Origin of the sequence: Dyadobacter sp. CY323, assembly GCF_021390245.1 — a bacterium.
In the GTDB taxonomy this organism is placed as follows: domain Bacteria; phylum Bacteroidota; class Bacteroidia; order Cytophagales; family Spirosomataceae; genus Dyadobacter.
In genome coordinates, this window is record NZ_JAJUXH010000004.1 from 1 (window position 1) to 430,416 (window position 430,416).

Here is a 430,416-nt window from a genome sequence, read left to right on the forward strand (position 1 = left end):
ACAGGCCTCATCTTAGTCTCAAAATGATGACCCCGAATGCAGTACATAAAAAAGCCTTGGAGAAACACCCCAAGGCCTAAACTCAATCTAAAACCGTCAACTTATTTTAGGACGCGACAAAAGTCATTTCACATCTCACATTTCACATCTGTCTTCTCACATTTTACATCTCACATCTCACACCTAAGATCGCCCGACTCCGCGGCTTAGTAAGCTTAATACGAATAATACCAGAAATACGAAGAATAGAATTTTAGCAATTCCAGCTGCACCGGCAGCAATGCCGCCGAAACCGAGAACCCCGGCTATAATAGCTACGATCAGAAATATTATGGTCCATCTAAGCATAATTGACAAAGTGTTTAGTTCTTGTTAATGATTGATGTAAGAGAAGTTACCAATTACATGCCAAAAACTTCAATCCTCTAAAATAGTGCCTTACAGCTTTATTTAGGCCTTTTAAAGCATCAAAACAATGATTTTTTGGGGATATTGATTCCCAGTTTTTCCTTTTGATGGCCAATTTAAGATGGGAATCCTTCTTTATTGTTCCAACAAGTTCCTTATTTTGTACAAAAACCTACTAATCAAATTGATAATGAAATTTAACCTATTCGTGTTGTTGCTGGCCTGTTCGGGTCTGCATGTTTCAGCACAAAGTGACCGCTGGCAGCAACGTGCAAAATACCAGATGAATGTTGACTTCAACGCGGAAACTCATCAATATAAAGGGACGCAAAAGCTGATTTACAGCAACAATTCGCCCGATACGCTTCACAAAGTATTTTACCATTTGTATCTCAATGCTTTCCAACCGGGAAGTCAGATGGATGTGCGGTCGAGGACGATCAGTGACCCGGATGCCCGTGTGAAAGACCGGATTTCAAAATTGGCACCGTCCGAAATCGGCTATGAGAAGGTTATTTCTTTAAAACACAATGGTAAGCCGTTGAAATACGAAGTAGTCGGGACTATTCTCGAAGTTACGTTGAATGAGAAAATCCTTCCGAAAACGCAACATACATTCGAAATGGAATTTGAGGCGCAGGTGCCGCTTCAAATTCGTCGCACCGGCAGAAACAACAGTGAAGGCGTGGAATATTCGATGGCACAATGGTATCCCAAAATGTCCGAGTATGATTACGAGGGATGGCACTCCAATCCATATATAGGAAGGGAATTTTACGGCATTTGGGGCGATTTCGATGTAAAAATTACCATTGACGCTGCCTATGTGATTGCGGGGACAGGTTATTTGCAGAACCCGGATAAAATAGGACATGGCTACTCGACAAAAGAGGTAACTCACAAGCCCGGAGAGAAATTGACCTGGCATTTCATTGCCCCGGAAGTGCATGATTTTATGTGGGCCGCCGACCGGACTTACCGTCACGACATTACGAAAGTGGATGAAAACCTGGATCTTCATTTTTTCTATAAATCAGATACACTGGGGAAAGTCTGGAAGGAAATGGAGCCTCTGGCAGTGCGCTGCTTTCAAATCATGAATGCAAAATTCGGGCGGTATCCCTACAAACAATACTCTGTTATTCAGGGCGGCGATGGCGGAATGGAATATCCGATGGCGACTTTGATCATGGGTAAGCAAACGCTCGGAGGCCTGGTGGGAGTAGTGGTTCACGAGTCCATTCACAGCTGGTTTCAGATGATCCTGGGGACTAATGAATCGAAATACCCGTGGATGGATGAAGGATTTACAACCTACGCAGAAAATATTGTAATGGGAGAATTGTACCCATCCCGCATAGATCCGCAGCTCAGAAGCACAAACAGTTACCGTGGCCTGGTGAAATCCGGATTGGAGGAGCCTTTGACGACACATGCAGACCATTATAATACCAATCGCGCATACAGCATCGCGAGCTACTCAAAAGGTTCTGTTTTTCTGAACCAGCTCAATTATGTGATTGGGAAAGAGAAATTTGAGAGGGGGATTAAACGGTATTTCAACGAATGGAAATACAAGCATCCGAATCCTACTGATTTAAAAAGGATCATGGAAAAAGAGTCGGGGCTGGAACTGGACTGGTACTGGGAGAATTTTGTTGGGACCACAAAAACGATTGACTATGGAATCAAAGAAGTGCTGGCAACTTCCGGTAAAACTACGGATGTAGTAATCGGACGGATCGGCCAAATGCCCATGCCACTGGATATTGTGGTAACCTACAAAGATGGAAGTCAGGAGAACTTCTATATTCCTCTGGAAATCATGCGAGGTGAGAAAGAAGAAAAGCTTTACACCAAAACAACTTTACTGCCCGATTGGGGCTGGACATATCCCGAGTATTCCTTTTCAATCCCGCGCGATATGGCGGATATTCAGCGCATTGCGATTGACCCGAGCCAGCGTATGGCGGACATAAACCCGGATGATAATTATTATCCATCCATTGCCAAAGAAGTACCGAGAATCAAAGCTGAGGCTACTAAATAAGCTACCTGCCAAAAGGAATGGATGTGCCGAAACGCCAGCCCATTCCTTTAAAATGGCTTCCATGAAACTGTGCCACCGCTTCCAGGCGAAGAATGCGGTAAATATTATCAATACCATAAACGACCTCCGTGTAATTGCGGATCGTCGGCACTTTCAGGTAATGCAGCTGCAACGTCTCTGAAAGCCCGGTGGTACGCAATGCCTGAATCCGGGTAATCGCAAAATTTTGAGAAGACCAGGTTGCATGGGCTTGAAAAAACCACTCAGCGGTGCTATACCGGTAATATTGAAGCATCCGGAACTGATCGGGCGGATACGTATATTGGAAGAAAAACTCATTTCCCATAAAGTGGCGGTAATCCGGGAAGTACATCTTTTTGTTGTTGATAAATCCGCCTCCGTTCACAAAATATTCAAAGCTGCTCCGTGGCCCCAGGCTCATGTCTTGCCGGATGGTGGTTTGTAATAAAGAGTAATCCACGTCACCGGCAAATGCGAGGGCATTTTTGTAATTGACACTAAAAGACGGGCCTTTGCTGCGGAGATACCGTTTTTCGCCATTTCGGATAAGATACCGTCTCCACGGCCGGAGCGTGGCTGTCAGGTCCAGAAGTGTTGCATTATGTTTTGGGAATCCGGTGGATGCCAATTCCTTGTTCTCCGGACGATTGGACGTGTAGCTGTACTTACTCCAGAAAAATATCGGGCGGGCACTTTCCTGGTTGAAAAGCTCTTTCCGGTGCTCAAATTCCAATCCTGCATTGACATTCAGAATATCTGCGATGTTGCGCAGCGAATAGTCGATTCGTCCGTACTGTTTCTGGTAGAGCTTCATGAAATTCCGGTCGAAAAACCGGGCGGCCATACTGTTTGGGAGTGGCGGAATGGGGTTATTGTTATTGATCTGGCTCGCCATCTCACCACCGGAAATGCCCAGGTTCCATTTGTTGTTCCCGATGTTGGTTTCAAGGTTTCCGTAAACCCTTTTTCTACCAAATGAATACCTTACAAGTGGTCTCACACTGATCCGGTATGATTTGTCCCACCGTTTCTGCCATTCCGTAATGAAATTGATCGCATTTCCTTCAACGGTGTTATAACTGATTGAAAGCAACGGGCTTTTAAAATAAAAGGTGTTTCGGTTGCCAAGTGAATAGGTATTTCCGGTTACAAGATGCTGCGGCTTGAAATACAAGGAATCAGGCCGGGATTTTGCTTTCAATGAATCCTTTACAACCTTGATACTGTCTTGCAAAACGTAACTTGAAACTTCGGATTTAGTCAGAGGGATCGGCCTGAGTGTCTGCCAGTAAGTAGTATCACGTTTGTTGGCCATCGAGTCGATCACGATGGAATCCTGTCTTACCAGCCGGCTGTCAATTTTCGCAGTCTTGTTCTCTTTTTTCTGTTCTTTTTCGTATTGCTTAGTCAGTTTTCTGAAATTTTTGGTCGAAAATTCTTTTTGGTCTTTGATCAGATTTTCAAGGTCTTTTTTCTTGTTCCGATCAGCCGACGGTTCTTTTTTATGGTCTTTAATGGTAATATCTTCCCTCAAACCAGGATCTACATCCAGGTTGTTGTAGGTTAGCGATACCAAATATTTGAATTCACCGGCAAATCCCAGGTAGCTCCCACTTAACCGGAATTGCTGATTCACGGGCACCCAGACATTTTGAACGGGACTGAAAATCTGTTTCGCCGAAATGTCAAGTCCCTGCGTGGTCGTCTGTAAATCATAGCTGTGAATTGACCAGAGATCTTCCAGAATGAATAAGGTTCCTTTGAAAACACCTTCGCCATATGCTTTCGGGATCACACGTATTTTATTGACCAACCTTCCCTGGTCATCGAAATAACCTTCATATTCGAACTTATAATAGGAGAATGCTTTGGGCGAAAGGGGAGAGATCGTACCTGCGATTTCGGGACTGTACAAGCTGGCAAGAATGTAATCGTTCGGCGATGGGATGCTGTTATCCAGACTGTTACGCGTAGAAATGATCCGCTGGCTGTAATTTCCCGGCCGGCGATATTTGATTTCGGCGACACTCTCGTTGAGGATCGCTTTTCCTTCCTGCACACCTTCCTTTTTGAGTCGTTTTTCCAGTAAATAGGGGATTTTCGTAGGCAATCCCGTACTTCTGGAATAAACCCTGGCGGTATAACCCCGGACTTGTAGTTGGTGAAAACGGGCCTTTGCAATCGCCCGGCGCATAATGCTATATGCCGGATCTTCTTTGCCTTTCCCGATTGTGGCTTCCTGAAGGCTTAGCGCCTGTTCTTCGAGCGTGATATTTACCTCCGTAAAGTGAGAGGTAATGGAGATTTTTTTATAAATGGTCTTAAATCCGAGGTACTGATAAACAATCTCGTAATTTCCGGCAGAAAGGCTGAACTCGTACTCTCCGTCTTCATTTGCCATGGTACCGTTACTGGTCCCGTTTACGGCAATTCCGGCATAGGGTAGTGCTTCACCGTTTTTTGTGGTAATACGGCCTTTTATACCTCCCGCCTGAGAGACGATCCTGAATGTGACTAAAATAAACAGGAGTAACGCAATACGCATCAGAGTAGGGTTGTTTACAGCTATAAGTATAAAATGTTGGAAATTACTAATCCATCATCTCAACTTCTCTCTATAACCATACCAGTTGCCTGCTGCCCTGCCTGATCAACAAAAAAGCAGCGTGTTATCAGATAACATACTGCTTGAAGAAGTGAAAATTTAATTCTTAATCACATTGGCCGTCCGTTGTGCAGGTTGCCCCGGTGGCGAGGTTTACCAGTGGTTTCGGGTTTGTCTTTTCCCATTCCCCAAATGATTTTTCAAGTGCACTCAGGAATGTTTCCGAATGCTGCGCACCGGAAACGGCATATTTACGGTCCAATACAAAAAAGGGAACGCCACGTGCACCTACCTGCTGCGCTTCACGAATATCTTTACGCACATCCTCACCGAAGCTGTTACCAGACAAAACGGCTTGCAATTCGTCGCGATCAAGACCTATTTCCGTTCCGAGCTGAATCAGGGTGTCATGATCGGCGGTGTTTTTTCCATCTGTGAAATAGGCTTTAAACAACTGTTCTTCCGCGTCATCACCCAATCCTTTGGTCTTCGCGAACTGTACAAACCGATGTGCATCGAATGAATTTGCAACTACTGCCTTGTCCATATTGTATTCCAGGCCAACTTCCGCCGCCAAACCCGACACATGATCATTCATTTGTTTAGCATAATCAGGTTCCCAGCCTTTTACTTCTGCTAAGTAATCGTTAATGCTTTTTCCGGGTTCTGTTTTCATCTGCGGGTTCAACTGGAAGCTTTTCCATTCCACTTGAATTTGATCTTTTTGGGGAAATTGCGACAATGCATTTTCAAATTTCCTTTTGCCGATGTAACAAAAGGGGCACATTACATCACTCCAGATTTCGACTTTCATATCAGTACCAGTTATATCTTAATAAAAAACTCTTCGTGCGGCCTTCTCACTTTTTTCGCGCGGACCAGCGGATCGTTTTGGTTATCTCTGTAACCCAAAGTCATAATTACCACGCTCCGCAATCCTTTTTCTTTCAGCCCGAGTAATTCATCGAGCGCCGCAGCGTCAAAGCCTTCCATCGGGGTAGCGTCTACCTGCTCGGTTGCTGCGGCCACCAGCGCGTGCCCCAAACCAATGTAAGCCTGGCGGGCTGCCCATTGAAAGTTAACTTCTTCGGTTCTGCTCAAAATCCCGCCGTTGATGCTATTATGAAAAGCGGACAACGATTCAACACGAATGTCACGCGTTGAGGCGATCAGTTGAATGTACTTTGCTATGCTTTCGGCAGTGACTTTTTCCCAGGCTGCAAATACCAGAACGTGAGACGACTCCAGTATCTGAGGTTGTTTGTTGGCTATATTATAAATTTTTTCCTTTACATCCTTATTACCGATCACAAGTACATTATATGGCTGCAATCCCACCGATGAAGGCGCAAGATTGATTGCCTGAAGAATATTATCCAGGGTTTCGGCGGGGACAACTTGTCCATTCATGCGTTTTGTTGCATATCGCCAGTTCAATTTTTCTATCAACTCACTCATTTCTAGATTGCTTTAATAAATAACTGTGCAAACTTATGGAATTATACTATATATTTGTAAGTACTATACAAAAGGATAGCTAAACAAGTTCGGACTGGTCATGAAAAACGGAGAAATAACAATCAATGGGCATACACTGGGTGAATGCACAAAAAGCATTTTGCCGGTGAGGGATGCATTAGAAGTTGTAAATGGTAAATGGAAGCTGCCGATCATCATATCATTGATGTTTGGGAACAAACGCTTTTCCCAAATTGCGAGGGAAGTGCCGGGCATAACCGACAAAATGCTTTCCAAAGAATTGCGCGACCTGGAATGCAACGAACTGGTAAAACGGACGGTTTACGATTCGATCCCGGTTGTCGTGGAATATTCGCTCACCGAATATGGGCATTCACTGAAAGTAGTGATCGAGGTGTTGCGGGAATGGGGGTTGAAGCACCGGGAAAGGATAATGGAGAAGGTCTAGGAGTCTGACACCGCACTGACAGCCCCACTATTATTTATTTTTGTAATTCGATCCGATCATCGTTGATGTAAAAGAGGGAAGGATTTGGAGGAGCATAACCCCAGTTTGTGAAATAGCCGGTATTTAGAACCAGGGAATCGCCATCTATTTTAACTGCTGAGAATATAAATCCTCCCTCGGAAATTCGAAGATCCCGTTTAATGTTGAACCTCAGCTTTTCCGTATTTTCAGGCTCTAAATTCTTCAAAATCCATACTTTCGCTCCGTTTGCTCCATCAATTTTTAGTTCAGGGATTACATGCTTGGTTTTGTTTGTAATATAAAATTCAATGTCATATTTGTCTTTGTATAGTTTGTCTTCGCAGGAACAGATGAACAGTAGGATTAGGATCGGTAAAATCTGTCTCATTTTGTTATTTCCTTTTGTTTAGTTTCTTGAAATAATTTTGTCCATGGATATTAAACTTGATAGGATCAATCTATTTCCAGAGACTTAACTATCAACTTTAATATATTCCATTATAAGTGTGTCTACTGATGCGTCATACTTCAATGTATTTCTTTGTATGTTAATTTCCATCCTGCTTGCTTTCGATTTTTTATATGGGATAAAAAATTTAAATCTGATTACAGTAGGATTCTTATTTTCATCTACATAATTGGCGAACAATTCATTGGATTTTTCATTTGTTGTTGAAGACATGTACTTGTCGTTTTCTAAAACAAATAATGAATCCACCTTTACATCATTTTCAAAAAATCCTAACTCTTGAAAAAATTCTGACCCATAAGGCATAATTTTCACTTCAAGATATTTAGACCTAGCAGGAATTGCGGATTCTAATAGTTTATAATCTTTGTTGAACGTTTTGGTCCATTGCCAACGGCCACCCACATTTAAAGACAGCGGCCCTGGCGAGCTCATATACCAACAATATAAATTAGCGATAAATAAACAAAGATGATTTTCCCCATATTCATTCTTTATAGATGATTACAATAGGCCAGCTCTTAATCATCAAGGTGACCTGCAATGTGAATTACCTTGATTCAATTTTGGCTATTTAGAATGGCAAAAACTTTTTTTGATCATTTTGATTTTAGGAAACTCATTCAAATCTTAATAAAAATTTTGAGAGGCAGCCATTTAAAAGGTAGCCTCTTCGGTCATTCATTTTTAAAGTTCGATTCGGTCATCATAAATGAAAAATATGATGGACTTGAAGCAACATAGCCTCACGTTTCTCAATTAACTCTCGGTCCGACAATTCCGGAAAAAACTTGCGGTATTCTTCCGGAGCTGCATTTTCGAAGTCAGGATATTTTCTTTTTACGCTTTCAACGATTTCATCAAAACTGTTTCCAGACAAAACCCTTAAATTCCGGTCGCTGGAGATTGTACCGTTTGAAGCGATTTGCTGAAGATTGATATAGTTATAGTTGATCAATCCGTCTGGAAAATTTTCGGGCATTTGGGCATTCAGGTCCTGATATTTGACCGATTTCATTTTTACCTCTTTCTCAATCTTTTTCTCCTCGAATGCCAGTTTTTCATTTTCACAGCCGGTAAAGAGGCTGGATACAAGAGCAAGCATTAATACAAAACTGTACTTCATACATCTGAAAAGTTTCTGCAACCCATGAATTAGAATCGCATTGCAAGGTAGAAGAGCCAGATTTTCGAATTTGTAGAAGGTAGTTTTTCGGTTATTAGAAGGTAGTTTGAGTGATCGATTGGTCAAAACGACGATGGTGGGCAAAAAAAAAGCAGCCCTCGCAGGCTGCTCTTTCAATCAATATCAAAAACTAAAATTTACCCCAGCTGATTAATGCAATTCAGATCCTCGAATGCAATTTTCAACCTTTGGATCATCGTTTCTTCGCCTTTGCGAAGCCATACGCGCGGATCGTAACTAAAACTTTCAGTTTTCATCCAGAACAGTATTTCCTTGCAATAATTCTAATTGACCTCTTAATAAATTAATTCTCGTTCCCCTACATCAAAAGCGATATTTGACATATACGACTTAAAATAGATTAATATGTCTAGCAAAGCAATCAAGGTTGTCATTTATATATTTATCTTCTCTCTATCACAGGCAAATGGTATAGCCGAAAACATTATAGGTGGTTACTTGCAGATAAATGCTGTAAGTACATTAATAACGAGATACAAGATCTCATTGAAACTTCACATTGATGAAACGAATGGTTCTTTCGCATCGAATGAGTTGAATGTCAAGATGATCAGAAGAAGTAATGGTTCAGAAGTCGAATCTTTCAGACTCTTGAAAAATCAAAGCAGGAAGGTGACATATAATAAAGAGGTTTGCATTGGAAATGTTGAGCTTAAAACAATCTACGCAAATTTTGAATCTGAGGTTGAGCTTTATCCCCCGTCGTACTCCGATATGGAAGGCTATTACCTTGAATGGACAGATTGTTGCCGCCAAGTGAATGTCGTCAACCTTAATAATTCTGGGTCTTATACAACTATCTTCAGAACTTTTTTTCCACCGATTTTTGCTAGTGGCGTTCCATTCTTTAATTCTACACCCACTGTAGACGAGCTCAATACTTTTTTCATCTGTAAGCAGGGGCCGTTTTCTTTTAAGATTGCTGCCAGCGACATAGATGGAGACAAACTCAGATTTTTCCTAGTGGATCCAATAGGCTACCATTTCACTTCAAACTCTCCACTTGAATGGCAAAAAGGGTATGCTGCCAATAATGCTATTCCAGGCAACCCTTCACTGAAAATTGATCCTGAGACTGGGATGTTATCTGTAACATCAGAAACGATTGGGTTGTTTACTTTCGCGGTTTGCGTTGAGGAGTATCGCAACGGCCGACGAATTGGTTCAGTGATTCGTGAATTTACTGTTAGTTCCCTTGATCAATGTTCTTCCGCGACTACTGATAAAAACGTTTATTTGAATGATGTGCCCGTGACGAACGCTACGATTTGTCCAGGAAATGAGATAAAACTTGATGCGAAATTAAATCTGGGATTTAATTGCCAGTGGATGCGAAATGGCCAGAACATTCCCGGCGCCATGGGCAGTAGTCTAGAAGTCGTTCAGGAAGGGGATTACAGTTTCAAAAGTTCTCAATCCGGATCTTGTCCAGAGGCAGTTGAATCGGAAAAGGTCCACGTATCTGGGGCTAACACAGCTTTCAAGTTGGAAAAGCAAGGAGCATCAACTCCGTGCGACAAGCTCGGTGAGGCTATCATTGAGGGGCCAAAGAATCTACATTCTTATAATTGGTACAAAAATGGCAGCTTGCTAACTGTAAAAAGTAATTCTTTGGCAGTTTCGGAGCCGGGAAGTTACTGGGCTGTTATAGAATCATTCACCTGCAAGCTTTTTTCCGATACTGTAGTAATACAACAGTTCTCCGATTCAAGTGTAAAGATTGAAATGGATCCAATAGCAGCAATGTGTGCAAATCAGGATACTGCCATTCATTTGATTGGCATGCCGACAGGCGGTGTTTTTAAGGGAGCAGGCATCGTAGGGGATATTTTCTACCCAATAAAAGCTGGGGTAGGAGTGCATGAATTAATTTATTCTATTCCTTCAACGGAGGGATGTTCAACTGCTGCGGCCAGGCAAATAGTTGAAATTTACGATTCCCCGAAGTTTAATTTGTTGCCGGAAATTTGTGTCGTTAATGAAATTACGGCTATTGGAGTGGAGGATTCGCATGATCTAAATTACGAATGGTCTCCCAAAGATGGACTTGATAATCCGTTAACGCCGATGCCTACCGTGACGACTGACAAAAGTATTTTATATACGGTAATCGCGACTGACCATAATGGTTGTAAGACGGCCAAGACTATCCAAGTGAAAATCTGCGATGAAGTTTCAATCCCGGATATCTTTACGCCAAATCAAGATGGAATCAATGATTCATGGGAATTGAGGGGCATTGACAATTATCCGTACGCAGAAGTGACAATATATAATCGATGGGGTAGAGTAATCTTTCACTCTAGCGGAACTTATAAGCCATTTGATGGGTCAAAAAATACAACGGATATTTATTATTATAAGATTAAGTTGAATGAGGCGCTGCCATTGCGATCTGGGGCTTTGATGCTAGTTCGTTGATAATACTACGTTTTTATAACAAAAAAAAGAGCAGCCTGCGAAGGCTGCTCTCTCAATCAATATCAAAAACTAAAATTTACCCCAGCTGATTAATGCAATTCAGATCCTCGAATGCAATTTTCAACCTTTGGATCATCGTTTCTTCGCCTTTGCGAAGCCATACACGTGGATCGTAGTATTTTTTGTTTGGCGAATCCGGTCCGTCCGGGTTACCAAGTTGGGTTTGCAGGTATCCTTCTTTTTCTTTGTAGTATTTCAAAATTCCTTCCCAGGTTGACCATTGCATATCGGTATCGATATTCATTTTGATCGCGCCGTATTCGATCGCTTCGCGGATTTCTTCGCGTGAAGAACCTGATCCTCCGTGAAATACGAAGTTAACCGGCAACTCAGCAGTCGCGAATTTTTCCTGAATGAAGTTTTGTGAATTGCGAAGGATTTTCGGTTCCAATTTCACATTACCTGGTTTGTAAACGCCGTGGACATTTCCGAATGCAGCAGCAATGGTGAAGTTTGGAGAGATTTTCGACAGTTCTTCGTAAGCGTAAGCAACTTCTTCCGGTTGGGTATAAAGCTTCGAGCTATCCACGTCGCTGTTGTCCACGCCATCTTCCTCTCCGCCGGTTACACCCAATTCGATTTCAAGTGTCATGCCGATTTTCGCCATTCTTTCGAAGTATTTGGCAGAAATCTCGATGTTTTCTTCAATTGGTTCTTCCGATAAATCCAGCATGTGCGAGCTGTACAATGGCTTGCCATATTGGTCAAAATATCTTTCGCCGGCTTCCAATAAACCATCGATCCAGGGAAGTAATTTTTTTGCGCAATGATCCGTGTGAAGAATAACAGGTACTCCGTAAAGTGCCGCCATTTGGTGAACATGCATTGCACCGGAAATGCCTCCGGCTATTGCAGCCTGCTGATTTGCGTTTGAAAGGCTTTTTCCAGCATAAAATATAGCGCCGCCATTTGAAAACTGGATGATGACAGGGCTGTTTACCGCTTTGGCAGTTTCAAGTACCGCGTTCACTGAGTTGGTTCCTACCACGTTAACCGCCGGAAGGGCATAGTTATTTTCGTTGGCATGGCGGAAAATTTCGCTAACTCCGTCACCGGTAACAACTCCGGGCGCAAAGCGTTTTGTGGTTTCGCTCATAGTATTAAGAGATTTTTTCAAGAATTTATTTTACAATTCAGTCAACAAAAAAGAATTGTGAGGCAATCCGCGCAAGTTAGGTATTTTAGAGAAATTGAAGGGAATATGTACCGGTTATTCTGCATCAGAACGACCATCAATCCGTTTATAACCGTATTAAGACAATCTGTGTATCTTTGAAAATGAATTCTAAACTTACCAGGACAATCTTACTCGCGCTGACTCTGGGCTTCTTTGTGGTCTGGGTTCTGGAATTTCGCCGGGCTGGACTTTTCGAAAGCTACTGGTTGCTTTTGCTCAGTATAATGAGTTTGCTTTTGTTCCAGTTTATCAGATTAAAAGCGGCGGGTAGCGTAATCAAGAAAGACGAACCGAAGACATTGATACACCAGCAAAAACCTCGTAAAACCGCTAAAAAATAAACATGCTCATTGGTCTTACTATATTGTTCTTCATTCTGGCCGGATATTTTGGGGCGGTAAGATCTGTTTTAATTGATTTTTCCATTGATCGCTATTCACTCCGTCATGAAAAAACGGAACTGGTTGTCCAGACACTTTACTGGCGACGGATTTTAAGGATGATCAGGCTGCTGGCCGTAGCATTGGGCTGTTTTATGGCCGCAATTACCATTTTCCCATTGCTTTCCGTCCAATCGGGTTTCGAAGAAGGCTTAGCAATTTTTGGCGTTTTTCTGGCGCTCGCGGGGATATGGATGCTGTCGTATGGAAGTTGGGTGCGCGTCGGCAGAAGTTTTCCACATGTTATTGACTTAAAAGCATTTCCGGTCCGGTTTGGCGAGTGGCTGATGACGCCGCTATATTGGGTCGTCGAACCTTTTGTGAAAGAGAATATTCTGACGCCTTCGCTCCGTGACGACATTGTTTCAGCCGACGATCCTGATTTTGACGATCGCAGCATTGAAGAGCGCATGTTCATTAATGCGCTGGATTTTAAAGATTTACGCATTCGGGACTGCATGATTCCGAGAACGGAGATTTCATCCGTAAATGTAAATGCGACGATTGAAGATCTGCGGACCGCTTTCCTGACAAGCGGACATTCCAAGATCATTGTGCAGCGTGAATCCGTCGATGAAGTACTCGGTTATTGTCATGCATTATCGCTGTTTAAAAAACCAAAAGAGATCAGTAACATCATCACACCGATCCTGATCGTGCCCGAAGCAATGCCCGCCCGTGATCTGATGCTGCGGTTTCTGGAAGAAAGAAGAAGTCTTGCGCTGGTCGTGGACGAGTTTGGGGGGACTGCCGGATTAGTGAGTGTGGAAGATGTAGTAGAACAAATTTTCGGCGAAATTCAGGATGAATATGACTCCACGGAGGACTGGACAGAAAGGCAGCTGGATGATAACAGTTACATTCTGAGTGCAAGACACGAACTGGATTATCTGAACGAAAAGTATAGCTGGGAGCTCCCGGAAGGCGATTATGATACCTTGGCGGGTATGTTGATCGATCAGTATGGCGATTTGCCGGATGTAAACGAAGTCGTCAGTATTCCACCTTATTCTTTCCAGGTAATCTCGGTTCAGGATACGCGCATTGAACTGGTGCGACTGACGATAGAGGAAAAGGAGAAAAAAAGCAGCAGAGATTAATTTTCAATTTGCCCATTTAAACCAGGATTTCCAAAGCATGCCAGGCTTCTCTTCTTCACGTATCCTTTTTCTTATTCCATTTTTGTTCAGCACTCAACTGCGGGCTCAAAAAGCACAATTGAATTCGGAAATTGAGACGATTTCCAAGGCCATCGACGGCATTACCGGCGTTGGGATCCTGGATTTGAAAACCAAAGAAACCGTGGTTTTTAATGGAAATCATCGGTTTCCGATGCAAAGTGTGTTCAAGTTCCCATTGGGTATAGCCGTTCTCGACCAAGTCGACAAAAAGAAGCTGCGACTGGATCAGAAGATACACATTACAAGCAGGGATTATTTCCAAAAAACATACAGTCCCATGCGCGACAAGTTTCCCAACGCGGATGTAGACCTGACCGTCGCCGAGCTTTTAACCTATACCGTTTCACTGAGCGACAACATTGCCTGCGATATTTTATTCAGATTGATAGGCGGGCCAAAAGTCGTCAACACGTATATTCACGGATTGGGTGTGAAGGATATGCAGATCGTCGCGAACGAGGAGCAAATGCATCAAAGCTGGGACGTTCAATATACCAACTGGTGCAAACCCGAAGCAATGCTGCAACTGCTGGATGTATTTTATCAGGGTAAAAAATTGTCGGAAGCCAGTACAGATTTTCTCTGGAATGTGATGGTTGAAACTCCAACCGGTGCAAAAAGGATTAAAAGTATGCTTCCTCCAAACACCATTGTCGCGCATAAAACCGGTACCTCGGGTGCAAATGACAAGGGTATAACTGGCGCCGTGAACGACGTAGGCATTGTAAAGCTGCCCGGCGGAAAAGACATTGCGGTGGTCATTTACGTATCAGATTCCCATGCAAAAACAGAGGAAATTGAGATCGTGATCGCAAAGATAGCGAAGGCTGCGGCCGACCATTACTCGGCTAAATAGCCTTTTTAAACTTAAAACAAAGAAACACGAAAGTGCGGATATCGGTTGAAAATGCAGGTAAGAAGTTTGTAAAGGAGTGGATTGTCCGTAACGCTAGTTTTGAACTTTCAGCCGGTCATAAATACACTTTTGTGGGACCGAATGGCAGCGGAAAATCGACTTTGCTTCAACTACTTACCGGAATGATGCCGGTTTCAGAAGGCACTATCAAATACCATTCGGGCGACAAAGAAATAGAAGAGGATCATTGGTACCGGCATCTGGTGATCGCAGCCCCGTATCTCGAATTAATTGAAGAATTTACATTGCGCGAGCTGATCGAGTTTCATACCGAGTTTAAGCCATTCAAAAACAAGATGTCATTCGCCGACTTTGAAGACTTTATCCAGCTTTCGCGCGCCAGTAATAAGATCATCCGGCACTTTTCTTCGGGAATGAAACAGCGGGTGAAGCTTGGACTTGCGTTTATGTCCGATGTGCCGGTAATTTTTCTCGATGAACCCACTACCAACCTCGATGCGCAGGGCATTGGCTGGTACCTGGATCACGTAGTAGAAAACACTCAAAATCAGCTCGTTTTGCTGGGTTCCAATGTGAAACAGGAATATGAGTTTTGTGAAAATATCATTTCAGTTTCTGCGTTCAAATAGAAATACAAGAGGTTCGGCCAATGCAGAGAATTCTACGTTCTATCTCCATTTTCTTTCTTTTTTATCTCGTCTCCGCATCCATATCACTGGCCGGAGGAATGTACTTCATTGAAAATCGCGGTCAATGGGAAAAGGACATTTTGTTCCGGGCCGAGATTCCGGGCGGATATTTGTTCCTGAAAAGCCAGTCGCTGATTTATGTGCAGTATGATGCAAGGGAAATCTCCGCGCTTCATGGCAAACCCGCCCCGGTTTCTCCGGTTGCCCGGGACAATCAAATGGCTCCATTGACGGTAGCGGCGCACGGTGTGGAGGTACAGTTTCAAAATTCGCTTTCTTCGGCAAAACACCTCCCTAAGAAGGAAATACCGACTTTTTTCAATTATTTTTTAGGAAAAGAAGAAAACCGATGGGCTGGGGGGGTGAAAGGTTTCCAGGAAGTGGTATATGAAAATTTGTACGCCGGAATAGATTTACGGATCTATTTGCATCAGTTTCAATTGAAGTATGAGTTCATTGTAAAACCACAGGCTGATCCTTCGCAAATCAAACTAAAATATGTGGGCGCTGAAAAAGTGAGCCTGAACGAAACCGGACAGCTAGTTGTAAAAACCTCCGTCGGAACATTTAAGGAAGCAGAACCTTATTCATTTCAAAATGTAAATGGACGGACTATTGAGATAGCTTCACCTTTTTCTTTACAACCTGACAATACTGCCCAGTTCACATTAAAACAGGGTTATAACAAAAATGAAACCCTCACTATTGATCCCGAACTGATATTTTCAACGTATTCGGGTTCTATCTCAGATAATTGGGGGCATACCGCAACGTATGATGACCAGGGTAATCTCTATGCCGGAGGGACGGTGTTCGGGACTAATTTTCCAGCAACGGTAGGTTCTTTTCAAGTGAAATTTGAGGGGCTTGTGGATGTATCGGTTATGAAGTTTACGCCCGATGGTACAAAGCTGATTTACGCTACATTTCTCGGGGGCGATAATACGGACTTGCCTACCAGTCTGATTGTCAACTCAAAAAACGAATTACTGGTTCTTGGAACAACGTCTTCCAAGAATTTCCCGACCCGGACGAATGCATTTCAGCCGGCGTTTGGCGGTGGTACCCGCGTAGTACCCATTTCCGGACTTGACCTGGCTAATGGCGGCGATATTTTTATTTCAAAACTGAGTGCAGACGGGAAACAACTAGCCGGTTCCACTTATTTAGGCGGCGATGGAAATGACGGTGTTACGAATCCGCGTGCATTTGCAATCCGGAATTACGGTGATGTATTTCGGGGCGAGATCGTGGTCGACAAAGCCGACAATGTACTCATCGTTTCTTCCACGAACTCAGGCAATTTTCCTCTGAAAAACTATGTTCAGCGGAGGCTCGGAGGCTTTTTGGATGGAGTGATCAGCAAGTTCGATCCGAGCCTGAATACGTTGTTGTGGAGTACCTATTTTGGAGGTGAAAAGGATGAGGCTGCGTATTCGATCAAATCGCTGGATAATGGAGATATTTATGTAGCAGGATCTACCACAAGTACCTTATTGCCAACAACTTCAAACTCCTATCAGCAGGCATTAAAAGGAACCGACGATGCATTTGTTGCTAAATTTTCAGACGATAAATTGATCGCTGTTACCTACATGGGAACCGACAAGCAGGAGGTTGGATATCTGATAGATACGGACCCGAGTGGCAATGTATATGTTTACGGACTTACGAATGGGGATTATCCGGTGAGTCAGGGAGTATATCAAAATGCGAAAAGCGGACAGTTCATTCACGCACTGGACCCGGCATTATCAAAAACCGTTTTTTCAACTATTATCGGCTCAGGTCGCGGTACCCCTGACATTTCACCTACTGCCTTTCTGGTAAGTGAATGTGGGAATATCTACATCTCGGGATGGGGCGGCAATGTGAATACAGATACGGACAACAATCCCGCCAGCAGTACTACGGGTTTGAAAGTGACGGAAGATGCTTTTAAGGCAACCACAAATGGAAATAACTTTTATATCTCCATTTTGGAGCAGGGTGCCAAATCTCTTTTGTACGCCACTTTTTTTGGCAGCAATAGTCGTAACTCCAACGTTCAGGGGGATCATGTGGATGGAGGTACAAGTCGTTTTGATAAAAATGGTACGATTTACCATGCTACCTGCGCGTGTGGCGGCAGCAATTTTCCAGCCACGCCTCAGGCTTGGTCAACAACAAATAATAGTGATAACTGTAATAATGCGGCATTTAAAATCGATATCGATCGTCTGAAAGCAGATTTCGATGTGTATTCAGGAACTACCAAGAATGTGTTGCGCGGCTGTGCGCCATTGTCTTTGTCATTTGTAAATACCAGCGAAGGCGGCATCGATTATATCTGGGAAGTGAGCGGCAATACCATTTCCCGGGAAGAAGATCAATCGGAATACACTTTTACCAGACCCGGCGAATATAAAGTGACATTAAAAGCATATAACCGGCTGAGCTGCAAGCGTATGGATGTGGCGGAGAAAACGATTATTGTGGAGACATTAAATACCCGGGTTTCGGCGGATACGTCGGTTTGCGAGAATTCGGCGGTAAAACTGTTTGCATCGGGAGGTACGCAATACAAATGGTCTCCGTCCACCGGCATAGATAATGCGACAAGTGCAACTCCGACCGTAATCGTGAAAGAGACAACCGAATATACAGTCGAAATAAGCAATGCGAGCGGGTGTAAGGTGACGGAGAATGTAAAAGTTTTAGTGGAAAAGAAGGCGGATTTTATAGATATGCCGGACGTAGAGGTTTGCACCGGGGCTTCGGTAACATTAACAGTTTTGGGCGAAGCGGCCCAATATCGCTGGCTGGCAGCTGCGGGATTACCGGAAACAATCGGCAAATCGGTGACGGTAAAACCTACTCAAACAACAACTTATACGATTGAAGGCGTTTACGCGGATGGGTGCCGGCCTTTGAGGGAAATTACAGTTAAAGTGGACCAATCCCACGCACCTAAGTTTGAAATAGTAACGTCGGGTGGGGCCTGCAATGAGCCATTTAACTATTCCATGACAAACGCTACTGCCAATGCGCAACGTTTTGAATGGAATCTGGGGGAAGGAAATACAATCCCCGACAAAGAAGTTGCTGAATATACCTATGGCAAACCGGGCGAGTATACCGTCACTTTAACAGCCTATAATGCAGCCGGCTGCGCATTGTCAGCGACAAAAAAAGTCACTGCGCTGCCGCCATTTACGCTAACCAATGTAATCACGCCAAACAATGACGGGAAAAACGATTCGTTCATCGTTCCTGTTTCTCCATCTTCACTGGAAGTATTTAACCGCTGGGGGAAATCGATATTCAAAACGGCGGACTATAAAAATGACTGGGGGAAAGGGATTGCGAACGGGACTTACTTTTACGTGGTAGAAACATCGCAGGGAAATCATTGCAAAGGCTGGGTGGAGGTGTTACATTAGTATTTTACTTGATACTCACATCCATTACATTTGAGGAAAATTCACATTATACATCTCTAAAAATCCAATCTATGAAAAAGCTGATTCTCCTATTTTTTGTAATTACGGTTGCCTTTTCCGCTAATGCGCAGAGTACCGATCATTTTGGCAAAGAAATTAATGATAAAAAAGCAATTGAAGCCAAAGCTCTCCCGGCTAAAATGGGAGATAAAACCGAAATGCAGGCCAAGGTAAGCGGCACGGTAGAATCAGTTTGTCAGGTGAAAGGTTGCTGGATGAAAGTAAACCTCGACAATGGCGAAACCATGCGGGTGATGTTTAAAGATTATGGATTTTTTGTACCGAAAGACATTACCGGAAAAACGGTCGTGTTTGAAGGTGAAGCGCAAAAGAAAATGGTCCCTGTTGAGCATTTGCAGCATTATGCAAAAGATGCCGGCCAGACCAAAGAAGAAATTGAGAAGATCACCAAACCCAAAGAAGAACTCACTTTCATTGCCGACGGTGTGATTGTGAAATAACTTGTTTTAAAAGTAAAAAATACCGCATTAGACGCTTTGTAGAGATACGAAGCGTCTTTTTTTTGTTTTATGAAAATCAAATCCCTTTTCTTGCTGGCATTCATTGTCAGTCTTCCTGCTTTTCTAAAAGCCCAGTCTGCGAAGATCAATTGGTGGAACCCGCAGACTTCCGCATTTCCGGTTATTGAAGGTCAGGCTTGGCCGAAAGAACTTAAAAATCCCTATGACCGACTTCCGGCGCGGGCGGAAAAACAGGTGAGAGAGGCGGTTTGGGGATTGTCCAATCAGGCAGCCGGGTTGATGATCCGTTTCCGCTCTAACTCATCGGAAATCAAGGTCAGATATACCGTTGGCGGAAAGCATTCGCTGCCACATATGCCTGCGACGGGGGTTAGCGGAGTGGATTTGTATGCGATTGCAAGTGATGGCGAATGGCGCTGGTCGGCGGGAAAATATGCATTCGGAGATACCATTACCTACAATTTTAACAACATTGAACCGAACGATCAGTATCACAAAAAGGGGCGCGAATACAGACTTTTTCTGCCGCTCTATAACAATGTGAAATGGCTTGAAATCGGAACTCCGGAAGGTACTGAATTTACCGCATTGCCTGTGCGGGCCGATAAACCCGTTGTTGTATATGGAACATCAATCGCCCAGGGTGCGTGCGCGTCGCGGCCGGGAATGGCGTGGACGGCTATTTTGGAGAGAAAACTGGATCATCCGCTCATTAATCTGGCATTCTCGGGTAATGGAAGACTCGAAAAAGAAGTGGTGGATCTGGTATCAGAAATCGACGCGAAGATTTACATTCTGGACTGTCTGCCTAACCTGACAATCCGCCCGGGCGCGAAACTGAGCGTGACGGCGGAGGAAGTCAAAAGTAGGATATTGACTACGGTTACAGATCTGCGCAAAAAGCATCCGGATGTCCCCATTGCGCTCGCCGAGCATGCCGGTTATACCGACGAAGACATTAACCCCCAGAGTAAGCATTTTTACGTAGAAATCAATGAGGTTTTGCGCGATGCATTCAGTCAGCTCAAACAGCAGGGAATTTCAAACATTTATTTAATCCCAAAAAAGGACTTTGGCCAGGATCTGGAAACAACCGTCGACGGGACACACCAGACGGACCTGGGTATGATGCGTTATGCAGAGGGTTACGAAAAGCATATCCGGGCCATTTTGCATGAAAATAAAGGGGAGGCCAGCACCGCCCGCCCGATTACACAACTCCGGGAATTGAATGGGTATGACTGGGAAGCCCGGCATCGTGAAATTGTAGAAATGAATAAAAAATCGGCGCCGGAAACGGTCGTAATTGGAAATTCCATTACGCATTACTGGGGCGGACTACCCAAAGCGCAAAGGATTACTGACGATGCTTCGTGGAACGGAACTTTTGGCAAAAATGCACGGAATATGGGATATGGCTGGGACCGGATCGAGAACGTTCTGTGGCGCATTTATCACGGAGAACTGGATGGCTTCAATGCCAAACGGATTTTTGTAAATATTGGTACCAATAATCTGCATTTGAATACAGATGAGGAGATTGAGGAAGGATGGAGGGTGCTGATTGAGGCATTGAAACACCGTCAGCCAAGTGCAAAAATCACCATGCTGGGAATTTATCCGCGAAGGCAGCAGGAACAAAGGGTAGTTATTTTAAACGAAAAACTCGTGCAGATCACCGGCGAAATGAATGTAGGTTTCCTGAATGCAGGAACGGTGTTTCTTCAAAAAGACGGGAAAATCGACGAATCGCTGTTTTCAGATGGTTTACACCCGAACCCGAAAGGCTACACATTACTGGGTAATGCGATCAAACCTTACATGAAATAATGCTTAAAGAATAATCCCGATCCCGAAAAGAATGACAAACAGGAGAGTGGAAAGTGCCATTTGTTTGAGGTACGGATCCAGTTCGCTTGCTTTTGTCAGCTTTGAAATGGCCAATCCATTTTTGATAAACAAAGGGAAACTCAGGACAAATATCAGGCTTGAGTAATGAGAGAAATGTGTGGCCGTGTAGATTGATACGCAAAGCATACCGGTAATCAGTATCAGCCAGTGGTAACGTACTGCTTTTTCCCGGCCAATCCGTACGGGTATCGAATTTTTGCCGGTTGCCCGGTCCGAATCTATATCGCGGATATTATTGATATTTAAAACCCCGACTGCAAACAAGCCACAGCTGGTGGCCGGCAGCAAAAGTCCCCAATCCCATACATGTGTGTGCAGGTAGCTGCTGCCGAGCACGCCAACCCAGCCGAAGAAGGTCAAAACGGACAAGTCGCCGAGTCCCACGTAGCCATACGGACGTTTTCCGGCGGTGTATGTGATGGCCGCGATAATGCACGCAATCCCAATTCCCAAAAACACCCAGAATGCGTTTGCAGGAGCGTTTCTTAATGCAATTGTCAACAATGAAATGCCTGAGATTAATGCTAGTACAGAGAAGATAATAATCGCTTTCAGCATGGCCCGGGCGCTAATGTGACCGGCATGAACGGCGCGAACCGGACCTTCGCGCAAGTCGGTATCTTTGCCATTGACCGCGTCGCCGTAGTCGTTGGCAAAATTGGAAAGTACTTGTAAAATGATCGTAGTAAGAACGCTGAGTGTTGCTACCGGCCAGCTAAAATTGCCGCTCGCAGCAGCCAGGAAGCAACCCATTAAAATGCAGGACAATGCGAGAGGTAATGTGCGGGGACGCGCCGCTTCAATCCAGGGATTCATTTGAAAAAACTAAATGTTAAGCAACCGCACGTTGTTCGGCCCAATTGATGATTTGTTCGGCAAGATCAAGGCCTTCTTTGGAAATAGCAGCGCTAAGATTGCCATCGTAACTCATTGAAAGATGTAGGGTGTCGTAAGCAGCAAGAAATGCGCCGAGAATTTTCTTATCTCTTATTGACAGTTCTTCTTTGTACCAATCTACACTTTTCCTGCCTTTCTTTTTGTCGCCGAAAACACTGTCCAGGGCAACCAAAACACCGACGTAGGCAGTGTGGCCGACCATTTTAACGTATTTCCGGTCTTTGTAGAGACCATCTTCTTTAATTGCTTTTTCTCTCAAAATCTCTTTTGCATTCGAGAGATAGCGTTTTGCTTCGGTAATATCTTTCATTTTAGTGTGTTTTGATTGATAGGAAAAGAACAAATGTAGCCGAAAACTGTATCCGGCTACATTTTTATTAAATATCAGATACCAACTGCTTTGACAAACTCAGCGTCGGTTGGTAATACTTTTGATGCGAAGAAGTTGGTTAGTTCGCCGTTTTCATTGATCACATACTTGCAGAAATTCCAGGTAGGAACTTTATCATTCCATCCATTCAAATCTTTAGTACTGAGCCATTTGTAAATCGGTGCCTGATCTTCTCCCAGCACAGATACTTTTTCAAACATCGGGAACGTCACTCCGTAAGTGGCTGAACAGAATGTTGCGATTTCTTCGCTCGTACCGGGTTCCTGGCCCCCAAAATTGTTAGCCGGGAAACCTAACACCACCACTTTGTCTCCGTGCTCTTTGTTGAATTTCTCCCAGTCAGCATACTGTTTTGTGTACCCGCATTTAGATGCAACATTCAAAATCACTACTTTTTTTCCTTTATACTGGCTCAGATCAACTGTCTTTCCACCAACCAGTGATTTTACTTTAAAATCGTAAAGCGATTGTTTCGCAGCAGGTGCATCGGCTGGCCTGGACGCAAATTCACTTTTATCCGCAAAAAGGCCACTAATCAAACTTGTAATCATAATCAGTACAGTTTTTAAAAAGCTCATAATAGTTTTGGTTATTGGTTAGCATGCATTTATAGTAAACGATTCAATACTTACATACGCTCGGGAACCTCTATGCCCAATAACCCCAAAGCCTTCTTAATTGTTTCCGAAACGGCCCCCGATAATGCAACTCGCAAACGGACGGCTTCCGGGTTGGGATCAGAGAAAATAGAGACTTCCGCATAAAACTGATTGTAAACTTTGGCCAGGTCAAATGCATACTGCGAAATCAGCGAGGGAGCGAACTCATTTGCAGCTGCCATAACGCGTCCCGGGTACTGTGATAATGCAAAAATCAACTCTCTTTCAGCCAGGTGCAATTCGTAACCTTGTGCAGGTATAACCTTAGAGATCCCGGCCTGCTCAGCCTTACGCATGATAGAACGGATCCTTGCATACGTATATTGGATAAATGGCCCGGTATGTCCTTGGAAATCAATGGACTCTAATGGGTTGAAAAGCATTCTTTTCTTCGGGTCGACTTTCAGCAGGAAGTATTTTAATGCGCCCATTGCCAGCTGATTGTAAAGTGTTTTTGCTTCGTCACTTGCAAAATCGTCCAGCTTGCCCAACTCTTGTGTTCGGTCCGCGGCAGTCTGGATCATTTCATTAACGAGATCATCCGCGTCCACAACAGTTCCTTCCCGCGATTTCATTTTACCGGATGGCAAATCCACCATTCCGTAACTAATGTGGTAGCAGCCTTCGGAATACGTTCTCCCGAGACGTTTCAAAATCGCAAAAAGCACTTTGAAATGATAATCCTGCTCATTTCCAACCACCCATAAATAACGGTCATTATGGAAATCGCTGTTTTTAAGTTCGGTAGTACCCAGATCCTGGGTAATGTAAACGGAAGTGCCATCACCACGGAGAACCAGTTTTTCATCCAAACCTTCCGTCGTCAGGTCGATCCAGACTGAGTTATCTGCTTTTTTGAAGAAAACCTCATTTTTTAAACCTTCTTCAATAATGTCTTTCCCAAGCAGGTAAGTATTTGATTCGTAGTATGTTTTATCAAAGCCTACGCCTATTTTCTGATAAGTTTCCGCAAAACCGGCATATACCCAGCTATTCATTTTTTCCCACAAAGCGACTGTTTCAGCATCACCCTGTTCCCAAAGCAACAGCAATTTCTGCGCTTCCAGTATCCACGGGGCCTTTTTCGCTGCTTCTTCCTCCGGCATTCCCAGCGCTACGAGTTCTTTGATCTGCTTTTTATATTCTACATCGAACAGAACATAATATTTACCCGCAAGGTGATCACCTTTTATGCCGCTGGTTTCAGGTGTTTCGCCATTGCCAAGTTCTTTATAAGCAAGCATGGATTTGCAAATGTGAATGCCGCGGTCATTGACCAGACAGGTCTTTTCCACCTCATAACCACTTGCTTTCATGATTTTGGACAGAGAATCGCCCAAAAAGTTATTGCGCAAATGTCCAAGGTGAAGCGGTTTGTTGGTATTTGGCGACGAAAACTCGATCATCACCGATTGTCCGTTGGAAGGAAATGTACCAAATGCAGAATCGTCGTAGATACCGGTGAACAGGTCGAGCCAGGTACTGTCTTTCAGACTAATGTTTAAAAAGCCCTGAACCACGTTAAAGCTTGCGGTTACAGAAGAAGTTTCAACCAGGAACTGCCCGATAATCTGCCCGATTTCAGCAGGTGCTTTGCGGATTGTTTTGGTTAAAGGAAAGGTAACGAATGTGTAAAATCCTTCAAATTCTTTTTTGGTGGGTTGCAGGAGGATATCATCCACATTTATTTCGAAATGCGTACGTATTGCCAGTTGAATATCATCCTTTAAAATTGCTTCAATCGTCATGAAAACCAGGGTAAACAGGAAGTGCTCTCTAAAAATGCAGATACATTTCCCGATGTTTTTATTTAAGTGAAATTATTTCTAATATTAATAGTATTGTTATCCTTTTTGATGCAAAATTAGGGTAATTATTGATGTGAGTTACACCCCTGGAGGAAGAAGTTATGCATATCCGTTTTCTATACAACTTTCGCTTTGTGGTGATCCTGTGTGTTGCCCTGACGCCCCTGGGTAACGTTTGGGGGCAGTTGCAGCAGTCAGATCGTCTGGAAATCCCATCAAGTTCTTCAGCTTCGGAGCAGTTTGAGATTTTTAGTTTGGGTGAGGAGGGTATTTTATCTGTGATCCGGGGAAATGAATATTCCAGTTTGCGGAATGAACAGTGGCGTTTTGTGAAGTATGACACTACATTGAAGGCACAGTGGCGAAATGATTTCAAACTGGATTTCAGGTACATTCCGGTGATGGCTTACAAAGGTGTTGAGACCGGCTACTGGCTTTTCGCCGAGCCCGATACAGACCGGTTTTTGTTTCTTCAGCTAAACTTTGCGGATGGTTCCATTGATACATTTAAAGGCAATCTTCTGGCGGGAGTTGATGTGCAACAGTTCAAAGTGATTGGAAGCAAAGCCCTGATCTCCGGTTATTACCGGTCACGCCCGGTTGTGATTGTCCATTCATTTTTTGACCATACCACACGTGTTTTGCCCGGTTTGTTTGAAAAAAATACGGAGCTTAACAATGTGGATATCAATGAAATAGACGGATATATTAATGTAATTACCTACGCTTTCCGCAAGAAAAATTGTGTTTTTGAAATCAAAACGTACAATTATGACGGGAAGCTTCTAAAGAAAACTGCATTAAGCGATCCAAAAAATAGCTTTATTTCCGGCCAGATCATTCCACTCAACCCGGACGATTCTTATCTGATCGGCAACTACTCGGTGGGATGCACGCAGTATTCTCAGGGGCTCTATGTGACACATATTGAGGACGATACGCCGAAAGATCCACAATTCATCGAGTTTTCGGAACTGCAGAATTTCTTTAATTATATGAAACCGAAACGGCGTGCGCGCGTTTTGGAGAAAATTGGAAAGCGTAAAAGTCTTGGGAAAGAAAACCGTTTCAGGTACCGTTTGCTGGTCCACGAGCTGATCCAGACGGAAAATGAAATTGTTTTAGTCGCCGAGGTATATTATCCCAACCAAAGGTCTGCAAATCCGATCGTGTCCGGCGGGCTTTCCCGGCCCTATGTTTCTCGTTCTCTGGAAGGGTATAAGTACACACATGCCATCGTTTGCGGTTTCGACCGTTCAGGTAAGTTCATCTGGGATAATTGCATTACCATTAAAGACCTGACAAGTTTCGATCTTCAGGAAATGGTCCAGATCACGCCGGTGGATGATTATTTCGTTTTGGCGTATCCGCAGGATGGAGAGATCCACACTGAAGTGATCAGCAGAAATAAGGTAGTTGTTGAGAGCGAAAAATTCAAGATCAATCCTAAATCTGACAAGGATAAAGTACTGAATACCGAAGATGGTTATCTTTCACCGTGGTATGGTCAGTATTTTCTTGCCTATGGAATGCAGCGTATCGGTACTTCTTCCATGGGGCTGGGTCGTGAGGTTTTTTACGTCAATAAGCTCACTTACAATACGCAGGATATCGGGAAAATAAAAGAAGAAGCGTCACGGCCGAGATAATTGCCGACGTCAATCGACCATCCAGATGTGATCGGCGTCGAAACCCTGCTCTTTCCATTCCACCTGCACCCGCTGACTTGCCACCGTACTTACTTTCATGCCAGAATAATTGGGGTCTATCGGTAATTCACGATTGTAGCGACGATCGATTAAAACCATCAGTTCCACAACCTTTGGTCTTCCAAATGCAGTCATAGCGTCCATGGCTGCACGCACCATCCGGCCGCTCGCCAATACGTCGTCGATCAAAATCACTTTTTTTCCTTCAATCAGAAAAGGTACATTGGTTTTATTCGGTACCAGCGGGGATTCGCGCCGCCTGAAATCGTCACGGTAAAAAGTAGCGTCCAGGTAGCCGAGAGGGATATTTTTACCAGTGCGTTCCGAAAGTTCAGCGACAATCCTTTCCGCAAAATAAATTCCGCGCGGTTGCAGGCCCATTACCACGGAGTTTGAGAAATCCTGGTGATTTTCAATGAGTTGCTGGCAAAGCCGGCTGATCATGATCTCGAGAAGTGGGCTGCTAAGTATTAATCGTTTTTGGGGTACCATGTAATTTCCCTGAATTTTAGCCTAAATTAAGTGCTCGAAGATGAAATCAAAAACTTTTACCAAATGAAATACCTAATTGCCGGACTTGGTAATATTGGTCCGGAATATGCATTCACAAGGCACAATGTCGGCTTCATGGTTCTTGACCGCCTGGCGGCGGAACATGACTTTAAATTCAGTTTTGAAAAACTCGCATATGTTGCTGAATGGAAACATAAAGGCCGTCAGATCTATTTTATAAAGCCCACCACATTCATGAATCTGAGCGGCAAGGCGATCCGTTATTACATGGATCAGTTTAAAATAACTGCTGAAAATACGCTCGTAATCGTGGACGAACTCCAGTTGCCTTTTGGAACACTGCGTATTAAGCCGAAAGGAAGTCACGGAGGACATAACGGACTGAAGAATATCGAAGAACTTTTGGCTACGTCTGAATATCCCCGGCTGCGGTTTGGAATCGGTAATAATTTTCCACGCGGCAGGCAAGTAGATTACGTGCTAAAACCATTTTCCAATGATGAAATGAAGGAGCTGCCCGAATTTTTGGATCGTGGCGGGGATATGGTCCTTTCGTTTTGTACTTTGGGAATACAATCGACAATGAACAATTATAACCAATGATTGAACTTTTTAAAGAAAATATAAATATTTCAAGATTTCAATTTATTCGGTTATTATGTCATTAATTAAAATTTTAGTAATGCAATTTTAGATATAATAAGATTTTATAGGTAACTGAAAGTAGAAATTAATATTTAATTCCAAATAAAATTCGGTTTGCCAAGTTTAACCCAATTTGCAATTTCAAAATTAATAACAATATTTGCATCACGGTTTGACGAAATAAAAATTGAATAAAACCATGATGCAAATAGAAATAGTTTTATATTTGCGTTGGTAAGATAAATCTTCAATTGCGCTCTGTCTCAATACAATAGGTTCAGAATAAAATTGAAGAAACCAGGAAACTAAAAGAGTACTATTTCTGGTTAATCTGAAAAGCTGTCTGGTTCGTATATACGAGCAAGAAATAGCAGTAACAAATCAGATATTCTTACTTTATACATTTAGACAATATTCTAACACACGTGTTAGTCCAAATATTCAAGATAAGAAAAGGTTAAGGGTTTAGGAATAGTCAGTATAAAGCCATCTCAATGAGATGGCTTTATCTTTTTATGGGCTCGGCCCAAATTTCAACCCTACGGTTCGATTTCTTCAATACCTCCGACTGATTCATTTTGCTTGGCTGAGCAGATCCATATCCGCTGCCTTCAATGCGTGTGGAGGGAATTCCTTTTCCCGTCAAAACGGTTTTTACGACTTCTACGCGTTTATTTGAAAGTTCAAGGTTTTTCTCGAAGCTGCCCGTGTTGTCAGTATGGCCTTTCAAAACGATTTTTAAATCCGGCCTTTTTTGAAAATACGAAACGATGGAATCTACGTTCGCGAGAGCTGCGGTTTCGAGGGTATCGGTTCCCTGCACGAAAAACAGGGATGATAATGGGGAAGAATAGGTTTCCGGCGACAAGCTTATTAACGATTTTACCTCCTCAAATCGGTTTGAAGTACGGACATTAACACTTTTTGACTGGAACCCGTCAGCCTGAGCCGAGATTCGGTAAGATTCATGCGGGGTCAGTTCGAAATTATAAATGCCCTCGATGGTCTTTGTCTGGGCGACCAGCGAGTCATTCGCCGACTTGCGGACAACAACTTCCGCGTCATTCACAGGTTTGAGATTTCGCCCATCGTACACGCGGCCGGTCACCACGGACATGTTGCGATTTCTGGACGGTTCTTCAACCTGCGGGATTTCTTTTTTCGGTTCTTCTTCCTCGACTTCCTGCGCCACGGGTTCTTTGGATGCTTTACTGATCGTCTGATAACTTCTCCGGATAAAAACAGGTGTCATCACCCGGTCATAGACTCTGATCAGTACAATGGAGCCTGCGCTGCTTTCATGGTTTGCGATCAGATCATCCTGAAAAAAATTCAATACCTGATCCTGATCCAGCATTCCTTCGGTTCCAGGATCTTTGAATTCAAGTTTGGACTGCCCATTGATGTACATTTTGATCACCTTCGTCTCGAAATCCCGCGAATACACATAATGCACATATTGATTGGCCCTCACCGGAGCTTTCTCGCCGATCGCAAAGTCATAGAAGTTTAGTTTTCCATCATAAATATAGCTCCCGTAATCACTTTTGCGGTTTTTAAAATCCAGTACCCGTTTCCAACTGTCGAGTTCCGACATTTTGAAATAGATTTCAACCGTAAACGATTTGTTCAAAAAACCTTTTGCTTCGGCATTATTAAACTGCAGACCGCTATTTTTCTCGAAATTGTAGGTAGTCCGGCTCAGGTAATCGGAGCCAGGGATTTTTTCTTTAACATACTGACCAGGCTGCCCAAGTACTTTTAATGCAGGCCCGCCACTTTCGATCGGAGTCAGTCCATTGTTAAAATCGTACGTCCATTGATTTTGCGAAAAGGCGGGAGTAGCGAACCCAACCAGCAGAAATATTAAAAAACATCCGGCACTTTTTTTCAAAATCATTCCCAAAAATATGAAAAGTGAAACCGGAAGGCGAAAAGCATCCTGTATTTTTGGTACATAATTGTTTGTGAGTGTGAAAAACATTGGTATTGGTATCCTCTTTTCTATTTTATGGTCTTCGGCCTCGGTCGCAACTAAGTTTGGTGTACGTTCGGCTCCGCCTTTAATATTGGCAAACGTCCGTTTTTTCATTGCCGGTATCTTACTCCTTTCATTTTCTTATTTAATCGGAAAAGATAAATCTTACAGATTGCCGAACCGACAGGAATGGAAGCAACTCGCACTGTTCGGATTCCTGAATACAACGCTTTATCTCGGGCTGTACGTGTGCGCGATGAAATATACTGCCGCCGGGATCGGCAGTCTGGCAGTTTCGACAAACCCGCTAATTATCGTGCTGTTGTCTTCGTGGTGGCTCAGCAGAAAACCGAAAACGGAAGATTGGCTAGGTATTGTTCTGGGGATGGCTGGCGTTGGAATCGCCACGTACCCACTTCTGGCCGACAGTTTCACGACTAGCTGGGGAATCACGCTGCTTTTGATAAGTATGGTGGCCGTTTCCGCGGCAAGTGTTTATTATGCAACGGTGAAATGGGAGCTGCCCAACTTGCTGATCAATGGCTGGCAAGTTTTGCTTGGCGGGATTTTCCTGGTTCCAGCGACGTGGGTAATGAGTGACTTTTCAGCGATGGTCTGGGATCATGTATTCTGGGCTTCTGTACTTTGGTTGAGCCTGGCCGTGTCTATCGTGGGGTTAATATGCTGGTTTTACCTGCTTCGCATTGATACCGTGAAAGCCTCGCTCTGGCTTTTCTTATGTCCCCTTTTCGGATTTTTCTTTGCCTGGTGGCTTATGGATGAGCCGGTTACCTTGTATACCGTGTTTGGTACAATGCTGGTAATCGCAGGATTATATGCCGGGCAAAAGACCAAATTCAAAACCAGTTCCAGGAATTAGCGAGTCCGGCGATCAGTCGATCGTGATTTCGCCTTTGAGGTAAAGCCTGGCCTGGCCGCCAATGAAAACACGGTCGCCGCTCAACTCGCATTTCAAAAATCCACCGCGTTTTGATAGCTGTTTTGCAGTCATTTTTGTTTTATCCAGTTTTTCAGCCCAGTAAGGAATAAGAGTCGTGTGTGCCGAGCCGGTTACAGGATCTTCGTCAATGCCGGATTGAGGTGCAAAAAACCGTGAAACAAAGTCAACATCCTCGCCGGCGGAAGTTACAATGATACCCCGGGCCGGAATGGTGGAAAGTACGATGATATCAAAATCCAGATTCCGGACAACATCTTCGGACTCTACCACAACCAGGTAATCGGTTTTTCCTTTATAAACTTCCAGAAGCGTAGTGGTATTCAGGCTCTCCGCTAATGCCGGTGGCGGGACTGCAACGTTGTAATGATCCACTGGGAAATTCAAAGTAAGCCAATCTTCCATACAATCGACTCGCAGCTCGCCGCTCCGCGAATCGAACAGGATCGTCTGGCCTTCATAATTCTGAATGTTGAAAATCACATAAGCTGCCGCGAGGGTAGCATGTCCGCACAGATCGACTTCCACAGTAGGTGTAAACCAGCGGATATGAAAGCCTTTTTCAATGGGTACATAAAATGCAGTTTCAGCAAGATTGTTCTCAGCGGCAATGTTAATCATCGTTTCGTCAGAGAGCCATTCTTCGAGGGGAACGATTGCTGCGGGGTTTCCGCCAAATAATTTGTCAGTAAAAGCGTCAATCTGATATATCGCCAGTTTCATGAAGATCGAAAGAGTTAGTAATTACAAGGTATTAAAAATATTCCCGATTAAAAGAAGTTATAACTGGAAATTTTCAATATAATTATTGGAATGAGATAAAAAGACAGAATAAATGTAAAGGCTATCGTTTGCGGTTTTTCATACGGAGATATACTCCATTTGTCCAGCCGAAGCCTTCCTGGATTTCATATTCACCTCCGCCCGCGAGCAGATTTGTATCTGAAACATTATATTTTTCGAGCATCTTTCCCGAGTGCCTGAACTCCTTTTCGATAAGCCCGAGCCACTCCGCCGAAAGTTCATTTGCAGTACGGTGGAAATTGTAATTACGTAATCCTTTGTAGGTGATCCATTGTAGCGGAGCCCAGCCATTAGGCGCGTCCCATTGCTGCCCGGTCCGGACTGTGGTTGTCAACAACCCGCCCGATTTTAAGAAATTTAACCGGATATATGCTCTCACATAATGCGAGTGCGGTTTAGGTGCCAGTTTGAAAAACAATGGGAATGTTCCGGCAAGTGTTACTGCTTTTGTAAATGTCTGTTTCTTAAAATCAAAGTCCATATAATAATGCTTCGATTCGTCCCAAAAGTACGTCTGGATCGCCGAGGCCCGGCTGTTTGCCTTTTCCTGATATTTCAGCTGCATTTCGGGTGCATTACTTAGCAGGTACGCCTCCGAAAGCGTTTGTTCCAAATGGTACATCAGACAGTTCAGATCGATGGGAATGATGTCGGTGGTATGAATGGAAGTGAAATCGCCTTCTTCCGCAAACCAGCGACTGCTAAAATCCCATCCTGATTCAGCCGCGGCACGTATGTGTCTGAAAACCTCATGTGACGATGCATTGTGATTTTCCAATGCTTCCTGCGCAAGTTCGACGTCCTCCCGGTACGATTCGGGACGTGGCGTAGGTTTATCATCCCAGTACCTGTTCAATATAGCTCCGTCGGGCAAATGCACGACTCTCCGGTGAGCAGTGAATGGTTCGGGAGCTTCCGGGCCGGCGTCCATCCAGTAATCATACTCCTTTTGCATTTGACCCACATACTTTTTCAAAACCTTCTTTCCCTCAATTTCACTGTATAGGCGGACCATCAGCGAGAAGAACGGTGGCTGGGACCGGCTCAGATAATACGTACGGTTTGCGGTGGGGACAAAACCGAAATGATCGATCAGATATGCAAAATTGTTGATCATACTCTCAATCAAATCCACCCGGCCCGATTCCTTTAACCCCAGCAAGGTGAAATAACTGTCCCAATAGTAAATTTCCCGAAAACGTCCGCCCGGTACAACATAGGGAAATGGCAGGGGAATGAGCGAGCCACCTCTTTCCTGATTTTCAGGCTGACGCGTCAATACCGACCAAAGTCTTTTGATATGCTCTCCAACAGACATCGCAGGATCTGTCTGGAAATGAGACGCAATGTGTTCCGGAATCCTGAAATAACGGTCCACAAAAGGTGCGATGTCGAAGTCCGGATCGTACTTTTCGCGGTGATACTGCTCAATAATGTATAGAGGGTCTTCGAGCGGGATAGCATCCGCAAATGTCTTGGAATCTTTGAAAATATGACTGTTCTGAACATCCCTGAACAACGTTCCGTACAATTCTTCCGGGGAGGCGTGTGCCTCGCCATACGTATAAGAAGGGGCAAAAAATCCGAACAATGCGGGCGGTTGTTAAAGGGTACTGAACATTGGTATAGCAACAAATAACGAAGATTGATCCGTAAATGCCACTGAAAAATAGAATTTGTGCAATTATTTGCATTTTCAGGAGTCTGAACTTAATATTGCAGGATCAAGTCAATTTGCTTCACTTTTGAGCGATTGATTTATAAAGAAGAGACGAGAGACTGGGCTCTATGAACCTCTGGCAACCTGCTACCACAATGGAGAAAGGTGCTAAATCCCACCTAAGTTATTAGGAGATATAAACTCAATTCGCGTGAACTTACTGTTAGAAATTTCCGTAAGCCGAATGGCCTTTAATCTCGCACCTATAAACCTGTGCTGAGGCACCATGCAAACGGAACAAAAAATATTCAAATACCCATACGCATACGCGCTCGAAATGGGAGGGGAGTTGGCCGGTTTTGAACTCTCGTATACTACTTACGGGCAGCGAAATGCAGACGAAAGCAATATTATCTGGATTTGTCACGCGCTCACAGGCAGTTCCAATGCGGCCGAATGGTGGGATGGACTGGTAGGTGAGGGCAAATATTTTGACCCTGAAAAGCATTTCATCGTTTGTGTGAACGTACTAGGTTCGGCATACGGGTCCACCGGCCCATTATCCGTTAATCCCAAAACTCAAAAACCGTATTTCCGGGATTTTCCTGTGGTCACTGTTCGTGATGTGGTGGGTGCAATGGATTTGCTGAGACAGGAAATGGGGATCAGGAAAATCAAGATCTGCATTGGCGGTTCGCTGGGTGGCCAGCAAGCTCTGGAATGGGCCGTAGAAGTTCCAGATTTATTCGATGAACTGGTTTTGATCGCTTCCAATGCATTGCATTCTCCGTGGGGAATTGCATTCAACGAGTCACAAAGGATGGCGCTGGAAGCGGACCCGACATTTAAAGACGATTATCCCGAGGCGGGAAGTATGGGAATGCGGGCTGCCCGCTCGGTTGCGTTGCTTTCTTACCGTAATTATGATACCTACAATTTCACGCAGGCCAGGGACAATCCGGACCAGATCGATGATTTCAGGGCTTCGTCTTACCAGAAATATCAGGGAGACAAGTTTGTGAAACGCTTTAATGCGTATTCCTATTGGGTTTTATCCAAGATCATGGATTCACACAATGTGGGCCGCAACCGGGGAGGTATTGTGCATGCCCTGGGTTTGGTAAAAGCAAAAACATTGGTTTTGGGTATAAAATCCGATCTGCTTTTTCCATTATCTGAGCAGCAGTTTCTTGCCAGGCACATTCCCGATGCGGTTTTTCAGGAGATCGATTCGCTCTATGGTCACGATGGATTTTTGATCGAATACAAGCAATTGACACAGGTGATCCGTGCCTGGCAGGAAACAAACGGGCAGCTTCAAATGGCCCGCATCTAGCTTACTTCGAAAGGCTTAGCAGCAATTCGGGTTCATTCGTTGTGATAAAATCGACGTCTTTTTCCAGAAACCATTTAAGCATCGCTTCATCATTCACAGTCCAGACATTGGTCGTGAGTTTTTTCTTGCGCATTTCGGAAATGTATTCCTCTTTTTTCTTGAATACATTAAAGTGATAATCAATGCCGTCAAGTCCGGCGGCTGCGATCTCGTCCGGTGTTTTATCTCCATTCAAATACTCCACATGCGCTTTTGGAGCTAGTTGCTTCACTTTTAGGCAGACATCAAAGTCAAATGCGATGTAATCCGTGATCTTTTCGGCTTTCAATTTTTTTACCATTTCAACACATTTGGTAGCCAAAGCCAGAGATCTTTCTTTTCCCATTGAAGATGTCTTGATCTCTAAAATCAACCGCGTTTTCTTCTGTTTCAAACCTGCTTTCAGATAAGCTTCCAAGGTTGGTAACGACTCACCGTTTTCCAGTTTGATCTGAGAAAGCTCCTGCGAATTGGTCTTTTCAATATGGGTACCTTTGATCGAATGATCGTGCAGCACATATAGAACCGAGTCGGCGGACATATGCACGTCAAACTCACTGCCATAGCAACCCAGCTTGATCGCATGTTCCAGCGCACCGATCGAATTTTCCGTGGCGCCGGTATTTTTCCATGCGCCGCGGTGTGCGATGACTTTATTTTTATTTTGGGACATCCCGTCAAAAGCGGTGAGACTTAGCAAACCCGACATAATTACAAGCGCAATTCTTTTCATTTCAAATCATTTTACATTTCTAAAAAAAGCTAATTTCTGCGTTTTTTACCCAAAAAAGCAGATCATGCATATTAAAGCGAAAATTACGGCAACTTTAATTCGTACACGTTAGCCGAATGTTAAGTTTAAAATTATACGGGTGAATGCTTATTAACCCGTATGATGACCAGCTTCGAAGTGGGTGTATTGCTTTTTTTTGCCACACTGTCGATCGGGACAAGTACGTTGGTTTCGGGAAAATATGTTGCAGTACAACCTTCGGGGATTGGATATTCGACCACGGTAAATTTGCGGGCTGCCCGCGCCACTCCATTAAAATCATTATGCAGATCGACGACATCACCATTTTTCAGGTTTCTTTTTACAATGTCATTTACATTCATCAAAATAACCCGGCGTTCGTTGTAAATGCCGCGGTATCGATCATTTAAGCCATAGATCGTTGTGTTAAACTGATCGTGGCTCCGGATCGTCATCATCATCAATTCATCGCTTTCCAATTTGGTAACTTCCGGCCAGGCGATATTGAATTGTGCTTTTTTGGTACGAGTATCAAAATCACCCTCGCGGTTACAATTGGGTAGGTAAAATCCTCCCGGCTGCCTCACGCGCTCGTTATAATCCTGAAAACCAGGGATTGTACGCTCGATATCCGCCCGGATAATGTCGTAATCCAACACGTATTCGTCCCATTGAATTTTGCTTCGCCGGCCTAATGTTGCTTTCGCCAATCGGCAGACAATCTCCGTTTCGCTTAAAAGATATTCCGAAACCGGTGGCAGCACACCCCGCGACATTTGGACCACGCCCATTGAATTTTCACAGGAAACAAACTGGTTTTCGCCATTTCGGATGTCCCTATCACTTCGTCCGAGGCAGGGTAATATGAGCGCTTCTTCACCGTGAACCAAATGACTCCGGCTCGGCTTTGTGGAAACATGGACGGTCAACTTGCATTTAGTCAGCGCCTCAGCTGTGAATTGGGTATCCGGAGTGGCCGAAAGAAAATTGCCGCCCATTGCAAAAAACACTTTGGCTTTGCCTTCATGCATCGCTTTGATCGATTCAACGACATCATACCCATGTTTTCGCGGAGGATCAAACTGAAAGTTGTATTGAATGCTGTTCAGGAATTTTTCAGAAGGTTTTTCGAAAATTCCCATTGTCCGGTCTCCCTGCACATTGCTGTGTCCGCGCACGGGGCAGGTACCCGCGCCCGGCTTTCCGATGCTGCCTTTGAGCAAAAGCAAATTGGCGACTTCTTTGATGGTATCGACTGCATTTTTGTGCTGCGTCAGTCCCATCGCCCAGCAAACGATGATCCGGCTTTTGCTGGCAAGTACATTTGCAGCTTCACTAATTTGCGTTAGAGAAATTCCACAATTTTCAGCCAGTTTCTCAACATTACATTCTTTCAGGTTTTGAATAAAATCGGAATATCCTTCCGTATTTTTTTGAATAAAATCCTGATCGAAAACAGTTCCGGGATTCCGTTCTTCCTTTTCCAAAAGCAGCTTTTCAATGGCTTGGAGCAATGCCATATCCCCATTGATCTTTATTTGCAGGAAAATATCCGTCAGACCGGGTTTAATGCCCAGAACGCCGCCGACAGTTTGCGGGTTATTGAAACCCATTAACCCGGTTTCAGGCAATGGATTTACAGAAATGATCGTTGCACCATTTGCTTTCGCCTTTTGCAATGCAGTGAGCATTCTCGGATGGTTGGTACCCGGATTTTGACCCAAAATCATGATCACCTCGGCTTCATAAAAATCGTCGAGTGTAACCGATCCTTTTCCAATTCCAAGCGATTCGCCCAATGCGACGCCGCTGCTTTCGTGACACATATTACTGCAATCGGGCAGGTTATTGGTGCCAAATTCACGTACAAAAAGCTGATACAAAAATGCGGCTTCGTTGCTCGTACGGCCGGAAGTGTAAAAAATGGCTTCATCCGGTGAACGAAGCCGGTTCAGTTCCAGACCAATTTTATCAAATGCCGCATTCCAGGTAATTGGCTGATAATGGGTTCCGCCGGCCGGTAAAAACATAGGCTGCGCAATGCGTCCTTTTCCGCCAATTTCGTAATCGGAAAGCTTTCCGAGCTCCTGAACGGAATTCTGGGAGAAAAAATCAGCAGTTAATTTTTTCAATGTGGCTTCTTCGGCGACAGCGCGGGCGCCGTTTTCACAGTATTCTGCAATGCCGGAACGCTCGTCGTCGGGATCGGGCCAGGCGCAGCTGGGGCAATCAAAACCCCCTTTTTTATTCAGATTAAACAAAGCTTTCATGCCTCGTTTTACTCCCGCTTCTTCAACGATTTTCTGAAAGCTGGAAACAACGGCCGGAGCGCCAGCCGCAATTTTCTTGATCTCACCTTGCTTCAATCCAGTGAGTTTTTCGGGATTTTCGGCTCCGGGAACGACGGTTGTTGAGTCAGCCATTTTTAGCAGGTTTTATTCGGATTTTCATAGTTGTCAGACTGATCCTCCGACACATTGTCCAGGCATTTAAAATCCTTTTCAATCAGCAGATATAATGAATCGAACTCATTGAGAGGCATTTGATTATCAAACCCTACTACGTTATTATCGGCCCAGTCGACCGCAAAAGTTGCCGGTACCGATAATGTGATCGAGCCATTCAGATAGGAAGCTGAAAGTGATGCTACTTCCGGATCCGATTTCACGATATAGGTAAATGAAGTCGGGCCGAATGAAGTCTGCTCTTTCAGATATCCTTCCTTTGCCAGCTTTTCCACTTCTGTACGGGATAGCCGGTACCTCACCGAATTGCCTTGAATGCGTATTTTCATATTCCTTCTATTCTGTCAAAACCGGTGTAAACATTGAACCGGTCATTTTTTAAAAAACCAATAAGCGTAATGCCGCTTTCCTCAGCCAGTTCCACGGCAAGACTGGATGGTGCACCAATCGCAGCAACGATTTGAATTCCCGCCATGGATGCTTTTTGTATCAACTCAAAACTGGCCCGGCCACTGAGTAAGAGTATGTGAGAAGATAATGGTAAGATGTTGTCCATGAACATATTACCGATCAGTTTATCAAGTGCATTATGACGTCCCACATCTTCGCGGAGTGTAATCAGATTTCCTTTTAAATCAAAAAGCGCGGAGGCGTGCAAGCCGCCGGTATTCTCAAAAACCAGCTGAGATTCCGAGATTTTGTCTTTCAATGTCAGTAAAGTTTCCTTATCAACTCGAACTGTATTTTGATTTTCCGCAAAAACCGAAACCGTCTTGATCGCATCGATACTTGCTTTTCCACAAACGCCGCAGCTGGATGTCGTATAAAAATTACGTTCGAGCGTATTCAGGCCCGGGCTGAAATTGTCAGCTAATGTTACCAGAACGGAGTTTTCTTTTAAAACGGATACTTGAATACTCTCCACCTGATCCGCATTGCGGATGATGCCCTCCGTGAACAAAAAACCGGCCGCCAGTTCCTCATCATTACCAGGTGTGCGCATGGTTACCGAAATGCTTTTCTCCCGAAATTTTCCGGCTTCCAGGTATTTCAGCCGGATTTCGAGCGGTTCTTCTACCGCCAGGTTGTCTTCCAGATCAATCGTTTCCAGAGTACCGACGCGTCTGATCTTTTTTTGAAATACCGCATTAATTTCCATTCTCATGATCATTTTGCCTGGCAAGCAGGTCGCGAACTTTTTTGAAATCCTCCGGCGTGTCTATGCTTGTCACAACGTTTTTCGATTCAGGCCGATACTTTTCTGCACCGACTTTTTGTAAAAAATATTGAAGAGCATAGTCGCCATTCTCATAATTAATACGGAGTATAGGAGCACAATCACTTGAATACCAGGCAAGCAACGGTTCGTATTTATCCGCCTCATTATAGAAAGCAGCAGCCAGCGTATCTCTTTTAATGGAATGCAAAAAAAATGTCAATTCCCGAATTGTTAAAAAAGGATAATCACATCCCGCGACGAGCAGATCGTGGCCAGGATATGTTTGAAAAGCACTCAGGATAGCTGCAATAGGCCCATTGCCTGAAAATTGAGGTAGATCGACGACTCTTTCGTAGTTACCAGATATAGTTCCGGCTTGCCCGGCATTGCAGGAAATGACCACTTTTTCACATAACGGCACTAATGTGTGATGAACATGCTCGTATTGCGGTTTTTCGTAGTAAACCAGTTGACTTTTATCGGTTCCCATTCGCAAGCTTTGACCACCACAAACTACGATTCCGTATACTCCCATTGTTTTTTGAAAACAAAATTGACTACTGCTTGTTAACCGGCATATTTTCAAACAATCAGTCAAATATGCGTAACTTCCTTTTATGGAACAGGGGGATGTCAAAATTTTAAAAAAGAAACCGATCTATCCGGTCAGCCCGGAGCTGAGGAAATACTTGCGGGCCTATCAGCGGGATGCGCGACTGCCTGTGGGCTATAACGAGCTTCTGAATTTCTACGAATCGTTTCCATTGATGGACAAAAACGGCAAGGATACGCTTTGGGAAAGTCCATTGTACCCGCCGCATGAAATGGAAATCCTGCATACCGGATTGAAAAAAGTATATGCCATGCTCAAAGCATCAGGTAACCTCCGCATTGTCGAACATAAGTACATCGACCGGATTGATTACTGCAAGTTTGGAAATTCCAACCCATTCAGGGTCAAAATCGTAAACCGGCTGAATGACATTTACGATTATTTCTATGTCAAAAAAGCGGATGCATCGCGTATTTACGGGCTGGAACTGGAAGAGATTTTTTCCCCGAATCAGGTCAATTACCTGGTTGATGGCGACACGCTGATCGAGGAACACATTGCCGGGATTCCGGGCGATGAATTTGCAAAAACGCGTCTTCGCGAACCTGACTACAACCCTATCCGAATTGCGAAGGAATTTGTGAAGTTTAATGAACGCTGCATGATCACGCTTTTAGGCGATATGCGGTCCTACAATTTCGTCATGCAGATCACCCCCGATTTTGACGATTTCCAGTTCCGGCTACGTGCTATTGATTTTGACCAGCAATTTTATGAGGGGAACGTGAAGGTGTATATGCCCCAGTTTTTCAAGGAAAACAGGCCGTATGTGGAGCTAGCGATGGAATATCTGACGGATAAAACGGTCGTACAGTATCAGCAGGAAGAACAGTCGTCCATTATGTATCAGGCCAGAAGTGAACGTTATCGTTTGAAAGAACTACGGGACGTTTCGATCAAAGACAAAATCTCAACCATTGACAACATTCACGAACTACGCGAGGGACTTTTCAAACATTACGCCGACCCGCATTACCATCATTGCGAAACCATGACGGAGATTATCGAGCTGAATATTAAGAACATTATCAGGCAGGTGATTGCGTGATTACGCCTCACAAATCCTTACCTTTGCGGAACCAAGTGGGCAGTGTTGCCTGTTCCCCAAACTTCAACTTTAATCAATCGGAAGGCATTCAACCTTCGCAGATTCGCAAAATGAGTAAACACGGACGTATTCTGGTCGCCATGAGTGGCGGCATCGACAGCTCACTCGCAGCTGTTATGTTACACGAACAAGGTTATGAGGTCATCGGAATGACGATGAAAACCTGGGATTACGCCAGCAGCGGCGCCAGCAAAAAAGAGACAGGATGCTGTTCGCTGGATTCCATTAACGACGCCCGCAACATCGCGGTCGAATTAGGCTTTCCCCATTATATATTAGACATACGTGCCGAGTTCGGAGATTACGTGATCGACCATTTCACAGGTGAATACCTGGAAGGGCGCACGCCAAATCCATGTGTTTTGTGCAATACCCACATCAAATGGGACGCGCTTTTACGCCGCGCGGACAGGCTGGATTGTGAACACATTGCGACGGGCCATTATGCTAATATGCAATTCCATAATGGAAGGCATTATGTTTCAAAAGGCATCGATAGCTGGAAAGATCAAAGTTATGTGCTTTGGGGAGTCTCGCAGGAAAGTCTGTCACGTACCAAGTTGCCGCTGGGTTATCTGCACAAATCCGAAATCAGGGAAATGGCGCGGGAACGGGGATTTATTGACCTGGTGAATAAAGCAGAAAGTTACGAGATATGCTTTGTGCCTGACAACGACTACCGCGGATTTCTGAAAAGGAGAATTCCTGGCCTTGAAGCCGAGGTGGCAGGCGGAAATTTCGTTTTCGAGGATGGTACCATTGTCGGAAAACACGAAGGTTATCCGTTTTACACGGTTGGTCAACGAAAGGGATTAGGTATCGCGCTGGGCAAACCGGCGTTCGTGACAGAAATCAGAAAAGATACCAATGAAGTTGTTCTAGGTGATCTGCCGGATCTTTTCCGCGACGGAATGCACGTTGGTAAAATCAATCTGCAAAAATATGCATCCATTAAAGGCGCGATGGAAACGGTTACAAAAGTCCGTTACAAACATGATGGGACACCAGCTACGATTGTACAAACCGAGCCGGATAAAATCGTAGCCCGTTTTCACGATGGCGTCAACGGAATTGCTCCCGGGCAGGCGGCTGTTTTTTATGAGGGGGATGACGTCGTAGGCGGGGGCTGGATTTTGAAGAGTTTTCGACAATAAAGAAGACTGTCTTGATTGCCAGGACAGTCTTCTTATATCTTCAGCTTATTACAGCGCCTGAATTGCCCAATTAACTTTGTCGCCTGCTTTTTCACTGGTGATCACATATAGCTGGTCACCTTTTGCGTTGACAAATACATAATGCGGTTCAATTGCTGACAGGTCCGAAGTATTTTTCTTCACTGCTATTTTTCGCAGATAAGTTAGATTAGTGGCGTCATAAACGTACACATATGGAAGTGTCCGGCTTTGAGGAGAGCTATTGTAATCGATTACAGTCGGAAGTAAGTAAAGCCTGTTTGCAGCTGCTGAGTGATCAAGCGAAAGGATTCTTTTCATGTTATCAACCGTATTATTAATGGTGTCTAATCCGATTGTGCCATTATATACCATATCTTGTTCCTGATCGTCCGACAATCTCATCACCGTTTGCCCTTTCAAAAAAACACGCTTACCGTCCTCAGAAAACCAGAGATCACCCTCGACCGGGTAATCCCCATGATACCTGGAATCATACATTGAAGACGCTACGCCTTCGCGAACATTGAATTTGGCGATGTCAGACGGGCCGAGGTTATTGTCTGTCACATACATGAAATTTCCGGCCGGGTGCAGTTTACCTTTTGAACCCGCATAAATAGAGGAACCCAAACTCAACGTTTCTTTACCGGTAGTAAGGTCGAGACAATGAATATTTTCCCACTGATCTCTTTTTGGGAAAACATAAGCCCACTTGTTATTGCCCAGAACAATATCCAGTGCTTCACAAGAAACGTTAAGCGTATTAATTACTTTTTTTGCGCTCAAATCCACGTAGGAAAGATGTGCGTCGAAGCCTACAACCGCAAAATTACCATCGCTGGAAATGGAAACGCTCATTGGAGAAAAGTCGAGAGGGATTTTATCCGTACTGTTCCGGGAGGGCGTGAGGATATTAAGCTGGCTTGGATTCGTCGAAACGTATACCAAAATGTCTTTGACCTTCGAATATTCGGCATCCGTGATCGCAACGTCACGAGGCAGCAGAACTTCGCCGTCAGGCATAACATCCTTTTTTTTTCGGCAGCTGTTAATGGTCATCAGCGCGGTGCCGATGAGGAGGATTGTAAGTAAATAGACGCGCATTAATAGGATCAGAGGACGTTGTAAAAAGTTTTTGTCTTACTTGGAGTCATTTACCGTTGGGAATCCGCTGCCTTACAGCCTCGTAAAGTATGATCGAACTCGCCACAGATACATTCAGCGATTCCACTTGCCCGGTTAATGGGATTTTCGCGCCGCTATCGGCGAGTTGAATAAATTCTTTCGAAATCCCATCTTCTTCCGACCCCATAATGATCACCGTTGGAATGGAAAAATCGATTTCGTAAAGTGATTTTTCTGTTTTTTCTGTACATGCAATGATTTGTAAACCGCTGTTTCTCAGATATTGCAGAGTTTCATACAGATTAGGTTCGCGGCAAATCGGAAGGAAGTTCAATGCGCCTGACGAGGTCTTCATCGCATCTGCATTAATCTGCGCGCCGCCTTTTGTGGGGACAATGATTGCCTGCACACCTGCGCATTCGGCTGTTCTTGCAATCGCTCCGAAGTTGCGTACATCGGTTACCCGGTCCAACAAAAGGAAAAGAGGTGTTTTACCATCTTCATATACCTGCGTCAGCACATTGTGAAGCGGCATATATTGGATAGGCGAAACAAATGCGATGACACCCTGGTGATTTTTTCGCGTAATGCGGTTCAGTTTTTCAACTGGTACCCGCTGCAATGGAACGCCCAGTTCCTTTGCGAGTTTTTCGATTTCGTTAAGTCCGAATTCTCTTTGTACAAAAAGCCTTTCTATCTCTTTTCCCGAACGAAGGGTTTCAATAACAGACTGTGTCCCGAACACCATATCGGCCTGGGACTGTCTTGGGGCGGGTTTTCTTACCGTATACTGCCGTTTCTCCATGCTTCTACTACTGGATACCAGATTGGCTGGTATTCGGCATACCGAACCAGTTCATAATGATCATCCACAAATTGATTGTTTCTTCTGTTAAATGTAAAATTGACGTTTTGGGCATTTCCGCGCTGGTCGTAGGTCCAAACCTCACGGTCTTTGCTTCTCTGAACCTTATCCGGTGGCCCCAAAACAATGTAAATCATGCCTTTATCCGTTTTCCAGCCTTCTTTATAAGTCGTGAAAAGCTGGTTGGCTTCTTCCACACGTCCGTAAAACGAGCGGATCGATTGCTGGGCTAATGGGGCATTCCCATTCATGAGCGTTAACCAGTATTTGTCCAGCGCCTTTTTATAATCTTCCGCTTTTTTAATCTCGTTTATCTCATTGTTTGTACTCATATAAAGCAACGGTCCAAGCAAAAGCTGGGGACGTGTTACTTTTGGGAATCGTTCATTAACAACCAGAATACCAAGTCCTTCTGACTGCGTAGTGTCTGCGAAAACATTGTAAAGTCCTTCTTTGGTAAAATGAAGTGTTTCTCCCGTGCTGATGGTAAAAGTGCTGTCCACTTCCAGCGATTTGGCACCTGCTTTTGAGGCAATGTTCATGGGTGAACCGGCTGGCTCAAAATCATGATTGTAATAAAAAACGTGAAGCTGATCGTTACCTTCGCCGGCTTTCTTTAACGTAAAAGGTTCATTTGTATTGATGTAATGCCGTTGCAGCGGCCGGCTGGACGCCCCGGTGTAAACGCCATAAGTCTGGCTGACATCCAGTTTTTTGAAGCGGACCGTAAGATCATTCAACACCTTTTTTAATGTTCCTACCTGACTGATTTCACTCAAAAGGACGCCATATTCCTTGTTAGGGCTTTTAAGATCATAGGAAACCACAATTTTTTCACCAACCTGCGAAACATTGGAAGAATCCAGCTTTACATTCCCATATCCAAGCCGGTCCCTCGTTCCATAGTCTGAATAAATGACGTAGTTGAGGTTATAGGTCCTGATAAATTCAGAGACAGAAATCGGCTTTTTACCTTTAAATGCATCTACGTAAAGGTAAATTTTGGCCTGCATCGTGTCTTTCAGTAGGTATTTGCTTTGGATCGCAACCAGGGATGGCTCCTCGTTCACCGGTGCAGATTGCGTCTGGGAGGGACGTACCTGCGCTTCCGGAAGTTGTTTCATTGACTTATTGGATGAAGCACAACCGGCGATCAACAAAACAGAAAAAATATAGAGGCAAAAGCTTAAACTTGTTCGCATATACATGGTTTCATCATTTGTCAAATAACGAAGGAACCTCCAAAATTACCCAATAAAACGGTAAGAAAATTTTTATTCTGGTTTCTTGCTGTTCCGGTTCGCGTTTTTGATCTGATCTTCAATAGCATCCCATTGATCATCAGTAACTTCATTAAGGAAATTGAACTGGCCCGCGCTTAACACTTCACCACCATCCAGCGTGATCACTTCTCCCGTCATGTAGGCAGAAAAATCGGACATGAGGTAGGCCGCAAGATTAGCCAGTTCCTGATGATCACCCACGCGTTTTAGCGGAATGCGGTTTTCGAAAGAGAATTTCTTTGAAAGTTCCTCGGGGAAAAGTCTTTCCCACGCGCCTTTGGTTGGGAAGGGCCCGGGAGCGATCGCATTCAGCCTGATCCCGTGATCCGCCCATTCGAATGCCAGCGATTTGGTCATGGCGAGCACCCCGGCTTTGGCCATTGCGGAAGGTACTACCCAGCCCGAGCCCGTCCAGGCATATGTCGTCGAGATATTAAGTACTGTGCCTTTTATGTTTTTATCAATCCAATATTTGCCAAGTGCGAGCGTAAAATAGTAGGTACCACGCAAAACGATATCTACCACCACATCCACTGCTTTGTAGGACAAACGCTCGGTCGGGCTGATGAAATTTCCCGCCGAATTGTTGACCAAACCATCGACCTGCCCGAATTTCTCTATGGTTTTTTGAATAACATTTTCGATCTGGTCGGTTTTACGGACGTCGCATTCTACGCACAATACTTGGCCGCCGGTTAATTCTCTCAGTTCTTCCGCCGTTTTTTCAAGTACTTCGAAGCGACGGCTACAGATCACGATGTTCGCGCCAAGTGTGAGGAAATACGTGGCCATGGATTTTCCCAATCCTGTTCCGCCACCGGTGACAATAATGGTTTTATTTTGCAGCGCATCGTCGCGGAGCATGCCTTGTGTATAAGCCATGTGATGAAATGCTATGATTTAATGAAGAAGCATTTAGTCGATTTCAACTACTGCTGAGCGAGCAGGTACAAGACCGCCATCCGAACGGCGACCCCGTTTTCGACCTGATTTAGGATAATGGAGTGACTTGAGTCGGCGGCATCGGATGAGAGTTCCACGCCTCGGTTAATGGGGCCAGGGTGCATCAATACAATTTCTTTGTCGAGGCTATCGAGCATCTGTTTGTTGATCCCGTAATACAGCGAGTATTCCCGCAATGATGGGAAATATTTGATCTGCTGCCTTTCCAGCTGAATCCGCAAAACATTAGCTACATCGCACCATTGCAAAGCTTCTTTTACATTATGGCCGATTTTTACGCCTAATTCACCAAGATGTTTGGGAATGAGCGTTGAAGGTCCGCAAACCATAACGTCCGCGCCTAATTTTTGCAGACAAAAAATATTGGATAACGCTACTCTGGAATGTGTGATATCTCCGATTATAGCGATTTTTTTACCCGTCAGATCTCCTAATTTCTCGCGCATCGAAAATGCATCCAGCAACGCCTGGGTCGGGTGCTCATGAGTACCATCGCCCGCATTGACCACATTTGCAGGAATTCGGCTTGAAAGGTAATGGGGGGCACCTGGGCTGCTGTGACGCATCACGATCATGTCCACCTTCATCGCCAGGATATTATTGACGGTATCCAGCAACGTCTCGCCTTTTTTTACCGAGCTGCCCGATGCAGAAAAGTTAACAACATCTGCGGACAGCCTTTTTTCTGCTAGCTCAAAAGATAAACGGGTACGGGTGGAATTTTCGAAAAAAACGTTGGCAATGGTAATGTCCCGGAGCGAAGGGACTTTCTTGATCGGCCTGTTAATGACTTCCTTGAACTGAGTCGCAGTATCTAATATGGTTTGAATGTCATTCTCGTTCAGGTTTTTAATTCCAAGTAAGTGCCGAACTGAAAGTTTTGTCATTACCGATATGCTATTGAAAGTTTGGCAAAGATAGTAAGGAAGAGTTCAATGAGGAAATTCAAGTGCTTTTTTACAGCAAACAATTAGTCGGGGAAAAATCATCAGTATGAAAGTTGACTCAATGTGGCGGGCCATCTCCTAATACGAATGAAAAACCTTCGCTTCTAAAACATCGGGATGGCCGCAGGAAAGTTTCAATGGCCGTTAAATAAAATTACTTTTAGCCAGAATATATTTTCTTGATTTGATGGTAGACTTTTTACAGTTTTTACTATTTTTGTTCATACCCGAAAATTAAGATCCGGGTAGTTACAATCACCTACTCTTCCCCTCTATATTGCTGTAAATCAGCAATTTAATTCTAAAAACTTTTTTGTGGTTTCTGATTATCCGGTCTAGCAGATCGATGGGTCCGGTATGTCCGTTGCGTCGCCATATTTTCTATTTTGTACACTAAAAACCAACATATATGCACGTAAAAACTTTTACTCTTTTAATCTTCCTTCACACATCTCTTACTGCGCTCGCTCAGCTTAACGTTAATTTTCCTCCTGCCAGAATGGTATATCAGCGAAACACCTCCGGTAATGCCGTCGTGTTCATCAATGGTACTTACACAGCATCCATTGACAAGATAGAGGCAAGATTGAAAAATCGTGGCGGGGAGCCTGGTAGCGAGGTGGGTTGGACCGAAATGGCCAATGTCAGCGGTAATGTTTTTTCGGGCTCTTTAACTGCTGTGGGTGGCAGGTATGATCTGGAAGTACGTGGGATGAAAAACGGACAACAGGTAGGAAGCAGCGCAACCGTTGAAAAAGTGGGTGTAGGCGAGGTATTTCTGATTGTGGGGCATTCCAATGCGGCTGCCGCCGGAGAATCCATTGATATGCTGGGTGCCGAAAGCGATTTGGTGAATTCCATTAACACCAAAGCCAATCCGCAGCTTTACCAGGATTACCTGACGTTCGGGACCGCAGATTACCTTCCACCTTTGCAGCCAACCAAGTTATGCCAGAGCTGCGGCATCGCTCCGATGGCGGAATATCCCTGGTTATGGTCACGCCTGGGCGATTTGCTGGTTGCTCCCGATGCATTAAATGTTCCCGTGCTTTTTTACAGTGCAGCCTTTGGGGGAAGTAATATGGATGCTACCTACAAGTCAGCCTACAACATTCCTTTTGATCATGGCTTTATTAAATATAGCATTCGAATGCCGTATGCGAATATCCGGAATACGATGAATGCATATGCTCCGCGTACGGGGCTGAGGGCGATCCTTTCCATGCATGGAATAAATGATCTGGATGCCACGGCCGATGAATTCAAATTCAGGAGCCAGATGGTGATCGAGAAAACCAGGGAAGAATCCGGTTACCAGCAGCTGCCCTGGATGATCGCCACGTCCTGTTATAATAACGGAGTTGTTGCAACCATCACCGCAGGTCAGGAGGCGCTGATCAGTACAGTTCCGAATGTATTCAGAGGGGCTGATCTGAATAAGATCCTGAACGATGGCAGGTATGACGGGCTCCATTTCAACGGGTCCGGACAGCAGCAAGCTGCCCAGCGGTGGAGAGATGCGATTTTGGACCCGGTTGTGAACATCAGACAGAATGCACAATCATTTATGGCGAGTGCCCCACCGCTTCCCGGGCCGCCATTACCGGTAACTTTAATACAATTCAGGGGTAAAAAAACTGCCTATGGTCCAAACGAGCTGGAATGGGTCACTTCGTCGGAAAAAAACAACGACTATTTTGAAATACAGAGCAGTACGGATGCTGTTCAGTTTGAGGTGATCGGGAATGTAAAAGGAGTTGGGGACAGCAAGGAAAATGTCACGTATTCCTTTTCTGATGAAACTCCTGCCAAATCGGTTACTTATTACAGACTCAAACAAGTCGATTTCGACGGTACTGAATCTTTATCAAGAATCATAGCAGTTCAGGGTGTACTGGATACTTTCGACGAGTTTGTCTATCCTAATCCGGCACAGCATTACATTGAGATTGCGACAGACAATGGAGAGACGGTTGAGGAACTGACGTTGTTCGATTTAAAAGGAAATACCTTACTGAAGAAAAGCAAATCGGCTCAGGTGGATGTTTCCAAACTTAGCAAAGGAGATTATTTCATACAGTTCAAACTAAGTTCAGGGGCGTCTGTCAGAAAGAAAATAGCCAAAATGTAACTTATCTGCAATTCTTGCACTTAATTTTGACCATCAGTTGTACTTTAATAGGGTTACCAGTTTGGTAACCCTTATTTTTTGGTTTATGGATAAAAATGAAGTGGTAACCCATTTGAAAGCATTGCTCGACGATCGCATGCAGGTTGCGTGGTCGGCAATGGAAGCAGCTCAGGAATCGGCAAATGATCAGGGTAAAAGTTCGATGGGGGATAAATACGAGACTTCGAGATCGATGGGCCAGCTCGACCGGAATATGCACGCACGACAATATGAGCAGATCAGACAGGAAAGGTTGGTTTTGGAAAGGATCAGTATAAATGAAGTGTCGGCGCGCAGTTCCATCGGATCATTGCTGGAAACGACAGCCGGGTGGTTTTTTATCGCCGTCAGCCTGGGAGCTGTCAAAATAAAAGATGAGACCGTGTTGGCAGTCTCATCCTCATCCCCGGTGGGAGCATCTTTATTGGGAAAAGAAGTCGGCAGCAAATTCGAGTTTATGAAGAAACAACACGAAATCCTGCGTCTGACTTAGCCCATATTGTGAAATACGCGCTGGACATCGTCGTCATCCTCGATCTTTTCGATCAGTTTTTCAACTTCTGCAGCTTCTTCTTCGGTAAGAGTTTTAGTGTCATTCGGAATGCGTTCAAAATCCGCCTCCACAATTTCATACCCATTCTCTTCCAGGTAATGCTGCAGATTTCCGAATGCTGAAAATTCACCGTAAATATTGATCAGGTCTGTTTCTTCGTCCAGAAAAACTTCCTCACCGCCCACATCTATCAGTTCAAATTCAAGCTCTTCGAGATCCTTCGCGTTATTTTTGACCTTAAAAATGCATTTCCGGTCGAAAATGAAATCGAGCATCCCCATGGTACCGAGACTACCGCCTAACTTATTGAAATAGCTTCTCACATTGGCCACCGTGCGTGTCGGATTGTCGGTGGTACTTTCCACCAGGATCGCAACACCGTGTGGGCCGTATCCCTCATACACCATTTCTTTATAATCTTCCTGATCCTTCGACGTAGCTCGTTTAATAGCCCGCTCGATGGTGTCTTTTGGCATATTTGCGGCTCTTGCATTCTGAAGAAGCACCCGCAAACGGGCGTTGGTGCTGGGATCAGCGGTTCCGCTTTTTACTGCCAGTACAATGTCTTTCCCGATCCGGGTAAATGTTTTGGCCATTTTATCCCAGCGCTTAAACATTCTGGCCTTTCTATATTCGTAAGCCCTGCCCATACTTATTCTAGATTATTGTTAAGATTGTAAAGTTGATATCTTGCTGTTTGGGTATTGTGCAGCAAATTTATAAAAGACGGTCTAATTCAGGTAAAATAAATTCTCTCAACAATATTGGTCAAATGGAATTGAAACTTGACTGGCATTTTAAAACCTTCGGCGAATTGACGACCGAGGAACTCTATCAGATTCTGCGGCTGAGGAGTGAAGTTTTTGTGGTTGAACAAAGATGTTGCTTTGGCGATATGGATAACAAGGATCAGAAATCGCATCACCTTTCAGGTTATCTCAATGGACGCCTTGTGGCCTTTTCAAGGATTGTTCCGCCCGGCGTATCGTACGAATACCCATCGATCGGGCGTATTGTCGTGGCTGCCGAAGGACGCGGCAAAGGTTTGGGTGTGGAGTTGCTTCATGTATCCATTGAAAAGCTGGAAATGTTATATGGTAAAACCATCATACGGATTGGAGCGCAGCGATATCTTAAAAGATTTTACGAGTCGTTCCACTTCATTCAGTCCAGCGAGATATATCTCGAAGACAATATTGAACACATTGAAATGACCCGGTCGGGTTCAATTTAGCGTTCTGCCCTAGGTGAATGTGCGACTTGACATGCATATCAAAATATTCAAAACCATTCTATGAATGGTGGGGCGGCGATTTGGGGAATGAATTCCCACAACTGCTGATTTAAGAAACATGGGTCAATTGCCTGAATTTTAACAATGATTGGTGTTTAATGAATTATAAGGTGTTTTTACTGGATGAAATAATGATTATGGTAGAATTTTCTCTACAAACAGTAGTAAAACTTTGGTTAAGTATTTGTCCCTTTCAATTTGTTTAATAATTTGGCACAGAATTTTAGTTATTAGTATTCAGTCAAGCAAATTGTTGCCTGGGACTGACGCCCTGTCAGAAACCCAATAACATTTTTGACGAACACTGATAGAGGAGGGTTTACGTGGAATGGCCTACTGTAATGCGGTAGGCCATTTTTTTGTTTCCATCTAATTGGTTCAGTGGACTAAATCGTGTTCATTTGCATTCTCTTCGAACACACCATAGTTCTTACATGACCAAAGTTACCGAGTTTATACGCCAGGCAGAAGGCAAGACCTTATTCTCCATAGAGATTATCCCCCCACTTAAAGGTCAGAATATCAATGAGCTACTAAAATCGATCGAACCTTTAATGGAGTTTAAGCCACCGTTTGTGGATGTAACGTATCACCGGGAAGAACTTATTGACAGAATTGGCGCCGATGGAATGATTGAGCGTATACCCATTCGTAAAAGACCGGGAACAGTCGGGATCTGTGCAAGGTTAATGGAAAGATTTCATGTGGATGCAGTTCCGCATGTGATTTGCGGAGGTTTTACAAAGGATGAAACTGAAGATGTTTTAATCGATCTGCATTATCTAGGCATTGATAATGTACTGGTACTCCGTGGCGACCCTGAAAAATCGGCGGGAGTTTTTAAACCTAAAAATGGCGGCCATACTTATGCTTCGGAACTGGTAACACAAGTTTCCAATATGAACAAAGGTGTATTCCTGAACGCGGAGACCGAAATGTACCCGACTAATTTCTGCATCGGAGTGGCTGGTTATCCTGAAAAGCATTTCGACGCGACAGATTTCAACACAGATTATGAATACTTGCGCCGCAAAGTGGAATTGGGGGCAAATTACATTGTTACCCAAATGTTTTTCGACAATGAAAAGTATTTTCGTTTTGTGGAAAGATGCCGCGCGGAAGGAATTACAGTGCCAATTATCCCGGGACTGAAACCACTGTCTACCCGAAAACAACTCACCGTTTTAGCGCAGATCTTTCATCTCGAATTTCCAGCCGATCTTGTGAAAGAAGTGGAAAAATGTGCTTCCGATAAAGACGTACGTCAGGTAGGGGTGGAGTGGGGTGTGCAGCAATGTAAGGAACTGATCGCATACGGCGTCCCGGTTCTGCATTTTTATACAATGGGGAAGTCGGATAACGTTGCGCAGATTGCGAGCCAGGTATTCTAACGAACAACCTCGTGACAAACTGCGGTACCGTTGGCACTTACCATAAGCATCGAGCCGCCAATGGTTTCCAGGTCGATATCGACACCAATTACTGCATTAGCCCCCAAACGTTGCGCCTGGTCCATCATTTCGCGGATTGCGATCGACTTCGCCTCGCGTAGCGCCTGCTCGTAGGCACCGGACCTCCCACCAACCACATCCCGGATTCCCGAAAGAAAGTCTTTGACGATATTGGCACCGATGATGGCCTCTCCATTGACCAGTCCAATGTACTTGGTGATTTTTGTACCCTCAATGTTAGGTGTAGTAGTAACAAGCATAATGTCGGATTTGGATGGTGTAAATTTCGGTGATGAATTTATTTTATTTGAAAAAGCCAGCCTTAAAATAATTGTTTAGCGGCAAAGAAGCCCAAAATCCCGGTGAATTTTCCTTGTGACAATGGGATCAATAATCGTTAGTTTTGTTTTTTTACAAATTCACGATAAAAATTCAGAATGGAACAATCAGTTGAAGTAATTAACCATATTATTCGAAACAGACGCAGTATTTTCCCCCCAAGTTATATCGATAAGGAAATTCCAAACGAAATTATATCCAATATCCTCGAAAACGCCAATTACGCTCCGACACATAAGCTCACAGAACCCTGGCGTTTCATTGTTTTCAGAGGCGAAAGTCTTAAACACCTGGCCGGTTTCTTTTCCGAGCGGTACCGTACGCAAACCGCGCCAGAGTCATTTTCCCAGGCACGTTACGATGCAGCCGGAGAAAAAGTGCTCAAATCAAACTGTGTGATCATTATTAACGCAGAATTACATCCGGAGAAGCTTCCTGAATGGGAGGAAACGGCTTCAGTGGCCTGCGCAGTACAGAACATGTGGCTTACCGCAACGGCCTATGGAATCGGGTCGTATTGGAGCAGCCCGGGTGTTTTGAAAGAACTGGGGGCTTTTCTCGACCTGCCTGAAAATCAAAAATGTCTCGGTTTGTTCTTCATGAGCTATCACGATGCGCCCGAAGCTCCGGCCCGCCGCACCAGCATTCAAGAAAAAGTTACCTGGGCCTGAGATGAACAAAAAGAACGTTACCCTCCGCACCGGATCTGTATCCAAAACCTATGGTGCCAATCCGGTGCTAAGCAATATAGATCTGCAGTTAAATGCAGGTGAATGGCTGGGTATACTGGGAGAAAGTGGTTCTGGGAAAAGTACGTTGCTGCGCATTCTGGGGCGATTTGTCGATGCGGATGAAGGTAATGTTTTTTTTAAAGAAGAGATATTGAAGCCGGTTAGCGGCGAATTGATTCCTGGTCATGAGTCTATCCGGCTCATTCACCAGGAATTCGAGCTTTTTCCAAATCAGACCGTCGAGGAAAATATCGCGTATTCACTGCGATTTTACGATGCAGATTACAAACGTGAAAAGGTTGCCGAGTTGCTTTCGACTGCTGGATTGGAATATGTTAAAAATCAGAAGGCCAAGTTGTTATCAGGAGGTGAAAAGCAAAGAACGGCCATCGCAAAAGCATTAGCAGAGCAGCCCGACGTACTGCTTCTCGATGAACCTTTTGCGCATCTTGATAATCATAACCGGAGAGTTTTGGGGGACGCCATTGAAGCATTGCGGAAACAGCAGAAAATGAGCTGCATTTTTGTAACTCACGAATCGGCTGATGCACTGGCCTGGTCCGACCGCATCGCGATTCTTCGGAATGGACACATTATCCAGATCGGAATCCCGCAGGAAGTTTATAATCAGCCCATTAACAGCTATGTTGCAGAACTGACCGGTGATATCAACTGGGTCGAAAGGGGTAAGGATAAAAAAGCCTGCTTCATCAGACCTGAAAAAATAAAACCCACCAAGCATCCTGAAAAAAGTAAATGGCAGGGTCAGGTGGAAGCAATCCGGTTTCATGGAAATCATTGGGAGATACGTTGTGCAAACGGTAAAGAGCAACTGTCCTTTTACCGCAACAAGCTCGATTTGGAGATTGGGCAGCAGGTTTTCCTGACCTACGCTGCGAAGGATCTTCGAAGCATTTAACCCATTAAAGACTAAACCAGAAGGAAATCTTCACCGCAAACGGCGTCACATTGGGATTATTGAGGTAAGTCAGCCTGTGCACAAAGTCAATTCTGCCGGCTTTGAAAATATTATCAATCCCATAACCTACTTCCAGATATGGTCTGTCTTTCAGCCTGCTGAACGTTTGGATTTCGCTGCCTGTTTCGTCTGTCGTTTTTGTCAATGCCAGATTTGCCTCACTGACACTTCCATAAAACATTTTACCGGTCGCCAGCATTCTCAATTTGAGTTTGCGGATAGCAGGGATCCGGTTGAGAAGAAAACCTTCGAAGTTATGCTCCATTCTCAACGCAATGTACCTGTCGCTGATGAACTCAAAATACCGCATCAGATTGAAAGCATTATCCACATAAAAGAGCGATTCATTTCCAAGTGGCGTGTATAACAAAGGGTAGGGAAGGGTCGAAGGAATGTAGCCAAATGTCACATTGTAGTAAGTCCGGCCGATAACACCTGTACGGAAACTTTGCTTGACATTAAAAGATAACTTTTGATAATTGAAATCTCCGCCTAGTAAATGCTTGACTCCCAGCGTATAGCGAAAAGTAAAAGCCGGAGAGTTTCCATTACCCATACTAATGCGCTCATTATCGTTTTGCAAAAAAGTCTCTTTGTTTGCAAGCCTGGTTTCGAGATTGATTTCGGTGATATCAAATGAACTTTTGACAGGTGAATCGGCCCCGGCCGAAGGATTTGTGCGATAAGTAAACGGGAAAAGCGGAATGAAATTCCGGTGTCTGATCTGCACGCTGCCGGTTAAACCTTTCACCAGTTCCCGTTTAAAATACGCGGAAATGTCTTCCTGCCAGTAAGGTCGCCGAAATGCCCCAAATCTCGAAAATGCGCCAAAAAGGGTATTAGGCCCGATGGTTTCTGCGGAGACGCCAAGTCTTTCCAAATCCTTCGAGTAGGAAATGCCAGCCATTGTCCAGGGTTTGCGGTCGATGATATAATCCATTCCAGCCCCGTATTTAAATTCCCCATCTTTCGTACCATAGGCCCCGTAGCCGCTGAAAATCCATTTTCTGCTGAAACCCGGATCTGTTCGGAACCCAAGCCGTACCCGGTGCCCCTCGACTTTATTATTGGCATACAAAAAAAGGTACGGGCCGATATCAATGTTCCATTTGTCAATTTTCTTATATCCATTCACCAGGATGTTGAGGATCTCGGTGTAGGTTTTGACAACTGGCAAAACTTTCAGCGAATCAACCAATTGGAAGCTTAGCTGCTCTGTGGCACTTAATGCTTCCGGCCGACTTTTAGCCCAAAAAGTAGAATCAGAATCTTTGTAATTCTCTTTCAGTTCAATGGCCGAATCGTAAAACTTGGGGTCGCGGGGATTGTTAATCTTGTATTTCGAATTAGCCGAGTAAAATTTCAGCAGCATTCCAGCCGTTTGCTTCGTCGGTTCGTCTACATCGATGAGTACCCTGGTTTTCAATGGAATCCAGGTTTTTTCATCCGTAAACAGCTCGTAAGATTGCTGGATCTTGATCTTTTCGATGAAATTGAGATTCGCTTTTTTGCCAACATTCACATCCATTTGCGTCAACGCAAAGGTTTCGCCATCCACCCAAAACGAGCCTGTAAATGCAAGATCCTGTTCCTGCCGCGGCTCGAATTCAATGTGATAATCATAGCTTGAACCATTTGAAACACTGTCGGCCAGATAATATTCATAATACAATTTCCAGCTATCCGAGATCGGCGAGACGAAATCCTTTTCGAGGATATTCAGCCAGTTATTGTAAAAATTGTATTGCTGAAATGAAGAACCGATAAGCTGGGAAACAAGACTACCATCCGTAAGTCCCACGCCCGAAACCTTCGTTTTGTTGATGATCTCTTTTTTCTTTTTCGGGTTTTTACGATAATACACATCTGAGACCGATTCGGAAATGAAAATCGGGATAATGGTCTCTCCATTCTCGCCTTTCACCTCGTCGTACTTGTCGACAATGTGGGTCATTTTTTTGACCGATTTCCTGTTCCGGAATTTTTCGGAAAGGTTATCAATGTCAATCTGGATCTTGTTATAGCTCTGATATTCATAGGCTTCCAGATCATCCGCATTGTTCCGTTTCTTATTCGCGACGATTTTTCGAATGATAGCCCACGCCGGATTTTCCCCGGCAAATATCTTTACTTCTTTCAGCTGGGTTGTGCCCGGAGTAAGTTGAATATCAATCGTTTGCTCGGCAAGATTAGGGACAATTGCTTTCGCGCGGCTCTCGTAGCCGACGTAAGTAACCTGAATGGAGTCGGCCGGCGGTGTGAAAGTAAGCTGGTAAAAGCCGTCAAAGTTGGTGTTGGTTCCTGAAACAGTGGCCTTGATCCCAATGTTCGCGAACGGAATGGGATCACCTGTGGAGGCATCCGTTACCTTTCCTTTTATGATGTATGAAGTCTGGGCGAAAGAAGAAACGCTGGTTATTAATGCAACTAAAAGTAAATATAATGTGATCGATTTTGAGCGTGATCCTGGAACCGATGTCGCTGACGTAAATTTCCTTCCATTCCCTTTTTTCATTTTTTCTTAATCTCATTATTGGAAGTCACGTCGGCAGGCGGGCGAAGGATGTGAACATCCAGTACCGCTTTGGGCCGGGCAAGATATTCTCTGATCAAAGTCCGAAGGGAGTATCCGTCAGGGACATCTTGTGCGGCAAATGATATTGCTTCAATATCCTCATTATGTGCTATATATAGTGCGCGTGCATTGTGAAAGTTCTGCGAGATAATCGTAAAATTCGTCTGATTGAAAACCTCCTTGCATCGGATGATCGAATCGAATGTCCTGAAACCGGCGTAATCCAGTGTCATCACATTTTCAGGGATTCCAAGGTTCAACAATGCGCGCTGCATGTCCAGCGGTTCATTATAATACTGGGAATCGTTGTTCCCACTTAATATAATGTACTTGATCTTCCCTTCTTTAAAAAGCCTTGCCGTGGCTTCCATGCGGTACTTAAAAAAAAGATTTTCTTTCCCTTTTTCAGATTTGCGGCTCGTGCCTAACACCAGCGCAACGTCATTCGACGGTAAGCTTTCGATTGAAAAGTAGTTATACTGGCGGGTACAATATACGACCCAAAGGTTGCAGAGCAGGATGAAAACCATGCAGACAAAAAGCAACGCCAATATGATTTTGATCAACTTTTTCAATTCTGTACTCCGGTTTTCCTGCTATAACTTTTCGTTTTAGTTCATATTTCCGTTCTGCGTACTTCATAGCTTTTGTTTCCGGACTGTACGCAGAATGCAGTGCCTTCTGTTGCTCGTTTTTTAAATAAAAATCCCTACTCAAACAATCCTAACTGACTTTTCGAAGAATCGGGCCCCTTTTTATTATCCTTTTTTTGTTTGGAAGATGCTTTTTCTTCGCCGTCTTCTTCATCAGGTTCCTCATTCATATTTTCTTCCGGTGTTGCCTCAGTTAAGATAACAGTATTTTCCGTCAAAGTGTCCGCGGAAGTTTCTTCCGAATGGTCAGTTACCGTTTCGGTTTCTACGCCGGTCTCGTTTTCGTCACTGGTTGGCTCAGGTAATTCTTCCACAGGATCGGGAACGGGTGCGAGCCAGCGCACATCTTTAAACTTATCATTCGGAAGCTTATTACCCATAGCCCGCCAGCCCCGGATGTCTACCATTTCTTCAATGATATACTCGATGCTCGTTTGCTCTTTTTGCGCTGTTTTTGGGTAAACAATTTCGAGGCGCGGACGTTTGTCTGTGCTGGCAAGCAGCAGCTTACTGTTTTTTACATCGCTTATAAACAAGAATTTCTTGTCCAGAGAAGATGTCTCGATATTAAAACGTTTAATGAAATGCTGTTTCTGTCCATTGTCAAAATACAATGCGGTAAGAACAAGTGTCGGGTCAAACTTCCTGACCAGCAACACTTCATTCGATTCATAATGATTGGTAAGATCAAAATTCGTGAGTTCGTAGCTACCCTCTTTGTAGATCACCAGAATGCTGTCGGACGGACCGAAATTGCCGAGATACTCTCCTCGCTCGTCGCGGTTCAATCGCCCGATGATCGGGTCGAACCACATATCCACACCTCCGAGCGTGGACCGTCCGGCTTGTTTCATCGTAATTTTCCGGACCGGATATTTGGTCAGGATATTGCCCATTGCACTCCGGTTTTTAATCAGCAGATCCGCAAAATTGAAATCGAACTGCTTCACCTTGGCTTTGCTTTGGGCGGTTAGGTTTACGGTAATGATTTCCGCCTCCCCATTTTCATTTGGGGTAAAATAGGTGATTTTAGATTTCGGGGTTCCCTGGGTCAGATCATATTCGCGGTCGCGGGTGACTGCGGTGATCTGGCATCTTTTAATGTAGGATACTCCTGTTTTCCCGTCGAGATAAACCAGGTTATAGACTTTACGTTCATCGTTTTTGAGGAAAACGGCACAATGGATAATGTCTTTTCCTACGAAAACTTTTTCCTGCACTTTGGTTACCAGGCATTTACCGTCGGCTTTGAAAACAATAATGTCATCGATGTCGGAACAATCCATCACGAATTCATCTTTTTTCAAACCATAACCAATAAATCCTTCCGCACGGTTTACGTATAATTTCTGATTGTTGGCAGCTACGATATTTGCCGATATCTGGTTGAATGCGCGGATCTCAGTTCTGCGGCTTCGTCCTTTTCCGTATTTCTTTAGAAGATCTTTATAATAATCAATCGCGAAGCGGGTGATGTTGGCAAGATTATCTTCCGTTTCGGTCAATTCATCCTGCCATTTGCGCATCTGCTCGTCGGCTTTGAAACCGTCGTATTTCGAGATACGTTTGATCCTGATCTCAGTCAGTTCGACAATATCATCATCTGTGATTTCTCGGTAAAACAGGGATTTATATGGTTCCAGGCCTTTATCAATCGTGCGGATCACGGCTTCAAACGTTTCGCATTCCTCGATGTCGCGGTAAATGCGGTTTTCGATGAAGATCTTTTCAAGAGATCCGTAAAGGATTTTTTCAAGTAATGCCAGCCTTTTTATTTCCAGTTCACGTTGGAGTAAATGAACTGTTTGCTGGGTATTGTATTTTAAAATATCTGTAACACCCACAAAGTGAGGCTTGTCGGCGATAATGATACACGCATTGGGCGAAATGGATACTTCACATTCCGTGAATGCATACAAGGCATCCATGGTAATATCCGGCGAAACGCCCGGCGCGAGGTGCACCTGGATCTCCACTTCCGCAGCCGTATTATCAACAACTTTTTTGATCTTGATCTTTCCACCATCGTTGGCTTTGATAATGGAATCGATCAGTGAAGTGGTGGTGGTGCCAAACGGAATGTCGCGGATCACCAGCATTTTCTTATCCTCTTCCTCAATCCTGGCACGAACCCGTACCTTTCCGCCACGATGCCCGTCATTATAATTGGAAACATCGACTTGGCCGCCAGTGAGGAAGTCCGGGAAGATGGTGATGTCTTTTCCCTGCAAAATACTGATGGAGGCTTCGATCAGCTCGCAGAAGTTATGGGGAAGGATTTTAGTGGACAAGCCAACAGCAATCCCCTCCACGCCCAATGAAAGCAATAATGGGAATTTGACCGGCAATGTTACCGGCTCGCGTTTACGGCCGTCATACGATAGCTGCCATTCGGTGGTATCGTCATTGAAAACAATTTCTTTGGCGAAACGGGATAACCTTACTTCAATATAACGCGCGGCAGCGGCACTGTCACCGGTGCGGATGTCGCCCCAGTTTCCCTGGGTATCAAACAAAAGTTCTTTTTGACCAACATTAACAATGGCATCGTAAATGGAGGCATCCCCGTGCGGGTGATACTGCATCGACGAACCGACGACGTTTGCCACCTTATTGAAACGCCCGTCATCCATTTCATTCAATGCGTGCATAATCCGCCGCTGAACGGGTTTCAAGCCGTCTTCAACTGCGGGAACAGCACGTTCCAGAATTACATAAGAAGCATAATCGAGAAACCAGTTTTCATATAAGCCCGATATGGGCAGTTTATCATGCAATCCGCTATCTTCTACGTCAGGCGTAGCTCCGTTTTCGTCCATAAATGAAGGAGGAACCAGGTTTTAAATACTCAGTAAAATTATGGCATCCATCTCGCCGGGTTTCGCGGAAGAACTGATCCGTTCCGAAGAGCGGAAAAGGGCGAAAACGACCGGAAGATGTGTTTGATTTACCTGCTAATATAGCAATTAAAGCGATAAAATTTAGTTTTCCGGTTCAGCTCCCGGGGCATTCAGTACAGTCAGAAGCTCACTGATCATCATCGCCGTGGCGCCCCAGATTTTGTACCCCTGTACCATATAGTGTGGCGCATGTACCTGTTCGCCACGCACTTGTATGTCGCTCGATCCGATGATATCCGAGTCGGAAATATCTTCCAGTTTGATCTCGAAAATTTCTTCTACCTCGCGGGGATCGGGATAATAGTCGGGTCGGTAGGGCATGGCGGCGATGACCGGCAAAACATAAAAATTACTTGCGGGAATAAACAGTTCGGTGAGGCATCCGAGGATCTTCACGTCATTAAGCCGCAATCCGATTTCTTCCTGTGCTTCCCGCAATGCGGTTTGGACAAGGTCTTTATCGGTGAGTTCGTATCGACCCCCCGGAAACGCTACCTGACCCGAATGCACGCCGTCGTAGGCGGGGCGAAGGATCAGGGGAAAATAGATTTCGTTTTTGTGTGGATAAAATAAAATGAGGATCGCGCTTTTACGGGTCCTCGCATTTGGTTTGAAAGTAAGGCGCAGCCGGGAAGAAGCTTGCATAACCTGGTGCGCCGACTCGCCAGGAAGCGGGAATGTGAGTTTTTTAGTCAGTTGTTCTGTAAATGTTGAGAAGAATTCTAGTGTGGCCATACAAGGCATGAATTAAGATCAGTTGAGTTTTGGTGGACTGCCGCATTTAATCCAAGTTACACAAATATAACAATTACCATTTCTATTGCTGAGTTATTGCATCAGGCTGGTGCATACAACTTTGCCAGTTGCTCCGCGCATCTTTCGCCATCCATCGCGGCGGACATGATGCCTCCCGCATACCCTGCGCCTTCCCCGCACGGAAACAGGCCTTTAACCTCCGGATGTTCACAGCTTTCACGTTCTCTTGGAATGCGGACGGGGGAGGAAGTGCGGCTCTCTACACCGATCAATTGCGCGTCGGCGGATAAGTATCCTTTCATTTTTTTACCAAAATCCGAAAGTGCTTCTTTTAATGGATAGGCAATGTTTTCCGGCAGAACTTCATATAAATCAACGGCATGCAAACCCGGCTGATAAGATGTATCCCGCAACTGCGCAGACATTTTACCTTTCACAAAATCAGTGGCGAGCTGGGCCGGAGCAGTTTGAGTGGATCCGGCCAGCCGGCACGCTGCCTGCTCCATTTCCTGCTGATAATGCAAGCCCGCGAGCGGTCCGAACTCTTTATATGCTTCCAGATCAGCCTCTTCCACAGACACGACAATGCCCGAATTCGCATACGGTGAATCCCGGCGAGAAGGTGACATTCCATTCACGACCACTTCCCCCGAAGCTGTCGCTGCCGGAACAATAAAGCCGCCCGGGCACATGCAAAACGAAAAAACACCCCGCTGAATGCCTTTGTAACGGGTTTGGGTAACAAGACTGTACGATGCTGCCGGCAGATATGGGCCACGGTCCGTTTCGCAGTGATACTGGATTTTGTCGATCGTATTTTGCGGATGCTCAATGCGTACACCCATCGCAAATGACTTCCTCTCGATCCGGATATTTTTTGCAAAAAGCATTTCGTAAATATCCCGCGCCGAATGTCCGGTGGCGAGGATTACGCCAATGCCAATATGTTCTTTACCATCATGGGTAACAACTCCTTTGATCATATTCTGATTAATAATGAGGTCTATTACTTTGGTATCGAAATGGATTTCGCCCCCTGCCTTCAAAATACTCTCACGCATTTGAGAGACGACAACCGGTAGTTTATTGGTGCCGATATGCGGGTGGGCGTCGATCAGGATCTGTTCGCTTGCGCCGTGGTTCACGAAGATTTCCAGTACGCGCCGGATATCGCCCCGTTTGTTTGAACGGGTATAAAGCTTGCCATCTGAATAAGTTCCCGCGCCACCTTCGCCAAAACAGTAATTGGATTCCGGATTTACTTCATGATCCTTATTAATAGCCGCGAGATCACGACGTCTCGCCCGCACATCTTTGCCTCTTTCGAAGATCACAGGTTTGATACCCAGCTCAATAAGCCGGAGTGCGGCGAACATCCCAGCCGGGCCGCAGCCTATAATGATCGCCTGCGGATGGTTTTGTACCTGACCATATTTGAACTGGTAGCTGATCAGTGATGCAGGAATTTCACGCACATACACTTCGACCTGTACATTTACCTTGATCTGCCGGCTCCGGGCATCAATCGATTGTCGTGTTTTGCGGATAAAGACGTCGTCAACGTCGCGCAAACGGAGTTTTTTAATGATATGCTGACGAAATTGTTCGTCGTCCAGCGCCACTTCCGGCGCGAGGGTAAGTTGAAGCGTATGTTGCATTGGAAAGGGATTTATCCTTTAATGCTGCAAAGTTAAGGAGAGTTTCCATTCAATGAGGGTAACATTCCGGGGACTTTCACTTTGATAGGAAGTTACCGGATCCCTATCTGACTTGTAATATGGCATTGAACAGACGAAAATTTCTCAGCACATTAGCAGTTTCAAGCGGGGTCGCTTTTCTGCCGGAATCAGAATTTGCGCCAGCGCATTTGACCCAATATCCGGTTTCCTGCAATCAATATTCGTGGATTACTTTTTACGCCAGGGAAGGCCGGGAATGGGGAGCGGATTTGGATGTTTCGCTTGGTGAGTTTGCTTCAACAGGCATTAAAGCATATGAACCTGCATTCAACAATGCGGCCGAGGTGACTAAACTGCTTCCTTATCTGAAAAAATATAAGCTGGTAATGCCATCGGTTTATGTGAATAGTACATTACATCATGCAGAGGAAAGTGCTAAATCCATTAAATCTGTTTTGGAAATCGCCGACGCATTAAAACCGGCTGATACAAAAATTATCGTCACCAATCCTAACCCGATCAAATGGGGTAGCGACCAGAATAAGTCGGACGATGAACTTGCCGAACAAGCTAAAAACCTGGACAAGCTTGGGGCCGAGCTGAAAAAGAAAGGCATTACCCTCGCATACCACACGCATGATGTGGAGTTGCGGGCCGCTGCACGGGAATTTCATCACATGCTGCTGGCTACAAAACCTGAAAATGTGTCGCTTTGTCTGGATGTGCATTGGGTTTACCGCGGCTCGGGGAATTCACAGGTCGCTTTATTTGACATCGTGAAGTTGTATGGCAAACGCATTGTCGAGCTGCATATCAGACAATCGAAAGGTGGTATCTGGCAGGAAACATTTTCTGAAGGAGATATCGATTATATAAGGTTGGCCAAATCACTCAACGAGCTCAATGTGAAGCCACATCTGGTTTTAGAGCAATGCCTTGAAAAAACGTCACCGAAAACAATAAATGCCGTTCAAGCACACATTATCGACATGAAATATGTCTCTAGTGTATTTGGTGTTTAACTGGAGCGTTAATGGGTAAATTAGAAAAGCTGATTACAAAGCTTTTGTCAGGATCGGCTGACAATAATTTCCGATTTGAAGATTTAAGATCGGTGTTGTTATCACTTGGTTTTACAGAAAAAACAACAGCTGGCAGCCATCGAATTTTTTATATGGCAAATGTTTTGGAAATTGTAAATATCCAACCCGATGGAAACAAAGCAAAGCCATATCAGGTTAAACAAGTGAGATCGATTATTTTGAAATATAGTCTTGTCAGTTATGAATAGTAAGTACGAAATAATTATGTATTGGAGCGAGGATGATAATCGGTTTATCGTCGAAGTTCCCGAATTGCCGGGTTGTGTAGCCGATGGATCTACCAGAGGCGAAGCTTTGGCAAATGCGCAAATCGTGATCGATCAGTGGATTGAGACGGCGAAAGAATTAGGAAGAGAGATTCCGCGGGCAAAAGGCAAATTAGCGTACGCCTGATTCCACTTCCTTTTGCAAATCCTTACTTGTCTTTCGCGATCCATCCGGCGACCAGCCGGGTGCTTTGAAAAGGTATTTCAATTTCGTTTTGAAGTCAGTTGGCTGACGAAAATCCTTTCCGATCTCTTTCCATTCGTGAAAAACCGTGTTTGCCAGCGTTTCGGACACAACCGATTTTGTTAAGCCATATCTGGGTGGTACAGCAGGTAGTTCTTCCTGAAAAGTCCCGAAAACACGGTCCCAGACAATCAAACACATCCCCATATTTTTATCCAGGTACTGCACATTGCTGGCGTGGTGAACGCGGTGGTGCGACGGTGTAACAAAAATGTATTCAAGCCAGCCCAGCTTGTTCACATATTCGGTGTGGACGATGATGCCGTAAATCTGTGTAAGTGAATACATGACGATGATATCAGCCGGATCGAAGCCGATCAGCGCCAATGGAATAAAATAGATAAAACGGTACAAAGGCTGAAAAACAGAAGAACGGAACCCGGTAGTTAAATTGAAATGCTCCGACGAATGGTGCGTCACATGAACCGCCCAGAAAAGCCGGCAATGGTGATCCACATAATGCAAAGTATAAAAAGCAAGGTCTTCGAGCAGGAAAAGCAAAGCCCAATATACATATGGGTTTTGTATAGGAGATACCAACGCAAAATTGTAAAACCAGATCAAAACCCCCACGTAAACAGCCCTGAAAAGCAGATCCACACCGCCATTTATGAGCATTAACAATGCGTTGGTAAGACTGTCTTTGAAAGAATAGGAACGGCGGATAGAATGCTCCGGATGCGGTTGACGATAAGTCAGGAATATTTCCAGGACAATGAGAATTACATAAAACGGGGTGGATAGTTTTAGTAAAAGATCCTCAAAGTCATAGGTGCCAGGCATAATCGTATCTACAAATAAGGTGTAAATATAGTTGGGTGTATAATCATAAAATTTGACAGCTTAAATTCTAAGAATTTTTTAATCTGCGAATTTCTCTTGTCAACATACAGACAGTTATACCCAGTAAAACCCCTATCAATGAATGATCCTTCTCAATGCTTTTCTCAGTTCTTCATTCTTGTGCCTTTTCTGAAGAATAATGGGCGCAGCAATGCGTTCCCGGCAATCGAACAGCGAGCAACGCTCACACGTCTGGTTCACATCTCTTGAATGCAGATTCGGATCGTCCAGAAATGCCAGTTTTTCTTTGGTCGCATCGTCGAGGTAAATGCCCATGGATACACTTACATTTAGATTGGGCGTGGGGGACATTTGTTGCGCGAAACTGATCACGAGGTACTGGTCCTGGGTATCGATATAGGTTGATTTCTGTGCTTTACAGAGAATGCCGGGTTGTCCTTTTTGCTGAATAACCTCAGCCAGATCATTTAAAATGGTGAGCGCGACCCACCTTCTGCAATAATGTTCGTCTTTCACAGTATGCGGATAATGCTTTCTGGAAATGTGCATTTCCTTCGTCATATCAAATACATTTTGCCCCACGAAGTTATTGAACCTCGAAAAAAAGATTTGGTTGATCCCAAAATAGCGTGGAAGTACATTACTCAGCCGGTAGCAAAACGATTCGGGTGTAGTGTTGAAATCGTGAATCAGTTGGATCAGCTTTTCCGGTTGCCAGGTTTTTTGTGCAAAAAACTCTGTAATGGCTGGAACGAGCAAACTTCTTTTAATAATGATCGCACTGGCGAAATACGATGCTTTGAAATTGTTCAGAAGTTGCTCAAACGATTCTGCTTCCACCAATGCAGTGGTATGCAGCCTGTTTTTGAGGTTTAAATACAGGTAACCGATTTCTCTGCCATAAACAAATGCACGCTGCACGGAAGATAAATGCGTGTTGATCAGTAACCGGTTTCCCAAAGGGTTCGTGATGGTCAGCGATCTTACAGTAGAAAACTCGGGGTTAACCCGCTCGTTGATCGGGTCGATCGTGTAATTGAATTTGGTTTTAAGTATTTCAGCCAGATAAGTTTCGTCAAGTAACCGCCCGGCCTCCACATGGCTTTCTTCCAAAAATCGCTCCGCTTCCAGCTCAATGTCCTCGAAATAATTATCATGCATTTCCTGATAAGTCCGCAGGGCTGAAAAATAGAATTTCTCAATGGACATATTATAATTTCGCGCAATCTCGATCAGTGTCCCTACAAACGCGCTGATCTTCATCGGGGCATCCGAAAGTATTTCTAATAAATTGGCGGGATCTATTCCGAAAAGCTCTAATGGAAGTTCTGTAAGTACATTTGAGCTGAGCAGATCTGAGATCGGTTCGAGTCGCTTGCTTAGTTTGAGCGATACCAGCGTATCGTAATCGACATCCATCGCGCGGGACAATGCGAGGATCTTGTCGGATTTGGGATATTTTTTCCCTTTTTCAATTTCGTTGATATAAGAAATCGAAAGCCCCGACTTCTGGGAAAGCTCACTGAGAGACATCCCTTTGTCAAGCCGGAGTTGTTTAAGCTTTAATCCGAATACCAGTCTTACGTTATCTGTATTTATCGCCACTTTGCTGAATGAATGAAGCCCGGAAAGGGTAGGGTTTACCTTACGGGAAATTAGTCAAAGAAACACAAAAGTAGAAATCGCCGCCGGGAAGCCCGAAACTACGAAAATAAAAAACGGAATCTGTCGATTGACAAACTCCGTTTCTCACTGCCAGGCTGAATTTCTTAAAGAATCGAGAATCCTAAAGTTGCCTGGAACAGATTACCTTTTTTACCAAACTGTGATGCTGTGGTCGCATTGTTGAAATTGACATCAACCAGTTCCGTGAAATTTCCTTCATAGCGAACGTCCAGCGCCAGCCTTCCGAAATCAAACCCAACTCCTGCCTGATAACCATAGGCAATGCGGTTTTTGAATTCCGCACCGGAATTGCTGCCTGTGATTACGTCAAATGAATCGCCCAGTTTGCCATTGCTGGTCAATCGGTAAGAAGCCATCGGTCCTACGTTAATCCTGAAAAACTTGGCAACCCGCACACCAAACAACACGGGCACATCGAAGTTGGAAAAACGAACGTCTACTTTTCCGTCAGAATTCTGGACACCGTCCTCATACACATTAAACCTGCCTCCTTTTTGAGAAAGAAGAAGTTCAGGCTGGATGTAAAAAGTTTTACCAAACCTGAAAAATACACCGCCTACAAAACCCAGAGAACGGTTGTCGTTGTCTTTGAAACTGAAGGCGGACTGGGTCGAATTTAGCGATAAATCGTTGCTGCCGTTAATATTGGACAAGTTTGCACCCGCTTTTATACCAAACCGAAAAGCCGGGTCATATTGAGCTGATGCCGAGTAGCTCACAATCATCATCGCACACAGCGCAATCATAATGTTTTTCATAGTAATCGTTGTTTTAATTGTATTGATGAATTACTAAAATTATTTAAAAACCCATGCCCCGGGTTCCTGACCGGTTTGCATGGTAAATTGGGTATGCAATTCTACAAACAGCCGATCCCGACGGATTATGTACAGGTTATATGAGACTAAATGACCTGATTAATATCAAAAAGGCTATTTTTGCGCTCCCGTTTTGCAATTGGATTTGTAAACCGTCAGTCCGCAACGAACAGGACATTATCAACGGCTAAGCGCCGGAACGCATTTAAATTAACAACGATATGGGTGAATATAGTCATCGGGAAATAGAAAAGAAGTGGCAGGATTACTGGCAGCAGCAAGGCACATTTCGGGTTTCAAATGAGTCGGAGCTTCCCAAATATTATGTTTTGGATATGTTTCCGTATCCGTCGGGCGCCGGTTTGCATGTGGGGCACCCGCTGGGTTACATTGCCTCGGACATTTATTCGAGATACAAAAGATTGAAAGGGTTTAATGTGCTGCACCCGATGGGTTTCGACAGCTTTGGTCTTCCGGCCGAGCAATATGCGATACAGACCGGCCAGCACCCGGCGGTGACTACGGAGCAGAACATCACGCGCTATATCGAGCAGTTGAAAAACCTGGGTTTGAGCTACGACTGGTCCCGCGAAGTGCGGACGTCAGATCCAAACTATTATAAATGGACGCAGTGGATTTTTACCGAGCTTTTCAACAGCTGGTACAACCACGACTCCGACAAAGCGGAATCCATTGAAACGCTGACCGAAAAGTTTAGCAAGCAGGGAAATAAAGCGATAAATGCGCCTCATGACGAGGATACCCCGGCCTTCACCGCCGAAGAATGGAATTCCTGGACGGAAGAGCAGCAATATAAAATGACCTTGAAATACCGGCTTACCTACGTTGCCGACGCAACAGTAAACTGGTGCCCGGGCCTTGGGTCGGTTTTATCGAATGACGAGGTAAAAGACGGAGTTTCGGAGCGGGGGGGATTTCCTGTGATCCAAAAACTGATGCGCCAGTGGATGATGCGCATTACCGCCTACGCGCAACGGTTACTCGACGGGCTGGACTCGGTAGAGTGGACGGATTCCTTAAAAGAACAGCAACGCAACTGGATCGGAAGATCGGTGGGGGCATTGGTAAAGTTTGATATTTGGGAAGGTGATGTAAAAAGTGAAGATGTGAAAAGTGAGATGGGTGCACTACTCACTTCTCACATTTTACCTTTTACTAAGTCCTCAATCGAAGTCTTCACAACCCGGGTCGATACGATTTATGGGGTGACATTCATGGTACTCGCACCGGAGCATGAACTTGTGGATATCATTACTACGGCAGAACAGCGCGGGGATATCGATGCTTACATTTCAATGACACAGAAAAAATCGGAACGTGACCGCATGTCCGACGTGAAAACGGTGTCGGGTGCATTTACCGGAGCATACGCTATTAATCCTTTCGATGGCACCAAAATACCCGTTTACATTGCGGACTATGTGCTGGCAGGTTACGGAACGGGCGCAGTGATGGCGGTGCCCTCGGGCGATCAGCGCGACTGGAACTTCGCGAAGCATTTCGATCTTCCCATTATCCCCATCCTGGACTCGCAAAAGGGTACGGAAACGCAGGCGGATTCGACGAAGGAAGGTAAATACATCAATTCGGGTATCATTAACGGATTGACGTTTCACGAAGCCAATAAAGTGCTGATCAACTTTTTGGAAGAAAAAGGGATTGGAAAAGGTAAGATCAATTATCGTTTGCGCGACGCGGTTTTCAGCCGTCAGCGCTACTGGGGAGAACCTGTTCCTGTTTACTATAAAAATGACAGTTCAGGTCAGCCCGTACCCTACCTGTTGGATCTGAATGAGTTGCCATTGAACCTGCCCGAAGTAGACAAATATTTGCCGACCGAAAACGGAGAGCCGCCATTAGGCCGCGCTCAGGATTGGGCTCATGGCTCGGGGAATGGACATGAGCTGAGCACGATGCCAGGCTGGGCTGGCAGCAGCTGGTACTGGTACCGGTATATGGACCCGCAGAACCAAAACGAATTTGCGTCGAAAGAAGCAATCGGCTACTGGCGTGATGTGGATCTGTACATCGGCGGCACCGAACATGCCACGGGGCATTTGTTATACAGCCGGTTTTGGAACAAATTCATGAAGGATCGTGGCTACGTTCCGGAGGAAGAGCCGTTCAAAAAGCTAATCAATCAGGGAATGATCCAGGGGCGCAGTAATTTTGTGTACCGGGTCAAAGGCGATGATTATAACAAACCGGTATTTGTAAGTGCAGGTTTGAGATCAGAATATGAAGTTTCGGCTTTGCATGTGGATGTGAACATCGTTGAAAACGATGTACTGGATGTTGAAAAATTCAAAGCAACCCGACTTGACATCGCCGGGTCCGAAGCAACGTTTATCCTCGAAGACGGAAAATACATTTGTGGGGTTGAGGTAGAGAAAATGTCGAAATCCAAGTTCAATGTGGTCAATCCGGATGACATTGTTGCGAAATACGGTGCGGACACATTGCGCCTCTACGAAATGTTTCTCGGGCCGCTGGATCAGGCAAAACCGTGGAATACAAATGGTATCGACGGAACTTATAAATTCCTTCGTAAAGTTTGGCGGTTATTCTATAATGACCTGGGTCAATGGGTGGTGAAAGACGTTCCGGCAAAACCGGAGGAACTGCGGATTTTACATAAAACCATTAAAAAGATCGAAGAAGACATTGAAAACTTCTCGTTCAATACTGCTGTAAGTGCATTTATGATTTGTGTGAATGAGCTGAGTAGTCTTAAATGCCAGAGTAAAGACATTTTAAAAGAGCTCGTCGTATTGCTTTCACCGTATGCCCCGCACATTTCCGAAGAATTATGGAGTGCATTGGGAAATGAGGAAGGAATGGTTTCAAAAGCGCCTTTCCCGAAATGGGAATTGCAGTATGTTACCGATTCGGTTTTCGAATATCCGATCCAGATCAATGGAAAAGTGAGGGTAACACTGGCATTTCCGGTGGATAAGCCAGCCTCTGAAATCGAAGCGGAAGTACTTGCCAACGAAACGGTACAGAAATGGATGGAAGGCAAAGCCTTGAAAAAGATGGTGGTGGTTCCCCAACGGATTGTGAACGTCGTGATTTGAGATACCAAATGCCAAAGAAGACCCGGTCGAATCGTCCGGGTCTCTTGGAATCACTGTTAACGTAAGGCTTACTTGATGCTGATCGTGCGTTGTGCAACTTTATCGGTTACACTGAAACTTTTCACTTCTTTACCGCTTTTCGACGTGATCTCAATGCGGTAACTTCCGGCTGGCAGGTCTGATACGTTCAAAGCAGTTCTTAATTTGGTTACTCCTTTTCCAAGTACTTCCCGGTACATCAGCTTACCCGACTGGTCCGTCACTATTACCGCGGTATTTTCATTTGAATACTTGTCTACATTAATGTGGATTTTACCACTTTTCGAGGCGAAGACACCGGTTCCGAAGCTGGCGGTTTTTTTACCTTCCTTGTCGTCCGCAAACGAGTTGAATGCGAATATTGCTGAGAAAGCGACTGCTAATGCGATTGATTTAAGTGAAGTTTTCATGGCTAATGGATCGTTTAAGGTTTGATATGGTAAGTACTGGAGTTGAGTAAGGAAATATTAGTTAAGACTGATTTCGCGCTCGGCTTTTTCGTCTGTCAGGTTAAATCTTTTTACCTCTTTTCCACTTTTGGAAGAAATTTCGATGCGATAGTTTCCTGCCGGCAGATCGGAGACATTTAATGCTGTTCTGCTTTTGCTCACGCCTTTGCCCATCACTTCGCGGTACATGAGTTGACCGGCTCCATTTGTGACAACAATGGCGGTGTTTTCAGAACCATATTTGTCTACATTGATGTGGATCTTACCGCTTTTCGAAGCAAAGATGCCGGTTCCGAAACCTGCCTTTTTTGCTTCTTTGTCGTCAGCAAATGAGTTGAATGCGAATACTGCTGAAAAAGCGACTGCTAATGCGATTGATTTAATGGAAGTTTTCATGGCTAATGGCTATTTAAAGGTGATTGGTTGTTGCTCTCTTTGAACATGACAAACATAAGGTGATACTAGGTACTATGTAATGCATAGTACATGAGTGGTAGTTTCTGAAAGTGAATGGTAATATGCCGAGATAACCGATCTTTCGTATTTTTGTGATCTATGGCAAAGAGGAAAATAAAGGCTTCCAGGAGTAACATTACATACATAAAGCCATTGCCGAAAAAGGCCTGGGTCATCATTGTTGCCGTTTTTTTGGTAGTCGGGGGCATTATTTGGTGGCGCGACTCGAAAGACGAGAACCAATGGGAGTTCATCAGTAAGTTTGGGATCCGGCTGCCATTGAAGTACCCGATCCACGGGATCGACGTTTCACATCACAATGCGAAGATCAACTGGGACAAGCTGGTTAACACGCGCTCAAACAATGTCGGGATCGACTTTGTGTATATAAAAGCAACCGAAGGCGCGACGCATCTCGACCGGCAGTTCAAACGCAACTGGAGTGAGGCGAAAAGAGTGGGAATGAAACGGGGTGCCTATCATTTTTACAACCCAAGGGTCATGTCGGATCGGCAGGTGCAGAATTTCATTGGCCAGGTACGAATGGAACCTGGCGATCTGCCGCCGGTACTCGACCTGGAATCACATGCCGGCAAGCCCGACGATATCATTATCAAAGGTGTAAGAAACTGGCTGGAACAGATCGAGGCGCATTATGGCGTGAAGCCGATCATTTATGTAAATGAGCATTTCTACAAAAAATACATTGCGGGAAACTTCGATGAATACCCGCTCTGGCTGGCCGGCTATTCCCGCAACAACCTGAACGACCTGGCTTCCGATGCCCACGTATTATTTTGGCAACACAGCGAAAAAGGCTGGGCCGACGGGATCAGGGGATTTGTGGATTATAATGTGTTTCTGCACGAAAGGGAAGGCTGGGAAGAATTAAGTCGGGTAGAATAGTTAAGAGTCAGTTACTTATGGTTAATATTAGTGTATCAAAACCTCAACCGGACACTTTCCATGAAAAATTTGTACCTCTTGCTAATTATTATGTTTCTGTCCGGTTGTTCAAATAAGGATGATGTGAAACCGGATATGACGGAATTTCTGGTCGGTTCTTATATTTTGGAATCTTATAACACGATGGGCGAATTAAGAAAGCTTTTGTGGGCTGTTGAGAAAGAATCCGACAATACGGTTAAAATGCACATGACCAGTATCTATACCCCTTTTAAAGGAACCCCGTCAGTTTTTAGCGATACGACTATTTCTGGGATAAAGATCAGCAATGTGAGTGAAATTGAATTTTCTTATACCAACAAATATAATTACTCCGTAGACGTATTGGGAACCATTTATCAGGGACATCTATACGTCAAGAGCGAATACCTCAAATTGGAGGTAAACTATTATGGAACGGAATTTAAATTCAAGAAGCAGTAAGAGCCGCTTAAATCAAAGGCTCCTGCTGGCTCAGGCAATGGAAACTTCCCTGGCCCCAGATAATTTCAGTAGCGAGTAGCGGAATGATCTTTCTTCCGGGAAATGCTTTTTCCAGAATATCAATCGCTATCTGATCATTTGGGTTATTAAACACAGGTACAATTACACCCGCATTACAAATCAGGAAGTTGGCGTAAGACCCCGGTGTACGGAAACCGTCGATCACAACCGCTTTTGGCATGGGCAGTTCAATCACATTCAGCTGTTTTCCATTTACCAGCCGCATGTTGTGAAGCATTTTAAGATTGGTATATAAAATTTCAAAATTCTCATCATTGACATCCGTTTCCACACAGGCTACGACCGTATCTTCATTCACAAAACGCGTGGTATCATCGATATGCCCGTCAGTATCGTCGCCCACTATGCCGCCTTCTACCCAGAGAATCTGCTCAACGCCATAAAAATTGCAAAGCGTTTCTTCGATCTGACTTTGACTTAAATGCGGGTTACGGTTCAGGTTCAAAAGACACGATTTGCTGGTCAGCAAACTTCCGGCCCCATTGAATTCTACCGCCCCGCCCTCCATGATAATTCCCGGCTCGATAATCGGGAGCTTTAAATGTTCCGCAATGGCTCTCGGCGTGCGGTTATCGTCATCATAAGGCGGATACTTTCCACCCCAGGCATTATGCCCCCAGTCCACGATCATTTTCTGGCCGGTTTCCTGGTTAATCACGAAAGAAGGTCCGTGATCGCGGCACCAGGCATCATTTGTTGGTTTTATTACAAATTCAATTTTCGCCAGATCGACATTGATTTTGGTCAGTTCCTGAATCACGAACTGTTTCAGCTTTTCGTCGTTGGCAATAATTCCTACATGCTCGCCCTGACTGATCTGTTTGATAAATTCCAGATACTGCGGACGCATCCTGTCCAGTTTGTCTCCCTGCCATGAAGCCTCATTATGAGGAAACGTGAGCCAGGTAGCCCGGTGTGGAAACCATTCCGGTGGAAATGTAAAGCCCAGATCTTTGGGACTCGCTGAAATGTTATGGTCGGACACGTTGAGGTTTTTAGATGGATGATTGGCCGCAAAGGTCGCAAAGGTTTTCGTAGATGGCAATTTTGGAAAATGGAAAGCAACAAAAAAGCCAAAGCCCCGAAGAACTTTGGCGGAACGATGAGTAAATCGTGAATGCTAATTATTGGCAACCATCACATTGTCTACCAGGTACGTACCATCTTCGGTAGCCAGGTTATATGCCTTGCTCACGGTACGCGCATTCTGTTTGACGGCTCCGATCTTCCAGGAAGACACCAGTCCAGTGGAAGGCTCATAATGGTACAAAATGTCCCTTTTCGATAACCGGCTCATTCGCTTTTTGCCTTTTTTTGTCTGCACCATGTGATGTGGCGTGGCTTCCAGCAGCAATGCAGGAACGATCTGGTGGTTGCTGCTTTCGTGATTTGTATCCGCGGGACGAAGGTAAAATGCTGTCAATGAAAAGTTAGGCTCGTTATACACGTCAATTTGTTTTACCTGGGTAGTTGTGCTTTTGCCATTTTTACACGTTTTCACATGTTCGCCCAGTTTCACATCGGCAATGGGTTTGGTGGTACCATCGGCCATCGTAACCGGTGCATTGCCGGAGAAGAACTTATAGTTTTTCTTTTTCTTGGAAACCTTAATGATCGCTTCCGATTTGATATGTTCTTCCGCATGGTTGTTGGACTGGGCCAGCAGATTTAAGGTAACCAATGAGAGAAAAGAAGTGACTACTAATTTGTGCATAAATCGGTTTATTCAATTAAAAATCAGGCTTTTGACATTTTTACAAATACCTTACTTAAAGCATTCGGCAATGCACCCATTGAAATCAGGATCAGGCCTGCTGTAACCAATGTGGAGGTGTGAGCGAAAAATGAACCCGATGAAAGGATCGCCAGAATCAGTATAGTTGAGAACGGCAAGGAAAAAGCCAGTAGCAAAACAGCCAGTTCCAGGTCAAATGTCCTTTTTTCTTTTGGTAAACCTTTGGCATCTTCTTTCAGATTGAAAGCCGAAATATGCGCCAGCGGCCAGAAACTCGCCGCGCTCAAAGGAATTACAATGGCCAGAAGGATCATTGAATTGTCGTTAATATTCAACACATAAATCATCCCTGCGCTGATCAGCATGGTAATGCCTGCTCTGAAGAACAGTATACTTGCAACGATACGCTTCTTACCTTCCTTTAGTTGCACTGCCAAACCGATGAATAACAATACTAATGGCGTCATCATCGCGCTGGTTTTGTCAAAAAGATCCGTCACAACCGATGGGAGCGTGGCGTAGTTGATCCCGAGGCTCAGCAGAATGATCGCGAGAAAGATCAATACATTTATCGGCTCCTGAAACATGCTGGCGAACAAGCTTTTGAGTTTACCGCCCATTTTCGTTTCCTTATCCTCACTGTTCTTCAGGAACATGTTCATGGCCAGGATGTAGAGTGAGATCAAAACGAAAAACTTGTTACCTACATCAGCCAATGCAGCGATCGCCAGGCTTTTTTCTCCGAGAAACTCGGCAATAAACGGAAAGCATGACAAGCCAGGTGCGAGCGATGGGATCAGCATCATCAATGTCCGGCCGGTGGGGCTGTTTTTGTCAATGCCAAATAATGTAAATGCAAGGGGAGCGGAGAAGAACATTAGAAAGTTAAAGACCAGCGTGACCAACGGAATAATGATCATGGAAGAATCGATATCGATCTTCATCAGAGAAATGAAGATGGTCGATGGTAACGCAACCGATAAAATTATCTCCTTAATCCCATTCGTCTGTTCCTTACTTTTAAACTTCGACTTAAGCAAAAGCCCCAAGCCGATTAATAATAGGAGTGTTATCGTTTTTTGTAATGCGTCATTCATAATCAAAAGCGATTTTGAAATGTCAGTGTTTTAAAAATCGGGGGAGGAGGGACTTGGGTGGTCTGTTATTGTTCGGGGGTTCGGAGTGGTTCGGGATTGTTTTGGAGGTCATTGGTAGTCATTTGGTCATTGGTGGTCATTAGTGGTCATTTGGTCATTGGTAGTCATTTGGTCATTTATTGCTTGTATTGTCAAGTCAGAATTATGTCTCTACTTGACAATACACCACAACACCTAACTATACAAGACAATAAATGACAATCAATGACTATTAATGACAATCAATGACCACTAATGACTATTAATGTCAATCAGTGACAATCAATGACTATTAATGACCACTAATGACTATTAATGTCAATCAGTGACGATCAATGACCACTAATGACAACCAATGACAACATCAAACCAACCCGAACTACACTGAACTACTATTTATCTAGCTCAGCTGCCCCAGTGCACCGACAAATGCCTTCATTTCATCCATTGTACCCAAACTGACGCGGCACCATGGCTTGTTCTGAATGTCGAAGGAGCGGACCTGAACGCCTTTTGCACTCATTTTCGTCAATAATTCTTTTCCTGTGATGCTGATTGGGAACAGTACGAAGTTTGTGTAAGACGGAATGTATTTGTACCCCATTTTGTCCAGGTTTTCGTAGAGATATAGTTTCGCTTCGTGGTTTAGCTTACGGGTATTGCCCTGGAAATCTTTGTCGTCCAAACTTGCAGAAGCTGCGAAAATGGAAGTGTAAGAGATACCCATTCCACCGCGGGTGATTTTATTGATGCTTTCCAGGTAAGATGGAAGTGCGACCATGTAACCAACACGGATACCGGCCATTCCCATGATTTTGGAGAATGTACGTGCAACGATCACATTTTTCTTTTGAGTAAGAAGTGAAACCATGCTCTGGGTATCAGCACCAACAGCTAGCTCAATGTAAGCTTCGTCCACAAAAACAGGTACTTTTTCAGAAACACGTGAGCAGAAATCCAGCAGATCTTGTCCTTTTGTGATTGCGCCGGTAGGGTTGTTTGGATTACAAACGTACACCAGTTTGGTTTCGCTGTCGATCGCAGCTTCCATTGCTTTCAGGTCGTGCGACCAGTCGGCCGTACACGGAACGGGTTTCCAGGTAGCACCTACGGATTTGGCAACCTGTACCAGGGACATATAACAAGGATCGGCCGAAACGATGTTGCCTTTTCCTTTCATAAAAGTAACCAATGCTACTTTTTCCAAAAGGTCCGATGAACCAGGCCCCATCATGATATGGTCTGCAGTTACACCTTCTTTTTTCGCGATCTTGTCGACCAGATCATACATTTCTTTCCATGCATAACGGTTACCATTCTTCACCGACTCCGCCACTGCTTTTTGAGCTGACATCGGTGGTCCGTATGGATTTTCGTTCGCATTAAGTTTCGCTACGATCTTGGGTGCTTTAAAGTCAGCTGGCAGAAAATGTTCCCTCACCATTGGGCTTCGGTAAATGCGATTTTCCGGATCCAAAGACAACGGTGCGTTAGCAAAAGCTCCCATGCTGAGATGCGGAGCCAAAGTCATACCTCCGATTGCCATTAAACCGGATTTAAGTAGATTCCGACGGTCCATTTTTTGGTTCATTGTTATATTGTTTTAGTAATATGTGACGATAACTATATGGTAATTTAAGAAAACTCTGACTAATTTTTAGGTAAAAAGCGATCTGACAAGCTTTTAAATTCGCTGAAATGGAATAATGCAGTTAATTCTTTGTTACTGCCATTTGTGAGGTCCTTGTGAAGGCGATACCCTTGTGCGTGCCCGTCCAGGTCAACTTAATAATGTCGTCTTTTCGCTGAATACGGTTACCAACCAGCCCAAGCGCTTTGTAAGTAGTTTTGATCGTTACAACCCCGTTTCCATCGGAAGTTATGTCGCCAAGTTTGCCGCTCGCTTTAAAAGTTTCAGGTGAAAAAATGAACGTCTGACCGTTGAATTTTAAGGTATCTTTTTTAACCGTCTTCGTCAGGTCGAAAGCGATGGCGATCTTGATGTTGGCAACCGGAATCGAATCAATTCCTTTCGTATGATCCAGGATATTGGTTTTGTCAAGTTCCAGCAGCCGGGATGTCAGTGTGAGCTCCTGTTTCGAACTATCGTAAGCCACGGAAGGTGTACCTGCGAATGGAGCCCCAAATGCAGCGCCTGAAATGTCAACCAGTACCGGTGCCACGTTGTTGTCCAGAAACGGATCTTCCACTTCGCAGGAGGAAATTCCAAGTATAACCGGAGCTAACAGGCTGGCAGTGAGTAAAATTCTTTTTATGTTTTTCATAATCTCATTTCTTAAATGGTTTTGAACAAACGGCTATTTTTCAGCCCACCATAATTTGGTTTTCATGTCGTCACTGGCGCCGTTGAGTGCTTTCCCGGCAGTAACCGCAGCTGCATTCAGTGAGTACTCGGAGGCTGGGTAGTTGAAGCGAGTCGGAAGAATACCGCCGTTATTCAGTACCGCCCGCGGATCAGGCGCGGGGAAAACCGGCAAACCTGTTCTGCGCCATTCCGTCCAGGCTTCAATTCCCTGGCCAAATAATGAGATCCATTTTTGTTCAAGAACTTTCTCTCTCGTTACCGCACCCACTTTTGTCAGATAATCAGCAGGAGGCGTCAGGCCGTATTGTGCGAAAGAGGCCACAATCCCCTCTTCGAAATATGTTTTTGCGACACCGGTAATCTCACCGTCCAATGCAGCTTCTGCGAGGATGAATTTCAATTCCGATAATGTCATGATCACTTCGGGCGCCTCCGGTTTCGTAAATGCACTTCCGATGGTAGAACTGGTCGCGAGGTAGTTGGTTGCAATCGCATCTGGCAGGCCATTCGGATGTCCCTGGTATTTTCCATCCTTGTTTGGGTTTGCGTAAACCGTAATCCGTGTGTCGCCCAATGCATTCATTTTGTCCGCGAGCGTGCTGCTGATGTTCCAGTCCGTCCGCCCGCCCTGGATCAGGATCTGGTTCCATTCGTTGTTACTTGGAAGTACCGCCGTACATTTCAAAGAAGCGTTGTCCGCATTATTAGTGAAAATGGGGAATTTGGCTGCATCGGCAAGTATTTCAGCCATAATCGCTTTTGACTCAGCCGGTTTTTTAGCAGCCTGGCGGTTTGCCAGACGAAGACGCAAGGAGTTGGCGAATTTTTTCCATTTCAAAATGTCGCCCGCATACAGAATATCACCTGCAATGGCAGGTCCACCTACAATCAGCTTTTCGTTTGCGAGTTTCAGGTCGTTCAAAAGTCCCGCGTAAACCACATCCATCGGATCATACTTTGGCGTATAAATCGCAGTGGCCGCAGTTCCCTGAATGGCTTCGGTGTAAGGAATTGCCCCGTACATATCAGTCAGCAACGAAAATACCCATGAGCGCATGACCAGAGCAACGCCTTCATAATTTGCATTTGGAGTAGCAGACTCCGCATTGGTTTGAAGGATAATGCGTTGGAAATTCAGCAGTCCGTCGTTGAAGAAACCTTTCCAGTTATTTGCAAGAAGCGCTGGTGAAACCGTGTAATCGTCACCTTCATTGCTGTAAATGTTTCTTGTCAAATGCTGCACGTACAGTTCGGCTGCATCAATATTAATCCTTTCAAACCTTTCGCGATGTCCCCAGTAGCGGTCAATGGAAGTTTCGATTCCCGTTGGAAGCAGGTACTGCGGCCCGATCGCCGTGGGGCTGTTCGGACTGGTGTTCATTTCATCAAAATCTTTGGTACAGCTGGTTGCAGTAAGAATCCCTGCCAGCGCTGTCATCCAAATGGTTTTATGATTTAATATGTTTTTCATTTCAAAAATCTTTAAAGTCCGTAATTGAGTTGACTGGATCAGAATGACAATGACAGGTTCATACCCACGCTCCGCGAGCTTGGAAGTTCACCGTAGCCAAAACCCTGGCCATTTCCACCTTTTGCATCAATTTCTGGGTCGATGTGAGGCGTGTTTTTAAAGATCATCCACACGTTACGGCCTACTACTGAAAGTTTAGCGGACTGGATCTTGATCCTTTTCAGTACAGAAGGGCTGAAACTGTAGCCAAGTGACAACTCGCGCAGTTTTACATAGCTGGCATCGAAAATGGCCGATTCGTGGTAGTTGCGCGGGTTGCTGTATCCGTAAAGCTGGTTTGCAGTAACGATCAGGTCATTGGGTACGTACGATTTGCTTCCGTCTGCGCCGGTAACCTCACGAACACCTTTCCCGATCACACCTTCTTCACGGCCCAATGCAGTTTCAGCATATTGGCCTGTCCAGCGTGCAGTACCTGTTCCTTCGTCGTAAATGTCCCCGCCGATGCGTGCATCAACCAAAACACTCAGCGAAATACCTTTGTAATTGAATGTGTTCAGCATACCGCCGATCCAGTCAGGCTGAACGTTACCGAGTTTCATTCCCGCAGCAGTCAATGGCAATCCGTTTGAGCCGTAAATTACTTGTCCGTCCGGCGCTTTCTGGAAACCGACCCCGTAGAATGTGCCGTAGGCTTCTCCCACGCGCGCCTCCGAAGACATACCTCTTTGTGTAGCAAGTGTATAGGTTGTCAAGCCTTCTGCCAGCTCAACTACTTTGTTGCGGTTGCGTGCGTAGTTCAAAGAAACATCCCAGCTAAAACCGCCCGGCAGCTTCACCGGCGTTCCCGAGATCGTTACCTCCACTCCTTTGTTTGTGATTTTACCTGCATTCAGGATACGTGTATTGTAACCGCTCGCTTTCGAGATCTCAACCCCCAGGATCTGATCTTTGGTTGTCTGCTCATAATACGTCACGTCCAACCCGATTTTGCCTTTCAGGAATCGAAGATCCGCTCCAAGTTCCAGACCTGTTGTGATCTCGGGCTTCAACGCGCTGTTCGCGATCTGAATGTTTTCCGAAAACTTGGCAACGGAGCCATTCCATGGTGCGCCGGCCAGGAACGTTTGTGCCAGCTGATAAGGTAATGCATCGTTGCCAACCTGAGCATAACTCGCACGGACTTTGCCAAATGAGAGGATATTTCCTTTAATGTCAAGCAGTTCCGTAACCACCGCACTAAGTGAGGCAGAAGGGTAGAAGTAAGAACGCGCATTGGATGGCAATGTGCTCGACCAGTCGTTGCGTGCAGTCAGATCAAGGAAAAGGGCATCTTTCCACGAGAAATTGGCAGTACCGAACAAGCTTTGTGTTTCAGACTCAGTAATGTTACTTTCAATGCTGTTGGCGCTCGCTACCGAGTTGCCTGCATTGTAAAGTCCGTCCACTACGAGTTCGCCTACATAGAAGTAGTTTCTTTTGTAATAATTTTTACGCTGAATGCCGCCTACCTGAACATTCAAGCCAAAATCAGAAGTCAGGTTTTTGTTGTAGGTCAACATAAAATCCGAGTTCGTTTCCTGGCTGCGCAATACTTCTTCTGAGAAACGGCCCGGTGTACGCACGCCATTACGAACACGAAGGAAGTTGGATACGTTGATCCGTGTGTCACTCCATAAGTCTGTTCCCGAACGAACCAGAAGTGTCAGCGAAGGAAGGATTTTATAGGTTAATGCGATGTTGCCCAACAAACGGTCTTTCTCGTTGCTCGAAGGCAATTCTCTTTGAGAAAAATAAGGGTTTGTAAAGAAAGTATGTTGCCAGTTTGGGGGATCGGTATCCGCGCCACGCTGGTTGTGAACGCCAATATAGCTTTCGTAGTCACGCAGCTGGTCCCAAGAAACCGAACGGTGAGACCAGATAAACTCCTGACCGCCCGTATAGCTGCGGTTATCCGAGCCCGATTTGATGTACTCACCTGAAAGCGTCACGCTCAGATTTTTAGTAAGATTATATCCCGAGTTGATGCGGAAGTTGTTGCGATGGAAATCATTGTAATACATGATTCCTTTCTGATCCAGGCGGCTCAATCCCAGACGAAAGAAGCCTTTGTCGTTTCCGCCGTTCAATGCCACGCTGTTGGTGATGGTGCGGCCTGTTTGCCAGTATTCTTCCCAGTTGTTAGGCTGAGGAGTCAGTGGTGCAACATCGTCACCAGTCCACCACTGTCTCACCAGGCGCCCGTCCATCGGAGCTCCCCAGCTTTCGTCGGTACCTTCTGAACCTGCCAGAGGATATCTTGCGTCATATACCGATCTGTACTGAGCGATTTCTTTGGGATCGGAGATGTTGCCGCTCCACCCGTCGTTGTACCAGGTACGGTACCCGTTTCCACCGCCATAGGTATTCTGGAAGTCAGGCTTGATCCAGGGACGTTCGAATGTGATGTTTGAGTTGATGTCGACGCCAAGTCCTTTTGTGCCCTGGCCATTTTTTGTAGTAATCAATATAACCCCGTTTGCTGCACGCGATCCGTAAAGAGCTGCCGCATTTGGTCCTTTCAAAACCGACATTTCTTTAATGTTGTCCGGGTTAACCTCCGATATGCCGCCTCCATATGTTTTGTTCGCGGTTTGCTCCATGGGTACCCCGTCGATGACGATCAGTGGCTGGTTATTTCCCGAAACGGAAGAGGAGCCGCGGATCTGGATGGTGGAGCCACTGCCGGGTCCGCCATTCGATTGGATCCGCACGCCGGCAATTTTACCCGACAATGCGTTTGCCACGTTCGTGGACCGCGACTCGGTTAATGCGCTGCCTTTCACTTCCTGAACCGTGTAGCCCAATGCTTTTTTCTCACGCTGGATACCAAAAGCAGTTACTACAACTTCTGAAAGCTGGCGGGTGTCAGCGTCAAGTTTGATATCAAACTGCGTCTGATTGCCGATCGCAAGTTCTTTGATCAGGAAACCGACATAAGAAATAACGAGCGTTCCATCGTCGGGCACAGTAAAAGTGAATTTTCCGTCCGCATCTGCATTTGTACCGACATTTGTGCCTTTGTAAATAATGGAGGCACCAGCAAGTCCGAGACCATCTTCAGCAGCCGTTACCTTTCCGCTGATCTGCCTGACCTGGGCAAGAACAACCGGAGAGCAAAGGCACACCCATACTAATAAGAGTAGAACTTTACGCATGAGGAACTGGGGTTAAATTGTTGTTAGGTAAGTAATGGGAGTGAGAAAAAGTTATGGCTGTGTGGTGTCCACGTTGCCGTGCGCCGCACACACTTTCGCGTGGACAGAACAACACAGCCATAAGCTTGCAAAACTGCTTTTCCGGAAAGCAATACCCTCTTTAATCGAGGACAAACACGTTGGGTTTGAGTAAAGCAAAAAAGCTAGACGTCAACAATTGCTTGTCCACGATGTTGAGAAAACCAGTATTAAAAAAATTATATTGTGCTGAGTCAGAATGAACCGAAAGGATGAATATCCTTCGCCAGTTTTTTGTGTAATTCCTCTCAACACGGTCAGAAATATTCGAGTGCGGCTAGAATATTTCCTCAGTACAGAAGTTCAGTCATTCGTTTAATGACATCTCAAATATACTGACATTGTGAAAAAATGCAAGAGAATAAATTTAAAAAGTAAATTTATTTGCAATAAAAATTGGTGTATTGATAAGAATGGAAAATGGTATTGGAATAATTTAATAAAAAATTTCAATAATCTCTGTTCAAGGTTTCTCTATCTTACCGGTAGATTATCGATAGCTTTTTTTACATGTAAACGTCTAAAATATAAGTGGTTACAGGTCCAGATGCGGGTAATGGTTGTCAACGATCGGTTACTCGGTAGCCATTTTCTTCATTTACTGAGGTTTAACCGGTATATTATAAAAATAGGGCTGCCATTTGGCAGCCCTATTTTTATCTAACTACGAATAATTATATTTGGTCAAAAAAATCAGTCGATGAATCTTCTGAGAATAGGCTTGTATGAGTCAATCCTCCGGTCCCTCAAAAACGGCCAGGTAGTACGGTAATGATCCAGCTTTTGAAGATCAAGTTCCTGCACGTGCGTCACTTCTTCCTCATGCGGAGCCAGGTAAAGTAACTTTCCATGTGGGTTGGCGACAAACGAACCTCCCCAAAACTGCTGATCAGCCTCGCGCCCAACGCGGTTCACAGACACCACGTAAACGCCATTCGCGACAGCATGGCCGCGCTGTATCGTTTGCCACGCACCATATTGTTCCTCGTTCGTTTCAGGATCTTTTTCATTGGTATCCCATCCGATCGCAGTCGGATAAAAGAGGATTTCGGCACCCATTAAACTGGTAATGCGCGCTGCTTCGGGATACCATTGGTCCCAGCAGATCAGAACACCGATTTTAGCAAACTTTGTTTCGAAAATACGGTACCCGTCTTTTTTACCATCAGTTCCTGGCGAGGCGTCGCCCGGCGAGGCGTCGCCCGGAGTAAAGTAGAATTTTTCGTAATAGCCCGGATCGTCCGGAATATGCATTTTGCGGTATTTACCAAGATAGCTTCCGTCAGCATCGAGGACTGCGGTTGTATTATGATATAACCCGTGCGCCCGTTTTTCGAAAAGCGAGGCAATGATCACCACGCCCAGTTCTTTCGCAACTGCGCTGAGCGAATCGGTGGAAGGTCCGGGTATAGCTTCGGCCAGGCTGAAATTAGCATGGTCTTCAACGTCGCAAAAGTATAGGGATTTGAAAAGTTCCTGCAAGCAAATGATATTCGCGCCTTTCGCAGCTGCTTCACGGATCTTCTCCACTGCTTTTTGAAAATTGGCCTCCACATCACTGGTACAGCTCATTTGTACCAAACCTATATTTACTTTTTTTGTCATGGATGATCGTTTGTAAAATACTTCAAGTCGAAAGTGCTAACACTATTTTCCGGCCGGCAGTTCTTTGATTTGAAATGAGAAGGAAATCTCGTTCATGCATTTGAAGTGCTTTTGCGGGCACGATTTGTAGCCAATTTTAGAACAGGGGCGGCAGCCGAGCCCATTTCTTTCCAACACTTCAAAAGCCGTTTTGTAAGGATACATGCCAAAAGCCGGCACCGTATTTCCCCAGATCGAATACACTTTTTTCTTGAATGCAGCCGCCACGTGCATTAATCCGGTATCGTGTGAAAAAACAATGAGTGACTTTTGAACCAGCGACGCCGACTGGTTGAAGTTATACTTGCCACAGGTATTATGGATCAGCGAATCGCCAACCGCATTTCGGATTGCTTCACCAGCCTCAAAATCTTCTTTTCCCCCCAGAAGAATAATCGGGTAACCGATCTTTAGACACAATTCGATCATGCGGGGAATGGGCAGCTTCTTGGTGTTATGCTGTCCACCGATCGCATAAGCGACAAACCCTTTTCTGTGCGTTTCGGGTATCCATTCGGGCTCGACATTATCCTTATACGGTATGAAGTAATCCAGGCCCTCGCCGTCGTTGGTAATATGAAACGAATTCAAGGTTGACATATACCGGTCTACAATATGCAGGTCCGGCATGTAATTGATCTTAAACTGCGTCAGAAGAAATTTCTGTGCATTTAATTTCGGAAAACTAAACGAAGGTACGCCAAGCTGAAACTTGATCTTTAATGTCCGGATATTGGTATGAAGATCAATGACATAGTCAAATTTTTCGGCTTTCAAAGCAGCCATGATCTCCTTTGAATTTTTATCTAAAAGCCACACCTTATCAATGTAGGGATTGTCTTTCAGGATAAACGCAAATTTGCTTTTGGTAAAATAATGGACCTCGGCGCCTGCGAATTGCTTTTTCAGACATCTGACCACCGGTGTTGTCAGTACAATATCCCCAATGGATGAAAAACGAAGAATTAAGAATTTGACCGGTTTATTCACAATTAAGTTCGTGACGTCTCAGATATGGTAACTCATGATTCGCGATCACAATTTGGTAGGATAATTTGGCAGAAGCAAATTAGTTGAGCATTTCCCAGTTCCATAAGTGCCTGCGGAAGTCGACTTTGGTTGACATGTTACCTTTTTTGTTCGGCAGAAGATAAAGTCTGTTCGGGTTTCAGGCATTCCGGACGTTTGTGCTTCCAGCGGCGGTGGCTCCAGAGCCAGTTGTGGGGCTGATTAATGATGTTTTGTTCCAAAATGCGAAGCTGCCTGTCCAGGATTTCGTTGTTCTTTACTTCTTTCGGGGTTTCGGTAATGACCGAAACGTCGACATGGTAGTAACCTCTTTTGTTCGCGACTTTGCAAAAATCGGCGTATAAAACGGTCAGATTATACCTTCTCGCAATCGTTTCAACTCCCCTGAAAACACCCGTATCCTGATGCAGAAATTTGGTCCAGAATGCGGTCTTAGGATTTGGAGACTGATCGTTGGCGAGAACGACTACGTACGGTTTTTCGCGGGGTTTCTGGAGTTCCTTAAATATGTTATCCATCGGCACCAAAATAGCCCCAAATCGGGTTCTCAAGTCATAAAACCATCGATCCGACGCCTGGTTTTGAAGTGGTCGGTAAACGACAATGCATTCATGGGAGAAACAAAGCGAGGAAAATAAATTAGCGAGTTCCCAATTCCCGCGGTGGCCCATTAAGTAAATGATATTGGTTTTTTTGGCATAAAAACCATCCATGATGCTGATATCCCCGCGTAATCTTTCCCGCACACATTCCGGACTTGCCGTGCGGAACTTGATGGTTTCAACGATCAGATCTGTGAAGTGGAGATAGAAATCTTTTGCAATGCATTTGAGCTCGGCGTCGGATTTTTCCGGGAAACTGTTTTTAAGATTTTCCCAAATTACCTTTTTACGATAACCTCCTACTTTAAATAAAACAAAGCATAAAAAATCCGAGAGCCGGAATGCATTTTTCCAGGAAAGAAACGAAACTTGATTCAGAAGTGCGAAAAGTACTTTTTGCAAAATAGCGGATTATTTATACTGGAACGCAATATTACACAGATATTATATGTATTGAAAATATTCGCTTTTATGCCCTGATTTTGTTAGATTCACTGTTTCAAATCTATCAGAACTGTGCTGGAAGAAATCTTTGACATCAAGAATGATCGCCGTCTGAGCATGTATTTGTACAGGATGGGATTTGGATTGTGGCTCATGTACCTGGTACTTGGGGCACCGGCACTAAAGGCGTATCTGCATTACCGGCAGGAGTGTGGGCTACTGTCTTTCGTCTTTATGATTTTTGGATTCAGCGCTTCGATGGTATACGATTACTTTCACCATCACGAGCAATTCGAGGTGAAAAAGAAGTGGCTTTTTATCAGCTACGCCGTTCTAGCCTGCATTATCTACTTTCTTGAATTCAGAGAAAAAGGAACGGTGATTGACCTGAACTGGCTTTTAACCCTGATCTGATTAGTTTCCCTTCACTGACGTTTCTTTCTGCATCATCGCCAGGATTTTTTTGTGGGTCAAATCAGGTAATGCAGCTACTTTTCCAATCACTATGATGGCAGGAGATCCCATTTCACTTACTTTGGAAAGTGGGATGATGTTACTGATTTTTCCGGTTACCAGTTTTTGATTTTCCAGCGTGCCGTTTTGAATGATCGTGATCGGCTCATCCAGCTTGTCCAGTCCCGAATACATTCCTACGATTTCTTCCAATTTGTGCAGGCCCATTAAGATAACCACCGTCGCAGTTGACTGTGCTGCAAGATAAAGATCTTTCGACAGATTATGGTCGCGGGTCGTGCCGGTGATCACCCAGAAACTTTCACTTACACCTCTGGAAGTAAGCGGAATACCAGCCAGCGCCGGAACTGCATAACTACTTGAAATACCGGGAATTACATCCGACTCGATGCCATGTTCTGCGGCAAAAATGAGCTCTTCGTAGCCGCGGCCAAAAATAAACGAGTCGCCGCCTTTCAGACGTACCACTTCGCCATACCGGCGCGCTTTTTCAACAATTAAATCATTGATTTCGTCCTGGCCACAACTGGTTTTCCCAAATCGTTTTCCGACAAGGATTTTCTCGCAATCAGCCGGGCAATAGTCAAGAAGAGATGGATGAGCGAGGGAGTCGTACAATACCACTTTGGCTTTTTGCAGAGCCTTAATCCCTTTTAAAGTGATCAGATCAGGATCCCCCGGCCCGGCACCAATTAATGTGAGTTTCATTATTTTAGCTATTAGCTGTTAGCTATCAGCCTTTAGCTTTTAGCGGTTAGCTTTTTTGATCTTTTGGCTAAAAGCTAACCGCTAACTGCTAAAAGCTAAAACTAACTGTCTTTTCCAAATGTAAGCTCCTGCAAGGCAGGTTCGCCTGTTTCTACCAGTTGGGCTTCCCTGGTATCGCGAACGAAATCAAGGAATTTACCGGCTGTTTCTATGAAGTAAGTAGCAAACTCCTGCGTCGGCTCAAATTTATTGATGCTGAATGCGAGAGATTTGAATGGAGTTTCAGCTTTTTCCGCGAGCTCGAATTCGGAAGGTGTTTCGTATTGAAAATCCTGGCCGAAATGCGTTTCGAAGTCATTGATAATACCATACTGTGTATTGAGATTCACATCTTTGGTCATCAACAAACCTTTTGCTCCGGTAATTAGAACATTGTAAGCATGATAGATTGCGTCCGCCCAAATGCCTGATGCGTAGTTTTCTCTCGCAAGATTCAGTTTTTCCTGACCTTCTGTAATGGTAGTTGCAACAAGATCCACCAGTACGCTCGCACATTCTCCAACCCCGATCTCTGTTTTGAACATTTCATCGTGGTCCCAGTCGCGGTAATCGTCCTCCGTTAATGTCGAAAGATCTGCGAGTGGTTTTAGCAGTTGGAAGAAATAGTTTTTAGTCTGGCGCAGGTAGTACTGGTTGTAATATTCGCCGTCGTATGCATTGGATTCGTAATCATTAAAAAGGGTCCGCAAGGTTTCAGGTCCGCGTTTCGCAGGAACTTTGATGACCTTATCCCCAATCAATCCGATGCCATCACCGGAAAAACCTCCGCCCAGCAACACCTGCAGAGCCGGAAGTACCAGCTTGCCGTTTTTTATCGAGCTTCCGTGGAAACCAATGTTACATGCATTATGCTGGCCGCAGCCATTCATACATCCACTGATTTTGATCTTAATATCCTGATTGTAAATCATTTCCGGATATTCGTCACGCATTACATCTTCGAGTACGCGCGTAATTCCGTAACTGCTCGAAATAGCGAGGTTACAAGTATCCGTTCCCGGACATGTAGTAATGTCCATTGTACTGTCAAAACCAGGAGCTGCAAGTCCCAGTTTAGCAAGTTCGTGATAGATTGCTACAAGGTCTTCGGCTTTTACAAAACGAAGAATATATCCCTGATTTACAGTAACACGAATGTCATCGGCGGCATATTTGCGGACCACATCAGCCAGGCTACGGGCAATCGTCGAGTGCATATCACCCAATAAAACCCGCAACTGAACCGCGTGCCAGCCTTTTTGTTTTTGTTCAAATGTATTGGTACGCAGCCATTTTGTGAAAATGTCCAGTTTATCTGCGTCAATGCTTTCAGCGGCAATTTTTAAGATCTCTGCTTCGCTCAAAGAGGGGCGGGGGGCATAGGTAACGGACTCCGCTTCCTTGGTTCCGAATAAGTCCTCAGGAATGGTGAAAACCTTGTTTTTTAATGCAATACGCTGCTCCTCGACACGGGCCAGCATTTCTTCCAGACCCAGGTCATTCAAAAGAAACTTCATGCGCGCTTTGTGACGACGGACGCGTTCTCCATATCGGTCAAAAACCCGGAGTAATGCTTCGATAAAAGGGATTACCTTTTCTTCTTCCAGAAATTCGAAGGCAGTTTGGGCTGAAAAAGGCTGAGCGCCTAATCCGCCGCCGATCAATACCTTATAACCTTTTACCGCTTCGCCGGCTTCATTTACTCCCATTTTGGCGATCAGTCCCACGTCGTGGATGAATGCCAGCGCAGAATCCTTTTCAGAAGAAGAAACTGCGATTTTGAATTTCCTTCCCATATCCTGGTTAATCGGATTGCGAAGGAAATAACTGAATATCGAATGCGTTATCGGCGTTACATCAAAAGGTTCGTCGGGGTCGATACCAGCTACCGATGAGGCTGTTACGTTACGGATCGTATTTCCGCAGGCTTCTTTCAATGTAATTCCGGCATCTTCCAGATCAGCCCACAACTGCGGGGAATCAGAAAGTTTTACAAAGTGCAGCTGGATGTCCTGACGTGTAGTTGCATGCAGGTTGCCGGTTGCAAATTTGTCAGACGTATCTGCAATGCGTACCAGTTGGTCAGCGGTAATGCGTCCGTACGGTAATTTGATCCGGATCATTTGCACTCCCGGCTGGCGCTGGCCGTAAACGCCACGTGTCAGACGAAATTTACGGAATGCTTCTTCCGGCGTCTCGCCCGTATTAAATGCACTGATTTTTTGGTTCAAATCAATGATATCACGCTTTGCAACGGCGGATACTCTGTCAGAAATGATTATTTCGCTCATGGTATGATGGTATTCTATATTCTATCTGGAATGTTGGTGACAACACCAACATTTGTCCTATTCAATCATGCAAGCGCCAACCGTAACATTCGACGTCTCGTCAATCAGAATTGCTGCGCCGTTTGCCCGGTTTTTCTGATAAGGATCGTATGCAATGGGCTGAGCGGTTCTTAGAACGATCCTTGCAACATCGTTCAGTTTAAGGCTTTCAGAATCCAGCTTTTCGTAAGAATTGATGTCAATCTGATATTCGATGTCCCTGACCGAACAGCGCGAACGTGCTGTTCCGTGTTGCAAAACGTATTTATTGCCTGGTTTCAACGTTTTTCTGTCGTCCATCCAGCATACCAACGCTTCGATATCCTGGCTCACGATCGGGGAATTGGTCAATGAAACAATAGAGTCGCCGCGGCTGATGTCGATATCGTCTTCAAGTAATATCGTCACAGATTCTAAAACAGAGGCCTCCTCGATTTCGTTTCCGCCAAATTCTATTTTAGCAATTTTAGATTCCTGCTCAGATGGCAATACTTTGACCAGATCTCCTTTTTTAAATGTTCCGCTCTGCACGCGTCCGGCATAACCACGGTAATCGTGCAATTCCTCCGTCTGAGGACGGATTACATATTGCACTGCAAACCGTCCGTCTTCCTGATTCTGATCTTTTAATACATTCACCGTTTCAAGGACAGATAGCAGGGTTTCGCCGGTGTACCAGCCCATGTTGGGCGACCGTTCTACAATATTATCCCCATTCAATGCACTCACCGGAATTATGGTAAGGTCTTTAATGGATAATTTTTCCGCCAGTTCCGTGTAGCTTTTTGCAATCTCTAAAAAGGCATCTTGCGAGTTTCCAACCAGGTCCATTTTGTTAATGGCCACAATTACGTGTGGGATTCCCAGCATGGAAGCGATCAGCGAGTGTCTTCTCGTTTGTTCAACCACGCCATGACGTGCATCTACCAGAATGATCGCCAGATCTGCATTGGAAGCTCCGGTAACCATATTCCGTGTATACTGAATGTGTCCGGGGGCATCAATGCTGATAAACTTGCGGTTCGGAGTTTGGAAATATTTATAGGCAACATCGATCGTAATCCCCTGCTCGCGTTCTGAACGCAAACCATCGGTTAACAATGCAAGATCGATCTCACCCGAATTACGCGTTTTACTGGCACGCTCAATGGCTTCCATCTGATCAGCCAGAATGTTTTTTGTATCGTAAAGCAATCGTCCGATCAAGGTACTTTTACCGTCATCAACGGAGCCTGCTGTTATAAATCTTAATAAATCCACTTTAATGCCATTTTTGAATAACTATTACTCCCCCCAACATCTCACATCTCACTTTTCACACCTCACAAAATCTCAGAAATACCCCCCCTTTTTGCGATCTTCCATCGCCGCTTCCGTCTGCTGGTCGTCGATACGGGTTTCGCCGCGCTCGCTGATCCTGGAAATGGTGATTTCTGCAATGACTTCATCCAGAGTAGCTGCGCTCGATTCAACGGCGGCGGTACAGGTCATATCGCCTACGGTACGGAAACGGACCTGGCGCGTCACGATCCGATCTTCCGGATCGGCTTCGATGACAGGTGTATTGTTAAGGAGTTTTCCGTCACGTAATATCAGCTCTCTTTCGTGTGAGAAATAAATAGATGGAAGTGTAATGCCCTCTCTTTTCAGATAAGCCCACACATCCAGCTCAGTCCAGTTTGAGATCGGGAAAACCCGTACATTCTCACCTTTCTGAATGCGACCATTGAACAGATTCCAAAGTTCCGGACGCTGACGTTTTGGGTCCCACTGGCCGAATTCGTCACGGAATGAGAAGATACGCTCTTTCGCACGTGCTTTTTCTTCATCCCGGCGCGCCCCGCCAATGCAGGCATCAAATTCAAATTCTTCGATTGTATCTAATAAAGTAAATGTCTGCAACCAGTTGCGGCTCGCATTCTTTCCGGTCTGTTCTTTCAGTCCTTTCGCCTTGATGGTATCTTCCACATACCTTACCACGAGCTTGGCACCGATTTTTTCGGCAAGCTCGTCCCGGTACTCAATGGCCTCGATAAAGTTGTGACCTGTATCAACATGCACCAATGGAAAAGGAATTTTTCCGGGCGCAAATGCTTTTTGAGCCAAATGAACAAGAGTGATGGAATCCTTCCCACCTGAAAATAAAAGTGCAGGCCTCTCAAACTGACCGGCTACTTCACGCATAATGTAAATGGCCTCGGCTTCGAGCTGGTCCAGATAATCCGGAGCACTCCGATCGGTGGTTATTCCTGAGGCTTCTTTAACTGAAATTGACATATTTGATTATTTTTCTTGCAAGAAACTTTGCTAATGGCTTTTAGTTGTTAGCTTTTAGCGATTAGCTTTTTTTGTTATAAAGGCTAACAGCTAACAGCTACTAGCCAACCGCTTATACCTACTTCGCATGCAGCCCGCACTCCTTTTTCGACTCGTCTTCCCACCACCAGCGGCCGGCCCTGAAATCTTCGCCTTCCTGGATAGCGCGGGTACAAGGTGCACAACCAATGCTTACAAAGCCTTTGTCGTGCAATGGGTTATATGGAATTCCGTTCGATTTTATATAATGCTTTACTTCTTCGAAATTCCAATTCAAAATCGGGTGGAATTTCACTAACTGATGCGCTTCGTCCCATTCAAGCTGAGGCATATCATGGCGGTTCCCCGACTGTTCGGCGCGGATACCTGTTATCCATATTTTCGCACCTTTCAATGCACGGTTCAGAGGTTCTACTTTACGGATGAAGCAGCATTCCTTTCTGTTTTCGACCGAATCATAAAAACTCAGCGGCCCTTTTGTGCTTACCAGTTCCTCAACCGCAGTTGTTTGCGGATAGTAAACCTTCACTTTGGAATCGTAGCGGTTATTGGTTTTCTGCAGCGTCATGTAAGTTTCTGCAAAAAGCCTCCCGGTATCCAATGTGAAAATGGTAATGTTCAGATTATTCTTCCAGATAAAGTCCGTAATCACCTGATCTTCATAACCGAGACTGGTTGAAAACACGACTTCTCCCGGAAACAGGTCTGCAAGAATCGCCAGCGATTCTGTTTCGCTTTTACCTGCGATTGCAGCGTTTAGAGAATTTATTATTGCTTCGTTCATGGTGATTCGTCGGCAGCTTTGATTGCCTCATTAATTATTCGGTCGCTAATCCGAAAGTTGGTCTTGCGTATTTGCTCAAAAACAGCTTTTACAGATGGTATTTTGCCTAGTTTTTTTGCAATTAAGATTATTCCAATACTCCCAGTTACTCGGATTTTCAACTTCTCCGCAGACTTTCTAGCCTTCATATCGTCAAGAATTACTGCGCAGTCAGGAATTTCAAATGCTAGTGCCAGCGCAGATGCCTCTCCTATGTCCAAAGTTTCTTCAAATGAAGATTGCAACGCCTTGTTGTGAACCTCTTTGACTTCTACCCACTCAGGCAAAGCATTTCCAATCTCCCTAGCTATTTCTTGTGTGACATAAATGTGATCGTAGACGAGTCTCAATATATCCAGTTCGTCAATTTTCGTAAATAAAATCACACAACTGGAATCTGAGATTACTACGGCATTATGCATTGGCAATGTCGTTATATAAATCTTCGATCGAATCGCTGAACATGGAAAATCCGAACCGTCCCATAATCTCGATAAAAGATCGTTTACTTATTCCAACAAGTTGAGCAGCTTGACCCAGGCTAAGTTTACCGCGCTCATAAAGTTGGCCTGCCAAAAGCATTTTTATTTCGAATTCTTCTGTGTCCAGAGAATCGGGTAAGTCAATAGTTACCGTTTTCATTGCATTTTAGTTTAAAGGAAACTACCCCAATATATCACTTTTCACCGACACCTCCACGGCATTGGTGAAGTCTTCGATCAAATCTTCGATGTCTTCGAGACCAACCGAAATGCGGATCAGACCTTCGGTAATTCCTAAAGCTTTTTTCTCTTCCGGTTTCAGTTTGGCGTGTGTTGTCGTATTTGGGTTTGTGACAATGGTGCGTGTATCTCCCAGATTCGATGATAACGAAGCAATTTCCAGCGCGTCCATAAATGCGGCTACTCGTTCAAAACCACCTTCCAGTTCAATGGTAACCACTGCACCGCCAGCTGTCATTTGCTGTTTTGCAAGCTCATGTTGTGGATGCGATTCCAGGAATGGATACTTAACCTGCTTCACATCCGGATGTTTCTCCAAAGCCTCCGCCAAAGCCAATGCATTCTGTGAATGCTTTTCCATTCTCAGACCAAGCGTTTCAAGGCTTTTGCTCAATACCCAGGCATTGAACGGAGACATGGATGGGCCAGTCTGGCGGCAGAAAAAACGTAACTCCTTGATATATTCCTTTTTACCAACAACAATCCCGCCCAAAACACGTCCCTGACCATCCATGAATTTGGTAGCAGAATGTAAAACCAAGTCTGCGCCAAATTCGGCAGGATTCTGCAATGCAGGTGACGCAAAACAGTTATCTACATTGAAAATCAGGTTATGCTTCTTACAAAGTCTTCCTACCATAGCCAGATCCACCAGATCCAGCCCGGGGTTCGAAGGTGTTTCGAGGTAAACCATCTTAGAGTTCGGCTGTACCGCAGCTTCCCAGTCCGCTTCATTGGCATCCGCATCCAGATACGTATGCGTAATGCCCCATTTGCTCAAAATCTGTGTAATCACCTGATGCGCAGAGCCAAACAACGCCCGGCTCGCTATAATGTGATCGCCGCTTTTCAGCAAAGCCGCCATACTCGCAAATACCGCCGCCATTCCCGTCGCCGTAGCAACGCCATCCTCGCAATCTTCCAGGTAACAAACCTTGTCCACAAATTCCTGGACAGATGGATTGGAAAAACGGCTGTAAATATTGCCTTCCTCTGTTTCTTCAAAAAGGGCTTTTCCCTGCTCAGCACTTTCAAAAGTGAAGCTGCTGGTCAGAAATAATGGCGTAGAATGCTCGCGATACTTGGTTTTCGGTGTCTGGGTCCGTATCGCTCTGGTTTGTTTTTTCATCTTAAGCTGTTAGCCATTAGCTGTTAGCTGTTAGCCTTTTTAATTGTTACTTAATCTAATTTTATGTTGGGTTTTAAGCTGGCTTTAAGCTGGCTTTAAGCTGTTAGCTATTAGCCGTTAGCTTTTAGCCTATCATTAGTGGTTCCTAATCAATGAATTTTGATTTAAGTCGCTAGTTTTTAGCCTTTTAATTTCAATAAATAAAAAATCGTGTCGGTATGTTGCTTTCTTGCTCTAAAAAGCTAACAGCTAATGGCTAACAGCTAATGGCTAAAAGCTAAAAACAACCATATAAATAATCCTCAAACTCACAATCACCACAATCGTCCCCACCATGATCATCATGGTTTTGATCGGTAATCTTCTTGACAGGTTTGCTGCGATTGGGGCAGCAACCATTCCTCCTAAGATCAAACCCAAAACGACCTGCCAGTGCGAAAACCCGATGATGCTGATGAATGTGACCGAGCTTGCCAGTGAGACGAAAAATTCCGCCAGGTTCACCGATCCGATCGTGTATTTCGGGTGACGTCCGCGGGCGATCAATGTCGAGGTAACAATCGGTCCCCAGCCTCCTCCGCCGATCGAATCGAGGGTTCCTCCCGCCATCGCCAACCAACCAATTTTCTTGATCGGTCGTTTTTCGACACGCTTCTTCAACGCTTTCTGAATGATAAGAATTCCCAGAATCAGCGTATATACCGCAACCAACGGTTTTATTATGTAAATATATTGTTCGAATGAAGAAAGCAGGTAAGCGCCGGTGATCGCGCCGAGCACGCCCGGGAATAAAATCTTCTTGAAAAGCTTGCTGTTTACATTGCCGAATTTCAAATGCATATACCCCGAAACCCCACTCGTGAAGATCTCGGAGGTATGCACGCTGGCACTTACAGCCGATGGCGGAACGCCCAGTGTGAGCAGAAATGTGGCCGCAGTTACACCGTAAGCCATTCCTAAAGCGCCATCTATCATCTGTGCGACGAAACCGCCGAGCACATAATAGAAGAAATTTTCATTCAGTTCGAGGTCGTTCCAGAGAATGGTAAGACGGTCGTAGGTGAAGAATGTAAAAAGCAAATGCCCAACTACCATTAAGGCAATGGCAGAAAACAGGTTTACGGCAACTTCCGTCCTGGTCCTTTTCCGGATTGTCGCCGCCCAGATCTTCTGCTGAATCGTTTCCCAGGTTAGTGGCTTTTTTGCATTATTTCCGGAAGGGGGTACTGTCGCACGCCGCAGAACCTGGGCGGGTGGAGCATTTACAAACCGGATGTCTGATTCTTCCGGCAGATCGCGCAGGTACACCACCTGACCTTTTTCCCTGGCCAACGCCGCCAATCGCCGATCCTCCTCAGGATCACCACTTGCGATGTACGCTACGTCAAGAGATTCCCAATGCGAAGAATTCGTTTCAGATGAGGGTGTAAAGTCCGCCGCTTCCTTCAAAGTCTATGTAGTATACTATTATTATAGAGTAACTCAGGGGTGCAAATTTAAGATCAAATTGTTAGTTTTCAAAGAATAAAAAGAGGAGGGTGCCAATCAGTAGCAACGGATTTCCATCAGAGAAGCGGGGACGTTCGAGCTGGCATTCGTTACACGGACCTTTAAATGTTGGGTTGTTATTGGCTTGTCAAATACGATTGTCCTTTTGGTTTGGTGGTTATCTGTTATGCTTCCAACGAGCTCATCATTACAGTTATAAACGCCAATTTCAGTCGCGCAAAATGGCATAACGGTTTCCGGATGAACATAAATGACATTTTCCATGGGGTGGTCAAAATCGGTGTCAAAGACGAGATCCAGCTTAGAAATCGTGACGGGTTCGTTCCACCGGATGCCGATCTGCGGATTTTTGTCCGCTGAATCGGCCACCCACGCATTTGGTCCCGAAACGGGCCGGTGCAAGCCATTCCGGATGTTTTCAGGTTCAAAAAGTGCAATGGGTTCACTGAGTCGGAATGCCAGGTTACGGCCTTCCGGCCTGCGCTGCGGGCACCAGAATTCGAACGTATCCACGCCAAGATCTTCGGTAGGTTCCTGTTTTCCGTAGTTCGAAACCGCCGGATTTGTTGCATTAAAGACGGTTACCAGCCCGGTAACGCGTTTCTCACTATACTGGATTTTTATATTTTCATTTTTAATAAAACAAATGAATGCATAAGCTTCTTCACCAAATGCAGAAGACCAGTTCAGCGTAATTTCCTGCTTTCCAGATTCCAGGTTGAAAGATTTTGTTTCCAGGGTTACATCCGGCGTGTGGTTGAAAACTTTGCTGCTTTTACGCAGCTCGACAATCAGTTCTGTATCCTGTAATGCTTCCACCCAAACCGTAACAGACGGCATTTTGCCTTTTACCGGAAGCATTTGAGCAACCGAATGTTTTATAACAGACCAGTGATCGGATCCAGGCAGCTCCCGCAGTTTCAAGGTCGAGGTGGCGTCGATCGAGACTGCTTTTTCGACTAAATTTTCCGGATCGGAAATGCTTGTTTGAGGCAGATACTGACCTGCACGCCACAATTCCAGTTGAAGTTCTTTTAAATGCAGCTCGCCCACTTCGCGCGGCGTGCAGCTGTATTTTTTTGCAATGGAAGCCGCAATCGCCACCGACTGCCCGCCCATGGCACTGGTCGCCATCACACGTGTTGACGCAAATGCCACGTGGGTAGCACTGATGATCCGGCCCGCGATAAATAGGTTATTGATGTTTTTGGAATAAAAACAACGGTACGGAATGCTGTACACTCCTTTGCTATGCCATTGATTACAACCCGATTGATCGCTGTAAACACCATCCGCCGGATGCAGGTCCAAGCTCCATCCGCCAAAACCTACGGTATCGTGAAATGATGTTTGCTCGACGATATCCTGTTGTTTTAAAAGATAGTCCCCTTCAAAACGGCGGCTTTCACGCTTGCCGGGAATCGTTCCTACCCATTCCAAAGTCATATTTTCGGATTCGGGAAATTCGCCGGAGTTCTTAATGTAATTCCACGCTCCGTAAACGACTTTCCATAATTCCCATTTGATCTTTTCCGTATCGTGAACCGTATCAAGCCTTCCACCGTATTCGAGCCACCACAACCGGCATCCGAAGTCTTTCGGGTTAAAGGTTTTATATCTCGGGATTTCCTTGATATCCTGCAATGCATAAGAAGGCGGGATAAACTTTACCGGCCGGCCTATGTCTTTGGAATAGAAATACATAGAATGCCCCAATAACTCGCCATACGCTTTGTCCGGAGCAAATTTCTCGCCAAATTCCTCAACCGATTCAGCACCCATCCGAAATGCCGCGCCGGACAAAAAGCCGACAATACCGTCCCCGGAAGCGTCGCAAAAAAGTGGTGCGGTAACGCTGTATTTCGTACTGTTCTGGCTGCAAAATGCGTGAACTGCCGTAATGGATTCGGTTTCCGAATTTTTGTCCAGATCGTAAACAGCCGTGTTCAAAAGCAAGGTAATGTTCTTTTCCTCCACCACTTTTTCCAACAAAACCGTATCGAAGATCAATGGATTGCCGTCTGGATTGCGGTAGATATTTTCCAGCATAATCTCGTCGATTACGCCGCCTTCCCGGGCCCACCGGTTGTTGTTTCCCATGTGAGAAGTAGCCCCGAGGATCCAGAGCCGCACTTCGCTCGAACAGTTTCCTCCCAGCACTGGCCGGTCCTGGATCAAGGTTACTTTCATACCTGCCCTGGCTGCGGTAATTGCCGCGCAGGTACCAGTCAATCCTCCTCCCACGATCACCAGGTCTGTCGCCGATTCAATGGTTTTCGGTACTCTTTTTTCAGATGCTTCTTCTCGTATCATTTTATCAAGTATTTATCTCACGGGTCTCAGCAGACCTGTTATTATTCCAGTACAAATTCAGTTTCCGTAGTCAGGAAACCAGTCGGTTTATAAATAGAAATGTGTGCTCTGCCTTCAAATCCCTGAATCGGAACGGATACTTCCTTGCTTTCGCCGGGGTTGAGATCGGGGATAAGGACTTTTGAATAGGCGGTTTTTAAATAATAGCCAGAGAGTTTTCGCGTCGGAAAATCAGGTCTGGCCGTGAGCTTCACTTTGAGGACATTCACACCTTGCTCGCCAGACTGATATCCCACTTTTTCAATCGTTACAGGCGATAGTTCGTCCTGGTGAACCTTGTAGGCCCGACGGGGTTGCCTGTTCGGGCCGACGATTCCCCATTGGCGGAAGCCATTTACATTGGTACCAAACAATTTGCTGCGGTAGTCATTATAAGTCCACCAGGAAATGCCGGCCACATACGGTCTTTTCCGGATCTCGGACAGAACTTCGCGGATATGTTGCGCCTGGTATGCCTCGCCCCCGTTTCCGTCGGAACGCGTGCCCCATTCGCTGATAAATACAGGTTTGTCGGGATAAAGTTTGTGAATATGATCGAGCGACCTGGCATGTCCGCCATAGGTATTTGTGGATACAAAATCCACGTACTGACTGGCTTCATTTTCTGGCTTCGCAGGCAATGCATTCAGGCGCATGGTCGCAAAGGTGTAGAGGCGGGTGGGGTCCACTTCTCTGGCGAATGCGATCATGTCTTTCGTCCACCGCTGACCACCTGGCTGGTCGGAAAGGTATTCATTCCCAACACTGTACGCCATGACACTCGGGTGATTCCAATCCCGCTCAGCCATTTCTCTGAACTGCGACTTAAATTTAGTCCGCATGGAATCATTATCCATTTGCTTTCCGGTAAGCTGCCAGTTGCCCACTTCGGTAATGATCAGCATCCCATATTGGTCCGCCAGGTCATAGAAATATTCGCCGGGCGTATAATGGGTCAGCCGCTGAAACTCCATGCCCGCCTCCTTCATCAAACGAAAGTCTTTTTCAACAAGCCAATCCGGCTCCAAGGAACCCAGACCCGGATAATCGATCACACGATTGCCGCCGCCTACTTTCAATGGCTTTCCATTGAGCAGGATCTGGGCGTCACGGATTTCGATTTTTCGTATGCCAAAGCGAGAGGCGATGGAGTCGGAGCCGACTGTGGCTTTGAGTTCGTACAGGTTAGGCTGGTCAAGTTCCCAAAGTTTCATTTGTGCGGCCGGGATGGTTGCTTCGGCCTCGATTACGGCAGTTTGTCCGGCAGGAATGCTGGCAGATTTTGTTTTCCATTTTAACGAAACAGGTTTTTTATCTTGAAAAACAGTAAAGTCAATTTTTGGCGTAGCTGCATTGGAAGATGCATTTTTAACCCGGACCCTGGCGGTAATGCTGGCAGAATTTTTGGCAAGATCGGGTGTTGTTTCGATCTTGATATTTTCAGCATAAACCTCCGGCTCGATGGTGAGGTAAACCGGGCGGATCAGCCCACCGTAGTTGACCCAGCCTACAAAAGCATCACTGACATCTCCATTATCCTTTACCCCCGGAATGGTGTTTGTTTTCCATGTGTTGTTATTAACTGCAACCACCAGCTCGTTACCACCCTCTTTCAGCAACGAAGTCACATCGAAGCTGAATGGCGTATAACCGCCTTCATGGTCGCCGACTTTCTGGCCATTCAGCCAGACGTTGGTTTTATAAAAAGCCGCATCAAAATGCAGGATCACACGTTTCCCCGAGGCAGGTTTCCAGGAAAAAAATTTACGGTACCAGGCTGTTCCCGTGTAAAATTCATAGCGGGAATCCGTAGAGAAGCAGTGCGGGACGGTTACGATGTCTTGTCGTGAGGCTTTTGCCACACCTTCTTTATACCACTGGTTTGAAATTCCAAGCTCGGCCGGGTCCAGCACAAACATCCAGTCCCCATTCAGCGATATCGCCCCGGGGTCTTTAATATGGTATTGCGCAAAGCTGCTTTGGGAGATGCAGCAAGCAACAAACAGTAGTAGCGTTCTAAATTTATTGTTCATAAAATGCGTTAAGGAATTCAAATGGATTTAAGTTATTTTTGAAAAAACAGATAGCGTAATGGCAGCGACTCAAACAATCCCGACCCGGCTAAGCAATCTTCAGATCGAACTGTTAAAGCTGTATCCTTATAGTGTTTCTGAAAACGAGCTGAGAGATATCCGTAAAATGCTGGCTGATTATTTTGCCCAAAAAATCGATTCTGAAATGAATCAGTTATGGGAGAAAAATGACTGGAACGACCAGACCATTGAATCCTGGAAGTCTGAACACCTTCGCAGCAAGACTTCCAAATGAAAATAGTTCTGGATACAAACGTTTTGCTGATTTCCCTTCCATTAAAATCCAGATACCGTCCAATTTTTGATTCTCTTCGGGCGGGCGAATTTGAGTTGGTCGTAAGCAATGATATTTTACTTGAATACCACGAGAAGATCAGTGAAAAAACTTCTTCAGAAATAGCAGAAAATGTCCTCAAACTCATTCTTTCATTAGAAAACTGCACACTGCAATCGACATTCTTCGAGTGGGGTTTAATGCATAATGATGAAGACGATAATAAATATGCGGATTGCGCACTCGTCGCCAGTGCTGACCATTTGGTTTCCGAGGACCGACATTTTAACATTCTTAAAGACATTGATTTTCCTAGGTTATCGGTCATCCGCGCGGATGTGTTTCTTGAACTGGTAAAATCTCGCCAACACTAACCTTCCGGGAAGCAACAAATGGAATCGCGGCTGAAAACAGCACTACCGTGGCGACAATGGCGGTAACGACGGTTCCCGAAGTAGTCATGGTACTGAGTACAAAAAGCATTACTGCTGTAAAAAGCAATGCGCCGGTGATCACCTGCAACCCGAAACGGTTCTGCCTTTTGACCTCAATCGCCTCTTCCTCATTGATTTCCAGCGCATCAATGCGTTTTTGTTCTTTGGTTTCGAGGTAAGTCAGATATTCTTTTGCAGTAATGTCTTTAGATCGTGCCCACAGCTCGTAAGCCAGCAAAAGCAGCAATGGAAGCCCCACACCAACAATCGTTTCCATTCCTCTGGACAATTTGAAATCCAGTAGTAGAGGTGCGAGGATTTTGAAAAAGAGGTTAACGGAAAGTCCGATGCCGGTTACCCATAATGTGACGCTGCTCGTCAGTCTTTTGGAAAACAGCGCCCAAAGCGGAGGTGCCAGAAGCGGGCCTCCCGAAATGGCTGAAATACTCAGTACCACTTCCACAATCCCGCCCGCCGCCGGTACTACCAATGCAATTCCGATCATTCCCAACCCAAAAAACCAAGACGAACCTCTGGCAACCCGGATCAGTTGCTTGTCAGTAGCTTTCGGATTGACCATACCTTTGTAAATGTCATTGGTGAAAACCGCCGAAACGACATTCAATGCGGTATTGGCGCTCGCCGAAGTAGAGAAGTACATTCCGGTGAGCATTAATCCCAACAACCCAGGAGGCAGCACCAGTTTGCAGATCATTAAGTAGGCATTTTCGGTATCCAAACCTGTTAATGCAGGATTGATCGCTTTATAGATCATCGGCGGAAACATCCAGATCACCGGGCTGATGAGGTACAGACCTGCAAAAAGCCAGGCCACTTTTTTGGCCGATTTTTCACTGTCGACGCTGGTATACCGCTGTACCATCGTCCAGTTGCCGCCAATGTAACAAATGTGATAAATGACGAATGCGGCGACGAACCCAATGGTGTATTCGCCGTTGAGTAGATTAAAAAAATCATCGGGAACCGCTTTGGTAAAACCATCCCAGCCGCCGACTTTATCAAAAGACAAGGGAAGCAGAATGAAAACCGCGGCCGACAAAACCACGAACTGCAGAATGTCCGTCACCATCACCGCCCATAGTCCGCCGACTGCGGTATAAGCAATCATAAAAAGCCCTAATCCAATGGTACAAGGCACTAATGGCAAATCCAGTGAGGCACTTACTAGCTTGGCCACCGGGTATAAAACGGAGCCTTTTATAAAAACCGAAACCAGCGTGAAAATGAAGATGTAAGTTTTCTGAACCGGCAAACCAAGTCGCTCCCTAATGAATTCAGCGGCCGTGAGTGCACCCGTTCTTTTCCATCTTGGTGCGAGATAAAGTGCGGTAATCAATGCGCCGATGCACATCGTCCATTGAATGGTAATCGCCACCCAGCCGTGTTTGTAGGCAATGGATCCCCAGGCTACAAATGTCCCGGCCGAGAAGAAGCTCATGAATAAGGATAGTCCCCCGATAAACCAGGGAACCGCCTCTCCTCCGGCAAAAAACGACTTTAAATTCCTTCCTGTTCTCGCAAATAACATCCCAATGCCCATCACGAATGCGGAAAAAACGAGAATGACAATGGTATCGATGGAGTTGTTCATAATTAAGGGTTATCGGTTCTAAATGGCGAGGCGGGGAAGCCTGCCTGGTTGTAAAGATTGGCGCCGTTGCTTTCCACCGGGCTGCTTGCCCACGCATACCGCACGGTTTTTGGATTTTCGATGCCATCCTGCCAAACGATCACTTCGCTTCCTTCAATTTTGGCTTTCGCCCACACAAACTTTTTGTCTTCTCCGGCGATCGCGAATCCTTTCAAATCCCCTTCTTTTGACTTCAATCCATTCGCTGCATACTTGAATTTCAAACGGATCTTGTTGCCTTCAATTTTCATGGATTCGTACAATGGGGAGGTTTGGAGATTGCTTTCTCCATAACAGATCCGTCTTGCTTCGGCTGCCATTCGCTCACCAACCTGTTGCTTGTAAATCGGGTGCACATCGTATGGATTTCCTACGTCGATGGTGACCGCCAGTCCGGTTTTCGGTACAGAAAGTGTTGCCATTTGTGCCTCGCGCAATTCGGCCCAGTTTGATTCCACCGGCGCTGAGGTCAGCGCGCCGAATCCCGATAGCTGCGCGATGATAAATGGGAGTTCACCCTGATTGAATTGTTTTCGCCAGTCTGAAATGAGCAGCGGAAGTAACTTTTTATATTGGACCGCCTGAGAAGCATTTGCCTCACCCTGGTACCAGAGAAACCCTTTTAAGCCCAGATTGGCAAATGGAGCAATCATCGCATTGTAGATTACCGACGGATTTCTGCGGTTTTCTGCTGGATCAGCTGGTTTGGCGGGGTAGGAGCCAATTCGCAGGCTGCTTTTGAAAAGCCACTCGCCCGATAGGGGGATGATCAGCGGATTATCAGACTCGACCAATTCTTTCAACCAAAGCTGCGATGCGTCGCGACTGGTAAATCCGCCAAATCCCGACAGATTTTCAAGTCGGATCGAAATGAGGTTTTTACCTTCCTTAACCAATTCTTTCGGGACAATGTAACTCCGCCTGCCCGGCTGCCACGTTCCACGCCCAACCTCGGTCCCATTGAAATAGATAATGTCCAGATCTTTTAATGTTTCCAGATTGAGCAAGAGTGATTTTCCTGCCATGGATGCCGGTATATTTACCTCTTTCCGCAGCCAGACAATTCCATCAAAATCAGGCAGACCGTGATTTTCCCAATAATCGGGCGCAACCAGTTTTTTCCAATTAATGGGCTTATAGGCAGATGAATGCCATTTTTCAATAAAGCCACTATCGGTTTTCTGAAATTGTTCCATCCAGTTTTTTGAATTCACCGCGTAAGCCTGCTGGCTCTCTTCGAGTGAATTGTTACCCTTGTATTTCGCTATGAATGGGTTGGTTAATTCTTTGAAATCAGGATGCTCACCCATGCTTTGCAATCCGATCCAGGGTTCAATCAGAGTACCTCCCCAGGAAGTGTGGATAATTCCGATGGGAATGTTTTGTGTTTTATGGATTTCTTTGGCGAAAAAGTAGGCGGCTGCTGAAAAAGTGGCGGCATTTTCAGGTGTACAGGTTTGCCAGGTAGCTTTGGTCGTGTTGCTTTGGGGATTTGTGTTAATGTCTTTTGCGACCGTAAAAGACCGGATTTGCGGCAAATCAGCACTTCTGAGTTCATAGGAAGCATTAAAAACTTTGCTCACCGGCCACTCCATATTCGATTGTCCGGAACACAGCCATACGTCCCCGATCATTACATTTTTAAAAGAAAATGAACTGTCGGAAACCACATGGATCTCATAAGGCCCACCTGCTTCCCGGGCTGGAAAAGTCACTTTCCAATTGCCATTTGCCTCTGCTTTTACTTTTTTCTTTTCTCCATTAAAATCAATGGTAAATGAAGATTTCGGCGCCGCAGTACCCCAAAGCTGAATGGGCTTCTGACGTTGTAAAACCATGTTGTCACTAAAAAAATAAGGCATTTTTACTCCGCCTGCCAAAGCAAACTGCCCAGTGAAAACACAAAAGAGAATGAAAATCCGAATGCGTAAGCGAATCATGTTTTTACCGATTACCCTAAATTTTTTCACTAAAAACTTACTCAAACCGCACGGTATATACTTCCATCCCAAATCCTGGAATTTGATAGGAGGGAGAATTTACAGCTGATCCGGAAGCAGTTTTAGCTATGTTTTTTATCTTTTTTCCAGTACCCCATTTTTCCGGGTTGAACGTGATCTGCCCCTCCGAAGGCTGGGCGCGGTTGTTCAACAGAATGACATATGCTTCATTTTTAGCGGCATTCTCAGCCAGAATGCAATCCACGGTCGGTTGATTACCAGCTACGAATCCCCCGCGGATCACCAGTTTGGCTTTCTCGCCAAATACAGTTCCCGGCTCAAAGCCATACGTCTGGTGCGGGCCTACTTTTGGAGTGACAAAACCTCTCGGAAACTCTATTTTTCCTTTTGAGCGTAAGGCAACTTCTGAAAGCAGATAATCCGTGATCCAGCCGATCTGCCACCATGCGTGATGCGGATAAGGTCCTGCCCCTTTGTTCATGGCAGCCCAATAGTAAGATGCGACGCTGGTTTTACTGTCGACAAACGCATGTCGCCCAATTGCTGCCGATCGCGCCATATCCGCGAAAATTTGCTCCCCCGTGAGTTGGTGCATCCGTATGAACATTCCCGCGTGACTGGCCAGCTGAATGGGGCCCAGGCGTGTCGCAGAGCCAAAAATGCCGCCATGCTCAAAGCTCAGACCCGTCTGACTGATCTCCCAATCTTCAAGGTTAGCGCCATTTACAGTCTTAGGATTTCGGTTCGCAATGGGATGCGTGTAAACGGAAGTCGTGTAGATTTTCGCGCAGGTAACCGCGGCATCCTGGTATTTTTTGTTTTTGGTAAAATCATAAAGATCCAAAAGTGCCTGGGCCGATTGCCCGGTTGCGAAATCCGGGGCGTAACGTGCGTCGCCGCAAACACCCAGGAATGCGCCGGTTTCGACTGCGTTTTTGATAAACCAATCTGCCCCTTTTTGCGCGGCTTTCAGGTATTTTTCATCTTTTAAAAGCCGGTAGGCCACGATCATTCCGTAGAATGTCGGTCTTATATCTTTGATATCTTTGAATATTTCCTGCTCGGTTTTCCGGTCGTAAGCTACTGCCCAGCTGCCGTCCGCATTTTGCCAGCTCAGCAATTTGTCAGCCCCTAATCGCAGCTTTTCTTTCAATTCCGCGTTATCCGGCTCGAACAAAAGCATGTTGCCCATATCTAGTAACACATAGTAAGTCAATGCGATAGGTTCCACAACCTCGCCCCATTCCTCGACGAATTTTTTGCTTTTAGCCAAATAATACTGACCCTCGATGGCGCCGTCGAAAAAACCTTTTTTGGTTTCCTGCTGCACCAGTTTGAAGTTTAATGCCGGCGGCAATACTTTTTCCTTCAATTCCGGATCGTTCGTTGCATTCGCGAGCATCCACATCGCGCCGTAATCGGCGTTTTTCATGGCGTCTTTCTGCGAGCCCACCACACCGCCGAGGTACGACTGCGCCCCGATTTGCTTGCCTTCATACTCTTCAATGTTCCAAAGCGAAGTTTTCGGATCGGTGAGGTAACCGTGCATTTTTTCAATGCGGTCGGTCAGTGCTTGTTTGCTCTGGCGGAGGCTTAATGTTTCGTGGAATTTATAAATGTCATTCGCCGCATGTTTGATCGAAGCAAACCAGTCTCCCGCGATCAGGCTGTACCGAAATGAATAGCTAATCTCCTCACCCGCATTTCGTTCTGATTTTTGTTCACCCAAAACCGGGTGGTACAATGTCGGCGAAAGCTGCGCTTTTCTGTTCATGTGCGAAAGTCCGAGCAACCAGTCTATCTGAGTAAACTTATCTTTCGCCCACGGATCACGCGCCAGTCCCGGCTCGGGAATCACGGAAAGCGTAATGCCGTTTTTGGTACTGACCAATGGACTTAACGTAGTCGCACAACGCTCGCGATAAACGACCGGACGGGCGGGAATACCATGGCCATAAGCATAAGCCAATGCAAAGTTTTCCTGCATAAAATTTCCCTGAAAATAGCCTGGAACCGACGTCCACGCCATTTGGTTGACTGGAACGGACGCCAGGGTAGGGGTTGCGAGCGAGAAAAACCCTTTCTTTTTGGGTATCAAACGCATGGTTACCTGAATGTCATTCGGGAATTGGGGATCCAGTTTCCAGGTCGCTTTTACCGTGGCTACTTCCGTTTCTTTGGTGAATTCCAGCTCATTTTTCTTACCTGAAAAAGAACTTGGGAGAAAACTAAAAACCTGTCCGGCCTTGTTCAGCGACACTTCCGTGGTGCTTTCCTTCCATTGTTTCTCCTGGTAATGGTAATTCTCTTCGGGAAATGTACCCCCGGTAATTTTTTGGAATGTTTCTTTCGGCTCTTCAGAAGGTTTGGTTTCGGAATAAAGCAAAGTATACTCGCCGGAAGGAGTTAGCCCCTCAACCCATTTACCTTCTTTTTTAAGCAGTATTTTGTCAACGAGCCACCCATCTTTCGCCTTTTTCCAAAGCACCTGAATATGGTCATTAACAAGAACCGGTGAAGCACTTTTTTGGCCAATAACAAGCCCTGAAATCGTAATCCAGCAAACAATCGTAAGAATATATTTCATCATTATCTATTTTAATTTATCCCCTCAAACCCATCTCACATTTAACTTCTCACTTCTCACATCTCACATCTCACATCTCACATCTCACATTTTACTAATCTCAATCCAAATAACACCTAATCTCAAAGATCCTGGCCAACGCGTCCCCATGCGTTTTCTGAACAACCACCCGCACGGCATCAGCTTCCAGAGCATCAAAATCATGAGTTGCCAGCCTCAGAAAATTGTCTTCTGTTTTGATCGTCTTCACCGTTTTTCCTTTGCTCTTGATCTCGATGGTATAATCGGAAACCGTCTCCGTTTGTGGGCCTCGCACCTGATTTTTGTAGACACTATCTTCCGGCGAAATCCTTAAAAAACGGTTTAAACCCGTATCGAAACTGAGCTGGATGTAATTCAGTTTGGTAGGCTTGTCCCATTGCAGTTCGATCCACTGCGGGCCGCTTTTCAGTTCAGCCTGCCATTGGTGCGTTTTGCCGTCTTTGATATTCCTATTGATCCCGTCGATCACATTTGCCGCCGCTCCGTCTTTGGTTGCGGAAGAAGCAGTCACTTTCGCAGTCCTCGCCAAATCTTTTTCATCCTGGTTTTGCACGCCCAGCAGCGACTGGTCCTGACGGAGCAGGATTTGCTGCAACCGCGTAAAATGCGGTTCCTGATTTCCGAGAGCCGCCGGCAGAATGTTGTTTTTATTACAATATGCCACCGCAGTTCCCATCGCCTGACCCATTGCGGCGCAGGTAGCCATTACGCGGGTGGAAGACAATGCCACGTGCGACACGCTCACATTTCTCCCGGCCATTAATAAGTTTTTGATATTCTTGCTGTACAGCGAGCGGAATGGAATCGAATAGGGACCGGCAAGTTTAATGGACCGGAAAGGTTCGATGCCGGTACTGTTCATTCCTTCCGGCGGGTGATCGTCGAGCGGCCAGCCGCCGTATGCGACGCGGTCGGGGAACAATTTCGGGTTTTGAATGTCATCCTGTTTCATAATGTAGTCGCCGGTAAGTCTGCGACTTTCACGCTTGCCGGGGATCATTCCTACCCACGATAGCGCCCAGTTCTCCGATTCGGGATGGTTTCCTGAATTTTTGATATAATCCCAAACCCCGAACAAGGTTGCCAGCAAGTCGTGCCGGATTTTTTGTCCGTCGCCTACAATGTCTTCCAGTCCGCCGAGTTCCAGCCACCAGTAGCCATATTCCCATTGCGTTATTTTCCGGTGTACAAAATCTTTGGTCGTGTATTTCCTCGCCCATTTCGGGGGCGTATATGGCATCCGCTTTTCGTGCTTTTTGGAAGTAAAGAGCAGGCTGTTGCCCATGGTATTCATATCCGCTTTTTGTACGGCGAGTGATTCACCCCATTGACTGGTAGCCTCGCGTCCGCGCATAAAATCAGCTCCGGCACGTGCGCCCAGCGATCCGTCGCCGGTACAGTCGGCGAAGAATTTTGCTTTTATCTCAAATAATTCCTCTGTCTGCGAGCAGATTGCCGTGACAGTTTTAATCTCGTCGCCAGCGACTTCCAGGTCCCAGAAAGTAGTGTCGAGCAGCAGCGTAATATTCTCTTCTGAAATGACTTTGTTATACATTACAAAATCCCACATTTCGTACGATCGCTGCTGATTTTCAACGGCTTCGGTCAAAACGAGTTCTTCCAGGATACCGGTTTCGCGCCATACCTGCTGCAATGCGCTCGCTCCCGAAATGTGCATCCGGATCTCGCTGCTGGCATTTCCGCCCAATCGCGACCGGTTTTGAATGAGTACTACCTTGCTGCCGTTTCTGGCGGCCGCAATCGCAGCGCACACGCCGGACATTCCGCCGCCTGCGATGAGGAAATCGGTTTCAAGTTTTTTCTTTTTGTAAACATCCTTGTTGATCTCGAATGCATTTTCCTCCGCTTCGCGATCATAAATGGTAACCGGGTCCATAAAAAACATCCCGGTGCCGGCACCGAACGATTTGATAAAATCTCTTCTTTGCGTTTTCATTTTTTAAGGGTTAGGAATTGCGTTTGACTTCAAAACGGCAGCGGCTGCTTTTGCCGACAATGCGGCTTCGTTACTATTAGCAATGGCCCCGACTTTCTGCCTTTGATTTGCATTCAGTTTAGGAATATAGGATATCAGAATATCCAGAGAATTAGATTTTAACTTAATGTCTTTCAGTTTGTTGAGTATTTCATTCTGCATTTTGAATTCCACTTTCCCAATCAGTTTCACCAGGGTTACCTGAAAGTTTTCCGACGTCCAGATCCGCAGCGGGATCTTTTCAATGGCGAAATAGGGGACAAATGAACTTCCCTCGGAAACCAGCCGGATCAGCAGCGGCGCAAACTTGTCCAGGTCCTGCTCCGGTATTTTATTCAATGCATAGTACTGGTAATGCGCATTGTCGGAGCCGAGCATTTTCCGGAGAACGGTTTCGTTGATCAGCGGCCTGGAATGTTCCCTGATCTTACCGGCGATGTCTCCGTTTACAATGTGCCACAATGTATAAGTACTGTACAACGCACCTTCCACTACTTCGTCTTTTACAGCCGTGTTCGTCGCTCCGGAAACCGCATCCACCACTACCGCCGACTTCTTTTTTTTCTCCGGATCCACCAAACTTTCTACGGCATGATCGCGCAGGGATGATTCATTATTAGCTAAAATGGCCTTCATTTTAGCATGGTCCGCATTGGTGAATCTGATATGGTCAAACTTGGTGAGCGGGTTTCCTTTCGGGGTTTTATAGTTCTGAAAATTGCCGAGCAAATCCCAGTACAAATCAATGGTGACCAGATAGCAGAGACTGTCTTCACAAACCGGTGTTTTGATTTGGCTGAAATAGTAATCAGGTAAATCGTCTTTTCCATAAACCAACTCGACGCGAACCGCAATACTATCTTTGATGGTTGTTTCAAATGCGGTTTCCCTTCTTTCTTTTTGTTTGGTAAATGAAGAAAACCAGATCTGTATTCCTGAAAGCAGGATGAAAAGCGCGGGTACACAGATCCGTTTTTTCATCCGCTGCTACTTCTTTTCCAGGGCATTTTTTCCCTCAGTAATAAAATCCCTGATCCCGTCGCTCGCATACGGGTTTATCTTCCCGGATGCATCGGAGTAAATAATATAGACATCGAGATCTTTTCTTTTTGCCACAAACTGTTTTGTTTCTTCCAAACCCATTAAAAAAAATGCGGTATCGTACCCGTCGGCTGTGATGGCATCCGGCGCAAACACGGTTACACTCAGCACCGAACTCTGCTCCATGGAGCCGGTTTTCGGATTGATAATGTGGTTGAAAACCTGTCCGTTTTTCTCAAAATGATTTCTGTAATTTCCGGCGGTGGTCATCGCCCGGTCGGCGAGCTTTACGGTGCTGAATAAGGTGCCGGGGCGCAGTGGATTTTCAATGCCGGCAACCCAGGATTTTCCTTCATTCTTCATTCCTTTGCAAAGAATTTCCCCGCCGATTTCCACCATAAACCTGTTAATTCCTTTTTTTTGAAGAAATGCACCAACCAGATCGACCGAGTACCCCTGCGCAATGCCATTGAAATCAAGCCTTACATAAGGTTTAGTTTTTTTGACCGATGACGCATCAAACTGGATATTTTGAAACCCAATCAACTTCAAAAGCGAGTCTACATTTACATTTTCGGGATCTTTTGCCCTTTTTGCCCCAAATCCATAAGCTTCCACCAGCGGCATCACGGTCGGATCAAAAGCGCCCTTGGTAGCCTCATACACCTCTTTTGATTTTTTTAAAACCGGGTAAAAATAGGGTGACCTGAATGTGAATGACTCCGTTTTATTAAATTCTGAAATCTCAGAATCTTGTCTGTATAACGATAAGCTGCGATCAAAATCCGCCAGTATCGAATCAATTTGAACTTTAAAATTCCTGTTTTTGGAGTCGTAATATTTAACGTGATAAGTAGTTCCCTGCGCCACACCGTTGACCGAAGTCAACGGTAATTGATTAGGGGGGAGGCCTTGCTGCTCCTTTCCCTGACCGTCTGCTTTAGCTGACGGCAGGAGAGCTAGAAAGAGGAGCAAGGCGTGTCTCATCACGGTTGCGGAGCGACGGTCTCACCTTTCAAAATCGCCATCAATTCGGGTAAATGGTCCTGGTAAACTCCTCTCGGGGTCGTTTTGTATTTGTTTGTCAAATACGCGGCGAATCCTACCACTTCGCCCATCATCCCGCAGGTACGCATTACGCGGGTACTGCCAAATGCAACGTGGGTAGTGCTGATATTCCGGCCTGCTACGAATAGATTCTGAATGTTTTTGGAATAAAGGCAACGGTATGGAATCGTGTAGGGAGCTACTTTAATGTGTTTGGTCCCCGCGAAGAATTCCTGACCTTCGAAGTATTTGCTATTTTTTGTGTCGGGAAAATGTAAATCGATCGTCCAGGTTGCAGTTACTGAACCATCGGGATAAAACTTACCTTCCTGAATGTCCATCTGGTTAAGTATATGGTCACCGATGATGCGGCGCGATTCGCGTTTTCCACCGATATAGGCTACCCATGCCAGCTCACGTTTTGCGTATTTGGCAGGTTTGTTCTTTTTCAGATAAGACCAGTTTCCGAAAATGGCACGCAGGTTGTGGTCGCGGATTTTCTCTGCATCGGTAATGGTGTTGAAATTGCCAAAACCGGTTTCCCACTGCCAGTCTGATTGTGGCTCGTCGATGTGGTACTCGTCTGAAAACTGCATCGCCCACGGTGTTTCGGGGAATGAAGAAACGGTATCGCGTGCCAGCGACGCCCACAAATTGGAGGTTCCTAATGTAAAGTCGTCAGCTTTGTCGGCAGCCAGCGATTCGCCGGTTTCAGCCTTACTTTCACGGCCCATTCTGAATTCCGCGCCCGCCAGAAAACCTACCGTTCCGTCACCGGTACAGTCTGAGAAAAACGAGCCGGCAAAACGCATTTCTTTATTGGTAGCAATGTCGCGACCAACTACGGCAGTAATGATATCGTTCTCTTTTTCAACTTTGTAAACGTGCATGTTGAGGAAAAGAGAAATATTAGGTTCTGCTTTCACGATCGCGATTTTACGCGCGTCGCCATATTCTTTGGCATCCGGATTTCCATTTCCAGGATCTCCATTGTCCATTTCTCTTACAATTCTGCCCAGTTTCGGATAATGGTTTTTGTCCACATCACCCATTAAATGCACGCGGATCTCGGAACTGTTGTTCCCGCCCAAAACCGGCCTGTCCTGAATCAGGGCAACTTTCAAACCCATTCGGGAAGCTGAAATGGCAGCGCAGGTGCCCGCGATACCGCCGCCTACAACAACCATATCAAACTGTCCTGCGTCTGCTGGCTTGTCGGTAAGATTGAGCAATTTTTTGCGGAATGCAGTTAATGCTTCGAATTCATTTGGCGGCGTGAATTTGAGGTCATCGGTGAATAAAATGGCGTCACAACGTCCATTAAAACCGGTAAGATCTTTCATGCTAAGCTTCGCAGAGCTGCCTTTAATGGGGATTTCGCCCCCGTCATACCATCTCCAGACATCCGATCCGCTCGAACCGAAAACCTGGTTCACTTTCTGCCCGTCAATCGAGATTTCGAACTTTCCAGGACCTTTTGGAAACGGCGCCCAGTCTTTCGTGCGAACCCACATGCGGTACTTACCCGGTTTCGGGAATTTGACAGTCGTTGCGGCATCTTTCACCGGCCGGCCCATGCCATGTGCCATGATGTACGATGATCCCATCACCACAAACGATTGCTGATCGATTACCCAGCCACCTTTGTCTTCAAAGGATTCGGTTTCCACGAAAACATGATTTTGCGCCGTGGCAAAAAAAGAGATCAGGATCAATGTCAGGCTTAGAATGTTTCTCATTTCGTTAGTATTTGTTTGATAAGCGATGCTTGTTCCTCGTTCGATTTTTCGAGTCCGGACTTTAATTTATTGGCCAATGATTCATTGACGGTAACGGATTGCAGTTTTTTCAAAATCGCGATCTGCAATGCATAAGAAGATTTTTCGTAGGTTTCCCAAATCCAGTTTTGCCTGGAAGTCCCCGACAGAAAAGTACTGTTCACGCGTTGCAAAGCATTTTTGGCAATGAAAATATTTTTCCCGCCAATGATTCTTTCCACATCCGCATCATATCCTTTCCGGACATTCCCTTTTTGGTCGAGCACTTTTTCCATTGCCCAATACTGATAATGGTAATTGTCGCTGTTGAGAAAGCTGTGCAGCAGCGATTCGCTTTTGTAGCTCTCGATGATCTTTCGCATTTCGGGAACCGCGCTGCCATATGCGATTTTCCACAAAGTGAAGCAGGTGTAAACCGCCCCGTCAATCACCTGGTTTTTAATGGTTTTAAGAGTCGCCCCTGCTTTTGCATCGACCGAATCGCTCAGATCCTCGGTACCTTTCACGATCAGGTCTTCCATTTCCAGATCGGCGAAAATGGAGTTGGGCTGCGCCAGGATATCCTGCAATTTCTCGTAATCCTCGGGCTTGAATTCGTCGTGATCCACTTTGGTCAGGATCTTGTCTTTCGGCAGATCGTACCGCATGTAATTCCCGAGAAGGTCCCAATAGAAATTAACATACACCGGTTTGCATTCATTGGTGTAGCAAACCGGTGTGAAAATGTTCCTGTAAAAGTATTGTGGCTTCCCCGACTCATCCAGCGCAAGCTTCAAAGTGTAGGTCAGCGTGTCGTTTTCAACAATCTGGAATTCCCGCACTTTTTCATTTCCCAAAACCGGGGAAGGAATCATCAGAAAAGCCACAAACAAAACGACATTCAACATATCAGATATTTTTTCATTTCAATTATCAACGTCTGCTACCGGATAGCTGGGTGTTCGCCGGTTTTTGCATTAGCCCCAGCGGGGCATCAACATTTGCCTCAGCGGGGCTCCCTGTTTCTAGCCGCCCTGTCACTCCATTTGATTTTGGACTCCGGCGCGAGTCTCCTGTAAACTGGCCAGGAAGCCCCGCCGGGGCCGTCCCGGATCTTACTTCCAGTCCGGATTCTGCTCGATCTTCGCATTTGCGTTGATCTCGTCCTGCGGAATCGGGAAATAGCGGTTTTTGGCGGTCACATTCCTGACCGGATATACGCTATTTACTGCTTTTGGAATAACTGTCAAAAACTTACCTGTTCTGGTCAGGTCATACCAGCGGTCACCTTCTGCGAAAAACTCCCAGCCACGTTCCTGCAGAACAGCCTCGATGAAGGCTTCTTTTGTCAAACCGGCTTTCAGATCGGCCAATCCAGCCCGTTTACGAACTACATTGATAAATGCATATGCACCGGCAGTTGCTCCGTTCAAACGAGCCTCTGCTTCCGCAGCGATCAGATATACATCCGGCATTCTCAGGATCGGAATATTCGGGATCAAACCGATCGTCGAAACCGGATCCTGATATTTTTTGATCAAAACACCATCGGTTGTAATCGGGGTAACACTGCGTTGCGGGATTACTTTACCCGTTTTGTCAACATAATTTGTGTCCAGCAAACCTCGGCGGGCATCTTTGGGATCGAAGGAGTTGAAAAAGGACTGGTATGCAAACATCGATCCGAAAGAGGTTCTTGCATAGGCTGGTGCCGCGCTTCCTGCCGGTCCGCACAGACCGACCAATTGGTGGCCAAGTCCCGGTGAAACGGGATCAACTTCATAAGCAAAAATATTTTCCAAACGCGCAGCATCCTCATTATCATAACGATATACATCCCACACAGCCGGCAAAAGCGCATGTTTGTTAGAAGCGATCACCAATTTTGCTTTGGCCAGCGCCGTGGCCCAATCCTCATTGTAGAGCGCAGCTTTTGCATAAAGTGCCAGCGCGGCTTCATTGGAAGCACGCCCTTTTACAACAGCCGGGAAGGAGGGAAGTCCTGCCGAAGTTGCCAGATCTAAGTCGGCGTAAATCTGTTTGTAAACATCAGCTTTCGGGCTTTTTGCGGTCAGCGCTTCCTCTTCGGTGTAGCTTGGCGTGATCTTAACCGGTACGTCACCAAAGTTTTTGGTCAAAAACCAATGATAAAAAGCGCGCAGGAAATAAGCTTCTCCGAGGATCTGCTTTTTGCGTGGTTCATCCATGGTCGCATTCGGGACTTTTGCGATCACCCAGTTTGCTTTTTCAATGCCACTGTAACAAGCTGACCATATTTGCTGCGGAGACTCGTTCACACGGCTGTTACTTTTTTGAGTCGTGTAGTTGACGTCGTAGGTGAACATGGTCAATGTGTTCCTTCCCACCACGCCACGAGGGTAAGTTTGATCGTCGCTGAAATCAGCGACGAGGGTAAGTGCCGGGGCGCCGCCAAGGCTTCCCAGTGCGCCATACACAGCTACAAGTCCTTTTTCAGCGTCTGAGGCTGTTTTGTAAAAATCTTCGGTGTAAATGGAAGAATAAATCGTTTCGTTCAATTCGCACGAAGGCAGCAGGAGGGATGCTCCCAGTATGCTCAGCGTTGCGGTTATTTTCGATATCTTTTTCATAGTTATTTGAATTCGGAAAAGAGGATTTTAGAATGTAACCTGAATACCACCCAGGAATGATCTTGACTGAGGATAAACAAAGTTATCAACACCAATAACCGTGTTTGAACCTGCGTACGTATTCACCTCAGGATCGTATCCGCTGTAATCGGTGATCGTAAAAAGGTTGTTGGCACTTACATATAATCTTATCGCCTGTACCCATTTCATTTTTGGCAAAGTATAGCCGAGTGTCAGGTTTTTGCATCTCAGGTAAGAACCATCTTCCACCACGTAATTGGAGATTGGAAGCCTTCCTCCTTGTGCAGCGCTTACATACTGATTGTTCGGATTCGTTGGCGACCAGCGATTCACAACGCCTTTCAACAAGTTACGCTGACCCAGCGGGTTTTCGAATGAAAGCCGACTGGCATTGTAAATGTCATTTCCCTGAGAACCTGCTACGAAAATGCCCAGGTCAAAGCCTTTGTAGGCAAGATTACTTGAAAAACCGTAAATGAATTTCGGGTTTGGGTTTCCTACAATCGTTTGGTCAGCAGCCGAGATCGCATTATCGCCGGTTATATCCTTGATTTTGTGTCCGCCGATGCGGCCATCATACCCGGGAAGAATGGCTTCGCCTGTTTGATTAACACCGTCAAAAACATAGGTTTTGAACAATCCCAACGGTTCGCCTACCTTCAAAATGGTGTAAGTAGTTATAAAACGTTCATTCGTCACACCGCCGTCGAGATCAAGCACTTTGTTACGGTTGAAGGTGGTATTAGCTGAGACATCCCATTTCAACGGTCCATTCAGAATCCGCGCATTCACTGCAAGTTCCAGTCCTTTGTTTTGGAGAGAAGCGTAATTCCCGGTAAGTGAACCATATCCGGAACTTAATGGAAGGGTTTTAACATACAGAAGATCATTGGTTTTCTTGTGGTAAACGTCCGCGATGAAACTCACCCGGTTGTTCAACAAGCTGAGGTCGATGCCGATGTTGGTTTGTGCCGAACGCTCCCATCTCAGATCCGGGTTTGCTATGCCGGTAGGGTTGATACCCGTTGTGTACGTATGGTTGAGCAGATAATCGCTGCCCGTAGCTGCCGCAGTAGAAAGCGACTGATACGGATTAATGCCACCAGCATTACCGGTTATCCCGAAACTACCCCGCAATTTCAAATCAGACAGCCAGGTCAGGTCTTTCATGAAAGGCTCTTCGATCAGGCGGTACGCTGCTGAAATTGCCGGGAAAATACCGTATTTATGATTTGCCCCAAATTTACTTGAACCATCGGCACGAGCTGTAAGGTCAATAAAGAATCTATCCTTAAAACCGTAATTGACACGGGCCATATAGGAATCCAGGCGCTGGCTGCTTCTGCCGCTGCTTACTGTGCGGGTTAATGCCAGTTGCATCGCTTCGTTTTGCGTAGCGTCATTCGGGAAGCCGGAGGCATTCATGGTGTTGTTATTGGATTGTTCCAATTGGGTACCAAATACGGCAGTAGCCTTGAATGTGTGGTTTTTACCAAGATTTGTGCTGTAAGTCAGGATACTTTCGTGAAGCAGGGCGAGGTAGTTCGCATTGGCTTTGGAAGCCGAACCGGAGTTGTCGTTCAGATCACTTTTATTGACAATCGATCTTGGAGAGTAGCCATCGTACAATTCACCTCTCTGGTCGATGTTAAAGGATGCGCGGTAGGTAAGCCCTTTGAAAAGATTGACTTCTCCGTATAAATTGGCCAGCGTTCTTTTGATATCTCTTTTGTTCAGAGCCGCGGCAAAATTAAGCGGGTTTACCACTTCGCGGTACTGACCGCCAGCCTGTTCGCCGAACGGGAAAATGGAGCCGTCTTCACGATACGGTTTCAATGTAGGGGGCGCGCCGATCGCAGCGCCTAGTACCGATGAAAGTACTGCTCCACCGTCGCCAATGTTTTCACCACCGGTTTGTATACCGTCGTTGATCGAATAACTTCCTAAAATACTGGTACCGATCTTAATGGACTTGCTGAGGCGGTGATCCAGGTTGAGGCGGTAAGAATACCGTTTGAAACCAGAACCGATGAACGTTCCCTGTTGGTCAAAATAATTCAGTGAAAGTGCCAGCTGGGTCTTTTCATTCCCACCATTGATAGAAAGCTGGTGGTTCTGGATCGGAGCTTTGCGGAAAATATAGTTTTGCCAGTTAACACCTTCTCCCAACGAGGCAGGATCAGGGTAGTAGTTGTTTTTAAACACTTCATTTTCAACCTGCGCAAACTCTGCGGCGTTTAGTACGTCGAGTTGTTTGTTTACTTTTTGAGTACCATAGTAACTGTCAAATGTTACAGTCGTTTTTCCGCTTTTACCGCGTTTTGTTGTGATCAAAACAACCCCGTTGGCAGCGCGCGCACCATAAATAGCGGAAGCGGAAGCATCTTTGAGTACCTCAACGGATTCGATATCATTGGGGTTAATGGTCGAAAGCGGGCTCACATCGGTGATGCCTCCGCCATTGGAAATCTGAATCCCATCAATCACATAAAGTGGCTCGGACGATCCGTTAATGGAGTTGGTTCCCCTGATGCGGACGCTCACATTACCGCCGGGCGCACCTGAGTTCTGGTTGATCTGCATTCCGGAAACTCTTGCCTGCAAGCCTTGCGCGATGTTAGCGACAGGGGTCTGGACAAGGTCAGCAGCCTTAACAGAAGCAATGGAGCCGGTCGTTTCAACCCGGCGTTGCGTTCCGTAACCTACCACCACCACTTCTTCAAGTGCTTTGATGTCGGGACGAAGTGTGATGTCTACGATCGAACGGTTATTAACCTGAATCTCTTCCCTTAGATAACCTACAAATGAAAACACAAGTGTCGCATTTCCAGCGGATTCCAATGAATAGGTTCCTTCTACGGTCGTGAGCGTGCCCTGCTGAGAACCTTTTACGGTCACACTTGCGCCGGGAATGCCTTCACCTTTTTCATCAACAACTTTTCCGGTAACGGTGCCGGACTGGGCCAGCAATGAATGTGTTATGCCCACACTAAAAAGCATCAGCATGAACAGGCAGGGTATTATTTTCTTCATTGAAATAGAAATTAGGGTTAATTAGATGTTTATAAATAGGAATAGTACAACAGGAGTGAGCTCGGGCTATTCTTAATAATGAATCTGACAGGTAGTTTTAAATGGTTTTGGAGGACTTAAATAGGGTTATTTGATAAAGATATATGGAGGATCGAATTCACCACACTTTATTATCCGGCAAAATTTTCCGGATTTCGTTCAATAACTATCGGGAACGTTTGCGGAGACGTTACCGATATATGGTTTTATGTATTTTTAATATAAGATTTTTCTATTTTTGTGACCGGGTGTTTAACGAGTGCCGGAAACACTGGCAAGATGAACCTTTATTAAAATAGTACAATATGGTTAGGTGCGTGAAATGTGAGCAGGTGGATGGCATTATGAAGGCGGGATATGTGAGAGGTCTTCAACGATACCTCTGCAAGTCTTGCAACTATTATTTCACTCAATCCGAAAAGGATGAGTCGGTGCTTTCATTACAGCGCAGAAAGCGTCACCAGACTACGATCATCGACATTGCCCGATCACTCGGCGTTTCCAATTCAACAGTATCCCGCGCGTTGCACGATCATGCGGATATCAGCCCGGAAACACGTCAGGCGGTGCTCGAAAAGGCCAGTCAACTCGATTACCAGCCTAACCAACTGGCCTACAATCTGGTAAAAAGCAAGACGAACACCATAGGATTGATCGTGCCGGAATTTCATAATCCCTTTTTTCCTAATGTAATTATCGGGGCACATGAAGTGTTGACAAAGGCAGGTTACAACCTCACGATCATGCAGAGTAATGAGTCGTACCAGGTCGAAATTTCCAATGCAAAGGCCATGCTGGCGAACCGGATCGACGGGTTGCTGATTTCGCTCACGCAGGAAACCAATAACTTCGACCATTTGAGTGTATTTGAAAAAAGAGGCATTCCGCTCATTCTTTTCAACCGGGTTTGCGAACAGATCAATGTGCCTAAGGTAGTGGTGAACGATTTCGAGGCGTCGTTTCAGGCAGTGGAACATCTTATTCTGAACGGCTACGAAAGGATTGCACATCTCGGCGGGCCATTGACGCTTTTGGTAAGTCAGGAAAGATTGCGGGGTTACCGGGCAGCGATGCTAAAACACGGTAAAACGATTGAAGATCACATGATCATCCAGGGAATGCTGACGCAGCAAAAAGCGAGGATATATGGTCAGTATCTGCTGGACCTGGCAAATCGGCCTGATGCTATTTTCGCGGTAAATGACTCTGCGGCAATAGAAATTATGTTAATGGCAAAAGAAAAAGGAATCAGTATCCCCGACGAACTGGGCGTTGTAGGATTCAGCGATAACCCGGAATCCACCTATATTGGCCCCGGACTTACGACTGTGCGGCAGCCGACATTGGAAATGGGCCGCATTACTGCCGAGTGGATCCTGCAGATTGTAGATCTGGAAGACGTTCATTTGCCCGAGAAGAAGATTCTGAATACAGAGCTGATTGTGAGGGGTTCTTCACGACGCCGGGGCATTTGAGATTTTAGCTACATTTGTTCCGATTACTCAACTCATGACACATACTAACATTTAAATTTCTTCACAATGCTACGACTAGCAGTGCCAAACAGGAAGGAAAAACGGGCGATTCTGAATTTTTTGAAGTCCGTAAAGATTTCAAATGGAACACTACCGTTTTCGGATACCACCGATTATTTAATGAGCAATCCTGTAAATAAGAAGCGTTTATTGCGAGTGGTCGACGACTTTAAAAACAACAGGGACATCTTTATCCAACGTGATCTTATTGAGCTTTGATGTTGTCCTGGCACCCTGATGCCTGGGAAGATTACATTGAATGGCAAAAGGTAGATAAAGGCATCGTCAAAAAAATTAATGAGCTTCTTAAAGAATGCATGCGAAGTCCCTTTGAAGGTAAAGGGAAGCCTGAAATGCTTCGTTCAAATTTATCTGGCTGTTGGTCGAGAAGGATCAACGAGGAGCATAGGTTGGTGTACCGCGTTGAGCAGGGCGTGGTTTATATTCTTCGTTGTAAATTTCACTATCACGAGTAAGGTTTAATGCCACGGATGCACGAATAAGGCACGAATGCATTCGTGGTATTCGTGCATTCGTGGCATTGAAACAAAAAAAGTGCGCATCCAAAGGACACGCACTTTATTAACTAACAGAATATAATTATTAAAAAGGTATCAGGGATTTTGTTTCAAAACATTGGCTCCCATGATGTCGATCTGCGCCTGAGGTATTGGGAAATACTCGCTTTTGCCTTTTACAAATGTCGCACCTGACAGATAAGTCCTTTTCTTGCTTTCTTTCGCCAGATATGCGTTGAGTACCACGTCAGCTACACCCCAGCGAACCAGGTCAAAGTGTCTGTGGCCTTCCATTGCAAGCTCCACGCGGCGCTCGAAACGCACTGCTTTTCTTGCATAATCCTGGGTTGCAAATGCGGGGTAGGGTTTAACCAGATAGTTTGCAGCAGGTTTTCCGGCAGCATCCATTACTACCACGTTGGCGGCACGTGTACGGATCTGATTTACGATTTTCAGCGCGGTTGCCAGGTCATTTTGTTCCACTGCGACTTCGGCGCGCATCAAAAGAATATCAGCAAAACGGATTGCACGGTAATTATTCGCATTGGCACGCGGAGATTCAGCGCCCCCATTTTCGCCACTGTAAGCAAAGAATTTTTTGAAGGTATATGGCCCGCCAAAAGTCTGGTCCCTGATCCAGTTCTTTCCAGGATGTACGCCCCAGTTCAGAAATGGCAGACCTCTTCTTCCAACCGTCCAGTCCAGCCTCGGGTCCAAGGTTCCGGTGTGTGGTGTGAATGCGTTCGATGACGACAGACCTTCGTCGTTGGTAACATCCACGTCGTTGAATGAGTCGAGCAAAGGAAGTCCGGCCGCGTCTGTTTTGAATGCATTTACCAGGTTTTGAGAAGGCTGATAAAATCCGCAGCATCCGCCGGGAGCCGAGCCATACGGGAAGTTGTAGTTATCTCCCCAGCTTCCGTTCTGCCCGCTGCCGCCATCACCCACAGACATTTGTACCTCAAAAATCGACTCTGCATTGTTTTCAGTCGTAATCCGGAAATTGTCGTGAAAACTGTTCACCAACGAAAACGGCCCGTTGTTGATCACATCATCCAAAATAGGTTTTGCGGCAACGAAATCCTGCTGATACATGTGAACTTTGGCCAAAGTCGACTTCGCGGCCCACTTGCTCACGCGTCCAACCTGTGATTTGGTAGCAGACACATTGTCCACCGCAAATTGCAGATCAGCTTCAATGTTTGGCCAGATATCCTTATCGTTTGGAAGGTTGATGTAATCCGTTACCGTTTCATCCACATAAGGAACCATATTCCAGAGTTTTTTGGCTTCAAAATGGTACCATGCTCTCAGAAAACGAGCTTCGCCGAGTGCCTGCGCTTTTTCGGCGTCGGTCATATCTGTAGCCAGCCCGATCAGCTTGATCGCATTGTTCGAACGGGAAACACCGTCGTAAACGGCCACCCATTTATCATTGTAGGCACCGATGTCTGCCTGCGGAATGTAGCGTTCGATGGTGGTGATCTGCGCCTGGTCACCCACGTCGCTGCCTTTGTAAGCGTCGTCCGAGGCAATGGAGCCGTAAATCCAGTTACTCACCGATGAAGTATTCACCGGCCCGGCACCAACGCCATCAAGCAAACTGTATGCGCCGATCAATACTGCATTTACTCCTGATTTATTGGAAAGAGATTGTTCATTTCCAACTCCGAGTGGAGTAGTTTCCAGAAAGCCTTCTCCGCACGAAGTCATCAGTGCCGCGCAGACCATTGCTGTTAAAATTGTCCTTTTCATATCTATAAGCTTATGATTATCAGATAATAAGATTCTTTGCCTGTTTTAAAATCCGAAGTTGATCCCGATCTGGTACATTTTGGAGTTAGGATAATTTCCCTGGTCCACACCCAATACCGTACTGCCTGGTGTTGAACCGACCGAAGTAACTTCCGGATCGATACCACTGTATTTTGTGATCGTGAAAAGGTTTTGAGCCTGTAAATAGACACGCGCACTTTCAAACCCGATTTTTGACAAAACACCCGTTGGTAATGTGTAACCCAGTGTCAGGTTTTTCATGCGGAAATAAGAACCGTCCTCGATAAAATAGCTGGAAGGCTGCTGGCTGCGGCTGTCGTTTGCATCCAAAATCGGCAATGCGGCATCCGGGTTTTGAGGTGTCCAGGAATCGTTCAGCATGCGGAGACTTCTGTTACCCGCCTGGTTGTTGAAATCAACCCAGCGTTTTACCATGTTGATGATCTGATTGCCTTTCACACCCTGGAAAAATGCCGATAAGTCGAAGTTTTTGTAGCCCACATTCAGGTTGATACCGTAGGTGAAGTCCGGGTGCGGGTTGCCTAGAAACTTGCGGTCGTTGTCGGTAATTGTGCCGTCGCCGTCGGTGTCGTGGTATTTGTATTTACCCACGGCAGCATAGCCGGGATATTTCGGTCCTTTATCCACTTCACCCTGGTTCTGGTAAATGCCGTCGATCTGCAAACCATAGAAGGAATACAATGGCATTCCGGCAACGGAGCGTGTCCAGGTATAGCTGCGTATTGCAGGTCCGAGAAGCACGGCGGATGTGCTGCTGTTCAGCTTTTTAACTTCATTTTTATAAGTCGAAACATTTACACCAACCGAATAGGTCAGATCGCCATTCAATGCTTTGTTATTAAAGTCAATGCCGAGATCAATTCCTTTGTTGTTCATTTCACCAACATTCACGAACGGGATCGTGGCCACACCCTGGGTAGCGGGTAATGAGACCTGATAAAGCATATCCGAAGTGGTACGGTTGTACAAATCCAGATTAAAGGCAAACATTCCTTTCAGGATTGTCGCATCCAGACCAATGTTGGTTTGTGTGGTCGTTTCCCATTTTGCATCGGGATTTCCAAATGCTTCGGTGTCAAATCCGGGTTGGACCGCATTGTTTGAACCGTCGATTGCGTAAGAAGAAAGTCCAAGGTTTGAACGGTAGGTGCTGAAACCGTTGTAGTTACCGATTTCCTGGTTACCCGTTTGTCCCCAGCCCACTCTTAATTTCAGATCGTCCAGCCATGTTAACGGTTTCAGGAAATCTTCTTCCGAAAGTCTCCATCCCGCGCTGAATGCAGGAAATGTACCGTACCGGTTGTTTTGCCCAAAACGCGATGAACCGTCGCGGCGTACCGTGGCTTCAAGCAGGTAACGGTCTTTTAAAGAGTAATTTATTTTTCCGAAAATCGAGAAAAGCGCCCATTCGTAGCCACCGCCTGCATTATTGATACCCGCCGTTCCAGAGCTCAGGAACATGTACTGAGGATCTTCCGAGAAAAATGTAGTACGTGTGGCCGAAAAGTCGCGGCCCGTCCCTTTTATCGCTTCCGTTCCAAGAAGCACGCCAAGTTTATGACTGCCGAATGTTTTATTGTAATTCAATGTGTTCGACCACGTCCAATTGACGTCGTAGGCATTTACATTGGTCAATGCATTGGCAGCCTCGATCTCTGCTTCTTCCAGATCGAGCAGGGTATAGCCCACGCGATTTGCGGCTGTAATGTCGACACCAATGCTGGATTTAACGGTCAGATCTTTTAGAATGTCGGCTTCCAGATATGCATTGCCAAATGCGCGGAAGTTGTTTGTCTGATTTTTTCTGGTTCTCCAAAGCTGCGCAACGGGGTTGGTAGCAGGTCCCAGGCCAGCCGCCCGGGTAGCCGCGAAGTTGCCCATGATGTCATATACCGGGATAATGGAAGGAATCCGGTACCCATTTCCGATCGGGTTGCCATCCTGGTTATTGGCTGAGCTCGCTGTCCCGTTGTTGTTATAGTAACCCTTGTTTTCCGTATAGCTCACTTCCAGGTTTTCACCAATCCGAAAGCGTTTTTTAAAGGTAAACTCCGTATTTGAACGCAATGAATAACGGTTGAAAGAAGTATGGATCAATACCCCATCCTGCTTGAAATAGTTGAAAGCGATGGCATAGCGGCCACTTTCAGTCCCGCCCGTCGCGCCTACATTGTATTCCTGGATCGCAGCCGGACGGAGGATTTCCTTGTGCCAGTCCGTTCCTTCTTTGTTTGCTTTTACGATCTGGTAAAAACCGGTTCGGTTGTAGTTGTACAAAGAAGGGTTGGTTTCTGGGGCTCCTTCAAAAAGCCCGTAGCTTGAACCGGCGAGAATGTAGTCCGGAACGACTGCATTCACTCCGTTACCGTATTGCTGATGCGATGGATTTCCATTAGTCAATACGCCGGCATTTTTGCGTTGCGTCCATAAAAGGTCACCAAATTGCTGGGGATCTTTGATCAGGTCCAGGTCTACTTTACCTGTTTGCAAACCGGCTCTCGAGTTGAATGTAAACCTCGGCGCGCCTGCTTTTCCTTTTTTTGTGGTAATAATAATCACCCCATTTGCAGCTCTCGAACCATAAATAGAAGCCGAAGACGCATCTTTCAGTACCTGCATCGACTCAATGTTGTTCGGGTTGATGCTGTTCAGGCCACCTTTGGTAGGCACACCGTCGATCACATACAAAGGATCGTTGTTGTTGATCGTTCCAAAACCGCGGATACGTACCGTGGCCTCGCCGCCCGGGCTATTGTTGGAAGTAACGGTAACACCCGCCACGCGTCCCTGCAACTGCTGGGCAACGTTTGGCGCCGCCACTTTTGTCAGTTCGGCCGCGTCAACGGTCGAAACAGCACCGGTAATATCTCTTTTAGATTGAGAAGAATAGCCGGTCACTACTACCTCACTCAGCGATTTTACGTCGGATTGAAGGGTCACATCGATTTGCGATCTGTTGGCAATCTCCACTTCCGCAGTCAGAAAGCCGATTGAAGATACAACCAATGTGGTACTGCCATCCGGAACGTTGAGTGCGAACATACCTTCCGCATCGGTGGTTGTTCCAACGGACGAGCTGCCTTTCAGGACAACAGTCGCTCCGGGAATGGTGGAACCTGTGACATCCGCGACCTTACCTTTAATGGAGATATCGATCGATTGAATGGATTTAATGGACGATCCCGAACCCTCCGGCAGAGATTGGCCAGGCTTGGCGCCAGCTCTTTTCAACAGGATCTGTTTTCCCGAAACTTCGTAGGTAACCTGCAATGGCGTCAGAAAATTGTCGAGAATAGCTTCCAGTTTTTCATCTTTTGCATTAAAAGTCACCTTGCGTTGCGAACCGATCAATTCGGGGCTGTACATGAAGTTCACGCCCGAAAGTTTGCCGATCTGACTGAGTGCCGCGCCTATGTTTTGTTCTTTAATGCTAATGGTCAGTTTTCGGTTCAGCACTTCTTGCCCGAATCCCTCGAATGCAAACGAGAGTTGCGAACACCCAACGACGATCAACATTTGTATGAGGCTGATTCTCATAATTTTGAGCAGTGGTTTCTGCCGGTAAAAGGTTTTTTTCATACTTTTGTTTGTTTTGTAGATCATAAAAAATCGGCAAAATGGTCCCCTTTATCCCCCAGGGATATCTTCTTAGCGCCAGCATAGAGAGAGGGATTTATGCAGGGTGAATGATGTTGACGCATCGTTCACCTTTTTTGTTTGTATTCAAATAGATCCGGTTTGGTGAATAATTGATTATCGGCAAGGATTTCCTTTAATGGTGATCGTCTGATCCGAAACCTGGTAAGTCGCTTCAAGGATCGTACAAATCCATTTTAATTTGTTTTCCAAAGGCTCATCATCCAAAGTAGCAGTAATGCTGCATTGCGACATTACATCTTTATTATATTCAATATCAATACCATAGGCTTTTTCCAACGCATCGAAAACTTCGAGTACAGGTGTTTCAGAAAAGATAAAGGGTTGATGTTCAATGGGTATATTCAGCAGTATCGCACTGTTCAGCGTTGATCGGATCAACCTGGCCTGATTTCGCTCGAAAGTGGCCTGCTGATTGGGGGTTAATAATAAGCCAGCCTGTTCTTTATCGGTTTTATATTCATCTGCATTCACATCAGAACGGGTAAAAACAGACACTTTCCCAGTCTTTACCGCTACTAAAATATGTTCTTCCTTTTCTCCCGCTTTTATACTAAAACTGGTCCCGTGAACCTTGGCAACCAGCTCATTGGCATATACAAAAAATGGCTGCTCGGGATTTTTGGTAACTTCGAAAAATGCCTCGCCAGTCAGTTCAACTTCCCTCCGCAACGAATCGAACTGTTCAGGGAAGGTAATTCCGCTGTTTTTATGCAGTACCACCGAGCTACCATCCGGTAACTGAACATATTTAAAAGCGCGGTCTTGATTTTCAATGGTAATGGCTCTCGAAGATCCTGCTATCGAAATCACCGATCCCGCTGCTGGTACCTGGCTATTATTTTTATAAATCCTGAAAACGGCGAAAGCCACCCCGAATGCGATCACTATCGTTGCCGCTGCATTCCAGGTAAAAAACCGGAACAGCACCCTCACATTTGCATTTCCTCCGATCTCTATTTGTTTTGCTCTTCTTAATGCCTGTCTGATTTTAAAGTCAATATGCTGATCGGTTAGCTTTTTGTCGGCTGAAAGAACGGATTTTACAAGTTGTCTCGCTTTTGAAACAGCCTTTCGTTTTTCTTCATTATTGCCGGCCCATTCTTCCCATATCTGGTTTTCATCGGGCCGTTCATCCCTCGCCCATGCTATAAATGCGGGGTTGTCGAGTAGTTGTTTTAATAAAGCTTCGGAAGCTGGTTCCATTGACACGGACAATGTTTTTTTACATTATCCGATTTTCTCGCCGGGATACTCACTTGGGTAGGATTATTTTTTATTTTTTTTAATAATTAGTACAAAGTTTGGCAAAAGGCATAAAAAAGGAGAGAAAATGAGCTCTGTGGCCAGAGGTTACGAAGGTTAGAAAGGGCTCGCTGAATGATGTTACTTACTGACTGCGCATTGATGGAGAGTAAATTGGCGATCTCTTCCGGTTTGAGATTTTGGAAGTAGCGTAAATAAATAACTTCCTGCTGGCGGGAGGGGAGGCGTTCGAGTATGGTCTTAATCTGTTTTTTCATAGCCAGATCACTTTCAACCTGGATCATCGACTCTTCACAGGAAAACTCGGAATGCAGGTCAATCAGATAATCGGTCAGCTCGACCTCGTTGATGGGTTTGAGGGTTTTGAGAATGCGGTGACGAAAAGATTTGATCAGGTAGAATTTCACAGAAGGCGTTTCATTGATTGACTCTCTGTGAAGCCACAAATGGACAAGCAAATCCTGTAAAGTATCTTCGATGAGCTGCATATTAGGCGTAAAACGCAGGCCGTACTGGATCAAGGTGCGGTAATGACGCCGGGCAAGTTCCGAGTAGGCAATTTCGTCCCCGTTTCGGAGGTAATTCCAGAGTGTGACGTCATCCGTATTATCAGAAAAATTTGCCAATGAATGTTCAAGATTGTGGTGCTAATCAAAAATAGGCATTGTGTTTTTTAAAAGAAATAGTGTTTTGCATATTATTGAAATAACAAAATTTTATTGTTTTATTTTACAAATGACAGTTTCAATGCGGTTTAAAAAGTTTGCCATCATGTATAGATATCTCCTCGTTATCCCGGTATTCCTGGCTTTCAGCGAACTAGCCGGGGCGCAGGCCACGCCGGATTACAAATCCCGGATGGGGCAGATCATGTGGAATATCCAGAAGAATTTTTACGAACCTTCGACCGGGCTTTTTATCGAAACAAACGGCAAAAACGATAAGCCGCATTCATATTTATGGCCATTGTGCGCGCTGATACAGGCTGCCGACGAAGTGGAGACGGTGCTACCTGGCCGGCAGTATTTGAAGCCGGTGCTTGGCGCTATCGAACAGTACCATAACACAGAAGCACCTGCGCCCGGTTACCAGGCGTATGTCACAAAAGAGGGAAAAGACTCGCGGTTTTATGATGATAACCAATGGATTGGAATCGCGTGCATGGATGCATATAACCGGACTGCGGACAAATCGTACCTGGCAGTAGCCGAGGAAATCTATCGGTTTCAAATGACTGGCTACGACATGAAGGCGGGTGGGGGATTGTATTGGAAGGAAGATGAGAAAAATACGAAAAATACCTGTTCCAATGGTCCGGGAATCTTGCTCGCGCTGCAACTTTATAAAATCACAAAGGATAAACAGTACCTGGAAACGGGCGTCCAACTTTATGAATGGACTAAAAAGAATCTCCGTTCGCCCGAAGGGTTATATTATGATGCGATCAAAGTGCCGGGGTTAAAAATTGATTCGGCGAAATACACGTATAATACCGGTACTATGCTGCAATCCACGGTTTTACTATACAACCTAACCGGCGATCAGCGGTATCTGGAGGAAGCGAAACTGATGGCGGAGGCTTCCAAAAAGTACTTTTATAAAAACGGCCGGCTGCCGGACCATTATTGGTTCAATGTGGTGCTGCTCCGGGGTTTCGAAGAGTTGTATAAAGTGGATAAAACTGCGGGAGATTTCCAGATGTTTACGGACGATGCGGAGCGGATCTGGAAAGACGAAAAAGACGAAACCGGTCTGCTGGGCCGCAAACCGGTTAAATCCCTGATCGATCAGGCCGCCATGCTCGAAATGTTCGGCAGGCTGGAACGGTTGGAAAAGTAGCTTACTCCGAATCCTTATAAACCCCAAACTCACTGATTGCGACACTTACGGGAGATTTGGTAATTCTTAGTCTGACTTTCTGAGTGGTAACCGGAGCTTCGAGTTTGATGATCTTTTTGGCGCCGATGCTTGTGCCTTTGCAGATTTCTTTCCATTCGTTACCCTGCCATGCATCTACCGCAAATGCTTCGATCCGCTGACCCAGTTTTATAAATTCCTGAACACTAACGATATCAAATACCACAGGCTGGCTCATATCAATGGTCACTTCGGGGGTTTTGAAATCGTCGTCGGTTGCCCAATAGGTTTCAGGTCTGCCATCCAGGATGTTTTTTGCGCTGTAAATGGAGTTGTATCCCCGCACATTCACGGCTTTTGATGCGGCACGACTCGCCAGATTGGTCGAAAAAGTTTCGCGCACGTGATCTCCGAATGCTTTTAATGCAGCAACATCGTCTGCATGTAACTGGCCTCTCGTATCTGGTGCCAGTCCGAGATCTAATGCAGCTCCCCGGCCAACGCTTTTAAGGTATAGGTCAAATAGCTTCTCGGGTGTTTTTGGCTTTTCTGTCGGGTGATAAAACCATCCTTTGCGAAGTGGGACATCGCACTCTGCCGGTATCCAAAACTTCCCATTCCGCGTTCCGCCAGGGTTTTCGGTCGCATTGGCCTGACCAGGTACGGCCACATTCTGACCTTCCGATGGTTTCGGGGTCAACGTCGCCCAGGAAGTTTCATTTACGCTGCCGTCTTCGTTTCCGGCCCAGCGCACGTCCCAGCCAATGTCGCTGAAAATGCTGGCAGTCGGCTGCAGTTTCCGGGTAAGATTGGTCCAGGTCGAATCCCATTGGTAGTAGGTAGTGTTATCGATGGAGCGTTTTTCCCTGGCACCGCCGTAGTAGCCGTCACCACCGTTTGCACCATCATGCCATGACATGAAAAGTTCACCGTAATTCGAATAAAGCTCTTTGAGCTGTTCACGGTAAATCGCAAGATACTCCGGCGTACCATACTTGGCATTGTTACGGTCCCAGGGAGAACAGTATACACCGAATTTCAGACCGTGTTTTCGGGCAGCGTCTGCCACTTCTTTTACCAAATCACCTTTTCCGTCCCGAAATGGGCTTTTTGTGATATTATATTCCGTCGTTTTTGTCGGCCATAATGCAAACCCATCGTGGTGTTTGGCAACCAGTACAATCCCTTTTAGTCCACCAGCTTTCGCAGCGAGAATAATCTGCTCGGCATTGAAATCGCTGGGGTTGAACGTCTTGGGATCGGCATCTCCAAAGCCCCATTCCTTGTTTTCAAATGTGGTTGGGGTGAAGTGTATGAGGCCGTAAACTTCGGTTTCGTGCCACGCAACTTGCCTTGGGGCAGGCACTGCACCGTAAGGTTTCGGAGGGGTTTGGGCAGAGGCGTTTAATGCCGAGAAGAAGAAAAAGGCGGCTAAAAATTTTGTCATTTTTATATAGGTATCTGGTAGTAAGTATCAGTATTATCGAAAAGTGAAGATCGGTTTTTTTAGAACAGTTCACTAATTATGTTAACCTAAATTCCCCAACTCAAATTATGTCAGGTCGGTTGGAAGGTTTAATAACAAAATCCTTAATTTTAATTAATAAATTTAAGATGCTACTAACGTTCAAAATAAATTTCAAAGGTATGTTTAACATTGTCGAAAACTATATGGAATTGAAAAAGAACATGGGTACTCTGATCAATAAGTCGGGTTATAAGAACTCGTTTCTGGCAGAGCAGATCGGCATTCCGGCCCTACATTCAGCGTTAAAAAACAGCGGGGAAGCTGGACGGAAGCCGAAATGAAGCAAATATTGGACATCATTGAAAATGAAAAGCTGGAAGACTATTTTTTGCTTGAACTGATGCGAGCCGAAAGCAACGAACCCCGACTACCTGTGTCTGATTTGAAAAAAGAAATGGGATGGTAGTTCAATATGTCAAAAAGTTTAAGAAAGATCTGAGAAGTACCCCAATAGATATCCAAAAAAGAGTATTCGATGTAATCGCAAGGTTGGAATCTGCGCAAAACCTTGAAGCATCAGGTCTCGATTATAAGAATGGAGGGCCAGAAAAGCAGTGAAAACTATTTCCGCATTCGGGTAGGCGACTGGCGGATCGGTATGGATCAGGAGAAATGGCTTTTGGAGTTGATGACTTTTCCTTTGCCGCCTTTTTCGGTTACGGTATAATTAAAACCTTTTTGAATGGAGTAGGCGCCAATTTCGCCCTGTTTGTTGATGGCAATAAAACCAACCTGGAACGTTTTGGCTTTCTCCGGATTGATCTTGATTATGCGCTCGATCGCTTTTTTACAAGCTTCCATCGGAGAAGCTCCGTTCCGCATTAACTCCACAATGGTATGTGTTCCACAAATTCGGATCACTTCTTCACCCTGGCCCGAGCCGGTCGCGGCACCCACTTCGTTGTCCACATATAGTCCAGAACCGATGATCGGCGAATCGCCGACCCGGCCGCGCATTTTGAAACCCATTCCACTCGTCGTACACATGCCCGAAAGATTTCCGGATGCATCTAGTGCGAGCGTACCCATCGTATCGTGGTTCACCGAGCCGTCATCGAAATGACTTGGAGCAAATGGGCCGTGACCTTTCGGTTTGGATTGCTGATGTTCTATGTTGATAACCGGCTTGTATTCAGCCTTTTTGAGCCATTCCTGATACGCTTTCGCAGCATCGGGTGAGAGCTCGCCAGATTCCAGTTTTATGCCGCTTGCTACCGCAAATTGCTGGGCGCCTTCGCCAGCCAAAAATACGTGAGGCGTGTTTTCCATCAGTTTTCTAGCAAGTGTGATCGGATGCTTTACGCGTTCGACAAATGCGACGGAACCACAATTAAACTTATCGTCCATGAGGCAGGCATCGAGGGTTACGTGTCCGTCACGGTCGGGGTTCCCGCCAAGTCCGACGCAACAGTTTACCTCGTTTTCCATTGCAATGGCGGCTTGTTCCACGGCATCCAATGCTCTTCCGCCTTTTTCAAGCACCGGCCACGCACCACCATTTGCGATCTGACCACTATCCCAGGTCGAAATGACAATAGGCTTGTTTACTGCGGGTGTTTTAGCAAATAACTGTTGGATGTTTGTAAAAGGCAAAGAAAACGCAGACATGCGCAAGAAAGACCGGCGGTTCGATTTCATAGGAGGCTGATTAGTATGGGAGAACAAGGTGGCAACAGACAATTTTAAAAATTATTTTAAAAAACTTGCGGCTTTAATTTAAAATAATTTCAAATATACATGCTACGGGGAACCGTGCAAATGAAAGTACAAAATTTTGTCCTGTTGCAGGGTAAGTTATTTTAATGTTGAGATTTTGTATTTTGTTTGTACCAAGTTTGGACAAGCCAAATGCAAGACCCAAAGAACCCTATCATGAATCCTGAAAAAGGGAGCGTCGACGTTGCTGTCAGCGCCTACGGAAAACCGTATCAAACCGCAGTCACATTACTCACCTTAATGAAGCATTCCGGGCAGTGGATCGACAAGATTTACTTTGTCGAAGAGAAGAAGCAACCGGAAATTGTCAGCTATAAATTTTTGTATAAGATCTTTACTGGCAGGATTATTCGTTACAAACCTCTTTTCTGGTTTGCCTACGATCGGATCGGTACCAAGCTGCGAAGAATCGGGGTATATCGCCGGGCCATCCGATATCAGTATGCCTGGGAAAAGACCAACAAAAAATACCTGCTTTTAATACATAACGACATGTATTTCAAGGATGATCTGGTTGGGCAGTATCTGATGAACATCGGCGATCATACGGGGATCGGCAAAGTAGGGCAATGCTGGAATTGCCCCGCGCATTCGGCTGGACGGTGCAGCGGCGAAAATTATCTGCAGTACAGGCCGGACTATAACGAAATCATGGAAATGTCGGCGCAATATCCCGGTCCGCGCAGTCCGGTTTACGAAGCGTATATCGACCGGAATACGCCGTGGCCTTTGCCTGAATGCAGGCTGAATGAGTATGTCTCGATGATCAATATTAAAAAAGCGAGACCGGCGACAGCGCCTTTCGGGAAGGCTACGCCGATCGGTTCCAATAATGCGATTGATACGGGTGTGGAATGGTTCAGGGATGTGAGCAGAATGGGACATACATTCCGTCATTTCGACTACGAACCGTACGCCACGCACAGCTGGGTCAGCCTCAGAAATTCGGGTCACGAGGCGCTTTTCAATAGTGAGCTGTATAAATATGAAGAGTCGGTTGCGTTACAATGTCTGATGGATGAATTCAATTACAAGCCTTAATGCAAAAAGATTTTCAAAATCAGATAGATAAACCCGGGGGAGTAGTTCTCGAAATTCAGGATCTTCACCAGCGTTACGGTGATCTGGAAATACTATCAATCTCTTCATTCCGGATAGAACACGGTATTTACTGGATCCAGGGGGAGAATGGTGCGGGCAAGTCCACGCTTTTCAGAACCTTGTCGGGGATGCTGCCGTATGTAGGTGACGTTACTTTAAATGGACAGTATAACCTCAGGAAACATCCCGTCGATTATCGGCTGAGGTTAAATCTAGGTGAAGCGGAGCCACTTTACCCCTCATTTTTGACCCCGTCCGACCTGATCGATTTTGTTGCGGAAGCTAAAAAGGCCCCGGCTGGGCAAAGGGATAAACTGATTGACGCATTAGGGATTAATTATCTCAAAAATTCCTTCGGGAGCTGTTCCAGCGGCATGGTAAAAAAGGTGTCGCTGGCACTGGCTTTTCTCGGCGAGCCATCCGTAATTATCCTGGACGAGCCGCTCATTACCATTGACAGAGACGCACAGGCAGCATTATTCGGTCTGATCCGATCGTATCATGAAGCTGGGGTTACGTTCCTGCTTTCTTCCCATCAGCTTTTTCAGCAGGATGGATTGCAGGTTACTGAGACGTTTGCATTAAAAAACAAAAATCTCGTAAGCATCTCTCATTCATGAAAACTTTGATGATTTCGACCGTGTCGGCGTTTTTCAGGCAACGGGCGGGGATGTTCTTTGTAATACTGGGAATTCTGTTCGGTTTTTTGAGTGGACGGGAGCATCACGCATTCGCCGTTTTTTTTCTAACCGGGTCGTTCGGGATGCTTTATTTGTTTGGAATCTGGCTCGTTTATACGCTGATCTGCGTCCAGTTTTTAATGCAGATCTGGAAATTGCCTGAGTACACATTCATCTACCATTGCCGGATGTGGCCCGATTTAAAACGGTTGAGCCGGTTTTTGATCCTCGGTCTGGGTTTTTTGCAACCCATTCTATTCTACGGCATTTATCTGATATCCATTTCTGTACAGGATCAGGCTACGGATCAGGTCTGGCCGATTTTCGTCTTTTATTTTGTCTTAACACTCGGTATCGCTTTCGCGGCGGAATGGAGAATCCGGAACCCGGTATTATATGTTGCCAACAGCAGTCGCATTATTAATCTACCTTTCGCAAGACCCAATTCCTGGATTTACTGGACCATGGAATGGCTTTTCCGGGAAAGAGGCGTCACGATGCTGGTGGGTAAAATGGGGGCGATTCTGGTATCGGTGGGAACCATGCTTTATTATAGTACGGATAACTATGACATCCGGCTTCCCGCAGTTGGGCTGTCATTCGCGTACATGCTTAACCTGGGTATTTCGTATGAATTTTTTAAATGGGAAACCAGTATCTGGCTGTGGGGCAGAACGTTACCATTCTCAGATGGAAACCGGTTTGTCAAAATGCTGGTGTTGCACGCGATACTGATCATTCCAGAAACATTGGCGGCGATGAGGAATGCGTCCCTCACGATCTTTGAAGTAGCGCAGCTTTACGCGCTGGGCCTTTCGATCCTGATCTTATCACACCTTTTTTTGTATAAAAAAGAAGGCCTGCAAGACGATTCCATGCAGACCTTCCTGTTTGGCTTTATCGGCCTTACCTTGTTGATTTTATATAAAATACCTCTTTTGCTGATCGCCGGGGCGGCTATTGCATTTTCTTTTTACATTTATCCCAAATGGTATAAAGTGTAGGAAAGCTATTTTGGCGGCATGGATGGTCTCACTTCAATTTTGCTCGGCAGCGTTCTGGCGGGCATTTTGATCAGGTCTGAAACCATTTGGCCGATGTCTTCCGGCTGGATCTTCCACGCATCTTTTTCAGACGGTTTGTGATCATTGAATTCCGTGGCGACCGAGCCAGGCATAATGGTCGTTACTTTAATCCCTGCATTCCGCACGTCCAGCATCATAGCCTGCGAAAAGCCAACAAGTCCGAATTTACTCGCATTGTAGGCGGCACCTTTTTCAAAGAAGTTGGTACCGGCCAGACTTGCGATGTTGATGAAATAGCCTTTTGATTCGGTTAATGCCGGGATAGAAGCTTTTGCGCTGAAAAACACGCCAGTGAGATTAATGTCAATTGTTTCCTGCCAGAGTTCTGCCGAAAGTTCTTGTATCGGAGCAAAATGGCCGACTCCTGCGTTGGCGATGAAGTAGTTAAGCTGGCCCCATTTATCCAGAACCAGTTGAACGGCTTTTTCCTGCGATTGCAAATTCCGCACATCGGCTTCAATTCCAATGGCATAACCTTCCCGTATTTTATTCAGCTCCGCAGTGGCTTTATCCACGTTTTCCTGCGAACGGCTGGTGATTGCGACGTAGATCCCTTCACGGACCAGTACCTCCGCGATACCGTATCCGATGCCTTTTGAACCGCCGGTAATGAGTGCAGTTTTGATTGATTCTGACATTATTCTGATGATAATTAAATGAAAAATGAACGTACTGTTGCAACAGTCACGGAAGTCAGAAGGTTTTAAAAAAAGGTTGCCACGGTCAAAATTGTGCGGGTTCATTGCCCATCTCTATGCAATATTCTATTTTTGCCCGAAGTAATTCATTTTGACAGATTAACACCATTTATGAAAATAGTCGAAAATAAGGTGGCATTGGTTACAGGTGCTTCGCGCGGGATTGGCCGTTCTATTGCATTACGCCTCGCTCAGGAAGGCGCAGACGTTGCATTTACCTATTTATCCAGTGTTGAAAAAGGAGAGGCATTGGCAAAAGAACTGGAAGCATTTGGCGTCCGTGCAAAAGGGTACCGCTCCGATGCATCCGATTTTCAGTCTGCGGATCAGCTTGTTACGGATGTTCTGGCTGATTTCGGGAAGCTGGATATTTTGATCAATAATGCCGGTGTGACCCGTGACGGATTGTTGATGCGAATGAGTGAGGAGCAATGGGATACGGTCATTAACATCAATCTTAAATCGGTTTTTAATCTGACAAAAGCGGCTACTAAAAGCATGATCCGCGCAAAAAGCGGGTCTATAATCAATATCACCTCGGTAGTTGGGATCCGCGGTAATGCAGGACAATCCAACTACGCGGCGTCAAAAGCAGGTATTATTGGTTTTACAAAGTCGATCGCACTGGAACTGGGTTCGCGAAATATACGCTCAAATGCGGTTGCGCCGGGTTTTATAGAGACGGAAATGACCGGGGCTGTTGAATCCAAAGCGGTAGAGGAATGGAAACAATCCATTCCAATGAAGCGCGGCGGCCAGCCCGAGGAAGTGGCGGATGCGTGCGTTTTTCTGGCTTCCGATTTATCGCGTTACATTACCGGCCAGGTTATTCAGGTCGACGGCGGTATGTTAACCTAGTGTCTTTCTTCGTTAGTGAAATAGCTGGCAGTTTCGTTGTATATTGTAACGTTGCCAGCTATTGATTTTCAACAAATGCGGTCCGAACTTATATTTCAAACACCTTACTGGTTTCTCATTTTCTGCCTGCTGGCTGGCGCGGCATATGCGTTTTTCCTGTACCAGCCTGAGGCGCCGTGGGGTAAAAGATTGAATTATGTTCTGGCTGTTTTTCGTGGACTCGCGGTTTCAATCATCTGTTTTCTTCTCTTAAGTCCATTAGTCCGCAAAACGGAAACTTCCGTGGATAAAGCCAAAATCGTTTTTGCGATTGACAATTCCGAATCTGTTGGGGATTATGGGAAAGCATTGATTAAGCAGATTTCCGATGCATCGGCTGAACTTTCCAATGCAGGGTTTGAAGTAAGTGTCGAGACATTGGATAAAAATGCCGGAAAACGGACCGTCGATTCCATTCAGTTTGATCACAACAAGACGGATTTATCCGGAATGCTTCAGACGATCAAAACGAATTTTGAAGGAAGGAATCTTACGGATGTGGTTTTACTGTCCGACGGCATTGTTAATCAAGGTATATCGCCCGCTTACAATCGGTTTCCATTCAAAATAAGCACATTAGCAGTCGGAGATACCGTCCCGGATCTGGATATCCGCATTAAGGATGTAATCAGCAACCGCATTGCCTATCTTGAAAATGAATTCCCGATCCGTGCTGAAATCGTGGCAAATGGATTGGCAGGTAAGTCGACTACTGTTACTTTAAAGCAAAATGGCAGGGTGGTTCAAAGTCAAAATGTGTCGATAGACCGTCCGGATTTCTTCAAAGTATTCGAGTTTAAAGCTACATCCAACCAGAAAGGCGTGCAGCATTTCACACTCGAACTGGGCGGTGTCGCGGGAGAAACTTCAAAAAGGAACAACCGGAAGGATGTTTACATGGACATTATCGACGGTCGCCAGAAAATCTTATTGATGGCACTCGCGCCTCATCCGGACATTAAAAGCATTCGCAGCATTGTCGAAACGAATGACAATTACGAGCTGGATATCAACATCCTATCCATTGAAAACAACCCTCCCGCGAGTACCAAACCGTATGATCTGGTGATTTTGCATCAGATACCGAATGTCCTCGGGTTAGGTAATGCACAAGTCCGCAAGTTTCTCGATTCGAAAATTCCTTTGTTTTTTATTTTGGGAAATCAATCGGCGGTACCACTGGCGAGTTCGCTGAACAGATCGCTGATCATCAATACCTCGAACAACCAGACAGACAAAGTTTCGGCACGTTTTAATCCTTCATTTCAGCAACTGAATTTCGACGCGGAAAGCCTCAAATTGCTGGAAAGGCTGCCGCCGTTATCGGTGCCGTTTGGAGAATACAACGTTTCCTCCGGAACAGAAACCATTCTTTATCAGCGGGTAGGGACTTTAAATACCAATAAGCCATTGCTGGTACTCAATAACAATGGCCAACAGAAGGTGGCCGTCTTGGCCGGGGAAGGAATATGGCAATGGAGGCAGGAGGAATTTGCACAAACCAATAAGCAGGAGGTCGTTGATAATTTATTCCAAAAACTGATTCAGGTACTTTCGGTCCGGGAAGACAAACGCAAGTTTCGTGTTTATCCGGTTCGAAATGAGTTCGAAAGCGGCGAGCAGGTGGTTTTTCAAACGGAGATATACAATGACATTTATGAGCCGATATTCGGGCAGGAAGTAAAGCTGGATGTGACGGATGAGAAAGGGAAAGCAAGACAATTTACCTATACACATTCCGCCGAATCGCCGCGTTTCAATGTATCCGGGCTGCCGGAAGGAGTGTATCGTTATGTTGCATCGACCACATTAAGAGGCGGGCAGGAAAAGGTGGGCGGCCAGTTTGTGATCCGTAATGTTGACATTGAAGCCAACAATACCACCGCTGATTTTGGTATGCTGCGCGAATTGTCAAGCCGGTCGGGTGGTGAATTCATTACCCCGGCATCTTTGGCAAGTTTTCTTGAAAAAATTAAAAATGACCGCCCGGCAGATCGTCTGGACAGTAGTGAGGAAATGGTCGAGCTGATTTACCTTAAATGGTTGTTCTTCCTGATCGTTCTATTGTTAGGGGCGGAGTGGGGGTTAAGAAAATACCATGGCGGATACTAGACTGACCCGCATTCTGGTCACGGGACAGCTTGTCATTTGCTTCGCTTTTTTTGGTATTTCAAATGCATTCTCCCAGTCGGTACCTGCTGATTCCATTCGGTCTGACTCCATCCGGCCTAACTACAAATTGCTTCGGGGGATCTTTGCGGCACAGTCTGCATTGTATGTGGGGAGTATTTACGGTCTGAGTAAATCCTGGTACAAAAATCCGCTCAAAAATTTCTCGGTCAAAGATGATTCCCGCGAGTGGCTCCAAATGGACAAAATGGGGCACGTTTACACATCCTATCAAATCGCAAGACATACGGCCGCGCTTTATAAGAAAACGGGCATTTCAAAACGTCAAATGCTGGTTTACGGGGCAATTTCCGGCGTTATCTTCCAAACGCCGATAGAGATCCTGGATGGTTTCTCACCCGATTATGGTTTTTCTCCGGGCGATATGATCGGTAATCTTGCAGGTTCAGTAATCTATCTCGGGCAGGTCGCGCTTTGGGATGAGGTTCGGATACATCCTAAATTCTCATTTCACTATACCTCCCTTTCCAAGGTCAGACCTGAGTTGCTGGGAGCGAATCGTTCGGAAAGCTGGTTGAAGGATTATAATGGACAAACGTATTGGTTTTCAGCAAGTCCGGCTTCTTTTTTTAAGGGAAGTAACTGGCCCGGCTGGCTCTGTTTTTCGATCGGTTACGGCATTCATGATATGGTCTCGGCTGAGCCGGATAAAAGTATAGAAATGGGTTACCGACCTTATCGACAGTATTACTTGTCACTGGATATTGATTTAACCAAGATCAAAACCCGCAGCAAATTTGTTAAGACCATTGGGTTTTTGGCCAATTCTTTAAAGATACCTGCTCCGGCTTTGCAGTTCAGCAGGAAGGGGATTGATTTTAAACCATTTTATTTTTAAAAACTGGATCACGAAATATGAATATTGGAGATAAAGTAAGACTAGTTCATGGCCGGGAAGAAGGCATTATCTATGCGTTTTTGCCTGGAAATGTAGTTGAGGTCGAGATTGAAGATGGTTTCCGGATTCCGGTTTTACGCAATGAGATTGTTACGATTTCGCCGGTCGAGTCGCAGCGAATGATGAAAGACGAGGGGCCGCAAAAGCTTGCTCCGCAACGTGATAGCATTGTACCACGAAACCTGCCATTTGCCGAAAAGGGCATTTACCTGGCATTTATCGCCATCAACGACCTTGCACTCACCATGCACGTGGTGAATAATTCGGACTGGACCCTGCCTTTCACGGCGAGCAGCATTACGGATCAGAAAACGACCGGTTTGGGCACAGGTCTTTTATTGCCGAGATCATCTCAAAAGCTGACCGAGCTGATGATGAAAGACTTTGAGAACTGGCCTGTGTTTGAATTCAGGGTGCTTTATTACCGGGAAGGAAATCATATTTTACCCCAGTTATTAACGAAACGAATGAAATGCAGAGCGCAATCCTTTTATAAGAGTAAAGGAAAAGTGCCGTTGCTTCTGAAAGATGGATATGTGTTTCAATTGGATGAAGAAAATCTTAAAAAAGAGGATATAGTATCGGATGAGAATTTATCAATAAGCTTAAAAAACAGTTTGTTGGGAGGAAATCAGTCGGTTACCGAGCCAATTCCAAAGCCAGCCGAGGTGATTGATCTGCATATTGAAAAGCTGGGTGGCAATGTTTCGAAACTGTCCAATGAAACGATTTTGAAAACGCAGCTGGAAGCATTTGAAACAAACCTGGAAAGAGCGATCGCAAATGGAATGGAAGAGATCACATTTATCCACGGGGCCGGAAGTGGCGCATTGAAAAATGAACTGCACCGTCGGCTGGGGAAGCATCAGCATGTACATTATTTTAAAGACGCATTAAAAGAAAAATTCGGATACGGTGCTACCCTCGTCAAAATCAAATAATCGGATTGTCAAATGCATATACTTGTCGGTATTGGTATGGGTATCAGTAAGTCAATGGCAATGCCGCTCAAAAAGTACCTCGCCCAAAGCACCTATGGAAGAATATAAGTATTCGGAGAAGGAAATCCAGAATGAAAGGCATTTATCTGTGCTCAATATTCCTATTGAAATTCCGGTTTCGGAAATTGAGAGTCAGATCAATGCGAAAATTAAAGGCTTGATTTATGAGGATAACAGCTATGAAGATGATGATAATGACAATCTGAAGGCGAAAGTCTGGAAAATCAATCCGATCAAGGTCGTAGCGATCGATTCTTCCTTTCTTTTTGAAGTGCCATTAAAAATATGGGTGAGTGCGGGATATAAGATCAGTCCGCTGGGGGTTACGATGTCCGGATATAAGGATACCGAGTTTTCAATCCGGATCCGGCTGATTTCGAAGATCGGAATCGCTCCGAACTGGCAGGTGAAATCGGAAACGTATGTGGATAGCTACGATTGGATCAGTGATCCGAGTGTCAAAGTGGCCGGTATGAACATTCCCATCAAAAGCCTGGCCAGCAGAATGCTTAATAAGAATTTTGACAAAATCACGGAGGCCATCGACGAAGAAGTTTCCAGCAATCTTGAACTTAAAAAAAATGCGGAGCTGGCCTGGAATATCGCGCGGCAACCGGTGATGCTTGCCAAAGAGTTTGACACCTGGCTTTCCCTCGTTCCTACTGCCGTGGTGATGACGCCTTTGCTGGCAAGAAACAATGTTCTGCGAGCTGTAATCGGCATTAAAGGGTATACACAAACCATTACTTCTGCGACAAAGCCCGTTGTTTCGTCGGTTCAAAAACTTCCTGACTTGCAGATCGTCCCCAAAGTTCCGGAAGATTTCAAGATCGGGTTGATCAGTTTGGTTTCTTACGAAGATGCGGCCCGGCTCGCTACTACAAAATTTCGCGGCGAGAAATTCTCGTTTTTAGGCGGTAAGTATCATGTAGAGGTAACCGGGGTAGAAATGTATGGTCAAAATGATAAACTTGTCATCAAGGCTAGTTTGGAAGGGAATATAACCGGCGATATTTATCTGAAAGGGACTCCGTTTTATGATCCGTTGACGCAGCAGCTTTCTTTGAAAGGGTTAGATTATGACCTTAATACAAAAAATGCGATAGTTCAGACGGCTGGGTGGCTGTTGCAGGGACAGTTTAGCAGAATGGTGGAAAAAAGGATGGTATTTCCGGTTGGCGAGCAAATTTCGGTGGCAAAAAAGACGATTCAAAAGGCGTTGGGAAATTATAAAATTACCGAGGGAGTAACATTGAAAGGTACCCTCTCAGATATCGTTCCGGATAAGGTTTATCTGACTCCAAAACACCTTTATTCTGTTGTATTTGCCAGCGGGAAAGTGAATTTGAGGGTGGATGGATTGAAGGGAATTTAATACCAAATTTGCATAATAATCAGTGTCAATACCATATTTTTTTAGTTTTTATAGTATATTGACTGCTGATCGAAAGAAAGTATTTCTTAGCTTTGTGCTCAAGGGAAAGGATCTGGCCGTCCTGCCGCCGCGACATTGTCGGGGAGGAAAGTCCGGGCAGCACAGAGTGCCGTACTTCCTAACGGGAAGGCAATGGATTGGTGACGATCGGTTGACAGCAAGTGCCACAGAAATGATACCGCCTTGGCATGTTTTTTTATATGTAAAGGTAAGGGTGAAATGGTGGAGTAAGAGACCACCGCTCTTCGGGTAACCGCAGAGGCACGGTAAACCTTACGGGCTGAAAGATCAAATAGGTGTTAATTCGTGGGATTACTCGTCCCCGCTCTTGGAGTGTTAACACGGGTAGATCGTTAGAGATTCCGGGTGACCGGAATTCTGGATAAATGGCAGGAGTTTTACGAAAGTGAAAATACAGAACCCGGCTTACAGGCTTATCCTTTTTCTGATTTTGAGTTTATTTATAAGTGCAATAATTGAATCACATAACGCGTGTTTCCCATGAAGAAAAAGAATCTTTACGTTGCTTTGTTTTGTATGTCCCTTTTAAGTCTAGATACGTCTGCTCAAAACAGAACGTATGACGGACCGAACAAGATGAACACCTGGTCCATTACCGGATACGGCGGGATTACGAAATTCTTCGGTGATTTAAGTCAGTATAATGGTTTCAAACGCGGAGATAACGAGAAGGTAACAGGCGGATGGGGACTTTCAATAAACAAGCAACTATCTCCACTTTTCGGTATTCAACTTGTTGGATCCAATGGCCGTCTACAAGGCTCAAAAAATGGTCACATCAGCTCTCTCACCAACGATGTTTATAACGCTACTTTCAACAGTCCGTCTTATGTTCAGTTAACCCTGGACGGAACTGCAAATATCAGCCGTCTCCTTTTTGGTTACAAGAAGTTGTTAAGATGGAAGGTTGACGCGCACCTTGGTGCCGGTATTATTTACTATCATACCGATGTGGATTATACCAACGTTACAAAAGGTATATCTTCCAGCTTCTCCACCAATACGGACGCGAGTTCGAAAACAGCCGGTAAATGGGAACGCAATGGTTCTACATACACTCGGGAATGGGTAATTCCGACAGGTTTGTCTGTTCATTATGAATTAACACCTCGTTTCGACCTTGGAATTGACTACACGCATAACTTTGTAAATACAGAGAAACTTGATGCAACAGTTGGTGGATTAAGCGATTATACCTCACAACAAGGAATCTGGACGTTCGCAAAAGGAGAATCGAATGACGATTCTTATGGACTGCTTTCACTTGCATTGACGTACAAGCTTGGCAAGAATGCAGTAATGGCTAAAAAAGGCAAGTATGATGCAACCAGCGGACGTTACCACTTACGTTGGGCGAATCCGGAAGCATTAATCCCGGTTCCTTACAATCCAACCATGGAAGATGCGGATTCAATCGCAAAAGCGAACATGCCGAAGCCGGTTGACCCAAGACTTTACACAGATTCGGATGGTGACGGCGTTGCCGATCTTTTCGATAAAGAACCAAATACGCCGATTGGTAGTGTAGTTTCAGGTGGTGGCGTAGCAATGGATCTTGATAAGATCATCAGAGACGCGATCAAAAATAACCTGCCAAAAGACGAGTGCGAAGCTTTATTCAGCAACATCGAGTTTGATACTGACAAAGCAATTATTCGCAATCCTTCCAAAGAAACACTTAGCAAAGTGGTTGAGTTGTTGAACATGCGTACAAATTGCCGGATCGTTCTGGTAGGACATACGGATGCACGTGCTTCGGACGCTTATAACGTAGCCCTTTCACGTCGTCGTGTTGATGCAGCAAAACGCTTCCTGGTTCGTGCAGGACTGACAGATCCGAGCCGCATTATCGCAGAATACTACGGTGAATATCGCCCGATTGCTGAAAACACAACTGTTGAAGGGTTACAATCTAACCGTCGTGTTGAGATCAAAATTTTACCGAACAATACAATCCGCTCTACTTATCCGGCTGGTTTCCGTCGCTAAAAGTAGTATCTCAAATTGAGCATAAAAAGGAAGGCGATTTTTCGTCTTCCTTTTTTTTGTATGACGACATAAAGTACGTTTAGAGTCCAATTTCGGCATAATGCCAGGATTGCAGACAAGGAATTAACGAGATTTGGTACCAAATTATAGTATTCTAAAATGATACTATATTTATAAGTTTTCTGTACCTTTGCACCCTGTTTAAATTACGGGACGAGATCCCAACCAACAAATACAACAATGGCAGTTAAAATCAGGTTAGCGCGTCGGGGACGCAAAAAGAAAGCGATCTATGATATCGTAGTCGCAGATGCCAGAGCACCACGTGATGGTCGCTTCATCGAAAAAATCGGTATTTATAATCCCGGTACAAACCCAGCTTCAATCGTATTGGAATCTGCTAAGGCAGTTGATTGGCTTCTTAAAGGTGCTCAACCAACGGACACAGCTCGTTCCATCCTGCAACATGAAGGTGTGATGCTTAAAAAACACTTGCAAGTAGGTGTAATTAAAGGCGCAATCACTCAGGAAGTTGCTGATGCTCGTTTTGAAGATTGGAAAGGATCTAAAGAAGGCCGTAAAGCAACTGCTGCTGACTCGTTGAGTCAGAAGAAAGATGCTGACAGACAAGCAAAACTGGATGCGGAGCGTAAAGTGAATCAGGACCGTGCAGATGCTATCGCTAAGAAAAATACACCTCCTGCAGAGGAAGTAGCCGAGCCTGCTGAAGCAGAGGCAGAAACTACCGAGGAAGTGACTGATTCTGTGGAAACAGAAGCTACCGACGCCCCAGCTACTGACGCTTCGGCGCCCGACGCTTCGGCGCCCGACGCTTCGGCGCCCGAGGTTCCAGCGCCCGGCGCACCGGCAGAAGAATCCGCTGAGTAATTCTTCGCAAAATACATGAGTTATGGGTCTGTCGGTTTTCCGTACAGACTCATACTGTTTTATATCAGTCTTATTTCATACCAAAGTGACACAGGATAATTGCTATTTATTAGGTTACATCGTCAGGACCCACGGGACTGCGGGTAATGTTGTTATTTACCTGGATGTGGACTATCCGGATGATTATGAGGACCTGGAATCGGTTTACGTGGAGATTAAAGGTGAGCTAGTTCCTTATTTTATTGAAGATATTAATCTTCAGAAGCAAAGCAATGCAATCGTACGCTTTGAAGATGTGAATACCATTGAAAAGGCACAGGCCCTAGTAGGTAATTCACTTTATCTGCCACTCGAGGATTTGCAGGAACTGGGGGAAGAAGAATTCTACTACCATGAAATCAAAGGTTACACAGTGATTGATCAGACGAAAGGAGAACTGGGAATTGTCAGGGAAGTGTATTCATTGAATGGCCAGGATCTCATTGCGATGGATTATATGGGAACGGAGGTGTTAATTCCAACCGCCGTTGACATTGTTTTGAAGGCGGATAAAGAGAAAAAGCACCTGTTTGTAAATTTACCTGAGGGCTTACTGGAAGTTTATTTAAGCGAGGATTCAGAATCTGAAAACGTTCCGGACGATGCGGATTGACATTCTCACTTGTGTTCCCAACTTACTCGACAGTTTCTTTGCACACTCCATTCTGAAACGTGCGCAGCAAGGAGGGTTTGTGGAAGTGCAGGTCCACGACATCCGGGACTACTCGACAAACAAGCATCGCACGATTGATGATTACGCGTTTGGTGGTGGTGCAGGCATGGTTTTGCAGATAGAACCGATTGCTCAATGCATTCGGAAACTTCAGAATGAGAGAAACTACGAGGAAGTCATTTACCTCACACCCGATGGGGAACTGATGCAGCAGCAAATGGTGAACCAACTATCTCTGAAAGGAAACATCATGATGCTTTGCGGCCATTACAAAGGTGTCGATCAGCGGGTTCGTGATCTGTTTATTACAAAAGAAATAAGCATCGGTGATTACGTACTGTCTGGTGGTGAGCTCGCTGCGGCTGTACTTTCAGACGCGATCATCAGATTGTTACCCGGCGTGTTGAATGATGAAACCTCCGCATTGACGGATTCATTTCAGGATAACCTCCTCGCACCTCCTGTTTATACGCGCCCGGCAGATTATGAAGGAAACAAAGTGCCTGATATTCTGATGTCAGGACACGAAGCAAGAATAGAAGAATGGCGTTATGAGCAATCAATAAAAAGAACAAAAGAGCGCCGGCCTGATTTGCTTAAACCTTAAAAATCCAGGCTGCAGTTGATCCATTCATTGTCGAAGTTGGTGCCGTATTTCCTATAAAATCCAACCGCCGACGTATTCCAATCAAGTACTTGCCACAGCATTCCCGTGCAGCCGGTTTGCTTGGCAGCCGAAACCGTAGCATCAAATAAGATTTTCCCGATTCCATTCCCGCGCATCGATTCGGTAACAATGATATCCTCCATATACAACCGTTTCCCTTTCCAGGTTGAGTATCGGAAATAGTATAGCGACAATCCGATAATCTTTGAATCCGACTCGGCAACGAAGAAATCATAGAGTTTTTCATTGTAATCGCGGGTCATTTTTTCAACATTGTTTGTGACCTGATTCAACGCTCTCTCGTAAACCGCAAGTTCTTTTACCAACTCAAAAATTGCGGGGATATCTTCAATGGTGCCTTGTCGGGTTGAGATCGTCATAGTTCTTTTTTAAGATTAAAATCACTTCGAAACTAAAATATACTACTAACTACTCATAGTTTAAATAGTTTTCCCACTTTTCTACGACAGCCTGAAAATTCGGTGGAAGTTCCGTGTCAAATTGGATCCATTCTTTTGTTAATGGGTGAATAAAGCCAAGTGACTTTGCATGAAGTGCCTGCCCCGGCAGTAAATGGAAACAGCTTTCGACCATCGTTTTATACCCGCCACCTGTGTTGCTCCGGAGTATTTTATCCCCACCATAAGTCCCATCATTAAAAATAGGATGTCCGATGTGCTTCATGTGAGCCCGGATCTGATGCGTACGCCCCGTTTCGAGATTGCATTTCACAAGTGAAACATACCGAAGTGGTTTGATCACCTCATAATGCGTAACGGCGTGCTTCCCCTGGCTGCCATCCGGGAAAACATCCATCACACGACGATCTCTTGCACTTCGTCCTACATTCCCTGTAATGGTACCTTTTTCGACTTTTGGCTCGCCCCAGATCAGCGCCTGATACGTTCTTTCAATGGTGTGGTCAGCAAATTGTTTAGCTAAAAAGGTCATTGCAAACTCCGTTTTTGCGATCACCAGAAGTCCGGAAGTATCCTTGTCGATCCGGTGCACAAGTCCTGGTCTACCTTCGCCATTCCGGCCCGTGGGCAATTGTTGAAAGTGATAGACAAGTCCGTTGATTAAAGTACCGGTCCAGTTGCCAAATGCCGGGTGCACAACCATACCCACGGGTTTGTTGACAATCAGCAATGCGGGATCCTCGTAAATGATATCGAGTGTGAGGTTCTCGGGAATAATTTCCGTATCTCTTGGCGGTTGGGGAAGTGAAAGTGTGATGACATCAAAAGGCTTGACCTTATAACTCGCTTTGGTTGACAACCCGTTTACCTTCACAGCCTCGGCCTCAATGCCATTCTGAATTTTAGTCCTCGAAGCATTTGCTACGTGGAGGTCCAAATATTTGTCCAGACGGATCAAACTCTGTCCTTTGTCGGCAACGATCCGGTAATGTTCAAACAAATCGTCTTCTTCAGAGGTAATCTCAATGTGATCTTCGGACATTTTAGTGTTATTTGCTGCAAACAAAATTATTAAAATGTATGGATATACTTCACCCTTCCTTGCCTACACCCTTGCAGGAGCTTTCTCATAAAATCCTGGATGAGGCAGGAGTGAAATTGTATATCAAACGCGATGACCTGATCCATCCGGTCGTTTCGGGGAATAAATGGAGAAAGCTTAAATATAATCTTAGTGCCGCGAAGTCGAGTGGGCAGGATGTCGTTGTGACATTTGGTGGGCCGTATTCCAATCATTTATATGCCACTGCCGCCGCAACGAATGCGATAGGTATGAGGTCGATCGGTATTGTGAGAGGAGAGGAAAAAGAAACCCCAACCATCGATTTCTGCCGGAATCACGGAATGGATATCCGTTTTGTTTCCCGTGATGAATATCGCCAGCGTAACTCGATATCTTACTTATTTAATCTGATCAAGATTCTCGGCAATGCATTTATCATTCCGGAAGGAGGGACATCGGGACACGGACTTAAAGGTGTGGCCGAAATGGTTCACGAGACGTCGAAGCAATTGAGTCAACATGTTGATTATTATGCAGTTGCTGCGGGTACCGGAGGAACTGCTGCGGGGATTCTTTCCGCGAAAGCGGACGTGCTTGCCTTTTCTGCGTTAAAAGGAGGTGATTTTTTGAAAGCGGATATTGATGAGCTATTAGAGCAGTATAAAGATCGTGGCAACCTGACATTGCTCACGGACTATCATTTTGGAGGTTATGCCAAGTGGAATGATGATCTGCTCGATTTCCTCATTTGGTTTAAAACTGAATTTGACATTCAGACAGAACAAGTATACACTGCCAAAATGTTGTACGGGTTATTTGACCTGATTCAAAAAAAACACTTTAAACCAGGGACCACCATCGTAGCTGTCCATACCGGCGGGTTGCAGGGCCTGATTAAGACATAAGGGATTGTTCTATTTCCTCGCCGCTGTTTGCCGTTTTGGTATTAACAAATTTTCGGATCAGATCTTTATCTCCTGCGATCCAGAGCACGTCCTGGTTTTCAATCACCATTGATGAATCCGGATTAAGAATGCGTTCTCCATTGCGTTCCAGCCCGACGATCATTCCTTGTGTTTTTTCGCGGATACCACTGTTCCGGATGGTTTTTCCCCGGATATTATATTCATTTCGTACTTCGATGCGCTCGAGCACAATGCTGTCTTCGTGTGCCATATACATATCCCCATTCGTACTGATTTCCACATGCCCGCGGAAGAAGTCGAGCTGGTCGTCTGTTCCGATAACCTCAATGCGATCACACGGATAAAGCACCTCAGTCGGGCGTGGCAGATGGATCGTTTTACTTCCCCGTTCGATCAATACGACATTGATCCCGAAATTCTCTCTGATCTTCAACTCTTGTAACGTTTTGCCGATCAGATTAGAATCCGGGCTAACTTCCAGGAAGGCAAAATGGGCATCCCAGGGTAACAATATTCTTTTCGATTTTCCGCTGCCTTCCAGTTGACGGGCATTCAGATTTTGTAAAAAGCGGTCTTCTATACGGTTATAAAACAATTGAAGTCTTTGATAAAAAATCGCGAAACCCAGTACCATAATGCCGCCGGCCACACTTAATGCAGTTGGTGTTGCGAAAAAGGAATTCAATAAAAATCCCATTAACAAAATGGCGATCAATACCCTGGAAAGTTCGAGCAACAACAAAGGTCCGCGACTGTATTTTCGGCTCAGCCAGATCGCAGAGTATGCTTTTCGATTGGATCTCTTGAAAACAAGTGCCCATAAAAATGGGGAAACCAACAAAAACGTAATGCCGAACAAAACGGAATTGGTAATGAAAGTCTCTGGGATCCGCTCATGGAGTTGATCGGCAAGCTGCCGGGACGATGCCAAAACAATGCCGATTACGACTACCGAATTGAGGATTACAGTCTGTGCGTATGATTTTAAAATCTGATTCCAATGCGTGGTTTGCGCGATCGTTTCGGTACTGGTGCTGTATCGGTTCAGGTATAGCCGCCATTTCTCCGGCAATCTTTTATCCAACCATTCGTAGAATGGCTCAGACGCTTTCATCATGTACGGTGTGGTGAACGTAGTGATCACCGAAACGCCCACCGCAATGGGGTACAGAAAGTCACTCGTCACTTTCAGCGAAAGACCGAGTGTTGCGATAATAAATGAGAATTCACCGATCTGCGACAAACTCATCCCGGATTGCAGCGATTTTTTGAGGGGTTGCCCCGAAATCACAGCTCCAATGGTCACGAAGGTAGTTTTACCCAAAATAACAACCAGGACTAGTATGGCGGTAGGCACGGCATACTTCACTAACAAACTTGGGTTGATCAGCATACCTACTGAAATAAAAAACACTGCGCCGAATAAGTCTTTAAGGGGTTTTAAAAGGTGCTCGATCTTTTCAGCGTGCGTAGTTTCTGCCAGGATCGAACCCATGATAAATGCACCGAGAGCCGCCGAAAAGCCAGCCTGGGTGACCAGGAAAACCATTCCAAAACAGAGTGCGACGGATGTGATCAGTACGCTTTCATCGTTCATCAGCTTTCTGTAACGGCGCAAAAGAGTCGGAAAGACGAATATCCCTCCCAGGAACCAGATTGTAAGAAAAAAGAAAAGCTTTGCGATGGATTGCAGTAACTCCATCCCTGCAAACTGCTGACTAATGGATAATGTTGACAGCAAAACCATTAATAAAACGGCGGTAAGGTCTTCAATGACCAGAATTCCAAGAACGACCCGTGTAAATTTCTGTGTTTTGATCTCTAATTCTTCAAATGCGCGAAAAATGATCGTTGTAGATGAAATGGCTATGATACCACCGAGAAAAAGGCTGTCAATCTTGGCCCATCCAAGAAGCTGACCGGTCACGAAACCAACTACAAGCATCATCGAAACTTCAAAAAGACCTGTAATAGCAGCGGTGTTCCCGACTTTGACAAGCTTTTTGAAACTAAATTCAAGACCCAGATTGAACAGAAGAAAAATAACGCCGATCTCAGCCCAGATTTCGATCGTCTTAATGTCCGTAATGGTTGGAAAAAGGTTAAAGTTAGGCCCTACAAGCAATCCGGCCAGAATATAACCAAGCACAATGGGCTGTTTCAATTTCTTGAAAATAAGGGTAATAATACCCGCCATTGTCAGGATTAGAGAAAGGTCGACAATTAGTTGAGGAACGTGTGTCATTAAGGTTATTGTAGTTAGATCAATAAAATACAAAAAGCCCTTGACTAGTCAAAGGCTTTTTTAATATTAAACTGTAAAATGCAGAGATATGGAATTACCCTACGCTTCCTTCCAGACTGATTTCCAGTAGTTTCTGAGCCTCAACCGCGAACTCCATAGGAAGCTGGTTTAAAACTTCTTTGGCATAACCATTTACGATCAAAGCCACTGCCTGTTCCGTCGGGATACCGCGCTGGTTGCAATAAAAGAGAATGTCTTCCCCGATTTTTGAAGTAGTAGCTTCGTGTTCGACAGTGGCCGACGTGTTGCTGACTTCTATATATGGGAAAGTGTGAGCGCCGCATTTATCTCCCAGCAAAAGTGAATCGCATTGTGAGAAGTTGCGCGCTTTGTCCGCTTTTTTGAAAACCTGCACCAATCCCCGGTATGAGTTTTGGCTTTTGCCGGCTGATATGCCTTTTGAAACAATCCTACTTTTGGTGTTTTTACCGATATGGATCATTTTCGTGCCGGTATCGGCCTGCTGCATATTATTGGTAACTGCAACAGAGTAAAACTCACCAATCGAATTATCGCCTTTCAAGATAACAGATGGATATTTCCAGGTAATTGCTGATCCTGTTTCTACCTGAGTCCAGGAAATTTTGGATCCGGCACCATCGCAAAGACCACGTTTCGTAACGAAGTTGTAAATCCCGCCTTTGCCTTCCTTATCACCGGGATACCAGTTTTGGACAGTCGAATACTTCACGTTCGCATTTTCATGCGCGAAAATTTCAACAACCGCAGCATGCAACTGATTTTCGTCGCGCATCGGAGCTGTACAACCTTCGAGATAACTCACGTGACTGTCTTCGTCGCCGATAATGAGCGTGCGCTCAAACTGACCGGTACCAGCTGCATTAATCCGGAAATAGGTAGAAAGCTCCATCGGGCAACGAACGCCTTTTGGGATATAAACGAACGAGCCGTCCGAAAATACTGCCGAGTTGAGTGCCGCGTAGTAGTTATCCTTTGGAGGGACCACGGAACCCAGGTACTTTTTAACCAGCTCGGGATGTTCGCGAATCGCCTCGCTAATCGAGCAGAATATAATGCCTTTTTCTTTAAGCGTTCCTTTAAACGTAGTAAACACGGACTCAGAATCCATGACCGCATCTACGGCAATCCCTGAAATCCTTTTCTGCTCATTCAGCGAAATACCAAGTCTTTCGAACGTATTGCGCAATTCGGGATCAATATCGTCGATACTTTCTACAGCCTTCTTTTTCTTAGGTGCTGAATAGTATTTAATTGCCTGAAAATCAATTTTTGGATAATGTACATTCGGCCATTTTGGCTCCTTCATAGTAAGCCATAAATGGTATGCCTTCAAACGCCACGCCAACATCCACTCAGGCTCATTTTTTTTGGCTGAAATAAACCTTACTATATCATCATTGAGCCCCATGGGAGCCTCATCTGCCTCAATATCAGTTACAAAGCCATATTTGTATTCCGAACTGGTGATTTCCTCCAACAATTCATCTTCTTTGCTCATAGTCTTTTAATGATCACACTGTGTTTCGTAATATTAGCAACACAGAGAAACGGGATTGAGTTTAATCAGGGGATCAAAAATACGCAAAATTGCCGAGGAAAAGTAGTCGTTTCCCCTAAATCCCCTGATGGAGACTTCACGCATGCAAAGTCCCCTTCAGGGGATTTAGGAAAATCCGGATTGGGGAAAACCGGGGACTAAAGATAACTCCCCGACACCAGATATTTCTTCACATAATCCGCTACACCCTCTTCCAAAGTTGTAAAAGGCTTATCATAACCAACCGATCGCAACTTGGCCATATTGGCTTCGGTAAAATACTGATATTTGTCGCGGATATCTTCCGGTGTATCTATATACGAGATGTCCGGCTCTTTATCTACTGCATTAAAAGTGCTGATTACCAAATCCTTGAAAGTGCGCGCCTCGCCGGTTCCCAGGTTGTAAATGCCCGAGTTCTTTCTGTGGTGCATAAAGAAAATGCATACGTCGATCAGATCTTTTACATAGATAAAATCACGCATTTGTTCACCATCTTTAAAATCAGGATTATGCGAGCGGAAAAGCTTCATTTTATCCGTAGCCTTGATCTGATTGTAAGCGTGGAAAATGACAGACGCCATTCTTCCTTTGTGGTATTCGTTTGGTCCGTACACGTTGAAAAATTTCAAGCCGACCCAGAAAAACGGTTTCTTTTCCTGCTCCAGAGCCCAGATATCAAACTCGTTTTTAGAATCGCCGTACGGATTTAATGGCTTCAATTGAGAAAGGGTCGACTCATTATCATCATAGCCGTTTTCACCAAGTCCATATGTAGCAGCAGATGAGGCATATACCAATGGGATCTGATAAGCAACGCATTTTTCCCAAATGGACTTTGAATAATTGACATTCAGCTCGTCGAAAATCTCTTTATCAAATTCGGTGGTATCCGTTCTTGCCCCAATGTGAAAGATAAATTCCACGTCGCGGCTATTGTTATCAAGCCAGTCGAATAATTCTTCACGCTCTACCTTTTCCTTAATCGTCTTCCCTTCAAGGTTTTCAGCTTTTTCTATTTTCGAAAAATCATCAACAGCAATGATATTTTTAAAGCCATCCTCATTCAGGCGGCTGATGAGTCCGCTGCCTATAAATCCGGCTGCACCTGTTACGATAATCATGGGAGATAATATATGGTTAATGGGATTTTTTATAGTGTCCTCTTGTTAAACTGCAAAACTACGGATACAAGCTGTAATTTTGCATCCTAATTACTAAGTGCAATTAAGTTTTATGATTTACGTAACAAGAAAAGAGCATTTCAATGCGGCACACCGGCTTTTCAATCCGGCATGGTCGGATGAGAAAAACCAGGAGGTTTTTGGCCCCTGCGCCAACAACAACTGGCATGGACATAATTTTGAACTTATTGTTACGGTAAAAGGCAGACCGAACCCGGAGACAGGTTTTGTGATAGATTTGAAGGTTTTGGGAGACATCATGAAGGATAAGATCGTGGATAAGGTGGACCATAAAAACCTGAACCTGGATGTTGATTTTATGAAAGATAAAATTGCTTCCTGCGAAATTTTTGTGATGGAAATCTGGAAAATCCTCGCCCCTGCAATTAGGAACGAAGCTTCCAATGCCACTTTACATTATATCAAGCTGATTGAAACCCCGAAAAACTTTGTTGAATATTATGGGGAATAGATGTGAGATGTAAAATGTGAAATGAGAGAAGTGAGATGTGAGATGTTTTATCTTTTACATCTTACTTTTCACATTTCACATCTTACATTTCACTTCTCACCTCTCACACCAATATCCTCAATCTTAACCAGAGCCTCGTGAAATACTACCTCATTGCCGGAGAACGTTCGGGAGACTTGCATGGCTCTAATCTGATCAAAGGCATTCGGGAAAGCGATCCGGATGCTACTTTCCGGGGCTGGGGTGGCGAAATGATGCGGGCTGAGGGTATGGAACTGGTGACGCATTACAAAGACACCGCCTTCATGGGTTTTCTGGAAGTCATTCTCAATCTTCACAAAATTTCCGGATTTCTTAAAAAATGCAAAGCTGATATTCTGAAAAACCGGCCGGATGCATTGATATTGATCGACTATCCGGGTTTCAATCTTCGCATTGCCGCATTTGCAAAATCAAAAGGATTAAAAGTATTCTACTACATTTCTCCAAAAGTCTGGGCGTGGAACCAGAAACGTGCCTGGAAAATCAAGAAGAGCGTAGACCACATGTTTGTGATCTTTCCATTTGAAGTCGATTTCTATAAAAAGTACGATTATAGGGTTGATTATGTGGGTAATCCTTTAATGGATGCCATTGAAAATTTCCGGGCAGATCCGGATTTTAAGAAAAAAAATAACTTGTCTGAAACCAAGCCGATCATTGCATTACTTCCTGGCAGCAGGCACCAGGAGATCGTCGGAATGCTGAACCTAATGCTCGCTGTTCAGTCTCATTTTCCTGACTACCAGTTTGTTATAGCGGGTGTAAATAATCTGCCGGTCGCGTTATATGAGCAATATGTTTCGTCTCATCAAGCGAAGATCGTCTATGAAAGCACCTACGATCTGCTTTCGGTAGCTGCTGCGGCATTAGTAACTTCCGGAACTGCTACGTTGGAGACAGCACTTTTTAGCGTTCCCGAGGTAGTTTGTTACAAAACCAGCGGCTTTTCCTATGCTGTTGCGAAACGGTTGATCCGCGTGCCATTTATCTCGCTGGTTAACCTCATTATGGAACGTGAAGTCGTGCGCGAGCTTATTCAGGACGATTTGAATGAGAAGTTGCTTGTTGAAGAGCTGAGGAGCATTTTGCCGGGTGGAACCAAACGTCAAAAGCAACTCGATGACTACAAAGTGTTACTGGAACTGGTAGGGAAGGCGGGGGCATCCGAACGAACAGGCAGACTAATCGCAAAGTATATATAATTAACCTTTATATAAAACTGTTAGCTAATGTAAATCTGGTTACATACATTTGAAAAATTATAATTATTAAAATAATAACTTATAAATAAACTCGATGTCAGATGGAAGCTGACTCAACAAATCTGCAAAAGCTGGGCGCGATCCCTACTCTTCTTCTACTCCTTATTTGCATTACTTCCTGTGAAACAGAAAAAAGCCAGGATATCGTTATCCGTGGTGACCTTCTAAGTTCTAATTCTGTTATTGAAGGCAAAAAGCTCTATGTGGGAGACAATAACACACGAGCGTTCCTGGATTCGGTGGTTGTTAAAAACGGAAAGTTTCAATTCCGGATAAGGCCCAACAAAGACTTCATTCCTTTCCGATGCAGCATTGTTTATGCAACCGGTAATCCAAAATGGCCGTATCAGCTTTTGGGCTATAAAAATCCATATATCGCGAAAACTCAGGAAAGTATCATCTACGCCGACCGGGGTATAATGCATTTGCGACGCGACACAACGCTAAAAGTGGCGGGCAGAGATCTCGTCAGCTTCATCATCGAAAATCCAAATAAACAAACCCAGGCTGCATTCAGACATCTCACATTCAGAAAAAATCCGGAGGCACTAGCAGACAAACACAAGTTTAACGTGGCTTTGGTGAAGAAATATTCATATTCAGTCGATCTGCTTAATCAGCTTGAATGGTCAAAAAAAGATCTTGGAGAAAAGGAGCTGGCTGAATTGGTCACTTTGTTTGAACCGGCACTGCAAAAGACTACTCATTTCACTAAAATCAACAGGTATCTTAAATATGACAATAATACAGGAGATAAATTCCCGACCGACCTTTCGCTGAAAAAACCGGATAATACAGCCACCTCCGAGGTTCTGGGCAAAAATGCCGAGTATAATCTGGTGATTTTCTGGGCAAGCTGGTGTGGACCGTGTCTGCAGGAAATCCCGCAGCTCAAAAAGCTTCATGCAAAACATAAAAGCCGCGTAACTATCACAAGCATTTCTACGGACAAAAGTAACGAAGCGTGGAAAAAGACATTGAAGCAGGAAAAAATGCCCTGGAACCAGTTTATTGTCGACGAAGAATCCATGGCGCAGCTGGACAAAAAGTACAATCTGCAATCCATTCCCCTCTCACTGCTTTTTGACCGCGACGGTAACTTACTTGAAAGAAAACTTGGCTATGACAGTGGCGAGGAAAGTGTTGACATAATTGTTGAGCTGCATTTGATTGGTAATAAGTAGCAGACAACAATAAGCCGGTTCATCAGCTAAATAGTTCTTCAAGATCAATTTCCAGTTCAGGAAAAATGGAAGACCGTAAGCTTGTAACCGCAGGTTTTAAGCCAATATATCTACCTTCATCGTTTAGAACATACACGAAAACCGCATTTTCTGCAGGTTCAACCAGCCAATATTCCCGGACGCCGCATTCTTCGTAAAGCGTGAATTTATTATCCATTTCTTTACGCGAGTTGCCGGGAGAAAGGATTTCAACGATCAGGTCAGGTGCACCAATGCAGCCGCGTTCGTCGAGTTTTGCATCATCACAAATCACACAAAGATCTGGCTGCACGACAGTGTACACTTTACCGTCGGAAAAATCCTGATTTTTCTTCGGTAAGCGAACATCAAATGGGGCAAAAAAAACATTACAATACTGTCCCTTAAAGAAATTACCGACCTCCAAATGAAGGTCAGCCAAAATCGTTTGATGTCTCCGCGAAGGCGCTGGTGACATCTTGAATATCTTGCCTTTAATGAGCTCTAAACGTTCTTCAAACTGCCACAGCATATAATCCGCGTATGTATAGGTCCCGTTCAGGTCCAGTTGATTAATGTCTGTGATCGTCGTTGTCATAGTATGTTGATTTTTAACAAAACTACCCATTTAACTAAAAAAGGCAAATCACAGGCCGTCACGTCTTCCGCTTCTTCTTCCGCGCCGATGGGAAGAGTACGTTGTTCAAAATCAGCCTGTAACCCGGAGAATTGGGATATAAATTCAGGTCTGTGGGCATTCGGCGACCACCTCCTCCGCGACCTTCTGGATCGTGGCCACCATAAAATGTCCATTGTCCGCGGCCGAGCTCACCGTAAATGTAGCGGTCGGAACTGGCGCTGGTACCCATGATTAATGCACTGGGTTTGACTGTGTATTTTGAAAATGCGGTGGTTTGCCCAAAGAATTCCCGGATCAAATTTTCATGGTTTTGAACCAGCATGGCAGGAATAACATCCCATTTGGCTGAAAAATCGAACAATGAAAAGTAGGCATCGTTTTCGCCCCAGCCGCGGTACCTTCCCGCCGAGGAATTAATGTCCGAGAAATTCATGCCTTCATATTCGTCCAACTGCAGTTTGAAGTTGTGAAAGGCAAACGTTTTGTCGAAATCAAGCTTGGATTGCGCGTCGGGATCAACACCGTCGCCATCCAGGTTATCCACGATATCAATGCCCTCGGCCGCAAGCGCTATATCAAATGTCTCGGCCCCGGAACACATCGCGAACAGAAATCCGCCCCCCGCGCAAAACTCTTTGATCGCTTTGGCAACCGCCAGTTTCATTTTAGAAACTTTCGCATAGCCAAAACGGTTTGCGATGGCTTCCTGTGCTTTAATATCCTGCTGGGTGCTGCGGCGAAGGTTTTTACCAAACTGCCCGGTGAAATCTTCGTGATGCAGATGCAGCCAGTCATATTTGGGCAAATCGCCTTTCAGTATTTCCTCATCATAAATTACATCAAATGGAATCTCTGCGTATTTTAAAACCAGCAAAACAGCATCGGTATTCTCAAACTCGGCGGGACTGATCTTGATGGGCGAATACACGGCAATTTTTGCGGCCTTATGGAGTTTGATTACGTCCATATTCACATTGGGATTGCTAATTTCATTGACGATCTGCTGGCTGGCGGATTCCGACAAAACTTCGTAGGAAATGGCGCGAAGCTTGCATTCATTCTCAATGGATTTACTATACTGGACCTGAAAACTTCCCCCTCGGTAGTTGAGCAGCCAGTCGACGTCGATATCGCCTTTCAGCAACACATAGGCAAGTCCGTAAGCCTTTAAATGATTGGTTTGCGACTTGTCCATCGGGATCAGGATCTGGTTTGCCAGGCAGAACTTCGCAAAAAACACCAACAAAAAGATAGTAGTCTTTTTCAGCATATGGACTGATGTGTTTGTGTCAGGAATTTCAGAGTAGGGGAGGAAATCAAATTTAACGAATAATCGTCATATTTAGAACACTGTAAGTGAGGTTTTTAGGCCGATATATTGAATTAATGGACACAGTTGCTATTTTTGGAATATACGTTATTGATCCCTCCGTTTATGACTGAAAATGAAATACTTGGCTACGCATTAAAACAGTTTGCGGGGATCGGTGAGGAGAGTTTTGCATTGTCACAGCCTTACTGGCAAAAGCGGAATTACGGGAAGGGTGAATTTTACAACGAATACAAGAATGTCTGCAAGCATTTAGGGTTCATTCTCGACGGCGTTTTCAGGACTTACTATGTGAACGATGCTGCTGCCGAGGAGAAGAATGTGTTCTTTTTCTCCAGAAATCAAATCGTCGTTTCGTATAAAAGCTTTGTAACTCAGACGCCCTGCAATTACTATACACAGTCGATGACGGACTCGACGATCCTGTACATTCACATCAATCATCTCACTGAACTCTATCAGGAATCACATGAATGGGAACGCTTCGGGAGGCTGGTCGCGGAAACGGCTTTTAACATTGCGATGACCAAAGCCGAAGGTTTCATGTTCCTGACTCCGGAACAACGCTACCTGGAACTTGTCGAGAGCCATCCCGACATTTTTAATAGCGTTCCATTGTATCATATCGCTTCATATTTAGGTATCCAGGGGCCGTCGTTAAGTCGCATAAGAAAAAGAATGACAGGCAGATAACGATTTTAACCTGGGTTAAAATTATTGTCTTGGTTACTGCTGAATTTTGTCATGTTCAAAGAGGAACACAATCAGAAATTCAAACCTTATAAATCTTAGAAATCATGGAAAGCAGTAACTCCAAAACCGTCGTATTTGTGACAGGTGCATTCGTAAGTAACAGCGGCTGGGATGAATGGAAAACTTATTTTGAAGCCAAGGGCTATAAAACTTACGCACCGGCCTGGCCTCACAAAGACGCTCCCGCTGCTGAATTGCGAAAAAGACAACCAAACGACATTGCCCTCGCAACGCTGACTTTGCAAGAAGTAATTGATTCTTACGCAGACTTTATCAAAAAATTACCTGAAAAACCGATCATCATCGGCCACTCGCTGGGTGGATTAATGACACAAATTTTGATCAACAAAGGATTAGGCGTTGCGGGAGTTGCAATCCACTCCGTACCTCCGCAAGGCGTATTCCCCTATGAATTCTCATTCTTGAAAGCGGGCTGGAAAGCTTTGGGGCTATTTACTTCGCTCAAAAAAACCTACTTAATGTCGCTTTCTGACTGGCAATATGCATTCACTAATGGAATGTCGCTGGAAGATCAGAAAAGAACATACGAAGAAAACACGATCCCTGAATCCAAAACAGTAGCGAGAGGTGGGCTGACATCCGCAGCGAAAGTTGATTTCGCTAAACCGCACGTTCCGCTTTTGCTGACATCCGGGGATAAAGACACGATCATTCCTGCACATTTGAACTTCCGTAATTTCAAAGCGTATAAAAACAGCGGTTCGGTTTTAGAATACAAAGAATTTCCAGGTCGTAACCACTTTGTACTCGGGTTGCCAACCTGGAAAGAAGATGCCGATTACATTCTGGAATGGCTGGACAGAAACTAACATTGTCAACATCCGTGAGATATTGACAATGTTGTAAAGGCTTCGAAAAGAGCTGCGATCAGCTACTGAAACCGGATAACGTGATGAAAAGGAGTGAGACCGGTCAGAAAAACGGTCGGTGCTTCCATTGCCGGCAATGCCCCCCGCAATGCGATGTTTTTATGCGAAGCAGTTCCAGGCCCGAATGAAATGGTGTCGCTGCCAAATGTATAGCTGCCATTTCCATCTTTTAAAAGCCACGAATCCTTGGTGTTTTCAATTTTGGAAACACCTTTCAATTCACCGCCCGGACGGAAAATTAGTTCCAGCGCCGCAGGCACACGTTCTGTTCCGGAAGTTGTGATTTCGATTTCAATGCCGTTGGAAAGCTCCTTAACCTTAATCTTGGTTTCGAGAACCTGGACTTCGCTTTTTGGTCGAAAATTTCTTGGCATTTTCTCCCAGTCGCCGTCAGCAACGATCGATTCTTTTGGGTAGGGTTGATAATAGGGTCCGTCCAGTTTCTGTGTTAGTTCCCAGCTATTTCCATTCTGGACAAGCTTTTCAGATTGAAATTGACCTTTTCCAAAAAAAGAAGAAGCAAAACGTACCCCCTGCAAAACGGCTGTCCCTTTCATGAATGTAAGCCAGACAGGATTATTGGCAATCAGCGTACTGTCCCAATTATTCCTTCTGATCCTGACCAGTCCGGAAATCGGGAATGTCTTTACATAACTCACCGGCAGTGGTTTTTCGGCGGGTAGATTTACCCATAATGAAGGGTCTGTCAGAAAGTAATCGATGAATGAACCGGTTTTCGCACCAGCCGTGTTTTCGATCATTTTGCACATCGCGGCATATTCGCCATTCTGATCTTTTATCGCCAGGTAACGATAAGGATAGTAGTAGTTTTCAAGCGTCCCAATGATGGCTTTGTCTTGCCGGCCCGACGCGTCTGTCACGATCTCTCCGTTTGGGTGAACGTAGAACATGGTCATATTCAGGTTCTTCCGGACGTAATCCAGTAATTCGGGTTTCTTCATTCCTTTTGCCACGGTAATCAGCAGGCGATCGGTCAGAGACGAGTAAATGAATGTACTTTTCTCATTGTATTGGCCGTCCCGGTCCATGTCAATGTGTTCGCCGAGCCACTGTTCAATGCGGGCGGTATATTTTGGATTAGGCCAAAGTTCGTTCAGTTTCGTCAATGCGGCCGAAACTACCCAGCGGTGATTCGGCGTGTGAATGCCTCCGACGCTCAACGCATCGCCTGCCCGGATCAGAAAAGTTTTCAGATTTGGTAAAACCTTTTCGACTCCCGGCGTACCCGATTTCTCCATTAATGCATACGCCATGGTCAGTCTCTTCACGAGAAAACCGGTATCTGGTGTCGAATGAAAATTAGTCGATAAAAGGTCAATTGTTCCGTCTGCATGCTGCGTTTTTACGAGATACAATGCGGCCAGGTTCATATCCGCCAGCAACTCCGTCGATCTGTAAAATTTTGAAGTGGGTGAAAATAGCCCGCATGCGCCAATCTGGATCAGTGCCGACGTGCTATGTGGGTTAAGTAAATCAAACCCGTCTTTCAATCCACCCAATGCAGGATCTCCGGCATCTGTGACTTGATATTTCCGCAGAGACTCAATACCGAGATCATTCCGGCTGATCATTGCGAGCAGCCAGTCCGGCATTGGTCCGGCCTGGGATTTATTGGAAATGCGTGTGAGGGAAATGGCAGGTAATGCGCAAAGAGTAAGTGCGCTGTTGGTAACAAACTGTCTTCTATTCATGAAACTGGATTTACTTTCAGAATAAAAAGAACCGCTGACGAACGGATTACTATAAATCGCCGAGATTAATCTTCATAGCAACCTTAACTTCCTATTTTTCAATGATCGGCACCGTTTTAAGAAATTTGGGTGCGGTCCGGTTTTTCGAAACCTGTTCATACGCGTAGGCAATGCTGATCAGCTGCGGCTCACTATATGCTTTTCCCAAAAATGAAACACCCACGGGCAACTCATTCAAAAGCCCCATTGGAAGCGTAATGGAAGGGAAACCGGAGATAGCAGCAGGCCCGTAACCCCCATAACCGGTCCAGAAATCGCCGTTAACCGGATCAATGCACCAGGGTGCGCCGGTGGCCGGGCCGCAAAGTGCATCCAGCTTTTGATCTTCAAACATTTGGTTGAGCGATGACTCCACGCTCACGATCTTTTTCAAAGCTTCCTGATAATCAGCCGCTTTCAGATCAGCTTTTGCCTGTGATTTTTCGAATAATTCCTGTTTAAAATAAGGCATTGCAGCGGCCTCATTTGCTTTATTAAATGCAATCAAGCCTTCCAGGTTTTTGATTTTTGCATTCGACTTTGAAAGATATTTGTTCAATCCATCCTTAAACTCATATTGCAGCAGCGCAGATTCCGCGCCATCCAGCTCCTGCACTTTCATATACTCCACCTCTATTATTGTTGCACCACTTTTTTTCATTTGAGCTATCGCCCGCTGAAAAAGCGAATCCATGCCTTCGTGTTCTTTCAGGAAGCTTTTTTCGATTCCGATACGCTTGCCTTTCAGTCCGTTTGCATCCAGAAACTTTGTATACTCAGCCGGCAGCGGTTCTTTGCTTATATGCCTCGGCGGGTCAGATGGGTCGGCACCTTTCATGGCGGAAAGTAACGCAGCGGCGTCGGCGACCGTCCGGCCGAATGGCCCGGCAGTATCCTGCGTACTCGAAATGGGGATGATACCCGACCGGCTCACTAGCCCCACAGTTGGTTTAATGCCAACCACGCCATTCATTGAAGCCGGGCAAGCAATGGACCCGTTTGTTTCCGTTCCTACGGCAACAGCGCAAAGGTTTGCTGCAACTGCAACGCCCGATCCCGAGCTCGAACCGCACGGAGACCGGTCGGTCGCATATGGATTGCGCGTTTGCCCACCGCGGCTGCTCCACCCGCTCGACGACCGGGTGGAACGAAAATTTGCCCATTCACTCAGATTCGTTTTGCCCAGGATCACAGCTCCCGCTTCCCTCAGCATTCTTACGACATAGGCATCGGCGGACGCAATATTCCCTTCCAATGCCAGTGAACCGGCTGTTGTCTGCATTTTATCAGCAGTATCTATATTATCCTTGATCAACACGGGTATACCGTGCATCGGGCCGCGCGTCTTTCCATCTTTTCTTTCTTTATCAAGTGCATCGGCAATGGAGAGTGCATCCGGGTTCGGTTCAATGACTGCGTGTAGTGACGGACCTTTCCGGTCAAGCTTTTCGATTTGATCGAGATAATGCTGGGTGATGACACGTGAGCTCAGCGATCCGCTTTGCATTCGTTTTTGCAGCTCTGCGACTGTAATTTCATCAAAACCGTTTTCCACCTCCTCGTCAGAGTGTCCGCTCTTTTCTTTTGAAACACATTGAACTGCAGGGAATGCGAGTGTAAGAAAACCCGCAGCCGAAGAAAGATGAATAAACGTGCGCCGTCTCATAGACCTTCAAAATCGTTTAGGTATAAATGCAATATATGAAGTTATGAAAACTGTTTCAGGACTAATTGACGCCCGTTTACGCCATAGAAGGACTATTTGCTATGTAAGTGTAATAATTGTACTACAACAATAAGTTTAAGCGTAGTTTTATTTCTTAGAATAATCTTAAAAAATTATTAAATTATTACAAATTGGTGGGTGGCATGATTATTTATTTAATTTTGTTAATGAAAACTATTACTTAAACGATTAGACTATGGGCTTCCTATCAAATATGATGTTTTACTGCGGGAAGTTTCTGTTTGCAACTATTTTATTTGTTGCAATGATTATTTCGACAATCATCTCACTTCCTTTTATAGGAGCGGGAATGATAAAGGATGCGATGAATTCGCATCACCAGCAAGCAGACCAGAACAACCTTTTCGACTATTACAGTTAACAGGTTAAGTAAATACCGCAGTCAAAACGGGGATGAGCCAGGAGGTTCATCCCCGTTTTGTTTTTCAGGGGTAGCCCTTTTTAAAACATTTTAACGGCCAGGTTTTCGTTGAAATGAAGTAATTTTCCGACCGGTTACTTCAAGTTGACAATGACTCATTTTAAATTCTTCCCGGCAGTTTTCATTTTTTTTGCCGGTTCTTTTTTCAATCCCTCTTTTTGCCAGCAACAGCGGTACACTTTCGAAAAAGGCCTCATGGGCTCACCGTTCAAGCTTGTATTTTATGCAGATAACGATTCGCTTGCTCAGGTTGCCGCCAATAAAGCGTTTGGGCGTGTGGAACAACTTAATGAGATTATGAGCGACTACCGGGATGGTAGCGAGATCAACCGGCTTTCGGCACAGTCGGGCAGTGGTAAATGGGTACATGTAAGTAAAGATCTGTTTGACATTCTGGCAATTTCACAAGACATCAGTGCAAAAACCGGCGGGGCGTTTGATGCGACGCTGGGCCCGCTCGTGCAAATGTGGCGCCATGCTACCCGCAAAGGTATTTTCCCGACAAACGAAGAGATCGAAGACGCGAAGAAACGGACGGGATATAAAAAAATGAAAATGAGGGCTTCTTCGCAGACCATTCTTTTAACCCAAAAAGGCATGCGGCTTGATATTGGCGGACTCGGAAAAGGTTACACTGCCGAGGAGGCGATTAAGGAATTAAAAAAATTGGGTATTACCTCCGCCATGATGGACGCTGGTGGTAAAATCGTTCTTACAAATCCGCCTCCCGGCTCGAAAGGCTGGAAAATCACCGTTTCCAACGGAAGTGATTCGCTCAAAACCATGGATCTGGCCAATGTCTCCCTGGCTACATCCGGGCCGACGTACCGTTACATGGAACACAAAGGTGTGCGTTACTCGCATATTGTTGATCCTCAAACCGGTATAGGCCTGCTTTTTCATGTGCGTACCACGGTTATTTCTCCCGAGGGTACCCTTGCCGATGCGCTGGCCACAGCATTCAGCGTAGCGGGAATCGAGCAAAGCAAAAAATACATGAAGCATTTCCCCACAAGTAAAGTGTGGCTGGTCGAAAAACAGGACCAGCGCGTCGCCGACTGGAATACCCTCGATTAACCTTAAAAATCCTCTCTTTTTGTACAAAATCAACATAAAATTTTCTTAAATAAACATTTTAAATGGTTGTTTAAACTATTCATTTAAAACGTTTGTTCGTCTCGTAGGATCAAGCAATCTTTGGTACATCATCAGCATTCAGCTTTACCACTGATTTTAACCTAACAGAAGAACAAGTGAAGTGTATCGCAGAAAAAAGTGAGGATAAGATTAAAGAAGCGGCAAAGCGGATTTTTCTTAAAAAGGGGTTCGACGGGACCACTTCGCGGGACATTGCCCGGGAAGCGGATATGAACATTGCCCTGACAAACTATTATTTCCGGAGTAAAGAGAAGCTATTCATCGAGATTTTTAAAGATCTCATGGAAATGTATTATCAAAGCGTGGTCGATATCCTGAACAAGCCCATCGATATCAAGGCGAAGATTTCGGAGATCATCGAGAACAATTACCGGATGATGAAGCAGGAGCCGGACCTGGTCATTTTCATTATGAACGAGATCCATAAGGATCCTGAAAGGCTGCTCATCAAGACGCCTTTATATAATCAGATCAAGACGACGGTGTTTAGTCAGCAATTGGATGCAGGCATTAAGAATGGGACGTTGAGGGACATACGGATCGAAAATATCCTGCCATTAATGACCAGTTGCATTGAATTTTTGTTTCTGGGGAAAGGAATTCATCAGAAGATTTTCAGCATGACGGACGAAGATTTCGAGGCTTTTGCGCAGAGTCACAAAGAACACGTCAAGTCGATGATCTGTCATTACCTGATCCTGGAAAATTAAAGTCGTGGTCGTTCATCCACCACATCAACCGTCAGTACAAATACAAATTGCTCGGAGAGCTGGCGTGGCCGATATTGATCAATGTTTAGTACAAAACGGGAGACAATATTTCGGGCAGGCGCAGAAATTATAAAAAAGCGGATGGCATGTTATTTTGTATTAACATCTGACGATTTCATAACGCTCATTATACGTAAGTAATGTTTGTTATCAGGTTCATTGTCAGTGTGTTCATAAAAGTCCGTTTGTCGTAGCTTTCAGAATTACTTGCCCGAACCTGCCGGAGCCGACTCTCAAAGTAACTATTAAGCGGTTTGGAGTGATATTTAATGGTAAGGGAAGTTAAAAGGAGATTAAAATTCAAAGGCTCTTTTTAACGGTAAAATACAAAATGATTGACCAGTTTTTTGAACTAGTGGGCCGGGTATGTGGTTCTCTAAAAAACTCACGTTTCAAAAATTATTTAACATGGAAAAAAACAATTACAACACCAATTAATAGCCTGATGCCTTCCGATCAGGCCACAGCCTGAGGCCAACCGGCACCCCACTAAAGAAGCTGTTGATTCTGACATTAATTATTATGGGTAAAAAATTAAATAATCGTATCGCCGAATTTAAAGATGCGGCTGCGGTAAGAGAGAGCGGATTATATCCCTTTTTCAGACCTATTGAATCCGGACAGGATACAGAGGTGATTATTAACGGGAAAACGGTCCTGATGTTCGGATCGAATTCTTATCTGGGATTGACTTCCCATCCTTACATTATCGAGGCTTCTCAGAAAGCCGCTCAGAAATATGGTACCGGTTGTGCCGGTTCGCGTTTTTTAAACGGGACGCTGGACATTCACGAGGAACTGGAAGGTCGCCTGGCCAAATTTACCGGTAAGGAAGACGCCATTCTTTTCAGTACGGGTTACCAGGCCAATCTGGGCGCATTGTCTTGTCTGACAGGCCGTAACGATTACCTTGTTCTCGACGAAAGTGATCATGCATCGATCATTGACGGAAGCCGCCTTTCATTTTCAAAGGTGATTAAGTACGCACATAATGACATGAACGATCTACGTAAAAAGCTGAGCCTTCTTCCGGAAGAAGCAGACAAGCTGATTGCTACGGACGGGATTTTCAGCATGGAAGGCGACATTGTGAATTTGCCGGAACTCACTGCCATTGCCGCAGAATTTGATGCAACGGTACTTTGCGATGATGCCCACAGCCTCGGTGTAATAGGTGAAAAAGGTGCGGGAACGGCTTCCTATTTCGGGTTGACGGATTCCACGGACCTGATCATGGGGACGTTCAGCAAGTCGCTGGCCTCGCTCGGAGGGTTTATTGCGGGAGATGCAGCTATCATCGATTTCATGAAACACCGTGCGCGTTCGCTGATGTTCAGCGCAAGTATGACGCCAGCTTCGGTGGGAAGTACATTGGCAGCTTTGGATATCATTGAGTCTGAGCCACATCACATGGAACGTCTTTGGGCAAATACCCGGTATGCGAAAGAATTGTTGCTGGTAAATGGTTTTGATCTCGGCCGCACCGAAAGCCCGATTTTGCCGCTTTATATCCGTGACAACCAGAAGACTTTCATCATGACGAAACGTCTGCAGGATGAGGGGATTTTTGTTAATCCGGTGGTTTCTCCGGGTGTGCGCCCCGAGCAGTCTCTGATCCGTTTTTCATTAATGGCCACACACACATTCAGTCAGATTGAAGAAGCAGTTGACAAAATGTCCCGCATTTACAGGGAAGTGTGCCCAGAAGCGATCAGAGAACGCCAAAGATTATGAAACGAATAGTACCAGTAAACTCTTCCAGGGAATTCAGCTCATTTATTGATTTTCCTCATGACCTCTATCAAAACGACAAAAACTACGTTCCGGAGCTGTTTATAGCGCAAAAGGACATGCTCACCCCGGGAAAGCATCCTTTTCACGAGCATTCTCAGGTCCAGCTGTTTTTGGCGTATGATGAAAATAAAATAACAGGTCGTATCGCTGCCATTTTCAATACGAACTATAATGCATTTGTTGGTGAAACGGCGGGTTTTTTCGGTTTTTTCGACACCATTAAAGATCAGGAAACGGTTGATCTGCTTTTAAATGCAGCCATTTCCTGGGTAAAAGAAAAAGGCGCCCAAAGCATCATGGGCCCGGTGAATTTGTCGACAAATGAAACCTGCGGTCTTCTGATAGATGGTTTTGACAGGCCGCCGATGGCGATGATGGCTTATAATGCACCCTACTATCAGCAGTTGCTGGAAAATGCAGGACTTGCCAAGAAGACGGATTTGCTGGCTTACGAAATTAACACGGCGACTGCGAGTGACAGGTCGATCAAGATGATCGATGCTTTGGAAAACAGGCTGCAAAGAAGCGGGATAACCATTCGTCAGGTGAATCTAAAGGATTTTAAAAATGAGGTTGTCAAAATACGGGAGGTGTACAATAAGGCCTGGGACAAGAACCTCGGTTTTGTGCCGATGACCGAAAAGGAATTCGATTATCTGGCGAAAGACCTGAAAATGGTATTGGATCCGCGATTCTGTCTGGTTGCGGAAAAGGATAACAAACTGGTTGGATTTATACTCGGGATTCCGGATATCAATCAGATCCTGATCAAAATTAAGAAGGGACGTTTATTGCCGACTGGTATTTTCAAACTCTTGTTTGGCAAAAAGAATATAACCCGGCTTCGCGTACTCACATTAGGGGTATTGGAAGGTTACCGGAAAATGGGCATCGAAGCATGTTTATACGGACGTGTCATCAAAAATACGGAAGGGACAAAAATCACAGGAGGAGAGTGCTCCTGGATGCTCGAAGAAAATTACCTGATGAACCACGCCATTGAGCAGATCAATGGAAAATTATATAAAAAATACCGATTGTACGAGAAGGCGATATGACAGAAAAGGTATTCATAACGGGGGCGAGCGGGTTTATTGGCTACCATCTGGTGCACGCGGCGATTGAGGCAGGTATGGAAGTGCACGCGGCAGTGAGGCCAACCAGCGACCTGACGTTCCTGAAAAAACTGCAGACTGCTTCCCAGCAGCTGGTGTTTGTGAATACCGATTTCAGTTCAAAAGAGTCTTTAAGAACGCAGCTTGAAAAGGGAGGATATTCCTACATTATTCATGCCGCGGGCGTCACCAAAGCCAAAAGTGCCGCTGCTTACAATCTGGTGAATGCCGAATATTCATTGAACCTGGCGCAGGCGGCCATGTCGGCGGATATTCCTTTAAAACGGTTTGTTTTTTTGAGCAGCCTGGCCGCGATCGGGCCGCTGGCTTACTCGGAACAACAACCCATTACTGAAGAAACATTACCGGTTCCCGTTACGGATTATGGTAAAAGCAAGTTACTGGCTGAAAAGTACCTCGAAGAAGTCAGTGGCCTGCCATTAAGCATCATCCGTCCGACGGCCGTTTACGGCCCGGGAGAAAAGGACCTGTTTGTGTTATTCAAAACATTAAGTAAAGGTTTGGACGCATACATCGGCAATGGACCGCAGAGGTTGAGTTTTGTGTATGTGAAAGACCTGGTAACTGCCACGATGGCGGCACTGACGGAGAATCAAAAGGAAGTTACGGTTTACAATATTTCTGACGGCCAGTCTTATGACCGTTATGCATTGGCAGACCGTTTCAGGGAGATCAGCGGAAAGCCTGTTTTCAGGGCGCATTTGCCAATGTTTCTGGTAAAAATAATGGCCGGCTTTCTGGATATGATCTACGCATTTTCGTCTGCGACGCCTGTACTGAACAGGGAAAAACTGAAAGAACTGACAGCATCAAACTGGATCTGTAGTATTGAAGCTGCGAGGAGTAATCTGCATTACCAGCCGCAATATGATCTGCGTCAAGGTCTTACAGAAACATTGACTTGGTATAAGGAAAATAATTGGCTATGAATTTTTAGCTACCTGACTGATCACGAACCGGATTTTCCGCGTAAATGATGCAAACAGGGATCGGGTAGCGCGACACGTTATGATTTTCAAAAATGAAAACAATAAGTAAGTCGGTGTGGTATAGAATCCTCGTGATAGTCTGCATGTTGCAGGTAGGACTGGGGGCGGCCATAGCGCAAAATACTACTGTAAAAGGAACCATTAAAGATGCCCGGACGGGCGAAACGCTCCCCTATGTTTCCATCATCATTCCAGGTACTACCATGGGTACGTTATCGGATGTTGACGGACGTTACGCGATGACATTGCGCGAAAATCATCCTACAATCAAGTTCACATACGTCGGGTATCTGAGTGTTGAAAAGCAGATTAGCGCAGGCAATGATCAGGTGATCGATATCAAAATGTCGGTGGATGCTTCGATGCTGAAAGAGGTGACCATTAAAGGAAAAGGCCGCTACCGGAACAAAGATAATCCGGCCGTGCAGCTGATCCGTGAGGTGATTGCGCACAAAGATCAGAACAAGATGGCTGCCAACGAATATGTGGAGTACGAGCAGTACGAAAAGATCTCGATGGCATTGAGTAATCTTTCCGACAACTTTAAAGACAGACGCGTATTTAAGAACTATCAGTTTTTATTCAAAGAGCAGGATTCGACGGCAATGGGAGGCAAAAATATGCTTCCGGCTTACATTGAAGAAAAGCTTTCGCAGGTTTATTTCCGGAAAAGTCCATATACCAAAAAGCAGAAAGTACTTGCGAACCGCCGCGCCGAGTTTGACGCCAAATTTGTAGATAACGACGGTTTGAGCAACTATTTCAACCGGCTTTACGAAGATATCAACATTTACGACAATGATATTTCAGTCGCGACGAACCTGCTATTGAGCCCGATCGCTAACTCCGCGCCGACGTTCTATAAATTCTTCATTCGCGACACTGTCAAGACAACTACGCCATGGCTGATTGAATTAGGTTTTGTGCCCAGAAATAAAACCGACATGCTTTTTGAGGGAAAACTATTCGTTACTCTCGATGGGAACTATGGCGTGCAAAATGCATATTTGACAGTAAACAAAGACATTAACCTGAACTTCATGCGGGATTTGGAAGCAAGTCTCGAATTTGAAAAGGGCCCGGACGGAAGGTACCATCCGACCAAAACCAGCCTGGCAATGGAGTTTGCGTTAGGTGAAAAAGGCGGCGGACTTTACGGTCAGCGGGTGGTGAATTTCAAGGATTACAAGATCAATGAAGCTCGCCCCGACAGTGTATACAAAGGTCCGAACGAAGAAATTGCGTACAATCCTGAGATAAAAACCGGCGATTCTTTCTGGAATTCGGCGAGGCACATTCCATTGGAGCGCAGCGAGCTGGATATTTACCGGAACATCGATACCCTGCAGACGATACCTTCTTTTAAACGTACCATGGACATTGCTACCCTGTTTCTGGCGGGTTACAAATCCTTCGGAAAAGTGGAGATCGGCCCATTCAATACCTTTTACAGCTTCAATCCGGTGGAAGGTTTCCGGCTTCGTTTTGGCGGTAGAACGACAACTGAGTTGAGCAAACGCGTGTACTTTGAGACCTATGCCGCATATGGGTTTAAGGATCAGAAGTGGAAGTACTTTCTAAGTGGTACCTATTCATTTAATAACAAATCGGTCTACCATTTTCCGCTGAACTACCTCCGGGCAAGTTACCAGCGCGACACCAAGATCCCGGGTCAGGAACTGCAGTTTGTGCAGGAAGATAATTTCCTCTTGTCTTTTAAAAGAGGAGATAACAACCGGTGGCTGTACAATGACATTTACAAGCTGGAATATGTCCGGGAGCTGGAAAACCACCTTTCTTACAAGGTCGGTTTTACGCAATGGAGACAACATGCGGCGGGTATACTTCGCTACGAAACGCTTGACGAAGAAGGAGTTCTAAGAAATGTGGGTGCATTGAGTAACACCGAGGCCAATTTTGAGCTCCGGTATGCGCCTAACGAGCAATTTTATCAGGGAAAACTGTACCGGACGCCCATTATCAACAAATACCCGATTTTCACATTACGCTATAATGCGGGGATCAAAGGTGTGTTTGAAGGCCAGAACGATTACCATAATATGGCCGCGAACATTTCGAAACGGTTTTATTTATCCCAATTCGGATATGCGGACGTAACCACTGAAGGCGGGTATACTTTTGGAAGCAAAATCCTGTTCCCGCTGCTAACGGTGCACCGCGCCAACCAGACGTATGCTTATCAGCTCAATTCTTATAACCTGATGAACTTCCTGGAATTTGTCAGTGACCATTATGCGAGCGTGGATGTGCAATACTATATGAATGGTTTTGTGTTCAACAAAATCCCCTTGTTGAAAAAATTGAAACTGAGGGAAGTTTTCAGTTTCAAAGGATTAATGGGTGGCCTGCGTGACGAAAACAATCCGGCATATAACCCCGAACTCTTCCGCTTTCCGGTGGATGTGGACGGCAAGCCGATCAGTTATACATTATCCAGACAACCTTACATTGAAGGAAGTGTGGGTATAGCCAACATATTCAAGTTGTTGCGGGTTGACCTGGTTAAAAGGTTTACCTACCTGAACAATCCGAATGTTTCCGAATGGGGAATCCGGGCACGTTTCAAGCTTGATTTTTAAGAATAAGACGATAGACACCAATCATATGAATTATGCAATTATAGCAGCCGGGGAAGGTTCGCGCCTGGCGAAGGAAGGTTTCAAACTTCCAAAACCGATGGTGAGTCTTTACGATGAAATGCTGATAGACAGGCTGATACGGATTTTTATGCACAATCATGCGGAAAAGATCATGATCATCATCAATGAAGAATCGACCAGCCTCGAAAAGCATTTGGCAGAGCTGAGTTTGACGATGCCTATTGAGGTCGTCAAAAAATCGACACCGAGTTCTTTGCATAGTGTATACGAACTTTTGAATGCAAATCCGGACCTGGAATCGGTGTGCCTGACTACGACGGATACCGTTTTCAAGGAAGAGGAGTTTGAGGCATATATCGCCGAGTTTGAAGGGAATCCGAATTTGGAAGGTCAAATGGCGGTTACGTCATTTATCGATGACGAAAGTCCATTGTTCGTAACTGTTTCTGAGGATCAGACCATTACCGCATTCACGGACGAAAATAGTACGCATACGCCTTTTGTATCGGGCGGCATTTACTGTCTCCGGAAAAAGGCCATTCAGAATGTAAACCTGGCCGTCGAACATGGCGTGAGCCGGATGCGCAATTTTCAGCGGCAGCTCGTTGAAAACGGCATTAAACTCCGCGCATACCCATTTTCCAAAATTGTGGATGTCGATCATGTGAGTGATATCCGAACAGCAGAATTGTTTTTGAGGCCGGAACATGCGGCTTGAAAAAATAGCATAACAACAAACACCAATTACATAAAGGCCGGAGCGTTTTGCCGGCCGCAGCGTACATGAATGAATTAGAAATACTCGGTGTGCACCGTAACAGGAAGTTTTCACCAAACCACATTGGAAATGACGATGCGATTTTCTCGATGACCGCCAAAGAACTTCAAAAGAGAGGTTGTGAGGTTACGATCATTTGTGAAGATGAATTTTTAGCGCTGGAAACGATTACCCAGCCAAGCATCTTCACGATGGCGAGACAAAAGGAGGTCGTCAGTAAACTGCAGATTCTGGAAAAAGTTGGAAAACAGGTCGTTAACTCCGCTTTCGGAATTGAAAACTGCTTTCGTACCAACCTTACCAATGCATTGAACCTGAACGACATTCCGGTTGCGGAAAGTTACATTGTCCCGACCAGCTATCAGGAAGATGAAGTTTTTGAAAAAATAAAAGGAAAAGGGTACTGGATCAAACGGGGCGACTTCCACGCGATCCATAAAGAAGACGTTTCATTTGCGGTTTCGAAAGACGAGGCGAAGGAAATATTGCGTGAATATGCATTGAGGGACATTCCCGATGCCGTGATCTCTCAGCATCTGGTCGGCGACCTGGTCAAATTTTATGGCGTGAGCGGAACGGATTTTTTCTTCTGGTTCTACCCCTATGATAACAATCATCACAAATACGCGGATTATCAAAGCATTAACGGCGATTCGGCGCATTATAAGTTCGATGCTCAGCAATTGAATGAAGTCGCGACAAAAGCGGCTGGTGCTGTGGGGATCGATATTTATGGGGGCGATGCGATTGTCGGTAAAGACGGTCAGTTTGCCATCATCGACCTCAACGACTGGCCAAGTTTTGCGCCCTGCCGCGACCAGGCAGCCGGACATATTGCCGGAAGGATCTATGAAAAATTTACAACGCATAATTAATGGAAACCAAGAGTACGTCATTTGAAAATTCACTGAAATCCAACGATACCGAGGAGCAGATCGACATTTGGTTTTACCGCCCAATCGGCTACCAGATCGCATTGTTTTGTGCGAAAGTGGGTTTGAGACCGAATCCGGTGACCATTATCAGTATCTTTTTCGGAGTAGCTGCGGGTATCCTGTTTTATTATCAGGAACTGTGGATCAATGTGATCGGAATGCTTTTGCTGGTTTTCGCCAATTCTCTGGATAGTGCCGACGGACAGCTGGCGCGGATGACGAATGATAAAAGCAGGCTGGGACGTATTTTGGATGGGGCGGCCGGGGACTTCTGGTTTATCGCCATTCACATTGCGATCTGTTTGAGAAGCCAGCAGGAAGGTTGGAGTGCCTGGATCTGGATGCCTGGCGTACTTGCCGGCGCGTCGCATGTGGTACAATCGGCAATGGCGGATTACTATCGGAATGTGCATTTATTTTTCATTAAAGGAAAATCGGGGAGTGAGTTGGATAACAGTCAGGACCTGCAAAAAGAGTATGACCGAATGAGCTGGTCAAAGAATTTCGGAATGAAACTGATCGCCCGGTTCTATCTGAACTATACCAATATGCAGGAAAGCTTCTCGCCAAAACTGCAGAAGCTGCTGGGCATTGTGAAGAAAACGTATCCAAATGAACTTCCAACCGAGCTGGTAACCAGTTTTCGTGCGCAAAACAAGCCGTTGATGAAGTATACCAACATTGTCCAGTTCAACACGCGGGTACTTTTCTTGTTCTTGTGGTTATTCCTTGATCAGTCCTGGATCTATTTCTTTTTCGACATGTTCATTCTCAACCCGATTCTGGTATACATGATCGTGAACCAGGAAAAAGTGAGCGCGTTTTTCTATGAAAAGATTTTGAAAGAAAAAACGAATGAATTCCAAAGTATATAAAGCAGTTTTCCTGGCGATTGGCGTCGTGTCACTGGGCTATATGGTCTATGGAACGGGGCTGGACGTCATCTGGAAAGACATTCAGCGCACCGGAATCTGGTTTATACCTGTGATTGGAAGCTGGCTGCTGATCTATATTTTAAATGCATTTGCATTCCGTTCCATTATCCGTGAGCCTGATCTGCCCGAAACCAATCTTTCGTTCTGGTCAGTTTTGAGGTTAACCATTTCAGGATACGCGATCAATTACATTACGCCGTTTGTGGCACTTGGCGGCGAACCGTACCGCATTCTCGAATTGAAACCCGCATTGGGGATCCAGAAAGCAACATCTTCAGTATTGCTATACAGCCTGATGCACATGTTTTCGCATGTCATTTTCTGGCTGGCGTCTATTATACTGATCGTCGCGGTGGTACCATTGAGCAATACAATGCTGGCTGGCTGCGGGATTTTGCTGGTTGTGGGGTTGGTTTTGGCGTATTGGTTTATTAATGTGTATAAAAAAGGCTTCACGATCAGCACGTTCCGGCTGCTGGAAAAGATTCCTTTTATCAAAAACAGGGCGCGTGACTTTGCATTGAAGAATGCAGAGACACTTTATGAAGTAGATGAACAGATCCGCATTCTGTATGCAGAAAGGCGCAATGTGTTTTATTCGTCGCTTTTCTTTGAGTTTGCCGCCCGGGTAATCGGCTGTTTGGAAATCTATTTCACAGCGCAGGCAATCGGTTTGGAAATGACATTATCCCAATCTCTGATCGTCAGCTCCGGATCTTCCCTTTTCGCGAATGTGATTTTTTTCTTTCCCATGCAGTTGGGAACGAGGGAAGGCGGATTGGTGCTTGCATTAAGAAGTATCGGACTAGCATCATCGCAAGGAATTTTCATAGGTGTAGTGATGCGGATCCGAGAAATCGTCTGGATCGGGATTGGGCTGGCGTTGATGGGGAGGAAAGTGAAGGAAAAACCGGTTTTAGCTGTTAGCGATTAGCTGTTAGCTTTTAGTTTTTTTTGCTACCACCTGAATATTTAGAGCATTTATTTTTTGTTACTAAGCCAACAACTTAAAGCTTATTATAATAATAATTTTCAAAAAGCTAACGGCTAACAGCTAATAGCTAACAGCTTAAATAATGATCAAAGGAATTCTACTCGATTACGGCGGTACGATTGATACCAACGGCTTGCATTGGGCCAATGTTTTGTGGGAAAGTTACCAGCATAATGAGGTTGGGGTAGACCGGGAGGCGTTTGCAAAGGCTTATACTTTTGGGGAACGTGCCCTGGCTTTGAAACCGATTATTAAGCCGCATCATGTTTTTTATGATGTGCTTTTTTTGAAGGTTGAACAACAGTTCAGTTTTTTAAGAGAAAACGGGTTTGAGGTGGATGATCAGAAAATTGAAGCGATTGCGAAAGAATGCAACGATTTCGCACACACTACTGTGAAAAAAGCGACACCGGCTTTGGCAGAGCTGGCAGCGCAGTACCCTGTCGTGATGGTTTCCAATTTTTATGGGAACATCAAAAATGTATTGCAGGATTTTGGCATTGCAAATTATTTCCAGGAAGTGGTTGAGTCGGCAGTGGTGGGCGTCCGGAAGCCCGATCCGCAGATCTACCAGCTTGGCATTGATTTACTAGGCTTTTCTCCTGACGAATGCGTGGTAGTTGGGGATTCTTATTCCAAAGACATTCAGCCTGCTAAAACACTCGGGTGCAGGGCGGTATGGCTGAATGTAAAAGGCTGGGACGAGAAATCCGAACTGCAGAGAGATTCGGATGCGGATATTGAGATTACCGATTTTACCCAAATCGTGAATATTATCAAAGAGTTGGGCTAGTTGTCAACTTTCATCACGGCGTTTTCAATGCTTTGATGAAATTAAATTAAAATGAACATGTATGACATTTGCACCATAGGGCATATCACACTGGACAAAGTGGTTACTGCCCATTCCGTCAACTACATGCCAGGCGGCACTTCGTTCTACTTTTCGAAGGCGCTCCGACAGTTTGACATCCATTACATGCTGGTTACCGCATTGGCTGAAAGTGAAAATCACATCATCAACAGCCTGCGTGACGAGCATATCGAAGTGTTTTCCCAGAATAGCCCGTATACGGTTTATTTCGAGAACATTTACAGCGCCAACCAGGATCATCGCGAGCAGAATGTACTGCACAAAGCAGCTCCGTTCACAGTCGCTCAAATGCCCGCCATCGACGCAAAAGTGTTCCATTTGGGTCCATTGCTATCGGACGATATTTCCGTAGATCTTATTAAGTCACTTGCATCAAAGGGATTGGTATCGCTGGATATTCAGGGTTTTTTGAGATATGTAAAAGACAAAAAGGTGTATTACACCGACTGGGCAGACAAAAAAGAGGCACTTCCTTACATTTCCATTCTCAAAGCAAATGAGTACGAGATGGAGGTTGTGACGGGTACCAGTAACGTCCGCGAAGGCGCAAAGTACCTGGCTGATCTGGGTGTGCGTGAGGTGATTATTACCCTGGGCAGCAAAGGCTCACTCGTATACACGGACAATCGCTTTTATCAGATTCCGGCATACAAACCGACTTCTGTTGTCGACGCGACGGGTTGCGGGGATACCTACATGGCCGGTTATTTAAGTAAAAAAGTAAAAGGAGCGAGTGTGCAGGAAGCGGGGGAATTCGGTGCGGCAATGGCTACACTGAAAATCCAGTCGTCGGGGCCATTCTCGGGAGATGCCCGGATGGTGCAGGACGTGGTCCGATATGGAGAAAGTGACAAAGAACTCATCGCTCAGACAATTTATTAAAGATTAGAAACCATGATGAAGTACGCTTCCGGCTTGCTACTGGCATTTTGCCTGTTGCTTGTCTCGTATTCAGGAAGCTATTCTGCTTATAAAAAATCATCCGGTGCCAATGCGGAGCCGGACCAGTTTCCAGTACCGGCGAATGTTCCCGGATTACTGTTTTATATTCAGCGTGACCCGAATACGAATACCATTTGTTACCAGCTTAATGTGGACGAACAGGGCCATTTAAGCGAGAAGAATCCTGTTAATATGTTCTGGATCAGATATCCGGAAGGAGGCGGCCGGAAGGAGCTCAATTACCTGCAACGCAAATTTGCCTATGGCATTAATGCCAAGGCTACAGGTAAATCAACCTTTGAGCTCCGATCTGTTGCTTATTCCAAGCTGCCGTTGTACCTGCGCAGGGACAACAAAAATGAGTACCATGTTTATACCAGCATCGATAACAAGCAGTGCATTCTCTCCCGGGTATTTATCCGCATAGACGGAGGTACGTTCTGGTCGCCTAATGTATTGTACATCGAACTGAAAGGGACGGAGATCGCCACGGGAAAAACCATCGTTCAGAGAATAAAACCATCCTGAAAAATTAGTCTTCTAGCAAAGGTTACGGAGTAAGTTTAGATATTTGGAACAGAAATTTTCGATTCAAGCGAAAAGCATCCTGAAAATCTAACTTAAACAATCCTTAACTCATGGAGAATGCGGGAAATCCGAATCAGGATCAGGTCTTTAAAGACGAGATCACCAAAGTATCCGACTTCAAATTCGGTACCGGGGTGGTTAAAGTCTTTGACGATATGGTCAGCCGGTCTGTGCCCTTTTACAATGAAATGCAGCGAATGCTGGGCGAAATTGCCGCAGATCATGCCAAAGAAGGTTCGTGCGTCTACGACCTGGGGTGTTCTACCGGTACAACCCTCATTGAGATAGACAAACTGATCCCGTCGGACGTGAAGTTTGTAGGCATCGACGAGTCTCCCGAAATGCTGGATAAATGCGACATCAAGTTGAAGGAAGCAGGATTTGTCCGTACGTATGACCTCATAGCGGGCGATTTACATCAGGAAGAACTTCCGATCGAAAATGCCTCGGTCGTTATCCTTTGCCTCACATTGCAGTTTGTCCGTCCGCTTTTCCGCGAAAGGTTGCTCCGCAATATTTATAAAGGGTTGAATCCGGGCGGCGTTCTCCTGCTCGCTGAGAAGGTTTTAACGGAGCATTCTCAATTTAATCGCGATTTCATAAAGTATTATTACAACTATAAACGTCGTAACCATTACAGCGAACTTGAAATTTCTCAGAAAAGGGAAGCGCTCGAAAACGTTTTGATCCCATATAAGCTATCTGAAAATACGCTCCTGTTGAAGGAAGCCGGTTTCACGGATTGTGAAGTCTTTTTCAAATGGTATAATTTTTCAGGAATGATAGCTTATAAAAAATCATGATCGCAATCGGCAATTTCATTTTCAAATACAGGAATAACTTGTTTATTTTTTTATACCTGCTTCTTTTTGTTCCGTCTCCCATGCTTTTTGCGCCGGAGATGTTTGGAGAGAAGTATTATTTATACCCGATCATTCTTGGTTTGTTGATCACATTCGCCGGTGAAATTATCCGCGGAATTACCATCGGACTGGCGTACATCATCCGGGGCGGGAAAGACAAGAAAGTGTATGCCGAAAAGCTCGTGACCGAAGGTATTTTCAGGCATTGCCGCAACCCGCTTTATGTCGGCAATATTCTGATGTTGCTTGGGGTTGGGGTGCTGGCCAACTCGCTGATTTATGTGGCGGTTGTGATGCCGGTATTCCTGTTTATTTATCAGGCCATCGTGCTTGCTGAAGAGAACTTTCTGCGGAATAAGTTTGGAGCCCAGTTTGATGCATATTGCAGTAAAGTGAACCGCTGGCTGATTAATTTCAGTGGGTTTTCTTCCACCTTAAATGGCATGCATTTCAATTACAAGCGCTGGCTTTTAAAGGAATACAATACGTTACTGGTTTGGCTGATCGGAATATTTGCATTGTTGATCTTTAAATATCCACAACTCACCCCGGACAGTGAAAACAGGATCATTTTGTTTGGTATAATTGTTATCGTATTAGGTGCAATGTACGGTTACATCCGCTATTTGAAAAAGTCCGGCAAGATGACGGACGGCATTGCGCCCTAACAAAAACTCAACAGAAGACCATGAATATCGTAATCATAGGAGGCGGATTTGCAGGTGTCAATCTTGCGATTGACCTGGCAAAGAGTAAAAAGTTTGACGTCACGCTTGTTGATAAGAATAACTACAATTTCTTTCCGCCGCTGATCTACCAGGTTGCGACCGCTTTTCTGGAACCTTCGAGCATTAGTTACCCATTCAGGAAACTGTTTTCGGGTAAAAAAAACCTGCATTTCCGGTTAGGAGAACTGCTTAAAGTGGTGCCTGAGGAGAACCGGATCGTACTTTCAAATGGTGAATTGAATTACGATTTTCTGGTATTCGCTACCGGGGCGGAGACCAATTTTTTCGGGATGGAAAATGTAAAACGCAATTCTACCCCGATGAAAACCCTAGAAGATGCCATTGGTATGCGGAACAAGCTGCTTTCCCAAATGGAGAAAGCGACGATCTGCAACGATCCGGCCGAGGTGAAACGTCTGCTGACGGTCGTGATCGCAGGCGGCGGACCTACCGGGGTGGAGATATCAGGCATGTTTGCTGAAATGCGGAATGGCATTCTGCGTAAAGAATATCCGGACCTAGCGGGGAAAGGAAGTGAAATTTACCTGGTCGACGGTGGAAATGCCTTGCTTTCACCAATGAGTGTGAAGTCGCAGCAGGATACATTTAATGAGCTTAATGAACTGGGCGTCAAGATCCGGCTGAACACGCATGTTGTTGATTTCGTAGACGATAAAGTCATTTTCTCGGAAGGAGAAGCCATTGAGTCCAAAACCCTGATCTGGGCGGCAGGTGTTACCGGAATGGTGTTTGAGGGCATTCCGCCCGAAGCGTACGGACGCGGCCGGCGCTTGCTGGTTGACGCCCACAACAAAGTGAACAGCACATACAACATTTATGCGATCGGTGACTGCTGCCTTCAGACGACCGATGAGAAATTCCCGAATGGCCACCCGCAGGTAGCCCAGGTTGCCATCCAGCAGGGAAAAAATCTGGCGAAAAATTTTGTGAACATCGCTGAACAGCTTCCATTGAAACCGTTTACCTATTATGATAAAGGATCGATGGCGATAATCGGTCGGGCCAAAGCAGTGGTGGATATGCCGTCTCCGAAGGTACATTTCAATGGGGTGATTGCCTGGCTGGCCTGGCTTTTCATTCACCTTATTTCATTGATCAACCACCGTAACAGGATCAAAACTTTGTATAACTGGATGGTGGCTTATTTTACAAAAGATCAGTCTCTCAGAATGATCATAAAGCCGGCGGCACGCGAAGAAAAAGTCGAATCCGTTTAGGAATTCAATTTCGACGTTTAACGTTAGCAGTTTAAGAAAAAACACTGAATTTGGTTTCCGGCAGGTTGCCGGTGAGTCCGCATCTTATTGTTTCTGAGTACTAGTGCCTTGCCTTTCTGGCTGCGCGTTATTTTGGACGAGAGATCGGGCCGGAAGATCAGTGTATTAAATTAAAAAAACATGGAACCGATTACAATTGACGTAACACAAGAATCCCCTCTCGGTCTCCTGCAAATAGACACTTCTATTTCTTTTAAGCCTTTCATCGATTTTCTGGAAAGAAAAGCCGATGAGGAACGGACCGTTAAGCGTACATTTTTCGAAATGGTGCTTGGCAAACTGAGGGCAAACCCTGCATTCAGCGAGAAAATCCCGCTGGAAGATATTGGCAGGTACAAAGAAGAACTAAGTCTGATTTACGGCATGTTAATGCCGCCGATTGCAGACGAGAAGGATGTTTGCTGGGCGATGAGCGCACCGGTTAATCCGGTCGTATTTTATGGAACATCCGGATTTTATGATCTGCTGATGGACTCCCACACCGGTGGTATCCGCTGCGATCTGGAACACGATGACAACGTGGATACGAAAACCCATAAGCTGCAGATGCTCTATTCGATCATTCTCGAAAGATGTTATGATCTGCCGGAAATATACAAGCACGAGCTGATTGTAAGCCTGAAAGATGAGAAATCAGGGCTGCAGAAATATTATAAGCTGAATATCGATACCCGTTTTTGTGAAATTTATCCCAAAGACGTGTTACCGAAACTGGATCTGGATGCAGTGAGGAACGAGATGCACGACTCGTTTGACATCGACCGGATGACCGAAATCCTTCCATTGTCGCTTTTCCGTTTCGAAGGATTTTCTGTGATCACATTAAAGGATGTGACGGCTGAACATGCAGTGGAAAGTATCAAGAATACGATACTCGACCGTGCTTCCATTGATTCGCATACTTATTTCACCCAGGTTACTTCGGCGTTAAAAATGCTGACTGGCGATGACCAGTTTAATTTCGGCTCCATGCCCATTTTGCGGGTAAACAACAAACTTGTTTTCAACCGCGGGAACGTACTTTACAGCAAGCTGATGAATGCGGCCACCGAAAACGGGATGGCCGAATCCATGTACCTCGGTATGGCCGACGAGTATCTGAAAGCTCCCAAACCGATGCTAGTCCATGAACTGACGCAGGAGTTTGCCAATAAGAAAGATTTTGGGAAACTGCTTTACAACGACGGTGTGAGGTCATACGCGTTACTGCCGGTGTTTTATGACAATAAGGTGGTTGGCCTGCTGGAAGTGTTTTCAAAAAATCCGAATGCAGTGAATGAGCCTGTGCTCCACAAACTGGACGTTGCACTTCCGCTCCTTGCGCAGATTTTCAAGAATTACATTGATGAATTTAATGCGGGAATCGACAATGTGATCCGGGAGAAATTCACATCGTTACAACCTGCCGTACAATGGCGTTTCCGGGAAACGGCCTGGCATTACATGCGCGACAAAGCATTGAGTCCCAATAATGCAGCGATCGAAGATATTCATTTCAAAAACGTGTATCCGCTTTACGGGGCTATTGATATCCGGAATTCAACGATTGAAAGAAATATCGCATTAAAGCAGGATCTAAACCTTCAATTCACATTATTGATAGAAACCTTTACTGTTCTTAAGAAAAGCCTTGGATTTGGTCTGGCTGATGAAATGATCTTCAAATGCAGAAAATGGCTGGAAGAGATCAACGACGCAGCAACCGACAACGATGAAATGAAGGTGAGGGATTTTCTGGAACTTGAAGCCCATCCGTTTTTGCAGCATTTTAAAGAAGAAAGTCTGCTGCGCAGTTTTGGCAGGGAAAAAGAAGATGAAGGCGAGGTACTGCTCCGAAAACGCATCGACGAATATTTTGCTGTAATCGACGAATATAATGGAGAAGCCAATTCGAACAGAAAGGCGCTGGAAGCTTCCATGCAGATGATCAATTCCTCCGTGAACCTATATCTTGACCTGTTTCGCCAGGAGATCCAGCAATCGTACCCGACCTACTTTGAAAAGTTCAGGACAGATGGGATTGAATATGATATTTACATTGGCCAATCCATTGAGCCTGAAAAGAAATTCAGCGAGTTGTATTTGAAAAACATCCGGTTGTGGCAACTCACGTCGATGGCCGCCATTACCCGGATCACGCATTCCCTGATCCCGCAAATGCAGAGAAGACTGGAAACGACGCAGCTGATTTTTATCAATTCCAGCAGTATTGACATCAGTTTCCGGGATGACGAACGACGTTTTGACGTGGAAGGAGCCTACAACATCCGTTACCAGGTGATCAAAAAACGCATTGATAAAGTACACATAAAAGGTACCGGAGAACGGCTGACGCAACCCGGCAAAATCGCGATGGTTTATTTCAACAACAAGTCAGCAGAAGAATATGTGGGCTACGTCCGGTATTTACAGGAAAAAAATACTTTATTGAATGATCTGGAATTTCTCGATCTTGAAGAACTGCAGGGTGTTACCGGGTTGAAAGCGTTACGGGTAGGTGTGAACCTGGATGCGACCTGGGATTGAGCCTTGCGGTGATCAGCCCATCGATATCACGTTATCTCTATGAATTACCACCATCGGCTCGAAAAGGTTAAGCATCATGTTCAACAGTTTTTCGGGACAAAATCGCTGTCTCAACTCAGTTATCACAATCTCTCCCATACCGAGTCGGTGGTGGCCAATGCGGTCCGGATCGCCAATCATTATCAGCTGGACGACCGCGACACATTCGTTGTTGTAACTGCCGCCTGGTTTCACGACTCTGGGTATAGCAGTGGTGAGGCCGAGCAGCACGAAAAGCGCGGTGCAGAGCTGGCTTCCGCTTTTCTCCGAGAGGACGGTATCGATGAAAGCGTGATCTCTGAGGTTGCAGGATGCATTTTGGCGACGATATGGCCGCAATCCCCCACGAATTTGTTACAGGAGATCGTCTGCGATTCGGACCTGTTTCACCTGGGAACGCCTGAATTCAGTGAATGGAATAAGCTGGTTCGTAAGGAAGCCGAGCAAAGATCAGGCAGGAAAATCGATAAGTCGGAGTGGCGCAAGAACACGATCAGGCTTTTTGAAACCCATCATTACCATACGGATTACTGCCGCGAGCTGCTCGATAAGCAGAAAAGAAAGAATCTCGAAAAGCTGAGAGAAAAAGTACGTGAAGAGCGGGAGGAAGAGAAGCAGGCAGAAGAGGAGGTGATTTTGGCAAAGTCAAAATACGAGGAACCCGCATTGGTGGAGATTCAGGAAATCAAAAAACAAAAAGACAAGTCGGACCGGCCGGATAAAGGCATAGAAACCATGTTCCGGATCAGTTCAAATAACCACCAGAGGCTGAGCGATATGGCTGATAACAAGGCACATATCATGATCACCACCACTTCTATTATCATATCCGTATTACTCAGTGTTTTGATCAGAAGACTTGAAGATAATGCATATCTGATCATTCCAACAACGCTTCTACTGACGGTTTGTATGATTACAATGGTATTTTCCATCTTGTCGACCCGGCCCAGCATTCCGCACGGGACTTTTACGCAGGAGGATATCGATACCAAAAATGTAAACCTGCTGTTTTTCGGGAATTTTTACAGAATGTCGTTCAACGACTATTCGGCCGGAATGCAGCGGATGATGAATGACCGGGAGTTTCTGTACGGTAGTCTCACCAAAGATGTTTATTCACAAGGAGTTGTACTGGGGAAAAAGTACCGTCTGCTAAGGGTCGGGTATAATGTATTTATGTTTGGTATCGTGGCTTCCGTGCTCGCATTTATCATCGCCTCACTTGTTTTCGAACATTAAACCTTACATAATGAGGATGCTGCGACCCTGGATATCGAATTTGCTGATCGCCTGTTCCTTACTCGGCTGTAACCCGACGGAAAAAAAGGAAGTGGCGGGGCAGGATTATGATCTCGAAAATCCGGACAAGTTCAACATGCCGGAAAGTCTGTTTGAAATATCGGGCATTACCTTGCTGGATGGCAAAAGTGATACCATCTATGCGGTTCAGGATGAGGAAGGAAAAGTGTTCCGGCTGGCGTGGGATATAGGCAAGCAGGTGCATACCAAATTCTCCAAAAAAGGCGATTATGAAGACCTTGCCATTCTGAACTCAGAGGTTTTTGTTCTAAAAAGCAATGGCGTACTGTTCTCTTATCCGCTTTCCGAATCGGCATTTGAAGAAGCCGAGAATGTGACCGAGTTGAAACATGTACTGCCAAAAGGGGAATACGAAGGCATGTATGCCGACCCGGCTTCTGGGGATTTGTATGTGATTTGTAAAAATTGTCCCGCAGGTGATCCCAAGGCAAGTGTTACCGGTTATATTTTTAATCCAAAAAAAGATTCGTTAGAGGCACCGCGGACTTTCAATGTCCAGGTGGATGAGATAAAAGCGATTACGGGCAAAGTTTCCCGGGGTTTCCGACCGTCGGGACTGGCTAAAAACCCGGTAACCGGCGAGTGGTACATTATCTCATCCGTAAACAAGTTACTGGTCGTGACCGATGCGAATTGGAAGGTGAAAAAAGCATTTCCGCTCAATGGTAACCTTTTTATCCAGCCTGAAGGAATTGCTTTTGACAAATCCGGCAGCCTGTACATTTCTAATGAAGGCGACGATTTGTTTAGCGGTAATATTTTGAAATTCAAAAGGTTGAAGCGATAGTACTCAGCGTTACAATATGGTGATTTTTTTACGCCTTATACTTTTCGGGATCTTGTCGGCGACCATTTGGTCTTGCGCCAGTTACCAAGTCAATTATTCCAAAGAAGCCGCCGCATGGGCCAGCGAAATGCCGGATGCCAAACGCGAAGTAAAGAATACCATGTACCTGGTCGGCGATGCGGGAAATGACTCTCCCGAGCATCCTGCGCCGGTTTTGGAATATCTCAAAACAAAACTTGCGGACGAATCTGAAAACAGCTCGGTGCTTTTTTTAGGAGATAATATTTATGAATATGGAATGCCGCCGACCGAAGACAGTACCGATCGATCCGTTGCCGAATACCGGATCAAATCCCAGCTGGAAACACTGAATGGGTTCAAAGGCCGCCCGGTTTTCGTGCCCGGTAACCACGACTGGCGTGGCTGGGGAGTGAAGGGAATTAAAAGGCAGGCCAAATACATTGACAAATACATTAACGAGCAAAGGGGGAAGAAAGACAAAGATGAATGGGAGAATTACTTTCTCCCACTCGATGGATGTTCGGGGCCGGAAGCCATTGAATTGAATAACAATGTAGTTGTCATCGTGGTGGATTCGCAGTGGTGGCTCACGGATTGGGACCGGGATTCGAAAATCAATGACGGCTGTGAGATCAAAAACCGCGAGCAGTTTCGGTTTGTCTTTGAAAATGTGATCCGAAAGTACCGGAACAAGAATGTGGTCATTGCGATGCATCACCCGCCGTACACGTATGGGCCTCACGGTGGGCGGTTTACAGCAAAGCAACATCTTTTTCCACTCACCGAAATCAATCCGAAATTATACATTCCGTTGCCTGTTGTGGGCAGTTTGAGCGCATTGTTCCGCGGCACGATCGGGTCAAAGCAAGACGTCGCAAACCGGCATTACCGCGACTTGCGGACAGCGGTACTGGCGGGTGCGAAGAAAAATGGGAACTTCATTTTTGCCAGTGGCCACGAACATGCTTTGCAATTTATCGAAAACGATGGGCAGGAATACATTGTGAGCGGTAGTGGCTCAAAAACCAGTCCGGTGAGCTTGGGCAAAGGTTCTTTGTATTCATCGCCGGCGCTCGGATACTCCACGCTCAGTTTTTATGAAGATGGTGAAACGTGGGTAAAATATTGGGAAGTTACCCCGGACGGAAAGAATGCAAAGCTCACTTTTCAGAAGAAGATCAAAAATGGTCATATTGCTGAAATGCCGGATTCCACTTCATTTACCGAATATAACCAGCATCTCGACTCAACCAGCAGGTACGTAACAAGCAACGAAGTGAAACCGGTCGGTGGGTTCCATAAGTTTTTGTTCGGCGAGCATAACCGGCCGCTTTACACCGAAAAGTATACATTCCCGGTGCTCGACCTGGCGACAATGAAAGGCGGACTGGTGGCCGTAAAGCAGGGTGGGGGAAATCAGACGAACTCGCTTCGTTTGCGGGATAAGGATGGGAAAGAATATGCCATGCGCGGACTTACCAAAGATGTGAGCCGGTTTCTGCCTTTTCCATTCAACCAAATGGTCGCTGCCAAATACCTGGTGGAAGATAACTTCCTATCTACGAATCCATTCGCACCACTTTCGATGCCCGTTATGGCCGATGCCGTGCAGGTTTATCACACCAATCCCCGGTTATATTATGTTCCGGCGCAGCCTGCATTAGAAACTTTTAACAGCATTTTTGGCGGAACCATGAACCTTCTGGAAGAACGTCCGGATGGTAAGAAATGGAAGAATGCGGACTTCTTCGGCAGACCCGACAAGATCGTGAGTACGCCTGAACTGGTTGAGGAAATGCTCGAAAGCAGCAAACATAGAATTGACGAGGAATGGGCAGTACGCACACGGCTGTTCGATTTCCTGATCGGAGACTGGGACCGGCATGATGACCAATGGGCGTGGTCTTCCGTGAAACAGAAAGATGGCACCATATTGTACCGCCCCATCCCGCGCGACCGCGACCAGGCTTTTTCGGTATATGACGGCCTGCTCACCAGCGTCGCCAGACTGACTTTGCCATTTCTCCGGCAACTTCAGACGTTCAGCCCAGAGATAAAAAGTAAGAAATGGAACACATGGAGCGCAAGACTTTTTGACCGCACTTTTCTGACGGGCCTCGATTGGTCGCAATGGGAAAAGCAGGTGAAATTTATCCAGTTGAGCCTGACGGACGAGGTGATTGAAAAATCGTTTGCAGACTGGCCACAAAAAGCCAGGGAAATTTCTTTCCCCGCATTGATAGTGAACATTAAGGCACGCCGTGACGATCTCATGAAAATTGCCCGGGCGCATTATGAGTTCGTCAGTGAGTCGGTGAATGTGATCGGAACGGAGGAAGAAGAACGATTTGTGGTGGAACGGCTCGACGATACCAGAACCAGTGTGACGGTTTATGAAACCGGGAAAGACGGACGGATCAAACATCAGAATTATAAAAGAGTATTCGAGACCAGCGTTACCAAATACATCAACATTTATGGAAATGGGGATGAGGATGAGTTTGTAATTACGGGCGATGTGCACAAAGGCATTAAGATCAGGCTGGTTGGCGGGCTGGGAAACGATACTTTCCGGGATAGCTCGCGGGTAAGTTCAGGAGGAAAAAAAGCCATTTTCTATGACGACCTGCGTGAAAATACATTCAGTGCAGGAAGTGATGCAAAAGTGAAGAAAACGGGTTTGTACCGCTACAACATCTACGACCGCCGGAGTGCGGACAGTAACTACGACATTTCGATCCCATTCCCGGTCCTGGGCGCAAACCCTGACGATGGTTTTTTTATCGGGTCAAATGTGAATATTACCAAATATGGTTTTAAAAAAGAACCTTATGCTTCCGCCCAAACCTTCGGTGGGAGTTATGCATTTCATACACAGGGTTTTAAGGTCAACTATACCGGCGATTTTATCAATGCATTCCGGAAATTCGACTTTTATATAGATTCTTATTACCGTGGCCCGACCTATGCATTCAACTATGCGGGACTTGGCAATAATTCGGTAAGACCGGTCGCCGATGCCAATTTTTACCGCGTCAGACAAAGTGTTTTACACGTGTATCCGGCTATTAAAAAACGATTTGCAGGAAATAGTGGATTTATGACACTCGGGCCTTTTGCTGAGATCTCTGACATACAAGCCACAGCCGGACGGTTCATTACCAGCCCGGAAAACGGTTTGCCGAACGACATCTTCAAAACAAATTATTTCGGCGGCGCCAGGTTCCAGTTCGATTTCAGCAGCGTCGACAACATCTTTGCTCCACATTCAGGAATCCGTTTCAATACGGGTATTAACTGGACTACAAACCTGAAATCAGATAAGCAGTTTGGCGCATTGCGGGCGCAGTTTTCTTTTTATAAAAACATTGACCAGCGTGAGAATTTCATTGTCGCATCGCAAATCGGTACCGGCGTCAACGTTGGTAAAGGTTATACATTTTTCCAAATGCCAACTATTGGCGGCAAACAAGGTTTACGCGGATATCGCACCGAACGTTTTTACGGGAAAAATACGATCTGGCATGATACCGATCTGCGCGTGCGGATCGGGAGCAGCTATAATCCTACACTGCCATTGACGTACGGCCTGTTTGGAAGTTTCGATTACGGCCGGGTCTGGCTCGCGAACGATAACTCAGAAAACTGGCATTACAATTATGGTGGCGGAATATGGCTGGCGCCCGTCGATATCCTGACTTTCGCGGTCGGCGCATTTATACCCAAAGAAAAAAGCGAGGAAAAGCCGAGGATTGCATTTCAGGTCGGTTTCTGGTTCTGAAATTCGTGAATCGTTGCTTATTTCTCATTCAAATTGAAACTTCCATATACAAAAATGGCGTTTGTTGCCGAAGAGAGGACAAAAAAATTTGCCAATAATTCCATGAGTGATTCCCAAAAAGTGCTGGTAGTGGATGATAATAAAACCAACCTGATCTTTGCGACGCAGCTTTTGAAACGTCGTAATATCGCATTCGACGTTGCGGTTAACGGCCAGGAAGCATATGATCTTTTTAAAAGCGGCAATTACGTGTTGATCCTTATGGATCTGATGATGCCGGTTATGGACGGTTTCGCCAGCACAGCCCTCATCCGCAAAACCGATTCAGAGATCCCGATCATCGCACTGACTGCTTCTGCATTCGAAGATGAAAAGGAGCGCGCAATGGCAAACGGTTTTTCAGGCTACCTTATCAAGCCATTTGTTCCCGAAGAATTTTATAACTACATCTTTCCATTTCTTGGAATCCAGCCTTCCAGTCCGGCCTGATTTATTCAAAAGGTCACTGATGCAGCAGTGGCAGCCAGGGTCAGGTAAGCAAATGTTGAATTCCGATGGTCCTCAGATCTTCTATCTGGTGCTGTAACAGCCAGTTGTGGAATTCGGCAACATTTTGAGGCTGATAATGTACGATGCGGCCATCGGTCAGCAATATCGTGAACACCTGATAGGCATGAATGTATCTTCTTAGCTGAACAACACAAAATTCGAATCCGGGGAAATAATAATTTGTATTCATAACAAAGCCGCTCTCTGTATGCTGAGGATTAAGGATGATTGTTTCTTTACGTTTAAAATCAGCGGTTTGCAACAAGTATGCCGCGTTTTACCAATGCCGCATATTCGTTGCGGAAATTGAATTTTCTCTACAAATAAGACCTTTCGGGTGTTATATCAATGATATGGTATGGAGGGGATTCTGTGGTTGCAGAGCAAATTTATCACAGGAAGGAAAATGGGTTTGTAGCAAATCTCCAAGTAGGCTATCGAAAAGATTTAGTCGTGTGCAGAAATCGCAGCGCGCTATTTCTTGCGCCGGTAAGACGCAATTTTGGAATAAAGCTCGGCCGGACTGAAAGGTTTGCTGATGTAGTCGTTCATTCCAACGGTGAATGCCAGGTGCTTGATGTCCATCATAGCGGAAGCAGTCAGCGCTATGATCGGCAGATTCAGGAATTTAGGATCAGGTAACTCTCTTATTTTTGAAGTGGCTTCATATCCGTCCATTTCGGGCATTTGCAGGTCCATTAGTACCAGGTCATAATCGTTTTCCTGAACCTTCTGAAGTGCAAGCAGGCCGTTTTCAGCAGTATCGTACTCCACTTCCCATTGTTTCATGAAATTTTTCATGAGCAGCACGTTGATTGCATTGTCTTCCACGATCAGCAGCTTCATTCCTTTCAGACTGAATGTATTTACAGGCACACCGTTTGCTTGCCCCGAAAGCTGTGTTTTACTGATTTTTAAAGTCAGGCTGAAATAGAACCGGGAGCCTTTCCCCGGCGTACTTTCGACGTGAATGGTGCTTTTCTGCAGTTGGAGGAGCAGTTTGGTGATTGTAAGTCCCAGTCCGGAACCTCCGTATTTTCGGGTAGTATCCGAAGCTGCCTGTGTAAAGCTGTCGAAGATGTTTTCGATTTTATCCGGAGAAATCCCGATGCCGGTATCTTCCACGCTGAAATCGATGGTAACCTGTTCATCGTCACGGGCAGAAACAACGGCCCCGATATTGACCCTGCCTACTTCGGTAAATTTTACTGCATTGCTGACCAGGTTGGTCAGGATCTGCCCCAAACGCACCGGATCGCCAACCACCGTGATATTGATATCGTTATTAACCGCCAGTTTCAGCTGGATACCCTTTTCATTTGCTTTTTGTAAAATACCTGAGCGGATGTTTTCCAACAACGATAATACATTGAAATCAACCTCCTCAAATTCGATCTTGCCTGCTTCGATCTTGCTGAAATCAAGAATATCGTTGATCAATACCAGCAGATTCTCGGCAGAGAATTTCAGGATGTTGAGATATTCCATCTGCTCCGGCTTCGGATCCTGCTGAAGCAGTAAATGCGTAAACCCGATCACCGCATTCATCGGAGTACGGATCTCGTGGCTCATAGTAGACAAAAACTGCGATTTTGCTACTGCCGCCATTTCAGCCTGTTCTTTGGCGTGGATCAGTTCCTGCTCCGTTATTTTCTGGTCATTCACGTCCATGATCGCGCCATAAAGCTTGATCACTTTCCCGGTCTTGTCGACGAACGGTTTTCCAATGGCATGTATAAATTTGATGGACTTGTCCGGCAGCACGATCCGCAAGTCGAAACTGGCGGGTTTCAGGCTGGTAATGGCATCTTTGATCGACGCACGGTACATGGCCTCATCGTCGGGATGTATCATCCCGGAGAAAAGCTCCGTGTTCGGGCCGGCACTGTTGGGTTCCAGGCCAAAGATCCGGAATGTTTCGTCTGACCAATAGTTTTTCCCGGTTTCCAGATCTGCCTCCCAGCTGCCGCTGTGGGTTAGTTGCTGCGTTTCTGCCAGCATAGCCTCGCTCCGCCGGACTGCATCTTCGGCTCGTTTCCGGTGCGAAATGTCGTGCCACACCACCAGAAGTACTTTTTTATTATACAACGTCACGGAGTTCAAAGTCACCTCTACCGGAAATTCTTCTCCGTCCCTTTTCTTATGTATCCACTCAAAGCGATTGTAACCGGTTTGAAAAGCCAGCCGGTCCATTTCCAATGACTTTTCGGAAGATTTTCTCCCATCAGGCTGATATTCCGGGGAAAAATGCGCAGGGTGAATGGAGAGTAACTCGCTTTTGCTCCGACAGCGGATCATTTTCACTGCGGCCTCATTGCAATCGATAATTCCTGTTTCGTCAAGCAGCAAATGGGCATCCGTAGAGCGCTCGAAAATGACGCTCAGCTTTTCCTCCAAAAGCCTCTTTTCCGTCACGTCGTGCAATGCCTGGCTCGTTTCTCCCTGCTCACCCGGACTTACCATCAGATCCTGGGCATCGTTCAGAAACCCGACCATGCGTTTCGGTTTTCCATTCTCAAACTTCACGCTGCCCCGGCTAACAAAATACCGGAAACCATTATTTTTTGTTTTAAGCCGAACCCGCACTTTGTACGGGATATTGTTGTCCAGCTGCTCTCGAATCGCGTTGGTGATGATGTCTTTATCTTCCGGGTGTGCCAGTATTTCGGTAAAAGCAGCGAAGGTTGAAGGTACCTCCTCGGGCGTGTATCCGAGGATTTGATAAAATCGGTCAGACCATACCTGCTGGTCCGTTTCAAAATCCCAGTCCCAAATGCCAGCATCTATACCGGATGCGATCATTTCTAGGGTCTCGGAATTGAATTTAGCCTTCATGAGTAAGTAGAATTAATTCGCAAATTTAGAACTTTTAATCCCAAAAATTAAAAATAATACCCTCGGGATAATCACCAAGAGTCCCGTTTTCAATGTACAAACTATACGAACCTAATTCAAGAGCAAAATCGCTATTCTGAATGCGAACGTCCAACCTGAACCTGGATTGAGGATAAACAAACAACTGTGAATGAGGTAGGAGGGGCGAGGGGAAAGCTGCCGGTGCTGCCGGTGCTGCCGGTGCTGCCGGTGACAACACCGGCAGCGGCGCACCGGCAGCGGCGCACCGGCAGCGGCGCACCGGCAGCGGCGCACCGGCAGCGGCGCACCGGCAGCGGCGCACCGGCAGCGGCGCACCGGCAGCGGCGCACCGGCAGCGGCGCACCGGCAGCGGCGTTTTCAGAATATAAACTTCGTACTCAGGAAATTCGACGTATCGCCGTGGACGATTTCGTTGATCAGCTGTTTGTTGTCTTCATTCATTTTGAAAGCAACGAGTGATCGGATCGAAAATGAGCGTATCGCGTCGGTTACGGAAAGTGTACCCTCGGCACTGTCTTTGCGGCCCGTGAATGGAAATACATCCGGCCCGCGCTGACATTGGGTATTTATATTTACCCTGCTCACCTGGTTTACAAGCGGATCGATCAATGATGCCACTTCCTCCGCATTGTTACTGAAAATACTAACCTGCTGGCCGTGAGTAGATTCGATCAGGAACTCGATGGTTTCTTCGAGATCGTCAAAAGGTACCACCGGCACAATCGGGCCGAATTGTTCTTCATGGTACAATTTCATTTTTTCATTAACCGGATAAACCACTGCCGGATAAAAGAACGATCCTTCCGATTTTCCGCCATTCTCATTCACAATCCGCGCGCCATGCGTAATGGCATCGGTAATGCATTCGTTGAGGTATTCAATTTTATTTGTTTCCGGAAGTGGTGTCAGCGAAACGCCTTTTTCCCAGGGCATACCATATTTTAACCTGGCCACTGCGGCGCTGAATTGTTCAAGGAACTGATCGGCAATGCTGCGGTGTACCCAAACGATTTTCAGGGCAGTGCAGCGTTGTCCGTTAAATGAAAGAGAACCGGTAATGATTTCTCTCACAGCCAGGTCGAGGTCTGCGTGGGGTGTGACGATCGCCGCGTTCTTCGCATCCAGACCAAGAACTGCACGCAGACGGTTCACTTTCGGGTGAGATTTTTTCAGTTCGTTAGCCACTTTGCTCGACCCGATCAGTGTCAGAACATTGATCTTTCCCGATTGCATCAGCCCGGGAACAATGGCGTTACCACGTCCGTAGATCACATTTACGACGCCTTTTGGAAAACAATCCCGGAAGGCTTCCTGCAATGGATAATGTAAAAGTGTACCGAATTTTGGGGGTTTAAATAAAATGGTATTGCCCATGATCAGGGCGGGGATCAGGGTTGTAAAGGTCTCGTTGAGCGGGTAATTGAATGGCCCCATACAAAGTACCACGCCCAGCGGCGACCGGCGCACCTGTGCGGCAATGCCATCTACTATATCAAATCCCGAGGAATCCCTGTCGATATTTTTGAGTGAATCGATGGTGGCATAAATGTATTCAACGGTACGGTCGAACTCTTTGACGGAATCCGCAAATGACTTTCCGATCTCCCACATAATGAGCTTCACGATGACGTCCTTTTGCTCAATCATTTTGCCCGTAAACTGTTCGACACAATGAATGCGTTCAGCGACGCCCATGGTAGGCCATTCGCCACGACCGTTGTTGTAAGCCGCAACGGCAGCTTCGAGCGAGCGTTCGGCTTCTGCTGCGGTGCAGATCGGATAGCTGCCGATCAGTTTGCGTTCGAGACCTGTTTCGGTTTTGATACAAATCGGCGAGTATACTTCGTGTACCTGACCATTCCAGGGTTTCATTTCACCATCGCTGAGGTATTCGCGCTGATGAATCAGACCGGGCAGAGCGAAGTCTGCCGGGATGTCTTTTTCTTCGACAAAGATGTCTTTTAATGTGGCATTGAAATCCATTTGATCATTAAAAAGGGTGAGAAAATTATAAGTGGCCTGCTTTAAAGTGTACCAGTTTCAGTCGTTTTTGGTTCACTCAAAGATGACGATGAAAACACTGTATTTCTCTTACCCATTTTCAGGAATCGTGTGATCAAAAATGCAGATGCCATGGTAAGTCCGAGGATCAGGCCGAGCCACATGCCCGCCGCACCCATGTTGAAATGGAACGCAAGCAGATATCCGAATGGGATGCCGATGACCCAATAGGCGATCCCAATCAGAATAGTAGGCGTTTTTACATCTTTAATACCCCTCAAAAGGCCGGCTCCGATTGCTTGCGTACTGTCTGAGATCTGGAAGATGGCTGCAAAAAGCAGCAGCATTGCCGCTAGCTGAACCACATCCAGGTTGTTGTTGAATGCAAATGGGAGCCGGTCACGCAAAAGCACAAACGTAATTGCGCAGCCCGTACCGTAAACCAGGGAGGTCAGAATGGTACTTTTACCGATGACGACGATCTTACGCCAGTCATTTCGTCCCAATGCATTGCTTACCCGGATGGAACCCGCCTGAGCAAGTCCCATGGACGCCATGAATGTAAACGACGCGCAGCTCAATGCGATCTGGTGAGCAGCCTGTGAAACGGCACCCAAAGTTCCGATGATAATTCCCGAAACAGCGAATGCTCCCGCCTCCATCCCGATCTGCATACTGCTCGGTACGCCGATATGCAGCAATTCACGCCAGGTTTGCAGTTTGAAATACCACTGATTACTTCGGACGGCGATGTATTTTGAAAACGTTTTGTGCCTCAGGATCACATAACCCAGCGCGACGAACATGCACGATCGGGTGATGAGCGTGGCCCAGCCGGCACCGGCCAGTTCAAGCCGGGGGAAGCCCCAGTTTCCGTAAATGAGCAGCCAGTTGAGCAGAATGTTCAGCGGCATACCGGCCAGGGAAAAAATCATCGCTGTTTTGGTTTGTTCGAGACCATCCGCGAATTGCTTCAATGTCATGAAAAGCAGCATCGGGATAATGGAGAGGCCCATTAACTTCATAAACGGAATGGCGAGCGTTACCACCTCGGGATCCTGGCCCAGGTGGTGCAAGAGATCTTTCCCGAAAACCAATGTAAAGGAAATGGCGATTGCCGTGAGTGTGCAAAGGCAAAAGCCATTGAACAAATAATGGGAGACTTGTTGCGCGTCGCGGCGGCCGTTGGCGAGGGAAACCATTTGAGAAACGGAGATCGTCATGCCGATGCCGATTACAAACGGAATATTCATCGCATTGATCACGAGTGCCGCAGCTGCGAGGTGTTTGTAACTGATTGCCCCCACCATGGCACTGTCAATTAAATGCAGGGCCATTTGTGCCAGTTCGCCGATTATAATAGGAAATGCTAATTTTAACGTTTGTGATGCTTCGTTTTTCATGGACCGCTGGAATTGCTAAAAAGTTTGCAAAGGTAGCGAATACGCATCAGGCTCAGAATCTTTCATCTTAATATCAGACCGGTTAGAGTAAAATGGTTGAAAAAAGGGTTTCTATTGGAAGCAAAACGTACAATTCTATATCGAAAAATATTACTTAACACAGAATGGGCATTAGGAGGAATTTGGCCGCAGGTAGCCTGACCGTGACGGTTTTAAGGCGTACTTATATTGGGATGATCATTTGTTTGCTTTATGTCCCGCAACGCACGTTTGCCCAAAATACTGATAAATTGAAGGTTACGGGTAAAATCCTGGACGCACAAAACAACGGTCCGCTGGGTTATGCGAGTATACGTTTGTTCAAAACTACGGATAGTACTTTTGTAAGCGGGGCGATTACCGACGAAACGGGCGGGTTTGTGATTGATGTACATGCAGGTTCGTATTATGCACTTTCGGAATTTATAGGTTACAAGTCCAAAATTACCCCGGATATCAGGCTGACTTCGGCGAACTCGCCGCTCAATATCGGTACGGTAGCGTTGAGCGGATCAGCCAAAACCCTGGATGAAGTGACGGTCCAGGCTGAAAAAAGCTCCATGGAATTATCTCTGGACAAAAAAATATTCAACGTAGGAAAAGACCTGGCGAATGCGGGCGGTACCGCCGTGGATATTCTTACCAATGTGCCGTCGGTGGCGGTGGATGTGGAAGGGAATGTAAGTTTAAGAGGAAGCGGGAATGTGCGGATATTGATCGACGGGAAACCGTCGGGTCTTGTGAGCATCAAAGGAGCTGCCGGGCTGGCACAGTTGCAGGGCAGCATGATCGAACGTGTGGAGATCATTACCAACCCGTCGGCCAGGTACGAAGCGGAAGGTATGGGCGGGGTGATCAATATTGTTTTGAAAAAGGAAAGAAAGGAAGGCATTAACGGTTCTTTCGACATTATTACCGGGCACCCGACCAATTTTGGCGCAGCGGCGAACGTGAACTACCGCCGCAAAAACCTGAATTTCTTCATTAATTATACGATGTCTTACCGGAATACACCGGGAAAGAATTACGTGTACCAGGAGCTGTACCGAAACGATTCCATCTTTATAATGGAACGGGATATGCGAAGTAATCTGAAAGGAATGAACAACAGTGCACGTGGGGGAATCGACTACTATTTTAATCCAAAAAACATCCTGACCGGCTCCTATACCTGGCGAACAAGTAAAGGAAAACGCTTCTCCACCCTGAATTACCGGGATTATGTCGGTAGTACAGGCTACCCCACCGGCATTACCAACCGGACACAGGATGAAACGGAGACGGAGCCGAACTCAGAATATTCAGTGACTTATAAAAAGACTTTTGACCGGAAAGGCCGGGAATTTACGGCAGATGTGAGGTACCTGGACAACTGGGAAAATTCGGATCAGTACTACAATGAGAATAGTTTCAAACCGAATGGAAGTCCGTCGGGGATTCCGCCGCTATTGCAGCGGGCTGTAAATTATGAAACTGAAAAACAGCTTTTGTTCCAGATCGATTATGTGCATCCATTTGGTAAAGACGGGAAGTTTGAAGCTGGGGCCAGAAGTAGCTCCCGCGACATGACCAACGATTACGCCGTCACTCAGCGGGCGAACGACGGAGACTGGATTGCGCTTCCGAATCTGACGAATGACTTTCTGTATGAGGAGAATATTAATGCAGCCTACGGGATCATCGGTAACAAAACGGGCAGGCTTTCATACCAGGCAGGCGTACGCGCCGAATGGACCGGTGTAACCACGGAATTGCGACAAACCAAGGAAGTGAATGACCGTAAATATGCCAATTTGTTTCCCAGCGTGCATGTTACTTATGACTTCGCTAAACAAAATGCATTTCAGCTCAGTTTTAGCCGCCGCGTCCGCAGACCTCAGTACAATGATCTGAGCCCGTTTGCTACATATAGTGATAACCGCAACTATTGGAGCGGCAACCCCGACCTGAATCCTGAATTTACAAATGCATTTGAACTGGGTCACATTAAATACATGGCGAAAGGATCGCTCACGTCTTCTTTGTATTACCGGCATACCAACGGTAAAATAACCAGCATTCGTCGTGTTCAGGACGATGGAAGTTCGTATACTCGTCCGGAAAACCTGGGTACGGAAGATGCCTATGGAGTTGAATTTACTAGTTCGTTCACGCCGTTTTCATGGTGGAAAATGGATGGTAGTTTCAATTTCTTCCGTGCGATCACGGATGGTCGTCAGCTGGACGAAGATTTTCAAAGTGATACATACAGCTGGTTTGTGCGGGCAATGTCTCGTTTTACGCTCTGGAAATCGATGGATGTGCAGTTCAGGGGCAATTATGAGGCGCCGCAGCAGACGCCCCAGGGAAGGCGAAAGGCTCTCGCAACACTCGATCTCGCGGCTACACGGGACATTCTCAAAAACAATGGGACACTTACGCTCAGCATTGTGGACGTCTTCAACTCGCGCCGGTACAGGTCTATCACGGAGGGGCCTAACTTTTACAGCAGAAATAGCTCTCAGGGACGTTTGAGACAAATAAACCTTACTTTGAACTACCGTTTACACCAGGCTAAAAAGAAACCGAAAGAGAGTCTGGAAGGGGAGTTTTAAAGACGTAGATTTTATTAAGCGGTTTTAATTTTTTACCTTGTAGATGAGTTAGAGGTTGTTTTTTTACTTTCTATCATGCATACTATGGGCACAAAGCGAAACAAATCGATATTTCTTGCGGACGATGATGAGGATGATCTGATGTTGTTTGAGGACGCATTGCGGGAAGTAAGTAATTCAGCAGAGTTAACGACTGCCAGCGATGGTGTGGAGTTGATCAACCTCATGGAAACCACGGTGCCGCCTCCGCCGGATTTGATCTTCCTCGACTTAAATATGCCGCGTAAAAACGGGTTTGAATGTCTTGAACAGATCAGAAATACGAAAGCCTGGGAGGGTATTCCCATCGTAATATTTTCGACAACCGGCCAGGAGGAAATGGTGCAGCAGGTTCACGAAAAAGGCGCCAGCTATTTTATCAGGAAACCCGGCTCTTTTCCCAAACTGAAACAGGCTATCAAACAGATCCTGGACATAGATTGGGCAAAGCATTCATGGAAGCCTGCGCCAGAAAACTTTTATTACCAATATTAATTCCGCGCCGCGGCGGCCCAATTTGGGCACTTGTTAAATTTGTAGAAACACTTTTCTATGAAAATTAAGTGAGTAATAACAGAGAGCCTGTCGAACCCATTCGCAGATCAACGGATAAACACGGGTTTACTACAAGGCAGGCTGACGACAGCGAGAGCAGATTCCGAAACACAATGAAGCAGGCCCCGGTAGGAATGATTATCCTGCGCGGGGAAAACTTCGTTGTTGAAATGGCCAACGATTCATACCTGGCCCTAGTAGACCGTACCGAACAAAACCTGGTGGGAAAACCACTATTCGAATCACTTCCCGAAGTGAGAGATGCGGTTGGCGGTGTTCTCACGCAGGTACTAAGAACCGGGATACCCTATTATGGAAATGAGTTCGAGGTTACGCTTTACCGCGGCGGAAAACCGGAGCAATGCTATTTCAACTTTGTTTACCAGCCTCTGACTGAAGAGGGAGAGACAACCGGCATTATCGTCGTAGCCACGGAGGTTACCCGGCAGGTTCTTTCAACCCAGGCATTACAAAGGAGCGAAATCCAGTTTCGAAACCTGGTAACGCAGTCACAGTTTGCAAAGGCGATATTCAAAGGGGAAGATTTCGTGATCAGCATTGCCAATGAAGCGATGCTGAAAACGCTCTGGAGACGGGATCTCAAAGATGTGGAGGGGCGAAAGCTTTTCGACGTTTTCCCGGAGTTGAAAGATCAGAAGTTCGCAGAAATATTGGAATTGGTGTACCGCACAGGAACCATTCATAAAGAAAACGAAGCGCTTGCATTTATCGATGGACCGGGCGGAGTAATGTCCCATTACCTTGATTATCAATATGCTCCGATTTTTGAAGTGGACGGAAGTGTTTCGGGCATCATGGTGTCGGTGAATGACGTAACCGAAAAAGTGAAATTCCGCCAGCAAATCGCAGAAGCGGCTGACCGCCTGTCGCTTGCAACGGACGGAACTAAGCTCGCCACCTGGGATTTGAATCTTAAGACGCTCGATATCATTCATTCCGGTCGGCTCGCTTCAATATTCGGCTATGACGAATCTGCGGTATTGACCCACGAGCAATTGCGGTCACAGGTTCATCCGGATGACAGGAAAGCGATTGTTGAAAAAGCGTTTGCTGTCGCGCTCGAGACGGGAGTATACTACTACGAGGCAAGGGTCATTCACCCCGACAAATCCATGCATTGGGTGCGGACTCAGGGGAAGGTTCTTTATCAGGAAGGCCACATCCCGCACAGGATGCTGGGTACGATGATGGACATCACCGATCGGAAAGAGGCTGAGCTTGCATTAAAAACAAGTGAAGGAAAATTCCGGACGCTGGCGGATTCGATGCCCCAGTTTGTATGGACCGGTGATACGGATGGAAATTTCAATTATTTTAATCAGTCTGTATATGACTACTCCGGCCTTACTTCTCAGCAAATGCGGGATAATGGCTGGCTTCAGATCGTGCACCCGGACGACAGAAGTGAAAATATAAGATTGTGGCAGCTGGCCGTCTCGACGGGAAAGGATTTCTTATTCGAACACCGGTTTAAAAGACACGACGGCGAGTACAGATGGCAGCTGAGCCGGGCAATACCGCAGAAAAATGCAGATGGGAGTATCCAAATGTGGGTAGGGACGAGTACCGACATTCACGACAGCAAAATTTTCATTGACGAGCTGGAAACCAAAGTGCAAATGCGCACCATGGAGCTGACGGTAGCCAACAATGAGCTGATCCGGACGAATATGGAACTCGCGCAATTTGCCTATGTTGCCAGTCATGATTTGCAGGAGCCACTGAGGAAGATCCAGACTTTCGCGACGCGGATCCTGGAAACAGAACGTGAGAACCTTTCGGAAAAAGGCCAGGATTATTTCAATCGGATGCAGGCATCATCGACCCGGATGCAACAGCTGATCGTCGACCTGCTTGCATTTTCCAGGGCTAATGCGATTGAGAAGCATTTTGAGCAAGTAGACCTGAATGTTGTCCTGAAGAACATTAAAGAGCAGCTCAGTGATGTTATTTCGCAGAAAAAAGCGGTCATCAAAAGTGAAACCCTGCCGATAAGAAATGTGATCGTGTACCAGTTTGAGCAGTTGTTCGGAAACATTATTGCGAACGGTCTCAAATTCACAAAAGTGGGAATGAGCCCCGTTATTCAAATACGAACGGGGAAAATTTCAGGTGAGCTCATTCCGCTAATGGATGCGGATCACAATCTGACGTATGAGTTTATTTCTTTTTCGGATAATGGGATTGGATTTGAACCGCAGTTTAAGGAGCGCATTTTTCAGGTTTTCCAGCGGCTGCATAATCGTAGTGCGTATGAGGGTACCGGTATCGGACTGGCCATTTGTAAGAAAATCGTGGACAATCATAAAGGACTGATCGACGCAGTTGGTAAGCCGGGAGTGGGGTCAACATTCATTATTTACCTGCCCGTCGAACAGTAACGAAACATATCAGCATCAGGTGTTTTCTGCATTGATCCGCCGATTTTTTGTCTGATAAGTGATCGCAATACCTGCCAGTATCACGATTCCGCCCATGATCATCTGTACAGTGATTTTCTCACCGATAAATGCCCACGCAAATATTCCGGTAACAATGGCCTGACTCAGCAAAGCCAGTGAGACACTTTTGGCGTCCATTTTTTTGACTGCATAATTAATCGACAACCAGCCAACCAGTTGACAAATAAGTCCCTGCACGAGAAATACAGTCCAAATGGAAGGAGTAAATCCCCGGACCGGTTGTTCAAAAAAGAGGCAGATGGCGAAGAGGTACAAACTGGAAACGGCCATGTTTAGCGTCATAAAACTAATGATATCCAGCTTGTTCAGTACGGTTTTGCTAATGAGCATGTACGTCGCGTAGAGTATTCCTGAAAGGATCGCCAGCCCAAAACCTTTGTCGAGTCGCATTTCGGTAAAGGCTTCGAACCCAATTAGGATAACCATTCCTGCCAGGGCAATCAGTGTTCCAATCCAGAATCGGAGTTTTGGCTTGTCGGGTAAAAAGAAGAACGTACCAATTCCCACCCAAACGGGTGAAAGGTTGGTAAGCAAAGTGGCCTGGGTAGCATTAGAATAATGGATTGACAGGTTCCAAACGGCAATATCAGTCGCAAATATCAGCCCGCAAAGAATGATCGGAAGCCACAATTCCTTTTTCGGAACAGTAAATTTTTTCGAAATCAATACATAAGGCAGTATCAAAACAAACCCAAAAACCATCCGGTAAAACGCGGAGGTAATCCCGGAAACGGGCGTCCATTTGACCAGAACTGGGAAAATACTGATGCTGATTACGCCGATAATGAGGCAAATGCGGGATTTCGACATAAAAATAAATAGATTCACAACAAAGATAATCCATTCGAAGAAGCGAATGAAGCTGCGGGATATTGATCAGTTTTTCTGGGACAAACCGGAACCAACCAAAAGTTGCCTGGAAGCTTTGCGGCGTTTTGTGCTGGGTTTTGATGGAGATATGACCGAGGCCTGGAAGTACTCGATGCCTTTTTATCACCATCGCGGAAAACGTCTTTGCTACATCTGGATCGAGAAGAAAACGGGGCGTCCGTATCTCGGTATCGTCAATGGAAATTTAATGCAGCATTCCAGGCTGGTCGCAGAAAAAAGATCCAGAATGAAAATATTCATCCTGGATCCAAACGAAGATCTGCCGATTGATACAATCAAAGAAATACTATTGCTGGCTATAAAGCTGGCTTAGCCCGATCGTACTGAACCGGCCAGGTAACATCGTCGCCAAGCTGGTGCGCGGCATGCAATGGAAAATACGGATCTCGCAGGAATTCTCTCGCCATCACGATCAGATCGGCTTCATTATTCTGCAGGATTTCTTCGGCTTGTTCAGCGTTGGTTATCAGTCCAACAGCGCCGGTGAGGCTGTTTGTTTCTTTCTTGATGCGCGCAGAAAATGGTACCTGATAGGATGGGCCGACCTGGATTTTTTGATGTGAAGCCAAACCTCCGGACGAAACATCGATCACCGAAATTCCTTTATCAGTCAAAATCTGAGCGAGTCGCGCGGACTCGTCCGGATTCCAGCCGCCTTCTGCCCAGTCGGTCGCCGATATTCTGACAAAAACAGGCAGGTTATCGGGCCATGTTACATTCACAGCATCAATGATTTCTAATAAAATTCGGGTACGATTCTCAAAGCTTCCGCCATATTCGTCGCTGCGCTGGTTACTGAGTGGCGACAGGAACTGATGCACAAGATATCCGTGCGCCGCATGGATTTCAATTACTTTAAAACCCGCCTCGAATGCGCGTTCTGCTGCCGTCGCGAAATCGGCAACTACCTTCTTTATCCCTTCTGAATTAAGCTCGAGCGGAGCATCTTCTTTTTCGTGAAATGGGATCGGGGAGGGTCCCAGCGTTTTCCAGCCACCTTCCGAAAGCGGCACTTGTCCACGACCTTTCCACGCGGGATAGGTACTGGCTTTCCTGCCAGCGTGTGCGAGCTGTACCCCCGGAACGGTTCCCTGGGCGGATATGAAATCCGTGATCTGCTTTAATTTTTCGATATGTTCGTCTTTCCATATTCCCAGATCCTGCGGCGAAATCCGGGCTTCGGGGGAAATGGCGGTTGCTTCTGCAATGATCAATGCAGCGCCGCCGACTGCCCTGCTTCCCAGATGCACCAGGTGCCAGTCGTTTGCAAAACCGTCTACCGAAGAATACTGGCACATCGGCGAAACGACGATCCTGTTTTTCAGGGTGATACTTTTTAATGTCAATGGAGTGAATAATCGGGATGCCATAATATGCTAATTTGATACAGGTTCTTTAATGATTTTAACTCTTCCCACGTCGCCGGTTTCCAGCCGAACTTTTATCCCGTGGGTATGTTTCGGGGCGCTGGTAAGAATGTCTTTAACGATTCCGTGGGTCAATGCGCCGCTGCGCTGGTCCTTTTTCAGAACGATGGCCACAGCGAGGCCGGGCTTGATATTGTTTCGGTCTGTTCCTGAAAGTGAAGTCATTTAACTAGATTTTGACAGCTTTAATTTTTTGAAGGATCTTGATTTCATCGATTGTGATCGTGCTGATCAGTTCAAAAAGTCCATTAATGGTTTTCAGATCTGAAAGCATTTTGCGGGCCGGCGACTGGTCTGCTTTTTCAATGCCTAATTCCTTGATTTCTTTTTTGCGTTTTGCGAGCAACTCTACCAGTTTCTGATTTTGAGGAAGTGATTCTCTCGTGATTTCAAATGTGCTGCTGGTTTTTCCCTCAATCATATCCATTGCTGCCTGTAATTGCCGGTCGATCTGTCGGATCATCAGCTCAAATTCCACGGAGAACTCCGCATAGTTGAGAGTCTGTGCATATGTCGACAATGAAGCGATATAGGAAGTCAGCATGTGGCTTGTCGCGACGAACTGATGGTACTCTTCCATGTTCATTTGCTGGCGTTTTGGTTCCGACAGCATTTTCTGAAAGTTATCGGACAGGTTCGCCATTGCAATGATCGCATCTTTTCGTAAAACTTTCAGATCATTGATATTCAATTCTTTACCCGTAAACTTTGCGGCTACCAGATTGAAATATTTTCGGTTCGCATTCAATGCATCGGTAATGTACTGGTTGATTTGTGTATGCTCCCAGACCGGCAAAACGTAAGACGAAATGACGTATGCAATCGCTGAGCCAATTACAGTATCAAGCAATCTCTCCTGCAAAACCGCGGTAATGTGCTCCGGGTTCAGGAAATTGAAGGAAAGGATCACATAAAGCGTAATGGAAGTGGATGCGATGAGGTAATTGGTTTTTAAAAAGCTGTAAGCCGTGATCATAGCAAAGATCATCAGCACAAAAAGCGTCGTGGCGTCATGCAGCAGGTATAAGATCAAAAAACCTGTAAGTACGCCGAGCAGCGTACCCCCGATCCGGTGCAGATTTCGCTGCTTTGTAATGCTGAAAGCCGGTTTCAGGATCACTACAATCGTTAAAAGTATCCAATATCCGTGGCCTAATTCAAAGAAAAGAGATGCAATATACCCGATCAGCAAGCCGACCGTTACGCGTACAGCATGCCGGAAATGACTCGATTTGAGGGAAAGGTTATCCAGTAAAATGCGCGGGTGATAATCCTGTTTCGGCGTAAAATGATCAGCTTCCACATTAGCCGAAAACCCATGGCTGACGTCGGCATCGTAGGTAGTGGCGCGATGTAATTTTTTCACCCGTTCCGTGATATCCTGCAGTGCATTGAGTATTTGCCGCAGCATGATAAAATCTTCCATGTTATCATGGTTCATTTTATAGGCCCGCATTTGTTCAAAAGCACTTTGGCATTTGTTGAATGCCTCGTCGAGGTCATGCTTCTTGTTCGAGGGAAACCCACTTTGGACTGCAATGCCAATTTGTTGCAGTTCCGCGGCCAGCCAGGTGATATAAGTCCCGAAAAGCCGCAATACTTTGGTGTGATCAAATGCCCGGTGAAGGTTTGCATAGTTTTGCTGCGAGTTCAGGATACGCTCGAAAAGATCAATGCTATCGAGAAACATCAGCATTAAAATGCGGCTTTTGGTCGTGGACTCCGTTACAATCTCACGTGTTTTGAAAAGGATTTCTCTTAAATTCTCGTGGTTTTCCCTCAAAAGGACCTGCTGGTGCACCATCCGGTTGAAAAGCTCATCATAATCCGGGTTCGAAAAATAGTAGTCGGCTTTGATCGAAAGCAGTTTTCCCAATTCGACAAAATTTTCCCCGAGCAGCTGCTGGATCAGCTTATAAGGCATCAATTTTTGCAAAACCATAAAGAGAATAAAATACCAGATGCCCCCGGCAGAAAAGATCAGCGCAGTCCGGAGTACCATGTCGCCACTCAGGTGATCATCAATATTGAATACAAAAACCAAAAGTGAGATCAATCCAATGCTGTTCACACGGTTGCCATAAACGCCGACCAACGAAAAGAACATCCCGAAAACAATGATTTCCAGGAAAACAATGAAATGGATATGCCGGAGAAAGCCGGTTACACAAGCAACTACAAAACAGGTTAAGATGGCAATAAGAAGTGAATTGCGTCGTCTGTGATAGGGTCCGGGATTATCGATACCTCCAAGCAGAAGCGTTCCCAGCGGAAATGCAATCATTTCGCCCAGAATCCCATAATGGTAAAATATGAGGCTTGGAATGATCGCGCCAAGGGTTAACCGAACTCCTGTAAAGAGGTAATGACTGGAAATGAATTTTTTAAATTCGTCGAGGTAATTCACGATTTTGTAAAATAGTGCCTTAAAAGGAATTTAAAGGCAGGTTTTAATAGTGCGGTGTAAATGTTGCAATTAAATTAACAATGATTCGGGGGGCTGTACTGAATTATTTAATCTTTTGGAAACTGGCCCCCAGATTAATCAACGAGTTTAGATTGTTTGGAGTTTCAGATTCGAGATACTTCCACCGAACTTTCCACATCAAAGTCCGTACCATTTAAATCCCGGCGCGTTTCTCCGGATTGCCCGATACTAATTTTGGCAAAGAAGATAGTACTTTGAACAATCCATTGGTATTCATGAAGCGTTGGTTCGGTTTTAGTAGGTTAACGCGTGAAGTAAATGCCGGGATACTATGAACAAAAATGGGGAAATCATTATTATAGAAGATGATACAGACGATCAGTTCGTGATGGAGATCGTATTTGAAACGCTGAAATATCCTAATAAGCGGGTGTACTTTAAAGATGGCTTGGCCGCATTGGAATACTTACAACATCCGTCATCCATTCCGTTTCTTATACTCTCCGACATAAACCTGCCGAAATTGAATGGGTTCGAACTGAGAGAAAAGCTACACACAGACGCAGAGTTACAAATCAAATGCATTCCCTATCTTTTCTTTTCCACAGCCATAAACCAGGATATGGTTATTGACGCATACAGTATGTCGGCGCAAGGTTTTTTCGTTAAACCCAGCTCAATCGAAGAGTTGACCGAAACGATAAAGGTTATGGTGGACTACTGGAAGAAGTGCGCCGCCCCGAATAACTTTTAACAACACCTCCCGCAAATCCCTTCCCAGCCGTAATCTACCTGTGAATTTGTCGTTTCTACACCCTCTCGGAAGCGAAAAAGGTTTTGATATTTGTGATTATCAATAAATATCAAACATCTATGAGCAATACGACAAAAGCAAATGAGTTTATGTCCAAACTCGAACACCCTCTGAAGGCAGAAATGGAAGCGGTCCGGGAAATTATCATCAATGCCAACTCTAAAATGGAAGAAGATGTAAAGTGGGGAGGCCCCAGCTATTTTTACAAAGAGGACTTTGCCACCTTCAACCCGAGGATCAAAAACTATGTGGCACTTATCTTTCACAAAGGACAGCTGCTCAATATAGAATCGGACTTTCTTGAAGAAGCTACAAAAGGAAAGGTTTACGCAAAATTTTATTCCATGGAACAAGTAACAGCGAACAAAGAATTGCTTGAGAAAATGGTGAATGCGTGGATTGATTTGATGGAGAGATAGGAGTGGTGGTTCCGCAAAACCGTCTCACAGCATAACTAGAATTCAGAAAATGGCTATTCAAAAGGTTTATAAGCCCACTGTAATAGTACTGTCAATCTTTCTGGTGATAATCGGTGGCCTCTGCTGTTTAATGGAATGAGAAATACGAGGTCGTGCAAATCAGGCCAAAAGAAAGGCTGCCTCTGAGTGGAAGCAGCCTTTTCAATGACTCTTGGAATATTCTAGTTATCTGAACCTATTTTCGCGATCGCTTTGTCGATCAGGTACAGGCCAGTACCCTCTTCACCAATGATATCGAAAAGTTCGAGCGCGTGACGTGCGTTGTCTTCTTCTTCAGTCTGCTCTTTTACAAACCATTGCAGGAAGTTTTCGGTTGCATAATCTTCTTCTCTGCGGCTTGCGCTCACAATGCGGTTGATCGATTGCGTAACGGCGATCTCGCTCTGAAGTGCTGTCTCGAACACATTACGGAATGTAGCGAACTCTTGTTTCACAGCTGGAACTTCGGGAGAAACGGCAGTGCCGCCGACAAACATCAGGTAATTGAAGATTTTTACCATATGTTCTCTTTCTTCTTCCGACTGTTTCATGAAATATTTGGCAGCGTTTCTGAAACCGTTGCGGTCACACCAGGATGCCATCGCCAGGTACTTGGAAGAAGCTTCTGCTTCCATTTTAACCTGGTTGTTCAGAAGTATCTCTATTTCCTCTTTTAGGGAAGTTCTTTGTCTCAATAAATCTCTCATGGTACTTGCTATTATTTATAATTACTAATTGCAAATATCATGCGAAAGTTCAGCTTTCCAAACTTATATCGAAATTTGGAATTGGTCTAATATGATCTGAATGAGCTATTTAGACTGATTCTGATTCTATAAAGAGAAGTTCGTGGAGCATTGAATTTAATTCGATCGCGAAGTGCGTACCGTTTACGAGTTCTCTGAGTTGAACAAGCTCGCAAAGTGTAAGTTTATGATGCAGGTTGAGCTGAGGTGCTTCAACGAACTCATAATCAGACTCATCGGACAAGTCGAAAATTTTGCTGTGAATGTCGATGCTGTTAACCACCCGGCGGAAATTAAGGAAATCCCGGATTTTAAAGGAGGCTTTTAGGTCGCCGAAGTGAAGAATGATTTTTGAGGTTAAATCACACTGCACGCTAAATCCTTTTGCAGTACTGAACAATTCATTCTGGGTATTCACTGACAGCAACTAATTGAATCGTGGAAATTGATACACAAATATAGTTGCAGGCTTTTTACCAAGCAAGTTATTTGTAAGCGATCTAATTAAAGAGTCGCAGTTCTACGCTGACTGCCGGTCATTGTTCTTCCAGAAGTGCTCAATCACGGATCTATCTACGTTCTTCGGCGTGCCACATTTCATAATTTTTCTGGAGATTAATTCAGAACTGCGAAGTGTTCCCGAATGCTTCGGAGAGCTTTACTGCCAACTCTGGGGTGATACCCAGGCTCGACGTAATCCACATCGTAAACATCTCCGTCCTCAAATCGGAAAATAATTCGAAAATTAGGAGAGACTGTTATAGACCAAAATTGATTCAAATCACCCGTCAATTTATGAATTCCAGATCCCATTTGTCGAATATCCTCTGTTGAGGAAATAGCGTCCAACTGGTCCAGATGCGAACGATCTTGCGAATAGGTGGCTGGTAAGCCGGAACTATTGCCAGTCTCGTAACAAGTTAGCAATCCTTTGTGTCGGATCGATACGATCATTTTATATAGTGTGTTTTGAATCCAGCAAAAATTACTTTTCCGCCGCCTTTGCCCAGTTATCCCGCAAAGTCACTGTTCTATTGAAAACCAACGCTCCTGGCTTACTATCCGAGTCTTTTGCAAAGTAACCTTTGCGCAGAAATTGAAATTGTTCTCCCTCATTCGCTTCCGCCAAAGCCGGCTCCGCATACCCGGTGATAATTTCCAGCGACTTCGGATTAATGTATTCCTGGAAATCACCTTCTTCGGAAGCAACATCTTCTACCGAGAAAAGCCGGTCGTACAATCGTACTTCAACTTTTTCGGCATGCAATGCAGATACCCAGTGCAAAGTCCCCTTTACATTGATCCCGGTCGTATCCTGTCCACTTTTGCTGTTTTCAAGGTAGGTGCAAATGACCTCCGTAATTTCTCCCGAATCGTTTTTTACAACACTGTCACACTGTATAATGTAAGCACCTTTCAGACGCACCATTTTGCCGGGGGCCAATCGGAAATATTTCTTGGAAGGCTCCTCCATGAAATCTTCTTTTTCAATGTAGATCTCACGGCTGAATGGAATTTCCCGCATGCCTGCCGCAATATCCTCAGGGTTATTCTCACTATGGCACATTTCGGTTACGCCTTCCGGGAAATTGCTGATCACCACTTTCAACGGGTCGAGCACGACCATCCGGCGCAATGCCTTTTTATTCAAATCTTCCCTCACACAAAATTCAAGCAAACTCACATCGATCATGTTTTCGCGGCGGGCCACGCCAATGCGATCGCAGAAATCACGGATGCTTTCAGGGGTGTATCCACGTCTTCTCAACCCGCTGATCGTCGGCATGCGCGGATCGTCCCAGCCATTCACGAAACCTTCTTGCACAAGTCGCAATAATTTTCGTTTGCTCGTAACCGTATAATTGAGGTTGCGGCGTGCGAATTCGTATTGGTGGGATGGATATATTTCCAGTTGTGCAATCAGCCAGTCGTAAAGCTCGCGATGCGGCGCAAACTCCAGCGTACAAATGGAATGCGTAACGGTTTCAATGGAGTCACTTTGCCCGTGCGCGAAATCATACATCGGGTAAATGCACCATTTATTTCCGGTACGGTGATGATGGGCATGTTTTATCCGGTACAAAATCGGGTCCCGCATCAGCATATTGATGTGGGCCATATCAATTTTAGCGCGAAGCGTGCGGCTTCCGTCGGGAAACGCTCCACTTTTCATTTCTTCAAATAATGCAAGATTCTCTTCGATCGTGCGACTACGGTACGGGCTGTCTTTTCCAGGCTCCGTCGGAGTGCCTTTCAGCGTTGCTACTTCCTCCGAAGTGGAGTCGTCCACATAGGCCAGGCCTTTTTTAATGAGCTTGACCGCGAAATCGTAAAGTGTATCAAAATAATCGGATGCATAAAGTTCGTGTTCCCATTCAAAACCCATCCAGCGAATGTCGTTTTTGATGCTTTCTACATACTCTGTATCCTCAGTAATAGGGTTTGTATCGTCAAAACGCAGATTTGTATAACCCGGAAATTTCTTTGTAAGTCCGAAGTTGAGACAAATGCTCGACGCATGTCCGATATGCAGATAGCCGTTCGGCTCCGGGGGAAAGCGTGTGATGATCTCAGTATATTTTCCTGACTGTAAATCTCCTTCAACAATCTCCTCGATAAAGTTCAGGCTTTTCTCTTCTTTTTTCTCTTCCGTAATCATACTAAAATGAAATTTTCTAATTTCAAAGTTAACCTTCTTCGTCACAACTTCCGCAATCAGAACGTGTAAATCGTAAATCTGCGCTGTTTCCTATACTTTTGCAGCATGCGCTATTTTCTGGAATTTAGTTACCGCGGTACGGCTTATCATGGATGGCAAAAGCAAAACAATGCACTGGGTGTCCAGCATGTATTGGAAGATGCATTTGCCAAAGTGTTCAGAATGCCTGTCGAGCTTACGGGCAGCAGCAGGACGGACACCGGTGTTCATGCAGAACAACAATTCGCTCATTTTGATTTACCCAACACAATTGCGGATTGCGATTTATTGATTTATAAATTAAATGGCCTGATACCCAGGGATATTGCAGTCAAAGCCATTTTCTCAGTTCCTGAGGATACGAATTCTCGTTTTGCAGCCACACACCGGAAATATCAATATCGGATTACCAAACATAAAAGTCCATTTTTGACTGATTTAGCGTATTTATTACGGGCAGATCTGAATGTTACTTTAATGAATGAAGCTGCTGCATTACTACTGCTTCATACCGATTTCGAGAGTTTCAGTAAGATCCATACGAATGTCAATAACTTCCGCTGCACGATCTCTGAGGCACATTGGGTAGAATCCCCTGATATGCTGATATTCCATATCCAGGCTAACCGTTTTTTGAGGGGAATGGTGCGGGCATTGGTGGGCTCACTTTTGGAAATCGGAAAGGGGAAAAAGACGGTTGGGGATTTTGAAAAAATCATCCTCGCCCGGAACAGAAAAGAAGCCGGGGCACAAGCCCCGGCCGAAGGTTTATTTTTAGTTGAAGTAGGCTATCCCGACGGGCTACTTAAACATCCCTGCTGAGCTCAAATTGCATCTTTGGTAAAGACGTTATTAACCAGACGTGAAATTCCTAATGGATTACTGTTCTTCAATTCATCCGGCAACAATGCATCAGGCCAGCCCTGAAAGGATTGGGGACGAACAAACCGAAGGATGGAATGGCGCCCGACGGATGTGAAACGCGCATCGGCAGTTGCCGGGAATGGGCCGCCATGATGCATAGACGGACAAACTTCTACGCCGGTAGGGACACCATTTAAGATAAAACGACCTGAGATCTTTGCCAATCGCCTGGTAATATCCGAATGCAATGCGACTTCATCTTCTTCCGCCATGAGCGTTGCAGTAAGCTGGCCAGGCAAATGGGATATCGCTTCCAATAACTCCTCTGTCGTTTCACAAACAATCAAAAGTGAAAACGGGCCGAATACTTCTTCGTGAAGTTTTGGATTGGAAATGAAGGCTTTTCCCGAAACTCTTGCGATACTTGCTTGTGCCTGATTTTCCCCCGGCGACAGATTGTCAGAAATGGCCAGCTCAGTCACTTCATTTTGCTTAAAAACCTCTTCTCGTAGCTTATTATAGTTTTTACAAATGCCCGATGTGAGCATTGTTGCAGAAGTGGTTGCAATAATTTCTCGTTTATATGAATTTTCGAAATCGGATAGGCCTTCGGTTTCAGTTACAAAAACAAGTCCCGGATTCGTGCAGAATTGTCCTGCTCCCAGGCTCACTGACGCGGCTAAGGTTTTGCCAAGTTCAACTGAATGATTTTTAAGGTAACCCGGTAAGACGGTGATTGGGTTTACGCTCCCCATTTCAGCAAAAACAGCGATTGGCTCGTCTCTTTCCCGCGCCAGCTTGTGCAATGCCATTCCACCTTTGTAAGATCCTGTAAACCCAACAGCTTTGCTCGCCGGGTGCATGACGAGCGCAGTTCCGACCTCAAAACCATCATCAAACAGCATCGAAAAAACTCCTTCCGGCATACCCGTTCTTTTTGCCGCTCTCACTATCGCCTGTGCGGTGAGGTCGCTGACTCCCGGATGTGCCGCGTGGGCTTTTACGATCACCGGATTCCCTGCGGCCAGAGCTGGTCCGGTATCGACTCCGGCAACGGAATAGGCAAATGGAAAGTTGCTGGAACCAAACACAATCACAGGTCCGATCGGTACCAGCATTTTGCGGATGTCCGGTTTGGCAACAGGAGCTCGGTCCGGAATGGCGGTATCAATGGACGCTTCGATCCAGGAACCTTCGCGCAGGAGTTCTGCGAATTGGGTAAGCTGATTAATCGTCCGCGCACGCTCGCCCTGCAATCTGGCGAGTGGCAGGCCGGTCTCGAGGTGCGCGCGTTCGAGAAGCTCGTCTCCTGCCGCCATGATTTCTTCGGTGATTGCAATCAAAAAATCGGCACGTACCGCGGTAGGAACCTGGGCGTAATCATCTGCTGCTTTTTCAGCGAGTTGCATTGCGCGATTTACTTCGTCGACGGTAGCAGTATGAAAAGTCTCCGGCAGAAACTGATCCGTCGCAGGCACATAGGATTGAAATGTTTTAGGATTCTCAGCCGAAAGTGAGAAACCGATATAGTTTTTTCCTTGAATGGACATAACCAAAAAGTTAAGATGGACTGGTACCCTTTAAAAACAAAAATTTGTGCGGATAACTTCCGCACAAATCCAAAAAATGACTCGTAAATGTGTTTAAAAACTCAGACCAAACGTCCAATAATATCATCTACCGAAATTCCTTCTGCTTCCGCCTTGAAATTCCGGATGATGCGGTGGCGAAGTACCGGCAAGGCTACTGCTTTTACATCCTCGATATCCGGCGAATATTTACCCGAAAGCAATGCATTGCATTTGGCAGCAAGTATCAGCGCCTGCGAGGCACGCGGCCCGGCTCCCCATTCCAAGTAATCGTTCGTGTCTTTTACGGCTAATCCGGCAGAAGGTCTTGTTTTATGCACAAGCTTTACGGCATACTCAATTACGTGATCCGTAACCGGTACCCGACGAACCAAATGCTGGAAATCCATGATCTCTTCGGCGGTAATTACTTTTTGTACCTCGTGTCTGCGATCCGTTGTGGTGCTTTTTACGATGTTTACTTCTTCCGCATATGAAGGATAGTCCAGCTGGATCATGAACATAAAACGGTCGAGCTGAGCCTCCGGCAGAGGATAGGTACCTTCCTGCTCGATCGGGTTTTGCGTAGCCAGTACGAAAAATGGTCTTTCAAGTGAATGCTTTGCTCCGGCAATGGTTACCGAATATTCCTGCATAGCTTCCAGCAAGGCGGACTGCGTCTTAGGCGGTGTCCGGTTGATCTCATCTGCCAGAATAATATTTGCAAAAACGGGACCTTTAATAAATTTGAAATTTCGGTTCTGATCCAGTGTTTCAGATCCCAGAATGTCGGAAGGCATTAAATCGGGCGTAAACTGGATCCGGTTGAAGTTAAGGTCCAGCGAAGAAGCAATCGTTTGGATAAGAAGGGTTTTCGCCAATCCCGGAACGCCGACCAGCAAGCAATGTCCCTGACAAAAAATAGCGGTAAGTAATCGTTTAACCACCTCATCCTGCCCGATAATTACATTACCAATTTCACGTCTTATTTTTTCGTAAGCTACTTGCATAGCTTCGGCTGCTTCAACGTCCGATGAATACTTCACGATATGTCAGATTAGATTTTCAGTTTGTTTAGGCGAACTAGTCAATCGGCGCTACATATCATCCGTGGCAGCGAGCCCGAGCACTTTGCAATTCTTGTATTCAGGCTCAATACTGATAAAGACATCTCCCTGAGCTTTCTTGAACCACTCTTCCAATGCATTGTTACGCTTGTTACTGAGCACGATCTGCGCAAGTTTTTCATAGTCGTCATGCAGGTTGGCAGTATGAGGTTCTGACCTGCTTTTGTACCAGATGATACGCATGGCGCTGCTGCCATCTTCCAGACGATAAGAAACAGGATGGCTCAAATCGCCTACTTTCATGGTGTCAATTGCAAAATATAATGCAGGGTCCATCGATGCGTCAAGCGTAAGGCGGGCAAGTCCGGTACTGCGGTCAGATATCAATCCACCTGATTCGGCAGTTTCTTTATCATCAGAATTATCTAATGCTGCTTTTGCAAACTTCAGTGTATCTATTTGGATCAATGTGCGAAGGCTATCCAGGGAACGGATTGCGCGGCTCATATCGGTTCCTTTGTTGTAGTCAGGTCTTAACAAAATGTGTCTCGCATGGTATTCCGCCCCACGGGTTTCAACCAGTTTAATTAAGTGAAAACCGAATTGAGATTCAACGATATCGGACATTTCGCCCGGTTTCAATGCTAATGCAGCTCCCTCAAACTCAGGGACCATCGCACCTCTTTTCGCAAAATTAAGATCGCCGCCATTCTTCGCAGAACCTAAATCTTCCGAATAGATCTGAGCCAGATTAGCAAAATCTTCCCCTTTTTCGACACGCTGTTTGATTTCCAAAAGTTGTTGACGCAACTTATCCTTTTGCTCCCGGGTAACTTCTCCTTTTTTAACGATATGTCCGATCTCGACTTCAGACGGAATGTAAGGTAAGCTGTCTTTTGGGATCGAATTAAAAAATTTGCGGACCTCACTCGGAGTGATTTTTACATTTCCCGAAATGGTTTGCTGCATTTTCTCGACGATCTTCTGCTCTTTTACCTGGTTCCTGAGCTCTGCTTTGAGGTTATCTATGCTTTTCCCGTAAGCCTCCACGATGTTTTTCTCGGAACCGAAACGCTGGATCATGTAACCCATTTTCGCATCCAGTTCTCCGTCTACCTGCTTATCTTCTACTACCACCGAGTCAATTTCGGCTTTGGCCAAAAGCATTTTATTGATGATCAGAGATTCCAGAAGCTGGCATTTTTCAGGGGCTGTACGTCCCTCTGCCTTGTATTGGTTATACATTTCTTCCAGTTCCGAATTCAATATATAGTGGTTATCAACCCGTGCTATAATTTTATCCAGGCTCACTCCCTGCTGGCCCTGCCCCTTACCTGTCAGACAGCAGAACAGTGAAAACACTGCCACAAGCTGAACTGCAATCCATTTGTTCATTTTCATAAATTACTGAAACGAGTTTACTTACAAACTGCTAAAATACATCTAACGCTTAATTTTTTCTAATTCTGCCGTATTGACTTTTATCGGAAACTTCTGTTTGAGTCGCTCAACCCACTGCTTTTCCAATTCCTTCTGATAATCATTGATCACGCTCCCACGGGCTTCCGGGAAGGTCTTGCCCCTGGCTGGTTCAATTTTGCTCACATTCGCCCAGATGACCGCATTATTGTCGGACACGGTCTGTTCACCCGACTGCCATTTTATTTTGGTAAAAAGCGCATGATCTTTGGTGAAATAACGATCCTGAATAGTAACGGACGCATTACTTTCAGAATTATAAGCCTTTTCGATATCCCGTTTTGACTCGGTGAAAAACTGAAAACCAACTCTTCTGTTTCGTTCAGCCTCAGCCGATTGCCGGAACGAGCCGTAATCCTTTTCTATAATACGCAGAATCGGGATGTTTTGTGCCGTTAAATATTTCACTACGTTCCTGATCCGGTTTGCCGAGGTCATTTCCGATTCTTCTGAGGCCCGGTAACCAGCTATTTCAACCAGGTAATCCGGATTTTTTTTCATGATGATCAACAGGTCTGTCAACGCCTCCTGCTGGTCAGGTTCGATGTTTTCCGCATTCGCGTCGAATAAAATCTCCTTTGATTTACGCTCCAATTTGTATGGGGTAGTCGCGAGTGTTTTCCTGATCGCATTCACGGTTTGCGTGTCTTTTGCGGAAATAATCGTGGCCAGGGCGCGGTCGGGGTAGTTATAACGCTGTTTGTTGCGATCATAAAAGCGTTGTTGGCCCGTAGAATCAGAAAGCGACCGTTGCCAGACTTGTTCTTCCATCATTTGAGAAAGTAAGACACCATCGCTGATCTCTTTCATTAAACTCCGGAATTCAGGGTTTGTTTCTTCCAAATGATCCTTCTCATATTCAACAAGACTTTCTCCTAAAAAATCATTGTAGTACTTTTTAAAAATTACAGCCGGAGAAGCATCTTTTGACCTAGGCTGCTGCTTTCTTTTGACATAATTAAGAAAAGATAGCGCATCATATGGCCGCTGCTCAATCTTAAATAGAGTACTGCCAGACCAATCCGCAGATACAGCACGAATGTAATCCCACTTTCCGGTCCGTAAAGTGCTGTCGGCCAGAGTTGCTACCGCCTGCCATTGATCATCCAATTCCTGCACGGCATATTTTTCCCGCAAGCGTTTCACATTGGCTGTTTCGATCACCTTACCTCTGGAATCCGTCACCACCTTTTTTCTCAATGAAGGTGCCATATTGGCGAACGTTTCAATGCTTTTTCGGTCGACCAGCTTTATAATGTGCCAGCCGTACATCGTCAAAATCGGTTTTGAATAGGTGTTCATTCGGAGGCTGAAAGCAGTCTCTTCAATTTCCGGGACCATTTGGCCGATACCAAACATCGGGAGCAACCCTTTGTTCTTCTTCGATTGCTTGTCATCCGAGTAGCTTTCGACTACGTCCGCCCAATGTTCGCCATTTTGCAAATGTCCGTAAGCTTCGTCTATGCGTGCTTTCGCGGCCTGTTTTTGCGAGGCAGACGCCGTTGAATCCATGATCACCATTACGTGCGCAATCTGCACCATTCCCCGATTGGTCCGGCGATCTGTTACTTTGATCAAATGATAACCCGCTTTTGTGCGGACCGGCTGTGATATCTTTCCGACGGACAATGAGTACGCAGCAGTTTCGAGGGGATACAGTGTTTGAAATGCTGTAAAATAGCCGAGGTCACCTTTTGTTTTTTTAGCAGCCGGATCTTTGGAGAAACGAGCGGCCATATCACCAAAATCCGCCCCCTCTTCAAGCCTTCCCCGCAATGCAATCGCGGCACGGTGTGCTTCCAGTGTATCTTCCGGCGACGCGTCTTCCGACACCCCAACCAAAATGTGCGAAGCACGTACTTCCTGCTTTAACCGGTTATAGGCCTCATTCGTAAGCTTTTCAACAAGTACTTTATCGACTAAGTGGTTCTTTGCCAGCTGCGCACGGTATGAAGAGATTTCTTCCCGGTAATCCTGCGTCGTATCTTTCCCATCTTCCTTAGCCTGTAACACCTTGATTTTTAAATCCGTATATAAGGCAAGGTACTCTTCCGGGGTTAGTTCTTTCGTGGAGTCGGTTGCAAATTTGTTCTTGTTGTACGAATCCTGGTACTCTTCTAATGAGAATTTCTCAGTTCCGATTTCCAGCAACGGCGCGGTTTCCGTAACCACTTGTTTCGGCGGAGCGGCAGTTTTGCAGGAGTGAAATAACGATAGGGCAATCAGGTAAAAATATAAGGGTCTTTTAATCATATATCTGGATAATCGTAAGCATTTGCACGGTTCGGGCTGACTCTATTAACCGCAATGCCGTTCAAATATTGTAAAGCCAGCAAAGTTAGAGGCTTTCCGTTCATGACAAAAATTTAACTGCCGACCTGGGATCAGTTATCATTGTATTCCACACATCACAACTGTGTATGGCGAATTCACCACAGGGTTACTTGTAAAACTTTGTGACTATTTTTATTAAAAAAGTTTATTAACTGTTTTTAGCATTAAACGAGGATTTAGTATTTCCATAGGCCATAATCGCTTGATTTGAAGGTTTTCAGGCACAATTTTTTTGTCATTTCAGGCAAAGATTTAATACAAATATTATGGAAACTGCTTGGAGCAATGAGGACAGCGAATTCGTTCCGATGATCAGGGCTTTGTGGAACGAGCAGAAAAACCGCGAGCTACTGTATCTGGAAGCTCTGAAGAAAGATAGTATGGGCTCATTTCGTCGCATATTGAGCCAAGGCCATGTGAGTGCGGTCTTATTTCAAAAGGAGATCCGCTGGATTTATGATTACTTCAAATGTTTTTTGGATGATAAAGATTTGGCTGACAATCAAATAGCTTCCCGCTCTGCTTTGCAGGCACTGGAAAATCTCGAATGCAGAGAAGATGTTGCCGCTTGTCTGAAGAAAATCGAAGAAGCTACACTTCAGATTTACAAAACACTGCGCCTGTATACCGAACGCGAAAGTGAAGTCCGGCGGATCCTGGACGAACACCTGACCCGCATTTCAGAGTTCTACGAAGCATTATGCAAGGCGGAACACGGCACCCGCAAAAATATAGCTCTGACCGCCGCGGCCTGACGAGCGATTTTAAAGTTCATACAACTCGATCGGCAGATCATCCGGATCTGCAAAAAAAGTAAACTTCTTTCCCGTGAATTCGTCAGTACGAATTGGTTCGGGAAAGATTTTTTTTGCATTCAATTCGACAATCACATCTTCAATATTTTCTACCTGGAAAGCAATGTGCCTCAAACCGCAGGCCTCCGGTCGGGAAGGCCGTTTCGGTGGGTCCGGGAATGAAAACAGTTCAATACAATAATGTCCATTCAAAGAAAGGTCCAGTTTGTAAGACTGGCGCTCCTTTCTGAGTACTTCGCGATCAATCGTAAAGCCCAGGATTTCGGTATAAAACCTTTTCGATTTCTCGTAATCGGAACAAATAATCGCGATGTGATGGACTGCCCGCAGGTTCAGCATGTAAGAATCGTTAACTAATTACCGTTTTGTTAAGCAAACAAAGATCAGATCCTGATAAATAACTTCTTTGTATACATCCAATAAAGTATCCACCATTCAATTAATAGGATAACTGTTCCGCTCACGAGCGTTCTCACGCCTTCTCCGAAGATCAGGTCGTAATTCTGACTGATGTTGATGCGGAAAGACTCATCTATAAACCGGTCGATTGTGTGGGCTATGATGTAGGCAGCGATGGAGTTGGTACCGATTACGATGAGGGGGAAAAACCATGATCTTGCGTTTTTCACATCCACTACAAAATAAAATGCAGCCAGTAAAACAAAGCACCAGCCTCCACTGAAAAGCGTCCATGCAGGTGTCCATATCCGCTTCACGATGGGGTTAATACCACTGATATTCAATACAATGGCAAATGTGAACAAAACGGCGGCAGTGATCACAAACCTGCGGATCAGCCAGGAAGTTGATTGTGCGGATTTGAGCCATTGTCCAGCTATCAGTCCCAGTATCATAGTACCCAAGGTTGGAATAAAGCTCAATGTGCTGTATCCGCCGCCATTAAACAAAAATGGTTTTTCTCTCGGGAAAAGGTTCATAAACCAGCGATCGAATGCCCAGGCGAAATTTGTATTCTTATTCCAATGTGCGGCAAATCCTTTCAAATTATGCTCCCAGTCAGCAGTAGTACCGGTTTCTGACCAGTCGAAGTAAGGTCCCGGGATGGGGTAGAGTGCGAATGCAAGTGCATACGCAAATAATATTAAAATTAAAGCGCTCCATTGCACTCGCTCGGTTACAAGCGCAAGTCCAAATAAAATCGGATAGCCAAGCCCGATTTGCGACAAAGTATCTTCAAAAGTAAAGTTGGTTTGTGAGGCATGCATCGACCGCAGGAAAATTCCCAGCAAAACCAAAATCAGTGAACGCCTGAATGTATGCAGCCACATAACGCCGGTACTTTGCTGCTTGCTCGCCCGGCTCGCCATGGAATAGGGCAGGGCCACGCCTACAAGAAATGAAAAAGAAGGCTGGATGAGGTCGTGCAGTGAGCATCCTACCCATGGCACATGGCTTTGTTGGAAATCCAGAAAAGCCCAAAATGCACTTCCCGGAAAAGCTTCGGCGACTTCACTGAACTTCAGTACTTCTGCCATCATTAAAAACATGACAAAGCCCCGATAGGCGTCCACAGAAGATACGCGCTGAGGTGGAGGAATGGTTGTAAAATCTTTCAAATCTTTGTGGGTTAAAGTGGAGTGCATTGTCACAGCGGTTTCAGCTGACAGAGGTTTTGTAGAAAAGAAAAAACCCCGCTGGTTATACCCAACGAGGTTTTAAAGGACTTGCTTGATAGAATGGTCAGTTTTTAACACTCCCAACTACACGTGCCTCCTTAGACATTCATCTTTTTCAACTCCTTCACCGCATGGTCGGCTGCGCGGGCAGTCATGGCCATATAAGTAAGTGACGGGTTGACACAGGAAGCCGAAGTCATAAATGCGCCATCAGTCACATATACATTTTCTGCACCCCACACCTGGTTATTTTTGTTCAATACCGATGTTTTCGGGTCATTACCCATGCGGGCAGTTCCCATTTCATGTATCCCGATTCCCGGATGTTTAGACTCGTCGTTATATGGCTGCACATTTTTGAGTCCGGCAGCTTCCAGCATTTCGGCTGCATCGTTCATCATATCCTTACGCATTTTCGACTCGTTCTCGCCATAGGCCGCATCGAAAACCACGACTGGAAGTCCCCATTTGTCTTTTTTAGTTGGGTGTAATGTAAACCTGTTCTTCTCGTCAGGGATCATTTCTCCGAATCCACCCAGGTTCATCGACCATGCGCCTGGTTGTGTCAGGCTTTTCTTGAAATCGGCGCCAAAACCGTCCGTTCCTACGCCGCGGCCCCAGCTTTCGCGACTGGCTCCGCCCTGGTAACCGAAACCTCGGAGGTAGTCACGTTTATCAGTTCCCCAGTTTCTGTAGCGTGGTACATACACACCATTTGCGCGGCGGCCAAAGTAGTACTTATCTTCAAAACCGTCCACGTCGGCTCGTGCTCCCACTGCGAGGTGATGGTCCATGATGTTTCTTCCAAGCTGGTCGCTTTCATTGCCAAGTCCATTCGGGAATCTTTTGGATTTCGAATTCAACATAATGGATGCCGAAGCGATCGCAGATGCATTCAGGAAGATGATTTTGGCAAAATATTCTTTTGTTTCAAGCGTGTTCTGGTTGATCACGCGTACTCCGGTTACTTTGCCTGCTTTGTCATCGTAAATCACCTCGGTTACAATGGAATCCGGTATTAACGTAAGGTTTCCGGTTTTTTGCGCGGCCGGCAATGTAGCCGATTGCGTGCTGAAATAAGCTCCATACGGACATCCGCGCATACACATATTACGAAACTGGCAAGCTGCACGGCCAAGCTCAGTATGGAGGGCCAGCGGTTGGGTAAGGTGTGCAGCACGTCCCATAATAATGTGGCGGCCGGCAAATTTCTTCTCTACTTCCCCTTTTACATGTTTTTCAACACAGTTCATTTGCATTGGTGGAAGATAGTTCCCATCGGGAAGTACATCCAGGCCATCTTTTGCGCCACTGATACCTGCAAATTTCTCCACGTAGTCGTACCACGGGGCGATGTCAGCATAACGGATCGGCCAGTCAACGGAAATGCCGTCTTTTGCGTTTGCTTCAAAGTCCATCGGGTTTAGCCGGTAACTCTGGCGTCCCCAAAGTAACGAGCGGCCTCCAACGTGATATGCTCTGATCCAGTCAAACTTTCTGGTTTCTTCGTAAGGATTTTCCTTATCGTTCTCAAAAAGGTACCGGTGTTCTTCATTCGCGGTATAACCGGTACGCATTCCGGCCCAATATTCTTCTTTCGCAACAGTGGTAACTCTTCCTCTGTGTTCGAGCTCCCAGGGTGCGAGTGTTGCGGTTTTGTAATCGGTAATGTGTTTAATATCACGGCCTCTTTCGAGCATTACTACCTTCAAACCCTTTTCTGTGAGTTCTTTGGCAGCCCAGCCGCCGCTAATTCCAGAGCCTACTACGATGGCATCATAGGTGGCCTGTTTTGTTGCTTTAAGATTTAAATTCATGATGAATATTATCTGTTTTTTATAAGGCCCGACGGCCTTTTTAGATCTTTAATTACATTGCCCAGGCTTTCTGGCCGGGTTTTAGGTCAATACAGCCGTCATACCGACCGGGAACAGGAACGTAGTCAAGTGCCAGTGTAGCTCCTTGCTCTGAGGTGAAGTAACCAAGAAGGGTCAGTTCTTTCATAAGTCGGAAAAAAGGTACTCCCGCGTCTGTGTATTCTTTTCCAGCTTCGGTATACTTCTTCTTTTCTTCTCCGGCTTTGTCCATTTCTGCTTTGCTGGAAGCCTCCATTTCTTTCAGCAACGCTGTTTGCTGGTCTGGCGTAGCTTTCATGAAATCTTTCTTTTCCAACGCTTCCAGACCTTTGGTAAAGCTTTTTTGATCTTTTTCTGCGTAGCAGTCTTTCAGCATTTTTTCAATGAATTCACCGACTCCGGCTTCTTTCGCTCCGGGCGTATCTGTTTTCGGGATAATCATTTCGGCAACTTCTGAGACGAGTGCTTTGCGTTCTGAGGTAAAGGAAAAGCCGGCAGCCGAGGAACTTTCAGTTGTAGATTTACAACTTTCCAGAAAAGCCAGCATGGTAGGGGCCGATAATGTGCCGCCCATTAAAAGCGCCACCCGGCCAAGTGCATCACGTCTTTTCATATGATGTAATTGAAATACAGGTTAATGGTCAAAATATAATATTCCATTTGATAAATACAATTTAAACAACCCAGCTAATTTAAGAAATATTCTTTCGAACGGATTGTTAGAATAATTCTATATAAATAAATGGGGATCATTCAGCTGATTTACAGCAGGATGACGGCAATTAAAAATTCATTAAAGTCTGACAGCTGCGTCAGGAATTCAATAAGGGAATTGCAGAGAAAAACGGTTTAAAGTACCATTAAATTGCAGCCCCGGATGTCAGAATTATCGAAGCGTCCCATGACGTAAAATTGATTTTCTTCCCCTCCGAATCTGCCGAGATCCTGGGTTTCAATAAAGGAGCAACTGTCGAGATTTGCGAGATCGATGACATTGATACCACCTGTTTTGCTGCGTGTAAGGTTTTGATCAAAAACAGCAAACGGATCGTTGATGTCGCGTAGTAAAATGCGCATTGTATAGCCGGGAGTGAATAATCCCTTGCCGTGTGAGTAACCCTGCGAAAGCAGCTCCGTCATGCCATACTCGGAGTGAATGACGGGTACGGAAAATCCTTCGGTCAGGATATCGTGGACTTCTTCGCGTAATAGTTCTTTTCTTCGGCCTTTCATCCCGCCGGTATCCATCACCGTGAAGTTTGATAAATTCTGCAAAAAACGGAGGTCGTGATTACTTTCGGCCAGATCCAGCAATGCGAAGGTTACACCCAGCAGCAAAACCCCTTTTCCGTCCGGATTCTTGGACAGGTATTTCAGCCTTTCCAGCATTTCACCGGTATTATTGAGGTAAAATCCGGCATGTTCCGAGCCGCTTTTCTCAATAAAATGTTGCAGCATATACACCAGTGAAGAGTTGTTTCGTTCAAGGTATGATGGCAGCAATGCCAGGATATGAAAGCGGTCCAGATCTCCATAATTTAGTTTGAAAATACGATCGGAAACCTTCTTGTAAAGTGGGGCGTCGTAGAGGTGGTGGCGGCTGGTATTTTCTCCTGTGGTGCCGCTGCTTTGAAAGATAACATCGGCGCTGGCTGGTTCGCCGGTCGTGATCGTATGTGATTTGAAAAACTGGATCGGAAGGAACGGGATTTGAATTAAACGGCTGATTTGGTCTGGTTTAATGCCGAGAAACTTGACATACTGGCTGTAAACCGGATTGTAGGCTGCCTGATATTTGAAAATCTTTAATGCAAGATCTTCAAATTCCGAGGGGTTGAATCGTTCGATTCGGCTCCGTAATTCAGCCCTGGTTTCACTAATGGATTTATTGTTTTGAATTTCCAATCCTGTTACATTCGTAGAATAAAGTGCAAAGTTAAAAATTGAAGTAATATGAAACTGAAAGTTTCCCTGTTCCTGATGTTTGCTGTGGCGTTGACCGGTTGTGTGGATATACCTGACTTCGATGATGCCCCAAAAATATATTATAACGGCGTAGACCAGTTTACCGAAGTAAATGATTCGACGGGCAGAAAAATCCGGGAAAAAGTAATCATTACCATTGATTTTGAAGATGGTGACGGTGATCTGGGCGCATCAGACCTGGAACGTTCGGATTCCTCTTTTATCAGAAAATATGGTACCTGGGGCAATTATGAACTTATTACCGCAAGAAAAGGCGCGGGTGGTCAATGGACCGAGTCGGTTTTAGCAGAAGATCAATTCAAATGGATGCCCATTCTTAAACCCGATGGCAAACCAGGGCCGCTGAAAGGTAAGCTCGACCTGAACACCAGTTTTCTTTATGGCAACAGCACGATACCGATAACCGTCAAATTTAAAGTACGTATCCGCGACAGGAATTTGCATGTGAGTAATCAGATTGAGACAGACACGCTGCAAGTGCCAGGTTACCGTTAAACATCTGCATCGTCCGGTTTTTGAATGCTAATCGATTAACTTTTATGAAAATAGCTTTTCCATTTCTTGTGTTTTCGACCATAGCATTCTCCGGATGCTTTAACCCGCCTGATTTTAATTCGGTGCCGCGGATTGAATATGCTTCCATAGGCAAAGTTACGGAGATAGATCCCATCACTTCCGCTAAAACCGACAAAGTAACGATCACCATTACATTCGAAGACGGCGACGGCGATTTGGGAGCGAGTGCGGCAGAACTTGCCGACGAGAAATTCAGAAATTCCTACGGAGGTTCAGGTACTTACGAGCTTGTTACAGTGCGGAAGCAAGCCGACGGAAGTGAAAAGGAATACATTCTCAGTGAGGATAATGGGAAATGGATACCTCTTTTAAAAATAGACAATAATAAAGGCCCATTAAAGGGAAAACTCGACCTCAATATTCCCAAGCGTTACGCGAATACGATGGTGCCGGTGGAAGAGAAATACAAGATCAGGATCCGGGACAGAGCAATGCAATACAGCAATCAGGTAGAGACGGATTACATTACGATCCCTGGTTACCGCTGATTTTTGGTTTGATCCTCCATTTTTACTCAATAATATTGGCGGCCAACGTGATCCTGAACGTGGTGCCTTTCCCCACTTCGGAGCTTTTTACGAAGAGTTTTCCCGAATGGTAGTTTTCAATAATCCTTTTTGCGAGCGTTAATCCCAATCCCCAGCCACGTTTTTTTGTGCTGAAACCCGGATTGAAAATTTTATTCATATTAGCCTTCGTCATCCCTTTACCCGTATCCGAGATATCGATCCACAGTTCTTTTGTGTTGGGCGGGGCCTGTAAAGTCACATTAATCGATCCGATACCACCCATTGCGTCGACCGCATTTTTGCAGACGTTTTCAATCACCCATTCAAAGAGGTTTTTATTAATTAAAGCAGTCTGTTCAGCCGCCAGCTCATTATAAACCGTAAATTTCACTTTGGAAGAAACGCGTTTTTCGAGGTAACTGATGAAGTTGGTGACAATCTCAGCAACCGGTTCGTCCTTTAAAGTTGGAACCGAACCGATATTCGAAAACCGGGTGGTGATCATTTCCAACCGTATCACATCTTTCTCAATTTCTTCCGCAATCGACGGATCTATGGATGGATCGCTCCGAAAATATTCCACCCAGGCCATTAAGGAAGAAAGCGGTGTGCCGAGCTGGTGAGCGGTTTCTTTCGCCAATCCTACCCAAACCCGATTCTGTTCCGCTTTTCTTGCAGAGCTGAATGCAAGGTAGGCGAGATAACCGATCAGCAACATTACTGAGAGCTGTAAAAACGGGTAATAACGTAATTGGGTCAGCAAAAAGGAGTTACTGTAATAAATGTAGCCGGTACGTCCTTTTCCCAGCTCTACCGGGATGCGCGGATGTTCGAGCTTCATTACCTCCAACTTTTCCTGAATAATCCGTTCCTGTTCCCGCTTACTGGCGTTTTCAGGAAGTTCGATGTTCATCCATTGATTGGCCAGGTTATTTTCATCCACGTAAATGGCCGGGATCTGGTAAAAATTCACAGCATCCTGGATTACCTGGTATACGACATTAAAATTTTCATCGAATGGACTGTTGACCACATACCTCAGTCCCTCGGCATAAAGCTGCACTTCCCGTTCCTCCCGTTGTTCGAGCTCCTCCACCAGTTTGTCTGTATAAAAGAGCGAACCGATGCTGAGAATGAGCAGAATGATGCCAATAATGTATTTATAAAAACTCTTTTGATCGTAGGTGTCCACCAGCGAGCGGCGAAGCCGCTGGCTATTCAGAATGGCGGTTGGATGAAGACGGAAGCGCGGCTTTTTCTTGGAAGTTTCGCTAATCATTTAATTGCCAGGCAACCCTATGCCCGAAGTTTGCGTTATATGTTACAAATAACGTAAAATATTTATGCTTAGTCGGTTTTGCCTGATTTTAGGAATAACGGAGCAGATAATTTTACCCATATTATTTATATGTTTTCTAAATAAGTGAGCGGTCTTTCTTTCACTTTACTATTGAAATTTTGTGCCGTATTTTTGTGCATCGAATCAGACAAGTGATGTATAACCAGTTTAAATCAGTAAGTCTATCACATCGGAATGCTCCTCTAGTTATCAGGGAAAAGCTGGCATTGAATGAGGCGGAAGCGAAGGGCATTATGCTTCGTCTGAAAGATTTTTTCGATGTTACGGACGTGTTGGCTGTTTCTACATGCAACCGCACAGAAATATATTATTCCTCCCAATCAGATCTGAATGAGGAGATTATCAAGCTTTTATTGATTGAGAAAGGGATATCGGACATTGCTCCCTATACCACTTTTTTCGAGCGGTTTTCAGACGGCGAAAGTGCGGTTCAGCATCTGTTTGAAGTCGCAACCGGTTTGCAATCACAGGTTGTAGGCGATATGCAGATACCCAATCAGATCAAGCATGCCTATCAATGGTCGGCCGACCTGAATATGGCGGGGCCTTTCTTACACCGTTTGCTACATACCATTTTCTTCGCTAATAAACGCGTTGCCCAGGAGACATTCTTTCGGGATGGTGCCGCTTCGGTTTCCTATGCTGCGGTAGAGCTCCTGGAAGGCTTAATGCCGAATCCGAGAGTACTTGTTGTGGGTTTAGGAGAGATTGGCAAAGATGTTTGCCGGAATTTGCACCAGAAAGGCGGCATTGAGATCATATTAATGAATCGCACAAAAAGCATCGCTGACGAACTCGGCGCTGAGCTTGGATTGCGGGTTGCTGATTTCTCAGACATTGAGACAGAAATATCGAATGCAGACATCATCGTTTCATCGATCAAACGCGACGAACCATTTTTTACAAAAGAAATGATGGTACGGCTGCGTGGAATGTCTTTCAAATACTTTATTGACCTTTCGGTTCCCCGTAGCGTCTCACCGGAAGTGGAGGAGATCCCGGGGGTTATGTTATATACTATTGATTCCATCCGTTCCAAAGCAGATGAGGCGCTGAATCGCAGATTAGGGGCTGTGCCACACGTTCGGGATATCATTGAAGAGGCAGTGATCGAATTCAACGACTGGTCTAGAGAAATGGTTGTTTCTCCAACGATCCAAAAGTTGAAAGGCGCTCTGGAACAAATCCGAAAAGAAGAACTAACCCGTTTTACTAAAAATCTGAGCGATTCTGAGTTGGAGAAAGTAGAACGCATTACTTCCAGCATGATGCAAAAGATCCTCAAACTTCCCGTTCTTCAATTAAAGGCGGCGTGCAAGAGAGGTGAAGCCGAGACGCTGATCGACGTGTTGAATGACCTGTTCAACCTGGACAAAGAAAAAGCAAATCATTAATTCCGAATAAGAAATAGTACAACGGCTGGAAGATAGTTTCAGCCGTTTTTTTATGCTTTAGACAAAAAAGAGAGGGTGACGTTTGGTCACCCTCTCTATGTACTACCTTACCCTCCACAATAATTAATTGTATCTTCTTACATCGTCTTTACAATGAATGGGCCGGCGATTGCGAGCACTTCTTCCATGGTCAATGGCTCATCGAAAGATTCTGTAACGTTGTCTTTTGAAATGGATCCGATTCCTGCGATCATCGCTGCATCTATCCCCAGATGAACTGTATTTGATTCAGGAATCATACCTTCATAAACTGCTGGTGGAAAACCTTTGGCTTGTGTGATCCAGCCTTTCATCATCGGATCATTGTTCATTTGACCGATAATTCTTCTTACCAGCGAAGCGTGACGCGCCTCAACGGAATGCACCTGCAATGCATATTCAAGAATTTGAGGAGCCGAGATTAAATTACCAGCCTGGCCTTTATAGGCGCGTACACCGGTATCTTCCAATGCCGCGGATACCGCTATGAATGTTTTGAAGTTTGTCCAGATGTCGGCAAACTGACCTCCATAAGTAAAATCAAAAGTCGGACGTTTTACTGCTGCGCTGCCAAGAGCTGCTTTCAAAAATTCCACGTGCTGGTTCTCGTGCTTTTCAATTTGAGAAAAAACAAGCGAATATTTGGCAGGAATAAGTGTATTTAACCTGTTTGCCTGGAAGTAAAAAGTTTCTTCCAGATATTCAAGAGTTAAGGCGAAATTAAGGACGTCAGCTACGGTTGGCGTTGCACCGTACGCTTTGTTTACAATTGAAGCGAATACAGTTGGTACTGCCGCCGCTGCAAGGCTGCTGCCCACGCGGTTCATAAACATACGGCGGGTAGAATGCGCGAGGCGTCCTGCTGCGTCACCGTCAACTTTTTCAATGCTGTTTAATATCTTAAAAATATCCATGTCTTTAGTTTGTTGAATTAGTGTGGCAGATTTTTTCCACTGATTTTGTCCATGATAAATGGCGCAACCCCACCCAGAATAACCGATGGAGAATAGGCGTGTTCCAGACCGTTGTTGTCAATCTGGCCATTCGCAAATTCCAAAGCATTAGGATTGATAAGATCGGCAATCGCTGATGCGTGTCTTGCTTCAACAGAAACGATCTTACCAGCAACTAAAAGATACTTCACATCCTGGATCAGCTTTCCGGCGCCATTGTAAGCTGCTACACCTGTATCCTCAAACAATTTGGCAGCTCCAAGAACACTGTCGCGGCTTTGAAAATCGATTGCTGAGAAATTAGGGGTCAAACCTTTAATCGCAGCTCCTGCCAATGCAGTTTTGAAAAACTCTCTGTGAACGATTTCGTGATTGCGGATATCGGTAAGGATCCATTTTTCCATATCCGTCATGTTCAGATAAGGAGTGGTCAGGACCTGAATGTAAAATGCTGCTTCAAGTTGTTCCAAAGCATAGGCATAATTCAGGATACCAATGTCTCCGGAACCCAGATCGACAGTGTCGTCCGACATCAGATCCTGTTCTGTACAAGCCCCCAGGATGAATGCACCTGTGGTCGCTGCCACACCTGCGGATCTTAAAAAATAGCGTCTGTTCACTTTCGATAGCATCTCCCTATCGGACGGATCAGAAAATAGCGTTAAGGTTTTTTTCATAATAGTTTGTTTTAGATTGTGTGTAAATGAACCTTATGAAGAAGTGCATTCACGAAGACTTACGGCCTTTATTTCATCTTGGATTGCATGGCATTGAAATAATTTTGTAAGTAGCCGGCAAGTCCAATATTCATTTTGTATTAATCCTATAATAAGAAATTATTTAGGGCTTAAAGACTGTGTTATTCGAATATTGAGTACTGAAAAATATTTTTATTTAATTCGAAAAATCGTCAGAATTGGTACTGAAACAAAAAAAGAGCGACACGTCATTGACGCGCCGCCGGGTATTTTAGTCTGTTGATGATTATAATCCGGAGCCCAATGCAAAGCCTTTAACTGAACCTGCAAAGTCTGATATTTTCATTGCTGCACCAGAAGTGAGGTTGATGGTGTACAACCCTGTGCTACCACCCACGGTAAGAAGCGTATATGCAGTTCCAGTGGCGTTGCCGATGTCAAAGCCATTTGCCGCATCGAAATCAACACCCAATGCACCCATTTTCTCGAGTCCGCCGTTGTTTGGCGGATTTTGTTTGAACAATGTGTTCGACTCGCTGTCCAGATCGTAAAGTACGGTGGCCGCGGTACCTGCAAAACTGTTTGTATATGCCGCACCATTCACTACCGGGGTTCCTGGGCCTGGAATCAGATTGAGGGCTCCGTCGACGATCGTGATACCATTAGCAACGTTAATACGCAGGTTTTGCCCGGTATTGGTAACCACGCGTAACCTGTCTGAGACCGGGTTGAAATCCACTCCAAAGCTGGTACCTGTAACTTTAAAGGTAGGATCGTCCATATTTCGCAATTCGACGAGGAACCTGGACACTCCACTTCCAAGATCAACCGTATAGAGCCTGGTATCCGACCCGAATGCATACAACCGGCCGTCCGCCGGGCGAATGTCAATTCCTTCGATCGTAACGCCCGTCGGAAGTCCTGTAATCATCTTCTCCACACGTGTCCCGGAAACATTCATAGGATTGAAAATGATCAGCTTATTGCTTGCATCCACAGCGTATGCTACCGGATTGGTCGGTATTGCAATACCCGTAATCTTACCCGAGGGAAGTGTTCCTAGCGATGTCAACGAACCATTTGAAAGGTTCACTTCGACCAGGTTCCACATGCCGCCACTCAGAACTGACGCGATCGCCATGCCTGAGCCAGCTGCAATGTCAAATCCGCCAACGGCGCTGACATCCATGCCCAAAACGCCAACTTCCTGCAAAACGCCGTCGTTAGGTGGTGTCTGGAGATATAGTTTATCGGTCCCCGGATCAATATCATAAAGCTGGGTGGTGGTTGCACCCGAAAAGTTGTTCGTGTAAGCTGCTGCGCCGACCATTACATTGGTGTATCCTTTCAGATAGCCGTCCACGGCGACGATTGCCCCGGTTTCGGGATGTAAGCGATAGTTCTGTGAGGTATTGGAAACGAGCCGGATCTTGTCTACAGTCGGGTTGAAATCGAAACCTACCACTTCCGGACCTGAAATGCCCGGGTTGAATGGAACCGGACTGATGATCGTCGCGCGGCCGGGAGCCATATCCGACCTCAGATTGATCGTGTAAAGGTGATTTTTATTTCCTACTGCATAAAGCTGACCTGTTGCCGGACGAAAATCGATTCCCAGCAATTTCTCATTTGGTTCAAGTCCGGAAATAGTAAGTGTGCGGATAGGTGTGCCCGGGCTTTGTACATTTAATTCGTAAATCGTGTTATTGTCGGTTAATGCATAAAAAACCTGACTGGCATCGGAGCGGAGCGAGCTATTTTGTTGCTCACTGGCTGCTGACTGCTTTTCAATCTGATTTTCTTCTTGACAAGACTGTGTTAGCAAAGCCAGTGCAAATACGAGGGAGCATTTTAGGCTGGTTCCCACGAGTGTAGATTTTTTCATAACCTTAGGATTTGAGTTGAGATGTTTAGTAACATCCCAGATACGTACAAATCGTAGGTTTAGATCAAGGCTTTTAATATATTTTTAATCTGAAAAACACGCTTTTTAATCTGTATTTAATGGAGCGAATGCCGGAGATTATGACTGATTCCTACTTTTTCCCCGATCGTTTAATGGGTCGGCCGTACTTTTGCATTTTCTCTTTTGCGTGATCGCGACGCACATTAACCTTTTGATTTTTAGCGATCTTTTCATGAAATGCAGCTCCAACCGATTCACGTTTAGGGAGTTTGACATCAATGCTTTTCATAAAGATCTTCGGTTCTTCGTCCGGGGTAAGGATCTCTGAAATTTTCAGGGTTTCGGGAAGGGGCAGTACCGGAATTTTGTAGTCCATCAATTCTTCGATCTGATCCTGAAATTCCTTTTCTTTTTCTGTAATAAAAGAAATGGCGATGCCTTTCCGGTCAGCGCGTCCCGTTCTGCCGATACGGTGAATGTAATTTTCAGGCGTTTCGGGCAGGTCAAAATTAATGACGTGCGAAACTTCGGCAACGTCGAGGCCGCGCGCAATAATGTCGGTCGCGATTAGTATGCGGTATGTTCCGTCGTGAAATTGCCGGATTGTATTGAAACGGTGATTTTGTTCCTTGTTTGAATGGATTACGCCGATCTTGTTCAAAAAACCAAGTTCGAGCTGGCCATATAACTGATCGGCGAGCTTTTTGGTAGCCACAAAAATCAGCACTTTATTCATGTCCCCATTTTGCTCCATTAAAAAGTCGATGAGGTTCACTTTTGTGTAGAAATTGGGCACGTAATAGGCTTGTTGCTCAATATTTTCAAGCGGCGTACCTACTGGCGCAGCCTCTACCCGAACGGGATTATTGAAATATTCTCCCATCAAAGCTTCAACTTCCTGGGTTAATGTCGCCGAGAAAAGCAGATTCTGGCGTTTTTGCGGAAGCAAGTCCAAGATATTTTTGAGCTGGGTACGAAATCCCAGGTTCAACATTTCATCTACCTCATCGATCACCAGTTTTTTAATGGCTTTGGTTTTCAATGAGCCATTTAAAGCAAGGTCAACAAGCCTTCCCGGAGTGGCTACCACCACGTCGGCACCCATTTTAAGTTCAGCCATTTGCACTTTAATGTTCCCGCCGCCATAAACGCCGACAACCTGCAGAGTAAGATACGTACTTAACTTTCTGACTTCTTCAACCACCTGCACCACCAATTCACGAGTGGGAACGAGGATGAGCAACTGAGGTAACCGGTCTTTTGAGAATTCCAACAGGCGCAGGGTTGGCAACAGGTAGGCAAATGTTTTTCCGGTACCCGTCTGCGCAATCCCACAGACATCTTTTCCGGACATCATAATGGAAAAAACCTTTTCCTGGATTGTTGTGGGTGTTTTATAACCACCTTCTTCAAGCGCTCTGAGCAGGGGTTTGGTAAGATTTAGTTCTTCAAAAGTCATAACCATTTCAAAAATGAACTACAAAGTTACTCCTTCTGGCGCAGTAAAAGAATGAATGGGTGTAGATCCTGCGGCAAGGCCTGCATTTGGCACGATAGGTACTTAAACAAAGAAGGGCATTCCGTACTGGATGCCCTTCCGATTCATATTGAATAGTGTGTCGACTTAAACCGTGCGTCAACGTGCGCGAAAACGCCCCGTGTTTTTATTATAGGTACCGAGCGGAAAACTAACTCCTGCATTGATCCCCCAATTGTTATTTTTAATGTTTATTGGTTCAATGCGTGTGACATCCAGCAGTCCCAGACCGTACCGAGCATCAAAGTTGAGCCAAATCTTATCGGATACTTCAATGTTAACACCCGCGCCAAATGTGAGGCCAAGGTCAAAAGGACTGTAAACGCGATTGTTCGAGTCGCCATTGATGTTGTTACCACTTTTATCCCGTGCTCCAACCAGGAAGTTTAGATTTGGCCCCAGAAAAATCTTGGGACGAACACTTTGTCCATACTGTCCAAAGAAAAAAGTAGCGAGTAACGGAGCCTGGATGTAATTGAGATTGACTTCGTTTGATTTGTTGTTGACCTGCGCACCAAGTTGTGTGAAAAGCAATTGCCCGCTGAAACCAAAGCCCGATTTCGAGCTGTAATTGTAAAAACCACCGATGGTTAATCCTGGTTTCCAGTTTGTGTTGGCTACATCTCCCCGGAAGTTTGCGATCGATACTCCGACCATCGGACCAATGGAGACATTTTCCTGTGCATGTGCCCGCGATATACTTAATGAGACCGCAAGTAGCAAAAAAATACAATTTTTCATTTGAGTAGATTTGGATATATGAAAACCCAAACGAATAAAAAATATGCCAGCTGCTGATCTTAGGTCAAGTTTTCTGAATAATACGGTATTTTGAAATCCTACGAGCGTATTTATATATTCCTATTCGAGATTTTGGAATAAGCTTCGTGGATTTTCGTCCCCAATTGTATACGTTTGCCGCAAGCTGACTTATTTGCCAAGTCTTTGTAAAATGTAAAAAAGGGGGGCGCCGCCCAAAAACAGTGCCCAGCCAATAACGGCCGCATAAGGATCTGTTACGATCACATTCACAGCGATCGCTAAAAGGAATAGCACAAACAATGCCGGAAGAAAAGGGTAGCCCGCGATTTTGAAACCGGTGTGCGTGTCATTTTTTGCGGCTTGTTTACGAAAAACGAATAACGTCGCGGCTGCGCTGGCGAGGGCTATACTATCTACCGACATCACGTAATTGACGATCTGTTCGAACGTATCCAGCGCCCAAAGTGACAGTAATGTGGTAACGATCAGAAATGTCAGCGCAAATTCCTGCACCTGGGTTTTGGCGTTTACTTTCTTGAAAATCTGAGGAAGGATCCGGTCGTCGGCCAGCGCATAGTATACCCTCGGAAGCGAAAGCATGGTCGCGTTTATGAACCCGAGTACCGAAAGAAATATGGCGAGCGAAAAGAAAATCTCACCCCATGGCCCGAACAAAACACGTGCGACATCCGCAGCGATGAGACTTGAATGACTTAATGCTTCAAAACCCAGTACATGATAATAGGTGTAGTTCAGGGCAAGATAAAGTCCCAGAACCAGGAACATTCCCAGGAAAATGCCTCGCGGCGTGTTGAGGACAGGATCTTTTATGTCTGCCCCGAAATTGAGAACCTGCTGATATCCCCCGAATGTATAGAAAACTGCAATCAGGCTCGCTCCGAATGCGGTAAACCAGTTTGCATTAGCAGGCATTGTTTCAGTCACCGATTGGCTTCCCGGCCCATCTGAATAAAATATCCCCGTGCAGAGCGCGAGCATCATGAGTATTTTCAAACTGCTGAGAATGTTCTGCGTTCGCGATCCGGACTTGATCCCCAGCATGTTGACCACATAAAAAAAGAGCAGCGTAACGATGGCGGTACCCCGGATGCCGATCGGGCCGTGGGCAAAAGCAGGCAGTAGCGGATTAACGTACTCCGAACCGATGAGGGCGACGCCAGCCATTCCGGCACCATAAGTAAGGACGATCACCCAGTTGATCATGAATGCATAAAGCGGGTGAAATGCGGTGGAGATTAATTTGTAAAAACCACCTGGGAAATGGTGCCGGCTTCCGATTTCGGCGAAAAAGAAGGCTCCTATCAAACTCACAACCCCACCTGCAATCCAGGCAGAGAAGAAGATCTCGGGACTTCCGGCTTGTTTCGCCACAATCGCGGGTGTCCTGAAAATACCTATTCCAATGACGAGACTTATGACGATCATGCCCAGATCAAACGGGCCGATTTGAGGACGGATTTTATCAGGATCTGGGGACATTCAGGCAGGATTATATTTCTCCAATATAAGGTTTACAGGTTTAATTCCTGGTAAGAAATCAAAATAATGGCGATTACTGCCAACACGAGCCCCCATTTGTTGTATTTGTTCAAACGCTCGCGGTAAATGGTGAAAGCTGCAAAAGAAGAAACCAGCATGGTGAGAATGTTGTAGATCGGAAAAACGTAAGCCGCGCTGTTTCCGAAAGATCCGAGAGCCAGCAGGAGAAAGTAAAGTGACAAAAAGTTCGGAACTCCGAGAATGAACCCGCCTATGACACTTCTGAGTTTCAGTTTGTCGCCGGTTACTATGATCCTGTAAACCAGCAATGCAGTGCCTATGATCACGGCGCCAGTGCATGCAATGATCATAAAAACGGTCGTTTGTCCGGGCAGGTAGTACTTGACCGACAGGTAGTTGATCAATGTATTATTGGTGCCGCTGGCGAAAAACGTGAGAACCGGCAGTATCCATAATGTAGAGGAAATCTGCATATCTTTCTTCGTGGTATCGGTCTCGTTTTTTGCTGATTTCTGGATTGCCCCCAAAGCCAGCGCAACGAGCGCGAGAACAAGCCCGGCGTAGTTAATGGCTGTGAAATCCTTGTTGTTGTTTTTAAACACAAACAAACCGAACAGAACCGGGACAACGAGTGACATATTTCCCGCGAGCGAGGTGGCAGTGACGCTCACTTTCTGAGCGGTGAGCCCAATCAACATAAATGCAGTGACGAACATCGCACCCAGAGCGAGTGTCAGAATTGTGCCTTCCGAACTCCATTTCACTTCTTTAAACACACTCAACTCCGGTGTAAGAAGTAAGCCGGTGATCACACAGGCGTAGTAATTAAAAACGACCGCATGGAACGAGTCAACCTGATAACGCGGGTAAGCCCGCATGATCAGGTAAAGTGCTACGGTGAACAGGACTGCCAGGAGGAAAAAAAGCATGTCCGCCTATTGTTTGTTCAGGATTTCTTCGATCACGCGGGGATAATGTGCGTGTTCCAGCGCGTGGATTTTTTTCTCAAGATCTCCGACGGTATCCGTCGGCTGAATGTCGCAGGTAGCCTGAAAAATGATGTTTCCTTCGTCATAATGCTCATTCACAAAATGAATGGTAATGCCCGACTGCAACTCTTTCGCATTGATAACCGCCTCGTGGACAAACTGCCCATACATGCCTTTTCCGCCGAATTTTGGCAAAAGGGCAGGGTGGATATTAACCATTTTATTCGGATAGGCTTTCACGAGACTTGGCGGGACCAGAAGCATGAAGCCCGCCAGCACCACGAGGTCAATTCCTTCATTCTGTAAGATCTGCTGTATTTTCCCGGTATGATAAAATGTCTTTTGGTCGAAGAAAACCACCGGTATCTGTAGTCGGCAGGCTCGTTTGATTACGCCCGCCATCGGATTGTTAGTAAAAATGAGCGAAACTTCTATATCACTCCTTTGGGCAAAATATTCACATATTACTTCAGCATTTGACCCGGAACCGGATGCAAAAATGGCAAGACGTTTCATTAGATTTTTTTAAAATTATATCGATGAGATTAAGCTTTCAGGTATGGTTCAGTAGATCTTACTGAGCTCCGAATACCCCATTAATTTACCTTTGCGGTAAGTTTCAGTTTTTAGATCCCAGATCAGCCCCGGGGCGCGGTAAGAGACGGTTTGCATATCCATTTTAACCGGAAATCCCATGACCATTTCCATATTCATGTCCGATTTGAGTTTGTAAGCATCATAACTCCCGGCAGGAATAGTTAGTTTCTCCTGGCCGACCACCTCCCGGTTTTTGATTTTCATGTTAAAGTTAATGGCCATCGGCCCCGATTTACCTTCGCCTTTTACGGAGGCGTCTTTCAGCTTTTCACCTACCGTTAATTTGGTGGGATATTCGATGTTATCGTACGTGAATTTCATGTCCATATCCTTAAATGATTTGAGCTGTTCCTCGCTGATCAGCGAGCTGGCGTCGAGCAGGAGCGTGTTGCCCGTACATTTCATTTGATAGGTGTTTTTCAGTTCGGACTTCCCTTTGGCGCTGAAAGATTCCATTTCAATACTGAAAACAGTACTCGGACCTTCGGAGGTAATCTTGGAAATTTTGTAGGTAAGCTTTCCGGCGGGTTTACCTTTTGCATCGTAATTATTCATTTCAAATCCGGAGCCTTCTTTCAAATTAAACCCGATACACTCCTGGGCAAATGTCGGAAAACTGACCGTGAGTAAGCAAAAAATGCTCCATAAAAAGTGCTTTTTCATCGTGTTTATGACTGTTAATGACCGTGTAAATGCGGAGCGTAAAGATACTTTTTCCGCTGACTTTTGAAACACCTCGGTCACTATATTGATTTAAAGGAAAGAAAGTATCAGGCCCAGATCATTGTAAGCAGTCCGAGCAACATCACGATTTTACATAAGTCGCTGATTTGCTTGAAGTCACGTCGGGTGTCAGCCCGCGATAGCCGGTAAATAAGAAATGAAATCGGGATAAGCAATAAGATAAACAAGACGACCAGAACGCCGTTGTCGAGAGCGTGGGCAAGAATAAAAAGGCTTAAGACAAAGAAAAAGAGAATTACGTAGAGAAAATTCTTGGTGGAACGTATGCCCCAGATAATCGGTAACGTTCGGCAGCCATGCGCCTCGTCGCCGCGGATATCCTCCATGTCTTTCACGATCTCACGGATTAGCGAAATGTAAAAGGAAAAAACCGCGTAAATAAAAACGAGGTGCCGGTTCGCGGGGTAATGCACGGTCAGGATCAGTAGGGTTAAACCTGTAAGCAGGGAAACGATAAAGTTACCGATGAACGGTAGACGCTTGAAACGCTCGGAATAAAACCAGAGAAGCGTGATCGAAAAAACATTGATGACGAAAATGTACGGGCTTACCACGAGACCAAGTACTGCCCCCATCACATTCAAAACCTGGTGTGCACCGATGGCCCAGCGCCTTTTGAGATAGCGTCCGACTACCACCCGTTCCGGCTTGTTGACGATGTCGATCTTTACATCAAAATAATCATTGATAATGTAACCGGCGGCTGCAATGCAAACGGTTGATAATGAAAGAACAAGCATATCAACATTGCCTAGTATGCTTTTCCAGTCCTCTCTGGGGCCAATGAGCAGAATCCGGGTGAGGTACTGCGTCAGGACCACAATAATCAGGTTGGTCATACGGACCAAACGGGCGCTTCCCGCGACATAATCCCATAATCTTATTTTTGGCCTGGCGGTCACATTCATTTTTGGTTAACTAGAAAAGAAGGTTTGGTATAAAAATATTCATTTTAAACCATTAACGACAATTCTTCACTTCTTTATCCACTTTTGGGATAAAAAACAGCCAAATGTTGTTAGCTCTTAAAAATCTGTATTTCCGGACGGATGTAATTGACCGGAACTCCATCATTGTACTGAAATTATGAAAATTGGGATCGTATGCTATCCAACCTTCGGCGGGAGCGGTGTGGTAGCTACTGAACTTGGAAAGGCACTTGCAAAAGCAGGCCACCAGGTTCATTTTATAACTTATTCGCAACCTCCTCGTCTCGATTTTTTTAACGAAAATCTTTATTATCACGAAGTAAATATACCTGCCTACCCTTTATTTCAATATCCGCCTTACGAATCTGCACTTTCGAGTGAAATGGTACATGTGGTGGCAAGTGCAGGGCTGGACCTTCTGCATGTACATTATGCGATTCCACACGCATCGTCGGCATATTTGGCAAAACAGATATTGGCGGCACAGGGCATTCATATTCCGGTTATCACCACCCTGCACGGGACGGACATTACGCTGGTTGGAAAAGATGCTTCATATGAACCAGTTGTGACATTTAGTATCAATCAGTCCGATGGCATTACAGCCGTTTCTGAATCGCTGAAAAAAGATACGTATAGCCATTTCAAAGTAACAAAAGACATTGAGGTTATCCCGAATTTTATTGACCTTGACCGTTTTAACAGGCAGAAAAAAGACCATTTCAAACTGGCTATCTGCCCGAATAATGAAAAACTCGTGGTGCATACTTCCAATTTCAGGAAAGTAAAACGCATTGACGATGTGATCATGATCTTCGAGAAACTGCGTAAGTTGCTGCCCAGCAAGTTGTTACTGGTTGGTGATGGTCCTGACCGTGCGCGGATCGAACGTCTTTGTAAAGATCTGGATATGCTTTCGGATGTTCGGTTTTTGGGTAAGCTGGATGCGATTGAGGAAGTACTTTCTGTTGCAGATTTGTTTTTAATGCCTTCTGAATCAGAGAGTTTTGGTTTGGCTGCATTGGAGGCGCTGGCTTGCGAAGTTCCTTTGATCACTTCAAATGCAGGTGGTTTGCCTGAGCTGAACCTGCATGGCGTAACCGGATTTTTGAGCGATGTGGGGGATGTGGAGGATATGGTAAAACATGCGGCATTCATCCTGCATGACGATAATCTGCCTACGTTTAAAGCAAATGCACTGGCCCGCGCAAAAGAATTTGATGTTGCAAAAATCCTTCCGCATTACGAAGCCTATTACGAGCGTGTGGTTGAAAACAGCAGGGTAATTGAGATTTAGGGATGGTATTTGGGTAAAATCCTTCCATAAACGGATGCAACCATTCGCCCCGCTGATTTAATCGGTCGTTTGGATTTTAGTCAATTCGTGTGTTATTTTAGCTAGGTTTACGTTATACAGAGAAGTAAAAAAACCTTTGAACATGAAACTGTTATTTAACATACTCATCATATTCCTGCTTCTGATTGCATTTGTACCGTATTTCAGAAGATTCATTTTCCATTTGCTTGTAGGACGCCAGCTTATTAAACAACAAGAAAAGGCATATCGCGCCCAGCAGCAAGCCCAGCAGGCCAGAACGAAAGGCGGCGTGCGGGTGGAAAACGTTCCGCCCGATGCAAACCAGTCTACCCGTTTTCGTGGGGGCGAATATGTGGATTACGAAGAAGTGAAGTAATTATAAGTCTGAAATATATCCGATATGCCGGCGTCACCTCGATGCCGGCTTTTTTGTTGTCAAAAATCTCCATTTGGGCACAGTTTCAAGTTTAAGAGGCTTTTTTACGTAAATTACAATCTCAAAATCTTCTGTTATAATGGTTGAACTGCAACAAGCCTCTGTACAATCGGAATTTTTCAGTCAGATCAGGGCGGGTATCCCGGCCAATCTTTCGTTTGTAGATGAAGTTGCAGAGGTTTTGGGCATCAGCAACGACAGTGCCTACCGGCGGATACGTGGCGAAAAGGCGATCAGCTTTGACGAAATTGCTAAACTCAGCAGGCACTTCACAGTTTCCGTGGATGCATTACTGAATGTGAAAGCAGACTCGTATATTTTCAAGGGAAAGCTGGCGAATACGCAGGACCATATTTTGGACAAATGGCTCGAAAATGTCCTGAGCCAATTTGAGTTCATGCGGAATAGTGACAACTGTAAACTTTACTATCTCGCCAAAGATCTGCCACTACCGCACTTTTTTCACATTCCCGAACTTGCTGCATTCAAGTTTTTCTTTTGGCAAAAATCCATTCTTCAGTATGATGAACTGCGTGGATCGCGGTTTGAAATCGGTGAGGTCGATCAGTCTTGTCGAAAGCTTTCGGAACAGATTGTAAATGCATATAACCAGGTCCCGACCGTGGAAGTATGGAATGCGGAGAGTATCAACAGCACCATCCGGCAAATCGAATTTTATCGGGATTCGGGAATGTTTGGTTCGAAAAGCGAGGTTTTGGTCATGTGGGAAATCTTAATGGACCTGGTGAACCATCTGGAAAAACAAGCTGAAAATGGCGTGAAACTGGCTTATGCGGCTGGATCAGAAGTTAGCGCGGCTTCTTATGAGATGTTCAATAATGAGCTCATTCTCGGCAACAACACGGCTTTGGCAGATTTCGGGGCGTTCAGGTTAACTTTCCTGAATCATTCGGTTATTAACTACATTTCCACGCAAGACCCGACATTTAACGATTACATGCTTTCGGGAATTAAAAACATGATCCGGAAATCGGAGCAGCTGAACAGTGTGAATGAAAAAGGAAGGTTGAATTTCTTCAATAAAATTCGCTCAAAAATTACGAGAGCGAGAAATACACGGTAACTTATCGGCTTGATCGGGCATCATCCAGCTTTTTTTTCAAGCTGTTAAAAAAGATCCGCCGATCCTTTTCGCCAGCCCAGCTTACGGGTGTCGACCGCGCAATAATGGTTTTGATGTTTCTAAATGTGTAGTTGCAAAACAGCTGATCGGAGGTTGTCATGTAGTTGATAAAACTGTGATTCAGGAATGTGATTTTTGCATCGCCCAAGTCCGCCAGAATCGTGTCTTCCCCGATAAATAGTTCATTATTATACAGGTTATATCCCGCCGCGTCTTTTTCAGGTTTTTCTCCAAACTTGTATTTAATCCCAATTTCAGCCTGATGCTCAAGATGGTTTATCATCGTTTCCAATGTATCAAAAAGCACGAACCGGTCTTTTTCTGATGCAAATTGTCCGGTGTAATGGTAAAACTGAATTTGCTTGATAATGCTGTTAAAACTTTCAGAACTCCATATTTCGGTACTTGCGATCGTGTTATACGCATTCACGATCTGGTTCGAAAGTGCGTTGACGGCCAAATCCTGATCTGCGGTTGAGAATTTGGAGCCGCGTGCGTGGGTTCGTGGAGCAAGGTATTTTTTTCGAAAAAAATCCTTAAATGCTGCCAACACAGGGAATTGAAGCGGATAGATAAACGGAACGTCTTTTGCAATGTAGTAAACGTGCACATCCGACTGTTTTTTGATGGATTGCGTCATCTGGTTCAATTGCGCAAGCCATTGCTCGATATCATAATTACTTTCATCCAGCAAATCCCCATTGAACAGAAACGACTTGCCCGATGGATTTAGCAACCGGTCGAGTGAGAGATTGTAATGCACGGACAACTTCTGTAATTCCTCGAGTGAAATGGGCTTTTCTCCCCGGATCCGGCGGTATGCGCTATCGGGGCTTATTTCCAGTAAGGCAGCAACAGAATCCGCCAGCGAAATGTGTTTTGGGGTTTTCTCACGAATCTCCTGAAAAAGTAAGATCTGAATTTTTTCAGTATCCATAAGTTTTGCGATCAGAGCAGGGTATCGATTTTATTGAAAGTTACTTGAAAGTAAACATTTAGCTGCGGTTTTCCCCGAAGGCGCCGTGCATTGTGCAAAATATGCCAGCTTCTTTCTTGATTTCCGCAAAATCTGCCTGGAAACTGCAATCCGTTAATTCTGACCAGCATTTTGTTAAAACTACATTTGATTTGTTCAGATACGCCATTCGCTTCTGAATGGGGGACAACCGAAAACCCGGGTAGAGTAGGTTCAGCGTTCAAATCAGACAGGATGAAAGGATTGCATTTTTTAAACAGCGAGTTACAAGAAGCAACTAAGCCAATTTCGAGGAAAATGCAAAAAAGCGAATTGATCGAAATGCTTAGCCATATCGGTACCGAAGTTAAAAATCACGGAACTACGGGTTTAGACGAATCCGGGATTCTTCGAAATGATTCCGTTGGGAACCTCATCTATTATACGGGCATTGTCCCTCCGTTTGCACATACTTTTCCGCCCTCGGTCGAGGATGCTCGCAATGCAGATGGTTCCCTGGCGCCGTTCCACCAGCTGACACAGGAAGGTAATGTAGAATTGGGCGAGGTCAATATTTCCATTGTGCAGGGGCAATGGTTTGATTATAATTTTAACAACAGACATACAAGTGCGCCCTATCTGGTAGGCAGGGCCGGGCATTACATTGAAAAAGCCATTCATATCGGTAAATTTTTCAAACCGGTACATGTGAAAGTTACTGTTTCAGTTAGCTTGCCGCCAAAGCTTGAACAAGTATGTAAGCTGGAACGGGGCACCGGAGACCGGTCCATTGAAAGTTGCGGAGTGACCGCGAAAGTGCTGACTGAAATTGCCACGACATCCGGCCCTGCCAAATGTGCTGAAAAACTGGTGTTGGAGTCTGTCAGATCGGACGGTCTGGATGATTACGATTTTTACGAACCGGAGAGCTCGCACGATGTATGGGTTAAACTTCCGGCTGGTTCATCCGAAATAAATTTTCGTTTCTGGTTGATCGGAAGTGCATTCACGAGTTCCGACGCAGCCGATCTCACACCCGGCACAGACCATGCCATTGCCGTCCTGGATTTGAGAAGCAAAAACCGGAACGAGGGCCTGAACATCCTGGCCGATCCATTAAATGGAATTCCTTACCCTCCGCATGGAGGGGCAAAAGTTTCTGTCCAAGTAGCTATTTATGAAGTAAAAACCGCGATATGAATAAACTGATCTACTTTCTTATGGTGTCATTCCTGATCAGCTTCGACGTTGTCGCCTATCGTTCGGCAGTAGCGGATACGCTGGTTCGGGCGCCAGCAACACGGAGCGAAGTACAAAGTAGAGGTTCTGCCTCTGCCAACTTAGCGCTTACATTCAGTGTATCCTCATTGTTGGCTTCCGCTTTTGGGTTGCTTTCCCTCGGTGGTAATGGGGAAGTCAATGCTGCCATCCCCTTAACGGTAGGATTAATATTTAGTCTGCTCGCATTGATCAGTGGCATCGGCGGATCCTGGAAATATTTAAAAGAATCGCAATCAGCCGGTTTATCAGACAAAAGCATTAGCAGGGTCAGACGAAAATTCGGACTTTCCATTCTTCTAAGCTTATTGGGAATGACTGTCATGTCTGTCATTGTAATTGCCCTGGCGAATTTCTGAGCGTTCAATCATCTTAGTTTAACTCTGACTGTCAACATGTTAAAGTACGTTATTTTCATCATGTCTCTTGCCATTTGGCTGCATGGTCATCTTGTATCAGCGCATCCCGCCTACTTGCAACACGGCACGCAGAAGGTGGAACACACTTTTGAAGCAGATACTTCTTCGACAGTAAGACCCAGGCTTGAAAACCCTGTTTCTACTTTGTCAATGATTTCGTCTGTGGCTTCGGTGATTATGGCGAGCTTTGGGTATACCGGGAATGAAAAGAGTTTTGATCCCCTTCCGGTGGTGGCTTTATTTGGAATTACTAGCCTTGTTACCGGGATAATTGGATTTATCGTGAGACGGAGACTGTTGCGCACGAAATATGCAGGCGACCTGAAAGCCGGAAAGCTTCCTTTGGGAAAAACACGGAGCATGATAGGTGTTTTCGGACTGCCGGTTTCATTTATCATAATCCTGCTTGCTTTCAATTCCTGCGGTTAGCATATCCGTTTCAAGCCTTACCTCACCCTGATCAAAAATGAAAGCAAACCTGACATTTATTTCGGCTGTACTTTTTACGACTTTGATTACCTTTCTTAATCCAACCAATGCGTATGCGCGCCTCGATTCCTGGAAGGATACGACTGTGGTTCAACCTGGTAATGGAGGCAAAGCATCAAATGCTGCCGCCATTGCCGGTGCTGGTGCGGGGCTGCTGACAATTGCAACTGCTGTTATAACAAGCGGCGATGACGGAGGCGCGGGTGTATTTGCTCTGGGAATTATTGCAGGGATAGTAGCGATTATTTCAGGTACAACCGGACTAGTGAACAGTCGAAACTGGAAGAAACGGGGAAAGGCATTCAAAGACCGGTATCAGAGCGACTCGATACGTAGTAAATCGGTACTAGGCATTGTACTGGGTATTCTGGCGACAGGTGTTTCCATTATCATCTTGCTGCTGAAAAGCGGAGTAATGGGTTTTGTATAATATAATAGCCATGAAAATAAGAAGGCCCGGACAATTGCCGGGCCTTTAACTCCTTGATCGACTGTACTCTATCTGCTCAGGTACAGATTCCTCTCGCTGTAAATCTGTTGAAAGAAATCATCCTGTAAATCATCGATAAAGTAGATCGCCTCACCGGTGGATTTCATTTCAGGTCCCAGTTCCTTATTTACATTCGGGAATTTATTGAATGAGAATACCGGGATTTTTATCGCCCAGCCTTTCTTTACCGGTTTGAAGTTGAAATCAGAAACCTTTTTGTCGCCCAGCATCAGCTTGGTCGCGTAATTCACATATGGTTCCTGGTATGCTTTGCAGATAAATGGAACAGTCCGGGACGCTCTCGGGTTAGCCTCGATGACGAATACTACACCGTTTTTGATTGCGAACTGCACATTAATCAACCCTTTTACATTCATTGCCAGGGCAATTTTGCGGGTATGTTCTTCGATCTGGCGGATTTCGTCAGCACTGAGATCAAATGGCGGCAACGCAGCGTGCGAGTCTCCCGAGTGGATCCCGGCAGGTTCGATGTGTTCCATTACACCAATGATATAGGCGTCTTCTCCGTCACAAATTGCGTCGGCTTCTGCTTCCAATGCACCTTCCAGGAAATGGTCGAGAAGAATGTTGTTATCTGGGATGTCATGCAGGATCTTCACCACATGTTGTTCCAGTTCCTTTTCGTTAATTACAATTTTCATACTCTGACCTCCAAGTACATAGCTCGGACGAACCAGTAATGGGAAGCCCAGCGTGCGGGAAACTTCAACTGCGGCATCCGAAGTGCGAACTGTTGCGAATTTCGGGAATGGAATGCCCAGTTCTTCCAGAAGAGAAGAAAAACGGCCGCGATCTTCTGCCCAGTCAAGAGAATGATAGCTGGTACCGATGATCTTAATGCCGTATTTTTCAAGTTTTTCCGCCATTTTCAAGGCTGTCTGACCTCCCAGCTGCACAATCACACCTTCCGGTTTTTCATGCTGGATAATGTCATAAACGTGTTCCCAGAAAACCGGTTCGAAATATAGTTTATCGGAAATGTCCGGATCTGTTGAAACTGTTTCAGGGTTACAGTTGATCATAATGGTTTCATAACCAGCTTCTTTTGCGGCAAGTACACCATGTACGCAAGAATAATCAAACTCAATTCCCTGACCGATACGGTTTGGTCCTGAGCCCAGCACAACCACTTTTTTGCGGTCACTTACAATGGACTCATTGTCCGGATGTTCCTGCGAGGTATTAAATGTAGAGTAGTAGTAAGGTGTTTTCGCTTCAAACTCCGCGGCACAGGTATCTACGCATTTATACACACGTTTGATCCCCTGGCTCATTCTCTTATCATAAACCTTACTTTCTTTCGTATTCAATAAATGCGCGATCTGACGGTCTGCGTAGCCCTTTTGTTTGGCTGAAAGCATTAATTCTTTCGGGAGATCGTCCAGGTCGAATTTCTCAATTTCATTTTCCAGCTCGATCAGTTCTTCAATCTGGCGAAGGAACCACGAATCGATCTGGGTCAATGCCTGGATGGTTTTAAATGAAAGCCCGATCTTGAATGCATCGTAAATGTGGAAGAGGCGGTCCCAGCTTGGATGTTTCAGGCTGTGTTTGATCGCTTCCTGATCGCGTAGCTCGCGTCCGTCAGCTCCCAAACCGTTTCTGCGGATTTCGAGGGATTGACACGCTTTTTGCAAAGCTTCCTGAAAATTCCGGCCGATACCCATCGCTTCACCGACGGATTTCATCTGCAATCCCAATGTACGGTCGGCGCCTTTGAACTTATCGAAATTCCAGCGTGGAACTTTTACGATCACGTAGTCAATGGAAGGTTCGAAGAATGCAGAAGTACTTCCGGTGATCGGGTTAATCAGCTCATCCAGGTTGTATCCGATCGCCATTTTGGCGGCGATTTTAGCAATCGGGTAGCCGGTTGCTTTCGAAGCAAGTGCGGATGAACGCGAAACACGTGGGTTGATCTCGATCGCAATGATCTTATCGTCAGCAGGGTTTACTGAAAACTGTACGTTACAACCTCCTGCAAATTTTCCAATTCCGTCCATCATTTTAATGGACAAATCGCGCATTTGCTGGTAAAGAGTATCCGGTAATGTCATCGCCGGAGCCACCGTAATGCTATCCCCGGTGTGAACGCCCATCGGATCGAAGTTTTCGATCGAACAGATGATGATGAAATTTCCTTTACCATCGCGGAGCAGCTCCAACTCGTATTCTTTCCAACCCATTACACTTTGCTCCACCAGTACTTCGTGTACCGGAGATGCGTGCAAGCCGTTATTCAATGCTTTATCAAAATCTTCTTCTTTCTCCACGAAACCACCGCCTGTTCCTCCCAGCGTGTAAGATGGCCGGATCACAAGTGGGAAACCGATTTCCTGGGCAATTTCTTTGCCTTCCAAAAACGACCTCGCCGTGCGCCCTTTGCACACATTCACACCCAGTTCGATCATTTTCAGACGGAATTTCTCCCGGTCCTCCGTGGTCTCAATGGCTTTAATGTCGACACCGATGATCTCTACGTTATATTTTTTCCATATTCCCGCTTTATCGCAATCGATCGCCAGGTTTAATGCGGTTTGACCGCCCATCGTCGGAAGAACAGCGTCAATAGGTCTCCCTAATGCTTTGTGTTTTTCCAGAATTTCAATAATGTACTTTTTCTCCAGCGGTTTCAGGTAGACGTGATCTGCGCTGATCGGGTCTGTCATGATTGTCGCAGGGTTGGAGTTGATCAAAACAACTTCAATACCTTCTTCGCGCAGTGAACGAGCTGCCTGAGAGCCTGAGTAGTCAAACTCGCACGCCTGACCGATAATAATTGGACCTGAACCGATAATTAGAACGGAATTGATATTCGTGTTTTTGGGCACAGCTAATTGGTAATTTGTAGAATTGAAGGAAATACTTTAACAACTTTTGGGGGTTGCCTTGTGCTATATGAGCAGGGGTACGTCCAAAAATTCCACAAAGTTAATTCACATATCCGAAAAAGAAGGGTCGAAATATTTAAATAACATTATTTTTTGAAATATTTCATACAACATGTTGATAAACAGAATGTTGCAAATTGACTAAACATTGAAAATCGCTATTGCAGAGGTACAATGGAGGGTGCGGAAATGTCAAAATCCCGCAAACGCAGCGGCACGTTTCCATTCGCGCCGAAACGCCAGGGGGAATAGTTGTCCGGGATGTTGGCATAGTAGCCCACACGTAATTGGATGGTATTAAATGTCAAATTCTCGTTTCGTAGCCGCAATCCCAATCCGTAACCCTGAAACCACGGTCCGTCCCAAAGTGAATTAACACCATTTACCAAACCAATATCTGCAAAAACGAAATAGGCGATACGAAATCCGAGTAAACTTTTATCTGAGAAAAAGACGGTTTCAGTACCAAGCGTTAATCTTTTCGTACCGATAAGTTGTTCATTATTAATTCCCCTGATCCCCTGATCCCCGCTGATGTTGAGGTAATCAACCGAATCGCGCCGAATGCCATGGGTATAACGTATCGTCGCAAATTGCCGGAAAAAACTGTAACGGAACGGGATCAGGTTGCTGATGTAGTTGAGCTGCCCGTTGATCACGCCTTGCTGAGCTGCGCCATTTTTGATATAGGTTCCCATATTGGCAATTCCGTACATATATCCCAGATTATGAGCGAGATACTTGCCAATGGCATATTGAACGCCAGTATAACCCCGCGCTCCAAACTCGGTATTTTCCTGCCCGAGCGTGAATGCAAAAAGGCTACCGACAGGAACGTCCTCCGTGCGTCCAAATCCATAAATCAAAACGTCTCGTTTGTAGTTACGGTTTGAAAAGCCCAGACTAACCAGTGTGGCACTGCGGTTCCAGTAGATTTTGTTGAGGTTCGCAGCGACTGCCGGTCGTTCTTTAAAATGGTACTTATTATGCCGGGCCGCGACCACAATCCTCGAATTCTGGCTCAGCCGACTGTTTCGGAGTGGAAACTTAAAAGATCTCCCCAGCCAGATATCGTAGTAATTGAATTCCGTCGGATACAATGGAATGGACACGTCGGTGCTGTCTATCCTTCGTTTGTTTTGAAGTAAAGTCGTGTGCCCGGCGTCAAATGCGCCTGCGTATTTTGTTTCATTGGTTAAAAAACGCCGGTAAAACCGAACGGATTGTTCTTTAATATCCCGCTCGAAAATCAAGCTTGCCTGTCCTGTAATGAAGGTTTTGCCGATATAGGGAATCGTATAAATGGTCCGGAACTGAAATTTCCGGATCGAATCTTTTGCATCCCAGCGGATTGCGGTCAATTGTGAATGCGTCGTCCCGCGAACGTTGATATCCTCGATCTTTGCGTTGAATTTTTTGAAAGTGGTGAACCCGCCGCCAAAGTTCAGCGACCATGCATCCTGGACCAGTACCACCACATCGGCCATCCAGGTGACATCCTTTCGGGGTACCACAATGATCCGGGCATCCACAATGGTTTTGTTGGATCTTAGCAGACGTTCATTGTCTTTGAAAATCCGCGCCTGAATGTCGTCACCTTCTGAAAAAAGCAGGAACGAGCGGCGGATAATCCCTTCACGGGTGTTGGTATGTACGCTTTTACTCAGGAACCGTTCCAGCCGGTTTCCTTTGCGGGTGGTGTCGTAAACCGATTCTCCCAAGATATTCAATTGCCGGATGTAGATCTTACGGATTACCATTCCCTCAAACTCGGTAAATGGGTTTGTCTCGATCTCTTTTACCTCCGTAACCTTTCCCTGGTTGTAAACATCTCTGAAAAGCAGCCTGTAAATCGCGCGGGAAAACTTGGTTTTCGACATCCGCACTTTCAGATTCGTGTAGCGGATGCTGTCACGGCTGTACGTGGCCAGGCTGTCGGGGTTTTGAGCCGAAGCAAGACCAGATAACAACATCAACAGCAATAAATATCTACACATCGGGCCAATCAGAATTCCAAACCAACAAACTTAACGCAAATGCAGGCAGGTCAGATATGTACTATTTACCCGCCTGTAAAATCGCTTGAATTGTTTTTTGCGTATCGCTGGGCGTTGTAGCGTTTTTCGCAGCAAACTTCCCATTCGGCCTGATAATCGAGAAAGTAGCTGCATCGAGTGGGTTAAGCCTGAAAAGTAAATCCATCATCTGATCGTTTTGCATGAACAAATGGACACCTTTCAATTTGTGCCGAACGATGTATTGTTTGAGAAGTATATCCGATACACCAGTTTCTTCATTTGGCAAATGCACGTACAGGAACACAATGTCTTCCGGCAGGCGGGCTTGAAGAGTAGGAATGAAATCCAGTTCTTCGCGGCTTTTCCCATCCTCAATGTTCCATTTTGAAAGGTATACCGTTTTTCCTTTAAAACCCTCTAAAACCCGGTTAAACCAGGCTGTCCCCCGGTCATTGGAAGCCGCCAGCCAGTAACCGGGCAGTGCTTCTACCGGATCTGTCCTTAAACCTTTAAAGTTGACCAGTTTACGAACATCGGCACTGTCCCGGACTTCAAGGGCCACGATTTCATCGAGCGATTGTTTGAATTGCGGTATTCCCGTTCTGGACTGAATATGCTTGCTGAGAAGAAGTTGCTGTTGATTCGTGAATTTGTACATATTTTGGGCCAGGTACCGCACCTTTAAAAATTCAGTGGCCGTACTGTCAAAAACGTCTTCATAGATCCTGTTTTGTCTTTCAAAATTGAAAAGGAGATTCAGTACCATTTCATTTTTTGCAAAAAGCTTGTTCAGGAAATCCAGTTCCGTTTTCTCGGCGAGGCCATTTGCCGTAATGCGGTCCAGATGCTGCCGGTCTTCCAGCGAGAGGTTGGGTGTGTTGTTCCGGATCAATGCAGACATCATGCGAACTGGCAGCGAATTCACTCTGGCCGGATTTGCCATTTTGCGGCTTTCGACAACGACATCGGCATAATTTCCAAACCGGTTCGCCCAAATCACCCGCTGCGCCGTGAGCGGAGGGCCATCCAGTCTTTTCAAGCTGTCCAACAGATCTTTTGTTACCGCATAATCAGTCCCCATGGCATGTTCGTAAAGCAGCTGTAATGCTTCCTCATCGGTAACCGATTTTATCCACTGATATAAAACTGGGGACAGGATATTGTTTTTAGTAATATTTTGAACGGCAGATAATCTCAATTGCGCCCGGGAAGTGGCGGAAATCTTTGCCTCGGCCGTATTTTTAAGCCAAAAATCCTTAAAAAATTCCCGCCCCAGCAATTCCTTCGGATTGGTAATTCTTGGAGCCATCAGCACCTTCGACGATTCGCCGAGCTTATTCTCAGCTTCTATGTAAAGTGGATACTGATTGTTGGCTTCCGCATTTACTCCTGCAAAATAAAAAAGCCTTTTTGCTTTCCCCAGCGAGTCACCGTCGAAAGTGATTTCAACTGTGCCGGGCGATCCCAGAAATGTGGTAAACGCTTTGCCGCCGTAGTCGAGGTAGATTTCTTCCTGGGGAAAAAGCATGGGCAATGAAACCCGGAAACTGCCGTCTGGTTGTAATGGCGCTTGTTTGCTGAGCTCCGACGCGGGCTGAAGTATGTTATTTCTCGAAAAATTTATGAAGGAAGCCTGCCGGTATAGCCTTCCGTTGAGGTTCTGAATGCGGCCTTTGATTATTAATGAATCAGTGGAGGCAAAAGAAACGGTAAGTAATCCGGAAAAAAAGGCAGCTAGGAAGATGAAGCGCATGCACGTGAACATTAGATATTTCTAACGAAAAATAGTGATGCTTTTCGATGCTACCAAATTTGATCCGGTTATTTACAAATGGGTTTATCTTAAATGCAGGTGGTATTTCAGGCGCGATCTTCATTATCGGGTAGTGGCGCCGCGGTACCGTCTTCGTATCTGACATAAATGCCGTGATACCGTTCCTGAACGTCATAATCTCTTCGCAAAGGATGTCCTTCCCAGTCTTCAGGAAGCAAAATGCGTCTCAAGTCCGGATGTCCTACGAAATGGATCCCCATCAGATCGTATGCTTCCCGTTCGTGCCAATCGGCTGTGCGCCAGATGTGGCTGACCGTCGGTACCGAGGGTAGCGGGGTGCCCGGAGTATTGCGGGGAAAAATCGTTTTGAGCGTCAGATCAATGCCATAAGGAATGGAAGTCATGTTATAGATGAGCTCCATAGTACCCAAACCCGGGCCATTATCTATCGACGTAATGCAGGCCAGGAAGTCGAAATAAAGGTTTTCATTGGTATACAAAAAACTGCAGACCGCCGCGACACTTTCCACCGGAATGATCAGGATCGGCTGCGGACCTTTTGTGTCGGCATTGATATGCAAATCCGGGAATTGTGAGGAGATTAATGCGGTGATTTCTTGGAAATTCATAACTCTGACTTAGGCGGTTACCGTTTGTGATGCTTCCATTTCAAGAAAAAGCTTTGGAGCGGGAGTATGTGTCTTCCGGATTTTGTCCTGCAATTTCATAAAGCCACCGATCAATGCCTCCGGGCGCGGCGGGCAGCCGGGAACATACACGTCCACCGGGATGATCCGGTCGACACCTTTCACCACATGGTATCCGTGTTCCCAATAAGGTCCGCCGCAATTGGAGCAGCTGCCCATTGAAATCACATATCTCGGTTCGGGCATTTGCTCGTACAATCTCCTGATCCTGTCGGCCATTTTAAAAGTAACTGTTCCCGCGACGATCATCACATCCGACTGCCGGGGGCTGGGGCGGGGCATGATCCCGAATCGTTCCAGATCATAATTGGACGCATAAGCCGCCATCATTTCAATCGCACAACAAGCCAGTCCAAAGCCCATCGGCCACAACGATGAAAGCCGTGCCCAGTTCATCAGGTCCTCTGCATTGGTGAGGATAATTCCTCCGTCGCCGGTTTTTATTCGTTCACTCATTGCTGTAATCGGAGATGCAAAATGTTGGTATGGATATTGCCTGCCTGTCTTAACAGGTTGTTACAAATAAAACCATATTTGGTAAGAAACCGTTTCAGCAAACGTTACAAAAGCAAACGCAATTAATTAAATCCGTATGAAAAATAAGCTACTCTTTACTCTGATACTGGCCGTCATCACCGCAGGATCCGCAATCTCTCAAACCGATAGTACCACCAGAATTTTCAAATCCGGCATGGGGATCTATGCAGAATTCGGTCTTTTACCAAACAACAAAGCGATCCGTGATCAGCTTTCCCGGTTGCAGGTCAAACCCTTCACGTCTTTCATGGGTAATATCGTACTTGCGCGACGCACAGAATCGGAACGGTGGTTTTCGGAGGGGCGGATTATTCTTATGAACAGTACCAATTATACTAAGGATAAAAATGAAAGAAAGGCTTATCTGGGAGGCATAGGTATTGGTACGGATGGCGGCCCCAAACTGGTAAATACCAGCCGGTGGAATGTTTTGATCCCGCTTGGTGTCGATTTAATGCTTTATAGATTGAGTATAAAAAGCAATGGTTCAGCAACCATGGCGCAGCTCGTCAATAATCCGTCCGCGTTCCAGGCTGTCAAATTGTTTACGGGTAATATCAATCTGCATGGCGGGTTGGGAGTGGATTACAAAATGAATTTCCTGCCGAAATTCCATGAGAAGGTTTATCTGAGCGGGAAAGTAACGTATCACCAGCCGATCCTGGGTAAAAGAAAATGGAAGGGAGAAAACGTAACGGTGAGCGACCTTTCCAGTCTGAAAGTAAACCAGGTGTATGTTCAGCTGGGACTTATTTTTTTTCCTAAACCGGGAATGAAAAAGTGGGGAGGAATGAAAATGCACTAAACATTTTTATATTTCTCATTGACTTTCGAATACAGATCGCGGGGTACCGGTGATTCTACTTCCGGTATCTGCGGTTTTGGACGTACCCAGTCGAGGTAGCCTTTCGCCCAGGCGTAGGCAAGCCCGAAAATCAGAATGCCGATGAAAACACTCATTTCTGCCATTGCAAACCAGCCCCACTGCCCATTGGTTTGTTCGATCAATTCCTCATTTCCAAACACGACCGCCCACGGAAACAGGAAAAGCAATTCTACCTCAAACAAAACAAAAACCAGCGCAACGACATAAAAACGGACATTGAACTGAATGCTCGCATTTCCCATCGGGTCTTCCCCGGACTCGTAAGTTGTGAGTTTTTCTTCATTGGGATGGTGCGGGCGCAGGAGTTTAGCTATCGTTAAAACGACGCCGAGCAGGCCGAGTGCGCCGATCATGAAAAGTAATATGAGCCCGAAATCGGAGAGCATAATGAGAGGCTAGTTTTCGCAAAACTAAGGATTTTAGGCATTGCGAAGCCAAATTGTCGGAAACTAAGTCTTTCCGGGATTACAAACTTGTCCAGATGGTGCGGATACTTAATGCGATCACCAGGATACCAACGGTGAGCATGAGAGGCTTGCGTTTGATTTTCCCTACCAGTAACGCGCCAAACGGAGCTGCGATCACACCTCCCACGATCAGTCCCAGCACAACCTGCCAGTTGCTGATTCCATTAAAAAGCATAAATGTGATGCCGCTGGCAAATGCTACTGCAAATTCTGCTGCATTTACAGATCCGATCGTGTACCTCGGGTCACGCCCCTGACCGAGCAGGCTGGAAGTAACTATGGGGCCCCATCCGCCGCCGCCAATGGAATCCAGAAACCCGCCGGCAGCGGCGAGAATGCTGATGTTCTTGGTTTTATTTTTAACCAGATTCTTTTGAATTGCTTTTCGGATGATGATCACACCGAGGATCAGCATGTAGAATGCGATAAAAGGCTTGATAAAATTCCCATCAATCACATCCGATAGCAGGTATGCACCCACAATGGAACCGATCACACCGGGAATAAGCAGACTTTTAAACAGTTTTTTATTGATATTCTTAAACCGGAAATGAGAAACGGCGGACGCCCCGGTCGTGAAGATTTCGGCAAAATGAACGCTCGCGCTACTAATGGCCGGACTCACGCCCAACGTAAGCAGAAATGAATTTGAGGTAACTCCATAAGCCATTCCAAGCGCACCATCCACAAGCTGGGCGGCGAGGCCAACCAACAGGTACAATGCAAAGTCACTGCTCACAAACGACGTAACTTGCTCACCTGTAATGGAAATGGTGCCAGTTATAAAAAGTGCGACCACAAGCAAGACAACCGCAAACACGGGGATTACCAACCAGAGATAAGACGACGGAAGTTTGAGCGAGAGAACTTTGGCAAGCATTGGACGTAACATTAGTGAACCAGAGAAGCACAAAAATAAGAAAACTATTTAATCTACGTAATTAATAGATTATTAAAGTTTTAAATATTATTAGCTTTTAAATTTCTCCATTCACGAATTCAATATAGTTATCCCGATTGATCCAATGTGTAGTTGCTTCGGGGTATGCGTCAACAAATGCCTTCGGGAATTTGATTTTGGCATCGTTCCATTTGAATTCATATCCACTCAACTGCTCATTATGCAGTTCCAGCCAATCGAGCTCCTGTTGATCATAGGTTCGCCAGAAATAAGTGAGGGGGTCTTTTTTGGAATATGTATTCACCTTCATTCGTTCTGCTGCAAGATAATTTTCCCAGAGTGCTCCTACATCCTGACGCTGGGTGACTGGTAGGAAATTATTAATAAGTGCGTTTCTGATACCATTATCGAAGAAATACCACTTGGACGATTTGGTAACTTCCTTTCGAAGATTGCGACTAAAACCACCCAAACGAAAGATGATAAATACTTTGGAGAAAAGATCAAGGTAACGTTCGACTGTATTCCGGTCGATCTGTAATGACTTTGAAAGTTCTTCATAGGAAACTTCCTGACCGACCTGATAAGCTACTAGCTGAAGTAACTGTAGCATTTTGTGCGAGTATTTTACCTGCTCATACATTAATATATCTTTGAGCAAATAGGCATTTACAAGTTCTTTCAAGTAGGTTGTCCGTTCGTCGGTACTTGTCATTTGCAGAACATCCGGATACGTTCCAAACACAAGTCGGCTTTCCAATTGTTGCCTGGTTTCAAAGTAATTTTCCTGTTTTGATAGTTCAAGCTGCGCTATTGGAAAAAGTTGAAAGCTGATCTGTCTCCCAACGAGCGGCTCTCCCGTTTGATTTGATAATTCAAAGGCTGATGAGCCACTGGCAATAATGGTCAGCTCGGGGAACGTATCAATTAATAATTTTAAGGCTTTGCCAATTTCAGGGACTACCTGAGCTTCATCCACGATTAATAATTCGACATCTCGGGTCCACCTGGCATACGAGGCAACTCTTCGATCGCCCAGCAGTAATATCGTGTCGAGGTCTTCTCCATTTAAAAACATGGAATTTCCATCAAAGCTTTTTCGGATCTGCCTCAGCAGGTAAGTTTTCCCAACCCGGCGTGCACCAGAGAGTACCAGTACTTTGTTTGAGCGGAGCTTACTTTTTAAAGCTTCAAAGATGTATCGGGAGAACAGCATGGTTGCGTATATTGGCTAAGACTCAACGAATTTAGCTAAATTCATTGAATTGATTCAACCAATTTAGCTAAATTTGTTGAATAGACTCAACCAATTTAGGTTTCTTCAGTCATTACCAGCCTTTTCCCCAAAAGCTTTTTCCGTAAAATCCGCTATCAATCAGTAGCTTAGCGGCTTTTTGACTTCTTATTCCGCTGTTGCAATAAAAAACAATGGTATTTCCCGCAGGAAACAACGAAATGGTTTCCGGAATTTCGGAGAGTGGAATGTTTTGTCCACCAAAATTGTCTGCCTCAAACTCGTAATATTCCCTTACATCAATCAGCTCAATCTGGTCGGGATTGGCTTGCTGAAGATTTTCAAATTCCTCCCAGGTAATCTCCTGAATCACGGGATCAGCAGGTTTGGGAATCTGGATGCTTTCGGTTAGAGGCGGGGAAGAAAAAGCGATTCTTGAAAATTGGAAGGTGGAAGTCGTGTTTGTCAATGCATTGATTACCAATAATTTCCCCGACAAAGGTTCGCCGACACCGGAAACAATTTTTAATGCTTCATTGGCCATATAAGTGCCTATCATTCCCGGCAAAATCCCGATCACACCAGCCTCCGCACAATTGTCTTCCTCACTGGTATCCGGAAAAAGGCAACGGTAAGTAGGCCCATTTTTATAATTGAAAACAGAAACCTGCCCCTCAAATCGCAGGATCGAACCAAAAACAAACGGTTTGTTGAGCTCTACGCAAATGTCATTGACCAGATAACGGGTCGGGAAATTGTCGGACCCATCTACAATCAGATCATAACCAGAGACGATTTCCCGGGCATTCTGATCAGTGAGCCGCTCAGTGTAGGCTTTTAAACGAACAAACGGGTTTGAGACAGAAAGCCTTTCCACAGCTGTTAATGCTTTGCTTTTTCCGATATCAGCGGAAGAATATAGGATTTGCCGGTGCAGATTGGTCATATCCACCAGGTCGTCGTCTATAATGCCGATCTCGCCAACTCCGGCAGCTGCCAGGTATTGCAAAACCGGACAGCCGAGCCCGCCCGCCCCGACTACCAGAATTTTGGCAGCCTTGACCTTTTCCTGCCCGCGCATACCCCATTCCGGGACAAGGATTTGTCTGCTGTAACGCTTACGTTCTTCGGGTTCGAGCATTGTTGTTTTATTAGCTTGACGAATCTATCAAATTAATGCATTTTTCACCCATTCATTTTTTGAGAATATCGGGTAACTTTAACGCTGTTTATTTCACCTGAAAACGACCTTATTTACTTGATGGATCTTATTATCAGAAGTGCCGCTCCGAAAGACTTACCTTTTCTGCTTGACATCATCAACCACGCCATCCTGAATACCACTGCCATTTACGATTACGATCCAAGAACATTGGACCAGCAAAAAGCCTGGTTCGATCAGATGTTCAACGATGGTATGCCCGTAATCGTTGCAGAAATGGAAGGTGTTGTCATTGGATACGGATCCTATACTATTTTCAGACCAAAAATCGGGTATAAATTCAGCGTCGAGCATTCGATTTACCTGGACGAAAAGTCCCGGGGAATGGGTATTGGTGGGAAGTTGCTGGGGAGCTTGATCCAGCGCGCGAAGGAATCGGGTATCCACACGATGATTGGCGGTATAGATGCTGCAAACCGGGGCAGCATTGAGTTTCACAAGAAATATGGATTTGTAGAAAAAGGCTACCTGAAAGAAGTCGGCTTCAAATTTGATCAGTGGCTGGATCTGGTTTTTATGCAGTTGCTGCTGGAAGAAGATTGAGACGATAAGGAGAACAAGACTTGCCAAGTTTTTCAAACTTGGCAAGTCTAACGCCAAAAACGGCCTAATGCGCACGCCCCGTTTCTACATACGTCTCTTCGTCGCCGGTCGGTTTACCCTGCCACCACGAAGCGAGGATCGATCCGGTGATGTTCATCAGTGGGCCAAAAATCGCAGGAGCTAGCCCAACCGTGGCCATTTTGCCCATTTCTTTTGCGATGCCGGATGCCAGCCCGCCATTTTGCATACCTACCTCAATGGCGATCGTACGACAATCACGTTCGCTCATTTTAAATAGCCTGCCCGACCAATATCCCAAAGTATAGCCCGAAAGATTGTGGATCAATACCAACAATAGTAAAGTAGGCCCGATGGTGAGAAGACTGTCGCGGCCGGCCGCTGTGATGATCACGATAATGAATGCAATTCCTGCCATCGAAACCAAAGGCATTGCCGCATCCAGCCACTTCACTTTTCCACTGAATAATTTATTGAAAACCAAACCGGCACCAATCGGGATAATCACCATTTTGATAATGTCCCACATCATATACAACGTGTCAATCTGTACAAAAGCACCTGCCAGAAGGCTCATGAGTACCGGTGTCACGATCGGGGCCAGCATCGTTGAAATGGCGGTAATGGTAATGGAAAGCGCGAGATTGGCTTTTGCCAGATACGAAATTACATTCGATGCCATCCCATTGGGTGAGCAGCCGATCAGGATAATCCCGGCGGCAATTTCGGGGGGGAAACCGCTGAGACTGGCTAACGTATAACCAATAGTCGGCATGATGATAAAATGACTGACTACGCCGATGAATACCCCTTTTGGCATTTTTACAACACCCACAAAATCACCAAAGCTCATGGATGTCCCCATTCCGAACATAATAATCTGGATGAGTGGGGTAATGAGCGCGGCTAGTTTGAAATCGCCGACGGTTTGGAAATAGTGCGGATAGTAGAGTGCGGTGGTTACCGCTGCAAATATTACCGTCGTATAGGTAAAGCCTTTTAATTTATCATAACCTCGAAAACTGACGGCTAGCGCCAGGAAAAAGCCGATAAAAAAAGGCCCGGCAGCAGGCAGATTTCCGGTAACCGAAAGAAAAAGTGCAGCAACCAGACATAGTGCCGCAACACCCGAGAGGATCTTGTAAATGTTCATAATGCGTGATTTGACAAGATTACCAGGTTCTTTTTTTCATATACTCATCCAGTTCCGAACGTTTCATCGGAATTTCCTTTGGATTTTTATCCAGCCATTTCAGGAAGCTTTCTTTCAATTCGTCCGTCCATTGATTGTCGATTTGTCCAGGCGAGAATTTACCTTCTTTAAGCATTTGAATTGCAAATTTGTCCCGTAGCGTAAGAAATTCGGCAGTCTGGATTACGTTTTCGGCCATATGTGCGGGGATAAAAATAACACCCTCTTTTTTAGCGAGAACAAGATCGCCTGGCAACACAATTGCCCGGCCGATCCGGATTGGCACATTCAAACCACTTAAAAAAACATCTTTCAAAAACGATGGATCGAAATCACGTACAAATGCATTGAAACCTTCGATTTTTGACAGTCCTTCCAAATCACGCACGGAGGCATCAAATACGACACCGTTTCCGGATTTGGCAAAAATGGACGTCCCTAGGTTGTCTCCGATCAAAGTTCCGCTCGCAATTTTTCCGAAACCATCGGCCACATAAACATCACCTTTAGAAAGCTGCTCAATCGGCCAGGAATTTGTGTTTCCAGCTCGTCCGTTCTTGTTTCCGCGATCTTTAATAAGCTTTTCAACGTCCGGGCGCGAAGGCATGAATTGGGCGGTCAGCGCGCGGCCGGCAACTACGATATCATCCTTCAGCAATTTCCAGTTTCCATCAAACTGACAGTTATAACCTTCATTTTGCAGTACAACCCATGCTTCTTCAATCGTAATGTTCTTAACCCGACGTACCAGATCATCGGAAACTTTCGGCCGGCCGTCGGGGAATCGTTCGCCTTTCCATTCAGAGGTTAGAAATATAAGTTCTTCTTTTGAAATAGTCTGAGCGTGAGCGGAATGCAAAGTGCCGAAAGCCAGAAAGGAAGCGCTGAGGATAGTCAGGAATCGTAATCTCATAAATTAGAAAGTAGTTAACGGTCAGGATTGGGTGGTTAAAGGTAGTCGATTGTGTTGTTTTATGATACATCTATTATGGGTTCAGGGTATCTGGTGTTAAGACAGAAAAAAGGCATCATAAACCTCATTCTATCCCTGGATTTTTTATTCCTTTTAAAAAAAGATACGGATTGCAGTTTGTGACGCTGCAATCCGTAAATCAAATGGGGAGTTTTTATTTATCCCACCAAACCGTACTGGAAAGTGCATTCGTGCCGCCCTGGCGGGTACGTGCTTCCAGGAAGTTGGTTTTGTTATACGTTTCCTCCGAATCCGGGATCACGAAGCGGGTTGGTATTTTCCCGCCGGTCAGGTTTCCAGGGTAGTTGGTCGGCGTCAAAACCGGATATCCCGTACGTCTCCAGTTGGCAAAAATCTCATATTCGTCTTCCAGGAACAATGCTACCCATTTTTGAGTGGAGATCTGCTCGATCTGCTGCGCTACCGTGCCTCCTTTATACGGATTCGCTTTAAGGTATGCCGCAATTTTAGCCTCGGAAATGGTACCCGCCGATCCGAAAAGCGACCATTGACGCATTCCTGCTTTCACAGCTTCCTCGTAAGCCGCCGCTGCCGTGCTGCCTGCATACCATCCGCGAACGGCCGCTTCTGCCAGAAGAAGATTGGTTTCCGCATTTCCAAAAACCAGTAACGGCGTGCTGTATTTTAGCAATGTGTTTGGGTTGGGCTCAGAAAATGAGTTGAAGTTGGCAGGTAAATTGTTGAATGCCGCATTTGGCATACCACTTTGCAGAGCCGTAGTGGTGTCAGCTGTGAACGTTTTGCCATCGGTCGTCGTCCAAACCACCGAGATCACATTCAAACGCGGATCTTTGGTTGCTTTCAAATAATCGATCAGCGTTTTTGCGAGTTTCCCACCTTCTACATTGTCGCCGCCAGGAGTAATGTAATCGGTGCTCAACAACCCGTTTGCGATGAAATTACGGCTTGCAACCTGTGAACCATCCACATAGGCGATCACAGCGCGGTCGGCATCATCCATAATAATACCGCCGGCAATGGCTTTCTGGACCCAGGTTTTGGCACCTGCATTGTCAATTTCCGTCAAACGCATTCCGAGGCGTAACATTAGCGAGTAGGCGAATTTCTTCCATTTAGGAATATCCCCGCCGTAGATCAGGTCCGCCGTGCCGAACGTTGGTTTTGTAGCGTCAAACGCAGCGATCGACTCGTCCAGTTCTTTCAGCAAATCCGCGTAAATGGCTTGTTGCGTATCGTATTTCGGACCGTAGTTTTTGTCTGATAATGCTTTTCCAGCGTCGAAATAGGGGATATCCCCGTAGATGTCGGTGAGCCTATGGAAAATGTATGCTTTCCAGATCCTGGCAGCCGAAAGTTTGTTCACATCAGCCGCATTCTCTTTTGTCGCATCAATAATCTGCTGGATCGCGACCACCGCACCTTGTCCCTGGAGAGTTCCGGCATATGCATTCCAGTTCCCAGTCGAGTAGGTGTAATTGAAATACTTATCACCAGCCGCCGGTACTTCTTTATAGGTTGCAAAATGCTGCATCGACTGCCCGATCGTCAGATAAGCCGCACCGGTGAAGTTTGTGCTTACACCGTCGAGCTGTGACCTGGTGAACAAATAGCCCGGAACAACTTCTGAATATTTGTTCGGGTCCACATTCATTTCCTCGAATCCGTTATCGCAGGAATTCAACATCAGGGCCAGAGGCGCCGCATATATGAGTTTTTGAAAAATGCTTTTCATTTGGAGTCAGTTTTTAGAATTTCACCATCAAGTTCACGCCCAGGCTTCTTGTTCTGGGTACACCAAATGCTTCAAGACCTTGTGCATTGGTGCTGGTATAGCCCGATTCCGGATCGAAATACTGGTTCTTTTTGTCTTTGAAAAGAATCGCCAGGTTACGCGCAACCAACGAAATGGACGCCGATTGAAGCTTCAGAAAAGCGAGCTTGTTCACGGGCACATTGTAGCTCAGCACCACCTGGCGCAGCTTAATGAAGTCGTTGTTGAACATAAACATCGCCGTGTAATTCTTGTCGTTGTCGTAGTACGTGTCAACTTCTTCTTTTTTCCAGGTTTTGGTAAATGCAGCGCCTTCTGGAGTTACACCTTCAACCGTCACGCCGGTATCACGACCAGGAAGTGTTTCTTGCGGCAAACCGAAACGATACGCATACTGGTACAGGTTTGAGTAAACAATGCTTCCGAATTTGCCGTCGATCAATACGTTCAAAGAGAAGTTTCTGTATCTGAAATTGTTGGTAATACCCATTGTCCACGGGGGTGTTCCCTGACCGATCTCTTCCAGATCGCCTCTTATCGCGTATCCGCTCGCGGTGTTGAAAACTACGTTTCCGTTTGCGTCGGTTTTCTTGCGGTAACCCCAAACCGTTCCGTAAGGTCTGTCCAACACGTTGCGCACAAGCCCGCCACCCACACCGGAGCCCACGTCAATTCCCTGAATCCCTTCGGCCAGTCTTTCGATCTTACTTTTATTGTAAGCCATATTATAGCTCACATCCCAACCAAAATCCCCATTCCGGATCGGTGTGCCATTGATCAGCAACTCCACGCCTTTGTTGCTCAGTTCACCTACGTTCAACAACGCAGATGTGTAGCCCGAGGAAACGGCAATGTTCGTAGTTACGATGTCGTCCGTGGTTTTGCGGTTATACAAGGTAACGTCCAACCCTAAACGGCTGTTAAAGAATTTGGCTTCCAGACCTCCCTCGTACGTCGTCGAGGTCAAAGGTTTCAAATCCGGGTTAGGCACCTGGGCAGAAGACAATTGCTGAACCGGCCGCCCATTGTGGCCGCCTTGCTGCATGGAGTAGTACTGATAGATCTGGTATGCATTTACCGTAGCACCGCCTACTTGCGCCCACGATCCGCGCAATTTCACAAAATTGAACGCCTCAGGGAACTGGATCGCTTCGGAAAGGATCACCGATGCACCCACAGAAGGATAAAAAATGCTGTTGCTTTTCGGGTTAAGAACCGAAAACCAGTCCTGGCGTCCCGATAAAGTCAAATATGCCAATCCTTTATAACCTACATCCACCGAACCAAATACCGAGTTAATGGCGCTTTTGAGGTAGGTAGGAGTGGTTGTCAGAGCCGCGAGGTTGGTATAGCTGTAAAAATAAGGAACGGTAAATTCACTACCCGCAATCAATGTCTGGTCGTAAATGCTTCTTTGCGCATTTACCCCCGCCAGTGCTGAAAAGCTCACATTTTCCCAATCTTTACTGTAGTTCAAAGTCAGCATTCCGTTCGTTTCGGAAGACGTCGTTTTACGGGCTTCGTATGTTCCCAGCGGCGCAAATGCATTGTTTGTAGGCTGCACATATTCAGATCTAAAACTGTAGTAGTCCTGGCTCACACTTCCTTTTACGTACAGGTTGTCCAAAATGTCATAACGAATGCTTCCCTGACTCAAAAACCGGTTTTTGGTATCATCATTTTTGAATTTATTTATAACAAAATAAGGGTTTGGAGCAGCCGGGACGGGGTTCCATTCCATTTCTTTCCCGGTCTCGGCATCATAGCCCGGAGAAAGGCTGCGGATATCCACCACGTTGGCAACCAGATACGTAGCCCAGTGCGGGTTCATATCGGCATAACCCACTTTCGGACGGTTCTTACCGTCTTCCAGGTTGTATTGAAAAACCGTTTCAATGCTCAATTTTTTACCTAAAAACGCATTCAGGTTCAGGTTTGCAATGCGTCTGGTAAAAGATGAATTCGGTACAATGCTGTTTGCTTTGGTATTATTTAAACCCAACCGAAAGTTAACCGACTCATTTCCACCAACAAATGAAATGGAGTTGATATAATTGGTACCTGTGCGGTAAAAGTTTTTGAGATTGTCTTTCTGGGGAGAATAGGGATGCATTTTGCCATCCACCTGGATCGTCGGCTGCCCATCCATTTTCGCTCCGTATGAAAGACGCCCCGTACTTTTTGCTTCGGTTGCCGTCGTTGGTTTTTTACCATCCAGACCTTGTCCGTATTCATATTGCCAGTTTGGTATCACTGCAATGTCTTCAAAAGTGGTATTGCTGTTGATCTCCACACCAATCCCTTTTTGCGCGCGTCCTTTTTTGGTTGTGATCAAAATAACCCCATTTGAAGCGCGTGCGCCGTAAAGTGCGGCCGCCGGGCCACCCTTCAAAACGCTGATCGACTCAATATCATCCGGGTTAATACCTCCGATTCCATCGCCCCGGTCCACATTCATACCATTTCCGTCCGAAGCGGTTCCGCCGCCCGGGATACTGTTGTCCATGGGCATACCATTGATCACATATAAGGGTTGGTTGTTTCCATTCAAGGAACCATTACCGCGAATGATAATGCGGCTCGAACCGCCAGGTCCCGTCGCCATACCTGTCGCATTCACACCGGCGATTTTGCCTGTTAATGCGTTGGCAACGTTGTTTTCACGGGCTTGCGTAAACTCGCTTCCTTTCACTTCCGAGACGGAATAGGCGAGTGCTTTCTTTTCTTTGGCAATACCGAGCGCCGTTACCACTACCTCATTCAACGCTTTCGCTTCCGGCACCATTTGCACGGTGACCGTTGCCTGATTTCCCACTGTAACCTCCTGAGAAGTGTAGCCTACAAAGCTGAAAATCAGTACCGACGACGCGATTTCCGGATCGGGGATGTCCATTGCGAACTTACCTTCGGTATCGGATGAGGTCCCGCGCTGGGTACCTTTCACCAGTACACTCACACCCGGCAAACCGGCCCCCGTTTCATCGGTCACCTTACCGGTTACATTGCGTTTCGGAGCAACTTTGCTTTCGACAGGCTCTTCATTCCGGGCTTGTTCCCTTTTCAGGATAATGCGGTCCTGCACTACTTCATACGTTACCTTATGCGGGGCCAGGATTTTTGTGAGGACTTCTGAAAGTGCCTCATCCTGGAATTTGTAAGTAAATTTTTGGTTATTGAAAATCTGCGGGTTGTACATGAACTTCACCCGCGTAACACCTTCTATTTTTTCCAAAGCCTTATCTATGTCTGCATTGGATAAACGCAACGTCACTTTTTGTTCTAAAACTCGTTGTCCATGCAGGTCGTTGGCCTGCACGAGCGTGCCGACGACGATGGCGAGTAGGGCTTGATACAGCGTAATGCGCATGATTTTCTGTAAAGCATGGTGAAATTGTACTGTTTTTGACATAATTTTGATTTTTGTCGGTTTTAAAATTCGGCATCAATAATTCCCTGACATGCGCCTTGGCGGATGTCGGTTTGAAAGACGGGGGGATTCACATGGGTCGGTGATGTTGCAGCATCATCGGCTTTTTTCTTTAGAATAGTTCGTAGCGGATTTTAGTCATAGGCATTACCGGAATTAGGTTAATTTAAAAGCAGCCTTTACTGTTTATGATGATGCTCGCATCCATTTGCTCGTATTCTGCACCAAGTGTTTTACAGATCAGGTTTATTTTCTCAAAGAGCGGTTCGTCGGAAAGTGACGCGGTCAGAAAGCAGTTTTGCATGACTTCCGGATCGAAGATAATTTTCACGCCGTACGATTTTTCCAATGTTTCAAATACGTCGGCAATGGGCGTTCCTTTAAATTCAAACGACTGCCGTTGGATCGGTAATTCCAGAAGTTTTGGCTCGGGTACCAGGCTTCTCGTCAGGCGCAACTCGTTGGCTGCGAATGTAATTTGCTGGTTTGGGGTCAGGATCATCCCGCCAAGCTTATCCTCGGAATGCTGACTCGCCAATGCTTCCTTCGTCATCGGGAACACCGAAACCTTGCCCGTTTTCACCACTACCTTGACTTCGCGCTCGTCATCGAATGCACTTACTTTGAAGCTTGTGCCGAGTACTTTGGTCGCCAGCATCCGTGCGTATACATAGAAGGGTTTGTCCGGATTCTTAGCTACTTCGAAGAATGCCTCCCCATTTAAAAACACCTCCCTTTTATTTCCTTCAAATTTTTTAGGATAGGTAATGCGGCTTTTCGGTTGCAGCAACACCGAGCTTCCATCTTCCAAAATCACCAGTTTCGCTTTCTGCGAAGTATTTTTCACCTCGATCAAAGGTTCGCTGATCTGGCTCAGAATGACTTTGTACTGATCCGATTGCTGTTGCCTGGGCGTTTGCTTATTGAACCACCATCCCGCAAAAATCAGCATGAGTACAGATGCCGCCATATGGTACCAATTCGGCCTAAAAAGCCACCAAACGGATGATTTCGCAGCATTTTTCTCCCCGATTGCGTGCGAAAGGCGATAGATCTCATTGGCTACTTCTTCATCGCTGATCTGGTTAAAAGCCGCCTCAGTTGCATTCAACAGACTTTTGGCCTTTTCTACCAGGTCCGTTTTATCGGGATTGCGTTCAAGCCACATTTTCCACACCGTTTCATTAGCAGGATTGTTGAACAGAATCCAGTTTCTGAATGATTGATCGGCAGCTAGTTCCTCCGGAAGAAAATTGCGGTAATTGAGCATATAAGGCAAATGAAATGCGGCTAATTACATTAAGGATGCATTATGATTGGGGCAATACTCCTTTTTTGAAAATTATTTTTTGAGTAAAAAAGAGGCTTTGGAAACCAAATTACCGATGGTTCATTGGATTGTACATTGTCAAGAACTATTTGGTTTATTTGACGAATTAAATTCATCAACAATCAATAAAGAAGTCATGCGGTTTATCAAACCAATAGTCAGGCTAATCCAGGCATTAGTAGTCAGCAACTACCTGCACGAGGCCGATTCAGCGGCAGTCGTCATCAAGATCAAAATCCTCACCATTGCTGTCAGCCTGGCATTCATGCTAAATAGCTGTTTTCTCAAACAGGATAGGACAACTACGGTTTACGGGACAATCACAGATCAGAATGGGCAGCCGGTGGATAGTATTTTGGTTTTGGTCAGTGGTCTTAGAAGTTTGAGTTTTGAAACATTGAAAGAAGTCTATACTGATAATCGAGGTGAGTATGAGCTTTTGGTGGAAGTACCTAAAAGATTTCATGCAGTAAATGTTGGAATTCCAAATTTCCCACAGGAAAATCCTAAGTTTTTGAGGATGTACAAAGACTACAAACTATGGAAAAATGATCAGGCAACAAATAACTGCTGCACTGCCATTATTGGCAAGATAACCAAATACGACTTTCAATTAATCCCTAGATAACCACTATACATGGACCAAAAATGGAAAAGTTCAGACATTTTACGAATAATCTTCCGGAGAATTAGCTTGTTAATTTTTACCGTAAGTATGATTACGAACCTCACCGACTGCTTCTGGAAACAAGATCGGACTACAACGGTTTACGGAACGATTACCGATCAGAATGGGCAGCCGGTGGATAGTATTTTGGTTTTGGTTCAAGGTCTTAGAAGTTTGACTTTTGAAACATTGAAAGAAGTCTATACTGATAATCGAGGTGAGTATGAGCTTTTGGTGGAAGTACCTAAAAGATTTCATGCAGTAAATGTTGGAATTCCAAATTTCCCACAGGAAAATCCTAAGTTTTTGAGGATGTACAAAGACTACAAACTATGGAAAAATGATCAGGCAACAAATAACTGCTGCACTGCCATTATTGGCAAGAAAACCAAATACGACTTTCAATTAATCCCTAGATAACCACTATACATGGACCAAAAATGGAAAAGTTCAGACATTTCACGAATAACCTTCCGGAGAGTCAGCTTGTTAATTTTTACCGTAAGTATAATCATGAACCTTACTGGCTGCTTTTTGAAACAAGACCGGACTACAACGGTTTATGGAACGATTACCGATCAGAATGGGCAGCCGGTGGATAGTATTCTGGTGATGGTGTTAGGGATGCAAATCTCGCATTCGGAAGTGTTAAGTCAAATTTATTCAGACAAGGCTGGGGAATATGAAATAATGGTTGAAGTACCGAAGAAGTTTAACTCGATTAACGTTGGTGTGCCATTCCTTTTAATAGAGAATCCAAAATACCAAAATAATTACAAAGGCAAGAAGACGACCAAAGATGGCAAACGAACAAGTGACTGTTGCACGGCACTGGTTGGTAAGAAAACAAGATACGACTTTCAATTAATCCCCAGGTAATCAAATATATACTTTAACATACAAAAACTATGAAGCATCTTTTCAAATGCGAAAGGGGGAAACTATGCGGTTTTCTTCTTTTGGTTACCCTTCTTGACTTTTCTTCGAGCCTGGCCCAGGATTATCAGCAGCAAAGACAAGATCAAATCAAAAGGCTTGACTTAAAGGGCCTCGGAAACACATTGTTGCTGAACCTGGGCGTAATCAGCCAAAACGAAAACGATTACTTTAAAATACTGTCAAAAGACAAAGATTCGCGACTCGAGAAGGTTACATCCGAAGAGTGGCAAAATCTTTATGAGAGACTTACGGACGCTGATTTAAGAAGTGGGACAGAGCATATGCCAGCTCTAAGTCACTTGATCGAAGATGATCCATACAAGGTGACCAGGAGCAATGTCGTACCGATCGGCATCATGAACCTTCGTAGTATATACATGTCCGGTAGCCAGATTGCCGATAACGAGGCCCAAAAAAAGGCGGGAAATCCGGTGAATTATTCAGCTTACGAGCGGTTTGATATTGTTTATGCGGCTGTGCTGCAGGAGGATATTTACCAGGCGGAAGTTGCTTTCAGGATCAGCCCGGAGCTTTTCATTACCAACCATGCAGAAAAGCCGGAAAGAATCGAGCTGAATTTCAACGATGGACAAGGGTACAAAGCATATCCTGTATCGAATGATCTGATACAACATCGTTTTGAATCAATCGGGGAACAAAAAATAGGCATTCGACTCCTGCTAAACGATAAAACGTTCCTTTTCGAAACAAAAGTAAATGTGCGGCAGCTTGAACGGATTAAACCTTACAAAGAATTTCAGGTGACGGCCGAACGGATTTCAAAGGACACTTTGGCAGACACATCGGCACGAACTATGCTGGTAGGAGGGAACATACGGATCATCCTCGGGTGTGATCAGGTACTGAACAAGCCAATTATCATTGGTGAGAGGTTCGATATGGGGCAGGATATAACCCTGGACGTGATTGAGGGAAATTACAGGACCCCTCTTGGGCGATATCTGACGGAGGGCTATGACCTGGTTTTGCTTGATTATTCGGACCCCGGGGCGGCCATGGAAGACAATGCCCAGGTGCTGAAGGCGTTGATCCAGCAGGTGAACCAGATGAAAACAGGAAACGCGCAGTCCATTGTCATCGGCGAGAGCATGAGCGGACTTGTTGCCCGGTGGGCATTGCGGCAAATGGAAAATGAAGGGATCGCGCACCAGGTGAAGCTTCTGATCTGCTACGACACACCACACCAGGGCGCGAACGTGCCCGTGGGACTTACCCAACTTTTGCTGGACGCACACCCCACATTTTTGAGCCAGGTCATTTTAAAATTTCTTGGCAAGAAATTGCGCAGCTACTATGGTGCGCATGGCACGCCTGCTGCGAAACGGATGCTCTTGCACTGGGGCGGGCATCTGACAGGGGGAGTGGGCAGCAAACATCCTGCGTTTGATACTTTTCGAAGTCAATTGACTGCGTTGGGAAATGGCGGATATCCGCAGAATTGCCGGAACATCGCAGTGATCCACGGCAGTATGGATGCGTCGGACAGGAAAATATTTGACCAATACAACTACGGAAGCCGCATAATCCGGGGCTGGACGCCGTTGATTCTGCAAACTTCCAATATCGATGTTCATACCAACGAATTGGGGCAAAACAGTAATGTGCTGCGTTTCCTGACGTGGGGTAGTATTTTTAAAACAGCAGCCACCACCCGAAAATACAACAGCCCGGTTAATGATGATTTCCTGCCAGGTGGGAAATCTGCCTTCCCCATTCCCAATAAGTTTTTTAAGGAGACTTCAAGTTTTGATTTCTGCTTTGTTCCGACTTTTAGTTCGATAGATTATAAGGGGCCGAGAGCAACTCAGGCTGAGCGTGAGCTTTTGAATGTAACAGCTACTGATATTGCTCAGACACCATTTGCAGCTATTTATGGGGATAATGAAAATACAGTTCACGTAAGCACAAGGTTTGCCAACTTAATCGCAATGGGTCTTCAAGAAAACCTATTAACCAACATCCCTGCCTGCCCAGACCTCCCAGTTCCGCCAATACCATTTATTTCGACCTATAATACCTGCTACCCATTTAGCCAAAAGCGTTCTACCGAGGATAATACAGCCAACATCACAGTTTCGCTTGCCACGCCTACGAATAGTCAATTTATCCATAACTGGACCGTATTGCCGACGCAACAAGCCTTCACGACCACCGACGATCAGATCACTTTTCAGGCTGAGCGGCCCGGCGAGTACCAGATCATTTGTGTCCGTACCTATCCCAACCGCCGGGATCTGCAATCCACTTCCACCATCACCATGACTGTGGACGATTGTGGTAATGCGGTGGTGGCACCAGAAAACCCCGATCCATCTTTGGTGGTATCTCCGGATATTAACGTCACCGACATCTGGGAAGGTGATTTTCTGCTGACGACGGAAGCAGATTCAACGGCAGTTTTCGCGCACTACACGCCTGCTCCTAAGATCTTATACGCCACACTAGACGACGGTTCATTTATCCCAAAGTCTACGTTGGAAGCCAGCGGGATGTTTCCGGAGTTTGCTGCATTATTTACGGAAACCGACCCGCGTATCGCATTGCCTGTCACACTCAAAGAATTCCATGCAAAAGTCGAAGGGAAAACCGGGGCGCCAGCCGCTGGAACGCCAGCCGCCGGATCGCCGGCCGCCGCCATCCTTACCTGGACTACAAGTGCCGAGTTTAACAGCGATCACTTTGAAATTGAGAGAAGTAAGTCGGGGAAGGAGTGGGAGAAAATTGCGATTGTGCCTGCCAGCGCATTTACAGCCCAGGAAGCTGCATACGCTTATGCGGATTTGAATCCTCCATTTAATGTAGCGTATTACCGTTTGAAAATGGTTGATCAGGATAGTACGTTCGCGTATAGCCGGGTAGAAGTGGTGCGGTTTGACGGCGGTCGCGAGATTGCCGTTTTTCCTAATCCCATTGATCAAGACGGCCACCTCCAAATACTGCCTGCGGGTAATCTGGTCAGTGATGTCAAAATCTATAATGCATCAGGAAAGCTGGTTTTTCAATCCGATCAGCCTGAAAATCAGGTAAATGTGAAGGATCTGCCCGTCGGCAGGTACATCGTTAAAATCCGGTTGAAAGATGGCAGTCAGACAAGTCGCGCTTTTGTAAAACAGTAGTTGCCTGAAATCGATCAGTATTGAAAGAAGCCTGCAGAAATAATTAAGCTAACCAGGTGTATCTGGTGTTTGAGGGAAGAAATGGCTTTAAAAAGTAAATTCGCCACAGACTGCCTGTTGACCTGCATTAAATCGGCGATTTGCTCATTGTCCATTCCCTCAAAGTACTTGAGAAAAATGGCTTCTTTCTGACGGCGGGGTAGTTCTTCTATCGCGCAACGGACTTTCACCTGATTTTCGGTGAAAACCTCGTGCTGCTCAATTGCAGTTTCAATCGTCTGATAATCGGAAAGTTGGCCGGCTTCTTCGATGTCTAAGATGGCCTGGGACGCATTTGTGCGTCTGAATTCCTGCATAAGCTGATTTCTCAGTGCGCGGAGGAAGTAAATGGAGACGAATTGGATGTGGATCTGTTCACGCTTTTCCCAAATGTGGATCATCAGTTCCTGAATCGAATCTTTAATGAATTCGCGATCGGTCGTGAAGTTGGTGGCGTAATTAAATAAGGTGCGGTAAAGTTTGTCAGCGAGACGACAAAACGCGAGGCTATCTCCAGCCTGTGCTTGTTGCCAGAAATTCAGGAGAATGACATTCTCCTCAGCGATGCGTTGTCTTTTGTTCAAATTCAACCAGGTCAGACAACAAATTAAGTCGTAATTCCATGATTTATAAAATATAAGAGTGACTTTATTTTTATATCTGAAATTATCTGTTGTTAATTGAATTATTTCGAAATAAATGAGAGTTGGTAAGGTCGCCTAGACTTGCCAGGTTTCAAAAACCTGGTAAGTCTAGGCGACCAAATTATTAAATATAAGCGATGCAGTCGATCTCTACGAGCGAGTCCCCTGGAACGCCGCCGTAAACCGCTACGGTGGTCCGGCAAGGTGGTTTGCTGCCAAAACGGCCTTTATAGGCTTCATTCATTGCTTTGTAGTCATTCAGGTCATGAAGAAAAACACTGCATTTCAATACTTTTTCCATCGATGAACCTGCTTTTATGAGCTCTTTTTCCAATTCGTCCAGAACGTGTTTTGTGTGCGCTGTAATATCACCTTCAAAGTGCGCACCTTTTCCTGCAACAAATACCATATTGTTGAACTTGGTGTGACCTGAAAACAGAGGTACATCCTGGTACATCTCAACATCTCCGACCTCATGAGTCGCGGGTGCCGCTACCGCAGGAACCGATTCTGCCTGCACTTTTGAAGCAGCACCAATTCCAGCGATTCCGGCTACTGACGCAAACAATTTCTTGATAATTGATCTTCTTTCGGATTTCATAATGGTATTATTAAGGTTTGATATTCAGTTGTTACTACGGTTTTTTTTTGCTTTTCCGGGCCACTTTTTCATTGGCGGGCAGAGTGATTTTCCAGATACTTCCACCGGCTTTGTTACCACCCTGTTTGCCGCCGTACTCAATGACGTATAAGGTGTTGCCGACGAGTAATGCGTCAGTCGGAGCCGTAAAATTGTCGACGATCCGGGTAGTTTTCACTTTATAGTTGTCGGTCGCCTTATCATAGGTCATTTCGAGGTGGAGCAGGTCTTTTCCTTGTCTGCGCAATGGGTTCGGATTTACCGCCCCGTTTCTGGATCCGCCGGTATATCTGATCACAAATCCATCTCCGGTCAGGTCTTTGCCTAATGCGTTTTTGTTGTCGAAGAAAAGCCCCAGCGGCGACGAGTGCGCATTAAATGTTCCCACCGTCACGCCTGTTGTATCGCCATCCATGACAACGCCCGTTTTCCGGTCACGGTACTCGTTTGCATCCGGGCCTAGGTTCTGAACGGCAGGCGTAAATTTGACACCAGCTGGTTTTTTAGGGAAATCCGGGTCGTTGTGAAAATACTTCATGAGATATGCAAAAGCAAATTTGCTCAGGAATGGGTCTTTTTCAGGATCTGGCTGAAAATCCGGGAATTGCTGGGGATTATCGATACCGCCCATGATCCACGGAAAACCATAATGATGACCTTTTCTGATCCAAAACATATCTTCCGGATGATCGTAATCGCCAGAATTCGAAACTCCGAACAAATTTCCTTTCGGATCAAATGCCATGTCGTAGGCATTTCGTATTCCTTCGGCAAAGAGGTATCCTTCGGCTTTCAGTTTTTCGGTATCAGTTGAAAGTAACAAATCCTTTGAGCCGATTGGAAACCTGAAGATATTGGCCGTCAATGCATTATCTCGCGCATTCGGATACTCGCCCCCGTTATCCTGCACTTCTCCGTGATCGGTGCGGGCACCAGTGTTCACGAAAATGTATTTCCCGTCCGGGCTTATTTCCAGTGCATTCCAGCCGTGGTCAAATGTGGTTTTATTGGCCCCATATTCGACGGTATTAAAAACGACGGTCATCTCAGGCTTCTCATTTCCGGTCTTCATTTCGTAGCGGACCATCCGGCCTTTGTTCCCTTTATTATTATTCACACTTACATTACCGGCAAGAAAAAGCGTGTTGCCATGGAAAGCGGTGCCTTGTAAACGTGGAATGCCATGATCTTCAACGGTAAGCAATTTTTTGCTTTGCGGCTTTCCATTCACCATTTCGATTTTCAACACATCGCCGAAAAAGGTTGTATAATAAATTTCGCCGGAAACCGGATGCTGAATAATACGCACCGCCTCTGGTTCGACTTTCATATACTCCTCGACGACAATATCGTCACGCAGAGGGATGGGTGTTTTTGTAACCACTTCTGCCCGCTGCTGAGCGGAGGCAACAACAGATGCGCCTAGAAAAATGACGGAAAGTCCAGTCTTAAAGATTTGTTTGTAAAGTAGCATGTATAATTGGGGCTCAGGTTTATTCAGTTTTGCCTAAATGACGAAGGTATGCAACCAGCTGCCAGCGCTGCTCATCGGTGAAGACGTCTTTAAATGGCGGCATATTACCTCTTCCGGTTGATATTTTCCAGAAGAATGCACCGTCACTCTGGCTTTTAACGAGGGTATCGTGAAAGTTGGCTGGTTTCTGTCCCAGTGCGCCACCGGCAGCTCCATCTCCATACCCTTCTTCTCCGTGGCAAGATGCACAATAAAGTGTAAACAGTTCTTCCCCCTGCGCCAGCGTCAGCGGTTCTTCGTGATACGGACTTTTAAGCGTGTCCGCCCAGGCCGGTGCTTTCCAGGGATCTTGCTGTAACTGTCGAAAATGAGTTTCTTCTGATGAAAACCCCGCAAGTCCAGCTCCCGAAAGAACGATCATACTAGCGGCGAAAAATTGATTTCTGCGCATTCCGGAAGATATATTGGTGAATTTGATTCATTTCCATTCTCCCTCCAACCTCCAAATGGAACACTCAATTTGCCGGAGAGTAATATCCACTTAAACAGATTGGAAGGAGAATAGCATTATTTTAAACTTTCAACGGAAGCTCTGACCCTGGCTACATCCTCCAAACTAATGGGGCCTGCGCTGTTTCCGAAATTGCTTCGGATGTGTGTCAAAACCTCTGAAATTTCCTCATCCTTTAAGAAACTGTGCTGCGGCATTACATTATTGTAGGACTGGCCTTTTACTTCAATCGGCCCTTCTAATCCTTTCAGCAACACGTTAATAAGCCGGTCTTTGTCACCAGTTACCCAGTCGGCGCCTCCCAGCGGAGGAAAACGTTGAGAGTCTCCCATGCCGTTCCGCTGGTGGCAGGCTGCGCAGTACACACTGTATACTTTTCCGCCGGCAACAGGCTCGTCTTTATCCAGGTTGTCATTTACGAAATCCGGCGTGCGGATGTGAGCAAGTGATTTTCTTTTTTCCTGCGAGGCCAATGCATTTTTGCCAAACTTGTTTTTATTACCCTTGTAAGTCACTTTCCATATCTTCCCTTTTTCGGTCTCAGCAATGTAAATCGACCCGTCTGGCCCCATCGCGATTCCCATCGGCCGATAAACGGCGTCGCTGACATTCACGATCGGATCAATTCCTGCGAAACCATCGGCGAAAATCTCATAAGGTCCCGAAGGCTGGCTTCCTTTAAAAGGCACAAAGCCAATAAAGTAACTCGACTGCGGATACGGCGCACGGTTTGTCGATCCGTGGAATGCAATGAACGATCCATTTTTATAATGCTCCGGAAATTGATTTCCCTGGTAGAACAGGATGTCGTTCGGGGCCCAGTGTCCCGGAAATCCGATCAATGGCTTTTCATATTGCCCGCAGTCGCCTTCGAGCTTTCCGTCGCCTCCATATTCCGGATTGAGGACTTTTTTACTTAGCATTTGGTCCCAATAACAATAGGGCCAGCCAGCGTGAGTACCTTCTTTTACCCTCAAAAATTCTTCTGATGGCAGCATTGCACTTTCCCATCCATTATAAAGCTGAGGCCAAAGCCGTAATAAATCGTCGCGGCCATGTTGCAATGCATAAAGATTATGATCAGCGAAATTCCAGTCCAGCCCCACCACGCTGCGCAAGCCGGTAGCAAACTTGACCCCGTCCTTTTGAAGCTGACCAGTCTTATTTGCATCGAATTTCCAGATGCCGCCGTGATCTTCCAGGATTGGGCAGGGTGTCATTCCCGGTGAGCCGGGCGTACGGTTATCCACCTGGCAGCAATTGGAATTGGCCCCAAATGGTACATACATAAACCCTTTATCATCAAATGTAATCGGCTTCGCAATGTGCTCGTGCATGCCATGCGGGTGGTCGTCCGTCAGGATAACTTCTTCTTTGCTGGTAGGCACAAGTTCTCCGGGATTCAGCTTGTACCGGTACACGATCAGCTCCGAACTGAAATACAGGTAGCCTTTATAAATCCGCATTGCCGTTCCATATGCCCGCTCTCTCGCAGTGCCGCCAAACCGTTTTACAATATCAGCACGTCCGTCACTATTCGTATCCCGCAATGCGATCACCGATTCGCCTTTATTCGCAAACCGGGCCTTTACGTAAATATCCCCATTGTCATTTACCGCAATATGCCTCGCGCGACCAAGCAAGCTATCGACCACGACAATCGCCTCAAACCCATCCGGCAGATACAGCCCGCCATTTTTGGAATTAAAAGGCTTATCCTTATCATCGGAACGCTGTATAAACCCCAATGCAAAAAGCAAAAGTAGGGAAGCGGATTTGAGGTATTTGGTCATGGTTAAAGGGTTTTTGGCTGTTGGCTATTAGCCGTTAGCGGTTAGCTTTTTTTGAATAGAGCCAAAGGCTAACAGCTAATAGCTAAAAGCTACCTACTATAAATCGGCTTTGCAATTCCATTCAGATCGTAGACAATTTTTCCGCCCATGACGGTCAGCTCACATTCAAGCTTTTCTTTGCCCTCCATTTTGAAACCTGTTTTGTCATAAAATCCGAAGTTGCCTTTCCGCATGGAGAAAATGGCCACGTCGGCAATTGCGTTTTCTGAAATGTGGCCCAGGTTTTCGCGGTGGATCACCTTCGCTGGTTCCCAGGTACTTGCTTTGATGACCGACGGCAGGTCCATACCCATTACATAGAATTTGGACATGATGCTGAGCATATCTTTCATCGAACCATTCATGCTGCCAGTGTGCAGATCGGTACTGATGGTGGTTGGATAAAAACCGGCTTTAATGGCAGGGATCGCCTGCGAATAATTGAAGCTCGCGCCGCCGTAACCTACATCGAAAACGATGCCTTTTTTGCGAGCCTCGATGGCAAATGGCTTTACCTTCTGCGTCGATTCATCCACAATCGTTTCCCGTACGTTTCCTTCCAGCAAGGTGTAGGCGTGTGTGAAAATGTCTCCCGGGCGCAGGTGTTTCATAAAAAGATCTTCGAGCGGAAGTGGCGGGGTGCTTCCTCCAAAATCGACCATTACAGGCATCTTAGCCAGTTTTCCAGCTTTCACTGCATTGTCGACGGGCTTCCAGTCGTTGCCCATGAAGTGCGCAACTTTAAAACCAACCACATCATTTTTGTTTTTTAAGGCCACAGAGGCGGCCATGACCGGATCCATGTCACTCGTGTCCTGCTCCCAGTTACCGCCGCGCATACCTTGTCCGACAATATTCAGGAAGGACAAAACCCGTGTTTTTGAGTTAAAAATGACGTTATTCTTGAATTCCTGAAAAGAATCCCAGCCCGCGCCACCGGCATCCACGATGGTGGTAACGCCCACCCGGAATGTGAAACCGTCGGGCGGGAGTGCCACCAGACCATTACTCAGATAGTGATTTACCTGCGTGCCGTGAAACACATGTCCGTGAATGTCGATCAGCCCGGGCGTCACATACATCCCTTTCGCATCCACCACCTGGCGAGCTTCTTTGGGATCAATGTCTTTGGCAACTTTCTTGATCTTTCCTTCAAATATCCCAACATCCATCACCTGGTTGAGGTTATTTTTCGGGTCGATCACCGTTCCGCCCTTTATTAAGATGTGATAGGTCTGTGCGCTGGAAAAATAGCTTTGGGTAACCAGCAGAAGAAAAAGGTAAAGGAAATTTTTTTTCATTTCAGGGATTGAGGATTTTAAGAGAAAGGGAACTAGACGGCTGCTTTCGACAATTCTTCTTTCAACCGGGTCGCTACTATTTTTTCTTCTCCCGATTTCAGCATCCACGCTGTGATGGTCAATGAGTTGTTTTCGGCAGGCATGATCTCGATAGACGGATTTCCTTTGCGAAGGTTTTCCTGTAAAAGCTTGACGGGAATGCTCACTTTTGCCGGGTCCCAGGATACTCTCAGGGTAGGCGTGTGGTTTCCAAGTTCGGGCACCGTTACATCCGTGGTGACGCCACTTACGCTTTTCGCTGCATTAGCAATGTGCGAAATCCGGTCTTCCCATATCTTCCATTCTTTCTTGTGGTCCATTTTGACAAAATTATCAAGTGCCACGTACATACCCAGGATCTCTTCCTTGTTCACCTTCATACCGCGACCGATCGTCGAGCCGCGTGGGGGCATACTCAGTCTGGCTGCGTCGATCAGGTGTTTTTTACCCATTAAAATCCCGGCACTCTGAGGTCCGCGCATGGCTTTTCCGCCTGAAACGCAAACCAGGTCAAAACCCATATCGTTGAATTTCCAGAGATTTTCGACAGGCGGTACATCCGCTGCCATGTCGATCATTGTAGGAATTCCATTCTTTTTCGCAATCTCGATCCATTGCTGGTGATTGATCTGGCCTTTATCCGACTGGATGTTCAGAAACCATAACAATGCCGTTTTTTCATTGATCGCTTTTTGTAATTCTTCGGCTGTCTCAACCAAGACGATCGTGCAGCCCGTATTCGTTAATGCGTGTGAATAGCCAATGCTATGGCCTTTCTGAATGATCACTTCCGATTTCATTCCGGTACCATCCAGGTGAGGCAATGCTTCCACTTTTTTCTGGTCCATTCCGGTTAATACGCCAGCCAGCCCCAGTGTTAATGCGGAAAAACAACCCGCTGTCACCACTGCAGCTTCCGCATGGGTAAGCGCTGCAATTTTTTCGCCGACCTTGGTTTGTACCTCATCCAGCATCATAAAATCTTTCGCAGCGCCCTGGATGATTTCCACCACTTCATCCTGCATGAGTGAGCCTGTCATAGCCGTGTAGGTACCCGCAGCATTAATAAAAGTTCTGATTCCCAATTCCTTAGCAAGGTTCCTGGCAGCTCCTTTGGTTACCAGTCCGGTGGGATCGACGCTGGATTGCCCTAAAAATCCACCCAGTAATGGAAATGTAGACAGGTGTTTGATTAAATCTCTGCGGTTTATCATAATGGTCAAAGGGCTGAATGTTTAAGGCTTAAAACAATAGAAATTTCACTGATACATCAAGGATGCAGAAAATATGCAGGAATACTCTATTTGGGAGAGTTATTTTTTTAATTGGTGTAAATTAAAAAATAAAGTTTGGTGATAATGAGTTTTAAAGCCTTTTTCTTTTGGATTAAGATGAGTCAGGCCTTCTTCGGCTTTCTGACTAAAACATTGGTTCTGAGAAGACTCTGCGGATCTTACTACATACCAATCAAAAAAGCGGCAATGGCCCCGGAATTTCGGATCTGCCATTGCCGCTTTTTAAAAGAGTAGACTTAACTATTGAAGAAACAGCTGTTTCACGGAAACCGGGGTTGGGATGCTGATTTCTTTCCCGGAATAAGTAAGTTGTCCGGTTGCCGCATTTCTTTTGAAAAATACCACATTATCATTATCACGGTTCGTCACGATAGAAAACTCACCTTTCTGGTCGATCAGAAAATTACGCGGGTGTTTTCCATGTGTTTCCGCGTGACCGGCGATGGTAAGTTTCCCCGTTTTCGCATCGACGGCATAAATGGCCAGGCTTTCATGGCCGCGATTGGATGCGTAAAGAAATTTTCCATCGGGAGAAAAATGAATATCAGCTGCGTAGCTTTTTCCCGTGAAATCGGCCGGCAGCATGGTTACCCGTTCGATCGGCACCAAAGCCCCCGAATTTTTGACGATTTTGAATGCATTAACAACCGAAGCCAGCTCGCAGGCCGAATAACCGAAATTTCCATTCGGGTGGATTGCAAAATGGCGGGGACCATCTTTTTCTTTTACTTCGGCATAGGGAACTGCGCCGGGAGTGAGTTTCCCGGTTTTTTGATCCACCGAATACACCATGATCTTGTCAATGCCCAGGTCAGACGCGTAAATGAATTTTCCGTCTGCCGAAGGAATTACCGAGTGCATATGCGGTTTTTGGTCTGGCCTGCCTTTATCCTGAATGCTGTCAGCTACCGCGCCAATAGAGCCGTCGGCATTCAATAGATAAACTCCTAATTGTCCGCTTCCGTAATTGGAAACATATAAAAAGCGGCCTTTGGGATCCACGCTCACATGGCAGGGCCCCCGTCCCAGCGATGGTTGTGCGTTCAGGCTTTTGAGTTTGCCGGTAGCCGGGTCGATCGCAAACGAGGTAACTGTATTGTTGCCTTCATTTGCCGCGTACAGGAATTTTTTATTAGGATGAAATTCTAGAAAAGACGGGCTGGTTTTTGCAGTCACCACTTGTAATTCTTTGAAAGAATAGTCTTTACGATCAAATTCATAGACATAAATGCCTTCTCCTTTTTGCGTGTAAGTGCCGATATACAGGATTTCTTTGGTTGATTTTTGAGCGAAAGTCATGATGGCGGAGATTAAAACAAGGCATGTAAGAATGGTTTGTTTCATAGCATCGGGATGTGGTTAGTGTTTGGTTTAGAGTTTCGAATTATTGAACGTGATATGTAATTATTTTAGGAAACTCCTCCGGAGTCTGGAAAGTGAGCGGGGGTAATGTTTTTCTAGAAACAGGGTGCCCCGCTGGGGCATTGTATCAGGTTTCGAAATTCAATCTTGCTTTTACGCGAGACGTCGGAGCCTTCTGTTTGTAGCAAACGACGTTCAGTATTAACCTTCCGGCCCCGTCAGGGCCTCGTGTTTCTAGCAAACGACATTCATTAATAACCTTCCGGCCCCAGCGGGGCCTCCTGCCTATTCAAATATCAATGTGCCGAATTTTTCAAATTCATGAAAACTGCCGCCTGTCTTTTGCCACGAATAATAGGCCGTCTCTGAATCGTAATCAATCCGGTAAAAATTGCCCCGCCATTTTGTCCCGGATTTTGGAATGGACGGAACGATCGGGTTCATTAATGCATAAGGAATGAAAAATTCGGCTTTCCACCCGGTCACCGAGGCCATACTTTTCTTCTGTCCGCCCTGCGCGCTGGTTTCATGTTGTACCCGTGTATTATCATTGTAATTCCACGGTTTCCAGCCTTGCGCCTTTCCATTCATATTGGGGACTAAAATCGGAAGCTCATAATTCAACGGGGAAACTTCGTATTCAAAATAAATCGGGTAGCGGGTGTCCGGCCAGAGAAAGACTTCGACCACATCTTCTTTAAACAATGCACCATAATCTTCCATAATCGTTGCCGTGAGTTTCTGGTCTGTGCAATCGAAAAGAAAGTAAATGCCTTTCTCGGAATAAAGGATCTTGACTTTGGTAGGAAATGGCTTTCCGGATTTGGGTTGCCTCGGGCCTTTCTGAACGGTGATGTCAAACCACTGCGCGGCCGACCAGTTGGATGCGGAGCCTTCGCCGTCCACTTTAAAATCGGACGTTTTTTTGATTACCAGTGTCGAATCCGGAACTGAGGCGAACGCACCGGGCCGGATCAGTAAGCCGGTCAGTAACAGGCAGAGCAGTGCTACTTTCTTCAACATTATCAAAGGTTTAGGATTTGAAAACGATTTACTACGAAAAATCTGGACGAATTGTAGTCTGAGATATCAGGAGCAGCAATTTGACTAGGTTTTTACATTTTACCAAATCATTATTTTTCTGGTATAAAAATTGACTTAAAAAGTTCAACAATTTAAGTGGCGCATTGGAATGATTATTCATAAATTGGAAGCGGATTTAGTGAAACCTTTTAACATTTAATGTCATGATACGCGAAAGAGGAGAGCCGGCTATTGCTGATACCAGTAAGCCGATCATAGAACCACCTGTTTTTCCGGACGTTCTGGAAAATACGCAGAAAACCAGGGCAGTTGCCCAGGACCCCGATTTGGTAGGAGATGACGACGATGAGGACGAAGATTTTATCGAAGACGATGAAAAAGTAGTCGACGAATTTGACGACGATGACGACATTGACGATAGTAAAATCGTCATTGAAGATCCGGATAGGATCCTTGATCTTGATGACGATGACGACGATTTTTAAGGCTAACGCGTTTTACCTTCTCATCGTGGGCCCCAGGATTCAAATCCCGGGGCTTTTATTTTGGATAATGAGTAATGAAATGGTTGTTATGACTTATTCAGTCAAATTGTTTTATTCTCACTTTTCCTAACCCATTAATGAGTTCTTCTGACAAGAATGTAACCCAAAATATTACCCAGGTAATCGCTGCATCTTCGCTTGGTACTTTAATTGAATGGTATGATTTCTACATTTTCGGTAGTCTTGCGGTTATCATCGGGCAACAATTATTTCCGAGCGACGCAGGGGCCTCAGCCCTGATCAATACACTCGCCATTTTCGCGGCGGGCTTCATTGTACGACCATTTGGTGCGCTGGTTTTCGGCAGACTTGGTGATCTGATCGGCCGGAAATACACTTTTTTACTTACCCTTGTTTTAATGGGCGGGTCCACATTCCTGATCGGCCTCATTCCTTCTTATTCCAGTATTGGTTATGCCGCGCCGATTTTGGTGCTGATCCTGCGTCTAGTGCAGGGCCTGGCGCTCGGCGGTGAATATGGCGGAGCTGCCACCTATGTAGCCGAACATGCGCCGGTGGGAAGGAGAGGTTTTTTTACCAGCTGGATCCAGACTACGGCTACATTAGGTCTTTTTCTTTCGCTTGGTGTGATCGTTTTGACTAAAAACCTATTGGGTGCAAAAGCATTTGCCGACTGGGGCTGGCGTATCCCTTTTCTTGTTTCCATTCTGCTGGTAGGTGTCTCCATTTACATCCGGATGAAAATGCACGAGTCGCCGGTTTTTACCAAACTGAAAGCTGAGGGTAAAGTTTCTGCTAATCCATTAAAGGAAAGTTTTCAGAAAAAAGTCAATTTCAAAATGGTGCTGCTGGCGCTGTTTGGCGCAACGATGGGGCAGGGGGTGATCTGGTATACCGGACAGTTTTATGCGCAATCGTTCCTGGAAAATACCTGTAAGCTTGATTTCAACGAATCCAGGTACATTCTACTTTGGGCGATCCTGTTTGCGACCCCCTTTTTCGTCGTCTTTGGTTCGTGGTCTGATAAGGTCGGCCGCAAATGGATCATGCTCACCGGGATGCTGCTGGGTGTGATTTGTTACCGACCGATTTACCAATATTTTATCGATGCGACCAATGTTAAGGAATTTCAGAAAACGGAGCTGGTGAGCACTTCCGAGCCGGTTATTGAACGCGGTTTGGTGAAAGACAAGCCGGATTCGCTGATTACTACGACGGTTACCAAAACTCTGAAAAGTGGCATGACCTTCAAAGAGTCGAGTACCGTGACGATTCCAGTGAATGCGTCCGACGATACTCCGAAAGCGGAAACCGTGATCAAGGATGTGACACTTTCGGGGCAGACCTATATCATGGTCATTTTCCTCGTTTTCTTCCAGGTTCTGCTGGTAACCATGGTTTACGGACCAATTGCGGCATTTTTGGTAGAGCTTTTCCCGACCCAGATCCGCTATACTTCCATGTCTCTGCCTTACCACATTGGAAATGGCGTTTTTGGTGGTCTGGTGCCATTTATCGCCACGCTCGTCGCATCATTCAGTGGTTCGACGCCGCTTTCCGGACTTTGGTACCCGATTGCGATTGCCGCGCTTTCACTGGTAATCGGCGCGGTTTACATCGACAACCGCATTGATAATACTGTAATGGATTAGGCGGTCCGCTTTAATAAACTCATAAGATTTGTTTTTAAAATATTAAATATGAATGGCTTAAAGAAAGTTCTGGGTCTGGTTTGGATGTTGCTCGGGCCGGTGATCATCTTGTTTTTAATCATGCAGGCAATGGATAAAATCGCCATTGCCGCCGAAGGCATTGCCCGGACGAACACTACGCTGCAATGGTCGATTATCATCCTCATTTTCATTCCGATCTGCGCCGGACTGGTCATTTTCGGGTTTTACGCCTGGAAAGGCGAGTATGAGAAATTGCCCGAAAGCTCTTCTGATTTGCAGGGATAGTTTCTATTTTTGGCTTGCATCAATCAACAAGCCGGAATCATGAAAGAGGAAGTTTATATTTTATCTGCAGCCAGAACTCCAATCGGGAGTTTTGGCGGAAATTTATCGTCGGTGCACGCCGCCAAATTGGGGGCAACTGCCATTCAGGGGGCATTGGCAAAATCCGGAGTTTCGCCGGAGCAGGTTCAGGAGGTTTTTATGGGGAATGTGGTTTCGGCCAACCTCGGTCAGGCACCTGCGCGTCAGGCTGCGATCTTTGCCGGTTTACCGGCTCGTGTTATCTGTACTACTGTCAATAAAGTGTGTGCCTCGGGCATGAAAGCTACGGTTTTCGGTGCGCAATCCATTCAACTTGGTGATGCTGAAATTGTTGTCACCGGCGGAATGGAGAATATGTCCCAGATTCCATATTATCTTCCCAAAGCAAGAAATGGCTATGGTTATGGAAATGGTGAAATCGTTGACGGCCTCGTAAAAGACGGACTGACAGATGTTTATGACCAAATCGCAATGGGCGTATGCGGCGACCGCACGGCTACAAAGTATGCCATTTCACGTGAGGAGCAAGATAATTTTGCCATTCTGTCTTACCAAAGAAGCGCCGAATCAACAAGTAATGGACTGTTTTCAAATGAACTGGTTCCCGTGGAAGTCCCGTCACCAAAAGGCGGGGAATCCTCATTTGTATCGGAAGATGAAGAATTCAGGAAAGTTAAGTTTGAAAAAATACCTGCATTGAAACCGGTTTTCTCTAAAGAAGGAACGGTAACAGCTGCAAATGCATCGACCATTAATGACGGCGCTGCTGCATTGGTACTCGCCGGGAATGCGGCAGTCCGCGATTCCGGCCTCAAACCCATCGCCCGGATCGTAGCTTATGCGGATGCGGAGCAGGAACCTGCCTGGTTTACTACGACGCCCATTCTTGCAACTCAAAAAGTGTTGAAAAAATCCGGGTTAGCAATTTCTGACATCGATTATTTTGAAGTCAATGAAGCATTTGCAGTGGTTGCATTGGCCTACATCAAAGAACTGAACCTAGATGTAAATCGGGTCAATGTGTTCGGTGGCGCCGTGTCACTCGGTCACCCGCTGGGAGCATCGGGCGCACGCATTATTACCACCTTGCTATCGGTTTTGGGGAAAAATAATGGGAAATATGGACTTGCGGCGATTTGTAACGGCGGCGGCGGCGCGTCAGCGATTATTATCGAAAGACTTTAAGAATCTTTGATCAGAATTTTCAGGCGGTCGTAAAAGCCGGTGCTTTTGAAAGTAAAGGTTTTGTGCAGAATGTAATTACTGATAAAGCTGCATCCCTGCCCAAAAATGTAGCACGCCATTTCGGTAATGTTCACGTCTTTTTTTCCAAAAGGCAGTTTCGCCTGATAAATGTCATAGCCGAGGTAATCGATTACGATTTTGTAGGAAATGTCCGCCCCAAGCTTGGTAACGACCATGGAAACGGTTGCTACCATGAAAAACTTCACCATTTCGCGCCTTGTCTGATTACTTTGACGGGCATCAAACGCAAAAAGCTTGGTTAGTGTAAATCCCCAGATCAAACCAACCAGGTAAGATGGGACAATGGAGGCACTCCATGTAATGTCGAACCAATCCTGAATTAAACTACTGGAAACTAACTGGATAACAGCGCCGGTACCTGCAACTATAAAATATGCTATTAAATCTTTGGCATTAAAAATCTTACTGTTCTTCGGTTCGGCCACGTGCGTGAGGAGTTGGTGATATAACGGCTGGACATTTATTGAGGCCCAATATTAGAAATAAATTGAACCTGAACCAAAAGGCAGGTCTTAATTTGAGCGAAAGGGCATAGTCACCGGAAGCGGAAGGTTCATGGCACTGTTTTTGCCAAACTTGTATGCGTTACCCGCATTCCCGAATGCGGGAATTGCTTTAACTCACTGATGATTTATGAAAAGGATAGCTTTGTTGGCAGTCATCTTAATATCTGCTCCTTCTGTATTTGCACAAACTAAAAAGTGGGCGGTCGGATTTGAAGTCGGCGAGCCCATTGCGGTGAGTTTAAGGAAGTATGGAGACCGTAATGCCTTGGATATCAGCATCGGTTCATATATCGGTTTGTTTAAAGGAAAAGACAATTACAAAGTAAGCAACGATGATCTGGGCGGGGTTGGCGTCATGTTTAATGCAACCTACTTGTGGTACGCGCCACTGTTCAATGAACGGATGACTGCGTACGCGGGTCCCGGAGTGCAGGTCAATTCGCGCCGTTATTATCCCGATCGGAACGTGAAAACGGTCTACACTACCAATATTTCAACCGGACCCTCGGCAACGGCCGGTCTCGAATTTTTCTTTTCGCAGAGACCAGCCTCATTTTTCGTCGAGGGCGGCGGGTATCTTGAATTGATCCCGAAATTCTTTTACTTTAATCCTAATCTCAGTATCGGACTTAGACACAACTTCTAACATCAGCAATCCCGTGAAAAAACGATCCGCATTTTACTTCATTATACTTCTGGCTGCGATCCAGGTTTCTTGTTCGAGTACGTTGCAGAAACGGTATGACCAGCGTCACGGGACCACTTCGGCCAGTGACCGATACGATGACGACCGCGACAGAACGCGCACTTCGCCCAACTCGACCGGTAAAGACGGGTATAAAAGGGATTACGAGAAAATGATGGAGGAAGACGTCAAAAGCGACTATGCCAAGTCCGATTACAATCAGAAACTGGTGACACAATATGAGGATATGGATAAGGTCGGCGAGCTGGTTTTGTACGAGCTGGACATTCTGGAAAGCCGCTGGAATGTGTTGATCGGGGAATATAGAAATTCGAATTCGTCCGGAAAAGAAGTGATTTCCGATGAGTTGGACAAAATCACCGCAGACCGGCTGGTACTTTATAAAGCCTACACGAACATCTATAAAAACGGGAAAACCAACTGGGTTACGGTAAAACGGGAAGTTGAAAATACATTAAGATCCGTTCGGAAAGTTGCTGACCGGTGATCTCACCAGCCAGCACCTTTTGTATTCGTTTTAATCCGGCAAATGTAACTGTCCACTGTCATGTAAAGTGTGGAACCGTCATTTCCCCAGGCGCAGTTGGACGTTAATTCGCCCATTTCAATGCGTCCGAGTAGTTTCCCGGCGGAAGTTAAGATCAGCATGCCTCCTGGGCCGGAAGTCCAGATATTTCCGTCTTTATCAATTTTTAAACCATCCGGTAAACCACTTTTTCCGGCTTTAACCATCGGGGTTGCGTCATATAAGAGTTTGCCCGCGCCGATTTTTCCGCTGGGTTCTACCGGGTACGACATAATCACCGCTTTTTCGGGATCGGATTGCGCGATGTATAAGATTTTTCCGTCGGGTGAAAATGCAAGACCATTAGGCCGGGCCAGATTGGCGATTTCCATGGTAACTTTTCCGTCTTTTGCAATGCGGTACACGCCAAATTCCTGGATTTCGCGGGTTGCGTCCGCATGTTTTTTGCTTAGTCCATATGGCGGATCGGTAAAATAGTAGCTGCCGTTTGAATGTTCGGTCACGTCATTCGGACTGTTGAAACGCTTGCCTTCAAATTTGTCAGCTAATGTGATTTTTCCACCGCCTTTTAGTGGCATGGCAGAAATGCGGCGGTCGCCGTGCTCGCAGGAAATCAACCGTCCTTTGCTATCGATCGTCAGGCCATTACTTCCTTCCTCGTCGCTGTAAAGCCCCAGACCTGTGTAGCCGGAAGGTTCCAGGAAAACCGAAAGCCCGGTTTTTTCATCCCATTTATATACTTTGTTTTTGGGTACGTCCGAAAAAAGCAGGTAACCTCCATCCTTGTTCCAAACCGGGCCTTCCGACCATTCGAAACCCGAGGCCAGCATTTCTACCTTTGAATTTTTCGGCAGTAGTGTCTCCAAGGATGGGTCGTCATAAATGATCTTGCCCATTGTGGGGAAAGATTTTTGGGTTGAAGCAGATATAACAAAAACAGCTGCCAGGCTAAGTAGAAGTAAACCCTTTCTCATGAAATGAAGTGTTATGGTTATCCAGGAATATGATATCTGAAAAAGAAGCTTATCGCCCAACCTACTGATTTTCCGATCCAGGATCACTTAATGGCAATACCAAAGAAAGAATAATGCTGGAATAAGGTGCAAGTTCCGCGTTCGTCATTACATCGGAATGGGCGGGATCCGTGGAAAAAAGTACTTTTCTGAAATTGGATTTGTCTTCCGGCAGGTAGATGGTTTTTGTATTACCACTCAGGTTATGAATGATCACAACCGATCTGTCGACATGCGGACGGAAATAAGCCAGCAACTGATCGTCGCTGAGACAAACGCGATGAAGATTGGGTGCGAAAATCTGGCTCAATGCAGGCTCTTCTTTTCGCAGCCGGATCAGGTTTTTATAATGATTAAACACCGATTCCGGATCGTTAAACTGGCTTGAAAGGGGTGAGACCGTTTCCAAAGTGCTGAATTGCGCCTCAATCCAGGCAGTATTTTCTGAGTTTTCTGTTTCGGGTATGTTCCAGAGAAATGGCTCGCGAATGTACGGGTCCGGTTTTGTACCCAGCATACCCAATTCCTCGCCGTAATAAATGTACGGCTGGCCGGGCAGTGTCAGCAAGATGGTTGCCGCCAGTTTCTTTTTCGCAATCTGGTTACCAACTACGCTCCCGATCCGGTCCTGGTCGTGATTGGTGAGCATAATGGCGTCGACGAAAAGCGGGTTGTATTTTTCAAAAAGCGCGTAACTCGACTGCAACTTCTCAACGATGTCTTCGTCACGTTCGTGAATTAATATGCGCTGCAATGCGAAGCTCAGATCGAAATGGAAAGTAGCGTCCAGATATTTAAAATAGGGAGCGACTTCTTCTGTTTCCGCCCAAACCTCTGCGACTGTAAACGCGTCCGGCTTCACTTCCTGCACGACTTTTGAGAAAAAATCCCAGAATTCAATGCTTTGTTCTTTTTCCCATTCCGGGTAAATGTGGCGGGCTGCGTCGAGACGAAATCCGTCCACGCCAATATCGACAAGCCAAAAACGGATGATCTTCCCGAGTTCGGCACGAAGTTCTTCCGAATGATAGTTCAGGTCCGGCATTCCTTTGTAAAAAAGGCCGTAATATTTTTCCGGATCATCCGAATTGTCGTGCCAGGGATACACCACCTGCGAATCGTCAGAGGTTTCCCGCTTCGAAATACCCAACTTGTCAATCTGCGCCTCGTTCATCCACCAGTAAAAATTCCGGAAGTTACTGGACTGACTTTTCCGGGCGTCGGTGAACCACGGATGCAGGGTACTGGTGTGGTTAATAATCAGGTCGAGATAAATTTCAATATTTCGCTCATGTGCCCGGGCGAGTAAGTTTTTGAAATCTTCGAGAGTCCCATACTCGGGTTCGATATTGAAATAATCGGTTACGTCGTATTTATGGTAACTCGGCGATGGATTCACGGGAGTAAGCCAGATCGCCTCAACGCCCAGATCTTCGAGGTAATCCAGTTTTGAAATGATCCCGTTCAGATCACCGATCCCATCCTGATTCGAGTCGCAGAAGGAACGGACAAATATTTCGTAACAAACCCGGGGAATGAATTTAGACTTGTCGGCAATCATTTAAGTGTGGCTCTGTTTAATGAAATAGGGTTGTAACATTCGGTAGACAACTTGTACCGGCAAACCCATTATAGTGTAAAAAGACCCTTCGATTTTCTCGATCGCGACCATCCCGATCCATTCCTGAATACCATAAGATCCTGCTTTATCAAAAGGTTTATAATGCTCAATATAATAGGTTATTTCCCAATCATCCAAGTCCCGGAAATGCACCGTCGCTTGGTCTGAAACTGTTGTGATCCGATCGTCAGCGAGCAAGCTTACGGCCGTAATTACTTCGTGACTTTTGCCCGAAAGGTTTTTAAGCATTTCAAAAGCTTCATCACGGTTTGCAGGCTTGTTCAGAATGTAATTTCCTGAAATCACAACCGTATCAGCGGTTAACACAATATTGTCAGGACGGAGGCCTCTGAATTGCTCCGCTTTTTCCCGCGATATGTATGCGGCAACCTCGTCTGAGGGTAAGTCGGCAGGAAAAGTCTCGTCTGTCGGCAATACTTCCACATGAAACTCAAACCCCGCGTCGGTCAGTAACTGGCGTCTTCTGGGTGAATTGGAGGCCAGCGTTAATTTTTTTTGTAAAAAAATCATTCAATCGGAACTAACAATTAATAAATAGATGTTACAACATTAAATGTATCTACATTATTTACATTTAAATCAATCGGCTATGTCTATTGAAACTGATATTAAGCAAAATAAATTTCGGAGTCCCTACCAGCGTCTCGCATTGAACCTGGTTTACACGACAAACTGGCTGGAATATCAGCAACTGGAGTTTTTCAAAGAACATGATATTACGTCGCAGCAATATAATGTGTTACGGATTCTGCGCGGACAGCAACAAACGCCGATCAAGGTAAGTGACATCACGGAACGGATGCTGGACCGGAATTCGAATACTTCGCGGCTGGTGGACAAGCTCCTGGCTAAAAATCTGGCAAAGCGTACTTCATGTCCCAGCGACCGGCGTGCGGTGGATGTGGTGATTACGGAAGAGGGGCTTAAAATGCTTACCGAACTGGATCCTTTTGTGGATGCCTGGGAAGAGCGTTTTAACATCATTACCCCCGAAGAAGCGGATCAGATCAGCGCGATGCTGGACAGGCTTCGGGAATCAAACAAGTGAATCATCGATCCGCACCTGCGATCCAGTTAAATAACCACAATAATCAAATAAATCAATTCAATTCAATTTAAAATGAAAACTACAATGAAATCGGTAAAGCTTTTCGTCGCATCCCTTGCGGTAACACTTTTTGTTTCTTCAACTGTTTCGGCTGATAACAATGACAAAAAAGCAACGAACTTGAAAGTGAATACTTCAAAAAGCGAGCTTACATGGCTGGGTAAAAAAGTAACAGGTGAACATACAGGCAAAATCGCTCTGAAAGAAGGTGTTATCACATTAGATGGTAATAAACTGGTTGGAGGTAAATTCGTTGCTGATCTTACCAGCATCACCAACACAGACCTTACCGACAAAGACTACAATGGTAAATTGATCGGCCACTTGAAATCAGATGATTTCTTTTCAGTTGAAAAACATCCGACTGCGACATTTGTTGTAACAAAAGCAACTCCAAAATCAGCGGGTGTTTATGACGTAACCGGCGATTTGACCATAAAAGGAATTACCAAACCAGCTACTTTCCCGGTCACTGTGAAAACTACCGCTACCGGCGCAGAAGCGACTGGTAAACTGGTAGTTGACCGTTCTAAATATGACATTAAATACAATTCTAAATCATTTTTCGAAAATCTCGGCGACAAAATGATCAACGATGATTTCAGCATTGACGTGAAACTGGTTGCCACCAAATAATTTTCATGGCATTAAAGTGCATTAAAGCCTGTCCGGTTGTGGCAGGCTTTATTTTTTTGGTCAAAAGGCTTAAAGATTGTTTTCGCGGTACTTTGGGAAATCGTCCATGAAATGGATCTGTCCGTTTTTAGCCTGAAAACAGTAGTGACTCATTCCATTGGTAACTGCCAGATATTGAGGTTGTAATGTGAAATTGTAGCGGCTGATTTGCGCAAAAGTTGCTTCATTCACCGAGATAAACGGAGCTTTGCATTCCACTAAAAGGAACGGCAGTGAATTGGAAGAAAGGATCATAATGTCCGTCCTTTTCGACAAGGTATTGTATTGAAGACCAGTCTCAATGGCAAACAGCGATCGCGGGTAACCGTAATGCGTGATAAGCAGGTGAATGAAATGCTGGCGTACCCATTCCTCGGGCGTGAGCGAGACGAATTTCTTGCGGATGATATCGAAAATATATGGTTTCCCATTAACCTGCTTAACTTTATAAGCGAATTCAGGGAGGTTCAATGATTCCATGAACGAAGATACACATCACAACAAATCCGGCCAATTAACCTGACAAATTCCATGACCACGAAGGAACAAATCGTCGAAAACTGGCTTCCACGCTATACCGGAACTGCGGTTGAAGATTTTGGGAGCTATATCCTTTTAACCAATTTCGGGAACTACGTGACGATGTTTGCAGAGAAATTCGGGGTGGACGTAAAGGGTCAGGGGAGGGCCATGCAAACCGCTACTGCAAAGGATATTACCATTATCAATTTCGGGATGGGAAGTCCGATGGCGGCTACTGTGATGGATTTGCTTTCAGCCATTAATCCGAAAGCCGTTTTGTTTTTGGGTAAATGCGGGGGGTTAAAAAAAACACAGGTAGGCGATCTGATTTTGCCTATCGCGGCGATTCGCGGAGAAGGTACCAGCGACGATTACATGCCAGCGGAAATTCCTGCATTACCTTCTTTCAGGCTTCAAAGTACTGTTTCCGCGAGTATTGCAAAACACAAAATGGATTACTGGACCGGGACCGTCTACACCACAAACCGCCGGATCTGGGAGCATGACGATACTTTCAAAGAGTACCTCCGTGAAATCCGCGCCATGGCCATCGATATGGAGACTGCAACTATTTTCATTGTCGGGTTTGCCAATTCAATCCCGCACGGTGCATTGCTGTTGGTTTCAGATAACCCACTTGTTCCAGAGGGTGTTAAAACGGAAGAAAGTGATAAAAAAGTAACTACGAATTTTGTGAAAAAGCATTTGGATATCGGCATTGAAGCATTAACGGAATTGGCACGCTCAGGTGCATCGGTGAAGCATCTGCGCTTTGAAAGTTGATTACCCTTTGATGAGCATATAAATTACAATGGAAAACGAAACATTATACGAACGCATTGGCGGGGACGAAGCATTGCGGAAACTCACGGACAAATTTTACGACCTGGTCTTCCAACATGAGCTCATTTCAAGGCTTTTTAAAACCGACAAAGATCTCATTAAAGAAAAGCAAAGACTTTTTCTGACCCAATTCCTGGGTGGCCCACAGGCTTATTCGGATGTTTACGGCCACCCGATGATGCGCGCCCGCCACATGCCGCACACCATTACCGAAGACGACGCGGTCGCCTGGCTGCAATGCATGTCCGAAGCCGTTGGAGCTCTGCCGATCAGCAAAGAACTAAAAGACGAATTATTTGACCGGTTCCCGCGGACTGCGTTTTTTATGGTGAATAGTTGACTTCCCGTAAATTTTAATGTGACCAAAACGAAAATCTTTCGTCTAAATAGAAGTTCTACATTTGGGAACTTTTGCTATTTTTGTCACTTTAAAACTTTTCTCAATGAAGAGAGTTTTTGCGAAGAGTACGCTACGGGAATTCTGGGTCCGGTATCCGGAAACCGAGCAGTATTTGAAGATCTGGTATGATACTGTAATTTCTTCGGAGTGGAAATCTCCTGCCGACCTGAAACAAACTTACGCCAGCGCCAGTATTTTGAAGGATGGGAGAATCGTATTTAACATTAAGGGAAACTCTTATCGCCTGATAGCCAAGTTTAATTTCGATAAACAATGGGTTTTCATACGTTTTATCGGGACGCATAAGGAGTATGACAGGATCGACGCTAATCTTATCTAATGCTATGAAATTAATAAAAACAAAAGGTGATTATCAGGCAGCGTTGAAGAGAATGGAGGTTCTTTTTGACTCGCCTGCGGGAACTGAGGAAAGTGATGAAGCGGATGTTCTGGCATTAATTATAGATGCCTACGAAAATGAGCATTACCCGATTGAAGCTCCGGATCCGATCGAAGCAATAAAGATTCGAATGGAGGAACTAGACTTAAAGCAAGTTGATCTCATCGATGCGATTGGCGGGAAAAGCAGGGTTTCAGAAATCTTAAATAAAAAAAGAAAGTTGAGTGTGGAAATGATACGAAACCTTTCTGCACGACTGCATTTATCCGTTAATAGTCTCATCGGTGACTATCAGTTAGTCAGGTAAGATTTTTATCTCTGGGTTGATAGAATTAGAATTCTTTACCTTTGCCGCATGAATTTTAAAGAGCAGTTATCAGGCTATCCGATCTTGGAAATCGTCGCAAAAGCGGCGGCGGAGCTTGGTGTGGAAGCCTACGTGATCGGTGGTTTTGTGAGAGATCTTATTCTCAAAAGAGATAGTAAAGACATTGATATTGTTTCGATTGGAAGCGGGATTGAACTGGCCGAACTGGTTGCCAGCCAGCTTGGGCCGGATGTTTTTGTCAGTATTTTTAAAACATTTGGCACGGCGCAAATCCGCCAGGGCGAGCTGGAAATCGAGTTTGTAGGCGCCCGGAAAGAGTCTTACCGTTCCGATTCCCGGAAACCAGCCGTGGAAGACGGTACGCTGGCCGACGACCAAAACCGCCGCGATTTTACGATCAATGCCATGGGGATCAGCCTGGATAAAAAGTCCTTTGGTGAACTGATCGATCCTTTCGATGGAATGAAAGATCTACGGAAAAAGATCATCCGCACACCACTCGAACCGGAGATCACGTTTTCCGATGATCCTTTGCGGATGATGCGTGCGATCCGTTTTGCCAGTCAACTGAATTTCGACATCGAGCCGGATACGTTTGACGCCATTGTTAAAATGAAAGACCGGATTTCCATTGTGTCAATGGAGCGGATTTCGGACGAGCTGAACAAGATTATTCTTTCAAAGACACCTTCTTACGGTTTCAAGCTTTTGTTTCATGCCGGATTACTGGAGATTATATTTCCGGAGATGATTGAGTTACAAGGTGTTGAAAACATTGAAGGAAAAGGGCATAAAGATAATTTCTACCACACGTTACAGGTTCTGGATAATGTCTCCCAACATACAAATGACCTCTGGCTGCGCTGGGCAGCCATTTTACATGACATAGCAAAACCCGCCACCAAGAAATTCGATAAAAAAATCGGCTGGTCGTTTCATAATCACGAAGAAGTCGGCGCGCGGATGGTACCTGTGATTTTCCGCCGGATGAAATTGCCTCTCAATGAGAAAATGCGGTTTGTTAAAAAACTCGTCAGATTGCATTTAAGGCCCATTGTTTTATCAAAAGAACAAATTACCGATTCGGCAATGCGGCGGTTACTGGTAGAAGCTGGCGAGGATATTGAAGCATTAATGAAGCTTTGCCGGGCCGATATCACTTCCAAAAATCCGGAAAAAGTAAAACGCTACCTCCATAATTTCGACCTGGTTGAGAAGAAACTGAAAGACCTCGAGGAACGTGACAAGCTGCGTAACTTCCAGCCGGTGATTACGGGAGAAATGATCATGGAAGCTTTCGGGTTGAAGCCTGCGAAGGAAGTGGGGATCATCAAAGAAATCGTGAGGGAAGCCATTCTGGAAGGTGCGATCCCGAATGAATATGAGCAGGCATTTGCATATATGATCCGCGAGGGAGAAAAAATGGGGTTAAAGGCACAGTAATTAGGCCTGATTTTTTTAAAGCGCATTCACTTATTCTACTTTTGCAAAAACAATTTGACTCCTCAGTTTTAAATGGAAAACAATACCCAGTTCAAACGATTTTTCGGCGCTCTTTTAACAATTTTGGGCATCAGCGTGCTTCTTTTTGCCTGTATCGCATTTCTTTCCGACAAGCCGGTGCTGGGGCTGACCGTATCCAAATGGGAGTCGGTTGTTCCGTTCCTCGTCGGGACCGTATTTTTATTGACCGGCGTAAATCTCGTTAAGGGTTAAGACGACCGGACCAGCGCAGCTCCAACGGTGCAGTTGAGGCATAGGTGGAACGTGCAGTAGTTGTTGTACCACTCGATTAATGCCTGTGAGTCGGCCGCGGTTTTCACCCGCATTTCCAGCGTTTCCCATTCTCTTGTGATCCGGTTATTTTCTGCCGGGACTTGCGAAAGCCAATAAATGGCTTTGTCGAGCAGTTCCGGCTGCTGGCGATGCTTCGAAAAAGCGACCAGTAACGGTACTACCGCATTGATCACAAGAAGTGCCGATGCATCCTTTCCCATTGCCGGCACTTTGTTTTTCGACTTTTTACAAAAAATGTAATGCTCAGTCCAATATTCCGATTGCATTCCATGAAAGATTTCCTGTAAGTCGGCGATGGAGCCTGGCGATGTCAGCTTTAGGAACATACTGCCTTCTTTACTCAGCAACTTTGCGAGCTGAGCCAGGCGCACGGTTGGGAAACCTGCCGGCCTCAGTTTTGCATATTTCCACTCGTGGGCATGCATTCTCTGACCTGTAAGATTGTATTTCTTACTTAAAAACTGAAACTCCTTTTTCAACTGACGGACGTAAATTTCGTCAGAGTCGTCGGGTATCAGCCCGGCCATTCCAAAAAGCAACGCCTCTATCTGGGCGGAATTACCGCGATGCTTTTGAATAACCTTCCAAGGTGTGATTTCCATTAATCGCAAAAAGGCATGATCGTTTAATTTAAACCCAAAGTGTTTTCCAAGCCATTGATATGCAGTCTTTTCCCAATCGTTCTGGTTGTTTTCCAACAACTGCATCACTTCCTTTCCTTTGCGTTCCAGCCTTTCAAGCAGCACTTTGTCCAGCATGTCGAATTTGTGAATTCCCATTACCTCATGAAACATTTCCTTGCAGGGAATGCCTTCTTTCACGTCCTGCAAAGCGGCATATCGTTCCAAAACAGATTGTTTCACCAATCCTTTCAGAGTTAAAGTGGGTATGAGAGTGCCATCCCGCCGAATTACCGGCTTGTCGTTTTCCCAAACCACATGCAAAATGACGCCTTCATATGCCTGGTCTTTTTCATGCGTGTGAAGGAACCAATCGGAGGATCTTACGTGGATTTCAATGCTTCCGTGCCAGTTGACGTCATCGATTATAATGCCTGCTTCTGAAAAATCGGGGCCTGCATTTACATTTTTGTAGCCTGTACGCATTACAGAAAGGCGTTGATTGGAATCGGTGCGCAGATTGGCTGTGTTAAAATATTGAAAACGCCAGACGAAGCTCAGGATATCTTCATTCATATTGCCGGGGAACAGAAGGTGAAAAAAATGACAAATAATGGTCTCGGTTTTCTTTGCCTAAACCTGATTAGTTTCTGTTCTTTGTACGCAGGTTCTGTCGTTTGGTTTCTGTTTTTGAAGTAAAAAGTTTTATGCTCCGCCGTTTGCAATTTATTGCGCTCCGAATTCTCATCGTTTTTTTTGTTGTTTCAATTGTTTGGGTAGTCATTTTGAGGTTCTTACCGGTTTGGGTAACACCTTATATGATTTCAAGAAAGATGGAGGCGTTCAGAGCGGATGAAGACACGGAGCTGTACCATGACTGGGAACCTTACGAAAATATCTCAAAGGAAGCCGCGCTGGCCGTGGTCGCTTCCGAAGACCAGAACTTCCCAAACCACTGGGGCTTTGATTTTGATCAGATCTACAATGCGGTAACGGAAAAGCGAAAACGCGCGCGGGGTGCTAGTACCATTTCCCAGCAGGTTGCGAAGAATGTATTCCTGTGGCACGGACGTAGCTTTGTCCGAAAGGGATTAGAAGCCTATTTCACCGTGTTGATCGAAGTGATCTGGAGTAAAGAACGCATTCTGGAAGTGTACCTGAATGTTGCCGAAATGGGCGAAATGACGTTTGGAGTGGAAGCTGCTTCTTTGCGTTTTTATGACAAATCGGCCAAAAAGCTTACCCGGTACGAAGCTGCCCGGATCGCAGCGGTGTTACCAAACCCGATCCGTTTTTCAATCAAAAATCCTTCATCGTATGTCAACAAACGTACCGGGCAGATTGTCAGGCAAATGCGTTATCTGGGGGGCCAAAAATACATTGCCGATCTCTGATTTCCTGCGGGTTTTCTTAAGTAATTAAATTCACGCTCACACCTTTTCTGAGCGTGTTGTGGATCTCCGCGATTTCATCCGTGTGCCTGATCAGCTCAGCGATTTCCTCGTCGCTGGCTTCGGAAGTTATTTTGGTTTTGTATTGGAAATTAGCGCCAGGCTCACCGTCCGATCCGAACTCTGCCGTACAGGTTACTTCCACACCTGTTACAATGACATTTCGTTTTGTGGCTTCCCTGTAAATATCATTGCAAAAGCAGGTTGCCAGCGCCAGGACAAGCATTTCACCTCCATTTACGGATGAACCATAACCGGTCGGTTTAGGCGCAATGTCTATTCGCTTCACCGATCCGTTTGTTTCCACCTCGATCTGATGTTTTTCGAATTCACTTTTAACGTTTGCTGAAATTTTCATAATGAAGGCAGTCTGGTCTGTTCGAATGTAAATCAAATAAAAAAGGATAGTCGCTAAATCTAATCGTTTATACAACTAATTAGCGACTACACCCGGAGTTTGCAAATCATTTTTTCAAGCTTTTCAAGACGCTATTTTTCAAGAGCGATTTCATTTGCTTGATGGCAATTGCATTCAGTTGAATAACCCGATCAACAGAGTCTAATCCCTGCTGAATCAGCACTGAATTAATACTTTCGAGATTTGATAGAACGATCAACTGTTCAATCGAAGCTGCGTCACGGATGTTCCCCGCATCAGCAGGATTCGCATCTCGCCATTGTTTGGCGGTTTGACCGAATAGCGCGACATTAAGTAAGTCGGCCTCATTAGCATAGATCTGGTGAATCTGATTTTTAACAAGTATTTGCGGGATCAGATTTTCCTTAATGGCGTCAGTATGAATTCGGTAATTTACTTTTGCTAGCGTTCTTTGCAGGCTCCAATCCAAATGAAGTCTCGAATTTTCATCCTGTTTCAATCGCTGGAATTCGGTGATAAGGTAAAGTTTAAATTCAGGACTAACCCAGGAAGCGAACTCGAACGCAATGTCTTTGGCGGCGAAAGTGCCACCGTTATTTCCATTCCTGGAAATAAGACCCCTGGCATTTGTTGTTTCAATCCACTTGCTTGGCGAAAGTGTGAATGAATTACTCCCGGCTTCGTTCACAAAGGGGTCGAATTCGACCCCTTTGAAATCAGAATTATTCAATTGTTCCCACAAACCCAGAAACTGAATCGTGGATTTGGATCGCATCCAGTTCTTGACGACGTCCTTTGGCTCGTCGGGATTTTTGTTTCTCGCGATGTCGGTTAATGAGATAAAATCCTCATCATCTTGTCATCTTGTCTCAATGTCGCTATTTTGATTCCGCGTACCAGAAGTGTTTTGTGATTTGCCATACGAATTTTTCATGTTATACATGTTTAGACGTATGGTTTGTCAATTGGTCACAATCGGGAATCAATATTTTTGTCAGCTGACTAAATCTAGTTTCGCGCCAATCCTTTATTCCGTTCTTTTAGGTATTTGTAGTTTCGGTGGTGCGCGAGAGAGGAATCCAGTTTTTCAAACAAGCCTTTGTTTTTAAACGTAAACCAATTGACTTTCAAAAGGTATAAACTAACATAAGAGCGAGGGTGTTTTGAAATGAACTCGCCGGTTTTGCTTGCCAGATCATCTCGCTCAGCCATTTGCTTTGTCAGCCAATACGCGACACTATCTGTTTCACTTTTTTTCCGCGCCCGGCCTTCTTCCACCAGGTATGCATTCATGCGTCTGTCGGAAGGTAACTGAATGCTATCCTGGTACGTTTGCCATTCCAGATTGCTTTTTGAATGTGTGACCGGCGATTTCGACAGATTTGCCGTATCCAGTCGAATGCGTGTTCCCGACTCGAAAAAGAATGTCAGCGATCCCTTCATTTGAGAGATTTGCAATTGGTACAGATCCGGTAACAGATTTTTGTCCAGTTGCAAATGCGTCGTATCGAAGCCAAGCTGAATGGAGTGCACGATCGCTGCAAACCCTTTTTCACGCGTCAAAAGAATCGCTTTCCGGTCATTTAAAACCCTCGGAGCTGCAATGCTGATTTTTACATTCTGAGCGAACGAGGGAACGGAGATAATTAGCGCCAAAAGCGTTGTTCTAAGCATAATGTTTACTTCGGCGGTCAGCGGTCAGCTTTCGAATTTAGTAACAATTTGGTGTAACTATTGTCTTCCTCAGCGCGCCAGGTTCGTCCGTCGAAAGCCGAAAGCCAACCGCCGAAGTCTATTTAATTGCCACTTTCGCCACTACCGGCTGGTGATCAGAAGGATAACGTTGTTCCCTGGCATCGGTTAGAACGCCATATTTCAGCACGTCCACATTTTTGCTGACAAATATGTAGTCAATCCTTGTTTGCATGGGTGCGTCGAATTTAAATGCATTGAATGTGCCTTCCGGGCCGTATGGTTTTTGTTTGGATACATTATGTGCATCGCTCAGAATCGTCTGGATCGATTTGATCTGCTCCGTTTCAGGTGTTGAATTAAAATCGCCAGTCAGGATAACCGTTGCTTTTCCGGCAATTTCATTGATCTTTTTCACCATCAAAAGTCCGGATTGTTTGCGTGCTTCCACGCCCTGATGATCGAAATGCACGTTGAAAAAGAAAAATTCCTTCTTGGACGCCAGATCCTGGAATTTGCCCCAGGAAGCAATACGGTTACAACATGTTGCGTCCCAGCCTTTTCCAGGCTTGTCAGGCGTCTCGCTTAACCAGAAATCACCGGATTTCAGCAACTTAAACCGGTCTTTTTTATAAAAAATAGAGGAATGTTCCCCGCCTTCTTTTCCATCGTCCCGTCCTTTTCCTGTGTATACGTATTCCGTTAATTCGGCTACATCTTTCAATTGACCAATGAATGCCTCCTGAACCCCGAAAATGTCAAATTCATGGAATTGGATCAATCCTTTCACCATTTCCTTGCGGTTAGGCCAGGCGTTCACGCCGTCTTTTTCAGTGTTCATCCGAAGATTGTAGGTGGCTACATTGATCGTATTTTTTTGGGCGAAAGCGATTTCGGAAAGTGCGAAAAGAGCCAGCAGGCAAAGTGTAATGCGTTTCATGAGAGTAATGGGTAATTGTAATCAGTTAATTAATGCATCAAATTAAAATCATTTTCCTTTTTTGGGAATCAAAAACTTTCCAACAATTTCGCCGTCGTCCCGGATCATTTTCAGATCGAGCTGTTTTCTGGTCGCGTGCAGTTTGATCAGCGTTCGGTTGCCTTCCAGTGGCCCGCCACCAATCACGATCGGGTAATTGTGATCTGCATCCGGCTCGTGCGTCATGTACCGGTGCGTATGGCCCGAAATCTGCAGATCGATTTTAGCTTTATTCAAAACCGGCCCGAACACCTTCCGGCAATGCAGCGTTCCATGCCCGTCGCCCGAATGGTAAGGTGATATGTGAATTATTACAACCCGAAATTCGGCTTTTTTAAACTCAGGCGATTCCACTTCCCGTTCCAGCCACATGCGTTGTTTTTCGCGGTACTGGTCAAATGCAATGAGTCCGCCGTAATCCACTGTGTCATCGGCTTTGTCCTCACCGGAGTCCAGCACCACAAAACGTACGGGCCCGCGGGTGAATGCGTAGTAAAATTTGTTGTCCGGATAGGCATAATAGGAGGGGATCTGGCGCGAAAAGCTTCCCCGGCATTCATGGTTTCCCTGTGTCAGAATAAACGGAAATTCGGTCGCGAAAATGTCTACGCAAGGCTTTATCAGGTGATCGACCATTTGTATTTCTTCAGTTACCCAATCAAAACAATCGCCATTGAAAATTACGAAATCGTAGTCCCGGGTGTTGCCGGTGTAGCCGTGGCGATACAGCAGCTGGGGTATAATTTGCGGCCGGTCGTGAATGTCATTGAAGATCACCGTTTTAAATTCGTCTTCGTTCTCCGCCGGCGTTTTGAAGCCAAGTAACGGGCTGGAAATCGTCTCTCCAAATTCGACTTTCGAGCCTTTGTAACCAGTGATTTCGGTAGATACAATCTTGTATTTATGTTGCATTCCAGGTTTCAGGCCGGTCAATGTAATTTTATTTACCCGGTTATTCGCTTCGATCAAGCCATTTACATAGCCGAACGCCCGCTTGGTTGTGTATGTGCCGGCGCCATATTCCACCCAGCTAAAACAATTTTTGTGGGTGATCCACATCACGGTAACTTCATCAGGGCCAATGTTTTGCAGGTAGGGACCGACAATGAAATGGTTGGGATCTTCGGCAACGGGCGACAAGAGGTCAGCGGCGGTGGAAGCAGAGACCGGCAACAAACTCAATGCCCCTATTTGTGACATTTTTTCAAGAAAAGACCTTCTGTCTGAAAGCATATTTAAAATACAAGGTTATGAAAATGTTTACAACTGGTGACATTACTGCCATGGATTCACAAAATTCACAATTAAAATTTCTGGCGGTTGTTTGAACAGATTAAGTATTCTCTTTCATTTTTTTACTTTGTTAACAAAAAAATAACGCAACCGGGGTGATGACGGTTAATTTTGGTATACTACTTTCATGTAAAATCCATCGCGACGGTTCCATTGCCGCCATGGATTTGCGGCACTTTTGTACTTTGACGAATGACTAATTATCCTGAGGCCTCGCGGATACTCGTAGCGATCGACTGTATTATTTTCGGTTTCGACGGGAAGGATATCAAGCTTTTATTGATTAAACGGAATTTCGAGCCCGAAATGGGGAAATGGTCTTTAATGGGCGGGTTTGTCAACAAAGACGAAGATCTGTCCGACGGTGCAACCCGCATTCTGTATAATCTGACGGGACTGAAAAACATTTATGTCGAGCAGTTGGCAACGTTTGGGAAAGCCGGGCGTGATCCGGGTGAGCGGACTGTTTCCGTTGTGTTTTTTGCTTTGATAAAAATCGACGAACATGATTCGGAAGCCGTGAAAAGTCATCATGCCGCATGGATTGCATTGGAAGACCGGCCGCGGCTCATTTTCGATCATGAACAAATGGTAGTGCAGGCGATCGAGCACCTCAAATACAACGCTGCTTTACACCCGATCGGATTTGAGCTTCTTCCCGAACGTTTTACCATCCCGCAGTTGCAGAAACTGTACGAAGCAATTTATAACATCCCTATCGACAGAAGGAATTTCAGCAGGAAGCTGCTCTCGACCGGACTGCTGATTGATACGGGTGATAAAAATAGCCATAGTGCTACAAAAAAGGCGATCTTATACAAACTGGATGAGGAAAAGTACAAGGCGAAATTCCATTCATTCTGGAATTTTATGCCGGATTCAATGAGGAGGAGTGATTGAGTCATTGATCCAAAATTAAATTGTGTCAGTTTAACACCAGATGTGGATTTACTTATATTTGTTAGCTGATAAATGAAATATCAAAAGTGCCATTAAGGCGTCCTAAACCTTTGCTATGAAAAAGAACTTCGTAATTGGAATTGACTTTGGCACCGATTCGGTGCGCGCGCTGATTGTGAATGCGGATACCGGGGAACAAGTTGGGACGGCAGTTGAAGAATATCCGAGGTGGAAGCAGGGGAAATACTGTGATGCCTCGGTCTCGATGTTCCGCCAGCATCCGCTCGACTACCTGGAAGGTCTCGAAAGAGCGGTTATAAAATCGCTTGAAAATGTGCCGGACGAGATCAGGAACGATGTGCGGGGAATTGCGATCGATACCACGGGTTCTACACCCGTCGCCGTGGACCGGAATGGTACGCCGCTTTCGCTGTTGCCCGGATTTGAAGAAAATCCGAATGGGATGTTCATTCTCTGGAAAGACCACACTGCGAATGCCGAAGCTGAGGAAATCAACAAGCTGGCGCATGGTTCGGAAACTGATTATACCAAATATGTAGGAGGGATTTATTCATCTGAATGGTTCTGGGCCAAAATTTTGCATACGCTCCGGACGGATGAATCTGTCCGGGAAAAGGCATTTTCGTGGGTGGAACATTGCGACTGGATTTCTGCGGAACTGACGGGCAATACCGACCCGCTGACTTTGAAGCGATCGCGTTGTGCTGCCGGGCATAAGGCATTATGGCATCAGGATTTCCAGGGACTTCCGTCCAATGCATTTCTAACTCAGCTTGATCCGCTTTTGGACGGTATCCGCGAAAGGCTTTTTAATCATACCGAGACCTCCGAAAAGCCGATGGGCACGATTTCGGCGAAATGGTCCGGAAAGCTGCGATTACCATCTGACGTTGTTATCGGAGTGGGCGCATTCGACGCCCATATGGGAGCTGTCGGCGCATTAATCGAACCGTACTCATTGTGCAAAGTCATTGGAACGTCTACCTGCGATATGCTCATCGCCCCGACCGAAGAAGTGGGGCATTTGCTGATCCGGGGAATTTGCGGACAGGTGGATGGTTCCATTGTGCCGGGCATGTTGGGAATGGAGGCCGGACAATCGGCGTTTGGCGACATTTACGCCTGGTTTGCGAAGCTGATCATTGAGCCCGTAAGAAAACTGGTTGGCGAAGATGCGGCAAAGGAATTGTCAGCGAAATTAATCCCATACCTTTCTGAGGAAGCGCAAAAGTTGCCTGTCACGGAACAGGATATCATCGCAATCGACTGGTTGAATGGCCGTCGTACGCCCGATGCAAAACATACCTTGAAAGGCGCCATTCTCGGCTTAAACCTGGCCAGCGACCATACCCGCATATTCAAAGCGTTGGTTGAATCCACAGCTTTCGGATCAAAGAGTATTGTTGAGCGGTTCCGCAACGAAGGTGTTCCGATCCATCAGGTGATTGCAATCGGCGGTGTTGCTAAAAAATCCGCTTTTGTCATGCAAACCCTTGCGGATGTATTGAATATGCCGATCAAAGTTGCCACTTCCGAGCAGGCATGTGCATTGGGTGCTGCCATGTTTGCTGCTGTTGCGTCGGGCGTACATTCGAATTTGCAGGAGGCACAGCGGGCGATGAGTTCAGGATTTGATACCGTATATCAGCCTAGGGAAGCCGAATCTGAGGTTTATCAGGTACTTTATAAAAAATACATACAGTCCGGAAAGTTTCTTGAAAATAGCTTTCTCGCAAAAACGACCACCGTTCAGGTGAATTCTTACCCGGACACTTTCTAATCAATAATCTAATAGCCTGATGCTTGATTTAAAACAATTTGAACTTTGGTTTGTCACTGGCAGCCAACATTTATACGGGGAAGAAACACTCCGCCTGGTTGACGAACATTCTCAAACGATCAGTAACCATTTTGACCTCGCCCCTGAAATCCCGGTAAGGGTCATTTTCAAGCCGGTCGTCAAAACCCCGGAAGAAATTTATCAGATCATTCAGGAAGCGAACAGCACAAAAAACTGCATTGGCATTGTGGCCTGGATGCACACGTTTTCGCCGGCTAAAATGTGGATCAGAGGGTTGCAAATTTTGCAAAAACCGTTGCTGCATTTGCATACACAATATAACCGGGACATTCCTTGGGCCGGCATTGATATGGATTTCATGAACCTCAATCAGTCAGCGCACGGTGACCGCGAATTTGGATTTATGATGACCAGAATGCGCCTGAACCGCAAGGTAATAGTGGGGCACTGGCAGCAGAAAGAGGTTTTAGAAAGTCTCGGACAATGGTCGAGGGTTGCGGCGGCAAGGCATGATTTGCAGGGTGCAAAGTTTGTCCGTTTCGGAGATAACATGCGTCAGGTGGCGGTTACGGACGGGGATAAGGTGGCAGCTGAAATGGTTTTTGGTTTTTCAGTCAATACCTATGCAGTGGGAGATTTGGTGGCAGTGATCAATCAGGTGTCAGACGCGGACGTGGCGCAGCTGGTTGAAGAATATGCGGAAACGTATTCCCTGGCAGAGGTACTTGGAAAAGGGCAGGAGAGACATGCTGCATTACTCGATGCCGCCCGGATTGAATTAGGTCTGAAATACTTTTTACAAGATGGTAATTTCAAAGGTTATACCAATACATTCGAAGATTTGCACGGCATGAAGCAGCTCCCGGGTATCGGGTCTCAGCGGATGATGGCCGCGGGATATGGATATGCGGGAGAAGGTGACTGGAAAACATCCGCAATGGTGCGTGCGCTGAAAGTAATGGGTTCAGGTTTGCAGGGAGGAAATTCATTTATGGAGGATTACACCTATCATTTCGATCCGGACAATAGTCTCGTTCTGGGTTCTCATATGTTGGAAATATGCCCGAGCATTGCCACTGGAAAACCGTCTTGCGAGATTCATCCATTGGGTATTGGAGGGAAAGAAGATCCGGTCAGGTTGGTTTTCAACGCTCCTGCTGGCCCGGCGCTGAATGTTTCACTGATTGATCTCGGTAACCGTTTCAGGATCTTGGTAAATGAAGTGGAAGCCGTGGAAGTCACCGAGCAATTGCCCAGATTACCGGTTGCGCGGGCTTTGTGGAAGCCTGCACCTGATATGCAGACTGCCTGCGCGGCGTGGATCTATGCCGGCGGCGCACATCACACGGTATTTAGTCAAAATCTGACGACGGAACACATCGAGAGTTTCGCGGAAATGTTCGGCGTGGAGCTGGTAGTCATTGATAAAAACACATCACTGCGGCACTTGAAAAACGAACTTCGCTGGAGTGAGGCTGCATTTAAATAAAAAAGCATGTCAGGATATAAATATCTTAAAGAACAAGTCTACGAGGCCAATATGGAGATCCCGAAAGAGAAGCTGGCCATTGTGACTTTTGGCAATGTAAGTGGTGTAGACCGCGCCGCCGGTGTGGTTGCGATCAAGCCGAGCGGGGTGCCTTATCACAGACTAAAAGCGGAGGACATGGTAATCGTAGACCTGGATAATGTGCTGGTGGAGGGAAATATGCGCCCGTCATCGGATACTAAAACCCATACATTGCTTTACAAAAACTTTCCTGGAATCGGCGGCGTTTGTCATACGCATTCAACCTATGCCGTTGCCTGGGCGCAGGCGATCAGACCCATCCCGAACCTGGGAACAACTCATGCGGATCATTTAACAGCGGCTGTCCCCGTTACGGCAGTTATGTCGGATGATATGATCCGGCGGGATTATGAACTGGAAACGGGCAATCAGATCCTCAATTTGTTTCAGGAAAGAAAATTAAGCTACGAGGAAGTAGAAATGGTACTGGTAGCATGTCATGGGCCATTTACCTGGGGGAAAGATCCGGGTAAGGCCGTATACAACTCCGTGATACTTGAAGAAATCGCGAGAATGGCCTATCTAACGCTGCAGATCAATCCAGACGCAGGTACGATCAAACAAAGTTTAATCGATAAGCATTACTTTCGAAAACACGGCAAAGATGCGTATTATGGCCAGGATTAGCTTTTTTTGCCACTATTTCGGCTGGCGATGTTCCGCATCTGCTGCAGCGCTTCCTGCCGCGTCATCGCTTTGTCGTTGGCCTTCGCTTCACTGATTGCATCTTTTGAGAAGCGGCCTTTCAGAAGGTTGAATAAGGATAGTAGCATCGTACGTTTTTTATGAGCAGAACGAATCCTCGCCCCATTTATTTATCTCAAACTTAACAAAGAACAGGGTATAAAAAAACTGCCGGATGAGTCGATCTTCCGGCAGTTCTATATTTTATAAAACGTTGAGTAAATAATTCTTTTCTGCTAGCTCAGTGCACCCTTTCGGATTTTGCTGCCAGGAGCAAACTCATCTTTGATCCAGCGAACAAAATTGTGAGAGTTCGTCTTGTAAATTTCCATTGACAAAGGTTTAATTCCGCTGAATTCAACCTCTTTAACATACTCGGCATGCAACTTCAAAATTTCGGACAGGGTTTTGCTATCTGTTTTCATCATTAATTGTTAGTAAGATTTACAACGACCGGTGATGTTCCCGAGCGAAACATGTTCCTGAACAATGTTTATTTTTTCGGATATTGAAAAAATTATAAAAAACAATAAATTAATGATGGAATAGGGGATAATAGGCAGGTAAAAACGGCTACCGGGCTTCAGTATCTACAAAATACTGTTACATAATGGGACAAATTGGGTATAGAAATCCTGTTACACTTTTTGAGCGCTAATTCTACATAGCAAATATCATTCCTGAGACGTAAACCCGGGTTTCGTGTTGCTGAAATTTAAGAAAATGATTGAAAAATGCCGATGGGAGCCCAGCAGGTGTGTTTTTGTGAGGATTACTTACATGTCAAGTTTCTTTTTCAAGAAATTGACTTCAAGAGGTTTGGGGAGTAAATCAATAATGTGTGGACTGGCTTTGGCCTTTTCAATATCCCGTGTATCAATGGTTGAGGAAAGCATGAAGATCTTGATTTGTGCTTTCACAGCTTCCGGGAGAAGGTCAAACTCATCGATAAACTCAAACCCGTTCATATCCGGCATTTGGAGGTCCAGAAGGATGATAATTTCAGGGAGAGTACTTCCGTGATTTGCGAGATGTTTGAGTGCCTCACGTGCGGAATTAAATGTCCTGACGCTTTCAGTAATGCCACTTTTTATCAGAAGCTTTTCATAAATGAAAAGATCGAATGCGCTGTCATCGATTAAGAAAAAGTTCAGCAATGGCTTCATGGTAGGGGTTATTTTAAAATAGAAGGAATATTAATTTCAAAAATACTACCCTGACCTATCTTCGAACTGACGCTGATTTCTCCTCCGAGCTTGGATATGGCTTCATGCACAATATACAAGCCAATGCCAGATCCGCTGTTCGTGGCACCTGCGCGGTAAAACATTCTGAATATCTTATCCTGATCCGATTCCTTAATGCCTGAACCGTTGTCTGCAACGATTATCTTCGCCTCCGTTGGCGTCGATTTGACGGTGAGGTGTACATAGGGATCGGGTTTAGACTTATCCTGAAACTTGATCGCATTGTTGATCAGGTTGTTAAAAATGATCCTCAGCTTCATTACATCCGATTGAAAAACGCCCGTTTGATCAATATCCGTTGTCATCGTCAGATTCCCATACTCGGGCAGATACTGGATTGTGGCCTGCACTTCCGTGACAAGTTCCTCGAAGCTGATATCCGTGACGACGGGAACGCCCCGCGCATTTTTATAGTAATCGATGATGTTGATGATAAATGTATCCAGCTTCTTAACAGACTGGCGGATGAGTTCCAGGTATTCGTTTTGCGATTTGATATCTTCTTCCAGCAGCGCCAGGTTCACGATCCCGAGTACGGACATGAGCGGCGCACGCAGATCGTGGGAGGCACTGTAAACGAACTTGTCAAGCTCCTCATTCGCTTTCTGAAGTTCCATGTTGCGCTGTTTCAGGTCTTCGCGCGTTTTGTAAATCTCGTAGGCACTGGAAATTGCGGTTTCTACGTATGTATAATCCCAGGGTTTGTCGATGAACCTGAAAACTTCACCTTTATTGATTGCATCGATCGCCGCACTGATATCGGTATGACCTGTGATCAGTATACGAATTGGTTTTGGAAATTTTGTCCTGATTTTTTCAAAAAACTGAACGCCCGTCGTATGTGGCATCCGCTGATCGGCGAGTACAATACAAAAATCCTTGGTTTCCATGAACTGCTCCGCTTCAACAACCGAGGATGTGATAGTAATATCGTATTGCTTCCGGAACGAAGCTTTGAACGAATGCAGATTATGCTCCTCATCGTCAATATAGAGAATGGATATTGCTTTTTCGTTCATTGAAATTCAGGGATAGGGCGTATTTCTTTTTTGACAGGAAGAGTGATCAAAAATTCTGTTCCTTGCCCAACTTCGGTATTTACTTGGATATTTCCATGGTGTACTTCGATAATTTTAAAGACTATTGAAAGGCCGAGGCCAGTTCCATCCCCAACTTGTTTGGTTGTAAAGAATGGTTCAAAGATTTTCGCCCGAACTTCCGGAGGCATCCCCGGTCCATTATCCCGCATAGAAATGGCAATGTGGTCGGGGTCTTTCAGCCAGGTCCTGACCCAGATCGTGGGCTCGTCATTCTTGTTTTTTTCTTTTAAAAGGGCATAGATCGCATTGGTCAGGATATTCATGAAAACCTGGTTGAGCTTTCCGGCGTAGCATTCAATGCTTGGAATGTTACCGAGGTCTTTTACCAGATTGATGGAATTGCCCATTTGATAGTTCAAGATAATCAGCGTCGACTCTATTCCCTCATTAATATTAACGAGGTTGAGATCTGATTCATCTACCCTGGAAAATATCTTAAGTCCCTTTACAATCTCGACCGTACGTTGCGCTCCGTCCTCCATTCCTTTGAGCAGCGTATCGAGCTCGGTTTTGATATAGTCCAGATCGAGCTCGTTCTTGAGTTGCTCCACTTCGCTGATCTTTTCCCGAAGTTTTTCAACCGAATCCACTTCCTGCATTTCGTCATACGAATTCAGGATCTCCAGTACATCGTCGATATCCCTTCTCAACGGCCTGATATTCGAACTGACAAAGTTGATCGGGTTGTTGATCTCATGCGCGATACCCGCGGTGAGCTGACCGAGAGATGCCATTTTTTCGGAATCGATCAGCTGGCTTTGGGTGTCTTTGAGTTGCGTCATTGCCACATTTAGCTCGGTGTTCGCAAAAAGCAATTCGGCCGTTCGCTCGTTGACGCTTTTTTCCAGAAAGGCATTTTGTTCCAGGATCATTTTCTCGTTTTCGAGAGAAATACGGAGAGCCTGGGCCTGGGAAACTTCTTTTTCTTTCTTTAAAATATTGATCTTGTCAGCAAGTGCGAATGACAGTAATATCACTTCTATCGTTGCCCCAACCTGTTGTGTGTAGTTTGTGAACATGTTGTAAGGCAGAATATTGAGATTGCGGAGTGTGTATAAAACAATGCCAATCAGGAAGATCGTCCAGGCGACGAGATAAAATTTAGCGGGACGATAATCTTGTACCGAGAGCTGTATGGCAACAACCAGACAAAGCAGGCACGCAGTTACTCCCGTTACGTCGATGATCCGGTAGCTGAACCTTTGCAGGCCAACCAGGTTGAAGAGTATAGCAAACCCGTATGAGATAAAAACGAGGGTCAGAAGCTTGTGGATTGCCGGTGAATTGAACCTGCTATGCAGGAAATTTTGCATGAACAACACTGCAAAGCTCCCGGCCAGAGAAGGGAAAATTCGTATTGCATAGGTGTTGAACGTCGGGAGATCTGGCCACAAATATTTAAATGTATAGCCCATAATGGTCATCTGCGTCAACCCGATAAAGAGAATGTAGAGAACATAGTACAGATAACTTTTTTCTTTAATCGAAAAGTACAGGAAGAAGTTATACAGCATCATCACAGTGAGGATGCCCATTTGTATTCCTGCGATCACATCGTTATCTGATGCAAACTGAAAAAAGCCCATTTCACTTCTCACGAACAGCGGGAGCACCATTTGTTCACTTCCCTGTATTTTGAGATAGTAAGTTTTAGAATGTCCGGATGGAATATCCAGCTTAAATACCGTATTCTGGTGCTGAACTTCTCTGTTGGAAAATCGTTCTTTCAGCGAAACGGTCTCTTGCCAGATTTTCCCGTTTTCTTCATTATAAATCGTGCAGAGGTCAATGCGGGCATTGGCAAGCTCCAAAAAAAGATCGGGGTCCCCGGTCTGGTTTTTCAGCGTGATCCTGATCCAGAAAGCAGAATTGCTAAGACCGAAGTTGGGTGTCTGCTCTTTGTTGGGAGCAAAATAGCCGGACGATCTTACCTGCTGGAAAGTCAATCGACCGAGTGTGTCTTCAAGGATATCGACGTTCTCGCCAATTGAGATATCGCTGCCCCGAAAAACAACTTCCGCGGCGTTTGATACAAATCCAAAAGCCAGCAGGATGCTCAGTAAGAAAAGGGATCTGTAAAATTTTACAACCATCGGGCGATATCATAAATGATTTCCAATTCACCTCTGCGCCCATTTTCAATGACCGTTTGCTTGGGATTTTCTCTCAAACTGAAAATTTTCGCCTTTTCCTCATCCGTCGCGCCGGGCAGGTTTTTTAGATCTCTTGCGATCAATGATGTCGCGATAAGTCCTTCTTTGGGATAGTAGAAAGTTCCGTTGTTCCCGAGGTCTTTGAGTATGTGAAAACCGATCCGTTCACTGATCAGAAGTGTAATCGGCGAACATAAAGCCAGCAGGCATTTGATGCCGATCATACCGGAGATAGCCATGGCAATCCGGCAGAGGTACAAACTTCCGATCCCGTATCCGGCCACTTCTTTTGAATTAAAAAGACCGCAGAATTCGGCTACATTATAATCTCCGATCGCGTCTACATAGCTGTAAATCTTTTTGTCGATTTTCGCGATGGCATCTTCCATCGGCATCTTCAGATTCGGAGAGCGGACTTGTACGCGGGTACCTCCGTAAATTTTACTGCCATCCTCGGATTCCACGATCAGAACGTAGGTGTTAGGGTCTTCAAGCCAGTTGTGAACCGTGGATGTGACCTGCCTGATCCCATAAGCCTCCAACACTTTCCGATGGCCTTCTGCATACCTAAGACTTGTCTCGATGTCGTCTGACGCGCGATATCCTTTAATGCGTGCTATCATTTATACTAAGGGTTTACGATAAAAAGTGTTTCTTCCAGCGGCAATCGGTAACTTTTTATTTCCGGTTTGGGCGCACTGGCTATTTTGAACAAGAACACTTCTGCAATATTATCTTCTAAAGGAACAATCTGAAGAAATCTTTTCCTCAATTCTTTAAGCTTTGTAACCTCACCATCGTCTAATCCCGCATTTTGGCCATGGGTAATCCGTGGAAACAGGTAAAACGGTGAAATTTGCGGATGTACCGCATAGCCAAGTTCTTCGGCTTGCAGCCAGAGACGCTCCATTGCCATGCCGCCACGGAAAAAATCAGTATAGGAATAAGCAGGCATGGTTATCATACCTATCCCCGAAGCAGTCTCCATCGATTTTCTGGCCACTTCGACCAGCGCATGAGCGCCATCGATTGTACGGAGTGACCGGATGATCTCCTCATCCTTAATGATGGAAAGTGCGGTCATTTGCGAACTATCCATACCGAGCGTGCGGATGTCAATGCCATCTTTATCGCGCTCCGCATCCGCTGGTGACCATTTCATTTCCCGATTCACGAAATCATAGTGCCCGATGGGATTAAGTAACCTGACCCGGTCACATTCCCCGATGATATCTGCAATCGCCATCATTTGCTCGCTTTCAAAAAAGTAAAAACGGGCGCCATCAATGCTTTCACCCGCTTTTTTCAAATCGTCGATTTCAATGGCTGGTATTGCCACTGCTTTCGACGGATTGCGGTTGGTACAGCGTTCCTCGATCTGAGCAGCTAGCCCGGGTGCGTAAACGGGCTCAGTTTCAGCTGCATGGTGTTGAGGCAAAAATGAAATGCACGCAATAAGTATGGATTCTTCGCCGAGCGGAAAGAGATTTGCTTTTACAGAAAACCCGGCTTCGTTACTTTTTAAAATCAGGTTTTCGTAAGCCGCTCCAAAAGACAGGTTCGATGCAATCTGATCAAAATCGCCAAATGAATACGAGCGGTACCTGTCATGAAATAAATGCAGACAATTGTTTTTGTAAAGCCACTTCCATGGCTGATCGTTTCCGGTGGATGGGGCGAGGCACGCGGCAGTGACGATTTCCTGCAAAATGCGCTCATCTATGGCTATCGAGTCATGAACAGTGAGCGAATCTGCGATCTGAATTGCTTCCCGGACATCAAAGGGTTGGTAAGGATTTATTGGTGCCGGGTTTTCGGCTTTTTTTAACTTGTTACCTACAAGCGATTCAATATCAATGTAATACCGCCCCGACTCGGTGTATTGGTTGAGAAGAATGCGTCGGCAAACGTCGGTTACCACACCTGCACCCAGCGTCACAGCACTTGCAAGCTGTGGCCACGTGCCGATGGTCTGGCCAACTTCTACCAGCGATAGCTGGCCTCTTTTGGAGACGTTAGCTGCGTCGACGATCTTCATTACCAATTGCAAACGATCCTGATCGGAGACATTCTCGAATTTTTCAAACGGAATTCCCTCGAGCATTCCATGAAAAATGGGGCGGTCCGGTTCCAGATCAAAACGCTCCACGTCGAGCATACCTCTGTCACTTGTTTCCATCACTACCGGCATTTGGTGGCTACGTGCCATTACACGACATCCGATTTTGATGCTAAGCTCGTCGCATTCGTCGATCAGTATGTCAAGTTTGCCGCCGTCAAGAAGAAATCCCGCCATGTTTTCCTTGGTAATCCCGTCTGTATAGCATTCAATCACTAAAAAGGGGTCAATCTCGGCTATTTCCCTCGCGGTTACGATGCATTTGTTTACGCCGATGTTGTGCAGCCCCGTTTTAATCCTGTTCAGGTTACTCAGTTCGATCGTATCAAAGTCAGCGAGTTTCAGTTTGCCGCATGCCCGTTCCATCGCGATACTTACGGCAACTGCGTGCCCTACCGACAAGCCAATGATCCCGATGGATTTCCGGGCCAGGCTTTGCTGTTCCTCTAATGTGATTTTGTATTGGTTACGACTGGTCCGAAGCTCGATAAATTCGCTTTCGTCAACAATGTGAAGAACCTTTCCCAACCAGGGATAGAATACCCAGGTGCCCTCAAAGTCAGGTGTTTTGTCCTCAATCCATTCCTGGTATAATGACTCTATTTGCGCGCTTTTTAATTTCCTTTCCGGGTTTCGTATTTTAATGAGTTCCTTCTTTTGGGAAGCGTACAGGTCCAGAACGACTTTGTCTTTAAACCCCTCCATGAACGAGTCGAAATTTTGCCTGTTGGCATACTGTTCTTTGGATATGAAAACCGGTTTGTAGGTGTTATTAAGGCTTGTTTCCTGGTACATTTTTAAAATATTGGGTCCGGTTCTCAGGAGAATGCAACGCACATCAACAAATTGCCGCCAGACCCATATAAAAATCTACATGACCAGATAAATGCGTATTTGCAATGTCGTATATTCACAGATGATACTTGATAAATATTTACACAAATTGCTGAATTTATTTTTGTAAAACTAGCCGGTGGTTCAATGGTGGACAAAAATGTGCGCCAAGTGGGAGAATTTTTACTTATTAGCAATGGGTTGTGATTTCCGAAAGTTTGAAATTGTAAAAAGAGTAATCACTCCTGATGTGAATATAGAATTATTATTATAATATTATCAATTAGTTCGGATAAATAACCCATAACGATTAAGCAACCCGCCAGCTCAGGTATTTAATAATGGAAAGCAAAGGAAAAATTAGTGTTCTTTACGTCGATGATGAGATAAATAACCTCAATTCATTTAAAGCAGCTTTTAGGAGAGATTTCAATATTTTCATCGCGACATCCGGTAGGGAAGGACTGGAGCTTTTGAAACATAATGTGGTCCACGTGATCATCACAGACCAGAGAATGCCCGAAATGACCGGGGTCGATTTTCTTATCGAAGTTTTAAAAGAATATTCAGACCCTGTCCGTATCTTATTGACAGGTTACACAGACATTACTGCGGTGATCGATGCCGTAAATAAAGGTCATATCTACTACTACCTCAATAAGCCCTGGGACGAACAGCAACTGCGGATTATCATCAAAAATGCCTACGAGATATTTCACCTCCGGGAAGAAAATAAGGAGCTCATCGAAAAGCTCCTGGACGTGAACGGGCAACTTGAATTTTTATTGAGACAAAATCTATTGTCCTAGACTTCATGCATTAACTTAACCTTCTTTTAAACAGGGGAGTTCTCAAATTCCCCAGGTTAGGTTTTATTCCTTTAAATGCGTAGAAAACAATCGAAAAAGTAGAACTTACCACAACGGCAAGTAGTAAAATCGCTGCGAAAAGCAGATTGCTTACTGCTTTTAAAAATATGATAACATCCATTTCTTATTCTGTTTGGTGTGCAGTTTTTTCTGTAAATAAAATCATACCAGTGGTGAGCGGCTGCAATGTCGGCTAGGAACAAAAGTGATGGTTTTCGTGATGTGGTATTCTTTTTGTGAGAGGTAAGATGGATCCGGGCGAACCGGGTGCACATCAACTGAAAACAGCTGCATTATGAAAAAGATCATAGTAATAGGAGTAATCACGGGAGTTGTTGTATTCGTTTTTCTGACCTCCTGCTCACGTCAAATGGAGGCGAAGAAGGGTGGGGAAAAGAAGGACACGAACCTTGCCGATAAAAACAAAACAGAGGGATATTTTTACCATCAGAGCGAGCAGGACCGCAGCACAGATTCGACTAAGATCAAGAAAAATGTGAACAACTGATCCTGAGTACTATAAGTCCGTAGCATGTGTTGTAAAGTCGTGTATACAAGCCCGTTTATTCATGAGCCAAACCCTTTTAGCAGAAAATAAAATACCCATTGATGCGCCTCTCTCCAAAGTCTGGGAAGTGTTGGTTGCTCCAAAATACATCAGACAATGGGATGATCTTCCCCATGATTTTGAAGACTATTACCTCGATGTGGGCCGGACGATTGTGTGGCCGGGATCGTCCAGAATGACCGTCACTGTTTACGAACCCTACGATAAGCTCGTATTTTCATTCTACGCCGACAAATGGGAGGAGCCACCCGCAGCATATGACATCGCGTACACGTTTTCTCTTTTAGAAACAGATTCAGGTACAGAGCTTTCCATTAAGATCGGGGATTTTGCGGTCTTGCCGGACGGAGAGAATTATTACCAATCCTCGGTGGCATTTGCAGCGGATGCTCTAAGCAAAATTAAAAGTCTGGCCGAGAACAGGGTGAATTGAAGCGGTTACTATCTTTGTAGTAATCGCTTCATGACTATGGAATCCAAGACAAAGCTTTACTACGACACCAACGAAGTCGCAGAAATCGTTAAATGTGAGCCGTCGGCGCTACGTTTCTGGGAAAAGAAGTTTCCGCAGCTGAGTCCCAAGCGGGATGCCCGCAACCGCCGGAGATATACCGAAAGGGATATCGAGATTATCAAGAAAATCATGCATCAGCGCGAAAAGCAGGGTAGGACTCTCAAAGGTACCCGCGAGCAGCTTCGGCGTAAAGAACAGGCGGAGCTGATGGTGCAAAGGTTAATGCGGGTCAGGAAATTCCTCGTCGAAATCCACGACAGTCTGTAAAATCCATTCGTTGAAAACGTATTTCTGAACTTCGCCGCGATGCAAAAAATCGTTTTGTTTATCCTGCTTTCCATTACCTCACTCGGCGCGTCAGCCCAGAACTTCCAGCCGGAATTTATCCGGAAACACATTGGTTTTCTCGCATCGGACGATCTGGAAGGACGAGGTACAGCGTCACTTGGTGAGATAAAAGCAGCGAATTACATTGCCGACTTTTTCAAAACAACCGGGCTGAAACCGGCAGGAACGAATGGCAGTTTTTTTCAGCCTTTCGAAGTCACATTTGCAGTCGACGGGACTGCGCATCAGCTTATTGGAAGAAATGTAGTGGGGTTTCTGGACAATGGAGCTGCTAAAACAATTGTGGTCGGCGCACATTACGACCATTTGGGCAAAGGATACCAGGGAAGTTCACTCTCCCCCGATAGCAAAAACAAGATACATAACGGTGCCGACGATAATGCATCGGGTACGACCGGCGTGCTTGAACTAGCGAAATATTTCATTGAAAATGATGTCAAGGAGAAGCATAACTACCTTTTTATTGCCTTTTCTGGAGAAGAGCTGGGGCTGATCGGATCGAAGCATTTTACCGAAAAACCTACAATCCCGCTGAATACCATTTCCTGCATGATCAATATGGACATGATTGGCCGGCTGGACGATAATAAAGGAGTGATCGTATCGGGCTGGGGCACGAGCAAGGTTTGGGGAAAACTGATCCCCGGTCTTGCAAGAAGCCAGAGCATGAAATATACCGTCGATTCATCGGGTGTCGGCGCGTCGGACCATACTTCGTTTTATCTCAAAAACATCCCGGTCGTACAATTCTTTACCGGCGGGCATGGCGACTATCACAAGATTTCGGACGATGCAGAAAAAATCAATGTAGATGGTGAAGCCAGGATCCTGAATATCATCGCAGGTTTGCTGCAAAAGTTGGATCAGGAGCCGACAGAACCAGAGTTCCTGACTGCCGGGAATGCGCATGCCGGAGTCACTACGAGCAATTTCAAAGTGACCCTCGGCGTCATGCCCGATTACAGTTACACGGGAAAAGGTGTGAAAATCGACGGTGTTTCAAAAGCGCGACCAGCCGAGAAGGCGGGTATTTTGGTTGGTGATATCATTACCAGGCTCGGCGGCGAAACGATCGGCACGATTTACGACTACATGGAAATCCTGGGGAAGCACGAAAAGGGGCAGCAGGTTGATGCAGAACTGTTGCGGGGAAAAGAAACCAAAACCGTCAAAGTCACTTTTTAAGACACGAGCGCTCCTCGTTTTCCGAGCTCGATCACTTCCATTTGACTGATAATGCCTTCATGCAAATTGAACCGAAGTACCGTGCGTATTTTGTGAAAACCTTCCCGACCGGCCGCCCCGGGATTGATATACAGCATATTATTGTAGGCAGGATCGCGTATTACACGCAGGATGTGGGAATGCCCGCAAATAAATAAATCGGGCATCCGGGCTTTCAAAGTTGGTTTTACCTGCGGATTGTACCTGGGCGGTGCGCCGCCGATGTGAGTGATCCAAACACGGAAACCTTCCAGCTCGAAATGTAAATTTTCCTCCGTACGTGCGCGGATTTCATTATTATCAATGTTTCCGAATACAATGCGGGCAGGTTTGAACTTTTCAAGCTGCTCAATAATCTTCACCGAACCGATATCACCTGCATGCCATACTTCATCGCATTTGGAAAAATGTTCCAGTATCCGTTCATCCAGGTATCCATGCGTGTCAGAAAGCAGACCGATTGTCTTCATTAACTACTTTATTATTTAAAGTTTCAAAGTAAGAAACTCCCCGTGACTTTACCGCGACATGATCATTCGAAAAATTTAATATCATTGAAGTAACTTATATATATCTAAAAATAATTACCTTGGGTCCGGATCTTAATAAAAGTTAAAACTTTCTAAAAACGATATAAAAACGCACTCAAACTAAAATATTAGTTGTAATGTTGTGCCACTTTCTTTAACATTGCAAAAAGTAAGTTAATAGTTACAAAAACTTCTCATCTAAACCATCCATTAGCCTTGAAAAAAACCTTACTTCTGCTCTTTTTATGTCTCAATGTGTTGTTTGTCAAGGCCCAGACAGCAGCGAGATTTAATCTCAAAGGGTCTACGGTGGATACCGCCGGGGCACCACTCCCGGAGTCGACGGTGATGCTGCTTACACCCAAGGATTCTACCCTGGTAAACTTTGCCAGAACAAGCAAGGATGGCACATTTGAATTTAAAAACCTGAAACGCGCGTCGTATCTCATCAAGGTTACCTACGTGGGGTATCTGCCTTATCAGAAGGAGATTAACCCAAAGGATGCGGAAACTATCGACCTCGGAAAGATCAGTATGGCGGCAATGGACCAGAATTTATATGAGGTGGTGATCAAGACATTTCGCGCGCCGCTCAGTATCAAAGGCGACACGATCGAATACGATCCGAAAGCGTTCAAAGTCCCGCCGGGCGCATCCGTCGAAGATCTGATCAGGCGACTTCCGGGCTTGCAGGTGGATCAGGATGGGACGATAAAGGCGCAGGGGGAAACTGTAAAACGTGTAACGGTAGACGGTAAGCGATTTTTTGGTGACGATACCAAAGCTGCTACCAAGAATTTGCCTGCCGAGGCGATCTCCAAAGTGCAGGTATTCAATGAAAAAACTGAGCAATCGCGCATTACCGGCGTAGACGATGGCAAGCATGAAAAAACGCTCAACCTTGAATTGAAGGATAGTCATAAAAAAGGCGGGTTTGGAAAAGCAACTGCGGGGATCGGGACAGAAAAACGTCTGGAGGGTAAGGTTAATTACAACCGGTTCAATGACAAAAACCAGTTTTCAATCATCGGTCTCGGGAACAATACCAACCAGGGTGGCATGTCATGGGACGATTATCAGGATTTCAAAGGCAGTCAGTCATTCAACTGGGGTGATGACGGCGATTTCGGTTTTGGCGGCGGAATGCGCTACATCTCGTTTGGAGGTGACGAGGAGGAAAGTCTGACGATTCAGGCGGGCCGCGGGGCGCAGAACCGGGGTTTTAACAAGAACTGGGCTGGCGGGGCAAACTATAATTTTGATACGAAAAAGACGAAGTTCAATACGAGCTACTATTATAATCAGACTTCCCAGGATCTCGATGCTACGTCGCGTCAGACGAACTTTTTGACGAACTCGGCATTCACCAAACTCGATACGAATGGAAGACGGAACTTCAACGAAAATCACCGGGGAAGTCTGCGTTTCGAAAAAAACCTGGATTCGCTGAACACGCTCATCGTTCTTTCCAATATGCGGATCGGAAACGGTACGTCTAATTATTTCAGTCACCAGGAATATTTCAGGGGCGATCAGGATACGACGCAGCTTTCGAACATGAGTGATCAGCGAAATATTTCTGATTTCAATTCATTTGCATTGGGGAACACTGCGATTTTCAGACATAAGTTCAAGAAAAAAGGAAGGAATTTCGCGGTAAGCGTCGCCTACAATGTCAACAACTCAACCGGTAAAGTGATCCAGCGCTCGACCAACCAGTTTTTCCGGACTTCACAAACTGTTGCTGATAGCGTTTTGCGTATCAATCAAACCAACGATACCCGTAGCTTGCGGAACCAGGTGAAAGGAAGCCTGCTGTTTATGGAGCCTTTTGCGAAGAAGTTCGTAATGGAATCGTTTTATAATTTTAGTTTGAAAAGCGATGACGTAGACCGGGACGTGTTTGACGTCGGTGAGGGGGGACAGACCCGGAATGTTAATCTAAGCCGGTATTATACAAACAAATCGACGTATAACCGGGTGGGGACAGGCGTACGGTATTCGCATAATGGACTGAACATTGCTACCGGGCTAGCGGTACAGCAAATTCAGCTGGACGGAAAGTTTGCGATAGATCAGGGTCAGCCGTTTACAAACCGCATTGACAGGAAGTTTTTCAATTTTACCCCCAATATTTCCCTGAATTTTGACCTGAAACAAAACAGGTATCTATATGGTGGTTACCAGGTGGGTGTTTCAGAGCCTAATATCCGTGATCTTCAACCCATTGTGGATAACAGTAACCCATTGTATATCCGGGTCGGGAATCCTAATTTGTCACCGACGACCAATCATTCCATTAACCTCGGTTATAACCATTTCAATCCTGGGAACTTCACTCAGATGTTCTTTGGCGCCTACTATAACTACTACAAAGACCAGGTGATTTACAGCCAGATTGTCGATGAAAATCTTGTAACTACCACAATGGCGACCAACATCAGCGGTGGCAAGAGTTTCAACCTTTACGGAAACTACGGATTCCCGATTGTTAAGACCAAAAGCAATTTCAATGTAAATGCTTCCTATAACCGGGGGACTAATCTGACGAACATCAACAACGAGCTGAACAGGACAACGAATAACGGTTACAACATGGGTTTCAGGCTGGATTACACGCCGAGCGACAAATTCACGATTTATACCAACGCGAACTGGAATATCACAGATACGAAATACTCCATTATGTCGGGCCAGAACCAGAAGATCATCAATACGAATTACGGCGCGGAAATGAATGTGAGGCTGCCAAAGGATATTTATTTTAACAGCCGCTTTTCATATAACAGTTATGTAAACGACCGCTACGGTTTCGATCAGAAAATGCCGATCCTGAATTTATCCGTTTACAAAACCATGCTGAAAAGCAAAAAAGGAGAGATCAGGCTGTCGGCTTTCGACTTGTTCAACAAAAACCGTGGCATTTCGCAGTCAGCCTATCAGAATTTCGTGTCACAGGAGCAGGTACGGACACTCGCAAGGTATTTTATGCTGAGCTTTACCTATAATATGAGAGGCGTGGCGCATTCGGTTCGTCGCAAAGGATTCGGATATTAATTTAAATCAGCTTAAATAAAATATGAAAAAAATATTGGCGATCGCTTTCGCACTAATAGCACTTCCCGGATTGGCGCAGAAAGAAGGACTTGTGGTCACTTACGACAAGACATTCTATTGGATCAAGATCTTTGACAAGCTCAACTATCTTTCTGTGGAGGAAAAAAGCAGGATTCAGACTTCCTGGGGGGCGAACGACGAGGGGGATAAAAGCAAAGGAAAGCTTCTCGTGACCGCAGACCAGAGCAAGTTCGTAGATATGGAGCAGGAGGCGGACGGAGGTTACCGGGGCCGCAAAAGCGAGTATATGGTTTTCAGGGATTTTGTCAAAGGTACCAAAACCGAAGTGGAGGAGTTTGCAGGGAAAATGTATGTGATTGAAGATTCGCTGGTGGTGCCTTCCTGGAAAGTGATGAACAAGATCAAGGATATCGGCGGGTACCTGTGTATGATGGCGGTTTCCGAAGATACCGTGAAAGGTCAAAAGATTACGGCATGGTTTGCAAATGATCTTCCGTACAGCGCTGGCCCCGAGCGATACTTCGGTCTTCCCGGACTGATTTTGGAAGTGGATATCAACAACGGAGAATTGGTCATGACCGCCTCAAAGGTTGAAAAGGTAGCTGCGGTGGAAGGTCTTGAACTTCCGAAGAAAATGAAAGGCAAAAAACTGACAACCGCTGAATACGATCAGATGATGCGTAAGTTCATCAGTGACAGCATTAAATCCCGAAGAAATCCGTACTGGAGCATCAGATATTAGAATAGCATTAGATTTTCATTTCAGAGTTTGAAAAATGGGGGATTGTCTCGGACAATCTCTCATTTTTTGTACCTTTGCGACTTAAAAGCGGTCAGGGGCGTTTACTCTCAGCCGGTTTTAAGTCTTTGGCAAGATATTTTTACTATCAGCGTACTTGTTCCTTTATTAACTTAACAGTGTTTATCTATTTTTAATAACCCTTGGTAATTATGAAAAATACCCTTTTAGCGGTTGCAATGCTTTTTGTATTGGGATCTTGCGCAAGCAAAAAGAAGTTGTTGACTGCTCAGAAGCAGGCCAACGAAATCCAGATCCAGTTGGACAAAGCGAGAGCTGACCTGAACGATTGCGATAGCAGAACTGCTAGCCTGAACAATGATTTGAAGGCAAAGAATGACGAGCTGACCAGCAAAAATTCTAAACTGAAAGAGCTGGAAGACCAAATCGAGTTCTTAAAGAAAAATAACAATAACCTGCTTGACAGAATGTCTGACCTTTCTGTAATCAGTAAAGAAGGTTCAGAAAGCATTAAGAAATCGCTTGCGATGATGGATGCACAAGGAACTCAGATCCGTGATCTTAACACAAGCATCCAGAAGAAAGATTCTTTGAACATGGCATTGGTACTCAACCTGAAACGTTCGTTGGCTGATGTTAGCGATGAAGATGTACAGATCGAAGTGAAAAAAGGCGTGGTATATGTGTCTTTGTCAGACAAAATGCTTTTCAAATCCGGAAGTTCTGTGATCAATACACAAGCTGAAACGGTGTTGAGCAAAGTAGCGAAGATCTTGAACGACTACAAAGAGATCGAAATCCTGATCGAAGGTCACACGGATAATGTACCTATCGCGACTGACAAAGTTTCTGATAACTGGGATCTGAGCGTTTTGCGCGCGACTTCAGTTGCACGTACACTTCAAAAGAAATATGGTGTTGAGCCAGTTCGTATGATCGCCGGTGGCCGTGGAGAATATCTACCTAAAGTGGCTAACGATTCAGCGCCTAACCGCAGCTTGAACCGTCGTACAGAAATCATCATTACTCCAAAATTGGATCAGTTCTTTAACCTTTATACACCTAACGCAGGTAAATAAGGTTTTAGGATTGCATTGATTAAAGGCAGTTTCCAGATTTCGGGAACTGCCTTTTTTTGCGTTCTGAAATGGAGAGAGGAAGCTCCAATGGAGCCCAAATGCGTTTTCGGGGGTGGTTAGCTAGAAACAGGATGCCACTCTGTGGCAGATCCGAATGTTCTTTTCTGGCTCCTGCAGAGCCTCCAAACCGAGGTTTGATACTACCTTTGCAGCAGTGGTAGCCATGCCTTATATGTAAATTAAAATAGATATTCCCATTAGGTTAAACGATATGTCCGAAACTGTACCGACCCGCGAAACGATCGAAATGGCGCATGAGCGGATTAAGCCTTTTATCCATCACACACCAGTGATGACCTCTCAGTTCCTGAATGATCTCTGCCATGCGGAGTTGTTTTTCAAATGCGAAAACCTGCAAAAAATTGGGGCATTTAAGGCTCGTGGCGGCTTAAATGCGATACTGTCGCTCTCGGAGGAACAGCTGAAAAATGGTATTACAACGCATTCATCCGGCAATCACGCGCAGGCTATTGCATTTGCAGCTGCAAAAATAGGAGCGAAAGCATTCATCGTAATGCCCGACAATTCGCCGTCCGTAAAGATCAATGCAGTGAAAAGATATGGAGCCGAGGTGACTTTTTGTAAAAACACCCCCGAGGAACGTCAGCGAACCGTTGATGTCATTATTAAGGAAACCGGTGCGACATTTATTCACCCATTCAACAATTATGAAGTAATCACCGGCCAGGCCACTGCTGCCAAAGAGTTGATCGGTGACGTTAGCGAAATGCTAGACTTAATCGTTGCCCCGGTTGGCGGCGGCGGGCTCATCAGCGGAACCGCATTGTCGGCTCGTTATTTTTCGCCGGGGACCAAAGTATATGCAGGTGAGCCCGAGGGTGCAGCCGACGCAGTGCTGTCGTTCAAAAGTGGCAAAATTGAAAAGGCTCCGTATATTAACACGATCGCGGATGGTTTGCTGACTTACCTTGGCGACAAAACATTTCCGATCATTAAGGATCATGTGACTGATATTCTGACCGTTTCAGACGAGGAGATCGTTACCGCAATGCGTTATTTGTGGGAAAGAATGAAGCTGGTAGTGGAGCCTTCCGGTGCAGTTTCTGTTGCGGCCGTTTTAAAATACAAAGCGCACTTTACAGGTCAGAAAATTGGTATTATCATCTCCGGAGGAAATGTGGACCTGGGCAAGCTGCCTTTCTGAAAACCGCAGGTCATGCAAGTAGAATCGTTCAAAAAACGAATTTTCATTGTATAAATACGCGCATTAAGCCAAATTGCCGTTATAGTAAAAATTTAAACGTTCTTAATTTTCATTGCCTAACACTTACTCTTTAATTTTAAGTATGAAAAAACTGATCTTTTGTTGTCTGGTTGTATTGATGGGTTCATGCAAGGATAAAGATGAAAACGTTGAGCCGGAAAAAGATTTTGCACCGGAATTTGTTGGAAAGTATGAGACAACAACGGTGGTGCCCAATACAGTATTCAAGCAATCATGGGAAGTAACTGCAGCGGATAAAAACAAGCTTGCCATTGTTTACATTAAAAATACAGAAGTAGCCGCGGCCGGCACGACCCTGGAACTCATCCAGGAATACAACCTGGCCAATGTTAAAACAACAAGTCAGGATGTTTTTGAGATCAGTGAAACGGTGGATGTGAAGCAAAGTAATGGTAAACCTTTGCAGCAAAAAGTAGAAGGCATCGGAACAAGAGTAGTAAATGCCGCTGGTGTGCCGCAGATCAACATTACAATCAAGCTCACGGAAACAGGTAAAACAACTTCAGCCGAAGAATATCTGGAATTCAAGAAAAAATAGACTTTCCATTACCTTCCGCAAATGCCGACGAAATCACAGAATTTACATGTATTCAGGTCGTCCGTTTTACGGAATGGGACATCCTGATCGAGCAGTACATTCAGGATATCCGTCAATATTACCTCGGATTTTTTGATAAAGTCGGCAGGTGCGAGCTCTTCCGTCAGTTCCAGGGGATTGGCAATGAGGTTCTTGGGATCGCGAAATGAATAGAACCCGGATTTCACGGCATACTCCCCGAAATTGAATGTCCTATTCTGAATGCGCAACCCATTCTCATCCAGCATTTTACGGTACATCAGGTATTCGTACATCCAAAGCTGCCGTACATAACCCATTTTGCGGTCGGGGTCGGTACGGATCACTTCTTCACGCAGCACAGGATCGGAAAGTTTCTGTTTGCCGGCCAGCTCCACGCTTCCCGTTTTGTAATCCATTACAAACAAGGTCCCGTCCTCACTTTGCTCAATGCGGTCGATTTTGCCACCGAGTTTTACGGGCGTGTGTGATCCCTGAAGCACCAGATTAATATTGGTATTTAATGGCTGTTCGGCTGCCAGCACTTTGCGCCTCGGTCGCAGGCTCATTTGGTGCTTTAAAAAGACAAGGATCTGCTGTTCGCCAACCTGATAGTAAATCCGGTTCAACCCCAGATCCGTCACATAACCACGGAAAAGCCGGTCGAATTCCTCGCGCAGAACCGTTTTGATCTGTTCTTCCGACGGATCAATGTCCCTCAGAAAAAAGGTATTGTCCAGTCTTTCAAGTGATGCGTGAAGCCAGGTGCCGATCTTGTCCATTCCAAGCTCTTCCTCCACTTCTTCTTTTTCTTTTACCCCCACAATGTGTTTGAGGTAAAACTGCATCGAGCAGCGGATGAATTCGTTGAGGTGGGTAGGGTAAATGCCTTTATTAGCCAGATAATTGCGGATCACGCCGATCATCGCGTCATCTTTATAGATCGCTTCATCGAACACCTCCTGACGCAGGCTTTCGAAAACGACGGTCCTGTTCTGGATATTGATCTGCGGATTGTAGCGGGCCAGTTCGTATTCAATCTGCCGGATAAACCTGCTTTTCTCCCCTCCGCCCGGCGCGTCGTTGGTACTTGTGTAAAGGATATGTACTTCGTTCGCCCGCTGCAAAAGACGATAGAAATGGTATGACATCACTGCCTCCTGATGCTGGTGCGTAGGCAAACCCACGGCTTGTGCCGCGTCAAACGGAATGAGCGAATTTTGTCTTTTCGCCTGCGGTAACATGCCTTCGTTGAGCGATAAAATAATAATCCGCTCGAAATCCAGTGCCCGCGTTTCGAGCATTCCCATCACCTGCAGATTACTCACCGGCTCGCCGCTGAATGGAATGCGCGTTTGCCTGATCAGCTCAAACATGAACGAGCGGAGCGTTCTCAATGTGATCAGCTCTTCTTTTTCGTCGATAGTCTGTTCAAACTGTTTTAACAGTGTGTAAAAAAGGTAGAGATATTCCGTCTCCAATGCATTTTTGTAATCTTTATAAACCTCGCGCAAAAGCTCGATCAGCCTGTAAAACGTCTGGATAACCTGCCGCGAATTGTTTTTCTGCCAGTGTGTAAAAAGGATCTGAAACAATGGATGGTTTTGACCCATTTCAATCAGTTCTTCCTGGCTCAGGAAAACACTGTTTCTATCTGTAATCTGATATAAAGTTTCCTGAATTATGGTTCTCCCATTATCCATCGGGGTAAGAACGACGTACTCATAATGCCGGATAAACGGGTGGTTCAGGATCTTGTCGATGGATTTGTGGCTGAACTTCGGAATGCGGATCGTTTTTCCGGTCTTACTTTTAAATTCCACCACATTCTGCTGCAGCTCAAATATCCCGTCGACAAGCGTGTATAACAATGAGTTTCGCATGGAAAGCCCCATGGTTACATTCAGGTCGCGCACTTCTTCATCCAGCGAATAGAGCATGGGCATCAGCAAATTTTCGTCGGCCAGTACAATCGCCGTGAGCACCGGCTTATCGGGCTCCTCGGCATTTTTCATCTGCTGGTAAAGCTGCCCGGCCACCTTGGTTTGCAAGGTTGCATTAGGTACACCGTAAATGGTAATGTCTTTTGCCGAAGTCAGCAGGTGATCGGTCGTCCAGTTCCAGCTACCAAACTGTTTGCTTTTCTCATAGTTCCGAAGACTGATTCCCGCTTCCACGGCCGTATTTTCGGACATGTAATACCGGTCGCTATCCCACAAAACCTCCGCTTTTTGAGCTTTGATCAATGTCGTCACAATCACCCGCTCCGACTCGGTGAATGCATTAAACCCGGCAAAATAAGTCATCTCATAATCGCTGCGTTTCGCAAGAATGTTGGTGACATCTTCCGCCAGCTCACGGTAAGCCATCCCGCGATACGCTTTTCCTTTCTCTTGAAGCTTGGTTCTGAACGTGTTATATACTCTTTTTATATTATCAAATAAAGAAAAATACTGTCTGGAACCTCCGCCACTTTGAAGCGTTTTTCCTTGTGGCATGGATTCCTGCCAGCGGGTAATGGCATGTGCCTCAGACAGGTAATCAAATAAATAGTCCGTTTTGACAAGGTACTGGTCGATTCTGTCAAGATCATTCAGCAGGACAGAGGCCCAGCCCATGAACCTGTCGAACTGCACGTCGGGATCAATTTCCTGAAACGTTTCATAAAGGTCGAAAAGCAAATGCACGGGATCTTCGATCTCGAGTGTGCACAGACTTTCCACAAAATCGTCTACCGCCATCACGGCCGGGCTGATCATCGCAGAACTAGCCTCTTTGGCCAGTTCCTGCATTAAAAAAAAGGCGGACCGGCGCGTAGGAACGATGATCTGAACTCGTTCCAGCGACGCATGACTGCTTAAAATATGCCTGGCAACAAGGTTCAGGAACGATTGCATAGTTTTGATTGATACTTTAAAAAGGAAGCTAGTTTAATGCAGGTTAATGAATGCGGTCGCCTCTCGGGGTTAGCGATTTTATGATTCCGGCCTCGGCATGCAGCAATTCTTTCCACCGGTTTCTAACCTGGTCGTCAGGCAGATAAGTCTCGGCAAGTTCGATGAAAGTCCTGTAGTGCCCGGCCTCGGAAATCATCAGTTCGCGATAAAATTTTTGCAGCGATTCGTCTTCGAGTGATTCGGAAAGCAATTTAAAACGTTCGCAGCTCCGGGCTTCGATTAATCCACAAATCAATAAACGGTCGAGAAATGCGTGTTCATAATCGCCTTTGTTTCGGACGAGCTGCATCAGCTGGCCTACATATTCGTCTTTCCTCTGCCTGCCCAGCGGGATATTGCGTTTTTTTAATTCTTTCAAAACCCGTTGAAAATGACCCCATTCTTCCGCAACGATCGGCGTGAGCGTTTCCACCATCTGGGCTTTTTCCGGATAATGGACGATCAGTGAAATGCAGCTGGAAGCCGCTTTTTGCTCACAGTAGGCATGATCTATGAGAATGTCGCCGATTTGCATAGCCGCGATGTCCGTCCAGCGTGGGTCGGTGGGCAATTCAAGTCCGAGCGTAGTTAGCGACGTAGCCATGAGTAATGGGATTAATGTTTTAGTCAAACATCGGCCAGTTGATCCCAAAGGAAAAGGCACGTGCCAGCCCAAGGTATTCCGGTGTGACGTAGTATCCTTTCGGGAAAAGCCCGAATTGTCCGCCCTGGTTCAGATAACCCATTTTAAAAAATAGCCTTACCCGTTTGATGCGGACGTTTGCAAATACATCCACGACTACATTCTGACCGAGCCGCTGCTGATCCTGCAAATGAAATTGCTGTGTTACAGGCATATATGCATCCGCCAGATAACCCGACCGGTAACGTGCCGCCATTCCAAGCTGAATGAACAACACTTTGGCATACACAAAATCGAAGGTTACTTCGCCGCTCGCAAATGCAGTCGGCACCCGAATCACATCTTTATTGTCATTCAAAGTAAGGTAACCCATGGTAGTGAAATTCCAGCGATTGAGATGGATGCCGGAATTAAACCCGAGCCTCAGCAAACGAAATCCTGCATTAAGCTGTCTGGGAACGGCCGCGGTATCGTAGTAGATATAGTCGTTTACCTGGTGGATCTGGATTTCGGGTGCGAACTCGATCTTCTTGGTTTTTAGCGGTAATGACGCGTAAATGGTCTGGACTTTGGTCGGATCAAAATTGGTCCGCCACACAAAATGATTGCTGAGGTAGCGCTGGACCAGTAAATCCGGGGCAGTTTGAATACTTTGAAAACCTGCTTTGCCCCATTTGGTATTAATCTCGCCTTTCAATCGGTATTCGACGTTTGCCGCGAGGTTCAAATCAGCCTCGGCAGTTACAAAATTAACCGAGTCTTTGAGGTAATAGCCGAGCCACGCGCCGATGATATTGTCAAATTTTAGCCCGGTACGGTAGGATGTCGACGGGTTTCCGGTTTCATTCCCCGCCTGGCTGGTGCCACGCATCCCATAAAAACGCTGCCGGATGTAGGCCCGGTAATTAAATCCAGAATAAAAACCTTTAATCCCGATTTTATTGTCAAAAAGCTTGTAATACAGATTCTGGCGCGTTTCCAATGAGTCGAAACGAGCAGTAGGGTAGGCGCCCCGTTCGAGGCCACGGGTAATGTCGAGATCGGTGTACCGGTTCAAAACACTGGTGTAATCGGCTTGCTGAAAAACCTGAAAACCATTTGCCAGCCGATATTGCTGATAAATGTGAAAAACGTGCCGACGTTCCCAGGAATTGGCATCATCGCTGATTTTCGCAGCACCATCGTAGGAATATTGTTCGACGATCCCGTCCGTTCCGACATTAGGAATCACCCCGCCTTGCTCGCGCACTTTCATATTCATGTGCCGGTAATGCGCCAGGATCAGGTATTTTTTGTTTTTGGAAAAAAAGCTGGTATGCCCCAGCAGCGTCCAGTTTTGGCCCAGGAAAGCACCCGAATTCAGGTTATTTACAAAACCGTATTGTTTGTTTGATGTAAGCCGTTGGGCACGCAGACCAAAATTGAAGCGGGAATGCACGTTTTGTGTATAGGCAAACCTTCCTAGTGACGTTTTCCGAGCGCCAGAGACGAAGTCCAGCTCAGTGTGTTGCGAGCGGGTGTCCATGTACTTCACTTCTTCCTGTTTGATGGCATACTCATCGTACGCCCGCATTCCAAGCTGGACACCAATATCCTGGCGAGGCTGAAAAAGGAGGTTCCGGGTAGCCGTGACCGTATTTCCGAGGTCGACCAGCTTTCCCCAGGAGCGGTCCATGGGTGTCCACCGGTGAAAATTGGTAAGACTGGTATCGACCAAATATCGCAGCGAGTCGCGGTTGTTCAGGATATCATTTTCGTAAAAATGCTTTGTAGTTGTCGGACCATAAATGGATTTTGTACTGTCATCGAGTACCGCACCGCCTTGTCCGCCACTGCCAGCACCCTGCGATCCGCCGCTTCCGCCGCCAGCGCCCGGCATTCGAACCCCCGCAGGCATCCGTACCTGGGCAAAAGCCGTTTGTGTTGTCAGAATGAACGCGCATATAACCCACAGTGTGGTATAAAAAATTCTCATAGAGGAAACTATCGTTCTGCCGAATTTAAGTGGTGTGTAATTTGCCGAGTCAACCATTGTGTGAAGGTCTCTGAATCGGCGCCGAAATTGACGGCAACCGGAATATAGGCAAACCGCCCGGCACATCCCGACTTCTCGGCCAGTGGTTTCAACTTCACCATATCCTTTTCCGTTGTTACCACAAAAGTATCGCTTTTTAAGTACCTAACCAGTTCGTTCACCTCCTGAACTGTGTAATTATGATGATCAGGAAAAGTTACCTTATCTACAACGTTGAACCTGGCCTCGAGATATGCAGCGAAAGGGGAGGGATCTGCGATTCCGGCGACCATTTTAACATTCTTTAACTCCACCGGCGCCCCGGAGTAGCTTAGCGGCAACGCATAATCGGTAAATGCGAAGAAAACCGGCGTTCCGGGTTTGGTATAGGTTGCAACCTGTGCTGCGATCTCCTGTTTTTCGGGACCGGTCAGATCAATGGGGCATTTCGTAATAATGACAGCGTCCGCCCGGCGGGCTCCATTCCGTGATTCCCGCAACCTGCCCGCTGGCAGTAAGGTATCCGTACAAAATGGCCGGTTGTAATCGTTCAGCAACAAATTAATGTCCCTTTGAATGGCACGGTGCTGATACGCATCGTCCAGCAAAAGCATTTTCACCTGCGGCTGTGACTTCGCCAGTTTCAATGCGCCGGTTACACGTTTTTCACAAACAGCAACGAGCAGGTTATGTTTGAATTTAGTGTAAAATTGCAAAGGTTCATCGCCGATATTTTCGGCTGAGGATGACTCATTTGCCATTAAAAAGCCTGTTGTTTTCCGTCCGTAACCGCGGCTGAGTATGGCAAGGGTTGTTACCGGTAAAAGCGTTTTTGCGAGGTATTCGATCACCGGCGTTTTTCCTGTTCCGCCGACTGTGAGATTGCCAACAGAAATGACAAATTGAGGCACTTTTTTTGAGGAAAAAATCAATCGGTCATACAGGAAATTACGAACGCCCGTAACCCATCCATATGCCCAGGACAAAGGCATTAAGAGTGTTTTTATCCAAAGATGTTGTCGCATACCTGGTGCATAATTACGTAATTTTTGGCTAATATTGTGCCCCCAAAATACTGACACCGCTTCGTTATGCCTTTAAAAATTGTGTATCAGCCATACACGCTGCGCTTTCGTAAAGAAGCGGGTACCTCGCGAGGTGTGCTTACACAAAAAACTTCCTGGATTCTCAAAGTAACTGATTCTGAGCAGCCTGGCGTAGAAGGTTATGGAGAATGCGGCCCGCTTCCGGGACTCAGCGTGGACGATATTCCTGATTTTGAAATGCAGCTATCGTCGGTTTGCGACCTTTTCAATGAGCTGGACCTGGACGTTTTTCCATTTAACCTGAGTATCATTCTCGATCAGGTTGTGCCGCAGCATTTACCATCTGTGAGGTTCGGGGTTGAGACTGCGTTAATGGATATCATGAACGGTGGCCGACGGATTTTGTTTAAAAATGCATTTACCGAAGGAAGGCAGGGCATCCTTATGAACGGGTTGATCTGGATGGGTTCTTTTGATGAAATGCTGGAACAGATCTCGGACAAACTATCGCAAGGTTTTACCACCCTCAAAATGAAAGTAGGGGCGATCGATTTCGAACAGGAATGCCGGATCCTCGAATCGGTCCGCGGGCAATTTGATAAAAACGACATTACCTTGCGGGTTGATGCAAATGGCGCATTTCACGAAGAAGATGTAAAATACAAGCTCGGCGAACTGGCTACATTTGACCTGCATTCAATCGAGCAGCCTGTAAAAGCCGGTCAGGTGAGATTGATGGCCGATTTGTGCTCATCATCACCGGTCCCGGTTGCGCTGGACGAAGAACTGATCGGTTATTTCGATTACCGTGAAAAATTTTCGCTGCTTAAAAAACTGGCGCCTCCATTCATTATTCTCAAACCAACCTTGCTCGGTGGGTTCCAGCATACCAACGAATGGATCGAAATCGCAAACCGCCTGAAAATAGACTGGTGGATCACTTCGGCCCTCGAATCCAATATCGGCCTGAACGCCATTGCGCAATACACAGCTTCAAAAAACAACAGTCTTCCACAAGGCTTAGGGACTGGTCAGCTTTATCATAATAATTTTGAGTCGCCGCTGACGGTTAAGAACGGGGAGTTGTTTTATGATTTGGAGAAGAATTGGACTGTCTCCCCCTAACCCCCCAAGGGGGCTTTTTTGTTGCTAATAATCAATGAAAATATACTGTCTTTTAGCGCTTCTAGGGGCTTGGTATAAAGCAGATTTTAGCCCCCTTTCAGGGGGTTGGGGGTAGGGAGAATCCAATCCACCCCTTTCCTAAGCAACGCAACCGTCTCCGCCTCTTTCGACCCCGGTTCCGGAACGAAATTATACTCCCAATTGGCCTGCGGTGGCAGACTCATCAAGATAGATTCCGTGCGTCCATTTGTTTCCAAACCAAACTTCGTACCCCGGTCCCAGACGAGGTTAAACTCCACATAACGCCCGCGCCGGAGATATTGCCATTGCTTTTCTTCTTCGGTAAATGCATCGTCGCGATGTTTGTTCATTAAAGCCGTATAGATCGGGGCAAAGCTTTCGCCTACTTCTTTCACGAATGCGAACAATTGCTCTTTTGAAAGATTTTGACCGTTTCCGGCCTCATCCGGTTTGAGGTAGTCGAAGAAAATGCCGCCGATACCGCGGGTTTCATTCCGGTGCTGGATAAAAAAGTAATCGTCTGCCCAGGTCTTGAATTTTGGATAAAAAGCTTCGTGATGTTTGTCGCAAGCCGCTTTTAAATGTTGGTGAAACGCTTTTGCATCGCTTTCGTCCACGTAATGCGGTGTAAGATCAATGCCGCCGCCGAACCAGCAGGTTCCATTGCTCAGCTCGAAATAGCGCACATTCATGTGGATAATGGGTACCTGCGGACTTTGCGGGTGCATTACAATGGAAACGCCGGTGGCTGTGAAGTGAAAATCGTCGCCTTCGTTCAGGTTCATCTGCTGCCTCAAACGCGGGTGAACTTCTCCTTTTACACTTGAAAAATTGACCCCGCCTTTTTCGATAACACTTCCATTTTGAATTAGCCTCGTCCTGCCCCCCCCGCCGGAATGATGTTCCCACAGATCTTCTTTGAATTTTCCTGTCCCATCTTCCGATTCGACCGCGTAGCAAATGTCATCTTGTAAACTTTTAAAAAAGGCCTCTATATCTTCAACTGTCATATGCATTCTAAATATTTCAAAACCGAAATTACGATAATTATGAAATGACGCCCAGCGACATGGAAGTAAAGGTTGACCGGCCTGCATAAATTATCCGGGGAACTGAAAGATTTTTGGGCTGTTAAGATCAATGCGAACTATCGTATCAACCTTATCGCAACTCAACGGGCATCATTTCATCACACCCGGATATGGCTTCACGACTAGCTGAGGCATTCAACACAACGCCACAGCTTTGGTTAAACATGCAGCAGAATTACGATCTAAGACAGGCTGAAAAAAAGAGAAGAATTATACAATTACCCGTTTTTGGCCCGAGCTGAAACGTGCTCATGTACAATCAGCATAAGAAAGTAAAAAGCGAAGGTCACATCTCCGCTTTTTTGCTTTTAATTTCCAGACTTTCCAGCGCGGTTAGTTTCCAAAAGTATTCGGCCTTTCGCCCACCCAGCCGCCTCGCACGATGAATACTCTGTCAGTACTCCGCCCTAATCTTTTTTTAGTGATCGCCTTGTCGGCCAGAAATTCGTGGTTTAGACGAATCGCTTTTTTATAGGAAAACAAAAAGGATTAAACCACACTACCCGCACAAGCTGTACCAGGATGACAATGCCCGAGCACAGGATCGATTTGCTGAGATAACTAGTCATTTTTCCTGCGGTTTAATTCGTCATTGATGATCTCTCAAGAGCTAAGATCCCGTTCGAAATGCAGGAAAGTTATTAGGCAGGATAGTTAGTAACTCATGAGAGACTACTTTTGCCTTCTGACTTATACGTTTCAAAATGTTTAAAATTCTGCCTCTTTTTTTACTATTTATTTTCCCGGCTTACGCCCAAAATTATACATCGACCATTCGCGGTACCGTCCGTGATGCCGATTCCGGTTTACCATTGGTCGGCGCGACGGTGTCACTTTCCCCCGCGGAATCCGGCACGATCACGGATCCCGGCGGCACATTCCGGTTCGATAACCTCGCAGTCGGCCGCTATCAGCTCAAAGTTTCCTACGTTGGCTATGGCACCATTTCCGTCCCGGAAATCCTTCTGGAATCAGGAAAAGAACAGGTGACCGAGGTGAGGCTGATGGCTATGGGTAAAGAATTGGAGGAAGCCACGGTTTCAGCTTCGCGGCCTGTCGCATTCAACAGTGTGCAGGCGATTACCATTGAACAAACCTTTCGATATGCCGCCACGTACATGGACCCGGCGCGGGTCGCGACTTCTTTTCCGGGAGTTGCAGCGGCAAATGATCAGGCTAATGGACTGGTCGTGCGCGGGAATTCTCCGAATGCCATGCAATGGAGACTGGAAGGCGTCGAAATTGTTAATCCAAACCATTTATCTAATGCAGGTACTTTCAGCGACCGGCCTACCTCCACGGGTGGCGGCGTAAATATTTTGAGTACACAATTGCTGAGCACTTCCAATTTCTTGTCGGGACCATTTCCAGCGCAATATGGCAATGTTACCGGGGCTGTCATGGATATGAGTCTCCGAAAAGGGAATAATGAAAAAGCCGAATTCGTCGCCCAGGCCAGCCTGATAGGAATGGATCTCGCGGCAGAAGGACCGCTTTCTAAAAAGTCAAAGGCATCCTATCTCGTTAATTACAGGTATTCTTTTACAGGTTTGCTTGGTGCAATGGATGCTAATTTCGGTGGAGAAGATTCACGGTTTCAGGATCTGTCATTTAATCTCAATTTCCCAACTGCCCGGGGAGGTAAGTTTACCTTTTTCGGGACAGGAGGAGTGAGCAAAAATACATTCGAGCCAGACAAAGACACGGCTACCTGGGAATTCGAAAAAGACGGTCAAAATATTTTGTATAAAAATAAAATGTTCGCCAGCGGGGTGACCCTCGATCAGCCACTCGGTAAAAAACTGTCGTTGCGTGCTGCGGTTGTCGGTTCTACATTAAACACTTCCAGAGTTGCCTATGCTGTGAACAGCCGCACTTTGTCGAGGGGCGAAGTACTGGATGATCAGGATCTGATCAACGGAAAAGTATCGGCAAACGTAACGCTGACTTACCGATACAATCCGCGTTTCCGGTTTCGAGGCGGGTTATTTGCCACGCTCAATCACTATGAAGCAGGCGCCTGGTCGGCAAATGAATCACTGAAAAGTTATGTGGTACAGCCATTTGTAAACTGGTCGTTTCAATTTACATCAAAAGTTTCGGCGGAAATCGGGCTTCATGCCATGCTCAGTACTGTGCAGAGAACCAAGAAAATAAGTGCATTGCCCGAGCCGCGCGCGGCCATTAAATGGCAGATCGACCCAACAACGCAGCTGACCGCATCTTACGGTTTGCATAGCCAATTGCAGAATGCGGGTGTGTATGCGACGCACATTTATGACTATGGGCCTTACAGCAACCGGTACCTTGCTCCGACACGTTCTCAGCAGATCGTTTTGGGTTATCAGAAAACATTTCCGAAAAGCAGCAGCCTGAAAGTTGAGGTGTATTGGCAGCATTTGTTTAATGTTCCGGTAGGACATGGGTTGCACGATAACTATTCGGCGGTAAATCTGGTAGAAGAAATCCCGTATGAATTTTTGAACAACACCAGCACCGCCAGAAACTATGGTATTGAGGCCAGCTTTCAGAAATTCCTGACCAACGATTTTTATATGCTTGTTTCCGGTTCCTTGTACGACGCAACTTATGTCGACTACCTGGGTCAGAGACACAACAGCCGTTTTAATGGCAGGCACACATTCAGTTTGACAAGCGGAAAAGAGTTTAAGTCAGCGAATGAGAGTCTTTGGGGCGTCAATGTGAAAATTCTGTGGCTGGGCGGCTTTCGCAACAAACCCATTGATGCAGAATACTCGGCTTTACTGAAAACAACGATTTACGAAACGCAGGCCAGTTACACCGTCAAAATGAAAGACTATTTCCGCCCCGACCTCCGCGTATACCGGAAAAAAAGCCGGGCAAGATACAGCACCACCCTGGCCATCGACCTGCAAAATGTATCCGGCACGAAAAACGAAGCGTATCGCTATTTCGATAAACGTCAGAATAAGGTTGTGACGCAGTTTCAGTTGGGCCTGATCCCGGTGCTGAGTTATCGGTGGGAGTTTTGAAGGAGTGAAATGTGAGATGTGAAAGGTGAGATGTGAAAAGTGAAATGTGAGAGGAGTTTTTTTTGGTTAGTAAGTTATTTAGTGTCAGTGATTTGAGATCAGGGTATTTTGATTAGCGAACTTTCTTCGATTTATATGTGTAACTAGCAATGCAATTGAACTTTAATCAAAAGCTGATTGTCATCGTTAACTACCAACATTTCACAGTTAACATTTCACAAAAATGGGGGTGACTGGAATTGACAGCGGGTTGGAAGTCTGTGTGTAAGCATGTCGGGAGTTGAGGATACCTCCCGTAAATAATGTTCTCAAACAATAAATGGCGAATCTACTTACGCCATGGCTGCTTAATCCGGAGGATTAAACAAATGCCATCATCCCTCCAACCTACGTGCTGATGGTTGGGCTCCGGGGTGTCGCAAATCAGCGCTGGTTGAAATAGTGGTACGGAAATTCAACGAGACACCAGTATCTAAGGCTATGACGCGGGTCCGCCGTGTACCTTGTCAGGCTCGAAAATCTAATCACGGATAAGCATGTAGAAGGCGCAGGGTTTCCCTGTTCTGGACCAGGGTTCGACTCCCTGCATCTCCACTGATTGAAAAATCAAATCTTACAAAAGCCCGCAAAATCAATTTGCGGGCTTTTTGTTTTCCGCAGATTTCGTAGTAAAACCCGAGGGACGAATTAGGGACTGAGAAAAATACGGGAAGGTAAGTGTTTGAAAATGAGTTGTTTAAAGATGGAGTCGGACTCCCTCCATCTCCACTCCAACAAATTTCAAAACATCAAAATGCCCGTAGATCAATGATTTACGGGCATTTTGTTTGATGCTCAATCTCTTAAATCTTTCAAAGTCTAACAATAGCAAAGGGACGAATTCGGGACTGAATTCCATTATGATTTTTTAGTCCCTTTCCGGTCCCTTTTACATCCCTAATCGTTTGTCATTCAATAACATGTGCAGCAAATGAACATCTTGATTCAACAAAATGAGATATCTAATTTTAAAACAAAAAAAGATGGAATCAAGCATGACAATTCTGTTTTCGGTTAGGCAATCGAAGATCAATCGAAACAATCAACTGCCCGTTTACATGCGGGTAACAATTGGTGGAGCAAGGTTTGAAGTTGCAACAGGTAAATCGGTATCACCGGAAAGGTGGTCAGCAAGCTCAGGAAAGGCGAAAGGCGCAACAATAGAGGCGAAAGAAGTCAACGCATTTTTGGAATCCTTAGCAGGTAAAGCTCATGCTATTCAGCGGCAAATCATCCTGGAAGACCTAGTAATGTGTATTGACGTATTTAAGCGGAAGTGGCAGGGAGAAGATCAAAACATCATTGGGCTATTGTCCATGTTTAAAGAGCATAACTCCAAGGTCAAACAGTTAATCAATTTAGAATATGCGCACGCAACCTATATGCGATACCAAACCACTCTTAGGCACACCGAGGAGTTTATCACTTGGAACTACAAAACGAAGGACTTTGATGTGCGGAAACTCAATTTCAAGTTTATATCGGATTTTGAGTTCTATTTAAAAGGTGTAAAAAAGGTTGGTCACAATGCTACAATGAAGTACTTGGCAAATCTAAAGAAGATAGTACTCATTTGCGTAAAAAATGACATCATAGCGAAAGACCCGTTTTTTGCCTTCAAATTTGCAAAGCACGAAGTAGATCGAATTGCACTTACGGAGCACGAATTACGCACAGTTGCGAATAAAGTATTCGAGATTCCACGCTTAGAACAAGTAAGAGACATCTTTCTCTTCTGCTGCTACACTGGCCTGGCATATGTTGATGTTGCAAAACTTAGCAAAATTGATATAATCGAAGGTCGTTCAGGTGAAATGTGGATAAATATAAAGCGTCAAAAGACCGACTCGGCCTCACGAATTCCACTTTTACCACCAGCTTTAAAGTTGCTAAAAATGTATGAAAGCCAAGTGGAGCATTTAGACAAGCATCTGCTCCCGGTCCTTTCCAACCAAAAGATGAATGCTTACTTGAAGGAAATTGGGGACGTCTGTGGAATAGCAAAGCCAATAACCTTTCACCTAGCAAGGCACACTTTTGCTACTACTGTTACACTTTCAAATGGAGTTCCCATTGAAACGGTCTCAAGAATGCTCGGACATCGTAGCCTGAAAACGACCCAGCTGTATGCGAAAGTCCTGGACAAAAAGGTCGGTGATGATATGCAACGATTGTCGGAGATTATAGGTGCAAAATATTAGATCACCTATATGATCGTATTGTTAGAAGTCTGACAAACAAACTCGGCAAAAGGGCAGCTAAATAAGTGGCCCTATTTCCTAAGACTGAGAGAAGCCGCCAAAAGCTTACGGCATAATGGCGGCTTTTCCATTTTTTCAGGAAGTACAAAGTTGAGCCACCAGCCCTCCGGGCACTTATTCCGTTTCCTTTTGGCTGATAGAGGGCCACTGTTAGAAGGGCTTTCTTTTTTCTCGTTTTTTCTTTGTCAAACATTCATTTAAAACAAGAGCGAGAGGAAGAAGAAAGAAAACATTTTCTAACTTCTAACAGCAGTAATCATGGCTCACAACATCAATTTCAATGAAAACACCGACAACCACAGCTTTTTTAGTGTAAAAGAAAAAGCATGGCACGGGCTCGGTCAGATCGTGGATCAATACCCAACAAGTGGCGATGCAATCCAGCATGCAGGCCTCAACTACCAGGTTCAAAAAGCCGGTTTATCCGCAGTAAACCTGAGCAGCGGAAATGCGGGTGAGAACGTACCGGTACCAAACTACTATGCAACCATGCGCACTGATAACGGGGCAGTACTTGGAATTGTAGGCAAGGATTATCAAATCGTACAGAACCGGGATGCATTTACATTTTTCGATAGCATTGTAGATGGGGATGGCATTATGTACGAAACAGCTGGCGCACTTGGGAAAGGCGAGCGGATCTTTATCACTGCAAAGTTGCCCGGGTACATTGAGGTTGGGAACAACGATTTGATTGAAAAGTATCTATTTCTGACTACATCACACGACGGAAGTGGAAGTATTACCGCCGCTTTTACGCCCGTCCGTATTGTTTGTGCGAACACGCTTAACGCCGCAAGGAAAAATATGACCAATGTGGTTAAGATCCGGCATACAAGCAATGCTACCGAAAGGTTGAGAACCGCGCACAAGGTAATGGGTATTGGCAGTAGGTTCAGCGACGAAGTTGGGTGCGTTTTTAATGAATGGGCAAAGAAGCCCATCACTGACCCGCAGCTTCGGAAATTGATTGAAATCGCCATGGCACCAAATAAGGAAGTGTTGGGAAATTTGAAAGACGGCAAAGTCAATGCTCTATCCACGCAGTTCATCAACATTGTTGAAGATGTTTATGAATATGCCTTGTCAAACCCTACCCAGCAATTGCCGACGACGATGGGAACTGTGTTCGGTGCATATAATGCAGTGACGGGGTATTTCCAGAACGTTCGCAACTTTCAGGACAACGAAGCTAAATTGAAATCAATAATTCTGGGTGGAACTGCTCAAATAAGATCACAGACAGCTTTCAATTTGTGCAGTGAATTTGCCCAACGCGGTCAGGCATCACTTAACTAGGTGGTCAACATATACCCGTCGGCAATTCTGGTCGACGGGGTGACTTTTAAAAAATTCGCCTACGGCCCGAAGCTTTCATCAGCTTCGAACCGCAGGCGGTTTGTTAAATGATTATTGAAATTTAAATTTAATGCTGATTGAATAATTCTACTAACACTAACAGAGCACCACCCACGATGGATAATGCTGAAATAATCATCAATAAACCCTCGATAGTCGATACCATAATTGCCGACCAATAGCCAGTATATAGCTGCGCCCCGCCGTACCCGCGCCTATTGAACCGGCGCCTTCCCACAAAAATCCGGATTCCAACACCAATTAGAAGCAGTATTATTCCGTAAGAGATCACAGATGTGATGCTGATTAATAGAGTCATAGCTGTAATTTTTAGTGATGAATTTTTCGAAAGCTAGCCAGAAGATGCAACACTTTCAAGGTTTGATACAAGCCTGCACAGATTTTGCAATCATTCAATAAGCCAGACTTTGCTGCCCTCCTTGGGATGATACGAAGGCAAGTATTTGATATAGCCGAGTACTTCCAGTTCTTTCAAATATTTGTGATATGTTGCAGTGCTCTTTGTCCTGGACATCTGCATAATCATTCGCCTGGTCACCCGAAATGGGCTCGATTGGCGGTTCTTTTCCCAAAGCAGGACTAGTGCCAGATACGTTCCGACGTGCCAGATCCTAACTCTCTGGTCGATCAGGATGCGGTTTACAAATTTCCCTATTGATCTCTTCATGATTTTGCTCGTTTTGTGTCACCTTGCATAAGCGACTGTATGTCCTGGAATGCATAGAAGAAAGATCCCCCAATCTTGCTGGGCCGAAGCTGTCCGTTAACGCGAAGGTTTTGCAATGTGCCAGGCGAGATGTTGAGCATCTTGCGAACGTCGGCGCTTCTTAGCCATTTCTTAGGCTCCTGTTTGGAGCCGGCCAGAAGTTGCCTTAAATCTTCAAGCAGTTCGCGCCGCAGGACTTGCAAATCTTCCTTTGTAATTACCTCAATATTCATTTCGCAAAAGTTTTATCTAGTTGTTTCAAGCTCTATCAGGAAGCGAAATTTTGCTGGGCTGGTTTTTCTTAAATGAAGGCTCGTAGCAGATGTAGCCAAATTCATTTAGCTCCCGTATCGCTTTGTAGTAAGTCTTTCCGCTGGATATTTTGGCAACTTGCATGAGTTCGAAACCAAACATCGAAAGGCGGCCTGTGCCAACTTTCCGCAGGCTTTGCAGGATTGCAGCGTAGACGCTGATATGTGTTACCGTCACACGGACGTCTACACTGATTTCCTTGAAGAACCGGTCAAGGTGAGATGCAACATCCATGACTTACTGGCTGATTGCAATCCCTTTTGATTTCTTGACTTTCTTTCCCGAGTGATGATCGTTTTCATCGTCACCGGCCAGGTCTTGTGAGACTTTTTGCTCCTGTTTTTGGGTGTTGGATTGCGATGCCTGTTGGGACTGACGATTACCTAGTTTATGCATGTTCGCATCGAAGACGGTTAGCGTTTTAAATTGTGGATTAGCCTCGATGTATCTGCGCTGCTCATTGCCATTTTCCACGAAGGTTACCGATTGCCGGTTACCCTTTTGCAGTGAATCCAGCATTCTGGATTTGTCCTGAGCATTTTGTAGCTCTTTAATTGGATGCTTGCTCAGCTCCTTTTCAAGATCAAACCCATAGTTTGAGTGAAATTGTTTGAGCTTGAAGTTTCCGGCGTTATCGGTTTGCTTAAAATCCATTTGAAGCCAGGCATTGTAGATTTTTCCCTCTTTATTGGTGAGGTCCTTATTGACCGCCCTGCCGCTCATTAGATTATATCCTTCTTTCAAAGTAATGTTGTTGTCTTTGCCCACATAAAAGGACTGGTTCATTTTCTCAGTTTGCTGTTCTCGTTTCAGTGAAGCATCATAACTGTTGAAGAAATACATATCCGTTGTGGCTGATCGCTTGAAGTGCAGCGCGCTGCTTACTTCGTCTTTCCCGAATGTCGCCTGATGTTGAAGTGTAAACTCCGGCGGTTGCTTTTTAATATTGTCTCTTAATTGGCTTTCCAAACCATCGCCAAAGCCGGAATATTTGATCTGGTCGCGCAGATATTCGAAATTTTTTTCATTCATGATTTCTATTGTTTTGGTTGTTTGAACGGTTATTGCTGAATTGGCAAAGCTTTCAGAAAGTGCCGGTTTCGCACTTTCAGCAGCAGATGCCTGCCACCGTTTTTCTCTTGCACCTGCACGGCCAGGTACTTTTTATCAGGAAGTGTCATTTTTGGGAGCGCAAATACAAAGGAGTGTGAAGACTGTGTGGCGACCACACTCGTATCTTCGAGTATGTGCAGTGGCTTAATTTCCGTTTCCTGGATCGCCGTTCGTTTAGGAGCTTTTTTGTCGCGAACAAAGAATCTAAAATTTTCAATGTCGTAGTTCAATGCAGAATTATTTATAAACTCAATCTTGTAAAGGAGCAGGTCATCGTCGACGAAAATGCTTGATAGCAATAGCTCAGCGTGAGAAGATTTGTCTTTAATTGAGACGTTTTGAACTGTATTGATTCGTGCTTTTTGTACAGACTCAGCGATTTCCGCTTCATTCAAATCATTGTCCGCAAAGTTTGCCATATCCTTTGACGAGCTACTAACTTGAATATTCAGTGATAGCGGCTGGTTAGAATAGCCGACCAAAAATGAATACAGCTTGCCGTCCGCAGTAATTACAGTCAGATTGGTGGTGTCGAAGTCAGTCCTTGCCGCTTTCACCTGCAAGATGTTATCAACTCCCGTCGCTTTTTGAGCAAGAATGTCGCGGCTTCCACGATCGACGGTTTTGATTCCATAAGGGAAAATCAAATGCGTGGTTTTAGAAGTTGTTATTTCCAGCGGGAAGGGGTCAATGACACTGCTTCCTGTTACCTGACAATTGGCTTGAAATTGAAAAATCAGGCAAAGCATTAGCTGACTCAAAAGAAAAATTCTCATGATAAAAGTTGATTAAAGTGAAGAAACTAAAGAGATTTTGCGTTCGCGTCTTTGAGGAGCACCTTGTATCCTGCTTTTACGCTAACTTGTATGAGCTTGGCCCTTCGGCCTAGAAATGTTTTGGCTACTTCAATCCCGGCACTTGCAGCTCGGGCTCCAACTGACTGGTCGATGATAGGAACATTAAAGCTTTGGATCATCCGGTCCGATGATTGCTTCCCGATGTCTCGCGATAGAGCGCCCGGAATGTAAATTCCTTCAATGCCATCCAGGTCGTAAACAGTTAGGCTAACCGGAAACAGGGAACTACCGGATTTGACGGCTTCTACGTTGATCCGTAATCTTTCTTGATTCAAGCTGACTTTTCCATAAAGAGAGCTTCCGGCCACCACACGATTGCCTGCAATAAAAACATCTGTGGCGAGTCTGAGCTTGATTGTTGCGCCGGTGACTAGCGTCTGATCTTGATCAATAACGGCTTCAATTGCGTTATGAGTTGTAACCGCCGCCTCATTGTCATTAAGCGCGTAAAAACCATTTGTAGCTAACAGTGCGGTATTCGGTGCATTTAAAGAATCGGAAGACCCACTTGCCAGCAAAGTATAATTTACACGTTCCGACGCTGCAAGTACCGGAAAGACCTGCTTCTCATTTGCCATTGACTGCCCCCTAAGTTTTTCCTCTGCCAAAGCCGGATTTTGAATCTGCATGATTTTATCCAGCATCCCGTTGAGTTCTGTCATTTCAGGATCTTCCTCTTCGACGGGTTCTTCCATTTCAATGCCAGCCATCATTTGTTCAAGTCGCGCCATTTCAGGACTTAGCGTTTTTTTATCGCTTTCGGCGCGGGCTCGATTTTCATCGTCAAATTTAGGTTGACTAGTTTGCGAGAGTACTTTGTCAAGTTCCCTGAGCTTGTTGTGAACTTGTTGATCCGGGTCTTTCGTGCTGTCTGCATCGCTAGCGCCACCAATCGTCTTTCGCTTTTTACCAGGTCCGTTAAGATCTTTCAGTGGAACTCCCAATGGGCCGGATTTCGACGCGAGAAGTGTATCCTGATAGTATGGATCCTTTTCGATTAGATCCCTGAGCCTGGCCGAGTCGGCTGCTGCTTTCTGATAATAACTAAGCTTATCAAAATCCTTATCATCCTTGAAGAATGCCTCGGGCAAGCTTAGGATAAGTCCTTTATGATCTTTTCCAGCTGCGACGCTGCCTTTGTTCCTGCTAATGAGCACCCAGAAAAATAGGGTGAGGAACGGCAAAACCAAGAGCGGTAAGAAAGTATAAAATTTGCGCTGCTGCAAAAACTTACGGGTGTATGCTGTTTTCTGCATGGTCTTCGGTTGTTTGATGTGATCGTGTGATGCTATCGACAATGTTGGCTTGTTCAAGACTATCCAGGTAAGCTTCAAGGGATTTGTGAGCTGGACTTGGTGCGGCCATTTGAATAACCTCCCGAGTCCGATTCTCTTCTTTAAGGAGCATAGAAAGAGCATCGGAATCATGACCAACTAAAAGTAGCGATACGCAATAAGCAAGGCCGGCGGCCAGCAGCATAAATAGTGGTACGTGACGTAACTTCATGGGAGAATCGGCCAATCCTAAAAGGAAGTAATCGAAGTTTGACTTATCATTTTTTGATAGATCGCTCTCTCTTCGCTTCTGCGATTTCTGAACTTCGTTCAGTCGGTGCGCAGTCAATTGCTTATGTCTGTTGAAATTGTAAAACATAGTTTATCGGTTTTGAACATTGATGTCTTTGTTTTCCAGCGTCGTCCAGCCTTCAATGAGAAAGCCGTGAGGATTGTTGTCGCTGCGTGATACAGTTCGAAGAAACCCTTCCGTGACTAGCCTCCGGGTGACAATGCTGGTCGAGCGAATGATTCGCTGGGAAGCCACGCAGTGAAAGTGGTAAGGATAATCCCTCGTTTCCACTTGGATAGTATCGACACTGATTTGCTGGCTAATGTTTCCGGAAATGATGCTTGAATAAAATCCTGATTCTTTCAGATTTTCATACTGCGCCTTCGCTGATCCGTCAGCCAGATAAAGCGCTTTGACCAAGTTAGATTGGATTACTTTGTCGTCTGGATCCAGTGTAAAAAAGAAACGGTGAAAGCTGGCTACGTGGTCCCGAGCTTCAACAGGTATGTTCTCTTTTCGTTCGGAAGCATAAGCTTCAAGCACCTTTCCACTGGCCAGGATGTAAACTTTGTCCTGAGTCTCATCCACCAGCTGATAGCTCTTGTAGATAGCGAAGCAGCAGAAGCCTATGCAGCCGATAATCACGAGCAATGTAAAGCTGCGGACATGCCGGAATGCAGTTTCTAGATTTTTGGCTTTCGTAAACATGACATTGTTTGGTTATTGGTTTTGAGATTTGGGCATGGCCGTACTTTTCGGTAATGAGCCGAAGCCACCGACTGCCGGGAAAGCCCTATTTCCAAAGCCGGTGGCTGTCTGCGAAAACAGCGTGGTCACTTTATAAAGAAATGGATTCCCACCTCCGGCCTGAACGATGTAGTTTGCTGTTGCAGGAACCGCAAAGTATCCGACAATTCCGATGATCAAAAAGATCAGGTAGGCCATATCAGTCGAGCTGAAAAACGTTTCGCCAGCACCTTCCACCTGGCTGATGTCAAGTGTCAGCATCATTTCTTGGATTTTGCCGATGATTGCGCCGAAAATGTTTGCGACTGGCAGCCATAGAAAGATGTTAATGTAGCGGGCTATCCAACCGGTAAGCGTATGCTGAAAACCGTCGAAAACTGAGATGCCGAATGCAATTGGGCCGACAATGGCTAGAACAATGAGCTGAAATGTGCGGAGCGTATTGATACAAAGTACCGCTGCTTCAAAAAGTAGCCGCAATACTTCGCTCATCCACTCCTTTATAGAATTGCGAAAATTGTATGAAGCCTTTGCCATTGAAAACTTGATGTCATTACCGACGCTGGCCATGATGCCTTCGCCAGATGGATCTTCATTCCCATGCGTGTACTTGTACCATTTGTCCCGGTCACCGTTTCCAGTTGCGCCAACATACATTTGCCAAGCATTGGTTTTCATGATTGCCTCTTCCTTTTTCTTCAAAAGCAAAGTGATTGCTTCATTTGAACCTTCTACCATCGCGGACGTGGCACGAACAACCGGGGACATGACGCCATTGATCATTGCCAGCACTGATGGGAAAATCAGGATAGCAAAGCCGATTACAAATGGCCGGAACAGCGGATAGAAATCAATCGGCTCTGCGTTCGCTAAGTGTCGCCAAACCCGTGATGCGATATACCAGATTGCCGCAAAGCCTGCAATTCCCCGGCCAACGCTGATCAACTTCGCGCACATCGGCATCATTTCATCATAAAGTTTGTCGAGCACACTATGCAGGCCGCTAATCTGCTCGGGAAAGCCTTGCGCGAAAGAAATTTGAGGCAAAGCGGTAGCTAATACCGCTATTAAAGCGGCTCTTGTAAATGCGTTCATAATCTTTGGATTAAAGCTGGATGCCGTTTAACTGTGCGCTAGTTTCAACTTCGACTGAAACTTTGGCACGTTGCAAGCCAAGTGTTGCAGCTGTGGAATTGAAGTGACGCAAGAAGACAAGCTTATCCTGCATTTCCTCGTGGATTTTATCAATGGCAGACAATCGCTCATCGTCTGACATTCTCATTTTCTTAGCGGTCACCACCATGGTCAGTGCATCCAGGTTTTTCAAACTTTGATTGATTAACCTCCCATAGACTCGTTCCATATAATCAAGCTCATCCTTGTTGAAGTATTTTTCGGATTGAAAGTGGCTGAACGCTGCCCTATATTCGGAGACTAGCATTAGCTGAAAATCAATGATCTCCGCGATCCGCTTGTAGCGTTTTACTGCGGGACTTACTTCCAACAAACCGTCCAGAAATGCTTCGTGCAGCTTGAAATTCCCTTTCGAAATATCCTTAATGGTTGTGTAACCTTTGAATAGAATATCATAACCTGCTTTTAACTCTTTCAGGATTTTGCGAAGTTGGTTCAGCTTCTGAATATTAAGGATCAGCTGTGTCACTTCCGGCGTCTGGGCTGACGCTTGTTTTGGAACAATAAGCATCACACTTAATAGAAAAAGTATCAATACATTTCTCATTGTTTTCAGTTTATGCCGCGCAGTGCCCGGCCAGTGATCACATCCTCTTTCTCCTTCATCCTGGCTGCTGCCAGCACCCCCGACTCGCTACAAAAAGCTTTTGAAAATGTCAGGTTAGATAGCGTTTGCTGGTAAAGCGCCTCGATCCGTTTTATCCGCTCATCGTCGCTCATTGCCAGATTACCATCGCTAGTCACTTCTTTGAGCGTAACCTGTATCTTGTCGCAATCTGCACCGAGCCGGTCAAACACAGCCTGGAGGTAAGCGAGCTCGTCGCCGCTGAGATAATCAGATAGGCCATTTTTAGAAAGGCATGTCGAGCAAACGTTTCTTACTTCACCATTGTAAGCGCTAATCCATTTGATCTTTGGGAGGCTCGTAATTTTCGGATTGACGACTTTGAGCGAATCGAAATAGTTTTTGTGAAGCTTGAATTCGCCCCGCTTTAAATCCCCAATCGCTGTCAATCCCTCCTTTGCGATTTTGTAGCCCTTTTTGGTCAGCTCCAAATAAATTTTCAATTGGGCGATCTGCTCGATCAAGTACTTCTTCTGCGTTTTTTTCTGACGAAACCATTCCTTGAATGTTTGCGCCCGCGCCGTCGTATTGATGAAAATCATGGTCAGGACAATAAGGATTGCTCTCATAATTTTAATTGATCCCATAAAGCTTCTTCACCACATCCACTTCTTGCTGATTCTTGGCGCGGCTGATGCTCAGCATTGCATTTTCTTGATTGAACCGGGTCAGATCGGTGTACAATTGATCCGTTTTATCCGCAACATTTTCGATCAGTTCCAGCCGCTTCGCATCCGTCATTTGCATTGTTAGTGATTCTACCACCATTTTGAGCAAGTCCACATTCTTTGCAGAATTTTCAAGGATTCCCACATACACCTGAAAGATGTAGTTGCGCTCCTGAGCTGTGAAATGCTCATCGTAAGAGATTAGTCCCCAAAACCTTTTGTATTCATCGACGAGCCGGGAGTTTTTGTCAGCGATTTGCTTGATTTTGAAATAATAAGCGATAACCGCTTTGACCTTTTTGAGCTCATCGTAATACTTTTTATAAAGGTCGCGCTGCCTCTTGACCCAGTCGGTGATCTCATCGAGCTGCAATTTTGCCATCGTATTTTCTATGGCTTTCTGCGCGTTTTGAAGCCTGATCACCTTGTTCTGCCGCCGCTGGATCATTAGATCCACCGCCTTCACCACCTTTTTGATCGCTGCCTTGATGATTGCCGCCCAGGGATTGGCAGCTTGGGCTTCTTGAATGGGCGTGGCGACCAGGGCAAATATCAATGTGAAAAATAGGATGTGCTTTCTCATGTTCCTGCCGTTGATTTCATTTCGCTGGCAAGTGCCGCGATTCCTTTTTGCATACTCCCAAACCGGCTGGCATAATCCATCACCTTGATCTTCTCAGTCTCTTCGGTGGTGTAGCAGAGATATTCTTCCAAACTTACCTCTGTCCGGTAGACCCGAGAAAGCGTGCCGCCAAGACTAATGAAGACCTCCTTGTACTTTCGAAGTGGATCATTGGCTTTATTAACCGAAAGGATCAAAGTTTTCTCTTTCTCGGTCAATCCAAGCAGTTCCTGTATCTGGTCAAACTTGTTCTGGTATTTACTTTGGTCGAGCAGGATCTTGCAGTCGCTATTGTTAATGATCGCCTGCTTGACGACCGGTGAGCTGATGATGTCTTCGACTTCCTGCGTCACCACGATAGCTTCTCCCAGATATTTCCGAACCGTCTTGAACAGATACTTAATATAATCGGCCATACCCTCCTTTGCGATTGCCTTCCATGCTTCTTCAATTAATATCATCTTCCGAATCCCTTTTAGCTTTCTCATTTTGCTGATGAAAACTTCCATGATGATGATGGTCACCACCGGGAAAAGGATTGGGTGATCTTTGATATTGTCCAGCTCGAAGACAATGAACCGCTCGTTCAATAGGTCAATGTTCTCAGTCGCATTCAGCAGATAATCAAATTCTCCGCCTTGATAGTAAGGCCGCAATACGTAAAGCAGATTAGCCACATCGAAGTCGCGGTCTTTCACCTTGTCTTCGTCAAGTATCGGTACGAATTCATCCCGCAGGAATTCATAGAAAGTGTTAAAGCAGGCGAACTCGCCAGATTGTCGAATGTGAGCATAATAAAGCGTTAGCGCATTGGATAAGGCCACATACTCACTCCGTTTGAAAACCTCATTATCCTTTTTCCAAAGTGCCAGGATCAGCGTTTTGATGCTTTCCTTCTTCTCAGTGTCCAACGCGTCGCCCTCGGCGATGTGAAATGGGTTGAACTTGATTGGATTTGTTTCCTGGTAGGTGAAATAGTATCCGCCGACCAGATCACATAATCCTTTATAAGAGTGCCCAACATCGACAAGTACAATGTGCGAACCTTGTTCGTAATAGCTCCTGACCATGTGATTGGTGAAAAACGATTTGCCACTGCCAGAAGGTCCGAGGATGAATTTGTTTCGGTTGGTGCAAATTCCTTTTCTGATTGGCTCATCGCTAATGTCCACATGAACCGGTTTGCCTGTAAGTCTATCCCCGAGTCGCAAGCCGACCGGGCTGATCGAAGAACGATAGCCAGTTTCCAGATTCAGAAAGCAAGAAGCCTGCTCCGCAAAACAATCGAAGGTCTCATTCATCGGAAAGTCCGCCGCATTGCCCGGAATGCCTGCCCAGAAAATCTGCGGTGCACCAGTTGTCTCCTTTTTTGCGACAGCTTCCATTTGAGCGAGTGCAGCTGAGACTTTATTGTTGAGCTCATTGAGCTCCTCCTTTTTCTCAGTCCAGACCAGCAGATTAAAATGTGCCCTCACCGGCATCCGCTGACCAGAAATTGCCTCGTTCAAAAACGCATTCGTTGCATCAAGCGCAATCGCATTCTTGCGCGAGTATGCCGCCAGTGATTGAAGCCGCAACCTTTTAGTCTCCATTTTCCGGAGGGTTTTCGCCCCATCGTCAATGAAAATGTATTGGTTGTAAATGTGGTTGCAGCTTAATAGCTGACCGAGCGAAGACGAGTACCCGATGCTAAACTTAGTCTTGTCGGTCGAGTAGCGGTCAAAGTGGATTTGTGAGCCGCAGGTGCCTGGCAAGTCCTCTGTATCCGCCAGCGTATAGAGCTGACAGTGCTGGCTACCGATCCGGATATTTTCGTCAAACTGTATGTCTTTGATCAGCTGCTCGTCGCCCGGCGACAGGTAACAATACTGCTCGATAATTCCGGCCTTCGCATTATGGCTCCAAAGCTCATTGTCTTTCAATCTGCGCAGCTTCACAAATCCGCTGTCTTCCATAATGTGCCGAAACTGACCCACACAGCTAAGCAACTCCTGCAACACTTTCTCATCCATCGTTTCCTCTGGCATCAGCGTAGGCCTGACCAGGTTTGAAACCAGTGAGCTCGAAACCTTTCGGTTCGCTGGCTTTTTGGTAATGTAGATATAGCAGCTGTGATCCAAAAACGGCCGTTCGTTGAAATGCCGCTCGCTTTGTATGGACAAATAGCTTTTGTCCTCCCGAGAAAAGTCGGGCTCATAACGGCTGTCGACAAACCAGTCCTGCTTGTGGAAGACCGAATGTGCTGGTAGTACGCGGAGCGCTTTCACCCAGGTTTGGTGGAAAGCTTCGTAGTCGTTGTCTGATAGGGTGAATATTTCAGGCAAATCTGCCTGAAATACCACCGTGATGTCTCCTTGTTTGGATAGGATACAATCGTGTTCCACATCCATGATCGGGATCAAATCATCGAGTAACTTTTCCATTGCTGGTGCGGGTTTTAAAAATGCGTCTTGAATTGGACTTCACGTATCTGGGCACACTTCGCCGGGCAAGCATCTTGGTAACACCATGCTCGCCATAGGCCGAGCTCAGGTGATAAATGCCCATGATCATTGGGATACCCAGGCAAACCACAATGCCCACGCAAATGTAAGAGCGGATGCCGCAGACGTACAGCAGCGTGTAAATCGCAAACAAAACGATTGCCGCCCCGCCCATGTACCAGATGTACTGCGCTTTTAGCCCCTTGAATTCAATGGAAGTATTGATGCCCTTATTGATTTGGTAAATGCTCATGCTTGCCATAACGCTTACCCTTATAGGCCAAAGAAAGATTGCAGCACGGTAGCGACCACCACTAGGAAAATACAGCTGCCAAACCACGCTGCCGCGACTTTTCCGGTATCATTGTCCCCGGCATTCCATTTCTGGAAAACCTTCACTGCGCCCACCAGCCCGAGCACCGCGCCGATGGCATACATCAGCTGCGTGCCGGGCTCGAAGTAACTGCGTACCTGGCTGTCGGCTTCGGAGATTCCCGCCGCGCCGTCCTGCGCTTTGGCGATAGTTGCCAATACTGAGAGCAACGCTGCTGCCCATACTTGTTTTGCCTTGTTTGAAAGGACTGTTTTCCCACATTTCATACGCCTCGTTGATTATTGTTTTAAACTTGTTTACTCGGTTTGTCTCCTTGCGGCTCCAAAGCCCGAAGGCCCGGGAGCGCAGGAGAGCGGGCTCATCATTAAACCTCCTTCCATAACTCCTCTAGCTCAACAGCACTGAGGTTGATGAACCCATATTTTGCAGATTCCGAAGTGATCACATTGTTGATCGCCTCACGGAACGGCGTGCCTTTGACGGCTGAAAAATCTTTGATCAATATCTGGATCAGGAAAATCAGATCCCGCTTTTCATAGCCTTTTTCGTATGCTTCTCTGATGCTATTCCTGAGCTGCGAGCTGAGCTCTTCGACCTTGGCAAACAAGACCTCATTTTGCCAGGGCCGCTTTTTCACTTCAACAGGTTCAGCGGTTTCTTCTGGCTGACTTGCCTGCGGTGGGCTTACCGGCGGCGGCTTTTCCGGTCGATCCCAGAACCGGGACTTTGAATTAAGCAGTGCTCTAATGTCCTGCCGGTAATACCGGATGCCGATGATCACATAGTAAATTGCCACTGTGGCACTCACCGCCAGAAAGTAGCCTGTCCATGATAAATGCGTTGCCATAACTCATGATGTTTTAAGGTTGCTGCTGCATTGATTACCTGACAAAACAACACTCAAAACCAAAGCACTTCAAGTACAAGTTTTTCTTGTACCCATGACGCGACCATTGTACCCTGGTGATTATCAATGACATAGAAAATGCAATTGTAGCAAGACTCCCCTAAATTTTATAAAGACTGTCGAAATGCCCGTCAGAGTTTCTTGTATCAATAATGCCCCAAAGGTAGGCACAGGGCTGCGGGGCGTAGTGGAAATTCCGGCATAAACACTCGGCAGGAATGCCTTACTGCCCACGGGCCTTCCTTTATTCCGTTGCTTCCATTACTTGCTTGCCCAGTGCCAGAATGAAGCGCCATAATTCATTCAATCACTTCAAAATCAAGGTAATTATGGAAAGCTTCGCGAATGTCTCAAACTTGTATCAGGTAACAGAAATTGAGCTGATCTACAAAACCAATGTACAAGCCAGCCAGCGTCCTAAAATAGCATCGTCCAGAGATGCATACAAGGTGCTGATGCAAACATGGAATGCTGACAGGCTGGAATTCATTGAAGAGTTCAAGATACTGTTACTGAACAATGCCAGCCGCGTGTTAGGTATTTTTGAAGTTTCGAAAGGTGGGATTTCCGGAGCAAGTGCTGATGTAAGGATCGTTTTTGCAGCTGCGTTGAAAGCAAATGCAACAGGAATTATCTTGGCACACAATCACCCTTCAGGACAGCTCGTGCCGAGTGATGCTGATCGGTATGTTACTGAGAATATGAGAAAGGCCGGTGAGTTACTGAATATCCGGGTTTTGGATCACTTGATTGTCACGGCGGAAGGATTTTGCTCGTTTTCGGATGAGTGCTTAATGTAAGAAATAGAATAGACTATATGGTAGATTTTCCAGATACTATCCTATTAAGTTATTCTGATAGGAATATAATCGCTCCCTTTAATGTTTGATAAAAGTAAATTCTGGCAGATCACTTTTAGAGATTTAAGAATGAAATATATCGATGTCCTTGAGGCAAAAATATCGAAAAAAAATAAAAAAAATCTAGCTTGCCAAAAATGAACATTCAGTGGCTATATTGAGTATGTCCTCAAAATGAGAATCTAATATTTCCTTATTGAGTCCTAACTTGTAAGTTCCGTAAGATGAGTAATTTATATCTAGGTGGTGTAATGGATGAAGTCGCCCGTTTTCATTCTTAGGGTCTATATCATACCGTATGTACCCCGGCTCGAAAAGAAAAATTTCTTCAAGTAGCCACAAACCTGGAAGTTCCTCATCGGACGTATCAATCCAAAAATTAACTGGCGAGGGGTTTAACTTAAACTTTTCATTTCTAAGAATTGCAATAGCGGAAGAAACGCTTTGATTGTCAACCTTTGTGCCAAAGTATGTAGTAATTTCAGCTTCAAATTCTCCGAATAAAATTTTGAAAGGAAAGGATATACTGTAAAATTTAGATTCCTTATAAAAGAAGAGTCTACTCATGTCATTAATAACAAGCTTCATACTGCTGTTGGAAGCAAAATCAAGCTTCATATCAAGGAGAAGAAGCTGCGCGGAGTGAACTACCACCCAAGCGTAGTCTATCTTATCTCTAATCGCTAGAAAGAAATTTGCTTCTTGAAACGGCAATATTTTCTTTTGAATTGACTTTATCATTCTACGCTTTTAAATATTTGTAGTTGTCTTTAATGAAGTCAGCTAAGGTCTCTTCATCACTTGCAATCATGTCCATTTGCTGTGATATCTGAAATAATTTTTCATGAAATCGAGCTTCTATCTTCAATTTTTTGAAAATCTCATTCATCAAGTCATAGTGTGACAACCTCTTTAAATTATAGTTGAAGCGCATTCTAATTTTCTCTTTTTCCTCGTCCGTTGGTTCTTTGATGACCATCTGTCTATCAGAAAGTATTTTATCAAGCCCCCTCTTCATCCTATCTGTTAATCCCGATTCCTTTTTGTCCGGGATGACAAAATATGACTTTATAAATGAGCGAGTCAACATTGTGTATAATGAATTTCTATAACTAGGGTTATTCTTGATCTTTTTTGTTACACATATAACAAAAGGAAATTCTAATCCTTTTACGTTGTTCCTATTACTAATTAAAACGGTATTTGGAATTCGTTCCTTCGATTCATAGGCTTTATTGACAGCCCAACCAAGGAGCTGCTGTATTTTAACTTCAATTACATCAGCTAGTTTATACACATCTTTATCCTGGTCTAGCAAAATAATGCCTATGTCATCGGGATTGACAGTTGAATTTTCTTTTTTTATTTGGTTTATGATATCAATCACAGTATCAGAATATCTTACTTTAATGTCTACTAGTTCAATACTCTTGTAATCTTCTTCAATATCTTCAAAGCGACGAAGTGGCTCACGGCTAAGATGAAAATAGTCATCACCATCCACTTTAACATTATATCCGCAGTCCTTCCACTCCTTTGTTTCCAACCATCTTAATTTCGATTTCTCAAATAAACCCATCCCCAATGCGTGTGCAAACATTAATGTTCTTGGGTCGGTTCTATAACATTTTCCCAATAGATAGTCTGGTTCGATTGAACCAGATATTTCCTCGTCGAAAATACTTTGAAAGATATCTCCGGCGATGTAAATGTTTTGTTTTGTCACCAAATTACATAAATCGAAAAAGCTTTCATCAAAATCTTGACTTTCATCAATAAACATAAAGTCGAAAGCTGGGGGAACAGAAGTTTTTTCATACTTATCCTTGATTTCTTTTATAGCTAAATCGCACGCACGACTAAAAGACATTTGATAAGAAAATCTATAAAAAGGAATCTGATAAAAGGCGCAGATATATCGATACGCTCCTGAATGTGGTTCCGAAGTTGATCCCCATGCATTTGCGCACCATAATCTAGAACCCCATTCAATTTGTTGTTCCACTTTCATGAAGTTGAAAAACTGGGGAATTCTCTTCTTTAAATTGTCCGCTAGAATTTTGTTATGACAGGTGAAAAATATTTTTGGTTTGTCAATACCAGTATATAGGTCTTTTAATTTATGTAATAGAAGCTCCGTTTTACCGGTTCCTGAAAGACCTTGTATACGTATTTTTTTATTATCCGGCTTTTTGTATATAAATCTTGTCTGATCCCCATCAAATAATTGAATCTTTTGTTTAACCTTTTCCAATGTTGTAATTGGCAGATCTCCACCAACTCGATCTATATCGTTAATGCTACCAATAAACAATGAGATTAAAAGTTCGGCCTTCCGCTTCTCAATATCATCATTCAGTGCTAAATCGCGAAAAAGTGTCTCGATATTGGAATGAGTTTTGAGAGATAAAGATGTTTCAATTAATTCTTTTCGCCACTGCCTTGTCCTCCCAATTACATCCTTGTATAAATATTTGTCAGATATTGAGCCAACGTCTTCAATAACATCCTCAACATAATCGTCAAAGCCATTTCCGTCTGCACCATAATTGATAATTCCGATTTTTGACTTTGGTATCAGAATAATCAATGCGTTCAGATATTTATAATTGTATTTCTGGTCCGTCAGCGGTTTGTCAAGCACATATATTAACTCCTTTTTCTGATCCGCATACTCCTCTAAGGCAGTTAGAAAGTCGGCATTCTGAGGATTTTTCGGTGCTTGTAAATAAAAATAGCTTGTCATAGTTATAAATGATTTCGTAAAAACGAACAGTTTTTTGACTATTGAAACTTAATCCTTTTTACACTTTATAATAAGTCGCTTTATCGAGTTGCCGATAGAGGAATGATACAAGGCTCAAAATGTCAAGGCAGTCCTGTTTGCTTATAGGCCATGTGATTGCGGGCTCGTGTGCGGTTGGGTTTCTAATAGCGCTCATTAATCCTCCTGAAATGAATTTAATGCCATCCTGGAAATCTTTTTCCGTCTGGGTTTGGCAGTTAGTTATTTTAAGCACCCCACTATCGCAGCCCCATACACTTAGCATTAAGGGTTGACCGTCTTTGTCGCTGAGTGCTTTTTCTTTGACATCTTTATTATACGCCTTAACAGCTTCAAAGACGGCATGAAAATAATTTGTTTCGATGAACAATTTTCGTGAATGTTTGACCACCTCTGGATGGAATTGGCGATTGAGGAATTCATTCAAGCTATCTTTGTACACCAAATTGTATGGGCAGCCATTCTTCTCCAAAAGCTGCATCATTTTGTGTTTTTCCTCCCCCGGTGTAAGATCTAATACAAAGTCAATTAGCCTTTTCATTCGTTCAGTTGGATCCAGTTCCATCCTACCGAGAGATAAAATCCAGTCATAAATTGCCTGCGCTCGAACAGACGTAGTGGCTTGATTTGGATAATTTTCTTTCGAGACTTTCAATATAGCTTGACCTAGCCGGTCAATTTCATTGAAACTCGTTGTCCATTTAAGTACGTCACCGACCTGTGTTGCAAGATTGCAGAAATTAATGTCAGCCATTTAGGAAATGTATATGTTGGAGTTTCAAATGGTCAGGAGCTTTAATTCTGATATTAGCGTTCGACGATCAACCGCTCCAATCGCTCCATCATCTCATCCTTCTCTTTCAACATCCGCTCATAAAGTGCCATTTTTTCTTCATGCAATTTTCTGATCTCTTCGATTGGATTTACGTTGAATGTGGGAGTATTGCCATTATTGACGAACGCACTGTCCTTAAAATCGTGATAGGTATTGTTAATGATATTAATTGCCTGATTTTCATCAAAATTCCGGATGGCCTCGGCAGGGATTTTGAGAATTGCCGCCACTTGCTCCAGAATGTCGGAATCGATCTTTTCTCTCTGTTCGAGCAGGGAGATTTTTTGCTGGTTCCAGTCTTCGCCGAGCTCGAACGCGGGGGCGTCTTGCTTGAGGGATAAGAGTTCTCTGAATCTCTTCAAGTTACGGCCTTCGTGGATCTTCGGATTGGAGGTAGTATGTGTCATCTGGAAAGGGTGTTTGGTTAAAAAAAGCAATTTATATAAATCTGCCGGGAAGTGCTCGGATATCTTAGAGGATTGCAGTGTATGTTACCGAGCGGAAATGTTGCGTACTGCCTGCGAGAGTGGGTGTTTTGCAAAAAACGTAAATGCGAGATTTTGTATCACACTTTTAAAAACACAAGATGGACACACAACCACACTCAGACAATGATTCCCAAGACGCGCTTCACCGCGCTTACGGCCGGAAAGTTAAAGAGCTGCTTAGCCAAAGTAACGCCGAGACCTGGATTGAAGATCTTTGGGATATTTATACCGGCTTCACCCTTTTTGCGCAGGAATGCGGGACTGATCCGAGAGGTCACAACAGGTTTGTTTCTTTCAAAGAACTGGTGTTTTTCTTTCAGGATGTAGGGAAGATGAAGCCTTAAAATTTTTTTGCCGCAGCAGTCGGTTGTAAGCCGACTGCATTCACTTGTCATACCAGACGAATCATTCCGGTCACAATTTATTTGGAACCGTGCTTACGAAATGCGGCAACCATCTGATAAATCAAATAAGCCGCAACAATTCGCCACAATGCGTCGACCAGATTACCAATCGCAAGTGGAATTACTGGAATGGTTCCCTCTTTTTGGAAACCGGCAACTTTTTCGGCGTATTCTTCAATAAAACCTAATTTGTGTATTGGATTGGAAAATTCGATCATATAGGCAAACGATTGAAGAAAGATTTCAAAACTCTCATCAGGCACATAGCCAATCTCAAAAAATTGTATACTGACTAATAGCCAAAGAGCAGCACCAAGACCTAGGAGTAGCCAAGCCGCTTTTGACCAGCTTTCTCCATAGTCATTGGATGTTCGATTAAGAAATAGAGTGAGTTTTTCTTCTGTTTGATTTGTCAATTGTAGCTCCTGCCTATAAGCTTCCAGCTCATCTGCTCTCAATGTCCTGGCTTTTTGACTATCACCAGATGCTTCGTAAGCCTTTTTCAGTTGAAAAAGAGCTAGACGCCGCTGGGTGTGATTCGTATCGGAGGACCAACTATTTGTGGGAAATTCACTAGCCAGAAGAGACAATTCATTCAACTTTGAATTTTCAAACGAAACGTCCACATTGAATGTGGTTTGAATGAACGTCATCTTTCCAAGATCAGAATTGGCTATCTCGAGCACAGATTTCTCCGAATTTTCTGAATGCGGTGTTACGTTGAGAAGTGCGGCTGCATAGGCTTCATGAATATGCCGAAGATTTCCACCACCGCCTAAACCGTCGCGGAATGCGGCGGTGTAATAGTTGGCTCTATTAAAGGCTTGTGCCGAAGGATGCTCATTTGTAGTTAGCTGTATCTTCGAATTAGTAAAAGATGGTCCGTCCCAAACCACGTTACTTTGATTCACGAACCCTTGAAAATGCATTGAAAGCAATTTTAGGGCGGTCATACTGATTCCGGAATCTCTGGATAATATTCCGCTAAATACCGATCTGTTAAGCCTTGTGCTGGCCATCGTTAACTGCAACTTATTTACGGAAGATATTTTTCCTACTTCGAGGTCGTTGTATTGACTTCCGTTTTCAGCAATACTGCCGTTTATAAATTTGGTGTTTCTGGAAACTTGGATGTTCGATATTATCGATTCTGCATTACGAGCGTCAATTGTTAAGTCGTTTTGGATAAGAAGGGTTGACATCTCAACGGAAAACTTATCGTCAGATATTATCTCGAACGAGTCGTAGATCCCATTCTTTTCAGATTTCCAGTGTCGTGCGTTTTCGGGTGGTGGAAAGAACGTTGTCTCTCCGGGAAATAAATCAATTTTCCCAAAGTAGATACCCTTCTTGAACTCTCCTCCCTTAATTCGTACAAATCCGAATAGTCCCCTTTCGAAGACAACAGGTTGTTCAAATGTTCCCCCAAGTATTGAAACATTTCCAATTCTCGAGTTGCTAAAACGTAGAGAACCTTCAAACGTTCCCCCGCGAATCTCGACGCTCAACGGGTATTCATCCATTTTCCCTTCTTCTCTGATTACCGCCCCTTCGTTTAGTTTAAGGTGGTCCGATTTATATCTCCTGAAGTGCACTGAATTGTAGTGCCCACTATTGAAAATAATGTGAGCTCCAATCGGAAGCAAGGAGGTTTGGGTAAGTCGGGTGAGGTTCTGGATCGTCGGTTCTCTTTGATCGAACTGCTCGCCGATTAAAATAGGTACTTGAAAATCAACCTCATCGAATACCAATTGACGGGACTCATGGTGACCCATTCCTCGAGGGCTTATAGTTATTCGAAGAAACTTCTCAGATTCTTCAAAAAGATGTTTGGCATCTTCTAATCTTTCAACTTTAAACATTTGGAAATTGGTAAGGTAGTATAGAAGGAGGGAAATGTCATTTCTTCACGTTGTGAGAAAAGCCAAACACGTTCAAGGCCGCAAACAAATCCTCCTCAAAAACCACTTCCGGCCCGGCGCCTTTCTTCTTCATATTCATGGCCTTCTCTACCTTCCGCCCATACATTTCAAATGCCCAGGCAGGGTTTCGCACGTCGCATATCACCAGGTAGTGAAGCTTAGCGGTAACTGAGTCGGCGGCAATGCCTCCGTACATTTCAACAATCTGCGCCAGTTCCTTCCGCGAAGATGCCGAGGATTTGGTGAAAATCAGTTACATACAAATCAGAACTTGATCGAGCTGAATGAGTCATTTTTTAGTCAGGTTTAATTAGTTTAACACCAATGTCGGAAACTATCCCGACGAAAATATCTCTTACCGCTTGATAAACTTCAGTATTGAATATTGATTGAGGCTTTTGATGACCTATCTTAGATTTAATTTTGCTAACAAGATCTTTAAAAACAAAGTCAATTTCCTCCTCAATCTCGTCTATAACAGCTAAGAGTTCTTGGGAATGACGTTCAGCATAGCTTATGGCTAACAGATGATTGTTGTGTTGAGCGATGTATTTGAATCCAAAATTCTTTTCACCATACATTGCACTTTCTCCAAAGTAGTGAGCTGTGTAGGAGGATATTGCGTCGCCCATTTTTCCCAAATCAAATCTGACTTCTCTTTGGTTTTGCGCAAAATATTCCAATCCGTTGTCGGGGATATAATCGAATAATAGGGTTAAAACTATCTCGATAGGAGAAAATATCGTGTTTTCTCGATCTTTTAACTTTCTTAGGAGTTGAGATAATTGCCCAGCGTCTAAATCGAACCGAAAGTTTCCGTCCCTTTTGGTATTAAGTAAATAAGTATAAGTTAACCAAAAACTTGTTGCAAGAGAAGTCTTATGCCTTGTTTCTAATGCAGTTGCAATTGTATCGCTGACTGACTTTATAATTGAACTTTTGTAAGCGCCGTATTTATCTAAAAATATCTTTTCAAATGTTAGATATGCCTCTCTAATATATTGTTTTGTAAGCGTGGCAACAGAATCAATATAATATTCTGGAAAATCTTTTGAATACAGAATCTCAATCTCGCTTATTTTGCCGATTTCAGAGACTTTTTCAACTCGGCGTACCCGTTCTGAATCGACAATCATATCAAGCGAAACAAGTGCTAGAGTGTACTTTCTAGGAATGTTTTCTTTCGGGACAAGCAGTTGAATACGTTTGCCACCAATGAAGTATGTGGTTGTATTCTTCGCGGATGCATTTTTTTCAAAATAAGTCTTTATCAATAAGGTAAGGTTGGCTTGAAGTTGCTTTTCGAAAACACCATACTTCACAACCAAATCGTCAAATTTGTAATAGTACAAATACTGATAGTCAGGGATTTTCATGGAATTTTTGTCAAAAAGTAACAAAATTTAATAAAGTTTGAAATGAGTTTAAATTAATCTGTAAATGATGATTTTCTACGCGGAGAGGTATTAATTAATTTAGTTGGTAAGTACAAGAATTTCTTCGATGTTGGTCGTTTTGTCTGCTGAAATCCGGCTAGAAACCCGCCGAGCTGCTGTGTTGAAGGGTGATCACATCATAATATGGATTCCGGTTGTAATCCAGATAATTCTTGCAAAGCCAGATCAGGTCCTCAGCCTCTTCTGCCGTGACGACGCCATCGCTAATAATGGCATTGATCTTGCCCACAAACTTGTTGTAAGGAGCCTTGGCTTGCAAGCTGGAAACAGAGCTGATCCACGCGCGGAGCATTTCAATCTCGCTGTCATTAATATGGCCGTCCGCTTTAATGCCAACGATTAGCCCGTAGAGGGTATTCAAATCTTTGTGAACCTGAGCCGGCCCGCAGAATTGGCGGAACGAGCCACTGTCGTAAGTGTTGAAATAAGAGGTGTCGAGCATGGGAGGTTGAGTTAGGGTTACTTCTTTGTGATAAGTAGTTGAAAAAGACTTCCTAACTTCTTGCGAGAGGATATTGATTAAACGGTAGGGTTTGACCGAACATGACTGTCTCAAATGAATGATAACGATTTGGCATTATATTTTGAAATATCTTGGTGTCATTGTAGATGATTCAGAACTAAACATTTTCATTATTTTAAAAACACTTATATGCCATACGACAATTTTCTTGCCGACCAAGTCCGGGAATATTTAAGCAAAATGGAAGACTTCGATATTGTTGAGAAGAAAATGTTTGGCGGATTGGCATTCATGGTTGATGACAAAATGTGTATCAATGTAGGTGAGCAGCAGCTCATGTGCCGTTTTGACCCTGATCTTACAGCACAGCTTTCGGAAAGAACAGGCTTTTCACCGATGATTATGAATGGGAAAGAATATAAGGGCTACTGTTATGTTGACTTAGTCGGATACAAAAACAAAAAGGATTTCGAATTTTGGATCAATCTGTGCCTTGATTATAATGACAAAGCGGTTTCATCAAAAAAGCGACCAAAGAAATAGTTATTCCCCGCATATACTTCATTTTGTTTTTGACTTGACATGGCCAAAGTATAAAATATTAGTAGCTTCTGAGCGGGCAGTGGCGATGTCTGGGATGCCATCTTCATTGAAATCAGCGATCGCAAAACCATACACGTCACCTTTTGAATCACCGAATGAAATGCCTTTAAAATGGAGTCCTGTTCCGTCGTTAAAAAATACTTTTGACTGTGCTTGTTTGTGGCCCACAATGACATCCATTCTTCCGTCGCGGTTCATATCGGCTATTGCCAATGCATAAGGGGTCAGATTGGAATCAGCTAGTGAAATACCCGCGGAGAAGTTGTTATTTTTTTGTCCAAAATAGAGATTTACGCCCTTAAATTCGTCTATCGTTACAACGTCCGGCAGACTATCTCCATTAAAATCGGCAACTGCCGCTGCGCGAATGCTGGCGTCAGCGGGACCGAATGGTATTCGATGCTCATCGGAAAAAACCATATCCGAACTGCCGGGATATAGGTAACTCTGGCCGCCATCACGATGCGGTACGACAAGATCGACGAACCCATCTTTATTAAAATCGGCAGGCGTGATGGTTGTTGCACGGTACCTAGCAAATGCGATGGGGCTGCTGTTAAACTTTCCATTGCCCTGGTTTAGACAAATATAATTTGATGTGGAGGCATTACCCCTGTTCGCCAAAATGAGATCCGGCAAACCATCCTTGTTGATATCAGCAATAGATAAATTTCTTGTCGGCCACTCCGGACGCCCGAATTCGGAGCCAATGGTAAAATTGCCTTTGCCATCGTTCAGGTAAATTAGTTTACGGTCCGGGGCATCATTGCTGATTGCAATATCCAGAAAGCCGTCTCCATTAAAATCAGACAGGCCGCCTGTATAGGAACGGTCTGCTATTTCACCCAAGCTGTAAGATTTGCGAATTCCACCCGATCCATCACCCAAAAGAACTCTGTCAATAATAGGCCAGTGTCTTCCCTTTACCAACAGAATGTCGAGATGACCATCACCATCCAGATCACCAAAACTTACATTCGCTGTTGTGTCCGATTTGGTTTCCAATAGTAAAGTCTGATCGAAGTCAGGATAATCATTTCCGTTCTCTTGCTGCTTATTACTAGCGGTAGCAATATTCGCCTGGGCAAGCGCATCTTGATCAAAGATGCTGAAAAAGCAGAAAATGAAAAGGAGAGATTTCATGAAGTTTATTTAGGGATAACGTGTCGTGCTCTCAATTAAAACAATTTTTTTAAGGCGGCCACAATCTTTTGTTCTTGCCTGCTTTCATTCGGTTGCGACAAAATCGTATTGATTATTTCTTCCTGCTCGTCGTTTGGCAATGCTTTGAATTCTTTTAGAAGGCCAGCATCATCAAAACAATCTAGCAACTGATCTTTTGAGCTGACCTTATTGTCTGAGTTCTTGTACATGGTCACTATCACTTCGTCGCCGCCACTTTTGTTAATGGCTTTTCTTATGGTACCATTCACAGAGATCATTTTGTCAGCGTCAGTAACAGGAGCAAGATTCAGATCTTTGAATTCATAACCGTCGATAGTACCCGATACCTTCATCTCTCCCCAGCTCCCCCGAATGTCCTTCGTTCCCGGTATTACCAGATGATACGTCCAGGCACCCTTGCCGGGCTCGTGCCGGAGAATCAGCTTTTCATTTTTTAGTATTGTCTTCATCTGCCGGTTTTAATGCAATATTCAAATTTTGGATCAGCCCAGTTTGCTTTTCCATTCCTTTTTCAATTGCGCGTACTGTTCATTGCTTTCTACCTGCTTCCATTTGGAATAAAATATAGCAGCAGCTTCCGCCTTCTCTTGTTGTCCGGTTCCCTTTTCAAGAAGTGCGTAATCGTTGTCTTTATCGTATTTCTTTCCTCCCTTATAATTGGCATAACGCCGCGCCCTGGTAAACCCCATTTGCAAATACTTGCGGGCCATATCTGCTCCCACAAAGTCGTCTAGTTCGAGATAAGCCAAAAACAGTTCATAAATTTTGTTGCTGCTTTCCTCAGCAATTGCCTTTGTTTTGAATCGCCAATGTTTTCCTATTTCTGATTTGTAAGGTTCACAAATCAATACACCTTGCTCACCTTTGCCAACCCGATAAAGTTCCGGCTGTTTTTTGTAATCGATATCAGGCTTCCACTCGTAAGCTTGATTATTAAAATCCAGATAAGACGGTTTATCTGCCATTCGCTTTTTTAGTGAAGAGGACATCCAATTTCCCAGATGTGCCCAAACGGATCTTTGAGCTTCCCAATTTTCCAATCATCTTCAACCGTTACTGGACAAATTTGGTTAGCTCCGGCTCTTCATCCCCAATCCAGAAGTCCGCATTTCCTATTCCAATTCTCGCATTCATTTTACCATCATTGGAATATTTTTCCAATATAGTTGCATCAAATGCCGCTTCGTAGAAAGCGGCTGCTCCGGAAGCACTGGACACTACCAGGAACGATGTAAGGTTCAGTTTTATGTGCGCGCTCATAATTGGATTCAGAGATTTATTTCAAATAACCACAATCTTGGTAACGAAAGATAGATTTGTTCTTAAACAAAGTCGACTGGTCGTTTGTCTTTTAAAGAATCTAACACCGCCTTAAATACTTTGGCCTTTTTGATTGCAAGGTGTCCATTAGGAGCCCAAAATGTCCCATGAAGATTATCGCCCAGATCTACTGGCGCTATACCACCAATCCTATTCAGATTACGCATCAACTTATCGACACTTAATTCATCAAGGTCATCGCAAAGATCATCTACTAGTTCAAAGCCATTTCGATTACTGTTAAAGCTAACCATATACGGTGTTAAGCCAACATCCACTAATCGTTTGTAACGGTCCGTTTTGAGTTTATGTGTGGATTTCAAAACCGGTCTGAGCCCAACACCACCCTCTACAAATGCATTCACGCGTTTGACCAAATTTAGAGCACAACCGAAATCAGAAAATGCAGCTGCTGGTTCGTCTGCCCTTTTAGCGAATGCGGCGATCACCCATACAAATGTTGGATCGTCAATCTTAGTAATGTCAGAAGTTGAAAGTCCCACGCTATGATATAGTTCTCGCGTAGTCATTGTGAATTTGGTAGTCATGGCGAAAGGTCAGTTTGTTGATGAGTGAACAGTCAAGATACTTTAAATATCAATCAAATGATCTCAAAAATATCTAATCCGATTCTCTAAGTCAATAGTTGGATATGAATTTACTAGGCTCGGCGGCCGCGTCATATCGTTAACCAATTGATAATGAGGCTCTTACATTTAGAATTTATCTACAACTTCCTCAGCCGGTCGTTCAAATCCATTAGCCCCGACTTTTGCAAACAATCCGTGGACAGTGCGAGCAGTTCTTCTTTTGATTCCTTCGAAGCAATGTCGATCAGGTCATGATTGTCATCGTTCTTGGGAATACTTAACGCTCTTGTAATTGCCTGGGTCAGCAACAACACATTTCGTCGACTTAGCTTCAAATCGATTTTGATCTGGTCATTCATTCCCGGGATACTCATGATGGTATCATACACACTGGTCAAATCTTTCACGTTCATCATGTCTTTTCAGTTAAAATTAGAACTGTACAAAGCTACCAAATGCCCGTCAAACGATCCTAAGGAGAATTTACCTAGGATGGGTGACTGACTTTTAACCTTTTTACTTTCGCCACTACAAATCAAAACACGAAAGTAAGATGAGGGAAAGAGCGAGGGGAAATGATGGCTTTCTGACATTGGCCCAGATTAAAGACTTAGACATTGTAGACTATCTATTGGAGCTGGGATATGAGCCTAATAAAATCCGGAGCGTTGACCATTGGTATTTGTCGCCTTTTAGAAATGAGCGGACTGCCTCATTCAAGGTCAATCGAAATCTGAATCGGTGGTACGATCATGGCATCGGAAGCGGAGGAAATCTTGTTGATTTTGCTGTATTATTTTATCAGTGTACGGTTCGGGAAGTTCTAAGGATTTTTTCCGACTACCTGGTTTTTCACCAGCCAGTGCCTCGACCCAATCCGCAGGTCTTACATGCAACCAACTGCCCGCTGGAAATATTATCCACTTTCAAGTTGACCAGTCCGTCTCTCATCAGATACATATCATCCAGGTGCGTGTTTGATGAAATAGCCAAGAATTATTGCAGGCAGGTTAACTACCGGATTGGGGACCGGCGGTATTTCGGTCTGGGCTTGCAAAATGATTCCGGTGGTTATGAGCTGCGAAATTCATTTGCCAAGTTGGCAAGCGCTCCGAAAGACATCACCACGATCGATGTTGGTGCATCGACCGTCTCAGTGTTTGAAGGGATGTTTGATTTTCTGTCGTACAAAACCATCATGAGCCAGACGGTTGAAACACCCGAGAATCACGTGATTCTGAATTCCATTTCTCTCTTTGAAAGGTCACGCTCGTTCCTTGAAAGCCATGAGCAGATTAACCTTTACCTGGATCGGGATGCAGCGGGTTTAAGGTGCAGTGCAGCAGCAAAAGAGATCAGTAAAAAATACAATGACGCAAGCATGCTTTACGATGGCTTCAAAGATCTAAATGATTGGCTGATCAGTGTCGCCTAATCTAGTTAGCCACTGAAATCTCTCCTGGAAGCAAACACCAATGTAAACCTATTAAAAGGCTGGAATGATTGCCTCTTATCCGCAATCGGCCAGATGTCAGTTTGTTTTACAAACTAAGGATCTGGCCCGCTCAAACACTCCAGAGTCGTTGGCGGGATTGAATGAAAAATGAATGTCGAAACGTGAAAATGATAGTGTGATGAAGAAAGACAACAACAATCGAATCAAGATGCTGAATGTCCGCTTAACGCCTGAGGAGTTTCAGCAGCTTCTTCGGAAAGTGCAAAGAACAACATGCCGGAGGACAAGCGAGTACGCAAGGAAAGTATTGCTTTCCGAGCCGGTTATCGTAAACCACCGCAACCAGTCATTTGACGAGGTGATGGTTGAACTAACGCGCCTTCGCAGCGAGCTTAGCAAGGCCGGGAGCAACCTGAATCAAGCTGTTAAAAGACTGCATGCACTCTCGCAAATTGCCGATTTCCGAAGCTGGTTGGAAGCTTATGAGGGTGACAAAAATCGCCTGATCGAGATGGTTGACGAGATCAATATTTACATCAGCAAAGCCTCGAAAATATGGTTGCAATCATAAAAACTGGAACATCGATCCGCAGCACTTTTTACTACAATGAGAACAAGTTAAAAGAGGGAGTTGCAGAGTGCATTATGGCAGGAAACTATCCGGACGATGCCGCAAATCTTTCCGAACAAGAGCGTCTGAATATGCTCTTAAAGCTGGCTTCTTTGAATAGCAATGTGGTTCGAAATAGCGTCCATATCTCCCTAAACTTTGACCCTTCTGAGCAACATTCCAAGGCAGTGTTGAAAGAAATTTCGCAGGCTTATTTGGAGAAGATTGGCTTTGGTGACCAGCCATTCCTGGTGTATCAACATCACGATGCCGGGCATCCGCACATCCATATTGTGAGCGTAAAAGTAGCGCATGACGGAAGCCGGATTGAAACACAGAATATCGGACGAAACCAATCAGAAAGAGCAAGGAAAGAAATCGAGCAAGAGTTTCATCTGGTGAAGGCATCAGGGAAAAAGCCACAGCAATCCGAACATTTGAAGCCCGCTATGGTTAGTGCAAACTACGGTAAGGTTGAGACCAAACGGGCAATATCAAATATTCTTGCAGGAGTTATAGACAAGTACAAATTCACTTCCATTCCCGAGCTAAATGCCGTCTTAAATCGCTACAATGTCGCGGCAGATCCCGGAAATGAAGAGTCCAGAACTTTCAAGAAGGGCGGGCTTCACTACCGGTTGTTAAACGCAAAAGGCGAACGGGTCGGTGTGCCAATCAAGGCTAGCGACTTTCACCAAAAGCCGACATTAAAATACCTGCAAACCCGGTTTGAAATTAACGATCAACTGCGGCAAACAGACAAGTTGAGAGTCAAAAACGCGATTGATTTCACATTGTACGGAAAGACGAATGTAACACTTGATCGCCTCATTAATATTCTCGAACGAGATGGAATCGACACCGTTCTACGAAAGAATGATACTGGGCTGATCTATGGGATTACTTACGTCGATCACCGCTCGAAAGCAGTTTTTAATGGAAGTTCTCTCGGTAAGAATTATAGTGCAAAGGCCATCCAGGAACGCTGTGTGGTTATGGATACAGCTGTGGCTAACATGCTATCGAATTCCCAGAGACAAGAGCATACAGTGACAGGTTATGGACAGCCAGCCACTTCAAAAAGCTATTTGCTGGCAACTCCTAAGCAGAGTAATGAGGCTAGGCTTGCAAATGGTGAGCATTCACTATTTGATCCTGTCAAACAAGATGGTTTCACACCAGCAGACCTTAGTGGAACTAAACGTAAAAAGAAAAGAGGGTTCTCTCAATCACTTTAAATCTGTTTTATCATGGCATCGAATACCGGCGAAAACGACATAAGTCTTCGCAAAATAACCGATATGACCCGCTTGATCAGCATCCTGGTCCTCGCATTGCACTTTTACTATTTTTGTTACCAGGCATTCCAGAATTGGCACCTGACATCTTTAATTTCAGACCGGATTTTGGATAAAATTTTTGCCGCAGGTTTATTTTCTTCGTTCAGTAAAACGAAGATTGTGGCACTCGTTTTCTTAGTCATATCGCTGGTCGGGGTGAAAGGTAAAAAGGGCGAAAATATCCGGGTAAAACCATCACTAATCAGTGTTTTGACAGGGTTCGTTATCTATTTTTTAAGTGCCCTCATTCTAAAAATACCAGTCGAAGAGCAATTCAGATCAGCTCTATATATGGTATTTACTTCAATTGGTTTCCTACTAATATTATCGGGTGGGAGCCAGTTTTCCAGACTGATAACCGCTCGTTTAAGCAACGATATCTTTAACAAAGACAACGAAAGTTTTCCTCAATTTGAACAGCTTCTGGAAAACGAATACTCGATTAATCTTCCAGCAGAATACCGTCACAAGAGCAAAACTCGGCAGAGCTGGATCAATGTCATTAATCCTTTTCGGGGGCTTTTAGTGAGCGGATCCCCGGGATCTGGAAAAACGTTTTTTGTCTTTCGACATGTAATCACTCAGCACATTGAAAAAGGGTTTTCAATGTTCGTTTACGATTTCAAATACAGCGATTTGACTCTGCTGGCATACAATGCCTGGCTGAAAAACAGGTCAAACTTTCCGGTTGAGCCGGCTTTCTATACGATCAATTTCGATGACCTATCGCGTAGCCATAGATGCAACCCGTTAAATCCTGAGAGTATGCTTGACATTACTGATGCAGTGGAATCAGCACGTACTATTTTGATGGGATTGAATCGAGAGTGGATCAAACGCCAAGGCGATTTCTTTGTTGAATCTTCTATCAACTTTATGACAGCGGTTATCTGGTTTTTGTGTCGGTATCGGGATGGTGAGTTCTGTTCGTTGCCGCACGTCATTGAGCTAATGCAATTAGATTACGACCGTCTTTTTACGATTCTACGCGCGGATAGTGAGATTGAAGTGCTGATAAATCCCTTCATTACTGCATACCAAAATGAAGCAATGCAACAGCTTGAAGGACAGATCGGCTCTACAAAAATTGCGCTCGCTCGCCTTGCCTCGCCGCAGCTTTATTATGTATTATCGGGAAATGATTTTACTATGGATATCAATGATCCCGGTGCACCAAAAATAGTCTGTATGGGTAATAATCCGCAGAAAATACAGGTTTATGGGGCTGTCCTTTCCCTGTATGTTACCCGATTGGTTAAGCTAGTGAACCAGCCAAACAGATTAAAAAGCAGCTTGATTTTTGACGAGTTTCCCACTGTATACCTGAATAATATGGATACGCTTATAGCAACTGCCAGGTCGAACAAGGTCGCAACAACAATAGGTATTCAAGATTTTAGTCAGCTGAAAAAAGATTACGGAAAGGACTACGCAGAAGTAATCATGAACATTACTGGCAACATTATTAGCGGGCAGGTAAGCGGAGAATCAGCGAAGCAGCTGTCCGAAAGGTTTGGGAAAATTCTCCAAGGAAGGACGAGTTTGTCCATTAATAGAACTGATACTTCAGTAAGCAAGTTGCAGCAACTTGATTCTGCCATTCCACCCTCGACTATTTCATCCCTAAGTTCTGGGGAATTCGTTGGTTTCGTCGCTGACAACCCAAACGAAAATATAGATTTGAAGGGGTTTCACGCTCGATTTAGGAGCACGGAAAATACATCTGACGGAAAAAATCACCAGCCTGAGTTACCCATTGTAAGAAAGGTAGACGTATCCATTGTCCAGCATAATTATCGCCAAATCAAACTGGATGTTGAGGGAATTGCTGAGAGTGAGATTAATAGGATAGCCGAAGATCCTGACCTTCGCAGCTTGATTATCAATAAGTCGAGGTCGTGAAAAGTCATCCTAAAACGTTGCCAGATAGGACGAAATCAATATTACTGAAAATCAATAGAATGGATGAATCTGTCTGGTTTTCATAATTCTTTCTTAAAACTTTGTAATAAATACAAGTTACTTCTACGTTAATTTTATTAGTTTGCAGTCCCTCTTCTTAAAAATAGGATATTAATTTACGGAATTTTTATACTATGAAAGAGGCAACTTCAAAAGACAAAGGGCTTATTGTCAGCATCCTTACAGAGTCCTTCCAAGACAATCAAAGTGTTAATTATCTCATTCCTGCGGACAACAAGCGGCTTGAAAGAATCCGTGCACTAATGGAGTATTCTTACGAGACTTGCAGGATGTTTGGGAAGGTTTACTTATCCGATGATAAGAGTGGTTGCGCACTTATTTCTTTCCCTGAGCGCAAAAAAACTACTCTCAAGTCGCTGTGGTTAGAAGTAAAACTCATACTTACAGGGATCGGATTTAGTAACATTTCCAAGGCAATCAACCGTGAGAAAGAGATCTCCAAGAACTATCCAGTGCATCCAATATTTTATCTCTGGTTTATCGGCGTGCTGCCGGAGAAGCAGAATAATGGGGTGGGAAAGCAGTTGATGTCTGAGCTTCTCGCCGAATCGGAACGGATGAAAAGACCGGTTTATTTGGAAACATCGACGTTGAAGAATTTACCCTGGTATAAGAAGTTTGGACTAGATGTTTACAATCAACTAAACTTCGGCTATAATCTTTTTCTCATCAGAAATGAACAATCGTAATGCGCATCGGTGGTACAGATATGCACGTAGTTACGCTCGTGTTTATCATACTCGAACTGATCATGTTCGTGTATCAAGTATTTTTTTATCTATCTCATCCAAAGGATAAGCGGAGGCTGTATTACGTAGGCTTATTGTCTTTCCTTATTCTAAAAAACATAGCAAGCGGATTCTTTCCAGATCCAAAACTGAACTACCCGTCGTTGGTTGTGCAATACGCCATTGCTTACGGGATGGGATTCTTGATGGGCGCTTATTTTCCTTATTATTTCTATAAAGCGTTTGAACTAAATCGGCTTCGCTGGCACGCGCTGTACGGCGTCCCGCTGTTTATCCTACTACCGTTCGCGGTGATTTTTCCTTTAAAATTTCTTTTTGACGGGAACATAGATCATGCTATCAACTATGGAATGGTTATACCAGCTGGCTATGCCTTGGTGCTGCTCTACACCATTCAACGTTCTATTCAGGACAAGTATAAAAAAGATATTCAGGATCGACGTTTTTTCGAAGTGACGGCGGTGTATCTCGCCGTCGTTCCGTGGGCATCGCTTCCGTTTTTTGCATTTTTCAGGATCCATCAGGTACCAGAAGCGCTGCTTACTAACGTCGGCTTCATTGTGATAACAATCTTGTTTATCAGGCGATCAATCCGGGAGAGCCGGGAGGAATACGACCAGTTAGTAAAACTTGCGAGCGCAGATGGTAAAGGATCTTTGTCCAAGCTCGATCTCATTGAGCAAATGACCCGGCAATTGGAAGAAAGCGGCATCTCGCCCGCTCAACGTTTTGAGATCAACCTCAACACAGTTGGGCTGACTTCAAGGGAGAAAGAGATTGTCCGCTTAGTCCGCGAAGGAAAGCCTTACAAATCCATTGCAGATCAACTTTTCATCTCCGAACGGACGGTGAGCAAGCATATCCAAAACGTTTTTGAGAAGCTCGGTGTCTCCAACAAAATCGAGTTGCTCAGTCGGCTAGAAATTTGGGAAAACGGCTAACTTTAGCCGATAAGCGTGATGTACGCGTTTTTGCGTAGTCTAAATACGCGGTAATGCGTAGCTCCAATCCTCGAAATACTAGTTTTCTCGTATTTACTTTGGTAACCTAATCTCTGAGTTTTACGCAACCTTCGCCGTAGTGGTTTGAGGTAGATAAAAACGCGAGAATGGTATGGAACAGGGGTATGCATTGGAATGGTTTGATTGTGCGGTAAATAAATTCAAACAAAAGCAAGAGCATTTTGAGAATTACAATGATCATCAACTGCAGGGTTTTTCTGAGGAGGTCGAACGTGAAACGGCTAGACAGATTTCTTATCTAAAAAGGCTAGCATTTCTGTATCCCAGAAAACGGAAATTTCAGGAGGCCCTTGATTTTTACTTTGGGGCCATTAATAACCTCATTGACAACGCGGAGTTGAACTTACAAATGCGCCCTGACGAGTTGGTGAATATGCGGAGAGCTGTGCAGGTAGTGGTAGCAAGCCTGAGGGGAATCCATTCGTTTATTGTAGAGCGATACTCAATATATATAGATCCAGATGTGCCATTAAGAAAATATCATTTAGAAGTCACAAAAATAGATTTTGCACAAGTTAGTAGCAGCAATTTGTTCATGAACAGCCCGTCACTCGCTTCACTGCTTAATGCTGAGTTCAAAAGGATATTCAACTCCGATAATGTTGCAAACGTTACTTCTCGTCAAGTGGCTTACTGGAAGGCCTTGCATCAAAAAATAAACGGGTTTCAATTGGAGGACATAAGGAACGAGCAATTCTGTAGCTTGGAATTGCTGCTGATCGAGCGAAATTTCAATTCAACAACTTTTGTCAGATATCTTACCAATCGATTCACATGGCAGATTGAGGAGCTTACAAATAATGCTCAAGTTATCAATCATTTAGCTCTTGTTCAAAAGCTATTTAATCAAATTCCTGTAATCAAGGGATTAGCTTACGACCAGCAGTATGATAACTTATCCGCGACAATCAATAATTGGTTTATTTATGAAATGGAATTCAGATCGCAAAGCAATATTCAGAAAGTAAATCAAGCACCGGCTACAATTGCCAAATCATCTAATTATATAAAAAAGACTGCGGATAAGGTGCTTTGTAATCTGACCGTCGATCAATTGGCTCTTTTTTTCAAGGCAGCTGATCAATCAAAAGTTATCGCTGCGAAATCATTGTCTGCTATTTTTCAGGCAGTTGCCCCGTATTTGTCCACACCCTATAAAGATGATATTTCCCATGGTAGTCTGCGGTCAAAAAGCTACTCTGCTGAGGAGCGTGATAAGGAACTACTTCTCGACTTTATTGCTAAATTGACGCGTCAGATTGAAGAGCTTTGAGCTGCAGCAATTCTGTTAGTTTAATTTGCATGAATAGTAATAATCTCTTTCATCCGCGTGTTATATCGTGGAGAAAGTTCGTCTTGCTTCATCTTCCATCTGGTTTTTAAATCCTGACTAGCAAGAAGCACTTTGTTCTGTCCCAAAATGCTTCGTCAATACTATAAATTTCCATTGCCGGAATGTAGCGACCTAGCAAGGTCATCACCCGGTTGCTCATATCTCTGTACAATACGCAGTTGCTCGAAAAAACATGAATCTGCTGCTCTTTGAATTTCTTTTCGAATAATAATGCAGGAGCTCCCATCGTAATACCTAGTGCTTTTGCCTCATTTTGATCTAGCGATGACGCAGCCGTCATTGTTACTAAGAACAACCACCGGTTTACCGTTCAATTGCGGCCGGAACATTCGTTCGCAGCTTGCGTAAAAGTTGTTACAATCGACCAGAGAGAACATCTCAAAAAAATTTGATTCCGTTTGTGACAATTCCCCCAACTAAAAACTCAGTGTCATTACGACCCATATCCGCGCATATGTTGTCTTGAATTGCCTCCCTGATGAGTTCGCGTATTCTCAGAAGCGTTTGTCTGGCCCACTTTTGCTTGAATGGATAAATAGGAAATACAAACACAGTATGAGCCCCCAGATTTATAAGCTTTTGGACAGGATTGATGTATAATTCAAAAACGAGGTTGGCTATGTAGCTAATAATTGTGTAATTTTTAACTATGTTTCAATATCAAAAGTGACGAAGAGCCCAGTTTCGCCTGAATTCCACGAAGAACAGTTTTAGCCTTCTCCGCTATTCGAAATCATCACAATGGCATCATTATTCTAAGTGCAAAGGATTTATTTACATGTAACAGAATTTGCGATTTGTATGCTGCAAACAAGAAGGTGCCAGATGACCTGTATCATGAATTTAAAGCGATCCTTACAGAACAGAAAGTTAACTAGGCTTAAGGGTATGATATATGACATGTTAGAAAATCTACTTGCATATCGTGAGATTCGGCTTATCAAAACGAACCTGCTTTCCATAGATTAATCTATGAATGTCAGATTTAAAATCGAAATTCGGTTGTCGGGAATACTACATGTTAAGTTTCATGGGAAATGAGACAGCTTCAAATTGATAGAGCCATATTCACTTACGACTTTCATAAAGAGCTTCCAACTTTTTCTTCCACAACCTTGATTCGCTCCAATATTTCGTTAACTGAATGTGCAATATGGTGCATCTGCGATACGGGCTCAGGCAGATCCTTAGATTGATAACTATGGTATTTCCATATTTCCAATACATCACCAACCACAACCTGATAGGGCTCATACATTGGGTTTAGCGACTCTAAACCCAATGTTTTATTTACCGGGTCAACTGTAACCTTTTTAAAGACAAAATCCTGCTCACCACGCAGAATCACGATGCATAGTGTTCCGGGTTTTAACTGAGTCCAGTCTTCTACAAACTGGCAGATCACATCAGCACTTTCGGGAAGTGGCAGCATTGAATCACCGATAGTAGGAAACATTCGGAAAGTGCCGCCGACCGGAAGGTTAGGCATCGAGAATTTAGGGAGCTTAGCAATAAAATCGGGGTCAGCATATCCATGGCGGTAGCCTGCTTTGGCCTTGATTGGCACATACTCCACATTCTCTTTACTTGCTTGGTCTGTGGAAATTGCTAGTACCCGCAAATTGCTGCCTGTGATATAAACATCACTTCCTGATTCCAATTCGCGCAGCTTTAATTCCGAAAGTCTGGTAAGGTCTACACGGAAAAGCGTATCAATACTGATATGAAAGAAATCTGAAAATTTCATTAGGTCAGCTGCCGTTGGATTTTCTGTCCTGCCAGCTTCAAGGGAAGCCAGCTTAACGCGGGTTAAACCCAGTTTTTGTGAAAAATCTTCCTGGGTCAGCCGCTTGCGGTCACGCAGGAAACGGATGTTAGTGTGGAAAAAAAGTTTTGCGCTTGTCATAGCATAATGTTATTATTGGAATCACAACTTTGTTATTAATAATATCAAAGCTAGTAATAAATGCTATGACATGGAAACTGCAACTGATAAAAATGAGCTGATAACTAGGCTGAGAGCCGAAATCCTGTTCTTGCAGGGTGTGCGTGTGGCTTTACACCATAAACAGATGGGGACAGGATTAGGGCCAGTCCAGGATGCTTTTCCCCAGGGAGCTTTTCCAGTTGGGGCTATGCATGAATTTATTAGTACCGATCAGGGACAATCCGCAGCAACAAGCGGTTTTATGGCTGCACTTGCCGGCTTTTTGATGAAGCAGGACGGCGTCTGTCTCTGGGTCGGAATGCAGCGCACTGTTTTCCCACCGGCTTTAAGTTTTTTTGGTGTAGCGCCTGAAAGGGTCATATTCATAGATGTGAAAAAAGAGCGTGACCTTTTGTGGATGATCGAAGAGGGGCTTCGTTGCCAGGCTCTTTCGGCAGTAATAGGTCAGGTGCAGGAAATCGGCCTGACGGCCTCCCGAAGGCTTCAACTTGCCTGCGAGCAGAGCAACGTAACCGGGCTTTTGCACCGGATAAATCCACGAAGTATGAACCCGGTCGCCGCTGTTTGCCGGTGGCAGATCAGTCCCTTGCCAACTGAGGGGCAAGGGGAGCTACCGGGTATAGGGCATCCCCGCTGGAACGTGCAGCTTCTAAAAATCCGCAATGGCCACCCTGGCAGCTGGCAGGTGCAGTGGGATAACCAGAATTTGAAATCCATCATAACGCAGGATAGCCCGGGTAAGGGCCAGCTGCTCCAAGCAGGGTAGGGGATGGCACGCTATGTATCCATATGGTTTCCTCATTTAACCACTGACAGACTTGTGCTCAAACGGCCCGAGCTTGCAGGCACTTCATTTGTTTTGGCTTCGCCAAGCCGCGGCCGTGTTGTCGTTAAAGCAGCCAGTCCCCAGGCCCAGGCCTGCGGGATTGTGGAAGGCATGGTAGTAGCAGACGCGCGGGCTGTTTTACCGTCGCTGGAAGTCATTGAAGACGATGCAGAGCTCGCAGAAAAGCTCCTTAATGCGCTGGCAAAATGGACACTTCGTTACAGCCCGCTTGCGGCGATTGATCTTGACGATGGATTGATTTTAGATGCAACCGGTTGCACGCATTTATGGGGCGGTGAAATGGCTTACCTGAAAGATATTGTCGCGCGCCTGAAAGGTAGTGGTTATGATGTAAGGGCAGCTATGGCAGATACCATAGCTACCGCTTGGGCGGTTTGCCGCTTTGGTAAAAAGGAGCGTATTGTTGCCCCTGGCGCGCAGCTCGATGCGCTGCTTGCATTACCACCCACCGCGCTGCGGCTAGACCAGGTAAGTATCGACAAGATGTATAAGCTGGGTTTCTATCAGATTAAGCGTTTTGTGCATATCGCCCCTTCGGTACTCAGAAGGCGTTTTGGCCAGTCGCTGTTGGACCGTTTGGGGCAGGCGCTTGGACATGTCCATGAAGGCTTTGCGCCGATCCACCCCCCAGAGCCGTTTGCCGAACGCTTGCCTTGCCTGGAACCCATCCGTACAGCCCCTGGCATCGAAATTGCCCTGCAAAAGCTGCTGGAAATGCTTTGCAGCCGCCTTGTCAAAGAAGGGCAGGGAGTGCGTAAAGTGATACTGAAATGTTACCGGATTGATGGTGAGATGCGGCAGGTCGAAATTGGAACCAGTTTTGCCAGTTGCAGCTCCGGGCATTTGTTCAAACTTTTCGAGCTAAAAATTCCTACCATTGAGCCTGCACTGGGTATTGAGCTTTTCGTTCTGGAAGCACCGGTGGTAGAGCCGCTCGGAGAGCAGCAAGACCAGCTCTTTAACATCGGTGCTGCAAACAAATGGGTAGAAATTGCAGAGCTCCTTGATCGCCTGGTCGCAAGGGCAGGCCCGGATATCAGCCACCGCTACCTGCCCGCCCAGCACTACTGGCCAGAGCGCTGCACCCTGGAAGCTGCCTCTTTGAAAGAGCAGCCACAGACTCCCTGGCGGACAGACCGGCCCAGGCCGGTGCACCTATTACAAGAACCGCAGAAGGTAGAGGTCTCTGCACCGGTCCCGGATTACCCGCCCATGCTTTTCCGCTACCAGGGGGAAGTTCACAAGATAAAAAGGGCAGATGGACCTGAGCGTATTGAACAGGAATGGTGGATCCAGCAAGGGCTTCACCGCGATTACTACACCGTCGAAGATGAATCAGGGGCCCGCTTCTGGATATTTCGGCTCGGGCACTACCAGGATTATAACAAGCCTGAGTGGTTCCTACACGGTTATTTCGCATGAGTCATTAACAAAATCAGTCATGGGCTACACCGAGTTACAGGTAACGACAAATTTTAGCTTTCTGCGGGGCGGCTCGCACCCGGAGGAACTGGTAGAATATGCATGCGCAATTGGCTATAAGAAAATAGCCATCACTGATCGGAACACACTGGCCGGGATTGTGCGCGCCCATGCAGCGGCGCGTGAGAAAGATATCCAGATCATTCCGGCAGCGCGGCTTGATTTGATTGATGGACCGAGCCTTCTTGCATACCCGACAGACAAGGATGCTTACGCGAGGCTGTCAGGACTTCTTTCAACGGGAAATCTGCGCACAGAAAAAGGCAAATGCGCGCTTTTCCGAAGGGATGTATATGCCAGCAGTGAAGGGATCATATTCATTGCCGTTGCTCCTGATGAGCTGAATGCTGATTTTGATTTTGAACCTGGCTTTGAAAGAGCGCTTAAAGATTACCGGGCCGCCCTGGGTGATCAGCTCTATATTTCGGCCAGCCGGGGTTACCTGGGCAATGATGCTAAAAAGCTTTACCGCCTTTCACAAATCGCTGACCGGCTTGATATCCCGCTTGTTGCCACCAACGATGTACATTATCACCATTCCGAGCGAAGGCAGTTGCAGGACATTTTGACCTGTATCCGTGAAAAGTGTACCATCTATAATGCCGGTTTTTTGCTACATCAAAATGCAGAGCGGTACCTCAAACCCGAAAAGGAGATGCTGCGCCTGTTCAGGGCTTATCCCGATGCAGTGCGACGCTCCCAGCAGATCGCCGATGCATGCCAGTTTACGCTGGATAGTTTAAAATATGTATACCCGGAAGAGATCACCAGTGAAGGTCGCAGCCCGCAGGAAGAACTCACATTTTTAGCATGGAAAGGTGCCAGTGATTTCTATGGTGACCCGCTGCCAGAAAAGGTAGTAAATGCCATTAATCATGAAATGAAGTTTATTGCCGAGATGGATTATGCTGCGTATTTTTTGACAGTCTATGATATCGTCCGGTTTGCACGGCAGAAGGGCATATTGTGCCAGGGGCGCGGCTCGGCGGCCAACTCAACGGTTTGTTTTTGTTTAGGCATCACCAGCGTCGATCCCACCAAATTCGATTTGCTGTTTGAGCGCTTTATCTCATCAGCACGAAACGAGCCGCCTGATATCGACGTAGACTTTGAGCATGAGCGCCGCGAGGAAGTCATCCAGTACATTTATGAAAAGTATGGACGTGACCGTTCGGCGATTGTCGCCACTGTGACCCAGCAGCACCAAAAAGGGGCAATCCGTGATGTGGCCAAAGCCATGGGCATGTCTGTTGATGCCATTAACCGGCTGTCTGGCTCGATCTGGGAGTTTACAGACGAATGGTTTGAGGGCAAACGGATCACCGAGCAAGGATTTAATGCCGATGACCCGCACCTGGTCAAGGTGCTGGACCTGACACGTCAGTTTATGGGCTTTCCCCGCCAGCTGGGCCAGCATACGGGCGGCTTTGTGATCACCCAGGGAAAGATCACAGATCTTTGCCCGATCCTGAACGCCAGAATGCCGGGCCGCACCAATATTGAATGGAACAAGGACGATATTGATACGCTTGGCTTCTTAAAAATCGATGTGTTGGCGCTGGGGATGCTAACCTGCATCCGAAAAGCGTTTGACTTGGCCAAGGAGCATTACGGCCTTTCGCTAACACTGGCCAATGTGCCGCAGGATGACCCGGTGGTTTATGATATGATCGGACACGCTGATACCATTGGCGTATTCCAGATCGAAAGCCGCGCCCAGCAGTCCATGCTACCGCGCATGAAGCCCAAGGACTTTTATGATTTGGTCATTGAGGTAGCTATTGTAAGACCGGGCCCGATCCAGGGCGATATGGTGCACCCCTACCTGCGGCGGCGCAACGGAGAAGAAGCCGTCGAGTACCCTTCCAAAGAGCTGGAAGCAATCCTGGGACGGACGCTGGGCGTACCGCTGTTTCAGGAGCAGGCGATGAAAATAGCCATTGTGGCCGCAGGCTTTACGCCGGCAGAAGCTGACAAATTACGCCGGAGTATGGCAACCTTTAAACTGAGCGGGATGGTCTCGCAATTTGAAAAGAAGCTAATCGACGGTATGACTTCGCGCGGTTATTCGGAAGACTATGCAAAAAGGATATTTTGGCAGCTCGAAGGCTTTGGAAGCTACGGGTTTCCCGAAAGTCATGCAGCCAGTTTTGCCCTTCTTGTATATGTTTCCTGCTGGCTCAAATGCTATTACCCTGATGTTTTTGCCGCTGCGCTGCTTAACAGTATGCCCATGGGTTTTTACCAACCTGCACAGATCATCATTGATGCGCGCAAACATGGTGTCGTTGTCAAGCCGGTTGACGTAAATCTATCTTTTTGGGACAACATGCTGGAACCAGCCGAAGGGAAATATAAAGTGATCAGGCTGGGTTTCCGGCAGGTAAAAGGGATCAGGCAGGATGAAATGGAGCTGCTTGTCGCAGCCAGGAGTCAACCCTATGCGTCCATCCACCTGGTGCGCGACGCGGGTGTATCACAGGGCGCTATTGAAAAGCTTGCCGATGCCGATGCATTCGGCTCCATGGGACTTGACCGGAGGCGGGCTATGTGGGAGGCGACCGCACTAGCAGACAGGCCTTTTGGGCTTTTTACCGGTCAGGAGTCGCAAAGCACATTCGAGCAACCAGTCCAGCTTCCAAAGCTAACCCCAGCTGAGCATGTCGTGCAGGATTATGCTTCTACTTCCCTTTCGCTTAAAGCCCACCCGGTGAGTTTCGTCCGTCAGCAGCTTCTGGACAGGCGAGTTGTTGCTACGCAGGATCTTTCCAGCCGTAAACCGGGTACAATCGTCCGGGTGGCCGGCCTGGTGCTGGTCAGGCAAAGACCGGGGACAGCTGGTGGGGTTTGCTTTATTACCATTGAGGACGAGACGGGCGTAGCCAACCTAGTCGTCTTTCAACACCTTTTTGAAAAGTACCGCAAGGAAGTTCTTCGCGCGCGCCTTTTAATGGTGGAGGGCAAATTACAGATCGAAGGTGAAGTCGTCCATGTGATTGTACGTCATTGCTATGATATGTCTCCACTCCTTCGTGAACTGAATGTGGCCAGTGGCGCAGATCCAGACGTTCAAACACTTTCGCGTGCGGATGAAAAAGATGGATACGCATCTGCTGCTGTCAACAAAAAAACGCAGGTAAGAAAGAAAGACGTTCAACTCGAAATCTTCCCATCGGGGCGGAATTTCAAATAAACAGACCAGTGTATGACTGCATCTTATAACCCATTTTTAGTACTGGACAAGCCTTATCTCAAAGCGCTGCTTAGTAGCGGAAAATACTTTATCGTCCTACAACGCTTTAATTGGCCTGGCTTGCCAGAAGGCCAGGCTTTTATAGCGACTCCTTATCAAGATCACAAGGCCGCGCAAAAACACGCAAAGAAGCTGACTGCCCAGGAAGGGCGAATGCTGGACGTTCGTACTGAGCATGATAAGTTTAGCAAGCTCTTTAATGACCCTAGGTATGTTGTTTTTGTTAGCAAGTTCAAAGAAGGAGATTGGCAATCGAGAGTTATAAAGCACTATCAAAAGAATATTCACTCTTTTCTAACTGCTAACACTGGTATTGCGCCAGATGAAAAGACTAGCATTGAGCTAACCTTTGAGGACGGGCACCTAATGGCCCATGTCGTATCAAATGGGGAGCAGTATCAGTGGGAGGCTTGCAAGCTGATTGAGTAATATACAGCAGCATCTAATCAAATTTCATGTTAGCGATTTCGGTTGTCGAGAATGCTACATGTAAAGTCTGTCGGAGTTGTATAGACTCAGGATGCATTTAAGCTGCATAACAGAGCTGTAGAATGGGATAGTCAATAGAGTTGCATTGGTTGAACAATTTGGGTTGTCGCGAATACTACATGTAAGGTTTATAGAAAGTCAAGCGGCTTCTCTGGTAGCAGCTGATCCACGTTAACAAGTTGAACTTGATATTGTCTCTTCGCATGCAAAAAGCGGACATTTTTAGAGTTCGCAGAAACGGTGGTATTTTTGAAAATTTTTCTCAAGAGGCTAGGTTTATGCGATTTCCTTGGAATAGGAGCTAAACTAAGGCTTTTTAGTACAGCAAACAGAAATGGCACCTACCTTTAAATGTAATTTGCGGAAGACGCACGCTACTAGTATTCGTTGTCAACTGCTTAACCGAGTTGTAATAAAAAAAGGAGGGTCTTCTGAAAATAAACAAAGCGGGTGTCATGTGGTGCAATCGGAATTATTTGGGGCCGCGCACCTTTTCCAATAGTGAATCATCACTTTAATCGTCACCTTAATCTCCTCATATTCCCCTGGCTTAACAAAAAAGCCTTATGCTGATGTGCTATATGCATCGATGACAACTTGCTGGTTAATTGCAGTGGTAAAGTAGACATCGGGAATGCACTTAAGGCTGAGTTCTGCATCAGTCTGGACCTTTCTTCTAAGCTCCAATCCATTTAACTGAGGCAGGTTGATATCTGAAATAATAATGAAAGGCAGGTCTTTGTTGGTATAAAGATAATCCAATGCCGATTGGCCATCTCCAAAATACATTCTTTGGTTTGTGTAGCCTAGCTCATCAAAAACTTCTTCCAATACATATTGATCATCAGGGTCATCTCACGGAAGCGAAGGATGTGGGATTCAACTGGTTGGTTGTACCAAAATAACCTTAGCAGGTGATTGCAAGGGGTTCCGTGAGCGATATTTCTCAATTGGCCATTGAGAAAAAATTGCCAAACTAATAAAGCCCCCTAACCACATTTTTACGACGCTCTTTTTGGGGTTAAAGACCGATGAATATATTGCAACCTGCCATTGTTTTTTGTCAGTGGATCGTTTGATCTATTAATTTAAGTGGATATTTTTGCATAAAATTACCGAATGGAATATCACCTACTCAGCGACGAACTTCTTGTCAGGCTTATGCGGGTTGATGATGCCGAAGCTTTCAGTGAGGTGTACAAACGGTTCTGGCGGCCCCTGTTTCAATCCGCAAGGTATAAAGTAAAGTCTGAAGAGATCGCCGAAGAACTCTTGCAGGACATGTTTCTTAATTTGTGGGAAAAGAGAACTACCCTACAAATTGAAAATCTCGGCGCATACCTTTTTGGCGTACTCAAGTACCAGATCGTTAATCACTACCGTGCCCTTTTTTTAGCCGAGAAATACGCAGATTTTACACAGTCTCAACTGGATGGTTATGTCCATGACGCAGATTTAGCAGTCAATATTCAGGACATCGTTTCCGTTTTTAATGAAGTTTTACAGCAACTTCCTCCAAAGACAAGTCGTGTATTTCACATGAGCCGGCTAGAATTTAAGACCAACCGCGAGATTGCCGCTGCACTTGATATAACAGAACGTACAGTTGAACACCACATTACTCAATCATTGAAACTACTGCGCCAGCAGCTCAGAGATTTCCTGCCATTACTGCTGATGGTGTGGTTGGGCAATATTTGAATTGAATTATATCAAGAATAAATAACATATTATTTGATATGATATAAACTTTCTCATATTGTCTACAATGATATTGCGGTAGTGCTGCTTTAAACCGACTGCTAATTATAAAACAAAATTATGAGCCGTACCTCCTTTGCTGCCTTATTGTTAAAATACCAGTCTGGAGATATCACTCCGGCCGAGCAACTTGTTGTAGAACAATGGTATGCACTGCTAGGCGAAGAGCAGCGGGAGCTTAGTGCCCAAGAATGGATGGACCTTGAAAACCGAATCTGGGGTAAGTTGCAGCAGGAATCTATGGACGATGATATTGCAACTGTGCCTGTTAAGAGCGTTTTCGGGCAAAAAATAGGCGCGTGGATAGCGGTTGCGGCTTCGGTGATCCTCACCTTGGGGTTTGGCTATTATTTTGCGCAGACTATCAACGGTACGAATAGGGTTTCAGAAGGCGATCAACAAACATTGAAACGCATTGAAAACACCGGCCTGACGGTGGTGGTCGTAGTGCTTGAAGACAGCAGCAAAGTCTTTTTGAATCCTGGGGCTGAGCTCCGTTTTTCTGAACATTTTACAAATCTAAAAAGAGAGGTGTTTCTAAATGGAGAAGCATTTTTTGAGGTGAGTGAAAATCCAAACCGACCTTTTTTCGTCAATGCCGGGCAAATCACGACGAAGGTTCTGGGTACTAGCTTCCGAGTGAAAGCGCCTCGTAGAGGGTCCGAAGTAGAGGTTTCCGTAACTACCGGAAAGGTATCGGTTTACGAAAAAGAGAAAGAGGCACCGGTACTTTCAAGTAAAAACGGAAGTGGAGTTATTCTAAGCGCAAATCATCAGGTTACATTTCTGAAGCGGGACAAGCTATTTTTAACCAGACTAGTGGAAAATCCGATTGCCTTGCCTGTAAAGGATAAGAAAGTACAATACTCATTCAATTACAACGACACCGCACTGCAGAAAGTGTTGTCTGAACTCGAAGAGACGTATAGTATTGATGTGGAGGTCGAGCGCAAGACTTTGGGTGACTGTCCCCTTACGGCAAATCTATCCAGAAAGGGACTTTATCAGCAGCTGGACCTGATCTGTGCAGCTATTCAGGGTACATATGAAGTAAAGGGCACGACCATTCTGATTAGTGGTCACGGCTGTGAATAGAATTAATGTTAACCCCCTAAACCCATTATAAATGAATAAATAAAATACAAACAAAAAAGCTGGCAGTGGTGCGAACACGGCCAGCCTCGAATACCCTCTTTTTACAGAGCTGCCCTCACAGGCTCACCCCGAACGAAATGGTGAGAGAGCTTTGTTTTGCCCGATTCTAAAGTCCAACAAAACGTTTAAATGTATGAAAAAATCTCTAAAATGGAGTAGAATACTTCGCCAAACTATGAAAATCTCAGCTGTTCAAATGGCTATCTGGCTGTTTTGTTCAGGAATATCGTTCGCTCATGATGGCCGTGCGCAGGACCTTCTGAACAAATCGGTGACCATCAATGCCGAAGAAAAGGGATTACGACACGTTCTCGCCGAGCTGGAAAAGCAGGCCGATGTACGCTTCGTATATAGTTCAAAGGCCATAAAAGCAGACCGTAAAATAAGTGTCAATGCGAAAGGACAGCGTCTTTCGGAGGTGCTTGAGAAACTGCTTATCCCATTACAGGTCAATTACCGCATCGTAGAGGGGCAGATCATTCTGAACCCAGTGGTGATACGCTCGTCTGAGGCCGTAAAAGAGGCATCGAGCGTCATGGTGGAAACGGAAAAAGTCAACAGCGTTGTTGACATGAACATTCGTGGCAAGGTTACTGACGAAAAGGGTGAGGGCCTTCCCGGAGTAAATGTTGTCCAAAAGGGAACTCAAAAAGGCACAGTGACCGATGTTGACGGTAATTTTTTTATTGATGTTCCGGATGCTTCCGCAGTGCTTGTGTTCTCTTTCGTTGGTTATCTATCCCAGGAAGTGCAGGTTAATAGCAGGACACTCATCGATGTCACCTTAAAGGTCAATGATAAGACACTCGAAGAGGTGGTGGTGGTAGGTTATGGAACAGCCAGGAAGAAAGACCTGACCGGAGCTGTGGCCAGTGTGAATGTGGAAGATACAAGGCTGCAACCCAATACGAATGCGACTCAGATGTTACGGGGAACAACCGCCGGGGTACAGGTGACTGACAATGGGAGGCCAGGGCGTAATGCAGCAATAAATATCAGGGGAATTAACTCAATCTCTGCGAGTAATGCACCTCTGATCGTGTTGGATGGGATCATTTACGCCGGGGGAAGTTTTGCGGACATCAACCCCAATGATATTGAGTCGATCGATATATTAAAGGATGCAAGTTCGACGGCCATTTATGGGTCCTTGGCTACTAACGGCGTGATTGAAATCACAACCAAAAAAGGGAAACTGGGCAAACCGAAATTTGCGCTCAATACCTACATGGGATTTTCGGACTACGCTTTTCTGCCTGATTTTCTGACGCCGGAACAGTACCTGGCGGCGCGTAAAGACGCAGAAATTGCGGATGGCGGATCCGTTCCTTTCTGGCCCAGTGAACTGGCCAATATTGCTGCCAATCGTACCATTGAGCCGTTTGAGGAAATCAGGCAAAACGCGCCGATGTCCAACTATGAGCTGAGTGTGTCGGGAAAAACAGATCGTGTGAATTACTTTTTTTCAGGTGGTTACACGGCAGCGAAATCACCCGTACGTGGAGATAACTTTGGCCGTATATCCAGCAGGCTGAATCTTGGCGTACAGGCTACGGATTGGTTAAAATTGGGTATCAACAGCGGTTTTTCGTCAAGGGATGATTCGGGTGTTCGGGTTGACTTAGGCGCTACCACCCAGCTTAGCCCCTTTGCTCAACTGTATCTGGAAGATGGAGTCTCGCCAAAACCTTTGCCCATGGATATAGGAGGCGTACCCAGTCCGATCATGTCCAATATATTGAACAAACGGCACTCGATTACGAATATTCTCTTCACAAACATATTTGCTGAAATGCAACTCTGGAAAGGACTTTCGTACAAGATTAATGGCGGTTATACACGGACGGACTCCAAGCTATTTCAGTATGCCCCTGCATATAAGCCAGTGAACAGACTTGGTTCCGGCTCGAAACGGCATGGGGAAAGTCAGAATTTTACCCTGGAAAACATTGTCAAGTACCAACAAAATATTGGAAAGGATCATCATCTTGATTTGACACTGCTCTATGGTTTGTATGAATTCAAGAATGAGTTTTCCCAACTTTCCAGTCAGAACATTTTCAACGATGCGCTGGGATACAATGCTCTGGAGATTGGAGAGAACTTTAATATAGATGCAGGCGCGTCTGAAAATAAGCAAAACTCAGGTATGGCGAGGTTGGGGTACACTTTAAAGGGCAAGTATTTTGTGACCCTGAGCATGCGCAGGGATGGCTATTCGGCCTTCGGAGCCGGGAACAAGTTTGGTGTGTTTCCCGCCGCGGCATTGAGCTGGAATATGAGCGAAGAGGATTTCTTTAAGGGGATCAAAGAAATTAATTTTATGAAACTGCGGGCTTCATGGGGTAGAAATGGTAATCGGGGCGTGAGTGAATATTCTTCTTTAAGCCAGGTGAGCCAGGGAAACTACGTTTTCGGGGACGGAAGTCCTACTTCGGTTGGGTTGAGTACAAGCACACTGGCCAATCCGAATCTGGGGTGGGAGACAACCGAGAGTTTCAACATCGGCGCGGATGTAGAGGCGTTTTCGAATCGTATTGGGGCATCGGTTAATTTCTATCAAAGTAATACTTTTGACCTGCTTCTGGAGCAGACGATTCCAAACACCAACGGTTTTGAAAAGTTCCTGCGAAATATCGGAGAAACAAGTAACTATGGTCTGGAAATAGATCTGAAAACTGTAAATATCCGCAAAGGTGATTTCGAATGGAATACCCGCCTTGCGTATTCATTCAACAGGAATAAAATTGTGAAACTCACAGGTGTCGATTTGAACAGCGACGGCAGAGAGGATGATGATATTGCAAGCGGGTGGTTTATCGGGCAACCGCTAGGTTCTAATTTTAGCTACGTTTTTGACGGCATTTATCAGGTAGGGGACGACCTTAGCCTGATTCCTGGATCAATGCCAGGTGATATTAAATATAAAGATGTAAGTGGCCCCGATGGGGTGCCCGATGGGAAAATAACTCCGGACGACCGAGCAGTTGTCAGCAACAATCAGGCAAACTTTAACATGGGTATTACCAATATTCTCACTTACAAGGGATTTAGTTTATCGTTCATGTTAAATATCAGACAGGGCGGATACAGCTCGGTGGGCATGCTGAACCCTGGCAATAATTTTTATGATCAGATGAACTTTTTAGATGTGCCTTATTGGACTCCTGAAAACCCGATCAATGATTATGCACGGATCAATTACCGGAACCCGCTTGGTTATGGATTCTATCAGAGCAGAAGTTTTGTAAGACTTCAGGATGTTTCATTTTCATACAGCATCCCTGAGACGATCACGAAAAAAGCTAGGTTGGGCAGTGTGCAAATATATGTGAGCGGTAAAAATCTGGCCACCTGGACCAAATGGAAAGGCTGGGATCCAGAGTTCGGAGCTGGAGGAAGGTCCCCGGGAGACAATGGTCCCTTACTGAAAACCTATATCGCAGGTATTAATATCTCATTCTAATGCTTCGAAAAATGAAAAATATATTCAACCGTAGTTTACTAATAGTTTCCCTTTTATTCATCGGGTCGGCTTGCAGCGAGTCTTACCTTGATGAAGTGCCTCTGGATCGGTTTAGTCCGGAGAATCTGCTGACTAGTGCGGCAGGTTACGATGCGGCCGTCGTTTCCCTGTATGAAGGAGCGCGTAGGGAGCATATGATTGCATCCAACAATTTCGAATACATGACCGTTGGAACCGACCAAACCCAGTGGGGAAGGAACGATGCAAGGGGGAACAAGGATTATAGGCTGCTTAATTCCAGTCTGGACGCAACCATCTTCTACTGGGACTGGGCGTTTAAGGAAATGATCGTAAAGGCCAACCTCATACTTCAAAATATAGATGATCCTGCTCTGGAGATCTCAGAGGCGGAACGGAATAATATCAAGGGGCAGGCTTTATTTTTCCGGGGGTATACCTATAATTTTTTAGCCAATATTTATGGTGGCGTACCGCTGGTGAAGGAGCGGATTAAAGAACCCAAGTTTGATTTTGTACGCGATAGCCGCGCCGACGTTCTGGCCTTTGCTGCGGGAGACCTTGAACTGGCAAGCCAGCTTCTGCCCACTCAGGTGCCGGATGGCAGAATACCCAGGGCAGCAGCGTTTCATTTACTGAGCGAGGTTTACATTTCGCTGGGTATGGAGAAAAAGGATCCCAGCATGTATGACAAATCCATTGCTGCCGCGTCGAAGGTGATCAGCAAAGAGGCTGGTGACTATCAGATCATGACAGCGCGCTTCGGGAAAGCAGCCTCAAAACCCGGCGATGTGTTTTCCGATGTTTTTGCCGAGGGGCAGATCAACTGGTCACAGGGAAATAAAGAAGTGATGTGGGCATGGCAGTTCGAGAACTTTACCATTGGCGGTAGTTTTTCAGCGAGCTCGGCCAACACCAGCATCCGGTATTGGGGGCCGGAGTATGACAGGACCCAGTCGCCCAACGCCAAGCTTAATTTGCCGTCTGACAGTCTGGGAAGAGGAATTGGTGTGAATTCTCCCACCAACTACCTGAAATACGATATCTGGAAGATAGATTCAAAAGATATGCGAAACTCCAGCTATAATATTCAACGGGTATTTTATTATAACAATCCGGCGGACCCGGAATATTTTGGAAAACCAATTATTGCCAGGAAAGCAGCTAATGGAAAACTGGTTACCGTCAGAAATGACGGAACGCTTACAAATTTTGAACTGGATACGCTTCGTATGTACTATCCATATTACAGAAAAATTGATGGTACACCAGTCAGTAATAATATTCTGAGCGGAAACAGTGTGAAGGATTTTAGCCGGATGCGGGTTGCCGAAACGTATCTGTATCGTGCTGAGGCTTATTTTAGAAAAGGAGATCTGGCAAAAGCTGCCGAAGATCTTAATGTGGTAAGAAGCAGGGCAAAAGCAAAACTTATAACCGCCGCTGATGTTACGGAAGACTTTATACTCGATGAGCGCTCGAGAGAACTGGTCGTGGAAGAGCCCCGGTTAAGAACACTAATCAGGATGGGAAGACTGGTGGATAGAGTGAAGAAATACAACTCCCTGCCATCAGTAGCAAACGGTCCGTCATCGGGTGGGACGATTCAGGATTTCAACAGATATTGGCCCATTCCTCAAAAAGTGATAGATGCAAATACCGGAGCGACATTCGAACAAAATCCTGGTTATCCATGATGACCAAGGCCTTGGCGAAGAGTGGGCAGGCCGTGCGAAATCCTGGTGAATCTTTGAAATGTTAGTCAACTTACAAAATTTACAATTTAAAATACTCCGGCCTGCTTCTTATGATGTTTGCAGAAGGGGAGAGAGGGTGTCAATTTTTAAACAGGACATTTTAACAAAAAGATAATGAAACGGAGAAAATTTTTAAATCTTAGTATACCAACCTTTGGTGCTGCACTTGTGGGCGGCTCTCTGATAGGCAATCAGTCATATGCCGAAATAGCCAGACAGTTTTCTGAAACTAAGAATTCCGGTCCTTATGACCTGATTATCAATGGTGCCGGGCTGGCCGGCTATTTTGCTGCAACTGAGGCAATAAAAAAAGGGAAGAAAGTGCTGATTGTTGAAAAAAGAACCAGTCCGGGATATGATATCTGGGCCAAGGGGAAATTATGGATCGACAAAGAAGACCTTGATAAATGGAATCAGGAATTGATTGATGCCTTTTTGCCTAAGGAGGAACTTGCAGAGGTGGAAAACAAGCAGGGGCAGGGAATTGGCAACAGTCTGTTTGGTAATGACCTTCTTTTATTCAATGGTAGTATCAGGAAGGCATTATTGAAAAATATGCTGGAAAAAAAGGTGGATGTGTTGTTGATGACCGACGTTTGCGGCATATTAACCGCAGACAACCGGGTAAGCGGCGTGATGGTTGCTACCAAACAAGGAACTTTCAAAATAGACTGTAATCAGTTCATTGATGCCTCCGACCAGCTGTTGTTCAGCAGAGCTATTGCAGGGGAACAGACGAAATTTGAAAAAGCGGGCTTCGTTCTTGAAATTTCGGGTGCGTCAAATCCTGAAAGAAAGACAGTCACTGTATCATCCGAGTATGGAATACGCAACAACAGCGTGGAGTTTCATCCCGGCAAACGGTCCGTCGATCAGCTGTTTATCGCTTACGAATTTGATGTAAATTCATCCGATATCGATGACCTTGAGCACAAGGCAAGGAAAATAGCAGGTTTGCTGGGCAAGAGTCTGAAAGGGCTTGACAGTTCATTATCCAAAGCGGCTATTACTGAAACCGCCTTTGAAACTTCTTACACACTTGCCAATAAGCAAATACCGAAGGTGTCGCTGAAGGGCTATTATACGCTTTCTGGCGGCTCAGAGAAATTGTCAGGAAGAGAGGTGTCGGCAATTCAGAAATCCGCAGCTGACCTTATTGGCTCCATAAAATATAGCGGCGGTGTGTTGAAGGCAAAAACGTTGGTTCTCGCTGGCGCTCAAGTGCCTATGACGAGGGTTCAGGTTTCTGAGGATCTGGAGCCGGGATTAGCTATTCCCGTGCGGAGACTAAGCCTGAACTGGGCAAAAGAGATCAAAAAAGTACAGCAGTGTCAGGTTTTGGTCGCTGGCGGAGGAACAGCCGGAGCCCTGGCCGCCCAGGGCGCGATCCAGAAAGGAGCCGACACCATCGTAGTGGATTATTTTAATGATCTGGGAGGAACCAAGACCATGGGGGGCGTTATGGGCTATTATCATGGCTTCGTTGAAAATAAGTTTTTCAAACTGCAGAGTGCAGAGGCAGAGCGTGTCGCTTCAGAAGCGAACATGACCAAGAAAATGGGACGTAAGATTTACCATTTACAAGGCATTGTTGGTAAGGGTGGTAAGTTTGTTACCGGAGCATTGATTTGCGGAGCGATTACTGATCAGAACAAAGTCGAAGGGGCCGTGGTGTGCCGGAATGGGGTTTTGGAATTGCTAAAGGCACATGTTACCATTGACGCAACAGGCGATGGAGACCTGGCTGCCTTTGCAGGCGCTGAGTTTCAAATCGGCAACGAACGTCTCGGGGAAACTCAAAATTACAGCCAGTGGGATATTGCCGGTAAGGGCAAGCTCCCGTCTGTCCCCAATCGCGACTACGATATTATCGACAACACACAGATCGCGGAGCAGCAGCGTGGGCTTTTTATAAGTCATTACGAAGCACATCATTATAATTTTCATCCTTTTCTTACGGTTCGGGAATCGCGCCGGATCGTAGGTACGCATGTTCTTGATTTGATTGATTGTGCAGAGAACAGACATTTTGAGGATGTTATATCGTTGGCAAGCAGCGACTTTGACCCACACAATATTGCACCGTCTGAGTATTCGAAATGTGGGTTCCTTTTACCGCATTCCAATGATATTACCATTGAGGTTCCGTATCGTTGCCTGGTGCCTAAGAAGCTTGATGGTCTACTCCTTGCAGGGCGCGGTTTTAGCCAGACTCAGAATGCCCTGCAATTTACAAGGATGACGGCCGACCTGCTGGTATTGGGTTTTCTGACGGGACAAATTGCCGCAGACGTAGCCTGGAAGAAAGTACAACCCCGCCAGTATAATATATCCGAATTGCAGCGCGAATGGAGTAGTCTGGGCTATTTGCCTGAGGATGTTCTCAAAAGAACGGTTGGCGATCTGCGTGACAACAAGGAAGAAGTAAACCGCAGGATCGGTCAGCTTGCAGCTGGAGCACCCGAATATTTGTATGAGTGCAGCAGAATTCCGAAATCTACGGCCTTGCCTTTGCTTAAGGCAAAATTTGAATCAACCGATAGCAAAGAAGGCAAGCTATTGCTCGGAAAAGCGTTGGCCTGGTTTGGTGCTGATAATGGTGTGTCGCTTATTGTGAAGGAGCTTGAAGCATTGTTTGACCAGGAAACAGAAACAGGATATCCCAAAGGATACGTAGATGATTATGATTTTATAAGGGGGAGAAAAAAGAATATGCTGGAAGGGTTATTTTGGAAAATTAATCAGAATATAGCCTTGCTTGCCATGTCTGGTAGTTCACAGGGCACCGACCTCGTAAGTTCAATTCTGGAAAATACCCAGTCGGGTGGTGGAATGGTCAAGAGGTCTAGCGCTTACTACGACAATCGGATCGATCTTAAAATCGTGCCGTTCCACAATCGAATATTGGGGCTATGTTTTTATGCAGACCGGATTCCGGACGCAAAGCTGATCAGTGGTTTTGAGAAAATCTTGAAAGACAAAAACGTAGGAAACTTCCAAACCACCAAATACGAAAATGTACGTTGGAGGGTTTATGGTGGCAGCCTGGAGGTCAACATTGCAGCCGCTCTGGCGCGCTGCGGGGGTAAAACAGGGTACCAACTTTTGCATTCATATCTCGACGATATCCACTCCAATTTCAGGGACTTTGCAAGTCGCGAACTGGCAGAGGTGACCAGAAAGAACTACGGATTTGCTACCGATAAATGGGGGCAATATATCGCTGATCTAAAGTATCCTCAGGCGGTTACTCCGTTGGCTAAAGAAGTTCATCAAATTTAATTGTGATCAGATGGGCTTGTTATATGGCGCTATTTTGGGTTTGGTAGCTATGACAAGCCCATTTGTATCTTATCGAAGCCAGGGGCTTGTGGGGTTGACTTTCGAAAAGGAGCCAACAGTTTCCCATATCCTGGACGACGAGCAGGATTCAGTGGAAGTTAATGCGTTGGTTGATCAGTTTAGACGTCGATACTGGTATCGGTATGTTGACACAGAGGTATGTCTTACAGGTGAGTGTAACCGGATCGAAGTTGGGATTGTCTGGGATTTGTCAGGAGATTTCAAGGGGATTGAAATATATAAAGACCCTTTGACCAAAACGGACCATAGTGTTTTTAAGCCCGCCGATTATGCGAAACTGATTTCAATTCTGGAGAACGACTGGTCGGTGCTGCGGGAGTATTCGATGGAAGATTTAACGGAAGGTCCTGGCGATAAAGTGGACGGTACTTCCGGTGCTACAAAAAAGGAAATAAGTGAAGAATCCGTCGAGAACGCAGTATATACGACTTTTACACTCTGGCATTTGATACATCAGGGTGAAAAGGAGCAGTTAGCCATTCTTTCCTCCAAGATGCTCAGTCAGCCTTCTTTTCTGAAGGAAACCATTGCAGCCAATTCGGAAAATTATCAGCAGCTGATATTGAACCAATATGTGCTGGGAAATATAGCGGTCTCCTCGGATGTAAAAGGCCTGATAGCGCAAACACTTTCAGATCCTAAAAAGATCAGTTTGATTCAGTCTGCCCTTGAAGCGCTCTCGAAGACTTCCTTAGCCGATACCACCTTTCAGAATCACATTGGCCGGATTTATGCCACGGCCGATGTGAAACAAAAGGTAGCAATACTCTCCTCTTTGAAAGGCGACTACATCCTGTATCCATCGTTGTACGCACCGGTAGCGCAGAGTTTGGATATCAATAACGAATGGCTTGCCATTAAGGTCTTGTCCGTTCTGTCACACGCCGAATCGCAGTCCAAATATGTATTGGATCGGATCAAATTGCTGAAATCCAGTTCCAATGCTGCGCTTTTGGAGGCGATAGGAACAATCAGAAAGTAGTAATGCGGCAGCGTCTTTTTGAACTCAATACTAAAAATTGGGAGCACTTCATCACAGTTCTTAAGGAACAAATGAGTCATGGCAACTGACAGGATAAATTTTTAAGTTATAATCGCAAAGAATGAAAAGAATATCAATACGGACTTTGGCTATTGTTTACCTGATTCTAATTAGCAGTGGCTTTGGGTTTGCCGGTAAAGCCAGAAAATCGTTTATCGCCGATGTGGTGATTTATGGAAGCACCTCCCCGGCGATAATGTCGGCGGTACAACTGGCTAGAATGAAAAAGCATGTAATCATTGTTTGTCCCGAAATGCACATTGGGGGAATGTCATCGAGCGGTCTGAGTTTCACTGATGTAGGGAACAAAAATGTGGTCGGAGGTCTGTCGAGAGAGTTTTATCAACGAATATATTCGCATTACCAGAATAGTAAATCCTGGAACTGGCAGCGGAAAGACGAATTCGGTAATGTCGGGCAGGGCACGAAGGCAATGGACAGCGAAATAAAAGCGATGTGGGTTTTTGAACCTCATGTTGCGGAAAAGGTTTTTGAGGACTATATCAAAGAAAATAAGATAAAAATCGTTCGCAACAAATGGCTTGACAGGAAAGACGGTGTGGAGATGAAAGATGGCAAAATCGTTTCCATCACCATGCTTACAGGTGAACACTTCAAAGGGAAAATTTTCATAGATGCTACTTATGAAGGTGATTTAATGGCCGCGGCTGGTGTAAGTTATACAGTAGGCCGGGAGTCCAATAGTATGTATAACGAAAAATGGAATGGAAATCAGCCTAACATATTTCATCATGGACATAACTTTGGCACCCTAAACATCAGCCCCTATAGGATCCCCAATAATGCGGCCAGTGGCCTATTGCCGCGCATTTCCAGTGCCACACCTGGGAAGAAGGGGGAGGGAGACCATCGGATCCAGGCCTACTGCTTCAGAACCTGCCTTACAGATGTAAAGGAAAACCGTGTACCGTTTAAACGACCCGAAAATTATGATTCGACCCAATATGAATTGTTGGCCAGACTAGTTGAAAAAGGCTGGAGTACTCCCCTGGGCGCGGGCAATTTGCCGAACCGTAAAAAGGATGCAAATAATAAGGGCGCATTTAGTCATGACAATATTGGAATGAACTATGATTACCCGGAGGCATCGTACGAAGAAAGAAAAAGGATTTTAAAAGAGCACGAGACTTACCAAAAGGGTTTATTTTACTTTTATGCCACGGATACGCGGGTACCCGTAAAGGTCCGGGAAATATTCAATACATGGGGCTTGTCTAAAAATGAGTTTGTTGATAACGGAAATTGGCCGTATCAGATTTATGTTCGGGAAGCTAGGCGTATGATAGGCGAGTCTGTCATTACTGAAAATGAGGTTCAGGGGGAGGCTCCGGTTTTGCAACCAATTGGAATGGGTGCCTATGCGATAGATTCTCACAATACCCACAGGTATGTAACCCCAGAGGGATTTGTACAGAATGAAGGAGATATTGGTGTAGGTGTCAAAAAACCCTATCAGATTTCACTGGGAGTTATCTTGCCAAAGAGGCAGCAGTGTAGTAATCTAATTGTTTCAGCAGCACTTTCAAGTTCGCACAGTGCGTTTGGATCTGTTCGAATGGAACCTGTATTCATGATTTTGGGGCAGAGTGCAGGAACATTGGCTGGCATGGCCTTAGACCGTAAAATGGGATTACACGAAGTGCCTTACAGTGATCTCAGAAAAAGGTTACAAGACGACAAACAGATTTTGGAATAGTAGTGGGTGCTAGCCTTTTAGTTGGTGATTCCCAATGAGAAAAGAAATCGGCGTGAAACTCTGTACGGGGAGACCGCAAGGGCAGTCAACATGATGTAGTGAGAGAATATTTACCTCTACTTAAAAACATGCATTAACGAAGGAATCGAAGGGTTATACGACCTTCCAGGGCGTGGCAGGAAATCAAATTTGTCACAATCTGACCTTGAAGATATTCGACATGTTGTCTTGAATTGCGGCCCCGATGAGTTTGGTTATTCCCAAAAGCGTTGGTCTGGCCCACTATTGCTTGAATGGATTAATAAGAAATACAACACGCAATATAAAAACTCCCAGATTTATAAGCTTTTGGAAAGAATTGAAGTAGAATTCAAAAGCCAGGTTGGCTATGTGTCAAAATAATTGTGTAATTTTTACTTACGTTTTATCATCAAAAGTGACGAAGAGCCCAACTTCTCCGAAATACCCATCCTTGTTACTTCCTGCTTAAAATCAGCGTCATAACTCTTTCGGCTCTTGCCCCCTTTTTGAACTCCCATTTCGCATCATGTTGTGCAAAAATGTGTGCCGCTTTTTGAAGCCACCTCAATGCTGATAAATTTCCAGAAGCACGTCAGCAGAAATACCTTGCTCCTTATGAAACTGATTAATTGTCTCCATCAAGATATTGAACAGCACCTCTAGCTCAACTAATAACTCAGGAAGAGAATAACCTCGCTGCCACCGGTGAAGCCCATGTTCCTGTGCCACAATGACCACCTCTGATTCCTCTGGCAATTTTGCCAGTCTTTGATTCAATATATTTAAAATTGCGGGCACCTGGTCATTGAATTCTTCTCTGGAAAAACTGGTTTTACTTAACATAGCCAGGTTTTCGGCACATGTTGAACGCCATTTATTTAGGATACTTTCCCGCTGCATGTGTAAATGCCGGAGAATATCACTCATTTCATTTTCCGTTTTGAAAGGTGCCTTTGCCATAGTACTTGTTTATATATATATGCAGCTTTGCCCTTCCTCATTAATAGTGTGCCAAATTTCTGCCCCGATAAAGTTCTTTGGCCACCTGGAATTCATTCATGTTCAGAGCTAACTCTACCCAAAAGCTCTTAGTTTATATGTAAGCATCCGATGAACCACATATTTCTTAGCTAAAATGCGATTTTTACTTTTGACTGAAAAAACAACGAGAATGGATCTGTCAAAAGTAATCAAGCGGTCGCTGCTACGAAATATGCACTTGATAGGTTGGATACAGTTCGGTACTCCATTCATCAATTTAAATGGAAGCCGCCAGGAATTCCCCTGCGACTTTCATATTTCCCTGAAAAACACTTTGAAGTGCGGTATAACAGACATTAATAGTAGTTGGATAACCACGCAAAAGTTATCTCGCCTAAACCAGAGATTAGTCAGATGACTATTGTTCATTTTGCTGCTAATCACGTCTGAGCGATCTCACAAGATACATTAAGGCGGCTTTTTTGCTTTCTAATTGCAATCCAGATGTTTCATACTAAAAAAATCAATATGAACCGGCTTGACTGGTGTATCCGGCATAAAGCCTTTAAGCGCAAAAACACCCGCATACTTAGGCACGAAGTCTATTTCCTTTTCCAATATTTCCTTCAAAGCGAAAAGACTTGGAGACCCGGAAGCATGCAGCAATCTGAAACGGGAGCCGGTTTTCTCAATCCTTAACGCTGATTTGGCCAGATTTTGCCGGATGATTTGTTGGTTGGCGGGCTGATTTGTGAAAAGTGTCATGTGGGCGAGCTCCTCCGGCTTGCGTACAGGGTCGCCGTCATCGTAAACAGCCTGGATTATGATTTCCCCTGGCTTGACATATCCCCCGAAAAAATCATTATAAGCCAGGCTTAATCTCAGATTTCTACTGTTTGGCAGCGTGTCTTCCATGAGCAGAATTCCCGCCTGCTGCCAATTATGTTCAGGGATAAAACCTGTAAAAAGTACTTCTGTGCTAAAACATTCGGACTTCGTTTTTCGAAACAGATAATTATTGATATGTGCTTTTTGATTGCCGGAGATATAATTATCACCTTCTTGCGTAAATAGGGTTAAATGTCCGGGTTTTACATTCCTTTTAGCCCAATAAAACGATTCCCGGTCTCGTAAAATCCACCCATTTACTATAAGTGAATCCTCATTCAACTGGTTAAAATCTTCATAAAAATCCCTTGTCCCCTGAAAAAAAAAGATAAAAGTAAAGATTGCTATCATGGTCAGGACCAACAATGAAATCAGAATTACTTTCAGCGCAGTTGGCTCAGCCACAGATTTTTTAATCGTCTGAACGCCGCGTAAGGTGCGATAATTTTCGAGAGAAGCAAACCAAAATGGATAGTGTGATTCATTCTTTTTTCTAAGGATTTCATCCGTCTTGGGCGCCTCGCCTACGAAGCGGGCAAGGGTATCCAATGTGGCCAGGGACGGATTTTCCTGCTTAGAGCTTCCCGATTCGAAAATGTATAAAGAATAGTTTTTAATGCTTTTCCAGCCAACGATCAATCCCGTCTGCTCATGAATGGCATTGGAAAAATGTTTACTTTCTGCTTCGCTGAGTTGCATTGAGGGAGTAGTACCAAAACATTTGCTAAATGCTTTGATGTACAAATCGACGAATGCCTGCTCCTCAATACTGTTCATATAAACCTTTCAAATCATTCGGAATTCATGTTTCTGCAATCTTTACGCCAGGATTACGGCGTTTCAAATGTCATGAGAAGACATTTGGCGTATCAATTTTCCATGAAGGCCCGGCAAAAATATGAAACGTTTTTCTTTAATTTTTCTCTGTCTTTGGAGCATTGCATCAAATGCCCAGGACATTCAACTGCATTACGACTTGAGGCATTCGGTCGACCCCAAATTGAACCGGAGGAATTTTCCAATAATCTGTTTTCAGTATTTCAAAAACGTTGATACTGTTTCGACCGGGTCATTTCTTTTTAAAGCTCAGTCTTTTCTGAACGGCGATCAAGATAATATGGGCGAGGTTTTTGTCCAGGTGTCTCAAACTATCAAATTCTGGAAGCCAAAGGTCTATCTCGCACTGCAGTACTCAGGTGGGCTGGGAGTTGCTTCGCCTTCATTTGGCTATCACATTGGCAATCGTTTTGGCATCGGGGTTAGCTATCCATTTGTTTGGAAAAAAGCGTTTTTCAATGCTGCCGCATCGTATCGCTTTAATCCGGTCAGAACTGCTACACATGATGCACAGGCCACCTTTTACTTTGGTCGGGGTCTATTGAATTACCGGATTTTTATTGAAGGGAGCTTCACCGCTTTCACAGATAACCGTAATCCTGGAATTTCAAATCCCACTTCGAAAGGTAAAAAGTTTGCTTTTTTTGGCGATCCACAGATTTGGCTTAAAGTTAAGAAGGGTTTTTCAGTTGGTTCGAGGATTAGTATTTACTACAATTTGCTAGGAAGTCCGTTTGCATTCCAGGCATATCCGACGATTGGAAGCAAATATAACTTTTAGCTTGTAATGAAACGGAGGCATTTAAGCAAAAGGGGTTTCCAGTGGTATTCCTAACCAGCCACTGCCTTTCATGGCTATTGGTACGTATCCGGCCTATCAACTACATATTTGTTAACTGCTGAACTTTGTTAAAGTTTTGCGGGTACAGGTCGCTGATGTTTTTATGGTTGATCGTCGAGATGTTTAGCAGGGTATTTTTTAGCCAATTGTAGGGATTGACATTGTGTTTTTTGCAGATAGCAAAGAAGGAGTAGATCATGGCAGCCCGCTGTGCTGCTTCATGGGAGCCAGCGAATAACACCGTGCATTACGCTGATTTTACCTTACAGATTTAATTAAGATTTACACCATTTTGTAGACGAGTCGATTTTGTAATATTCCAGTTTCCTTTCTTTTTGTGGTTCTCCATTTTTTTAGCATCGGCCCGTTACACTCATGCGCTTGGTTGGGTGTTAGATAATTGCAGCTGGCATGAGGCCTTTTCTGATTGTAAGTATCCATCCGACGAACCCACATTGTGTAGATTGGCTCTCTGCCAGGTAGATTAACCGTTCTGATTCCTGTACTCAATCCAGTTATTTGGAAGCAGCTGGTAAAGATCTTTTTGTTTGTGTGACTGGATTCTTTCGAAGACATCTTTGAGCCACTCCTGTTCATCAACGCCATTTTTCTTGCATGTCGCCATAAAGGAATACATAGCAGCTGCCATTTCTGCCGCCTGGTGAGAGCCGGCGAACAAAAACGCTTTTCGTCCAATTGCAAGGGGCCTGATTACGTTCTCGGCGAGATTATTATCAATCTCAATTTGCCCGTGAAGTGCGTAGGCACTTAGTCCTTCCCAGCGTGGTAAGGTGTAGGCTATGGCTTGACCGAGCGGACTTTTAGGAATTACCAGCGGGAGCTGCTCTATCATCCACTCCTTTAATTCCAAAAGAACTGGAACTGACTTTTCCTGTCTTAATTTTGTTTTCTCTTCCCAATCCAGCTTTTCTTCACGCATTTGCTGCTCTAGAGCATAGAGTATTTGCATGCGTTCAAGCACGTAAGTTGATCTTTCCTTATCGTATTTAAGAGCATCTACAAATTTTCTGCGAGAATGAGCCATACAGTAAACCAGAAGAATATCCGGATGGTTACCAAAAAGCTTTTCGTACACTGAATAACCGTCGACTTGAAGTATGCCAGCATATCCTTCCAGCATTTGTTTAGGGCCGCTTTGGTCGCGGCCTTTCCGGTAGTCAAACAGCGTCAGCTTATCGCAGGTTGCATTATATATCCATACATAGCCTTGATGGACCCCATTTTTATGGTCTCTATCAAGCACTTTCAACGGTGTCTCATCCAACTGTAAATACTTTTGATTCAGAACCAGAAGTTTTAAAAGCTCCCATAACGGAGCCAGATGCTGCCACCCTTTCATAATCCAGTCAGAAGCTGTGGAAGCTGGAACATTTACCCCTAACCGTCTGTATTTGTCTATCTGCCGGTGAAGGGGAAGACCAAAAACGTATTTGTCGACAACCGTTTGGGCGATAACCGCTTCGGAAGGGATGCCCTTTTCGATTACACGGTCCGGAAGTGATGCTGTTATAATACCCTCGCCATTAGCACGGGCATATTTATAACGGATATATCGCTTGACGTAAAATTCGGCTGGAATCAGATCCAACACTTCTGTGACCTCTTCTCCGATTATAGTGCAGCCAGTAACATCTTCGGTAGGTTCAATAATGATGATTGCACGGCGTAGGTTCTCAGGAAGTATCATTCTTCCAGTGCCCTTGTCACGTTTTTTTGCAGGAGTTTTTTCCTTTACAACGTCTGCGACTCGCTGTGAAAGTTCTTCTTGTTGCTGCTGGTCGGTTCCCAGTTCAAAGAGATCGATCTGGTTTACATCCGTGTGGACACTGGCCAATTTCTCATTCTTTTTGCCGAATATATACCGCTTGTATTTATCAAGCTCAAAGTTCAGGGACTGGATCTGCTCATCCTTCTCAGCGACTACTTTTTGATGTGCAGCAATTGCTTGTTCATAGAGCAATTTATAGTCCGTCGCTGTATCTTCCATACCCGAAGATACGGCTTAAAATAAGCCTATACAAGCTATTTAGGCACTTTTTGTACGAATCTTCCGTCTTATTTTGTGTGCTGATAACGTTTTCTGAGGCGGACAGAATCCAGCATTACGCCCTGTAAAAGAAGTGTCAGTTGCTGGCTAGTAATGGCTATATCTTCTGATTTTGGCCATTCAAAAGTGCCTTGTTCCAGCTTTTTGACATACATCGCAAACCCGTCGCGGTCCCACTGCAAGAGCCGGATTTGATTAAGTCGTTTACCTAAGAAAACGAAAACATCGCCGCTCGATGGATCAAAGCCTAATTCATTGCGGACCAGGCCAGCGAGTGAGTAAATTCCAAAACGCATGTCTGTTGCGCTCCGGTACAGGAAGTACCGGCAACTAGTAGATAAGGCCAGCATATTAAAGAATGAGCTTCCTGATAAATGATGCGTCAAGAGAACCGAAGAACTCTATACGCGCTCCGGATGGAAAAGTGATTGCTGCCAGCGCCTGTTGGTCTTGACCCAGTAACTCCGGTTGCGGAACTGATATCTGACTGAACCCACGGGCTGGTGCCGCCGTGGCCACATTCTTGACGCGGAATTTTTTAACCCAGTAATTGAATTTATGGTACCCCATATCATTCCGATTGCAAAAAGCCTGTTTGCTTATCCCTTGTGTCTGCCACTGATCGTACAGATCACGCATTTTTTCTGCCTCATTTTTCATGAAACAAGATTACGAACTACATCCATCTATTAAAATATGGTTCTATCGGACGCATACGTTTATATTGGAAAGCACTCTTACACGTATTATGTAACCGCTGTTGCCCGACTAAAAATTCGGTGGTTAAAATGAAAAATAGGGTGGAGTAACAAATGCCAGCTTAGGGCTTATCAACACTTATTTAAGTTTAATATACTCTAGATCGTATACCTTAAACTGTACATAGTGACCAAGTGTACGAGACAGCGAAAACCTGCTGGGGGACGAGTAAGTGGCAGAGGTAATTATGGCAATCGCTACTATTAACGCGTGGAATGCTATCAATCCACAAATGCAGCCTGCGGCATAATCTCCGTTTTCTCTATTCGCTTTGCAGCCATTGTACATATGGGATGGGGACAGGTAGCACACCCGAACACAACCAACCTGATGAAAGCCTGCGCAAGCAAGCCTACTATACCCGACAAACTGGCAAATTTTATCAGTTTTAATATCCCGATACTATTTAGCTTACAATCCCTGTGGCCGGGAACAGGAATTGCTGCAAAAACGAAGGCAAAATGAAAGGCGCTTCTGGTTTTTGAACTCCATTGTTATTTTTGCCGCTTAAAGTGCCCTAAGGGCCTATTCGGTACTTAGTACAATGCAACCATGAAGCTTAAAGAACAAGTAAAATTCATTGCCTCGGAAAAAACCCTGTTTTTCCCAACGCTTAAGAAAAGAGTGGATGCCTACTTTATAGAGAACAACCTTTCTAAACATGCCAACCATGGAATGGTAATAAAGACAGTAGTGCTGCTGGCCGTCTATGTTCTCCCATTTATTTTCCTGCTAGCCTGTCAACCCCCGTACTGGACTAGTATGTCCATGTGGATCATTATGGGGCTAGGCATATCTGGCATCGGGATGAGCATCATGCACGATGCCAATCACGGTGCTTATTCAAGTAATTCTGCGGTTAATCTATGCCTGGGTTACTCCATTTATCTGGCCGGGGCCGGTGTGTTGAACTGGAAGTTACAGCATAACGTGCTCCACCATACCTACACGAATATTGTACCTTTGGACGAGGATATCCGTGACCGCGGCATTGTTAAGCTCTCGCCCCACGCGAAGCCAAAGAAGGTTCATCGATTTCAATGGGTATATGCTTTCTTTGTCTACGGGATATTGACTTTGTACTGGGTATTGCTGAAGGATTTCATTCAGTTGGTTTCCTACACCGGCAACGGTGTCAATAAGCAAACCAGAAAGCAGAATACCATCACGCTTCTGAGCCTCATTGCAATGAAAGCGATTTACCTTGCCGTTTTCTTTGTTTTGCCAGTAGTGGTGTTTTCTATGCCGTTCAAAGAGATCCTTGCCGGCTTTCTGCTGATGCATTTTACTGCCGGACTAGTGTTAACCATTATTTTCCAATTGGCCCATACGGTCGAAGGGACAGTCCACCCCAAGCTGGACGAAACAGGTATCATTCCAAAAGATTGGGCAATCCACCAGCTGGAAACAACGGTTAATTTCTCGCCAGACAATAAGTGGCTGTCTTGGTATGTTGGGGGGCTAAACTATCAGATCGAGCACCACTTGTTTCCCAAAATCTGTCACGTGCATTATCCCCAAATCGCACCTATCGTAAAACAAACCGCTGAAGAGTTCGGGTTGGTCTACCGCCAGCACCCAACCTTTTGGAGGGCGCTGCAATCACACGTGTCAGCCTTAAAGCGCTTTGGGATAATGTCTGATCTAAATGATGGGATAGGTTAATGAAAGAGAGAATATGACCTTAGAAAGCAGGTTTTGATCACTTTATATCAGTTTAGTCTTTAAAATGACGCAACGCGTAGTTATAAAATTGCCTGCAACATTCCCAGAGGCATAATTATTTTGCCTTGTCAGCAAACGGAATATTTTATGAACAAGGATGGCGTGATAATTATCATTGAGGATGATCCTGATGATCAATTTGTTTTCGAAGAAGCTTTTGTCAAATTGGGATATTCCAACAAAAGGATGTATTTCATTGATGGAGAGCTGGCTTTGGATTACCTTTATTCGAGTGGGGTGAGTCCATTTATTATTTTATCCGACATTAACTTACCAAAACTAAATGGTCTTGAACTTCGAAAGAAGCTTCACACAGATACAGAATTGAGCCTGAAATGCATACCTTATATATTTTTCACTACGGCCCTTAACGAGCAAGCCGTCATTGAGGCTTACAGCAACTCTGCACAAGGTTTTTTTGTAAAGCCTGCTGACTTTATTGAAATTAAGGAAACGCTCGCGCTCATTATAGGATATTGGAAAAAGTGCGCAGCACCTAATAATTTCATGTAGATCCATTACAAATGGACGGTTTCCCACAAATAATTAGAAACTAGTAACAAACAAAAAAATCCTCCCGAAATAGGAGGATTTTCCAATGCTAGCAAATATAAATGGTCAGATTACTGATACATTGACTGCATTCAGCCCTTTTCTGCCATCTTCAACTTCGTAAGATACACTGTCATTTTGTTGGATATCATCAACCAGGCCAGATACATGTACAAAAAGATCTGCACCATCATGTTCCGGAGCGATGAAACCAAAACCTTTGGCATCATTAAAAAACTTAACTGTTCCCTTATTCATAACTATTTTAAAATATTACACAATATGTAATACAAAATTTGGGATTTCTATACAAAAACTGGTCAATTTAAAATAATATTTTATAGCAGATATTTCCTTATAATGGATAATTTATTAGGTAATCTCTCAGTGCATGACTTGTTTGGCGTTGAGCAATGCCTACAAAAGCTCAGCCCCGCGCAACTAGGGCGTTTAAATACACTCGTACAAACCCACCCGATCTTGACTGAGGGCGACTTTTATCTACGGCCAACTTCTCAAAATGGACTGGACTTCGCTTTGCCGGTGCCCAGTGGGGAAATGGCCCATAACGTTGTAGCTTGGTCACGGATCTCCGATGGGCAGGAAGTCCTCTGTGCGGTAAATACAAATCAGAAAAATCCTTCCGTACTTTATGTAACCGTTGACAATGCTTTGCATGTGGTGAATTCGACCATGAGGTGCCTGTATGCCTCGGATTTGAGCCCGGCCGAATTAAATGTTGAAGTACGAAATGGAAAGTCGATCCGGTTATCGATACCACCGCATGCACTGGTAATATTTGGATAGGAGATTTTGTAGTGATTGAAGTAAGACAGGTATCAGTATTATTTTGTTGTATTTATCCTGTGAGCTTTTTAAACCGTCAATCATTATTCCCTTGTGTTTATATATAAACCTCAGAATTGGTTTATACAATTTTAACAAAGATCTTTGCGCAGGCAGGTCCATTCTAACTGCCTTGTTCATGATATCAACGTTTTGTAATGTTTGTGCAAAAACAGTACTAGGTTGCGTCTGGATACTAGCTTTGCCATGTCAAATGTATCCTTGAGCTCACCAGGCCTTAGCTGTGAGTGCACTAGGCAATGTTTAGGCAACGGCAGACCATTCGCTGCTACTCGGATTTTTGTAGATGGGGCAAATGATAACGTTTTAGGAAATCGTTTTTTGAATCTTTGTAGGTAGTCACCGCACCTATCAGGTGAAGGAGTTTAATGTAGTACCATGCAAGGTCGACCTGATAGGGTTTAAATCCGCTACGGGCACTTTTGGGATATAAATGATGGTTATTGTGCCATTCACCGGCGACAATCCCGGGCCATACCTGGTTGATAGAATTGTCATTGGTGTTGAAATCAACGCCCGCCACCTGCACATTTTTGCCCTTGCCGTGACCTTCATAATTGAATGTACGCACACCCACAGCCCAGAAGCCGGCGGCGCCGAACATACAACAGGCCAGTGCATAGCCGCCGATCAGGTAAAACGCCAGATACCAGAAAGACCAGTTGAGCACCCAGGCTTGCAGCGCGGCGGCAGGATTTACATACGATCCCCATTTGAGGTACTGTTTGTATGTATTTGCTTTCACGCCAGTATGTTTCATCAGCAAAACTACCCGGTTGTAGTCGCTCTCACTAAGATCCTTTGCGATCGGCTGATGGTTGACATCGGCAAGGAAGCAGTACAGGAAACCCGCCTTGGCATTGTAAGGGTCACCAGGCTGGTCGGACTTTGCATGATGTACATGGTGGGAGATGACATATATTTCCTCAGGTATCATGCTGATGGTCAGGTTCTGGGTGATTAACCGCCAAAAGCTATTTTTGAACTTATATGCCCGGTGCGTACAATACCTGTGATGCCAGATCGTCCCGTGGGTTCCCATGACGATCATGCTATATACAAATGCTGCTGCGAGCAAAGGCCAGGTAAAGAATTTGAAAATGAACAAGCCTAAGAACGGTACCATAGCCAAAACTTTCGCCCAGCTCATCAGCGGCAGCCAGTTTCTGATGTCTCTGAATACATTAAGCCTACTGAAAAACTCTCGAAGGATCTGGCTGTGAGTTGGGACGACCAGCTCACCGTTATTTTTCTTCCATCCATAGGAAGGGGCTTGCAGTACGTAATCAATGAATGCCATCAGCTGTGTTAGATAGTCGTTTCTAGGTTTTTACTTAAAAAAGTGCGAAAATAATCTGTGTTCCTTTTCCACTCAAGTGTTTGGCAATTGTTTACCGTGATTTTTGCGGCATCATACCGAAGTACCACGACTTTTTATATACCAACCTTCATTCCAGTTGCTTCCATAAAACCAGTTCGGGAAACAATGTTCTCACATAATAGCAACGATCGATGCTGAATTTGCCGGAAGTAGAACGGTCGGCACGCTGGAAAAAAAACAATACCAGGGAATGAGAGCGGATGGGAGTGCGGCTGTGCAGGTGCCCGGGATGGTGAGAGGCAAGGAAGGTGTAATGACCTGACAATTCAGGCAAAAAAATCCTCCCATTGGGAGGATTGAGCATTTGCTTGATATGGTCGATCAGATAATGCTTACATTAACTGCGTTCAGTCCTTTTCTACCGTTTTCAACTTTGTAGGACCCACTGTCATTTTCACGGATATCATCATTGAGCCGGATGTGTGTACAAAAATATCATCGCCACCATGTTCGGGAGCAATGAAACCAAAACCTTTGGTGCCATTAAAAAACTTAACTGTTCCTTTGTTCATAACTTTTTCTTAAAATAATCTACAAGTATAGAATAAATTCGAAAAATGCCATTTTATGGCAGAAAGTTAGAATATTATTTTATTGATGATGCATTTGATGGAAACAAAGTTATTGGATGCAATGACTGAGTACTGGATAAAGTGCGCAACTCTCAATAATTTTAAACTACTGTTCGCGTAAGCACATACGGAAGAAAACAGTGATTTAACTGTGCGGGCCGAGCGTATTATCAGTTGACTTTGAGATTTATTCTTCCTTGCCAATTACTTAGATCAACGAGTGATAGATTCTATCTATCAATGCAAGCCGTTAATTTATCCCGTGGTTTAAACAAAATATGAGTGATGGCTAATTTTGTTAATTTAAGCGATTACAAAGCGTATTTTAGGACAGTTTCAGCACTAAGCAACACGTTAAATCGTACTTGATCAGGGATGACTTAGGTGGCTCCGAAAAGCGGCACACATTTCTGCATAACATGATGCAAAATGAAAGACCCAAAATCGGTAAAAACTCGTAGGAGCTACGATGCTGATTTCAAGCAGGAAGTGACGAGAATGCTGGCATCCGGCAGAAGCGCTAAGGAAATCTCGGAGGCATTTGGAATTGCCGAGAATGTTCTCTATCGTTGGAGAAGGATGGCAACAAAAAAGACGAAATCGAATAGCGGAGTGAATAGCAACGATAAAGCAGCGAAACTAGCTGCGGAAGTTGCTAAACTACGAGCGGAAAATGAACGGCTTAAAACCGACCGCGAAATCTTAAAAAAAGCCCGCCGGGCGGCCCCGTTAGGTCTTTTGAGCCAGTCCGACTCAGGGACGTCTATGAGTTAATATACTCGTTTTCTCGGACGCAAAAGATCAATTATCGGTGCTCACTTTTTGAAGTCACGGGGCCGCCCGGCGGCCGGACGGCTTATTATCGTTATCAGCGGGGGAAAAGCCATAATGCGGACAAAAAATATAACCGTCCAAAGCATGAGATCCGGATTGAGTTTATCCGGAATTTTAAGCGATACGGTAAAGCAATGCCCTGTTGGCTGGCGCCAGGAGTGTTGCCTTGGGGGTTGTTTTGTATAGCTCGCGAAAAGCCGCCTTGGTCGGTGCAAATACGGTTAACCCACTGGTAGCCGAAGAAAGTGCTGTGGCAACGGCTGGGTCTGCTGCGAGCACCAGCGAGGCAACCTCAGTAAAGTTTGTATCCGCCTGGGCGATTACGACCAACTTTTGTGGAAGTTCAAATTGCTATTGCGTCAGATCAGAGATGAATTTTGGAACTGCCGGCTCGCCTTTGAAGAATGCCACTTTCTTACCTTTGGTAATTGCCCAGCGGTGGATCCAGGAGATACCTCTCTTTCCGATATATTGATCCTCCGTGAGGTAACAAGGATCTTCCAGCGCTTTTTGAAGTGTGACAAACTGATAGCCATCCTCTTTTAGTCTGGAAAGAAACAGGCTAAGTGCTTTGCTATTGAGCAAGTTGGCATGCATGAGCAGAATGTGTGGAATGGGTCGATGGAACAGCGAGTCGGCCTGGGATTCATAGTAATGGACATAATCCATCATATAGTTGACATATGTCTTCGATATCGAATCGGCCAGGGGCTGGTTTTTGCTGCCCATCGCCTTGTCAAAGGCAGCAGCAAAAAGGTATTCGTCGTTATCGACCGTTACGGGTGCCTGGATGTATTTGTGTTTGGCCAGTATTATTTCTAGCGAATCCCGTTTCCCAGCTGTATTTCCTCTGTGTAGATAGGGGTGCCGGAAATATTTGAGTTCGGCACCTTCTCTGTCGAGAAAACCTCGAAGCAGTGTATCGGCACCGAGCACATCCGCTTCATAGGCGGCTGCCGAAATATCGTTGATGCCTAAGTGTCCAAAAGTGTGGTTACCGAGTGAATGGCCGGCTTTCAGCCATTTCCTTAGCAAACCGTATTGGGCGGGAATAATTTTTCCGTCTTTGACAAGTTTCTCTCCGATGACATAACCCGTCGCCTGGACTTTATATTGTTTCAAATGACCTAACAACTGATCTGTCAGTTCCGATCTCAACGCGTCGGTATTCATGGTACTGCTAACCGTTGGCAAGTCGTCAATGGTGATGGCAATTTGTTTTTGAGCGAAGACTTGTTTTGCCAAAGATTGAAGAATAATTAGTAGCAGCAGTCTATGCAATTTCATGAGGAGCTCGACTTTATTAATTAAAATTATCCTAGATATGTTCTCTTGATGCGAAGAAAAACGGTTTGGATTACCTCTGGGTCCAGTTCGCTCAATAGCACGAGTGTACCTTACTCCTATCAATCTTCGCAGCACAGCATCGCGTCTCACTTCAAGTTTTTTCGTCCTTGGGGTTATTCGCCTGCCCCTTTAATATCCAATAGCATTTGACGAACGAGGCAAGGCCGGCAGACGGAGGGTAGCTTTCAAGATTCACTTGTACAGATATTATAAGACATCAAAATATAGTGCATTTTTGTTCTAGATGCCGAAGGTAGATATAGATTTTATCTATTGTATATATTGAAGATTTTAAACGGTGGTGGCAGTTGCAGAACTATCCTACAAATTGAATCTGAGGAATTTTAATATCTGACTTGTGAGATTCTCAAAATTTCAAGGTAAAAGCAATCGAGGGCTTCAAAAATGCGCCGGTTAGTGACCCATGGTCTCCATTGCTGCTCCATTTGTCAATTTCCTTTTGAATGTTTTAAGGTACTTTTTGAGGTTGAAGCAGGTCACTGCCATTAGCATCACCTTATGTGCTGCGGCTTTTCCTAAGACATTGATTTTGCTTAATCCGTAATGATGGATCAGGCTTCCAAACACCGGTTCTACCTACTTTGCCGGACTTGTTTCTTCCGTTTCCCTCGCCTGCTGAATTGTCTTTCATAGGCTCGGTGATAATAATCTTCGTAAGCTGTCGTAAATATTCTTTTAAATAGAGACTTAGGTGTGCAGGATTCTTTTAGAACACAGGGAATGCAATCCTTTTTTGAAGCCCGGTAGTTTTTGATCAGCTTCCCGTCAGATGTTAGATCGAAGCCTTTAAAAGGAATTGTCTTCCCCATGGTACACGTAAAAACATCTTCTTTCCTGTTATAGGTAACCCATTCTCTTTCTGGTTTATACTTGCCAAAAACAGGGATCCAGGGTGTGACATTTCTCAGTTCCAGGAACTCGTAATTGAAACCATTCGAGTATCCTGCATCTGCTAGGAGCTCTGTCATGCAAAGCTCATTTGCTTTCAGTCGGCTTTGAACTTGTAGAGTCATTGCTGGCAGATACTGACTGTCTCTTCCATCTGCAAAGTCGGCTTGTATATGGCTGATTACGCCCTGACCTGTATCTACTGCCATGCTGCAGTGATAATTAAGTTTTCTTGCCTTGCCAGGCTTTACCGAAATACGAGCATCCGGATCATGCCGATTATAATGCGTTTTATTGCTGAACAACTGTGCTTTTTCATGAGAAGCGCCGCTGGCTCCGACCGGATTTTTACGCAGTTTATCATGAATATGTTTAACACGCTTCAAATGATGCTGCGGAGCAGTGATCAACCCCACCGTGGAAGTTACAGCAGTGCTTGTTTGATTTTGGTTTTCGGCGTCTACGGCGTCAAAGTGCCTTTCAATAGACTGAAAAGGTCTTTTCAGTTCAAGGCTTTCCATTGAAGCATTCGCCTTAATGGGAGCCGAACCCATGGCCTGGGTATGTCCACTGACCATACCCTTATCAACACATAAAGAAAATATCTTATTGAACAGAGACTCAAAAACGGTAGCTGGATATAATTGTCTGGTCCGACTGATGGTCGAATGCCCGGGTAATTGCTCGTCAATATCATAGCCCAAAAAGTAAAGAATGTCCATGCGCATCAAGCATTGATCTAACAATTTGCGGTCAGACGTTATATTTTCCAGGTAACCGACCAGCATAAGCTTAAACCGGGTCGCCGGGTGAAATACCACTGGGTCAATCGATGGGTTTCCGTTGCGACCATACAGGTCTCGGGTATCTCTGTATATGGATTGTAGATCCAAAGTCTCTCTGAGGCTCCTATAAAAATTATCCTTCGAGATCCACTCGGATAATTGGAAGCTCATAAACAACTTTTCGGAGTAATTTTTTCTTCCTTGCGTTCCTGAAGTTACAAAAATCAAGGCAGTTATGGAAAGGATTTAGGCTGTTTTTCATTGAGTTCTGCAACAGCCACGGTGGTATTTCTGAAATTCTATCAGCATGTCAGATTTCAGCAATTTGCTTGGAATAGAGGCTGATGCATGGCCTTTTGGTACATTAATTACGAATGGCAGCCACCTTTAAATGTAATTGCTGACATTGACCCGTCCCGGAAAGTGTTCCCACAGCCAGGCTAATACTCAAAGGAGGGAAGGATAGGGAAAGCACTGCTTACCAGTAGCATTTTCGACCAGTATAATAGCTGGCTTCCAATTACGTGACGCCTACCCAACTAGCCAGCAAATCTTTGGTCAATATGACGTAACTTGCGCGCTATGGGTAATCTACCCTCTCATCTGGAAAAGCCAAGGAACGTGTACTTAGTCGATGACGACCTAGACGATCGATTTCTGGTTTACCAGGCCCTGATGCAGGTAGTCCCCAAAGTCAATGTTGTAGAAGCGATGGATGGGCAGCATTTCTTTGAGATACTCGAAGAAGGTTAATTAGCCCTTCCTTCCTTGATCATACTGGATGTTAACATGCCGCGAATGAATGAATTAGAAACCCTGACGCAGATTAGGTCCACCGCTTTGCTTTCGATGGTTCCTGTTGTTATGTATTCTACTTCTGAGGACCTAGTACTCATCAAGCAAGCTTATGAAATCGGAACTTCTACTTTCGTTACCAAGCCAAAGTCTTTTGATGGTCTAATAGAAATGATAAGTCAAATAACCACTCATTTTCTATAATGGAATGTTGCAGTGGCCTTCGTTTTTAATAACTATGCAAATTAACACAAGCCCAGTAGCGATCAAGCTTGGAGCAGGTGCTGGATCTCATTGGCCAGTGCAGGTATTGAACTCTTCTGGGAGATGAATTTTTTAACGCCGATCTGCTCAAGCCTTGGCTTCCATTGATCGGGTTTTGAGGTGGAGTAAATAATAATGTAGGGATGGTCAAATTCTTGCAGTTTTTTTAATTGCACTAAACACTCATCTCCATTGATCCTCGGCAAGCTGATATCAATAAAGACATATCCAGGTGGGGTTACAGGATTGCCACTGAAATGAGCAAGTGTGGCAAGATTCGTTCTTTTTTCCCATGATTATAAGGCCAGATGAGCTAATCCGTACGTACTCTGTGTAGAGGATCTGTGGCAGCATACCTTTCAAATCGTGATGATGAAATTTCAGGACCGCTGGCAGGTTTGCAGATTGCGCTGAGCAATGATTAGATTCCATTAACAGCGTTACATCAAAATATAGATGCACTCCACTGTACGTATTCCGGCTATCGGACGTTGACACTTGCAATATTTTACAAAAGCTTGGATGTTTGATAAATATTGGGTTGACTCAAATGAATCATGTGCTAAATATTTGGTTTATTGTTTCCTTTCTTAACGGTTTTGAATAATAGCCCTGCACAAGCGGGTGTTTTTCCGCCTTCTCTTTGTCTTCTGGGTCGATGGATGAAGAAAGGATAAATATGTCGTATTGTGCTTGGAGCCCGGAAGGGAACGAGCTGAATTTATCCAGAAATTCCCAGCCATTCATCACCGGCATGTTGATATCCAGAAAGAGGGCCGTGCTCAGGTCTTCTGTTCTATTGCTAAAGTCTTTCTTGATCCATTCCAGTGCTTTTTCGGGTTCAGTAAAGAGTTGAATGCGGGCGTGGGGTGCAATAGAAGCAATGGCATATTTGCAAATGAGGTTATTACCGCGATCGTCATCGACGACAATGAATTGAGAGGGCAGTTTCATGGGATAGGGGTGCGGAACGCGTTCGAACTAAATTCAACCTTAAATTCGGTGCCTTGATTAACTGCACTGTTAACGGCAATTTTCCCCCCGAGCATTTCTACTTGGGTCTTGACCATAAACAATCCCATCCCTTTTCCTTCCACATGGTAGTGGAAGCGCTTGTAGAGACCAAAGAGTTGCGCACCTTTGCCAGCCAAGTCAATTCCCATACCATTGTCCCGAAGGGAAAGGCCAACCTGGTCCTGGTCCAGGCTGCTTTTTATCGTGATCACTGGGTCAATGTCCTTCCGGCGGTATTTAATACTGTTCATGATCAGGTTTGAAAGGATGCTGTGTAAATAACTTTTCAGGGTGAACAATTCGCCTACAGTGCTAAAATCGGTTTCTATCCGCACATTTTCTTTTTCAATGATGTTTTGAATACTCGAGCTGATTTCATCTATCACTTGCTGCAAAGAAACCCGCTCCCTTTTTTCGCTTACTCCCCGTTTAACTTGTAAAATCGAGTTAAGGTCTGAAACGACATCGTCGAGACGTTTGACATTCACCAATATCTCATTCACAAACTGCTGCTTTACTTCCATAGGGTAGGTATCCTGGTTTACCAGCTCGGCTAAGCCGATGATATTTGCGACCGGGGCTCGCAGGTTGTGTGATACAATGTAAGAGAACTGTTCAAGGCCCTTGTTGGATGTGATGAGCTCATCCGTATATTTCTGAAGGCTTTTGTTAAGTTCCTTAAGTTCCAGTTCCGAATGCTTGCGTTCACTAATATCCCGGAAATACACCGATAACCCATTGGCGGATGGGTATGCTGTTACTTCGAACCACGCCTGGTCCCTTTCGTAAAAGGATTCAAAATGCTGGATCGCATTTTGCTTGACAGCTTTATGGTAGTTATGATGGAATTCGGTGTCCACGATGTCGGAAAATACATCCCATACAACCCGGCCTAATATTGTATCCTTGGGACAGTTTAGCATGGTCTCTGCTTCCTTATTCCAGTAGGTTACAATCCAGTTCTTATCCAGTGCATAAAACCCGTCCCCTATACTTTCCAGGATGATATTCTTTTCCTCAAGCGCTTTAAGCACTTCTTCTTCAGCCTGTTTTTCCCTGGTAATATCATTGGCAAAACATGACAGGCCGACAAGCATATTGTTTTCCCTTATCGGATGAATGGAAAATCTAAAATGATTGCACGGGCCGTTAAAATGAATTTCCTTTTCAAATTTCAAGATTTCCCCACCTAACGCCCTGGCATTGATTTGCTCCCAGTCTGACTCAGAGCCCGGATCAAACTTGCCCAGAGATTCCAGGATGCTATAGCCGGGACGTAAGTCTATGCCAAACCTTTCTTTCATCATATTTTTAAGCGCATCGTTATAGGTAATGAAGTTCAGGTCTGTGTCGAGTGAATAGATTAATGCATCCGTATTGTTGATGATCGCGTTCAGGTTCGATTCTGAGCGCTGGAGTAGCTCTTGTGCCAGCTTGCGATCGGTAATATCCCTCATGGTCAGGCTGAGCCCCGTGATCTCCCCGTTTTCATACACCGGGACGAACATAACGCTTAGCCATTTCCTCTCCGCGTCGATAAGCTCATATATATGATCATACTGCCGCGTCTTGCCGGATAGTATACTGGTGATCACCTTTTTGTAATCAGCGCTTTTGTCCTTGCTTACGGCATCAAATAAGCTGCCGCCGACTTCAATTTTCCCTCCTGTGCTTATCTTATAGAAATTGCTGGCCCTGCTATTGAAGTACTTGACTACCGCCTGGGTATCGGCCAGGATAAAACCTTCCATGGAATTTTCAAAGATTGCCCGCAGGTTGGACTCCGAATTTCGCAGGGCTTGCTGAGTTTTTTTAATTTCCGTCACATCGTGCAAGACGCCGTATAAATTCACGGGCTGCCGCTGGCTATTGAGCTCAATATGGGTTTGCGCATGCAGGTGCCTGACTTGCCCATCCTTTCTGACGATCCGGTAGTAGTAATCAGCGGCATGCAGGGAATCAAGTGCGTCCTGGTTCTGTTTCAATACGTATTCAACATCATCAGGATGTATGAAGGATATCCATGAGGCCGCACTTTGGATATTGTCCGTTGGCGACAAACCACAAATCCGGCATGCTTCATCGGAGAATACACTGGTCTGAGTCGCTAAATCAAGTTCCCAGCTGCCCAAATGGGCAACGGCCTGGGCCTGGCTCAGACGCTTTTCCTTGTGTTTGAGCTGCTGTTCGGCCAGGACCGATTCTGTCACGTCCCGGAAATTGTCGATAATCCCGTTTATGGCGGGTTCATGCAACAGGTTGGTGACCGTAGCCTCAATCCAGCGCCAGGTGCCATCTTTGTGCAGCATCTGCCCGGTATGCCCTTGTATGGGTACGCCCGGACTAGCAAGAACTTTCATCAGGACCTTAGCGTGTTCTTCCACGTCGTCAGGATGTGGCAAAGTAAAAAGATCCAGGTTAAGGAACTCCTGAGGGGTATATCCCAATACATTTTTAACGGCCGGCGAAACGTAGGTTGGCTGGGCCTGCGCATTGAGCAAGACAACGGCGTCCGTGCTGTTTTCCACCAGCGTTCGGAAACGCTTTTCACTGTTGGTCAACTGTTCGAGCATGTCCTGTTGCTCTTTTTTAAGCTTGTATTTTTCCAGGCTCTGCTGTATTGCGAACGGCAAGCGGCCGGGCTGGTCCTTTATAATGTAATCATCCACCCCCAGCAGCAGAAGCTCTTCCGCCACTTCATCGGACACTGCATTGGAGACGATAATGAAAGGGATTTTCAACCCGCTCTCCCGTAGACTCTCGACTGCCCCTGAGCAATGTATATCGGCCAGCGTATATTCAGCGAGGATAACATCTGGCTGGAAACCGGTTAACGCTGCTACATATTGATCCCCGTTGCAGGCAACGCGTATCTCGGCGTTTAAATTCGCTTTTTTCAAGACGTGTTTGGCTACAATTACCTCTGCCTCTGAATCTTCCAAGTACACTATTTTCAGATTGCTCTTCACTTTTGTTGTATTTATATATGACTTAGCAGGATCTTTGTTGTTCTAAGAGATTTTAAATTACCCCATTATCCCCGGAATGTAGAAATAATTTCGTCGAAAATGCATATATTTTTGACGCTTCAACAGAATGTGGCTGCTGGAAGCCATACTTGTTTTGAATGGATAAGGTCTTACATAACATGAATTTCAGCAATAGCATTAACCGTGGGGCAGGCATTGAATATATACCTAAGCCCGGTCACTAAGTTTGGTTTAATAAAAGCACTTTCAGTTAGGCATAGGGCCTTAGGCTGCTTAAAATTACTATCCATTTGAAGCGTCATGACGTCAGAAGACACGAAGGATTTTTCATACCAAAAGCATAGCATATCCGATATTGGGGAGATCAATTAGTGGTCATGAAATATGCAGCACAAAAACGCAAGCCGCCGGTGCCAGTTTCAGCCTGAGCAATGGAATGGCACATAGTTGCTGAGTTTTACGGTGTTAACGGACAGTTGACGTGGCCCGGTTTGTCTCAGTGAGCCAGCCGTATGGTTCAGGGGCGTTGCAATTCACCCCGGGTCCCTCCATAAATCACTCCGACCTGTTCAAGCCGGTGCTTACACTCACCCGGGATTGATGTTAACGGGTTATACTACTTATACGTATTGTTTCCCAAATTTGCCAGCTGAGCAGTCAGGTCTGATAAATATTCGCAATTGTATCTGAAAGCTCCTGATAACAAGCTGGTTTATGAAGAAATCCGTCGAAACCATTCGCCGGGTCAAATTTGCCGGTTTGGTTATTAGTGCCCCCGGTTAGCGCAATGATGCGCACCTGCTTTCCCCAAACCTGCTTGCGGATGTGCCCGCATACTTGAAAACCATCCAGGACTGGCTTTTCGATATCCAGCAAGATCACATGAGGGCTGAACGTTTCCGTCAGCTTGATACAATCACTTCCACTGTTACAAACCTGGACCTGATACCCCATGGCGACCAGCAACATACCGGTCATATAAGATTGTTCCTGATCGCTGTCTACTAATAAAACGCGGATCATTGAGTTAAGCTCTTTATCGGGACTTGCCATAACATAGAAATTCGATGAGTGGCGCCTGGATAACATTCATGCCAGAAGGTTAAGAAGTTCTGTTCCAGGTCGTGATGATTAAAAGTATATTCGGCCCGACAGCAACGCCTGACTATTTCAATTATACCTTTCATTGTTTTTTACTGGTCATTTGATTTGCAAACCCATTCTCACTTTTTGAGGAAAGTAGCAGGAATTGTAAAGTAAACAATACCATGATGCCCGGCCAGAGTTGTAACAGCTCGGAGTCCGTTAGCCAATCAGTCACATACACGTCCAAGCTAATCGAAAAAGTAACGAGTAGCAGTGTAATGGAAAATGCGGTTAGGTACGGTTGGGGCCGCTCCTTGCTGGCCAGGAAAGATAGGATCAGTGCCAGCGAGGTTAGGAAATTAGAGGCCGTCCACGGTCCATTTTGAAGAATACTGATCCAAATGCAACAATAGGCAAGAAGAAGAAGCATTCTTTTTCTGTCGATTAACGCAATCCGGACCAGGTTGGTAACCCAAATCAAGCCGAAAAAAAAGGCCGCAACAGCATATAAATCCCACAAATTCACGCTTGATACCCATGATTGTCTGACGCGGGTCGCCGCATCGGCGACTGGCCCAAGGGCTGACAGCAGTGAAATGGCCCAATCACTGTACACTCGGATAAAATAATCGATGCCTGTAAAATACAAAGGAATGATACACATGATCAATGCCCAGATCACTAAATGAAACAAATATTTACGCCTGTTCGGATAGAAGACAAACAGTGCTGCAAACAGGATCCCAAATGGGTGCAAGCAGCCGGCTAGGACCGGATACAACGCTGCGCTCCTACTCCGGCCCCTTTGGAAGGATGCCAGGGTCAGTAGGCCTAGCGCGCCAAGCAGTGGGTCATGTAGTTGAAAGTTTAATGAGATGGCTAATTCTGCTAAAATCAGCCACCAAAACAAAATCTTATCCGCAGGACTGATCGGTAAATACTTTATCGAATAGAAAAGGATGCACGATACGATTGATAACCACAAGACCATACCTGTGGCTATGCTTAAAAAACTGAAGGGTGCAAATAAAATGGAGACAATCGGGTGGTAGCCATACGTGCCCGCATACTGGCCTGGATAATGCAGATACAGGTTTTGTTGTTCAGCCAAATGTTCAAATCCAGCTCTGAGTATCAGGAAATGATTGTACTTAACAGGCCCAAAGGCGTATTGCCAGAAACTAGCGAGTATACTAACACCCACATAAAATGCCAGGATAACCTTCTGCTCGGAGAAGATTATAGCAATTCGGTTCATTTTGTAAAACGGTTGTTAGAGGGGTAGATCCAAAATCCTAATTTAAAGTTATCCGAAATGAAATGGTGATGGATGTAGCGTTATTTATAACTTCTAATAATATTCTAATATGCAGGCACTGGTGCCGATTCTATTTTTGCGACCAGACCTTAAATGGTTTGTTGCAAAAAAGAATGAATTTGTGCCGGAAAGCAGGCATAGGGCACGATTCCGGAGACGGCAAGGATTATTGAGTCAACGTTTGTTATATATGGAACACCTTTCTTCCTAATTGGCCGGGCCGCATATTAGGTGCGACCGCGGCGGAAATTTTAGAGCAGTTTGAAGCTAAGATATGATCGTGGCCACGAGGGGGGCAAACTAGTTGGAACAGAATTTACTCTAATTAGTCCTTTGTGACGGGGGCCTTGATGGCTGGGTGTAGTTGGTTGGCCTGAAACCAGCGCGGTTGGGTCCAAGTGATAGCTCGGAGCCAAGGTATAGGAAAGTTTTTTTGCGCTCACATACAGTATGTTTCACAATGATTACAAATGAAGTTGTTTTTAAACACCTAAGTGAGGGTGTGCTCGTACTGGATACGTCCGGGAGAATCGTCTCCTCAAACCCTGCCGCTTGCGATATCACTGGTTACAGCGAAGATGACATCAAGGGGAAGCCTTTTCACACATTGGGCAGCGGGGATGGGGACTTGTTCCAATATCAATATGAGCGCGATCAGGCTTTACAGCATCAAAAACTCGTGGTTGAAGGCTGGAAGGTCAAGCAGAACGGCCATAAGTTCTGGTGTGAAACCTGCTACGCTCCCATTTTTGACGAGGGGAGGCATGGAGGTTTTTGCGTAGTGCTCCGTGATATTTCGGAACGAAAGCAAATGCAAATCGAGCTGTTGGCGAGTGAAGAGCGGTACCGGCTGATGGTAGAAGCGGTCAAGGATTACTCGATCTTTATGTTGGACCCACAAGGACATATAATCACATGGAATGACGGAGGAGGGCTGATCCAGGGGTATTCAGAAAGCGAGGTGATAGGGAAACATTTTTCCATGTTCTATACTGCCACCGACCTGATTGAAAAAAAGCCGGAGCGTGAGCTTGACATAGCCAGGGATACTGGCGTATACCGGGAGGAAGGTTGGCGGGTCAAAAAGGGCGGCTCGCTGTTTTGGGCCAGCGTGGTACTGACCGCTCTTTTCAATGATCAGAATAAACTGATTGGGTACTCGAAAGTGACAATGGATTTGACTGGCCGCTTGCAACATGAGGAGAGCCTTCGGCTAAGTGAGGCCCGCTACCGGTCACTGGTCGAACAGGTTGGCGATTATGGGATTTTCATACTGGATACCAAGGGGCGGATCGGTAGTTGGAATGAAGGGGCCAAACGTATCAAGGGTTATACTGCCCAAGAGGTGATCGGCAAGTATTTCTCGATATTTTACCCGGAAGAAGACATCCTGAGCGGAAAACCGGCCCGCGAACTACGAATCGCCCGGGCGACGGGAAAATATGAGGAAGAAGGCTGGCGTCTGCGTAAGGACGGTAGCCGCTTTTGGGCCAACATCGTCATTACTGCCGTCTATGACGCGGAACACCTGCTGACAGGCTTTTCAAAAGTAACCAGGGATTTAACGGAGCGCAAATTAGCGGAGCAAAGCTTGCAGGCGCGCTCGGATGAATACCGTCAGCTTGTGCAGGAGTTAATGAACACCAACAACGCTCTATCGGCTGTCAACCAGGAGCTCGAAGAGTTCACGGCCATTGTTTCCCATGACTTGAAAGAGCCTGTCAGGTCTGTAAAAAGTTACTTGCACCTGATCGAGCAGCAGATCGCTCAGCAAAAGTATGAGCTGATCAGTAACAGCGTTGTTAAAAGTATAAAGGGCACCCAGCGGATGCAGGAACTGATTGATAACCTTTTAAGGTATTCGCAGGTTAGCAAGACAGATTTAAGGCGTGAGAAACTTGACCTGGACGATGTCTTGACCGAAGCACTACAGAACCTGGACGATGCGATTAAAAAAAGCGGGGCCCAAATAAGTAAAGATATAACAACTCGGGGTTTGTTTGGTGACAGGGTGCAACTTGCACAGCTGTTCCAAAACCTTTTGGCAAATGCTCTTAAATTCACAGACGGAAAAGCGCCTGAGGTGTCGATCCGGTCGTGGACAGAAAGCGGCGAGATCCGTATTGTGGTGAGTGATAACGGGATCGGGATTGCCCAGCAGCATCTTGAAAAGGTGTTTGGTGTTTTCAAAAAGTTGCATTTTGCCAGCCAGTATCCAGGGACGGGCATGGGTCTGGCGATTTGTAAAAAAGTGGTCGAGCGCCATAATGGAAGGATATGGGCCGAGTCGCCGCCCGGGCAAGGAGCGAGCTTTCATATAACGGTACCATTTAACGAGCCTAACACAGTATAAAAGAAGAGAACATGATACATCTGGCCATCGTTGAAAATGATGAGGACGAGCGTTTCTTCATGAAAGAGGCATTCGGGGCTAGCAGCAGTTTTCAAATCGTTGGGGAGTTTGGCAATGGTGACCATCTGCTGGAATGGCTGGAAAACATGCCCCAGCAGCAACCCCAATTGATTGTGACAGATCTGAACATGCCAGGCAAAAACGGGTATGACATCATCGCCGAAATGCATGAGAGGCGGCCGCAGATCAGGGTCATTGCCACTTCGACATCCTCTATTTCTGCCACACGGGAAAGGTGCCTGCGCTTGGGCGCACGTGAATTCCTTATTAAACCTGATGTGTTTACAGAGTATGAAGGGTTTGTCAGCCAGGTATTGGATATGGTGGGACCAGAGCTAGCGGAAAGCTGAACCACGACGGTTTTTTAGTGCTTGTAACAGAACGCAGGGCTGTTGCAAGCCTCTGGTACTTACCATAATTCTATCAGTGCTTTACCACGGGTGGCGTTTTCCTAACTTACTCGTACCTGTGAGCCCTAGTTCTTGGTAAACAGTAAATGCGCTTATTGATAAGTAAATAGATGGATATATGCACCTGAACTAATACAAATATAAATCTGTATCAGTCGGTACTCCGCCGATATCAAGAAGGACCGGACTGCCGACGCACCTGCTGTGTAAGGAGGCGAGACATCTAAATAATGGTACAATGCAGGTTAGATTTACCTACCGGGGCAATACTTTGGATAAGACAGAAGAATACGATTATAAAAATCGCCTTGTGGTTGGCCACCAATATTTTTCACGAATGATAGAAGACTTTCGCAAATAGTGGACATGGTACAGGATGGCAATAATCACGACGGTGCTGGTTTGACCAAGCACGTTTATGAATATGACCAGCATGGCAATGTCAGGATGATAACCACACTTACCCGGCGTGACGGAACAAGCCGTTTACTAGTACGCTGCAAGTGCAGTATGACGACTATGATGATAAAATTAATTCAGACCCTGCATTTGTCTTCTACCCTTTTGTGGAAGGAACAGTTATCCAAAAAACAACCCCGGCAAAATTACCATTCGCGATTCAAAAACGCAGTCGGTGCTTTCAGTTCAAACAAACAAATTTATATACGACAATCAAGGATTTGTTTTACAAAAGTCGCAGCGATATTCAGGGTCAGAGGTGAATAGAGATGTTCTTCTGGATTATCACTACATATTTGGGAACCATTGACATCTTGAAGGCTTCGCGTAACAATGAGAGAATTGTCTGTGCCACCACACCCGTTGACTTTAAATTGTTGAGCACTGCCACGGATGGCGATATGTCAGTGTTTATTAGTTCCAACAACCGGAAGGGTGATGTGCCTCCGTTGCAAGGCCTTTCATGCGTTTCCCGGCTGTCGTTTGTTGGCGGAGATAAGCACGCTGGTATTCTTCCTCATAGATCGTCTTTACAATTCTCTTCGTGCCAGCCTTCGGAATACATTTCTGTTTTAATGGGCATGTTGCGCAGTCACTCCTGGTAGTCCAATATGCCTTTAATGGCTTACCTTCTGTGCTGTACTCGAGGGACCGGAACGGTAACTTTTCCCATTAGGACAAGTGTAGGAATCTGTCTCCTTATTGTAATCAAAGCCGTCCACCTTCGGTCTGAACTTTCCGAAGACCGGTTTGGCGCTTGCGAGCGACTTCTGAAAGCTCACGTTAGACCCCCATTAAAAGATGAATCGAAAGATCCTACTTGGAAACCGATTGGATAACGCCAATCTTAGGACGCAAAAATTAAAATGAGTTGTGCAACAGCCACGGAGGTTTAGTGAGACCAATTTTGAAAACAAACGGTTCTGGGCTATTGCCACATCTTAGTTCCATACAAGATCTTTAATTCAACGCGATTTTTTGTATAATCTTCAAACGCTTTCGGGTCTTCAAGATTTAGCTTCGCTCCGTTACAGTAATGTTGATGTATGTTCGTGGAATTAAAAAGTGAATTTTGCACCTCAATGATGTTTTCGTCTTTATAATTATACAAAACAATACCATTGATCTCAGGGCCACCTGAAAACTGCTTAAACTCTTCATTAAGCCATTTTAAGTTTTTTACAGGATCTGCCACGCCACATACACTGTCCTTTTCTACTCCTTCAACTGGATCTTCGGTAGTGCAATTTGTTGCAACAAATAAGATGCTGATTAATAAAATCAATATTTTCATTTTAGATAGATAGTTGATCATAAGAGATTTGACGTGGTTCCGTTTTGGTTTACACTTCTTGCTGGTTAGTAATTGATTTTAGTTTTCTTTTCAACCAGTTTTTCGATAGTAATCAGCCTCAAAAGCTGCGGGATTATGGTAGTTCAAAGATGAATGTAACCGCCTAGTATTGTAATAACCGTCAATGTATTCAAACAGTACGGATCGTAAAGCCACAAGGTTACTGTAGCCTCCTTTCGGGATTTCCAATTCGGCCTTCAATCGACTCCATAGAGACTCTGCCCATGCGTTATCATAGGGGTCGTTAGCGCGGGACATACTTTGTCTCAACTTGAAAGTTTTTACGAGCAGCTTCATTCTGCGTGACAGATATTGACCCCCGCGGTCAGAATGAATTATTAGGCCTGGCTTAATTCCTCTCCTTAATAGCGCTTTTTCTAATGGCTCCCTCACCAACTTTTCCTGCATGTTCTCATCAATCTTCCAACCGACGATCTGACGGGAAAAAAGGTCCATCCAGATACACAAATACGCCCATTTTCCGCCCTTTAATGGCATGTAAGTAATATCCGACACCCACACTGCATTAGGGCGATCTGGCTTTGGCTGATCAAGCAACAGATTATCGCAAATCCGTTTGCCGTGCCTACTGTCAGTAGTCCTTGGAATGAATCTGGGAGGCTGGATTGCTCTTAAACCCTCTTTTCGCATGATCTCGACCACCTTTCGACGTCCGATTCTGATGCCCTTTTGCTTTAAAGATTCCTTGATTCGTCGACTTCCGTAGCGTTTCATGTTCCGGATAAATTCGATCCGAACTTCATGCTTTGGACGGTTGTATTTCTTGTCCGCGTTATGACTTTTTCCACGCCTGTATCGGTAGTAGGCAGTTCTGCCGCCGGGCGGCCCCGTGACGTCAAATAATAGACACAGGTGGCTTACTTTATTAGTCTTTGACAGGCTGGAAATCAAATCATAGACGTCTCTCAGTCGGACTTGCTGAAGAGACCTAACGCCTTTTTTAGGATCTCACGGTCGGTTTTCAAGCGTTCGTTCTCAGCCCTTAATCTTGCGTTCTCAGCCGCAAGCTTTCCCGACTTACTGCTTTCACTATCGTCCGTTTTCGTTTTTGTCTTCATCGTCGCCATGCTTTTCCAACGATAGAGAAGATTTTCCGCAATTCCAAAACTCTGGGAAAGTTCTCTGGCACTCCTGCCAGACATCAGCATCGTAATCAGTTCTTGCTTAAAATCAGCATCATAACTTCTTCGGGATCTTTCCGCAGTTCGGTTTTCCATTGCACTTCATGTTGTGCAAGAATGTGTGCCGCTTTTTGGAGCCACCTCAATTTACCAAGTTTTATAATAGGACAGAGGACCGATGCAACTAGTTGTATTAAAGTATAGTTTATTATACTATTACTGATGCGGCTATCGAAAAGGATTTAAAGCCAAAGTGTAATACAGAAAATGTCCCATTTACTCGGCACAGCGCAGATTCGGAACACAATAGGAAAAGTGCGGTCTTCTTGCACAAAACCAAGAAGTTTCAGAATCTGTCAATCTCACAAAACCCTCTATGCTTGATACTAAGAGTACTTTGGCCGTGTCGGTACTCGCAATACGTCAGATTTCGGACGTTTTGAGAAACAATCTCACAATTCTCTGTGTATGATCAGTAGTTCAGCACTTTATCTTTTTGCATGCCCCACCCGTCTAATGTCTGCGAATTAATTCAGGGTCACTTTCTCCTT

General features: G+C 45.2%; 383 protein-coding genes, 2 other RNA genes, 4 pseudogenes and 1 riboswitch. Of the genes and pseudogenes, 167 read left to right on the plus strand and 222 right to left on the minus strand.

What is annotated here, in order from left to right:
- Window positions 1-183: 183 nt before the first annotated feature.
- Window positions 184-348 carry a DUF1328 family protein gene (locus LZG72_RS09000; protein ID WP_233870509.1) on the minus strand — a complete coding sequence of 55 codons (165 nt, stop codon included), beginning with the start codon at window positions 346-348 and terminating at the stop codon, window positions 184-186.
- Between the two features lie 250 nt (window positions 349-598).
- Here LZG72_RS09000 and LZG72_RS09005 point away from each other — a divergent pair, with 250 nt between their 5' ends.
- Window positions 599-2,458, plus strand: a complete 1,860-nt coding sequence (locus LZG72_RS09005; protein ID WP_233870512.1) for a M1 family metallopeptidase — start codon at window positions 599-601, stop codon at window positions 2,456-2,458.
- 1 nt (window position 2,459) lies between these two features.
- On the opposite strand, the gene LZG72_RS09010 is transcribed toward LZG72_RS09005, so the two are convergent.
- The 3 genes from LZG72_RS09010 to LZG72_RS09020 form a co-directional block, all read right to left on the minus strand.
- Entirely contained in the window at window positions 2,460-5,024 is a 2,565-nt protein-coding gene (locus LZG72_RS09010) for a DUF5686 and carboxypeptidase regulatory-like domain-containing protein (protein WP_233870515.1), read from the minus strand.
- Between the two features lie 166 nt (window positions 5,025-5,190).
- On the minus strand, window positions 5,191-5,898 hold the full coding sequence (locus tag LZG72_RS09015; protein WP_233870518.1) for a DsbA family protein: 708 nt from the start codon (window positions 5,896-5,898) through the stop codon (window positions 5,191-5,193).
- Window positions 5,899-5,909: 11 nt separating this feature from the next.
- Window positions 5,910-6,542, minus strand: coding sequence for an NAD(P)H-dependent oxidoreductase (locus LZG72_RS09020; protein ID WP_233870521.1), 633 nt, complete (start codon window positions 6,540-6,542; stop codon window positions 5,910-5,912).
- 100 nt (window positions 6,543-6,642) lie between these two features.
- On the opposite strand from LZG72_RS09020, the gene LZG72_RS09025 reads away from it, so the two are divergent.
- On the plus strand, window positions 6,643-7,011 hold the full coding sequence (locus LZG72_RS09025) for a helix-turn-helix domain-containing protein (protein ID WP_233870523.1): 369 nt from the start codon (window positions 6,643-6,645) through the stop codon (window positions 7,009-7,011).
- A gap of 34 nt (window positions 7,012-7,045) precedes the next feature.
- Here the strand turns inward: LZG72_RS09025 and LZG72_RS09030 are convergent, their stop codons facing one another.
- The 3 genes from LZG72_RS09030 to LZG72_RS09040 all read right to left on the minus strand — a co-directional run bounded on the left by LZG72_RS09030 (window position 7,046) and on the right by LZG72_RS09040 (window position 8,627).
- Window positions 7,046-7,420 (minus strand): hypothetical protein, encoded by a 375-nt coding sequence (locus LZG72_RS09030; RefSeq protein WP_233870526.1) that lies wholly within the window; start codon window positions 7,418-7,420, stop codon window positions 7,046-7,048.
- Window positions 7,421-7,504: 84 nt separating this feature from the next.
- Window positions 7,505-7,936: a hypothetical protein gene (locus LZG72_RS09035; RefSeq protein WP_233870528.1), complete on the minus strand. Its 432-nt coding sequence runs from the start codon at window positions 7,934-7,936 to the stop codon at window positions 7,505-7,507.
- 271 nt (window positions 7,937-8,207) lie between these two features.
- A complete protein-coding gene (locus LZG72_RS09040) occupies window positions 8,208-8,627 on the minus strand; it encodes a hypothetical protein (RefSeq protein WP_233870531.1) in 420 nt (139 codons plus the stop codon).
- A gap of 426 nt (window positions 8,628-9,053) precedes the next feature.
- Between LZG72_RS09040 and LZG72_RS09045 the strand changes: the two genes are divergently transcribed.
- Window positions 9,054-11,129 (plus strand): gliding motility-associated C-terminal domain-containing protein, encoded by a 2,076-nt coding sequence (locus tag LZG72_RS09045; protein ID WP_233870534.1) that lies wholly within the window; start codon window positions 9,054-9,056, stop codon window positions 11,127-11,129.
- Window positions 11,130-11,205: 76 nt separating this feature from the next.
- Here the strand turns inward: LZG72_RS09045 and fbaA are convergent, their stop codons facing one another.
- Window positions 11,206-12,285 carry a class II fructose-bisphosphate aldolase gene (gene fbaA, locus LZG72_RS09050; protein WP_233870537.1) on the minus strand — a complete coding sequence of 360 codons (1,080 nt, stop codon included), beginning with the start codon at window positions 12,283-12,285 and terminating at the stop codon, window positions 11,206-11,208.
- Between the two features lie 182 nt (window positions 12,286-12,467).
- On the opposite strand from fbaA, the gene LZG72_RS09055 reads away from it, so the two are divergent.
- From LZG72_RS09055 to LZG72_RS09085, 7 genes are all read left to right on the plus strand, one after another.
- On the plus strand, window positions 12,468-12,707 hold the full coding sequence (locus LZG72_RS09055; protein ID WP_233870540.1) for a hypothetical protein: 240 nt from the start codon (window positions 12,468-12,470) through the stop codon (window positions 12,705-12,707).
- A 2-nt stretch (window positions 12,708-12,709) separates the two neighbouring features.
- On the plus strand, window positions 12,710-13,906 hold the full coding sequence (locus LZG72_RS09060; protein ID WP_233870543.1) for a hemolysin family protein: 1,197 nt from the start codon (window positions 12,710-12,712) through the stop codon (window positions 13,904-13,906).
- A 118-nt stretch (window positions 13,907-14,024) separates the two neighbouring features.
- Window positions 14,025-14,843 carry a class A beta-lactamase, subclass A2 gene (bla, locus tag LZG72_RS09065; RefSeq protein ID WP_233870546.1) on the plus strand — a complete coding sequence of 273 codons (819 nt, stop codon included), beginning with the start codon at window positions 14,025-14,027 and terminating at the stop codon, window positions 14,841-14,843.
- A 32-nt stretch (window positions 14,844-14,875) separates the two neighbouring features.
- A complete protein-coding gene (locus LZG72_RS09070; RefSeq protein WP_233870549.1) occupies window positions 14,876-15,493 on the plus strand; it encodes an ATP-binding cassette domain-containing protein in 618 nt (205 codons plus the stop codon).
- Window positions 15,494-15,513: 20 nt separating this feature from the next.
- A complete protein-coding gene (locus LZG72_RS09075; RefSeq protein ID WP_233870552.1) occupies window positions 15,514-18,975 on the plus strand; it encodes a gliding motility-associated C-terminal domain-containing protein in 3,462 nt (1,153 codons plus the stop codon).
- A 71-nt stretch (window positions 18,976-19,046) separates the two neighbouring features.
- On the plus strand, window positions 19,047-19,496 hold the full coding sequence (locus tag LZG72_RS09080) for a DUF4920 domain-containing protein (RefSeq protein ID WP_233870555.1): 450 nt from the start codon (window positions 19,047-19,049) through the stop codon (window positions 19,494-19,496).
- A gap of 69 nt (window positions 19,497-19,565) precedes the next feature.
- Window positions 19,566-21,347, plus strand: a complete 1,782-nt coding sequence (locus LZG72_RS09085; protein WP_233870558.1) for an SGNH/GDSL hydrolase family protein — start codon at window positions 19,566-19,568, stop codon at window positions 21,345-21,347.
- Between the two features lie 3 nt (window positions 21,348-21,350).
- On the opposite strand, the gene LZG72_RS09090 is transcribed toward LZG72_RS09085, so the two are convergent.
- The 4 genes from LZG72_RS09090 to argS all read right to left on the minus strand — a co-directional run bounded on the left by LZG72_RS09090 (window position 21,351) and on the right by argS (window position 25,123).
- Window positions 21,351-22,244, minus strand: a complete 894-nt coding sequence (locus LZG72_RS09090; protein WP_233870561.1) for a 1,4-dihydroxy-2-naphthoate polyprenyltransferase — start codon at window positions 22,242-22,244, stop codon at window positions 21,351-21,353.
- A 16-nt stretch (window positions 22,245-22,260) separates the two neighbouring features.
- Window positions 22,261-22,635, minus strand: coding sequence for a DUF5618 family protein (locus LZG72_RS09095; RefSeq protein ID WP_233870564.1), 375 nt, complete (start codon window positions 22,633-22,635; stop codon window positions 22,261-22,263).
- A gap of 74 nt (window positions 22,636-22,709) precedes the next feature.
- The gene (locus tag LZG72_RS09100) at window positions 22,710-23,267 is read right to left on the minus strand and encodes a glutathione peroxidase (protein ID WP_233870566.1); all 558 of its coding nucleotides are present in this window, start codon (window positions 23,265-23,267) and stop codon (window positions 22,710-22,712) included.
- A gap of 77 nt (window positions 23,268-23,344) precedes the next feature.
- Window positions 23,345-25,123, minus strand: a complete 1,779-nt coding sequence (gene argS, locus LZG72_RS09105) for an arginine--tRNA ligase (RefSeq protein ID WP_233870569.1) — start codon at window positions 25,121-25,123, stop codon at window positions 23,345-23,347.
- 161 nt (window positions 25,124-25,284) lie between these two features.
- On the opposite strand from argS, the gene LZG72_RS09110 reads away from it, so the two are divergent.
- Entirely contained in the window at window positions 25,285-26,832 is a 1,548-nt protein-coding gene (locus LZG72_RS09110) for a hypothetical protein (protein ID WP_233870572.1), read from the plus strand.
- Window positions 26,833-26,841: 9 nt separating this feature from the next.
- Here the strand turns inward: LZG72_RS09110 and pyrR are convergent, their stop codons facing one another.
- A complete protein-coding gene (pyrR, locus tag LZG72_RS09115) occupies window positions 26,842-27,384 on the minus strand; it encodes a bifunctional pyr operon transcriptional regulator/uracil phosphoribosyltransferase PyrR (protein ID WP_233870575.1) in 543 nt (180 codons plus the stop codon).
- Window positions 27,385-27,447: 63 nt separating this feature from the next.
- On the opposite strand from pyrR, the gene pth reads away from it, so the two are divergent.
- Entirely contained in the window at window positions 27,448-28,008 is a 561-nt protein-coding gene (pth, locus tag LZG72_RS09120) for an aminoacyl-tRNA hydrolase (protein WP_233870577.1), read from the plus strand.
- Window positions 28,009-28,555: 547 nt separating this feature from the next.
- On the opposite strand, the gene LZG72_RS09125 is transcribed toward pth, so the two are convergent.
- Window positions 28,556-30,142, minus strand: a complete 1,587-nt coding sequence (locus LZG72_RS09125) for an OmpA family protein (protein WP_233870579.1) — start codon at window positions 30,140-30,142, stop codon at window positions 28,556-28,558.
- On the opposite strand from LZG72_RS09125, the gene LZG72_RS09130 reads away from it, so the two are divergent.
- Window positions 30,024-30,908, plus strand: a complete 885-nt coding sequence (locus tag LZG72_RS09130; RefSeq protein ID WP_233870581.1) for a DMT family transporter — start codon at window positions 30,024-30,026, stop codon at window positions 30,906-30,908. The genes LZG72_RS09125 and LZG72_RS09130 overlap by 119 nt on opposite strands.
- 12 nt (window positions 30,909-30,920) lie before the next feature.
- Here LZG72_RS09130 and LZG72_RS09135 read toward each other — a convergent pair whose 3' ends face one another.
- Both LZG72_RS09135 and treA read right to left on the minus strand, forming a co-directional pair.
- On the minus strand, window positions 30,921-31,709 hold the full coding sequence (locus LZG72_RS09135) for a PhzF family phenazine biosynthesis protein (RefSeq protein ID WP_233870583.1): 789 nt from the start codon (window positions 31,707-31,709) through the stop codon (window positions 30,921-30,923).
- Between the two features lie 121 nt (window positions 31,710-31,830).
- Entirely contained in the window at window positions 31,831-33,381 is a 1,551-nt protein-coding gene (gene treA, locus LZG72_RS09140) for an alpha,alpha-trehalase TreA (RefSeq protein ID WP_233870585.1), read from the minus strand.
- Between the two features lie 164 nt (window positions 33,382-33,545).
- Window positions 33,546-33,653: riboswitch (SAM riboswitch) on the plus strand.
- 83 nt (window positions 33,654-33,736) lie between these two features.
- Here treA and metX point away from each other — a divergent pair.
- Complete coding sequence (gene metX, locus LZG72_RS09145; protein ID WP_233870587.1) at window positions 33,737-34,786, plus strand: homoserine O-acetyltransferase; 1,050 nt, start codon at window positions 33,737-33,739, stop codon at window positions 34,784-34,786.
- 1 nt (window position 34,787) lies between these two features.
- Here metX and LZG72_RS09150 read toward each other — a convergent pair whose 3' ends face one another.
- From LZG72_RS09150 to LZG72_RS09170, 5 genes are all read right to left on the minus strand, one after another.
- Entirely contained in the window at window positions 34,788-35,558 is a 771-nt protein-coding gene (locus LZG72_RS09150) for a glycerophosphodiester phosphodiesterase family protein (protein WP_233870589.1), read from the minus strand.
- Between the two features lie 131 nt (window positions 35,559-35,689).
- Window positions 35,690-38,002 (minus strand): FdhF/YdeP family oxidoreductase, encoded by a 2,313-nt coding sequence (locus tag LZG72_RS09155; RefSeq protein ID WP_233870592.1) that lies wholly within the window; start codon window positions 38,000-38,002, stop codon window positions 35,690-35,692.
- A 2-nt stretch (window positions 38,003-38,004) separates the two neighbouring features.
- On the minus strand, window positions 38,005-38,373 hold the full coding sequence (locus tag LZG72_RS09160; RefSeq protein ID WP_233870595.1) for a DUF7009 family protein: 369 nt from the start codon (window positions 38,371-38,373) through the stop codon (window positions 38,005-38,007).
- Window positions 38,370-39,203, minus strand: coding sequence for a formate dehydrogenase accessory sulfurtransferase FdhD (gene fdhD / locus LZG72_RS09165; protein WP_233870598.1), 834 nt, complete (start codon window positions 39,201-39,203; stop codon window positions 38,370-38,372). Before fdhD ends, LZG72_RS09160 begins: the two co-directional genes overlap by 4 nt.
- The gene (locus LZG72_RS09170) at window positions 39,193-39,798 is read right to left on the minus strand and encodes a molybdenum cofactor guanylyltransferase (protein WP_255700992.1); all 606 of its coding nucleotides are present in this window, start codon (window positions 39,796-39,798) and stop codon (window positions 39,193-39,195) included. Before LZG72_RS09170 ends, fdhD begins: the two co-directional genes overlap by 11 nt.
- A gap of 82 nt (window positions 39,799-39,880) precedes the next feature.
- Between LZG72_RS09170 and LZG72_RS09175 the strand changes: the two genes are divergently transcribed.
- Both LZG72_RS09175 and mnmA read left to right on the plus strand, forming a co-directional pair.
- On the plus strand, window positions 39,881-40,924 hold the full coding sequence (locus tag LZG72_RS09175; protein ID WP_233870604.1) for a hypothetical protein: 1,044 nt from the start codon (window positions 39,881-39,883) through the stop codon (window positions 40,922-40,924).
- Between the two features lie 110 nt (window positions 40,925-41,034).
- Window positions 41,035-42,138, plus strand: coding sequence for a tRNA 2-thiouridine(34) synthase MnmA (gene mnmA, locus LZG72_RS09180; protein ID WP_233870606.1), 1,104 nt, complete (start codon window positions 41,035-41,037; stop codon window positions 42,136-42,138).
- A 48-nt stretch (window positions 42,139-42,186) separates the two neighbouring features.
- On the opposite strand, the gene LZG72_RS09185 is transcribed toward mnmA, so the two are convergent.
- The 5 genes from LZG72_RS09185 to LZG72_RS09205 form a co-directional block, all read right to left on the minus strand.
- Window positions 42,187-43,263, minus strand: a complete 1,077-nt coding sequence (locus LZG72_RS09185) for a YncE family protein (protein ID WP_233870609.1) — start codon at window positions 43,261-43,263, stop codon at window positions 42,187-42,189.
- Window positions 43,264-43,309: 46 nt separating this feature from the next.
- On the minus strand, window positions 43,310-44,089 hold the full coding sequence (gene rlmB / locus LZG72_RS09190) for a 23S rRNA (guanosine(2251)-2'-O)-methyltransferase RlmB (RefSeq protein ID WP_233870612.1): 780 nt from the start codon (window positions 44,087-44,089) through the stop codon (window positions 43,310-43,312).
- Window positions 44,065-45,273: a GWxTD domain-containing protein gene (locus tag LZG72_RS09195; protein ID WP_233870615.1), complete on the minus strand. Its 1,209-nt coding sequence runs from the start codon at window positions 45,271-45,273 to the stop codon at window positions 44,065-44,067. The genes rlmB and LZG72_RS09195 overlap by 25 nt, the downstream gene beginning before the upstream one ends.
- Window positions 45,274-45,423: 150 nt before the next feature.
- A complete protein-coding gene (locus tag LZG72_RS09200) occupies window positions 45,424-46,314 on the minus strand; it encodes an SDR family oxidoreductase (protein WP_233870618.1) in 891 nt (296 codons plus the stop codon).
- Window positions 46,315-46,361: 47 nt separating this feature from the next.
- Window positions 46,362-47,282, minus strand: coding sequence for an aspartate carbamoyltransferase catalytic subunit (locus tag LZG72_RS09205; RefSeq protein ID WP_233870621.1), 921 nt, complete (start codon window positions 47,280-47,282; stop codon window positions 46,362-46,364).
- 469 nt (window positions 47,283-47,751) lie between these two features.
- On the opposite strand from LZG72_RS09205, the gene LZG72_RS09210 reads away from it, so the two are divergent.
- On the plus strand, window positions 47,752-49,473 hold the full coding sequence (locus tag LZG72_RS09210) for a T9SS type A sorting domain-containing protein (RefSeq protein ID WP_233870624.1): 1,722 nt from the start codon (window positions 47,752-47,754) through the stop codon (window positions 49,471-49,473).
- 85 nt (window positions 49,474-49,558) lie between these two features.
- The gene (locus tag LZG72_RS09215) at window positions 49,559-50,005 is read left to right on the plus strand and encodes a transcription elongation factor (RefSeq protein ID WP_233870627.1); all 447 of its coding nucleotides are present in this window, start codon (window positions 49,559-49,561) and stop codon (window positions 50,003-50,005) included.
- Here the strand turns inward: LZG72_RS09215 and LZG72_RS09220 are convergent.
- Window positions 50,002-50,715, minus strand: a complete 714-nt coding sequence (locus LZG72_RS09220; RefSeq protein ID WP_233870629.1) for a YebC/PmpR family DNA-binding transcriptional regulator — start codon at window positions 50,713-50,715, stop codon at window positions 50,002-50,004. The genes LZG72_RS09215 and LZG72_RS09220 overlap by 4 nt on opposite strands.
- A gap of 122 nt (window positions 50,716-50,837) precedes the next feature.
- Between LZG72_RS09220 and LZG72_RS09225 the strand changes: the two genes are divergently transcribed.
- Window positions 50,838-51,299, plus strand: a complete 462-nt coding sequence (locus LZG72_RS09225) for a GNAT family N-acetyltransferase (RefSeq protein WP_233870632.1) — start codon at window positions 50,838-50,840, stop codon at window positions 51,297-51,299.
- 494 nt (window positions 51,300-51,793) lie between these two features.
- Window positions 51,794-52,750 carry a methylenetetrahydrofolate reductase [NAD(P)H] gene (gene metF, locus LZG72_RS09230; protein WP_233870635.1) on the plus strand — a complete coding sequence of 319 codons (957 nt, stop codon included), beginning with the start codon at window positions 51,794-51,796 and terminating at the stop codon, window positions 52,748-52,750.
- On the opposite strand, the gene LZG72_RS09235 is transcribed toward metF, so the two are convergent.
- Complete coding sequence (locus LZG72_RS09235) at window positions 52,747-53,070, minus strand: YbjQ family protein (RefSeq protein ID WP_233870638.1); 324 nt, start codon at window positions 53,068-53,070, stop codon at window positions 52,747-52,749. The genes metF and LZG72_RS09235 overlap by 4 nt on opposite strands.
- 177 nt (window positions 53,071-53,247) lie before the next feature.
- Between LZG72_RS09235 and LZG72_RS09240 the strand changes: the two genes are divergently transcribed.
- Window positions 53,248-53,820 (plus strand): nitroreductase, encoded by a 573-nt coding sequence (locus tag LZG72_RS09240; RefSeq protein ID WP_233870640.1) that lies wholly within the window; start codon window positions 53,248-53,250, stop codon window positions 53,818-53,820.
- A 1-nt stretch (window position 53,821) separates the two neighbouring features.
- Window positions 53,822-54,799 (plus strand): ABC transporter ATP-binding protein, encoded by a 978-nt coding sequence (locus LZG72_RS09245; RefSeq protein WP_233870643.1) that lies wholly within the window; start codon window positions 53,822-53,824, stop codon window positions 54,797-54,799.
- 4 nt (window positions 54,800-54,803) lie between these two features.
- Here the strand turns inward: LZG72_RS09245 and LZG72_RS09250 are convergent, their stop codons facing one another.
- The 5 genes from LZG72_RS09250 to LZG72_RS09270 all read right to left on the minus strand — a co-directional run bounded on the left by LZG72_RS09250 (window position 54,804) and on the right by LZG72_RS09270 (window position 63,401).
- On the minus strand, window positions 54,804-57,374 hold the full coding sequence (locus LZG72_RS09250; protein ID WP_233870646.1) for a DUF5686 and carboxypeptidase-like regulatory domain-containing protein: 2,571 nt from the start codon (window positions 57,372-57,374) through the stop codon (window positions 54,804-54,806).
- Window positions 57,371-57,964, minus strand: coding sequence for an ElyC/SanA/YdcF family protein (locus tag LZG72_RS09255; RefSeq protein ID WP_310590553.1), 594 nt, complete (start codon window positions 57,962-57,964; stop codon window positions 57,371-57,373). The genes LZG72_RS09250 and LZG72_RS09255 overlap by 4 nt, the downstream gene beginning before the upstream one ends.
- Before the next feature lie 179 nt (window positions 57,965-58,143).
- Entirely contained in the window at window positions 58,144-60,906 is a 2,763-nt protein-coding gene (locus LZG72_RS09260) for a DNA gyrase/topoisomerase IV subunit A (protein WP_233870651.1), read from the minus strand.
- Window positions 60,907-61,068: 162 nt separating this feature from the next.
- On the minus strand, window positions 61,069-61,722 hold the full coding sequence (locus LZG72_RS09265; protein WP_233870654.1) for a CoA pyrophosphatase: 654 nt from the start codon (window positions 61,720-61,722) through the stop codon (window positions 61,069-61,071).
- 101 nt (window positions 61,723-61,823) lie between these two features.
- Complete coding sequence (locus tag LZG72_RS09270) at window positions 61,824-63,401, minus strand: NAD(P)/FAD-dependent oxidoreductase (protein WP_233870657.1); 1,578 nt, start codon at window positions 63,399-63,401, stop codon at window positions 61,824-61,826.
- 119 nt (window positions 63,402-63,520) lie between these two features.
- Here LZG72_RS09270 and LZG72_RS09275 point away from each other — a divergent pair, with 119 nt between their 5' ends.
- The 3 genes from LZG72_RS09275 to LZG72_RS09285 are packed head-to-tail and all read left to right on the plus strand — an operon-like array spanning window position 63,521 to window position 64,918.
- Complete coding sequence (locus tag LZG72_RS09275) at window positions 63,521-64,444, plus strand: sugar phosphate isomerase/epimerase (protein ID WP_233870660.1); 924 nt, start codon at window positions 63,521-63,523, stop codon at window positions 64,442-64,444.
- Window positions 64,445-64,455: 11 nt separating this feature from the next.
- Window positions 64,456-64,713: a type II toxin-antitoxin system HicA family toxin gene (locus LZG72_RS09280; RefSeq protein WP_233870662.1), complete on the plus strand. Its 258-nt coding sequence runs from the start codon at window positions 64,456-64,458 to the stop codon at window positions 64,711-64,713.
- Entirely contained in the window at window positions 64,706-64,918 is a 213-nt protein-coding gene (locus tag LZG72_RS09285) for a type II toxin-antitoxin system HicB family antitoxin (RefSeq protein ID WP_233870665.1), read from the plus strand. The genes LZG72_RS09280 and LZG72_RS09285 overlap by 8 nt, the downstream gene beginning before the upstream one ends.
- Here LZG72_RS09285 and LZG72_RS09290 read toward each other — a convergent pair.
- From LZG72_RS09290 to LZG72_RS09300, 3 genes are all read right to left on the minus strand, one after another.
- Window positions 64,904-65,818 (minus strand): sterol desaturase family protein, encoded by a 915-nt coding sequence (locus LZG72_RS09290; RefSeq protein ID WP_233870668.1) that lies wholly within the window; start codon window positions 65,816-65,818, stop codon window positions 64,904-64,906. The genes LZG72_RS09285 and LZG72_RS09290 overlap by 15 nt on opposite strands.
- A 135-nt stretch (window positions 65,819-65,953) precedes the next feature.
- Window positions 65,954-67,444 carry a helix-turn-helix domain-containing protein gene (locus LZG72_RS09295; protein ID WP_233870671.1) on the minus strand — a complete coding sequence of 497 codons (1,491 nt, stop codon included), beginning with the start codon at window positions 67,442-67,444 and terminating at the stop codon, window positions 65,954-65,956.
- 164 nt (window positions 67,445-67,608) lie between these two features.
- Window positions 67,609-68,283, minus strand: a complete 675-nt coding sequence (locus LZG72_RS09300) for a porin family protein (protein WP_233870674.1) — start codon at window positions 68,281-68,283, stop codon at window positions 67,609-67,611.
- A gap of 281 nt (window positions 68,284-68,564) precedes the next feature.
- Between LZG72_RS09300 and leuS the strand changes: the two genes are divergently transcribed.
- Complete coding sequence (leuS, locus tag LZG72_RS09305) at window positions 68,565-71,441, plus strand: leucine--tRNA ligase (protein WP_233870677.1); 2,877 nt, start codon at window positions 68,565-68,567, stop codon at window positions 71,439-71,441.
- A gap of 68 nt (window positions 71,442-71,509) precedes the next feature.
- On the opposite strand, the gene LZG72_RS09310 is transcribed toward leuS, so the two are convergent.
- Together LZG72_RS09310 and LZG72_RS09315 are read right to left on the minus strand one after the other, a co-directional pair.
- Window positions 71,510-71,890 carry a T9SS type A sorting domain-containing protein gene (locus tag LZG72_RS09310; protein WP_233870680.1) on the minus strand — a complete coding sequence of 127 codons (381 nt, stop codon included), beginning with the start codon at window positions 71,888-71,890 and terminating at the stop codon, window positions 71,510-71,512.
- A gap of 57 nt (window positions 71,891-71,947) precedes the next feature.
- Window positions 71,948-72,325, minus strand: a complete 378-nt coding sequence (locus LZG72_RS09315) for a T9SS type A sorting domain-containing protein (RefSeq protein ID WP_233870683.1) — start codon at window positions 72,323-72,325, stop codon at window positions 71,948-71,950.
- 159 nt (window positions 72,326-72,484) lie between these two features.
- Here LZG72_RS09315 and LZG72_RS09320 point away from each other — a divergent pair, with 159 nt between their 5' ends.
- Together LZG72_RS09320 and LZG72_RS09325 are read left to right on the plus strand one after the other, a co-directional pair.
- Window positions 72,485-73,291: a glycoside hydrolase family 25 protein gene (locus LZG72_RS09320; RefSeq protein ID WP_233870686.1), complete on the plus strand. Its 807-nt coding sequence runs from the start codon at window positions 72,485-72,487 to the stop codon at window positions 73,289-73,291.
- A 60-nt stretch (window positions 73,292-73,351) separates the two neighbouring features.
- Window positions 73,352-73,774: a hypothetical protein gene (locus LZG72_RS09325; RefSeq protein WP_233870689.1), complete on the plus strand. Its 423-nt coding sequence runs from the start codon at window positions 73,352-73,354 to the stop codon at window positions 73,772-73,774.
- A 7-nt stretch (window positions 73,775-73,781) separates the two neighbouring features.
- On the opposite strand, the gene LZG72_RS09330 is transcribed toward LZG72_RS09325, so the two are convergent.
- The 10 genes from LZG72_RS09330 to LZG72_RS09375 form a co-directional block, all read right to left on the minus strand.
- Entirely contained in the window at window positions 73,782-74,825 is a 1,044-nt protein-coding gene (locus tag LZG72_RS09330) for an agmatine/peptidylarginine deiminase (protein WP_409017687.1), read from the minus strand.
- A 150-nt stretch (window positions 74,826-74,975) separates the two neighbouring features.
- Complete coding sequence (locus tag LZG72_RS09335) at window positions 74,976-75,569, minus strand: hypothetical protein (RefSeq protein ID WP_233870691.1); 594 nt, start codon at window positions 75,567-75,569, stop codon at window positions 74,976-74,978.
- A 23-nt stretch (window positions 75,570-75,592) separates the two neighbouring features.
- Complete coding sequence (locus LZG72_RS09340) at window positions 75,593-76,687, minus strand: hypothetical protein (protein WP_233870693.1); 1,095 nt, start codon at window positions 76,685-76,687, stop codon at window positions 75,593-75,595.
- 439 nt (window positions 76,688-77,126) lie between these two features.
- Window positions 77,127-78,317 (minus strand): histidinol-phosphate transaminase, encoded by a 1,191-nt coding sequence (locus LZG72_RS09345; RefSeq protein ID WP_233870695.1) that lies wholly within the window; start codon window positions 78,315-78,317, stop codon window positions 77,127-77,129.
- A 121-nt stretch (window positions 78,318-78,438) separates the two neighbouring features.
- Entirely contained in the window at window positions 78,439-79,011 is a 573-nt protein-coding gene (locus LZG72_RS09350) for a hypothetical protein (protein WP_233870697.1), read from the minus strand.
- Window positions 79,012-79,044: 33 nt separating this feature from the next.
- Entirely contained in the window at window positions 79,045-80,523 is a 1,479-nt protein-coding gene (locus LZG72_RS09355) for a SusD/RagB family nutrient-binding outer membrane lipoprotein (protein WP_233870699.1), read from the minus strand.
- A gap of 38 nt (window positions 80,524-80,561) precedes the next feature.
- Window positions 80,562-83,720 carry a SusC/RagA family TonB-linked outer membrane protein gene (locus LZG72_RS09360; RefSeq protein WP_233870701.1) on the minus strand — a complete coding sequence of 1,053 codons (3,159 nt, stop codon included), beginning with the start codon at window positions 83,718-83,720 and terminating at the stop codon, window positions 80,562-80,564.
- A 771-nt stretch (window positions 83,721-84,491) separates the two neighbouring features.
- Window positions 84,492-85,403, minus strand: coding sequence for a carbon-nitrogen hydrolase (locus LZG72_RS09365; protein WP_255700993.1), 912 nt, complete (start codon window positions 85,401-85,403; stop codon window positions 84,492-84,494).
- Between the two features lie 42 nt (window positions 85,404-85,445).
- Window positions 85,446-86,432 carry a glycosyltransferase family 9 protein gene (locus LZG72_RS09370; protein ID WP_233870702.1) on the minus strand — a complete coding sequence of 329 codons (987 nt, stop codon included), beginning with the start codon at window positions 86,430-86,432 and terminating at the stop codon, window positions 85,446-85,448.
- A 137-nt stretch (window positions 86,433-86,569) separates the two neighbouring features.
- Window positions 86,570-87,475 (minus strand): lysophospholipid acyltransferase family protein, encoded by a 906-nt coding sequence (locus tag LZG72_RS09375; RefSeq protein WP_233870704.1) that lies wholly within the window; start codon window positions 87,473-87,475, stop codon window positions 86,570-86,572.
- 114 nt (window positions 87,476-87,589) lie between these two features.
- On the opposite strand from LZG72_RS09375, the gene LZG72_RS09380 reads away from it, so the two are divergent.
- Window positions 87,590-87,931: a hypothetical protein gene (locus LZG72_RS09380; protein ID WP_233870706.1), complete on the plus strand. Its 342-nt coding sequence runs from the start codon at window positions 87,590-87,592 to the stop codon at window positions 87,929-87,931.
- Here LZG72_RS09380 and cobA read toward each other — a convergent pair whose 3' ends face one another.
- From cobA to LZG72_RS09435, 11 genes are all read right to left on the minus strand, one after another.
- The gene (gene cobA / locus LZG72_RS09385) at window positions 87,932-88,699 is read right to left on the minus strand and encodes a uroporphyrinogen-III C-methyltransferase (RefSeq protein ID WP_233870708.1); all 768 of its coding nucleotides are present in this window, start codon (window positions 88,697-88,699) and stop codon (window positions 87,932-87,934) included.
- 101 nt (window positions 88,700-88,800) lie between these two features.
- A complete protein-coding gene (locus LZG72_RS09390) occupies window positions 88,801-91,029 on the minus strand; it encodes a nitrite/sulfite reductase (protein ID WP_233870710.1) in 2,229 nt (742 codons plus the stop codon).
- A 57-nt stretch (window positions 91,030-91,086) separates the two neighbouring features.
- Window positions 91,087-92,328 (minus strand): sulfate adenylyltransferase subunit 1, encoded by a 1,242-nt coding sequence (locus LZG72_RS09395; RefSeq protein ID WP_233870712.1) that lies wholly within the window; start codon window positions 92,326-92,328, stop codon window positions 91,087-91,089.
- A 72-nt stretch (window positions 92,329-92,400) separates the two neighbouring features.
- Window positions 92,401-93,345, minus strand: coding sequence for a sulfate adenylyltransferase subunit CysD (gene cysD, locus LZG72_RS09400; protein ID WP_233870714.1), 945 nt, complete (start codon window positions 93,343-93,345; stop codon window positions 92,401-92,403).
- 118 nt (window positions 93,346-93,463) lie between these two features.
- Window positions 93,464-94,168, minus strand: coding sequence for a phosphoadenylyl-sulfate reductase (locus LZG72_RS09405; protein WP_233870716.1), 705 nt, complete (start codon window positions 94,166-94,168; stop codon window positions 93,464-93,466).
- Window positions 94,165-94,629, minus strand: a complete 465-nt coding sequence (locus LZG72_RS09410) for a DUF3368 domain-containing protein (protein ID WP_233870718.1) — start codon at window positions 94,627-94,629, stop codon at window positions 94,165-94,167. Before LZG72_RS09410 ends, LZG72_RS09405 begins: the two co-directional genes overlap by 4 nt.
- Window positions 94,622-94,849: a UPF0175 family protein gene (locus LZG72_RS09415; RefSeq protein ID WP_233870720.1), complete on the minus strand. Its 228-nt coding sequence runs from the start codon at window positions 94,847-94,849 to the stop codon at window positions 94,622-94,624. Before LZG72_RS09415 ends, LZG72_RS09410 begins: the two co-directional genes overlap by 8 nt.
- A gap of 21 nt (window positions 94,850-94,870) precedes the next feature.
- The gene (locus LZG72_RS09420; RefSeq protein WP_233870722.1) at window positions 94,871-96,058 is read right to left on the minus strand and encodes a PLP-dependent aspartate aminotransferase family protein; all 1,188 of its coding nucleotides are present in this window, start codon (window positions 96,056-96,058) and stop codon (window positions 94,871-94,873) included.
- Between the two features lie 270 nt (window positions 96,059-96,328).
- Window positions 96,329-97,507, minus strand: a complete 1,179-nt coding sequence (locus tag LZG72_RS09425) for a TSUP family transporter (RefSeq protein WP_233870723.1) — start codon at window positions 97,505-97,507, stop codon at window positions 96,329-96,331.
- A 96-nt stretch (window positions 97,508-97,603) separates the two neighbouring features.
- Window positions 97,604-99,880 carry an FAD-dependent oxidoreductase gene (locus LZG72_RS09430; RefSeq protein WP_233870725.1) on the minus strand — a complete coding sequence of 759 codons (2,277 nt, stop codon included), beginning with the start codon at window positions 99,878-99,880 and terminating at the stop codon, window positions 97,604-97,606.
- A 41-nt stretch (window positions 99,881-99,921) separates the two neighbouring features.
- Window positions 99,922-101,952 carry a glycoside hydrolase family 2 protein gene (locus LZG72_RS09435; protein ID WP_233870728.1) on the minus strand — a complete coding sequence of 677 codons (2,031 nt, stop codon included), beginning with the start codon at window positions 101,950-101,952 and terminating at the stop codon, window positions 99,922-99,924.
- A 58-nt stretch (window positions 101,953-102,010) separates the two neighbouring features.
- Here LZG72_RS09435 and LZG72_RS09440 point away from each other — a divergent pair, with 58 nt between their 5' ends.
- Both LZG72_RS09440 and LZG72_RS09445 read left to right on the plus strand, forming a co-directional pair.
- Window positions 102,011-102,247 (plus strand): hypothetical protein, encoded by a 237-nt coding sequence (locus LZG72_RS09440; RefSeq protein ID WP_233870731.1) that lies wholly within the window; start codon window positions 102,011-102,013, stop codon window positions 102,245-102,247.
- Window positions 102,244-102,660, plus strand: coding sequence for a putative toxin-antitoxin system toxin component, PIN family (locus LZG72_RS09445; protein ID WP_233870734.1), 417 nt, complete (start codon window positions 102,244-102,246; stop codon window positions 102,658-102,660). Before LZG72_RS09440 ends, LZG72_RS09445 begins: the two co-directional genes overlap by 4 nt.
- Here the strand turns inward: LZG72_RS09445 and LZG72_RS09450 are convergent.
- From LZG72_RS09450 to LZG72_RS09495, 10 genes are all read right to left on the minus strand, one after another.
- A complete protein-coding gene (locus tag LZG72_RS09450) occupies window positions 102,611-104,332 on the minus strand; it encodes a sodium:solute symporter family protein (RefSeq protein ID WP_233870737.1) in 1,722 nt (573 codons plus the stop codon). The two genes, LZG72_RS09445 and LZG72_RS09450, sit on opposite strands and share 50 nt — an antisense overlap.
- A gap of 2 nt (window positions 104,333-104,334) precedes the next feature.
- Window positions 104,335-106,233: a sialate O-acetylesterase gene (locus LZG72_RS09455; RefSeq protein ID WP_233870739.1), complete on the minus strand. Its 1,899-nt coding sequence runs from the start codon at window positions 106,231-106,233 to the stop codon at window positions 104,335-104,337.
- A 115-nt stretch (window positions 106,234-106,348) separates the two neighbouring features.
- Window positions 106,349-108,919: a glycerophosphoryl diester phosphodiesterase gene (locus LZG72_RS09460; RefSeq protein WP_233871487.1), complete on the minus strand. Its 2,571-nt coding sequence runs from the start codon at window positions 108,917-108,919 to the stop codon at window positions 106,349-106,351.
- A gap of 100 nt (window positions 108,920-109,019) precedes the next feature.
- Window positions 109,020-110,918: an FAD-dependent oxidoreductase gene (locus tag LZG72_RS09465; protein WP_233870741.1), complete on the minus strand. Its 1,899-nt coding sequence runs from the start codon at window positions 110,916-110,918 to the stop codon at window positions 109,020-109,022.
- Between the two features lie 3 nt (window positions 110,919-110,921).
- Window positions 110,922-111,938, minus strand: coding sequence for a hypothetical protein (locus LZG72_RS09470; RefSeq protein WP_233870744.1), 1,017 nt, complete (start codon window positions 111,936-111,938; stop codon window positions 110,922-110,924).
- Window positions 111,939-111,944: 6 nt separating this feature from the next.
- Window positions 111,945-112,985: an FAD:protein FMN transferase gene (locus LZG72_RS09475; RefSeq protein WP_233870747.1), complete on the minus strand. Its 1,041-nt coding sequence runs from the start codon at window positions 112,983-112,985 to the stop codon at window positions 111,945-111,947.
- Entirely contained in the window at window positions 112,985-114,784 is a 1,800-nt protein-coding gene (locus LZG72_RS09480; protein ID WP_233870749.1) for an FAD-dependent oxidoreductase, read from the minus strand. Before LZG72_RS09480 ends, LZG72_RS09475 begins: the two co-directional genes overlap by 1 nt.
- Complete coding sequence (locus LZG72_RS09485; RefSeq protein WP_233870752.1) at window positions 114,781-115,710, minus strand: hypothetical protein; 930 nt, start codon at window positions 115,708-115,710, stop codon at window positions 114,781-114,783. The genes LZG72_RS09480 and LZG72_RS09485 overlap by 4 nt, the downstream gene beginning before the upstream one ends.
- 207 nt (window positions 115,711-115,917) lie before the next feature.
- Window positions 115,918-117,411, minus strand: coding sequence for a RagB/SusD family nutrient uptake outer membrane protein (locus LZG72_RS09490; protein WP_233870754.1), 1,494 nt, complete (start codon window positions 117,409-117,411; stop codon window positions 115,918-115,920).
- A 27-nt stretch (window positions 117,412-117,438) separates the two neighbouring features.
- Window positions 117,439-120,465: a TonB-dependent receptor gene (locus tag LZG72_RS09495; RefSeq protein ID WP_233870756.1), complete on the minus strand. Its 3,027-nt coding sequence runs from the start codon at window positions 120,463-120,465 to the stop codon at window positions 117,439-117,441.
- Window positions 120,466-120,809: 344 nt separating this feature from the next.
- Between LZG72_RS09495 and LZG72_RS09500 the strand changes: the two genes are divergently transcribed.
- The 3 genes from LZG72_RS09500 to LZG72_RS09510 all read left to right on the plus strand — a co-directional run bounded on the left by LZG72_RS09500 (window position 120,810) and on the right by LZG72_RS09510 (window position 122,515).
- The gene (locus LZG72_RS09500) at window positions 120,810-121,979 is read left to right on the plus strand and encodes a LacI family DNA-binding transcriptional regulator (protein WP_233870759.1); all 1,170 of its coding nucleotides are present in this window, start codon (window positions 120,810-120,812) and stop codon (window positions 121,977-121,979) included.
- A 66-nt stretch (window positions 121,980-122,045) separates the two neighbouring features.
- On the plus strand, window positions 122,046-122,258 hold the full coding sequence (locus tag LZG72_RS09505) for a hypothetical protein (protein WP_233870762.1): 213 nt from the start codon (window positions 122,046-122,048) through the stop codon (window positions 122,256-122,258).
- On the plus strand, window positions 122,258-122,515 hold the full coding sequence (locus LZG72_RS09510; RefSeq protein WP_233870764.1) for a Txe/YoeB family addiction module toxin: 258 nt from the start codon (window positions 122,258-122,260) through the stop codon (window positions 122,513-122,515). Before LZG72_RS09505 ends, LZG72_RS09510 begins: the two co-directional genes overlap by 1 nt.
- Window positions 122,516-122,653: 138 nt before the next feature.
- On the opposite strand, the gene LZG72_RS09515 is transcribed toward LZG72_RS09510, so the two are convergent.
- From LZG72_RS09515 to LZG72_RS09530, 4 genes are all read right to left on the minus strand, one after another.
- On the minus strand, window positions 122,654-124,312 hold the full coding sequence (locus LZG72_RS09515) for a RagB/SusD family nutrient uptake outer membrane protein (protein WP_233870767.1): 1,659 nt from the start codon (window positions 124,310-124,312) through the stop codon (window positions 122,654-122,656).
- A gap of 45 nt (window positions 124,313-124,357) precedes the next feature.
- Window positions 124,358-127,933: a TonB-dependent receptor gene (locus LZG72_RS09520; protein ID WP_233870770.1), complete on the minus strand. Its 3,576-nt coding sequence runs from the start codon at window positions 127,931-127,933 to the stop codon at window positions 124,358-124,360.
- Window positions 127,934-128,107: 174 nt separating this feature from the next.
- On the minus strand, window positions 128,108-129,217 hold the full coding sequence (locus tag LZG72_RS09525) for a FecR family protein (protein WP_233870772.1): 1,110 nt from the start codon (window positions 129,215-129,217) through the stop codon (window positions 128,108-128,110).
- Window positions 129,218-129,303: 86 nt separating this feature from the next.
- The gene (locus tag LZG72_RS09530; RefSeq protein ID WP_233870775.1) at window positions 129,304-129,903 is read right to left on the minus strand and encodes an RNA polymerase sigma factor; all 600 of its coding nucleotides are present in this window, start codon (window positions 129,901-129,903) and stop codon (window positions 129,304-129,306) included.
- 145 nt (window positions 129,904-130,048) lie between these two features.
- Between LZG72_RS09530 and LZG72_RS09535 the strand changes: the two genes are divergently transcribed.
- Window positions 130,049-131,116, plus strand: coding sequence for a glycoside hydrolase family 76 protein (locus LZG72_RS09535; protein ID WP_233870777.1), 1,068 nt, complete (start codon window positions 130,049-130,051; stop codon window positions 131,114-131,116).
- A 1-nt stretch (window position 131,117) separates the two neighbouring features.
- On the opposite strand, the gene LZG72_RS09540 is transcribed toward LZG72_RS09535, so the two are convergent.
- A complete protein-coding gene (locus LZG72_RS09540) occupies window positions 131,118-132,581 on the minus strand; it encodes an alpha-L-fucosidase (RefSeq protein WP_233870778.1) in 1,464 nt (487 codons plus the stop codon).
- A 200-nt stretch (window positions 132,582-132,781) separates the two neighbouring features.
- Here LZG72_RS09540 and LZG72_RS09545 point away from each other — a divergent pair, with 200 nt between their 5' ends.
- Together LZG72_RS09545 and LZG72_RS29135 are read left to right on the plus strand one after the other, a co-directional pair.
- The gene (locus tag LZG72_RS09545; RefSeq protein WP_233870780.1) at window positions 132,782-132,943 is read left to right on the plus strand and encodes a hypothetical protein; all 162 of its coding nucleotides are present in this window, start codon (window positions 132,782-132,784) and stop codon (window positions 132,941-132,943) included.
- Window positions 132,940-133,068: a hypothetical protein gene (locus LZG72_RS29135; protein ID WP_255700994.1), complete on the plus strand. Its 129-nt coding sequence runs from the start codon at window positions 132,940-132,942 to the stop codon at window positions 133,066-133,068. The genes LZG72_RS09545 and LZG72_RS29135 overlap by 4 nt, the downstream gene beginning before the upstream one ends.
- Before the next feature lie 197 nt (window positions 133,069-133,265).
- Here LZG72_RS29135 and LZG72_RS09550 read toward each other — a convergent pair whose 3' ends face one another.
- Window positions 133,266-134,300, minus strand: coding sequence for an isoaspartyl peptidase/L-asparaginase family protein (locus LZG72_RS09550; RefSeq protein WP_233870782.1), 1,035 nt, complete (start codon window positions 134,298-134,300; stop codon window positions 133,266-133,268).
- Between the two features lie 234 nt (window positions 134,301-134,534).
- Here LZG72_RS09550 and LZG72_RS09555 point away from each other — a divergent pair, with 234 nt between their 5' ends.
- The 3 genes from LZG72_RS09555 to LZG72_RS09565 are packed head-to-tail and all read left to right on the plus strand — an operon-like array spanning window position 134,535 to window position 137,163.
- Entirely contained in the window at window positions 134,535-135,419 is an 885-nt protein-coding gene (locus LZG72_RS09555; protein ID WP_233870784.1) for a hypothetical protein, read from the plus strand.
- Window positions 135,419-136,099, plus strand: coding sequence for an ATP-binding cassette domain-containing protein (locus LZG72_RS09560; RefSeq protein WP_233870785.1), 681 nt, complete (start codon window positions 135,419-135,421; stop codon window positions 136,097-136,099). The genes LZG72_RS09555 and LZG72_RS09560 overlap by 1 nt, the downstream gene beginning before the upstream one ends.
- A complete protein-coding gene (locus tag LZG72_RS09565) occupies window positions 136,096-137,163 on the plus strand; it encodes a hypothetical protein (RefSeq protein WP_233870786.1) in 1,068 nt (355 codons plus the stop codon). Before LZG72_RS09560 ends, LZG72_RS09565 begins: the two co-directional genes overlap by 4 nt.
- Window positions 137,164-137,168: 5 nt before the next feature.
- Here LZG72_RS09565 and LZG72_RS09570 read toward each other — a convergent pair whose 3' ends face one another.
- Window positions 137,169-137,882: an SDR family oxidoreductase gene (locus LZG72_RS09570; RefSeq protein ID WP_233870788.1), complete on the minus strand. Its 714-nt coding sequence runs from the start codon at window positions 137,880-137,882 to the stop codon at window positions 137,169-137,171.
- A 171-nt stretch (window positions 137,883-138,053) separates the two neighbouring features.
- On the opposite strand from LZG72_RS09570, the gene fabG reads away from it, so the two are divergent.
- The 10 genes from fabG (at window position 138,054) to trmD (ending at window position 148,580) form a co-directional block, all read left to right on the plus strand.
- A complete protein-coding gene (gene fabG, locus LZG72_RS09575) occupies window positions 138,054-138,800 on the plus strand; it encodes a 3-oxoacyl-[acyl-carrier-protein] reductase (RefSeq protein WP_233870790.1) in 747 nt (248 codons plus the stop codon).
- A 75-nt stretch (window positions 138,801-138,875) separates the two neighbouring features.
- A complete protein-coding gene (locus tag LZG72_RS09580) occupies window positions 138,876-140,951 on the plus strand; it encodes a VWA domain-containing protein (protein WP_233870793.1) in 2,076 nt (691 codons plus the stop codon).
- Window positions 140,938-141,867, plus strand: a complete 930-nt coding sequence (locus tag LZG72_RS09585) for a DUF2279 domain-containing protein (protein ID WP_233870795.1) — start codon at window positions 140,938-140,940, stop codon at window positions 141,865-141,867. Before LZG72_RS09580 ends, LZG72_RS09585 begins: the two co-directional genes overlap by 14 nt.
- A 17-nt stretch (window positions 141,868-141,884) precedes the next feature.
- Entirely contained in the window at window positions 141,885-142,868 is a 984-nt protein-coding gene (locus tag LZG72_RS09590) for a Smr/MutS family protein (protein WP_233870798.1), read from the plus strand.
- Between the two features lie 94 nt (window positions 142,869-142,962).
- Complete coding sequence (locus LZG72_RS09595; RefSeq protein ID WP_233870801.1) at window positions 142,963-144,303, plus strand: DUF4403 family protein; 1,341 nt, start codon at window positions 142,963-142,965, stop codon at window positions 144,301-144,303.
- A gap of 107 nt (window positions 144,304-144,410) precedes the next feature.
- Window positions 144,411-144,808, plus strand: an RNA gene (rnpB, locus tag LZG72_RS09600) — RNase P RNA component class A.
- Window positions 144,809-144,864: 56 nt separating this feature from the next.
- Window positions 144,865-146,373 carry an OmpA family protein gene (locus LZG72_RS09605; protein WP_233870804.1) on the plus strand — a complete coding sequence of 503 codons (1,509 nt, stop codon included), beginning with the start codon at window positions 144,865-144,867 and terminating at the stop codon, window positions 146,371-146,373.
- Between the two features lie 240 nt (window positions 146,374-146,613).
- Window positions 146,614-147,261, plus strand: a complete 648-nt coding sequence (locus tag LZG72_RS09610) for a 30S ribosomal protein S16 (RefSeq protein WP_233870807.1) — start codon at window positions 146,614-146,616, stop codon at window positions 147,259-147,261.
- A gap of 85 nt (window positions 147,262-147,346) precedes the next feature.
- Window positions 147,347-147,913: a ribosome maturation factor RimM gene (gene rimM / locus LZG72_RS09615; RefSeq protein ID WP_233870810.1), complete on the plus strand. Its 567-nt coding sequence runs from the start codon at window positions 147,347-147,349 to the stop codon at window positions 147,911-147,913.
- Entirely contained in the window at window positions 147,903-148,580 is a 678-nt protein-coding gene (gene trmD / locus LZG72_RS09620; RefSeq protein ID WP_233870813.1) for a tRNA (guanosine(37)-N1)-methyltransferase TrmD, read from the plus strand. Before rimM ends, trmD begins: the two co-directional genes overlap by 11 nt.
- On the opposite strand, the gene LZG72_RS09625 is transcribed toward trmD, so the two are convergent.
- Both LZG72_RS09625 and LZG72_RS09630 read right to left on the minus strand, forming a co-directional pair.
- Window positions 148,577-149,020 (minus strand): GNAT family N-acetyltransferase, encoded by a 444-nt coding sequence (locus LZG72_RS09625; protein WP_233870816.1) that lies wholly within the window; start codon window positions 149,018-149,020, stop codon window positions 148,577-148,579. The genes trmD and LZG72_RS09625 overlap by 4 nt on opposite strands.
- 49 nt (window positions 149,021-149,069) lie before the next feature.
- Window positions 149,070-150,101 (minus strand): RluA family pseudouridine synthase, encoded by a 1,032-nt coding sequence (locus tag LZG72_RS09630; RefSeq protein WP_233870819.1) that lies wholly within the window; start codon window positions 150,099-150,101, stop codon window positions 149,070-149,072.
- Between the two features lie 38 nt (window positions 150,102-150,139).
- Between LZG72_RS09630 and LZG72_RS09635 the strand changes: the two genes are divergently transcribed.
- Entirely contained in the window at window positions 150,140-151,027 is an 888-nt protein-coding gene (locus LZG72_RS09635) for a 1-aminocyclopropane-1-carboxylate deaminase/D-cysteine desulfhydrase (RefSeq protein ID WP_233870822.1), read from the plus strand.
- Here the strand turns inward: LZG72_RS09635 and LZG72_RS09640 are convergent.
- The 3 genes from LZG72_RS09640 to rfaD form a co-directional block, all read right to left on the minus strand.
- Entirely contained in the window at window positions 151,017-153,293 is a 2,277-nt protein-coding gene (locus LZG72_RS09640) for a cation:proton antiporter (RefSeq protein WP_233870826.1), read from the minus strand. The two genes, LZG72_RS09635 and LZG72_RS09640, sit on opposite strands and share 11 nt — an antisense overlap.
- Window positions 153,294-153,387: 94 nt before the next feature.
- Window positions 153,388-154,833, minus strand: a complete 1,446-nt coding sequence (gene sufB, locus LZG72_RS09645) for a Fe-S cluster assembly protein SufB (protein ID WP_233870830.1) — start codon at window positions 154,831-154,833, stop codon at window positions 153,388-153,390.
- A 197-nt stretch (window positions 154,834-155,030) separates the two neighbouring features.
- Window positions 155,031-155,996: an ADP-glyceromanno-heptose 6-epimerase gene (gene rfaD / locus LZG72_RS09650; protein WP_233870833.1), complete on the minus strand. Its 966-nt coding sequence runs from the start codon at window positions 155,994-155,996 to the stop codon at window positions 155,031-155,033.
- Window positions 155,997-156,108: 112 nt separating this feature from the next.
- Between rfaD and LZG72_RS09655 the strand changes: the two genes are divergently transcribed.
- The 3 genes from LZG72_RS09655 (at window position 156,109) to LZG72_RS09665 (ending at window position 159,016) form a co-directional block, all read left to right on the plus strand.
- Window positions 156,109-156,528, plus strand: a complete 420-nt coding sequence (locus tag LZG72_RS09655) for a 6-carboxytetrahydropterin synthase (RefSeq protein ID WP_233870836.1) — start codon at window positions 156,109-156,111, stop codon at window positions 156,526-156,528.
- 137 nt (window positions 156,529-156,665) lie between these two features.
- Entirely contained in the window at window positions 156,666-157,772 is a 1,107-nt protein-coding gene (gene lpxB / locus LZG72_RS09660) for a lipid-A-disaccharide synthase (RefSeq protein WP_233870838.1), read from the plus strand.
- A 101-nt stretch (window positions 157,773-157,873) separates the two neighbouring features.
- The gene (locus LZG72_RS09665) at window positions 157,874-159,016 is read left to right on the plus strand and encodes a TlpA disulfide reductase family protein (RefSeq protein ID WP_233870841.1); all 1,143 of its coding nucleotides are present in this window, start codon (window positions 157,874-157,876) and stop codon (window positions 159,014-159,016) included.
- A gap of 22 nt (window positions 159,017-159,038) precedes the next feature.
- Here the strand turns inward: LZG72_RS09665 and LZG72_RS09670 are convergent, their stop codons facing one another.
- Window positions 159,039-159,632 (minus strand): Uma2 family endonuclease, encoded by a 594-nt coding sequence (locus LZG72_RS09670; protein ID WP_233870844.1) that lies wholly within the window; start codon window positions 159,630-159,632, stop codon window positions 159,039-159,041.
- 58 nt (window positions 159,633-159,690) lie between these two features.
- On the minus strand, window positions 159,691-160,944 hold the full coding sequence (locus LZG72_RS09675; protein ID WP_233870847.1) for an asparagine synthetase B: 1,254 nt from the start codon (window positions 160,942-160,944) through the stop codon (window positions 159,691-159,693).
- Between the two features lie 165 nt (window positions 160,945-161,109).
- Between LZG72_RS09675 and LZG72_RS09680 the strand changes: the two genes are divergently transcribed.
- Window positions 161,110-161,697, plus strand: a complete 588-nt coding sequence (locus tag LZG72_RS09680) for a Crp/Fnr family transcriptional regulator (protein WP_233870850.1) — start codon at window positions 161,110-161,112, stop codon at window positions 161,695-161,697.
- 104 nt (window positions 161,698-161,801) lie between these two features.
- A complete protein-coding gene (locus LZG72_RS09685; protein ID WP_233870853.1) occupies window positions 161,802-162,587 on the plus strand; it encodes an alpha/beta hydrolase in 786 nt (261 codons plus the stop codon).
- A gap of 62 nt (window positions 162,588-162,649) precedes the next feature.
- Here LZG72_RS09685 and LZG72_RS09690 read toward each other — a convergent pair whose 3' ends face one another.
- Both LZG72_RS09690 and LZG72_RS09695 read right to left on the minus strand, forming a co-directional pair.
- Window positions 162,650-164,359 (minus strand): hypothetical protein, encoded by a 1,710-nt coding sequence (locus LZG72_RS09690; protein ID WP_233870856.1) that lies wholly within the window; start codon window positions 164,357-164,359, stop codon window positions 162,650-162,652.
- A gap of 91 nt (window positions 164,360-164,450) precedes the next feature.
- Window positions 164,451-166,064 carry an amidase gene (locus tag LZG72_RS09695; protein ID WP_233870859.1) on the minus strand — a complete coding sequence of 538 codons (1,614 nt, stop codon included), beginning with the start codon at window positions 166,062-166,064 and terminating at the stop codon, window positions 164,451-164,453.
- A gap of 256 nt (window positions 166,065-166,320) precedes the next feature.
- Between LZG72_RS09695 and LZG72_RS09700 the strand changes: the two genes are divergently transcribed.
- The 22 genes from LZG72_RS09700 (at window position 166,321) to LZG72_RS09805 (ending at window position 192,935) form a co-directional block, all read left to right on the plus strand.
- Entirely contained in the window at window positions 166,321-166,506 is a 186-nt protein-coding gene (locus LZG72_RS09700; RefSeq protein WP_233870862.1) for a hypothetical protein, read from the plus strand.
- Between the two features lie 255 nt (window positions 166,507-166,761).
- Window positions 166,762-167,643: an FAD:protein FMN transferase gene (locus LZG72_RS09705; protein WP_233870865.1), complete on the plus strand. Its 882-nt coding sequence runs from the start codon at window positions 166,762-166,764 to the stop codon at window positions 167,641-167,643.
- A 176-nt stretch (window positions 167,644-167,819) separates the two neighbouring features.
- Window positions 167,820-168,434, plus strand: coding sequence for a TetR/AcrR family transcriptional regulator (locus LZG72_RS09710; protein WP_233870868.1), 615 nt, complete (start codon window positions 167,820-167,822; stop codon window positions 168,432-168,434).
- 582 nt (window positions 168,435-169,016) lie between these two features.
- On the plus strand, window positions 169,017-170,228 hold the full coding sequence (gene spt, locus LZG72_RS09715) for a serine palmitoyltransferase (protein ID WP_233870871.1): 1,212 nt from the start codon (window positions 169,017-169,019) through the stop codon (window positions 170,226-170,228).
- The gene (locus tag LZG72_RS09720; RefSeq protein WP_233870873.1) at window positions 170,225-171,346 is read left to right on the plus strand and encodes a hypothetical protein; all 1,122 of its coding nucleotides are present in this window, start codon (window positions 170,225-170,227) and stop codon (window positions 171,344-171,346) included. The genes spt and LZG72_RS09720 overlap by 4 nt, the downstream gene beginning before the upstream one ends.
- A complete protein-coding gene (locus tag LZG72_RS09725; RefSeq protein WP_233870875.1) occupies window positions 171,343-172,353 on the plus strand; it encodes an NAD(P)-dependent oxidoreductase in 1,011 nt (336 codons plus the stop codon). Before LZG72_RS09720 ends, LZG72_RS09725 begins: the two co-directional genes overlap by 4 nt.
- A 92-nt stretch (window positions 172,354-172,445) precedes the next feature.
- A complete protein-coding gene (locus LZG72_RS09730) occupies window positions 172,446-175,013 on the plus strand; it encodes a DUF5686 and carboxypeptidase-like regulatory domain-containing protein (protein ID WP_233870877.1) in 2,568 nt (855 codons plus the stop codon).
- 25 nt (window positions 175,014-175,038) lie between these two features.
- On the plus strand, window positions 175,039-175,752 hold the full coding sequence (locus tag LZG72_RS09735) for a sugar phosphate nucleotidyltransferase (RefSeq protein WP_233870879.1): 714 nt from the start codon (window positions 175,039-175,041) through the stop codon (window positions 175,750-175,752).
- A 65-nt stretch (window positions 175,753-175,817) separates the two neighbouring features.
- Window positions 175,818-176,687: a hypothetical protein gene (locus LZG72_RS09740; RefSeq protein WP_233870880.1), complete on the plus strand. Its 870-nt coding sequence runs from the start codon at window positions 175,818-175,820 to the stop codon at window positions 176,685-176,687.
- Window positions 176,687-177,622 (plus strand): CDP-alcohol phosphatidyltransferase family protein, encoded by a 936-nt coding sequence (locus LZG72_RS09745; protein ID WP_233870882.1) that lies wholly within the window; start codon window positions 176,687-176,689, stop codon window positions 177,620-177,622. Before LZG72_RS09740 ends, LZG72_RS09745 begins: the two co-directional genes overlap by 1 nt.
- The gene (locus tag LZG72_RS09750; RefSeq protein WP_233870885.1) at window positions 177,603-178,616 is read left to right on the plus strand and encodes a lysylphosphatidylglycerol synthase transmembrane domain-containing protein; all 1,014 of its coding nucleotides are present in this window, start codon (window positions 177,603-177,605) and stop codon (window positions 178,614-178,616) included. The genes LZG72_RS09745 and LZG72_RS09750 overlap by 20 nt, the downstream gene beginning before the upstream one ends.
- 142 nt (window positions 178,617-178,758) lie before the next feature.
- Complete coding sequence (locus LZG72_RS09755; RefSeq protein ID WP_233870888.1) at window positions 178,759-179,469, plus strand: HAD family hydrolase; 711 nt, start codon at window positions 178,759-178,761, stop codon at window positions 179,467-179,469.
- Window positions 179,470-179,526: 57 nt separating this feature from the next.
- Complete coding sequence (locus LZG72_RS09760; protein ID WP_233870891.1) at window positions 179,527-180,432, plus strand: PfkB family carbohydrate kinase; 906 nt, start codon at window positions 179,527-179,529, stop codon at window positions 180,430-180,432.
- A 12-nt stretch (window positions 180,433-180,444) separates the two neighbouring features.
- The gene (locus LZG72_RS09765; protein ID WP_233870894.1) at window positions 180,445-181,020 is read left to right on the plus strand and encodes a DUF4833 domain-containing protein; all 576 of its coding nucleotides are present in this window, start codon (window positions 180,445-180,447) and stop codon (window positions 181,018-181,020) included.
- A gap of 110 nt (window positions 181,021-181,130) precedes the next feature.
- Window positions 181,131-181,883 carry a carboxy-S-adenosyl-L-methionine synthase CmoA gene (cmoA, locus tag LZG72_RS09770; RefSeq protein ID WP_233870897.1) on the plus strand — a complete coding sequence of 251 codons (753 nt, stop codon included), beginning with the start codon at window positions 181,131-181,133 and terminating at the stop codon, window positions 181,881-181,883.
- The gene (locus LZG72_RS09775) at window positions 181,880-182,611 is read left to right on the plus strand and encodes an isoprenylcysteine carboxylmethyltransferase family protein (RefSeq protein ID WP_233870900.1); all 732 of its coding nucleotides are present in this window, start codon (window positions 181,880-181,882) and stop codon (window positions 182,609-182,611) included. Before cmoA ends, LZG72_RS09775 begins: the two co-directional genes overlap by 4 nt.
- A 20-nt stretch (window positions 182,612-182,631) precedes the next feature.
- The gene (locus LZG72_RS09780; RefSeq protein ID WP_233870902.1) at window positions 182,632-183,909 is read left to right on the plus strand and encodes an NAD(P)/FAD-dependent oxidoreductase; all 1,278 of its coding nucleotides are present in this window, start codon (window positions 182,632-182,634) and stop codon (window positions 183,907-183,909) included.
- 180 nt (window positions 183,910-184,089) lie between these two features.
- Window positions 184,090-186,495, plus strand: a complete 2,406-nt coding sequence (locus LZG72_RS09785) for a GAF domain-containing protein (RefSeq protein ID WP_233870905.1) — start codon at window positions 184,090-184,092, stop codon at window positions 186,493-186,495.
- A 39-nt stretch (window positions 186,496-186,534) separates the two neighbouring features.
- On the plus strand, window positions 186,535-187,776 hold the full coding sequence (locus LZG72_RS09790) for a Pycsar system effector family protein (protein ID WP_233870908.1): 1,242 nt from the start codon (window positions 186,535-186,537) through the stop codon (window positions 187,774-187,776).
- A gap of 10 nt (window positions 187,777-187,786) precedes the next feature.
- Complete coding sequence (locus tag LZG72_RS09795) at window positions 187,787-188,644, plus strand: SdiA-regulated domain-containing protein (RefSeq protein WP_233870910.1); 858 nt, start codon at window positions 187,787-187,789, stop codon at window positions 188,642-188,644.
- Between the two features lie 16 nt (window positions 188,645-188,660).
- Entirely contained in the window at window positions 188,661-192,446 is a 3,786-nt protein-coding gene (locus LZG72_RS09800) for a metallophosphoesterase (RefSeq protein WP_233870913.1), read from the plus strand.
- A gap of 102 nt (window positions 192,447-192,548) precedes the next feature.
- Entirely contained in the window at window positions 192,549-192,935 is a 387-nt protein-coding gene (locus LZG72_RS09805; RefSeq protein WP_233870916.1) for a response regulator, read from the plus strand.
- A gap of 40 nt (window positions 192,936-192,975) precedes the next feature.
- On the opposite strand, the gene LZG72_RS09810 is transcribed toward LZG72_RS09805, so the two are convergent.
- From LZG72_RS09810 to LZG72_RS09830, 5 genes are all read right to left on the minus strand, one after another.
- Window positions 192,976-193,185 carry a hypothetical protein gene (locus LZG72_RS09810; protein ID WP_233870917.1) on the minus strand — a complete coding sequence of 70 codons (210 nt, stop codon included), beginning with the start codon at window positions 193,183-193,185 and terminating at the stop codon, window positions 192,976-192,978.
- 284 nt (window positions 193,186-193,469) lie between these two features.
- Window positions 193,470-195,830, minus strand: a complete 2,361-nt coding sequence (locus LZG72_RS09815) for a PAS domain-containing protein (protein ID WP_233870919.1) — start codon at window positions 195,828-195,830, stop codon at window positions 193,470-193,472.
- A 34-nt stretch (window positions 195,831-195,864) separates the two neighbouring features.
- Entirely contained in the window at window positions 195,865-196,215 is a 351-nt protein-coding gene (locus tag LZG72_RS09820) for a hypothetical protein (protein ID WP_233870921.1), read from the minus strand.
- Window positions 196,216-196,229: 14 nt separating this feature from the next.
- A complete protein-coding gene (locus LZG72_RS09825; protein ID WP_233870923.1) occupies window positions 196,230-197,855 on the minus strand; it encodes an NADP-dependent glyceraldehyde-3-phosphate dehydrogenase in 1,626 nt (541 codons plus the stop codon).
- 41 nt (window positions 197,856-197,896) lie between these two features.
- The gene (locus tag LZG72_RS09830) at window positions 197,897-199,276 is read right to left on the minus strand and encodes an MATE family efflux transporter (RefSeq protein ID WP_233870924.1); all 1,380 of its coding nucleotides are present in this window, start codon (window positions 199,274-199,276) and stop codon (window positions 197,897-197,899) included.
- Window positions 199,277-199,509: 233 nt separating this feature from the next.
- Between LZG72_RS09830 and LZG72_RS09835 the strand changes: the two genes are divergently transcribed.
- From LZG72_RS09835 to LZG72_RS29335, 3 genes are all read left to right on the plus strand, one after another.
- On the plus strand, window positions 199,510-201,909 hold the full coding sequence (locus LZG72_RS09835) for a TonB-dependent receptor domain-containing protein (RefSeq protein WP_233871490.1): 2,400 nt from the start codon (window positions 199,510-199,512) through the stop codon (window positions 201,907-201,909).
- An 84-nt stretch (window positions 201,910-201,993) separates the two neighbouring features.
- Window positions 201,994-202,443, plus strand: coding sequence for a response regulator (locus LZG72_RS09840; protein ID WP_233870926.1), 450 nt, complete (start codon window positions 201,994-201,996; stop codon window positions 202,441-202,443).
- A 68-nt stretch (window positions 202,444-202,511) separates the two neighbouring features.
- Window positions 202,512-204,905: a PAS domain S-box protein gene (locus LZG72_RS29335; protein WP_233870929.1), complete on the plus strand. Its 2,394-nt coding sequence runs from the start codon at window positions 202,512-202,514 to the stop codon at window positions 204,903-204,905.
- 15 nt (window positions 204,906-204,920) lie between these two features.
- Here LZG72_RS29335 and LZG72_RS09850 read toward each other — a convergent pair whose 3' ends face one another.
- Entirely contained in the window at window positions 204,921-205,796 is an 876-nt protein-coding gene (locus LZG72_RS09850; protein ID WP_233870932.1) for a DMT family transporter, read from the minus strand.
- A gap of 46 nt (window positions 205,797-205,842) precedes the next feature.
- On the opposite strand from LZG72_RS09850, the gene LZG72_RS09855 reads away from it, so the two are divergent.
- Entirely contained in the window at window positions 205,843-206,190 is a 348-nt protein-coding gene (locus LZG72_RS09855; RefSeq protein ID WP_233870935.1) for a DUF1801 domain-containing protein, read from the plus strand.
- Here the strand turns inward: LZG72_RS09855 and LZG72_RS09860 are convergent.
- Genes LZG72_RS09860 through LZG72_RS09870 form a run of 3 tightly spaced genes read right to left on the minus strand, consistent with a single transcriptional unit; the run spans window position 206,174 to window position 209,711 of the window.
- A complete protein-coding gene (locus LZG72_RS09860) occupies window positions 206,174-207,247 on the minus strand; it encodes an NADH:flavin oxidoreductase/NADH oxidase (protein WP_233870937.1) in 1,074 nt (357 codons plus the stop codon). The two genes, LZG72_RS09855 and LZG72_RS09860, sit on opposite strands and share 17 nt — an antisense overlap.
- Window positions 207,248-207,253: 6 nt before the next feature.
- Complete coding sequence (locus LZG72_RS09865; RefSeq protein WP_233870939.1) at window positions 207,254-207,469, minus strand: YwbE family protein; 216 nt, start codon at window positions 207,467-207,469, stop codon at window positions 207,254-207,256.
- A gap of 4 nt (window positions 207,470-207,473) precedes the next feature.
- Window positions 207,474-209,711, minus strand: coding sequence for an FUSC family membrane protein (locus LZG72_RS09870; protein WP_233870940.1), 2,238 nt, complete (start codon window positions 209,709-209,711; stop codon window positions 207,474-207,476).
- 352 nt (window positions 209,712-210,063) lie between these two features.
- On the opposite strand from LZG72_RS09870, the gene LZG72_RS09875 reads away from it, so the two are divergent.
- Both LZG72_RS09875 and LZG72_RS09880 read left to right on the plus strand, forming a co-directional pair.
- A complete protein-coding gene (locus tag LZG72_RS09875; RefSeq protein ID WP_233870942.1) occupies window positions 210,064-210,486 on the plus strand; it encodes a response regulator in 423 nt (140 codons plus the stop codon).
- A 119-nt stretch (window positions 210,487-210,605) separates the two neighbouring features.
- Window positions 210,606-210,965 carry a DUF1801 domain-containing protein gene (locus tag LZG72_RS09880; protein WP_233870944.1) on the plus strand — a complete coding sequence of 120 codons (360 nt, stop codon included), beginning with the start codon at window positions 210,606-210,608 and terminating at the stop codon, window positions 210,963-210,965.
- Between the two features lie 221 nt (window positions 210,966-211,186).
- Here LZG72_RS09880 and LZG72_RS09885 read toward each other — a convergent pair whose 3' ends face one another.
- From LZG72_RS09885 to LZG72_RS09900, 4 genes are all read right to left on the minus strand, one after another.
- Complete coding sequence (locus LZG72_RS09885) at window positions 211,187-211,711, minus strand: ferritin (protein ID WP_233870946.1); 525 nt, start codon at window positions 211,709-211,711, stop codon at window positions 211,187-211,189.
- A gap of 109 nt (window positions 211,712-211,820) precedes the next feature.
- Complete coding sequence (locus LZG72_RS09890) at window positions 211,821-212,168, minus strand: hypothetical protein (RefSeq protein WP_233870947.1); 348 nt, start codon at window positions 212,166-212,168, stop codon at window positions 211,821-211,823.
- A gap of 197 nt (window positions 212,169-212,365) precedes the next feature.
- A complete protein-coding gene (locus LZG72_RS09895; protein ID WP_233870949.1) occupies window positions 212,366-212,704 on the minus strand; it encodes a type II toxin-antitoxin system RelE/ParE family toxin in 339 nt (112 codons plus the stop codon).
- Between the two features lie 31 nt (window positions 212,705-212,735).
- The gene (locus LZG72_RS09900; RefSeq protein WP_233870952.1) at window positions 212,736-214,409 is read right to left on the minus strand and encodes a glutamine--tRNA ligase/YqeY domain fusion protein; all 1,674 of its coding nucleotides are present in this window, start codon (window positions 214,407-214,409) and stop codon (window positions 212,736-212,738) included.
- Between the two features lie 105 nt (window positions 214,410-214,514).
- On the opposite strand from LZG72_RS09900, the gene truA reads away from it, so the two are divergent.
- Window positions 214,515-215,270, plus strand: a complete 756-nt coding sequence (gene truA, locus LZG72_RS09905) for a tRNA pseudouridine(38-40) synthase TruA (RefSeq protein WP_233870955.1) — start codon at window positions 214,515-214,517, stop codon at window positions 215,268-215,270.
- 2 nt (window positions 215,271-215,272) lie between these two features.
- Here truA and LZG72_RS09910 read toward each other — a convergent pair whose 3' ends face one another.
- The 4 genes from LZG72_RS09910 to LZG72_RS09925 all read right to left on the minus strand — a co-directional run bounded on the left by LZG72_RS09910 (window position 215,273) and on the right by LZG72_RS09925 (window position 221,679).
- The gene (locus LZG72_RS09910) at window positions 215,273-216,862 is read right to left on the minus strand and encodes an aldehyde dehydrogenase (NADP(+)) (protein ID WP_233870958.1); all 1,590 of its coding nucleotides are present in this window, start codon (window positions 216,860-216,862) and stop codon (window positions 215,273-215,275) included.
- A gap of 101 nt (window positions 216,863-216,963) precedes the next feature.
- Window positions 216,964-217,926, minus strand: a complete 963-nt coding sequence (locus LZG72_RS09915; RefSeq protein ID WP_233870961.1) for a MoxR family ATPase — start codon at window positions 217,924-217,926, stop codon at window positions 216,964-216,966.
- Between the two features lie 51 nt (window positions 217,927-217,977).
- A complete protein-coding gene (locus tag LZG72_RS09920) occupies window positions 217,978-219,342 on the minus strand; it encodes a peptidylprolyl isomerase (protein ID WP_233870963.1) in 1,365 nt (454 codons plus the stop codon).
- Window positions 219,343-219,390: 48 nt separating this feature from the next.
- Entirely contained in the window at window positions 219,391-221,679 is a 2,289-nt protein-coding gene (locus LZG72_RS09925) for a peptidylprolyl isomerase (protein WP_233870965.1), read from the minus strand.
- A 347-nt stretch (window positions 221,680-222,026) separates the two neighbouring features.
- Between LZG72_RS09925 and LZG72_RS09930 the strand changes: the two genes are divergently transcribed.
- A complete protein-coding gene (locus LZG72_RS09930; protein WP_233870968.1) occupies window positions 222,027-222,515 on the plus strand; it encodes a hypothetical protein in 489 nt (162 codons plus the stop codon).
- A 9-nt stretch (window positions 222,516-222,524) separates the two neighbouring features.
- On the opposite strand, the gene LZG72_RS09935 is transcribed toward LZG72_RS09930, so the two are convergent.
- From LZG72_RS09935 to LZG72_RS09955, 5 genes are all read right to left on the minus strand, one after another.
- Entirely contained in the window at window positions 222,525-222,914 is a 390-nt protein-coding gene (locus LZG72_RS09935; RefSeq protein ID WP_233870970.1) for a VOC family protein, read from the minus strand.
- Between the two features lie 44 nt (window positions 222,915-222,958).
- Window positions 222,959-224,179, minus strand: coding sequence for an acyltransferase family protein (locus LZG72_RS09940; RefSeq protein WP_255700995.1), 1,221 nt, complete (start codon window positions 224,177-224,179; stop codon window positions 222,959-222,961).
- Between the two features lie 131 nt (window positions 224,180-224,310).
- Entirely contained in the window at window positions 224,311-226,029 is a 1,719-nt protein-coding gene (locus tag LZG72_RS09945; RefSeq protein WP_233870973.1) for an FAD-dependent oxidoreductase, read from the minus strand.
- A gap of 52 nt (window positions 226,030-226,081) precedes the next feature.
- Window positions 226,082-226,681, minus strand: a complete 600-nt coding sequence (locus tag LZG72_RS09950) for a gluconate 2-dehydrogenase subunit 3 family protein (RefSeq protein ID WP_233870975.1) — start codon at window positions 226,679-226,681, stop codon at window positions 226,082-226,084.
- Between the two features lie 236 nt (window positions 226,682-226,917).
- Entirely contained in the window at window positions 226,918-227,973 is a 1,056-nt protein-coding gene (locus tag LZG72_RS09955) for an acyl transferase (protein WP_233870978.1), read from the minus strand.
- Between the two features lie 48 nt (window positions 227,974-228,021).
- Between LZG72_RS09955 and LZG72_RS09960 the strand changes: the two genes are divergently transcribed.
- The gene (locus tag LZG72_RS09960; protein ID WP_233870980.1) at window positions 228,022-228,549 is read left to right on the plus strand and encodes a hypothetical protein; all 528 of its coding nucleotides are present in this window, start codon (window positions 228,022-228,024) and stop codon (window positions 228,547-228,549) included.
- A gap of 44 nt (window positions 228,550-228,593) precedes the next feature.
- Window positions 228,594-229,118, plus strand: a complete 525-nt coding sequence (locus tag LZG72_RS09965; protein ID WP_233870983.1) for a hypothetical protein — start codon at window positions 228,594-228,596, stop codon at window positions 229,116-229,118.
- A 22-nt stretch (window positions 229,119-229,140) separates the two neighbouring features.
- Here the strand turns inward: LZG72_RS09965 and LZG72_RS09970 are convergent, their stop codons facing one another.
- Window positions 229,141-230,418: a PAS domain-containing sensor histidine kinase gene (locus LZG72_RS09970; protein ID WP_233870986.1), complete on the minus strand. Its 1,278-nt coding sequence runs from the start codon at window positions 230,416-230,418 to the stop codon at window positions 229,141-229,143.
- Between the two features lie 215 nt (window positions 230,419-230,633).
- Here LZG72_RS09970 and hemA point away from each other — a divergent pair, with 215 nt between their 5' ends.
- The gene (hemA, locus tag LZG72_RS09975) at window positions 230,634-231,893 is read left to right on the plus strand and encodes a glutamyl-tRNA reductase (RefSeq protein WP_233870988.1); all 1,260 of its coding nucleotides are present in this window, start codon (window positions 230,634-230,636) and stop codon (window positions 231,891-231,893) included.
- Window positions 231,894-232,030: 137 nt separating this feature from the next.
- Here the strand turns inward: hemA and LZG72_RS09980 are convergent, their stop codons facing one another.
- From LZG72_RS09980 to LZG72_RS10025, 10 genes are all read right to left on the minus strand, one after another.
- Window positions 232,031-232,846, minus strand: a complete 816-nt coding sequence (locus tag LZG72_RS09980; RefSeq protein WP_233870991.1) for a ferritin-like domain-containing protein — start codon at window positions 232,844-232,846, stop codon at window positions 232,031-232,033.
- A gap of 17 nt (window positions 232,847-232,863) precedes the next feature.
- Entirely contained in the window at window positions 232,864-233,562 is a 699-nt protein-coding gene (locus LZG72_RS09985; protein ID WP_233870994.1) for a ferritin-like domain-containing protein, read from the minus strand.
- A gap of 307 nt (window positions 233,563-233,869) precedes the next feature.
- Complete coding sequence (locus LZG72_RS09990) at window positions 233,870-235,468, minus strand: DUF4394 domain-containing protein (RefSeq protein WP_233870995.1); 1,599 nt, start codon at window positions 235,466-235,468, stop codon at window positions 233,870-233,872.
- 151 nt (window positions 235,469-235,619) lie between these two features.
- A complete protein-coding gene (locus LZG72_RS09995) occupies window positions 235,620-236,948 on the minus strand; it encodes a DEAD/DEAH box helicase (RefSeq protein ID WP_233870998.1) in 1,329 nt (442 codons plus the stop codon).
- Between the two features lie 177 nt (window positions 236,949-237,125).
- Window positions 237,126-237,767 carry a porin family protein gene (locus LZG72_RS10000; protein WP_233871000.1) on the minus strand — a complete coding sequence of 214 codons (642 nt, stop codon included), beginning with the start codon at window positions 237,765-237,767 and terminating at the stop codon, window positions 237,126-237,128.
- 189 nt (window positions 237,768-237,956) lie between these two features.
- Window positions 237,957-239,288 (minus strand): APC family permease, encoded by a 1,332-nt coding sequence (locus tag LZG72_RS10005; RefSeq protein WP_233871003.1) that lies wholly within the window; start codon window positions 239,286-239,288, stop codon window positions 237,957-237,959.
- A gap of 32 nt (window positions 239,289-239,320) precedes the next feature.
- Window positions 239,321-240,238 (minus strand): hypothetical protein, encoded by a 918-nt coding sequence (locus LZG72_RS10010; protein ID WP_233871005.1) that lies wholly within the window; start codon window positions 240,236-240,238, stop codon window positions 239,321-239,323.
- Between the two features lie 6 nt (window positions 240,239-240,244).
- The gene (locus tag LZG72_RS10015) at window positions 240,245-240,814 is read right to left on the minus strand and encodes a phosphoribosylglycinamide formyltransferase (protein ID WP_233871008.1); all 570 of its coding nucleotides are present in this window, start codon (window positions 240,812-240,814) and stop codon (window positions 240,245-240,247) included.
- Between the two features lie 48 nt (window positions 240,815-240,862).
- On the minus strand, window positions 240,863-241,558 hold the full coding sequence (locus LZG72_RS10020) for a hypothetical protein (RefSeq protein WP_233871010.1): 696 nt from the start codon (window positions 241,556-241,558) through the stop codon (window positions 240,863-240,865).
- A 107-nt stretch (window positions 241,559-241,665) separates the two neighbouring features.
- The gene (locus tag LZG72_RS10025) at window positions 241,666-242,547 is read right to left on the minus strand and encodes a geranylgeranylglycerol-phosphate geranylgeranyltransferase (protein ID WP_233871012.1); all 882 of its coding nucleotides are present in this window, start codon (window positions 242,545-242,547) and stop codon (window positions 241,666-241,668) included.
- Between the two features lie 178 nt (window positions 242,548-242,725).
- Here LZG72_RS10025 and bshA point away from each other — a divergent pair, with 178 nt between their 5' ends.
- The 3 genes from bshA (at window position 242,726) to LZG72_RS10040 (ending at window position 245,406) form a co-directional block, all read left to right on the plus strand.
- Window positions 242,726-243,865 carry an N-acetyl-alpha-D-glucosaminyl L-malate synthase BshA gene (gene bshA / locus LZG72_RS10030; protein ID WP_233871014.1) on the plus strand — a complete coding sequence of 380 codons (1,140 nt, stop codon included), beginning with the start codon at window positions 242,726-242,728 and terminating at the stop codon, window positions 243,863-243,865.
- Window positions 243,866-244,007: 142 nt separating this feature from the next.
- Window positions 244,008-244,262: a DUF4834 family protein gene (locus tag LZG72_RS10035; RefSeq protein ID WP_233871016.1), complete on the plus strand. Its 255-nt coding sequence runs from the start codon at window positions 244,008-244,010 to the stop codon at window positions 244,260-244,262.
- Between the two features lie 139 nt (window positions 244,263-244,401).
- On the plus strand, window positions 244,402-245,406 hold the full coding sequence (locus LZG72_RS10040) for a helix-turn-helix domain-containing protein (RefSeq protein WP_233871018.1): 1,005 nt from the start codon (window positions 244,402-244,404) through the stop codon (window positions 245,404-245,406).
- Between the two features lies 1 nt (window position 245,407).
- Here LZG72_RS10040 and LZG72_RS10045 read toward each other — a convergent pair whose 3' ends face one another.
- On the minus strand, window positions 245,408-246,403 hold the full coding sequence (locus LZG72_RS10045; RefSeq protein WP_233871019.1) for a helix-turn-helix domain-containing protein: 996 nt from the start codon (window positions 246,401-246,403) through the stop codon (window positions 245,408-245,410).
- A 336-nt stretch (window positions 246,404-246,739) separates the two neighbouring features.
- Between LZG72_RS10045 and LZG72_RS10050 the strand changes: the two genes are divergently transcribed.
- From LZG72_RS10050 to LZG72_RS10065, 4 genes are read left to right on the plus strand one after another with little or no spacing between them, the layout of a single operon-like run.
- Window positions 246,740-247,621 (plus strand): hypothetical protein, encoded by an 882-nt coding sequence (locus LZG72_RS10050; RefSeq protein ID WP_233871021.1) that lies wholly within the window; start codon window positions 246,740-246,742, stop codon window positions 247,619-247,621.
- Window positions 247,618-248,058, plus strand: coding sequence for a hypothetical protein (locus LZG72_RS10055; RefSeq protein ID WP_233871023.1), 441 nt, complete (start codon window positions 247,618-247,620; stop codon window positions 248,056-248,058). Before LZG72_RS10050 ends, LZG72_RS10055 begins: the two co-directional genes overlap by 4 nt.
- Window positions 248,059-248,094: 36 nt before the next feature.
- A complete protein-coding gene (locus LZG72_RS10060; RefSeq protein WP_233871025.1) occupies window positions 248,095-248,547 on the plus strand; it encodes a hypothetical protein in 453 nt (150 codons plus the stop codon).
- 37 nt (window positions 248,548-248,584) lie between these two features.
- Window positions 248,585-249,037 (plus strand): hypothetical protein, encoded by a 453-nt coding sequence (locus tag LZG72_RS10065; protein WP_233871028.1) that lies wholly within the window; start codon window positions 248,585-248,587, stop codon window positions 249,035-249,037.
- 68 nt (window positions 249,038-249,105) lie between these two features.
- Here the strand turns inward: LZG72_RS10065 and carB are convergent, their stop codons facing one another.
- The 5 genes from carB to nuoB form a co-directional block, all read right to left on the minus strand.
- Window positions 249,106-251,949 (minus strand): carbamoyl-phosphate synthase large subunit, encoded by a 2,844-nt coding sequence (gene carB / locus LZG72_RS10070; protein ID WP_233871030.1) that lies wholly within the window; start codon window positions 251,947-251,949, stop codon window positions 249,106-249,108.
- A gap of 218 nt (window positions 251,950-252,167) precedes the next feature.
- The gene (locus LZG72_RS10075) at window positions 252,168-253,982 is read right to left on the minus strand and encodes a hypothetical protein (RefSeq protein WP_233871033.1); all 1,815 of its coding nucleotides are present in this window, start codon (window positions 253,980-253,982) and stop codon (window positions 252,168-252,170) included.
- An 85-nt stretch (window positions 253,983-254,067) separates the two neighbouring features.
- Entirely contained in the window at window positions 254,068-255,780 is a 1,713-nt protein-coding gene (locus LZG72_RS10080) for a hypothetical protein (protein ID WP_233871036.1), read from the minus strand.
- Between the two features lie 107 nt (window positions 255,781-255,887).
- Window positions 255,888-256,430, minus strand: a complete 543-nt coding sequence (locus tag LZG72_RS10085) for an NADH-quinone oxidoreductase subunit C (RefSeq protein WP_233871038.1) — start codon at window positions 256,428-256,430, stop codon at window positions 255,888-255,890.
- Between the two features lie 9 nt (window positions 256,431-256,439).
- Window positions 256,440-256,964: an NADH-quinone oxidoreductase subunit NuoB gene (gene nuoB, locus LZG72_RS10090; protein WP_255700996.1), complete on the minus strand. Its 525-nt coding sequence runs from the start codon at window positions 256,962-256,964 to the stop codon at window positions 256,440-256,442.
- Between the two features lie 136 nt (window positions 256,965-257,100).
- Between nuoB and LZG72_RS10095 the strand changes: the two genes are divergently transcribed.
- Window positions 257,101-257,850: a hypothetical protein gene (locus LZG72_RS10095; RefSeq protein WP_233871041.1), complete on the plus strand. Its 750-nt coding sequence runs from the start codon at window positions 257,101-257,103 to the stop codon at window positions 257,848-257,850.
- Here LZG72_RS10095 and LZG72_RS10100 read toward each other — a convergent pair.
- The 4 genes from LZG72_RS10100 to moeB all read right to left on the minus strand — a co-directional run bounded on the left by LZG72_RS10100 (window position 257,847) and on the right by moeB (window position 261,674).
- A complete protein-coding gene (locus LZG72_RS10100; protein ID WP_233871044.1) occupies window positions 257,847-258,317 on the minus strand; it encodes an NADH-quinone oxidoreductase subunit A in 471 nt (156 codons plus the stop codon). The two genes, LZG72_RS10095 and LZG72_RS10100, sit on opposite strands and share 4 nt — an antisense overlap.
- A gap of 79 nt (window positions 258,318-258,396) precedes the next feature.
- Window positions 258,397-259,278, minus strand: coding sequence for a sulfite exporter TauE/SafE family protein (locus LZG72_RS10105; RefSeq protein ID WP_233871047.1), 882 nt, complete (start codon window positions 259,276-259,278; stop codon window positions 258,397-258,399).
- Window positions 259,279-259,375: 97 nt separating this feature from the next.
- A complete protein-coding gene (locus LZG72_RS10110; RefSeq protein ID WP_233871050.1) occupies window positions 259,376-260,515 on the minus strand; it encodes an ATP-binding protein in 1,140 nt (379 codons plus the stop codon).
- A 112-nt stretch (window positions 260,516-260,627) separates the two neighbouring features.
- Complete coding sequence (moeB, locus tag LZG72_RS10115) at window positions 260,628-261,674, minus strand: HesA/MoeB/ThiF family protein (RefSeq protein WP_233871053.1); 1,047 nt, start codon at window positions 261,672-261,674, stop codon at window positions 260,628-260,630.
- Window positions 261,675-261,794: 120 nt separating this feature from the next.
- On the opposite strand from moeB, the gene LZG72_RS10120 reads away from it, so the two are divergent.
- Window positions 261,795-262,298 carry a GNAT family N-acetyltransferase gene (locus tag LZG72_RS10120; protein WP_233871498.1) on the plus strand — a complete coding sequence of 168 codons (504 nt, stop codon included), beginning with the start codon at window positions 261,795-261,797 and terminating at the stop codon, window positions 262,296-262,298.
- Window positions 262,299-262,362: 64 nt separating this feature from the next.
- Here the strand turns inward: LZG72_RS10120 and LZG72_RS10125 are convergent, their stop codons facing one another.
- The 5 genes from LZG72_RS10125 to LZG72_RS10145 all read right to left on the minus strand — a co-directional run bounded on the left by LZG72_RS10125 (window position 262,363) and on the right by LZG72_RS10145 (window position 270,931).
- The gene (locus LZG72_RS10125; RefSeq protein ID WP_233871056.1) at window positions 262,363-263,469 is read right to left on the minus strand and encodes a bile acid:sodium symporter family protein; all 1,107 of its coding nucleotides are present in this window, start codon (window positions 263,467-263,469) and stop codon (window positions 262,363-262,365) included.
- A gap of 19 nt (window positions 263,470-263,488) precedes the next feature.
- Window positions 263,489-264,421, minus strand: coding sequence for an RraA family protein (locus tag LZG72_RS10130; protein WP_233871059.1), 933 nt, complete (start codon window positions 264,419-264,421; stop codon window positions 263,489-263,491).
- Between the two features lie 214 nt (window positions 264,422-264,635).
- Window positions 264,636-266,195, minus strand: a complete 1,560-nt coding sequence (locus LZG72_RS10135) for a SusD/RagB family nutrient-binding outer membrane lipoprotein (protein WP_233871062.1) — start codon at window positions 266,193-266,195, stop codon at window positions 264,636-264,638.
- 13 nt (window positions 266,196-266,208) lie between these two features.
- On the minus strand, window positions 266,209-269,643 hold the full coding sequence (locus LZG72_RS10140; RefSeq protein WP_233871065.1) for a SusC/RagA family TonB-linked outer membrane protein: 3,435 nt from the start codon (window positions 269,641-269,643) through the stop codon (window positions 266,209-266,211).
- A gap of 184 nt (window positions 269,644-269,827) precedes the next feature.
- Window positions 269,828-270,931 (minus strand): FecR family protein, encoded by a 1,104-nt coding sequence (locus LZG72_RS10145; RefSeq protein WP_233871068.1) that lies wholly within the window; start codon window positions 270,929-270,931, stop codon window positions 269,828-269,830.
- Between the two features lie 79 nt (window positions 270,932-271,010).
- Here LZG72_RS10145 and LZG72_RS10150 point away from each other — a divergent pair, with 79 nt between their 5' ends.
- The 4 genes from LZG72_RS10150 (at window position 271,011) to LZG72_RS10165 (ending at window position 275,734) form a co-directional block, all read left to right on the plus strand.
- A complete protein-coding gene (locus LZG72_RS10150) occupies window positions 271,011-271,619 on the plus strand; it encodes a hypothetical protein (protein ID WP_233871071.1) in 609 nt (202 codons plus the stop codon).
- An 87-nt stretch (window positions 271,620-271,706) separates the two neighbouring features.
- Window positions 271,707-272,078: a carboxypeptidase-like regulatory domain-containing protein gene (locus tag LZG72_RS10155; RefSeq protein WP_233871074.1), complete on the plus strand. Its 372-nt coding sequence runs from the start codon at window positions 271,707-271,709 to the stop codon at window positions 272,076-272,078.
- Between the two features lie 93 nt (window positions 272,079-272,171).
- Complete coding sequence (locus LZG72_RS10160; RefSeq protein WP_233871077.1) at window positions 272,172-272,537, plus strand: hypothetical protein; 366 nt, start codon at window positions 272,172-272,174, stop codon at window positions 272,535-272,537.
- Between the two features lie 29 nt (window positions 272,538-272,566).
- Window positions 272,567-275,734 carry a T9SS type A sorting domain-containing protein gene (locus LZG72_RS10165; RefSeq protein WP_233871080.1) on the plus strand — a complete coding sequence of 1,056 codons (3,168 nt, stop codon included), beginning with the start codon at window positions 272,567-272,569 and terminating at the stop codon, window positions 275,732-275,734.
- A 14-nt stretch (window positions 275,735-275,748) separates the two neighbouring features.
- On the opposite strand, the gene LZG72_RS10170 is transcribed toward LZG72_RS10165, so the two are convergent.
- The 9 genes from LZG72_RS10170 to LZG72_RS10210 all read right to left on the minus strand — a co-directional run bounded on the left by LZG72_RS10170 (window position 275,749) and on the right by LZG72_RS10210 (window position 285,894).
- Complete coding sequence (locus LZG72_RS10170) at window positions 275,749-276,357, minus strand: RNA polymerase sigma factor (RefSeq protein ID WP_233871083.1); 609 nt, start codon at window positions 276,355-276,357, stop codon at window positions 275,749-275,751.
- Between the two features lie 184 nt (window positions 276,358-276,541).
- Complete coding sequence (locus tag LZG72_RS10175) at window positions 276,542-277,018, minus strand: RidA family protein (RefSeq protein WP_233871086.1); 477 nt, start codon at window positions 277,016-277,018, stop codon at window positions 276,542-276,544.
- Window positions 277,019-277,052: 34 nt separating this feature from the next.
- Window positions 277,053-278,531, minus strand: a complete 1,479-nt coding sequence (locus tag LZG72_RS10180) for a sorbosone dehydrogenase family protein (protein ID WP_233871088.1) — start codon at window positions 278,529-278,531, stop codon at window positions 277,053-277,055.
- Between the two features lie 19 nt (window positions 278,532-278,550).
- Window positions 278,551-278,982 carry a cytochrome c gene (locus tag LZG72_RS10185; RefSeq protein ID WP_233871091.1) on the minus strand — a complete coding sequence of 144 codons (432 nt, stop codon included), beginning with the start codon at window positions 278,980-278,982 and terminating at the stop codon, window positions 278,551-278,553.
- Window positions 278,983-279,098: 116 nt separating this feature from the next.
- On the minus strand, window positions 279,099-280,835 hold the full coding sequence (locus tag LZG72_RS10190; protein WP_233871093.1) for a c-type cytochrome: 1,737 nt from the start codon (window positions 280,833-280,835) through the stop codon (window positions 279,099-279,101).
- Between the two features lie 89 nt (window positions 280,836-280,924).
- The gene (locus tag LZG72_RS10195; RefSeq protein ID WP_233871095.1) at window positions 280,925-282,175 is read right to left on the minus strand and encodes an amidohydrolase/deacetylase family metallohydrolase; all 1,251 of its coding nucleotides are present in this window, start codon (window positions 282,173-282,175) and stop codon (window positions 280,925-280,927) included.
- A gap of 32 nt (window positions 282,176-282,207) precedes the next feature.
- Window positions 282,208-283,428, minus strand: coding sequence for an aminotransferase class V-fold PLP-dependent enzyme (locus tag LZG72_RS10200; RefSeq protein WP_233871500.1), 1,221 nt, complete (start codon window positions 283,426-283,428; stop codon window positions 282,208-282,210).
- A gap of 321 nt (window positions 283,429-283,749) precedes the next feature.
- Window positions 283,750-284,853, minus strand: a complete 1,104-nt coding sequence (locus LZG72_RS10205) for a lactonase family protein (protein ID WP_233871097.1) — start codon at window positions 284,851-284,853, stop codon at window positions 283,750-283,752.
- Window positions 284,854-285,156: 303 nt separating this feature from the next.
- The gene (locus LZG72_RS10210; protein ID WP_233871098.1) at window positions 285,157-285,894 is read right to left on the minus strand and encodes a carbohydrate-binding family 9-like protein; all 738 of its coding nucleotides are present in this window, start codon (window positions 285,892-285,894) and stop codon (window positions 285,157-285,159) included.
- 224 nt (window positions 285,895-286,118) lie between these two features.
- On the opposite strand from LZG72_RS10210, the gene LZG72_RS10215 reads away from it, so the two are divergent.
- From LZG72_RS10215 to LZG72_RS10230, 4 genes are all read left to right on the plus strand, one after another.
- Complete coding sequence (locus LZG72_RS10215; RefSeq protein ID WP_233871100.1) at window positions 286,119-286,400, plus strand: hypothetical protein; 282 nt, start codon at window positions 286,119-286,121, stop codon at window positions 286,398-286,400.
- Between the two features lie 137 nt (window positions 286,401-286,537).
- On the plus strand, window positions 286,538-288,073 hold the full coding sequence (locus LZG72_RS10220; RefSeq protein WP_233871103.1) for an MFS transporter: 1,536 nt from the start codon (window positions 286,538-286,540) through the stop codon (window positions 288,071-288,073).
- A gap of 48 nt (window positions 288,074-288,121) precedes the next feature.
- Entirely contained in the window at window positions 288,122-288,379 is a 258-nt protein-coding gene (locus tag LZG72_RS10225) for a DUF6814 family protein (protein WP_233871106.1), read from the plus strand.
- A 39-nt stretch (window positions 288,380-288,418) separates the two neighbouring features.
- Complete coding sequence (locus LZG72_RS10230; protein ID WP_233871108.1) at window positions 288,419-289,603, plus strand: acetyl-CoA C-acyltransferase; 1,185 nt, start codon at window positions 288,419-288,421, stop codon at window positions 289,601-289,603.
- Here the strand turns inward: LZG72_RS10230 and LZG72_RS10235 are convergent.
- Entirely contained in the window at window positions 289,600-290,109 is a 510-nt protein-coding gene (locus tag LZG72_RS10235) for a GtrA family protein (protein ID WP_233871110.1), read from the minus strand. The two genes, LZG72_RS10230 and LZG72_RS10235, sit on opposite strands and share 4 nt — an antisense overlap.
- A 208-nt stretch (window positions 290,110-290,317) precedes the next feature.
- Here LZG72_RS10235 and LZG72_RS10240 point away from each other — a divergent pair, with 208 nt between their 5' ends.
- Both LZG72_RS10240 and LZG72_RS10245 read left to right on the plus strand, forming a co-directional pair.
- A complete protein-coding gene (locus LZG72_RS10240) occupies window positions 290,318-290,836 on the plus strand; it encodes a hypothetical protein (protein ID WP_233871112.1) in 519 nt (172 codons plus the stop codon).
- A 13-nt stretch (window positions 290,837-290,849) separates the two neighbouring features.
- Complete coding sequence (locus LZG72_RS10245) at window positions 290,850-291,383, plus strand: hypothetical protein (RefSeq protein WP_233871114.1); 534 nt, start codon at window positions 290,850-290,852, stop codon at window positions 291,381-291,383.
- A gap of 2 nt (window positions 291,384-291,385) precedes the next feature.
- Here LZG72_RS10245 and LZG72_RS10250 read toward each other — a convergent pair whose 3' ends face one another.
- From LZG72_RS10250 to LZG72_RS10260, 3 genes are all read right to left on the minus strand, one after another.
- Entirely contained in the window at window positions 291,386-292,396 is a 1,011-nt protein-coding gene (locus LZG72_RS10250; RefSeq protein WP_233871115.1) for an SMP-30/gluconolactonase/LRE family protein, read from the minus strand.
- Between the two features lie 61 nt (window positions 292,397-292,457).
- Window positions 292,458-293,996, minus strand: a complete 1,539-nt coding sequence (locus LZG72_RS10255; protein WP_233871116.1) for an alpha-amylase family glycosyl hydrolase — start codon at window positions 293,994-293,996, stop codon at window positions 292,458-292,460.
- Window positions 293,997-294,587 carry a Maf family nucleotide pyrophosphatase gene (locus LZG72_RS10260; protein WP_233871118.1) on the minus strand — a complete coding sequence of 197 codons (591 nt, stop codon included), beginning with the start codon at window positions 294,585-294,587 and terminating at the stop codon, window positions 293,997-293,999.
- 79 nt (window positions 294,588-294,666) lie between these two features.
- Between LZG72_RS10260 and LZG72_RS10265 the strand changes: the two genes are divergently transcribed.
- Window positions 294,667-295,125, plus strand: coding sequence for a MarR family winged helix-turn-helix transcriptional regulator (locus LZG72_RS10265; protein WP_233871121.1), 459 nt, complete (start codon window positions 294,667-294,669; stop codon window positions 295,123-295,125).
- Between the two features lie 84 nt (window positions 295,126-295,209).
- The gene (locus tag LZG72_RS10270; protein ID WP_233871502.1) at window positions 295,210-295,821 is read left to right on the plus strand and encodes a YceI family protein; all 612 of its coding nucleotides are present in this window, start codon (window positions 295,210-295,212) and stop codon (window positions 295,819-295,821) included.
- A gap of 69 nt (window positions 295,822-295,890) precedes the next feature.
- Here LZG72_RS10270 and LZG72_RS10275 read toward each other — a convergent pair whose 3' ends face one another.
- Window positions 295,891-296,340, minus strand: a complete 450-nt coding sequence (locus tag LZG72_RS10275; RefSeq protein ID WP_233871124.1) for a type I restriction enzyme HsdR N-terminal domain-containing protein — start codon at window positions 296,338-296,340, stop codon at window positions 295,891-295,893.
- 51 nt (window positions 296,341-296,391) lie between these two features.
- Here LZG72_RS10275 and LZG72_RS10280 point away from each other — a divergent pair, with 51 nt between their 5' ends.
- From LZG72_RS10280 to LZG72_RS10305, 6 genes are all read left to right on the plus strand, one after another.
- A complete protein-coding gene (locus tag LZG72_RS10280; RefSeq protein ID WP_233871126.1) occupies window positions 296,392-297,165 on the plus strand; it encodes an AMP nucleosidase in 774 nt (257 codons plus the stop codon).
- A 28-nt stretch (window positions 297,166-297,193) separates the two neighbouring features.
- The gene (locus tag LZG72_RS10285; protein WP_233871128.1) at window positions 297,194-297,565 is read left to right on the plus strand and encodes a globin; all 372 of its coding nucleotides are present in this window, start codon (window positions 297,194-297,196) and stop codon (window positions 297,563-297,565) included.
- Window positions 297,566-297,668: 103 nt separating this feature from the next.
- Entirely contained in the window at window positions 297,669-297,965 is a 297-nt protein-coding gene (locus LZG72_RS10290) for a type II toxin-antitoxin system HigB family toxin (RefSeq protein ID WP_233871130.1), read from the plus strand.
- A gap of 4 nt (window positions 297,966-297,969) precedes the next feature.
- Entirely contained in the window at window positions 297,970-298,332 is a 363-nt protein-coding gene (locus LZG72_RS10295; RefSeq protein ID WP_233871132.1) for a type II toxin-antitoxin system HigA family antitoxin, read from the plus strand.
- A gap of 48 nt (window positions 298,333-298,380) precedes the next feature.
- Window positions 298,381-299,796 (plus strand): CCA tRNA nucleotidyltransferase, encoded by a 1,416-nt coding sequence (locus tag LZG72_RS10300; RefSeq protein WP_233871134.1) that lies wholly within the window; start codon window positions 298,381-298,383, stop codon window positions 299,794-299,796.
- Window positions 299,797-299,868: 72 nt separating this feature from the next.
- The gene (locus LZG72_RS10305) at window positions 299,869-300,069 is read left to right on the plus strand and encodes a hypothetical protein (RefSeq protein ID WP_026630003.1); all 201 of its coding nucleotides are present in this window, start codon (window positions 299,869-299,871) and stop codon (window positions 300,067-300,069) included.
- Here the strand turns inward: LZG72_RS10305 and LZG72_RS10310 are convergent.
- A complete protein-coding gene (locus LZG72_RS10310) occupies window positions 300,066-301,346 on the minus strand; it encodes a DUF2851 family protein (RefSeq protein WP_233871136.1) in 1,281 nt (426 codons plus the stop codon). The two genes, LZG72_RS10305 and LZG72_RS10310, sit on opposite strands and share 4 nt — an antisense overlap.
- A gap of 131 nt (window positions 301,347-301,477) precedes the next feature.
- Between LZG72_RS10310 and mtgA the strand changes: the two genes are divergently transcribed.
- Complete coding sequence (mtgA, locus tag LZG72_RS10315) at window positions 301,478-302,164, plus strand: monofunctional biosynthetic peptidoglycan transglycosylase (protein WP_233871138.1); 687 nt, start codon at window positions 301,478-301,480, stop codon at window positions 302,162-302,164.
- Between the two features lie 16 nt (window positions 302,165-302,180).
- Here mtgA and LZG72_RS10320 read toward each other — a convergent pair whose 3' ends face one another.
- From LZG72_RS10320 to LZG72_RS10340, 5 genes and pseudogenes are all read right to left on the minus strand, one after another.
- The gene (locus LZG72_RS10320; RefSeq protein WP_233871139.1) at window positions 302,181-302,579 is read right to left on the minus strand and encodes an OsmC family protein; all 399 of its coding nucleotides are present in this window, start codon (window positions 302,577-302,579) and stop codon (window positions 302,181-302,183) included.
- Between the two features lie 106 nt (window positions 302,580-302,685).
- Window positions 302,686-303,456: pseudogene (locus LZG72_RS10325) on the minus strand (KilA-N domain-containing protein); the annotation flags it as partial.
- Window positions 303,457-303,608: 152 nt separating this feature from the next.
- Window positions 303,609-304,274 carry a hypothetical protein gene (locus LZG72_RS10330; protein WP_233871141.1) on the minus strand — a complete coding sequence of 222 codons (666 nt, stop codon included), beginning with the start codon at window positions 304,272-304,274 and terminating at the stop codon, window positions 303,609-303,611.
- A 118-nt stretch (window positions 304,275-304,392) separates the two neighbouring features.
- Window positions 304,393-305,232: an endonuclease/exonuclease/phosphatase family protein gene (locus tag LZG72_RS10335; protein ID WP_233871144.1), complete on the minus strand. Its 840-nt coding sequence runs from the start codon at window positions 305,230-305,232 to the stop codon at window positions 304,393-304,395.
- Between the two features lie 48 nt (window positions 305,233-305,280).
- Window positions 305,281-306,471 carry a metallophosphoesterase family protein gene (locus LZG72_RS10340; RefSeq protein WP_233871146.1) on the minus strand — a complete coding sequence of 397 codons (1,191 nt, stop codon included), beginning with the start codon at window positions 306,469-306,471 and terminating at the stop codon, window positions 305,281-305,283.
- 285 nt (window positions 306,472-306,756) lie between these two features.
- On the opposite strand from LZG72_RS10340, the gene LZG72_RS10345 reads away from it, so the two are divergent.
- The 4 genes from LZG72_RS10345 (at window position 306,757) to LZG72_RS10360 (ending at window position 311,483) form a co-directional block, all read left to right on the plus strand.
- Entirely contained in the window at window positions 306,757-307,464 is a 708-nt protein-coding gene (locus LZG72_RS10345) for an NrtR DNA-binding winged helix domain-containing protein (protein WP_233871149.1), read from the plus strand.
- Between the two features lie 115 nt (window positions 307,465-307,579).
- Window positions 307,580-309,265, plus strand: a complete 1,686-nt coding sequence (locus LZG72_RS10350; protein WP_233871151.1) for a ribulokinase — start codon at window positions 307,580-307,582, stop codon at window positions 309,263-309,265.
- A gap of 19 nt (window positions 309,266-309,284) precedes the next feature.
- Window positions 309,285-310,775, plus strand: coding sequence for an L-arabinose isomerase (araA, locus tag LZG72_RS10355; protein ID WP_233871155.1), 1,491 nt, complete (start codon window positions 309,285-309,287; stop codon window positions 310,773-310,775).
- Window positions 310,776-310,781: 6 nt separating this feature from the next.
- Window positions 310,782-311,483 (plus strand): L-ribulose-5-phosphate 4-epimerase, encoded by a 702-nt coding sequence (locus tag LZG72_RS10360; protein WP_233871158.1) that lies wholly within the window; start codon window positions 310,782-310,784, stop codon window positions 311,481-311,483.
- Here the strand turns inward: LZG72_RS10360 and LZG72_RS10365 are convergent.
- The 7 genes from LZG72_RS10365 to LZG72_RS10395 form a co-directional block, all read right to left on the minus strand.
- Window positions 311,480-311,629: a hypothetical protein gene (locus LZG72_RS10365; protein WP_233871161.1), complete on the minus strand. Its 150-nt coding sequence runs from the start codon at window positions 311,627-311,629 to the stop codon at window positions 311,480-311,482. The genes LZG72_RS10360 and LZG72_RS10365 overlap by 4 nt on opposite strands.
- A 147-nt stretch (window positions 311,630-311,776) precedes the next feature.
- Window positions 311,777-311,968 (minus strand): hypothetical protein, encoded by a 192-nt coding sequence (locus LZG72_RS10370; RefSeq protein WP_233871165.1) that lies wholly within the window; start codon window positions 311,966-311,968, stop codon window positions 311,777-311,779.
- 348 nt (window positions 311,969-312,316) lie between these two features.
- The gene (locus LZG72_RS10375) at window positions 312,317-312,706 is read right to left on the minus strand and encodes a response regulator (RefSeq protein ID WP_233871168.1); all 390 of its coding nucleotides are present in this window, start codon (window positions 312,704-312,706) and stop codon (window positions 312,317-312,319) included.
- A gap of 8 nt (window positions 312,707-312,714) precedes the next feature.
- A complete protein-coding gene (locus LZG72_RS10380; RefSeq protein WP_233871171.1) occupies window positions 312,715-313,806 on the minus strand; it encodes an ATP-binding protein in 1,092 nt (363 codons plus the stop codon).
- A complete protein-coding gene (locus LZG72_RS10385; protein WP_233871174.1) occupies window positions 313,803-315,980 on the minus strand; it encodes a 7TM diverse intracellular signaling domain-containing protein in 2,178 nt (725 codons plus the stop codon). The genes LZG72_RS10380 and LZG72_RS10385 overlap by 4 nt, the downstream gene beginning before the upstream one ends.
- Entirely contained in the window at window positions 315,971-316,663 is a 693-nt protein-coding gene (locus LZG72_RS10390) for a hypothetical protein (RefSeq protein WP_233871177.1), read from the minus strand. The genes LZG72_RS10385 and LZG72_RS10390 overlap by 10 nt, the downstream gene beginning before the upstream one ends.
- Before the next feature lie 5 nt (window positions 316,664-316,668).
- Window positions 316,669-318,954, minus strand: coding sequence for an Rv1355c family protein (locus LZG72_RS10395; RefSeq protein WP_233871180.1), 2,286 nt, complete (start codon window positions 318,952-318,954; stop codon window positions 316,669-316,671).
- A gap of 380 nt (window positions 318,955-319,334) precedes the next feature.
- Between LZG72_RS10395 and LZG72_RS10400 the strand changes: the two genes are divergently transcribed.
- Window positions 319,335-319,802: a response regulator gene (locus LZG72_RS10400; protein ID WP_233871183.1), complete on the plus strand. Its 468-nt coding sequence runs from the start codon at window positions 319,335-319,337 to the stop codon at window positions 319,800-319,802.
- A gap of 10 nt (window positions 319,803-319,812) precedes the next feature.
- Here the strand turns inward: LZG72_RS10400 and LZG72_RS10405 are convergent, their stop codons facing one another.
- On the minus strand, window positions 319,813-319,983 hold the full coding sequence (locus LZG72_RS10405; RefSeq protein ID WP_233871186.1) for a hypothetical protein: 171 nt from the start codon (window positions 319,981-319,983) through the stop codon (window positions 319,813-319,815).
- A gap of 174 nt (window positions 319,984-320,157) precedes the next feature.
- Here LZG72_RS10405 and LZG72_RS10410 point away from each other — a divergent pair, with 174 nt between their 5' ends.
- From LZG72_RS10410 to LZG72_RS10425, 4 genes are all read left to right on the plus strand, one after another.
- Window positions 320,158-320,370, plus strand: coding sequence for a hypothetical protein (locus LZG72_RS10410; RefSeq protein ID WP_233871189.1), 213 nt, complete (start codon window positions 320,158-320,160; stop codon window positions 320,368-320,370).
- A gap of 61 nt (window positions 320,371-320,431) precedes the next feature.
- On the plus strand, window positions 320,432-320,863 hold the full coding sequence (locus tag LZG72_RS10415; RefSeq protein ID WP_233871192.1) for an SRPBCC domain-containing protein: 432 nt from the start codon (window positions 320,432-320,434) through the stop codon (window positions 320,861-320,863).
- A 36-nt stretch (window positions 320,864-320,899) separates the two neighbouring features.
- The gene (locus LZG72_RS10420) at window positions 320,900-321,211 is read left to right on the plus strand and encodes a MerR family transcriptional regulator (protein WP_233871195.1); all 312 of its coding nucleotides are present in this window, start codon (window positions 320,900-320,902) and stop codon (window positions 321,209-321,211) included.
- A 39-nt stretch (window positions 321,212-321,250) separates the two neighbouring features.
- A complete protein-coding gene (locus LZG72_RS10425) occupies window positions 321,251-322,477 on the plus strand; it encodes a M20/M25/M40 family metallo-hydrolase (RefSeq protein WP_233871198.1) in 1,227 nt (408 codons plus the stop codon).
- Here LZG72_RS10425 and LZG72_RS10430 read toward each other — a convergent pair.
- Window positions 322,474-322,986: a metallophosphoesterase gene (locus LZG72_RS10430; protein ID WP_233871201.1), complete on the minus strand. Its 513-nt coding sequence runs from the start codon at window positions 322,984-322,986 to the stop codon at window positions 322,474-322,476. The genes LZG72_RS10425 and LZG72_RS10430 overlap by 4 nt on opposite strands.
- 276 nt (window positions 322,987-323,262) lie before the next feature.
- Between LZG72_RS10430 and LZG72_RS10435 the strand changes: the two genes are divergently transcribed.
- The 5 genes from LZG72_RS10435 (at window position 323,263) to LZG72_RS10455 (ending at window position 329,807) form a co-directional block, all read left to right on the plus strand.
- Window positions 323,263-326,103 (plus strand): TonB-dependent receptor domain-containing protein, encoded by a 2,841-nt coding sequence (locus LZG72_RS10435; protein WP_233871204.1) that lies wholly within the window; start codon window positions 323,263-323,265, stop codon window positions 326,101-326,103.
- Window positions 326,104-326,125: 22 nt separating this feature from the next.
- Complete coding sequence (locus LZG72_RS10440) at window positions 326,126-326,866, plus strand: GLPGLI family protein (protein WP_233871207.1); 741 nt, start codon at window positions 326,126-326,128, stop codon at window positions 326,864-326,866.
- A 209-nt stretch (window positions 326,867-327,075) separates the two neighbouring features.
- Window positions 327,076-327,963, plus strand: a complete 888-nt coding sequence (locus LZG72_RS10445; RefSeq protein WP_233871210.1) for an OmpA family protein — start codon at window positions 327,076-327,078, stop codon at window positions 327,961-327,963.
- A 271-nt stretch (window positions 327,964-328,234) separates the two neighbouring features.
- Complete coding sequence (locus LZG72_RS10450) at window positions 328,235-329,188, plus strand: threonine/serine dehydratase (protein ID WP_233871213.1); 954 nt, start codon at window positions 328,235-328,237, stop codon at window positions 329,186-329,188.
- A 142-nt stretch (window positions 329,189-329,330) separates the two neighbouring features.
- On the plus strand, window positions 329,331-329,807 hold the full coding sequence (locus LZG72_RS10455; protein ID WP_233871216.1) for a hypothetical protein: 477 nt from the start codon (window positions 329,331-329,333) through the stop codon (window positions 329,805-329,807).
- Between the two features lie 8 nt (window positions 329,808-329,815).
- Here LZG72_RS10455 and LZG72_RS10460 read toward each other — a convergent pair whose 3' ends face one another.
- The 4 genes from LZG72_RS10460 to lpxK are packed head-to-tail and all read right to left on the minus strand — an operon-like array spanning window position 329,816 to window position 336,443.
- Window positions 329,816-332,722 (minus strand): PD-(D/E)XK nuclease family protein, encoded by a 2,907-nt coding sequence (locus tag LZG72_RS10460; RefSeq protein WP_233871219.1) that lies wholly within the window; start codon window positions 332,720-332,722, stop codon window positions 329,816-329,818.
- A 43-nt stretch (window positions 332,723-332,765) separates the two neighbouring features.
- Window positions 332,766-333,365 carry a tRNA-(ms[2]io[6]A)-hydroxylase gene (locus LZG72_RS10465; RefSeq protein WP_233871222.1) on the minus strand — a complete coding sequence of 200 codons (600 nt, stop codon included), beginning with the start codon at window positions 333,363-333,365 and terminating at the stop codon, window positions 332,766-332,768.
- 19 nt (window positions 333,366-333,384) lie between these two features.
- Entirely contained in the window at window positions 333,385-335,379 is a 1,995-nt protein-coding gene (locus LZG72_RS10470; RefSeq protein WP_233871225.1) for a putative porin, read from the minus strand.
- Between the two features lie 8 nt (window positions 335,380-335,387).
- On the minus strand, window positions 335,388-336,443 hold the full coding sequence (gene lpxK / locus LZG72_RS10475) for a tetraacyldisaccharide 4'-kinase (protein WP_233871228.1): 1,056 nt from the start codon (window positions 336,441-336,443) through the stop codon (window positions 335,388-335,390).
- A 66-nt stretch (window positions 336,444-336,509) separates the two neighbouring features.
- Between lpxK and LZG72_RS10480 the strand changes: the two genes are divergently transcribed.
- On the plus strand, window positions 336,510-337,589 hold the full coding sequence (locus LZG72_RS10480; RefSeq protein ID WP_233871231.1) for an o-succinylbenzoate synthase: 1,080 nt from the start codon (window positions 336,510-336,512) through the stop codon (window positions 337,587-337,589).
- An 86-nt stretch (window positions 337,590-337,675) separates the two neighbouring features.
- Here LZG72_RS10480 and hemF read toward each other — a convergent pair whose 3' ends face one another.
- Complete coding sequence (hemF, locus tag LZG72_RS10485) at window positions 337,676-338,620, minus strand: oxygen-dependent coproporphyrinogen oxidase (RefSeq protein ID WP_233871234.1); 945 nt, start codon at window positions 338,618-338,620, stop codon at window positions 337,676-337,678.
- Between the two features lie 785 nt (window positions 338,621-339,405).
- Between hemF and LZG72_RS10490 the strand changes: the two genes are divergently transcribed.
- The 4 genes from LZG72_RS10490 (at window position 339,406) to LZG72_RS10505 (ending at window position 345,314) form a co-directional block, all read left to right on the plus strand.
- Window positions 339,406-341,715: a TonB-dependent receptor gene (locus LZG72_RS10490; RefSeq protein WP_233871237.1), complete on the plus strand. Its 2,310-nt coding sequence runs from the start codon at window positions 339,406-339,408 to the stop codon at window positions 341,713-341,715.
- A gap of 225 nt (window positions 341,716-341,940) precedes the next feature.
- Window positions 341,941-342,312, plus strand: a transfer-messenger RNA (tmRNA) gene (gene ssrA / locus LZG72_RS10495).
- A 425-nt stretch (window positions 342,313-342,737) separates the two neighbouring features.
- The gene (locus LZG72_RS10500; protein ID WP_233871240.1) at window positions 342,738-343,955 is read left to right on the plus strand and encodes a site-specific integrase; all 1,218 of its coding nucleotides are present in this window, start codon (window positions 342,738-342,740) and stop codon (window positions 343,953-343,955) included.
- 318 nt (window positions 343,956-344,273) lie between these two features.
- Window positions 344,274-345,314 carry a DUF932 domain-containing protein gene (locus LZG72_RS10505; RefSeq protein WP_233871243.1) on the plus strand — a complete coding sequence of 347 codons (1,041 nt, stop codon included), beginning with the start codon at window positions 344,274-344,276 and terminating at the stop codon, window positions 345,312-345,314.
- A gap of 469 nt (window positions 345,315-345,783) precedes the next feature.
- Here LZG72_RS10505 and LZG72_RS10510 read toward each other — a convergent pair whose 3' ends face one another.
- The 16 genes from LZG72_RS10510 to LZG72_RS10585 all read right to left on the minus strand — a co-directional run bounded on the left by LZG72_RS10510 (window position 345,784) and on the right by LZG72_RS10585 (window position 357,469).
- The gene (locus tag LZG72_RS10510; RefSeq protein ID WP_233871246.1) at window positions 345,784-346,062 is read right to left on the minus strand and encodes a hypothetical protein; all 279 of its coding nucleotides are present in this window, start codon (window positions 346,060-346,062) and stop codon (window positions 345,784-345,786) included.
- A complete protein-coding gene (locus LZG72_RS10515) occupies window positions 346,059-346,334 on the minus strand; it encodes a helix-turn-helix domain-containing protein (protein WP_233871249.1) in 276 nt (91 codons plus the stop codon). The genes LZG72_RS10510 and LZG72_RS10515 overlap by 4 nt, the downstream gene beginning before the upstream one ends.
- A gap of 25 nt (window positions 346,335-346,359) precedes the next feature.
- Window positions 346,360-346,647 carry a hypothetical protein gene (locus LZG72_RS10520; protein ID WP_233871252.1) on the minus strand — a complete coding sequence of 96 codons (288 nt, stop codon included), beginning with the start codon at window positions 346,645-346,647 and terminating at the stop codon, window positions 346,360-346,362.
- 3 nt (window positions 346,648-346,650) lie between these two features.
- On the minus strand, window positions 346,651-347,445 hold the full coding sequence (locus LZG72_RS10525; protein ID WP_233871255.1) for a hypothetical protein: 795 nt from the start codon (window positions 347,443-347,445) through the stop codon (window positions 346,651-346,653).
- Window positions 347,446-347,474: 29 nt separating this feature from the next.
- Entirely contained in the window at window positions 347,475-348,302 is an 828-nt protein-coding gene (gene traN / locus LZG72_RS10530) for a conjugative transposon protein TraN (protein WP_233871258.1), read from the minus strand.
- A gap of 26 nt (window positions 348,303-348,328) precedes the next feature.
- Window positions 348,329-349,639, minus strand: a complete 1,311-nt coding sequence (gene traM / locus LZG72_RS10535; RefSeq protein ID WP_233871261.1) for a conjugative transposon protein TraM — start codon at window positions 349,637-349,639, stop codon at window positions 348,329-348,331.
- A complete protein-coding gene (locus LZG72_RS10540) occupies window positions 349,614-350,036 on the minus strand; it encodes a hypothetical protein (protein WP_233871264.1) in 423 nt (140 codons plus the stop codon). The genes traM and LZG72_RS10540 overlap by 26 nt, the downstream gene beginning before the upstream one ends.
- A 3-nt stretch (window positions 350,037-350,039) precedes the next feature.
- Window positions 350,040-350,657, minus strand: a complete 618-nt coding sequence (gene traK, locus LZG72_RS10545) for a conjugative transposon protein TraK (RefSeq protein ID WP_233871267.1) — start codon at window positions 350,655-350,657, stop codon at window positions 350,040-350,042.
- A 12-nt stretch (window positions 350,658-350,669) separates the two neighbouring features.
- Window positions 350,670-351,791, minus strand: a complete 1,122-nt coding sequence (traJ, locus tag LZG72_RS10550; RefSeq protein ID WP_233871270.1) for a conjugative transposon protein TraJ — start codon at window positions 351,789-351,791, stop codon at window positions 350,670-350,672.
- A gap of 10 nt (window positions 351,792-351,801) precedes the next feature.
- Entirely contained in the window at window positions 351,802-352,437 is a 636-nt protein-coding gene (locus LZG72_RS10555; RefSeq protein WP_233871273.1) for a TerB family tellurite resistance protein, read from the minus strand.
- Window positions 352,438-352,442: 5 nt separating this feature from the next.
- Window positions 352,443-353,084 (minus strand): hypothetical protein, encoded by a 642-nt coding sequence (locus LZG72_RS10560; RefSeq protein WP_233871276.1) that lies wholly within the window; start codon window positions 353,082-353,084, stop codon window positions 352,443-352,445.
- A gap of 4 nt (window positions 353,085-353,088) precedes the next feature.
- Window positions 353,089-353,766, minus strand: coding sequence for a conjugal transfer protein TraI (locus LZG72_RS10565; protein WP_233871279.1), 678 nt, complete (start codon window positions 353,764-353,766; stop codon window positions 353,089-353,091).
- Window positions 353,763-356,228 carry a TraG family conjugative transposon ATPase gene (locus LZG72_RS10570; protein ID WP_233871282.1) on the minus strand — a complete coding sequence of 822 codons (2,466 nt, stop codon included), beginning with the start codon at window positions 356,226-356,228 and terminating at the stop codon, window positions 353,763-353,765. Before LZG72_RS10570 ends, LZG72_RS10565 begins: the two co-directional genes overlap by 4 nt.
- Complete coding sequence (locus LZG72_RS10575) at window positions 356,209-356,541, minus strand: DUF4133 domain-containing protein (RefSeq protein ID WP_233871285.1); 333 nt, start codon at window positions 356,539-356,541, stop codon at window positions 356,209-356,211. The genes LZG72_RS10570 and LZG72_RS10575 overlap by 20 nt, the downstream gene beginning before the upstream one ends.
- Window positions 356,542-356,561: 20 nt before the next feature.
- Window positions 356,562-356,888: a DUF4134 domain-containing protein gene (locus LZG72_RS10580; protein ID WP_233871288.1), complete on the minus strand. Its 327-nt coding sequence runs from the start codon at window positions 356,886-356,888 to the stop codon at window positions 356,562-356,564.
- Window positions 356,889-356,986: 98 nt separating this feature from the next.
- Complete coding sequence (locus LZG72_RS10585; RefSeq protein WP_233871291.1) at window positions 356,987-357,469, minus strand: hypothetical protein; 483 nt, start codon at window positions 357,467-357,469, stop codon at window positions 356,987-356,989.
- 389 nt (window positions 357,470-357,858) lie between these two features.
- Between LZG72_RS10585 and LZG72_RS10590 the strand changes: the two genes are divergently transcribed.
- Complete coding sequence (locus LZG72_RS10590) at window positions 357,859-358,329, plus strand: RadC family protein (protein ID WP_233871294.1); 471 nt, start codon at window positions 357,859-357,861, stop codon at window positions 358,327-358,329.
- Window positions 358,330-358,512: 183 nt separating this feature from the next.
- Here the strand turns inward: LZG72_RS10590 and LZG72_RS10595 are convergent, their stop codons facing one another.
- From LZG72_RS10595 to LZG72_RS10610, 4 genes are read right to left on the minus strand one after another with little or no spacing between them, the layout of a single operon-like run.
- Window positions 358,513-359,130 carry a hypothetical protein gene (locus tag LZG72_RS10595; RefSeq protein WP_233871297.1) on the minus strand — a complete coding sequence of 206 codons (618 nt, stop codon included), beginning with the start codon at window positions 359,128-359,130 and terminating at the stop codon, window positions 358,513-358,515.
- Between the two features lies 1 nt (window position 359,131).
- Window positions 359,132-361,135: a DEAD/DEAH box helicase gene (locus LZG72_RS10600; protein ID WP_233871300.1), complete on the minus strand. Its 2,004-nt coding sequence runs from the start codon at window positions 361,133-361,135 to the stop codon at window positions 359,132-359,134.
- Between the two features lie 58 nt (window positions 361,136-361,193).
- The gene (locus LZG72_RS10605) at window positions 361,194-361,928 is read right to left on the minus strand and encodes a TIGR02391 family protein (protein WP_233871303.1); all 735 of its coding nucleotides are present in this window, start codon (window positions 361,926-361,928) and stop codon (window positions 361,194-361,196) included.
- Between the two features lie 53 nt (window positions 361,929-361,981).
- Window positions 361,982-362,416 carry an XRE family transcriptional regulator gene (locus LZG72_RS10610; RefSeq protein WP_233871306.1) on the minus strand — a complete coding sequence of 145 codons (435 nt, stop codon included), beginning with the start codon at window positions 362,414-362,416 and terminating at the stop codon, window positions 361,982-361,984.
- A gap of 179 nt (window positions 362,417-362,595) precedes the next feature.
- Between LZG72_RS10610 and LZG72_RS10615 the strand changes: the two genes are divergently transcribed.
- Entirely contained in the window at window positions 362,596-362,841 is a 246-nt protein-coding gene (locus LZG72_RS10615; protein ID WP_233871309.1) for a hypothetical protein, read from the plus strand.
- A 77-nt stretch (window positions 362,842-362,918) separates the two neighbouring features.
- Here the strand turns inward: LZG72_RS10615 and LZG72_RS10620 are convergent, their stop codons facing one another.
- The 4 genes from LZG72_RS10620 to LZG72_RS10635 form a co-directional block, all read right to left on the minus strand.
- A complete protein-coding gene (locus LZG72_RS10620; RefSeq protein ID WP_233871312.1) occupies window positions 362,919-364,763 on the minus strand; it encodes a hypothetical protein in 1,845 nt (614 codons plus the stop codon).
- Window positions 364,764-364,800: 37 nt separating this feature from the next.
- Window positions 364,801-365,019 (minus strand): hypothetical protein, encoded by a 219-nt coding sequence (locus LZG72_RS10625; protein WP_233871315.1) that lies wholly within the window; start codon window positions 365,017-365,019, stop codon window positions 364,801-364,803.
- Window positions 365,020-365,119: 100 nt separating this feature from the next.
- Window positions 365,120-366,199 (minus strand): hypothetical protein, encoded by a 1,080-nt coding sequence (locus tag LZG72_RS10630; RefSeq protein WP_233871317.1) that lies wholly within the window; start codon window positions 366,197-366,199, stop codon window positions 365,120-365,122.
- Between the two features lie 157 nt (window positions 366,200-366,356).
- Window positions 366,357-366,722, minus strand: a complete 366-nt coding sequence (locus LZG72_RS10635; RefSeq protein ID WP_233871320.1) for a hypothetical protein — start codon at window positions 366,720-366,722, stop codon at window positions 366,357-366,359.
- A gap of 210 nt (window positions 366,723-366,932) precedes the next feature.
- On the opposite strand from LZG72_RS10635, the gene LZG72_RS10640 reads away from it, so the two are divergent.
- Complete coding sequence (locus tag LZG72_RS10640; protein WP_233871323.1) at window positions 366,933-367,286, plus strand: TfoX/Sxy family protein; 354 nt, start codon at window positions 366,933-366,935, stop codon at window positions 367,284-367,286.
- Between the two features lie 18 nt (window positions 367,287-367,304).
- On the opposite strand, the gene LZG72_RS10645 is transcribed toward LZG72_RS10640, so the two are convergent.
- The 6 genes from LZG72_RS10645 to LZG72_RS10670 form a co-directional block, all read right to left on the minus strand.
- A complete protein-coding gene (locus LZG72_RS10645; RefSeq protein WP_233871326.1) occupies window positions 367,305-368,489 on the minus strand; it encodes a VCBS repeat-containing protein in 1,185 nt (394 codons plus the stop codon).
- A 35-nt stretch (window positions 368,490-368,524) separates the two neighbouring features.
- Entirely contained in the window at window positions 368,525-368,980 is a 456-nt protein-coding gene (locus LZG72_RS10650) for a DUF1905 domain-containing protein (protein WP_233871329.1), read from the minus strand.
- A 33-nt stretch (window positions 368,981-369,013) separates the two neighbouring features.
- Window positions 369,014-369,496 carry a DUF4385 domain-containing protein gene (locus LZG72_RS10655; RefSeq protein WP_233871332.1) on the minus strand — a complete coding sequence of 161 codons (483 nt, stop codon included), beginning with the start codon at window positions 369,494-369,496 and terminating at the stop codon, window positions 369,014-369,016.
- Between the two features lie 88 nt (window positions 369,497-369,584).
- Window positions 369,585-369,791: a hypothetical protein gene (locus LZG72_RS10660; protein ID WP_233871335.1), complete on the minus strand. Its 207-nt coding sequence runs from the start codon at window positions 369,789-369,791 to the stop codon at window positions 369,585-369,587.
- A 62-nt stretch (window positions 369,792-369,853) separates the two neighbouring features.
- Window positions 369,854-370,381, minus strand: coding sequence for a hypothetical protein (locus LZG72_RS10665; RefSeq protein ID WP_233871338.1), 528 nt, complete (start codon window positions 370,379-370,381; stop codon window positions 369,854-369,856).
- Between the two features lie 197 nt (window positions 370,382-370,578).
- Window positions 370,579-370,857: a hypothetical protein gene (locus LZG72_RS10670; RefSeq protein WP_233871341.1), complete on the minus strand. Its 279-nt coding sequence runs from the start codon at window positions 370,855-370,857 to the stop codon at window positions 370,579-370,581.
- Window positions 370,858-370,994: 137 nt separating this feature from the next.
- Between LZG72_RS10670 and LZG72_RS10675 the strand changes: the two genes are divergently transcribed.
- The 7 genes from LZG72_RS10675 (at window position 370,995) to LZG72_RS10705 (ending at window position 378,874) form a co-directional block, all read left to right on the plus strand.
- A complete protein-coding gene (locus LZG72_RS10675; RefSeq protein ID WP_233871344.1) occupies window positions 370,995-371,876 on the plus strand; it encodes a toprim domain-containing protein in 882 nt (293 codons plus the stop codon).
- Between the two features lie 172 nt (window positions 371,877-372,048).
- The gene (locus LZG72_RS10680; RefSeq protein ID WP_233871347.1) at window positions 372,049-372,468 is read left to right on the plus strand and encodes a plasmid mobilization protein; all 420 of its coding nucleotides are present in this window, start codon (window positions 372,049-372,051) and stop codon (window positions 372,466-372,468) included.
- Window positions 372,453-373,745 (plus strand): relaxase/mobilization nuclease domain-containing protein, encoded by a 1,293-nt coding sequence (locus LZG72_RS10685; protein ID WP_233871349.1) that lies wholly within the window; start codon window positions 372,453-372,455, stop codon window positions 373,743-373,745. The genes LZG72_RS10680 and LZG72_RS10685 overlap by 16 nt, the downstream gene beginning before the upstream one ends.
- A 12-nt stretch (window positions 373,746-373,757) precedes the next feature.
- Entirely contained in the window at window positions 373,758-375,749 is a 1,992-nt protein-coding gene (gene mobC / locus LZG72_RS10690) for a conjugal transfer protein MobC (RefSeq protein WP_233871352.1), read from the plus strand.
- 194 nt (window positions 375,750-375,943) lie between these two features.
- Window positions 375,944-376,519 (plus strand): GNAT family N-acetyltransferase, encoded by a 576-nt coding sequence (locus tag LZG72_RS10695; RefSeq protein ID WP_233871355.1) that lies wholly within the window; start codon window positions 375,944-375,946, stop codon window positions 376,517-376,519.
- On the plus strand, window positions 376,519-377,520 hold the full coding sequence (locus LZG72_RS29285) for a helix-turn-helix transcriptional regulator (protein ID WP_304488636.1): 1,002 nt from the start codon (window positions 376,519-376,521) through the stop codon (window positions 377,518-377,520). The genes LZG72_RS10695 and LZG72_RS29285 overlap by 1 nt, the downstream gene beginning before the upstream one ends.
- 172 nt (window positions 377,521-377,692) lie before the next feature.
- Window positions 377,693-378,874: a hypothetical protein gene (locus LZG72_RS10705; RefSeq protein ID WP_233871358.1), complete on the plus strand. Its 1,182-nt coding sequence runs from the start codon at window positions 377,693-377,695 to the stop codon at window positions 378,872-378,874.
- A 20-nt stretch (window positions 378,875-378,894) separates the two neighbouring features.
- Here LZG72_RS10705 and LZG72_RS29420 read toward each other — a convergent pair whose 3' ends face one another.
- The 3 genes and pseudogenes from LZG72_RS29420 to LZG72_RS10715 form a co-directional block, all read right to left on the minus strand.
- Window positions 378,895-378,966, minus strand: a complete 72-nt coding sequence (locus LZG72_RS29420) for a DUF4113 domain-containing protein (RefSeq protein WP_409017688.1) — start codon at window positions 378,964-378,966, stop codon at window positions 378,895-378,897.
- A 47-nt stretch (window positions 378,967-379,013) separates the two neighbouring features.
- Window positions 379,014-379,332, minus strand: a pseudogene (locus LZG72_RS29425) (hypothetical protein); the annotation flags it as partial.
- A 704-nt stretch (window positions 379,333-380,036) separates the two neighbouring features.
- Window positions 380,037-380,861, minus strand: coding sequence for an XRE family transcriptional regulator (locus LZG72_RS10715; protein WP_233871361.1), 825 nt, complete (start codon window positions 380,859-380,861; stop codon window positions 380,037-380,039).
- Window positions 380,862-380,931: 70 nt separating this feature from the next.
- Between LZG72_RS10715 and LZG72_RS10720 the strand changes: the two genes are divergently transcribed.
- From LZG72_RS10720 to LZG72_RS10735, 4 genes are read left to right on the plus strand one after another with little or no spacing between them, the layout of a single operon-like run.
- On the plus strand, window positions 380,932-381,669 hold the full coding sequence (locus tag LZG72_RS10720; protein ID WP_233871364.1) for an ImuA family protein: 738 nt from the start codon (window positions 380,932-380,934) through the stop codon (window positions 381,667-381,669).
- A 3-nt stretch (window positions 381,670-381,672) separates the two neighbouring features.
- Window positions 381,673-383,172, plus strand: coding sequence for a DNA polymerase Y family protein (locus tag LZG72_RS10725; protein WP_233871367.1), 1,500 nt, complete (start codon window positions 381,673-381,675; stop codon window positions 383,170-383,172).
- Between the two features lie 19 nt (window positions 383,173-383,191).
- On the plus strand, window positions 383,192-386,425 hold the full coding sequence (locus LZG72_RS10730; protein ID WP_233871370.1) for an error-prone DNA polymerase: 3,234 nt from the start codon (window positions 383,192-383,194) through the stop codon (window positions 386,423-386,425).
- Between the two features lie 12 nt (window positions 386,426-386,437).
- Window positions 386,438-386,914: a hypothetical protein gene (locus LZG72_RS10735; protein WP_233871373.1), complete on the plus strand. Its 477-nt coding sequence runs from the start codon at window positions 386,438-386,440 to the stop codon at window positions 386,912-386,914.
- Between the two features lie 624 nt (window positions 386,915-387,538).
- Here the strand turns inward: LZG72_RS10735 and LZG72_RS10740 are convergent.
- The gene (locus tag LZG72_RS10740) at window positions 387,539-387,805 is read right to left on the minus strand and encodes a hypothetical protein (protein WP_233871376.1); all 267 of its coding nucleotides are present in this window, start codon (window positions 387,803-387,805) and stop codon (window positions 387,539-387,541) included.
- A 288-nt stretch (window positions 387,806-388,093) separates the two neighbouring features.
- Here LZG72_RS10740 and LZG72_RS10745 point away from each other — a divergent pair, with 288 nt between their 5' ends.
- The 8 genes from LZG72_RS10745 (at window position 388,094) to LZG72_RS29430 (ending at window position 401,655) form a co-directional block, all read left to right on the plus strand.
- The gene (locus tag LZG72_RS10745) at window positions 388,094-388,675 is read left to right on the plus strand and encodes an RNA polymerase sigma factor (protein ID WP_233871379.1); all 582 of its coding nucleotides are present in this window, start codon (window positions 388,094-388,096) and stop codon (window positions 388,673-388,675) included.
- A 120-nt stretch (window positions 388,676-388,795) separates the two neighbouring features.
- Window positions 388,796-389,830 (plus strand): FecR family protein, encoded by a 1,035-nt coding sequence (locus LZG72_RS10750; RefSeq protein WP_233871382.1) that lies wholly within the window; start codon window positions 388,796-388,798, stop codon window positions 389,828-389,830.
- 235 nt (window positions 389,831-390,065) lie between these two features.
- Window positions 390,066-393,356, plus strand: a complete 3,291-nt coding sequence (locus tag LZG72_RS10755; protein WP_233871386.1) for a TonB-dependent receptor — start codon at window positions 390,066-390,068, stop codon at window positions 393,354-393,356.
- An 11-nt stretch (window positions 393,357-393,367) separates the two neighbouring features.
- Window positions 393,368-395,071, plus strand: a complete 1,704-nt coding sequence (locus tag LZG72_RS10760) for a RagB/SusD family nutrient uptake outer membrane protein (RefSeq protein WP_233871389.1) — start codon at window positions 393,368-393,370, stop codon at window positions 395,069-395,071.
- A gap of 174 nt (window positions 395,072-395,245) precedes the next feature.
- Window positions 395,246-398,413, plus strand: a complete 3,168-nt coding sequence (locus LZG72_RS10765) for an FAD-dependent oxidoreductase (protein WP_233871391.1) — start codon at window positions 395,246-395,248, stop codon at window positions 398,411-398,413.
- 10 nt (window positions 398,414-398,423) lie between these two features.
- On the plus strand, window positions 398,424-399,476 hold the full coding sequence (locus tag LZG72_RS10770) for a hypothetical protein (RefSeq protein ID WP_233871394.1): 1,053 nt from the start codon (window positions 398,424-398,426) through the stop codon (window positions 399,474-399,476).
- Window positions 399,477-399,597: 121 nt separating this feature from the next.
- Window positions 399,598-401,253 carry an FAD-dependent oxidoreductase gene (locus LZG72_RS10775; protein WP_233871397.1) on the plus strand — a complete coding sequence of 552 codons (1,656 nt, stop codon included), beginning with the start codon at window positions 399,598-399,600 and terminating at the stop codon, window positions 401,251-401,253.
- 108 nt (window positions 401,254-401,361) lie between these two features.
- Window positions 401,362-401,655 carry a transposase gene (locus LZG72_RS29430; protein WP_409017689.1) on the plus strand — a complete coding sequence of 98 codons (294 nt, stop codon included), beginning with the start codon at window positions 401,362-401,364 and terminating at the stop codon, window positions 401,653-401,655.
- Window positions 401,656-401,838: 183 nt separating this feature from the next.
- On the opposite strand, the gene LZG72_RS10780 is transcribed toward LZG72_RS29430, so the two are convergent.
- Both LZG72_RS10780 and LZG72_RS10785 read right to left on the minus strand, forming a co-directional pair.
- The gene (locus LZG72_RS10780) at window positions 401,839-402,234 is read right to left on the minus strand and encodes an RsbRD N-terminal domain-containing protein (protein WP_233871400.1); all 396 of its coding nucleotides are present in this window, start codon (window positions 402,232-402,234) and stop codon (window positions 401,839-401,841) included.
- Window positions 402,235-402,744: 510 nt separating this feature from the next.
- Window positions 402,745-403,920, minus strand: coding sequence for a hypothetical protein (locus LZG72_RS10785; protein ID WP_233871403.1), 1,176 nt, complete (start codon window positions 403,918-403,920; stop codon window positions 402,745-402,747).
- A gap of 121 nt (window positions 403,921-404,041) precedes the next feature.
- On the opposite strand from LZG72_RS10785, the gene LZG72_RS10790 reads away from it, so the two are divergent.
- Window positions 404,042-404,761, plus strand: coding sequence for a DUF5020 family protein (locus LZG72_RS10790; protein WP_233871406.1), 720 nt, complete (start codon window positions 404,042-404,044; stop codon window positions 404,759-404,761).
- 100 nt (window positions 404,762-404,861) lie between these two features.
- Here the strand turns inward: LZG72_RS10790 and LZG72_RS10795 are convergent.
- The 4 genes and pseudogenes from LZG72_RS10795 to tnpA all read right to left on the minus strand — a co-directional run.
- Window positions 404,862-405,059 (minus strand): annotated as a pseudogene (locus LZG72_RS10795) (IS66 family transposase); the annotation flags it as partial.
- 246 nt (window positions 405,060-405,305) lie between these two features.
- Entirely contained in the window at window positions 405,306-406,829 is a 1,524-nt protein-coding gene (gene tnpC / locus LZG72_RS10800) for an IS66 family transposase (RefSeq protein ID WP_233871409.1), read from the minus strand.
- A 68-nt stretch (window positions 406,830-406,897) separates the two neighbouring features.
- Window positions 406,898-407,239 (minus strand): IS66 family insertion sequence element accessory protein TnpB, encoded by a 342-nt coding sequence (gene tnpB, locus LZG72_RS10805; RefSeq protein WP_255700997.1) that lies wholly within the window; start codon window positions 407,237-407,239, stop codon window positions 406,898-406,900.
- Window position 407,240: 1 nt separating this feature from the next.
- Window positions 407,241-407,549, minus strand: a complete 309-nt coding sequence (gene tnpA, locus LZG72_RS10810; protein ID WP_233871415.1) for an IS66 family insertion sequence element accessory protein TnpA — start codon at window positions 407,547-407,549, stop codon at window positions 407,241-407,243.
- Between the two features lie 651 nt (window positions 407,550-408,200).
- Here tnpA and LZG72_RS10815 point away from each other — a divergent pair.
- Together LZG72_RS10815 and LZG72_RS10820 are read left to right on the plus strand one after the other, a co-directional pair.
- Entirely contained in the window at window positions 408,201-409,313 is a 1,113-nt protein-coding gene (locus LZG72_RS10815; RefSeq protein WP_233871418.1) for an acyl-CoA desaturase, read from the plus strand.
- Window positions 409,314-409,460: 147 nt separating this feature from the next.
- A complete protein-coding gene (locus tag LZG72_RS10820) occupies window positions 409,461-409,886 on the plus strand; it encodes a response regulator (protein WP_233871421.1) in 426 nt (141 codons plus the stop codon).
- A gap of 105 nt (window positions 409,887-409,991) precedes the next feature.
- Here the strand turns inward: LZG72_RS10820 and LZG72_RS10825 are convergent, their stop codons facing one another.
- Window positions 409,992-410,183, minus strand: a complete 192-nt coding sequence (locus tag LZG72_RS10825) for a cold-shock protein (protein ID WP_233871424.1) — start codon at window positions 410,181-410,183, stop codon at window positions 409,992-409,994.
- Between the two features lie 102 nt (window positions 410,184-410,285).
- Here LZG72_RS10825 and LZG72_RS10830 point away from each other — a divergent pair, with 102 nt between their 5' ends.
- Complete coding sequence (locus tag LZG72_RS10830; RefSeq protein WP_233871427.1) at window positions 410,286-410,732, plus strand: hypothetical protein; 447 nt, start codon at window positions 410,286-410,288, stop codon at window positions 410,730-410,732.
- Window positions 410,733-411,060: 328 nt separating this feature from the next.
- On the opposite strand, the gene LZG72_RS10835 is transcribed toward LZG72_RS10830, so the two are convergent.
- The 3 genes and pseudogenes from LZG72_RS10835 to LZG72_RS10845 form a co-directional block, all read right to left on the minus strand.
- The gene (locus tag LZG72_RS10835) at window positions 411,061-412,092 is read right to left on the minus strand and encodes a fatty acid desaturase (RefSeq protein ID WP_233871430.1); all 1,032 of its coding nucleotides are present in this window, start codon (window positions 412,090-412,092) and stop codon (window positions 411,061-411,063) included.
- 148 nt (window positions 412,093-412,240) lie between these two features.
- Entirely contained in the window at window positions 412,241-412,477 is a 237-nt protein-coding gene (locus tag LZG72_RS10840) for a hypothetical protein (RefSeq protein ID WP_233871433.1), read from the minus strand.
- 17 nt (window positions 412,478-412,494) lie between these two features.
- Window positions 412,495-412,685: pseudogene (locus tag LZG72_RS10845) on the minus strand (cold-shock protein).
- A gap of 489 nt (window positions 412,686-413,174) precedes the next feature.
- On the opposite strand from LZG72_RS10845, the gene LZG72_RS10850 reads away from it, so the two are divergent.
- A complete protein-coding gene (locus LZG72_RS10850; RefSeq protein ID WP_233871436.1) occupies window positions 413,175-413,519 on the plus strand; it encodes a transposase in 345 nt (114 codons plus the stop codon).
- Window positions 413,520-413,693: 174 nt separating this feature from the next.
- On the opposite strand, the gene LZG72_RS10855 is transcribed toward LZG72_RS10850, so the two are convergent.
- The 4 genes from LZG72_RS10855 to LZG72_RS10865 form a co-directional block, all read right to left on the minus strand.
- Window positions 413,694-413,909, minus strand: coding sequence for a fasciclin domain-containing protein (locus tag LZG72_RS10855; RefSeq protein WP_233871439.1), 216 nt, complete (start codon window positions 413,907-413,909; stop codon window positions 413,694-413,696).
- A gap of 21 nt (window positions 413,910-413,930) precedes the next feature.
- Window positions 413,931-414,866 carry a polysaccharide deacetylase family protein gene (locus LZG72_RS10860; protein WP_233871442.1) on the minus strand — a complete coding sequence of 312 codons (936 nt, stop codon included), beginning with the start codon at window positions 414,864-414,866 and terminating at the stop codon, window positions 413,931-413,933.
- Between the two features lie 474 nt (window positions 414,867-415,340).
- Window positions 415,341-415,514: a hypothetical protein gene (locus LZG72_RS29435; protein WP_409017685.1), complete on the minus strand. Its 174-nt coding sequence runs from the start codon at window positions 415,512-415,514 to the stop codon at window positions 415,341-415,343.
- A 5-nt stretch (window positions 415,515-415,519) separates the two neighbouring features.
- Window positions 415,520-416,791, minus strand: coding sequence for a transposase (locus LZG72_RS10865; protein WP_233871445.1), 1,272 nt, complete (start codon window positions 416,789-416,791; stop codon window positions 415,520-415,522).
- Window positions 416,792-417,202: 411 nt separating this feature from the next.
- Here LZG72_RS10865 and LZG72_RS10870 point away from each other — a divergent pair, with 411 nt between their 5' ends.
- A complete protein-coding gene (locus tag LZG72_RS10870; protein ID WP_233871448.1) occupies window positions 417,203-417,373 on the plus strand; it encodes a hypothetical protein in 171 nt (56 codons plus the stop codon).
- 15 nt (window positions 417,374-417,388) lie between these two features.
- The gene (locus tag LZG72_RS29440) at window positions 417,389-417,619 is read left to right on the plus strand and encodes a response regulator (protein WP_409017686.1); all 231 of its coding nucleotides are present in this window, start codon (window positions 417,389-417,391) and stop codon (window positions 417,617-417,619) included.
- A 615-nt stretch (window positions 417,620-418,234) separates the two neighbouring features.
- Here the strand turns inward: LZG72_RS29440 and LZG72_RS10875 are convergent.
- The 4 genes from LZG72_RS10875 to LZG72_RS10890 all read right to left on the minus strand — a co-directional run bounded on the left by LZG72_RS10875 (window position 418,235) and on the right by LZG72_RS10890 (window position 424,027).
- On the minus strand, window positions 418,235-418,633 hold the full coding sequence (locus tag LZG72_RS10875) for a response regulator (protein ID WP_233871450.1): 399 nt from the start codon (window positions 418,631-418,633) through the stop codon (window positions 418,235-418,237).
- Window positions 418,630-421,635: a PAS domain S-box protein gene (locus tag LZG72_RS10880; protein ID WP_233871454.1), complete on the minus strand. Its 3,006-nt coding sequence runs from the start codon at window positions 421,633-421,635 to the stop codon at window positions 418,630-418,632. Before LZG72_RS10880 ends, LZG72_RS10875 begins: the two co-directional genes overlap by 4 nt.
- A 705-nt stretch (window positions 421,636-422,340) precedes the next feature.
- The gene (locus LZG72_RS10885; RefSeq protein WP_233871458.1) at window positions 422,341-422,736 is read right to left on the minus strand and encodes a response regulator; all 396 of its coding nucleotides are present in this window, start codon (window positions 422,734-422,736) and stop codon (window positions 422,341-422,343) included.
- A 130-nt stretch (window positions 422,737-422,866) separates the two neighbouring features.
- On the minus strand, window positions 422,867-424,027 hold the full coding sequence (locus LZG72_RS10890; RefSeq protein ID WP_233871461.1) for a hypothetical protein: 1,161 nt from the start codon (window positions 424,025-424,027) through the stop codon (window positions 422,867-422,869).
- Between the two features lie 520 nt (window positions 424,028-424,547).
- Between LZG72_RS10890 and LZG72_RS10895 the strand changes: the two genes are divergently transcribed.
- A complete protein-coding gene (locus LZG72_RS10895; protein ID WP_233871469.1) occupies window positions 424,548-426,440 on the plus strand; it encodes a PAS domain-containing sensor histidine kinase in 1,893 nt (630 codons plus the stop codon).
- 11 nt (window positions 426,441-426,451) lie between these two features.
- Window positions 426,452-426,850 carry a response regulator gene (locus LZG72_RS10900; RefSeq protein WP_233871472.1) on the plus strand — a complete coding sequence of 133 codons (399 nt, stop codon included), beginning with the start codon at window positions 426,452-426,454 and terminating at the stop codon, window positions 426,848-426,850.
- Window positions 426,851-428,297: 1,447 nt separating this feature from the next.
- Here the strand turns inward: LZG72_RS10900 and LZG72_RS10905 are convergent.
- From LZG72_RS10905 to LZG72_RS10915, 3 genes are all read right to left on the minus strand, one after another.
- Window positions 428,298-428,663 (minus strand): hypothetical protein, encoded by a 366-nt coding sequence (locus tag LZG72_RS10905; RefSeq protein ID WP_233871475.1) that lies wholly within the window; start codon window positions 428,661-428,663, stop codon window positions 428,298-428,300.
- 90 nt (window positions 428,664-428,753) lie between these two features.
- Complete coding sequence (locus LZG72_RS10910) at window positions 428,754-429,635, minus strand: IS3 family transposase (RefSeq protein WP_233871477.1); 882 nt, start codon at window positions 429,633-429,635, stop codon at window positions 428,754-428,756.
- A 14-nt stretch (window positions 429,636-429,649) separates the two neighbouring features.
- Window positions 429,650-429,961 (minus strand): transposase, encoded by a 312-nt coding sequence (locus LZG72_RS10915; RefSeq protein ID WP_233871479.1) that lies wholly within the window; start codon window positions 429,959-429,961, stop codon window positions 429,650-429,652.
- Window positions 429,962-430,416: the final 455 nt, after the last annotated feature.

Coding starts and splice junctions, on each gene's coding strand:
- LZG72_RS10625 (WP_233871315.1), bottom strand. CDS start 365,019: ATGTACGGAGGCATTGCCGCCGACTCAGTTACCGCTAAGCTTCACTAC.
- hemA (WP_233870988.1), top strand. CDS start 230,634: ATGTATAACCAGTTTAAATCAGTAAGTCTATCACATCGGAATGCTCCT.
- LZG72_RS09090 (WP_233870561.1), bottom strand. CDS start 22,244: ATGAATCCCTGGATTGAAGCGGCGCGTCCCCGCACATTACCTCTCGCA.
- LZG72_RS09860 (WP_233870937.1), bottom strand. CDS start 207,247: ATGGCATCCCGATTATTCACTCCATTGACATTAAAAAGTATCACCCTG.
- LZG72_RS09245 (WP_233870643.1), top strand. CDS start 53,822: ATGAACAAAAAGAACGTTACCCTCCGCACCGGATCTGTATCCAAAACC.
- LZG72_RS09800 (WP_233870913.1), top strand. CDS start 188,661: ATGGTGATTTTTTTACGCCTTATACTTTTCGGGATCTTGTCGGCGACC.
- LZG72_RS09210 (WP_233870624.1), top strand. CDS start 47,752: ATGCACGTAAAAACTTTTACTCTTTTAATCTTCCTTCACACATCTCTT.
- LZG72_RS10780 (WP_233871400.1), bottom strand. CDS start 402,234: ATGGCAAAGGCACCTTTCAAAACGGAAAATGAAATGAGTGATATTCTC.
- LZG72_RS09525 (WP_233870772.1), bottom strand. CDS start 129,217: ATGGAACCAGCTTCCGAAGCTTTATTAAAACAACTACTCGACAACCCC.
- LZG72_RS09740 (WP_233870880.1), top strand. CDS start 175,818: ATGAATGAATTAGAAATACTCGGTGTGCACCGTAACAGGAAGTTTTCA.
- LZG72_RS09875 (WP_233870942.1), top strand. CDS start 210,064: ATGAACAAAAATGGGGAAATCATTATTATAGAAGATGATACAGACGAT.
- LZG72_RS09555 (WP_233870784.1), top strand. CDS start 134,535: ATGAATCCTGAAAAAGGGAGCGTCGACGTTGCTGTCAGCGCCTACGGA.
- leuS (WP_233870677.1), top strand. CDS start 68,565: ATGGGTGAATATAGTCATCGGGAAATAGAAAAGAAGTGGCAGGATTAC.
- LZG72_RS09225 (WP_233870632.1), top strand. CDS start 50,838: ATGGAATTGAAACTTGACTGGCATTTTAAAACCTTCGGCGAATTGACG.
- LZG72_RS09240 (WP_233870640.1), top strand. CDS start 53,248: ATGGAACAATCAGTTGAAGTAATTAACCATATTATTCGAAACAGACGC.
- LZG72_RS10400 (WP_233871183.1), top strand. CDS start 319,335: ATGGAAAGCAAAGGAAAAATTAGTGTTCTTTACGTCGATGATGAGATA.
- LZG72_RS09830 (WP_233870924.1), bottom strand. CDS start 199,276: ATGAAAAACGAAGCATCACAAACGTTAAAATTAGCATTTCCTATTATA.
- LZG72_RS10645 (WP_233871326.1), bottom strand. CDS start 368,489: ATGAAATCTCTCCTTTTCATTTTCTGCTTTTTCAGCATCTTTGATCAA.
- LZG72_RS10255 (WP_233871116.1), bottom strand. CDS start 293,996: ATGATTGCCGACAAGTCTAAATTCATTCCCCGGGTTTGTTACGAAATA.
- LZG72_RS10025 (WP_233871012.1), bottom strand. CDS start 242,547: ATGAATGTGACCGCCAGGCCAAAAATAAGATTATGGGATTATGTCGCG.
- LZG72_RS09045 (WP_233870534.1), top strand. CDS start 9,054: ATGTCTAGCAAAGCAATCAAGGTTGTCATTTATATATTTATCTTCTCT.
- LZG72_RS10275 (WP_233871124.1), bottom strand. CDS start 296,340: ATGGAATCATTGAACCTCCCTGAATTCGCTTATAAAGTTAAGCAGGTT.
- LZG72_RS09655 (WP_233870836.1), top strand. CDS start 156,109: ATGATTTACGTAACAAGAAAAGAGCATTTCAATGCGGCACACCGGCTT.
- LZG72_RS10570 (WP_233871282.1), bottom strand. CDS start 356,228: ATGGAAAAGTTACTCGATGATTTGATCCCGATCATGGATGTGGAACAC.
- LZG72_RS09085 (WP_233870558.1), top strand. CDS start 19,566: ATGAAAATCAAATCCCTTTTCTTGCTGGCATTCATTGTCAGTCTTCCT.
- traK (WP_233871267.1), bottom strand. CDS start 350,657: ATGTTTACGAAAGCCAAAAATCTAGAAACTGCATTCCGGCATGTCCGC.
- LZG72_RS10775 (WP_233871397.1), top strand. CDS start 399,598: ATGAAAAGAATATCAATACGGACTTTGGCTATTGTTTACCTGATTCTA.
- LZG72_RS10620 (WP_233871312.1), bottom strand. CDS start 364,763: ATGTTTAAAGTTGAAAGATTAGAAGATGCCAAACATCTTTTTGAAGAA.
- LZG72_RS09100 (WP_233870566.1), bottom strand. CDS start 23,267: ATGATTACAAGTTTGATTAGTGGCCTTTTTGCGGATAAAAGTGAATTT.
- LZG72_RS09280 (WP_233870662.1), top strand. CDS start 64,456: ATGGGTAAATTAGAAAAGCTGATTACAAAGCTTTTGTCAGGATCGGCT.
- LZG72_RS09750 (WP_233870885.1), top strand. CDS start 177,603: ATGAATTCCAAAGTATATAAAGCAGTTTTCCTGGCGATTGGCGTCGTG.
- LZG72_RS10010 (WP_233871005.1), bottom strand. CDS start 240,238: ATGCTTTTTTTCCTCCTGGCAGTCCTGTTCACCGTAGCACTTTACCTG.
- LZG72_RS10685 (WP_233871349.1), top strand. CDS start 372,453: ATGGTTGCAATCATAAAAACTGGAACATCGATCCGCAGCACTTTTTAC.
- cmoA (WP_233870897.1), top strand. CDS start 181,131: ATGGAGAATGCGGGAAATCCGAATCAGGATCAGGTCTTTAAAGACGAG.
- LZG72_RS10455 (WP_233871216.1), top strand. CDS start 329,331: ATGAAAAAACTGATCTTTTGTTGTCTGGTTGTATTGATGGGTTCATGC.
- LZG72_RS09835 (WP_233871490.1), top strand. CDS start 199,510: ATGATCATTTGTTTGCTTTATGTCCCGCAACGCACGTTTGCCCAAAAT.
- LZG72_RS09560 (WP_233870785.1), top strand. CDS start 135,419: ATGCAAAAAGATTTTCAAAATCAGATAGATAAACCCGGGGGAGTAGTT.
- LZG72_RS10770 (WP_233871394.1), top strand. CDS start 398,424: ATGGGCTTGTTATATGGCGCTATTTTGGGTTTGGTAGCTATGACAAGC.
- LZG72_RS09755 (WP_233870888.1), top strand. CDS start 178,759: ATGATCAAAGGAATTCTACTCGATTACGGCGGTACGATTGATACCAAC.
- LZG72_RS10155 (WP_233871074.1), top strand. CDS start 271,707: ATGATTACGAACCTCACCGACTGCTTCTGGAAACAAGATCGGACTACA.
- LZG72_RS09775 (WP_233870900.1), top strand. CDS start 181,880: ATGATCGCAATCGGCAATTTCATTTTCAAATACAGGAATAACTTGTTT.
- LZG72_RS10650 (WP_233871329.1), bottom strand. CDS start 368,980: ATGAAGACAATACTAAAAAATGAAAAGCTGATTCTCCGGCACGAGCCC.
- LZG72_RS10735 (WP_233871373.1), top strand. CDS start 386,438: ATGACTGCATCTTATAACCCATTTTTAGTACTGGACAAGCCTTATCTC.
- LZG72_RS09590 (WP_233870798.1), top strand. CDS start 141,885: ATGAATATTGGAGATAAAGTAAGACTAGTTCATGGCCGGGAAGAAGGC.
- LZG72_RS09415 (WP_233870720.1), bottom strand. CDS start 94,849: ATGAAAACGGTAACTATTGACTTACCCGATTCTCTGGACACAGAAGAA.
- LZG72_RS10500 (WP_233871240.1), top strand. CDS start 342,738: ATGGAATCAAGCATGACAATTCTGTTTTCGGTTAGGCAATCGAAGATC.
- LZG72_RS09455 (WP_233870739.1), bottom strand. CDS start 106,233: ATGCCTTATTTTTTTAGTGACAACATGGTTTTACAACGTCAGAAGCCC.
- LZG72_RS09320 (WP_233870686.1), top strand. CDS start 72,485: ATGGCAAAGAGGAAAATAAAGGCTTCCAGGAGTAACATTACATACATA.
- LZG72_RS09365 (WP_255700993.1), bottom strand. CDS start 85,403: ATGACAAAAAAAGTAAATATAGGTTTGGTACAAATGAGCTGTACCAGT.
- LZG72_RS09680 (WP_233870850.1), top strand. CDS start 161,110: ATGACTGAAAATGAAATACTTGGCTACGCATTAAAACAGTTTGCGGGG.
- LZG72_RS10760 (WP_233871389.1), top strand. CDS start 393,368: ATGAAAAATATATTCAACCGTAGTTTACTAATAGTTTCCCTTTTATTC.
- LZG72_RS29285 (WP_304488636.1), top strand. CDS start 376,519: ATGCGCATCGGTGGTACAGATATGCACGTAGTTACGCTCGTGTTTATC.
- LZG72_RS09250 (WP_233870646.1), bottom strand. CDS start 57,374: ATGAAAAAAGGGAATGGAAGGAAATTTACGTCAGCGACATCGGTTCCA.
- LZG72_RS10610 (WP_233871306.1), bottom strand. CDS start 362,416: ATGACACATACTACCTCCAATCCGAAGATCCACGAAGGCCGTAACTTG.
- nuoB (WP_255700996.1), bottom strand. CDS start 256,964: ATGAGTGAACGAATAAAAACCGGCGACGGAGGAATTATCCTCACCAAT.
- LZG72_RS09610 (WP_233870807.1), top strand. CDS start 146,614: ATGGCAGTTAAAATCAGGTTAGCGCGTCGGGGACGCAAAAAGAAAGCG.
- LZG72_RS10655 (WP_233871332.1), bottom strand. CDS start 369,496: ATGGCAGATAAACCGTCTTATCTGGATTTTAATAATCAAGCTTACGAG.
- LZG72_RS10310 (WP_233871136.1), bottom strand. CDS start 301,346: ATGAATGAAGATATCCTGAGCTTCGTCTGGCGTTTTCAATATTTTAAC.
- LZG72_RS10660 (WP_233871335.1), bottom strand. CDS start 369,791: ATGAGCGCGCACATAAAACTGAACCTTACATCGTTCCTGGTAGTGTCC.
- cobA (WP_233870708.1), bottom strand. CDS start 88,699: ATGAAACTCACATTAATTGGTGCCGGGCCGGGGGATCCTGATCTGATC.
- LZG72_RS09765 (WP_233870894.1), top strand. CDS start 180,445: ATGATGAAGTACGCTTCCGGCTTGCTACTGGCATTTTGCCTGTTGCTT.
- tnpB (WP_255700997.1), bottom strand. CDS start 407,239: ATGCTGGCCTTATCTACTAGTTGCCGGTACTTCCTGTACCGGAGCGCA.
- metF (WP_233870635.1), top strand. CDS start 51,794: ATGACCAAAGTTACCGAGTTTATACGCCAGGCAGAAGGCAAGACCTTA.
- LZG72_RS09315 (WP_233870683.1), bottom strand. CDS start 72,325: ATGAAAACTTCCATTAAATCAATCGCATTAGCAGTCGCTTTTTCAGCA.
- LZG72_RS09780 (WP_233870902.1), top strand. CDS start 182,632: ATGAATATCGTAATCATAGGAGGCGGATTTGCAGGTGTCAATCTTGCG.
- LZG72_RS09910 (WP_233870958.1), bottom strand. CDS start 216,862: ATGTCCATTCAAGGAAAAAACTATATCGGTTTCTCACTTTCGGCTGAG.
- LZG72_RS10340 (WP_233871146.1), bottom strand. CDS start 306,471: ATGTCACAAATAGGGGCATTGAGTTTGTTGCCGGTCTCTGCTTCCACC.
- LZG72_RS10405 (WP_233871186.1), bottom strand. CDS start 319,983: ATGGATGTTATCATATTTTTAAAAGCAGTAAGCAATCTGCTTTTCGCA.
- LZG72_RS10240 (WP_233871112.1), top strand. CDS start 290,318: ATGAAAAGGATAGCTTTGTTGGCAGTCATCTTAATATCTGCTCCTTCT.
- pth (WP_233870577.1), top strand. CDS start 27,448: ATGAAATACCTAATTGCCGGACTTGGTAATATTGGTCCGGAATATGCA.
- LZG72_RS09850 (WP_233870932.1), bottom strand. CDS start 205,796: ATGTCGAAATCCCGCATTTGCCTCATTATCGGCGTAATCAGCATCAGT.
- LZG72_RS10105 (WP_233871047.1), bottom strand. CDS start 259,278: ATGCTTGCCAAAGTTCTCTCGCTCAAACTTCCGTCGTCTTATCTCTGG.
- LZG72_RS10540 (WP_233871264.1), bottom strand. CDS start 350,036: ATGTTTTACAATTTCAACAGACATAAGCAATTGACTGCGCACCGACTG.
- LZG72_RS10415 (WP_233871192.1), top strand. CDS start 320,432: ATGAGCCAAACCCTTTTAGCAGAAAATAAAATACCCATTGATGCGCCT.
- LZG72_RS09300 (WP_233870674.1), bottom strand. CDS start 68,283: ATGAAAAACATTATGATTGCGCTGTGTGCGATGATGATTGTGAGCTAC.
- LZG72_RS09000 (WP_233870509.1), bottom strand. CDS start 348: ATGCTTAGATGGACCATAATATTTCTGATCGTAGCTATTATAGCCGGG.
- LZG72_RS10720 (WP_233871364.1), top strand. CDS start 380,932: ATGGAAACTGCAACTGATAAAAATGAGCTGATAACTAGGCTGAGAGCC.
- LZG72_RS10580 (WP_233871288.1), bottom strand. CDS start 356,888: ATGAAATGTGGGAAAACAGTCCTTTCAAACAAGGCAAAACAAGTATGG.
- LZG72_RS09310 (WP_233870680.1), bottom strand. CDS start 71,890: ATGAAAACTTCACTTAAATCAATCGCATTAGCAGTCGCTTTCTCAGCA.
- LZG72_RS09265 (WP_233870654.1), bottom strand. CDS start 61,722: ATGGCCACACTAGAATTCTTCTCAACATTTACAGAACAACTGACTAAA.
- LZG72_RS09675 (WP_233870847.1), bottom strand. CDS start 160,944: ATGCTGAAAAAGACTACTATCTTTTTGTTGGTGTTTTTTGCGAAGTTC.
- LZG72_RS09420 (WP_233870722.1), bottom strand. CDS start 96,058: ATGAAAAAACAAACCAGAGCGATACGGACCCAGACACCGAAAACCAAG.
- LZG72_RS09005 (WP_233870512.1), top strand. CDS start 599: ATGAAATTTAACCTATTCGTGTTGTTGCTGGCCTGTTCGGGTCTGCAT.
- LZG72_RS09580 (WP_233870793.1), top strand. CDS start 138,876: ATGCGGTCCGAACTTATATTTCAAACACCTTACTGGTTTCTCATTTTC.
- LZG72_RS10395 (WP_233871180.1), bottom strand. CDS start 318,954: ATGTACCAGGAAACAAGCCTTAATAACACCTACAAACCGGTTTTCATA.
- hemF (WP_233871234.1), bottom strand. CDS start 338,620: ATGACAGTTGAAGATATAGAGGCCTTTTTTAAAAGTTTACAAGATGAC.
- LZG72_RS10320 (WP_233871139.1), bottom strand. CDS start 302,579: ATGAAAATTTCAGCAAACGTTAAAAGTGAATTCGAAAAACATCAGATC.
- mtgA (WP_233871138.1), top strand. CDS start 301,478: ATGCTCCGCCGTTTGCAATTTATTGCGCTCCGAATTCTCATCGTTTTT.
- LZG72_RS09470 (WP_233870744.1), bottom strand. CDS start 111,938: ATGAAAAAACGGATCTGTGTACCCGCGCTTTTCATCCTGCTTTCAGGA.
- LZG72_RS09925 (WP_233870965.1), bottom strand. CDS start 221,679: ATGATTAAAAGACCCTTATATTTTTACCTGATTGCCCTATCGTTATTT.
- LZG72_RS09815 (WP_233870919.1), bottom strand. CDS start 195,830: ATGAAGGCTAAATTCAATTCCGAGACCCTAGAAATGATCGCATCCGGT.
- LZG72_RS10345 (WP_233871149.1), top strand. CDS start 306,757: ATGACTAATTATCCTGAGGCCTCGCGGATACTCGTAGCGATCGACTGT.
- LZG72_RS10080 (WP_233871036.1), bottom strand. CDS start 255,780: ATGCGCTTCATCTTCCTAGCTGCCTTTTTTTCCGGATTACTTACCGTT.
- LZG72_RS10630 (WP_233871317.1), bottom strand. CDS start 366,199: ATGAAAATCCCTGACTATCAGTATTTGTACTATTACAAATTTGACGAT.
- LZG72_RS09110 (WP_233870572.1), top strand. CDS start 25,285: ATGCATATCCGTTTTCTATACAACTTTCGCTTTGTGGTGATCCTGTGT.
- LZG72_RS09945 (WP_233870973.1), bottom strand. CDS start 226,029: ATGAATTTAAATCTTAAAGCAACAAAACAGGCCACCTATGATGCCATC.
- LZG72_RS09445 (WP_233870734.1), top strand. CDS start 102,244: ATGAAAATAGTTCTGGATACAAACGTTTTGCTGATTTCCCTTCCATTA.
- LZG72_RS09545 (WP_233870780.1), top strand. CDS start 132,782: ATGTTTAACATTGTCGAAAACTATATGGAATTGAAAAAGAACATGGGT.
- LZG72_RS09520 (WP_233870770.1), bottom strand. CDS start 127,933: ATGAAAAAAACCTTTTACCGGCAGAAACCACTGCTCAAAATTATGAGA.
- LZG72_RS10195 (WP_233871095.1), bottom strand. CDS start 282,175: ATGAAAAAAAATTTCCTTTACCTTTTTCTTCTGCTGGTTACCCAAAGC.
- traM (WP_233871261.1), bottom strand. CDS start 349,639: ATGCAGAAAACAGCATACACCCGTAAGTTTTTGCAGCAGCGCAAATTT.
- LZG72_RS09505 (WP_233870762.1), top strand. CDS start 122,046: ATGCTACGACTAGCAGTGCCAAACAGGAAGGAAAAACGGGCGATTCTG.
- LZG72_RS09440 (WP_233870731.1), top strand. CDS start 102,011: ATGGCAGCGACTCAAACAATCCCGACCCGGCTAAGCAATCTTCAGATC.
- LZG72_RS09150 (WP_233870589.1), bottom strand. CDS start 35,558: ATGAAAAGAATTGCGCTTGTAATTATGTCGGGTTTGCTAAGTCTCACC.
- LZG72_RS10840 (WP_233871433.1), bottom strand. CDS start 412,477: ATGCTCAATCCTCCCAATGGGAGGATTTTTTTGCCTGAATTGTCAGGT.
- LZG72_RS10755 (WP_233871386.1), top strand. CDS start 390,066: ATGAAAATCTCAGCTGTTCAAATGGCTATCTGGCTGTTTTGTTCAGGA.
- LZG72_RS10665 (WP_233871338.1), bottom strand. CDS start 370,381: ATGACTACGCGAGAACTATATCATAGCGTGGGACTTTCAACTTCTGAC.
- LZG72_RS09855 (WP_233870935.1), top strand. CDS start 205,843: ATGAAGCTGCGGGATATTGATCAGTTTTTCTGGGACAAACCGGAACCA.
- LZG72_RS09745 (WP_233870882.1), top strand. CDS start 176,687: ATGGAAACCAAGAGTACGTCATTTGAAAATTCACTGAAATCCAACGAT.
- LZG72_RS09155 (WP_233870592.1), bottom strand. CDS start 38,002: ATGGCTGACTCAACAACCGTCGTTCCCGGAGCCGAAAATCCCGAAAAA.
- LZG72_RS09995 (WP_233870998.1), bottom strand. CDS start 236,948: ATGACTTTTGAAGAACTAAATCTTACCAAACCCCTGCTCAGAGCGCTT.
- LZG72_RS09630 (WP_233870819.1), bottom strand. CDS start 150,101: ATGTCCGAAGATCACATTGAGATTACCTCTGAAGAAGACGATTTGTTT.
- LZG72_RS10000 (WP_233871000.1), bottom strand. CDS start 237,767: ATGAAAAATTGTATTTTTTTGCTACTTGCGGTCTCATTAAGTATATCG.
- LZG72_RS10300 (WP_233871134.1), top strand. CDS start 298,381: ATGAATTTTAAAGAGCAGTTATCAGGCTATCCGATCTTGGAAATCGTC.
- LZG72_RS10515 (WP_233871249.1), bottom strand. CDS start 346,334: ATGAATATTGAGGTAATTACAAAGGAAGATTTGCAAGTCCTGCGGCGC.
- LZG72_RS10140 (WP_233871065.1), bottom strand. CDS start 269,643: ATGTCAAAAACAGTACAATTTCACCATGCTTTACAGAAAATCATGCGC.
- LZG72_RS09030 (WP_233870526.1), bottom strand. CDS start 7,420: ATGAGACAGATTTTACCGATCCTAATCCTACTGTTCATCTGTTCCTGC.
- LZG72_RS09390 (WP_233870710.1), bottom strand. CDS start 91,029: ATGAGCGAAATAATCATTTCTGACAGAGTATCCGCCGTTGCAAAGCGT.
- tnpC (WP_233871409.1), bottom strand. CDS start 406,829: ATGGAAGATACAGCGACGGACTATAAATTGCTCTATGAACAAGCAATT.
- LZG72_RS10045 (WP_233871019.1), bottom strand. CDS start 246,403: ATGGATACTGAAAAAATTCAGATCTTACTTTTTCAGGAGATTCGTGAG.
- LZG72_RS09970 (WP_233870986.1), bottom strand. CDS start 230,418: ATGATTAGCGAAACTTCCAAGAAAAAGCCGCGCTTCCGTCTTCATCCA.
- LZG72_RS10520 (WP_233871252.1), bottom strand. CDS start 346,647: ATGGATGTTGCATCTCACCTTGACCGGTTCTTCAAGGAAATCAGTGTA.
- LZG72_RS09080 (WP_233870555.1), top strand. CDS start 19,047: ATGAAAAAGCTGATTCTCCTATTTTTTGTAATTACGGTTGCCTTTTCC.
- LZG72_RS09640 (WP_233870826.1), bottom strand. CDS start 153,293: ATGACACACGTTCCTCAACTAATTGTCGACCTTTCTCTAATCCTGACA.
- metX (WP_233870587.1), top strand. CDS start 33,737: ATGCAAACGGAACAAAAAATATTCAAATACCCATACGCATACGCGCTC.
- LZG72_RS09965 (WP_233870983.1), top strand. CDS start 228,594: ATGAAAATAGCTTTTCCATTTCTTGTGTTTTCGACCATAGCATTCTCC.
- LZG72_RS09340 (WP_233870693.1), bottom strand. CDS start 76,687: ATGAATGACGCATTACAAAAAACGATAACACTCCTATTATTAATCGGC.
- LZG72_RS09625 (WP_233870816.1), bottom strand. CDS start 149,020: ATGACGATCTCAACCCGACAAGGCACCATTGAAGATATCCCCGCAATT.
- LZG72_RS09015 (WP_233870518.1), bottom strand. CDS start 5,898: ATGAAAGTCGAAATCTGGAGTGATGTAATGTGCCCCTTTTGTTACATC.
- LZG72_RS09475 (WP_233870747.1), bottom strand. CDS start 112,985: ATGAGACACGCCTTGCTCCTCTTTCTAGCTCTCCTGCCGTCAGCTAAA.
- LZG72_RS09450 (WP_233870737.1), bottom strand. CDS start 104,332: ATGAACAACTCCATCGATACCATTGTCATTCTCGTTTTTTCCGCATTC.
- LZG72_RS10050 (WP_233871021.1), top strand. CDS start 246,740: ATGCAAAAAAGCGAATTGATCGAAATGCTTAGCCATATCGGTACCGAA.
- LZG72_RS10130 (WP_233871059.1), bottom strand. CDS start 264,421: ATGAGATTACGATTCCTGACTATCCTCAGCGCTTCCTTTCTGGCTTTC.
- LZG72_RS09260 (WP_233870651.1), bottom strand. CDS start 60,906: ATGGACGAAAACGGAGCTACGCCTGACGTAGAAGATAGCGGATTGCAT.
- LZG72_RS09880 (WP_233870944.1), top strand. CDS start 210,606: ATGAGCAATACGACAAAAGCAAATGAGTTTATGTCCAAACTCGAACAC.
- LZG72_RS10765 (WP_233871391.1), top strand. CDS start 395,246: ATGAAACGGAGAAAATTTTTAAATCTTAGTATACCAACCTTTGGTGCT.
- LZG72_RS09550 (WP_233870782.1), bottom strand. CDS start 134,300: ATGAAATCGAACCGCCGGTCTTTCTTGCGCATGTCTGCGTTTTCTTTG.
- LZG72_RS09345 (WP_233870695.1), bottom strand. CDS start 78,317: ATGAACCAAAAAATGGACCGTCGGAATCTACTTAAATCCGGTTTAATG.
- rlmB (WP_233870612.1), bottom strand. CDS start 44,089: ATGGAGAAACGGCAGTATACGGTAAGAAAACCCGCCCCAAGACAGTCC.
- LZG72_RS10725 (WP_233871367.1), top strand. CDS start 381,673: ATGGCACGCTATGTATCCATATGGTTTCCTCATTTAACCACTGACAGA.
- LZG72_RS09025 (WP_233870523.1), top strand. CDS start 6,643: ATGAAAAACGGAGAAATAACAATCAATGGGCATACACTGGGTGAATGC.
- LZG72_RS10835 (WP_233871430.1), bottom strand. CDS start 412,092: ATGGCATTCATTGATTACGTACTGCAAGCCCCTTCCTATGGATGGAAG.
- tnpA (WP_233871415.1), bottom strand. CDS start 407,549: ATGAAAAATGAGGCAGAAAAAATGCGTGATCTGTACGATCAGTGGCAG.
- LZG72_RS09060 (WP_233870543.1), top strand. CDS start 12,710: ATGCTCATTGGTCTTACTATATTGTTCTTCATTCTGGCCGGATATTTT.
- LZG72_RS09635 (WP_233870822.1), top strand. CDS start 150,140: ATGGATATACTTCACCCTTCCTTGCCTACACCCTTGCAGGAGCTTTCT.
- LZG72_RS10035 (WP_233871016.1), top strand. CDS start 244,008: ATGAAACTGTTATTTAACATACTCATCATATTCCTGCTTCTGATTGCA.
- LZG72_RS10100 (WP_233871044.1), bottom strand. CDS start 258,317: ATGCTCTCCGATTTCGGGCTCATATTACTTTTCATGATCGGCGCACTC.
- LZG72_RS10785 (WP_233871403.1), bottom strand. CDS start 403,920: ATGAACAGTATTGAGGAGCAGGCATTCGTCGATTTGTACATCAAAGCA.
- trmD (WP_233870813.1), top strand. CDS start 147,903: ATGCGGATTGACATTCTCACTTGTGTTCCCAACTTACTCGACAGTTTC.
- LZG72_RS10055 (WP_233871023.1), top strand. CDS start 247,618: ATGAATAAACTGATCTACTTTCTTATGGTGTCATTCCTGATCAGCTTC.
- LZG72_RS10590 (WP_233871294.1), top strand. CDS start 357,859: ATGGAAAGCTTCGCGAATGTCTCAAACTTGTATCAGGTAACAGAAATT.
- LZG72_RS10375 (WP_233871168.1), bottom strand. CDS start 312,706: ATGAAGCCATTGCTGAACTTTTTCTTAATCGATGACAGCGCATTCGAT.
- LZG72_RS09360 (WP_233870701.1), bottom strand. CDS start 83,720: ATGCGTAAAGTTCTACTCTTATTAGTATGGGTGTGCCTTTGCTCTCCG.
- LZG72_RS10190 (WP_233871093.1), bottom strand. CDS start 280,835: ATGACCAAATACCTCAAATCCGCTTCCCTACTTTTGCTTTTTGCATTG.
- LZG72_RS09705 (WP_233870865.1), top strand. CDS start 166,762: ATGGGCTCACCGTTCAAGCTTGTATTTTATGCAGATAACGATTCGCTT.
- LZG72_RS10270 (WP_233871502.1), top strand. CDS start 295,210: ATGAAATCGGTAAAGCTTTTCGTCGCATCCCTTGCGGTAACACTTTTT.
- LZG72_RS10350 (WP_233871151.1), top strand. CDS start 307,580: ATGAAAAAGAACTTCGTAATTGGAATTGACTTTGGCACCGATTCGGTG.
- fbaA (WP_233870537.1), bottom strand. CDS start 12,285: ATGAGCGAAACCACAAAACGCTTTGCGCCCGGAGTTGTTACCGGTGAC.
- LZG72_RS09865 (WP_233870939.1), bottom strand. CDS start 207,469: ATGACTTCACTTTCAGGAACAGACCGAAACAATATCAAGCCCGGCCTC.
- LZG72_RS10265 (WP_233871121.1), top strand. CDS start 294,667: ATGTCTATTGAAACTGATATTAAGCAAAATAAATTTCGGAGTCCCTAC.
- LZG72_RS10870 (WP_233871448.1), top strand. CDS start 417,203: ATGGGTAATCTACCCTCTCATCTGGAAAAGCCAAGGAACGTGTACTTA.
- LZG72_RS09595 (WP_233870801.1), top strand. CDS start 142,963: ATGGAAGAATATAAGTATTCGGAGAAGGAAATCCAGAATGAAAGGCAT.
- LZG72_RS09935 (WP_233870970.1), bottom strand. CDS start 222,914: ATGCTGAACCTGCGGGCAGTCCATCACATCGCGATTATTTGTTCCGAT.
- mnmA (WP_233870606.1), top strand. CDS start 41,035: ATGAGTAAACACGGACGTATTCTGGTCGCCATGAGTGGCGGCATCGAC.
- LZG72_RS10185 (WP_233871091.1), bottom strand. CDS start 278,982: ATGCGCAGAAATCAATTTTTCGCCGCTAGTATGATCGTTCTTTCGGGA.
- LZG72_RS10525 (WP_233871255.1), bottom strand. CDS start 347,445: ATGAATGAAAAAAATTTCGAATATCTGCGCGACCAGATCAAATATTCC.
- LZG72_RS09435 (WP_233870728.1), bottom strand. CDS start 101,952: ATGAACAATAAATTTAGAACGCTACTACTGTTTGTTGCTTGCTGCATC.
- LZG72_RS10220 (WP_233871103.1), top strand. CDS start 286,538: ATGAGTTCTTCTGACAAGAATGTAACCCAAAATATTACCCAGGTAATC.
- LZG72_RS09885 (WP_233870946.1), bottom strand. CDS start 211,711: ATGAGAGATTTATTGAGACAAAGAACTTCCCTAAAAGAGGAAATAGAG.
- LZG72_RS09535 (WP_233870777.1), top strand. CDS start 130,049: ATGTATAGATATCTCCTCGTTATCCCGGTATTCCTGGCTTTCAGCGAA.
- LZG72_RS10890 (WP_233871461.1), bottom strand. CDS start 424,027: ATGAACCGAATTGCTATAATCTTCTCCGAGCAGAAGGTTATCCTGGCA.
- LZG72_RS09465 (WP_233870741.1), bottom strand. CDS start 110,918: ATGAAAACGCAAAGAAGAGATTTTATCAAATCGTTCGGTGCCGGCACC.
- LZG72_RS10125 (WP_233871056.1), bottom strand. CDS start 263,469: ATGAACATTTACAAGATCCTCTCGGGTGTTGCGGCACTATGTCTGGTT.
- LZG72_RS09350 (WP_233870697.1), bottom strand. CDS start 79,011: ATGAAAAACATAAAAAGAATTTTACTCACTGCCAGCCTGTTAGCTCCG.
- LZG72_RS10360 (WP_233871158.1), top strand. CDS start 310,782: ATGTCAGGATATAAATATCTTAAAGAACAAGTCTACGAGGCCAATATG.
- LZG72_RS09605 (WP_233870804.1), top strand. CDS start 144,865: ATGAAGAAAAAGAATCTTTACGTTGCTTTGTTTTGTATGTCCCTTTTA.
- moeB (WP_233871053.1), bottom strand. CDS start 261,674: ATGCTCGAACCCGAAGAACGTAAGCGTTACAGCAGACAAATCCTTGTC.
- LZG72_RS10390 (WP_233871177.1), bottom strand. CDS start 316,663: ATGATAGCACGCATTAAAGGATATCGCGCGTCAGACGACATCGAGACA.
- LZG72_RS09460 (WP_233871487.1), bottom strand. CDS start 108,919: ATGAAATATATTCTTACGATTGTTTGCTGGATTACGATTTCAGGGCTT.
- LZG72_RS10420 (WP_233871195.1), top strand. CDS start 320,900: ATGGAATCCAAGACAAAGCTTTACTACGACACCAACGAAGTCGCAGAA.
- LZG72_RS10585 (WP_233871291.1), bottom strand. CDS start 357,469: ATGGCAACGCATTTATCATGGACAGGCTACTTTCTGGCGGTGAGTGCC.
- LZG72_RS09805 (WP_233870916.1), top strand. CDS start 192,549: ATGAGTGATTCCCAAAAAGTGCTGGTAGTGGATGATAATAAAACCAAC.
- LZG72_RS09325 (WP_233870689.1), top strand. CDS start 73,352: ATGAAAAATTTGTACCTCTTGCTAATTATTATGTTTCTGTCCGGTTGT.
- mobC (WP_233871352.1), top strand. CDS start 373,758: ATGGCATCGAATACCGGCGAAAACGACATAAGTCTTCGCAAAATAACC.
- LZG72_RS09585 (WP_233870795.1), top strand. CDS start 140,938: ATGGCGGATACTAGACTGACCCGCATTCTGGTCACGGGACAGCTTGTC.
- LZG72_RS10040 (WP_233871018.1), top strand. CDS start 244,402: ATGGTTGAACTGCAACAAGCCTCTGTACAATCGGAATTTTTCAGTCAG.
- LZG72_RS10230 (WP_233871108.1), top strand. CDS start 288,419: ATGAAAGAGGAAGTTTATATTTTATCTGCAGCCAGAACTCCAATCGGG.
- LZG72_RS10425 (WP_233871198.1), top strand. CDS start 321,251: ATGCAAAAAATCGTTTTGTTTATCCTGCTTTCCATTACCTCACTCGGC.
- LZG72_RS09495 (WP_233870756.1), bottom strand. CDS start 120,465: ATGAAGAAAATAATACCCTGCCTGTTCATGCTGATGCTTTTTAGTGTG.
- LZG72_RS10595 (WP_233871297.1), bottom strand. CDS start 359,130: ATGATAAAGTCAATTCAAAAGAAAATATTGCCGTTTCAAGAAGCAAAT.
- LZG72_RS10565 (WP_233871279.1), bottom strand. CDS start 353,766: ATGAGAAAGCACATCCTATTTTTCACATTGATATTTGCCCTGGTCGCC.
- LZG72_RS10715 (WP_233871361.1), bottom strand. CDS start 380,861: ATGACAAGCGCAAAACTTTTTTTCCACACTAACATCCGTTTCCTGCGT.
- LZG72_RS10330 (WP_233871141.1), bottom strand. CDS start 304,274: ATGCTTAGAACAACGCTTTTGGCGCTAATTATCTCCGTTCCCTCGTTC.
- LZG72_RS09990 (WP_233870995.1), bottom strand. CDS start 235,468: ATGAAAAAATCTACACTCGTGGGAACCAGCCTAAAATGCTCCCTCGTA.
- LZG72_RS10895 (WP_233871469.1), top strand. CDS start 424,548: ATGATTACAAATGAAGTTGTTTTTAAACACCTAAGTGAGGGTGTGCTC.
- LZG72_RS09895 (WP_233870949.1), bottom strand. CDS start 212,704: ATGATCGTATCGATCCGACACAAAGGATTGCTAACTTGTTACGAGACT.
- LZG72_RS09055 (WP_233870540.1), top strand. CDS start 12,468: ATGAATTCTAAACTTACCAGGACAATCTTACTCGCGCTGACTCTGGGC.
- LZG72_RS10825 (WP_233871424.1), bottom strand. CDS start 410,183: ATGAATAAGGGAACAGTTAAGTTTTTTAATGATGCCAAAGGTTTTGGT.
- LZG72_RS09355 (WP_233870699.1), bottom strand. CDS start 80,523: ATGAAAAACATATTAAATCATAAAACCATTTGGATGACAGCGCTGGCA.
- LZG72_RS10210 (WP_233871098.1), bottom strand. CDS start 285,894: ATGTTGAAGAAAGTAGCACTGCTCTGCCTGTTACTGACCGGCTTACTG.
- LZG72_RS09200 (WP_233870618.1), bottom strand. CDS start 46,314: ATGGCTTATACACAAGGCATGCTCCGCGACGATGCGCTGCAAAATAAA.
- LZG72_RS09075 (WP_233870552.1), top strand. CDS start 15,514: ATGCAGAGAATTCTACGTTCTATCTCCATTTTCTTTCTTTTTTATCTC.
- LZG72_RS10225 (WP_233871106.1), top strand. CDS start 288,122: ATGAATGGCTTAAAGAAAGTTCTGGGTCTGGTTTGGATGTTGCTCGGG.
- LZG72_RS10555 (WP_233871273.1), bottom strand. CDS start 352,437: ATGAGAAATGTATTGATACTTTTTCTATTAAGTGTGATGCTTATTGTT.
- LZG72_RS09810 (WP_233870917.1), bottom strand. CDS start 193,185: ATGAATACAAATTATTATTTCCCCGGATTCGAATTTTGTGTTGTTCAG.
- LZG72_RS09665 (WP_233870841.1), top strand. CDS start 157,874: ATGGAAGCTGACTCAACAAATCTGCAAAAGCTGGGCGCGATCCCTACT.
- LZG72_RS10695 (WP_233871355.1), top strand. CDS start 375,944: ATGAAAGAGGCAACTTCAAAAGACAAAGGGCTTATTGTCAGCATCCTT.
- LZG72_RS10750 (WP_233871382.1), top strand. CDS start 388,796: ATGAGCCGTACCTCCTTTGCTGCCTTATTGTTAAAATACCAGTCTGGA.
- LZG72_RS10410 (WP_233871189.1), top strand. CDS start 320,158: ATGAAAAAGATCATAGTAATAGGAGTAATCACGGGAGTTGTTGTATTC.
- LZG72_RS09405 (WP_233870716.1), bottom strand. CDS start 94,168: ATGAACGAAGCAATAATAAATTCTCTAAACGCTGCAATCGCAGGTAAA.
- LZG72_RS10445 (WP_233871210.1), top strand. CDS start 327,076: ATGAAAAATACCCTTTTAGCGGTTGCAATGCTTTTTGTATTGGGATCT.
- fabG (WP_233870790.1), top strand. CDS start 138,054: ATGAAAATAGTCGAAAATAAGGTGGCATTGGTTACAGGTGCTTCGCGC.
- LZG72_RS09725 (WP_233870875.1), top strand. CDS start 171,343: ATGACAGAAAAGGTATTCATAACGGGGGCGAGCGGGTTTATTGGCTAC.
- LZG72_RS09900 (WP_233870952.1), bottom strand. CDS start 214,409: ATGATTACGGAAGAGAAAAAAGAAGAGAAAAGCCTGAACTTTATCGAG.
- LZG72_RS10615 (WP_233871309.1), top strand. CDS start 362,596: ATGGACACACAACCACACTCAGACAATGATTCCCAAGACGCGCTTCAC.
- LZG72_RS10280 (WP_233871126.1), top strand. CDS start 296,392: ATGACCACGAAGGAACAAATCGTCGAAAACTGGCTTCCACGCTATACC.
- LZG72_RS09685 (WP_233870853.1), top strand. CDS start 161,802: ATGGAAAGCAGTAACTCCAAAACCGTCGTATTTGTGACAGGTGCATTC.
- LZG72_RS10885 (WP_233871458.1), bottom strand. CDS start 422,736: ATGGCAAGTCCCGATAAAGAGCTTAACTCAATGATCCGCGTTTTATTA.
- LZG72_RS09335 (WP_233870691.1), bottom strand. CDS start 75,569: ATGCACAAATTAGTAGTCACTTCTTTTCTCTCATTGGTTACCTTAAAT.
- LZG72_RS09170 (WP_255700992.1), bottom strand. CDS start 39,798: ATGGGAGTATACGGAATCGTAGTTTGTGGTGGTCAAAGCTTGCGAATG.
- LZG72_RS10815 (WP_233871418.1), top strand. CDS start 408,201: ATGAAGCTTAAAGAACAAGTAAAATTCATTGCCTCGGAAAAAACCCTG.
- LZG72_RS10450 (WP_233871213.1), top strand. CDS start 328,235: ATGTCCGAAACTGTACCGACCCGCGAAACGATCGAAATGGCGCATGAG.
- LZG72_RS10295 (WP_233871132.1), top strand. CDS start 297,970: ATGAAATTAATAAAAACAAAAGGTGATTATCAGGCAGCGTTGAAGAGA.
- LZG72_RS09950 (WP_233870975.1), bottom strand. CDS start 226,681: ATGAAAAGACGTGATGCACTTGGCCGGGTGGCGCTTTTAATGGGCGGC.
- LZG72_RS10745 (WP_233871379.1), top strand. CDS start 388,094: ATGGAATATCACCTACTCAGCGACGAACTTCTTGTCAGGCTTATGCGG.
- fdhD (WP_233870598.1), bottom strand. CDS start 39,203: ATGGAAATTAATGCGGTATTTCAAAAAAAGATCAGACGCGTCGGTACT.
- LZG72_RS09565 (WP_233870786.1), top strand. CDS start 136,096: ATGAAAACTTTGATGATTTCGACCGTGTCGGCGTTTTTCAGGCAACGG.
- LZG72_RS09010 (WP_233870515.1), bottom strand. CDS start 5,024: ATGCGTATTGCGTTACTCCTGTTTATTTTAGTCACATTCAGGATCGTC.
- LZG72_RS09695 (WP_233870859.1), bottom strand. CDS start 166,064: ATGAGACGGCGCACGTTTATTCATCTTTCTTCGGCTGCGGGTTTTCTT.
- LZG72_RS10175 (WP_233871086.1), bottom strand. CDS start 277,018: ATGAAATCCGAAAGAAGATCAATTATCAAGAAATTGTTTGCGTCAGTA.
- LZG72_RS10095 (WP_233871041.1), top strand. CDS start 257,101: ATGAAAAATAAGCTACTCTTTACTCTGATACTGGCCGTCATCACCGCA.
- LZG72_RS09985 (WP_233870994.1), bottom strand. CDS start 233,562: ATGAAAAAAACCTTAACGCTATTTTCTGATCCGTCCGATAGGGAGATG.
- argS (WP_233870569.1), bottom strand. CDS start 25,123: ATGACGATTGAAGCAATTTTAAAGGATGATATTCAACTGGCAATACGT.
- LZG72_RS10120 (WP_233871498.1), top strand. CDS start 261,795: ATGGATCTTATTATCAGAAGTGCCGCTCCGAAAGACTTACCTTTTCTG.
- cysD (WP_233870714.1), bottom strand. CDS start 93,345: ATGTCAATTTCAGTTAAAGAAGCCTCAGGAATAACCACCGATCGGAGT.
- LZG72_RS10385 (WP_233871174.1), bottom strand. CDS start 315,980: ATGGTTGTAAAATTTTACAGATCCCTTTTCTTACTGAGCATCCTGCTG.
- LZG72_RS09515 (WP_233870767.1), bottom strand. CDS start 124,312: ATGAAAAGGACAATTTTAACAGCAATGGTCTGCGCGGCACTGATGACT.
- LZG72_RS10875 (WP_233871450.1), bottom strand. CDS start 418,633: ATGAAACTGCCCTCTCAATTCATTGTCGTCGATGACGATCGCGGTAAT.
- LZG72_RS09040 (WP_233870531.1), bottom strand. CDS start 8,627: ATGAAGTACAGTTTTGTATTAATGCTTGCTCTTGTATCCAGCCTCTTT.
- LZG72_RS09980 (WP_233870991.1), bottom strand. CDS start 232,846: ATGGATATTTTTAAGATATTAAACAGCATTGAAAAAGTTGACGGTGAC.
- spt (WP_233870871.1), top strand. CDS start 169,017: ATGGGTAAAAAATTAAATAATCGTATCGCCGAATTTAAAGATGCGGCT.
- LZG72_RS10075 (WP_233871033.1), bottom strand. CDS start 253,982: ATGTTGTTATCTGGTCTTGCTTCGGCTCAAAACCCCGACAGCCTGGCC.
- LZG72_RS09500 (WP_233870759.1), top strand. CDS start 120,810: ATGGTTAGGTGCGTGAAATGTGAGCAGGTGGATGGCATTATGAAGGCG.
- LZG72_RS10465 (WP_233871222.1), bottom strand. CDS start 333,365: ATGGCTACGTCGCTAACTACGCTCGGACTTGAATTGCCCACCGACCCA.
- LZG72_RS10575 (WP_233871285.1), bottom strand. CDS start 356,541: ATGAGCATTTACCAAATCAATAAGGGCATCAATACTTCCATTGAATTC.
- LZG72_RS09220 (WP_233870629.1), bottom strand. CDS start 50,715: ATGGGCAGGGCTTACGAATATAGAAAGGCCAGAATGTTTAAGCGCTGG.
- LZG72_RS09540 (WP_233870778.1), bottom strand. CDS start 132,581: ATGACAAAATTTTTAGCCGCCTTTTTCTTCTTCTCGGCATTAAACGCC.
- LZG72_RS10440 (WP_233871207.1), top strand. CDS start 326,126: ATGAAAAAAATATTGGCGATCGCTTTCGCACTAATAGCACTTCCCGGA.
- LZG72_RS10165 (WP_233871080.1), top strand. CDS start 272,567: ATGAAGCATCTTTTCAAATGCGAAAGGGGGAAACTATGCGGTTTTCTT.
- LZG72_RS09125 (WP_233870579.1), bottom strand. CDS start 30,142: ATGAAAAAACGGACGTTTGCCAATATTAAAGGCGGAGCCGAACGTACA.
- LZG72_RS10905 (WP_233871475.1), bottom strand. CDS start 428,663: ATGAAAATATTGATTTTATTAATCAGCATCTTATTTGTTGCAACAAAT.
- LZG72_RS09185 (WP_233870609.1), bottom strand. CDS start 43,263: ATGCGCGTCTATTTACTTACAATCCTCCTCATCGGCACCGCGCTGATG.
- LZG72_RS09930 (WP_233870968.1), top strand. CDS start 222,027: ATGGAAACTGCTTGGAGCAATGAGGACAGCGAATTCGTTCCGATGATC.
- LZG72_RS10605 (WP_233871303.1), bottom strand. CDS start 361,928: ATGGCTGACATTAATTTCTGCAATCTTGCAACACAGGTCGGTGACGTA.
- LZG72_RS10020 (WP_233871010.1), bottom strand. CDS start 241,558: ATGAAAAAGCACTTTTTATGGAGCATTTTTTGCTTACTCACGGTCAGT.
- LZG72_RS10820 (WP_233871421.1), top strand. CDS start 409,461: ATGAACAAGGATGGCGTGATAATTATCATTGAGGATGATCCTGATGAT.
- sufB (WP_233870830.1), bottom strand. CDS start 154,833: ATGAGCAAAGAAGATGAATTGTTGGAGGAAATCACCAGTTCGGAATAC.
- LZG72_RS10915 (WP_233871479.1), bottom strand. CDS start 429,961: ATGGAAAACCGAACTGCGGAAAGATCCCGAAGAAGTTATGATGCTGAT.
- LZG72_RS09960 (WP_233870980.1), top strand. CDS start 228,022: ATGAAACTGAAAGTTTCCCTGTTCCTGATGTTTGCTGTGGCGTTGACC.
- LZG72_RS10180 (WP_233871088.1), bottom strand. CDS start 278,531: ATGCTACTTTACAAACAAATCTTTAAGACTGGACTTTCCGTCATTTTT.
- LZG72_RS09570 (WP_233870788.1), bottom strand. CDS start 137,882: ATGTCAGAATCAATCAAAACTGCACTCATTACCGGCGGTTCAAAAGGC.
- LZG72_RS10260 (WP_233871118.1), bottom strand. CDS start 294,587: ATGATTTTTTTACAAAAAAAATTAACGCTGGCCTCCAATTCACCCAGA.
- LZG72_RS10850 (WP_233871436.1), top strand. CDS start 413,175: ATGAAAGACCCAAAATCGGTAAAAACTCGTAGGAGCTACGATGCTGAT.
- LZG72_RS09825 (WP_233870923.1), bottom strand. CDS start 197,855: ATGGATTTCAATGCCACATTAAAAGACATCTTTGTCGAAGAAAAAGAC.
- LZG72_RS10730 (WP_233871370.1), top strand. CDS start 383,192: ATGGGCTACACCGAGTTACAGGTAACGACAAATTTTAGCTTTCTGCGG.
- LZG72_RS09270 (WP_233870657.1), bottom strand. CDS start 63,401: ATGCAACATACGCTTCAACTTACCCTCGCGCCGGAAGTGGCGCTGGAC.
- LZG72_RS10085 (WP_233871038.1), bottom strand. CDS start 256,430: ATGAATTTCCAAGAAATCACCGCATTAATCTCCTCACAATTCCCGGAT.
- LZG72_RS10865 (WP_233871445.1), bottom strand. CDS start 416,791: ATGAGCTTCCAATTATCCGAGTGGATCTCGAAGGATAATTTTTATAGG.
- LZG72_RS09485 (WP_233870752.1), bottom strand. CDS start 115,710: ATGTTGAATGTCGTTTTGTTTGTGGCTTTTCTGATGATTCCTTCCCCG.
- LZG72_RS10830 (WP_233871427.1), top strand. CDS start 410,286: ATGGATAATTTATTAGGTAATCTCTCAGTGCATGACTTGTTTGGCGTT.
- LZG72_RS10365 (WP_233871161.1), bottom strand. CDS start 311,629: ATGCTACTATCCTTATTCAACCTTCTGAAAGGCCGCTTCTCAAAAGAT.
- LZG72_RS09290 (WP_233870668.1), bottom strand. CDS start 65,818: ATGCCTGGCACCTATGACTTTGAGGATCTTTTACTAAAACTATCCACC.
- LZG72_RS09135 (WP_233870583.1), bottom strand. CDS start 31,709: ATGAAACTGGCGATATATCAGATTGACGCTTTTACTGACAAATTATTT.
- lpxK (WP_233871228.1), bottom strand. CDS start 336,443: ATGCGACAACATCTTTGGATAAAAACACTCTTAATGCCTTTGTCCTGG.
- LZG72_RS09035 (WP_233870528.1), bottom strand. CDS start 7,936: ATGAGCTCGCCAGGGCCGCTGTCTTTAAATGTGGGTGGCCGTTGGCAA.
- LZG72_RS10370 (WP_233871165.1), bottom strand. CDS start 311,968: ATGATGAAAACAGATAGCAAAACCCTGTCCGAAATTTTGAAGTTGCAT.
- LZG72_RS09735 (WP_233870879.1), top strand. CDS start 175,039: ATGAATTATGCAATTATAGCAGCCGGGGAAGGTTCGCGCCTGGCGAAG.
- LZG72_RS10110 (WP_233871050.1), bottom strand. CDS start 260,515: ATGCTGTTCTCCCGATACATCTTTGAAGCTTTAAAAAGTAAGCTCCGC.
- LZG72_RS09195 (WP_233870615.1), bottom strand. CDS start 45,273: ATGAAACAACTTCCGGAAGCGCAGGTACGTCCCTCCCAGACGCAATCT.
- pyrR (WP_233870575.1), bottom strand. CDS start 27,384: ATGGTACCCCAAAAACGATTAATACTTAGCAGCCCACTTCTCGAGATC.
- rfaD (WP_233870833.1), bottom strand. CDS start 155,996: ATGATTATCGTAACAGGTGCAGCCGGATTTATAGGCAGCGGACTCATC.
- LZG72_RS10635 (WP_233871320.1), bottom strand. CDS start 366,722: ATGCTCGACACCTCTTATTTCAACACTTACGACAGTGGCTCGTTCCGC.
- LZG72_RS09215 (WP_233870627.1), top strand. CDS start 49,559: ATGGATAAAAATGAAGTGGTAACCCATTTGAAAGCATTGCTCGACGAT.
- LZG72_RS10015 (WP_233871008.1), bottom strand. CDS start 240,814: ATGAAACGTCTTGCCATTTTTGCATCCGGTTCCGGGTCAAATGCTGAA.
- LZG72_RS10705 (WP_233871358.1), top strand. CDS start 377,693: ATGGAACAGGGGTATGCATTGGAATGGTTTGATTGTGCGGTAAATAAA.
- traN (WP_233871258.1), bottom strand. CDS start 348,302: ATGAGAATTTTTCTTTTGAGTCAGCTAATGCTTTGCCTGATTTTTCAA.
- LZG72_RS10490 (WP_233871237.1), top strand. CDS start 339,406: ATGTTTAAAATTCTGCCTCTTTTTTTACTATTTATTTTCCCGGCTTAC.
- LZG72_RS09670 (WP_233870844.1), bottom strand. CDS start 159,632: ATGACAACGACGATCACAGACATTAATCAACTGGACCTGAACGGGACC.
- LZG72_RS09095 (WP_233870564.1), bottom strand. CDS start 22,635: ATGAAAGATATTACCGAAGCAAAACGCTATCTCTCGAATGCAAAAGAG.
- LZG72_RS09020 (WP_233870521.1), bottom strand. CDS start 6,542: ATGAGTGAGTTGATAGAAAAATTGAACTGGCGATATGCAACAAAACGC.
- LZG72_RS10600 (WP_233871300.1), bottom strand. CDS start 361,135: ATGACAAGCTATTTTTATTTACAAGCACCGAAAAATCCTCAGAATGCC.
- LZG72_RS10285 (WP_233871128.1), top strand. CDS start 297,194: ATGGAAAACGAAACATTATACGAACGCATTGGCGGGGACGAAGCATTG.
- LZG72_RS09490 (WP_233870754.1), bottom strand. CDS start 117,411: ATGAAAAAGATATCGAAAATAACCGCAACGCTGAGCATACTGGGAGCA.
- LZG72_RS10430 (WP_233871201.1), bottom strand. CDS start 322,986: ATGAAGACAATCGGTCTGCTTTCTGACACGCATGGATACCTGGATGAA.
- LZG72_RS09760 (WP_233870891.1), top strand. CDS start 179,527: ATGTATGACATTTGCACCATAGGGCATATCACACTGGACAAAGTGGTT.
- LZG72_RS09205 (WP_233870621.1), bottom strand. CDS start 47,282: ATGACAAAACTTTCAGTTCGGCACTTACTTGGAATTAAAAACCTGAAC.
- LZG72_RS09700 (WP_233870862.1), top strand. CDS start 166,321: ATGGGCTTCCTATCAAATATGATGTTTTACTGCGGGAAGTTTCTGTTT.
- LZG72_RS10215 (WP_233871100.1), top strand. CDS start 286,119: ATGATACGCGAAAGAGGAGAGCCGGCTATTGCTGATACCAGTAAGCCG.
- LZG72_RS10680 (WP_233871347.1), top strand. CDS start 372,049: ATGTCGAAACGTGAAAATGATAGTGTGATGAAGAAAGACAACAACAAT.
- LZG72_RS09785 (WP_233870905.1), top strand. CDS start 184,090: ATGGAACCGATTACAATTGACGTAACACAAGAATCCCCTCTCGGTCTC.
- LZG72_RS09940 (WP_255700995.1), bottom strand. CDS start 224,179: ATGCACTCCACTTTAACCCACAAAGATTTGAAAGATTTTACAACCATT.
- LZG72_RS09795 (WP_233870910.1), top strand. CDS start 187,787: ATGAGGATGCTGCGACCCTGGATATCGAATTTGCTGATCGCCTGTTCC.
- LZG72_RS10005 (WP_233871003.1), bottom strand. CDS start 239,288: ATGTCCCCAGATCCTGATAAAATCCGTCCTCAAATCGGCCCGTTTGAT.
- LZG72_RS10860 (WP_233871442.1), bottom strand. CDS start 414,866: ATGAAATTGCATAGACTGCTGCTACTAATTATTCTTCAATCTTTGGCA.
- LZG72_RS09430 (WP_233870725.1), bottom strand. CDS start 99,880: ATGATACGAGAAGAAGCATCTGAAAAAAGAGTACCGAAAACCATTGAA.
- LZG72_RS10460 (WP_233871219.1), bottom strand. CDS start 332,722: ATGCAATCGTTCCTGAACCTTGTTGCCAGGCATATTTTAAGCAGTCAT.
- LZG72_RS09235 (WP_233870638.1), bottom strand. CDS start 53,070: ATGCTTGTTACTACTACACCTAACATTGAGGGTACAAAAATCACCAAG.
- LZG72_RS09840 (WP_233870926.1), top strand. CDS start 201,994: ATGGGCACAAAGCGAAACAAATCGATATTTCTTGCGGACGATGATGAG.
- LZG72_RS10640 (WP_233871323.1), top strand. CDS start 366,933: ATGCCATACGACAATTTTCTTGCCGACCAAGTCCGGGAATATTTAAGC.
- LZG72_RS10480 (WP_233871231.1), top strand. CDS start 336,510: ATGCCTTTAAAAATTGTGTATCAGCCATACACGCTGCGCTTTCGTAAA.
- araA (WP_233871155.1), top strand. CDS start 309,285: ATGCTTGATTTAAAACAATTTGAACTTTGGTTTGTCACTGGCAGCCAA.
- LZG72_RS09275 (WP_233870660.1), top strand. CDS start 63,521: ATGGCATTGAACAGACGAAAATTTCTCAGCACATTAGCAGTTTCAAGC.
- LZG72_RS09410 (WP_233870718.1), bottom strand. CDS start 94,629: ATGCATAATGCCGTAGTAATCTCAGATTCCAGTTGTGTGATTTTATTT.
- bshA (WP_233871014.1), top strand. CDS start 242,726: ATGAAAATTGGGATCGTATGCTATCCAACCTTCGGCGGGAGCGGTGTG.
- LZG72_RS10510 (WP_233871246.1), bottom strand. CDS start 346,062: ATGAAGAGATCAATAGGGAAATTTGTAAACCGCATCCTGATCGACCAG.
- traJ (WP_233871270.1), bottom strand. CDS start 351,791: ATGAACGCATTTACAAGAGCCGCTTTAATAGCGGTATTAGCTACCGCT.
- LZG72_RS29135 (WP_255700994.1), top strand. CDS start 132,940: ATGAAGCAAATATTGGACATCATTGAAAATGAAAAGCTGGAAGACTAT.
- LZG72_RS10790 (WP_233871406.1), top strand. CDS start 404,042: ATGAAACGTTTTTCTTTAATTTTTCTCTGTCTTTGGAGCATTGCATCA.
- LZG72_RS10675 (WP_233871344.1), top strand. CDS start 370,995: ATGAGGGAAAGAGCGAGGGGAAATGATGGCTTTCTGACATTGGCCCAG.
- LZG72_RS09920 (WP_233870963.1), bottom strand. CDS start 219,342: ATGAACAAATGGATTGCAGTTCAGCTTGTGGCAGTGTTTTCACTGTTC.
- LZG72_RS09510 (WP_233870764.1), top strand. CDS start 122,258: ATGTTGTCCTGGCACCCTGATGCCTGGGAAGATTACATTGAATGGCAA.
- LZG72_RS09730 (WP_233870877.1), top strand. CDS start 172,446: ATGAAAACAATAAGTAAGTCGGTGTGGTATAGAATCCTCGTGATAGTC.
- LZG72_RS10470 (WP_233871225.1), bottom strand. CDS start 335,379: ATGAGAATTTTTTATACCACACTGTGGGTTATATGCGCGTTCATTCTG.
- LZG72_RS09720 (WP_233870873.1), top strand. CDS start 170,225: ATGAAACGAATAGTACCAGTAAACTCTTCCAGGGAATTCAGCTCATTT.
- LZG72_RS09690 (WP_233870856.1), bottom strand. CDS start 164,359: ATGAATAGAAGACAGTTTGTTACCAACAGCGCACTTACTCTTTGCGCA.
- LZG72_RS10160 (WP_233871077.1), top strand. CDS start 272,172: ATGAACCTTACTGGCTGCTTTTTGAAACAAGACCGGACTACAACGGTT.
- LZG72_RS09160 (WP_233870595.1), bottom strand. CDS start 38,373: ATGAAAATACGCATTCAAGGCAATTCGGTGAGGTACCGGCTATCCCGT.
- LZG72_RS10135 (WP_233871062.1), bottom strand. CDS start 266,195: ATGAAAAGCATTTTTCAAAAACTCATATATGCGGCGCCTCTGGCCCTG.
- LZG72_RS10380 (WP_233871171.1), bottom strand. CDS start 313,806: ATGAACGAAAAAGCAATATCCATTCTCTATATTGACGATGAGGAGCAT.
- LZG72_RS09790 (WP_233870908.1), top strand. CDS start 186,535: ATGAATTACCACCATCGGCTCGAAAAGGTTAAGCATCATGTTCAACAG.
- LZG72_RS10900 (WP_233871472.1), top strand. CDS start 426,452: ATGATACATCTGGCCATCGTTGAAAATGATGAGGACGAGCGTTTCTTC.
- LZG72_RS10505 (WP_233871243.1), top strand. CDS start 344,274: ATGGCTCACAACATCAATTTCAATGAAAACACCGACAACCACAGCTTT.
- LZG72_RS10205 (WP_233871097.1), bottom strand. CDS start 284,853: ATGAAACAAACCATTCTTACATGCCTTGTTTTAATCTCCGCCATCATG.
- LZG72_RS10670 (WP_233871341.1), bottom strand. CDS start 370,857: ATGATGAACGTGAAAGATTTGACCAGTGTGTATGATACCATCATGAGT.
- LZG72_RS10060 (WP_233871025.1), top strand. CDS start 248,095: ATGTTAAAGTACGTTATTTTCATCATGTCTCTTGCCATTTGGCTGCAT.
- LZG72_RS09175 (WP_233870604.1), top strand. CDS start 39,881: ATGGAACAGGGGGATGTCAAAATTTTAAAAAAGAAACCGATCTATCCG.
- LZG72_RS10145 (WP_233871068.1), bottom strand. CDS start 270,931: ATGCTCAATTACCGCAATTTTCTTCCGGAGGAACTAGCTGCCGATCAA.
- LZG72_RS10560 (WP_233871276.1), bottom strand. CDS start 353,084: ATGAGAGCAATCCTTATTGTCCTGACCATGATTTTCATCAATACGACG.
- LZG72_RS09285 (WP_233870665.1), top strand. CDS start 64,706: ATGAATAGTAAGTACGAAATAATTATGTATTGGAGCGAGGATGATAAT.
- LZG72_RS10250 (WP_233871115.1), bottom strand. CDS start 292,396: ATGAGAAAGGGTTTACTTCTACTTAGCCTGGCAGCTGTTTTTGTTATA.
- LZG72_RS10200 (WP_233871500.1), bottom strand. CDS start 283,428: ATGATAAACCGCAGAGATTTAATCAAACACCTGTCTACATTTCCATTA.
- LZG72_RS10335 (WP_233871144.1), bottom strand. CDS start 305,232: ATGAAACGCATTACACTTTGCCTGCTGGCTCTTTTCGCACTTTCCGAA.
- LZG72_RS09255 (WP_310590553.1), bottom strand. CDS start 57,964: ATGGTTTTCATCCTGCTCTGCAACCTTTGGGTCGTATATTGTACCCGC.
- LZG72_RS10305 (WP_026630003.1), top strand. CDS start 299,869: ATGGAAAACAATACCCAGTTCAAACGATTTTTCGGCGCTCTTTTAACA.
- LZG72_RS09480 (WP_233870749.1), bottom strand. CDS start 114,784: ATGAGAAACATTCTAAGCCTGACATTGATCCTGATCTCTTTTTTTGCC.
- truA (WP_233870955.1), top strand. CDS start 214,515: ATGCGCTATTTTCTGGAATTTAGTTACCGCGGTACGGCTTATCATGGA.
- LZG72_RS10290 (WP_233871130.1), top strand. CDS start 297,669: ATGAAGAGAGTTTTTGCGAAGAGTACGCTACGGGAATTCTGGGTCCGG.
- LZG72_RS10065 (WP_233871028.1), top strand. CDS start 248,585: ATGAAAGCAAACCTGACATTTATTTCGGCTGTACTTTTTACGACTTTG.